The organism is Frigoribacterium sp. AC394 (genome assembly GCF_979258095.1).
The window spans coordinates 1-461,373 of sequence record NZ_OZ409834.1; the positions used below are offsets into that span (position 1 = coordinate 1).

The window sequence follows — 461,373 nt, forward strand, 5'->3', positions numbered from 1 at the left end:
GCCGTGTGCGGCGTTCTGGGGCGGGATCGTGATGTTTCCGGGGTTTTTGGCGGCGACACGCCCGGGATGCGTGGAGGTTTGGACGTGTGGCGGATTGTCCGTGTAAGGTTCTTTCTTGTCACCCCAAAGGTTCGGCGGAGCGAAGCTCACCGGAACTCAAGTGTGACCGGCTTCCAAGTCCTCGAGTTGCCATTACGGCCTCGGACCAAGCAAGTTGCAACACTGGAAAACATAATGTAGGTTAGTGCCTCGTTCCCACGGGAACGGATTGCTTCTTCGGAAGTGATTGTCACTGGTTTTACGGATTGTAATCTGGTGCTAAGGTTTCACAGCTGCCTCGGACGATGGCCTTCATAAGGTCGGGTTTCTGGTGCGTTTGGTCCTTGAGAACTCAACAGCGTGCACATTGTCAAATGCCAAATTATACCCTGGCATTGCTTGTGGCTTCACCGTTCGGTGGGGTTGTGAGTGGTGTTTAGGTTTCTTTGAGATTGATGGACAACAACAATCGTCAGATTGTTTTGTTCTTTGGTCAGCATCAAATTCAGCAGTTCCGGCCTATTCCGGTTGGACTGTTTTTTCTTTTACGGAGAGTTTGATCCTGGCTCAGGACGAACGCTGGCGGCGTGCTTAACACATGCAAGTCGAACGATGAACTGGAGCTTGCTCCAGGGATTAGTGGCGAACGGGTGAGTAACACGTGAGTAACCTGCCCTTGACTCTGGGATAAGCGCTGGAAACGGCGTCTAATACCGGATACGAGCTTCAGCCGCATGGCTAGGAGTTGGAAAGAATTTCGGTCAAGGATGGACTCGCGGCCTATCAGCTAGTTGGTGAGGTAATGGCTCACCAAGGCGACGACGGGTAGCCGGCCTGAGAGGGTGACCGGCCACACTGGGACTGAGACACGGCCCAGACTCCTACGGGAGGCAGCAGTGGGGAATATTGCACAATGGGCGCAAGCCTGATGCAGCAACGCCGCGTGAGGGATGACGGCCTTCGGGTTGTAAACCTCTTTTAGTAGGGAAGAAGCGAAAGTGACGGTACCTGCAGAAAAAGCACCGGCTAACTACGTGCCAGCAGCCGCGGTAATACGTAGGGTGCAAGCGTTGTCCGGAATTATTGGGCGTAAAGAGCTCGTAGGCGGTTTGTCGCGTCTGCTGTGAAATCTGGGGGCTCAACCCCCAGCCTGCAGTGGGTACGGGCAGACTAGAGTGCGGTAGGGGAGATTGGAATTCCTGGTGTAGCGGTGGAATGCGCAGATATCAGGAGGAACACCGATGGCGAAGGCAGATCTCTGGGCCGTAACTGACGCTGAGGAGCGAAAGCATGGGGAGCGAACAGGATTAGATACCCTGGTAGTCCATGCCGTAAACGTTGGGAACTAGATGTGGGGGCCATTCCACGGTCTCCGTGTCGCAGCTAACGCATTAAGTTCCCCGCCTGGGGAGTACGGCCGCAAGGCTAAAACTCAAAGGAATTGACGGGGGCCCGCACAAGCGGCGGAGCATGCGGATTAATTCGATGCAACGCGAAGAACCTTACCAAGGCTTGACATATACCGGAAACGTCCAGAGATGGTCGCCCCGCAAGGTCGGTATACAGGTGGTGCATGGTTGTCGTCAGCTCGTGTCGTGAGATGTTGGGTTAAGTCCCGCAACGAGCGCAACCCTCGTTCTATGTTGCCAGCACGTAATGGTGGGAACTCATAGGAGACTGCCGGGGTCAACTCGGAGGAAGGTGGGGATGACGTCAAATCATCATGCCCCTTATGTCTTGGGCTTCACGCATGCTACAATGGCCGGTACAAAGGGCTGCGATACCGTAAGGTGGAGCGAATCCCAAAAAGCCGGTCTCAGTTCGGATTGAGGTCTGCAACTCGACCTCATGAAGTCGGAGTCGCTAGTAATCGCAGATCAGCAACGCTGCGGTGAATACGTTCCCGGGCCTTGTACACACCGCCCGTCAAGTCATGAAAGTCGGTAACACCCGAAGCCAGTGGCCTAACCCCTTGTGGGATGGAGCTGTCGAAGGTGGGATTGGTGATTAGGACTAAGTCGTAACAAGGTAGCCGTACCGGAAGGTGCGGCTGGATCACCTCCTTTCTAAGGAGCATGTACCAGCCCTGCTGTTTACACAGGGATTTTCTGGTCAAGTCAGTTTCGGAGCGAATGTCTCCGGCTGGCGCTCAAGGGTGGAACATTGACAATGGCTCTTCGCTAGGGGCATCAGCATCAGTACGACATCTTCGGGTGTTTGGAACGTGAGGGTGTCTGAGGTGGGGAGTGTGCACGCTGTTGGGTCCTGAGGGACCAAACTTCCCTGCGCTTCGGTGTGGGGGGTTGAACTCCTCTGGGCCATATGAGTCCTGCATTATTCGCAGGGTGAGTATGGGACCCGCCCGTATTTTGAGAACTACACAGTGGACGCGAGCATCTTAGTCGCAGACAGTATCTGGCCTTCGGGTCGGGTGGTTGTTTGTGATACTAAGTGCAATTTCTTAGACCAACCCGCTCCTTCGGGGGTGTGGTTGGCGAATGAGATAACACTGAGCTGCTGGCTTCGGCTGGCAGCAACTTTGTGGTCAAGTTTCTAAGAGCAAACGGTGGATGCCTTGGCATCTGGAGCCGAAGAAGGACGTAGAAATCTGCGATAAGCCTCGGGGAGCTGATAATCGAGCCCTGATCCGAGGATTTCCGAATGGGGAAACCCCGCCAGGCATTTTGACCTGGTGACTCCCGCCTGAATATATAGGGCGGGTAGAGGGAACGTGGGGAAGTGAAACATCTCAGTACCCACAGGAAGAGAAAACAACAGTGATTCCGTCAGTAGTGGCGAGCGAAATCGGAAGAGGCTAAACCGGTCATGTGTGATAGACGGCGGTCGTTGCATGGTCGGGGTTGTGGGACCCGTTGTCCTGTTCTGCCGGACAGGAGCAGTTACAGCGCAGTATAGGCGAACAGCTTTGAATGGCTGGTCATAGAGGGTGCGAACCCCGTAGCCGAAATGCTGGCGCTGGCTGAATGGGGATCCCAAGTAGCACGGGGCCCGAGAAATCCCGTGTGAATCTGTCAGGACCACCTGATAAGCCTAAATACTCCCAGATGACCGATAGCGGACAAGTACCGTGAGGGAAAGGTGAAAAGTACCCCGGGAGGGGAGTGAAATAGTACCTGAAACCGTTTGCTTACAAACCGTTGGAGCCTCCTTGTAGGGGTGACAGCGTGCCTTTTGAAGAATGAGCCTGCGAGTTAGCGATATGTGGCGAGGTTAACCCGTGTGGGGTAGCCGTAGCGAAAGCGAGTCTTAATAGGGCGATACAGTCGCATGTCCTAGACCCGAAGCGAAGTGATCTATCCATGGCCAGGTTGAAGCGACGGTAAGACGTCGTGGAGGACCGAACCCACTTCAGTTGAAAATGGAGGGGATGAGCTGTGGATAGGGGTGAAAGGCCAATCAAACTTCGTGATAGCTGGTTCTCTCCGAAATGCATTTAGGTGCAGCGTTGCGTGTTTCTTGCCGGAGGTAGAGCTACTGGATGGCCGATGGGGCCCAAAAGCTTACTGACGTCAGCCAAACTCCGAATGCCGGTAAGTGAGAGCGCAGCAGTGAGACGGTGGGGGATAAGCTTCATCGTCGAGAGGGAAACAACCCAGACTACCAACTAAGGTCCCTAAGCGTGTGCTAAGTGGGAAAGGATGTGGAGTTGCATAGACAACCAGGAGGTTGGCTTAGAAGCAGCCACCCTTGAAAGAGTGCGTAATAGCTCACTGGTCAAGTGATTCCGCGCCGACAATGTAACGGGGCTCAAGCACACCACCGAAGTTGTAGATTTCGTATTATAGACAAGCCTTCGTGGTTCAGTCGTACGGAGTGGTAGGAGAGCGTCGTGTGGCCAGTGAAGCGGCGGTGTAAACCAGCCGTGGAGGCCACACGAGTGAGAATGCAGGCATGAGTAGCGAAAGACGGGTGAGAAACCCGTCCTCCGAAAGACCAAGGGTTCCAGGGCCAGGTTAATCCGCCCTGGGTAAGTCGGGACCTAAGGCGAGGCCGACAGGCGTAGTCGATGGACAACGGGTTGATATTCCCGTACCGGCGAAGAACCGCCCAAGCTAATCCAGTGGTGCTAAGAGTCCTAACCCGGCTGAGTGGATCCCTTCGGGGTGATGCCGGCCGGTCTAACGCTCGACCCCATGCTGGTGCGGTTAACGTATTAACAGGTGTGACGCAGGAAGGTAGCTGAGCCAGGCGATGGTATCCGTAAGGTGAACCTGGTGTAAGGATGTAGGGCTGACGATAGGCAAATCCGTCGTCAATGCGCCTGAGATCCGATGCGTACCCCGTATGGGGGAAATCAGTGATCCTATGCTGCCGAGAAAAGCATCGACGTGAGGTTCAAGCCGCCCGTACCCCAAACCGACTCAGGTGGTCAGGTAGAGAATACCAAGGAGATCGAGAGAATCGTGGTTAAGGAACTCGGCAAAATGCCCCCGTAACTTCGGGAGAAGGGGGGCCGGAACCGTGATGGGATTTACTCCCGGAGCGGGAAAGGCCGCAGAGACCAGTGGGAAGCGACTGTTTACTAAAAACACAGGTCCGTGCTAAGTCGCAAGACGATGTATACGGACTGACGCCTGCCCGGTGCTGGAAGGTTAAGAGGAAGGGTTAGCGCAAGCGAAGCTCAGAATTTAAGCCCCAGTAAACGGCGGTGGTAACTATAACCATCCTAAGGTAGCGAAATTCCTTGTCGGGTAAGTTCCGACCTGCACGAATGGCGTAACGACTTCCCAGCTGTCTCAACCGCGAACTCGGCGAAATTGCACTACGAGTAAAGATGCTCGTTACGCGCAGCAGGACGGAAAGACCCCGTGACCTTTACTACAGCTTGGTATTGGTGTTCGGAGTGGCTTGTGTAGGATAGGTGGGAGACTGTGAAGCTTGGACGCTAGTTCAGGTGGAGTCATTGTTGAAATACCACTCTGGTCACTTTGGATATCTAACTACGAACCGTGATCCGGTTCTGGGACAGTGCCTGGTGGGTAGTTTAACTGGGGCGGTTGCCTCCCAAAAAGTAACGGAGGCGCCCAAAGGTTCCCTCAACCTGGTTGGCAATCAGGTGTCGAGTGTAAGTGCACAAGGGAGCTTGACTGTGAGACTGACAAGTCGAGCAGGGACGAAAGTCGGGACTAGTGATCCGGCAGTGGCTTGTGGAAGCGCTGTCGCTCAACGGATAAAAGGTACCTCGGGGATAACAGGCTGATCTTGCCCAAGAGTCCATATCGACGGCATGGTTTGGCACCTCGATGTCGGCTCGTCGCATCCTGGGGCTGGAGTAGGTCCCAAGGGTTGGGCTGTTCGCCCATTAAAGCGGTACGCGAGCTGGGTTTAGAACGTCGTGAGACAGTTCGGTCCCTATCCGCTGCGCGCGCAGGAAATTTGAGAAGATCTATCCCTAGTACGAGAGGACCGGGATGGACGAACCTCTGGTGTGTCAGTTGTTCTGCCAAGAGCACCGCTGATTAGCTACGTTCGGAACGGATAACCGCTGAAAGCATCTAAGCGGGAAGCCGGCTTCGAGATGAGATTTCCATACCCTTCGGGGTGAGAGGCTCCCAGCTAGACTACTGGGTTGATAGGCCGGATGTGGAAGTGGGGACTAACGACCCATGGAGCTGACCGGTACTAATAAGCCGATAACTTGACAACACTCCCTCCCTGTAGAGGTGGGGGAAAGCTGCTTGCGTCCACTATGTGGTTCCCGAAATACGGTCGGGAACAATTGAACAGACAGTCGTCTGCCGTCATCCTTCGGGGTGGGGGTGGGTGCATGGTCTGAAACAGACTTCACCGCTGGCCTCAGGGCCCGTGTGTGGTAACTGTTTCGGCGGCCATAGCGAGAGGGAAACGCCCGGTTACATTCCGAACCCGGAAGCTAAGACTCTCAGCGCCGATGGTACTGCAAGGGGGACCTTGTGGGAGAGTAGGACACCGCCGGACTCCTTTTGAAAGATCAGAGAGCCCCTTCTTCGGAAGGGGCTTTCTGCGTTTAACGCCTCGTCTGCAGGCGAGGCTCCGGGTTGGTAGAGTCGACCCTCACAACACAACAGCTGGCAGAGATTTTTAGGGAGTACCTCCGTGAGTGACCGAGACGACGACGACCGCAACGACCGTCCCCGACGCTCCGACGACTCCGGATCGGCTGCCGGCCGGCGACCGTCCAGTGGGCCAGGTGGGCCTCGACGCGACCAGCCACGTGACTCCCGCCCGCCGCGCGGTGACCGTCCGTCTTCCGGTGACCGACCGCAGCGGTCGGAGCGCCCGTCGTCGGGAGGCCGGCCCCAGCGAAACGATCGACCGTCGTACGGGGATCGGCCTCAGCGCAGCGATCGTCCGTCGTCGGGGGACCGGCCGCAGCGCAGCGATCGTCCGTCGTACGGCGACCGCGCGGGTCGGGCCGAGCGGCCCTCGTACGGTGACCGTCCTCAGCGATCGGATCGCGCCTCCTCGGGGCGCAACGGTGGAGGAGACGATCGACGCGGCGGCGGTGCCCCGCGCGGTGGTGGGGCTCCTCGCTCCGGGCGTGACTCGTTCCGCCCCCGCGAGACCCCCGAGGATCGCGACCCGTTCGGTATCAAGTCGGTGCGCCCGCCCCAGGACGTGGCGCACGTGCCCGACGACGTGGAACCCCGCGACCTCGACAAGGTCGCCCGCGGTGAGCTGAAGACCCTCAGCAAGGACAACGCGGACTGGGTCGCTCGTCACCTCGTCATGGCTGGACGCCTCATCGAGGAGGACCCCGAGGAGGCGCACAAGCACGCTCTCTCGGCCGGTCGTCGTGCCGGTCGGATCGGCGTCGTCCGCGAGACGATCGCCATCACCGCTTACACGGTGGGTGACTACGCGATGGCGCTCCGTGAGCTGCGAACCTACCGGCGCATCTCGGGTCGCGAGGACCACCTCCCCCTGATGGTCGACAGCGAGCGCGGTCTGGAGCGTCCGGAGCGCGCGCTCGAGCTCGGTCGCTCCGTCGACCCGGCGACCCTGGACGTGCCGGTGCGCGTGCAGCTCGCCATCGCCATGTCGGGTGCTCGCCTCGATCTCGGTCAGGCGGAAGCCGCGCTCCGTGAACTCGAGATCCCTCAGCTCGACCGCTCCAAGGCCTTCTCGTACAGCCCCGATCTGTTCGACGCGTACGCGACGGTGCTCGACGACCTCGGTCGGGAGACCGAGGCCGACGAGTGGCGGGCACTGTCCGAGCGGGCCTCCGACGCCATCGATCGACACCTGCAGGGTGACGACGGCGAGACGATCGAGATCGTCGAAGAGGACATCGAGTGGGAGGACGACTCCGGTGAGGAGGCTGCCGGCGAGCAGGCTTCTGCGGAGGAGGCATCCGTTGAGGAGGCTCCCGTGGAGGAGGCTCCCGTGGAGGAGGCTCCCGTGGAGGAGCCCACTCCCGCCGACGAGACCTCGACCGACGACGAGGGCGACCGTGGCTGACGGCCCCGCACCGCTCGACGGTGTCGACACCGTCCTGGCCGATCTCGACGGCGTCGTCTACCGGGGCAGTCAGGCCATCGAGCACGCGGTCGAGTCCCTGACCACCATGGCGGAGACGCTCCGAGTCGGCTACATCACGAACAACGCGTCGCGCACGGCCGCTACCGTCGCGAACCAGCTGAGCGGCTACGGTCTGGAGGTGACCGCGGACGACGTGGTGACGTCCCCGCAGGCGGCCGTGCGCCTCCTCGGCGACACTGTGCCCGCAGGCTCGACGGTGCTGGTGGTGGGCGGCGAGGGGCTGACCTCCGTGCTCGAGGAGAACGGCTACGTCGTCACTCGCTCGGCGGATGACGAGCCGGCCGCCGTCCTGCAGGGCTTCAGCCCCGAGGTGGGCTGGGCGCAGCTGGCCGAGGCGTCGTTCGCGCTGCACCGCGGCATCCCGTGGATCGCCACGAACACGGACTGGACCATCCCGCAGGAGCGCGGCATCGCACCCGGCAACGGCACGCTCGTGTCGGCCGTCCACACGGCTGTCGGGCGCCTGCCCGAGGTCGCGGGCAAACCCGAGACGCCGATCTTCACGGCTGCCGTCGATCGCTTCGGCGCGACGAAGGCGCTGTTCATCGGCGACCGGCTCGACACCGACATCATCGGCGCCAACCGCGCCGGGCTGCTCTCCGCGCTCGTGCTGACCGGCATCGACGGTGCGAAGGAGCTGCTGTCCGCCGACGCCGCGTCACGACCCGACTTCATCGTCGGCGACCTGCGCGAGCTGCAGCAGCCGTACCCCGAGGTCGTCGAGCACGACGAGGACGACGTCCACGTCGTCAGCGTCCGGGACGCGAGCGTGGCGGTGCGCGGGCACGTCGTCCGGGTGCTCTCGCCCGGCACCGACCCCACCGATCTCGTCCGAGCCGGCACCGCAGCGGTCTGGGGCACGAAGCGCGCCATCTACGCCCTCGACGTCGACCCCGCCCTGCACGCGGCTGACTAAGGTGGACGCCACCATGAGCGAGGACCACGAGACGACGGTGCCGACCACGGACCAGACGGAGGCGGTCGAGGGTCTGGAGGCGCGCCTCCAGCAGATCGAACTGCAGCCGCTGGGCGACCGTGCGGCGGCGTTCGGCAAGGTCCACGACGAGCTGCGAGACGTGCTCGAAGGCGCCGCCGCGGACGGGCCGGAGGGCTCGTGAGCGACGCGACGACCCCCGCCGCGGAGGGGGAGCGCCTGGACTCCGCGCTCGCCCGGCGCGGACTCGCCCGATCGCGCACGCACGCGGCCCGGCTGCTCGCCGACGGTCTCGTGTCGATCAACGGCTCGGGTGTGCTGAAAGCCTCGACCCGCGTGTCCGCGTCCGATCGCGTCGAGGTCGCCGGGCTCGACCACTACGTCAGCCGAGCCGCCCACAAGCTGATCGCCGCGCTCGACTCGTTCGGCGTCGACCCGGCCGGTCGCACGGCCCTCGATGTCGGAGCATCGACCGGTGGTTTCACCCAGGTTCTGCTCGAACGCGGGGCTCGGCACGTGATCGCGCTCGACGTCGGGCACGGCCAGCTGTCTCCCGGCGTGCGCTCCGACCCGCGCGTGACGACCGTCGAGGGCGTCAACGCGCGGTACCTGACCCGACCGCAGCTGCGCTCGATGTCGGCCGAATCCTCGTCGATCGACCTCGTCGTCGCCGACGTCTCGTTCATCTCGCTGACGATGGTGCTGCCCGCGCTCGTCGAGAGCGCGGGTGTGGACAGCGAGTTCGTGCTGCTGATCAAGCCGCAGTTCGAAGTGGGGCGTCAAGGCATCCGCGAGGGCGTCGTGCACGACCCCGGGTTGCGGAACGAGGCCGTCACGACGGTGATGTGGGCCGCGCACGACCTGGGGCTCGGCACCGCCGGGCTCATCCCCTCACCGGTCGTCGGAGGCGCGGGGAACCAGGAGTACTGCGTCCGCTTCTCGGCCTCCGCCGGGACGAATCCGACAGAATGGCTCAGCACGGCCGACAGCTTGACGGGAGCGTGAGAGACATCACTTCGACTAGGCACATCCTCGTCGTCTCGCACACGGGGCGACGCGACTCGATCGACGCCGCCCTCGTGGTCTGCGGGCTCCTCGCTGCGGCCGACGTGGTCCCGGTGCTGCCCCACGACGAGTTCGACGACATCAAGGCGGCCGAACCAGGTCTCGGGCGCGTGGGCATCCTCGGCGACGATGTGAGCTGCGACGATCTCGAGTGCGTGATCGTGCTGGGCGGCGACGGCACCATCCTGCGTGCCGCCGAGCTCACCCGGGGCACCTCGGCGCCCATCGTCGGCGTCAACCTCGGCCATGTCGGGTTCCTCGCCGAGAGCGAGCGCGACGAGATGACCGACACGGTGCGCCGCGTGCTCGCCCACGACTACGACGTCGAAGAGCGCTTCGCCCTCGACGTGACCGTCACCAACGGCAGCGAGGTCGTCTACCAGACCTGGGCGATGAACGAGGCGACCGTCGAGAAGGCGTCGCGTGAGCGGATGCTCGAGGTCGTCATCGAGGTCGACGGTCGTCCTCTGTCGTCGTTCGGCTGCGACGGGGTCGTCATGTCGACCCCGACCGGCTCGACCGCGTACTCGTTCTCGGCCGGCGGCCCTGTCGTCTGGCCCGAGGTCCAGGCGCTGCTGCTGGTGCCGCTCAGCGCTCACGCGCTCTTCGCCCGCCCCCTCGTGGTGGGCCCCGACTCCGTGCTCGCCGTCGAGGTGCTGAACCGCACCGAGGCGAAGGGCATCCTCTGGTGCGACGGCCGGCGAGAGCACGACCTGCCGCCGGGCGCCCGCGTCGAGTGCACGCGGTCGACGCAGCCGGTCCGTCTGGCGCGTCTGCGACAGGGACCGTTCACCGACCGGCTCGTCGCGAAGTTCCATCTGCCGGTCACCGGCTGGCGCGGTCCGGATCAGGCGGCCGCCTCGTGATCGAGGAGATCTCGATCCGCGACCTCGGCGTGATCGGTCGCGCCACCCTTCCGCTCGGCCCCGGCTTCACCGCCGTCACGGGCGAGACGGGCGCAGGCAAGACCATGGTCGTCACCGCTCTGGGGCTGCTGCTCGGCCAGCGCGCCGAGAGCGGCATCGTCCGGTCGGGCAGCGGTCAGGCCGTCGTCGACGGGCGCTGGCTGGTCGCCCCCGACGGGCCGGTCGTCGATCGGGTGATCGAAGCCGGCGGCGACGTCGACGACGGCGAGCTGCTGCTCAGCCGCGTCGTCTCGGCCGAGGGGCGCAGCCGCGCCATCGTCGGCGGTCGTGCCGCACCGATCGGCGTGCTCGGAGACCTCGCCGACCACCTCGTCGTCGTGCACGGGCAGTCCGAGCAGATCCGCCTCAAGTCGGCAGCCGCCCAGCGCGCCGCCGTCGACGCCCACGGGGGAGCGCCGCTCGCCGAGGCCGCGGCGTCGTACCGGGTCGCGTACGACGCCTGGCTGGCCGCACGTGCCGAGCTGGACGAGATCACCCGAGACCGCGACGCCCGCCGGGCCGAGGCGGACGACCTGCGGGCGGCCATCGCCGAGATCGAGGGCGTCGCCCCCGTCGCCGGCGAGCTCGACGAGCTCGACGCCACCGCAGAACGCCTGAGCAACGCCGAAGACCTACGTCTCGCCGCGGGGCTCGCCCACGAGATCCTGTCGACCGAAGCCGTCGACGGCACCCGCGACGTCCTCGGGCTCGTGGAGGAGGCCCGTCGGCAGATCGATCGCGTCGCACCCCACGACCCCGCCCTCGGGCCGATCGCCGATCTGCTCGCCGAGATGAGCGTGCAGGTCTCCGAGACGTCGTCTCGGCTGTCGAGCTACCTCGGTGGTCTCGACGGAGACGCGGCCGGCGATCTCGAGGCCGTGCAGACCAGACGCGCCGACCTGTCGGCGCTCGTCCGCCGTCACGGCCCGACCCTCGACGACGCCATCCGTCTGCTCGACGACGGCAGCCGCCGTCTGCTCGAGCTCGACGGCGACGACGACCGCCTGGCCCAGCTCGACGACGAGGTGCGCGAGTTCCGGGCCGAAGCGGAGACCAGGGCGACGCGACTGACCGAGCTGCGCCGCGCCTCCGGAGCGGACCTGTCCGAGCGCGTCAGCGCCGAGCTCGGAGCCCTCGCCATGACGGGCGCCGAGATCGTCGTCGAGGTGACGCCCCGCGACGAGCTCGGAGCCTCCGGCGCCGACGTCGTGTCGCTGCTGCTGCGGCCGCACCCCGGCAGCGAGCCCCGCCCTCTCGGCAAGGGTGCGTCGGGCGGCGAGCTGTCGCGCGTCATGCTCGCCCTCGAGGTCGTCATGGCCGGGTCGAGCGACGTCCCCACGTTCGTGTTCGACGAGGTCGATGCGGGCGTCGGCGGCTCGGCCGCGATCGAGATCGGGAGGCGGCTCGCCGCCCTGGCCGATCGAGCGCAGGTCATCGTCGTGACGCACCTCGCCCAGGTCGCCGCGTTCGCCACGAACCACCTGCGGGTCGTGAAGGACGCCTCCGGCGAGGTCACCGCGAGCAGCGTGCAGCAGCTCGAGGGCGACGACCGGGTCGCCGAGATGGCGCGGCTGCTCTCGGGGCTGCCCGACAGCACGAGCGGGCTCGACCACGCCCGCGAGCTGCTCGACCTGGCGCGAGACCGAGCCGACACACGTTCGTAACACCCCGTGGCTGGTCTGCGCCCCGCTCGTGACATAGGATGGAATCCCGTGGTGAACGTACAGAACTCGGGCCCTGATTCCTCTTCGATCGACGGGGGCGGCCCTTCTGACGCCGCCTCGTCGGGCCGCGCCGGCCTCACGAGCGACTCGGTGACACCCTCCGTCACGAAGCACATCTTCGTCACCGGCGGCGTGGTCTCGTCGCTCGGTAAAGGCCTCACCGCCGCCAGCCTCGGCAACCTGCTGACCGCCCGCGGACTCCGCGTCGTGATGCAGAAGCTCGACCCGTACCTCAACGTCGACCCGGGCACGATGAACCCCTTCCAGCACGGCGAGGTCTTCGTCACCGACGACGGCGCCGAGACCGACCTCGACATCGGGCACTACGAGCGGTTCCTCGACATCAACCTCGATCAGGCCGCCAACGTCACGACCGGTCAGATCTACTCGACCGTCATCGCGAAGGAGCGCCGCGGCGAGTACCTGGGCGACACCGTGCAGGTGATCCCGCACATCACCGACGAGATCAAGCGCCGCATGCGTCAGCAGGCCGAAGGCGACCTCAAGCCCGACGTGATCATCACCGAGGTCGGCGGCACGGTCGGCGACATCGAGAGCCAGCCGTTCATCGAGTCGGCCCGTCAAGTGCGTCACGAGCTCGGTCGCAAGAACGTCTTCTTCGTGCACGTCTCGCTGGTGCCGTACATGGGCGCGTCGGGTGAGCAGAAGACCAAGCCGACGCAGCACTCGGTGGCGGCGCTCCGCTCGATCGGCATCCAGCCCGACGCCCTCGTGCTCCGCAGCGACCGGCCCGTCAGCGAGAGCAACAAGCGGAAGATCGCCCTGATGTGCGACGTCGACGAAGACGCCGTCGTCAATGCGAAGGACGTCGCCAGCATCTACGACATCCCCACCATGCTGAACGAGCAGGGCCTCGACTCGTACATCATCCGTCACCTCGGTCTCGACGAGAAGGCCGGCGAGGTCGACTGGTCGGGCTGGCAGACCGTGCTCGACGCCGTGCACCAGCCCAAGCACGAGGTGACCATCGGTCTGGTCGGCAAGTACATCGACCTGCCCGACGCCTACCTCTCGGTCACCGAGGCGCTGCGGGCCGGGGCGTTCGCGCACCAGGCCAAGGCGAAGCTCGTGTGGATCCCCTCCGACGACTGCGAGACCCCCGAGGGCGCGGCCGCCGCGTTGTCGCAGGTCGACGGGATCTGCGTGCCCGGCGGCTTCGGCATCCGCGGCATCGAGGGCAAGCTCGGCGCCCTGCGGTTCGCCCGCGAGAACAAGATCCCCGCGCTCGGCCTGTGCCTCGGGCTGCAGTGCATGGTCATCGAGTACGCGCGCAACGAGGCCGACCTGGCCGGCGCCTCCTCGTCCGAGTTCGACCCCGAGACCGAGTTCCCCGTCATCGCGACGATGGCCGAGCAGGTCGACATCATCGCCGGCGGAGACCTCGGCGGCACCATGCGCCTCGGTCTGTACCCGGCCGCGCTGACGCCCGGATCGCTGGCCGCCGAGCTGTACGGCTCCGAGCTGGTCGACGAGCGTCACCGCCACCGCTACGAGGTCAACAACCAGTACCGCCAGCAGATCGCCGACGCCGGCCTGCGCTTCTCGGGCACGTCGCCCGACGGCACCCTCGTCGAGTACGTCGAGCTCGACCGCAATGAGCACCCGTTCTACATCGGCACGCAGGCGCACCCCGAGCTGCGGTCGCGCCCGAACCACGCGCACCCGCTGTTCAGCGGTCTCGTCGAGGCGTCGCTCGAGCGTCAGAACTCGAGCCGACTGTTCGCCGACGACGCGGACGACGCCGGGCAGGCCGGTCAGATCGACGCCGAGACGGTCGGCGCATGAGCGAGCTGCTCGCCGACGAGGCCTTCGAGCCCGAGGTCACGTCGTCCGACGTCGTCTTCGAGGGCGCCGTGTGGAACATCCGCCGCGACGCGTTCGACTACGACGGCTCGACGATCGTGCGAGAGTACGTCGCCCACACCGGCGCCGTCGCGATCCTCGCCGTCGACGACGAGGCGCGCGTGCTCGTGATCCGGCAGTACCGGCACCCGATCCGGTCGCGCGAGTGGGAGCTCCCCGCCGGTCTGCTCGACGTCGACGGCGAGCCCGAGCTGGCCGCCGCCCAGCGCGAGCTCGCAGAGGAAGCCGACCTCGTGGCGACCGACTGGCGCGAGCTCGTGACCTTCCGCACGACCCCCGGCGGCAGCGACGAGACGGTGACGGTCTTCCAGGCGACGGGCGTCTCGGCCACCGAGACGGCGTTCGCCCGCGAGGCGGAGGAGGCCGACATCGAGGTGCGCTGGGTCGCCCTCGACGACATCGTCTCGGGTGTGCTCGCCGGCCGGCTGCAGAACTCCATCCTCGCCATCGCCGCGCTCGCGGCCCACGCCTCGCGCTGACCGCGCATCGACGGGCCGGCCTCGCATGACCACCATCGAGGAGGCGGTCGACCGGTACCTGAGGCACGTCACCGTCGAGCGGGGTCTCTCCGCCAACACGGTGGCGGCCTATCGACGCGACCTCGCACTGTGGCAGGGGCATCTCGAGGAGGCGCACCGCGCCTCCCCGGGGGACGTCACGGTCGCCGACGTGGCCGCGTTCCCGGTCGCGCTCTCGACCCGCGCCGAGAGACCGCTCGGTGCGGCGAGCGTCGCCCGCGTGCTGTCGTCCGTCAGGGGGCTGCACCGGTTCCTGCTCGAGGAGGGCCTGGTCGAGACCGACGTCGCCGCGACGACGCGTCCGCCCAAGCTGCCCGGTCGCCTGCCGAAGGCGATCTCGGTCGCGCAGATCGAGGCTCTGCTGGCCGCGACCGACGGCGACGACCCCGTGCGGGTGCGCGACAAGGCCCTGCTCGAGGTGCTCTACGCGACCGGGGCACGGGTGAGCGAGGCGGTCTCGCTCAACGTCGACGATGTCATCGAGGGCGACGTCGTGCGGTTGTTCGGCAAGGGCGGCAAGCAGCGCATCGTGCCGCTCGGCAGCTTCGCCCGCCGTGCCCTCGACGACTACCTCGTGCGTGCACGCCCCGGGTTCTCGGCGCGGGGCGAGGCGACGCCGGCGCTCTTCCTCGGCGCTCGCGGCGCTCGGCTGTCGCGTCAGAACGCCTGGCTGGTGATCCAGGCGGCCGCCGAGCGGGCCGAGCTCGACGTCGACGTCTCGCCGCACACGTTCCGCCACTCGTTCGCGACGCACCTGCTCGAGGGCGGCGCGGACGTGCGGGTGGTGCAGGAGCTGCTGGGTCACTCGTCGGTCGCGACCACGCAGATCTACACGCTCGTGACGGCCGACGCGCTGCGCGACATGTACTCGCAGGCGCACCCCCGGGCGCGTCGGCGGACTCCGCGCCCTGCTGCGGCACCTGGTGTCTGACCAGGTAAAACCCTCAGGCAAGGCATGAACCTTCTTCGCCCTCGGGTCGGGCGCGGCAGACCGCCGGTGTCGGGGGTCGCCGTTACCATCGTCGTGTGAGCACCAAGCCGACATCGAGCACACCCGCCCTCTTCGAGGCCGCTCCGTCGACCCCGGCGTCGACCGGGCCGGTCAACGGCCCCACCGGTCGCCCTCGCACCGAGTTCGCCGTCCCCGAGCGTCTCGACGGTCACGGCCCGGCGCGCATCATCACCCTCTGCAACCAGAAGGGCGGTGTCGGCAAGACCACGACGACCATCAACCTCGGCGCCTCGTTCGCCGAATACGGCCGTCGCGTGCTCGCCATCGACTTCGACCCCCAGGGCGCCCTCACCGCAGGGCTCGGCGTGCAGGCGCACGACCAGGCCACGGTCTACGACCTGATGATCGGCACCGAGCGCGACGCGCACGCGGTCATCGTCCCCACCCGGGTCGAGAACCTCGACGTCATGCCGGCGAACATCGACCTCTCGGCCGCCGAGGTGCACCTGGTCAACGAGGTCGCCCGTGAGCAGATCCTCGCCCGCATCATCCGTCAGGTCAGTGACGAGTACGACGTCATCCTGATCGACTGCCAGCCCTCGCTCGGTCTGCTGACCGTCAACGCCCTGACCGCCGCGCACGGCGTGCTCATCCCGCTCGAATGCGAGTTCTTCGCCCTGCGCGGTGTGGCCCTGCTGGTCGAGACGATCGAGAAGGTCCGCGACCGTCTCAACCCCGCCATCACGCTCGACGGCATCCTGCCCACCATGTTCGACTCGCGCACGCTGCACAGCCGCGAGGTGCTCGAGCGCGTGGTCGAGGCGTTCGGCGACGAGGTGCTCGAGACCGTCATCGGCCGCACCGTGAAGTTCCCCGACGCATCCGTGGCCGGCACCCCCATCACCCAGTTCGCCCCCGAGCACCCGGCGGCCCAGGCCTACCGGCAGTTGGCCCGAGAGCTGATCGCGCGTGGTGCCGCGGCCTGACGCCAGCGTCGTCACCGACGCCCTCTCCGCCCCCGATGCCGTCGGCACCGGGTTCGCGGTCACGTTGTCGAACTTCAGCGGCCCGTTCGATCTGCTGCTGACGCTGATCGGCAGACGTGAGATGGATGTCACCGAGGTCGCGCTGAGCGCCGTCACCGACGAGTTCATCTCGTACCTCAAGACGGTCGACACGGGCGAGAACCTCGATCAGGCGAGCGAGTTCATCGTCGTCGCCGCGACCCTGCTCGATCTCAAGGTCGCCGGCCTGCTGCCGCAGGGCGAGCTCGTCGACGCCGAAGACGTCGCGCTGCTCGAGGCGCGCGACCTGCTCTTCGCCCGGCTGCTGCAGTACCGGGCGTTCAAGCAGGCAGCCGAGTGGTTCGGGGAGCACAGCACGGCCGAAGCGGCTCGGCATGCTCGATCGGTGCGGCTCGAGCAGAAGTACCGGGTGACGACCCCCGAGCTCGTCTGGACTCTCAGCCCCGACGACTTCGCCGCTCTCGCGACCCTCGCGCTCGCCCCGCGCGAGCTGCCGACGGTCGGGCTCGACCACCTGCACGCCCCGCTCGTCAGCATCCGCGAGCAGGCGGCCGTCGTCGTCTCGATGCTGCGAGACCGCGGCGCACTGACCTTCCGCGAGCTCGTATCGGGCGTCGACGAGCGCGGCGTCGTCGTCGCGAGGTTCCTCGCGCTGCTCGAGCTCTACCGGCACGCCGTCATCTCGTTCAAGCAGATCGAACCGCTCGGCGAGCTCAGCGTCCGATGGACGGCGCTCGACTGGAACGATGAGGCGCTCGACAGCCTGGGGGCCGACTATGACGACTGAGGCGACCGGCACTCGCGAGGCGACCCGCGCCTCCTCGGCGACCCGCGGCTCCTCGGGGCCGGGCGCCGCGTCGGGGCAGGCGATCGCGCGCTCGCTCGAGGCGATCCTCATGGTGGCCGACGAGCCGCAGTCGCTCGTGTCGCTGGCGACCGCGGTCGGTGCTCCGACGGCGGCGGTGCGTCAGGCCGTCGAGACGCTGGTGGCGGACTTCGACGGCGCCGACGGCGGCACGCGGCGCGGATTCGAGCTGCGCGAGGTGGGCGGCGGCTGGCGATTCTACGTCCGCCCCGAGTTCGACCCGGTCGTCCGCGATTTCGTGCTGACGCAGAACCCGTCCAGACTGTCGCAGGCGGCTCTCGAGACGCTGGCGGTCATCGCCTACAAGCAACCCATCACCCGCAGCAGCATCGCGCAGATCCGCGCGGTGAACGTCGACTCGGTCGTCCGCACGCTGCTCGGGCGCGGTCTCATCACCGAGTCGGCCACCGACTCCGAGACCGGAGCCATCACCTACGAAACGACGGAACTCCTGTTGACCCATCTCGGCCTCAATTCACTCGATGAGCTGCCGCTCATCTCCCCGCTGCTCTCCGATGGTCAAGAAGGGTTCGACGATGTCGCCTGAGAACGAGTCCGAGCTGCCCTCGGGCGAGCGCCTGCAGAAGGTCATGGCCGCGGCGGGCGTCGCCTCGCGTCGTGTCTCCGAAGACCTCATCGCCGCCGGCCGGGTCACGGTCAACGGCAAGGTCGTCACCGAGGCCGGTCGACGCATCGACCCCGACAAAGACAAGGTCGTCGTCGACGGCAGCGCCGTGCAGCTCGACACCACGCGCCGCTACGTGATGCTGAACAAGCCCGTCGGCGTGGTCAGCACTCTGAGCGACGAGAACGAGCGACCCGACCTCCGTCAGTTCACCAACGAGTTCGAAGAGCGCCTCTTCAACGTCGGCCGCCTCGACGTCGAGACCTCGGGTCTGCTGCTGCTGACCAACGACGGCGAGCTGGCCCACGTGCTGGCGCACCCCTCGTTCGGCGTCACCAAGACCTACATCGCGAAGGTGCGCGGCGTCATCACGCCCAACGTCATCGCCCAGCTGCTGTCGGGCGTCGAGCTCGACGATGGCCCCATCTCCGCCGACAAGGCCGCGCTCGTCGGCGGCGGCGCGGGGCTGTCCCGCTCGAACGACTCGTCGCTGATCGAGATCACGCTGCACTCGGGTCGCAACCGCGTCGTCCGCCGCATGCTCGAGGCCGTGGGTCACCCCGTCATCGACCTCGTGCGCCGCTCGTTCGGGCCGCTGCACCTCGGCACGCTGAAGGTCGGCCACATGCGAACGCTGAACAAGGCCGAGCTCGGCGCGATCCTCACGATCGCGCGCGACGCGACGCCTTCGCCCAGGGTCGACGCCGCGCCGGTGACCGAGAGCGCCGATGCGCCGGTCGTCGAGGCCGACGTGGTCGAGGTCGCCCTCGACGACGACGAGGTCGAGAAGGAGTTCTACGACGAGGACGACGAGGAGTTCGACCCCGCGACCGACGCCCGCGACGCCAAGCGCCGCCGAGGCCCGTCGGGCTTCAAGGGCGGCACCGGTGCGGCCACGTCACGACGCTCGGAGGTGCGCCGCCAGCAGGCCGGCCGCCGCGAGACGCGTGACGACCGCGGTGCGGCCGGGGCTCGACCTGCTCGTGACGACCGCGGCTACGGGTCGCGTGACGACCGTGGCGCCCGTCCGGCTCGTGACGACCGTGGATATGGGTCTCGTGACGACCGTGGCGCACGCCCGGCTCGTGACGACCGCGGCTACGGCTCGCGTGACGACCGCGGTGGTTACAGCAGCAGCCGAGGAGGCGCGGCGCAGGGTGGATCCGCCCGTGACGACCGCGGTGCGCGACCTGAGCGTGGCGGCTACGGCCGTGACGAGCGTGGCGGTCGCCCTGAGCGTGGCGGCTACAACCGTGACGAGCGTGGCGGCCGACCCGAGCGTGGCGGCTACGACCGCGACGACCGTGGTGCCCGCCCCGAGCGCGGTGGCTACAACCGCGACGACCGTGGTGCGCGCCCTGAGCGCGGCGGACGGCCCGACGGCGGCGGACGTCCGGATCGTGGTGGCTTCGTGTCGCGCGATGACCGTGGCGGCCGACCCGAGCGCGGCGGCTTCGTCTCCCGTGACGACCGTGGCGGCCCCGGCGCTCGCGGCGGCGACCGTCCGCTGAGCCCCGGCGAAGAGCGTGCGGCGGGCTACCCGAACCGCGACCAGAACCGCGACCCCCGTACCGGGCGTCCCTCCGGCGTCCGCGCCGGCGGCCCCGGTCGTGGCGGCCGTGAGGACCGCAGCGGCGATCGCGGCGGCTACCAGGGCCGCGACGACCGCGGTGCCGAGCGCGGCGGGTACCAGGGTCGTGACGACCGTGGTGCCGAGCGCGGTGGCTACCAGGGTCGCAACGACCGTGGCGGCGAGCAGCGCGGCGGAGACCGTGGCGGTTACCAGGGTCGGAACGACCGTGGTGGCTACCAGGGACGCGACGGCGGTTCGGCCGAGCGTGGCGGCTACCAGGGTCGCAACGACCGTGGTGGCGAGCAGCGCGGTGGAGACCGTGGCGGCTACCAGGGTCGCAACGACCGTGGCGCCGACCGCGGCGGCTACCAGGGACGCGACGACCGTGGCGGCTCGCGCGGCGGGCCCGCTCGTGACGACCGCGGCGGCGACGACCGTCGCGGCGGGTCGCGCGGCGGCGACCGTCCGTACAAGCCCCGTGGCGACGACGGAGGGCGTGGTCCTCGCGGGGGTGGCCGGTCGTGACCGAGCCGACCCGCGCCTCCTCGGCTGACGCGGTCGGCATCGACGAACAGACCGACGAGCAGGCAGACGCCCACGACCTCGCCGACGGCAGCCGACGGTTGGCCGGTCAGGTGCGGATCGTGGGCTCCGGCCTGCTCGGCACGAGCATCGGGCTGCGGCTCAGGCAGCACGGCGTCGACGTCATCCTCGACGACGTCTCGCCGGCCGCCCGCAGCCTCGCCATCGACTACGGCGCGGGTCGCGCACCCGCGAACGACGACCGGCCGACGCTGGTCGTCGTCGCCGTGCCGCCCGACGTCACCGCGACCATCGTCGCGACCGAGCTCGAGAGGTTCCCGGAGGCGCTGGTCACCGACGTCGCCTCGGTCAAGGTCGCACCGCTGGTCGAGCTGCGCGAGCTCGGCGCTGACGTCTCTCGCTACATCGGCTCGCACCCCATGGCCGGCCGTGAACGGGGCGGAGCCGTCTCGGCCCGCGCCGACCTCTTCATCGGCCGCCCGTGGGTCATCGCCGGGCACGACGACATCACGTACCGACGCGCCGCCGCCGTCGAGGACCTCGCCCTCGATCTCGGGGCCACCCCGATCGAGATGACCCCCGACGAGCACGACGCCGGTGTCGCGCTCGTCAGCCACGTGCCCCAGGTCGTCGCCAGCCTCATGGCGAGCCGACTCGCCGACGCCCCCGACTCGTCTCTCGACCTCGCCGGCCAGGGCGTGCGCGACGTCACCCGCATCGCCGCCAGCGATCCGGCGCTCTGGGTGCAGATCCTCGGGGCGAACGCCTCGCGCGTCGTCGAGGTGCTGCGCGCCCTGCGCGTCGACCTCGACGGGGTCATCGGCGCGCTCGCCGCACCCGAGGCGCCCGGCGCCCGCCGGGCCGTGGCCGAGGCGATCGGCGCCGGCAACGGGGGAGTCTCGCGTCTGCCCGGCAAGCACGGCTCGACGACCCAGTTCAGTTCGGTGATCGTGCTCGTCGACGACACCCCGGGGCAGCTCGCCCGGCTGCTCACCGAGATCGGTGAGATCGGCGTCAACCTGGAAGACCTGCGCCTGGAGCACTCGCCCGGCGCCCCGGTAGGACTCGCGGAGGTGGCCATCGTGCCCGACCAAGAACAACGACTCGTCGCCGAACTCGAACGGCGCGGCTGGACCATCGCGGGGGCGTTCGCATGAGCGGCACCGAGCCCACCGTCGACCCCGGTGTCGACCCGGCCGTCGACCCGGCCGTCGACCCGGCCGTCGACCCGGCCGTCGACCCGGCCCTCGACGTCGAGCGCTCGCCCGGCGAGCACGGCGTGGGCGGGCCGGCCGGCGAGGCCCACACCGCCGAGCTGCGCGACGAGACCGCCGAGGCCGTGCACCGTCACCTCGTGGTGGCCGTCGACGGCCCGGCCGGAAGCGGCAAGTCGAGCGTGAGCCGCGCCTCCGCGTCGGCCCTCGGGTTCGACTATCAGGACACGGGCGCCGCCTACCGGGCCTTCGCCCTGCACGCCCTCGACAGCCGCGTCGACCTCGACGACGCCGAGGCGATCATCGGGGTGCTGCCCTCGTTCCGGTACGACATCACGATCGACCCGGCCCGCGCCTCCTCGGTGACGATCGACGGTCGCGACGTGACGGACGAGATCCGGACCCCGCGGGTCACCACCGCCGTGAGCCACGTCGCCAAGCTGCCGGAGGTGCGTCGGTACATGGTCGACCTGTTCCGCCGCATCATCGCGTCGACCGAGAAGCCGGGCATCGTGACCGAGGGACGCGACATCACGACCGTCGTCGCACCCGATGCCCAGGTGCGGATCCTGCTCACGGCGACCGAAGAGGCTAGAATGGCCAGGCGTTCCGCAGAGGTCACCGGGCAGAGTGCCGATGAGACAGCTCGGCAGCTGTCGAACCGTGACCGGCTTGACAGCAAGGTCGTCGACTTCATGACCGCCGCCCCCGGCGTGTCGACCGTCGACTCCACCCATCTCGACTTCGACCAGACGGTGAACGCCGTGGTCGGGCTCGTGCGAGCGAGCACCCCCTCTTAATAAGGAATCACCATGGCAGACGACGACAAGTACCCCGAGCTCGACGAGCAGATGGTCGGCCGCATCCAGGCGATGCCCGACGAAGACGCCGACCAGCGCGCTCGCGCACTGCGCGCCGGCCTGGCCGACTACGACCTCGACGAAGAGGACGTCAACGTCCTCGAGGGCGGCGAATGGGACCCTGACGCCCTCACCTACGCGCCGGCCCTGCCGGTGCTCGCCATCGTCGGTCGCCCGAACGTCGGCAAGAGCGCCATGGTCAACCGGATCCTCGGGAGGCGCGAGGCCGTCGTCGAAGACAAGCCCGGCGTCACGCGCGACCGCGTCTCGTACAAGGCCGAGTGGGGCGGGCGTCGCTTCACCCTCGTCGACACCGGCGGGTGGGAGCCCGACGCGATCGGCATCGACAAGTCCGTCGCCATGCAGGCCGAGATCGCCGTCGACCTGGCCGACGCCGTGCTGTTCGTCGTCGACGTGAACGTCGGCGCGACCGCCACCGACGAGGCCGTCGTGCGCATGCTGCGCGCCTCGCACAAGCCCGTCATCCTCGTCGCCAACAAGAGCGACGACGCCCGCAAGGACCTCGAGGCCGCATCGCTCTGGTCGCTCGGTCTCGGCGAGCCGTTCCCCGCCTCGGCGGTGCACGGTCGCAACGTCGCCGACCTGCTCGACCTCTGCATGACGAAGCTGCCCGCGGTGTCGACCGTGGCGAAGGAGGAGATCGGCGGGCCCCGCCGCGTCGCGATCCTCGGTCGCCCGAACGTCGGCAAGAGCTCGCTGCTGAACAAGGCGGCCGGCGAAGAGCGCGTCGTCGTCAACGAGCTCGCGGGCACGACCCGCGACCCCGTCGACGAGCAGGTCGAGATCGCCGGGCGCGTGTGGACCTTCGTCGACACCGCCGGCATCCGCAAGCGCGTGCACCTCCAACAGGGTGCCGACTTCTACGCGTCGCTCCGCACCTCGGCCGCGCTCGAGAAGGCGGAGGTGGCCGTCGTCGTCATCGACGTCACCGAGTCGATCTCGACTCAAGACCTGCGGATCATCGACCTGGTGCTCGAGTCGGGCCGTGCGCTCGTGCTCGCGTTCAACAAGTGGGACCTCCTGGACGACGACCGTCGCCGCTACCTCGAGCGCGAGATCGAACAGGACCTCGATCACGTGTCGTGGGCACCGCGCGTCAACATCTCGGCCCGCACCGGTCGCCACCTCGAGAAGCTCGTGCCCGCGCTCGAGCTCGCCCTCGAGTCGTGGGACACCCGCATCCCCACCGGCAAGTTCAACGCCCTGCTCGCCGAGCTCGTCGCCGAGCACCCGCACCCGCTGCGCTCGGGCAAGCAGCCGCGCATCCTGTTCGGCACCCAGGCGGCCAACCGCCCGCCGACCTTCGTGCTCTTCACGACCGGGTTCCTCGACCCGCAGTACCGCCGCTTCATCACGCGCCGCCTGCGCGAGATCTTCGGCTTCGAGGGGACGCCGATCACCGTGAACATGCGGGTGCGCGAGAAGCGCAAGCGCGCGTAGTCGGGCTGGTCGCTCGACGCCAGAAGGTGGACACGACGCCGGGTTTATGCCTGGCGTCGTGTCCACCTTCTGGCGTTGTGGGGCTGTGTGGCGGTGAGAGCGCGGCGATCTGCGGATGCGGAGGATGCCGGGTCGATCTCGCACCGCGCCTCCGGGGCCGTGGCGGACCCTCCCTCCACAGGTGTCGGCCGGGCGGGACGCCTGCACGATGGGCTGACCCCCTCGTTCACCTTGCTAGTGTGATGTGAATCACGTACGGTATGCGAAGCCGTGGGGCGAGGCGGAAGAGGGCGCGAGTGGCGGATCTGCAGGTCGACGAGTCGGCGTTGTCGGGAGTGGCATCGGCCGTGTCGGGGGCACGGGGTGAGATCGGGTTCGACACGGCTCTGACCCGAGGGTCGTCCGACGCGGTGGGGGCCGCCCGGGTGGCCGAGGCGCTCGACGAGACGACGCGGCAGCTCCGTCGTCGTGTCGAGTTCCTGGGTGGGGTGCTCGAGCGCCTGAGTCTGTTCCCCGCGGCGTTCGTGCGTGAGGTGGGGCGGACCGACGAGGCACTCGCGACGGGGGCGTCGGCGGCCGGGGGTGCGGTTCGTGGTGCCTCGTCGAAGGTCGCGGCTGCGGCGGGGGCTGCGGCTGGCAGCGGGGCTGGGGGCCGTCGGTGACCGCGACAGGGGTTCTCGGCGGGACGGGTGCGGGTGCGGGGTCGGGCGCCGGTCCGGGGTCGGGATCGGTGGAGGCGATCGAGCGGGCCGCACGATCGCGATCGCAGAAGGCCGACGACCACGAGCTGGCCGCCTTCCAGCTGAGAGAGGCGGCGTCGTGGGCGGCCGGTTCGTGGCAGGGGCGTTCGGGGCGGGAGTTCGCGGCGGCGACCGCCGACGTCGCCGCCGAGTTGACGGCGCTGGCGGCCGGGCTCGAGCAGCACGCGTCGACCCTGCGGGTCTACGCACGTGCGGTCGAGGCGATCCAAGACCGGCTGCGGGCGTTGGAGGCGCGGCGCACGAAGGCGCACACGTCGCTGATGCTGGGGGAGGCCCGGGTCGAGGCGATCACGCGCGAGGCAGCCGAGCTGGCGGTGGCCGATCCGACCGGGGTCACCGCGGCGGTCGACTTCCGGGCGGGCGAGAGGTCGACGCTGCAGCGTCGTATCGACGACGACCAGCGCGAGCTGCGAGCCGTCGAGCGTGCCGTCGTCGAGTTGGAGCACGAGCGGGCGGCGGCCGATCGTCGATGCATCGACGAGCTGACGGACCCGGTCTCGATCGGTCGATTGCCGGCGATAGGCGAGGCGGCGGTCGCGACCCCGTCGGCCGAGCAGCTGCTGGCGCTGCTGGGCGGGCTGTCGCGGACGGACCTGGCTCTGCTGCTCGACGACCACCCCGAGCTGGTCGACAAGGCGTTTCGGGCCGACCCCGAGCGGGTGCGAGCATGGTGGGACGAGCTCGGTCGCACCGGTCCGCCGGACGACGACGGGCTGACCCGTGATCAGGCGGCGCTGGTGGTGGGGGCGCCCATGGTGGTCGGGTCGCTCGACGGTCTGCCGCCGTCGGCGCGGGTGCTCGCGAACCGGGTGAACGCCGGACGTCGTCGCGACGAGCTCGAGGCGATGATGGCCTCCGGGGGACCACCTGGCACCCGGTTCACCGCCGACGAGATCGCGGCGATGACGCGCGAGCAGGCCTATCTCGCGGGGGCCGTGGCCGAGCCTCCCGTCGTGCAGCTGTATCTCTTCGACCCGGCCGCCGATCGGATCATCGAGATGATCGGCGAGTTCGGCCCCGAGACCACGACGATCATCACCTACGTGCCGGGCACGGGGACGACGCTGGACTCGTTCTACCGCGACCCACGTGGCGTCCAGCAGGTGGGGGACTGGTTCGCCGCGCGTGACGGACGGACGGTCACGTTCGTCGCGAAGGACGGTCGATTCCCCCAGACGATCCCCGAGGCGAACGTGCCGGTCCTGGCAGAGCCCGCCGCCGCTCGTCTCGTCGGCCTGCAGAACGGACTCCGGCAGTCCTACGACCCCTCGCTCGTCAGCGAGGCGGGCATCGGGCACAGCTGGGGCCTGGCGAACGTGACGTCGTCGGAGGTGGCAGGCGCCCACTACGACCACGTGGTGTCCCTGGCCGGCGCGGGCATGCCGAGCACCTGGCAGCCCCGCGAGGGGACGACCTACACGGACTACCGCTACCTCGACTTCCTGCAGGTCGCGCAGTGGTCGGGTCAGGTGTGGAGCGGCAGGAACCCCGGCAACCACTGGGCGTTCGACAGCGAGGGACTCCTCAAGGGTCCGGATGATGCGGAACTCGCTCTGACGACGTCACTCGAACGGAAGATGGAGATCTTGGTGGAGAACCACTCGCTCATCGCGCAGAACAATGCCCGGAATCTGCAAGCACTCGAGCGGATCGAGCGGCTGGTGACGCGGTGAGGATGACGTCCGCACTCGTGCCGTCGGTCGTTCTCGCTGCAGCTCTCGTCCTCTGCGGATGCTCGACGGAGAAGGAGGAGCAGAAGGAGGAGCGGCTGGAGATGACGGAGCCGATCGCAGGAGTCGCCCTGGCGGAGGCGAAGGAACAGACGCAGGAGACGGCTCTGGAGGTGGCGAAGGTCATTCCGCAGCCTCTCGTCGCGTCAGTGGTGCAGAACCCGAAGGGCAGCATCCTCACCTCCGCCGACGGGACCCATCACTGGGCCGGGCATCTGGACATCGCCTTCACCGGGCCTGTCGACGCGGAGCCGTACTTCGAGACGGCGGTCGACGACTGGGGAGGCCGTGACGGTTGGACTGCCGAACGCGATCAGATGCCCGACGGCTCCCCGCAGCTGGTGATCACCGGACCGGGAGGATCCGTGTATCTCCTGTCCGTTGCCCTGGACCGTCGGTCGGCGCACCTCTCCACCATGTCGCCGAGCGCGGACATCGAGCCCGGCGAGGTCAGAGGGCCGAGCTACTGAGCGTGATCCACCGCCGATCCCGAGCAGTCGGAGCGCGAGGAGGGCTCGGGTAGGGCAGCATTGTCTCTCGTGAGACGCGTGGGCGAGGTGCGAAGGTGACGGGCGCTGGGCTGTGGCACCGCGCCTCCTCGGTGACCAGGCTGTCGGCGGCCGCCGACCGGGTGTGGCAGCGGCTGCAGCTCGACCGGTTCGCGGGCGGGCGGCACGCGGGGTACGTCATCCACGAGGACATGCGCGAGCACCCGCGCACCGTCCGCAGCTTCGGGGGCATCCGGTGGCTGCTGTTCGGCGAGACGGTCGTCGGGTTGACCGCGATCTTCATCGCGGCGGTCCTCGCCAGCCGGGGCGAGCACGTCCCGTGGGCGGTGTGGTTCCGGTCGACCGTCGTCCTGTTCATCACCGCCTCGCTCTACGTCTTCGCCTGGCGCGCCCAGCTCGGCTACTACTGGGCGTACGCACGACTCAGGCTCTTCAGCCGCATCTTCCCGATCGTGACCCTGATCGTCGCGACCATCCCCGGGCTCTACCCCGGCTGGATGGTCGTCGAGCAGATCGTGTTCTCGCTGCTGATGATCGGCATCGGCGATCTGCTCACCAGCGATCACATGCGGGCCGCGTTCCCCAAGCCGGTGCGGCCCGCGGTGTCGTCGAGGCGATGACCGCGCTGGGCGCTCGTGCTCCGATGAACCGCGTTCGCGAAGTTGAACTGCGATAGATCGCGGTTCATCTTCGCGAACGCGGTTCATGAGGCGGCCGAGCGGGTCGGCTGGCGCGAGGGGGGCCGGCTAGCGCCAGCGGCGCAACGCCACTCGCTGCACCACGTTCAGCACGGTGTCGCTCAGCGTCCCGAGCAGCGCCAGCAGCAGGATCGCCAGGTAGATGCGATCGACGCGACCGTTCGACTGCGACTCCGTCAGCAGGAACCCGAGCCCCATCGACGAGGCGATCAGCTCCGCCGCGACCAGGAACAACCACGCCTGCGCGAGCGCGAGCCGCAGCCCTGACACCAGCGACGGGATCACCGCCGGCAGCTGCACCCGCGTGAACAGCGACACCCGACGCAGCCCGTAGGCGCGCCCCGCCTCGACGAGGTGCGGGTCGACGTGCCGCAGCGACCCGGCGACGGTCGTGAAGACCGGGAACGCCGCGCCGATCGCGATCAGCGTCACTTTCGAGTCCTCGCCGATGCCGAGGTACAGGATCAGCAGCGGCACCCACGCGAGCGACGGCACCGCGCGCACCGCGGCGATCGACGGCGCCAGCACGGCCTCGCCGACCCGTGACAGCCCGACGACGGCGCCGAGCACGAGTCCGATCAGCGAACCGACGGCGAAGCCGATCAGCACCCGCTGCACCGAGATCGCGACGTACTGCCCGAGCTGCCCGGTGCCGGCGAGCTGCACGCCGGCCGTCCAGACGTCGAGCGGCGACGGCACGCGATAGCTCGGCACGCCTCCGACGCTGGTGGCGAGGAGCCAGGCGGCGAGCACGGCGACGGGCAACAGCACCCCGAGCAGTGCCAGGGGGAGGCGTCGGCGACGGGAGGGGGCCGAGGAGGTGCGCCGCGCCTCCTCGGGGACTCCTGCGGTCGAAGGGACGGTCGCGTCGCGGACGGCCTGACGGGCGTCGGCCTCGCGGGTGCTGCCGGAGACGAGATCGGTCACGACGGGTCGGCCTCCTCGGCGAAGGAGGGCTCGAAGAGCGAGTCGAGGGCGTCGTCGACGGTGTCTTGCGACGCGACGTCGCCGGTCTCGACGAGGATCGGCGCGACGACCTCGAGGACGGCGCGCTGGTCGTCGCCGGGCACGGGGTCGACGTCGAAGTGGGTGCGCTCGAGCACGCTCGTGGCGACGGCGGGGTCGATGCCGGCGACGTCGGCGAGGATGCTCGCGGTCTCGTCGGGGTTGTCCTCCGCCCAGGCGCGGGCCTTCTCGTAGGCGTCGACGACGACCTGGGCGACGTCGGGCGACTCGTCGATGAACGACTCGGTCGCGTTGAGGAACCCGTACGTGTTGAAGTCGACGTTGCGGTAGATCAGCTTCGTGTCCGACTCGGCCTCGCTGGCGGCCATGATCGGGTCGAGGCCCGACCAGGCGTCGACGCTGCCGTTCTCGAGGGCGGCACGTCCGTCGGCGTGCTGGAGGTTCTCGATGGTGACGTCGTCGGCGCTGAGTCCGGCCTCGTCGAGCGCCTGCAGCAGGAAGAAGTACGGATCGGTGCCGGTCGTGGCCGCGATCGTCTTGCCCTCGAGGTCGTCGACGTCGGTGATGTCGCTGTCTTCGGGGACGACGAGGGCCGACCATTCGGGCTGCGAGTAGATGTCGATGGTGTGGATGGGCGAGCCGTTCGAGCGGGCGAGCAGAGCGGCGGAACCGGCGGTGGAGGCGACGTCGACGGCCCCGGCGCGCAGCAGCTCGTTGGCCTTGTTGCTGCCGGCCGACTGGGTCCAGGTGACCTCGACGTCGTCGCCCAGCGCCTCCTCGATGAAGCCCTGGTCTTTGACGATCAGGCTGAGGGGGTTGTAGGTCGCGAAGTCGATGTTCAGGGTGTCGGTGGACCACTCGCCGCTGGTGCTGCTGCCTGCGGCGGCATCGGAGTCGGTGCCCGCGCCGGCCGCGTCGCCCTGGGCGTCTTCGCCGGCGACGCAGCCGGTGAGGGCGAGCGCGGTCGCGGCGGTGAGGGCGAGGGCGCCTGCCCAGGAGGTGCGGGTGCGGCGGGTGAAGGAGGTGCGGGTCGTCATCGTTTCGTCTCCGTGCTGTCGGGGGCGGTGCAGTTCGTGGGGAGTGGCGGTTACGCGTGCATGCGTAGTAGCTAGTGCGGGGTGGCGGGGGCGGCGCGGGGGGTGCGGACTACGCCGAGCTCGGCGAGCAGGTCGTGGCGGAGGGTGGCGAGGGCGGGGTCGTCGCGATCGCGGCGGCCGAGGCCGGCTCCGGGGACGTCGACTATGCGGCGGATGCTGGTGGGGCGGGCTCCCTCGGGAGCTGGCACCGCGCCTCCTCGGCTGGTGGGGTGGGCGGTGTCGGGGGCTGGCGCCGCGCCTCCTCGGGGCCGGTCGGGGGTGGCGTCGGCCGCGGCGAGGTCGTCGAGGAGGACGATGCGGTCGGCGAGGTAGAGGGCCTCGTCGACGTCGTGGGTGACGAGCACGACGGTGGTCGGCAGCGCGTCGTGCACATCGAGCAGGAGGTCCTGCATGCGGAGGCGGGTGAGGGCGTCGAGGGCTCCGAACGGCTCGTCGAGCAGCAGGATGGTCGGTTCGCGGGCCAGGGCGCGGGCGAGGGAGGTGCGCTGGGCCATGCCTCCGGAGACCTGGCGGGGGCGGTGCCCTCCGACGCTGCCGAGCTGGACGAGGTCGAGCAGCTCGGTGATGCGGGCGCGGTTCTCGTCTTTGGTGGGCTTGCTGCCGTCGGTCTTGCGCTGGGGGAGGCCGAGGGCGACGTTGTCGCGGAGGGTGCGCCAGGGCAGGAGGCGCGGCTCCTGGAACGCGATCGCGCACCGCTGGTCACCGGGCCGGCTGGGGGAGTCGCCGATGACGACGCTGCCGCTGTCGGGCACGTCGAGTCCGCCGATCTGGCGCAGCAGCGTCGACTTGCCGCAGCCGCTCGGCCCGAGCACGGCGACGATCTCGCCGGCCGCGACCTCGAGATCGACCCCGCGCAGCACGTCGCGCGCGAACCGTCGCCCGACACCGCGGACCGAGATCGGCAGGGCGCGGGAGGCGGTGGTCGCGGTGGTGGGCATGACCTGACGGTAGGTGCGGTGCGGGAGTCGGCGCTTGGTTGGCGTAACGCGGCGCAACGTGGGGTGGGTGGTGGCGGTGTGTTGACGTGGGCCGGGTTGTAGTAGATGGCGTCGTGCCGAGGAGCGTGTGTCGGGCTCGCTCGAGGGGCTGCGACTCGTTCGCGTCTCGCGTGGCGCGAACCGCCTCGACGATCCGCTATGCTGGTCAGGTTGCCTCGGTCGGGGCAACACCAAGAAATCGGTTGCTCAGCAACAGTTTTCTCGGGCTGTGGCGCAGCTTGGTAGCGCACTTGACTGGGGGTCAAGGGGTCGCAGGTTCAAATCCTGTCAGCCCGACCAATGATGCGAGTAATGCTTGCTAAGGCCGTGTGACAATCGAGGCACAGCCACTCGCATTTCTGCTCCCGCTGTCAGGGGATGGTGGGTACTGATCGCGCGGACGCTGCACTTCTGTGGTGCCTCCGATGTCCAAATAACCGGGGCTCCCGCGCCTGTGGGTTAGCTGGCGAAGTTGCGAAGTGTGCCCCGTAGCAGTAGAGGACCGCTGGCACGTTCTGATACGAGCGCCAACTAGAGCTGGGGACAGTCCACTGCCTGACTTCATCGGGGCGGCCTCGCCGGCGCGGGACACCAGCTATGTCGGACGCTGCTCCTACTGTTGAGGTAACGGCCCGTGGAATCTGCGGTGAACCGCCGTATTCTGCTTCGTGCCTCACCTCAGGGGCAGAAGCAAAATTGAACGATATCTCGGATTTCAAGGAGAACGCGCAAAATGGTAGGCCAACCTCCCTCGTTCAGGTTTGTTGACTTGTTTGCTGGGCTCGGAGGTTTTCACGTCGCGCTCGCGGAACTCGGTGGCCAGGGCGTATTCGCGGCGGAGTGGGAGTCAGGCCTCAACGCTCTCTATAAAACGAATTTTGGTGTCGCCCCATGGTCGGACGTAAACCAACTTGACACGGATGAGGTGATTGCCGAACAAGTCCCACACCATGAAGTTCTCACAGCCGGCTTTCCGTGTCAGCCGTTCTCTAAGTCAGGTGCTCAGCAAGGATTTGAGGACACGCTCCAAGGTCATCTATTTTTCAAAGTACATGATATTTTGCGCGTGAAGCGTCCTAGTCGATTCGTCTTGGAAAATGTCGCAAATATTTTAAAACATGATGGTGGTTCGACATTAGCGACCATCCTTAGGATGCTTGTCGATCTTGGCTACGAGGTCGATGTTAAAAAATTGTCGCCGCATCAGTTCGGTATTCCGCAGGTTCGCGAACGGGCGTATTTTGTTGGCTCCCTTTCATCAGAGGGAGGACTGAGTGGATTCAAGTGGCCAGTTGAGGGCCAAGAGATAACGACCATTTCTACTGCACTAGATCCGGATGCTCGTCCTGTCCGTGAGGTACCTCCTCGGACTCAGATGGCGATCAACATGTGGAGTGACTTTCTGCAACGTGCACCGAAGAACGTAAAACTTCCATCTTTTCCAATTTGGTCAATGGAATTCCGGGCGAATTATCCCTTTGAGGAGATGACGCCACCTCGAGCTTGGTCGGAGGGATCTTCAGACGAACTCTATAACTTTAGTGGTTCGTTCGGTTGGCCGCTTCGAGGACTTGATATCGCTGAGCAAAAAGAAATCATTCCAAGCCACTCGCGACGTGAAGGCAGTCTTGTATTCCCTCAGTGGAAGCGCGCCTTCATTCGGCAGAACCGAGATTTCTATCGTGACAACGATGCCTGGATCGATCCGTGGCTGGCTAAGTGGAAGCCGTGGACATACCCTTCTAGCTTCCAGAAGTTCGAATGGAATGCTCAAGGTGGCGTCAGAGATATAGATGACTATGTGATGCAAGTTCGAGCATCAGGAATCCGAGTGAAGCGGCCAACAACGGCGCCTGCGTTGATTGCTATGACGCAGACACAGGTTCCAATCTTAGGATCTAATATTTCAGGTACGGGTGCACGGCGCTACATGACACCTGGCGAATGCGCAAGGCTGCAAAGCCTTGGAGGAATTACTCTTCCCGCTAATGACTCTGAGGCGTACAAGGCTTTGGGCAACGCCGTGAACGCGATGGTCGTCCGAAAGATTGCAGAGACTCTCGTCAAGGATCTCGTTGCAGGCGAGAGCCGGGTGAAGATTGTGTCGTCGGATGTCGGGATGACGTGCAATGCTGCATAGAGGCAACTTACGACAGCATCTGGGAGGAACCCAAAATGACTCACGAATCTCCTGAGACTCTCGAGGATGGGCCCGACGAAAGTTTGCGCGGCCAAGCGCAGGATCGAGTTGCTGAAGCTCTCTCCGAACTATCGGACGTAAGTGATTGTCCCGAGGGGGTTCAAGCGTGCGCTAGCTTTACGCCCGCCGACGTCGACTTCGAGTCCGACGCTTGGATTTCAAGGCTAGTCGATGTCCAGGGCTGGCTGCACTTCGATGATGATCTCTCGGACAACGACCGCGAAGCATTTATTTTTAGTATCGCTAGAAGTCTCAGTTTTGCTCCAGTCACAGGAGGCGTTGAAGAGGAGAATGGAGTTGCGAGGCTGACTGGCGATGCCATGGAGCGCCTCGCCGCGCGAGCTGAAGTGGCCACCCGGCTTAAAGATGAGTTTCTAGCGGAACTTACTGCCGTGGGCGGTACTTACGCGTCCGGAACTGCGACGTGGGTGAGTCGTTGGGAAACTGAAGGTGATGACGAAGATGTCACGCCGGCTGAACCTGTAACTGCGAAAGCTGACGTCTGGCATATTTTTCAATTGACCAAGAAAAAACTGAACCTGACGCCGTCATATCAGCGGGGAGACGTGTGGCGAACTGGGGATCGGCAGAAGCTCATTGAGTCGATTCTTCGTGGCATTCCATTGCCTTCCATCATATTGCTCCGTAAGGCTGGTGCGGAACCCGACGATGTTGTCGATGGTAAGCAGCGACTGACGGCTATTTTACGCTTCGTAGGCAAACATCCCGCAGCCGTAGCGAGAGTAGCTGAGGCTGACAAATCAAATCCAGAGGCTGGATTTCTCGATAAATTTCAAAATGATTATCCAAAATTCCGCACGGCATGGAAAGCGTATATGGGTGAGCCGCTCACCACCAAGTTGGAAGATGATTACTATTTTCCTTTTCGTCTTCGCGACGACAAAAGCGGAGTGCTGGTCGGGAAAGACTTAGAGCGATTGCGTGGCAAGTATTACACGCAAATTAAGGGCCATACGATTCAAGTAGCCGACCAAGAAGTGACGGTCGAGGAATTATTTGAAGGCGCTCCAGACTATAAAGTACCTGTCATTGAATATACAAAGGCTAGCCAGCGTCAGATTCATGAAGTTTTCAATCTGTATAACAAGCAAGGCATGCACTTAAATGCTGAGGAGATACGTAATGCGGTCTTTCATGATGTAGAACTGACTCGCGCCATCCTCGTGGCCGCAGGTGACGCAAGTGCTAGCGCGCAAGTCGCAGACATCGCGCCTTCGCTCGTGCAAGTATCTGGTATTGGGGAACTTGGAAAGACTCTTGCTGACTACGGATTCGGCGAAGCCCGCTATCGCCGCACCAAGGTGCTTGGATGGATCATAGCGGCGCTTGTAAACGATTCGGGGAGCAAGCTGCTTCCCTCAACTGCACGACACACTGATGACCTGTTAAAGCGGGTACAGGATGATCCTTCACATCCGCTGCGCAAGACAGCAATTCTCGCTGACCTGTTCATTCTTGTTTCAAAAGCGGCCAGTCTGCACGCAGCTTACGATGAGCTTTGGCCAGAGAGATTCCGGGGGGATGGGAAGAGCGGCCGATGGCAAGATCTTCAATTGGTCGGGACACTACTCGGAGTTGCTATTGCCACGGCGTATGCGCCATTGACTGTAGAAGACCAACTCGAGGCGCATGCCGAAGGGATTCGGGAGGCTGCGCTTAGCCGGTGGACGCGTCCTTCCAAGACTCAAACCCGTACGCAATGGGACTTCATTGCCCGTATCGCCGCGGGTGTCGTTGAGGAGCTTGGAATAGATATTTCTCTGGCCTCGGAGCAAATTCGTTCCAATTATGGTTCTTCCGGCGTCGAGTCTCTCCTGGCAAGTCGTATTTTGCCGAAGGGCGTGTGACTGAACCATGGAACAAGTGCACTTCGACGGGCCGTCCAAATCGGAAAGCACGTGGTGGGACCGCTATTCTGCCGCGCTGCATCAGATGACGTCGACCGCACGTGGCGTACTTGAGGCTGATTGTACGTACATTGTCGACCGGGGCTTATTGGGTGGCGGTCATCCGGGTACGGATACGTGGCCCAAAGACAGAGCACGCACCGGGCTTGTTTTAGGGTCAGTGCAATCGGGTAAAACAGCCTCAATGTTCGGGGTAACTGCGCTCGCGCTCGATCAGGGTATTGACATAGTTGTCATACTTGCGGGTACACGTCTATCCCTTTGGCGTCAAACCTACGAGCGTTTAGTTGAGCAGTTAGACGCGGGCGAGGAGGGCGTAGAAAAATCGCGGCGTCGAATGTTGTCTCCGAGCCCCGATTCTGTAACGTCCGGCAATTCTGGCTCGCTTGACAAGATGTACAAATTGCCTTCTGCGCAAGTCAGGCGCAAATTGACCCGTGGTTTACCGTTAGTGATTGTCGCGATGAAGCAGACGGATCACTTGTATGCCCTTGGCCGTGAACTAAGGCAGAGCGTCTTCGGGGAAGTTGAGCAGCTCGGTCGTCCCGTGCACATGCTCGTTCTTGACGATGAGGCCGATGATGGATCCGTGCTTGATGCGGTCGTGGAACAGGCTCAAGACCCGCTGACGCCTACCCTCAAGCAGATTCCTCGTGCGATTGCCGACCTGTGGGAGCCGCGATCCAGCAGTGCACCGAATAACCTTTTCGCATCATACATTGGGTACACAGCTACTCCTCAGGCTAATTTGCTGCAAGAAGACCACAATCCTTTGGCTCCGCGAGATTTTGTCATCTCACTCAGGACACCTCTGGATGTGGGCCAACAAGTCGATCACGACAATCTAGATGCCCTTCGCTCGTCCACGTATGCAGAACCGACTGGCCTTACGAACTTTTACACTGGGGGTGAGGTCTATTACGAGCGTGGAGCGGGTGCTGGGCTTTGCGTCGAAACGTCGGAGGCGGCCGACGGGGATCTCGCTGATTCTATCCGGGCTTTCCTCATCGCTGGGGCTATAAGATTGCATTGGGCTTCGACGTCCACGTCAGGTGTAATCGGGCCGCATTCGGTAAGATCCTTGGATTTCTCCTCTCGAAAAGACTTAGAAGTCATTTCGCCGCCCGCTCACTCAATGCTGTTGCACCCGGCAGCTGACATCGGTGCTCACTTCGCGGCGGCCGAAGACGTTCTTCTATGGGCTGGCGTTCTAGACCGCGCCGTGGCACGGGACATGATCGAATCGGGCGATGCACGCCTCCCGAGTCAACTGGTTGCGAAGATGTACGCTGAGGAGTCCTTGTGGGAGGCATGGATCGATCGTTACACATCGTCGTCAGCGGCTATTTCCTTAGAATTTAATGTCATGAATCCACGGTCGATTCCTGATTGGTCGACAGTGCGTGGCATATTGGAAGCGGAAATTATCCCGGGCACGCGCGTATCCGTTGTGAACAGCGACCCGAGTGCCGACGATCGACCCGAGTACAAGCCGATTCTCAACCAATCGACCGGGAAATGGCACGCTGCGCGCGACCTCTCGACAATATTCGTGTCCGGCAACGTGATGGCCCGAGGGCTTACCCTCGAGGGCATGACTACGGCTTTGTTCCGCCGCAACTCCGCAAGCCCCGTTGCTGACACGCAAATGCAGATGCAACGCTGGTTTGGCTACAGAGGCGAATATATTGCTCTATGTCGCATGTTTGCCGGAAAGCAACAGATTGAATTATTTCGCTCGTACCATCACGTAGATGAGGCATTGCGTGAAGGGGTTGCGGCAAAGATGGCTGAGGGTGCTGCGCCTTCCCCGGTGGTTTTGCATGGCATGGGATTTCTTGCCACAGCAAAGATTGCCAATATCGGCCGTTTGCCGCTTTGTCCAGGTTCGAGGCCTTTCGTTAGATTGATCAACGATGGACAGCGCGTCGACCCAAATGCGCAACTGGTCGCTAATCTCTTCGCCGCAGCATCTTCTGACGTTAACGTTGGGAGCGTGACGCGCGGACGCGCTTTGGACCGGACGCTTTCCCTCTCCGAGGCGGCAGACCTACTTCAGAGCTTATCGTTTGACTCTTACGCCCCTGGCCAGGAAAGTCGGTTGGCGGAGTTGTGGCAGGAGATTCAAGTGCGTGTGGACGGTGTGGTAAAGCTCCCTGCCGGCATGAATTTTTACAATGCCCCAGAGCGCCCGAGTGGGCCGACTTCCGAGGCGCGGTTTGAGGACCCATATTCCATTGCTGCTTATCTTCGCTTGTGGGAGGCGTGCCTTACGCGCCCTGTTCGTGGTCTCTTCGTCGCGGGGGTGCCCTCCGGGCGATGGTCCATGGCTAACCTGGCGGCCAAGCAACTTCACCAGCCGCGGTTTTCCGTTGGCATCCGTTACGGTGATGGCGAGAGTGTGACAGGCGATGCGTTACCTGGTCTCGGGTTTGCAATTCGGGCCACTCGAAAGGGCCTCAATGCCAAAGGCGACCTCAGCACGACTTGGGGTACGAACGACCCAAGCGCGGGTATGTTGGACTACCGCGGCGACGAGTTCTTCGACTACTACCATCGCCACGAGTCTCTTCCGGCGACAGCGGGAACAAGCTCGTGGCGACCGCAGGGGTCGCATGGCCAAATTCTGTTTTACTTCAACAAGCGGCTAGACCAACCTCATCCGGCAGTCGCCGTCGGCGTTTGCATACCAGCTGGCGGACCCGAGCAGTTCGCCGCCACGCGAGCAGGTTCGCTGATCGACACCTCGGAAATGTCTAATGACGAGTTATGAGGATGTCCGGCAGCGCATAGAGCGCCTTCCGGTGTCGCGGCAAGTGGGATCTCGAACGGTCGAATGGATGACCTCCGCCGCCGTCATAGGAGTCGCACGGGACGTCGATGGCAAAGTCGAGATGTTTCTTAGAGGTATCGAAGTAAGGCCCCTTTCCAGTTCTGTTAAGGAAGCGTCGGAATATCGGACGGTTTACAGGGATGACGGTTCCTCTTTTGAGGCCACCCGACTCGTTTTGCCGGCTCTTTCACACTTCGATCAGGTGGCTGCATTCGTCTGTGTTGAACTACTGAGGAATGGTGCGGATAGTGACCTCGGTCGAGCTTTCACCCTAACTGAGCCAATTATTCGACTAGCCATGGAGAAACTTACGTTGTCTAATGAGGCCCTACTGGGCCTCGCAGGTGAACTTCTTCTTCTCGAAGTATTGTGTCGCCAGGCAGCCGATGCTCGCGTCTTGGACATCGTTAGTGGTTGGCATGGTTGGAGACGATCGGCACGAGATTTCGTGCTTGATGACACCGGCATTGAAGTGAAGACAACCACTGGCTTTACGTCATCACATCATGTCGAAGGAGTGCACCAAGTTGAGCGCGAACAAGGGGGCGATGAAGCCCGCTTCTTACTTGTAAGTATCGGGTTGCAGCATGCCGGCATCGATACGGACAACGCTTTCACGGTGCCGAGTCTTGTAGAGCGAATTAAGACTCGCATGGCAAGCGTTGGAGTGTCGTCACTCGTTATTGATCAATTCATTGCGCGAATTGCGGAGTATGGTGCCGTTTCCTGGAATGGATACGATCACAACACCCAATCGTCAGAGTCGGGATACAATATCCCATATCAGACAATGTTTTTTCGTGCGTATGACATGGATAGTTCGGACATAGGTGTCCTGAGAAGTGAAGATGTTGAGAAACACAGACATGTCGTCGATGGTTCTGTGCGTTTTCGAGTAAATCTTTCATTTCATGGAGCGGTCAGTGTAGACAACCCTGTGGAGGGTGCGAATCAGGTTGCCTATCTCATACTCAATAACTGACTCGCGATCCCTCATGCGGTAAAGCGTGGGGCTTTTTGGGTGGCGGTACGTATTGCTCCTTTGACGAAGTGGCCCTGCAACTCCACGCGGGTGCCCGTACTTTCTATGTCCCGATACCAGGTGGACGTCAGGCCAAGCCTCGATTTGCGCACCCGCGCGGACATCGTCTTCACGAGACAGAAGATTGCCGTCTTCATCGACGGCTGCTTCGGGCAGGGGTGTCCGGTGCACGCCACGCGACCGAAGCGCAATTCCGACTACTGGGTGCCCAAGCTCCAGCGCAATGCGGAATGCGACCTCGAGACGACCACCAGGCTCAAAGCGCTCGGATGGACGGTGCTGCGGTTCTGGGAACACGAGGAAGTCGACACAACCGTGGAGACCATAGCGACTTGGAGACCGCGGACCGAGTAGCTGCTGCAACCCGATGGCGGCAACTCGTCGTCGATGTGCGTGCACCCCTTGACCCTGCCCCGAGGTCACGGTCTCTACTGGGTACACGCCGGCACATCAGCCGGCGCGATCGAGAGGAGCCCACCCGTCGCCTGGAGCATCCGCGAGCTGCCCAGTAGCGGGTACGACTGTGAAGTCGGTGCGTTATTACCACCCGCTGGGGTTGCTCGACGAGCCCAAACGGCTCGGTAACGGTTACAAGCAGTACGAGGTGCGACACCTGGTGCGCCTCCTGCAGATCGCCCGGCTGACCGAGCTGGGCGTTCCGTTGGCCCAGATCGAAGCGATCGTCTCGACCAACGACGACCCTCAGGGTGCCCTGCGCACCATCGACGCCGAACTCGCCGCCACGATCGAACGGTTGCAACGGATTCGGCGCGAACTGGCGGCCATCCTGCAGCACGGGACCAGCGCCTCCTTGCCCGAGGGGTTCGCCGAAGCGGGGCGCGACCTGAGTGCTGCGGATCAGTCGCTCCTCCTCATCTCGCGTCTTCGACGCCGACGCGATGCGCGACCTGCGACAGATGCTCGTCGACACCCCGCGCATCGCCGCCGACATCGCCCTCGACGAGCTGCCGGACGACGCCGATCGCGCCACCCGGGGCCGTCTCAACGAGCAGTACGCGCCCGTGCTCGCCGCGATGGTCGAGAAGTATCCGTGGTTGAACGATCCGGGGTCTCGGGCGCGATCGATGTCTGCGCGGGTACCGGCGTCACGTCCACACTCAGCGAAGTTCGGAGAGGCTCATGATCAGCAGCTCCTCATCGAGAACTGATTTGGTGATCTCTTTCGAGGCTCCTGCCTGGCGTAACGACTGCATCAACCCCGCTGCGATGCGACGTCGTCCTCCAGGCGTTTTCAAACCCGCGTAGCCGACGTATCCTGTTGCCTTCCCTAGCGAGTACAGCGTTGCCATCCGTATTTCTTTTATTCTGGCGCCACGAGCGACATTCCTAGCTTTCATCTGCTTCTCGAGCGCTCCAGCGCTGACGTTCGATCGCGTCGGTACGGCGAGCAGCCGAACGTGTGATAGTCCGCCGAGCCCCGCCGGGTCTTTCGGAAACACGTGGTCGACGTGGTTGGGTACCTCGTCAATGTTGCTATCTGGCCAGTAAAATTTTATGAAGCGTGCGTACACGGATCGATAGTCACGACGATCAGGCGCTATCCATAGTTCAGGGGACCATGCGACCTTGTCAGGTTTCCAGACGAAGACTTCGTCTTCGGGTTCGTTGTCAAAAGGTACGACCTGACCGTCGCGCCGCCGCGTCCGCTTTCCGTTCCGGCCGAGAATGTTGTCCACACTCGCGACACCAATCCACGCTGAGTTCGCAGGCCTGTCGACCAGTTGCGCCATGAAGGTAAGGTGCTGCTCTTTCATCCACGTGGGCCAGGAGGCGACCGGCACAATGCTCTTAGGCATGTCCTCACTGTAGATGCAGGCGACAAGCGGGAGCGCCAACTTCCCGCAGATCGCATTTTTTCGCCCGTCCTGACGGTATGACACTGCAACCGCTTACGTGAGCATCAAGATCGTGTGAGTCGGTGTCTGGTGGTGAGTTACCAGCTATCGGCTTCCCACTTCGCTCGCGTACGCGCGTCCAGGCCTCGTATCGGAGGGGTCGTTCTGGACTCGTACGAACACTTCTCGTCAGTCATGTGATGCCTCTGTGATTGCCGTGGTCCGCGGCACCGAAGAGGAGAGGATTCACGACCCGGGTGTTGACGAGGAGATTGTCGGGAGAATGCTGGCTTGGCCTCGCTTGGCCTGGATTGGCAAATGACCTGATTCTCGATGGTAGGGGGGATTTAACTTCAGATCGCCGGCTCGAAGGACGGGACCAGCTGGCAGTGGTGGGAGACGGCATCATCCATCTCCCACCTGTTGGCTACATGCGCTTGCAGTTTCCGGAGAGCGGCCATTTGTTGGTTCCGGCTCGCTTGTTCCCTGCTGGCACTCAGGTGACGCGACGATCCGCGGCGGCTGTCTTGCTCTTGCCTCTCATCACCTTCGGCATCTGATCGATCGTGTGGTGCGCGAAGACCCGAGGTGAAGTCAACCGCGCCGGTTCTGCTGCGATGACCACCTGGTGGCTGCTGTGCCCGTTCGGCGCTTTCTGGTACTTCTGGTCGCTCGCTAAGGGCATCAACGCCGTCACGGGCCTCGGCACAGGTGGTAACTACGCGCCCATGCTCTTCCTCGGAAACATCGGCCAAGCCATCCTGCAGGCACGAATGAATGGCCTTGATGCCACGGCGATGACCGCACCTCCCGTTCCTGTCGTCGCCTGACCAGAAGGGCGGCCTCCTTACTGCTTCGACGTCGCGAGAATGACGTTGGCGCTACGCAGTTCGGCCGATTCGGGACGCGTGTCGTCGGATCCCAGCGTGCTTTGTCCCCTGAAGCGTGTTCTGCCCGCCCCTTGGCGCCGCGAGGCTACGCCGGGGTTGCCAAGACCGAGACGACCGCCTCGAGCGCCGCCGGCGTGGTCGTCGCGTGCACGCTGAGGCGCACGCGGTCGTCTCCGTGCAGTGTGGCGGTCACTCCGGCGGACTCGAGCCGGGTGCCGACGGACGCGGTTGAGCCGGCAGGGATGCCCGCCACGACGATGCCGGCACGCTGCTCACGCGCCGTCGGCGACAGCACCGGCACACCGGCGGCACCCAGCCGCGCGATCAGCGCACCCGCCGTATCGGCGATCCGCGACGCGATGACGTCGACGCCGACCGACTCCACCTGCTCCAACGCCGTCGCCAGCGCACCCGACGCGAACGGCGAACCGTTCGTCACCGACAGGCGCTGCGCTCCGGGCAACGGCGCGTGCGGCACTCCGTCCTAGCGGGAGGCGCCCTCGACGCCCGTCGAGTCAGCCGGCAGCGGCCGCAGACGCACCAACGCCCTCGGTGACAACGCCAAGAACCCGGTGCCCAGCCGACCCGAAGCCACTTTCGACCGCCGACCACCAGCGCGTCGGCCAGCGTCTAGTCAAGATCGACCATGCCGAAGTCCTGGATCCCATCGAATACCAGTAGCTGATCGCCTACCGCCTACCGCCTATCGCCTATCGCCTACCGCCTACCGCCTCCCGCAGCCCGGCGAGATCCGCGACAGCACCGTGCGGAAGTCCACCGCAATCACAGCCACCGTGTTCGGCCCGACCGCCGCCGCCACGCGCTCGGACGTCACCGGTGCGAGGGGCCGCCCCGCGATCGGCGGGAGGGTGCGCACCGTGGTGAGCTCCGCCTCCTCGGCTCTCCACCAGGTGTAGAGGTTCGACGGAAACTCCGCACTGCTGACCAGCACCTCGCCCCGCGGCAGACCGACCGCCACCTGCATCAGCCCCGGGGAGGTGCTGCTCGCCAAGGCCACCCCACCGCGCTCTAACCGCGAGAGCGCGAAACGGACAGGCCGGCGGACGGCGCCGTCGAGAATCGTTACTCGAGCGTGTGGTCTGTTCGACGACGGCTGTTAGCGTTCGGTAATGGCATCTACTAAGGCCCAAGACGCAGTCCGCACTTTCGTGCGCGAACGTGAGTGGGGTCAATTCCATTCGGAGGACAACCTCTCGAGGAGTATCGCCATCGAGGCGGGCGAGCTTCTGGAGTGCTTCCAATGGGGGCCTGATTTCGACCCCGCACGTGTCCAGGGTGAGCTGGCGGACGTTCTGACATACTGCCTCCTCCTGGCTGATCGGCTCGGGGTGGACCCGGATCAGATAGTGCTCGACAAGCTCGAGGTGACGCGGCGGAAGTACCCGGTGGAGAAGGCCCGAGGACGAAGCGAGAAATATGACGCCCTCTGAGATCGTGCCTTTGGCCTTCGACAAGGAGTCGGTGGATGTCTGGGGCCTTCTCGACCCGAGGCACAGGGACTGGCCCGTCGTGTACGTGCTCGACCAGACGAGTGCGTCGAAGTCGGGTCGGCACCCGGAAGAACGACTCCGTGACATCTACGTCGGGGAGACCCGCAACGCCGTCGCCCGGCTCAGACAGCACCTCGCCAATCCCGAGAAGCGCCAGCTGGACAGCATCCGCGTCATAGTCGACGAGACCTTCAACAAGTCGGCTTGCCTCGACCTTGAGTCGCGCCTCATCCAGCTGCTCTCCGCCGACGGCTCGTACAGCGTTCTGAATCGCAACGACGGGATCACCGCCGCTAACTACTACGACCGGGTTCGCTACCGCTCCGTCTTCGACGACGTCGTCACCCGTCTCCGCGCGGACGGTGTCTTCACGAGGCCCATCCCCGAGATCGAGAACAGCGACCTCTTCAAGCTCTCGCCATTCAAGGCCCTGACGCAAGATCAAGCAGCGGCCGTCGAGGACATCCTCGAGGGGCTCTTCGACGACATCCGCGAGGGGGCTGGGGCCACCCTCGTGATCGAAGGTCAGCCTGGGACCGGCAAGACCGTCGTGGCCGTCTATCTGCTAAAGCTGCTCATGGACATCGTCGCGCATCCGTCTGCTGAGGAGATCGACGGTGACTCGCTGTTCTCGGACTTCTTCCTCGGTGACTACGCCGAGATGCTCGCAGGTCTGCGCGTCGGGATGGTCATCCCGCAGCAGTCGCTTCGGGACTCGATCAAGAAGGTCTTCCGCAAGACCCCCGGCCTCAGCCCGAGCATGGTGATGACCCCGTTCGACGTCGGGCAGTCGGACGAGGAGTGGGATCTCCTCATCGTCGACGAAGCTCATCGTCTGAACCAGCGGGCGAACCAGTCCACGGGTGTTCTGAACAAGAAGTTCCCCGAGATCAACACGCGACTGTTCGGTATCGACGATCTGTCCAAGACGCAGCTGGACTGGATCGTCGCGAAGAGCCGCCATCAGATCCTGCTGGTGGACGTGGCTCAGAGTGTGAGGCCGGCGGACCTCTCGAACGAGACCGTGGGGGCTCTCCTGCGGACGGCTCGCTCTGAGGGGCGTCACAACGGGCTGTCGACGCAGATGCGGGTGCAGGCGGGCGCTGACTTCGTGGGGTACGTCCGACGAGTCCTGCGTATCGACGGTCGGACACTGCAGGTCGGCCAACCTGCTCCTCAGCAGTTCGACGGTTACGACCTCCGCATGTTCGACGATCTGGGGGAGATGCATCGCGAGATCCGAGCACGAGACGCGGAGAGCGGACTGGCTCGTCTCGTCGCCGGTTACGCCTGGAAGTGGGTGTCGAAGAAGGACCCCACGGCTGCAGACATCGAGATCGATGGCGTCAGTCTGCGCTGGAACGGGACGACGAAGGACTGGATCTCGTCGAAGAACGCGCTCGAGGAGGTCGGCTCCATCCACACGGTTCAGGGCTACGACCTGAACTACGCAGGCGTCATCATCGGGGGCGATCTTCGTTACGACGCGGCGACGGGTCAGATGTTCGTCGATCGGAAGCTCGTACTTCGACGTCAAGGGCGTAGAGAACAACAAGCAGCTCGGACGGCGGTACACCGACGACGAAGTCCGGCAGTTCGTCCTCAACATCTATGGCGTCCTGCTCACTCGGGGGATCCGGGGGACCTACGTCTACGTCGTCGACCCGGCGCTCCGTGAGTATCTGACGTTTTTTCTAGCACCGAGCCGTGGGGCTGTGGGACCGAACGCGACTTAGTCTCGCGGCGTTCTGTCCGTCCATGTCACGACAGGTAGGTACATCGCCTCGCAGGAGAAGCCGAAGTGACCTCCACCGCGTGCCGAAGAACTTCCTCGTTGTGGGGTCAGTCCCCGTGAGATCGATCTGCGTTCGGCGATGTCTACGCTGACCAGATGTCGTGGGCTTCCAGCGAAGGAACTCGGCGAGCGATGCTGTCGAACGGACGCCGGGACACGAATCCCGAGTTGGCGGTTCGCCGGGCCCTGCACCCGACAGGATTTCGCTATCGCGTGGATTTCAGACCGAGCCTCGAGTTGCGCACCCGCGCGGACATCGTCTTCGCGAGACAGAAGATCGCCGTCTTCATCGACGGCTGCTTCTGGCACGGGTGTCCGGTGCACGCCACACCACCTAAGTGCAACTCCGACTATTGGGTGCCCAAGCTCCAGCGCAATGCGGAGCGCGACCTCGAGACGACCCCCAGACTCGAAGCGCTCGGATGGACGGTGCTGCGGTTCTGGGAACGCGAGGAAGTGCTACCGATTGTCGATGGGATCGCGAAGGCGTAGAGGGCGCTCAGTTGACGGTGCCTCAAGTTACCCGTCACCCGAGAATCTACCTGGCGCCGTAATGAACCCCAGGGCCCAATTGTCGAATCGGGACACCCCAGCCCCATCGCGGTGAGTGCAAGGAACGACCCTGGGCTCGGGGTGGAAGCTCAAGAACTGAGCTGAGTCGACACAGCCGCCGTGCTGCACGGTTCTGCGACCTTCGCAAACGGTTCTATTCATGTGCGAGCGTCGCGAAAGGTTGACTAAAGAGAACGAGACGCTGCGCTTTCCCGCCTCTGAAGATGACCGGACCCCTTGAAATGGCAGGCACGCTCGGTCACATCCTGATCAGGCTTCAGCAGGCACCATGCAGTCCTCGTCATAGAGCGTGTGTTCCTTCCGGGCCATCAGGGCGACATCGATGATGGTCATCGTTGGGAGTGGTAACGCGCCAGTTGCGGCTGTGCGCAGCATCTTGTACGGCGAAAGCCAGATCACACAGTCCGCTCCGGACTGCGCGACCACGTCTGCGAATGCGGAATCGGCGAACCAGAAGTGCGGCCTTCCCCATTCCCCCGGCCCAGTCTTGCCCGCGGCTTCGAAATATGCCGTGGACTCGTCTAGAACGAGAAACGCGAGGTCGTAGCCAGGCCGTTCGGCGCGGTACGCGTCTGCGTTCTGTCCATGCTTCGAAACCGTGCGCGTGAAATGGCTTACGTATGCCCTGTAGTTATGGTCCTGGTCTGTCGGGAGGCCACTACTCACCAATGCGATGAGCTTCGCTTCTGGGTAAGTTTCGAGCCCCAGGGCCTCTAGCTCTCGCAGCACATCGCTCTCACGAGCCCGCGTTTTGTCTTTCTTTCCGGGCCGAGGATGGTCATCCACCCGCATGACTTCAATCAGGAGCGAGCCCTGGGCATCCTCAAAATCGGGGCGCTCCCGCTGGTCGAGGCCATTCTTTCGCAGGCTCGCCAGGAAGCGGTCCGAGGTATCGCTCTTCTCCGGGTAGAAGCAAACGTCCGAGTCGTCGACGTCTGAGGCGAGGTCGACGATGTCCTGCTCGTCCTTATAAAGAGGTTTCATGCGACTGTCGTACTCGTACTCGTACTCGTACTCGTACTCGTACTCCCTCGATCTCTGCAATTCTCGTCCGGATGTTTATTCGCCTGGTGCCGAAGGCTGCTAGTTACCTTGCCTAGAGGGTGAGCCACCTGCGGGAGCAGGCATGGCCCAGGCGCAGATAATTCTTCCGTATGACCTAACGCCGGGCCGAGCGTGACCCTCTTGGACTCCGCGTTGTCAGCATCAGGTCTGCCCGGACTGCCCTCGTCGGTGACGACGCTCAAATAACGAGGTAGGGGCAGTAAGGCGAACGAGAGGTTGCCGCCAGCGAACGCGTTGGGCGTTGAAGAGGCTGCCGCAACAAAGCCACTCAGGGTTCATGCTGGAGCCAAGAGCACCTTTTCAGAGGAAGGTAGCCGGGTGGAGCTAGTTGGTCCAGGTCGTCGTTTCGTACTCGAATCCACTCGTCGCATCCATGACGATCTGCGCTGGGTCGGCAACGTTAAAGCGCTACGACGTAGCTCGTGGATGCCCCGGGAAGGATCGTCGTCATGGGAGCGCCGGAGAGTCCACCTTCCGTGTCGAAGACTTCGGAAGCCTCTTGACTCGCAGATGATGCCGTCAGGAAGGTCAGGGCGGGGTCATATCCTTCGTCACCGGTGTTCGTGATGGTCACCGTGAACTTCACGTTATTGGGCTGAGACCCAGTCGCGGCGTATTCGCTTGGGGTGAACGCTTCGGGCTTGCTGATGCCCAGCGTGAGCCCCTCGAACGTGGCGGTCTCGCCGAACGTGAATGTTGTCTTCGCTGCTTCCGTCGCCTCCGCGGCCTCGGCCGGTGCGGCTGACTGCACATCGCTCATGGCAGGTGCGGCCTCATCGCTCGTCCCTGTTGCGGGGCTACCGGAGCACCCGGCGAGCGTAAAACCGATGATCGAAGCAGTTGCGAGGGCGGTTGTGAACTTCGTGGCGCGGGGCATAGTAATCTTCCGAATCGGGTGTTGGGGTCGAGTAATCGTCAGGAATCTACAGAACATTTCTCGTCCGGATACTGCCGAGTATCAAATCGTTATGAAAGCTCATGTTCTCTTGTCTTCGGCACCCCTGCTCGAGCCAGTGTCGGGGGCAGGCCGGCAGAAAGAGTCAGAACGACTCAAGAGTGTTAGGAGTCGACGGAACGACCAGGCCGATCGCCAGCGCCGCGACTGCCCGTATCGCGACGACGGCCGGGCTGCTCGCCGGGTGTGCACCCGGCTCCGAGTCGGCACCGGGCACATCTGACCGATCCGATGTGAGCGAGTTCCCCGTCAACCACCACGGCCCGACACTCGCCGCCATGACCACCGACGACGGGGTCGAGGTCTGGGACCTCGCTGTGCCGCCGAGCGATGAGGCCTTCGGCATCGACACGAGCGACGGCTCGCCGTCGGGAGTGCAGGCGGGCGCAGACCGCTCGTCAGGCGGCGGCGGTCGCCTGGTGCGGTTCCCCGCTGCCCGGAGGCGAGAGCGTCGACGCACGCGCGGACGAGGTGACGATCCACCTCGACGACTCGCCCGAGGGCGTCGACGACCTGACCACCGGGGGGGTCCACGTGCCGAAGGGACGCACGTTCGGGTCGCGCGTCGACGCTCCCGCCGTCGAAAGGCGGACGCCGGCGTGGCCGCCTACCAGGGGGCACTCGAGGCGGCCGGCGTTCCGAGGGACAGCGTGAGTGAACTTCAGCAGAAGATCGCCTCCGAGCCGACGGGCAGGCCGGGCGACAACCCCCAGCGGACCGCCGTCAGCGCCCCCCTCCCGCGAGCGCAGGGGATGGGATTCGGGGCCAGCTCGCCCTTCAGGCCAGTCGAGGAGCCTCTGGTGTTCCTGCTCGAGTAATCCGCGGACTGGAACGTCGTCCCCATCGCGTGACCTGACAGGCGTCGACGTCGCTGGCCGAACAGCTCCGGTCCGGCGCCGCGAGGCTACGCCGGGGCTCCCAAGACGCTCACGACCGCGTCGAGCGCCGCCGGTGTGGTCGTCGCGTGCACGCTGAGGCGCACGCGGTCGTCCCCGTGCAGCGTCGCCGTCACACCGGCGGCCTCGAGCCGGGCGCCGACCGACGCTAGCGAGCCGGCGGGGACGCCCGCCACGACGATGCCGGCACGCTCCGCCCGCGCCGTCGGCGACAGCACCGGCACGTCGGCAGCGCCCAGCCGCGCGATCAGCTCGCCCGCCGTGTCGGCGATCCGCGACGCGATCACGTCGACGCCGACCGACTCCACCTGCTCCAGCGCCGTCGCCAGCGCACCCGACGCGAACGGCGAACCGTTCGTCACCGACAGACGCTGCGCCCCAGGCAGCGGCTCGTGCGGCACACCGTCGTACCGGGAGGCGCCCTCGACACCCGTCCACCCACCGAGGACCGGACGGAGGCGCGAGAGGGCCCGCGACGACAGCGCCACGAACCCGGTTCCCCACCCCGCCCGCAGCCACTTCTGACCACCGACCACGAGGGCGTCGGCGAGGGTCCAGTCGGCGTCGAGCACACCGAAGCCCTGGATGCCGTCGACGACCAGGAGGCGATCGCCGACCGCCTCCCGGAGCCCGGCGAGGTCGGCCACGGTGCCGGTGCGGAAGTCGACCGCACTCACCGCCACGGCCACCGTGTCGGGCCCGACCGCATCGGCGACCCGCTCGGGCGTGACAGGCGCGAGCGGCTGCCCCGGGACGGCGGGCAGCGGCCGGACCGTCGTGAGCCCCGCCTCCTCCGAGCGCCACCACGCGTAGAGATTCGACGGGAACTCCGCACTGCTGACCAGCACCTCGCCCCGCGGCAGACCGAACGCCACCTGCATCAGCCCCAGGGAGGTGCTGCTCGCCAACGCCACCCCGCCCCGGTCGAACCCGGAGAGACGCGCCACCGCCGCCAACGCCCGTTCGTCCTCCGCATGCAGACCCGACGACGGCACCCCGGCGCTCGCCGCCGTCGCCAGACGCGTGATCGTCTCGACCACGTCCCGCGACGGCGGACCGTAGCTGCCGAAGTTCAGGTACCCGACCGGCTCGGCGAACGACGCGAGATACGCATCGAGCGCCGAGCTCGCTCCGGCACCAGCAGTCACGCCGGCACCAGCAGTCATGCCGGCACCAGCAGTCGCGCCGGCATCCGAGCTCACGCGAGCACCCGCTGCAGGAACTGCTTCGTCCGCGCCTCGCGCGGCGCACCGAGCACCTGCTCCACCGGCCCCTGCTCGACGATCCCGCCGTCGGCCATGAAGACCACCCGGTCGGCGACCTCGCGCGCGAACTGGATCTCGTGCGTCACGACGAGCATCGTCATGCCGTCGCGCGCCAGGTCGCCCATCACCTTCAGCACCTCGCCGACCAGCTCGGGGTCGAGCGCCGACGTCGGCTCGTCGAACAAGAGGAACAGCGGCTTCATCGCCACGGCCCGCGCGATCGCGACCCGCTGCCGCTGCCCGCCCGAGAGCTGACCCGGGTAGGCGTCGACCTTGTCGCCGAGGCCCACCCGCTGGAGGATCTCGACGGCCTCGGCCCGCGCCTCCTTCGCATTCCGTCTCTGCACCCGCACCGGGCCCTCGATGATGTTGCCGAGCACGGTCAGATGAGGGAACAGGTTGAAGTGCTGGAAGACCATCGCGGTGCGCGCCCGCTGCGCCGACAGCCGCCGCTCGCTCAACTCGTGCAGCACGCCGCCGCGCAGCTCGAAGCCCATCGGCTCGCCACCGACCCAGACCTCGCCCGTGTCGGGCTCCTCGAGCCGGTTCAGCGTGCGGAGGAACGTCGACTTGCCGGCGCCCGACGGCCCGATGATGCAGACCACCTCGCCGCTCCGCACCGTCATCGACACGTCGCGCAGCACCTCGTTGCTGCCGTACGACTTGCCGATCCCGATCGCCTCGAGGACGGGGGCGGCGTCGTCGACGGGACCCGCGCCTCCGGCGGGACCCGCGCCTCCGGCGGGCGTGCTCTCTGTCGCGGTCACGGGGTGCTCCTCACGAGGGGTGCGCGGCCGAGGTCGGCAGCGACTTTGCGACGCAGCGCACGGGCGTTCGGCGGGCCGCCGGGGCGGCGATCCTGCCGGTCGAAACCGCGCTCGAGGTAGAACTGCCCGACGCTGGCGACGCTGACGATCACCATGTACCAGATGGCCGCGGCGATCAGGGTCTCCATCACCTGCAGGTTGAACGAGGCGATGTTGTTCGCCGCCTTGATCAGCTCGAGATAGCCGATCACCGACGCCATCGCCGTGCCCTTCAGCATGTTGATGAAGTCGTTGCCCGTCGGCGGGATGATGATGCGCATCGCCTGCGGCAGCACGATGCGGGCCATGCGCTGCATCGGCGTCTGACCGATCGACTGCGCGGCCTCGATCTGACCGCGGTCGACGCTCTTCAGCCCGGCGCGCACGATCTCGGCCATGTAGGCGCTCTCGTTGAGGGCGAGCCCGAGGAACGCCGCGACGAACGTCGTCATGATGTCGTTCGTGCTGACGTCGACGAACACGACGTCGGTGAACGGCACCCCGAGCTGCAGCCGCGGGAAGATCAGCGCCAGGTTGTACCAGAGCAGGATCTGCAGCAGCACCGGCAGCCCGCGGAACAGCCAGGTGTAGCCGGCCGCGAACGCCTGCGCCACCGGGTTCTTCGAGATGCGCATCAGGGCGATGATCACGCCGATCACGATCGCGCTCACCTGCGCGACCACGGCCAGCACGATCGTGCCCACCAGACCCTGCAGGATGATCGGCGACACCAGGTAGTACGGGATGTCGCGGTACGAGATATCGCCCTGCGACGCCCCGTAGACGAGCGCCAGCAGCAGCACCGCGATGACGACGGCGCTGATCCAGCGGCCCCAGTGCTTCAGACGGACCTGGGGGAGTAGCTCGCGGGTGAGGGTTCCGACGCGACCCGCGCCTCCTGCGCTCCCGGGGGTGGACCGAGCCGAGGAGGTGCGGGTCGCGTCGGACCCGTCACCGCCTGGAGGCCGTGTGGTCGCCATCTACTCGCCGCCGTTGACGACGGCCTCGGTCACGCTGCCCGAGGTGATGCCCCAGGCGTCGAGGACCTCGCCGTAGGTGCCGTCGTCGATCAGCGAGTCGAGCGCGGCCGCGATGGCGTCGCGCAGCTCGGGGTCGTCCTTGTTGACGCCGATGCCGTAGGGAGCGCCGTCGATCACGTCGCCGGGCACGACCTCGAAGGCCTCGCCGCCCTGCGCGGTCTTCGAGATGTAGACGGCGCTCGGCAGGTCGTTGACGATCGCGTCGATGCGACCGGTGCGCAGCTGGGTCTGGTTCTGGCTGTCGCTGTCGGTCACGGTGATCTCGAGGGGCTCGTCGCCGTCGGACTCGCACTGCGTGCTGGTCGCCTCGGCGAACTCCTGCTGGCTCGTGCCGGTGACGACGGCGATCGACTTGCCGCACAGTGTGTCGGGGCCGGTGATCTCGGCCGGGTTGCCCTTCTGCACCATCAGCGTGATGCCCGAGGTGAGGTAGTCGACGAAGTCGATCGCCTCCTGCCGCTCGGCCGTGTCGTTCATCGCCGCGATGGTCACGTCGACACGACCCGACTGCAGGCTGGTGATCAGCGAGCCGAAGTCCTGGTTCTGGTACTCGACCTCGAGACCGAGCTTCTTGCCGACCGCGGTGATCAGGTCGTGGTCGGAGCCGATCACCGTCGAACCGTCTTCGGCGAAGAAGTTGTTCGGGGCCGACTGCACGTTCGAGCCGACGTTCAGGGTGCCCGCGTCGGCGATGTCGGAGGGGACCTGCGAGGCGAGGGCGTCGTCGACCTCGACGGCGTCGAGCAGGTCGCTCGTGTCGGGGATGGTCGACGAGGCGCTGCCGCTGCCGTTGCTGCTGCCGTCGCCGCCGTTGCCGGACGCGTCGCCGGGTTGCGGGGCGCTCGGTCCGCCGCAGGCCGTGAGGCTCAGCGCGAGCACGGCACCGGTCGCGACGGTGCCCCAGAGGGCGGAGCGGGTGCGGGGTCGTGTCATGGTCGAGCCTTTCGTGAACGTCGTCGGTCATCGCGAGCTGGCCGGGTCACCGGCTGCGTGAGAAGAAATTATCACAGTGCGAGGATTCAGTCGCGCGTCGCTAGCCTGGGGGCATGACTAGTCACGACGGTGCGATGGCGACCGAGGTCGACCGCAGCCGCGAGCTCCGAGCCGAATTCGGGCCCTACCTGCCGCTGATGGGGTTCCTGGCCGAGCTGCTCGGACCGCGCACCGAGGTCGTGCTGCACGACACGAGCGACCTCAGCCGGTCGATCGTCGCGCTGACGAACGGTCACGTCAGCGGGCGCAGCGTCGGCGGGCCGGCGACCGACCTCGTGCTCAAGGTGCTGCAGAACCACGAGCACGACGACCGCGACTTCCTCGCCAACTACCTGGCCGAGTCGCGGACGGGCGGCACGTTCCGCTCGTCGACGTTCTTCATCCGCGACGTCGACGGTGAGGTCGTCGGCATGCTCTGCGTCAACATCGACGACGAGCCGCTGACCCGGGCGCGCGATCTGCTCCAGGCGATCACGGCGACCACCGGGCTGGTCAAGGGCGCCAGCCGAGGAGGCGCGGGCGACGCCGGTCAGTCGCCCGCCCTGGTCGCGGAGCGGCTGAGCATGAACGTCGACGAGCTCGCGCTCGACGGGGTCGCGCGCATCGTGGCGGCACGGGGAGTCGACCCGCAGCGCATGACACCCGAGGAGAAGATCGCGACCGTGCGCGAGATCGAGCGGGCGGGGGTGTTCCTGCTGAAGGGGGCCGTGGCGCAGGTGGCCGTGGCGCTGCGCGTGTCGGAGCCGACGGTGTACCGGTACGTGCGGCAGGTGCGGACCTCGGGGTGATCCCCGTGCCGGGGCTCGGGCTCGGGCTCGGGTTCGGCGCTCGGCCTCGGTGCTGCCGCCGCCCTCGAGTGGTCAGAAAGTGTCCTTCAGGGGTGCTGCAAGGACATCTTCTGACCAGTCGAGTCGCGTTCGAGGCGGCGCTGGCGCCTCCCGTGCAGCAGGACGACCACCAGCGTGGCCATTGCGGTCGCCCCCGCGATGATCGCGGTCGACGTCAGAGTGGTCGGCGCCGACAGGGGCAGGTCGAGGACTCGGCTGTTCGCCACGACCCAGGGCGCAGCGACCAGCACGATGAGGATGACGACGGCGAGTGCTGCGCCGAGCGGCCGCAGACGCGGGCGGCGGCGCAGCAGCCAGTCGGGGAGGCCGGCGAGTAGACCGGCGACGAGGCCGTAGAACCAGAGGGCGACCGCCCCGCCGAGCATGACGGGGAAGACCATCGCGAGTGCCGCGAGCCCCTCTGCCGACTGCTCCACGACCACCGAGAACAGGACGAACCCGATGGGGATTAGGCAGAACGCGGCCGCGCCTCCCCAGGCCGTCGTCCAGGGGAGCAGCGACAGCAGAGTCGAGCGGCGGCGCTGCTGCTCGGCCCGGGCGGGCGTGCTGGCGGCGGCTGCGGGAGCGTGGGTGAGGGCCATGGTTCGACGCTAGGCAGAACCGGCGGCGGGGGCGTCGTCCGCAGGGTGCAGTGAGGTCGTCCTCAGGGACGGAACACGGCGGACCTCCGAGCGAGCAGGAGGCGCGGGTGCGGCTTCGCGGATTCGCTCTTACGTCTCTATGCGTAATAGCTCGAATGCGACTCCGGTCAGCGCGGGGTCGAGGCGTCAGGGGAGTCCGCGGCGTCCGTCCCGGCGTCGGCGGCCGCGGTCGGCGCGAACGACGCGGCGGGTGCGATGGAGGCGGCGGGCGCGACGTTCGCAGCCTCGGCCTCCTGCCGCTTGCGCTTGAGGTAGAAGATGAAGCCGAACTGCCCGAGACCGCCGACCAGCAGCAGCCAGCCCATCGGCTGCCCGAAGACCAGCAGCACGGCGCCGAACACCAGCCCGACGACGGCGTACACGAGCAGGGTCTTCTCGGACTTGATCATTCCTTCACACTAGGGGCGCAGGTGAGACCGGCGCCGCGCCTCCTTGTGGGGGTGCCCACCGAGGAGGCGCGGGTCACCAGGGTCACCCCGTGGACGACACTCGACGGATGCGGGCGCGCCGACCGTGACCTAGCGTGGAGGGATGCCCCTCGTCGTGCCGCTCATCGTCCTCGCCGGGTGCGCCGTCGTCTTCGGCACGACGCTCGCCGCCGCCCGCGGACGCCTCGGCGTGAACCAGCTCGCCGGCATCCGGTTCCGGCACGTGATGGAGTCGGCCGAGACCTGGCGCGCCGGGCACCGCGCCGCCCTCGAGCCCGTCGCCATCGGCTGCGCGCTCGCCGTGGGAGCCGCGTTCGTCCCCGTGGCGGTGCCGCTGCGCGAAGGCGTCGAAGCGCTGTGGATCATCGTGAGCATCATCTGCATGCTGATCGGCACACTCGTCGGGGCGTGGCGCGCGGACCAGGCTGCGACCGCGGTTTCGGTCGCGGCGCTGCCGTCGGACTGAACCCGCGCGCGACGTCGTTGGTCAGAAGATGCTCTTCGCGTGCCGACGAAGGGCGTCTTCTGCCCACCCTGAGACTGGCGTGGGGCTTCGGTGGTCGGAAGTGGTCCTTCTCGCGCCGATGAAGGACATCTTCTGACCACTGGAGCGGAATTCCCCCGGAGCACCGAGGAGGCGCGGGTCAGGCCGGCGACACCGGCGCAGCACCCGCAGCACCAGCACCCGCAGCACCAGCGCCGGCAGCACCAGCACCCGCAGCAGCAGCACCCGCAGCGCCCGCACCACCCGGCCCACGACGCGCGCCGACCTCTCTCTGCAGGACCAGCGCCGCACCTCCTACAGCAGCCGCATCGGCCACGTAGGCCGACAGCTCGACCCTCACCCGGTGCCGACCCTTGGCGAAGAAGTCGTCGGCGATCCGCTGTCGCACCACCTCGAGATAGAGTGGCCCCGCCGTCGTCAGCGACGGCCCGGCCAGCACCACCGAGTCGAGATCGAGCAGGTTCGCCATCGACACGACCGCGTTCGCCAGGTGGTCCGCCGACTCGGTGATCAGCTCGACGGCGAGCGCATCGCCCTCGACCGCCGCTTCGGCGACCAGCGTGAAGTCGGCGAAAGGATCCTCGTTGTCGGTGAGCACGAGACTCGTCGCCCGCCCCGCCGCCACCGCCGCCCGCGCCCCGAGCGCCACGCTCACCGGCCCGGCGAGCTGCTCGGCCGACACCCGGTGCGCCACCGGCCCCGGCCCCCGGTACCGCATCTGCCCGAGCTCGCCGGCGTTCGAGCTCGCCCCCCGGTAGATCGCCCCGTCGAGCACGATCCCGGCGCCGATCCCCGCCCCGAAGTACACGGTGCAGTGCGCCGCGCTGTCGCCCACGGCACCACCCCAGAACTCGCCGATCGCCGCAGCCGTCGCGTCGTTGTCGAGGATCACCGCGAAACCCGTCGCCTCGGCGGTCGCCTCGCGCAGCGGGAAACCCGCCCACTCCTCGAACGGCGGCGCGCCGAGGATGCTGCCCGTCGTCAGATCGATCGGCCCGGGCGTCACGAGGCCGAGGCCGGTCACCCGGTCGGCCTCGACGCCGATCGACGCCAGGAAGGCCGAGACCGTCGAGGCGATCCATGCGACGGCCGACTCGGGCGACTGCCCCCAGACGCCGGCGACGCGGTTCCTCCCCACGAGGGCGCCGCCGAGATCCGTCAACACCACCGTCACGAAGTCCGCCCCGAGCTGCACGCCGAGGGCATACCGTGCTCGTGGGTCGATGGTCAGCAGCACACGGGGCTTGCCGCCGGTCGACTCGCGACGCCCCGACTCGACGACGAGTCCGTCGAGCAGCAGCTGGCGCACCACGTTCGACATGGTCGCCTGGGTGAGGCCGGTGGACTCGGCGAGCTCGACTCGACTGATCGGCCCCTGCGAGCGGATCAGGTCGAATGCGAGCGCTCGGCTCGTGGGCACCGCCAACAGCGGACGCGGGTTGACCATGTCGTACCTCCTGGCGATATCGTAGGCTCTGCACGGCTTAATAAAGTCGATTGACAAAGTGCGAGCGCGCGACACCGACGTCCGAACCTCTCCTAGCAAGGGCACCCATGGTCTTCTCACCCCTCCACGACGGCTGGACCCTCGAGGCCGTCTCCGGTCCCGTCCCCGACGCCGCGGCCGCCCGGCTCGTCGGGGCGACGATCCCTGCGACCGTCCCCGGCTGCGCCCACACCGACCTGCTCGCCGCCGGTCTCATCACCGACCCGTTCGACGGCGATGCCGAAGCCGCCCAGCAGTGGATCGGCAGCACCGTCTGGCGCTACTCGACGGTCTTCGACTGGTGCGACGACGGCTCCGACCGCCACGATCTCGTCGCCGAGGGCCTCGACACCGTCGCCCGCGTCGAGCTCAACGGGGTGCTCGTCGCCGAGACCGAGAACCAGCACCGCAGCTACCGGTTCGACGTGAAGGAGGCGCTGGTCGCCGGGGCGAACCGCCTCACCATCACGTTCGCCGCCCCCGTCACCGAGGTGGAGGCGCGGGTCGAGCGGCGCGGCGCCCTCCCGCACGTCAACCACCACCCCTTCAACATGCTGCGGAAGTCGGCCAGCAACTTCGGCTGGGACTGGGGCGTCGACGTCGCGACCAGCGGCATCTGGAAGCCGATCGGCATCGACAGCTGGTCGGGGGTGCGGATCGCGTCGGTCCGACCGCTCGTCGACGTCACCGACGAGGGCGGCGTGCTCGACGCGCACGTCGAGCTCGAGTGGGCGGGCGGCGAGGGTGCGGGCGGCGGGTCGACCGAGGTGACCGTCGAGGTCGACGAGCACCGCGCCTCCTCGGCCGTGACGGCGGGGGAGGCGTCGGCGCGGCTGCGACTGGTCGTGCCCGACGCCGAGCTCTGGTGGCCGCGCGGTCACGGCGCCCAGCCGCTCTACCCCGTCAGCGTCACGCTGACCACCTCGCCCGACGAGCCGTGGGAGGCGCGGGTCGGCTTCCGCACCGTCACCCTCGACACCGCACCCGATGCCCACGGCACGCCGTTCACGGTGTCGGTCAATGGCGAGGTCGTGCAGATCCGCGGGGCGAACTGGATCCCCGACCACGCGTTCCTCACCGAGATGGACGCCGGCCGGTACCGCCGCCGGGTCGCCGACGCCGTCGACGCGAACATGAACCTGCTGCGCGTGTGGGGCGGCGGCATCTACGAGTCGCGCGACTTCTACGACGCCTGCGACGAAGCCGGGGTGCTCGTCTGGCAGGACTTCCTGTTCGCCTGCGCCGCCTACGCCGAGGAGAAGTGGCTGGCGGGCGAGGTCGAGGCGGAGGCGCGCGAGGCGATCACCCGGCTGAGCCGCCACGCGTCGCTCGCGATCTGGAACGGCAACAACGAGAACATCTGGGGCTTCGTCGAATGGGGCTGGCGGGCCGCGCTCGCCGGGCGCAGCTGGGGTGAGGGCTACTACCGGACACTGCTGCCGACGCTCGTCGCCGAGCTCGACGGCACCCGCCCGTACTCGCCCGGCAGCCCGTACTCGTTCGGCGACTACCTGCACCCGAACGATCACCGGCACGGCACCATGCACATCTGGGACGTCTGGAACGACCGCGACTACACCGCCTACGCCGAGTACCCGGCTCGCTTCGTCTCGGAGTTCGGGTTCCAGGGGCCGCCGGCCTGGTCGACGCTCGCCGCGGTCGTGCACGACGAGCCGATGGAGCCGTACGGCCACGAGATGCTCGTGCACCAGAAGGCCGAAGACGGCAACCTCAAGCTCGAACGCGGGCTGCGGGGCCACCTGCCGACTCCGACCACCATCGACGACTGGCACTGGGCGACGCAGCTGAACCAGGCGGCGGCGATCCGGTTCGGCGTCGAGCACTTCCGGTCGCTGGCGCCGCTCAACACCGGCACCATCGTCTGGCAGCTGAACGACGACTGGCCCGTCGTCTCGTGGGCCGCCGTCGACTTCGACGAGCACCGCAAGCCGCTCTGGTTCGCACTGCGGGCCGCCTACGAACCGCGGCTGGCGACGATCCAGCCCCGCGCCTCCGGCCTGTCGCTGGTGCTGCTGAACGACACGGCCGCCGAGTGGCTGGGGGTGGCGCGCGTGCGGGTCGTGCCGCTCGAGCGCGACTCGGGTGCTGGTGCTGGTGCTGGTGCTGGTACTGGCCGGGGTGCCGTCGACGTGCCGGTGGCCGTGGATGCGCGGGGCGCGTCGGCCGTGCTGCTGCCGGCCGAACTCGTCGCCGGCCTCGACCCGGCCACCGAGGTGCTCGTCGTCGACCTCGACGGGTTCGGGGCCGGGCGCGCCGTCTGGAACGCCGCCGAGGTCGTGGGGCAGCGGCTGGACCCGGGGGCGGTCACGGCGTCGGCCGTGCGCTCGGAGGAGTCGGACGGCGACGTGCTCGTCACCGTGACGGCGTCGGCGTACGCCCGCGACGTCACGCTGCTCGTCGACCGGGCCGCACCCCGTGCCACGGTCGACCGGGGTCTGGTGACGCTGCTCGCGGGGGAGAGCGCGGTGTTCCGGGTGTCGGGGGCCGGCGGGGTCGAGCCCGCACGCTTCGCGGCCGACGACGTCGTGCGGCATGCCGGGGCGCTCATGGGGGTCGCGGCGCTCTGAGGCGAGCGCAAGGCCGCGCGGCACGTGCCGCGCGGCCCTCCGGCGTGCCCGGAGGGGTTTCGCGCGCAGGAGTTTCGCGCGGGGGTGCGGCGGGTTCCCGTCATCGGCGGCGGGTCATCGCTGACCCGCCGCCGATGACGGGAACCCGCCGAAGCACAGGACGCACGAGAAACTTGACGAGCTTTATTTAGTCGGGTAACAATGGGCCATCGGGGCGACGACGCCCTGTGACAACGATGTCAGCACCGCCCCGGGCAGCCCGCGGCGGTGCAGCGAAAGGATCGACGATGTTCCTCCGTGCTTCGACCGGCCACCGGCCCGTCCGCTCCCGCTGGGTCGTGGGGGCCGCGGCCGCCGCCTCCCTCGCGCTCGTCCTCACCGGCTGCTCCGCCGGCGGCTCGAACTCGAGCTCCACCCCCTCCGACACCCTGGTCGTCTACACCGGTCAGGCCGGCGACTACCAGATCAACTTCAACCCCTACTCGCCCTCGAGCATCGGCGGCATCGGCGCGATCTACGAGTCGCTGTTCTTCGTCACGAACGTCAACACCGAGGCCTACGAGCCCCTGCTCGGCACGGAGTACACCTGGAACGAGGCCGGCACCGAGCTGGCCGTCACCCTCCGCGACGACGCCACCTGGAGCGACGGCGAGCCCTTCACCGCCGACGACGTCGCCTTCACCTTCCAGATGCTGCTCGACACCCCGTCGCTGAACACCAGCGGATTCGACGGCACCGTCACGGCGACCGACGACACCCACGTCGTCTTCACCTGGAGCAAGCCCGCGTTCGTCGCCGGCCCCACCCTGCTCGGCCGCACGCCGATCGTGCCCGAGCACCTCTGGTCGGGCATCGACCCCACCACCGACGTCATGGCCGAGCCCGTCGGCACCGGCGCGTTCACGCTCGACGACTTCAAGGCGCAGGCGTTCACGCTCGCCTCGAACCCCGAGTACTGGGGCGGCGAGCCCGAGGTGAAGAAGGTCCGCTACCTGTCGCTGTCGGGCAACACGGCCGGCGCCGACGCGCTCGCCGCCGGCACGATCGACTGGCAGACCGGCCCCGTGCCCGACATGGAGAACGTCTCCGAGAACTACCCCGGCTACGACGCCGTCACCATCCCGCAGAATCAGGTCGCCCTGCTCACTTGCTCGAGCGTCGCGCTCGGCTGCGAGGGCCCCCAGACCGACCCGGCCGTCCGTCAGGCCATCTACTACGCGCTGAACCGCGACCAGGTGAACTCGCTCGCGTTCCAGAACACCGCCAGCGAGATCTCGCCCACGTTCGCGCTCACCTCGACGCAGGAGGACCTCATCTCGGCCGACGTCGCCGAGCCCGTGGCGCCCTCGGCCCCCGACCTCGACAAGAGCGGCGAGCTGCTCGAGGAGGCCGGCTACACCAAGGGCGGAGACGGCGTGTACGAGAAGGACGGCGAGCCGCTGAAACTCACGGTCGAGGTCGTCACCGGCTGGACCGACTACATCACCGCCATCGACACCATGGGTCAGCAGCTGAAGGCCGCCGGCATCGAGCTCACCGCCTCGCAGTCGTCGTGGAACGAGTGGACCGACAAGAAGAGCAAGGGCAACTACCAGCTCGCGATCGACTCGCTCGGCCAGGGCCCCGCGTCCGACCCGTTCTACCTCTACGACCAGTACTTCAACACGGCCTACACGGCCGAGGTCGGCGAGGCCGCCCCGACGAACATGGCGCGCTTCAGCGACCCCGCCGTCGACGCCGCACTCGCCGAGCTGAAGGCCGTCGACCCGGCCGACACCGCGGCCCGTCAGGTGCAGTTCGACGTCATCCAGGCCGCGATCGTCGAGGACATGCCCTACATCCCCGTCATGACCGGCGGCACGACGAGCGAGTTCCACTCGTCGAAGTTCACCGGCTGGCCCACGATGGACGACCTGTACGCGTTCCCCGCGATCTGGGCCTCGCCCGACAACGCTCAGGTCTTCAAGAACCTGAAGCCCACGGGCGAGTAGGCGATCGTCGTGACCGAGGAGGAGACGGCGGCCCCCGAGACGACGTCGAGGCCGGGTGAGGGTTCGTGAACTACTTCGTCAGGAAGCTGGGCTTCTACGCCATCGCGCTGTGGGCGGCGTTGACCCTGAACTTCATGATCCCGCGCCTGCTGCCGGGCAACCCCGTCGACATCCTGCTGGCCAAGCTGCAGCAGCGTGGCGGCGTGGTGACGGCGGACACCCGGGAGGCCTACACGCTCCTCCTCGGCGGCGACTCGTCCGAGCCGCTGCCCGTGCAGTACTGGAACTACCTGATCAACATCCTCCGCGGCGACCTCGGGGTCTCGGTGAGCTACTTCCCGGCACCGGTCAGCGAGGTCATCGCGGGGTCGCTGCCGTGGACGATCATGCTCGTCGGGATCGCCACCGTGATCGGCGCCGCCCTCGGCGTCCTGCTCGGCGCCTTCGTCGGCTGGAAGCCGGGCACCTGGCTCGACTCGCTCGTGCCGGCGACGACGCTGCTCGCGGCCGTGCCGTACTTCTGGCTCGCGCTGATCCTCGTCTACGTGCTCGCCACGTCGATGCGACTGTTCCCCTCGCAGGGCGGCTACGACGTCGTCCTCGACCCGGGCTGGGACTGGGCCTTCATCTCGTCGGCGATCGAGTACGGGTTCCTGCCCGCTCTCACGATCGTCATCGCGTCGCTCGGCGGCTGGCTGCTCGGCATGCGCAACATGATGGTGTCGACCCTCTCGGAGGACTACATCCTCACGGCGCAGGCCAAGGGACTCAGCCAGGGGCGCATCCTGCGGGGCTACGCGGCCCGCAACGCGGTGCTGCCGAGCGTCGCCGGGTTCGCCATCTCGCTCGGCTTCGTCGTGTCGGGGTCGATCGTCACCGAGCAGGTGTTCTCGTACCCGGGCATCGGCGGCAAGCTCCTCTCGGCCGTGACGAACAACGACTACGCGCTGATGCAGGGCATCTTCCTGTTCATCACGCTGGCCGTGCTCGGCGCCAACCTCGTGGTCGACCTGTTCTACGGGATCATCGACCCCCGCACCCGGGCCCGCAGCTGATGCGCGGCGCACGGACCGGAGCCCAGGAGGCGCGACCCACCCGGGTGGGCCGCTCCCGGACACAGACACCGCGCCTCCTGCAGGCCGATCTCGGAGAAGACTCATGACGAACGTCGCGCCCCTCACGGAGGCCGCGGTCGCGGATCCGACCGCCGAGCTCGCGTCGGCGTCCGCCGACAGCGGCAAGCCGCCCCGCTCGCCCTGGCGGCTGATGCTGCCGACCATGACGCCGTGGCTCGCCACCGGCCTCGCCCTGATCGGCGTGATCGTGCTGTTCGGCGTCGTCGGCCCGTTCTTCGTCGGCGACCCGGCGGCGATCCGCGACATCGGACTGACGGGACCGTCGGCCCAGCACCTCCTCGGCACCACCCAGACCGGGCAGGACGTCTTCGCGCAGCTGGCCTGGGCGACCCGGGGCTCGCTGCAGATCGGGCTGATCGTGGGCGTGCTCGCGACGGCGCTGTCGGCGTTCTTCGGGATCCTCGGCGCGTACATCGGCGGGTTCACCGACGAGGCGTTCTCGCTGTTCTCGAACGTGTTCCTGGTGATCCCCGGTCTGCCGCTCGTCATCGTGATCTCGGGCTTCGTGTCGCAGGAGCAGCGCGGACTGTGGACGATCGGCGTCGTGCTCGCCATCACCGGCTGGGCCGCGTCGTCCCGCGTGCTGCGGGCGCAGACCCTGTCGATCCGGTCGCGCGACTACGTCGCCGCGTCGCGGGTGGCGGGCGAGCGGCCGTGGCGCGTCATCACGGTGGAGATCCTGCCGAACCTGCTGCCGGTGCTCGCGTCGCAGTTCGTGTTCGCGGTGATCGCCGCGATCCTCGGCGAGGCCGGGCTGTCGTTCCTCGGGCTCGGGGCGTCGAACTCGTCGACCCTCGGCACGATGCTGTTCTACGCCCAGAACGGCTTCGCGCTGCCGCTCGGCGCCTGGTGGTGGTTCGGCCCTCCCGGTCTGATCATCGCCCTGTTCGGCACCGGCCTCTCGCTGATCAACTTCTCGATCGACGAGATCATCAACCCCAAGCTCAAGAACGTCCGACTGCACCGCAAGCAGGCGCGTCGGGCCCGGAAGGCAGCACGATGACCCCCACCCAGGAGGCGCCGGTCGCGTCGCGCACCCGCACCCGCCGGGACGCCGTGCTCACCATCGACGATCTCACCGTCGTCTACGAGGTCGAGAACCCGGTCACCGCCGTGAAGTCGGCGAGCCTCACCCTCGGACCGGGGGAGATCCTCGGGCTCGCGGGCGAGTCCGGCTGCGGCAAGACGACTCTCGCCTACGCGATCAACCGGCTGCACCGGCCGCCGGCGCGCATCGCGACGGGGTCGGTGACCTTCCACGACCGCGACGGCACCGACGTCGACCTGCTCGCCCTCGAGTCGGAGGAGCTGCGGGCGTTCCGCTGGTCGAAGCTGTCGATGGTGTTCCAGGGCGCGATGAACGCCCTGAACCCCGTGACGACGGTGCGGACCCAGCTGGAGGACGTCCTCATCACGCATCGTCGGGGCATGTCGAAGAAGGAGCGCCGCGAGCGGGCGGCCGAGGTGCTGACCCGCGTCGGGGTCGACCCGGTGCGCCTGTCGTCGTACCCGCACGAGCTGTCGGGCGGCATGCGGCAGCGCGTCATGATCGCCATGGCGATGCTGCTCGAGCCGCAGATCATGATCATGGATGAGCCCACCACGGCGCTCGACGTGGTCGTGCAGCGCGACATCCTGCGCGAGATCGTCCGCCTGCGCGACGAGCTCGACTTCGCCGTCATCTTCATCACGCACGACCTGCCGCTGCTGCTCGAGATCAGCGACCGGATCGCCGTGATGCTGCAGGGCGAGATCGTCGAGCTGTCGACGGCGCAGCGGATCTACACCGACGCGCAGCACCCGTACACGCGCCGGCTGCTCAGCTCGTTCCCGAGCCTCAGCGGGTCGCGCGGGGCGTTCATCCGTACGGGCGTCGACGAGGGCTCTCCCGTCGACACCGACACCCGCTCCGTCGTGCTGCCCATGCCGGACGACCTCGAGGAGGGGCCCCGATGACGAGCATCCAGATCACCGACCTGACCAGGGACTTCGCGGTCGGCTCGGGGCTGTCGCGGAAGGCCTTCCGGGCCGTCGACCACGTGTCGTTCGACCTGCTGCCGGGTCGCACCGTCGCGCTCGTCGGCGAGTCCGGCTCGGGCAAGTCGACCATCGCTCGGATGCTCGCCAAGCTCGAGAAGCCCACCTCGGGCACCATCGACGTGCAGCTCGACGACGGCACGCCCGTCATGGGGTCGCTGTACCGACGGCACGTGCAGATGGTCTTCCAGGACCCGTTCGCGTCGCTGAACCCGTTCCACTCGATCGAGCACCACGTCGCCCGACCGCTCAAGATCCACCGCCGCACCCGGGGCGCCGCGCAGACGCACGAGCGGGTGCTCGAGATGCTCGAGCGCGTGAATCTGAGACCGGCCGCGGACATCGCGGCCCGGAGACCGCACGAGCTGTCGGGCGGGCAGCGACAGCGCGTCGCCATCGCGCGAGCGCTCGCACCGGGCGCGCAGGTGCTCATCGCCGACGAGCCCGTCTCGATGCTGGACGTGTCGATCCGCCTCGGCGTGCTGAACCTGATGGGCCGGCTGCAGCGGGAGGACAACCTCGCGGTGCTCTACATCACCCACGACCTGGCGACCGCCCGGCACTTCTCCGACGAGATCCTCGTGCTCTACCGCGGTCGCGTCGTCGAGCGCGGGCCCGCCGACGCTGTCATCCTCGACCCTCACCACGACTACACGAAGCTGCTCGCACTCGCGGCGCCCGACCCCGAGCGCGTGGGCAAGATCGTCTCGGACGAGGCCGCCCCCGACCGCGCCTCCCTCGACAACTCGGTCTGCTTCGACCACTACACGGGCGAGTGGGAGACGGCGCGCGAGAAGGGCGGGGCGCGTGCACGGGTCTGACGGGGGCGTTGGCGGCGCTGGCGTCGCGGCGCGCCTCGCCTGGCCGACGGACGGCCTCTCGTTCGGCGGCGACTACAGCCCCGAGCAGTGGCCGTGGGAGGTCGTGCTCGACGACATGAGGCTGATGCGCGAGGCGGGGGTCACCCTCGTCACGCTCGGCGTGTTCTCGTGGGTGGTGCACGAGCCCCGCGAGGGCGTGTTCGACTTCAGCTGGATCGACCGGATGCTCGACCTGCTGCACGAGAACGGCATCGCGGTCGACCTCGCCACCCCCACGGCCGCCGTGCCCATGTGGCTGCACCGGCTGCACCCCGAGATCCTGCCGCACGACGAGCTCGGCCACCCGCTGGCCCCCGGCGGCCGCCTCGGCTTCTGCCCGTCGTCGCCGACGTTCCGCCGCTTCGCGCTGCGCATCGTCGAGGCGCTCGCCGAGCACGTCGCCGGGCACCCCGCCGTGCGGATGTGGCACGTCGGCAACGAGCTCGGCGGCGGCAACGCCCGCTGCCACTGCCCGGTGTCGAACGAGGCGTTCCGTCGCTGGGTGGAGGCGCGCCACGAGTCGGTCGACGCGCTGAACACCGCCTGGGGCATGGCGTTCTGGGGCAACAGCTACTCGTCGTTCGACGAGGTCACGACGCCGAGCGGCGTCACGGCCCACAACCCCGGGCAGCTGCTCGACTACGAGCGGTTCTCGTCCGACGCGCTGCTCGAGTGCTACCGGGCCGAGAAGGCGGTGCTGAAGCGCCTGACGCCCGAGCTGCCGGTGACGACGAACTTCATGGTCGGGCTGGGCCCCGACGTCGTCGACTACGCGCGCTGGGCGCCCGAGGTCGACATCGCCGCGAACGACCACTACACCTACGGCCCCGATCCGCTGCGGCACGAGGAGCTCGCCTTCAGCGGGGACCGCATGCGCGGGATCTCGGGCGGCGGCCCGTGGATGCTCATGGAGCACGCGGCGGGGGCGGCGAGCTGGCATCCGATCAATCAGCCGAAGGCGCCGGGCGAGATGATCCGGCACGCGATCGCGCACCTGGGGCGCGGGTCGGACAGCGTGATGTTCTTCCAGTGGCGGGCGTCGCGGTCGGGCACCGAGCAGTTCCACTCGGCGATGCTGCCGCACGCCGGTCCGTCGTCGCGGCGGTTCGCCGAGATCGCACGCCTGGGGCGGCATCTCGAGGCGCTGCACGAGGTGCGGGGGAGCGTCGTCGTCGGCGCCCGGGTCGCGCTGCTGCACGACGACGAGGCCGGGTGGGCGCTGAAGAGCGGCCTCAAGCCGATCAACCGGCCCGACTACGCGGCGACGGCGCGGGCGATCCACACCGCCCTGTTCGAGCGCGGCGTGACGGTCGACGTCGTGCCGGCCTGGCATCCGCTCGAGGCCTACGACCTGGTCGTCGTACCGGGGCTGTTCCTCGTGTCGGACACCGACGCCGACGCGGTGCGACGCTTCGCCGAGGCGGGCGGCACCGTGCTCGTCACCTGGTTCTCGGGCATCGTCGACGTGAGCAACACGGTGCGGACGGGCGGCTACCCGGGTGCCTTCCGCGAGCTCCTCGGCGTGCGGGGCGAGGAGTTCTCACCGCTGACCGACGAGCAGACCATCGAGCTCTCGACCGGCTGGCGCGCTCGGCGCTGGGCCGAGGTCGTCTCGCCGGTCGACGCCCGGACCGAGGTCGTCGCGTCGTACCGGGTGGCCGCGGACTCGGGTGTCGTCGCCGACGGAGTCGACGGCGGGCTCGCGGTGTCCCGCCGACCCGTGGGAGCGGGAGCGGCCTGGTACCTCGCCTCGGACCTCGAGCCCGAGGGGCTGGGGGAGCTGCTCGAGCGTCTGCTCGACGAGAGCGGGGTGCGGCCGGCGGCCGCCGCCTCGGCCGGTGTCGAGGTCGTCCGGCGCGCCGCGGGGGAGACGTCGTGGCTGTTCGCGATCAACCACGGCGCCGTCGAGGGCTGGGTCGAGGCGACCGGGGTCGACCTGCTGACCGGCACCGCGTGGGAGGGGCGCGGCGTCGTGCCCGCCGGGGGCGTGGCCGTCGTCCGCGAGGAGTAGCGCCCGCCCCGCGCGGCCACCCGAGCCGCGCCTCCTCGGGGCCGCGGGCGCATCGAGGTGACGCGAAAGGGCACCTCCGGCCTCCGGAGGCCGCGCTTTGCGTCACCTCGACGCACGCCCCGCCGCGCGACGCCGCGAGGGGCCGCAAACCTCGCGTCGAGGTGACGCGGAAGGGGGCCCGGGGGCGCCTAAAGGCCCGCTTCGGGTCACTTCGACGCCGCGCCCGCCGCGCGGCGCCGCGACGTAACGAGTGCATTAAGCCTCGGGCCTCGAATCGTGGATACGCCGCGACTGCCTTATCGTTCACCCGAACGATAAACCGGAAGGCCATACCCGTATGACACCGATCGTCCCCGAAAACCCGCGCCCGGGCGGAGGATCCCGAGGTCCGAGCCGCCGCACCGTCCTCGCCGGCGCCGCCGGGCTCGCGAGCCTCGCCGGCCTCTTCACCCTCGCCGGCTGCGCCCCCGCCCGCAGCGACCCGACCATCCCCGAGGCCGCCGCCACCGGCACCGCGCAGCGCGGCGGTCGCCTCCGCATCGCGCGCCCCGCGGCGTCCGCCGCCGAGACCCTCGACTCCGCCAGCTCGCTCTCGGCCTACGAGTACCTCGGCGCCCTCTACAACCGTCTCGTCAGACTCGACGAGCAGGGCGTCACCGTGCCCGATCTCGCCGAGGAGTGGTCGGCCACGCCCGACGGCGTCACCTGGACGTTCCGCCTCCGCAGCGGCGTGCGGTTCCACGACGGCCGCCGCTTCACCGCCGCCGACGCCATCTACTCGATCGAGCACATCCTCGACCCCGAGACCGCGTCGCCGCAGGGCGAGGTGCTCGCCGCCATGATCGGCCCCGGCAGCATGAGCGCCCCCGACCCGCTCACCCTCCGCATCGAGCTGCTCACGCCGAACGCCGAGTTCCCCTCGCTGCTGACGGCGTACCAGTGCTACATGATCCCCGAGGGCAGCGCCGACCCCGCGAACGGCCCCACGATCGGCACCACCGGCATCGGCACGGGCCCGTTCCGCCTCAGCGGCTTCGAGCCCGCGGGCACCGGCAGCATCGAGGCGTACGACGACCACTTCGCCGGCCGCCCGGCCCTCGACGGCATCGACTTCTACTCGATCCAGGACACCACGGCCCGCGTCAACGCGCTGCTCGCCGGTCAGATCGACCTCATCTCGCAGACGAACCTCGACTTCGCGACCGCGCAGGTCGTCAGCGCGTCGAGCACCGCAACGGTCGCCCGCTCGGCGAACGCGCAGTGGTACACGATCCCGATGCTGTTCACGAGCGCCGAGTTCAGCGACCCCCTGGTGCGCCAGGCGATGAAGCTCGCGTACGACCCGCAGGCCGTCGTCGACACGGCCCTGCAGGGGACCGGCGCCGCGGGGTGGGACAACCCCGTGCCTCCCACCCAGGCCGTCTGGCTCGACGAGCAGCGCGAATACGACCCCGAGAAGGCCCGAGCCCTGCTGAAGAAGGCCGGCCGCGAGGGGTTCCGCACCGACATCCACACCTCGAGCTACGAGTCGGTCTTCACGCCGATGGCCGTCGCCTACCGCGACCAGGTGAAGCAGGCGGGCATCGACCTCGTCGTCAAGAACGCCAGCGCCGACTCGTACTACACGCAGATCTGGATGCAGAAGCCGCTGATGGTCAGCTACTGGTTCACCGGCCGCCCGATCGACCAGCTGCTGAACCAGATCTTCCGCACCGGCTCGTCGTACAACGAGAGCGCCTGGTCGAACCCGACCTTCGACGCCCTGCTCGACGACGCCCGCGCCGAGATGGACGACGGTCGTCGCGCCACCCTCTACCAGGACGCCCAGCGCCTGATCGTGGAGGACAGCGCCGACATGACGCCGATGTTCGGCGACCGGCTCGTCGGCATCGGCCGCGACGTCGTCAACTACCGCGAGTACGGCTTCGAGTTCGACTACCTCCAGATCGGACTGCGCGCATGAGCCCCACCGACGCCCCGACCGGATCCGCCGTCGAGGCCGATCTCACGAGCCGAGGAGGCGCGCCCACGACCCCGCGCCCGTCACGCCCCGGCAGCCCGGCCCTCAGCACCCTGCTGCTCGTGCTGCGTCGCGTCGGCACCGCGCTGCTCACGGTGCTGCTCGCCTCGTTCCTCGTGTTCTTCGCCGTGCAGGCGCTGCCCGGCGACGTGGCTCAGCAGCTGCTCGGCCAGGACGCCACGCCCGAGGCCGTCGCCGCCCTGCGCGACACGCTCGGGCTCGACCAGAACGTCTGGGCCCGCTACGGCGAGTGGCTGCTCGGCGCGAGTCACGGCGACTTCGGCGTCTCGCTCGTCAGCGGCGCGCCGGTCGGCCCCGATCTGCTGATCGCGTTCCGCAACAGCATGCTGATCGCCGTGCCCGCGATGCTCGTCGGCGTCACGATCTCGCTCACCCTCGGCGTCGTCGCGGGGGTGCGTCGAGGTCGCCCGAGCGACCATGCGATCTCGCTGATCAGCCTGGTCGTGATGAGCGTGCCCGAGTTCATGGTCGCGACGATCCTCGTGCTGCTGTTCGCCGTGGCGATCCCGATCTTCCCCGCGGTCGTGCTGCGCGGCGACAGCGCCACCGTCGTCGAGCTGCTGCCGAGCGTCTGGCTGCCCGCGATCGTGCTGACCCTCGCGATGGCGGCGTACATCGTGCGGACCGCGCGGTCGTCGACGATCGACGTGATGGCGTCCGAGTTCGTCACCACCGCCGAGCTGAAGGGCCTCTCGACCCGTCAGGTCGTCTGGCGTCACGCCGTGCCGAGCGCGCTGCTGCCGACCCTGAACGTCGTCGCGCTGAACGTCGCCTGGCTGCTCGGCGGCGTGGTCGTCGTCGAGAACGTCTTCAACTACCCGGGCATGGGCAAGCTCATGCTCGAGTCGGTGTTCAACCGCGATCTGCCCACCATCCAGGCGATCGCGGTCGTCAGCGCCCTGGTCTACGTCGTCTGCAACCTCGCGGCCGATCTCATCGCCCTCGCGCTCGACCCCCGACTCCGCACCCGACGGAAGGCCCGCTCATGAGCACGACGACGAACGGAACCGAGGAGGCGCGGGTCGCCTCGACCGGTCGACCCGACGCCCCGAAGACGGTCGCGGCGCGACTGCGCGGACTCGCGACCGGTCTGACCGGCAGCATCAGCGCCTCCTCGGCTCTCGGCATCGGTCTGGGCCTCATCGCGCTGCACATCGCGCTGGCCCTGCTCGCCCCGCTGATCGCCGGGCACGACCCCGTCGCGACCGACTCGACCGCGGCCCTCGCCGGCTCGAGCTGGTCGCACTGGCTCGGCACCGACCAGTACGGCCGCGACATCCTCTCGCGCACCCTGCACGGCGGGCAGTACGCGCTGCTCGTGACGTTCCTCGCGACGACGATCGCGGTGAGCATCGGCACGGTGCTCGGCTGCATCACGGCGTACGCCGACAACTGGTTCGACGAGGTCGTCATGCGCATCGTCGACGCGCTGCTCAGCGTGCCGTCGATCCTCGCGCTGCTGGTCGTCGTGACCGTGTTCGACTCGGGGCTCTGGGTGATCGTGCTCGCCGTCACCGTCGTCTACGCGCCGGCCGTGACCCGCGTCGTGCGCGGCGCCGCCCGCACCGTCATCACCCAGGACTACGTCACCGCCGCCCGGGCGCGCGGCGAGGGGTCGCTGAGCATCGTGTTCCGCGAGATCCTGCCGAACGTGCTCGACGTCGTGCTGGTCGAGTTCGCGATGCGCGCGTCGTGGATCGTGCTGCTCATCTCGACCCTGTCGTTCCTGGGGTTCGGTGCCAATCCGCCGACTCCCGACTGGGGGCTGATGGTGCAGGAGAACCGCACCGCCCTCACCGTCGTGCCGATGGGGACGCTCGCCCCCGTCGTCGCCCTCGCCACCCTCGTGATCGGTCTCAACCTCAGCGCCGACGGACTGAGCAAGACGCTCGGCGTCGACCGCGCGCAGAAGGGCGCCACCTCATGACCACCACCAGCCCGAACCAGGGAGGCGCGGTGCCCGTCACCGACACCGCCTCCGCACCCGTCGTGGTCGTCGACGACCTCTCGATCTCGTACGCCGCGGGGCGCCGCGAGGTGCCCGTCGTGCGCGGCGTCGGCTTCGAGATCGCGGCCGGCCGCGCCCTCGGACTCGTCGGAGAGAGCGGCAGCGGGAAGTCGACCGTCGCCCGCACTCTGCTGGCGCACCTCCGGCGGGGGTCGCGGATCGTCGGCGGCAGCGTCCGCGTGGCCGGCGACGACGTCTTCGCGCTCGACGAGCGGGCGAGACGCGCGCTCCGGGGCGGCACCGCGGCCCTCGTCGCACAGAACGCCGGTCAGGCCCTCACCCCGTCGATGCGCGTCGGGCGCCAGCTGCGCGAGGCGCTCGAGAGCCACGGGCTGCCCGGCGGGCACGACCGCGTGCTCGAGCTCGTGCGTCACGTGCGCCTGCCCGACCCCGAGACGATCGTGCGCCGCTACCCCCATCAGCTCTCGGGCGGGCAGCAGCAGCGCATCGCCATCGCGATGGCCGTCGCCGCGCGACCGCAGCTGCTCGTGCTCGACGAGCCGACCACCGCGCTCGACGTCGTGACGCAGTCGGCCGTGCTCGAGCTGATCCGCGATCTGGCGGTCGAGCTCGACATGGCGATCCTGCTGGTCAGCCACGACCTCGGCGTCGTGTCGAGCATGGCCGACGAGATCGCCGTCATGCGCGACGGCGTGATCGTCGAGCACCGGCCGACCGCCGAGCTCTTCGCCGACCCGCAGCACGAGTACACGCGCGAGCTGCTTGCGAGCATCCCGCGCGTGCACGCCGGCGAGGGCGACGGGGCGGGCGAGTCGGGACGAGACGCCCGGTCGCTCCGCGGGGCGCTGTCGGGGATCGCGCACGCCGCCCACACGCGGGCCGCGCAGGTGCTCGCCGTCGCGCGGGGCGACGAGTCCGCCGGCGATCCCGGTGCGCAGGCGGCGCCTCGTGCCGGCAGCGCCGAGCCCGTCGTCGCCGCACGCGACCTCGTCGTGCGGTACGGGCGCGGTCTGCCCGCCGCGGTCGACGGGGTGTCGCTCGAGATCGGCCGCCGCGAGACGCTCGCCGTCGTGGGGGAGTCCGGCAGCGGCAAGTCGACGCTCGCCACCGCGATGGCCGGGCTGATCCCCGCCGAGTCGGGCGCCTTCGCCTTCCGTGGAGCAGCCGGCCTGGAGGGCGACCTCACCCAGCCCGTCGGCCGACGGAGCGCCGACCTGCGACGCGCCGTGCAGCTGATCTTCCAGAACGCCGACACCTCGCTGAACCCCCGCCGCACCGTCGGCGCCGCGATCGCCCGCCCGCTCAAGCTGTTCACCGGCAGCAGCTCGCCCGACCGCGTCGCCGAGCTGCTCGTCGAGGTCGGTCTCACGCCCGACTTCGCCGCACGCCTGCCGGCCCAGCTCTCGGGCGGCCAGCGGCAGCGCGTCGGCATCGCCCGGGCGCTCGCCGCCGGCCCCGAGCTGATCATCGCCGACGAGATCACGACCGCGCTCGACGTGCGCGTGCAGGCCGGCGTGCTCGAGCTGCTGACGCGACTCCGCGACGAGAAGGGCCTGAGCTGCCTCTTCATCAGTCACGACCTCGCCGTCGTGCGCGGGGTCGCCGACCGCGTCGCCGTGATGACCGGCGGACGCATCGTCGAGGTCGGCCCCGCCGACCGCGTCTTCGGCGGCCCCAACCACCCCTACACCCGCACCCTGCTCGACGCCACCCTCGACCCCGGCACCACCGAGCTGCCCGGAGTCGGCGACGGCCGCGCCCGCTGGCGCGACGCCGACGGCTGGACCGACCACGGCGGCGGGCACCACGTCAAGAACTGGGAGGCACAGTGAGCATCACCCACCCGAACGAGGACCGCCTGCGCGACGGGGCATCGCACGAGCGCGCCTCGCACGAGCGCGCTCCGTTCGACAGGGCCCTGGACGAGGAGGCGCAGGCCGGCCTCGCGACGGAGGCTCACCTCGAGCGCAGCGCGAGCCGCCGCGAGCAGACCCGCGAGGGCGGGCGGCCGTCCGACGGGACCGGTCTGTGAGCGGCGACCAGCGGCTCCTCGGCGACCCGCGCCTCCTGCACGAGATCGAGGTGCGCGACGAGTGGGTGCCGCTGCCCGACGGGACGCGACTGCATGCCCGGGTCTGGGCCCCACGCGTCGAGCATCCGGTGCCCGTGCTGCTCGAGTACCTGCCGTACCGGCTCGACGACTGGACGGCACCGCGCGACAGCGAGCGGCACCCCTGGTACGCCGCCCGCGGGTACGCCTCGGTGCGGGTCGACATCCGCGGCACGGGGTCGAGCGACGGGCTGTTCGACGACGAGTACTCCGAGCAGGAGCTCGCCGACGGCATCGCCCTGATCGAGTGGCTCGCCGCGCAGCCCTGGTCGACGGGGGCGGTCGGCGCATTCGGCATCTCGTGGGGCGGGTTCAACGCCCTGCAGCTCGCCGGCCGCGCCCCGGCCGCGCTCAAGGCGATCGTCACCGTCTGCTCGACCGACGACCGCTACGACAACGACGTGCACTACATGGGCGGCGCCGTGCTCGGCATCGACATGGCCGCATGGGGCGGCACCATGTTCGCGTTCAACTCCCGCCCGCCGCGCCCCGAGGTCGTCGGCGCCGACTGGGTCGCACGCTGGCGCGAGCGCCTCGAGCACAACCGGCCGATGACCCCGGTCTGGCTCGCGCACCAGGAGCGCGACGACTACTGGCGACACGGCAGCGTCTGCGAGGACTACTCGTCGATCACGGCGGCCGTCCTCGCCGTCGGCGGCTGGGCCGACCCGTACCGCGACGCCGTGCTGCGCCTCGTCTCCGAGCTCGACGCACCGGTCAAGGGCATCATCGGGCCCTGGTCGCACCAGTACCCCGACCGCGGGCTAGCCCCCGGCCCGGGCATCGGCTTCTTGCAGGAGACCCTGCGCTGGTGGGACCGCTGGCTGCTCGACGAGCCGAACGGCGTCGACGACGAGCCGGCCCTGCGAGCCTGGATCAACGACTCCGAGCCGCCCGCCACGTACTACGCCGAGCGGACCGGGCGCTGGGTCGGCGCCGAGGACTGGCCGTCGACCGCCACCCGGGCGCGCGTCGAGTCGCTCGAGCTGCTGACCGGCGGCGAGCACGGACCCGTCGTCGTGCGCTCGCCGCAGAGCACCGGGCTCGACGCCGGCCGGTTCTTCCCGTTCGGCAACGCCACCGACCTGCCGCCCGACCAGCGCGCGGAGGACGGCCGGTCAGTGTGCTTCGACCTCGACGTGGGGGCGTCTGCGGACGGGGCCGGCGGGGCCGGCGCGCCGCTGGACGTGCTCGGCAGCGTCGTCGTCGACCTCGCGATCACGAGCGACCGGCCCGACGCGAACGTCATCGTGCGTCTTTGCGACGTCGCGCCCGACGGCAGCTCGACGCTCGTCACCCGCGGAGTCCTCAATCTGAACAAGCGGAACGGCCGGCACCGCGACGACCCGATGGAGGTGCGGGTCGAGCAGACCGTGCGCGTCCCGCTGGTCTCGACCGGGCACTCCTTCCCGGCCGGCCACCGCCTCCGGATCGCCGTGTCGTCGGCCTACTGGCCATGGATCTGGCCGCACTCCGACGAGGCCACGCTCACCATCGACCCCCAGCGCAGCGCCGTGACGCTGCCGGTGTGGACGCGGGCCGGCGACGACGGGGTGCGCTTCGACGAGCCGACCCGCGCGACGCCGCTCGCCGTACGGGCCCTGCCGCCCGCGTCGGATCTGCCGCAGCGCAGCGTCACGCACGACGTCGGCACCGGCGAGTGGGTGCTCGACGTCGACCCCGGCTACGGCGGCGGACGCGAGTACCCCGACGGGCTCGTCTTCACCGAAGACAGCCGCGAGACCTACCGCATCGTCGACGGCGACCCGCTGTCGGCCTCGGCGGAGTCGCGCTGGGCGATCGGACTCGAGAAGCCCGACTGGCGGGCCTGGCTCGAGACGACGTCGCACGTCTCGGCCACCCACGACGACTTCGTGATCGTCAACACGGTGCGGGCGTGGGCGCGCGACGGCGGGCCGTCGACGGAAGCGGTGCTCGTCGCCGACCGCCGGTTCGAGGACGTCGTGCCGCGGACGTCCGCGTGATGTCGGCGGAGGGTGTCGCGGCAGCGGGCGCCGTCGGCGGCGGGGCGCGTCGCAAGCCCGCCGAGCGACGGGCGCAGATCGTCGAAGCGGCGCGCGGTGTGATCCTCCGCGAGGGGCTCGGTGCGACCCGGCTGCGCGACATCGCGGGGGAGGCGGGGGTGTCGGTCGGCACCGTCACCTATCACTTCGAGAGCGTCGCGCAGATCCTCAACGAGGTCGTCGTGCTCGAGACGGCGCGGTTCTACTCGTCGATCATCGAGGCGGTCGACGCCGAGCCCGACCCCGTCGCCGGGGTGCGGATGCTGATCGAGCCCCTGTTCGCCGCGACCGACGCGAGCGACGAGCACTGGCGTCTCTGGTCGGACTACTGGACGGCGGTCGCCCGCAAGCCCGCGGTGGCCGAGGAGTACGTCGAGCGGATCCGCGTGTGGGAGGCCTGCCTGACGCGCACGCTGCGTCGTGGGGCCGGCGGGGTGTTCCCGTCGCTCGCGGTCGGCGACGCGTCGGAGCTGGCGCTCAAGCTCGCGGCCTACAGCGACGGTGTGGCGACGCAGCTCGCTCAGAAGGCGCCGGGGCTGACCTCGGAGCTCGCGCTGGAGTGGATGTGGGTGTTCGTCGAGCACGAGACCGGCGCCCGCTGCGCCTGAACGACGAACCGCGAGGCGGACGAGAGCCGGCGTGATCGCGGCGTCTCGTCCACCTCGCGGTGCGTGATGCGGTGGGGCTGCCTACTTGAGGTCGCCGTCCTTGGCCTTCTCGGTCTGCAGGCGGTCTTCGCTCATCGCCTTGTCCTTCTGGCCCTGCGCGGTCAGCTCGGCGTCGTCGGTCTTCTTGCCGACGGCCTCCTCGACGTGACCGGCTGCCTTCTGGACGAAATCTTTTGCCTTGTCTCCAACGGACATGTTGTCCCCTTCGGTCTCTCGCCGGAGAGTCCCGGCTGACGTGGACGGTAGGCCGAAGCCGGGCGCCGGGACGGCCCCCGGGCGAGTTCCCAGCCGCTGCACGGGAGGGGTGCAGGCAGCGCGCGGCGGCGCCGGACGGCGCCGACGAGGTCAGGCGAGCGCGGCGGGGTCGAGGCCGTGGCGTTCGACCTCCATCGCCTGGCGGATCGTCAGCGGGTAGATGCGCGACAGCTCGGGATGCGCGGGGTCGCTCGAGATGTACGCCACGCTCTCGACGTGCTGCTCGAACGCGTTCACCTTGTCGCGGGGCGCACCCACGACGAGCTGGAACCCGAGCGACGTCAGCGCCGCGAGCGACCGCCCGGTGTACTCGTCGTCGGCCTTGACGAACCCCTCGTCGAGCACGATCGGCGCGTAGGTCGGCACCCGGTCGGTGCCGTCGCCGAGCCGGAAGCGGAGGGCCGCGCCGAGCACGAACGCGATGAGCTCCTGCCCCTCGCCGCCCGACTTGCCGGCCACGCCCTCGTGCACGATCTGCGTGCCGTCGACCCGGGTCTCGATGGCGCGGAACTGGTAGTGCTCGCGCGCGTCGAGCACGCGGCGGCGCCAGGCGTCGCCGATCTTCGAGCGCTCCTCGAGGTGCGCGAGGTCGCGTCGGAGGGTGACGAACCGCCGCTCGATCTCGGCCGCGTCGCGGGGCGCCCCCGCCCGATCGCCGATGTGCGTGCGCAGCGTCCGCTTGAAATCGACGAGGTCGCTGTTCGACACGGGCTTCGGCTCGATGTCGAGCGTCGACCCCTGCCGGAACTCGATCGCCCGGAGCGCCTGCGAGATGGGCCGCACCCCGCGACGGATGACGTGGCCGTCCTCCTCGATCTGCACGAGCAGCGCGCGCAGGCTGTCGCCCATGTCGGCGCCGGCCTTGGCGAGCCAGTCCTCCTTCGCGTTCGGCAGGGCGTCGTCGACGAGCGTGCGGTGGATCGCCTTGACCGCGTCGAGACTGTCGATCGAGGCGTCGATCCCGGCCGTGCGGTCGAGCTCGAGGTACCGCTCGAAGATCAGCACGAGAGTGTTCTCGGCCTGCGTGCGTTCGCGGTCGTGGCCGTCGATCTGCCCGCGGAGCAGCGACAGCGCCTCGCGGTGCGACCGCTCGACGTCGGCCACCTCGCGCGGCGCGGCGAACGGCAGCGGTGCGAGCAGGGCGCGCTCGTGGTCGGTCAGCGGGTCGGCCCCGGTCAGGGCGTCGCTGAAGGCGTCCTCGATATCGACCAGGGTCGAGTGCTCGGCCTCGAGTCGCGCGAGCTCGTGGTCGAAGCTCGGCCAGACGACGCGTCGCCGCCGAGCGCTCGTCGTCGTGTCGGCGCGCGTCGGCCTGCAGCGTGGCGAGCTCGGGCCGCTCGTCGGCCAGCCGATCGAGCTGACCCTGAAGGTCGTCGAGTCGCGCCTGCGCCGGCGCGGTGTCGATGTCCGCCCACGAGAACTCGGTCGATCGCGCGACGGCGTCGAGCACCCGGCGTCGCGCCGACGACTCGGCCTCGGCGGTGTCCCATGCGGCCCGCGCGACGGTGAGGTCGCGTTCGAGCGACGCGATCTCGTCGGCGAGCTCGGCGACGCGGGAGCCGTTGTCGAGGCCGATCCACGAGCGCGTGCGGCGGTCGTCCTTCACGACGCGGCCTCGCGAGCCCGTGCGGAGACCGGCACGCGTCACGGCGCCCCGCGCCCCGGCGGGCAGCGAGCCGTCGAGGTCGTCGGGCCCCTCGACGCAGAGCACGCTGCGCTCGGCGACGATCTCGTCGAACAGCCAGCCGAAGAACGGGCTGCCCTCGTCGAACTGCAGCATGGCGGGCACGGTGCGCGGCACGGCGTCGTGCTCGGGCTCGACGCCGGTCGCCGCGGGCACCAGCGTGATGCGGCCGCGCATGTCGTGGTCGTTGACGAAGCGGCGCACGGCGTCGAACTGCGCGCGGTCGACCAGGAGGTGCGTGGCCAGGTCGCCGACGACCCGCTCGATCGCGACCGTCCAGTCGGTGTGCGCGGCCGCGACCTCGAACAGCTCGCCGGCGTAGGGCAGACCCGCGACGGGGATCCCGGTGCCCTCGGCGATGCGGAGTCGTCGTTCGGCCGCGTCGTCGGGCACGTTGCTGCCGCGCAGCTCGAACGAGCGGCGCTGCGCCTCGCGGGCCGACAGCGCGCGCTTGGCCTCGCCGATGCGGGCGGCGAGCTCGCCGCGCACGTCGTCGGCGGCGGCCCGGGCGGCCGCGTCCTCGTCGGCGAGTCGCTCGGCGCGCTGCCGCAGCGCGACGAGCTGCTTCTCGGACGTCGGCACGGACTCGCCCGTGCCGTCGAGGGCCGTCGCGAAGCGGCGCCGCTCGCGCTGGACGACGGCGAGGTCGCGCTCGGCGGTCGCCACGAGCTGACGGAGCGACTGGGAGGGGTCGCCGCCGAGATCGCCGATGCGGGCCAGGGCCTGCTCACGGGCACGGAACGCGGCGGTGTCGTCGTCGGCCGCGCGCCTCCTCGACTCCGACAGGGCGCGCTTCTCGGTCGTGACCCGGTCGACCTCGCCGCTGACCCAGCTGCCGACCTTCTCGGCCAGCCAGACGCGCAGTCGGCTCGGGCCGTGGCTCTCGTCGATCAGACGGCGCTTCTCGGTCGCGTCGTGGCCGGCGATCTCGTAGCGATCGGCCAGCGCGGGCACCGGCTCGAGCACGCCGAGCTTCTTGCGCGTCGTCTCGAACACGTCGTAGAGCGCCGAGGCCTCGCGGTACGTGCCGAGCGTGGTCTCCCAGCGCGAGAGCGCCTTGGGCTGCGTGAGCACGAACGACTTGAACAGCTCGTCGATCGAGAAGACGCCCTTCGACGCCTGCGCACGGCGCAGCAGCGTCAGCGCCTTCAGCTGCGACTCGTCGCTGCCGCCGATGCCGAGCTCGCCGCACAGCTGCACGCGGAACTCGGGCTGCGAGTACGTGACGAGATCGCGGACGGGGTCGAGGAGGCGCGCGAGGGAGCCCTTCGTCAGCGGACTCGAGCTGCTCGCATCGCGCTTGACCTCGGTCAGCCGGCTGAGATCGAAGGGCCCGCGGACGAGCAGGTAGACGCTGGCCTGCGTCACGTCGTCCTGGCTGGAGGTGTCGGTGCCGATCCAGGCGAGACGCACCGCGGTGAGGGTCTGCCCGAGCTCGGTCGCGTACGTGATGGCGGCGCCGCTCGCGAACGCCTGGCCCAGCGGACGGAGGAATCGCGTCGTCGTGCGATCGGACGCCGCGTCGCGCACCTCGTCGGTCTTTCCGCGCGCGTAGCTGTAGACGGTGCGCTCGGAGCGCTGGCGGCTGTCGTCGCGCGCGGCCCGGTTGAACTCCTGCGGGTTCGGCATGATCACCGCGGCCATCGCGTCGAGCACCGTCGACTTGCCGCGCCCGGTCGGCCCGAGGATCGCGATGCCGCCGCGCCCCACCGGCATACGGTGCAGCCCCGAGTAGCTGCCCCAGTTCAGCAGCTGCACCTGCTCGATGCGGTACTGACCCGAGTGGAACATGCCGAGGTCGGGCGCCGCGGCGTGGTCTCCCGTGTCGGTCGCCGCGGCGATGACGGCGGTGCCGGCGGTGTCGGGAGCGTCGGCGGCGTCGGGAGCCGAGGAGGCGGTGGTCGCGTCGGCGGGGATCATGCCTGGTCTGCTTCCGGGTCGAGGGGGAGATCGAGGGCGACGGCGGTCGGGTCGGGGCGGGGTTCGGCGGCCTGATCGGGGTCGGCCTCGGCGTCCGCGTCGAGGTCGGAGCCGCCGGAGCCGTCGTCGTCGCCGCCGGCTTCCGAGTCGCCGTCGGCCGATTCGTCGGCGTCGGCGTCGGCGTCAGCGTCCGCGTCGGCCTCTGCATCGATGTCGAGCGCGCTCGCGTCGGCGGGCGCCTCGGCCCCCGCCGCCTCGAGGAACACGCGCTCGAGGTGAGCCAGCTGCTCGGCCGTGATCAGCGGCACGATCGCGGGGGCGACGACGAAGAGCGCGGGGTCGTCGGGCTCCGGCTCGAGGAGGTCGCGCGACACCATGGCGGCGAGGGCCGCGTCGACGCGACGCATCGAGCGGATCTCGTCGTGCGCGGTGTCGTCGTGGTACCGGCCGAGGAACTCCGCGACCTGATCGCGCGACACCACGACCGATTCGTCGTGCGCGTCGCTGAATGCGTGCTCACGCCGCAGGAAGACCATCAGCAGCGACGCGTCGCGCGACAGCGGCTTCTCGCGCCGCAGCAGGATGGGCACGTCGTCCTGTCCGCTCTGCCGCTTGAACGCGACCTCGTACTCGTGGTCGACGACCAGCACGAGGAACATCTCGTCGAGCCGGGCCCGGATCTCGGGTTCGTAGGCGAGCAGAGCGGCCCACGCCTCGCCCTGCCGGGCCCGCGACATGAAGCGGTGGGTCAGCAGCGTGACCAGCGCCTTGCGACCGGCGAGCGGGAGCTCGTCGCGGAGCGCGCTCGACGGGTCGGGAGCAGCGCCGTCCGCCTCCGTCGTGCCGTCCGCATCGGCGCTGTCCGGATCGATGCTGTCGAGGACGGTGCTGTCGAGAACGGTGCCGACTGCCTCGGTGCTGACGTCGTCGATCGGGTCGGGGGTCATACGGTGTCTCTCTCGGGCTGCGGGGTCGGGGCGGAGGTGTCGTCGCCGGGGGCGGGGGCGTCGTCCCCCGGTGCGGGCTGTCGGCGGAAGACGAGCCGGGGGAGGACGACGCGACGACCCGCGCCTCCTCGACCCGCGCCTCCTCGGCTGCCGCCCCCTGGCGCGGCCGGTTCGCCGGCGGTCAGGGTGACGGTCTCGGTGGTCTCGTCGACCACGCCGCGGTCGATGGCGAGGTCGAGCATGCTCAGCACGAGGCCGAGTCGGCGGAACTCGGGGTCGGTGGCCTCGTACAGCTCGGCGCTCGTGACGGTCTCGTGCTCGTCGAGCAGGCGGTCGAGGGTGGCCGCGACGGCCGCGGTGCTCGTGCCCGAGCTGATGCGGAGCGCGGCGCGGTCGGCGGCGGGCAGCGTGGCGTCGCCCTCGGTCACCTGCACGTCGACGGTCGGGCGCCCCCGGTCGCTGTGGAGCTGCGCCTGGCTGATGTCGACCACGTCGAGCGCGCCGAGCCCGAGCACGTCGACGGGCAGCACGGCCGGGCCCGGTCGTCGCTCGGCCCAGACGCCGCCGGCGTGCAGCGCCCGTTCGGCGAGGGTGAGGAGGCGCTGGTGACGCTCGGTCGACGAGCGACTGAGGAACCGGCGGAGCGACGATGTCCAGCGCCCGTACGTCTCTTGCACCGACTGCTCTTCCGCGAGCAGCGACGAGATCAGCGACTCGAGCTGCGTCCGCTGCCGATCGGTCAGATGCTGGGCCGCGGCGGGGTGATCGAGGATGAGCTCGATGTCGGCGCGCATCACGTCGATCTCACGCGACGACAGCATCTGCGCGAATCCGCGGTAGGCGCGGCCCTCGGGGGTCTGCTCGAGCAGATCGTTCTCACGCAGGTACTGCTCGACGAGCGCGCCCTTGCCGACGTGCTCGACCGTCGCGCGGCGCGCGACCTCGCGGTGCCGCTGCTCGACCATGCTGCTCAGCTGCCGGAAGTCCTCGGGCAGCGACGCCGTCAGCCGCACCACCTCGCGCACCTGCCGCTTGAGGACGTCGGGGCTGACCGGCTCGGTGCCGTGCTGCTCGATGCGATCGCGGCGACGCTGCAGCTCGGCGATCTGCTCGTCGATCCGCGCGGTCTGGGCCTCGCGGCTCGGGTCGGCGAGACCGGCGAGCTGACCGACGGCGTGGGCGATGCTGCCGAGTCGCGCCTCGCTCACCGCGTTGTCCTGCTCGACCAGCTCGCGCACGATCCGCAGCGCCTTGAGCGCGTGGGGCGAGAGTCGGTACTGCGCGCGGGCCTCGCCGCGCGGGGGCGGGCTCGAGGCGCGGGTCGGGGCCGACCCCGCCGCGCCGAGCGCGCCCCAGCCGTCGGCTGCGGGGGAGGGGCCGGTCGTCGTGCTGCTCGGACGGCCGTGGTCGGCGTCGCCGTGGCGTGCCCCGCCGTCGTCCGCCGAGGAGGCGCGGGTGCGGATCAGCCACCGGCTGTCGACCCAGCTCCGGCAGTAGTCGGCCGGGGTGGTGCGGGTCTCGGGGACGGCCGTCGCTCCGGAGTCGCCGACCCGCGCCTCCTCGGTGCCGGCCCGGACGGGCGCGGTCTCGGCGAGCGCGGTCTGATCGAGCGCGTTCAGCTCGAGGGCCTGGGCGACCTGCTGGTGGAACCAGTCGGCCGAGACAGGCCCCTCGGCGTGCTCGAGGTGCCGGGAGAAGAGAGGGAGCATCCAGCGGCTGTTGTAGCTGCGGAGCAGGGCCCACGTGGGGTCGTCCTCGTGCGCGACGCGCACGTCGTCACGGCTCAGGGCGTCGTCGGGCCCTGACGATTCGTTCACCAAGCGGACCTCCGGCAGTCGTCGGACGAGGATACCAACTGGCGCGTTCCGCCCCGCGACGGAAGCGCCGACGGTGCTCGGAGGTCAGACTGAGCGGATGCGGAGCGGACTGAGACGATGCGTCGCGGGGTCCATCGTCGCGGCGGTCGTCCTCGCCGGGGCCGGGTGCGCCGACTCCGCCGAACTGGGCCAGCGCTTCGAGTCGCTGATGGAGGGTGTCGACGGCATCGTCGAGATCGAGACCGGCGGCATCGACTACCCCTTGGGCAGCGCGACGGCCGAGGCCACGGTCGTGGTCGAGAGCGATCTCGGCGACGACGACCTCGCCGCGGTCGCCGAGCGGATCAGGCCGTTCGTGGCCCGCGAGGTCGGCGACGAGTGGCAGTACGTCGACGTGCGCCGGGGCGCCGTCACCTTCGAGGTGCTCGCCGACGAGGCCGACACGGCGGCCCAGCTCGACCTCGCCCGCCGGGTCGCCGACGATCCGGTCTTCGCGGAGGCGTCCCTCGGCACGCACGAGTTCGGTGCGACGACGAGCGACTCGGAATCGCCCCGGCGGGGGTTCGGGATCACGGTGGTCCCCTCGGCGTCGTCGGACGTCCTCACGGCGTGGCAGCGGGCGCGCTCTCTCCGGGATGCGGAACCGCAGCTGGCCGAGGTCGACGTCTCCGCCTGGAGCCCGGACTCGCGCCGGTTCATCACCGAGAACGTCAGCGGGTTCCCCTCGGCGTTCGACGACCCCGCGACGTCCGACGTCGTGCTCGACGCCGCCGACCAGGCGGATCTGCTCGCCGCGATCGGGGACGACGACCTCGGTGCGGGGCGGGTCCTCGTGCTGCCCGAGGGCATCAGGGTCGACCTCAAGCAGCCGACCGTCACGGGGCAGCAGCCACCGGACGAGGTGGCCGAGGCGTCCGGCCGCGCCGAGCGGGTCGCGAGCGCCCTCGCGGCGACGTCCGGCGTCTCGGGCACGACCATCGGCACCGTCTCGTCGCCGGACGAGTCGCGCGAGGTGGACGGCGACCTGTCCGAGGCCGAGTCGGTCGTGGACGCCGTCGACTCCGACGCGGTGACCTACTCGGCCATCAGCGCCCGGTCCGTCGAGGTGCGGACGATGCGGCCGGATCAGGTCGTGCCCGCCCTGCGGGCCATCGGCGGGTCGGCGGACGTGTCGCGTCTGGATGTCGTCCGCGTCTCGCCTGACCGGTCGGACCCCCGCGGCCTCGCGTTCTCGAGCGACCCCGCGACCCTCGAGGTGCTCGTCTCCGTCGCGGACGCGATCACGGCCTCACCCGGGATCGAGGGCGTGTCCGTCGCGAGCACGGAGGCGAGGGTGGACGTCGTGCTGGGCGACGCCGTGACCGAGGGGTCGCTCGACGACGTGGTCTCCGCAGTGCAGGCGGCGCCGCGCGGCACCGTCGTCGCGTTCCGTCGCGACGTCCGGGAGCCGGTCGACCTCGCCGTCGAGACGGTCGGCGACGAGGCCGTGGCCGACTGCTCCGCACTCGAGACCGACGATCAGCCGCTGTGCGAGGTGGTGCGCGCGGCCTGGGCGGAGTAGCCCGCGAGGGGTGCCCGTGCTCGGCGTCACGCGCCGACATGTGGAGGATCGCAGGAGGCGCGTGGTGCAGTCTCGGAGGATGAGTGCTCCCGCAGACACCGCCGACCCGACACCCGTGGTCCACATCCTGCACGACAACGCCGAGTGGCTCTCTCCGCTCGTCGCCGCCCTCGACGCGGCGGGTGTGCCGCATCGCGAGCACCTGCTCGACGGGAGCTCGTTCGATCTGTCCGCCGAGCCTCCTGCCGGGGTGTTCTGGTCGCGCCTCAGCGGGTCTGCCCACACGCGAGGCCGGGCGACGGCCAAGGAGGTGGCCCGCGCGACGCTCCGCTGGGCCGAGCGCCACGGACGCCGCACGATCAACGGCAGCGGCGTCGTCGAGCTCGAGGTGAGCAAGGTCGCGCAGTACCTGGCGCTCGAGCAGGCCGGTTTCGACGTGCCGGCCACCACCGCCGTGTTCGGCACCGCCGACCTCAAGGCCCGGGCGCGCGAGCAGAAGCTGCCGTTCATCACGAAGCACAACCAGGGCGGCAAGGGTCTCGGGGTGCGTCGCTTCGACGACCTCGAGTCGTTCGACGCCTACGTCGACGGCCCCGACTTCGAGGTGCCGGTCGACGGGATCACGCTGCTGCAGGAGTTCCTGCAGGCCGAGGAGCCCTTCAACACCCGCGTCGAGTTCGTCGGCGGTCGCTTCGTCTACGCGGTGCGGGTCGACACCTCGGCGGGCAGCTTCGAGCTGTGCCCCGCCGACGCGTGCGTCGTGCCCGACGGCGCCGACCCCGCCACGTTCGCACCCTTCGCCGTCCGATCGTCGGTGACCGCGTCGCACCCTCTCGTGCAGCGGCTCGAGGCCTTCCTGGACCAGCAGGGGATCGAGGTCGCGGGGATCGAGTTCATCGAGACCGCCGACGGTCGCGTCGTGCCGTACGACGTCAACACGAACACCAACTACAACCCCGACGTCGAGCGGTCGTCGAGCGTGTCGGCCGCCGCGACGCTCGCCGGCTGGCTCGGCTGGGTGCTCTCGAGCGAGGGGTAGCGCGCGCCGGTCCCCCTTCGGAGGCGTGCGCCCGGGCCGAGGAGGCGCGGGCCGGGGAGGCGAGGAGGCGCGGGGCCGAGGAGCCGAGGAGGCGCGGGGGCGGGGAGGCGCGGGTCGACGATCGATGTCGGGGGTCGGCGTTAGCGTGTCCAGCACGGGCCGACGACCGTGCGGACCGTGAAGCGAAAGGCGACGCCATCTACCTCGACGACGACACCGTGGTCACGAGCCCGTCCGACCTCAGCACGTGGGCCGCGTGCGAGTGGGCGTTCCTCCGACGCCTCGACGCCAGGCTCGGGCGCATCCCGGCGGTGCCCGAGGTGGCCGACGCCATGCTCGACCGCACGGCCCGACTGGGCGACGACCACGAGATCCGGTTCCTCGAGCGGCTGCGCGAGACGCACCGGGTCGTCGAGTTCGAGCGACCCGAGCGCGCGGGGTACCCGGCCGCCGCAACGGCCGCCGAGCAGGCCATGCGCGACGGCGTGCCGGTGCTCTATCAGGCGACGTTCTTCGACGGCTCGTTCATCGGGTTCTCCGACTTCCTGCTCCGCACGGACGACGGCGCGTACGAGGTCTACGACACCAAGCTCGCCCGACACGCCAAGATCCCCGCCCTCCTGCAGTTGGCCGCCTACGCCGAGCAGATCGCCGCGCTCGGTCTGCCCGTCGGGCCGCAGGTGCATCTCGTGCTCGGCGACGGCACGACCTCCAGTCACGCTCTCGCCGACATCGCCCCGGTCTACCGCGCGCAGCGCGACCGGCTGAGGTCGGTCGTCGACCGGCGGCTGCACGCCGAGGCCCCGCTGGCCTGGGGCGCCCCCGGGGTCGTCGCCTGCGGCCGCTGCGGTCAGTGCGCGGTGCAGGTCGACGAGCACCGCGACCTCGTGCTCGTGGCCGGGCTGAGTCTCGGTCAGCGTTCGTCGCTGCTCGCGGCGGGCATCGCGAGCATCGACGACCTGGCTGCGAGCACCGGGCCCGTGGCAGGTGTGGGCGGTGCCGCCCTCGCGCGCCTCCGCGCTCAGGCCCGGCTCCAGATCGACAGCGCCGGGGCGCCCCTCCCCGAGGTCCGCCTGGTCGACCCTGGTGCGCTGGCGGCCATCCCCGCACCCGACCCCGGTGACATCTTCTTCGACTTCGAGGGCGACCCGCTCTACACCGAGGGCGACTCGTCGGTGTGGGGGCTCGACTACCTCTTCGGGCTGGTCGACGACCAGTCGCGCTTCACGGCGTTCTGGGCGCACGACCTCCGACAAGAGCGCCGTGCCCTGATCGACTTCCTCGACTTCGTCCGCGACCGGCGGGCGACCCACCCGGGCATGCACGTCTACCACTACGCGTCGTACGAGCGCAGCCACCTGCTCTCGCTCGCCGCCCGGCACGGCGTCGGCGAAGACGACGTCGACGATCTGCTGCGGGCGGGGGTGCTGATCGACCTGTACCCGATCGTCCGGAAGGCGCTGCTCGTGGGGTCGCGCAGCTACTCGATCAAGAAGCTCGAGCCCCTCTACATGGGCGCCGAGCACCGCGACGGCGACGGGGTGGTCTCGGCCGTCGACAGCATCGGCGCGTACGTCGAGGCGGCGGCCGCCCTCCGTGCCGGCGACCCCACCGGTCAGACGCGTCTCGACCAGGTCGCCGACTACAACGAGTACGACTGCCGATCGACCCTCCGTCTGCGCGACTGGCTGCTGACGATGCTCCCCGCCGACACCGCCAGCGACGACACCGTGGCGCTCGTCGACGACGAGCGCGTCCGGGCCGAGCCCGACCCCGTCTTCGTCGAGCTCACGGCGCAGCTGGCCGACGTCGATCCCCTCGACCGCACGCCCGATCAGACCGCCCTCGCCCTCGCGGCCGCCGCCATCGACTACCACCGACGCGAGGCCAAGACCTTCTGGCAAGAGCACTTCGATCGTCTGCGCGAACCGCTCGACGAATGGGCCGACACCCGCGACGTGTTCGTCGTCGAGCACGCCGAGGTCGTCCGCGACTGGGGGAAGCCGCCGCGCAAGCGGACCCTCTCGAGAGACCTCCGCCTCGTCGGGTCGCTCGCCCCGGGCAGCCGATCGCCTCTGGGCTCCACGCCCATGGCCGTCTACGACACGCCTCTGCCTCCCTCGGTGAATCGCGCGGGCCCGGGCTCCCGAGGCTGGGCCGCCCGGGCGACGGTCGTCGACGCCGACCCGGGCGCCGACGACGTCGTGCTGCTCGTCACCGAGACCGTCCCCACGGGTGCCGAGCCCCACGGGTCGTTCCCTGTGGCGCTGACCCCGGCCGCACCTCCTCGGGCGGCCCCGCAACCGGAGGCCATCTCGGAGTGGGGGCGCCGGGTGCTCGACGACCTGCCCGGGTTCGTGCCCGACGCCGCGCTCGACCTGCTGCGCCGGGTGCCGCCCCGCGGCGGCGTCCGACCCGTCGTGGGCGACGACACGGTCGGGGCCGTGATGGGGACCCTGCTCGATCTCGACCGGTCGTATCTGGCCGTGCAGGGCCCTCCGGGCACCGGCAAGACCTACGTCGGCTCGACCGTCGTCGCCCGCCTCGTCCGCGAGCACGGCTGGCGGGTCGGCGTCGTGGGGCAGTCGCACGCCGTGGTCGAGAACTTCCTGGCGGCCGTCGTCGGCAAGGGAGTCGACCCCGAGAGGGTCGTCAAGGTGCCGAAGAAGGGCACCAGCCCGGAGGCCCTCGAGGCCTCGGCGTGGACTCCGGTCGCGAACGGCGCGGGTCTCGCCGCGTTCCTGTCCGGGCCGGGTGAGACCGGGGGCGTCGTCGGCGGCACCGGCTGGACCTTCGCCAACGCCGATCACATCGCGCGCGGCTCGCTCGACCTCCTCGTCGTCGACGAGGCCGGGCAGTTCTCGCTGGCCCCCACGATCGCGTCATCGCTGGCGGCCCAGCGCCTGCTGCTGCTCGGCGACCCGCAGCAGCTGCCGCAGGTCAGCCAGGGCTCGCACCCCGAACCCGTCGACCAGTCCGCGCTCGGCTGGCTCGCCGACGGACACGACGTGCTCCCGGCCGAGCTCGGATACTTCCTGTCGCGCACCTACCGCATGCACCCGGCGCTCACGGCCCCGGTCTCACGGCTGTCGTACGACGGTGCCCTCGAGTCGAGGGCGCCCGAGCGACTGCTGGAGGGCATCGCGCCCGGTCTGCACGTCGAGCCGGTCGCCCATCAGGGCAACACGACCTCGTCCGCCGAAGAGGCCGAGCGCGTCGTCGCGATCGCCACCGACATGGTGGGGCGCACCTGGACGGACGGCGACTCGACACGGGCGCTGACGGCTGCCGACGTCATCGTCGTCGCCCCGTACAACGCGCAGGGAGCGCTGATCCGCGACGCTCTCGACCGGGCCGGGCTGGCCGAGACCACCGTCGGCACGGTCGACCTCTTCCAAGGTCGCGAGGCCGTCATCGCGATCCTGTCACTGGCGGCGTCGTCGGCGGCCGAGATCCCGCGCGGACTCGACTTCCTGCTCATGCCGAACCGGCTGAACGTCGGCATCTCGCGCGCGCAGTGGGCGGCGTACCTCGTGCACTCGCCGGCCCTGGCCGCGTCGATGCCCACCTCGATCGCGGGGTTGGGGCTGCTGTCGCGATTCATCGACCTCGTCGCGCCTGCGCCTGCGCCTGCGACTGCGACTGCGTCGGCGTCGGCGACTGAGCCCGAGGCCGAGACGGCAGCTCCTGGCCTCGAATCGTCACCGGCTTGAGCCGGCGCGATCCGAGGCCACCGGCGCCGTCCCTCCTGAGCTGTGCAGTGCGTCCTGACGTCCGGGTGCTGCGCCGCGCCTCCTCGGCTTCGCCCTAGGCTCGACGTATGGGGCTCTTCTCGCGCAAGAAAAACACACCCGCCGACGACACCACCACCGATCGGACCACGTCCGAACCCGCCGACGGGGTGAGGGTCGACACCGCAGACGACTCCGCACCGCAGGTGGCCCCGGCGCAGGCGCCGCCCGTCGTGAGGATCACACGCGCTGCGCCGACCAACTCGACCGGGGCGGACCCGTCGGCCGTCCCGACGGGTGCCTCGGCCGGCACCTCGGTGCCCCCGCTGCGTGCTGCCGCGCCCGTCGTGCACGCCGCGCTGCAGGAGGCGCTGACCGGTTGGAGCAAGGCCAAGAACGTCCAGACGATGTACTCCGTCGTCAAGGAGCTCGCGGCGGGCGACCTGCTGCTCGACATCGGATCGTCGACGATCGCCGATCCGAAGGTCGGACCGCAGAAGGGCGACACGATCTCGATCGCCCACCAGGTCGACAACGCCGGCAAGAAGGTGCTCCTCGCCTTCACCAGCGGCGACAGGCTCGGCTTCTACCGCAAGACCAGCGACCCCGTGTCGCTCGTCGAGGCGGCACCCGACGTCGTCGCGATGGCCGTGTCGAAGTACGACGGACTCGTGCTCGACCCCGGATCGCCCGAGACGCAGTGGATCGGCTACACCGACGAGCTCGTGCGGGGGCTCACCGCTGACCCGGCCGAGAACAGGGCCGTCAAGCAGGCCATGGCCGAGAAGCGGATCGCCTGGCCGGCCATGCTCGAACTCGTCCGGGCGGCTCCGGCGCTGTACATCGCGTCGGTCGCTCACCGCGACGAGAGCGGCGAGATCACGTCGATGGGGGTCGCGACGGTCACGTCGCACGAAGGTCAGACGTTCTCGGTGCTGCTGACGTCGCCTGCCGAGGTGGGCGCCTGGGCCCCGAGCGCCGATGCGAACGCGACCCGGTTCGACGCCGTGGCACGCGTCGCCCTCGACCAGGGGCATGCGGGCATCGTCGTGAACCCCGCCGGGTCGATGCTGACGATCACGGCCGACGAGCTGCGCGCACTCGTCGGCTGACCGCGGCGCCGGACGCCCGGAGTCGAGCCCGGCCCGGGAGGGTGGGCGGTAGGTGCCCTTCGGCGGTGAGGGAGGGGCGTTTCCTGCCCACCGTCGGAGCCGGGCGCGCGAGGGTGGGCGCTTATTGCCCTTCGGAGGTGAGCGAGCGGCGTTTTCTGCCCACCGTCGGGGGTTGAGCGCGCGAGGGTGGGCGATTGGTGCCCTTCGGCGGTGAGCGAAGGGCGTTTTCTGCCCACCGTCCGAGCCGGGCGCGCGAGGGTGGGCGCATATTGCCCTTGGGTGGTGGGTGCGGGGCGTTTTCTGCCCACCGTCGGAGCCGGGCGCGCTGAGGTGGGCGGTTGGTGCCCTTGGGCGGTGGGCGAGGGGCGTTTTCTGCCCACCGTCGGAGGCGGCGCGCCCGAGGGTGGGCGGTTGTTGCCCTTGGGCGGTGAGCGAGGGGCGTTTTCTGCCCACCGTTGGATGTGCGCCGGAGGTGGGCCCGCGAGGGTGGGCGCTAGCGTCCCGGCGCAGGGGGCGCAGGGGGCGCGGGGGACGCGGCGAACGCCACGGCGGACACCACCGTCAGGGTCAGCGCCGCGATGTTCAGGGTCACCAGTGGCCCGGCGAACGCGTTCACCAACCCGACCGACGTGCCGAGCCCGACCACGAGCTGCCCGACGAGAAGCAGCGCCGTCCCGAAGGCCGAACCGAGCAGCGCCACCCGGGCCAGATCGTGCGCCCGCTGCCGTGCAGCCACGGTTTCGCCGTCGCCGTCGCCGTCGCCGCCGCCGCCGTCCGACGCCGTCGACTTCGCGCGTCGCGTCCGCATGAACAGCACCAACGCCACGAGCCCCAGCAACAGCGGGATGAGGCAGCCGATGGTCAACGCGGTCTGCACGACGCCGAAGAGGGCGTCGGTGCCGGTGGCGGGGTTCATGCGGGGCTCCTCGACGGGGGAGATGCCGAGGGCGGACCCGAGCGGGCCCGCCCTCGGAGGGTGTGGCTAGTAGCGGGGCTTGCGGGGCGGGCGATCTCCGCCGTACGAGCCGGAGGAGCGGTCGCCGCGGTCACCGCGGTCGTCACGACGAGCACCGCCGCCGGCGGCGCCGCCGCCACGGCGATCCTGCTTGATCTCGATCAGCTTGCCGCTGATGCGGGTGTCGCTGAGTCGGTCGAGCATGTCGCTGCTGACGTCGGAGGCCAGCTCGACGATCGAGAAGTCGGGGCGGATCGCGATCGCGCCGAAGTCGTCTCGGCTGAGACCGCCCTCGTTGGCGAGCGCACCGACGATCTGACGCGGCTCGACACGGTGACGACGACCGACCTCGATGCGGTACGAGGTCATCGGCTTCGATGTGCGCGGGCCGCGGTCGCGACGCTCGCCTCGGTCGTCGCCCTGGCCGGCACGCGGAGCCCGGTCGTCGCGCTCGCGCAGCGGACGCTCGTCGCGCTGCGGACGCTCGTCTTTCGGGTCGAGCAGCAGCGGCGTCTCGCCCTGCGCCACGACCGCGAGGGCCGCGGCCACATCGGCCTCGGGCACGTCGTGGTGCTCGACGTAGTGCGCGATGATGTCGCGGAACGCCGAGATGCGGGCCTCCTGCGACAGCGCCTCGGTGATCGCGTCGTCGAAGCGCGTGAGGCGCGTGCTGTTGACGTCGTCGACCGACGGCAGCTGCATCTGCGTGAGGGGCTGACGCGTCGCCTTCTCGATTGCGCCCAGCAGGCGGCGCTCACGCGGGGTGACGAAGCTGATCGCCGCGCCGCTGCGACCGGCACGGCCGGTGCGGCCGATGCGGTGCACGTACGACTCGGTGTCGATCGGGATGTCGTAGTTGACGACGTGGCTGATGCGGTCGACGTCGAGACCACGGGCCGCGACGTCGGTCGCGACCAGGATGTCGAGCTTGCCGCTCTTCAGCTGGTTGACCGTGCGCTCGCGCTGGGCCTGGGCCACATCACCGCTGATCGCCGCCGCCGAGTAGCCGCGCGCACGGAGCTTCTCGGCGAGGGTCTCGGTCTCGCTCTTGGTGCGGACGAAGATGATCATGCCCTCGAAGTTCTCGACCTCGAGGATGCGCGTCAGGGCGTCGACCTTCTGCGGGTACGACACCATCAGGTAGCGCTGCGTCGTGTTGACCGACGTCGTGGTCTTCGCCTTGACGGTGATCTCTTCGGCGTCGTTCAGGTACTGCTTCGAGATGCGACGGATCTGCGGCGGCATGGTGGCCGAGAAGAGCGCGACCTGCTTGTCGTCGGGGGTGTCGGCGAGGATCGTCTCGACGTCTTCGGCGAAGCCCATCTTGAGCATCTCGTCGGCCTCGTCGAGCACGAGGTACTTGAGCTCGGAGAGGTCGAGGGTGCCCTTCGCGAGGTGGTCCATGATGCGACCGGGCGTGCCGACGACCACGTGGACGCCGCGGCGCAGAGCGCTCAGCTGGACGCCGTAGGCCTGACCGCCGTAGACGGGCAGCACGTGGACGCCGCGCATGCCGGAGGCGAACTGCTCGAACGCCTCGCAGACCTGGAGGGCGAGCTCGCGGGTGGGGGACAGGACGAGCGCCTGCGGCTTCTTCGCGCTCACATCGAGGCGCGACAGGATCGGCAGCGCGAAGGCGGCCGTCTTACCGGTGCCCGTCTGCGCGAGGCCGACGACGTCGCGACCGGCGAGGAGGGTGGGGATCGTGGCGGACTGGATGGCCGAGGGGGTCTCGTACCCTATGTCCTTGATGGCCTTGAGGACCTGATCGCTCAAGCCCAGGTCGGCGAACGTCGAGGGTGTTTCGGCTTGCTCCGTGGCGTCGCTCGGGGCTTGTTCGGTGGTGTCACTCATAGTGCAACGGTAGCCGGTCTCGGGGCCCGTGCCGTGCTGACATGGCGAGGAGCCCCGATCGGACGACCCGCGCCTCCTTCGCGGCCCACCCGCGCCTCCTGCTCAATCGGCCCGGGGGGCCTCGGCGTCGTGCGCGACGACGATGTTGATCGGCGTCGTGTCGCTGTGCAGCGACTGCACGTAGACCTTCTTGCGGCGGCGCAGCCAGCGACGCGCGCCGGGGGTGGCGAGCAGGTTGCCGAGCACGAGTCCGGCGCCGATCGCGAGGGTCGTCAGCATCGAGAAGACGAAGTCGACCTCGGCCCCCTCCGTGCCCGACATGAAGTTGAGCAGCGCCGACGCGACCGCCAGCGACGGCAGCAGGGACCCGCAGAACGCCGGCACCGCGATGACCGTCGCAGCCGTGCGGAGTCGCGCCGCGGCGACCGTCGACAGCGCGCCGAGCAGGATCGCCGCGAGGAACGTCGCACCCATCAGGGGCACGCCGAGCAGCCGCAGCGTGAAGAGCGAGAGGTTGCCGACGAGCGCGACGCCGATCGTGATCGGGATCATCCGCGCGCTCGACCCCTGAGCCACCGCGTTCGCCGACGCCGCCGCGAAGCTGGAGCACAGCGACAGCCAGAGGGGCAGCGCCTGCAGCGTGATGTTCGTCGGATCGACCTCGAAGTCGACGAATCCGGCGGTCACGGCGATGCCGGCGGGGATGCCGCAGACGATGCCCGCCACGATCAGGCCGATCACCAGGGCCCGGCCGAGGGCCATCGCCCGGAACCCCGAGATGGCGTCCTGCGCCCAGGTGACGATGGTCGGGTGCGGGAGCGTCAGGACGACCACCGCCGCGACCATCGCCGCCGCGCCTCCGGCCGACAGGAGATCGAGCGAGATCCCCACCGTGCCGAGGGCCGCCGTGGCGCCCGCCTGCAGACCGACGACGAAGAACTGGGGGATGCCGCGGGCCGCGAGCCCCCGCCCGGTCGCCATCACCCCGATCATCAGGACGAACGCCCCGACGGCGGCCTGCCAGGTGCCGCCGGCCTGCAGCGTGACCGAGACGCCGAGCATGCCCATCGCCAGATCGGTGATCCACGACGGCCAGCGCGGGGGAGAGCGCAGCACGTCGACGAGACCGGCCACCGCCGTGGTCATGTCGCGGTCGTCGTGCAGCAGGTCGTCGACGATCTGGTAGACGAGCGACAGCCGGTGCAGGTTCGAGCCCTCGGCGTAGACGACCCGGGTCTTGATCAGCGGCGGGCCCTCGACGGGCGCGTACTGGATGGTGATCGCCGTGCCGGTGATGTCGAGCTCGAGCGGGGCGAGGTTCCACTTCGTGCTGACCGCGACGATCGCGACCTCGGTGCTGCGGACGTCGGCCCCCGACGCCAGCATCACGTCGCCGAGGTCGAGGCAGAAGTCGACGATCTGACGCGGCGAGTAGAGGTCGCCGCCGATGCCGTGCTCGGGCGTCGTGCCCTCGTAGATCGTGCCGCGGAGGCGGGCGCGGACGTCGCGCATCTCCTGCGGGTTGACATTGCGGGCCCTGACGCGGGCGGGCTTCGCCGGCGGACGGGGCGGGCGGGCAGGGCGATCGCGTCGGCCGGGTCGCTGGGGATCGCTCACGGTCGAGCTCCGATCGGTCACGTCGGGGTGGTGCGGGGTCACGGGAGAGGACCCACGGGTCGGGCCCCGCTCGACACGGCTGACGCGGTCGCGACGGGGCCTGTCCCGGCGGGCTGCGTCGAGTCTAGGAGGCGCGGTGGTCGTCGTCAGGACGGCGGCCGTCGGCGTGCCGGTCGCCTCGCCGGGCGTCCTGGCCCGTCTGCCCGGCGTCGTCTCGACTCGTGCCGGCGACCAGGTCGTCGAAGGCGTCGTCGAACGCGGCGTTGTCGTGGTCCGCGAGCGCGTCGGAGCCGGGGGTCCGGTCACGGGCGCCCGGTGCGGTCTCGTCGCCGGCGCCGGCTCCGTCGTCGGATGCCGTCTCAGCGTCGGATGCGCTCGCCGCATCGGGCGCGTCGTCCACCTCGGGCTGCGTCTGCGCGAGCACCGCCTCGGCGGCCGACCCGAGCACGACGCCGGTGTCGACGCCCTTCGTGTGCGCGAGCGCCTCCGACAGCCCGGCGGCGAGACTGCCGCCGGCGGCGCCGAGGGTCGCGACGACGTCCTCCTGGCGCGGGGTGAGCGGAGCGTCCGAGAGACCGGTGACGACCTCGCGGAGGTTGTCCTCGCTCGCGTCCAGCGCCTCCTCGTCGCCCTGCGTGATGGCCGAGGCCTGCGACACGATCGCGAGAGCGAGGGCGGCGGCCTCCTGCTCGGGGGTGGAGGGGGGCCGGCCGGTCGAGTCGTCGCCGCTGATCTGATCCATCGCTCGACCGTACGCGGTGGGCACTGGGAGCGGTCGCGGTCGTCCGCCGGGCGAACGGACGAGGAGACACCCGGGAATAGAAGGAGGCGCGCTCGGCTTCTCTCCCGGATGAGCGACGACCGCACCCCGCAGACCGACCGCCCGCAGACCGACCCCGCGACGAGTGACATCCGCGACCCCGAGACGGGCGCCCCCGAGAGCATCGCCCTCGAGTCCGTCGAGCCCCGGCACGACGCCACCGCACCGGGCACCCGCCCCGGCACCGCACTCGTGGTGGGCGCGAGCGGCATCACGGGCACCGCGCTCGTCGAGCAGCTGACCCGCGACGGATGGGACGTGCTCGCCCTGTCGCGCCGCGCCTCCTCGGCTCCGGGGGTCACCGGCATCGCCGCCGATCTGCTGAGCGCCGAGAGCCTCGCGACCGCTCTGGCCGACGTGGAGCCCACGCACGTGTTCTTCGCGGCCTGGCAGAAGCGCGACACCGAGGCCGAGAACATCGAGGTGAACGGCGGCATGGTCCGCGATCTGCTCGCCGCCCTCGAGCACGCCCCCGTGCGGCACGTCTCGCTCGTGACGGGTCTGAAGCACTACCTCGGCCCGTTCGAGGCGTACGGCAAGGGCGTCATGCCCGACACGCCGTTCCACGAGGACGAGCCGCGCCTCGACTACCCGAACTTCTACTACGCGCAGGAGGACGAGCTGTTCGCCGCCGCCGAGCGTCAGGGCTTCACCTGGTCGGTGCACCGCTCGCACACCGTGATCGGGTTCGCCGTCGGCAACGCCATGAACATGGGGCTGACCATCGCCGTGCAGGCGGCGCTGACGAAGCGCCTCGGCCTGCCGTTCGCGTTCCCGGGCAGCGAGACGCAGTGGAACTCGCTCGTCGACATGACCGACGCCGGCGTGCTCGCCGAGCAGATGATCTGGGCCGCGACCGACCCCGCAGGCGGCGACGAGGCGTTCAACATCGTGAACGGCGACGTCTTCCGCTGGCGCTGGATGTGGCCCCGCCTCGCCGCGCACCTCGGCATCGACCCCGCCCTCGTCGAGGGGTTCGAGGGCACGCCGCGACCGCTGGAGGAGCAGATGGCCGGGCTCGAGCAGGACTGGCGCGAGCTCGTCGCCGAGCACGACCTCGTCGAACCCGAGCTGGCGCGCGTCGCCTCGTGGTGGCACACCGACGCGGACCTCGGCCGCGACCTCGAGGTCGTCGCCGACATGGGCAAGGCGCGCGACGCCGGCTTCTCGCGCTACCGCCGCACCGAGCAGGCGTTCGTCGACCTGTTCGAGCGGTACCGGGCGGCTCGCCTCATCCCGTGACCGTCGAGGTGACCCGGATGGTGCGGTAGCGGCCTGTCACGGCGCCCGTCGGGTCACTTCGACGGGCGGTGGGCGCTGGGCGCGCGGCGAGCGTCCCACGTTCTCGACCCGCGCCTCCTGCGGTTCCACGGCGGGTTCGGCGGGTTCCCGTCCTCCACGGCGGGTCAGCGCTGACCCGCCCCCGATGAGGGGAACCCGCCGAAGGTCGGGTACGCGTGTGGCTAGCCGACCCGCCCGCCTCGTCCGTGGCCATCGAGGTGACCCGAAGGGTGCCCTAGCGGCATGCTGAGACCCCCTTCGGGTCACACGGATGCGCGCGGGCGGCTACGCGGGCGGCTCGGCGCGATCGGCCTCGGCGATCGCCTCGCTCGGCACCGGCTTGCCGCGCCGCGACAAGAAGGTCACGGCCCAGAGCACGATCCCGATCGCGAGCAGCCCTCCGGCGATCTCGTACTGCTCGGCCCCGCGCCCCGACGACATCGGCAGCACGAGCCACAGGCACGCGACGACGCCGATCACCGGCAGCACGGTGCCCGCCCGGAAGTGCTTCTGCGTGACGCGGTCGCGGCGCAGCACGAGCACCGTCACGTTGACGACGGCGAAGACGGCGAGCAGCAGCAGCGACGTCGTTCCGCCGAGCACCGCCACGATGGGCGACTCGGGCGACAGCGACACGTAGCCGATCAGCCCGAGCGCGAGCGCCGTCGTGAAGACGATCGCGGCCCAGGGGGTCTGGCGCTTCGCGTGCACCTTCGACAGGAACCCGGGCAGCACGCCCTGGCGGCTCATGCCGTAGAGCAGGCGGCTGGCCATCATCATGTTGATCAGGGCGCTGTTGGCGACGGCGAACATCGAGATGAAGGGCAGCAGCTGACCGATGGGGAAGTCGGGGGCGGCCGTGTTGACCACGGTCACGAGCGGCGTCTCGTTGTCGGCGAGCTCGCCGATCGGCACGACCGCGACGGCGCAGATGGCGACCAGCACGTAGATGACGGCGGCGATGCCGAGCCCGGTGAGCATGACCCTCGGGAAGATCCGGCTCGGGTCCTTGGTCTCCTCGGCCATGTTGACGCTGTCCTCGAAGCCGACCATGGCGAAGAACGCGAGCGACGTCGCCGTGCTGATGCTCAGCAGCAGCGACTTGTCGCCCGGCGTCTCGAACAGCACGACCCGCCCCCAGTCGGCGTCACCCCCGGCGATGAACCAGAAGCCGATCATGATCACCATCAGCAGGCCGGAGAGCTCGACGAGCGTCAGAACGACGTTCGCCTTGACGCTCTCGCTCACGCCGCGGAAGTTGATCGCCATCACCAGCAGCATGAACCCCATCGCGATCGCCATGACGACGCCGTTCGACAGCTCGACGCCGATGCCCGCCGCGAGGTTGGCCGCGAACGCGCGTGCGGCGGTGGAGGCGCTCGTGATGCCCGAGCACATCACGACGAAGCACACGATGAACGTGACGAAGTGGATGCCGAACGCCTTGTGCACGTAGAGGGCGGCCCCGGCCGTCTGCGGGTACTTCGTCACGAGCTCGAGGTACGAGAACGCGGTCACCAGGGCGACGGCGAACGCGATCAGGAACGGCAGCCAGGCCGCGCCTCCCACCTCGGCGGCGACCTGCCCGGTGAGCGCGTACACGCCCGTGCCGAGGATGTCGCCCACGATGAACAGCAGCAGCAGCTTGGGGCCGATCGCCCGTTTCAGCTCGGTGGGCGTCTCACCGGTGTCGGTGGTCGGCGGCTTCGTGTTGCTCGACGTGGTCATGGCGACCTCCGGGTGCGTCGGTGGAGCACGGATGTCCACGACATCCTGCCCCCGCTCCGCGCCGCTTGTCGACCCCCGGAGCCGAGGAGGCGCGGTGCGAGGAGACCGGGGAGGGGCGAGCACGGAGGCGCGGTGCTGCCGAGGAGGCGCGGTGCGGGCAGACGGGGGAGACGCGCGTAGCGTCGACCCTCCGACCGCAGGAGGAACCGCATGACCACGACCGTCCATCTCGAAGTGCACTTCGACGCCGACAAGCTCGACCTCGCCCGCGACATCGTCCGGGAGACGCTCGTCGCCACCCGTGCCTGGCCGGGCTGCCAGGACCTCGTGGTCGTCGTGGACGACGACGACCCGACGCGCGCCATCGTCGTCGAGACCTGGGCGACGGCCGCCGATCACGAGGCGTACGTCGCGTGGCGCGCGACGCCCGAGGGCGCGAACCGCCTGCCCGAGGTGCTCGTCGAGCCGCCGACGACGCGCTCGTTCTCGACGACGATCCCGCTCGACGCGTAACGCCTCCGCACTCCGAACCGACGCCGAGGCTCAGGGCCGGTGCCGGGCGCGCAGACCCGGCGCCGGCTCAGACGTCGAGCAGACCGCGGATGTCGTCGGCGGTGAGCGCCGAGCTGAAGACCGCGTCGTCGTCCATGACGGCGTCGAAGAGCTGCGCCTTCTTCTTCTGCAGCGCCAGGACCTTCTCTTCGATGGTGCCGTTCGCGATCATCCGGTAGACCATGACGTTCTTCGTCTGGCCGATGCGGTGCGTCCGGTCGACGGCCTGGGACTCGGCCGCGGGATTCCACCACGGGTCGAGCATGAACACGTAGTCGGCCTCCGTCAGGGTCAGCCCGAACCCGCCGGCCTTGAGGCTGATCAGGAATGCGGGGGCGTCGCCCGTCTTGAAGCGCCGGATCACCTCGGCCCGTCGCCGGGTCGACCCGTCGAGGTACTCGTGGGCGATGCCCCGCTCGTCGAGCCGCGCGGCGACCCTCCCGAGGAACGACGTGAACTGACTGAACACGAGTGCACGGTGGCCGCCCGCCACGACGTCGTCGAGCTCGTCGATCAGCTGGTCGAGCTTCGCCGAGGGGATGTCGGCGTAGGCCTCGTCGAGCAGCGCCGCGTCGAGTGAGAGCATGCGCAGCAGCGTCAACGATCGGAAGACGATGAAGCGGTTGCGGTCGAGGTCGTCGATGAGGTCGAGCAGCTTCAGGCGCTCGCGCTGCAAGAAGGTGTCGTAGAGCTCGCGATGCGCGGGCGCCAGATCGACGCGGAGCACCTGCTCCTGCTTCGCCGGCAGGTCGGCCGCGACGAGCTCCTTCGTGCGGCGGAGGAGGAGCGGGCGGATCCGCCGACGCAGCCGGTCGAGGTGCTCGGGTCGCCCGCCGGCCTCGATCGGCTTGACGTAGCTCTCGGTGAACGCGCTCGCCGTCGAGAGCAGACCCGGGGCGACGATGCGGAACAGCGACCAGAGATCCATCAGGCTGTTCTCGAGCGGAGTGCCCGTGATGGCGATCGCGACCCGGGCGTCGAGCTCGACGGCGACACGGTGCGCCTGCGACGCCCGGTTCTTGACGAACTGCGCCTCGTCGAGCACGAGCGCCGCCCAGGCGTGCGCCTGGTAGGCCGCGGCGTCGAGTCGGAACAGCGCGTACGAGGTGACGACGACGTCGGGCACCGGCCCCGTGCCTCCGTCGAGGGCGGTCGCGAGCGCGCCCCGGCTCTTCCGCTCCGTCTCGGTCACCCCGTGCACGACGAGACCCGGGGCGAACCGGGCCGCTTCGAGCACCCAGTTCGCCACGACCGAGGTCGGCGCCACGACGAGGAACGGCCGCCGCTCGGCAGGGTCCTCCGCCTCGCGCACGTGCGCCATCAGGGTGAGGGTCTGCAGGGTCTTGCCGAGACCCATGTCGTCGGCCAGCACCCCGCCGAGCCCGTGCTCGTAGAGGAACGCCAGCCACTCGAAACCCTCGCGCTGGTACGGGCGCAGGGTCGCGTCGATCGATGCGGGCACCGCCGGGGGAGTCGTGACGAGCCCCGACCCGTCGCCGTCGTTACCCCCACCGCCATCGCCCCGCTGGGCGAGCGCCAGGAGCCCGCCCACGGCCGAGCGCCACCGGTCGGCCTGCACCGTCTCGTCGGCGAGGTCGTCGATCTCGGCCCAGAGACCCGCCTGGTACCGGTTGATGCGAGGCCCGGTCTCCCACTCGTCGAGCGAGGCCGCCTCGTCGAGCAGGCGCTTCAGCTCGTCGAAGACGGGCGAGCCGAGCGAGAGGTACGAGCCGTCGACCAGCAGCATCTTGCGCTGCCGCTTGGCGAGCGCAGTGAGGAGCGGCACGAGGGGCAGCGTGCGCCCCTCGACGGTGACCAGCACCCCGAGGTCGAACCAGTCGCGCTTGTCGGTCTCGATCGTCGTGACGGTCAGATGCGGTTCGTCGGTGAGCTCGCGGTAGTCGGGTCGCGTGCCGACGAGGTCGACGACGACGTCGGCTCGGGCTTCGAGCGCCGGCAGCACCTCGGCGGCGAACTCGGCGGCCGCGACCCCGGTGAGCACGGCGTCTCGAGGAGGCGCGGCGAGCTCGTCGAGGGACGGCACCGGTCCATGGGCGTCGAGGGGCAGCCGTCGGCCGTCGATCGACCAGCCCCACGAGAGCCGCAGCGTGTGCGACCTCTCGAAGCCGACCGTGAGCAGGAGGCTCGGCGGTGCGATCTCGGGCAGCTCGACGGACGAGTCGGAGCTGACCACGTCGACGCTGCGGCGGAGCGCGGGGTAGAAGTCGGCGAGGAACTCGGCGGTCTCGGCGGCCGGCACGAGGACCTCGGGGGTGAGGGTCAGCAGCCGACGCTCGTCGGCGCCGAGCGGCGTGGTCGTCGGAGCCAGCACCACCGACAGCGCCTGCGACGTCTCGGCCGTCCACACCCCGTGGTCGCCGACGACCCCCGTGACCGGCGCGCGCCCGGTCGAGCCGTCGATCGAGACACCCGCGGTGAGCAGCACGGCCCCGTCGGCGGCGCGGGTCGCGTCGACGGTCACCTGCGCCTGCCCGCCTATCGTCACGTCGGTCGCGCGCTTGCCGGTGACGAACGCCACCCCCAGTCGCGAGGCCTCGGCGAGCAGCGGCCAGAGCAGCGGACTGGCGAAGTCGTCGAGGTGCAGCCAGTCGGCGTCGCCGGGCACGTAGGTCGCGACGACCGACCGGTGCAGGGCCGCGAACTGACCGAACCAGGCGTGCTGATCGGGGTCGACGGCGAGACGGTTGAGCTGATAGGGCAGTGACGTCCAGGTCAGGGACCCTCTCACCCAGTTGCCGGTCGCACTGAGCGTGACCGGTCGCACGCCGAGGCGCGGCGGCATCGATCGACCCGTGCCGCCCGGCGGGCGTCGGCCGCCCGGCCGTGGGGCGGGAGCCCGGTCGCGCACCTCGAACAGCAGCCCCATGCCGGTCGTCCGAGCCGAGGAGGCGCGGGTCGACCGCCCGAGGGACCCCACGACCGATCGCCAGTCGCCCGGGTCGACCGCACCCGTCGGCGACCCGGCGCTCGACGCCGGGGCGGACCCCGCCAGGGCGCCGGACGGCAGCGCACCGGACGGCAGCGCACCCGACCGCAGTCCGCCGCTCGACGCCCCGCGTCGCTGCAGCAGGGCCGCGGTGTTGCTCTGCAGCAGCACGGCCGCGATGTGCTTGCAGTCGCCGCCGATGGGGCAGCTGCAGGTGCTGCGCAGCGGGCGGCTGTAGTCGCCCCGGCCGGCCCGTACGACGATCTCGCTGATGTACGGGGTGGCCTCGGTGCCCTGCACGGTGCCCGTGATGCGTTCGTCGGCGGGGTGCCACGCCGTCTCGGTCACGGCCCCGATCGCCGCATACTCCTTCGCCCGGTTGAACGCCATCGGCCCGACGAGCCGGATGATGTCGACTGCGTCGATCAACGGCGTGAGAGGGGAGAAGTCGACCGCCGCCCCGTCGTCGTCCATGCCGTCTCTCTCGTCCATGCCGACCATGATGTCAGCAGCCGCCGACGCCGAGAGCGTCGAGGGCGGGCCCTGTGGAGAGCCCGCCCCGAGGGGTCCTGCGCCGCCGGCGAGACCGAGACGGTCAGGCCGAGTCGATCAGGCGGAGACGGCGACCGGCCCGGTCTCCGTCGAGATCCCGGCCCGCGCCTCCTCGTCCGGCACCTGGGGCGCGCGTCGGCGGAAGAGCAGCGCGGCGATGACGGCGCCGACCGCGAAGAACCCCGCTCCCCACCAGTACGCGGTCGCGTAGCCCGCGACGGCGGCCTCGGCGGCGACCGCCCCCGTCGTCGACGTGCTGTCGATCAGGTAGTTCGCCGTGGCCGTGGCCGCGAGGGTGTTGAGCAGCGCGGTGCCGATCGACCCGCCGACCTGCTGGCTGGTGTTGACCATGGCCGAGGCGACTCCGGCGTGCTCGCGGTCGACGCCGAGGGTCGCGGTCTGGATCGACGCCGGCATGATCGACCCCATGCCGAAGCCGAGCACCATCAGCGCGGGCAGCACGTCGCCGGCGTACCCGCTGTCGAGATCGAGCCTCGTGAGCAGCAGCATGCCGATCACGCCGAGGGTCATGCCGAACGGCACCATGATCTTCGGACCGAAGCGCGGCACGAAGATGTTGGTCGACAGCTGCGCGGCGAGCACGAGCATGCCGATCATCGGCAGGAACGCGAGACCCGTCTGCGTCGGCGTGTAGCCGAGCGAGGTCTGCAGGTAGTACGTGACGAACAGGAAGATGCCGAACATGCCGGCGCCCGCGATGGTGACCGAGCTGTAGGCGGCGCCCCGGTTGCGGTCGAGCACGATCGACATCGGCAGCAGCGGGTGCTCGGCGCGGCGCTGCCAGAGCACGAAGGCGGTCAGCAGCACGACGGCCGCGACGAGGAACCCCCAGGTCATAGGTGAGCCCCAGCCCTCGTTCTCGGCGTTCGAGAAGCCGTAGACGAGCGAGAACAGGGCGGCCGAGACGAGCACTGTGCCGGGCACGTCGAGCTTCGGGCGCGGGCCCGTGCGGGTGACGTGCGAGACGAAGACCGCGGCGCCGGCGATGGCCACGACGGCGATGACGACGTTGATGTAGAGGTTCCAGCGCCAGGAGGCGTACTCGGTCAGGAACCCGCCGAGCAGCAGGCCGATCGCCCCGCCGGCGCCGGCGATCGCGCCGAAGACGCCGAACGCGCGGGCGCGCTCCTTCGGCACCGTGAAGGTCGTGGTCAGCACGGCGAGCGCGGTCGGGGCGAGGAGTGCGCCGAACGCGCCCTGCAGCGCTCGAGCGAAGACGAGCAGCCCGAAGCTGTCGGCGGCGCCTCCGAGGGCCGAGGCGAGCGCGAAGCCGATCAGGCCGACGATGAAGGTGCGCTTGCGGCCGATCAGGTCGGAGATGCGGCCGCCGAGCAGCAGCAGGCTGCCGAAGGCGAGCGAGTAGGCGGTGATGATCCACTGCCGGTCGCCGTCCGAGAAGCCGAGGTCGGCCTGGGCGGCCGGCAGCGCGATGTTGACGACGGTCGAGTCGAGCACGACCATCAGCTGGGCGAGGGCGACGGTGGTGAGGGTCCACCAGCGGCGGGACGAGGAGGCGCGGGTCGCGTCGCCAGAGAGCGGGGAGGTCCGAGACATGGGCGCGAGCATATACGAGTCTCGCCGGTTTCGGATATGCCCGGTCTCGCAAGTCCGCGAGGTAGAGTCACCGGCATGACCGATGCACCGACGCCCGGCCGCCCGGGGCGGAAGCGCGATCACAGCCGCGACCCCGAGATCCTCCGCTGCACCATCGACGTGCTGGCCGAGACGGGCTTCGAGGGCATGACCATCGAGATGGTCGCCGCCCGCGCCAAGGCCGGCAAGGCGACGCTCTACCGCCGGTGGGCGTCGAAGGGCGAGCTCGTCGTCGACGCGGTCGCCTGCCTGAAGCAGGGCGCGGTCGATCTCGACGACCTGCCCGACACCGGCACCCTCCGCGGCGACCTCGTCGCGATGATCAAGCCGCAGAGCATCGACGAGGCCGAGAAGAAGATGCGGGTGATGGCCGGGGTCGTCACCATGCTCTCGACCACGCCCGAGCTGGCCGACGCCGTCGACAGCGCCATCGTGCAGCCGCGGGCCCAGGCCAATCGGCTGCTCATGCGCCGCGCCCTCGAGCGCGGCGAGATCGACCCCGGCACCGACATCGAGTCGCTCGCGCTCGTCACGCCGTCGATGGTCTCGTACCGGGTGCTCGTGCTCCGCAGGCCCGTCGACCGCGACTTCCTGATCTCGCTGATCGACGGTGTGCTGCTCCCCGCCGCCGGGGTGCGGCAGCCCGCCGACGCCTGATCCGCGGGCTCGCCTGCGCCGCGCCTCCTCGGCACCGCGCCTCCTCGACTTCTTGTGAATTCCTCAGGTAACCCGCCCGTGCGGCGTCCCTGAGCCCTAGGGTCGGGCCATGACTGCGGAGTTGACGCTTGGGGCCGAAGAAGAGCTCCATCTGATCGACGTCGCCACGGGGCGGTTGTCGACGAGGGCGCCGCACCTGCTCAGTCGCCGGCCCGCCGACCGGTTCGGCGCCGAGCTGCAGCGCTCGACCATCGAGACGAACGTGCCCGTGGTGCGGACGCTGAGCGACCTCCGTCGCGAGATCGTCGAGCTGCGCCGCGAGGTCGCCGAGGTCACCGGCGCCGAGGGCCTCGCCGTCGCCGCCGTCGGCACGGCGCCCCGGTCGGAGTTCGCCGACTTCGAGCTGACCCCCACCGGGCGCTACGGGCGCATGCACGAGCAGTACCGGCTGCTCGTCGACGAGCAGCTGATCTGCGGGCTGCAGATCCACGTGGGGGTCGCCGACCGCGACGTCGCCGTGCGGATCGCCGGTCGCGTGGCCCCCGTGCTGCCCGCCCTCCTGGCGCTGTCGGCGAGCTCGCCGTTCTGGAACGGACAGGACACCGGCTACGCGAGCATCCGGTCGATCATCTGGCAGCGCTGGCCGAGCGCCGGCGCCACCGGCCCGATGCGCGACGCCGCCGAGTACGACCGCCTGCTCGACGACCTCATCGCCTCGGGCGTCATCGCCGACGCGAAGATGGCCTACTTCGACGTGCGGCCGTCCTCGCATGCGCCGACCCTCGAGCTGCGCACCTGCGACGCCTGCCCGCTCGTCGACGACGCCGTGCTGATCGCCGGGCTGTACCGGGCTGCCGTCCGGCACGCAGAGCTCGACGTGCTCGCCGAGCGGCCCTACGAGCTCCGCGCCCAGCCGCTGCACCGTGCGGCGATGTGGCAGGCGGCGCGGGCGGGGCTCTCCGGCGAGCTGCTCGACCTCGACGCGCACCCGTCGCGCCTGCCGGCCCGCGCCGCCGTCCGCGCGCTCGTCGCGCACCTCCGGCCCCAGCTGGAGGAGCTCGGCGACTACGACGACGTGCGCGACCTCGCCGAGGCCACCCTCGCCCGCGGCAACAGCGCCGACCGGCAACGCGCCGCCTTCGCCGAACGGGGCGAGCTCGACGACGTCGTGGCGCAGGTGCTCGACGAGACCCGGGGCCCCGCCGCCGGGCGCCGCGCCGCCGTGCCGACCCTGACCGGCTACCGGCTCCGGGCCGGTGACGAGGCGATCGGGCCCGGACTGCAGCCCCGCGCCGCCTACGCCGACATCGCCGCCTTCTTCGTCGACCTCGGCGCGGAGGGCCTCCGCGAGCGGGTCGCCCACCGGGACCGCTGGGCCGAGGAGGCGCGGGTCGGCCCCGTCGTCGACGGTCACGAACGCGAGTTCCGCGGCGACCTCGTGCCCCGCGTCGTCGGTCGGCACGAGTGGGCGCGACTCGAGGCGGGGCTCACCCAGCGCGCCCGGGCCATCGAGGCGTTCCTCCGCGACGCCTACGGCGACCGCCGGGTGGTGGCCGACGGCGTCCTCGCCGAGCACCAGGTGGTCGGCGCCTCGGGCTGGCGCGACGAGGCGACCCGGCTGCCGGCCCACGTCGTCCGCGCGCCCCTCCAGGGGTTCGACCTCGTCCGCACCGAGTTCGGCTCGTGGCGGGTGCTGGAAGACACCGTGCGCTCGCCGGGCGGCGCCGCCTTCTCGCTCGCCGTCCGCGCGATGCTCGACGCGGTCGTGCCCGACGCCCCTCGACCGGCCGGGCTGCTCGACCCGACGACCGTGTTCTCGATGCTGCGACGGACGCTGCTGGCGCACGCCGCGCCTCCTCGGCCCGTCGACGGCGACCTCGCAGGCGACCGGGATGGCGACGGCCACGGCGACCGCGAGCGCATCGCGGCGCTGCTCAGCGACGGACCGGGCAGCTCGGGCTGGTACGAGCACCGGGTGCTGGCCGACGGCGCCGGGCTGCTGCTCGTGCGACCGGGCGACCTGATCGTGCGCGACGGGCTCGTCGTCGAGCGGGCGACCGGCACGCTGATCGACGCCCTGTACGTGCGCCTCGACGGCGAGCTGATCGACGCGGCGTCGCCCGACGACGATCGGCTCGGCGAGCACCTGATCGACGCGGCCGTCGGCGGGGGAGTCGTGCTCGCGAACACCCCCGGCACCGGTCTCGCCGACGACAAGTCGATGTACTGCGCCGTGCCCGACCTCATCGCCTACTACCTCGGCGAGAAGCCCCTGCTCGAATCGGTGCCGACCTACCGGCCCGGTGACCCGGCCGAGCGGGTCTCGGTGCTCGAACGGGTCGGCGAGCTCGTCACCAAGCCCGTCGACGGCCGAGGAGGGCACGGGGTGCTCATCGGGCCGTCCGCCTCGGCCGCGGCCGTCGGCGAGCGCCGGGTCGCCATCGCCGCCGACCCCGCGCACTGGGTCGCCCAGGAGGTCGTCCAGCTGTCGTCGCACCCCACCCTCACCGCCACGGGGCTGCAGCCGCGGCACGTCGACCTGCGCTGCTTCGTGCACCTCACCGGGCTCGGCGAGGGCGAGAGCGCGCTCGCCGACCTGGCCCTCACCCGGGTCGCCCCGGAGGGCAGCATGGTGGTGACCGCCGAGCAGGGCGGCGAGCTGAAGGACACCTGGATCGTCGGACCCGAGGAGGCGCGCTAGGGGGATCCCGTCGACGCGCGGTCGTGACGGGGCCCGTCCGTCGCCGCCGACCTGACAGACTGGGCGCGGACACCCCGCGGGGTGTCGTGCCTCACCGGATCACCGACGCTCCGATGACGACCTCCTGACTCGACATCGCTCGAAAGTGATCGGCCCGTGCCTGCATCCCCGCCCTCCGAGGCCCCGCGCGACGTCTCCCGTCTCGCCTCGCTCGACGCTCTGCTCTTCGATCTCGACGGGGTGCTGACACCGACCGCCGAGGTGCACATGCGCGCCTGGTCGCGGCTGTTCACCGAGTACTTCGAACCCCGAGGGCTCGCGCCGTACACCGAGGTCGACTACTTCGAGCACGTCGACGGCCGCCCGCGCTACGACGGCGTGCGCGCCATGCTGGCCGCCCGAGGCGTCACCCTGCCCGAGGGGTCGGACGACGACGGGCCCGACGTCGAGACCGTGCGCGGTCTCGGCAACCGCAAGAACGCCGCCTTCGCGGCGAAGCTCGACGAGAACGGGGTCGCCCCGTACCCGGGGTCGGTCGAGCTCCTCGACCGGGCGATCGCGCTCGGCATCCGCGTCGCCGTCGTCTCGAGCTCGCGCAACGCCGTGCCGGTGCTCGAGGCCGCCGGTCTCCGCGACCGCTTCGACGTCATCGTCGACGGCGTCGTCGCCGCGGCGGAGGGCATCACGGGCAAGCCGGCCCCCGACACCTACCTCGAGGGCGCCCGCCGTCTCGGGCTGACCGCCGCCGACTGCGTCGTCGTCGAAGACGCCCAGTCGGGCGTCGAGGCCGGTCGTCGCGGGGCCTTCGGCCTCGTGCTCGGAGTCGACCGCGGCACGGGGGCGCAGACCCTGCTCGACTTCGGGGCCGACGTCGTCGTCGACGACCTCGCCGAGGTCGTCGGGAGCCTCGGTTCGTCGCGGACGCGGGCCGACGCGCCCTCGGACCCACCGCCTCCTCGGATCGCTCCGAACACCGACCACGACATCAGCACCAGCCCGCGAGAGGACCAGCCGTGAACCACATCACGTCCGACCCGCTCGACCGCCGCCGGTTCCCGGTCGACGAGTGGGCCCTGATCGAAGACGAGTACCACCAGGGCGACGAGGGTCGCACCGAGACGGTGTTCGCGGTCGGCAACGGCTACCTGGGTCTCCGCGGCAATCCCGACGAGGGGCGCGGCGGGCACTCGTTCGGCACGTTCATCAACGGGTTCCACGAGACGTGGCCCATCCGCCACGCCGAAGAGGCCTTCGGGTTCGCGCGGGTCGGTCAGACCATCGTCAACGTGCCCGACGCCAAGGTGATCCGCCTCTACGTCGACGACGAGCCGTTCGTGCTGTTCGAGGCCGACATCCTCCGGCACTGCCGCCGCCTCGACTTCCGCGACGGCGTGCTCGTCCGCGAGATCGAATGGCGCACCCCCTCGGGCAAGCAGGTGCTCGTCACCAGCCGCCGCCTGGTGTCGTTCGAGGAGCGTCACCTCGCCGTCATCCAGTACGAGGTGACGGTGCTCGACGCCGACGCGTCGCTGCTGATCTCGAGTCAGATCCTCAACCGCCAGGACATGGGCGACGAGTACCACGCCGGGATGCGCGCGGCGGCGGACGCCTTCGATCCGCGACGGGCCGAGTCGTTCGACGACCGGGTGCTGCAGCCCGAGCTCCGGCGCAACGGCGGGTCGCGCGCCATCCTCGGCTACCGCACCACCAACTCGGGCATGACCCTCGCCGTCGGCGCCGACCACGTGCTCGAGACCGAGAACGGCTGGGACGAGTCGTCGCAGATCGACGACGACATCGCGAAGCACGTCTACCGGGTGCGCGCCAAGGCCGGTCAGAAGGTCACGCTGACCAAGACCGTCGCCTACCACACGTCGCGCGGAGTGCCGCCGCGCGAACTGGCCGACCGCTGCGACCGCACCCTCGACCGCATCGCCGACCAGCCCATCGAGAACGTCTTCGCCGAGCAGCGCGCCTGGCTCGACGACTACTGGGCCCGCAGCGACGTCGAGGTCGCCGGTCAGCCCGAGGTGCAGCAGGCCATCCGCTGGAACCTCTTCCAGCTGGCGCAGGCGACGGCCCGCACCGACGGCCAGGGCATCGCCGCGAAGGGCGTCACCGGCTCGGGTTACGGCGGGCACTACTTCTGGGACACCGAGATCTACGTGCTGCCGTTCCTGACCTACACGTCGCCGAACGTGGCCCGCAACGCGCTGCGGTTCCGGCTCGGGATGCTCGACGCGGCACGCGACCGCGCCGTCGAGCTGAATCAGCGCGGGGCGCTGTTCCCCTGGCGCACGATCAACGGCCTCGAGTCGTCGGCGTACTACGCCGCCGGCACCGCGCAGTACCACATCGACGCCGACATCTCGCATGCCCTCAGTCAGTACGTGCAGGCGTCGGGCGACCAGGACTTCCTCGAGCGGGGCGCCGTCGACATCCTCGTCGAGACCGCCCGGCTCTGGGCCGACCTCGGCTTCTGGCGGTCGAACGGCGATCAGCGGTTCCACATCGACGGCGTCACCGGGCCCGACGAGTACACGACCGTCGTCGACGACAACCTGTACACGAACGTCATGGCCCGCGCGAACCTCCGGGCCGCCGTCCGCACGGTCACCTGGCTGGCCAAGGAGTCGCCGGCCGCCTACGACCGGCTCGTGGCGCGCCTCCGGCTCGAGGACCACGAGGTCGACGGCTGGAGCCTCGCCGCCGAGGCCATGCACATCCCCTACGACGAGCACCGCGGCATCCACCCTCAGGACGCGCAGTTCCTCGACAAGGAGCTCTGGGACCTCGACGCCACGCCCGAGAACAAGCGCCCCCTGCTGCTGCACTACCACCCGCTCGTGATTTACCGCTTCCAGGTGCTGAAGCAGGCCGACGTCGTGCTGGCGCTCTACCTGCAGGGCGACGAGTTCACCGCCGAGCAGAAGCTGCGCGACTTCGAGTACTACGACGCGCTGACGACCGGCGACTCGACCCTCTCGGGCGTCGTGCAGTCGATCGTCGCGGCCGAGGTGGGGCACCACCAGCTGTCGCAGCAGTACTTCCTGTCGTCGCTCTTCGTCGACCTCGCCGATCTGCACAACAACACCTCCGACGGGGTGCACGTCGCCTCGACCGGGGGCATCTGGAGCGCGCTCGTCAACGGGTACGGCGGCATGCGCGACTGGCTCGGCCGCTTCAGCTTCGACCCGCGTCTGCCCGGCGAGTGGACCGAGCTCACGTTCCGGGTGCAGATCAGGGGCAGCCGCGTGCGCGTCGACCTGGCCCAGCACGAGATCGTCTTCACGATCGAGACCGGCGGCGAGGTCGAGCTGTGGGTGCGCGAGCAGGGCTTCACGGTCACGCCCGAGGCGCCGGTGCGCATCGCGCTCGACGACCAGGGGCCGCGCATCACGACCAAGGTGCCGACGACGAACGACCTGCGCGGGCTGATGCGCGCCGACGGGTCGGTCATCACGGCGTCGATCCCGACGATCAGCGTGGACCGGTACGAGACGGACGACGAGGCGGGCGCCTAGGCGCCGCCTGCTGACGGGCGGCGCCTGCTGACGGGCGGCGCCGCGGCGGGGGTGCGGGCTCGTGATCGTGATCGTGCTCGTGTGTGCGCGTGCGCGGGTGCGTGGGTGGTCAGAAGATGTCCTTCGCGGCGCGCGGAAGGGCATTTTCCGACCACTCGAGCTCGGGGGTGGGCGTCAGTCGGGCGCTATGCGCGGGCGTGAGGGTCGCCGGGTGCGTGGGTGGTCGGAAGATGTCCTTCGTGGCGCGCGGAAGGGCGGTTTCTGACCACTCGAGTCGCGAGGCGGGTCGCCGGGTGCGTGGGCGGTCAGAAAGTGTCTTTCGTGGCGCGCGGAAGGACGTTTTCTGACCACTGAAGCTTGGGGGCGGGCGTCAGCCGGGTGGTGTGCGCGGGCGTCCGCGTCGCCGGGTGCGTCAGTGGTCAGAACATGTCCTTCGCGGCGAGCGGAAGGGCGGTTTCCGACCACTCGAGCCAGGGCGGGCCGCAGGCTCGCTCAGAAGGGGCCGGCGGCCGCGGCCAGCGCCTCGAAGAGGGCGGTCGCATCGTCGTCGCGACGCTTGACCGAGGCGCCGATCGTCCCCGTCGGCGGCCGCAGCTCGCCATCGACGCGCGTTCCGCCGTCGACCGCCGTGAACGTCAGCCGGAACGCGACGTCACCGGTCGCCGTCGCCGACCGGCGAGACAGCACGGCCCCGTCGTCGTCGACACTGGTCACGGTGAACGACGGGCTGGTCTGCACCGCCCGGCGCACCAGCGCGGGGACCATCGTCGGAGGAAGACCGAGCACCAAGGAGGCGCGGGTCAGCTCCGCATCTCCCCGCTCGACCCGAGGACCCTTGGACTCGCGAGAGCTGCTCATGCGCACAATCTAGCGCGAGCGCTCCCCGCCGCCACCTCCGCTCCATGATGTGCTTCGCTCAGAGAGCCGCTCCTCCCCATGAACCTCGTTCGCGAAGATGAACCGCGATAGATCGCGGTTCATCTTCGCGAACGCGGTTCATCGCCACCCGCCGGGCCGCACCCCGCGCGCCGCACCCCGCGCGCCGCGCCGGGCCGCACCCCGCGCGCCGCGCCGGGCCGCGCCCCGCGCGCCGCACCCCGCGCGCCCCGCCGGGCCGCACCCCGCGCGCCGCGCCGGGCCGCACCCCGCCCGCCGGGCCGCACCCCGCCCGGCGGACTAGCGTCGCGCGCATGGCCTCCGAATCGACGACCCTGCGGGTGGGCGACCGCGACGTCCGGGTCAGCAGCCCCTCCCGGGTGCTCTGGCCCGACCTCGGCGTCACGAAGCTCGACCTCGCCCGCTACCTCGTCGAGGTGGGCGCGCCGTTCGTCGAGGCGAACGGCGACCGCCCCATCTCGCTGCAGCGTTTCGGCGGCGACGTCGACGGCGACCAGTACTTCTCGAAGAACCCGCCGCGCGGCACCCCCGACCACGTCCGCGCCGTCGAGGTCACGTATCCGAGCGGGCGCGTCCACCCGCAGCTCGTGATCGACGAGCCCGCCGCGGCCGTCTGGGCCGCGCAGATGAACACCCTCGTCTTCCATCCGTGGGCGTCGCGCGCCGGGCAGCCCGATCTGCCCGACCAGCTGCGCATCGACCTCGATCCGCAGCCGGGCACGGGGTTCGACGACGCCGTCCGCGCCGCTCTCGACCTCCGCGAGGTGCTCGCCGAGGCGGGGCTGACCGCCTTCGTCAAGACGAGCGGCAACCGCGGGCTGCACGTCTTCGCGCCGATCGAGCCCGAGCACGAGTTCCTCGTGGTGCGGCACGCTGTGATCGCCGCCGCCCGCGAGCTCGAGCGTCGCGCCCCCGACCGCATCACCACCGCCTGGTGGAAGGAGCAGCGCGGCGAGCGCATCTTCGTCGACTACAACCAGGCCAATCGCGACCGGACCATGGCGGGAGCCTGGTCGCCTCGGGCGCTGCCCCGCGCCTCCGTCTCGCTGCCCGTCGGCTGGGACGATCTGCCGACCGTCGACCCGGCCGAGCACACCGTGCTGACGGTGCCCGACCGGCTGCAGCGGCTGGGCGACCCGTGGGCGGGCATGCACGACAGCCCGGGCCGCATCGACACCCTGCTCGGCTGGTGGGAGCGCGACGTCGCCGACGGTCTCGGCGAGCTGCCGTTCCCGCCCGACTTCCCGAAGATGCCGGGCGAGCCGCCCCGCGTGCAGCCCAGTCGCGCCCGCACGTCCGCCGCCGACTGACCCGCCCGCTACGGAGCCGAGGAGGCGCGGGTCGCCGACCGAGGAGGCGCGCGGAGCCGAGGAGGCGCGGGTCGCCAGCCGAGGAGGCGCGCGGAGCCGAGGAGGCGCGGCGCGCCTACCCGAGCACGTCGCCGAGGTCGTACGCGGCCGGCACCTCGAGCTGGTCGAAGCCGCACGAGCGGGCGTCGCGATCGGGCCGCCAGCGGGCGAACTGCACCGTGTGGCGGAACCGCGACCCCTCCATCTGGTCGTAGCGGACCTCGACGACCCGCTCGGGCCGGAGCGGCACGTACGAGACGTCCTTGCCCGACGAGAACCGGCTCCGCTCCGTCTCGGCGTGCGACACGCCGCCGTCGGCGTCGCGGGCCACGAGGGGTTCCAGCTCGGCGACGAGCTCGAGGCGACGGGCGTCGGAGAACGCCGACGCGCCTCCCACGTTCCTCAGCTCGCCCTCGGCGTCGTACAGCCCGAGCAGCAGCGATCCGACACCGGCTCCGCTCTTGTGCACCCGGTAGCCGAGCACGACGACGTCGGCCGTGCGGTGGTGCTTGATCTTCAGCATGGTGCGCTTGCCGGGGGAGTACGGGGCGTCGAGGGGCTTCGCGACGACCCCGTCGAGCCCGGCGCCCTCGAACTCGGCGAGCCAGCGGCGGGCGAGACCGACGTCGTCGGTGGTGCGGCTGACGTGCAGCGGCCCGGTTCCGTCCCCTCCGCCGACGGTCTCGACCAGCAGGGCGCGTCGTTCGCCGAAGGGCGCGTCGACGAGCTCGCGGTCCCCGAGGGCCAGCAGGTCGAAGGCCACGAAGAGGGCGGGGGTCTCGACCGACAGGGTGGCGACCCGGGACTCCGCGGGGTGGATCCGCGCACCGAGCGCCTCCCAGTCGAGCCGCTCGCGACCCGGCTCGCCGGTGCGGACGACGATCTCGCCGTCGAGCACGCACGGACCGGGCAGCAGCTCGGCGAGCGACGCGACCAGCTCGGGGAAGTACCGGGTCAGCGTCTTCGAGCCGCGGCTGCCGATCTCGATCTCGAGGGCGGGGCGGTCGGTCTCGCCGCGCGGGGCGCCGGGTTCGGTCGCTCCGCCGGGCTGCTCCGCGTCGCGGTGGCGGGCGTAGACGATGCCGCGGAAGCCGTCCCACTTCGGCTCGTACGACAACCCGCCCGGCACCGAGTCGGGCTCGGGCACCTCGGCGATGGCCTTCGCGAGCATCGGCACGACGGGATGAGCGGCGTCGGGGATCATGACCCGAGTGTGCTCCGGTCGCGCACCTAAGGTGAGGGGATGAAGACCCTGCACTACGCCGGCGCCCGCCTGACCGTGACCGACGAGCTCGCCGAGACGCTGCTCGCCGCCTCGATGGAGTTCGCCGACGACGACCGCACGTTCCGCGTGCCCGTCGCCTGCCGCATCGAGGGGCGCTCCGAGATCGCCCAGCTGGTGCTCGGGCCCGGCATCCCGCTGCTCGTCGTCGACGCCCCCGACGCCGAGGCCGACGCCGGTGACCCGCCCGGCTCGGAGTCGGCCGTCGCGCTGATCGTCGAGCTGATGGAGAGCCTCGTCGGCGACGACGACTGACCGCGGCGCGGCTGCGCGGAGGCGACTCCCCGGAGGCGCGGCCTAGCCTGGCACCATGTCCGTGCGTCTGGAGTCCCCGCCCCGTCCCGCCGGCGTCGGGATGACGACCCGCGCCTCCTCGGCCTGGGCCGCTCTAGCCGGTGTCGTGTCGGTGGCGGCTTTCCTCGCGTCGGCCGAGGCCGTGGCGTGGGTCACCGGGGCCGGTGGCAGCCCGCTGTTCGGCGTGGGCTCGGCCGCGATCGACCTGGCCCCCGCGGCCGTCAAGAACCTGATGGTGTCGCTGTTCGGCACCGGCGACAAGGTGGCCCTCTTCGTGCTGATGGGCGTGCTGCTCGTCGCGATCACCGCGGGGGCCGGCGTGCTCGAGCATCGCCGCCCGCCCGGCGGCAAGATCGTCTTCGGCATCGGCGGGGTCGTCGCGCTCGTCGCCGTGCTGACCCGGGCCGACAGCACCTCGCTCGACGGCGCCCCGACGGCCGTCGGCACCGTCGTGTCGCTGGTCGTCCTCTCCGCTCTGATGACGCGCCTGCACCGCTGGGAGGCCTCGACCGAGCCGGGCTGGGCCGCGGCGACCGTGCCCGCGCCGCCGCTGCGCGGCCCCGGGCTCGAGCGCCGCGGGTTCCTCGTCATGGCGATCGCCGTGGGTGCGGCGTCCGTCGTCGTCGGCACCGGCGCCCGTCTGGTGAACGCGACCCGGGCGAACGTCGGGGCGCTCCGCGACGCCCTGACCCTGCCCGCGCCGGCGCAGGCCGCTCCCACGGTACCCGCCGGCGCCTCCCTCGACGTCGAGGGCATCACGCCGTACGTCACCCCGAACGCCGACTTCTACCGCATCGACACCGCCTTGCAGGTGCCCTCGATCGACCCGGCCGAGTGGAGTCTGCGGATCCACGGTCTCGTCGACCGCGAGATCGAGATCTCGTTCGACGAGCTGCTCGCCCTGCCCCTCGAAGAGCACTACGCGACCCTCAGCTGCGTGTCGAACGAGGTCGGCGGCGACCTGATCGGCACGGCGCTCTGGCTCGGCTACCCGATCCGCGCCCTGCTCGAGCGGGCCGGTCCGCAGAGCGGCGCCGACATGGTGCTCTCGACCAGCAGCGACGGGTTCACCGCGGGCACGCCGCTGTCCGTGCTGGTCGACGACGGGACCGACGCGATCCTGGCCGTGGGGATGAACGGCGAGCCCCTGCCTCAGCAGCACGGGTTCCCGGTGCGGATGGTCGTGCCCGGGCTGTTCGGCTACGTCTCGGCGACGAAGTGGGTCGTCGACCTCGAGGTCACCCGGTTCGCCGACACCGAGGGCTACTGGACGCCGCGCGGCTGGGACGCCCTCGGGCCGGTCAAGCTGGAGTCGCGAATCGATACGCCGAAGGCGGGCGCGTCGGTCGACGCCGGCCGGGTGCCGATCGCCGGGGTGGCCTGGCATCCGCACACGGGGGTCTCGGGCGTCGAGGTGCGGATCGACGGCGGGGCCTGGGTCGCCGCCGAGCTCGCCGAGTCGGTCTCGGCCGACACCTGGGTGCAGTGGGTCCATCGCTGGGACGCCACGCCGGGCGACCACACCGTGCAGGTGCGGGCCACGGGTGCCGACGGCGTCACGCAGTCGGAGACGCCGCTGCCCCCGGCCCCGAACGGCGCCGAGGGCTGGGACGAGCACACGATCACCGTGCGCTGACCGCGCCGGGACGTCACTCGGGCCGGGGCGTCACTCGCGCCCGCGCGTCGCTCCCGCCTGCTGGTCACCGGCGCCCGAGCCACCGGTACGTGCTCTCGGGCCGGCCGGGCGAGCCGTAGCGCTGGTCGCGGCGCACGAGGCCGGCGGTCTCGAGGTGCTCGAGGTAGCGGCGCGCCGTGACGCGCGAGACCCCCGTCGACCCGGCCAGCGCCTCCGCGGTCCACGGGTCGGGTCCGCCGCGCAGCACCGCGACGATCCGGTCGAGCGTGGTGGGCGAGAGGCCCTTGCCGAGCGCGGGCGTCGTCGTGCGGAGGGTAGCGAGCCCCGCGTCGACGTCGCCCTGGGTCACGAGTCCGCCGTCGGGCGTCAGCGACGATCGGAACGTGCGGTACCCCTCGAGGCGCTCGGCGAACGTCGCGAAGGTGAACGGCTTGATCAGGTACTGCACGATGCCGAGCGAGACGGCGGCGCGGACGACCTGGACGTCTCGCACGGCGGTGACCGCGATCACGTCGACGGTGGACCCCGCGGCGCGCAGTGCCCGGCAGAGGGCGATGCCGTGCGTGTCGGGCAGGTTCATGTCGAGCAGCACGAGGTCGATCGAGGGGTCGTCGCGGAGCCGCTCGAGGGCCTCGCGCCCGTCGCGGGCCGTGGCCGCGACGACGAAGCCGTCGACGCGGCCGACGTAGGCGACATGGGCCTCGGCGGTCAGCGGCTCGTCCTCGACGACGAGCACGCGGACATCCGCGGCGAGGGCTGCGGGCCCGGGCCCCGAGGAGGCGCGGGTCATCGTCGCCCACCCCCGTCGTCGATCGTCGCGGCCGCGTCGGCGGTCGCGACGTCCGAGAACCGCACCGAGAAGACGGTCCCGTCGGCGCCCGTGGTCACCGTGATGCCGCCGCCGGAGCGTGAGACCGCCTGCCGCACGAGCGCCAGCCCGACGCCCCGACCGGTGCTGCCGGGCTCCTTCGTGCTGAAGCCGCGGTGGAACGCCTGCTCGACGTCGCCGAGCCCCGTCCCGTCGTCGGCGACCGTGAAGACGACGGCGCCACCGAGCTCGCCGCTCTCGCCCTGCTCGCGTCGCGCCGTGATCCGCACGGTGCCGGCGGCGGCGTCGAGGGCGTTGTCGAGCAGGTTGCCGAGCACCGTCACGAGGTCGCGCGGCTCGACGTCGACGGTGCCGAGGGCGGGGTCGACGTCGATCACGAGGTCGACGCCGCGCTCGCGCGCCTGGGCGGACTTGCCGAGCAGCAGCGCCGCGAGCGCCGGCTCGGCGACGGACGAGACGAGGCTGTCGGCGAGTCGCTGGTCGACGTCGAGCCCGGTGGCCGCGAACCGCAGGGCCTCGTCGCCGCGACCGAGCTCGATCAGCGAGACGATCGTGTGCAGCCGGTTCGAGAACTCGTGCGTCTGCGAGCGCAGCGCGTCGGCGAGCGTCCGCATCGTCTCGACCTCGTCGGCGAGGTCGGTCAGCTCGGTGCGGTCCCGCAGCGTGGTCACCGTGCCGAGGGTGCGTGCCGGGACGACGCGACCCGCGCCTCCTCGGCCCGCGGTCCCGGTGTGCTGCTGGTTGACGACCAGGACGCGCTCGTCGGTCACGTGCACCTCGTCGACGGCGACGCGTCCCTCGACGAGGAGGCGCGCGAGGGAGTCGGGGAGGTCGAGGCTCTCGAGGGACACCGGCCGGTCGACCCCGCCCGGCGGCAGACCGAGCAGCTCGGCCGCCTGGTCGTTGCAGAGGGTGAGGCGACCGCGTCCGTCGACGAGCAGCAGGCCCTCGCGAACGGAGTGGAGGACGCCCTCGTAGTAGTCGAAGAGCCGGCCGAGCTCCTCCGGGCCACGGCCCCTCGTCACCCGACGGAGGTAGCGGCTGAGCAGCCATGAGGCGAGGGCGCCGATCAGCACGGTCGCGAGGGCGGCCGTGAGCACCAGCGTCAGTCGCTGCTCGAGGGTGTCGGCGATCGCCGACACGGTGACCCCGGCCGCGACGAGGGCGACGACCTCGCCGTCGGGGCCGAGCACGGGGACGACGGCCCGCACCGACGGGCCGAGCGTGCCCGTGTAGGTCTCGGTGAACGAGCGCCCGGCGAGCGCGGGCTCGATCGTGCCGACGAACGGCCGACCGATCTCGGCGGCGTCCGGGTGCGTGAGGCGGGTGCGGTCGGGGCTCATGATCGTGACGAAGTCGGTCGACGTGTCGCGCATGAGGTCGAGGGCGTAGGGCTGGAGGCGCGCACTCGGATCGGTCGTCGTCAGCGCGTCGAGCACGAACGGGTTGTCGGCGATCCCGGTGGCGAGCGCGAGGCAGGCGCGGGCGGCGGAGGAGTCGGCGTCGGTGCGCGCCGAACGGATCGTCCACACCGTCGCGAGGGCGGCGATCAGCACGATGACGACGACCTGCAGGGCGAACAGGCGCGCGGCGATGCTCCACCGGGGGTGGGGTCGGGTCATCGGGTGGCTCCTCGTCGAGTCGGGCGAAGCGGGGTCGTGCTGCACCGGTTCGTGCGGTGCGGGCCCGCGCGAGCCGGCGTGACCAGTATGACCAGAACCTCGACCGGGGCCGGACCGCACGTCAGGCTCGCCCGAACGCACTCCGCAGACCGTCGACGACGACGTCGACCGGACATGAGAACGAGGAAGTCCCCATGGCTAGGACGCACAAGGGCGCCGACACGCCCGCCCCCGGTGGCAGCACGACACCGTCGACACCCGCGGCGGGCGGCGGGCGGACGCGCCGTCGCATCGACCGCTCGCACTGGCTCTACATCGCCGTCATCGTCGCGGTCGCGGCCGGCATCCTCGTCGGTCTCACGGCGCCCGAGGTGGCCGTGCAGCTGAAGCCCATCGGCACGGCGTTCGTCTCGCTCATCTCGATGATGATCGCCCCCGTCATCTTCTGCACCATCGTGCTCGGCGTCGGGTCGATCGCGAAGGCGGCGACGGTGGGCAAGGTCGGCGGCCTGGCCCTCGGCTACTTCATCGCGATGTCGACCTTCGCGCTCGGGATCGGCCTCGTGGTCGGCAACCTCGTGCACCCGGGCGAGGGTCTGATGGTCGGCTCGACCGGCTACGAGGCCCCCGCGTCGGAGGAGGCCGGCGGCACCGCGGGGTTCCTGCTCGGCATCATCCCCGAGACCCTGGTGTCGTCGCTGACGTCGGGCTCGATCCTCCAGACGCTCTTCGTGGCCCTGCTCGTCGGGTTCGCGCTGCAGCGGATGGGCACGCGCGGCGCCACCATCCTCGAGGGGGTCCGCAACCTGCAGGTGCTCGTCTTCCGCATCCTCGCGATGATCATGTGGGTCGCGCCGATCGGCGCCTTCGGGGCCATCGCCGCGGTCGTCGGCGAGACCGGCGTCGCCGCGATCATCGCGCTCGGCACCCTGATGATCGCCTTCTACATCACCTGCATCGTGTTCGTCGCGGTGGTGCTCGGCTCGATCCTCAAGCTCGTCACCGGGGTCAACATCTTCCGGCTGATGAGGTACCTCGGTCGCGAGTACCTGCTGATCGTCTCGACCTCGTCGAGCGAGGTCGCCCTGCCCCGCCTCATCGCCAAGATGGAGCACCTGGGCGTCTCGAAGCCGGTCGTCGGCATCACGGTGCCCACCGGGTACTCGTTCAACCTCGACGGCACGGCCATCTACCTGACGATGGCGTCGCTGTTCATCGCCAACGCCATGGGCACGCCGCTCAGCGTCGGCGAGCAGATCTCGCTGCTGCTGTTCATGATGATCGCCTCGAAGGGCGCCGCCGGGGTCACCGGCGCCGGCATCGCCACGCTGGCGGGCGGGCTGCAGGCTCACCGTCCCGACCTGGTCGACGGCGTCGGCGTGATCGTCGGCATCGACCGGTTCATGTCCGAGGCCCGCGCGCTGACGAACTTCACCGGCAACGCGGTCGCGACCGTGCTCGTCGGCACCTGGACGAAGCAGATCGACGCCGAGCGCGTCGAGACGGTGCTGTCCGGTCGGGCGCCCTTCGACGAGGCGACGATGAACGCCGACGGGCACGGCTCGTCCGACAGCGCGGTCGATGACGCCGCCGCCGCGGGTGAGGCGCCCTCCGCCGCCGCGGTCGCGGCCGACGCGGAGAGCAGCACCCGCCGCTGAGACCTCCCGTGGCCGTGCGTGGGGCACGGCCATGGGAGCGGGCGTACCGTCGCCGAGGAGGCGCGGTGCGAGCCCGCGGTCACCGACGACCGAGAGCGTGCCGCCCCCAGATCGGAAGAACCATGCTCGCCGGACGCCTGACCGTCACCACCCGCACGTTCGAGGTCGTCGAGGTGCCCACCCCCGACGCCGGCCCCGGAGAGGTCCGCATCGCCGTGGCCGCCGCCGGGGTCTGCCTGTCGGACGTCCACCTCATCCAGGGGTCGCTGACACCGCTCCACCTGCCGGGCGACACCGTCACCCTCGGTCACGAGGTCGCGGGGACGATCGACCAGGTCGGCGACGGGGTCGCGCACCTCGCGGTCGGCGATCGCGTCCTGCTGCAGGCCGGCCAGGAGGACGACGGGCGGGTCCTCACCCGCGGCGTCGACTACGACGGCGGCTGGGCCGAGTACGCGGTCGCCCGGGCCGACACGGTCGTCCCCCTCCCCGACGGGCTCCCGTTCGAGCAGGCCTGCTTCATCCCCGACGCCGTCTCGACCCCGTGGGCCGCCCTCACCACCACGGCCGACACGAGGCCCGGCACGGCCGTCGGCGTCTGGGGCGTCGGCGGACTCGGCGCCCACGCCGTGCAGCTGCTCGCCCTCATCGGAGCCGCCCCGATCATCGCCGTCGACCCGCTGCCGCAGGCGCGGGAGCGGGCCCTCGCCTTCGGCGCCGATCTCGCCCTCGACCCCGCCGACCCCGACTTCGCGCAGCAGCTCGGACAGGCCACGCGGGGCGCCGGTCTCGCACGCGCCTTCGACTTCGCCGGGGTGCCCGCCGTCCGCGAGCAGGCCATCGCCTGCCTCGGCTACCGCGGCAGACTCACCCTCGTGGGTCTGACCGACAAGCCGATCACGATCTCCGACGGAACGAAGTTCAGCTACCTGCAGCAGCAGGTGCTCGGGCACTACGGGTCGGAGCCCGCCGACGTCACGACGCTCGTCGCCCTCGCCGGGCAGGGCCGCCTCGACTTCTCGCGGTCCGTCAGCGCCACCGTCCCCCTCGCCGAGGCGGCCCGCGCCGTCGAGATGCTGGAGCGCAAAGAGGGTGACCCGATCCGGATCGTGCTGGTCCCGTGACCGGCTCGAACCGCGCCTCCTCGGCGGGCGTGCCGTCGGGTGAGCCGCTGCCCGGGCACGTCGACGTGCTCGTCGTCGGAGCAGGGCTGTCCGGCGTCGGAATGGCCGCGCGGCTGCTGCGCGACTTCCCGCGGCGCACCCTCGCCGTGGTCGAGGCCCGCCAGGCGATGGGCGGCACCTGGGATCTCTTCCGCTACCCCGGCGTGCGCTCCGACAGCGACATGTCCACCCTCGGCTACGCGGACCGCCCCTGGCGCGACCGCCGCTCGATCGCCCCCGGCGCGGCCATCCGCGACTACGTGCGCGACACCGCCGACGAGACCGGGGTCGCCGAGCGCGTGCGCTACGGGCACCGGGTCGTGGCCGCCGACTGGTCGTCCGCCGACGCCCGCTGGACGGTCGAGATCGACGTCACCGCGCCTCCCGCGGGGGGCGCCGGGGGAGCCTCGGACGGTTCCGCCGATTCCGCCGACCAGGCCCCGGGCATCCGCCGCATCACGGTGACCTGCGGCGTGCTCGTCGCCTGCTCGGGCTACTACCGCTACGACGAGGGCTACACGCCGACCTTCACCGGCCAGCTGGACTTCGCCGGCACCCTCGTGCACCCGCAGCACTGGCCCGCCGACCTCGACGTCACCGGCAGACGGGTCGTCGTCATCGGGTCGGGTGCGACCGCGATCACCCTCGTGCCGGCGCTCGCCGAGCAGGCCGAGCACGTGACGATGCTGCAGCGCTCGCCGACGTACGTGCTGTCGCTGCCGTCCGAGCGGAAGCGGCCGCGGCCCTGGCGGCGACTGCTGCCGCGGTCGGTCGACGATCGGCTCGTCCGGTGGCGGAGCGTCGGCATGGCGCTGCTGAGCTACCAGGCGAGCCGGAGATCGCCCGAGCGGATGAAGGCGTTCCTCCGGTCGGGCGTCGAACGTCGCCTTCCCGAGGGGTTCGACGTCGACCGGCACTTCCAGCCGAGCTACGACCCGTGGGATCAGCGTCTGTGCATCACCCCGGACGGCGCGCTGTTCCGTGCGCTGCGGTCGGGGTCGGCGTCGATCGTGACCGACGGCGTCGAGCGGTTCGTGCCCGAGGGCGTGGCGGTCGAGGGGCGTGACGGGCAGGAGGCGCGGGTCGTGCCCGCGGACGTCGTCGTCACCGCGACGGGGCTGAACCTGCTGCTGTTCGGCGGCATGCGCCTGTCGGTGGACGGGGTGGTGGTCGACCCGGCGACGAAGCTGACGTACAAGGGGTTCATGCTGGCGGACGTGCCGAACTTCGCTTTCGCGATCGGGTACACGAACGCGTCGTGGACGCTGAAGATCGATCTGGTCGGCCGGTACCTGTCGCGGCTGCTCCGGCACCTGGACCGCCGGGGCCTGCGGTGGGCGATGCCGACGGCGCCCCGGCGCACCGGTCGGACGATGCCGTTGATCGATCTGTCGAGCGGGTACGTCGCACGGGGCGAGCACCTGCTGCCCCGCCAGGGCGGGCGTGCTCCGTGGCGGATGCACCAGAACTACCCGCGCGACGTGTGGGCCATGCGGTTCAGCTCGCTGACGCGCGACGGCATGCGCTTCGGGCGGTGATGCGGCGGCGGTGACGGGGTCTCCCGTGATGGCAGGCCGCCGGTCGCTCGTGCGATCGGCGGGCGACATCGGCGGCCCGGTGGTCAGCCGACGATCGCGAGTCCGAACGGCAGCACGGCGGGCGCCCCTGCGCGCCGCAGCTCGCGGCCGGCGACGGTGAGCGTCCAGCGGCTGTCGACGAGGTCGTCGACGAGCAGCACCGGGCCCTGCACGCCGGCCAGGGCGGCGGCCAGCTCGGGGCCGACCTCGAACGACTGCCAGACATCGGCGAGTCGATAGACGCTGTTGCCGCCCTGGCCCCGCCCCGCGGACGGACGGGTGGGAGTGAGCGCCCCGAGCAGGGGGAGTCGCCCGACGGTGCTGATGGCCTCGGCGAGCGAGCCGACGAGCAGCGGTCGCGACGCCGACGGCATGGCCACCACGCCGACGGGTCGTTCGGCCCAGGGCCATTCGCGCAGCACGCGCACGACGCCGTCAAGCAGGTTCTTCGACAGGGGGGCGTCGGGGGTCGACGGCGCGAAGACCTCGCGCAGCGTCGTGCCCCAGCCCAGATCGGTCAGCCGTGCGAGGGCCCGGCCCTGCTCGACGCGCTCGCCATCGGGGAGCTTGCCCTTGACGGGCACCCCGGCCCGATCGGCGCCTGTGGGCCACTGCGCGCGGGGCTCGATCTCGACGCCGACCCGGTCGAGCGACGACGTGGCCGAGGTGGCGGCCTCACCGCTGATGTCGGTCGGGTACCAGGCGCCGGCGCAGACGTCGCACCGCCCGCACGGCTTCGCGTCGGGGTCGTCGAGATCGGTCTGCAGCATCTGCATGCGGCAGGTGGTGGCGTGCTGGTAGTCGAGCATCGACTGCTGCTCGGCCACGCGGGCGGTCGCGATGCGGTCGTAGCGCTCGGCGTCGTACACCCAGGGCTGCCCGGTGCTCACCCACCCGCCCTGGACCCGACGGACGGCCCCGTCGACGTCGAGCACCTTGAGCATCAGCTCGAGGGGGGTGCGTTTGATGTCGACCCGTGCCTCGAGTGCGGGGGTCGACAGCGGGGTCTCGGTCAACTCGGCCAGCACGGCGGAGGCCCTGGCCTCGGACGGCATCGAGGCCGTCGCGAAGTACTGCCAGATCTCGGCGTCTTCGCTGCCGGGCAGCAGAAGGACGTCGGCGTTGTCGGTGGCCCGACCGGCTCGACCGATCTGCTGGTAGTACGCCACGGGCGACGACGGCGCCCCGAGGTGGATGACGAACCCGAGGTCGGGCTTGTCGAACCCCATGCCGAGGGCGCTGGTCGCGACGAGGGCCTTGAGGTCGTTGTCTTTCAGCCGCTGCTCGAGCTGCTCGCGCTCTTCGGGGTCGGTGCGCCCCGAGTACGAGCGGACGTCGTGGCCGGCCTCGCGCAGCAGCCGTGCTGTGTCGTCGGCGGCCGAGATGGTCAGCGTGTAGATGATGCCGCTGCCCGGGAGGTCGGCGAGATGGCTCAGCAGCCAGCCGAGCCGGTCGCGCGAGGTGGGCAGCTGCAGCACCCCCAGCCGCAGGGAGGCGCGCGCCAGCGACCCGCGGATGGTCAGCACGTCGTCGCCCGGCCCCACCGCCAGCTGCTCGGCCACGTCGGCGACGACCCGGGCGTTGGCGGTCGCCGTGGTCGCGAGGACGGGGACGCCGTTCGGCAGCGTGCGGATGAGCTCGGCGAGACGGCGGTAGTCGGGCCGGAAGTCGTGGCCCCAGTCGGAGATGCAGTGCGCCTCGTCGACGACGAGCATGCCGAGTCGGGCGATCAGCACGGGCAGCTGCTCGTCTCGGAACCTCGGGTTGTTGAGGCGCTCGGGCGAGACGAGGAGCACGTCGATCTCGTCGTCGACGAGCTGCTGCTGCACGTCGGACCACTCGTGGGCGTTGGCGGAGTTCACGGCGACGGCCCTGACCCCGGCCCGCGCAGCGGCCGCGACCTGGTCGCGCATCAGGGCGAGGAGGGGGAGACGAGCAGCGTCGGCCCGGTGCCGCGACGACGGAGCAGCAGCGTGGCGATGAAGTAGACCGCCGACTTGCCCCACCCCGTTCGCTGCACGACGAGAGCACGGCGCCGGTCGGCGACGAGGGCGCGGATCGCCTCGAGCTGACCGTCGTGGAACACCGCGTCGTCGCGACCCGTGAGAGCCCTGAGCAGGTCGAGGGCCTCGGCGTCGATGTCGGTCGTCGTGCTCGTCGAAGTCATGCCGTCATGGTGTCAGACGCCACCGACAGTGCCGGGCTCTCGTCGGGTGCCGGCACCGCGCCTCCTCGGCGGGATCGTCTGGGGAGGGACGACCGGGCCGGGAGTGCTCGGGCTGTTCTGGGCGGATGGCGAGCTGCGGGCGTCGCTTCGGCGTGCCGAACCCGACCGGCGGGCATCGCGTCGGCGTGCCGAATCCGACTATCCGGCCGCGACACGCCATGCGCCCACGAAGGTGAGCGGCGTGTCGCGCCCGGATGGTCGCGATTTGCACACGGGGTGCGGGTGGGGGTGGGGGGTGGGAGTGCGGGTGCCGGCGCCGACGGTGCGGGTCAGGCGTCCTTCGGCGCGGCGCGGCGGCCGAGCTCGACGACGACGAACGAGCCGATCGTGCCGGCGACGAGGGCGAACAGCGCCCCGCCGGTGCCCCAGGTCTTCTTGCCGAAGGCCTGGTCGATGGACGGCCCGCCGGGGCCCGCGGCGACGGCGGCTGCCGCGGCGATCAGGACGGCGTTGTACTCGAAGCCGCCCTCGGTGTTCCACGGGCCCTTCGACCCGTGCACCTTGCGGACGGCGGTGACCATCGTGGCGACGACCGTCGCCGCGGCGAGCGGGGTCGCGGCGCCGAGGGCCAGCGCGGCCCCGCCGGCGGTCTCGGCGACGGCGACGAGTCGTGCGGTGCGGGCGGCCGGGTGCATGCCCGTCCCCGCCATCATCTGCTCGGTGCCCTCGAGCCCGGGTCCGTCGAAGGCGCCCGTCAGCTTCTGGAGTCCGTGGCCCACGAAGAGGCCGCCGATCGTCGTGCGGAGGAGTGTGGATGCGAGGCTCATGCGTCTCTTCTACCCGACGACCCTGGCACCGGTCCGCAGACACGACGCCCACGGTCCGACCTGCACGGACGTGCAGCGACACGGGTCGACGACGCGCCGGGGGAGGAGCAGACTGACGGGATGTCACGTCGAACCACGCGCCCGCGTCCCACGTCCGTCCCCCGCGTCATCGGGCGTCTGGCCCTCGGCGGCATCCTCGTCCTCGCCGGCGTCAGCCACCTCACCTTCGCCCGCGACGACTTCCAGGCGCAGGTGCCCGAGTGGCTGCCCTTCGACGACGACGCCGTGGTGCTCGCCTCGGGCGTCGTCGAGATCACGCTCGGCGGGGCGCTGCTCGTGCTCGGCAAGAAGCGCGTCGCCGTCGGCTGGGCCGTCGCGGCGTTCTTCATCGCGATCTTCCCCGGCAACATCTCGCAGCTGGTGACGCACACCGACGCGTTCGGCCTCGACACCGACACGAAGCGGGCCGTCCGCCTGATCGGCCAGCCCCTCCTCGTCCTCCTCGCGCTCTGGTCCACGGGCGCATGGCGCGACCGTGCGGCGCTCCGTTCGCAGCTGACCCGCTCGAAGTAGCGGCGCCGAGGAGGCGCGGCGCAGCTCAGCCGGGCAGCACCAGCGACCCCAGGTGGTCGCGCAGCTGCTGCTCGACGTCGACGCTCGACGGGTCGATCAGCCACTGCAGCTGGATGCCGTCCCAGAGCGCGACGAGCCCGGACGCCGCCCGGGCGGGGTCCACACCCGGACGGAGGCGCCCCTGCGACTCGAGGTCGCGGAACCCGGCCGTGTACTCGGCCCGCAGCCCCTCGAAGCGCGTCGCCACGTAGCCGCGCACGGGGGCGTCCTCCGTGGCGGCCTCACCGGCCAGCACCGCGTACAGCGCGATCAGACCCGGCACCGTCTCGTTGTGCCGCGCCTGTCGCAGCACCCCCTCGATGAAGTCGCCGTCGGTCGTCCCGTCGCGCACGGCGCCGCTCGCCATCGAGTCCCGTCGCTCGAGCACGGCCCGCAGCAGATCGCGCTTCGACGGGAAGTAGTGCAGCAGGCCGGTCTGGCTGACGCCCACGCGATCCGCGACCTCCTGCAGCGAGCCGCCGCGGTAGCCGCGGGTCGAGAACACGTCGAAGGCGGCGTCCACGATCGCGGCTCTGCGCTCGGACGACTTCGCGTACGGCCCCCGCGGGCCGCGCGGGCCGCGGGCGACCGGCGCGTCGTGCCGGGCGGCGGGCTCCGAGTGGGCGGCGGTGGTGTCTGCGGTCATGAGGGGACTCTACGGCCGACCCGCGCCTCCTCGGCTCAAATCCGAGTGAGCACTCGGAATTGTGTTAGGTTCGGCGGGTCCCGTCCACGATGAAGTGAGTCATGATGAGCCCCCTCAGTCGACGTCAACTGCTCGGCTTCGGCCTGAGCGCCGGCGCTGCCGCGATCCTGGCCGGGTGCGCGACACCCGGCACGACCTCGGTCAACACCCTGCCGACCATCCCGCCGGCCGACGGCCGCGTCCGCCTCGAGTACTGGGCCTGGCTCAAGGGCCTCGACCAGGTGACCGACCTCTACAACCGCAGCCAGGACCGCGTCCAGGTCGAGACCGTGTTCATCCCGGGTGGCAACGCCGGCGGCTACCAGAAGCTGTACTCGGCGCTGGCGGCGGGCGCCGGCCCCGACATCGCCCAGGTCGAGCTGCGGTCGCTGCCCGAGTTCCTGCTGGCCAACGGCGTCGTCGACCTCTCGCGCTACGGGATCGACCAGTACCGCGAGCTCTACGACCCCACGCTCTGGAACCAGGTCAGCTACACGGGCGGCGTCTACGCGGTACCGCAGGACAGCGGCCCGATGGGCATGTTCTACCAGCCGGCCGTCTTCGACCAGGTCGGCGCGTCCGTGCCCGCCACGTGGAGCGACTGGGCCGCCGTGGGCGCCGAGCTGAAGGGCGCGGGAGTCCTGATGGACTCGTTCCCGCTCGCCGACGCGTCGCCGTTCGCCGCCTACGCCACCCAGGCCGGCGCCTCGTGGTTCCGCGCGGAGGACGACGGGTGGGTCATCGACATGACCGACGAGGCGACGATGAAGGTCGCGGCCTTCTTCGACCAGGCGATCGACGACGGGATCGTCACGACGGCCTACGGCGCGTACACGCCCGCCTGGTTCTCGGCCGCCGCCGACGGGAAGATCGCGTCGGTCGCGACGGGCTCGTGGGGCGACGCGCTCATCGAGGGAGTCAGCGGCGCCTCGGGCAAGTGGCGCGCCGCGCCCCTGCCGACCTGGGAGGACGGCTACGCGTCGTCGTTCCTCGGCGGGTCGACGGCGGCGATCCTCGCCAACAGCCGGCACCCGCAGGAGGCGCTCGACTTCGCCGTCTGGATGACCACGACCCCCGAGGGCGTGAACGCGCTGATCGAGTTCTGCGGCATCGGCTGGTCGCCCGCCGTCGACGTGGTCGGCGACCTGCGCGAGAAGCCGAGCGAGTTCTTCAGCGGTCAGAACTACAACCAGGAGGTGTTCGTGCCCGCCACGAAGGAGTCGAGTCAGAACCAGGACTGGAGCTGGTGGCCCGTGACGCAGCAGTCGTTCAACATCCTCAGCGACGGGTTCCGCGGCAAGGCCTCCGGCGGAACCCTCGTCGACGCGGTGGTGCAGGCCGAGAAGGACATCATCACGGTCATGAAGAACAAGGGCCTCTCGATCCGCAAGGCCGGCGCATGAGCGGCCCGTCGTCGCGTTCGGTCGCCCGGGCACCGTGGGTGCTGCTCTTCCCGTTCCTCGCGCTGTTCCTGCTGACCTTCATCGTGCCGATCCTGATGGCGCTCGTGTCGAGCTTCACGCAGGTGCGCCGAGGCGGTCTCTTCGGCGAGACCGGCGTCGTGACGCAGTTCGCCGGGTTCGGCAACTACGCCCAGGTGCTCGGCGACCCCAACTTCGTCGCCTCGATCGGGCGCATGTTCCTGTTCGGCATCGTGCAGGTGCCGCTGATGCTCATCCTCTGCACGGTGCTCGCCCTGCTGCTCGAGTCGGCGTCGGCGAAGTGGCCGGGGCTGTTCCGCGCCGCGTACTTCCTGCCGTACGGGGTGCCGGGCGTCATCGCGACCATCCTCTGGTCGTTCCTCTACGTGCCGGGGCTCAGCCCGATCATCGACGTCGCCGAGACGTTCGGCGTCTCGCCCGACTTCCTCGGGCCGAACACCGTCCTCTGGTCGATCGCGAACATCGTCACCTGGAGCTACACCGGCTACAACATGCTGATCATCATCGCCCAGCTCAAGTCGATCCCGGTCGAGCTCTACGAGGCCGCGAAGGTCGACGGCGCGTCGCCGCTGCGCGTCGCGACGAGCATCCAGCTGCCGTTGATCCGCCCGGCCCTGCTGCTGACCGCGGTCTTCTCGATCATCGGCACCCTGCAGCTGTTCGCCGAGGCCCAGGTGCTGCAGCGCGTCGCCCCCGCCATCGACAGCCAGTACACGCCGAACCTCAGCGCCTACACGACAGCCTTCGCCTACAACGACTACAACGTCGCCGCGGCGCAGTCCGTGCTGATCGCGCTCGTCGCCTTCACGCTGTCGATCGTGTTCCTCACCATCACGAACAGGAAGTCCGCATGAGCCCCCGTGCCACGGTCGTCGAGCACGCCACCGAGACAGAGTCGATCGTGACCGCCGGGCAGGGCGGGAGGCGCGGCGCGGGTCGCGTCTCCGCCCGACGCTCGCGCGGGGCGGGGCCCGACCGGTCCGCGGGTCGCAGCCGCGCCTCCACCATCATCGTCACCGCCGTGCTCACGGTCGTCGCCCTGTACTTCCTGATCCCGGTCTACTGGGTCGTCGTGGCGGCCACGAAGACCACCGGCGACCTCTTCGGCACCTTCGGCTTCTGGTTCGCCCCGTCGTTCGCCCTGTGGGACAACCTCGGTCAGGTGCTGACCTACGGCGACGGCGTCTTCGTCCGCTGGCTCGGCAACTCGGTGCTCTACGCCGGCGTCGGCGCCCTCATCGCGACCTACTTCGCCGCGGCCGGCGGCTACGCCCTCGCCAAGTACGAGTTCACGGGCCGCAATCTGGTCTTCGGCACGATCCTCGGCGGCGTGCTGGTGCCCGGCACCGCGACCGCGCTGCCGCTGTTCCTGCTCTTCAGTCAGATGGGTCTCGCGAACACCTACTGGAGCGTGCTGCTGCCGTCGCTGGTGTCGCCGTTCGGGCTGTTCCTCTGCCGCATCTACGCGCAGGCGACGGTCGACACCTCGCTGATGGAGGCCGCCCGCCTCGACGGCGCCAGCGAGCTGCGCATCTTCCACACCCTGGGTCTGCGCATCCTCACCCCGGCGCTCGTCACGGTGTTCCTCTTCCAGCTCGTCGGCATCTGGAACAACTACTTCCTGCCGCTGGTGATGCTGAGCGACGTCGACAAGTTCCCCGTCACGCTGGGTCTCAACAACTGGCTGAGCCAGACCGACCGACTGCCCGAGTTCTACCAACTGACGACCGGCGGCGTCCTGCTGTCGATCATCCCGCTCGTCATCGCCATGATCGTGCTGCAGCGCTTCTGGCGCGGCGGCCTCACCGAAGGATCCGTGAAGTGACCTCCGTCGTCCCCTCGACCACCGCCTCCTCGACCACCGCCCCCTCGACCACCGCAGACTCCCTGCTCTCGCCGCCCGTCGGATACCTGTCCGACACGGGCCCCGGCAGCGGTCGCCGCTCGCCCGCGCGCTCGTGGCTGCACAGCGACGCCCCGCGGCTCTCGCTCGACGGCGAGTGGGCGTTCCGCCTGGTCGCCGGGGTGCCGGGGCTGCCCGGCGGTCGCGGCGTGCTGCCCGACGGCGAGGGCGCGTACGACGTCGGCTCGGTCGACCTCGACGACTCGGGCTGGGAGACCATCACGGTGCCGTCGCACTGGGTGCTCACGGGCGACGGTCGTCGCGGCGCCCCGATCTACACGAACGTGCAGTTCCCGTTCCCGACCGATGCGCCGAACGTGCCCGATGCGAATCCGACGGGCGACCACCGGCGCACCTTCGAGCTGCCCGCCTCGTTCGAGGGCGCCGAGCGCGTGCTGCTGCGCTTCGACGGCGTGGAGTCGACGGCGGTCGTCTGGGTCAACGGCGTGCACGTCGGCGTCGGCGTCGGCAGCCGCCTCGCACAGGAGTACGACGTCACCGATCTCGTGCACCCCGGCACCAACACCGTGGCCGTGCGGGTTCACCAGTGGTCGGCCCAGAGCTACGTCGAGGATCAGGACCAGTGGTGGCTGCCCGGCGTCTTCCGCAGCGTGTCGCTCGAGGCGCGACCGGTCGGCGGCATCGACGACGTCTGGCTGCGCAGCGAATGGCACGGGACGGCCGGCGAGACGGCAGGAGGAGCGACGATCGTCGCCGAGATCACGGCCGGCCCCGCCGCGTGGCCGGTCACGCTCACCGTCCCCGAGCTGGGCGTCGACGTCACGTGGGAGTCCCCGGCCGACGTCGCGCCGATCGAGCTGATCGACGTCGAGCCGTGGAGCGCCGAGGTGCCGCGACTCTACGAGGCGACCGTGTCGAGCGCCGACGCGGTCGAGACGATCTCGCACCGGCTCGGGTTCCGCACCGTCCGCATCGTCGGCGACCGGTTCGAGGTCAACGGCCGCCGCGTCGTCTTCCACGGCGTCAACCGGCACGAGGTGCACGCCGACAAGGGACGCGTGTTCGACGAGGAGTACGCGCGCCGCGACCTCGAGCTGATGAAGCGGTTCAACGTGAACGCGATCCGCACCTCGCACTACCCGCCGCACCCGCGCCTCCTCGACCTCGCCGACGAGCTCGGCTTCTGGGTCGTGCTCGAGTGCGACCTCGAGACGCACGGCTTCGAGCGCGAGCGATGGGTCGGCAACCCGAGCGACGACGCCGACTGGCACGACGCCTACGTCGACCGCATGGTCCGCACCGTCGAGCGCGACAAGAACCACCCCAGCATCGTGATGTGGTCGCTCGGCAACGAGGCGGGCACCGGGCGGAACCTCGCGGCGATGGCCGCGTGGACCCACGCGCGCGACCGCGGTCGACCGGTCCACTACGAGGGCGACTACACCGGCTCGTACACCGACGTCTACTCGCGCATGTACTCGTGGATCGACGAGACCCGGGCGATCGGCGCCGGCGACGAGGGGTTCCGCCTGCTCGGCTGCACGGCCTCCGAGGCGGCCCGTCAGCGCTCGAAGCCGTTCGTGCTCTGCGAGTACGTGCACGCCATGGGCAACGGACCCGGCGCGGTCGACGAGTACGAGCGGCTCGTCGACGAGTACCCGCGCCTGCACGGCGGCTTCGTCTGGGAGTGGCGCGACCACGGCCTCCGCACCACGACGCCCGACGGCGTCGAGTACTTCGGCTACGGCGGCGACTTCGGCGAGGTCGTCCACGACGGCAACTTCGTCATGGACGGCATGGTGCTCTCGGACGGCACGCCGAGCCCGGGTCTGCACGAATGGGCCCAGGTCGTCTCGCCGATCCGGCTCACGGCGACTCGGGCCGCGGGCACCGACGCCGACGCCGACCTCGCCGGCGCGTCGATCGTCGTCGAGAACCGCCGGCACAGCGCCACGACCGCCGACGTCGAGCTGCTCTGGTCGCTCGAGCACGACGGCGACGTCGTCGCCACCGGGCGCCTCGACGCGCTCGACGACCGCGGACGCGCACTGGCCGCGGGGGAGCAGGTCGCCCTCGCCCTGCCCGGACTCGAGGTCTCGGCGACCGGCGAGACGTGGCTCACGGTGCGGGTCGCCCTGCGCGCCGACCACGGCTGGGCCGACGCCGGTCACGTGCTCGCGACGACCCAGGTCGACCTGAGCGCGCCGGCGGCCGTGCGCCACGTCACCGCCTACCCGCGGCCCGCGGCACCGGGTGCCGGGCGGGACGACTCGACCCGCGCCTCCTCGGGGGCCCTCGGCGGCGCCCTCGAGCTCGGCCCCGCGTCGTTCGTCGACGGGCGGCTCGTCTCGCTGGCCGGGCGACCCGTCTCCGGTCCGCGGCTCGAGCTGTGGCGCGCCACGACCGACAACGAGCGCGGTCACTGGGACGCCCCGCGCGACATCGACGCCGACCCGATGCGCGACCGTCACCGCACCGACCTGCCGACCGACGAGCTGCTGCCGAGCGCCGAGACGATCGCGAAGCGGGCCGGACTCCACCGCCTGACCTCACGGGTCGAGTCGGTGCGGTCGTCGTCCGAGCACGTCGCCGTCCGCACCCGCTGGGCCGCCGCCGACAGTCGTCACTCGGTCACCGTCGACGAGCGGTGGAGCCTCGAGCGCGGCGAGCTCTGGCTCTCGCTCGACCTCGTGCCGTCGGCCGGCTGGGACCTCTCGTGGCCGCGGGTCGGCGTGCGCTTCGACCTGCCGCTCGACGTCGACGGCGTCTCGTGGTTCGGCACCGGCCCGCTCGAGTCGTACCCCGACAGCCGCGAGGCCGCCCGGGTGGGTCGCTTCGAGTCGAGCGTCGACGACCTCACGGTCGACTACGCCCGGCCGCAGGAGAGCGGGCACCGCAGCGACCTCCGCAGCCTCGAGCTGCGGACCGGGGCGGGCGCCCCGTGGCTGCGTCTCGACGCCGCACCCGACACCGCCGGTCGTCGCCCCGGGTTCTCGCTGCGGCGGCACACGGCCCAGCAGGTCGACGCCGCCGAGCACCCGTTCGATCTGCCCGAGCCCGAGGCGACCCACCTCTGGATCGACGCGGCGCAGAACGGCGTCGGCTCGCGGGCGTGCGGGCCCGACGTCTCGGCCCCGCACGTGCTGCGACCCTCCGCCCGGGCCATCCGGCTGCGGGTCAGAGGGCTCTGACCGCGCGGACGATCACATCGCGGACCGTCGCCGGGCCCTCGTGCCCGGCGGCGGTCTCGCGTTCGCGCGTCTCGGCCGTGGCGATCGTCCACTCGGCCGGGTCGAACAGCGCGACGAGCTCGTCGACGCCGAACATCAGCTCGGGGTGGTGCAGACGGTGCGCGTCGGAGTCGAGATCCGACAGGTCGTGCCCGACGATGAGCACGCTGCCGCCGGGCGCGACCGCCTCGCCGAGCCCGCGGAACACCCGGTCGCGGTCCGCCGCCAGCAGATGCATGAAGTGCGACGTGACCAGATCGTAGGAGGCGCGGGGCGGCGTCCACCCGGTGATGTCGTGCTGCTCCCAGGTGATGCGCCCGGCCGCCTCCGCGTCGGCCTCCTCGGCCCGAGCGCGCGCCTTGTCCAGTGCGTTCACGGCGATGTCGGTGCCGGTGACCGTCCAGCCCCGGCGCGCCAGCCAGATCGCGTCGCCGCCCTCGCCGCTGCCGATGTCGAGGGCGCGACCGGGTGTCAGCGCCGCGACCTCGTCGACCAGCGCGGCGTTGGGGTCGCCGCTCCAGGCCCAGCCCTCGGTGCCGTAGCGATCCTCCCAGTAGGCGGCGTCGAAGAGCTCGCCGCCGGTGCGGTGCGCGTCGGCTCTCCAGGTCTCGACGGCCTCGACGGCGGCCCGGGTCTCGGCGGACACGAGGTCCATGTTGAGCGCGGCGCCCGCCATGACGCCGGACGCCGCGGCCATCACGACCTGGTGACCGGGGTTCGTCAGGTTGCCGGCCAGCCAGACGCCCGGTTCGGCGCTCTGCCCCGTGACGGGGTCGGCGGCGACGATAGTGCCCATGCCCGACGGGTGCGGTTCGGCGTCGAGACCGAGCGAGACGAGCACGTCGCTGCGAGCCGCGACGCTCGTCGCGACGGCGACGGCGCCCACCGGGACGGTCGTGCCGTCGGCTAGGACGACTCCGGTGAGGCGGTCGTCCGCCACGCGCACCGAGGCGACGGGGCCCTCGACGATGCGGACCCCCCGCGCCTCGAGACGCGCGCGGTCGGCGTCGTCGGGAGTCAGGCGGTCGTTCGCGAACAGGGTGACGTCGTCGCTCCACTGCCGGAAGAGCAGCGTCTGGTGGATGCTCATCGGCCCGGTGCCGATCACGCCGATGGCGCGGCCTCGCACCTCCCAGCCGTGGCAGTAGGGGCAGTGCACGACGTCCCGGCCCCAGCGTGCGGCGAGTCCGTCGACGGGCGGCAGAGCGTCGACGAGGCCGGTGCTGACGACGAGGCGTCGGGCGCGCAGGGTGCGGTGGCCGCCGTCGGGGGTGGTGACCTCGACGGTGAAGCCGGGCGCGCCTCCTCGGCCGGTGCGGAGGACGTCGGTGGCGGTCCCCGAGACGACGACCCCGCCGTACGACTCGACCTCCACGCGCCCACGACGCAGCAGCTCGAGCGGGGCGATGCCGTCGAGCCCGAGGAACCCGTGGACGCCGTCGGCCGGGGCGTTGCGCGGCTCGCCCGCGTCGACGACGACGACGTCGCGGCGAGCCCTCGCCAGGGTCAGGGCGGCGCTGAGGCCGGCGGCGCCTCCGCCGATCACGACGGCGTCGTGCTCGATGGCGGGCCCGTGCTCGTGTGCCTGCTCGTGCTCGTGCTCGTGTGCGTGCTCGGTCTCGGGCGAGTCGGTCCGGGGATGGGTGATGTCGTGCGTCATGGTCGGTGACCTCCTGACTCCAGGGTGCCGGTCCATGGCCTCGATGGCAACATGTCTTGCCGAACAAGCAAAAGATCGCTCGCACCCGCCGGTCGTCCACGTCTCGGGGGCGATGCGAGGATGGATCCCGTGACCGAGACCCGATCGGCCTTCCTGGCCTGCGCCTCCGTGGCCGTCCGGCTGCTCGAACGACCCGAGCTGGCGGCGGCCTGGGCGCTGCCGTCCGTGCACGAGGGGCTCCGGGTGCGCGACGTCGCGACGGAGCTGGTGCGGGGGCTGCGTCTGAGCGCGCTCGACCTGGGCCGGGGAGCTTCCGTGCCGTCGGTGCTGCGCCCGACCGCGGAGTCCACGGCCCGCGAGGCTCGACTGCTCGTCGAGCGCCTCGAGCGGCACGCGGTCGGCGCTCCGGCGGGCGGTCCTGTCGCTGGCGGTGACGTCTCGGCCTCGCGACTCGCGTCCCTCGCCGCCGATCTCGAGGACCTCGCGCTCAGCGTCGGTCAGCACGTCGACGTGTCGCCGACGACCGCCCGCGCCGCGCTCGAGCTGCTCGTCGCGTCGGCGCGCGGGGCCACGGGCGGCGTCGCGGCCCTCGACGGACTCGCGTCGACGCTCCGCTCGGCACCCGCGGTCGTCCGCGCCTGAGCATCACCCCGACGACTCGTCGGCGCGGGGTGCACCATGGCGGGATGAGACGCAGCGTCCGCCGACCCGACCGCGACATCCCCGGCCCCGGTCAGGAGTCCGTCTGGGACTATCCCCGCCCCCCGCGCGTCGAGGCGCGCACCGAGCGCATCGTCGTTCGACTCGGCGGGCAGGTGGTGGCCGACACGAGAAGTTCGTTCCGCGTGCTCGAGACCAGCCACCCGCCGGTCTACTACCTGCCGCGGAGCGCGTTCGTCGAGGGCGCCCTGACCCGGGGCGACGGGTCGAGCATGTGCGAGTTCAAGGGCAGCGCCGGTTACGTCGATCTGCGGGGCGGGGCGGACCGGTCGAGCGGAGCCGGTTGGTTCTATCCGTCGCCGTGGGCGGGGTACGAGCAGCTCGTCGATCATGTCGCGCTCTACCCTGGCCGCGTCGAGTCGATCGAGATCGACGGTGAGACCGTGCGGGCGCAGGAGGGCGACTTCTACGGCGGCTGGATCACCGACGCGATCGTCGGCCCGTTCAAGGGACCGCCCGGCACGCTCGGTTGGTGACCCGCGCCTCCTGTGACCATCACGACGTCGTGAGGCGACCTCGAGTGGTCACAAGATGCCGTCCGGGCTCGGATGAACGGCATCTTCTGACCACCTCGGTTCGTGAGGCGGCCTCGAGTGGTCAGTAAGGGTCCTTTAGGCGCGAATGAACGGCATCTTCCGACCATCGACGCGAACACCGAGGAGGTGCGGGTCGGCCTGCGGACGACGCGCGGCCCCCGGGTCAGGGGGACGTCGTACCCGACAGCGCCGCGACCACCTGCTCGGCCTCGGGGAACCACCGCGCGTAGTGGTCGGGGTCGTCGTTGATCTGCACGGCGTGCGCCGCCTCGGTCGGCGACAGCTCCTTCCAGCCGGGGATCGCCACGAGCTTCGAGAAGAACCGGGTGGCCGCCGTGTACGGGTCCATCCGCTCGGCATAGGTTCCCCAGGCGCCGTTGTCGCGCTGCTGGAAGAGCCCGCGACTGTCGGGGCCGACCGCGTCGCCGTGGTCGATGTTGCGCAGGCTGGACTCGCCCATCGCCGTCATCACGCCGATCGCCTGGGTGTGCTCGCCGATGCCCTGCGCCCGGGCGGCCTGCATGATCCAGGCCGCGTTGACCAGGCGGTCCTGGCAGTAGCCGGCCACGGGACCGGCCGGCACCTCGATGTCGCCCACCATGACCGGATCGACCGCGGGGCAGGTCACCGGCGGAGTCACGGGCCGCGCCACCTGATCGCGCGGCGCCGCCAACGACGACACGACCATCACGAGTGCGACGACGAGGGCCAGCACCGCGGCGCAGAAGACGATCGACGCGGCGATCAGCACTCGGCGCACGGGTGGGCCTCTCGGTCGGGTGGATGGAGCAGACGACTCGGCGGCGTCTGACGGAGTCCGAGGATATCGCCCGGTCTCGGACCCTCACTGGGCGCGAGCCGAGGAGGCGCGGTGCGCCTCGCCGACGGCGCCCGCCCCCCAGGAGCGGATCGCCTGGGGCGGATCGCCTAGAGCAGGTCGCCTCGGTCGGCCAGGTACGCCGCCGCGTCGCGCACCTCGCCGGGCCCGGCGCCCCAGCGCACCAGTGCCCGGCCGTCGGAGACGAGGAGGCGCTGGTCGCCGGCGACGAGGGCCTCGGTCGAGAGGTCGATGGGCAGGTAGGCGTAGTCGACGACCTCGCCCTCGGCGAAGTGACCCCGGGCCGCAGCCCGCCGTTCGGCCTTGCGCCTCTCGACCGACGGCGAGAGGTTCTGCGATCGGGTCGGTTCGAGGGCCCGGGTGATGCGTCCCGTCTCGTGCACGCGGCCGTCGGTCTCGAGCAGCAGCACACCGAGGCGCCAGGCCCGGCCGACGGGCTCGAGCGAGTCGGCGGTCTTCACGACGACGATCCGGCGCGACGGCCGGTAGCGGGCGAGCGCCTCGGTGCGGGCGTCACGCGCGGCGAGGTCGCGGGCCGTGTGGGCGAGCAGCGTGCGGAGCTGCGCGGCCGCCTGCTCGTCGGCCTCGCTCGGTGCGGGCGCGATCGGTGCGGGCACGATCGGCTCAGGAGTCGTAGCCGTGCGCCAGGAAGTCGTCGAGCACCTCGACGACGAGGGCGTGGTCGTCGGCCTGCGGCAGCCCCGACACCCCGACGGACCCGACGACGCCCACCCCGACCACCGTCACCGGGAAGAGACCGCCATGGGCGGCGTAGAGGTCGGTGTCGAGACGGGACTTCTCGTCGAACGTGGACCCGGCGACGCGGAACGACTCGCCGACCCGGTACGAGCCTGCCCGTAGCGCTCGACCACGCGGGCCTTGCGGTCGAGCCACTCGTCGTTGTCGAGCGACGTGCCGGGCAGGGCTGCATGGAAGATCCGCTGGCGGCCCTTGCGCACCGTCACGGTGACGGCGAGACCGCGGCGACGCGCCTCGGCGAGCAGGAACGCGCCGAGATCGAGAGCGGTGTCGGTGGTGAAGCGACGGAAGACCAGGCGCTCCTCCTGCTCGGCGAGCTCGGTCAGCAGGGTGTCGTCGGTCATGAGGGCCTCCGGTCGATGCGGGTCGTCTGGTCGGATCCGAGCATAGGCCGGGCCCCTGACATCGGAGCCCGGAGCGTCGGAGGCCCGCCGCCGGACGGTCAGCGGCGGACGCCGGCGGCCGCGAGCTCGGAGCAGTCGTCGCTGCCGGCGACGCGGCAGTACACGTCGGCCAGCTCGGCGGCCGACCACGCCCACGGGTGGTCGAGCGCCCTGGCCCGGGAGGCGCGCGACAGTCGCCCGGCCCACTCGACGTCGCGGACGACGCGGGTGATGGCGGCCGCCCAGTCGTCGGGGTCGCGCGAGTCGAGCACGACTCCGGTGACGCCGTCGACGACGCTCTCGCGGAGTCCACCCGAGGAGGCGGCGATCACGGGCACCCCGCTCGCGGCCGCCTCGAGGGCGATCAGGCCGTAGGTCTCGGAGTGCGACGGCACGAGCACGGCGTGCGCTCCGCGCAGGAGCGTCGCGAGACCGGTGCGCGTGCGGGGGCCGACGAAGCGCACGGTGACGTCGAGCTCGTCGACGAGGGCGAGGAGGTCGTCCTCGTAGCCGGCGAACTCCGTCGACGCGCCGCCGGCGATCACCAGGTCGGGGCGCACCTCGGCGGGCACGGCGGCGACCGCGCGGATGGCGAGATCGGGGGCCTTGAGCGGCTCGAGGCGCCCGGCGACGACGACGTAGGGGCGTGCGGGGTCGACGACCCGCGCCTCCTCGGTGCCCTCGGACGCCGTGCCCTCCGCTGCCGTGCCGTCCGTCGCGGTGCCGTCGAGCGGGTGGAACAGCTCGCTGTCGACGCCGGGCAGCACGACGGCGACGCGATCGGGGCTGCCGCCGAGACGGGTCAGCACGGTCTCGGCCTCGGCGCGGCTGATGGCGACGACGGCGTCGGACTCGCGGGCCAGGTGGGCCTCGCCGGCGAGACGGCCGGGGGACTCCGCGCGCTCCCCGTGCGAGAGGGGGGTCGAGTCGGCGGCCGCGATCGAGTGGAAGCTCTGCACGTGGGGCACGCCGAGCGCTCGGGCGACGGGCAGGGCGGCCATGCCCGAGAACCAGTGGTGGGAGTGCACGACGTCCCACGGGCCGAGCTCGGCGAGACGGTCGCGGAACTCGTCGACGAAGAGCTCGTTGCGGCCCTTCGTGACGGGTTCGGCGGGGCCCGCCGCGACGAAGTGGAGCGTGACGCCCGGCGACAGGTCGACGCGGGGCGGCTCGTCGGGCGACGACCGTCGCGTGACGATGTCGACCCGGTGGCCGGCGGCGCCGAGCGCCTCGGCCTGGTTGCGCACCACGACGTTCATGCCGCCGACGTCGCCCGAGCCCGGCTCGGCGCCGGGGGAGGTGTGCAGCGACACGAGCGCGATGCGGAGCGGGGAGGAGGCGGTGGTCACTTCCCGAGGGTACCGGCCCGCAGGTGCGCGCGGCCCGCGCGCCCGGTGCGCCGGACGATGCGGGCGAGTCCGGCCAGGACGGTCGCCCGGACACGCCCGTCTTGGCCGGACCCGCCCGGCCGGTGGATCAGGCGGCCGCGCCGGTCCAGAACCCGCGGACGTCGTCGAGCAGCGCCTCGGCCTGGCGGCGTCCGGCGTCGGCGGCGGGGCGGCGGGTGGCGGTCGACAGCACGTCGCCGCCGAAGGCCGCGAGCGCCTCGGCGTCCGCCTGGATCACGAGCACCTCGCGCCCGGCAGCACGGCGGGCGGCGACGACCTGGGGCAGGGTCGGCCCCATCGGCGAGACGTCGAGCTCGGGGCCGCACGAGAGCACCAGCACCCGGTCGTACTCGTCGGCCAGGTCGGCGTTCGTGCCCGAGCGGACCCCGCCGTCCATGGTGGGGCGCCCGTCGATCTCGACGGTGGGCCAGACGACGGGCACCGAGCAGCTCGCGGCGACGGCCCGGTGGAGGTCGACGCCCGAGTCGGCGTCGAGGGGGCGGAAGGCGCCGTCGGTCGCGTCGACGGTGCAGACCGTGAAGGCACCGGTCGGCCAGGCGACGTCGCCGAATCGCGCGCGCATCGTCGTGAGGAGGGCGGGCTCGTCGCCGGTGACCGGTGTCTGCCGGGCGAGCGCGCCGATGCGGGCCCGCGCCTCCTGCTGGTCCGTCGCGCCCATCAGCGCCTGACCGAGCGTCTGCTGGAACGCCTCGGGGTCGATCGAGCCGGTCGGCAGCTCCGTGACCGCCTCGTACTGCTCGCGCAGACCCTCGTCCACCCGTCCGAGCCGCACCATCGTGCCGACGACCGAGCCGGCCGACGTGCCGACCACCAGATCGGCGTCGTCGAGGGCGACGCCGGCCTCGAGGAGGCGCGACAGCACGCCGAGCTCCCAGGCGATTCCGGTGATGCCGCCGCCGCCGAGGACGAGAGCGGTGCGTGGGCGGGAGGAGGCGGGGCTGGTCATGTCGTGCATCTCCGGAGTGTCGGCGGTGTGTCGGTTCGATGGCGTCTCGGGCGCGGGTCGTCTCAGGTGCGAGATGGCGCTGCCACGGGGCCGGCCCCGACGGTAGGCCCGTCGCCTAAGAGGACGGTCGGAGTTCGCCGAGTCGGCCGAGCGCCTGCACGTGCCACTCGGTCTGGGCGAGCGCCGAGCCGAGCCGGTAGCCGTGCAGCGAGGCGATGCCGCCGGTCCATGACATGCGTTCGGCGACCTGCCAGACCGTCGGACGGTCGAGCGACGCGTCGGTCGTGCCGGCATCGGTCCTGACGGGGTCGGCCGTGCCGGCGTGCGTCGCGCCGGCGTCGGCCGGGCTCTCGCGAGCCCCCGCGAGAGCGTCGAGTGCGGCTGCGGCGTCGGCGCTGCGGCCGGCACGGTGCTCGACGAGGGCCTGCGCCCGGTCGGCGAGACCGACGAACCGGTACTCGTGCCCCGGGCAGACCTCGAGGGAGTCCGCCCCCGGGACGTCGAGGGCGATGACCCGATCGAGCGAGGCGAGGTAGTCGTCGAGGGGGTTGCCGTCCGCTCGACCGCCGAGCCCGATGCCCGGGTTGATGCGCGGCAGGACGTGGTCGCCGGTGAAGATCAGCCGCTGCTCCGGTTCGACGAAGCAGAGGTGCCCGGCGGTGTGACCGGGGGTGTGGACGGCACGCAGTCGTCGCCCGGCGATCGGCAGCTCGTCGCCGTCGGCGAGCAGCAGGTCGGCGGTGACGCGGGGGAGGTGGCGACCCGATCCCCACGACGCGACCAGCGCCTCCTCGTCGTCGGTCGGTGCGCCCCAGCGGGCGATGTCGGCGTCGGCTGCGGCGGCGTCGGCGGTGCGCTCGTCGAGAGCGCGCTGCTCGGACGCGTGCAGGGCGATGCGGGCTCCGGAGGCGCGGCGCACGGCATCGGCGCCACCCAGGTGGTCGGCGTGCAGGTGGGTGACGGCCACGAGAGCGATGTCCGCCATCGTGTGGTCGATCTCGCGGAGTGCGGCCTCGAGCCGGTCGAGGTTCGCGTCGTCGGCCCACCCGGGGTCGATGAGGGTGAGCGCGCCGTCGGATCCCTCGATCAGGTAGCCGAGCGAGAAGTCGCCGTCGCCGAACGGGAACGCGATCGACCAGACTCCGTGCCGCACCTCCTCGACCGGGGGCAGCTCGCCACGGTCGAGCGCCTGCGCCTGGACGGCGCTGACGGGGGTGGGAGGAACGGGTCGGCTGGCGGGATCGCTCACCCTCCGAGCCTAGCCAGGCCCGCCCCGCCCGCCCGCCGTGCCTCCCGCCCGCCCGCCCCCCGCCGCCCGCCCCGGCAGCGATGAACCCCGTTCGCGACGATGAACCGCGATATACGGTGGTTCATCTTCGCGAACGGGGTTCGCGGGGCGGAGCGGCCGTCGGCTACTCGGCCGACACCTCGATCAGCACCTTGCCGACGATGTCGCCTTCGACGGCCTCGTGCGCGGCCGCGGTCTCGGCGAGCGGGAACGTGTGCACGGGCAGGCCAGCGGCCTCGCCGATCGGCAGCACCCCGTCGCGGAGGGCCGCCGTGACGTCCTCCGCGGCGGCGTCGAGCGCCTCGGCGCCGACCGTGTACAGCAGCACGAACTGGTACCGCGTGTTGGTGATCATGTTCGCGCGGATCGGGATCGTCGTCGTGTCGCCGCCGTTGTCGGCGTAGATGGCGACCGAGGCGCGGTGGGCGACGACGTCGGCGAGCAGATCGGCGTTCTGCGAGATGGCGACCTCGACGACGACGTCGACCCCGTCGGGTGCGATGGCGCGGATCTCGGCGGCGGCGTCGCCGGTGCGGTAGTTCACGACGTGGTGCGCGCCGGCGGCGGTGGCCAGGGCGGCCTTCGAGTCCGAGCTGATGGTCGTGATGACGGTGGCGCCGGCCCAGCGGGCGAGCTGGATGGCGGCGTGGCCGACTGCGCCCGCGCCTCCGGCGACGAGCACGGTCGCGCCGTCGAGGCTGCCGGGGGTCAGGCGGCTCGGGCCGTCCTCCCAGACGGTGAGCGCGCGGTGGGCGGTCATCGCGGGCACGCCGAGCGCGGCGCCGACGTCGAGTCCGATGCCGGCGGGCAGCGGGACGACGAGTCGTGCGGGCAGCACGGTGAACTCCTGCGCCGTGCCGGTCGGGCGCTGGTAGGCGGAGAGGTACGTCCAGACCCGGTCGCCGACCGAGAGCCCGGTGACTCCCTCGCCGACGGCGTCGACGATGCCCGAGCCGTCCTGGTTCGGGGTGACCTCGTCGAACGGCAGGCTCTCGCCCGGCTCGCCGCCGGCTCGGGACTTCCAGTCGGTGGGGTTGACGCCCGACCACACGACGCGCACGCGCACCTCGCCGGCGGCGGGTTCGGGCACCTCGCGGTCGACGAGCTGCAGCACGGTGGTGGCGGGTCCGGTCTCGGTGTACACGATCGACTTCATGCCCGGAGCCAACCAGACGCGGCCGCCCGATGTTCCCGCCGCCTCGGAGACCGCGCTCGAGGAGTCACGACGCGCCGCGCCTCCTGCAGTCCCCTCGGCGTGTCGTGACTCCTCGAGAACGGAGACGGGGCCAGGCCCCGGCTCAGGCGGACGCGCGGCGGAACGCGGCGAGCGCCAGCAGGTCGTCCTCGGCCCCGCCGCCCTCGTGCCCGTTGTACGGCCAGATCGTGATGTCCTTCGGTCCGCCGTAGGCGTGGAACGCGCCGAACACGGTCGACGGCGGGCAGATCGGGTCCATCAGCGCGGTGGTGAACACGGCGGGAGCATTGCCTCGGCGCGCGAAGTTCACCCCGTCGAAGTACGAGAGGACCTCGTGCACCGAGGAGGCGCGGTGCCGGTGGACGGCCAGGTACCGTCCGATCTCCTTGTACGGGTCGGCGTCGGTGATGACGCTGGCGCGGCGGAAGTCGCAGAGGAACGGCACGTACGCCGCGACGGCCGCGAGGTCTGGAACGAGGCCGGCGACGGCGAGCGCGATGCCGCCGCCCTGGCTGCCGCCCACGACGGACACCCGGGCGGGGTCGACGACCTCGAGCGAGCGAGCGGCCTCGACGGCGCGCACGGCGTCCGCGAACACGCGTCGGAAGTAGTACGTCTCGCGGCTGTCGATGCCGCGGGTCATCACGCCGGGGTGGGCGGGTCCCGAACCGTCGGGGTCGGGGGTGTCGCCGCGGCTCCAGCCCGAGCCCTGCCCGCGGGTGTCCATCTGGAGGTGCGCGTGGCCGGTCGCCGACCAGAAGAGGTTCTCGGTGGGGGCGCCGCGGCCGCCCCCGTAGCCGACGTACTGCACGACGGCGGGCAACGGCCCGGTCGCACCGGCGGGAACTCGCAGCCACGCCCGCACCGGCTGCCCTGCCCAGCCGGCGAAGGTGACGTCGTACACGTCGACCGTCGTCAGTCCGGTGTCCACAGCCTCGACCCGCACGTCTATGGGGTGCGCCCGGGTCTCGTCGAGGGTGGCGGCCCAGAACGCGTCGAAGTCGTCGGGCTCGGTCTGGGTGCTGCGGTGCTCCCAGAGGGCTGTCTCGGGCATGTCGGTGAACATGCGCTCCTGTCTACCCGCCGAGCGGCTCGTCGAGGAGTCACGACATGCCGCGGGCCTCCGATGCGACGCGGCGTGTCATGACCCCTCGAGCCGAGGAGGCGCGGGTCACGCCGCCGGCATCAGGTTCGGCACCCAGCCGAACGCGGGAGCGACGTGCTCCGCCACCGTCTGCAGCAGGCGGGCGTTGTACTCGACGCCCAGCTGGTTCGGAACGGTGAGCAGCACGGTGTCGGCGGCCTGCACGGCCGCGTCGGCCGCCAGCTGCTCGGCGATCACGTCGGGCTCGCCGATGTAGCTCTTGCCGAAGCGCGACTGCACGCCGTCGAGCAGACCGACCTGGTCGCCGCCGTCGGCCTGGGCGCGGACGCCGAAGTAGCGGCGGTCCTCGTCGGTGGTGATCGGGATGACGCTGCGGCTGATCGAGACGCGGGGCTCCCGGGTGTGACCCGCCTCGTCCCACGCCCGGCGATAGAGCTCGATCTGCTCGGCCTGCAGCTGATCGAAGGGAACACCGGTGTCTTCGGTCAGGAGGGTGCTGCTCATCAGGTTCATGCCCTGCTGCCCGGTCCAGACGGCGGTGGCCCGGCTGCCCGAACCCCACCAGATGCGCTCGCCGAGACCGGGGGACTGCGGCTCGATCGACAGGCCCTGAGACCAGCCGGTCATCTTCGGGTCCGACCGCGCGACGTCGGCTCCGCCGATCGCGGCCCGGAACAGCTCGGTGTGCCGACGCGCGAGGTCGGCGTCGCTCTCGCCGTCCGCCGGCGTGAAGCCGAACGCCTCCCAGCCGCGGAGGGCCGGCTCGGGTGATCCCCGACTGACGCCGAGCTGCAGCCGTCCGGCGCTGATCAGATCGGCGGCCGCGGCCTGCTCCGCCATCGACAGCGGGTTCTCGTAGCGCATGTCGATCACGCCGGTGCCGAGCTCGATCCGGCTGGTGCGCGCAGCCATGGCCGCCAGCAGCGGGAACGGGCTGGCCAGCTGACGCACGAAGTGGTGCACGCGAACGGCGGCGACGTCGATGCCGATCTCCTCCGCGGCCTCGGCCAGCTCGATCGACTGGACCAGCGCCTCCCGGGCGGTCGGGGTCGCCGACCCGCGGACGTCCTGATAGTGGCCGAACGACAGGAACCCGATGCGCTTCTTCATGACCGGGCGAACCATCGGCGCTCGCAGCCCATTCCGCCCGGCCGCTCATCTCGGTAGCGTGATCGTGTGGAGAATCGGTTTCGCATCGACGACGACGACCTCGGGGTCGACCTGCAGGCCTCGAGCGTCACGCTCGACGACGACGGGGTGATCGACGCGGTCGTGGTCGCCCAGCGGGTGCCCGCCGCGGCCGACTGGACGGAGTCGCCGCCGCGCCTCCGGTTCCGTGACGTGCCGCTGAAGTTCGACGGGGCCAGCTTCGGGGCGACCGTCGACGACGACCTGCTCGACGAGCACGACATCGCCTTCTGGCTCGAGGGCAGCGACGACGTGCACGGGGTGCTCAGCCTCCGTGCCGGCGACCTGCTGCGCTTCGTCGGCACCACCCACGTCTCGGGCGAGCCCACCTCGTGGCGACTGGACGTCGCCCTCGCGTTCGGCGGCACGAGGCGCGCACCGGCCGTCTGACGGCAGGCGAGTCGCGGCGGGCGCCTCAGCGGTGCGCGATCTCGACCACCGGCACGTACCGCCGGACGCGCATCTGCAGGGTCAGCTGCCCCCGTCGGGCGAGCACGAGGGCGGTGATCGCCGCGACGAGCGCGGGCACGCCGCCCGACAGCACCATCGCCGCGTGGGTTCCGAACGTCTCGACGACGAGTCCCATCAGCGGCCCGCCGATGGCCTGTCCGCCGAGCAGCACCAGCACGTAGAGCGACATGACACGACCCCTGATGGCGATGTTGCTCGAGAGCTGCACCAGCTGGTTCGCCGCGGTGAGGAACAGCAGCGATGCGAAGCCGACGGTGACGAGGGTGACGGCGAAGAGTCCCACCGACGGCATCGAGCCGGCGACCGCCTGCAGCACGCCCGTCGCCAGCAGGCCGAGCACGATGGTCCGCAGCCGGATGGTCGCCCGGCGCGTCGACAGCAGCGCGCCGGTGAGGGCGCCCACCGCGATCATCGAGTTGAAGAGCCCGTAGCCCCCCGCCCCCACGTCGTAGACGTCGTCGGCGAACGAGGCCAGCAGCACCGGCATGGTGAGGCCGAACACGGCGTACGAGGCGACGAGCACCACCGGCACCAGGATCGTCGGCTTCGCCCGGGCGTAGGCGAGGCCCGCCCGCAGCTGACCGCGACTGCGCGGGCCCGGCGTCGTGCGGGTCATCTGCGCCGTCTTCAGCAGGCCGAGCATGACGACCACCAGCAGGCAGGCGACCCCGTTGACGACGAACGCCCAGCCGGCGCCCACCGCCAGCAGCAGCACTCCGCTCACGGCGGGTCCGATCATCCCGCCGAGCTGGAACACGCTGGAGTTCACGCTGATGGCGTTCCGCAGGTACCTGTGCCCCACGAGCTCCGACACGATCACCTGCCGTGCGGGGTTGTCGATGACCGTCACGAGACCGGTCGCGAACGCGATGGCGAAGACGTGCCAGGGCATCACGACGCCCGAGAGCGTCAGGGCCGCCAGCCCGAGACTGAGGACCGCGAACACGCTCTGCGTCGCGATCATCAGGGCCCGCTTCGAGAAGCGGTCGACGATCACCCCGCCCAGCAGGCCGAAGAAGAGCATCGGGGCGAACTGCAGCGCCACGGTGATGCCGACGGCCGTCGCGCTGCCCGTCAGCTCGAGCACGAGCCAGTCCTGTGCTATGCGCTGCATCCAGCCCGCCGTCATCGCGACGACGTTGCCGGCCGTCCACAGCCGGAAGTTCGGCACGCTCAGGGCGATGAAGGTGTGTCGCCACGGCGGGCGCTCGGCCATGACGGGCAGGGGTTCGGTGGCGGGCGGCGGGGCGACGGTGCGGGGCGGGACTGACATCACCGTCGACGCTACGGCCCGAACCCTCATTCGGACCCGCTATGGTTCGAATCAGTGCCATTGGTCATCGCAATGCACCGAGAGGAGTCCCGTGTTCGACCCCGCCCTGCTCGCCACGTTCCTCGCCGTCGCCGAGACCCGCAGCTTCACGAACGCCGGGCTCCGTCTCGGCATCAGCCAGCCCACGGTCAGTCAGCACATCGGCCGTCTCGAGAAGGCCGCCGGCCGCACGCTCGTCACGCGCGACACCCGCGAGGTCCGACTCACCGACAACGGCGACGCCATGGCCGGCTTCGCCCGCACGATCCTCGCCGCCCACACCGCCGCCGAGAGCTACTTCAGCGGCTCGGCCATGCGCGGGCGACTCCGCTTCGGCGCCGCCGACGACCTCGCGATCACGCAGCTGCCCCGCATCCTCCGGCACTTCCGTCAGCTGCATCCGCAGATCGACCTCGAGCTGACCGTCAACCAGAGCGCCCCGCTCCGTCGCCGCCTCGCCTCCGGACACCTCGACCTCATCTTCGTCAAGCAGACGGCGGGCGAGAGCACCGAGGGCACCCGGGTCGCCGGAGACACCATGGTCTGGATGGCGCAGGAGAAACTGCAGATCGAGACCGGACGCCCCGTGCCCCTCATCGCCTACCAGGCGCCGAGCCTCAGCCGACAGCTCGCCATCGACGCGCTCGAATCCGCCGGCCGCACCTGGCGCATCACCTGCAACACCCGCGACGTCAACGGCATGCTCGCCGCCGTGCGCGCGGGCATGGGCATCGCCGCCTTCCCCTTCTCCCTCATCCCCACCGATCTCGTCAAGGTCAGCCGCCGCTTCTCGCTGCCCGACCTCGGAGACGTCGACTACGTCCTCGTCGCCAACCCCGTCGCCCCCCGCGAACCCGTCGACGCGCTCACCGCCGCCATCATGAGCCGCGGGGTGAGCCGAGCCGTCTGACCCACCCACCCACCGCGATCGGCGCCGACCGCCGACCACGCCGACCGCCGACCACGCCGACCCCGCTGACAGGCCGAGGAGGCGCACGCGAGCACCATGGGCACCATGAACCGCCGCCCCTCCCGCACCCCGAACCCACTCCGCCCCGCCTCCGGGCCGGCCCACCCCGACGCCGACCGTGCCCGCACCACGGCACGGGCGCTCGCCGCGGCCCTCGGGGTCAGCGGGGTCCTGCACCTCGTCCGCCCCGCGGTCTACGACTCGATCGTGCCCCGCGTCCTCCCCGGCCCCGCCCGGGCCTACACGGTCGTCTCGGGCGTGGCCGAGATCGGCATCGCGGCGGCTCTGCTGTCGCGGCCGACCCGCCGTCTCGGCGGCACCCTCGCCGCGGCGCTCTTCGTCGCCGTGTTCCCGGCCAACGTGTCGATGGCGGGCCGATCCGTCCGCAGCGGCCGCGCCTCCTCGGTGCGCACCGCGATCGCGATCGCGCGACTGCCCCTGCAGTGGCCGCTGGTGAGTCGGGCGCTGCTCGTGCGCCGCGCCTCCTGATCCGCGACGCACCGGCGGCCCGGCGACGCCCAGCAGCCGGCGCGCCGACCCCGCTACGGTGGGGAACGACCCCTCTGCGCATCCCGTCGCACCGCCCGAGCCGCACGGAAGGCCCCGCATGACGACCATCGACCTGAACGCCGACCTCGGCGAGGGCTACGGTCGCTGGACTCTCGGCGACGACGACGCGATGCTCGCCGCGGTCACGAGCGCCAACGTCGCCTGCGGGTTCCACGCGGGCGACCCCCTGACCATGACCGCCGTGGTCGACGCGGCGCACCGACGCGGCGTCGCCGTGGGCGCCCACGTCTCGTACCGGGATCTCGCGGGCTTCGGGCGCCGGTTCGTCGACGCCTCCGAGGCCGAGCTGGTCGGCGACGTCGTCTACCAGATCGGTGCGCTGACCGGGGTCGCGGCGTCGGTCGGGGCCACGGTCCGCTACGTCAAGCCGCACGGCGCGCTGTACTCGGTGATCGCGGGCGACGACGAGCGCGGTCGTCGGCACGCCCGTGCCGTCGTCGAGGCTGTCACGCGGGTCGACCCCGGCCTGGTGCTCGTGGGCCTGGCGGGTTCGCCGCTGCTGGTCCGGGCGACCGAGGCGGGGCTGTCGACCATCGCCGAGGCCTTCGCCGACCGGGCCTACACGCCCGACGGCCGACTCGTCCCGCGCACGAGCCCCGGCGCCGTGCTGCACGACCCCGCCGAGATCGTCGACCGCGTGCTGCGGCTCGTCGAGACGGGGCGCATCCGGGCCGTCGACGGCACCGATCTCGAACTCCGGGCCGAGTCGGTCTGCGTGCACGGCGACACCCCCGGCGCCGTCGCGATCGCCGCCGGGCTGCGCACGGCTCTCGAGGCGGCGGGCGTCGACGTCCGCTCGTTCGTCGCCGTCCCGCGTCAGGTCGCGGCCACCGAGGCCGCCGTCCCGCCGTCGCCGCAGACCGCAGCGCTCCCGCTCCCGCTCCAGCCCTCGGCCGATGCCGCCGCCGGGTCGACGTCGTGAGCGACGACCACGGGGTCGACCTCCAGTCGGCGATCGCGCGCCTGCGGGTGCTCCCGCTCGGCACCGACGGCATCCTGATCGAGACCGGCGGGCTCGACGAGTCGCTGGCGCTGTTCGGAGCACTGCTCGCGCAGCCCGTCGCCGGTCTGCTCGACGTCGTGCCCGCGGCGCGGACGGTCGCGGTGCGGTTCCTGCCCAGCCTCCTGCCCGTGCGGTCGCTGCTCGCCGTGATCCGCTCGCTGCCGAAGTCCCGCGACGCGGCGACCAGCGGTCGACTCGTCGAGATCCCCGTGCACTACGACGGGGCCGATCTCGACGAGGTGGCGCGTCTCACCGGGCTGAGCGTCGACGAGGTCGTGCGGCGCCACACGGACGCCGTGCACACCGTCGCGTTCACCGGCTTCGCGCCCGGCTTCGCCTACCTCTCGGGCGGCGACCCGGCTCTCGACGTGCCCCGGCGGGACGTCCCGCGCACCGCCGTGCCCGCGGGCGCCGTCGCCCTCGCCGCGGGCTTCTCCGGCGTCTACCCGCGAGAGAGCCCGGGCGGCTGGCAGCTCCTCGGTCGGACGACCGTCCCGATGTGGGATCTCTCCGAGCGGGTCCCCGCCCTCCTGCAGCCGGGCATGCGCGTCCGCTTCGTCGCTGTGCCGGAGCGCGAGGGCGGCGTCGATCTCGACGACGTCACGACGCCCCACGGCGACGACCGCACCGAGGAGGCACGGGTCGGCTCCCCGACGACGGCTTCCGTCGCGCTCCGCGCCGCCACGGTCGAGCACGCGGCGGACCCGGCGGTGTCGCCGACCCGCGCGCTCGTCGTGTCGGCTCCCGGGCCGTTCAGCATCATCGAGGACCTGGGGCGCCCCGGCCGGTCGGGTCTCGGCGTCTCGCGATCGGGCGCGATGGACCACCGGGCGCTCCGCGAGGCCAACCGGCTCGTCGGCTCGTCCACCGGGTCCCCGGCCCTCGAGATGGCCTACGGGGGTCTCGTGGCCACGGCTCGGGGCGACCTCGTCGTGGCGATCGCCGGGGCGCCCGTCGCCATCACCGTCGACCGTGGCGGCGACCGGATCACCGGCGTCGTCGGAGCCCCCTTCGCGCTCGACGACGGCGACGTGCTCGAGGTGGGCGCGCCTCCTCGGGGCGTCTACTCGTACCTCGCCGTCCGAGGCGGCTGGCTCGTCGACCCGGTGCTCGACAGCGCGTCCGGCGACGTCATGGCCGGGCTCGGGCCCGAGCGTCTGCAGGCCGGCGACGAGCTCGTCGTGGCGCGCGGGTGGTCCGAGTCGGTGGCCGCCGCGGCCCCTCACGTGCAGCGGAACGTCTCGGGGCCCGACGAGGTGACGTTTCTCGACGTCGTGCTCGGACCCCGCGACGACTGGTTCACCGACGAGGCGCTCGCCCGCCTGACCGAGCAGGAGTGGACGGTCACGCCGCAGTCGAACCGCATCGGGCTCCGGCTCGAGGGCGCGGTCCCGCTCGACCGCGCCGTGAGCGACGAGCTCGACAGCGAGGCCACGGTCTCGGGCGCCCTGCAGATCCCGCCCGACGGGCAGCCGGTCCTGTTCATGGCCGACCACCCCGTCACCGGCGGGTACCCGGTCGTCGCCTGCGTGGTCGGCGATCAGCTCGACCGCGCCGCTCAGGTGCCGATCGGCGCCCGGGTGCGCTTCCGCGCCGTGCCCGGCCCGGCGCTGACCGGCCGCGCCGCTGCGGCCGCTGCGGCCTCGTCGCCAGGGGCCGAAGCCGCCGACACCGCACCCATCGGGCCGCCGGCCGCCGTGCCCGAGCGAGGTGACGAGGCGTGAAGAAGGTCCTCATCGCCGAGCGCGGTCTGATCGCCGTCCGCATCGCGGGCGCCTGCGCCGAACTCGACCTCGGCTCGGTCGCGGTGCATGCGGTCGACGACGCCGAGGCCCTCCACGTCCGGGCCGCCGACGAGGCGTGGGCCCTCGACACCGGCGACGCTCTCGACGCCTACCTCGACATGGACGCCCTGATCGGGGTCGCGCGTCGCAGCGGAGCCGACGCCGTCCACCCCGGCTGCGGCCCGCTCTCCGAGAACGCCGAGTTCGCGCGCCGCGTGGTCGCCGCCGGGTTGACCTGGATCGGCCCGACCCCCGAGACGATGGAGACGCTGGGCGACAAGATCGCCACGCGCGCCCTCGCCGACTCGGTCGGCGCGGCGCTGGTCGTCGGCACGGCGGGGCCGATCGAGAGCGCCTCCGACGCCGTCGTGTTCGCTCAGCGGCACGGCATGCCGATCGCCCTCAAAGCCGCTCACGGCGGGGGAGGGCTGGGCCTCCGCGTCGCCCGCCGCCTCGACGAGGTCGCCGACTTCTTCGACTCCGCGGTGCGCGAGTCGGCGGCGGTCTTCGGTCGCGGCGAGTGCTTCGTCGAGCAGTACGTCGACCGGCCGCGGCACGTCGAGGCCCAGGTGCTCGGCGACGGTCGCGGCGGGGTGGTCGTCGTCGACGTGCGCGACTGCTCGGTGCAGCGACGTCATCAGAAGCTCGTCGCCGAGTCGCCCGCGCCGTTCCTGACCGACGCGCAGCGCGACACGGTCGTCGAGACCGCGCGGTCGATCGCGGGTGCGGTCGAGTACCGGGGGGCCGGCACGGTCGAGTTCCTCGTCTCGCAGGCCGGTGCGGTCTCGTTCCTCGAGTTCGGCACGGCCCTGGCCGTCGAGCACGCCGCGACGGAGCAGTCGACGGGGGTCGACCTCGTCCGGCAGCAGCTGCTCGTCGCCGCCGACCGTCCCCTCGAGGTCGACGACCAGCCGCCCGTGCTCGGTCACAGCATCACCTTCCGTGTCACCGCCGAAGACGCGGGGCGGGGCTTCCTGCCGACCGACGCCGCGGTCACCGCCCTGTCGCTGCCCGGCGGCCCCGGGGTCCGGGTCGATCCCGGCGTGGTGTCCGGCGGTGCGGTGCCCGCGGGGCGCGACTCGCTCCTCCTGACCGTCACGGCCAGCGGTCGCGATCGCGACGAGGCGCTGCGGCGGGCCCGACGAGCGCTCTCCGATCTCGACGTCGTCGGGCCGGCGACGACCGTGCCGTTCCACCGTCTGCTGCTCGACGAGGGGGCGTTCACCGCCGACGGCGGGCGGTTCGGGGTGCACACCCGCTGGATCGAGACCGAGCTCGACGGCCTCGACGCCCTCGCGGTCGCCACGCCGCCGGGCGGTCGCGGGCCGGGCCCCGTCCGCAGCTGGATCGAGGTCGACGGCAGGCGGGTCGAGGTCGCCCTGTCAGCCGCGCTGGCGTCGTCCGAGGTCGTGGCCGCCCTCGTCGCGGCGTCGACGACGGAGGGCGATCGTCCGCCGCTCTAAGATGGGCGTCTGCCCGCGGCCGCCGGGCCACGTCCCCCACCTCGGAGTCGCCTCATGACCACGTCCGCGCCCACCGGCCCCGCCACGACACCCACGAGGCCCGCCGGCCGTCTCGATCGCTACTTCGAGATCACGGCCCGAGGCTCGTCGTTCGCACGGGAGTTCCGCGGCGGCATCGTGACCTTCGTCACGATGGCGTACATCGTCATCCTGAACCCGCTGATCCTCGGCGGCTTCAGCGCCGACCAGGCCGCACAGGACGTCACGGGCGGCTGGCTGCAGAACGACCAGGTCGCCGCGGTCACGGCCCTCACCGCGGGGGTGATGACCATCCTGTTCGGAACGGTCGCGCGCCTCCCGTTCGCCTTCGCCGCGGGGCTCGGCATCAACTCGTTCCTCGCCGTCAACGTCGTGAACGACGTCACCTGGCCCGAGGCGATGGGGCTGGTGGTCATCAACGGCCTCGTCATCACGATCCTCGCCGTCACGGGGCTCCGCGGGTTGATCTTCAACGCCGTCCCGGCCGCCCTCAAGACCGCGATCACGGTCGGCATCGGCCTCTTCATCGCCTTCATCGGTCTCGTCGACTCCGGCTTCGTGCGCCCGAGCGGATCGGCCTCGCCGCCGGTGCAGCTCGGCGACGCCGGGTCGATCGCCAGCCTGCCGACGCTCACCTTCGTGATCGGACTCATCGCGATCGCCGTCCTGATGGCCCGTCGCGTCAAGGGCGCCATCCTCATCGGCATCGTGGGCACGACGATCGTGTCGATCGTGCTCGAGTCGATCTTCCGCGTGGGGCCGTCGCTCGGTCAGGACGCCGACAAGTGGAACCTGAACGCCCCCGTGCTGCCCACGCAGATCATCGCCCTCCCCGACCTGTCGCTGATCGGCGACGTCAGCTTCGGCGCCTTCGCCCGCATCGGCGTCCTCTCGGCCGTCATGCTCGTCTTCACCCTGGTCTTCACGAACTTCTTCGACGCCATGGGCACCATGACCGGTCTCGCGAAGGCTTCCGAGGTCGCCGACGACAAGGGCACGTTCCCGCGGCTGCGCTCGGCGCTGGTCGTCGAGGGCATCGGCGCGGTCGCCGGCGGCGCGACCAGCTCGTCGTCGAACACGGTCTTCGTCGAGTCGGCCTCGGGAATCGGCGAGGGTGCGCGCACCGGGTTCGCCTCGGTGGTCACCGGTCTGCTCTTCATCCTGGCGATGTTCTTCACGCCGCTCACGCAGGTCGTGCCGCTCGAGGTCGCGTCGGCCGCGCTCGTCATCGTCGGTGCGCTGATGGTCTCGCAGATCCGCGACATCGACTGGACCGACTTCTCCGTCGCCCTGCCCGTCTTCCTCACGATCATCGTGATGCCGCTGACCTACTCGATCGCCAACGGCATCGGCGCGGGCTTCATCAGCTGGGTGCTGGTCCGCGCGTTCTCGGGCAAGGCGCGGGGCATCAGCCCGCTGCTGTGGATCGTCGCCGCCGGGTTCCTGGTTTACTTCGTGCGCGGGCCGATCGAGGCTCTACTGGCCCGGTAGCGGACTGCTGCCCGTCGCCGGTCGGCGAGGCGGCGATCCGGCGACCCGCCGGTGAGCGAGTCGTCGACCCGGCGACGCCCGAGCCGAGGAGGCGCGGGTCAGCGCATCTCGAGCGGAACCGGTCCCGACGGGGCTGGGAACGCCCGTTCGAGCTGCACGAAAGCCTGGTCGTCGAGGTCGACGGCGAGCGCCGCCGCGTTCTCGAGCGCGTGCCCGGTCGTCCCGGCCTTGACGGCCGCGAGCATGTCCGGGGCGAGTCGGAGCACCCAGGCGAGGGCGACCTGCGCCGGCGTGGCGCCGAGGTCGGCGGCGACCGAGGTCAGCACGGGGTGGTCGAGCAGCTCGCCGCTGTCGACGGGGGAGTACGACATGAGCGGCATGCCGTGGTCGCGCGACCAGGGCAGCAGGTCGAACTCCGGGCCGCGGTGGGCGAGGTTGTAGAGCACCTGGTTCGTCTGCACGTTCGCGCCCCCGGCGGGGCCGACGAGCTCGGTCATGTCGTCGACGTCGAAGTTGCTGACCCCCCAGCCGCCGATCGATCCCTCGGCGACCAGCGCCTCCATCGCCTCCACGGTGTCGGTCAGCGGGTGCCCGCCGCGCCAGTGCAGCAGGTAGAGGTCGAGCCGTTCGACGCCCAGTCGCCCGAGACTCGCGTGACAGGCCTCGATCGTGCCGCGGCGCGAGGCGTTCCCCGGCAGCACCTTGCTCACGAGGAACACCTCGTCGCGCCGACCGGCGATCGCCTCGCCGACGAGGCTCTCCGACGCCCCCTGCCCGTACATCTCGGCCGTGTCGATCAGCGTCAGGCCGGCGTCGATGCCGGCGCGCAGCGCTGCGATCTCGGTGTCTCGGCGGCGGGGGTCGTCGCCCAGTCGCCAGGTGCCCTGGCCGAGTGCGGGCACGACGCGACCGTCGGGAAGCGGCACCGACGGGTTGGTGGGGGAGGCGGGGGTCGTCATGCGGAGCGATGGTAGTCGCCGGGCTGCTGGGCGAGCACCTCTCGTGAGAGGAGGGTGGCGGCGGCCACGGCGGCGGGCATGACGGCGACGGCTCCGAAGGGCACGAAGAAGAGCAGGTACGTGGCCGTGCCGAGACCGAGGGTGCGGGCTCGCCGCGTGGCCAGGAGCCGCCGTCGCTCGCGGAGGCTCCGACCCCGGGCGTCGAAGGCGTAGCCCGTGAGCTCGACCGCCAGGAACCAGCCTCCCGTCAGGGCGCCCAGCACGGGGATCGCCGTCTGGCCGACCACGGGTACGAATCCACCGACGAACAGCAGGAGCCCGACTCCGCCGGTGGCGATCAGCAGGCGCACCGAGTCGCCGGCGCTGCGGGCGAGACCGGCCCAGAAGCCGCGGTCGACCTCGGCGGGGGCATCGCCTTCGCGCTCCTCGACCCGACGCCAGATGCGCTCGTAGAACGGGTCGCCGACCAGCAGCGTCACCGCGGTGAAGGCGACGACGGCCAGCAGCACGGCGAGCGCCGTCACGGCCAGCCCGGCGACGAGGCGGGCGGCCGTCCGCGCCCACTCCGACCAGTCCCGGGCGAAGGGGGTCACGGTCACGGCGATGTCGTCGGCGGCGAATCCCACGACGACGACGAGCCCGACGAACACGGCGCCGACGACGAGCGCCGGGACGGCGCCGAGCAGCATCAGGCGCGGCGACGTGCCCCAGAGTCGCAGGCCGCGTCCGAGCAGGCCGACACCGGCGAGGAACTCCCTGACCACGTCCACCCCGAGAGAGTACCGAGCCGAGGAGGCGCGGGTCCGGTCGTCCGCGTCGTCCCGCGTCCTCCACAGCCCGGCCCGTGTCCTCCCCTCCCCATCCGGTCGACGTCGACCCTCTCCACAGCCGCCCCGTCGCCCGCCTCGGCGCGGTCGCCGTGCTGGGCATCCTCGTTCCCATGACAGCTCTCGAGACGTATCCACCCACCCTCGCCCCTCTGCCCACCGACGAAGAGCTGGCCGACTTCGTCGACGACTTCTGCCTCGAGCCGTGCGACATGCGCGCGATCCTCTGGATGTACCTCGACGACGACGGCGTCCCTCTCGCGCCGCCGATCGCCGTCAGCGGATGTCCGGCCGTGCCGACCCGCGGCGAGGCGGAGCTCTACGCCACGCGCATCGTCGAAGTCGCCGGGTGGGTCGAGGCGGCCTCGGTCCTGCTGGTCTGGCAGAGCGACGACGAGTCGCTGTCGGCGTCGTTCGACGACCAGCGCTGGGCCCAGGCCATCCTCTCCTGCGTCGATCCCGGCGGGTTGACGATCCATCCACCGATGCGACGGACTCCGACCGACGTGTCTCGACTCGTCCTGGCGGGCTGAGAGGTGCGAGTCCGAGGCCCCGAGATCCCCCTCGACCCCGACCCCGAGCACCTGAGGCTGCCCGCCCTCGCCCCCGACGCCGATCCCGACACGGCCGACGCGTACGCCGCCGAGCTCTGCGCCGAGGCCTGCGACCGCGAGGTCGTGCACGTCGTGTTCCTCGGCGAGGCCGGCGAGCAGCTCTCTCCGGCCGGTCGCCTGCACAACGCCCCGCGCCTGCCGCGGGCGTCCGAACTCGACCAGTTCGTCGACATGCTGCGGCACCAGGGCCTCCGCGTCCGGGCCCGCCAGGTGGTGCTGGTCTGGCAGACGCCGGACGACGACATCACCGACCGGCTCGGCGTCGAGACCTGGGCGCTGGGTCTCCTCGACCGGATGACCGGCGGCCCCCTGGCGCTCCGTGCCCTCTGGCACCGGACGCCCGAGGGCTACTTCGCCCTGGTCGACTCGGGTCTCGAGTTCACGACCCGGCCGGAACCTCGAACGTCGCGCTGATGACGGCCCGCCCCAGGGTGTGGAAGTGCAGGTTGAAGCCCAGGTAGGCGGGGCTGGCCGAGCCGTCGATCCCCAGCGTCTCGACGTCGAGGGCGTGCACCGCCACGAAGTAGGTGTGCGGTCCGTGCCCGGCGGGCGGCGCGGCACCGACGAAGCGGGCCATGCCGGCGTCGTTCTTCAGCTGGATGGCGCCGTCGGGCAGGCCCGACCCCTCGTCGTCGCCCGCACCCGAGGGGAGCGACGTGGTACCCGCTGGGAGGTCCGCGACGGCCCAGTGCCAGAAGCCCGATCCGGTCGGGGCGTAGGGGTCGTACACGGTCACGGCGAAGCTCTTCGTGCCCTCGGGTGCGCCGCTCCAGCTCAGCTGCGGGCTGGCGTCGTCGCCGCCGGGGCCTATCAGGCCGCTGACCTGGGCCCGGCCCAGTTCACCGCCGTCCTGGACGTCGGTGCTCGTGAGGTCGAACGACGGCACCTCGGCGATGATGTCGTACGGGCGGTCGAAGTGTGACTCGGTCATGGTGCTCCTCGGGTCGGGTCGGGTCGGTTCGTGGCGGGGTCGTGTCCGCGATGTGTCGAGACCGGCGCCGGCGGGATGCCGGCGCCGGTCTCCGGTGCGTCAGGCCGCGTCGAGACGCTGGATCTCGTCGGCGGACAGCTTGATCGTCGGGGCCGTCGCGGAGTTCATGATCGTCTGCGGTCGGCGCGCGCCGGGGATGGGGATGACGAGCTCCGACTTCGCCAGCTCCCAGGCGAGCGTCAGCACCTGCGGGGTCACGCGGCGCGCGTTGGCGATCTCGGCGAAGACGGAGTGCTTCGCGCCGAGCTCCGCGGCGTCGGTGATGCCGCCGAGCGGGCTCCAGGGCAGGAAGGCGATGCCGAGCTCGTCGCAGAGGGCCAGCTCCACCTCGCTCGACCGGAAGGCCGGCGAGTACTGGTTCTGCACCGAGACCAGGCGGTTGTCGAGCACCGTGTTCGCCTCGCGGATCTGCTCGACGGTGGCGTTCGAGATGCCCGCCATCCGGATGACGCCCTCGTCCAGCAGTTCGGCGAGCGCGCCGATCGAATCCGCGTACGGGACGGCCGGGTCGGGGCGGTGGAACTGGTACAGCCCGATGGCGTCCACACCGAGGCGCTTCGCGGAGGCCTTGGCCGCCTCCTTCAGGTAGGCGGGGTCGCCGTTCTGCGCCCAGGCGCCCTCGGTCGGCCGCAGATGGCCGCCCTTGGTGGCGACGAGCACGTCCGACGTGTCGCCGTGGAACCCGGCCAGCGCCCGCGCGATCAGCTCCTCGTTGTGACCGACCTCGTGCGCGCCAGCCTGGTGGTACGCGTCCGCGGTGTCGATCAGGGTGATGCCCTGCTCGAGCGCGGCGTGGATGGTGGCCACGGCCTGGCGCTCGTCGGGGCGCGCCTCGATCGACAGGGGCATGGCGCCCAGTCCGACGGCGCTGACCGTCACGTCTCCGATGGTTCTCGTTCTCATGGGTCTCTCCTTCTCACCACGCGGCGTCCTCCGACGACGTGCGGTGCCCGGGAACGCACCCCGTCCGTGCGGGGTGCATGTCGTGCATCCGTCCTGACTACGCCTCCCACCGCCCGACGGCCCGCCACTCAGCCGCTTGGCAGTCGCCACGACGGTCTCTGCCAGGGCCGCGCCGTATGGTCTCGACATGATCTCCGACGCCCCGGGCGACCCGCGCCACTCGACGCCGATGGTCCGCGCGACCTCTCCGGGGTCCGACCGGTCGGGCTCCGGCTCGTCGGGCGGGGGTGGCCGCTTCCGCGCCTCCTACCGCCGGCAGCGGGCGCGTCTCGATGCGTTCCCCCGCCTCCGCTGGCTGTACAAGGTCGGGGTTGCCCTGGTCGGGCTGTTCGTCGTCGTGCTCGGTCTCGTCCTCGTGCCGCTGCCCGGTCCGGGCTGGCTGATCGTGTTCGTCGGCGTCGCCATCCTCGGCACCGAGTTCCCGCTCGCGCACCGCATCTCGCTCGCGCTGCGTCGCGTCGCGCACCGTCTCCTCCTGCGGTGGCGCGCGTGGCGTGCGGCTCGGGCCGCTCGTGGGGGCCGGTCGACGGGTCCGGCGACCCGCTGACCATCCGCATCCGGACGTCCAGCCGCCCCCCGGTATCCTCGTCGTCGTGACGCCCAGCCCCGCCTCCTCGACCCCGTACGAGGTGCTCGGCGTCCCGGCCGCCGCCTCCGACGACGACCTGCGTCGTGCCTACCGGCGTCTCGCCCGCGAGACCCACCCCGACCTCGGCGGCAGCGCGTCGGCCTTCCGATCCCTCCAGCTCGCGTGGGAGCAGATCGGCACCCCCGAGGCCCGGGCCGCCTACGACCGTCGGCGACCGTCGTCCTCGCCGTCGTCCTCTTCCGCCCGCACGGCGGGCGCCGCCCCCGGCTGGGCGCCGCCGTCGCGGGAGACCGCGCGCACCGACTCGAAGCCCCGGGCTCGTGTCCACGGGCATCCGGGCGGAGCCAACCGCGAGCGGTATCTCGGCCTCATGCGCGAGTGGGTCGGTCGGGGCGTCCCTCTCGACGACCCGTACGACGAGCGACTCGTCCGCACCGCGCCTCCTGAGATCCGGCACGTGCTCGCCGACGCCCTCGCCGAGGAGGCCACGGTGGCCACGGTCACCGACCTCGGCATCGCCTTCACGATCTGGAGCGATGTCGACGCCGGGGCCGAGGGCAAGCTCGATCACATCGTGCTCGGGCCCGCCGGTCTGTTCGCGATCCAGTCGTCCGACTGGGGCAGCGAGGTCTCGCTGACGAAGGGCGAGCTCGTCGGCGCAGGCATCCCCGAGCACGAGCACCCCGTCCGAGACCTCACGCGTCAGGCTCGGGCCGTGCGCCGCGACACCCGGGTCTCGTTCACGCATCAGCTGATCGTGGTGCCCGACGACGACTTCGCAGCCGCGCTCGAGCCGGCCGGTCGGGGTCGCCGCGGGGGCACGTTCGTGCTCCGCCGCTCGCTGCTGCCGCAGGTGCTGAGGCACGGGCCCGACCTGTCCGACCGCACGACGATCTCCGACGTCTTCGAGATCCGCGATCGTCTGCAGCAGACCGTCCGTTTCGTCTGACGCCGTGCGCGCATGTGGCAAGCTCGACCCGTGACCATCCACGGACCGGCCGACGGCTGGGTCGAGAGTCCTGACGGCCGACGATTCTGGGGCCGAGCGGGGGCTGCGGGCCTGCTCGCCATCGACGCCGACGACCGCGTCCTGCTTCAGCATCGCGCCGAGTGGAGCCACTTCGGCGGCACCTGGGGTCTGCCCGGCGGCGCCCGCCAGTTCGACGAGTCCGCGGTCGAGGGCGCGCTCCGCGAGAGCGGCGAGGAGGCCGCCGTCCCGGCGGAGTCCCTGCGGCTGCTCTTCGCCTCGGCGCTCGATCTCGGCTTCTGGTCGTACTCCACCATCGTCGCCCGCGTGGTGACCCCCTTCGACGCCGTCGTGGCCGATGCCGAGAGCCTCGAGCTCCGGTGGGTGCCGCGCGCCGAGATCGACGGCCTGCCGCTGCACCCCGGCTTCGCGACGTCCTGGCCGGGTCTCTCGGCCCATCTCGATCTCGACGTGCGCCTCGTCGTCGACGCGGCGAACGTCGTCGGCTCGCGACCCGACGGGTGGTGGCGCGATCGTGCGGGGGCCGCCACGCGCCTCCTCGACGACCTGGCCGCGGCGCAGACCGTCGGCCTGCCGGCGTCGCTGGTCCTCGACGGGTCGCCACAGGGGCCCGGCGCGCCGACCTCGTGGTGGCCCGAGACGACCGTGGTGCTCGAGGGCGATGCCCGGGCCGCCGAGTCGTCGGACGCCTCGATCGACGTCGTGCGCGCCCCGGGCGACGGCGACGGGGCCATCGTCGCCCACGTCGAGCAGCTGAGGCAGCGGTCTCCGGAGGCGCGGGTCGTCGTGGTCACGGCCGACCGCGAGCTGGCCGGTCGCGTCGAGCGCCTCGGGGCGAGCGTCGTGGGTCCGAGGCGCCTCCTCGCCGCTCTCGCCGGCGACTGACGCCGAGAGCCCGCCGCCGCCACGAGGGCGGTGACGGGCTCGTCGACGGTGCTGCGGCTCAGGCGGCGGGGCCGTCGCCCAGGGTGACCGTGGCGGTGTGCGAGGCGCCGGCGGCGTCGGTCCAGGCGAGCGAGACGCTGTCGCCCGACTCGTGGGCCTGCACGGCCGCGGTGAGAGCCGACGCGTCGGCGACGGGGGTGCCGTCGAGAGCGGTGATCGTGTCGCCGGCGACGAGGCCCGCCGACTCCGCGGCGCTGCCCGCGACGGTTCCGGCGATGGGCACGCCGGTCGTGGCGGCGCCCGTCGCCGTCTGCGAGATCTGCGCTCCGAGGAACGGCGGCAGCCCGATCCGGATCGTGTCGCTGCCGTTCCCGGCGACGATCTGCTTGGCGATGCTCAGCGCGTCGTCGATCGGGATGGCGTAGCCCGTGATCGGGGTGGTGCCCGAGGAGGCGGCCGTCACGATCCCGACGACGTCGCCGTCGGAGTCGCGCAGCGGCCCGCCGGAGTCGCCGGACACGACGTCCGACTGGATCTCGATCAGGCCCGAGAGCGACTCGCCGCCGGTGCCCGTCTCGCTCTGCACCTGGATCGACTGGTCGGTGGCGAGCACGCTGCCCGCGGCGGTCACGAGGTCGCCCGTGCCCTCGGCGTTGCCCGTGGAGTGCACGGCGTCGTCGACCGACACGGAGTCGGAGTCGCCGAACGAGACGGGGGTGAGCCCCGAGGCGTCCTGCAGCTGCAGGACGGCGACGTCGTTCGTGGCGTCGGTCCCCACGACGTCGGCGGTGTACGAGCGCCCGGTCGTCTCGTCGGTCACCTCGATGCTCGTGGCGCCCTGCACGACGTGGTTGTTCGTCAGGATGAGTCCGTCGGCGTCGAGGATCATGCCGGTGCCCGCCGACTTGTACGAGTCGTCGTAGTTCAAGGTGGAGACGATCGTCACCACGCCGGCCGTCTCGTCCGACGTGGCTGCGGTGGCGCTCGACTCGGTGCCGCCCGCGGAGCCCTGCGTGCCGCCCTGCGCTCCGTCGCCCGTGCCGCCCTGCGTCCCGCCGGTGCCCCGACCGTCTCCGAACGGGGACGTGCCCGTCCCGCCCTCGGGCGACGTGTACTGCGGGGCGAGCTCGATCGACTGCTGCTGCGACGCCGCCTGGGCCGCCGCGATGCCGGCGGTGTGCCCGATGGCGTAGGCCGCGCCTCCCGCCCCGCCGGCGCCGAGCACGAGGGCCGCGGCCGCGCCGGTCAGCAGCATCCAGCGCTTCGGGCGGCGGGTCTCCCGGGGGCGTGCGAACGCGGCGGGGACCGACTCCGCGCCGGAGGCGGTGGTCGGCCCCGCCGACGGGCTCGCGTCGTACGACTGGTGCGACGGGTCGGGCGCGCCCGCCGACGACGGCGCGTTCACGTAGCGGGCGTCCGACGAGCCGGTGACGTGGGGCAGGGTGCGGGCGTCCGCCGGGGGTGTCGGCGTCGGCGTCGTCGCCGCGTCGTCGGTGGGGCGTCCGGCTGCGCCGTCGGTTCCGTCGGTCGTGTCGCTCTCGTGGTCGTTCATGGGGTGCCTCCAGGTGCGGTGGTGGTGCGGTGAGACAAGAGAAGCTCCCGTTCCCAAGGAATCCCTATGACCGACCTCGGAGGCGGTGGGGAGTTCCGTGAGGACCAGCCCAGGAGGCGCGGGCCGGTCCGCCTCCGGGATGACGCCGTCCTCCGCGAGAGCCGTTCCGCCCCCGACGTTGCGGACGGGGTCCCGACTTCCGATACGCTGGGAGGCCGAAGGAGGTCCACGATGGCAGAGCACGCCAATCAGGTACCCGGCGAGCACCCCGGTGCTCAGGGCGCCCATCGCGAGGTCGACACCACCCTGAGCTTCAACGAGGAGTTCCAGGCGCAGCTGGCGGCCCTCGAGGGTGGCGTCTCGACCGACGAGCGCGATGCCGTCGCGGCGCTCCCGTCCGGCTCGGCGCTCCTGGTCGTCCGTCGCGGCCCGAACATCGGCGCGCGCTTCCTCCTCGACTCGGACGTCACCGTGGCCGGTCGTCACCCCGATGCCGGCATCTTCCTCGACGACGTCACCGTCAGTCGGAAGCACGCCGAGTTCCGTCGCCAGGGCACCTCCTTCAGCGTCGTCGACCTCGGTTCGCTGAACGGCACCTACTTCGACGGCGTCCGCATCGACGAGGCCCTTCTGAGCGATGGTGCTGAGGTGCAGGTCGGCAAGTTCCGTCTGACGTTCTACGCATCGCGCGTCGACCTGGCGCACCTGGCGATCCAGTAGTGCCCCGACCCGCCGCCGCTCGGTCGCCGCAGACCGGGCCGACGGATCTCCTCACCATCGGGCAGGTGCTGTCGCGACTCAAGCCGGAGTTCCCCGATCTCAGCAACAGCAAGCTGCGGTTCCTCGAAGAACGAGAGCTCGTCACCCCGGTGCGGACCCCGTCCGGCTACCGCAAGTTCTCACCCGCCGATGTCGAGCGTCTCCGCTTCATCCTCGGTCTCCAGCGCGATCACTACCTCCCGCTCAAGGTCATCCGCCAGCATCTGGCCGACCTCGATGCCGGTCGTCCGACGGCACTGCCCCCGGGGGCCGGCGGCGTCTCGCTGGTCACGTCCCCTCGACGACTCTCGCGCGACGAGCTCATCGCCCGCACCGGGGCGACTCCGGCGCTCCTCGACGACGCCGTCGCCGCGTCGCTGATCCCTGCGGTCGAGCACCACGGCGACGAGTCCGTGACCGTCCTCGCCGCCCTCGTCGAGCTGAGGAAGACGGGCATCGAGCCCCGGCATCTCCGCACCGTCCGGGTCGCCGCCGAACGCGAGCTCGATCTGATCGAGTCGGCCGTCGCCTCGGTGGCGCGGCGTCGCGATGCGGCGGGTCGAGCGCGCGTGGCCGAGCTGTCGCGCGAGCTCGCCGAGCAGCTGGACGTCGTCCGGCGGTCCCTCGTCCGGTCGGCCCTCGACCGTCTCGACACGTAGACGCGGGGCCGCGCGGCGAATATCCTCGACACGCCGAGGTCTCCACGCGAATGTCGCCTGGTCGAGGTTCCCATGTGGGTACCGTGGGTCCAGGTCAAACCATCAACCCGACGTTGAACGTTCCGGGTCTGGGCAGAACACAGCGGAAGGCAACGGCATGAGTGAGTCAGGTTCCCCCGAGGGGTCCCGCTACGAGCTGGGGCTGCTGTTCACCGACGGGATGCCCGACCTCGACGCCGACAGCGGCTACCGGGGCACGGTCGCCGCCCGGGCCGCGGGCATCAGCTATCGCCAGCTCGACTACTGGGCCCGTACAGGGCTGGTCGAGCCGACCATCCGCAGTGCGGCGGGGTCCGGCTCCCAGCGGCTCTACGGCTTCCGCGACATCCTCGTCCTCAAGCTCGTCAAGCGACTGCTCGACACCGGCATCTCCCTCCAGCAGATCCGCACCGCGGTCAATCAGCTCCGTGAGTCCGGTGTCAGCGACCTGGCCCAGACGACGCTGATGTCCGACGGTGCGAGCGTCTACCTGTGCACCTCCGACGACGAGGTCATCGACCTCGTGAGCCGCGGCCAGGGCGTCTTCGGCATCGCCGTCGGCAAGGTGCTGCGCGAGGTCGAGACCAGCCTGGTCGAGCTCGACAGCACGCCGGCTGCCGACCCGTCCGACGAGCTCGCGGCCCGTCGCGACTCCCGCGCCAGCTGATCCGCCCGGCGCCGGTGCGTCGTCCGAGACGACGAACCCGGCCCCGTGACGAGAAGAGCCCCCACCGGCCGGTGGGGGCTCTTCTCGTGTCAGCGGTGGGCGCCGCCGGGTGCGACGATCAGCGGGGCGCGGGTTCGGCGTAGTCGCCGATCTTGGCCGTCCGCATGATGCGCTCGAGCAGCTGATCGAAGTTCCGCGCCATCTCCTGTGCGCTCTCGCCGGGCCAGACGTGCAGCGGCTTGGCCGCACCCTGCGCCTGCTGCAACGACGTGCGCTCGGGCAGCTGCGGGCTGAGGACGAGCGGGCCGAACATGTCGCGGAGCTCCTTGATGCGGAACTGGTGCTCGATCGACTGCACCCGGGCGCGGTTCACGATGATCCCGAGCGGCTGGAGGCGCGGCGAGAGACCTCGACGGATCTCCTCGATGGCACGGAGTGCGCGGTCGGCCGCGGCGACGCTGAACAGGCCGGGCTCGGTCACGACGGTGACGCGGTCGGAGGCCGCCCATGCCGTGCGGGTGAGCGCGTTGAGCGAGGGTGCGCAGTCGATCAGGACGAGGTCGTAATCGGCCTCGACGTTGGCCAGTGCCTCCTCGAGCTTCCAGATGTCGCGGATCGACGGGTGCGGGCCGTCGAAGTTGATGGCGGACGGGCTGCCGATCATGACGTCGACCTTGCCCTGGCTGCCCTTCGTCCAACCGCTCGGAGCGATGGCGGCTCGGACGGTCTTCTCCTTCGGCGAGGCCAGGACGTCGGCCACGTTGAGGTGACCGGCAACGGTGATGTCGAGACCGGTCGAGACGTCCGACTGCGGATCGAGGTCGACGACGAGGGTTCTGAGGCCTTTGGCGAAGGCGGCCGACGTGAGTCCGAGCGTCACCGTCGTCTTGCCGACGCCCCCCTTGAGAGAGCTGACGCTGAGTACATGCACGATCCACACGATACCTTCACTACTGTTGAAGCACCTAAAAGCCACGTCGGCGACCTCGATTCCCCTGCCACTCCCACCTTGGAGGTGCACGCCGTGAGCGTGAGATCCATCCGCCTGTTCGGCGACCCGGTCCTCCGGTCGCCCTCCGATCCCGTGTCGATCGGCGACCCGCGGCTCGCGTCGCTCGTCGCCGACCTGCTCGACACCGTCCGCGAGCCGGGTCGTGCCGGTGTGGCGGCGGCGCAGATCGGTGTCAACCTCCGGGCGTTCAGCTACAACGTCGACGGCGAGGTCGGCTACGTGCTGAACCCCGTGCTGGTCGAGGCGTCGGGCGAGCGCGAGCTCGTCGACGAGGGGTGCCTCTCGGTGCCCGGGTTCTGGTTCCCGACTCCCCGCTGGTCGTTCGCCCGGGTCGAGGGCGTGGACCTCGACGGCGAGCCGGTCGTGCTCGAGGGCACGGGGTTGATGGCCCAGGCCCTGCAGCACGAGACGGATCACCTCGACGGCACGCTCTACGTCATGACGCTCGAGCCGGCCACGCGACGCGAGGCCCTGCGGGAGATCCGCATGAGCGACTGGTGGCGCGCCTGATCGATCGGACGCCCGGCCGATCGATCGGCCGACAGGGCGGCCGACTCAGCGCGTCGGTCCGGTGACCGTCCGCACCGAGTCGGTGCTGGGGTACACCGTGTAGAGGTCCGCGATCTGCGGCGCGAAGTCCTTCACGATGACGGCGCGCTTGATGCTCATCTTCGGCGTCAGGTGGCCGCTCTGCTCCGTGAACTCGGTGGGGAGCACGATGAACTTGCGGATCGACTCGGCGCGCGACACCGCGGTGTTCGCCTCGTCGACGGCCCGTTGGATCTCCGCGATCACGGCGGGATGCTCCGCCGCCTCGGCGAGCGGCATGTCGGCGGCCTCGCCGGCGTTGTTCAACCAGACGGGCAGCATCTCGGTGTCGAGCGTCACCAGCGCCGAGATGAACGGCTTCTGGTCTCCGACCACGACGACCTGAGCGACGAGGGGGTTGGCGCGGATGGGGTCCTCGAGCACGGCGGGTGCGACGTTCTTGCCACCCGCCGTCACGATGATCTCCTTCTTGCGGCCGGTGATCGTGAGATAGCCGTCGGCATCGAGGGAGCCGAGGTCCCCGGTGCGGAACCAGCCGTCCGACAGGACCTCGGCCGTGCCCTCGGGATCGTTCCAGTAGCCGGCGAAGACGTTCTCGCCCTTCACGGAGATCTCGCCGTCGTCGTCCGTCCGGATCGAGACGCCGGGCAGCGCGGGGCCGACCGTGCCGATCTTGAACTTCGAGACGAGATTGACCGATGCGGGCGCGGTGGTCTCGGTGAGTCCGTACCCCTCGAGGATCCGGATGTCGAGACTGCGGAAGAAGTGTCCGAGCCTCGTGCCGAGCGGCGCGGAGCCTGACACGGCGTACCGGATGTTCCCGCCCATGGCCTTCTTCAGCTTGCTGTAGACGAGCCGGTCGAACAGGGCGAAGCGCAGCTTCAGCCCCAGGGGCACGGTGCCCTCGTCGAGCGCCTTGCTGTGGGCGATGGCGACCGCGACGGCACGGCGGAAGATGGCGCCCTTGCCGCCGGCCTCGGCCTTCTGCTCGGCGGAGTTGTAGACCTTCTCGAACACGCGGGGGACCGCCAGCAGGAACGACGGCTTGAACGACGCGAGAGAGGGCAGCAGCTGCTTCGTGTCGGCCTGGTGACCGACCCGGACGCCCGCATGCACGGACATCACGGCGATGAAGCGCGCGAAGACGTGCGCGGTGGTGATGAAGAGGAGCGTCGACGACCCCGGTGCGACGACGTCGGACATGGCGTGCGCGGCGTTGCGGCTCGTCTCGACGAAGTTCGCGTGCGTGAGCATGCAGCCCCGCGGTCGGCCGGTGGTGCCGGAGGTGTAGATGATGGTCGCGAGATCGCCCGGCCCGGCGGCGGACCGGCGGCGCTCGAGCTCGTCGTCGGCGACGTCGACCCCCGCGGCGGCGAGCTTGTCGAGATCTCCGAGATCGATCTGCCAGACGTGGGCGACCTCGGGCAGCTCGGGGTGGACCTCGTCGAAGCGGGCGAAGTGGTCGGCCGTCTCGAGGATGAGCGCGACGGCCCCAGAGTCGCTCAGGTTCCAGTGCACCTGGGCGGGGGACGACGTCTCGTACACGGGAACGAGCAGGGCTCCGGCGAACCAGGTGGCGAAGTCGACGAGAGTCCACTCGTAGCGGGTCCGGCACATGAGCCCGACGGCGTCGCCGGGGCGGATGCCCGAGGCGATCAGGCCCTTGGCGAGGGCGCGGACCTGGGCGAGGAACTCCGCGGCCGTGACGTCCGACCAGCCTCCGACGCCGTCGGGGACGGCGAACAGTGCTGCGTCGGGCGTGGCCTCGGCGCGATCGATCAAGAGGTCGGTCGCGTTGGCGTTCACGTCGGGCTCCAGGGCGAGGGGGACGGTGTGTTCGTTCACGGCAGCTCCTTCGGTACCGAACGATGGTCCTCACACCCTAGCGGGGAGCCCGTCGGAGCGGGATGCCTGGCCGAGCGGGGGCCGGGGATAGACTCGATCCTCGTGCAGGCAATCGGAATCGACATCGGTGGAACGAAGATCGCGGGTGGCGTCGTCACCGAGCTGGGCGAGATCGTCGCCGAGAGGCGGGTGCCGACGCCGGCGGGCGACTCGAAGGCCATCGTCGACGCCGTCGTCGAGATGATCACGTCGCTGCAGTCCGAGCACGGCGACGTCGTCGCCGCGGGCGTGGCCGCCCCCGGATTCATCGACGCGGCGCAGTCGACCGTCTACTACACGCCGAACATCGCGTGGCGGAACGAGCCGCTCCGGGCGCTGCTGTCCGAGCGCCTCGACCTGCACATCACGATCGACAACGACGCGAACGCCGCCGGCTGGGCCGAGTTCCGCTTCGGTGCCGGGCGGCTCGCGAGCGACATGACCATGCTCACCATCGGCACGGGCGTCGGCGGGGCGATCGTGGCTCAAGACCGCCTCCTGCGCGGCGGCTTCGGCACGGGCGGCGAGCTCGGTCACCTGCGTGTCGTCCCCGACGGTCTCCCGTGCGGCTGCGGTGCCCGCGGGTGCATCGAGCAGTACGGCTCGGGCCGGGCGCTCCTCCGCATGGCCGGCGAGGTCGCGGACCGCCCCGGTGCCGGCGCCGCTCTCGCGGCGGTCCGCGAGTCCCGGGGCGAGCTGACCGGTCACGACGTCGGCGAGCTCCTCAAGGAGGGCGATCCGGGGGCGGTCGAGGCGCTCCGCGAACTTGGCGGCTGGCTGGGTCAGGCCGCCGCCTCCCTGTCCGTCGTCCTCGATCCCCAGGTGTTCGTCTTCGGCGGCGGCGTCGCCCAGTCGGGGGAGCTGCTGCTCGCTCCCGTCCGCGAGGCGTATCTCGCCCACCTCCCGGCAAGGGGCTATCACCCCGAGCCCGACTTCGTCATCGCCGAGCTCGTCAACGACGCCGGCGTCGTCGGCGCCGCCGACCTCGCCCGGCTGCACGCCACCGGGCTCTGATCCGAACCGGCCGCTCCGCGCCCGGAACCGCCCACCGCACCATCGTCCGACGAGAGATGCATCGATGCTCTACTGGTTCCTGAAGACACTCATCGCGACACCCCTGGTGCTCTCGGTGTTCCGGCCCTGGGTCCGGGGCGCCGAGCACGTTCCCGAGACGGGCGCGGTGATCTTCGCCAGCAACCACCTCTCGTTCGTCGACTCGATCTTCCTGCCCATCGCCCTCGACCGACGCATCTCGTTCCTCGCCAAGAGCGACTACTTCACCGGCAAGGGCGTCAAGGGCTGGGCCATGCGGCTGTTCTTCACGGCGACGGGTCAGCTCTCCATCGACCGGTCGGGCGGCAAGGCGTCGGAGGCGTCGTTGGCCACGGGTCTCTCGGTGCTCAGCCGCGGCGAGCAGCTCGGCATCTACCCCGAGGGCACGCGCAGCCCCGACGGTCGCCTCTACCGCGGTCGCACCGGGGTGGCCCGGATGATCCTCGAAGGCCATGTTCCCGTCATCCCCGTGGCGATGATCGACACCGAGAAGGTCATGAAGACGGGCACCAAGATCCCCAAGATCCGTCGGGTCGGCGTGGTCTTCGGCGAGCCCCTGGACTTCAGCCGCTTCGAGGGCATGGAGGGCGACCGGTTCATCCTCCGCTCCATCACCGACGAGATCATGTACGAGCTCAACGCCCTGAGCGGTCAGGAGTACGCCGACGTGTACGCCTCCAGCGTCAAAGAGAAGCGCTCGGGGTCTTCGCGGTAGGCTCGCTCGTCGGGGTCGTTCGACCCCGAGCCCGCTTACGCTCGCAAGGAAGACCGTGACCCAGCCCAGAGAACCGTTCGCCACGTCCGACACCGACGTCGTCGAGGGTCTCGACTATTGGCGCACCCTTCCCATCAAGCAGCAGCCGTCGTGGCCCGACGCCGCGGCGGTCGAGGCCGCCTCCGCCGAGATCGCGACCCTGCCGCCGCTCGTCTTCGCGGGCGAGGTCGACACCCTCCGATCCAGACTCGCCTCCGCGGCCCGCGGCGAGGCGTTCCTCCTCCAGGGGGGCGACTGCGCCGAGACGTTCGCCGGGGCCACCGCCGATCAGATCCGCGACCGGGTCAAGACCATCCTCCAGATGGCGGTCGTGCTGACCTACGGCGCCTCGATGCCCGTCATCAAGATGGGCCGGATGGCCGGTCAGTTCGCGAAGCCCCGCTCCAGCGACGACGAGACGCGTGACGGCGTGACCCTGCCGGCCTACCGCGGCGACATCGTCAACGGCTACGACTTCACCCCCGAGTCGCGTCGGGCCGACCCGGCTCGCCTGGTCAAGGGGTACCACACCTCGGCGTCGACGATAAACCTCATCCGAGCCTTCACCCAGGGCGGCTTCGCCGATCTCCGTCAGGTCCACAGCTGGAACCGGGGCTTCGCTGCCAATCCCGCGAACGCCGCGTACGAGCACCTGGCGAAGGAGATCGACAAGGCCATCCGGTTCATGGAGGCCGCCGGGGCCGACTTCGACGAGCTCAAGCGCGTTGAGTTCTACACCAGCCACGAGGGGCTGCTGATGGACTACGAGCGCCCCATGACACGGATCGACTCCCGCACAGGCGACCCGTACCTCCTGTCGTCGCACTTCGTCTGGATCGGCGAGCGCACCCGCGATCTCGACGGCGCACACGTCGACTTCCTGTCGCGCGTCCGCAACCCGATCGGGGTCAAGCTCGGGCCGAGCACGACCCCCGACGACATGATGCGCCTCATCGACAAGCTCGACCCCGATCGCGAGCCCGGTCGTCTGACCTTCATCACCCGCATGGGGGCGAAGAAGATCCGCGACGCCCTGCCGCCGCTGCTCGAGGCGATCACGCGGGCCGATGCGACTCCGCTCTGGGTCAGCGACCCGATGCACGGCAACGGTCTGACCACGCCGACGGGCTACAAGACCCGCCGCTTCGACGAGATCATGGACGAGGTCAAGGGCTTCTTCGAGGCGCACCGCGCCGCAGGCACGCACCCGGGCGGCATCCACATCGAGCTGACCGGCGACGACGTGACGGAGTGCCTCGGCGGCTCCGAGCACATCGACGAGGCCACCTTGGCGACGCGGTACGAGTCGCTCTGCGACCCGCGCCTCAATCACATGCAGTCGCTCGAGCTGGCGTTCCTCGTGGCAGAGGAGCTCGCGGCGAACTGACCCGCACCTCCTCGTCGCCTCGGGCCCCTGTCGATTCTCGGCAGGGGCCCGTGGTCGGTTCAGGAGGCGCGGGTCGCGTCGCCGGGGAGTCTCACTCGACGCGGTAGCTGAGCCTGATCGTCGACCCTGCCGCCACGACGCTCCCGGGTGCCGGGTCGGTGGCGGTGACGGGCAGCGAGGCCTTCCAGTCGTAGAAGGCGCAGGTGAAGTTGAGGCAGTCGTCGAAGTCGGCGAAGAGGCCGAGGGCCTCGAGCTGCGCGGTGGCGTCGTCGATGGTCTGACCGGTGACGTCGGGGACGGTGACCGGAGCGGGGCCGTCGGAGACGACCAGGTCGATGGTGTCACCGGGTGTGACCGGACCCTGCTCCGTCGGCTGGGCGCGGATGACCGACCCGGCCTCCACCTCGCCGCTGTATTCGCTGCCCGACTGCGTGCCGACGAGACCGGCCCCGGTCAGCTCGGACTGGGCGTCTTCCAGCGTCTGGCCGACGACGTCGGGCACGGGGCCGAGCGACACGGTCAGCGTGATCGGCTGCTGTTCGCCGTACGAGGCTCCAGCCGAGAGGCCGACCGCGTTCCCGTCCCCGCCGACGCCGGCGATGCCGATCACGGTTCCTTCGTCCTTCGCGTCGAACTGACGGATGGGCTCCTCGACGGAGAAGTCGGACAGAGCCGCCCGGGCCGCGTCGAGGGTGGCGCCGAGCACCTCCGGGATGGCGATCTGCCGGGGACCCTGCGACACCACGAGGGTGACCGTCGCCCCTCTCTGCAGGGCGGTGCTCGCCTGCGGGTCCGTGGCGGTGACCTGGCCGGCGGGCACCACGGGGGAGAAGTCGCTGCGGTTGTCGGGGGCCACTGTGAAGCCCGCGTCGATGAGCTGTGCGGCGGCGGCCGCTGGGTCCTGCCCCGAGACCTCGGGCACCTGGGCCTGAGCGCCGGGGCCGGAGCCGAAGTACCAACCCGCGCCGCCGGCGAGCAGCGCGAGGACCACCACGACGACGAGCCAGACGGCCCCGCGCCGGTGTCGACGGGCGGCGAGAGCCCGCAGGCGGTCGGCGTTGCCGTCTTCCGTGGCGGGGCCCACCGGACCCGTCCGGTGGCGGGCTCTGGGCACGACCTCCGTGTCGCCGGTCGCGCCCGCTGCGGAGAAGCCCGGCAGCACCGCCGTCCCCGCGGCGGAGGGGAGGACCATCGTGCGGTTCGGCGGAGGGCCGGAGGGGTCGGCCAGTGCGCGCTGGACGTCGAGCAGCTGGTCGAGCAGCGCCCGCGCGTCGCGGGGACGGTGCTCGGGGTCGCGAGCCGTGGCCCAGAGCACGAGCTCGTCCAGTTCGACGGGCACCGACGGGTTGACGATCCCGGGCGCCGGAACGGTGTCGTTGGCGTGCTGGTAGGCGATCTGCATGGGCTGATCGCCCTTGTACGGCTGCTCGCCCGTCAGCATCTCGTACAGCATAATGCCGAGGGCGTAGATGTCGCTGCGCGTGTCTGCGATGCCCCGCGTCACGAGTTCGGGCGAGAGATAGGCGATGGTGCCGAGCAGGGCGGCTCCGGTCGCCGTGTTGGCCGTCGCGGCCCGGGCCAGCCCGAAGTCGCCGATCTTGATGCGGCCGTCGTCGGCGAGCAGGACGTTCTCGGGCTTGAGGTCGCGGTGCACGATGCCCGCTCGGTGCGCGGCCGCGAGACCTGCGAGCACCGCCTCCATGATGTCCATCGCCTGCTCGGGGGTGAGGACCTTGTGGTCCTGCAGCAGCTCCCGGAGGGTGATGCCCGGCAGGTACTCCATCACCAGGTAGGCGGAGTCGTCGTCCTGGCCCTGATCGAAGACGTTGACGACGTTCGGGTGCGCCAGGCGTGCCGCCGAGCGCGCCTCCTGGATGAAGCGCTCCTTGAACGAGGCGTCGTCGGCGAGGTGGCCGTGCATGATCTTGATCGCGACGCGGCGCTCGAGTCTGAGGTCGGTCGCGAGGTAGACGGTGGCCATTCCGCCACGCGCGATCCGTGAACGGACCTGGTACCGATCGTCGATGAGCCGGCCGATCATCGGGTCAGTCTGGTTCACGCTCACGGCGCCGATTTTACGGTGCTGCGGGCTGCCGGGCGCTCCAACTCACCGGCCGGAGCCGAAGTCGCCCGACGGGGGGATCGTGCGGCCTAGCCCAGGGCTGCCAGCCAGGAGGCGGCAGACGACTCCCACTTGGCGTACGCGGTCGGGTGACCCGAGATCTGGACGGCCTGCGCCGCGCTGGTCAGCGACATGGACGACCATCCCTCGATGTCGAGCAGACCGCGGGTGAAGCCCTTGTTGGGATTGCTCGCACCGCCGAAGAACAGCTTCGTGGAGTGCGTCGGGTCGAGCAGCTGAGCCCGGGTGCCCCACCCGGTGCTCGGACGCTGCTGGAAGAGACCGACCGAGTCGCGGTCGCCGTGGTCGATGTTGCGGAGGCTCGACTCCTGCGCGGCGGCGGCGAGGGCGATCACGATGGCGCGGTCGTTCGCCCCGATCTGGCGACCGACGGAGATGATCGCCCGGGCGTTGCTCTCCTGCTCGGCGCTCAGCGACGTGCCGGCGGGCCTCGGAGTGGCCGATGTGGCGGCGGGCGCGGTGGTGGGGGCCGAGGTCGCGCCGCGACCGGGGATCGTGAGGGTCTTGCCCGCGTAGATGGTGCTCGTGATGCGCAGTCCGTTCGCCGACAGCAGGGCCGAGACGCTCGTACCCGTCGCCGACGCGATGCGACCGATCGTGTCGCCCGACTTGATCGTGTACTTCGACCCCGTCGACGACGACGTGGACGGCGCGGGTGTCGCGGTCTTCTGCGGCGCGGAGGTGCTCGGCGTCGAGCCTCCCGGGACGGTGAGCTTCTGACCGGGGTAGATGATGCTCGACCAGCCGAGGCCGTTGGCCGCGAGGAGGGCCGAGGTTCCGACGCCGTGGGCCCCGGCGATCGAGCTGAGAGTGTCGCCGCGTTTGATCGTGTAGCTGCGGGCGGCTCCCGAGGAGGCGCGGGTCGGCTGAGCGCCGGACCCCGCGGTCGTCAGGCTCAGTTTCTGCCCGGGGAAGATCGTCGACTTCCAGCTGAGGCCGTTGAGGGCCAGGACGGAGGCGGTGCTGAGCCCGAACGACCCGGCGATCGTCGCGACCGTGTCGCCCTTCTTCACCGTGTACGACGAGGGGGCGATGACCGAGGCGCGGGTCGACGCGAGCTCGACCACGGCCTCCTCCACGACGGTCGCCCCGGCCGTCTCGATGGCGGGGAGCACCGGCTTGGGAGCGGCCTGGGGCTTCTTCACCTTGTCGCCCGAGTCGTCGAGCGACGAGATCGGTCCGGTGAGACCGAGGCCCAGTGCCATGGAGCCGACCAGCATGATCGGCACGGTGTTCAGCATGGAGCGGGCGATCTTGCCGGTCTGACGCTGGTCGTCACCGGCTGTGTCGATGCGGCCGAAGGCGCTCGACGTCGGGCTGTCGTTCATGCGGTGATCCTCGAGTCTCGGGGGGCGAGCGCGCCGTCGGCCTGATTCGGACGGCGTGTCTCGAAGATATCAAGTTGACACAGGTGGTGTGTCAAGTCAATCACCGTGACTGCAGTGACTTGTCTGACTGGTGTGACTGGTGTGACTGGTGTTGCTGGTGTGACTGGTGTTGCTGCTGTAACGCATGGAGAGGCGCGGCGACGCCGGGCATGGCAAGGTTGACCGGTGATCGATCTCCCTGTGCAGTCCTGGTTCCCCGACACCGAGTGGTTGGCGGTGCCCGACCTCGTCGAGAAGACGGGCATGAGCGTCAGTCGGGTCCGTCGCCTGTTCGACGACCACGCCCTCGTGGGCGCCAAGGTGGACGGGGCGCTGCGGACCCCGTCGGTCTTCCTCGATGTGGACGGGCAGCCGCGAAGCGATCTCCGGGGCACGATCACCGTTCTGCACGACAACGGGTTCAGCGACGAGGAGACCCTCGACTGGCTGATGTCGACGGAGGAGTCGCTGGCCACGAGCCCCATCGAGGCTCTCCGAGCCGGCCGCAAGGCCGAGGTCCGACGCGTCGCCCAGGGTCTTCTCTGACACTGACGCTGACGCGGGTCGCTCCGCCGACCATGCCGATCGCAGGGTCGCCGCCCCGGCGATCCGCTACGACGTCCGGCGTGTGACCGTGTCGGCGAGGCGCGTGAGCTGAGCGCGCGCCGACGGCGCGAGCCCCGAGCGGTCGAGAGCGTGCGTGGCCCGCTCGACCTGGTCGGTGATCGACTGCTCGACGGCGTCGACCGCGCCGGAGTCGCGCAGGGTCGCCTGCAGCATCGAGATCTGGTCGTCGTCGAGTTCGGGGTCGCCGAGGAGCTCGTCGAGCAGACGGACGGCACCGGCGGGCAGAGAACGCCGGGCCATGGCCACCAGCACGGTGCGCTTGCCCTCTCTGAGGTCGTCACCGGCGGGTTTGCCCGTCACCTCCGGGTCGCCGAAGACGCCGAGGAGGTCGTCTCTCAGCTGGTAAGCGATTCCGAGCGGCAGGCCGAAGTGACGGAGCGACTCGAGGGCCTCGGGGGAGCCCCCGGCCATCGCCGCGCCGATGGTGAGCGGCGCCTCGACGCTGTATTTGGCGGATTTGTAGACGATCACCCGCTGCGCCCGGGGGAGGAGGTCGATGTCGTCGACCGTGCGCCAGGCGTTCTCCTCGAGGATGTCGAGGTACTGCCCGACCGTGACCTCGGTGCGCATGCGGTTGAACTCGGCCCGGGCCGCCCGAGCGGCGTCGCGCGAGGCGAGCCCGTCGAACGCCTCGGAGACGAGCTCGTCGCTCCAGGCCAGGAGCAGGTCGCCCATCAGGAGAGCCCCGGAGGTGCCGAACGGGGTGGGATCACCGAGCCAGGAGCCCTCGCGGTGCAGTCGTTCGAAGCGGCGGTGCGCGGAGGGCATGCCCCGCCGGGTGTCGGAGTTGTCCATGATGTCGTCGTGGACGAGCGCCGCCGCGTGGAAGAACTCGAGCCCCGTGGAGGCGCCCATCACGGCGTCGAGGGAGCGTGCGTCGGGCGGGGTGCCCATGGGGTCGAACCCCGTGTCGAGACCGGCGACGGACTGCCAGCCCCAGTAGCAGAAGAGCGCCCGGAACCGCTTGCCACCGCGCAGCAGATCGTTGGAGAAGACCGCGAACGGATCGAGGTCCGGAGCGATGGCGCGGAGGACCGGCCGTTGCCGCTCGAGGAACTGGTCTATCCGCTCTTGAACGACGTCCACTAACCGCGTACTCTCAGCCACGCTGCCTAGCCTAGCGATAGCACTCAGGCATACACTGCCAGCTACTCATACGCGTCGATCCCGAGGTCGTAGGGCCTGTGCTCGAAGGGAACACCAAGATGCCACTTTCCGAACAGGAGCAGCGGCTCCTCGACGAGATGGAGCGCAGCCTCTACAGCAACGACTCCGACTTCGTGGCGGCCGTCGGCAGTGGCCGCGGTCGACCGAACTACACGATGGTCGTCGTCGGCGTGCTGGGCGGTCTGCTCGGAATCGCCGTCATCGTCGCCGGGGTCATCCTCCGCCAGCCGCTCATCGGCGTCCTCGGGTTCGTCCTCGTCGTGGCCGGTGCGCTCTTCGCCATCGCCCCGCCGAAGCGGAAGGGCGCGTCCGTCCCGCCGTCGACGAGCTCGTCCCGGCCGTCGAGCACTCGGACGACCGCATCCGGCAGGTCGTCCGCCAGCATGATGGACCGCCTCAACGAGCGCTGGGATCGCCGCAACGACGGCGACGGGCGTCGGTAACCGGCTTCCTCCACAGCGCTCCACCGATCTCAGGGGTCGGCCTCCGGGTCGGCCCCTTCGGCATGCACGGGGGCCTTCGGCGGGCCATCTCGGCGACGAGACGTGCCTCATCTCGTCGACCCGCTCCTCCTGCAGTCCTGCTGCTCCCTCTTCCTCCACCCCCTCGATCCGCTGAACAGCAGCGATCGAGGGGGTTTTTCTGTGCCCAGAACGGGGCTTTTCGTTGTCGAGTGGTGCGTTGTGGAGTAAAGTGGAGGTACGTGGCACCACCGGGTGCGATGCGGGAGGGGGCGAGGCGCATGTTCCTCGGCACCTATTCGCCCAAGCTCGACGAGAAAGGCCGGATCATCCTTCCCGCGAAGTTCCGTGACGAGCTGGCCTCCGGCCTCGTCATGACCCGCGGTCAGGAGCGCTGCGTGTACGTGTTCTCGCAGCGCGAGTTCGAAGACATGCACTCGCGGATCCGACAGGCGCCCATCACGAGCAAGGAGGGGCGCGACTACATGCGCCTGTTCCTGTCGGGTGCCAGCGACGAGATCCCCGACAAGCAGAACCGGGTCACCATCCCGGCTCAGCTGCGCGACTACGCCGGTCTCGGGCGCGAGCTCACCGTCATCGGCGCCGGCAACCGCGCGGAGATCTGGGCCACCGACGCCTGGAACACCTACTACGAGGCCCAAGAGGCCGCATTCGCCAACACCACGGAGGAGGTGATCCCCGGCCTCTTCTAGGTCTTCGGCCCCGACTCCCAGCCGTCCGCCCTGGCGCACCTTCCCCGGTGCCAGGTCGGGACGGATGGGGATCAGGGCCTGAGAACAGGAGCCGACATCGCCATGGCAGAACAGATCCACACCCCCGTCCTCCTCGATCGCACGCTCGAGCTGCTCGCCCCGTCGCTCGGTCGACCGGGCGCTGTAGCCGTCGACTGCACCCTCGGCATGGGCGGTCACACCGAGGCCCTGCTCGCGAGATTCCCCGAGCTGACGGTCGTCGGGCTCGACCGCGACACGCAGGCCCTCGAGATCGCCGGTGACCGTCTCCAGCCCTTCGGCGACCGCGCCCGCCTCGTGCACACGACCTACGACGGCATCGGCGAGGCGCTCGACGGTCTCGGCATCGACACGGTCGACGGCGTCCTCTTCGACCTCGGGGTGTCGTCGTTGCAGCTCGACCGGGTCGAGCGGGGCTTCTCGTACTCGAAGGACGCACCGCTCGACATGCGGATGGACCCGACGTCCGAGATCACGGCCGAGACGATCCTCGCCGAGTACCCCGAGTCCGAGCTCCGACGCATCTTCTACCAGTACGGCGAAGAGAAGCTGGCTCCCCGCTACGCCCGTCGCATCGTCGAAGGTCGCGTCGACTCGCCGCTGACCCGCAGCGGCGAGCTGGTCGACCTCCTCGTCGCCGCCACGCCGATGGCCCTGCAGCGAGCGGGTCACCCTGCCAAGCGGGTCTTCCAGGCCCTCCGCATCGAGGTCAACGGCGAGCTCGCCTCCCTCGAAGCGGCGGTGCCCGTCGCCCTCGACCGGCTGGGGGAGTCGGGCCGCATGGTCGTGCTCGCCTACCAGTCCCTCGAAGACCGCTTCGTCAAGCGCGAGCTGGCGGCCCGCACCACCTCGACGGCGCCGCAGGGACTGCCCGTCGAGCTCCCCGAGCACCGCCCCGAGTTCCGACTCCTCGTCCGCGGAGCCGAACTGGCCTCAGCGGAAGAGATCGACCGGAATCCCCGAGCCAAACCCGTGCGCCTCCGCGCAGCCGAACGAATCCGGAGATCAGCATGAGCAGCCAGTTCGCCCTCGTCGACCCGACGCCCCTCGTGGACGTCGCTCCCGCCCCTCGAGCTCGGCCGGTCGAGATCGTCGCCAGCCGCGCCCAACGGCGTGCCCGGCCGAAGATCGCCTACGCCCTCGTGGCCACGGCTGCCCTGTTCGTCCTCCTCCTCGCGCAGCTGGCCATCAGCATCGCGTTGAGCGACGGGGCCTACAAGATCTCGGCGCTCCAGGCCTCGCAGACCGAGCTCACCCGTGATCAGCAGAAGTACTCCGAGCGTCTCGATGTGCTGTCGTCTCCGCAGAACCTGGCGAACAACGCCGAAGAGCTGGGGATGGTGCGGAACTCCAACCCCGTGTACCTCGATCCCTCCACCGGGGTGGTGCACGGCCAGCCGTCGCCCGCCGACGGCGAGGCCGACGGCACCGACAACCTCATCCCCAACACCCTCCTCGACGGCGTCCCCCTGGCGACCGCCCCCGAGAAGTCGGCTCCGACCACGGTCGCGCCGACCGTCGCGGCCGCGGGTGACCCGGGCACCTCGGCGTCCGACACGACCGTCGCCTCCACGGGGTCGGCCCCGTCGGCGACCGACTCCGCAGTGGCGGGCGCGCCGAGCGAAGGATCTCCCGAGCAGTCGGTAGCGTCTGACCCGAATCAGCTGGCGGCTCCGCAGACCCGTTAGCGGTATCCCCGTCCGGGCCACCGGACGACGACAGCGGTCGGGGCAGCACGGCCCACCGCGGTGAGGAATCATTCGTGAACGCAACACCCCGCAGCCGCCGGCTCCGAGCGACCCTGGCGATGGCCCTCGTGATCGCGCTGATCGGGGTGTTCGTCGTCCGGCTGGCCGACATCCAGCTCGTCCAGGCGGCCGAGCTGAACGACCAGTCCCAGAACAAGCGCGAGATCAGCCAGGTCATCTACGGAGATCGCGGTGACATCCTGGCCTCCGACGGCACGGTCCTCGCCGGCAGCGTGACGCGCTACAACATCACCGCGGCACCGGCCTTCGCCAAGACGCGGACGATCACGGAGACGGACGCGGACGGCGAGAAGACGAAGAAGACGCTCACCGTCGAGCAGGTCATGGCCCAGGTGGCCGAGATCACCGGCGGCGACGCCGACGCGATGTACGAGAGCATCACGAAAGATCCCACCGCTAACTTCGCCTACCTGATCAAGGGGGTCGACGTCGACGCCTTCCGCGCGGTCCGCGATCTGAAGAACAGTGGCATCTCCTATCTCTATTACGAGCGCCAGTCGGCTCGGACGTATCCCAACGGATCGGTGGCCGGCAATCTGACCGGGTTCATCGGCACGGACGGTCCGCAGGCGGGTCTCGAGCTCAGCGCCGACCAGTGCCTGGCCGGCACGGACGGGAACCAGACCTACGAACGAGGCGCCGACGGGGTCCAGCTGCCCGGCAGCACCGTGACCGACAAGGCCGCCGTCCCCGGCAGTGCGCTCACGCTGTCGATCGACAAGGATCTCCAGTACATGACTCAGCAGTCGCTCGCCGAGCAGGCGCAGGCCATCGGGGCCGAGTCGGCGACGGCGGTCGTCATGAAGGCCGACACCGCCGCGCTCCTCGCCGTGGCCGACTACCCGGCCGTCGACCCGAACGACGTCGACGGTACGGATGTGGACGACCTCGGATCGAAGGCGTTCACCGCGTCCTACGAGCCCGGGTCCACGTTCAAGGCGATGACCGCGGCGATGCTGCTCGACTCCGGCACGGCCACCCCGACGAGCCCGGCCACGGTGCCCTACTCGCGCAGCTTCCCCTGGGGTGGTTCGATCCACGACGCGGTATTCCACCCGACCGAGAAGCTCACGCTCACCGGCATCCTCCGCGACTCCTCGAACGTCGGGATCTCGCTGCTCGGCGAGAACCTCCCGGCGCAGGCCCGCTACGACTACATGCTGAAGTTCGGGCTCAACGAGCCCACGGGCGTGGGGTTCCTCGGCGAGCCCACGCAGGGAGTCCGCAACGTCTCCGAGTGGGACCAGCAGACGAGCATCAACTCCATGTTCGGGCAGGGCGTGTCCACCACGGCCGTGCACCTGGCGAGCGTCTTCCAGACCCTCGCCAACCACGGTCAGCGGCTTCCCGTGAACCTGGTGCAGAAGTGCACGGCGCCCGACGGCTCGGTGTCTCAGACCCCGAGCACCGAGGGCACCCAGGTCGTCTCGTCGTACGCGGCCGACACGACGGTGAACATGCTCGAGAAGGTCGTCAGCGACGGCGATCTGAAAGACGTCCTGACGATCCCCGGCTACCGGGTCGCGGCCAAGACCGGAACCGCCGAAGTGGCGAAGTCGGACGGCACGGGCTACGGTTCGGACCGCATCGTGTCGGTCGCCGGCATCGCCCCCGCCGAAGACCCGCAGTTCGTCGTCGTCGTGACCTTCACGAAGCCCAGTACCATCAAGACGTCGGCCGCCGCGGCGCCGACCTTCAACAAGATCATGTCCCAGGCCCTCGAGATGTACCGCGTCCCTCCGTCGACGGAGCCGGCACCGGACATCGCCGAGACCTGGTGAGAGAAGAGGATTCATTGAACGCCCGGATCCCCCGGTCCTCCGACCGGAACATCCGTCGGCGAGGTCCCTCGCCCAACTGGTCAGCGAGTTCGGACTCGAGCACGAGGGCTCCCTCGACGGCATCGAAGTCACGGGCGTCACGCTGAGCACGGCGGACCTCCACCCCGGCGACCTGTACGTCGGCATGCCCGGCGCGCACCGACACGGTGCCGAGTTCGCCGCCCAGGCCCGTGAGGGCGGTGCAGTGGCTCTGCTCACCGACCAGGCCGGACTCGACATCGCCGGCGAGTCGGGTCTTCCCGTCGTGCTGGTCGATTCGCCGCGCGCCGCCCTCGGCGACGTGTCGGCCTGGATCTACCGCACGGGCGGCGAAGGGTCGCCCCTGCTGTTCGCCGTCACCGGCACGAACGGCAAGACCTCGACGTCGTACCTGCTCGAGGGCATCCTCCGCCAGCTCGGGCTCGTCACCGGTCTGAGCAGCACCGCCGAGAGGCACATCGGCGATCTCACGGTCGTCAGCCGACTCACCACACCCGAGGCGAGCGAGATGCACGCCCTCCTCGCCCGGATGCGCGAGAGCGAGGTCCGTGCTGTCGCCGTCGAGGTGAGCGCCCAGGCTCTCAGCCGCAATCGCGTCGACGGGCTGGTCTTCGACGTGGCCGCGTTCACGAACCTCAGTCACGACCACCTCGACGACTACGCCGACATGGAGGAGTACTTCCATGCGAAGCTGCCGCTCTTCCAGCCCGATCGGGCGAAGCGCGCCGTCATCTCCCTCGACTCGCCCTACGGTCAGCGCGTCGTCGACAACGCCCGCATCCCGCTGACGACGATCACGGTCCTGCCCGACGTCGAGGCGGACTGGACGGTCGAGATCGTCGACGAGCAGGCGGCCTACACGGAGTTCCGACTCACCGGTCCCGAGAACCGCTCGCTCGTGACGAGGGTCCCGCTCATCGGCTGGCACATGGTCGCCAACGCGGCCCTCGCGATCGTCATGCTCGTCGAGGCGGGCTTCGAGCTCGGGGCGATCGCCCAGGCGCTCGAGACGGAGGGCGGCATCGTCGCGTACCTGCCCGGTCGCACCGAGCGCGTCTCCGGCGACAGAGGGCCGAGCGTGTACGTCGACTTCGGGCACAGCCCCGATGCCTTCCTGACCACCCTCGCGGCGGTCCGGCGCTTCACCACCGGCAAGGTCATCATGCTCTTCGGCGCCGACGGCGACCGCGACACCACAAAGCGCGGCGAGATGGCCCGCGTCGCCGCGGCCGGTTCCGACATCCTGGTCGTCACCGATCACCACCCGCGGTTCGAGGACCCCGCAGCCATCCGACGCACGCTCGTCGAGGCTGCGCGCGAGGCCTACCCCGAGCACGAGATCCACGAGGTGAGTCCGCCCGAGGCCGCCATCCGGGCCGCCGTGGCGCTGGCGGGCGAGGGCGACTCGATCCTCTGGGCCGGCCCCGGTCACCAGGACTACCGCGACATCCGGGGTGAGCGCACGCCGTACTCGGCGCGCGACGAGGCCCGTGCGGCCCTGCGTGAGGCCGGGTGGGCCGAATGATCGCGCTGACCGCCCACGAGATCGCCGAGATCACCGGCGGAGCCCTCGGCGGCGCCGTCGTCGACGGGCTCGTCCTCGACGGTTCCGTCGAGACGGACTCGCGTCTCGTCACCCCGGGGTCGATCTTCTTCGCCCTGCGCGGAGAGGTCACCGACGGTCACCTCTTCGTCGACGCCGCAGTCTCCAACGGGGCCGCGCTCGTCGTCGCCGAGCAGCCGGTCGAGGCCGACGTCCCGACGGTCGTCGTCGACGACGGCGTCGTGGCGCTCTCGCGTCTGGCCGCTGCCGTCGTCGAGCGCGTGCGCCGTCACGGACGACTCAAGGTCGTCGGCATCACCGGCTCGAACGGCAAGACGAGCACCAAGAACATGCTGCGTGCCATCCTGTCGGACATCGCTCCGACGGTCGCGCCCGAGGGGTCCTTCAACAACCACGTCGGCGCACCGATCTCGATGCTGCGCATCGACGACTCCACCGAGTACCTCGTGGTCGAGATGGGCGCGGCCGGCCCGGGCGAGATCGCCCGTCTGGTCGACATCGCCCGCCCCGACACGGGCGTCGTGCTCAAGGTGGGGCTCGCTCACGCCGGCGGCTTCGGCGGGATCGAGGGCACTCGTGCCGCCAAGGCCGAGATGGTGACGGACCTCCCCGAGTCGGGCACCGCCGTGCTGAACGCCGACGACGAGCGCGTGGCCGGCATGGCGTCCGTCACGGCGGCACGCGTGGTCACCTTCGGGCAGAGCCCGACGGCCGACTACCGGGCGTCCGACGTCGACGTCACGGCCGCGGGCACCACCTTCGTCTTCGAGCACGGCGACCTGCGTCGCCGTGTCGCTCTGCGCATCCTCGGCGAGCATCACGTGATGAACGCCCTGGCCGCGCTCACCGTCGTGGGCGAGTGGGGCGTCGATCTCGATCGGGCGGCCACCGTCCTCGAGGGCGTGGCCCGAGCCGAGCGCTGGCGCATGGAGCTCTTCGAGGCACCGGGCGGGGTCACCGTCGTGAACGACGCGTACAACGCGAGTCCCGACTCCGTCGCGGCCGCCCTCAAGACCCTCGCCCAGATCACGCCCACCGACGGCCGATCCATCGCCGTCCTCGGCGAGATGGCCGAGCTGGGCGAGTTCGCCCGTGACGAGCACGACCGCATCGGCCGCCTCGTCGTGCGTCTCAACATCTCGCAGCTGATCGTGGTCGGTCAGGCCGCGCGGCACATCCACATGGCAGCCGGGCTCGAGGGCTCCTGGGACGGAGAATCACTGCTCGTGGACACCATCGACGAGGCGTACGACCTCCTCCATCCCGGACTCCGCACCGGTGACGTCGTGCTCGTGAAGTCGTCCAAGTCGGCGGGGCTCAGGTTCCTCGGAGACCGACTCGCGGGGGTCGACGCATGATCGCCCTCCTCATCGCGGGAGCCGTCTCCCTCGTCTTCACGCTGCTGATGACGCCTCTCTTCATCAAGCTGTTCCACCGTCTCGGCTGGGGCCAGTTCATCCGCGACGACGGCCCGCAGTCGCACCACACGAAGCGCGGCACCGCCACGATGGGCGGCATCGTCCTCATCCTCGGCACGGTGATCGGCTACTTCGTCGGCCACCTCGGCGCACAGGACGAACTGACCTCGAGCGGTCTGCTCGTGCTGTTCCTCATGGTCGGTCTCGGCGCCGTGGGCTTCCTCGACGACTTCCTGAAGGTGCGCAACCAGCGCAGTCTCGGTCTCGGCGGCTGGGCGAAGGTCATCGGTCAGGTCGTCGTGGGCGCGGTCTTCGCGATCCTCGCCCTCTCGTTCCCGAACGAGAACGGTCTGACCCCCGCGTCGACGAAGATCTCGGGCATCCGCGACATACCGTGGCTCGACTTCATGTTCTTCGGCAGCATCATCGGCGGTGGGCTGTTCCTGATCTGGGTCGTGCTGATCACCGTCAGCACGTCGAACGGCGTGAACGTCGCCGACGGGCTCGACGGTCTGGCGACCGGATCCTCCATCCTCGCCATCGCGTCGTACATCTTCATCGGCTTCTGGCAGTTCAACCAGTCGTGCTTCAGCACGCGCCTCGACGAGACGACGCGATCCGCCTGCTACACGGTGGCGAACCCGCTCGACCTCGCGGTGGTCGCGGCTGCCATCTGCGGCGGACTGATCGGCTTCCTGTGGTGGAACACCTCGCCGGCGCAGATCTTCCTCGGCGACACGGGGTCGCTCGGCCTCGGCGGCGCCCTCGCCGCCCTGGCGATCCTCAGCCGCACCGAGCTGCTCCTCGTGCTCATCGGCGGTCTGTTCATCGTCGTCACCGGTTCGGTCATCCTCCAGCGGGCGTACTTCAAGCTCACCAAGGGCAAGCGGATCTTCCTGATGAGTCCGCTGCATCACCACTTCGAGTTGAAGGGCTGGGCCGAGGTCACGGTGGTCGTCCGGTTCTGGATCATCGCCGGGCTCTTCGTCGCCGCCGGCGTCGGCGTGTTCTACCTCGAATGGATCTCCCGCACCTCATGACCGACGCACCTCTCGACGGCGGACCCGCCCAGCGCCTCCTCGGTCTCGACAGCTGGCACGCCGACTGGTCGGGTCTCCGGGTGGCCGTCCTCGGGCTGGGGGTCACCGGATTCTCGGTGGCCGACACCCTGACCGAGCTCGGCGCACGCATCGTGGTGCTCGCACCGGCCGTCGACGACGATCGCGCCGAGCTCCTCGACCTGATCGGGGCGGAGCTGCTGATCGAACCCGAGATGTCGACCGCTCCGGAGGCGCTGGTCGCCTTCGCCCCCGAGGTCGTCGTCGTCTCGCCGGGATTCGCGCCCCACCACCCGCTCGTCCGCTGGGCGGAGGAGAGCGGAGCAGCCGTATGGGGCGACGTCGAGCTGGCGTGGCGCGTCCGCGACAAGACCTCCCGGGTCGCCGAGTGGCTGCTGGTCACCGGCACCAACGGCAAGACGACGACCACGCAGCTCGCGACGGCGATGGCCGTCGCCGACGGCAGGCGAGCCGCTGCGGTCGGGAACATCGGCGTGCCGGTGCTCGACGCGGTGCGCGACCCCGAGGGGCACGATCTGTTCGTCGTCGAGCTCTCGAGTCACCAGCTGCACAGTCTGCCGCTGGACGGCCCCGGCGCGCTGCGACCGCTCGCGGCCGTCTGCCTGAATCTCGAGGACGACCACCTCGAGTGGCACGGGGGCGCCGACGCCTACCGCGACGCCAAGGCGAAGGTCTACTCGAACGCCGTCCGCGCGTGCGTCTACAACAAGGCCGACGACGCCACACGGCGCATGGTCGAGGACGCCGACGTGGCCGAGGGCTGCCGTGCGATCGGCTTCGGCCTGTCGGCGCCCGGTCCGAGCGACTTCGGCGTGGTTTCCGGCGACGACGGGGGAGTCCTCGTCGACCGGGCGTTCCTGGCCGCCCGCCGGACGAGCGCGCTCGAGCTGACCACGACGACGGCCCTCGACCAGGTCGGCCTCGGCGCCGATCACCTCGTCGCCGACGTGCTGGCGGCCGCCGCTCTCGTCCGGGCCGCGGGTGTCGACCCGGTGTCGATCAAGACCGCGCTGGCGGGGTTCCGGGTCGACCACCACCGGATGGAGGTCGTGGCCGAGGCCGACGGCGTCACGTGGGTGGACGATTCGAAGGCGACGAATCCGCATGCGGCGCGCGCCTCCCTCGCAGCCTTCCCCTCGGTCGTGTGGATCGTCGGCGGCGTGTTCAAGGGCGTCGACGTCGAACCGCTCGTCGAGGAGTCCGTCGACCGGGTCCGTGCCGCGGTCGTGATCGGCACCGACCGGCTGGGCATCGTCCAGGCCTTCGCGCGACACGCGCCCGACATGCCCGTCTTCGAGGTCGAGGCGACCGACACTGAGCAGGTGATGCCGACGGCCGTGAGGCTGGCGGCCGAGGCCGCGCAGGCCGGCGACGTCGTCCTGCTGGCCCCGGCGGCGGCATCGTTCGATCAGTTCAGCGACTACACCGCGCGCGGCAGGGCATTCGCCTCCGCCGTCCACGACCATCCGGGAGGCACGGCCGATGGCCCATCCACCGTCCAGCCTCCCGCGTCGCCGCTTGGCTGACCTCACCGGGCACCGAACCCGCCCGACGACCGATCCGGGCGCCGACACCGGCTCGGCCGACCCCTCGGGGCGCCCCGCCGCGGCGGTCGTCGCGGTGAAGCGTCTGTTCGCGGCCGAGACCGGCTCGTTCTTCGTGATCCTCGGCACGACCCTGTTCCTCGTCGTGCTGGGTCTCGTCATGGTCCTCTCGTCGTCGTCGGTGGAGTCGTACATCGCATCCGGTCAGACCTCGTTCTTCGGATCGTTCGTGCGTCAGGGGATCTACGCCGCGGTCGGCATCCCGCTGATGCTGATCGTCTCGCGCGTCCCCATCTGGTTCTGGAAGCGCTGGGCCTGGCAGATCCTCGGCGCGACCCTCGTGCTCCAGCTGCTCGTCTTCACCGGTCTCGGCATCGAGGTCGGCGGCAACCGCAACTGGATCGACCTCGGCTCGTTCACCGCTCAGCCGTCCGAGGCCGTCAAGCTCGCCCTCGCCATCTGGCTCGGCATGATCCTCGCCGTCAAGCGCGACCTCCTCGACGACTGGCGCCACCTGGCCATCCCGCTGGTGCCCGTCGTGCTCGTCGCCGTCGGTCTGGTCGTCGCCGGCGGAGACCTCGGCACGACCATGGTCATGCTGCTGCTCGTCTTCGGAGCCGTCTGGTTCGCCGGCATCAAACTCCGCTACCTGCTCATCCCCATCGCCCTGCTGGCCGTGGTCGTCCCGATGATCGCGTTCGGATCGGTGTCGCGCAACGACCGGATCGCGGCATGGATGGCCGGCTGCAGCGACGACAGCGCCTATCAGGGCATCTGCTGGCAGTCCCTGCACGGCACCTGGGCTCTCGCCTCGGGCGGGCTCTTCGGGGTGGGGCTCGGCAACTCGAAGGCGAAGTGGTCGTGGCTGCCCGAGGCGGACAACGACTTCATCTTCGCCGTGCTCGGCGAGGAGCTCGGGCTGATCGGCGCGGTCGTCGTCCTGGCCCTCTTCGTCGTGCTGGCCATCGCGTTCATCAAGATCATCCGCAAGACGCGCGACCCGTTCGTGCGCGTCGTCACGGGGGCCATCGCGGCCTGGATCGTCGGACAGGCCCTCATCAACATCGCCGTCGTGCTCGGCCTGCTGCCGGTGCTCGGGGTGCCCCTGCCGTTGATCTCGGCGGGCGGCTCCGCTCTGATCGTGACCCTGGTGGCGATCGGCGTCGTCCTCTCGTTCGCCCGGTATCCGGAGGAGTCGGAGCCGAGCCCGACCGTCGGTCGTCAACGAGTAGGGTCTCTCCGGTGACGACGTACCTTCTCGCCGGCGGAGGAACCGCCGGGCATGTGAACCCGCTCCTGGCCGTGGCCGACCGGATCCGCCTCCGCGAGCCCGATGCCATCGTGCTCGTGCTCGGAACGGCCGAGGGCCTCGAGGCGCGGCTCGTCCCGCTCCGGGGCTACGAGCTGCTGACCGTCCCGCGTCTGCCGTTCCCGCGCCGGCCCTCGGCTGCCGCCCTGCGGTTCCCTTCGCGGCTGGTCCAGGCGGTCCAGGGCGTGCGAGAGCTCCTCAGGCGACACCGCGTCGACGTCGTCGTCGGCTTCGGCGGATACGCGTCCGCCCCGGCCTACGTGGCGGCCTGGCGTTCGAAGGTCCCCTTCGTCGTGCACGAGGCCAACGCCAAGCCGGGCATCGCGAACGTCCTCGGCTCGTACCTGACCTCGCACGTCGGCACGGTCTTCCACTCGACGTCGCTCCGTCACGGCCGCCAGGTGGGCATGCCGCTCCGCCACGAGATCGAGACCCTCGACCGTCGGGCCAGCCGGGCCGAGGCCGTGGCCGAGTTCGGACTCGACGAGTCGAAGCCCACGCTCCTGATCACCGGGGGGTCGAGTGGTGCGAAGCGCATCAACGAGACCATGTCGACGGCCGCCGCCGCGGTGCTCGGCGCCGGCTGGCAGATCCTCCACATCACCGGGGCGAAGTCGGATCTCGGGCCGAGCGACCTGCCCGACCACCACCTCCTGCGCTACTGCGACCGCATGGATCTCGCGCTGTCCGCGGCCGACTTCGTCGTGTCCCGTTCGGGCTCGGCGACGGTGAGCGAGCTCACCGCCCTCGGTCTGCCGTCCGTGCTCGTGCCCTACCCGGTCGGCAACGGCGAGCAGCGCCACAACGCGACCGACGTCGTCCAGGCCGGAGGCGCGGTGCTGGTCGACGACGCCGACTTCACACCCGAGTGGGTCGCTACGACCCTCGTGCCTCTCCTCCTCGACCGCTCGCGGATCGCCGACATGGCGGTGCAGGCGTCGACGGTCGGAGTCCTCGACGGCACCGACCGCACCGTCGACCTCGTGGTCGACGCGGCGCGACCACGAGACCGATCCACCGCCGACGCACCGGCGAGAACCCCCGCGACGAACGACGAGAACTCATGATCAAGCCCGACCTCAGCCAGCAGATCCCGACCGAACTCGGTCGCGTCCACTTCGTCGGAATCGGCGGATCGGGCATGAGCGGCATCGCCCGCGTGTTCCTCGCGGCCGGGCATGAGGTGACCGGCTCGGACATCCGCGACACTCCGGGTGTCCAGGCGCTGCGCGATCTCGGTGCCACGGTGTCGATCGGCCACGACGCCGCCAATCTCGGCGACGCCGACACCCTCGTGGTGACCGGGGCGCTCTGGCAGGACAATCCCGAGTACCGGGCCGCCCTCGCCAAGGGGCTCCCCGTGCTGCACCGATCGCAGGCGCTCGCCTGGCTGATCGGCGGTCAGCGCCTGGTCTCCGTCGCCGGCGCGCACGGCAAGACGACGTCCACCGGAATGATCGTGACCGCGCTCCTGGCGGCCGGCCGCGACCCCAGCTTCGTCAACGGGGGAGTCATCCAGTCACTCGGCGTCAGTGCTCGCGGCGGTGCGGAGGAGCTCGTGGTCGTCGAGGCCGACGAGTCCGACGGCTCGTTCCTGCTCTACGACACCTCCGTCGCGCTCGTCACCAACGTCGACGCCGACCACCTCGACCACTACGGCTCGCACGAGGCGTTCGACGAGGCCTTCGTGCGGTTCGCCGGTGCCGCCTCCGAACTCGTCGTCATCTCCAGCGACGACCCCGGAGCCCGACGGGTCCGAGCCGCGCTCGACCACTCGAACGTCGTCACCTTCGGACTCGACGCCGAGGCCGACGTGCGTCTCAGCGACGTCGCGACGGTCGGACCGGTGTCGTTCACCCTGCATCACGCCGGCACCGAGCGCCCCGTCCAGCTGAGGGTGCCCGGGGTGCACAACGCCGTCAACGCGGCGGGTGCCTTCGCCGTGCTGATCGGCCTCGGCGTCGACCCCGAGGCGGCGGTCGCCGGGCTCGAGACCTTCGGCGGCACCGAGCGCCGCTTCGAGCTGCACGGCACCGTCGCCGGGGTCAGCGTCTACGACGACTACGCGCACCACCCGACCGAGGTCGCGGCGGCGCTGCAGGCGGCGCGGTCCGTCGTGGGCGACGGGCGGCTCATCGCCGTGCACCAGCCGCACCTCTACAGCCGCACCCGCATGATGGCCGGAGAGTTCGCCGAGACCTACGAGTCGCTCGCCGACCACACGATCGTCCTCGACGTCTACGGCGCGCGAGAGGACCCCGAGCCCGGAGTCACGGGCGCCCTGGTCTCCGAGCGCTTCGCCGACGCCTCGCGGGTCGACTTCGTCTCCGACTGGCAGTCCGCCGCCGTGCGCACGGCCGAGGTCGCCCGCGACGGCGACTTCGTCATCACGCTCGGCTGCGGCGATGTGTACCGCATCGTCCCGCAGCTGCTCGCCGCACTCGACGCGGGCGCCGCGCCCGTCGACCCCGTGTCGGAAAAGACCGGAGCGTGACTCGACCGACCAGCCCCGGCGTCAGGGACCGGTCGTGAAGCGGCCCGAGGGATTCGACCCCTCGGCCCGCCCCGCGCCGAGTTCCGACGCGCCGAACGGCGACGAGACCCCGGGGGCTGCATCCGACTCGCCAGGCGAGGGATCCACCGCGGGTCGTCTGCGGTCCCGGCTGGGTGCGCTGCGCCTCCCCGGTTCACGGGACGACGCATCGCGACCGGTCGACCCCGGGGAGGAATCCGGCGCCGACGGGTCGGCATCGGCCTCGATGTCCGACCGTCGACCGTCGGGCGGCGACGGTGACAGCGCAGCGGATGGACCGCGGCCGACGAAGAGCGAGCCGTCGGAGCCCGTGAGCCTGCCGACGCGCGACACGTCGCGCGACGAGGCGCGTCGTCGAGCGTCCGACGCCCGGCGGGCGAGTCGGCGTGCGTCCCGGCAGAGGAGGCGCGTGGAGCGTCTCGAGGTCCGCCGCTTCACCCGTCGGTCGAGGCACCGTCGGGCGACCTGGACGTCAGTCGCCGTCGTGGCCGCACTTCTCGGCGCATCGGTCGGTGTCGCGGTCTTCTCGCCCCTCCTCTCCTTGCAGACCATCACGGTCGACGGCACCGACCGGGTCGACGCGGCCGCGGTGCAGGCTGCCGTCGACGACCAGCTGGGTACGCCCCTGGCCCGCATCGACTTCGACCGCATCACGCGCGAGCTGGAGGCGTTCCCGCTGATCGCCAGCTACGTGACCGAGACCGCGCCTCCCCACACCCTGGTGATCCGCATCACCGAGCGTCAGCCCATCGCGACCGTGGCGGACGGCGACGAGTTCGAGCTCGTCGATCCGGCGGGCATCGTCGTGCAGCGCCTCGACGCGCGTCAAGAGGGCGTGCCCCTCGTCGACGTCGCCGGCGCCCCGCTCGACGGCACGGCCTTCCGTGCGTCGACGGAGGTGCTGCTGGCCTTGCCGGCCGCCCTCCGATCGACGGTGGACCGCGTGACGGCGTCGACGGCCGACGATGTGACGTTGACCCTCACCACCGGTCAGCGGGTCGTCTGGGGGAGCGACGAGCACTCCGACCGCAAGGCGGAGGTGCTCGCCGGTCTGATGGCCGACCAGGCCTCGAGAGACGCCTCCGCCTCGGTCGAGTACGACGTCTCGGCGCCCGACAACGGCATCATCCGACCCATCTGACCATGCCGTTCGCGACACGCCTGCCACGATGTTGTCGGGTCCCGGTCGCGGCACATACCTTGTGACTGCATAACTTGCATACCATGTACAACCTTAACCTTCAACTTACGAGTTAAGGTTTCAGCGGAGGCCCGGACGTGACAACGAACCATAACTACCTAGCCGTGATCAAGGTCGTCGGTGTCGGCGGCGGTGGCGTCAACGCCGTCAACCGCATGATCGAACTCGGGCTCCGCGGAGTCGAGTTCATCGCGATCAACACCGACGCCCAGGCGCTCCTGCTCAGCGACGCCGACGTCAAGCTCGACGTCGGACGCGAGCTGACCCGTGGTCTCGGTGCGGGTGCCGACCCCGAGGTGGGTCGTCGCGCGGCGGAGGACCACGCAGAAGAGATCGAAGAGGCCCTCGCAGGCGCCGACATGGTCTTCGTCACGGCAGGTGAGGGCGGAGGCACCGGCACGGGCGGCGCCCCGGTCGTCGCCCGCATCGCGAAGTCGATCGGCGCACTCACCATCGGCGTCGTCACGAAGCCCTTCGGCTTCGAGGGCAAGCGTCGTCAGGCTCAGGCCGAGGCCGGGGTCGCCGCGCTGAAGGACGAGGTCGACACCCTCATCGTCGTCCCCAACGATCGTCTGCTCGAGATCAGCGAACGCGGCATCAGCATGGTCGAGGCGTTCGGCACGGCCGACCAGGTGCTGCTCGCCGGCGTCCAGGGCATCACCGACCTCATCACCACCCCCGGTCTCATCAACCTCGACTTCGCCGACGTCAAGTCGGTCATGCAGGGAGCCGGCTCGGCGCTGATGGGCATCGGCTCGTCGCGCGGTGCCGACCGGGCGATCAAGGCGGCCGAGCTGGCCGTCGCGTCCCCGCTGCTCGAAGCGAGCATCGACGGCGCCCACGGCGTGCTGCTGTCCATCCAGGGCGGTTCCAACCTCGGCATCTTCGAGATCAACGACGCGGCCCGCCTCGTCCAGGAGGCGGTGCACGCCGAGGCCAACATCATCTTCGGTGCCGTCATCGACGACACCCTGGGCGACGAGGTGCGGGTCACGGTCATCGCCGCGGGCTTCGACGGCGGAGAGCCCTCCACCAAGACGAAGGAGCGCCGCTCGAGCTTCGTCGAGTCCGAGGCTCCCGCGTCGGCGTCCGTCGCCGGTGTCTCGGCCATCGCCGACAGCGGTGCGACGCACGACACGCCGTCCTGGAAGCGTCCCGACGACACCGCGTCCACCCAGGCCGCCGACCCCGTCTTCGACGACGGAGACGACGACCTCGACGTGCCCGACTTCCTCAAGTAGAGGTGTCGGTCGAACCCGCCGTCGGCGGTGACCTCGAGGCCCGCCTCGCCCGGGTCGCCGCCGACGTCGGCGATGCCGTCCGTGCCGCCGGCCGTCGGCCCGACGAGGTCACGACGATCGTCGTCACGAAGTTCCACCCGGCCGAGCTCGTCACGAGGCTCTACGACCTCGGGGTCCGAGACGTCGGTGAGAACCGCCACCAGGAGGCGCAGGTCAAGGCGGCGGACCTCTCCGGTCTCGAGGGCCTCCGCTGGCACTTCGTCGGGCAGCTGCAGTCCAAGAAGGCGCGTCAGGCCCGTCGGTACGCCGCGGCGGTCCACTCCCTCGATCGGGTGAGCGTCGTCGACGCGCTGGCCGCCGACGACGGCGCCCTCCTCGATGGATTCGTTCAGGTGAACCTCACCGACGATCCGGGTCGCGGCGGTGTCGCACCCGCCGACGTCGAGGCTCTGGCCGAACGCATCGTGTCGACGCCCGGTCTGCGGCTGCGCGGCGTCATGGCCGTGGCTCCGCTCGACGAGCCGGCGCGACCGGCCTTCGCGCGCCTCCGGGACATCTCCGACCGAGTGCGTTCGATCGCGCCCGAGGCCGGCGACATCTCGGCGGGGATGTCCGGCGACTTCGCCGAGGCCGTCGCGGAAGGCGCGACACACCTACGAATCGGCACGGCAATCACGGGAATGCGACCGCCTGCTCGTTAATGTCGGGGGAGACGTCCACGATCCGGAGGAAACACATGGCCAACCCGCTGCGCAAGACGATGGTCTACCTGGGCCTCGCCGACGAAGAACTCGAGTACGACGAGCAGACGCCCGCCGCGGCCGCTCCGACGCAGCCCGCTCGCCAGACCTCCGCCGGGGCGACGTCGCCCGTGGCTCCGGTCGCCCCGGTGGCCGCCGCACCCGCTCCCACAGCACCTCGCGCTCCCGTGACGCCCCTGCGTCGCGCCTCGACCACCACCACGACGAAGAACACGGTGCCTCACGACATGAACGAGATCCTCACGGTCCACCCGCGCGAGTACAAGGACGCCCAGGCCATCGCCGAGAGCTTCCGCGACGGGATCCCCGTCATCATCAACCTCTCGCAGATGACCGAGGCAGACGCCCGCCGCCTCGTCGACTTCGCGAGCGGTCTCTCGCAGGGGCTCTACGGCAAGATCGAGCGCGTCACCAACAAGGTGTTCCTGCTCTCGCCCGCGCACATCGCCGTGAGTGGTGAGCAGGCTGAGGTAGAGTCCGACATCGAGGCGTCCTTCTTCGCCCAGTCCTGACGGGCCGAGGCGCCGCCGCCACGCCGTCCTCTCTGATCGCGGTACGACCGCGCCGACTCGGTGTGAGCTGACGACACCCCGATGATCGTTTCTCTGATCGCCACGATCGCCTACTACCTGCTGCTCCTCTTCTTCCTGATGATGTGGGCCCGCTTCGTCCTCGATCTGGCTCAGTCGTTCAGCCGGGGGTGGCGACCTCGCGGCCCGGTCCTCGTGCTCGCCGAGGTGACTTACACCATGACCGACCCGCCCATCCGGGCGGTGCGGAAGGTGCTGCCCCCGGTGCGACTCGGCTCGGTCGCCCTGGACTTCGGCTGGAGTCTGATCATGCTCGCCGTCATCATCCTCATGAGCGTGACGTCCTATCTCCGCTGACGGCGGCTCGCCGCGTCGCCGCACCCGCATCTCTGATGTTCGCTACGGTATACATGAACGTCGGTGCCCCGACCGGCTCCGAGACTCCGTCCCGGCGTCCAGCGGCACCACAGCACGACCCATGCGACAGCACGACCCATACGTCGGTCACGCCACACGGCGACCGGTACAGACCACGATCGACTGAGACCACGATCAATCGATCCACGAGATTCACGAGGTGACGGCAATGGCTTTGACGCCTGAAGACGTAGTCAACAAGCGGTTCCAGCCGACGAAGTTCCGCGAGGGCTACGACCAAGACGAGGTCGACGACTTCCTCGACGAGGTGGTCGCAGAACTTCGTCGCCTCAACCAGGAGAACGACGAGCTGCGTCAGCGTCTCGACTCGGGCGAGTCGCGCGACGACGAGGCCCAGGCGCCTGCGCCGGTCTCCGCGGTCGCAGCACCTGTCGCGCCGACCCCCGCCTCGGTCCCCGCCCCCGAGCCCGCACCGGCCCCCGAGCCCGCCGTGGCCGCTGTCGTCGCCCCCGCCGCTCCGGCCTACGTCGGCCCGTCGGCCGACGAGACCGAGAGCACCAACAACCTCCTGCAGCTGGCTCGCCGCCTGCACGAAGAGCACGTCCGCGAGGGCGTCGAGAAGCGCGACGCGCTGATCGCCGAGGGTCACTCCACCGCGGCACGCGTCGTCGCCGAGGGTGAAGCGAAGAAGCGCGAGCTCGTCTCCGACGCCGAGACCCGAGCCCGCGACGTCGTCCAGACGGCCGAGGCCGAGAAGCGCGAGACTCTCGACAAGCTCGCCACCGAGCGCACGGGCCTCGAGCGTCGCATCGACGACCTCCGTACGTTCGAGCGCGACTACCGTCAGAAGCTCAAGAGCTACATCGAGGGTCAGCTGCGCGAGCTCGACGGAGAGTCGACCGGCGAGAACCAGCCGGCCGCCCCCGCCAGCGCGCAGGGCTTCGGGTCCAACTAAGTCTTGGCACCCGACACCCCCTCGACGAAGGTCAGCGTCCGCCTCCTGGCGGCGCTGGCCTTCGTCGCTGTCTGCGTCTACGCGGCAGACCAGCTCACCAAGCACCTCGTGACCACGACGATGACCGAGGGCAGCAGCATCGACGTCGTCGGCGCCTTCTTCCAGCTCCACTTCGTCAAGAACCCGGGCGCGGCGTTCTCGCTCGCCAGCGGTTCCACCTGGATCTTCTCCCTCGCCGCCGCCGCGGTCGTCGTCGCGATCATCGTCTTCGCCCGTCGCATCCGCTCAGGCGCCTGGGCCGTCATGCTGGGCATGCTCCTCGGCGGCACGCTCGGCAACCTCACCGACCGTCTCTTCCGGGAGCCGTCGTTCGGCATGGGGCACGTGATCGACTTCCTGTACTTCCCTGATCTCCTGCCGGCCATCTTCAACGTCGCCGACATCTTCATCGTGTCGAGCATGGGCCTGCTGCTGCTGCTGACCCTCCTCGGGGTCAACCTCGACGGCACCCGTGTGCTCTCGAAGAAGAGACAGCGCGAGCTCGATCGCGAGGCGGAGGACGCCGCGTCGACCGGCACCGCGCCTCCTGTCGACGCCCCGGTGGACCGCTCGTGAGCGAGTACCGTTCGCTGCCCGTGCCCGACGGTCTCGCGGGCGAGAGGGTCGATGCGGCCCTGGCCAAGCTGCTCGGCTTCAGCCGCACGTTCGCCGTCGAGGTCGTGAGCGCCGGGGGTGTGACCGTCGACTCCAGAACGGTCGGCAAGTCCGACCGGCTCGAGGCGGGCTCGTGGCTCGAGGTCGAGTGGACCCCGAGAGAGGGTCCTTCGATCGTCGCACTCGATGTGCCCGGCATGGGCATCGTCCACGACGACGACGAGATCGTGGTGGTCGACAAACCCGTGGGCGTCGCCGCCCATCCGTCCGTCGGCTGGACGGGTCCGACCGTGCTCGGCGGCCTGGCGGCCGCGGGCTTCGCCATCGCGACGTCGGGCGCCGCCGAACGGGCGGGGATCGTCCACCGACTCGACGTGGGCACCAGTGGTCTGATGGTGGTCGCCAAGACGGAGCGCGCCTACACCGTGCTGAAGCAGGCCTTCCGCGAGCGGACGGTCGACAAGATCTACAACGCAGTCGTGCAGGGGCACCCCGATCCTCTGACCGGGACGATCGACGCTCCGATCGGCCGTCACCCGTCGTCGGACTGGAAGTTCGCCGTCGTCGTCGACGGGAAGCCCTCCGTCACGCACTACGAGACCGTCGAGGCCTTCCCCTCCGCCTCCTTGCTCGAGATCCATCTCGAGACCGGGCGGACGCACCAGATCCGCGTGCACATGTCGGCGCAACGCCATCCCTGCGTGGGCGACACGACGTACGGGGCCGACCCGACGCTGTCCGCCAAGCTCGGGCTGACCCGGCAGTGGCTGCACGCAGTGAGTCTCGGATTCCGGCACCCGGGCACGGGCGAGCAGGTCGTCTACCGGTCCGACCATCCCGCCGATCTTCGACACGCGCTCGATGTCCTCGGTGAGAGTTAGGCTGTTCCTCCAGCAGTCAGATCCACCATCAGACGGGGAGCCTCTTGGCCTCGAGCAACGACTCATTCGTCCACCTGCACGTCCACAGCGAGTACTCGATGCTCGACGGTGCCGCGAGGGTCACACCGCTGGTCACGGAGGCCGCCGCGCAGGGCATGCCCGCCGTGGCGGTCACCGACCACGGCAACGTGTTCGGCGCCTTCGAATTCTGGAAGTCCGCGACCGACGCCGGCGTGAAGCCGATCATCGGCACCGAGGCCTACATCACACCCGGCACGCACCGCAGCGACAAGACGCGGGTGCGCTGGGGCGACGGCGGTCGTGACGACGTCTCGGGCGCCGGCGCGTACACGCACATGACCCTGCTGGCCGAGAACACCGGGGGCATGCACAACCTCTTCCGGCTGTCGTCGAGGGCGTCGCTCGAGGGGTACTACTTCAAGCCCCGCATGGACCGCGAGCTGCTGTCCCAGTACGGCAAGGGGCTGATCGCCACCACGGGCTGCCCGAGCGGCGAGGTGCAGACCCGCCTTCGACTGGGTCAGTACGACGAGGCCGTCAAGGCCGCCTCCGACTTCCGCGACATCTTCGGGCGTGAGAACTACTTCGCCGAGATCATGGATCACGGTCTCGGCATCGAGCGACGGATCATGGGCGATCTGCTCAGACTGGCGAAAGACCTCGATCTGCCCCTCGTGGCGACGAACGACCTGCACTACACCCACGAGCACGATGCGACGAGTCATGCGGCGCTGCTGTGCGTGCAGTCCGGCTCGACGCTGAACGACCCGAACCGCTTCAAGTTCGACGCCGACGAGTTCTACCTCAAGACCGCCCAGCAGATGCGTCACCTGTTCCGCGACCACCCCGAGGCCTGCGACAACACGCTGCTCATCGCCGAGCGATGCGACGTGCAGTTCAACACGTCGGCGAACTACATGCCGCGCTACCCCGTGCCCGAGGGTGAGACGGAAGAGACCTGGTTCATCAAAGAGGTCGAGAAGGGCCTCGTCTACCGCTACCCGAACGGGATCCCCGACGACGTCCGCAAGCAGGCGGAGTACGAGATCGGCGTCATCGCCGGCATGGGGTTCCCCGGGTACTTCCTCGTCGTCGCCGACTTCATCAACTGGTCGAAGGAGAACGGCATCCGCGTCGGGCCGGGCCGAGGCTCCGGCGCCGGCTCGATGGCGGCCTACGCCATGCGCATCACCGACCTCGACCCGCTGCGGCACGGCCTCATCTTCGAGCGGTTCCTCAACCCCGACCGCGTCTCCATGCCCGACTTCGACGTCGACTTCGACGACCGTCGCCGGGGCGAGGTCATCCAGTACGTCACCGAGAAGTACGGCGACGAGCGGGTGGCGCAGATCGTCACGTACGGCACCATCAAGGCCAAGCAGGCGCTCAAAGACAGCTCGCGGGTGCTGGGCTTCCCGTTCGGGATGGGCGAGAAGCTCACCAAGGCCATGCCCCCGGCCATCATGGGCAAGGACATCCCGCTCACCGGCATCTTCGACAAGCAGCACGACCGGTACAAGGAGGCGGGTGACATCCGCGCGGTCGTCGAGTCCGATCCGGAGGCGCGAACGGTCTTCGACACGGCCCTCGGACTCGAGGGCCTGAAGCGGCAGTGGGGCGTCCACGCCGCCGGTGTCATCATGTCGAGCGATCCGCTGCTCGACATCATCCCCATCATGAAGCGCGAGCAGGACGGCCAGATCGTCACGCAGTTCGACTACCCCGCCTGCGAGTCGCTCGGTCTGATCAAGATGGACTTCCTGGGCTTGCGGAACCTCACGATCATCAACGACGCCCTCGACAACATCAAGACGAACCGCGACTTCGACCTGGTGCTCGAAGACCTCGAGCTGGATGACGCCGGCGCGTACGAGCTCCTGGCCTCAGGCGACACCCTGGGCGTCTTCCAGCTCGACGGCGGGCCGATGCGCGGTCTGCTCCGTCTGATGAAGCCCGACAACTTCGAGGACATCTCGGCCGTCATCGCGTTGTACCGACCGGGACCCATGGGTGCGAACTCGCACACGAACTACGCCCTCCGCAAGAACGGGCTGCAAGAGATCACGGCCATCCACCCCGAGCTCGAAGAGCCCCTGTCCGAGGTCCTCGGCGGCACCTACGGTCTGATCATCTACCAGGAGCAGGTGATGAGCGTCGCGCAGAAGCTCGCCGGCTTCTCGCTCGGTCAGGCCGACATCCTCCGTCGTGCCATGGGCAAGAAGAAGAAGTCCGAACTGGACAAGCAGTTCGCGGGCTTCTCGCAGGGCATGGCCGACAACGGCTACTCGCCGGAGGCCGTGCAGAAGATCTGGGACATCCTGCTGCCGTTCTCCGACTACGCGTTCAACAAGGCGCACTCGGCGGCCTACGGCGTCGTCTCGTACTGGACGGCCTATCTGAAGGCGCACTACCCCGCCGAGTACATGGCCGCGCTGCTGACGAGCGTCGGCGACTCGCGCGACAAGCTCGGTCTCTATCTGAACGAGTGCCGACGGATGGGCATCAAGGTGCTGCCACCGGACGTCAACGAGTCGATCGGGTTCTTCGCCGCCGTCGGCGACGACATCCGCTTCGGCATGGGCGCCGTGCGCAACGTGGGGTTCAACGTCGTCGACCACATCATCGCGGCCCGCCAGAAGGAGGGCGCGTTCACGACGTTCCACGACTTCCTGCGCAAGGTGCCGCTGCCGGTCACCAACAAGCGCACGGTCGAGTCGCTGGTCAAGGCCGGAGCCTTCGACACCCTGGGCTCGACTCGACGGGCGCTGGTCGAGGTCCACGAGTCGGCGGTCGAGGCGGCGGTCAGCGAGAAGCGCGCCGAGGCGAACGGCCAGGTCGGCTTCGACTTCGACAGCCTGTGGGACGAGCCGGCCGACGTGCAGCAGGTGCCCGAGCGACCGGAGTGGTCGAAGCGCGACAAGCTCGCCTTCGAGCGCGACATGCTGGGTCTCTACGTGTCGGACCACCCGTTGGCCGGGCTCGAGCTGCCCTTGGCGAAGCACGCCCAGACCACGGTCACCGATCTGCTGGCGAGCGACGCCTCGATGGACGGTGAGACCGTCACCATCGCGGGGCTGATCACGAGCGTTCAGCACCGGGTCGCGCGCAACAGCGGCAACCCTTACGGAATCATCACCGTCGAGGACTTCGGTGGCGAGATCACCGCGATGTTCCTGGGCAAGACCTATCAGGAGTTCGGCCCGACGCTGGTCGGCGACTCCATCATCGTCCTCAAGGGCCGGGTCAGCCTCCGCGACGACGGTATGAACCTCCACGCGGTCAGCATGTTCAGCCCCGATCTGGGCGCGGGTGTCAACCACGGGCCCCTCGTGCTGCAGATGCCCGAGTACCGTGCGACCACCGACACGGTCACGGAGCTGGCCGCCGTGCTCGGGCGCCACTCCGGGGGCACGGAGGTGCGCCTCCGTCTGCTCAAGGGCGACAACGCGCGAACCTTCGAGATCCCCATGCCGGTCGACATCACGGCCGACCTGTTCGGCGAGCTGAAGAGCCTGCTCGGCCCGGGCTGCCTGGTCTGATCCGGGCTGGTCGGCTGGTCGGTTGGTCGACCGGCCCGGTCCTACTGGTCGGCCGGCCGACCGGGCGTGAGGTAACGGCGGTCGTGGTAGAGCAGGGCGTCGTCGTCGAGGCCCGTTCCGCCGCCTTCGACACGCACCACGACGACGGCGTTGCCCTCGACGGGGAGCCGCTCGACGATGCGACCGCTGAACCAGGCCGTGACGCCCCGCATCAGGGGAAGTCCACGGGGGCCCACGAGCCAGTCGTCGTCGTCGGCGAAGCGCATCGCCGCCGGCCCCGCCATGCGCCGCGCAGCCTGCTCGTTCCGCGCGCCGAGCAGATGCACGATCACGTCGTCGACCTCGGACACCGCACGCCAGGAGCTGGCCGTGCGGGCCATGTTGAAGGTCGCCAACGGGGGATCGGCGGCCAAGGAGGCCAGGGAGGTGGCGGTGAAGCCGACCGGGCTCCCGTCGGATGCACGGGTCGTCACGATGGCCACCCCGGCGGCGTGGCGGCGGAAGGCCTCGCGGAAGGCGACGACGTCCTCGCCCGGCGATTCGGCGGGGCGGGGGTCCGCGTGCTGGGGCTCCGTCATGACAGGGGTGCGCCTCCTCGGCTCCATGCGTCGTATCGGGCGGTGCCCTCAGGGCCTCGGCGCGGCACCACGACTAGGCTGGGGCGGTCATGATCCAGACCACAGACCTCCGCGGAACACACCCTACCCACGCCGACCTCCTCGACCTCGTGCCCCGCGCGCGGGCGGACGTCAGCACCGCTTCGGAGGCCGCGGCGCGCCTCGTCGCCGACGTCCGAGAACGAGGCGCCGACGCGCTCCGTGATCAGGCCGAACGGTTCGACGGCGTCCGCACCGAGACCTTCCGGGTGCCGGCCGACGAGATCGCCGACGCCGTCGCAGCGCTCGATCCGCTCGTGCGCGAGGCTCTCGAGGAGTCCATCGCCCGCGTCACCGAGGGCAGTCGGGCGCAGATCCCGGCGGGCACGGTGACCCGGCCCGCCGACGGCGCCGTCATCGAGCAGCGTTGGCAGCCCGTGACCCGCGCCGGCGTGTACGTGCCCGGCGGCAAGGCCGTCTACCCCTCGAGCGTCGTCATGAACGTCGTGCCGGCCCAGGTGGCGGGCGTCGAGTCGATCGCCGTCGTGAGTCCCGCCCAGCGCGAGTTCGGCGGCGGGGTCCACCCGGTCATCCTCGGCGCCGCAGGGCTGCTCGGCGTCGACGAGGTCTACGCCATGGGCGGGGCGGGGTCGATCGGCGCGTTGGCCTACGGCGTTCCCGAGATCGGCCTCGAGCCGGTCCAGGTCATCACCGGGCCGGGCAACAACTTCGTCGCGGCGGCGAAGCAGATCGTCCGCGGCCACGTCGGGATCGACGCCGTCGCCGGCGCCACCGAGATCCTCGTCATCGCCGACGGCTCGGCCGACCCGGTGCTCGTCGCCGTCGACCTCATCAGCCAGGCCGAGCACGACGAGGAGGCCGCCGCCGTCCTCGTCACCGACTCCGCGGAGCTCGTCGACGAGGTACGACGCGAGCTCGAGCGTCTGGTGCCCCTGACGATGAGCGCCGAGAGGGTCCGGGTGGCCCTCGCCGGGCGGCAGTCCGCACTCGTCATCGTCGACGACATGACGGCCGCCGTCGCCTTCAGCAACGCCTACGGCCCGGAGCACCTCGAGATCCAGACCAGCGACGACGAGTCCGTGCTGCGTTCGATCACGAGCGCCGGCGCCGTCTTCGTCGGGAGCAGCACGCCGGTCAGTCTCGGCGACTACCTCGCGGGCTCGAACCACGTCCTCCCGACCGGGGGCCAGGCGCGCTTCTCGTCAGGTCTCGGCGCCTACACGTTCCTGCGTCCGCAGCAGATAGTCCGCTACGACGAGTCGGCCCTGGCCGTCGTCGCCGACCGCCTCGTCGCCCTGTCGCGCGCCGAGCTGCTGCCCGCGCACGGCGAGGCCGTGGCGGCACGCATCCGACGTCCCTGACCCGCGCCTCCGGCTCCTCCCCTCGACGAGGGGGCGGCTGTGCTCCCAGTACGCTGAGAGCACCATGTTCTGTCCCTTCTGCCGTCATCCCGATTCCCGCGTCGTCGACTCGCGCACCAGCGACGACGGCACGTCCATCCGGCGACGCCGCCAGTGCCCGCACTGCAGTCGGCGTTTCAGCACCACCGAGACGGCCAGCCTCAACGTCGTCAAGCGCAACGGGGTGCTCGAGCCGTTCAGTCGCGAGAAGATCATCTCCGGTGTCCGGAAGGCCTGCCAGGGTCGACCCGTGACCGACGGTGATCTGGCCGTCCTGGCCCAGCGGGTCGAGGAGGCCGTCCGCGCCAGCGGCACGTCGCAGATCGAGGCCAACGACATCGGCCTGGCGATCCTGCCCCCGCTGCGAGAGCTCGACGAGGTGGCCTACCTGCGGTTCGCCAGCGTCTACCAGGCGTTCGACTCGCTCGACGACTTCGAGGCCTCGATCGCGACGCTGCGCGAAGAGCACGCCGGGCGGCCCCGCACGACCCGATCGGTCGACGAATGACGACCCCGTACCGGCTCCTGTTCGATCTCGTCCTGTCGAAGCTCGACCCCGAAGACGCGCACCACCTGGCGTTCCGGGTCATCCGCGCCGTCCCCAGGCTCGGACTCGCGCCGCTCGCGAGGCGGTTCACCGCGCCGCACCCGTCGCTGGCCGTCTCGGCGCTGGGCCTCCGCTTCGACTCCCCGTTCGGCGTGGCGGCGGGCTTCGACAAGGACGCTCGGGGCATCGCCGGGCTCGGAGCGCTCGGCTTCGGCCACGTCGAGGTCGGCACCATCACGGCCCGGCCGCAACCCGGCAACGACCGACCTCGGCTCTTCCGGCTCGTCCCCGACCTGGCGGTCGTCAACCGCATGGGGTTCAACAACGGAGGCGCGCAGCAGGCCGCGACGGAGCTCGCGAAGGCACGGAGCGCCTCCCGTCGTCCGGTCGTCGGGGTGAACATCGGCAAGAGCCGTGTCGTCGACGTGGATGACGCGGTCGACGACTACCTGGTCAGCACGAGGCTCCTCGCGCCGTTGGCGGACTACCTGGCGGTCAACGTCAGCTCGCCCAACACGCCCGGGCTCCGGGGGCTCCAGAGAGCTCGATCGACTCGGCCCTCTGCTGAGGGCGGTCGCCGAGGCAGCCGGGTCGACTCCCGTCCTCGTCAAGATCGCGCCCGACCTCGACGACGAGGGCATCCGCACGATCGGCCGACTCGTCGGCGACCTGGGGCTGGCGGGAGTGATCGCCACGAACACGACGCTGTCGCGCGAGGGGCTCGCGACCGACTCGAGCGTGGTCGAAGCGGCCGGTGCCGGAGGCCTCTCCGGTGCGCCCCTGGCGGCTCGCTCGCTCGAGGTGCTGCGGCTGCTGGTCGACGCCGTACCCGAGGGCACCTGCATCATCTCCGTCGGGGGAGTCACCTCCGCCGCCGACGTCGACGAACGGCTGCGCGCCGGCGCGACCCTGGTCCAGGGGTACACCGCGTTCCTCTACCGGGGTCCACTCTGGGCCCGTCAGATCAACCGGGGCCTCCGCAGGCTCCGCTCCCGTCGTTGACGTGGGCGTGATCGGACCGTCGGTCGCCTGATCGGCCGTCACTGCCCCGCACGACGACACCGCCCCTCCTCTTGATTCTCATCGAGAGGAGGGGCGGCGTCGTGGAGTCGGAGAGGAGTCAGACGGTCGGGTACTGACCGCGCTTGATCTGCGGCTTCGGCATGCGCATGGGCTTCATCTGCATGGCCCGCATGGCGGCGTACCACTTGTTGCCCCGCTGGACGTTGCCGGCACCGTACTTCTCGGTGAGCTTCGACGTGACAAGGCGACCCACCACGAGGCAGTCGATCACGGCGACGATGAAGAAGCCCCAGAGGACGAAGAGGGTGATCATCTGGATGGCGGCCACCTGGATGATGCTCATGACGATGACGAGCACCATGATGGGGATCATCGCCTCGCCGACGCTGTAGCGCGCGTCGACGTAGTCGCGGATGAACTTGCGCTGCGGGCCCTTGTCGCGTTCGGGGAGGAACTTCTCCTCACCGTTCGCCATGCCCACGCGCTGCCGCTCGCGGACCTCGGCGAGGCGGGCCCGCTGGGCCTTCTGCGCCTCCTTGCCGGTGGCGACCAGAGGGCGTCGGTTCGCCTCCTCGCGCTCGCGCCTGGTCGGCGTCGGGCGACCCTTGCCGATCGGCGTCGATTCGGGGTCGACGACCTGCGTCGACGAGTCGGTCTTGTCTTCTGCCTTGGCCACGGATATTCCTCGGGGTTGAACGAGTTCCTAAGATTACCTGCATGACCGACTCGCAGCACCCCGTCCGACCGACCGACCCTCGTACTGTCAGCGAACTCGCGGAGGCCGTGCACGCCGGGCTCCCGTCGACGATCGCCGATCTCTCCTCGCTCGTGCGCATCCCCTCCGTCTCGTGGGACGCCTTCGACCCCGCCCACGTCGCGGAGAGCGCCGAGGCCGTGGCCCGTCTCGTCCGCGAGACGGGCCTCTTCGACGAGGTGACGGTCAGCCGGGCTCCCATCGGCGACACCGGCGCGACCGGTCAGCCTGCCGTCCTGGCCCGTCGGGAGGCGCGCGACGGCAAGAAGACCGTCCTGCTGTACGCGCACCACGACGTCCAACCCCAGGGGGACGACGCGCACTGGGGCACTCCGCCCTTCGAGCCCACGCTGAAGGGCGACCGCCTCTACGGTCGCGGTGCGTCCGACGACAAGGCCGGCGTCATGACCCACGTCGCCGCCCTCCGTGCCGTCCGCGAGGTCGTCGGCGACGACCTCGGCGTGGGCGTGGCCCTGTTCATCGAGGGCGAGGAGGAGTTCGGCTCGAGGTCGTTCGCGGACTTCCTCGCGCAGCACCGCGACCAGCTGGCCGCCGACGTGATCGTGGTGGCCGACTCCGACAACTGGAGCACCACCGTCCCGGCCATCACCGTCGGGCTGCGGGGCAATGTGACGTTCCGACTCACGGTCCGCACCCTCGCCCACGCCTCGCATTCGGGGATGCTCGGCGGCGTCGTCCCGGACGCCATGATGGCGATGGTGCGCCTCCTGGCCTCGCTCCACGACGACGACGGCGGTGTGGCCGTCGCCGGTCTCCGCAGCCGCGACGCGCAGCACCCCGAGCAGTCGGAGGAGACCCTCCGGGAGGAGTCCGGGCTGCTCGATGGGGTTCGGACGATCGGACACGGCCCCCTCCTGAGCCGGGTGTGGTCGCAGCCGTCGATCACCGTCACGGGGATCGATGCTCCGACCGTCGCGAACGCCTCCAACACGCTCTCGCCCGAGGTGTCCGTCCGCATCAGCGCGCGCGTCGCCCCGGGGCAGCCCGCGGCGGAGGCCTACGAGGCGCTGCGCGAGCACCTGCTGACGGACCCGCCGTTCGGTGCGCACGTCTCGATCGACGACGTCGACACGGGGGACCCGTTCCTCGTCGACACGAGCGGGCCGGCGATCGCCGACGTGACCGTGGCGATGACCGAGGGCTGGGGGGAGGCGCCGGTCCAGACCGGCATCGGAGGCTCGATCCCCTTCATCGCCGACCTCGTGAAGACCTTCCCGCACGCGGAGATCCTGGTGACCGGCGTCGAAGACCCCGACACGCGGGCGCACAGCCCCAACGAGTCGCAGCACCTCGGGGTGCTCCAGAAGGCCATCCTCACGGAGGCCATCCTCATCGCGCGACTCGACGCCGGGATCCGCTGACCGGATCATCGAGCCGGGGAACAAATCCCCGGGTCCGCTGCTTACACTGGTCGACGAGGAGTGCAGAGCACTCGCACCCGCTTGAAGGAGGCTCCATGACCGACACCGCGACCCCCGTCGTCGAGACGGCCGTTTCGACCGAGACGCCCGCCCACGGCGTCAAGCTCACCGATACCGCAGCCGGAAAGGTCAAGAGCCTCCTCATGCAGGAGGGGCGGGACGACCTCCGTCTCCGTGTCGCCGTCCAGCCCGGTGGCTGCTCCGGTCTGATCTACCAGCTCTACTTCGACGAGCGCCTGCTCGAGAACGACGCGACCGTCGACTACGACGGTGTCGAGGTCGTCGTCGACAAGATGAGCGTGCCGTACCTCGACGGCGCCGCCATCGACTTCGAGGACACCATCCAGAAGCAGGGCTTCACGATCGACAACCCGAACGCCCAGGGGAGCTGCGCCTGCGGCGACAGCTTCCACTGACGGTCGACCCGTCACCGCTCCTCGTCGGGGGCCGCCCTCCGGGGTGGTCCCCGACAGGCGGTTAATGGTTCGGCGTCGAACATTGCGGCGTGCTGTGTACTGAGGTCGGGGCAACCTGCGAGTAGGCTAGGGAAGTCCCCGTCCAGACTGGGAGCACCCCCCGAAGTCGCGTCATCCGAGAGGTAACAGTGCGTTCTCACCGCCGTAATCGTTGGGCCGCCATTCCCGTGGCAGCCGTCATGGCCCTCGTCCTCGCAGGCTGCACGCAAGACCAGCTGCAGGGTTGGCTGCCGACCGAGCCGGGCACCACGAACCACGTCGACAGCATCATCGGCCTCTGGGTCACGTCGTGGATCGTCCTCCTCATCGTCGGGTTCATCGTGTGGGGTCTGGTCATCTGGGCGTCGATCGCCTACCGCCGTCGCAAGGGCCAGACCGGCCTCCCGGTGCAGCTGCGGTACAACCTCCCGGTCGAGATCTTCTACACGGTCGTCCCGCTCATCCTGGTGCTCGGCTTCTTCGCCTTCACCGCTCGCGACCAGGCCGCCATCGAGGCGCCGACCGCGAGCCCCGACGTCAAGATCGACGTCTACGCCAAGCGCTGGGCCTGGGACTTCAACTACATCGATCAGCAGAACGAAGACGAGAGCACCTATTACCAGGGCATCCAGGCGCAGGAGGAGGCGGACGGAACGGTCGACGAAGACCAGCTACCCGTGCTCTACCTGCCCGTCGGCAAGTCCGTCGAGATCGAGCTCAAGTCGCGCGACGTCGCACACTCCTTCTGGGTCGTCGACTTCCTCTACAAGAAGGACACGATCCCCGGCAAGACCAACTACATGTACTTCACCCCCGAGAAAGAGGGCACCTTCACCGGAAAGTGCGCCGAGCTCTGCGGCGAGTACCACTCCCTGATGCTGTTCAACGTCAAGGTCGTCAGCCAGTCCGAGTACGACGCCTACCTGCAGACGCTCGCGGACGACGGCAACACGGGTCTGCTCGGCGACGAGTACAACACCAACACCAACCAGCCGGACAACGAGGCCCCTGTGGCCGCCGGCACCGAAGACTCCGAGAAGTAAGGCACGGTCGATGAGCTCAGCCACCGCCACCCGCCCCACCGGCGGAACATCCTCCTCCGGCCCGAACTTCGGTGCCTCGAAGGTCGGACGCAAGGGCAATGTCGTCGTGACGTGGATCACGTCGACCGACCACAAGACCATCGGGTACATGTACCTGATCGCGTCCTTCCTGTTCTTCTGCCTCGGCGGAGTCATGGCGCTGATCATCCGGGCGCAGCTCTTCGCCCCGGGTCTCGACGTCATCCAGACCAAAGAGCAGTACAACCAGCTGTTCACCATGCACGGCACGATCATGCTGCTCATGTTCGCGACGCCCCTGTTCTCGGGCTTCGCCAACGTGCTGATGCCGTTGCAGATCGGTGCTCCCGACGTCGCGTTCCCCCGACTGAACGGCTTCGCCTTCTGGCTGTACCTCTTCGGCTCCATCATCGCCGTCGCCGGGTTCCTCACCCCCCAGGGCGCTGCGTCGTTCGGCTGGTTCGCCTACGCGCCGTTGTCGGATACGACGTTCTCACCAGGGTTGGGTGGAAATCTCTGGGTGTTCGGTCTCGGTATGACCGGTTTCAGCACGATCCTCGGCGCCGTCAACTTCATCACGACCATCGTCACGATGCGCGCGCCCGGCATGACCATGTGGCGCATGCCGATCTTCACCTGGAACACGCTCATCACGGCGATCCTCGTGATCATGGCGTTCCCCGTGCTGGCTGCGGCCCTGTTCGGCCTCGGCTTCGACCGCGTGTTCGACGCTCAGGTGTTCAACCCGGCCAACGGTGGAGCCATCCTCTGGCAGCACCTGTTCTGGTTCTTCGGGCACCCCGAGGTCTACATCATCGCCCTGCCGTTCTTCGGCATCATCAGCGAGGTGCTCCCGGTCTTCAGTCGCAAGCCGATCTTCGGCTACAAGACGCTCGTCTACGCGACGATCTCGATCGCGGCTCTCTCCGTCACCGTGTGGGCTCACCACATGTACGTGACCGGCTCGGTACTGCTGCCCTTCTTCTCGCTGATGACCATGCTCATCGCGGTCCCGACCGGCGTGAAGATCTTCAACTGGATCGGCACGATGTGGCGCGGTTCGGTCACGTTCGAGACGCCCATGCTGTGGGCCATCGGGTTCCTCATCACCTTCACGTTCGGTGGTCTGACCGGCGTCATCCTGGCGTCGCCGCCCCTCGACTTCCACGTGTCGGACACCTACTTCGTCGTGGCGCACTTCCACTACGTCGTCTTCGGGACGGTCGTCTTCGCCATGTTCTCCGGGTTCTACTTCTGGTGGCCGAAGATGACCGGCAAGATGCTGAACGAGCGTCTCGGCAAGATCCACTTCTGGATGCTCTTCGTCGGCTTCCACACGACGTTCCTCATCCAGCACTGGCTGGGTGTGATGGGCATGCCCCGTCGTTACGCGACGTACCAGCCCGAAGACCACTTCACCTGGATGAACCAGCTGTCGACCATCGGTGCCATGCTGCTCGGCGTCTCGATCCTGCCGTTCCTCTACAACGTGTACATCACGGCGCGTCGCGCTCCCAAGGTCGAGGTGAACGACCCCTGGGGTTACTCGCGATCGCTGGAGTGGGCGACGTCGTGCCCGCCCCCTCGCCACAACTTCACCTCCATCCCCCGCATCCGCTCGGAGTCCCCGGCGTTCGACCTGAACCACCCCGAGGCCGGCCTGCCCGTCGGCATCGGCCCGGTGAAGGACGCCCCTGACGCTCCGACGTACGATGCAGCCAGCGACAAGGTGAAGTAGGCCCCGATGAAGACCAACGCAACTCTTTTCTGGATCCTCGCGATCTTCTTCTTCGCGATGGGAGCCGTCTACACGGTCTGGAACATCATCGACACCGGTCAGGTGGAGTGGGCCGGTACGGTCGCCATCCCCCTGGCAGGCATGCTCAGCGTGTTCCTCGCCTTCTACATGAGCCGGTCGCACAAGGCTCAGGGTGGGGAGCTCGCGGAAGACCGTCTGGACGCCAACATCGATGACGGCGACCCCGAGCTGGGGCACTTCAGCCCGTGGTCGTGGTGGCCGATCATTCTCGCCTTCGCGTGCGGCCTGATCTTCCTGGCTCTCGCAGTCGGCATGTGGATCATCTACATCGGTGGAGCTCTCGTCGCAGTCGCACTGGTCGGCTGGGTCTACGAGTACTATCGGGGCAACTTCGTCCACTGATCGATCGAGCTACTGCTTCACCTGAACGGCGTCCACGAAGTGGGCGCCGTTCGTGGATTCACCCTCCGGACTGACGACGCGAAGGGACCGGGGTTCGGACTGCGACGTGGCACGTGACGAGGCGGCCTCTGCGGGAGTCTGCGGCGACGATCCATCGGCGGGCAGCATGGGGTGCCTGGCGGAGAGCCGACACGCGACCTTCCATTCATGACCTCCTCGCTGCCTGTACCGGGTCGGTGACCGGGAAGCCGGTCCGTCGGGTGGATTTCGCCCACCGGACGTCCTCACGCGGGGGAGTGGCCGGTGTGTCCTGTGCGGCTCGGGGTCGAGGTCGATCTGCATGTCGGCCATCCGGCCGATCGAGGCCACAGCGACGAAGGAGTCGTCGAAGTGGCCTGGGACGTCGTCATCGACCGTGCAGCCGCGGGCACCTTGCAGATGTCGATCGTCCGGAACGGCAGTATCTCAGCTGAGGCTCGACCGCGACCATCGCTCAAAGGCGCGGAGGCGCCTGGCAAGCCTCGAGAGACCTCTCGGCAGCAGTGCGATGCTTCGACTAGCACCGGCACCTGCACCTGCACCGGCCACAGACACCGGAACGGGCCGAACGATGTCATCGGCAGGCACGATCGGTAGCCAACGCGTCAAAGGGGTCCAGGTCGCGTCACGGCCCGTCCGGCACGTCCTCTGCAGACAGGCGCTGGACACGAGAGACTCGTCCTCCTGTCACGCCCTGAGGCCCTTGGCGGAGGTGGACTTAAGGAGCGAGGGTGTTGTCGAAGGGCGACTCGGCTTCCGGGGGAGCCGGGGCACAGCGGGCAGGCACCTGGTGCACGCGAGCTCGAGGCGGTCTTGGTCGTGTCACGACGCTGCGCTGAACTCGACGGGCATCGACTTTCGGCCACGTGGCCGCGACGCCGTCCTCTCGACTCATGTCGCCTCGTCTCGGAGGCGGGGCTCGCAGTCCGAGTCACGGAGACTCCCAGGCCAAACGACTGAGGCCCGACCACCGCAGGGGTGGTCGGGCCTCAGAACGACTCGGGTCAGTGACCGTCGTTGTGCGGTGCCTCGATCTCGGAACGCTTCACCGGGGCGATGCGGTCTTCGAAGAAGAACGACGACATCGATGCCCGCAGACGCTGCACCGGCGTGATCTGACCGTTGGCGTTCGGACGGATCATCAGGGGCTCGTACTCGGTGAAGTTGAGCAGGCGCCAACGCTCGTACTCGTCGAGCTGCTCGTGGACCTCGACGTACTCGCCGCCGGGGAGACGGACGATGCGGCCCGACTCGTAGCCGTGCAACGCGATCTCGCGGTCCTTCTTCTGCAGACCCAGGCACACCCGTTTGGTGATCCAGAAGGCGATGAATGGTCCGAGGATCAGACAGGCCTGCACGGTGTGGATCACGTAGTTCAGGGAGAGATGGAAGTGCGTAGCCATCAGGTCCGAGCTGGCCGCGGCCCACAGGCTCGCGTAGACGACGATGCCGGCGGCGCCGATCGCCGTACGCGTGGGAGCGTTACGAGGGCGGTCGAGGATGTGGTGCTCGCGCTTGTCGCCCGTGACCCACGCCTCGAGGAACGGGTAGAGCAGGACGGCCAGGATGAAGATCACCAGGACGCCGATGGGGGCCAGGATGTTCATCGAGACTGTGTAGCCCCAGGCCACGAACTCCCAGTGCGGGGGCACCAGTCGTAGCGCACCGTCGGCGAATCCGATGTACCAGTCGGGCTGCGTTCCAGCCGACACGGGGGAGGGGTCGTACGGCCCGTAGTTCCAGATCGGGTTGATCGTGAACAGGGAGGCGATAAGGACGATCACACCGAAGACGATGAAGAAGAACCCACCGGCCTTGGCGGCGAACACAGGCATGACCGGGACGCCGACGACGTTCTCGTTGGTCTTGCCGGGGCCGGCCCACTGCGTGTGCTTGTTGATGATCAGCAGCAGGAGGTGGACGCCGAGCAGGGCGATGAGGAGAGCCGGCAGGAGCATGATGTGCAGCGAGTAGAAGCGCGCCACCATGTCGGTGCCGGGGAACTCGCCGCCGAACAGCAGGTACGAGATCCACACGCCGATGACGGGGATGCCCTTCACCATGCCGTCGATGATCCGAGCACCGTTACCGGAGAGCAGGTCGTCGGGGAGCGAGTAGCCGGTGAAGCCCTCGGCCATCGCGAGGACCCAGAGCGTGAAGCCGACGACCCAGTTGATCTCGCGGGGCTTGCGGAACGCACCGGTGAAGTACACGCGGAGCATGTGCAGCATGATCGCCGCGACGAAGAGCAGCGCCGCCCAGTGGTGGATCTGACGGAAGAGGAGCCCACCGCGGATGTCGAACGAGATGTCGAGCGTCGAGGCCATCGCCGCCGACATGTTCAAGCCCTTGAGGGGCACGTACGAGCCGTTGTAGTTCACCTCGGCCATGGACGGCTGGAAGAAGAACGTCAGGAACGTGCCCGAGAGCAGGATGACGACGAACGAGTACAGCGCGACCTCGCCCAGCATGAACGACCAGTGGTCGGGGAAGATCTTGCGACCGACCTCTTTCACGAGGCCGGACATGCTCGTACGCTCGTCGACGTAGTTGGCTGCGGCGCCGAAGAACTTGTTGGTCTTCGTCGGAGCGAATGCGGGGACCGTCGTCGTCGTGTTCGACGTCTTCGTCTCGGTCTCCGGTGCAGGGGTGGTGGTGATCACTTTTCGCGCTCCCAGTAGCTCGGGCCCACGGGCTCGTGGAAATCGCTCTGCGCGACGAGGTAACCATCGGCGTCGACTGCGATGGGCAGCTGCGGGAGAGGCCGTTTGGCCGGTCCGAAGATGACTTCGCAGTTGTTCTTCACGTCGAACGTCGACTGGTGGCAGGGGCAGAGCAGGTGGTGGGTCTGCTGCTCGTAGAGGGCCACAGGGCACCCCACGTGCGTGCAGATCTTCGAGTACGCGACGATGCCGTCGTACTGCCAGCCCTCGCGTCCTTCCGGAATGTTGAGGTCTTCCGGTTTGAGGCGCATCAGAAGGACTGCGGCCTTGGCTTTCTCTTCGAGCAGGTGCTCCGACTCGTTGAGGGTCTCGGGGATGACGTGGAACACGGAACCGAGCGTGATGTCGGAGGCTTTGATGCGGGCACCCGACGGGTCCATCGCGAGGTGCGTCCCCTCCTCCCAGAGGGTGTGACGCAGGACCTCGTTCGGGTCTTCGGCGGGCGCGAGATCGCGGAACAGGACGACGGCGGGGAGCGGCGTGGCCACGAGGGCGCCGATCAGGCTGTTCCGGATAAGCGTGCGGCGACCGAAGCCGGACTCCTGGTTGCCCAGTGCGAAGACCTCGACGGCCTTCTCACGGGTCTCGTCGGTGCCACGCGTCGAGTGACGCATCTCGGTGATCTCGCGAGCCGGCATCAGCGTCTTCGACCAGTGCACGGCCCCGATGCCGATCGAGATCAGCCCGAGGGCGATTCCGAGACCGAGGAACAGGTTGTTCAGGCGGACCGAGTTCGAGTCTCCCGATGTGATCGGGAAGGCGATGTACGCACCGATGGCGGCGATGCTGCCCACGATGGAGAGGAAGAACCAGACGCTGACCTGACGCTCGGCGCGCTTCTCGGCCTTGGGGTCGATGTCGGTGACACGGTCGCGGTGCGGCGGCTCACCCGGGTTCTCGAAGACGTCGGCAGTGACGACGGCCGTGCCGGCCGACACCTGTCGAGGCTCGTGCCTCTCGACAGCCGAGCCCGCGATGGGGGCCTCGTCGTCGTGCTGTGCCATGGGTTTTGCCTTTCGGTGAAGTACGGGAGAACGACTAGTTGGATCGGGCGGTGAGCCAGATGGTCACGGCGACGATTCCGCCGAGACCGAAGATCCAGATGAACAGACCCTCGGCGACCGGGCCGAGGCTTCCGAGTTCGAACCCGCCGGGGGACGGGTTGTTCTCCAGGTACTTGAGGTACGTGATGATGTCGGCCTTGTCTTGGGGCGACAGGTTCATGTCGTTGAAGACGGGCATGTTCTGCGGGCCGGTGAGCATGGCCTCGTAGATGTGATTGGAGTCGACCCCGTCGAGTGCGGGAGCGAACTTGCCCTCCGTCAGCGCGCCTCCGGCGCCCGCGACGTTGTGGCACATGGCGCAGTTGATGCGGAAGAGCTCGGCGCCGTTGGTGGTGTCGCCGTCGGCCTGGAGGTACTCCTCGGAGGGGATGCTCGGACCGGGGCCGAGGGAGGCGATGTAGGCGGCCATGTCGGCGACCTGCTCGTCGCTGAACTGCGTGGGCTTCTCTTCGGCCTGCGGGCCGTTGAGCGCCATGGGCATGCGGCCCGTGCCGACCTGGAAGTCGACGGCGGCCGAGCCGACGCCGATCAGGCTGGGGCCGTCGGCAGTACCGGCGGCGCTGAGGCCGTGGCACGTCGCGCAGTTCGACGCGAAGAGCTTCTGACCCTCATCGATGCTCTGCTGCGATGCGACGGGGGCAACGTTCTCGTCGGCGGTGGCCGTCGACGAGAAGAGGGCGTACGCGCCACCGGTCGTGAGGAGACCCACGAGGATGAGGGACGCGGTCGCGAGCGGGCTGCGACGACCCGTCTTGGTCTTGCGTCGCGAGGACGAGGTTCGAGTGAACATGCTGTGTGAACGATCCAATGCCTATTTGAGGACGTAGACGACCATGAAGAGGCCGATCCACACCACGTCGACGAAGTGCCAGTAGTACGAGACGACGATGGCTGTCGTCGCTTCTTTGTGGCCGAAGTTCTTGACGGCGAACGCCCGGCCGATGGTGAGGAGGAACGCGATGAGACCGCCGATGACGTGCGCGCCGTGGAAGCCGGTCGTCATGTAGAAGGCGGAGCCGTACGCGTTGGAGCTGAGGGTGACGTGCTCGGAGATGAGGTGCGCGTACTCGAACACCTGGAGGCAGATGAACGCCGAGCCCATGGCGTAGGTGAGGAAGAACCACTCGACCATGCCCCACTGGCCGACCTGGAACAGGCGGCCCGTGCGGCGTGACTGCATGCGCTCGGCGGCGAAGACGCCGAACTGGCAGGTGACCGACGAGAGCACCAGCATGATGGTGTTCGTGAGGGCGAACGGCACGTCGAGCTTGGCCGTCTCGAACTCCCAGAGGCCGGGCGAGGTGCTTCGCAGCGTGAAGTAGATCGCGAACAGACCCGCGAAGAACATGACTTCGCTGCCCAGCCACACGATGGTGCCGACGGCGACGGTGCTCGGTCGGTTGACGACCGGCCCGGAAGGTCTGGAGAGAGAGGTACTTGTCACGAGGTCCATTATGCCTGGAAACCTCCCTTGGGTTTGCGCAGGAAACCCCGGGTCGGGAATTTCTCTTGACGACGAGCTATAAGACGGGCTAGGCGGACGCCGCTAACCTTGCGGCATGACCAACGAGCTCTCCTGGCCCACGATCATCGAGTCCCTCCTGGCCCGTCGGGACCTCTCGATCACCGAGGCGACGTGGTCGATGGAGCGGGTGATGCTCGGCGAGGCGACTCCCGCTCAGCTGGCCGCGTTCCTCGTCGCGCTGCGCTCCAAAGGGGAGACGGTCGACGAGATCGTCGGCTTCCGCGACGCGGTGCTCGCCCACGCCGTCCCGCTGCCCGTCGACTCGCTGGCCGTCGACATCGTCGGCACCGGTGGCGACCGGTTCGGCACGGTCAACGTGTCGACGATGGCCTCCGTGGTCGTCGCGTCGACCGGTGTGCCCGTCATCAAGCACGGTAACCGCGCGGCGAGCTCGTCGTCCGGCTCGTCCGACGTGCTGGCCGCCCTCGGCATCGACCTGACCCTGTCGGCCGAGCGCGTCGCGGACGTCCTCCGGGAGGTCGGCATGACGTTCGCATTCGCCGCGGCTTTCCACCCGGGCTTCGGCAACGCGGCGCAGGTCCGGCGTGAGATCGGCGTGCCCACGGTGTTCAACTTCCTCGGTCCCCTGGTCAACCCGGCACGCCCCGAGGCGAGCGCCGTCGGCGTCGCGTCGCTCGACAAGGTGCCCCTCATCGTCGGCGTGTTCCAGACGCGGGGGGCGACCGCGCTCGTGTTCCGCGGCGATGACGGCCTGGACGAGCTGACGACCACCGGTCACAGCCACATCTGGGAGATCTCGACCGGGTCCGTGACCGAGCACGACTTCGATCCGCTCGAGCTCGGCATCCCACGGGCCGCCATCGCCGACCTCGTCGGCGGCGACGCGCAGCACAACGCCGACGTCGCCCGCCGGGTGCTCGCCGGCGAGACGGGGCCGGTGCGCGACATCGTGCTGCTGAACGCCGCGGCCGGTCTGGTGTCGTACCGGCTCGCCGTCGACCCGTCGGAGCGCGACCGCCCCGTCGTCGTCCGATTCCGTGAGCAGCTCGCGGTGGCGGCCGAGGCGATCGACTCGGGCGCTGCCGCTGCCAAGCTCGACGCGTGGGTGACGGCCACCAGGACGGCGTGAGGTCGCCCCGGGTGGCCGACCCGCGCCTCCTCGGCTCGAGGGACGGCCGGGCGGGGTCGATCGACAGGACGACCGCCTGAGACGCGGAACGGGCCCGCCCCCCTAGGGGAGCGGGCCCGTCGTCGTCGGGACTCAGTTCACGTCGTCGTCGACCCAGTCGAAGGTCTTCGTGACGGCCTTCTTCCAGAGGCGCAGGGTGCGGTCGCGCTCGTCGGCCTCGATGTTCGGAGTCCAGCGCTTGTCCTCCTGCCAGTTCTGACGGAGGTCGTCCAGCGTCTCCCAGAAGCCGACCGCGAGACCGGCTGCGTAGGCCGCGCCGAGCGCCGTGGTCTCGGCGACCACGGGGCGGACCACCGGGACGTCGAGGATGTCGGCCTGGAACTGCATGAGAGCGTCGTTGGCGGTCATGCCGCCGTCGACCTTGAGCTCGGTCAGGTCGACGCCCGAGTCGGCGTTGACCGCATCGAGCACCTCGCGGGTCTGGAAGGCCGTGGCCTCGAGCGCCGCGCGGGCGATGTGGCCCTTGTTCACGTAGCGGGTCAGACCCACCAGCGCACCGCGGGCGTCCGAACGCCAGTACGGCGCGAAGAGGCCCGAGAACGCCGGCACGAAGTACACGCCGCCGTTGTCGTCGACGGTCTTGGCCAGCTCTTCGACCTCCGCCGCCGAGCCGATGATGCCGAGGTTGTCGCGCAGCCACTGGATGAGCGATCCGGTGACGGCGATCGACCCCTCCAGCGCGTAGTGCGGGGCGGCGTCGCCGAGCTTGTAGCCGAGCGTCGTCAGCAGACCGTTCTTCGAGTGGACGATCTCCTCGCCCGTGTTGAAGATGAGGAAGTTGCCGGTGCCGTAGGTGTTCTTGGACTCGCCCTGGTCGAATGCGGCCTGACCGAACGTGGCGGCCTGCTGGTCGCCGAGGATGCCGGCGATCGGCACCTCGCGCAGCAGGTTCGAGGACTCGACCGTGCCGTAGACCTCGGACGAGCTCTTGATCTCGGGGAGCATCGACTTCGGCACGTCGAACGCCTCGAGGATGTCGTCGCGCCACTGGAGCGTCTCGAGGTCCATGAAGAGGGTCCGCGATGCGTTCGTCACGTCGGTGACGTGGACGCCGCCGTCGACGCCGCCGGTGAGGTTCCAGATGACCCACGAGTCGGTGGTGCCGAACATGAGGTCGCCCGCATCGGCCTTCTCGCGTGCACCCTCGACGTTCTCGAGGATCCAGACGATCTTTGTGCCCGAGAAGTAGGTCGCGAGCGGCAGCCCGACGATCGGCTTGAACCGCTCGACGCCACCGTCGGCGGCGAGGCGGTCGACGATGGACTGCGTGCGGGTGTCCTGCCAGACGATCGCGTTGTAGACCGGCTTGCCCGTGGTCCTGTCCCACACGACGGCGGTCTCGCGCTGGTTGGTGATGCCGACGGCCTTGATGTTGTGGCGCGTGATGTCGGCCCGCGAGAGGGCCTGGCCGATGACCTCGCGGGTGTTCGTCCAGATCTCGAGCGGGTCGTGCTCGACCCAGCCGGCGCGCGGGAAGATCTGCTCGTGCTCCTTCTGACCGGTGGACACGATGGTGCCCGAGTGGTCGAAGATGATGGCGCGGGTGCTCGTGGTGCCCTGGTCGATGGCGAGAATGTAGTCGTCGCTCACGGGTGTGTCTCCTTCGTCGTTGATGGTGTCGACCGCGACGGGCCGGGTGCGCCCCGGAGGGGCGTCAGCCCGCCGCGATCAGCGATGAGTCGTGGGTTCGGGTCAGGCGATGGGGAGCAGCGCGCCCGAGACGACGGCGGCGAGTGCGCCACCGATGAGAGGGCCGGCGACGGGGACCCAGGCGTAGGACCAGTCGCTCGAGCCCTTGCCCTTGATGGGGAGGAAGGCGTGCGCGATGCGCGGTCCGAGGTCACGGGCCGGGTTGATGGCGTAGCCGGTGGGGCCACCGAGGGAGGCGCCGATCGCGATCACGAGGAAGGCGACGGGGATGGCGCCGAGCTCGGCCGGGGTGCCGCCGTTGGTGAAGCCGATGACGACCAGCACGAACGCGAAGGTCGCGATGATCTCGGTGACGAGGTTCCAGCCGTAGTTGCGGATGGCGGGCCCGGTCGAGAAGACGCCCAGCTTGGCGGCGGGGTCGGGCTCTTCGTCGAAGTGGTTCTTGTAGACGAGCCAGACGAGCACGGCGCCGATGATCGCACCGATCATCTGCGCGGCGAGGTAGACGAGGAACGCGACGAAGTCGATGTTGCCCAGGATCAGCTGCGCGAGCGAGACGGCCGGGTTGAGCGCCGCACCGGAGGAGTACGAGACGGTGACACCGGCGAAGACGGCGAGGCCCCAGCCGAAGTTGACCATCAGCGTGCCGCCGTTGAAGCCCTTCGACTTCGTGAGTGCCACGTTGGCGACGACGCCGCCACCGAGCAGGATGAGCATCGCCGTGCCCACCACTTCAGAGAGAAAAATCAGTCCCAGGTCCACGTCGACCTTCCTTAGTCGTCGGGCGGGCTGCGACTGTGCAACCCGCGGTGAGCGTGTGAGCACACACTAGTGCGGGGACGGCACACCATGAGTGGCCGAATCAGGTGGTTTGCACACATGTGCACAGATGTCCGAGCGGAGTACTTTCGTGGAGGAATGAAGCGAGCCCGGTCGACGGGCTCCCATCACGAGGAGGACCTTCGATGAAGAAGCTCATCAACGATCCGGCGGACGTCGTCGCCGAGGCCGTCGCGGGATTCGGGGCGGCCCATGCCGACCTGGTCGTCGTGTCGCACGATCCGACGTTCGTGAGGCGCGCCGAGGGGCCGACGCCGGGCAGGGTGGCCATCGTGAGCGGCGGCGGCAGCGGACACGAGCCGCTCCATGCCGGGTTCGTGGGGTTCGGGATGCTCTCGGCAGCGGTGCCCGGCCCCGTGTTCACCTCGCCCACCCCGGACCCGATCCTGGCGGCGACGTCGGCGGTCGACGGGGGAGCCGGGGTGCTCTACATCGTCAAGAACTACACGGGCGACGTGCTCAACTTCGAGACGGCGGCCGATCTCGCCGAGGCCGACGGCATCACCGTGGAGTCGGTGCTGGTCGACGACGACGTCGCCGTGAAGGACTCCCTGTTCACGGCGGGTCGTCGTGGAGTCGCCGGGACGGTCGTCGTCGAGAAAATCGCGGGCGCCTCCGCCGAGCGGGGTGACGACCTCGCCACCGTGGCGGCTCTCGCCCGTCGTGCCGTGGCGGCGACCCGATCGATGGGCGTCGCACTCGCCGCCGGCACCGTTCCCCACGCCGGTGAGCCCGGCTTCGTCCTCGGTGACGACGAGATCGAGTTCGGCGTCGGCATCCACGGCGAACCTGGCCGCGAGCGCATGCCGCTGGAGCCGGTGGACGCCATCGTCGAGCGCCTCCTCTCGGCGGTGACCGACGACCTGGGCGTCGCAGCGGGCGACCAGGTGCTGCTTTTCGTCAACGGCATGGGCGGCACCCCCTCCATCGAGCTCTACATCGCGTACCGCCGAGCGGCCGAGCTGCTGTCCGAGCAGGGGGTGACCGTGGCGCGCAGCCTCGTCGGCGACTACGTGACCTCGCTCGAGATGCAGGGTCTCTCGCTCACCGTGACCCGGCTCGACGACGAGCTGACCGAGCTCTGGGACGCACCCGTCGAGACGGCCGCGCTGCGGCGCGGACGCTGACCGTGACAGCCCTCACCGACCACGAGAGGAACACCGAATGACACTGGACTCCACCTGGGTGCGCGCCTGGATCGAACGGACGGCGGAGGTGCTGACGACCGAGCGGCACACCCTGAGCGAACTCGACCGCCAGATCGGCGATGGGGACCACGGCGAGAACCTCGCCCGCGGATTCGCCGCCGTCCGGGAGCGCGTCGGCCAGACGCCCGACGACGCGACGCCGGCGACTCTCGTCAAGCTCGTCGCCACCACCCTCATCTCGACCGTCGGGGGAGCGGCCGGACCGCTTCTCGGGACGGCCTACCTCAAGGGGGCGGCCGCCCTGGGCGACGCGTCCGAGCTGGACGCCCGAGCGGTCGTCGCCCTGCTGACCGCCGCGCGCGACGGCGTGGTCCTCCGAGGCAAGGCCGAGACGGGCGACAAGACCATGGTCGACGCCTGGACCCCGGCCGTCGACGCCGCCGTCGCGGCAGCCGGGAACGGCGCCCCACCGGCGGACGTCCTCCGGGCCGCGGCCGACGCCGCCGCCGAGGGCGCCGCCTCGACCGAACCGCTCGTCGCCCGCAAGGGCCGGGCCAGCTACCTCGGCGACCGCGCCATCGGGCATCGCGACCCGGGAGCCCAATCGTCGTCCCTCATCATCACCGCGGCCGCCGACACGGCGGCCGAGTCGAACAAGGAGTCGTAGAGAATGCCCACCATCGGAATCGTCATCGTCTCGCACAGCGCCAAGATCGCCGAGGGGGTCGTCGAGCTGGCGAGGCAGATGGCCCCGTCGACCACGCTCGTCGCTGCCGGCGGCACCGACGAGGGCGGGATCGGAACGAGCTTCGACCGCATCTCGACCGCCCTGACGACGGCCGCGGCGGGCGGCGGAGCCGTCCTGCTCTGCGACCTCGGCTCGGCCATCCTCACCTCCGAGACGGTCGTCGACTTCCTCGACGACGCCGAGAAGGAGCGCGTGGTCATCGCCGACGCACCGCTCGTCGAGGGCGCGGTGGCCGCAGCGGTGGCCGCCGAGACCGGGGGAGACCTCGCGCAGGTGGCCGCCGCGGCGTCCGGCGCGACCGGGATCGCCGACGTCCACGCCGACGAACGCGATCTGCGTGGCGGCGACGCCGTCGAGCGTTCGACGACCATCGTCAACACCTCGGGGCTCCACGCACGCCCCGCGGCCGAGCTGGTCAAGCACGCGTCCGCCTTCCAGGCCGACATCACCGTCAACGGCGTCGACGCGAAGAGCCTGCTCCGCATCATGGGTCTGAACGTCGGTGCGGGGTCGACCGTCGCGATCATGGCCACGGGACCGGACGCCGAGGCGGCGGTCGACGAGCTGATCGCACTCATCGACGACGGGTTCGGCGAGAGGGCCTGACCCGGGGAGGGCGATCGAGGAGGCGCGTCCCGAGAACCGGGGCGCGCCTCCTTCAGGTCGGACGGCGGCGCGAGTACCTGGCCAGCAGCACATCCTCGGAGGCGAGCAGGTGATCGAGGGTCATCCCGCGGACCGCCCCCGCGCCGGAGCCGGAGACGATGCGCGGGCCCTCGCCGGCCACGAGCGTCGGCGACACGGTCACGTTGAGCTCGTCGAGCAGGTCGGCGTCGACGAGGTCGCCGAGCAGACTCGGACCGCCCTCGGTGTGGATCTGCGGCAGATCCCTCTCGACGAGCAGGGCCACGAGGAGGCGCGGGTCGACCCGGTCGGAACCGCAGACCACCACGTCGGCCACGGTCTCGAGCCGCGACCTCGCGTCGCGCGAGGAGGATTCCGTCGTGACGACGAGGGGGCGCACCGGGGCCTCGGCGAACACGGCGCTCGAGGGATCGAGGTCGAGCGACCGGGACACGATCGCGAACACCGGGTGCTCGGGCAGTCCGTGCGACCGGCGCCAGGCCACGTCGTCGTCGTGGAGGCGCATGGCGCCGTACCCCTCGGAGCGCACGGTTCCCGCGCCGACCACCACGACATCGCACACACGACGGAGCAGATCGAAGACGAGCAGATCGGCCGGGCCGCCGAGCCCTCCCGACAGGCCGTCGACGCTGGCGGAGCCGTCGATGCTCGACACGGCGTTCGCGCCGACCCGCGGGATGCTCCGGTCGACGGGGGAGAGGAGCGCGACGAGCGCCTCGTGATCGAGCGGCTCGGCAGGGCCGGGGAGCACCCTCGTGAGGATCGGGGAGGTCATGAACGCGCCTCCTCGGCGTCGGAGACCTCGCCGGGTCGAGAGGCGGACCCGGGGCCCAGGTTGTGCACCTCGCGGACAGGAGCGCGCCAGCCGGCCACGGCCTCGAACATCCGGACGGCGTCGACGGCCGCTCGGACGTCGTGCATGCGGACGATGCGCGCGCCGAGCATGATGCACACCGTCGCCGCGGCCAGCGAACCCGACAGGCGGTCCGGCTTCTCGCGACCGAGCGATTCGCCGATGAAGTCCTTGTTCGACACCGCGGCGAGCACGGGGTGACCCAGAGCGGCGACCTCGGCGAGTCGGCGCGTCACCTCGAGGGTGTGCCGCGTCGTCTTGTTCAGATCGTGGCCCGGGTCGACCACGATGCGATCGAGGGGGACCCCGTGCTCGAGGGCGACGTCGACCCGCCGGCGGAGGAAGTCGATCACCTCGACGGTCACGTCGTCGTAGTGCGGGCTCGGGTGCGGGCGGCGCGGTGCGGCCAGACTGTGGGTGATCACGAGCGTCGCGTCGCTGTCGGCGACGACGTCGGCCAGCCGCGGGTCGTGCAGCCCCGTGGTGTCGTTGATCACACCGGCTCCGGCCGCGATGACCGCCTCGGCGACGTCGGCCCGGAAGGTGTCGACGGAGACGACGACGTCGGAGCGGGCGGAGAGGGCCTGGACCACCGGGAGGACCCTCTCGAGCTCTTCCGCACCGGGCAGCTCGGGCCCGGGCGCGAACGGCACACCGCCGATGTCGACCCAGTCGGCGCCGTCGTCGGCGGCCCGGACGGCGGCCGCGACGGCCCGGTCGAGGGCGAAGGTGGCGCCCTGGTCGAAGAACGAGTCGGGGGTGCGGTTCACGATCCCCATCACCGCGACCTGACGGGAGAAATCGAACGTGCGCCGTCCGATCCGTCGCACGGGGGCGTGCAGCGCGGGGAGGAAGGGGGCCACCGTGCTCTCGACCCACGGGCCGTGCGACGCCGTCACGCCGAACGCCCGTCGTGCGGGGCGCCGATGAGCACCATCGCCTCCGTCCTCGCCGCGGGGTCGGTCAGCGAGCCCCGGCTCGCCACGGTCACCGTGCTGCTGCCGCTCTGGCGCGGCCCGCGGGTGGTGACGCAGCCGTGCGCGGCGTCGAGCACGACGAGCACCCCGGTCGGTTCGGCGCCGTCGCTCAGCGCCTGCGCGATCTCCTCGCCGAGTCGCTCCTGCAGCTGGGCGCGCGACGCCACCGTGTCGACCAGGCGGGGGAGCGCCCCCAACCCGACGATGTCGCGCCCGGGCACGTAGGCGATGTGGGCGACGCCCACGAAGGGGAGCAGATGGTGCTCGCACATCGATCGGAACCGGATGTCGCGGACGATCACGAGCTCGCCCGATCGGTCGGCTCCGGCGTCGACGACGCTGTCGCGGACGACCTTCGCTGCGTCCACCCCGACACCGGAGAAGAACTCCGCGTACGACTCGGCGACCCGTCGCGGCGTGGCCTCCAGGCCGGGGCGGGCGAGGTCCTCGCCGACGGCGGCCAGCAGCTCTCGGACGGCGGCCTCGATTCGGGGCTGGTCGATGGGCGTCATGGCGACATCATCTCAGGCGGGACCGTGGGGTTCCCCGTCGTCGGGGTCGTGGGGGAGCGCTGCATGGTGGCGATGGCCCGGCGTGCGCCGCGCCTCCTTCATCTCCGCCTCGAACAGATGCCTCCTGCCACCGGCGAGAGCATCACGAGCGTTCTTCTCGCTCTCGCGGAACAGCGCGTAGTAGCCGTCGTCGTAGTCCTCGACGATCTGGAAGGTCCATCGCCCGTCGATCACGTTGCGGCCGATCAGCTCCCGGTCGAGCCGGTCGGCGATCTCGCCGTGCCCGGCCGCCCGCAGCTTCTCGACGGCGTCGCCGAGGGCCAGGTCGGCCTTGCCGGTCAGCCGGTGGAATCCGTAGAGGAACCCACGGGCCTGCTCGACGACCTCGAGGGCCGCCGAGAGCTCGCCGAGGGCATCGACGGTCGCGTCGTCGAGGCCCTCCGGGCGGCGGTGCCGACTGTCGGGGCCGTCTCGCTCGTCGTCGTGTGCGTCGCGTGCATCGGGTGCGCTGGTCATGCGTCGAGCCAACACCGAGGAGGCGCGAGAGGGGTGCTCGAGATCAGTAAGCTGACATAATGTGCATTATCAGCGCACTGCCGAAGGCGGCCGAGAAGGGGTGCGAGCCGACGAACGACTCAGAGGATGCGGCGCAGCAGCGGCACGAGCGCCGCCGGTTCGACGGCGTCATCGGTCGTGTCGAGCCCGGCGAGCTCGTCGAGCGTGAACCAGCGCGACTCGAGGATGTCGACGCGTTCGTCGTCCGTCCAGCCAGCGTCGTCGATCTCGAAATGCGGCAGTCTCACGATGAAGAACTCGGCGTGACCGTGCGTGTGATCCGCGTCGTCCCACGGGACGACGAAATCCTCGACGTACACGACGTCGCCCGGGTCGGTGATGATCTGACCGGTCTCCTCGCGGAGCTCCCGGATGGCCGCCTCGGCCTGGGTCTCACCCGGGTCGACTCCCCCGCCGGGTGTGATCCAGCGGGCGACGCCGCTGGTGTCGGGCGCCTTGGTGAGCATCAGCAGGACCCGGCCGTCGTCGTCGACGACGATCAGCCGCGACGTCGCCCGCACGACCCGCTCGGTCATGAGAGGGGCGCGAAGTCGCTCGTGTCTCCGACATAACGGGTGTGATCGGTCGGCACCGGGTCGACGGCCGCCGATGCGACCTCCGCCGCGAACTCGGCGACGTTGTACAGCTTGCCGGCGCTCTCCTTCCGAGACGAGATGGCACCGGGGTTCGAGCGCTCGAGGAGGGTCGCCGTGATGGTGCCCTCGATCATGTCGCCGGAGACCACGACGAACTCGACGCCGGCGGCCTCGAGCTGCGGGATCATCGCGCGCAGGGCGTCTTCGCCGGCCCGCTTGCTGAGGGCGACGGGCCGGTACTCGGGCATCGTCTCGGTCGTCTCGATGAAGTGCGCCTGGTGGCTGGTGACGAAGACGACGCGCGAACCCGGGGCCAGCAGCGGCAGCGCGGCGGTCAGCAGCTCCACCTGGGCGTCGCGGTTGAGCTTGAGGGCGTAGTCGTCGGCCATGCCGCTCTCCATGCCGCCGGAGGCGTTCATCACGAGGATGTCGAGCCCGCCGAATCGCTCGCCCACCGTGGCGAACATGCCCCGGACGCTCTCGGGATCGGTGAGGTCGGCCCCGATCGCGATGGCCTCTCCCCCGGCGGCCTCGATCTTGTCGACGAGCTGCAGAGCCCGCCGCTCCTTGTTGCGGTAGTTGACGACGACCTTGGCACCGGCCTCGGCGAAGTACGCGATCGTGTCGGCGCCGATGCCGCGCGATGAGCCGGTGACGAGGGCACGGGCGCCGGACAACGAGCCGGCGGCGAGGGGGTTGGACAAGGCGTACTCCTGACTGAGCGGGCGGAACGGGGTGCGGATGCTGCGGGGCGCCGAGGAGGTGCGACGTCGATCTCGACGGAGCGCGCCTCCCTGAGGACCAGCCCCGAGACTACCAAGCGCCTACTCGACGTCGGTGGGAGGTGATACTTTTCCATAACAGGGGAACTGAGGGAGGTTCGGGGATGGACGTCGTCGCCCAGTACGCATGGATCATCTGGATCGCGCTGATCCTCCTCTTCGTGGTGATCGAGGTCACGACTCTTGAGCTCACGTTCCTCATGCTCGCCATCGGAAGCGGCGGCGGACTCGTCTCCGGTCTGCTCGGGGCACCGTGGTGGCTGCAGATCGTCACCGGCGGCATCGTCGCGGTCCTCCTCCTCTTCACCGTGCGGCCGGCCCTGCTCAAGGCGCTGAAGAAGGGCGGGGATCCGACGCCGAGCAACATCGAGGCCCTGCTCGGGCTGCACGGCACGGTCGTCGTGCCCATCGGGCTCGACGCCGGCCAGGTCAAGCTGACCAACGGCGACACGTGGACCGCCCGACTGCTCACGACTCCCCCGATGCCCGGCGAGTCGATCACACCTCTCGACACCGGCGCGCCGGTCGTCGTGACCGCCATCCAGGGGTCGACGGCTCTCGTCGTCCCCGTGCGAAGGGACTAGCCCATGGACACCGTCACCCCCGCCACCGTCGCCACGATCGTGGTGGTCGCCATCGTCGTCGTGCTCGTCCTGGTCGTGCTCTTCCGGGCCGTGCGGATCATCCCCCAGGCCAGCGCCGGTGTCGTCGAACGGCTCGGCCGCTATCACAAGACGCTCAACCCGGGTCTGAACCTGCTCGTGCCGTTCATCGACCGAGTCCGACCGCTGATCGACATGCGCGAGCAGGTCGTGTCGTTCCCGCCCCAGCCGGTCATCACCGAAGACAACCTGGTGGTGTCGATCGACACCGTCGTGTACTTCCAGGTGACCGACGCCCGCGCGGCCACCTACGAGATCGCCAACTACCTCGGAGCCGTCGAGCAGCTCACCACGACGACCCTCCGGAACGTCGTCGGCGGTCTGAACCTCGAGGAGGCGCTGACCAGTCGCGACAACATCAACGGACAGCTGAGGGTGGTCCTCGACGAGGCGACCGGCAAATGGGGCATCCGGGTCGGCCGCGTCGAGCTCAAGGCCATCGATCCGCCGCTGTCGATCCAGGACTCGATGGAGCAGCAGATGCGCGCCGAACGGAACCGACGTGCGGCCATCCTCACGGCCGAGGGGACGAAGCAGTCGCAGATCCTCGAGGCCGAGGGCATGCGTCAGTCGGCGATCCTCCGAGCCGAGGGCGATGCGAAGGCGCAGGTGCTCCGAGCCCAGGGCGAGGCGGAGGCGATCCAGACCGTCTTCAACGCCATCCACGCCGGCGATCCCGACCCCAAGCTGCTGGCCTATCAGTACCTGCAGACCCTCCCGAAGCTGGCCGACGGGTCGGCGAACAAGCTCTGGATCATCCCGAGCGAGCTGACCGAGGCCCTGAAGGGCATCGGCTCGGGCTTCTTCGCCCCCAAGAACCCCGACGCACCGGGCTGGGTGCCCCGGCCCGGGCCGTCGGTGGCGGACATGGATGCCACGCCCGATCTGGCGAGCACGGTCGATCTCGGGTCCGAACCCGACCTCGGATTCCCGACGGTGACCGAGCCCGGCTCCGTCGACCCGTCGAGCGGATCGGCCGACGGCCCGACCGCCGACCCGAACGGATCGGACGACGGGTCGGCGACTCCCCCGAGCGACCGACCGTGACGACGCACGGGGCTGATCGCCCCACCCGGTGGTTCGACCCCGAGACTCCCCGGCTGCTCGCCCATCGCGGACTGCACACCACGGCGCCCGAGAACACCATGCTCGCCTTCGCGCAGGCGATCGCGATCGGTGCCGACTACCTCGAGACCGACGTGCACGCCACGCGTGACGGAGTCGCTGTCATCAGCCACGACGCCGACCTGCGACGACTCGCCGGTCGTGACCAGCGCCTCCTCGACCTCGACTGGTCCGAGGTCTCCAGCATCCGCCTGCCCGAAGACCAGACCATGCCCTCCCTCGTCGAGGCGCTCGACGCGTTCCCCGAGACGCGCTTCAACATCGACGTGAAGTCGGACGACGCCGTCGAGCCGACCATCCAGGCCATCCGCCGGGCCGGCGCCGTCGATCGCGTTCTGGTGACGTCGTTCGACCAGTCGCGCCGTGCCCGCACGGTGGCCGGGCTGCCGGGTGTCGCCACCTCGGCCTCGTCGCGTCTCGTCGTCGCCGCCGTCCTGGTCGGGGTGATCCCCCTCAGATCCGTCCGACGCCGTCTGCTCGCCTCGGTGCTGGCGGGCTGCGGAGCGATCCAGGTGCCCGAACGGCAGGGGCCCGTCGCGATCGTGACCGCCCGGCGGGTCGCGGACCTCGCCTCGGTCGGGGTCGAGACCCATGTCTGGACGGTCGACGACCCCGCCGACATGCACCGCCTCGTCGCGCTCGGGGTCGCCGGGATCGTCACCGATCGAGTGGATCTGGCACTCGACGAACTGCGGTGACCAAGCATCTCCGCACTGTGAAGGCACTGTGAAAGGCCGTCGGGCGAAACAACCGCACCGAATTCGGGGTTACAACGGGAGATTGCACCGCGAGAGGAGACCACACAATGGCAGATCGCAGTTTGCGCGGTATGAGACTGGGTAGTCAGAGCCTGCAGAGCGAAGAGGGCGTCGAATTCTCGCCCCGCAAGAAGGCCGTCTATCAAACGACCGACGGCACGACGTTCGAGATGGTGTTCGCCGCCGATGCGGACATCCCCGACATCTGGCAGTCGCCGAAGAGCGGCCTGGAGGGGCGTCTTCTGACGGCCGACGGGAAGCTCGTCGAGATCGACGAGGCCGACGTGAAGGTTCCGAGGTCGCACTGGGACATGCTGCTCGAGCGTCGCACGCGCGACGAGCTCGAGGAGCTGCTGCAGGAGCGGCTCGACTTCCTCCGGGCCCGCAAAGGTCAGGTGAAGATCGGCGCCTGAGCCGCAGGCCGGTCAGCGCACCAGGACGGCCCCGTCACCGCCACGGATCGTGGTGACGGGGCCGTTCGCGTCGTCACGGGCGGCCCGGCGTCGTCCTCTCCACAGACCGGCCATCAGGAGCGTCGCGAGGCCGAAGAACGACACGAGCAGTTCGATCGCCCGACTCGCGACGACGGCAGGGGTCGTGCCCGTGCCCAGATCGACCGTGGTGACCATCGTGCCCGGCTCGTAGTCGCGTGTCCCGTCGACGACATCGCCGTGGGCGTCTATGACCCGGGTGGAGGCGACGGTCGACACGTTGACGACCGATCGGGCCGTCTGGATGGCCCGCATCTTGGCGATGGCGAGCTGCTGCTCGTTCTCGTCGGTCTGCCCGGGTCTCGAGCCGAAGTCGGCGTTGTTGGTCTGCGCGACGATGACCTGGGCGCCCTGATCCATCATGTTCGTGATCAGCTGGTCGTCGACGATGTCGAAGCAGATGGAGATGCCCGCCACGAAGTCGCCCACATCGATAGCCTCGTCGCGCGTGCCCGGCGTGTAGTCGCGTCCGATCAGGTCGATCAGCTCGGGTGCGAACGGACGCCAGAACGCGCGATCGGGCACGTACTCGCCGAAGGGCACCGGGTGCTTCTTGTCGTACTGGCCGACGACCTCGCCGTCGTCCCACAGGATCGACGAGTTGTACGTGGTCTCGCCGTCGGGGCTCTCGGTGATGACACCCGACAGGAGCGGTGCGCCGTAGCCCCGGTTGATGGCGTCGAAGACATAGCGGCCGAACTCGTCCCGGGTCGGATCGCGGTCGCTGCCGCCCTCGGGCCAGACGATCAGATCGAGGTCGTTCGCGGCGGGGTCGAGACCCTGCATCGCCAGCACCTGCGAGTCGGTCAGGTCGCCGTAGGCGCGATCCGCCGAGTCGAAGTAGCCGGCCTTGCCGTTGCCCTGGACACCCGCGATCGTCGCCGTGCCGTCGGTGAAGGTCGGCCATGCCGGGACGGCCAGCGCCGCCGCGATCACGGTGGCACCGGCCAGGACCCGCGTCGAACCCCGCACGGTGCTGAGCAGCGCCAGCTCGATCAGGACGGCGACGACGGCGACCATCAGGAAGCTCAGCCCCGAGATGCCGAGATAGGCGACGAGACCCTTGAACGGGCTCTCGGACTGGCTCAGCGCGACCCTGCCCCAGGCGAAGCCGCCGTAGGGCCAGTTGCCGGCGATGAACTCGCGGAGCGTCCACAGGCCGGCCACGACGACGGGCAACAGCAGGGCGCGCCCGAGTGTTCCGGGCCAGACGACGGGCACCCAGCGGTAGGCGAGGGTGATGAGCACTGCTCCCCCGGCGAAGAACAGCGCCTCGAGACCGGCCAGCGCAGCCCACGGCACCACGCCGAGGAAGAGCGTGGCCCACTGGATGTGGATGAGATAGAACGACAGCCCGGCGACGAGCCCGATCAGGAACGCGCTGCCGGCACGTCGGCCCCTCAGCGCGACGAGGACCAGGCCGATGCCGACGAAGGTCAGCGGCCAGACGTCGCCGTCGGGGAACCCCGCGTCGAGGACGGGCCCGGCGCAGAGCGCCACGACGAGGGCCAACCAGAGGGGCAGACGGAGCTCGGTCACACGAGAAGGCACCTCAGGATTCTAGGTCGACTCGGCTGGGAGCCCCTCCGCCCGTGGCCGTCAGACCGCCGAGTAGGCGACGATGCCGCGCCGGACGGCGTCGAGGGCCTGCCGCGCCGTCGGACCGACCGGCAGATCGGCCACCACCGACAGCTGGTCGAGGAGGTCGATCGTCTGCTTCGTCCAGCGGACGAAGTCGCCGGCCGCCAGTTCGGCGTCCTCGAGGACGCTGTCGAGACTGGCGCCCCGTGCCCACCGGTGCATCGCCAGCGCGAGGCCGGGGGCCGGGGGGATGCTGCCCGGGAGTCGGTGCTCCTGCTCGAGGTCGTCGAGCTCGGCCCAGAGCTTCTGCGTCTCGTCGAGTGCCGTGCGGTACTCGCCCCGCGGAAGGAACCGCTCGGCGAGCTGCCCCTCGTCACGCCTCGGCTCGTAGACGAGCGTCGCCGCCATCGCGGCCAGGGAGGGGACGTCGAGCATGTTCCAGAGCCCGAGTCGAAGGCTCTCGGCCACCAGGAGGTCGCGGTCGCCGTAGATGCGCCTCAGGGTGCGCCCGGCCGGGGCGACGTCCACCTCGACGGTCGCAGGGAGCCGACCCGCGCCTCCTCGGGACGACGCCGGACGGGACTCCGAGGAGGCGCGGGGCACGAGATACCCCCGGTCGAGCAGCACGTCGGTCACCCGGTCGAAGACCTTCGCCACCGCACCCGTGCGGCTGCGGATCTGCGCCGACAGCTGATCGGTCTGCTTCTTGAGCTTGAACCAGCGCTCGGACCACCGGGCGTGCTGCTCGCGGTCGGGACAGGCGTGGCACGGGTGCTGACGCATCTCACGCCGCAGGTCGCCCAGTCGGCGCTGACGCTTCTCGTGCTCGCTGCGCGACTGGGCGTCGGCCCGCGCCGCGCCCTGCTTCTCGAGGTCGCCCAGCTCGCGACGGATGAGCGTGTACTGGCGGAAGTCGCCGAGGTGGCATTCCATGCTCGCGGCGTAGCCGTCGAGACTCGCCTGCTGCGTGCGCACCTTGCGGGCGAGATCGACGACCGAGCGGTCGGCCTGGAACTGCGCGAACGAGGTCTCGAGCACCTCACGGGTGCGCGAGCGGCCGAACTGCTCGATGAGGTTGACCGCCATGTTGTACGTCGGGCGGAAGCTGGAGTTCATCGGGTACGTGCGCCGCGACGCGAGGGAGGCGACCGCCTGCGGGTCGAGCCCCTGCTGCCACTGGATGAGCGAGTGGCCCTCGACGTCGATGCCGCGGCGACCGGCACGCCCCGTGAGCTGCGTGTACTCCCCCGGGGTGATCGGGACCCTGGCCTCGCCGTTGAACTTCTCGAGCTTCTCGAGCACGACCGTGCGGGCGGGCATGTTGATGCCGAGGGCGAGGGTCTCCGTCGCGAAGACGACCTTGACCAGCTTCTTCTGGAAGAGCTCTTCGACGACCTCCTTGAACGCCGGGAGCAGACCGGCGTGGTGCGCCGCCACTCCGCGTTCGAGTCCGTCGAGCCACTGCCAGTAGCCGAGCACGGCGAGGTCCTCGTCGCGGAGCGTGCGGCACCGGGCCTCGACGATCTCGCGGATCTCCTGGCGTTGATCGGCGGTCGTCAGTCGGATGCCGGATCGGAGGACCTGCTTGACCGCCTGATCGCAGCCCACCCGGCTGAAGACGAAGAAGATGGCCGGGAGCAGATTCTGGTCGTCGAGCATCTCGACGATCTTCCAGCGGTCGAGTCGGCCCTGAGCCTGCTGGATGGGGGCCATCACATGGCCCCGCGGCCCACGCCTCGAACCGCCGTCGCCTCGACGACCCGACCCGCCCTTGCGCGAGAGGGACGTGGCCCGCAGCAGCTCGGGGTTGACGCGGTTCGTGGCCGCCTGGCCGCTCGAGTCGAACAGGTCGAGGAACTTGCCGCCGACCAGGACGTGCTGGTCGAGGGGCACGGGGCGGTCTTCCGAGACGATGACGTCGGTGCCTCCCCGCACCGTCTGCAGCCAGTCGCCGAACTCCTCGGCGTTCGAGACCGTCGCGCTGAGCGACACGAGCCGCACGTCGAGCGGGAGGTGGATGATGACCTCCTCCCAGACGGCGCCTCGGAACCGGTCAGCCAGGAAGTGAACCTCGTCGAGCACGACGTAGCGGAGGTCGTCGAGCATCTCGGACCCCGCGTAGATCATGTTGCGGAGCACCTCCGTCGTCATCACGACAATGCGCGCACGGGAGTTGACGTTCGTGTCGCCGGTCAGCAGGCCGACCTCGGACGCACCGTACTCGGCCACGAGCTCTTGGAACTTCTGGTTGCTGAGCGCCTTCATCGGCGCCGTGTAGAAGACCTTGTCGCGGGCCTGCTGCATGGCGAGATGGATCGCGAACTCGGCCACGAGGGTCTTGCCGGCCCCGGTCGGGGCGGCCACGAGCACGCTGTTGCCCTGTTCGACCGACTCGCACGCGGCGATCTGGAACGGATCGAGGGCGAAACCGAGACGGGAGCGGAACGACTGCAGCTGCGGCGTGCGCACCCTGTTCTTCGAGGCGGCGAATCGTTCGGCGGGGCTCGCTTCGGTGCTCATGAGGTCATCTTGTCGCGAGTTCGGCGTCGAGGGCCGCCGCACGTTTGGCGACCCGGCGATCGTGCAGCCAGGCCACGCCGGCGGCGGCGAAGTAGAGGACCACCATCGGGACGGCGAGGAGGAACATGGAGAAGACGTCCGCCGCGGGGGTGGCGATCGCCGTGAACAGGGTGATCAGCAGGATCGCGACCCGCCAGCCCTTGATGATCGACACGGCCGAGATGACGCCCACGAAGTTCAGGAGGACCAGGAACACGGGCAGGACGAAGGCGATGCCCACGGCGAGGACCAGTTTGAGGACGAAGTCGTAGTACTGCTTCGCGTCGATGATGGCGGCGTCCTGCTGCGCGGCGAAACCGGTGAGGACCTCGACGATGTGCGGAAGGACGAAGAGTCCGCTCGTGCAGCCGAGGAGGAACAGCGGGATGGCCGTGCCGATGAAGCCGATGGCGTACAGCTTCTCGCGGCGCACGAGCGCGGGGACGATGAAGGCCCAGATCTGATAGAGCCAGACGGGACTCGAGAGGATGACCCCGACCGTCACCGAGATCTGGATCCGCAGGTCGAAGCTGGAGCTGACGCCGGGGTAGTTCAGGGTCGCCTCGCGGGAGCGCGCCTCGGCGATGCGGGTCACGGGCTCACGCAGGAAGTCGAGGACGAACTGCGAGAGGAACCACCCGGCGATGCTCGCCACGATGAGGGCGAGTGCGGCCAGGAACAGCCGCTTGCGGAGCTCGATGAGATGCGCCCCGAGAGACATGCGGCCGTCTTTGGCCCGGCTTCTCGGCTGCTGATCTCCGCCGCTGCGGCCACGAGTCGTCGTCGTGGCCACGGATCAGGACTTCGGCGGGAGGTCGCTCTGCGACGGGCGGACGACCGGACCGTCGGTGGTCGGACGAGCAGTGGCGTCGTCGCGTCGGCTGTACTCGTCGCGGTTGTACTCGTCGCGTCGGTTGTAGTCGTCGCGGCGGGCGTCGTCGGCCGGTGCCTTGTCGTCGTCGCGGACCTCGTTCTTGAAGATGCGCATCGACTGGGCGATGCTCTTCGCGAGCGCCGGCAGCTTGGGAGCGCCGAAAAGCAGGAGGATGATCGCGAGGACGATGATGAGGTGGAATCCGGTGAGGTTTCCGAGCATGAGGTGTTCTCCTTGCGTGGCAGGGGAGGTTTCAGTCTAACCCCGGCTCCACTGTCCCGAGCTGAAGCCCGAGGGGTCAGGAACGCGGGTCGGCGTCGTAGCCGGCCAGCGCCCGTGAGGCCCAGTCGCCGACGGCCGCTCGGGCGGCGCCCGGCGAGACGACCTCGGGGTCGCCGGGCAGGCCCGCCACGAGTCGCGCGACCGTCCCGAACTGGCCGACGCGCACTCTCAGGCGCGAGCGCCCCTCGTCGAGCGGCTCGACGTCGTCCGGGGCGTAGTCGGCGAGGAGGGGCGCGGCCGCCGAATCGATGTCGATCGTCACGGTCTCGTCGTCGGGCGACCCCTCGAAGAGGGTGTCCGGCAGGACGACGTCCGACGCGCGGTGCGCGAGCGGCTCGTCGGTCAGGGCCGGTCGGGCGATCCGGTCGAGCCGGAACGTCCGCAACGCGTGTCGCAGATGGTCGTAGCCGCGCAGGTACCAGTCGGCGTCGACGGACTCGACCCGCAGAGGGTCGACGCGCCTCCGCTCCACGACGTCACGGACCCCCGAGTAGTCGAACTCGAGCTGGCGACCCTGGGCGACGGCCAGCTCGACGAGGGACAGGACGTCGCTGGTCTCGCGCTGGTCGACGGCGACCTGGCTCGGAGCGGACGACGCGCCCCGCGCGAGCTTGGACATCAGGGTGGCGATGGCGGCGCGATCGGCGTTCTCGGGAAGCGACGACAGGTACTGAAGACCGGCGATCAGCGCCGCGGCCTCACGGGCCGAGAAGCGAGGCGACTCGTCGATGGCCACCATGTGCGTGAGGACGATGACGTCGTTCTGCTCGAAGTCGTCCCACGCGATGTCGAAGAGGTCGTCGTGCTGGTACTGATTCGTCTCGCCGGGCACGCCGGATACGGCGATCAGTTCGACCGCCCGGCGGATCTCCCCGACGGACACGCCGAAGTGCTCGGCGGCCTCGGCGACGGAGACCCGCCCGCGATCGATGAGATACGGCACCAGGGAGAGCAGGAAGGCCAGCTTGTCGGTGGCGTGCAGTGCGGATCGCTTCTCAGTCATGGTGACTCCCCCCGGCGGAGCGGACGTCGGTGTGGACGGCGACGAGCCGACGCAGACGCGCGATCACCAGGTCTCTGACCGAGGCGGGCTCGAGCACGATCACCTCGGGCCCGAACGACGAGAGCTCGTCGGCGACGATCTGCTCGTCGGAGAAGTGGATCTCGAGGAGGCAGTCGTCACGGACCACCGTCGAGCGTCGTTTGGTCAGCCTGGTCTCGGCGTCGGAGCCGGCGACCACGCGGATGAGCGCCGTCCTGGTCCGCCAGACCTCGTCGAGCGCCGCGAGGGCCGACTCCGCCGTCGCATCGGCGGGGCGCTCCACGGCGACCGCGGTGATGACGACCGGGCCGATGATGCGCGACAGCAGGAAGGTCTTCCGGCGGCCGGTGTCGGGCTCGAGGCACGAGACCATCCAGCGACCCTGATGCTGGATGAGGGCGAACGGAGCGACCTCGCGCCTCCTCGCCTCGGACTCGCCGGGCTTCAGGTACGGGAACCGCACCAGCACGCCACGATCGAGCGCGTCGCGCAGCGGTTCGAAGGCGGCGTCACGCGAGCGGATGCGCGGGGCGTAGTCGAGCCCGGGGACGGTCGCCGTGCCGCCGAGCGAGCGGAGCTTGAGGAGAGCGCGTCTGCTCTCGCCCGACAGCGTCCCCTCGCGCCAGACCATGGCAGCGAGGGTCAGCAACGCGGTCTCCTCCGACGAGAAGGCGATGTCGAGGGGCAGCTCGTACGCGCCGCGGGGTATGCGGTAGCGGAGCATCTGGTTGTTGCCCGCCGCCGCCGGGTCGTCGAGGGTCTCGAGCGGCACACCCAGCTCGCGGATGTCGTCTTTGTCGCGCTCGAACTGACGCTCGAGGGCGGTGTTGTCGCCGTTCGGCGAGTACTTCTGCCGATAGCCCTGGACCGTGGCGAGGATGTCGGACTTCGTCAGGCCGGGCTCGGTCGCGAGGAGGGCGAGGACGAGGCTGAAGAGGCGCTCTTCGACGGGTACGCGAGGGGCGCGGGCGGCTGACACGGGTCGAGCCTAGGCCACGGCCGGGGTGGGGCGCCCCGGCCGTCGCGGCGCGTGGATCGACGTGCCGGTCAGAGCGAACCCAGGACGTCGAAGACGTAGACGTAGGTGCTGGGGTTCTCGTCGCTGGCCGGGACGACCGTCATCACCTGCGAGCCGACCGTCTGACCGACCAGCGCGTCGCGGAGGGCGGCGGGCAGGGTCTCGTCGTCGAGCGCCACCGTCGTCGCGGTGTCGCCGTTCGTCCACGTCGACCCGGCGACGGTCGAGGGCTCGGCCCAGGTCACGGCCGTGAACTGCACGACCGCCGTCGAGTCGGCGGTCAGTCGCGACCCGTCTCCCTCGCGGACGAGGTGCGTCTGCTGCGTGGTCGGCGCCGGGGCGACGGGCACGGTGATGCCGGGGGCGCCGTCGGGTGCCGTCACCACGGCGGGCAGGCCGTCGGCCCCGGGGACGAGACGTCCGTTCGCCTTGGCCAGGAACGACTGGCGGATGTCGACCACGGCGATGTACGCGGCGTCGGGGTCGTCGCTCGCGGGGGCGGACGAGCCGGACAGCGACGCCTGGAGCTCGGAGGCCTTCAGGGCGACGACGACACGCGAACCGACCGTCGAGCACTTCAACGCGTCGGCGAGGGGCGCGAGCGCCGAGCCGCCGACGGTCACGGGGTTGCCGATCGATCCGTCGTAGCCGCTGTTCTCGACCTCCGTACCCGTGCTGCCGTCGAACAGCGTGTAGTCGATGAGGACGGGCGAGCCGTCGACCAGACGGGCGCCGTCGCCCTCGATCACGGTCGAGACCTGGGTCTCCGTCGTGACGATCGGACTCGGCACGGTCGCCTCGGGCTTCTCGCCGAACGCACCCGTCGCGGTCACGACCGAGGCGGCGTCGCCCGTGGGCGGGCAGCCGGCCGACCCGGGGGCGGCGCTGGTCGCGCATGCCGAGAGGGAGGCCACGAGGCCGAGGGTCACGACGAGTGCGGGGATCTTGCGCACGGGTACTCATTTCGTTGCGGCGGCCGGCGGGCCGGGAAGCGGCCGGGGGCCGCGGATGCGGGAACAGCCTAGTCGGGGTGGGAGGGCGGGGAGATCGGCGCCGTTCAGGCGGAGGGCGACTGGTCGCCGGTCGACCTCGAGGTGGCGTCGGACTCCGTCGCGGCCACGGCGGCGTCGGCGGCCGACTTCGCCTGTCGCGCCGTCTTGCGCAGCTTCTTGTCGCTGGCCGTGCGGTCGCCGAGGGCTCCGGGGTCCAGAGCTCGACGTCCTCGTCGGAGTAGTCGGACTTCGAGGGACGGCGCTTGAGCTGCGGCAGCTCGGCACCCGGCGCGAGCCGTCGTGCAGTGATGAGGAACCCGGTGTGCCCGATCATGCGGTGGTCGGGACGGACGGCCAACCCCTCGACATGCCACCCGCGGACGAGCGTCTCGGAGGCGTCGGGCTCGGTGAACACGCCGGATGCGCGGAGGGCCTCGGCGACGCGCGAGAGCTGGGTCGCCGTGGCGACGTAGCAGACGACGAGTCCGCCGGGGGTGAGCGCGGCGGCGGTCGCGTCGACGCACTCCCAGGGGGCGAGCATGTCGAGCACGACGCGGTCGACCGTGCCGTCGGGCATCGTCTTCGGCAGCTCGTCGACGAGATCGCCCACCGTGACGCTCCAGTTCGGCTGCTCGGAGCCGAAGAAGCTGACGACGTTGCCCTCGGCGACGTCGGCGAACTCCTGACGGCGCTCGAACGAGGCCAGTCTGCCCTCGGGGCCGATCGCCCGCAGCAGCCAGAGCGACAGGGCGCCCGACCCCACGCCGGCCTCGACGACGGTGGCGCCGGGGAAGATGTCGGCGAAGGCGACGATCTGCGCGGCGTCCTTCGGGTAGACGATGGCGGCGCCGCGCGGCATCGACATGACGAAGTCGCTGAGCAGCGGGCGAAGGGCCAGGTACTCGTCGCCGGTGGTGCTCGCCACGACCGAGCCGTCGGGCAGACCGACGAGCGCGTCGTGGGCGATCATGCCCCGGTGGGTGTGGAACACCGCGCCGGGGGTCAGCACGACCGTGTTCATCTTGCCCTTCGGGCCGGTCAGCTGGACCTTGTCGCCCTCGAGGAAGGGGCCGGACTGGCGACGGGTGGCGGTCATGCGGTGCTGCTTTCGGTCGGAGGGGCGGCTCGGACGACGGCCGGGAGCCGAGGAGGCGCGGGTCGGCGCCGATCGGCGCCCCGCGGTCAGAGGACGGAGGCGGGTGGTCGGCTCGTGTCGCGTGCCGCGGCGTGCAGTCGGCGCAGGTCGGCCACGGTCACGCCGCGGAGGGTCGTGGCACGGGTGTACCCGGCGTCGTCGACGAGCGGTGCGGCGTGCTCGACGCCGAGGACGACGGCGCCGGACGCGACGGCCGACGCGGCCCCGGGCGGGGAGTCCTCGATGGCGACGCAGTCGGCGATGTCGACGCCGAGCAGAGCCGCGCCGCGCAGGTACGCCTCGGGGTGGGGCTTGCTGTTCTCGACCTCGTCGCCGGCCACGACGGCGTCGAACGCCGGGAAGTCGATCGCCTCGATCATGAAGTCGGCCATGCGTCGGATGGACATCGTGACGAGCGCCGTGGGCACGCCCTCGCTCCGCAGCTCGGCGAGGAGCTCTCGGGCGCCCGGGCGCCACGGGACGTCGTCTGCGACGAGTGCCAGGACCCCGGTCGTCAGGCGGTCGATGATCTCGTCGAGCGGGAGATCGACGCCGTGCCGCTGGATGACCAGGGCGGAGTCCCACAGGCCCGTGCCGATCATGGCGTCGCCGTCGGCTCTGGTCCAGGTTCCGCCGAACGACTCGACCAGTTCGACCTGGCATTCGTACCAGTAGGGCTCGGTGTCGACGAGAGTGCCGTCCATGTCCCAGAGGACCGCGGCGGGAAGAGAGGAGGTCACGGGCATCGAGTCTACGGGAGGCGCCCGGCGGTCGGGCCGACACGGCCGGGGACCCGGCGACGCACGGTCTACTGTGGAGGGTCAAGACGCCGGTGCAGCGGGCCCGGCTCGGTGAGGACACAGGTGACGAACACGTCGAACACGTCGGACTTCGCGAAGGGGCGGCTCCTGGTCGTCGCCTTCGAGGGGTGGAACGACGCCGGCGAGGCGGCCAGCGGGGTCGCCCGGAGCCTCGTCGAGTCGCTCGGACTCGAGCCGGTGGCCGAGCTGGACGGCGAGCGGTACATCGACTACCAGTTCAACCGTCCGCAGATCGGCCTCGACGACGACGGCGGGCGGACGCTCGTCTGGCCGCGGATCGAGCTCCTCGCCGCACCCGACTCCTCCGAGGTCATCGCCGCGTCGTCCGACGTCGGGTCCGACACCGAGGTCTTCGTCCTTCTCGGCGCCGAGCCGTCGCGCAGCTGGCGCGGGTTCGCGGCCGAGATCGTCGACCTCGTGGACGTCCACGCGATCACCTCCGTGGTGTTCCTCGGGGCGATGCTCGCCGACGTCCCGCACACCCGGCCGATCTCCGTCTTCGTCAGCAGCGACAACGCCGACGTGCGAGGTCAGCTCGGCCTCGAGCGCAGCACGTACGAGGGCCCGGTGGGCATCCTCTCCGTCCTCGGCGACGCCGTCGAGACGGCCGGCGTGCCCTCGCTGTCGGTCTGGGCGTCCGTCCCGCACTACGTGCACAACGCCCCCTCCCCCAAGGCGACGCTCGCGCTCGTCGAGAAGCTCGACGAGCTGTCCGCCGTGAGCGTCCCCCGCGGAGACCTCGTCGAGGAGGCCGCCGCGTGGGAGGCCGGCATCGACGCCCTCGCGGCCGACGACGACGACATGGCGGGCTACATCGAGCAGCTGGAGCAGGCGCGTGACACCGTCGACTCCCCCGAGGCGAGCGGCGAGGCCATCGCGCAGGAGTTCGAGCAGTACCTCCGCCGACGCGACGGCAAGGGCGACGACCCGCGGTACCCGCCGGCCCCCTGAGCGCAGGGCCGAGGGCGCCGACCCTCGGCGCGGCGGGTCTAGTGGACCCCCGCCGCGCCTCCGTCCCCCAGCTCGCCGGGGACGACGACGCCGTTCTCGTAGGCGAACACGACCGCGGCGGTGCGATCGCGCAGCGCCAGCTTGGCGAGGACGTTCGAGACGTGCGTCTTCACGGTCGCCTCGCCGACGAACAGCCCGCGAGCGATCTCCGCGTTGGAGGCGCCCCGAGCCATGCCGTCGAGCACCTCGCGTTCGCGGCCCGTGAGGAGCGTCAGCCGTGCGTTCGGCACGACGGGGTTCTCCGCCGTGTCGACGAGCGCCCGGGTGACCACGGCACGGGTCAGCTCCGGGCAGACGAGCGCGTCACCGCGATCGACGACCCCGATCGCCTCGATGAGCTCCTCCGGGCCGGCGGTCTTGAGCAGGAAGCCGCTCGCCCCGGCCTGGAGCGACCGGAACAGGTAGTCGCCCCGGGCGAAGGTCGTGAGGATCAGCACCGACGGACGGTGCTCGCCCGACGACCCGAGGATCCGCCGGGTCGCCTCGACGCCGTCGATGCCGGGCATCTCGATGTCCATCACGACGACGTCCGGCTCGAGGCTCGCCGCCAGGTCGACGGCCTCGACGCCGTCGCGCGCCTCCCCCACGACCGTCACGCCCCGGGCGGTCTCGAGGATGATCCGGAACCCCGCGCGCACGAGGTCCTGGTCGTCGGCCAGGAGCACCCGCACCGACCGGTCGTTCGTCTTCTCCATGCTCATTCCCCCTCGACGAGGGTAGCCCCCTTCGGAGGGTGGGCCACGACGGGGAGGTCGACGCGGACGCGGTAGCCGCCTCCCTCGCGGGGACCGACGGTCAGGCGACCGCCGTGCAGATCCACCCGTTCGCGCATCCCCCGGTGCCCGAGACCCGAACCGGAGGGGGCCGCTGCCGGACCGTGGGCACCGGTCGCGCCTTCGCCCGCGCCGTCGGCGCGTGCAGCGTGCCCGCTCGAGCCGAGTCCGTCGTCGTCGACCTCGAGGCCGACCGACCCCTCGCCGTGGACGACCCGGATGACGGCGCACCTGGCCGCACCGTGCTTCAGGGTGTTGGTCAGCGCCTCCTGGGCGATCCGGTACAGCGTGGAGCCGACGCCGTCGGGGACGTCGCGGGTGTCGCCGTCGATCTCGAGTCGGACGTCGAGTCCGAGCGCGCGGGTGTCGGCCACGAGGTCGGGGAGGGCTGCCAGACCGGCCACTGGCTCGTGGGGCAGCCCGTCGCGGGAGCGCATGACGGTCAGGAGGCGGTCGAGCTCGTCGATGGTCGTCCGTGCGGTGTCCTCGACGGCGGCGAGTGCGCCACGGGCGATCTCGGGGCGGTCGAGCGTGCGTCGCGCGGCACCGGCCTGGATGCCGATGACGGCGACGTGGTGGGCCACCACGTCGTGCAGCTCGCGGGCGATTCGGGCCCGCTCGTCGCCGATCGCCTGCTCGGCGATCCGGTCGTTGGCCGCACGGAGGGCCGCGTCGGACCTCTCGAGCGCACGCCGACGCGACCTCGACTCGCGCGAGACGCGACCGAAGTGGATCGCGGCGATGAAGAACAGGGCGTTGAGGACGACCGAGTAGAGACTGGATGCCAGGACGACATCGGCGGAGTCGGAGTCGTCGCCGACCTGCGCGGCGATGTCGATGGCGAGCCAGGAGAACATGGCGGCGACGACCACCAGGCTCCAGACCAGGGCACGGCGCCGAGAGGGCGACCAGACGTTCGCGGAGAACACGACGAGGAACTCGGCGATGGAGGGCAGGAGGTCGTCGGGATGCCCTCTCACCCCGAGCACGATGAACGCCGTCGAGACGATGATCATGACCGACACCGGGAACCTCCGGCGGAACGCGATCGGCAGGCTCACCGCCACCGCGCCCGCCAGGGTCTCGAGGGTCGAGGGCATGGCGTGCCCGTCGGAGCTCAGGATCACCGACGCCAGCGCCGAGGTGACGAGCGCCACCACGAGGAACCCGACGGCCAGCGCGGAGTCGACGACCTGCTCGCGCCGCACCGAGCCCCGGGACGGGCTGTCGGCACCGGCGGGCGCGGCGGGACGGGAGCTGCGGGGCGACATGACCACGCCAGTCTGCCAGAGCGGCGACTCAGGTGAGGATGGGTCAGGCAGTGGCGTCGTCGGCACGCGACGGCAGGTCGACGGCGAGCAGATCGACGCCGAGCAGGGCGGTGACGGCATCGAGGTCGACGGACGTCGCGTCGGCGCCCGAGGCGATCCAGCGGTCCACGGCCTCGATCGCGGCCGGCGTGTCGAGGTCGTCGGCGAGGGCGGCGCGGAGCCTCGTCAGCAGACCGGTGGGGACGGACTCGACCGGGGTCGAACCGAGGGGCGTCGACGTCGCGTGGCCGGCAGCGGCGTCGGGCCGCGTCGGCGCGGTATCGGCCCACGTCGCCCAGACGCGCAGACGGGCCTCGGCGTCGACGAGGTCGCTGTCGAACCACTCCCAGTCGGACCGGTAGTGGTGCGCGGACACGGCGAGACGCACGGCCCGGGCGTCGGCCCCGCCGGCGACGAGCTCGCTCACCTTCACCAGGTTGCCGAGCGACTTGCTCATCTTCTCGCCCTGGTACGCCACCATGCCCGTGTGGGCGAAGACGTCGGCGTAGGGACCCTCGGTGAGCGCCTGGCCGTGCGCCGCGCTCATCTCGTGATGCGGGAACACCAGGTCGCTGCCACCGCCGTTGACCGTGATCGGCGAGGCCAGGGTCTGCTCGGCGATCACCGTGCACTCGATGTGCCAGCCCGGTCTCCCCTCGCCGACCGGGGAGTCCCACGAGGGCTCGCCCTCCCGGGCGCCCCGCCACAGGAGAGGATCGAGCGGGTCGCGCTTGCCGGGGCGGGCGGGGTCGCCGCCGCGTTCGGCGGAGAAGCGCGCCATGGTCTCGGGGTCGAGTCGGCTCTCGAGCCCGAGGTGCCACGACGTGTCGCGCTCGGCGGCCCGGATGTCGAAGTAGACGTCGTCGACCGCGGAGCCCTCGGTGGGCACACGGTACGCGAATCCGGAGTCGAGGAGGCGCGTCACGGCTCGGGCGACGTCCGTCACGACGTCCGTCACGGCGACGTAGTGCGTCGGCGGCACGACGGCCAGGTGCTCCATGTCGGAGCGGAAGAGGTCGGTCTGGGAGGCCGCCAGCTCACGCCAGTCGACGCCCGTCGCGGTCGCCCGCTCGAGGAGCGGATCGTCGACGTCGGTCGTGTTCTGGGCGTACGTGACGTCGACGCCCGCGTCCGTCCAGACGCGGACGAGCGTGTCGAACGCGAGGTAGGTCGACGCGTGCCCGAGGTGGGTGGCGTCGTAGGGGGTGATGCCGCAGACGTACAACGACGCGGCGCCGTCGACGATCGCGGGCGCCCGGCGCGTCCCGGAGGCGGTGTCGTGCAGCGTCGGGAGACGCCCGGCGCCCGGGAGCGCGGGGACTCGGGGGCGGGCCCACGACCTCACGCGGTCACCACGCCCGTCGAGAGCAGGACGATGAGCACGACGCCGAGGACGAGCCGGTAGGCGACGAAGGGCATGAAGCTGCGGCGGGAGATGTAGTTCATGAAGAACGCGATGACGAGGAACCCGACGACGAACGCGACGACGGTGGCGGCCAGCGTGAGCCCCAACGAGTAGGGGCCGGGGTCGCTGAAGCTCTGGACGAGCTCGTAGAGACCGCTGCCGAAGACGGCGGGCACGGCGAGCAGGAACGAGAACCGCGCGGCCGCGGGCCGCGTGTAGCCGAGGGCGAGAGCCGTCGTCGTGGTCGCACCCGAGCGCGAGACGCCGGGGATCAGCGCCAGGACCTGCGCGACGCCGACGGCGATGCCGTGACCGTACGACATGTCTTCGAAGCGCGCCGCCTTCTTGCCGAGGTGGTCGGCGAGACCCAGGAGGATGCCGAAGACGATGAGGACGACGGCGACGATCCAGAGCGACCGGAAGACCGAGCGGATGTACTCCTGCGCGACGTATCCGACGACCACGATGGGGATGGTGCCGATGATGACGAGCCAGCCCATCCGCACGTCGGGGTCCGTGCGCGGGATCCGGCCCGTGACGCCCTGGAACCAGCGGACCACGATGCGCTTGATGTCGCGCCAGAAGTAGATGACGACCGCCAGCTCCGTGCCCAGCTGCGTGATGGCCGTGAACGTCGCCCCCGGGTCGAACTCGACCGTGCTGTTCGGATCGGAGAACAGGAGGCCGACGATCCGGAGGTGCGCGCTCGACGAGATGGGCAGGAACTCCGTCAGGCCTTGGACGAGGCCGAGGAGGAGTGCCTGGAGGAGTTGCTCCATGGGGATCCTTCTGGTGCGTGGTGCTCAGTACGTCGCGAGGAGGTCCCGGAGGACGCGACTGCCAAAGGATAGTGCGTCGAGGGGGACGCGCTCGTCGACCCCGTGGAACATCGCGGGGAAGTCCATGCCCTCGTCGAGACGCAGGGGGGCGAAGCCGTAGCCGGCGATGCCGAGGAGGCTCAGCGCCTTGTTGTCCGTGCCGCCCGAGAGCAGGTAGGGCAGCACAGGGGCACCCGGGTCGTGACGGTGCAGGGTGGCCTCGATGGCCTCGACGAGGGGCCCGGAGAACGGCGTCTCGAGCCCGATGTCCGTGTGCATGGTCACGATCTCGATGTCGTCGCCGACGAGGTCGCGCACCTCCTCGAGGACGGCTGCCTCCTGACCGGGCATGCAGCGGATGTCGACCAGCGCCTCCGCGGTGTCCGGGACGACGTTGTGCTTGTAGCCCGCCGTCAGCATCGTGGGGTTCGTGGTCGTGCGGAGCGACCCCCGGATGAATCCCTTGGCCGTACCCGTCCGGAGGACGAGCTCGTCGGGCGAGACCTGCTCGACGTCGACGTCGAGGATCCGCGCCACCTGCCGCAGCAGTGCGGAGGTCGTGTCGGTCAGCGTGATCGGCCATTGTCGACGACCCAGCGCGGCGACCGCCTCGGCGAGCCGGGTGACGGCGTTCGCCTCGATCATCTGGGATCCGTGGCCGGCCGTCCCGCGGGCGATCAGCTTGACCCAGATGAGGGCCTTCTCGCCCGTCTGCAGCAGATACGACCGGCGGCCGTCGATGAACGTCGAGTAGCCGCCCACCTCGCTGATGGCCTCGGCGGCCCCGTCGAAGAGCTCGGGGTGCTCCTTCACGAGGAAGTGCGACCCGAGGACTCCCCCGGCCTCCTCGTCGGCGAGGAATCCGACGACCAGATCGCGCGCCGGTCGTTCGCCCGACCGGAGGATGTCGCCGATGGACGAGAGCATCATCGCGTCCATGTTCTTCATGTCGACGGCACCGCGGCCCCAGAGCATGCCGTCGCGCACCACGCCGGCGAACGGGTCGACCGACCAGTTGGCCGGATCGGCGGGCACCACGTCGAGGTGCCCGTGCACGACGAGGCCCGGCTTGGCCCGGTCCCGACCCTCGATCCTGGCCACGACGCTGACGCGCCCGGGCTCGGACTCGAACAGCTGCGGCTCGACGCCGAGCGCCCGCAGCCGGTCGGCGACGTAGTCGGCCGCCTCGGCCTCGCCGTTCGACCTGCCCCCGCCGTAGTTGGAGGTGTCGAAGCGGATGAGGTCGCGGGCGATCGTCGCCGTCTCGTCCAGTTCGGGCTCGGAGGCGGAACCGGCGGTGTCGCCGTCGAGGGGCTGCGCAGGTGTCGTCGTCATGGCGACCACGCTACCCGGAGGGTTCCTCAGCCCTGTGGCCGGGCCGCGACCGAGCGGCCCACCCGCCCCGTGGTCGAGAGGCCCTCTCGACCCGTGCTAATGTTTCGTGGTCGGCTTCGGCCGGCACCATCCAGTCCGGGTGGCGGAAATGGCAGACGCGCTAGCTTGAGGTGCTAGTGCCCGTATAGGGCGTGGGGGTTCAAGTCCCCCCTCGGACACCGAAGACAAGCCTTGCAGGCGGACTTCACACGGTCTGTGTTGAGACAGACGAAAGACCCGATCACCACTGGTGATCGGGTCTTTCTGGTTTTCCGCGGTAGTCGGTGCCGCTGGCGTAGGGTTCGGGCCAGCACACGACGAGAGGACCCCCATGGAGTACGCACGACTCGGCACCAGCGGCCTGACGGTCTCGGCAGTCACCCTCGGCTGCATGAGCTACGGAGTCCCCGAGCGGGGCTCGCACGCCTGGACGCTCGGAGAGGACGACAGTCGGCCGTTCATCCGCCGTGCCCTCGAGCTCGGCGTGACGACCTTCGACACCGCCGACGTGTACTCCGACGGCACCAGCGAGGAGATCGTCGGCCGGGCCCTCCGCGACTTCGCCACGCGTGACGAGGTGGTCCTGGCGACCAAGGTGCACGGTCGCATGCGCCCCGGGCCCAACGGCGCCGGTCTCAGCCGCGGTCACATCATGAGCGCCGTCGACGACAGCCTGCGTCGTCTGGGCACCGATCACATCGACCTCTATCAGATCCACCGCTTCGACCCCGAGGTGCCGGTGGAGGAGACCATGGAGGCGCTCCACGACCTGGTGCGCGCGGGCAAGGTGCGGTACCTGGGCGCATCGAGCATGTGGGCCTGGCAGTTCGCGTCGATGCAGCACGCCGCCGACCTCGGCGGGTGGACCCGCTTCGTGTCGATGCAGGACCAGTACAGCCTCATCCAGCGGGAGGAGGAGCGCGAGATGCACCCCTACTGCGTGGACCAGGGCGTGGGCGTGCTGCCCTGGTCGCCGCTCGCTCGCGGTCGGCTCACGCGCGACTGGGACGCCGCCACCTCCCGCAGCGAGACCGACGAGTTCGGCCGCACCCTCTACCGTCAGCGCGAGGAGGGCGACCGCCGGGTGGCCGCCGCCGTCGCGGAGGTCGCGGAGGCGCGGGGCGTCTCGCGCGCGCAGGTCGCGCTGGCCTGGGTGCGGCAGCAGGACGCCGTCACCTCCCCCATCGTCGGAGCCACGAAGATGCAGCACCTCGACGACGCGGTCGCGTCCGTCGACCTGTGGCTGACGGACGACGAGCTCGACGCCCTCGAATCCCCCTACGTCACCCGCGAGAACGAGGGCTTCTGACCCGCGGGGCCGTGGTCGGGCCTACTGTGAGCGACACGCGCGGCGACCACGTCGTGCGAACCATCCGACGGAGGCAACCATGGGCAGCGAGTCGAACGAGAACGTCGAGCACACGGAGAAGACGGGCGGTGCGGGCGACACGACCGTGACGCGCACCGAAGAGACCACGTCCGAGCGGAGCGGCTCGTACGTGGACAGCGACATCCCCGCCGACGGGGACGAGGGGCACGAGGCGCACGGCGCGAAGTCCGACGAGGCCGACGGCGAGTTCACCGACTCGGACATCCCCGCCGACCGCTGACCACCACGACGACCCGGCGACCGCTGCGCCTCGCGGGGCGGTCGCCGGGTCGTCGCATCCCCGACGGACTTCGTGCGCGTCGGACCGCCGGGCATCGCGCACGGTACGGTCGACGCGGGAGGAAACATCTATGACAACGCGCATCGTAATTCTCGGCGGCGGTTCCGCCGGGCTCACCACAGCTCTCGAGCTCCAGAAACGCCGACCCCCGCAGAACGCGAGCATCACGCTCGTCGATCAGGCTCCGTACTTCACGTACCAGCCGTTCCTGCCCGAGGTCGCCGGCGGCCACATCGCGCCTCGCGACGTCACCGTGCCGCTCCGCAAGGCGCTCCGCAAGACCAAGGTCGTCGAGGCGGCCGTGTCGGGCCACGACCGCGCGGCGAAGACCGTGTCGGTGACGACCGGCGACGGCGTCACGAGCACCATCGCCTACGACCAGCTCGTCGTGGCACTCGGCGCCGTCACCCGCACGTTCCCCACCCCGGGGCTCGCCGAGAACGGCGTCGGATTCAAGAGCGTCGAGGAGGCCCAGTACGTCCGCGACCGCATCCTCGGCAACATCGCCGAGGCGGCCTCCGTGTCCGACCCGGCCACGCGACGCAAGCTCCTCACCGTCGTCTTCGTCGGCGGCGGCTACACCGGCGTCGAGGCGATGGCCGAGCTCGACGACGCGGCGAAGGCCGCGGTGGACTCGTTCCCCAACCTGTCGCGTGACGAGCTCCGCTTCGTCCTCGTCGAGGCCCTCGACCGCGTCGCGCCCGAGGTGGGCCCCGAGCTGTCCAAGTGGACGCTCGGGCACCTGCGCTCGCGCGGCATCGACATCCGCCTCAAGACGACGATGCCCTCGTGCATCGACGGCGACGTCGTCCTGAGCGACGGCGAGACCATCCCCGCGGGCACCATCGTCTGGACGGCCGGCGTCAAGCCGAACCCCGTGCTCGCCGACCTCGGTCTGCCCCTCGGGCCCCGCGGCCACGTCAACGTGTCGGCCACGCTGCAGGTGCAGACCGACGAGGGCGACGTCCTCGACGGCGTCTGGTCGCTCGGCGACGGCGCCCAGGTCCCGAATCTGCTCAGCGAGCAGCAGCCCGCCTACTACCCGCCGAACGCGCAGAACGCCGTCCGGCAGGCGGTGACCGTGGCCGACAACATCATCGCGCAGCTCTCGGGCCAGCCGATCGCCGAGTACCGTCACGAGTCCGTCGGAACGGTCGCGAGCTTCGGCATCGGCAAGGGCGCGGCGAACATCAAGGACGTCAAGATGAAGAACGTCCCGGCCTGGCTCGCCCACCGGGGCTACCACCTGTACGCGATGCCGACGCTCAATCGCAAGTGGCGCATCCTCACGGGCTGGATCACCAACTTCTTCGGCGGACGCGACCAGACGCCGCTGGTCGGCATGGCCGACCCGCGCGCGGGCTTCCTCAAGGTCACTCCGTCGGTCCCGGCCGACGGCGGAGCCAAGAAGAAGAAGTAACGACCGAGCGATCGATCAGGAGGCGCGTCCCGGGGAACCGGGGCGCGCCTCCTCGGTCTGCGGGGTCGGTGCCGCACCGCGGGGCAGGCGCAGCGAGATGATCGCGCTCACGGCCAGCAGGGCCCCGGCCGACCCGAAAGCGACCGCGTACGACGTCGTGTCGACGAGCAGCCCCGCCACCAGGGGGCCCGCGATGGCGCCCAGGTCCGAGCACATCGAGAAGACGGCCACGGGGCGCCCCCCGCGGCCGCCCGCCGCATCGCCCACGAGAGCCGCCGGGGCCGTGCCCATGAAGGCCGTGGCGACGCCGTAGACCGCGAGCAGCACGCCGAGCATCACGATGTCGGTCGAGAACGCCACCGCCGCGAGGGTGACTGCCGCGACGGCGAACGCCCCGATCATCGCCGGGCGGCGACCGACCGTGTCGACCAGCTTCGCCGCCGGTGCGAGGGCGAGCGTCTGCGCGACGGCGGCCACGGCGAAGACGATGCCCGTCCAGGCGGTCGTGCCCTTGAGCACCTCGACGACGAGGACGGGCACCAGCGCGCTCCGCACACCGAGCGACGACCACCCCTGGCTGAAGCTCGCGACGCAGGCCGCGCGGAACCGGATGTCGCGGAGCACCACGGCGAACGGCACGGGCGGCTCGGTCGAGGTCGTCGACGTGCGCCCTCTCGCAGGGCGCAGCAGGACGACGCCCACGAGACCGGCGATCAGCAGCGTGGCGGCGTAGAAGAAGAACGGGGCCGTCAACGAGATCGTCGCCAGCACGCCGCCGAGGGCCGGCCCGGCCATGCCGCCGACCAGGAACCCGCCCTGGTAGAAGCCGATGGCGCGCGCCCGGTGCGAGGGTGCCGTCGTCGCGAGCAGGAGGGTCATGGCCGCGATGCTGAACATGGCCGATCCGATGCCGCCGAGTCCGCGCAGCAGCAGCAGCTGCGGGTACGTCTCGGCCAGCCCGGCCAGACCGCTCGAGACGGCCACGATGCCGATCCCCGCCGAGAGCACCAGCCTCTCGCCGGCCCGGTCGAGCAGCTTGCCGACGAAGGGGCTCGCCACGAGGCGCATCAGGGCGAACGCCGAGAGGACGGCGCCGACCAGGGTGTTGTCGACCCCGAAGCTCCGGGCGTAGACGGGCAGCACGGGCACGACGACGCCGAAGCCGACCATCACGAAGAAGGCGATGACTCCGAGCACGACGACGTCGCGTCCGAGACGGACACGGGGGGAGGCGGTGGGGGCGCCGGGCGCCGGGGTCGACATCCCCTCAGGGTACGTGCCCGGCCGCGGTCGGACGCCCGCGCCGGCGAGGCCGCGGCTCGCGCGGCGACGCCGATCGACCGGATCATGCCGACTCCGGTGTCCGGATCGACGACGCGGACGTGCAGGGTGCGGGGCCTGTCAGGCGGTGGTGATGATCGTGCCGTCGTCGACGGTCTCGTCGTGGGCGTCGAGCGGCGGCATCTGCGGCCGGCGCCGTTCGAGGATCCGGAAGGAGACGAGACCGAGCCCGCAGCCGACGAACCAGCTGTAGTCGCTGATCCAGGTCGCCGAGGGGCCGCCGAGGTCGACGACCAGGGCCGGGACGACGGCGATCGCGACGGATGCGAGACCCGACCCGACGAGCGCGCGGACGGCGTTCGGGTTGACTCCCCCGCGGTACCAGTACCGCCCCGCCGGGCCCATCGTGTACAGGTCGTCGACCGCGATGCGCTGCCTCCCGACCAGGTAGTAGCCCGCGATGAGGATGCCGAAGAGCGGGCCGATCAGAGCACCGAGCACCCCGAGCGAGTACTGGATCGCCTGCGCGTCGCCGTACCAGTTCCAGGGGGTGAGGGCGACGCTGCCGACGGCCGCGATCATGCCGCCGGCCCGCCAGCTGATCCGACGCGGGCTGACGTTCGTGAAGTCGAAGGCCGGCGAGATGAAGTTCGCGACGATGTTGATGCCGACGGTGGCCGTGATGAACGTCAGGCCGCCGAGCAGGATCGCGAAGGGCGTCCCGATGGCGTCGACGGTCTCGATGGGGTCGGTGATCAGACGGCCGAACACCGGGACGGTCGCGGAGGCGCAGATCACCGTGAGCAGCGAGAAGAAGAGGAAGTTGACGGGCAGGCCGAGGAGGTTGCCCCTCTTGACCGCTCGGAAGCTGCGACCGTACCGGGCGAAGTCGCCGAAGTTCAGCATCGGTCCGGAGAAGTAGCTGACCACGATCGCCACGGCCGAGAGCATGAGCGGGATCGAGGCTCCGAACTCGAGAGGCGGCCCGGCGGAGAGGTTCAGGCTGATGGCACCCCAGCCGGCCTGCGAGACGAGGTAGACGGCCAGGGCGATCATGACGACGTAGACCGCGGGGCCCGCGAAGTCGATGAATCGGCGGATGGACTCCATCCCCCGCCAGAACAGCGCGGCCTGAGCCACCCAGAGGATGCCGTAGCTGATCCAGCCGAGGGCGTCGAGACCCAGGAACGACGGACCGAGCAGAGCGGCGCTCGCGGGGAGGAACTTGAGGAACACGATGGTCAGGGCCTGCGACGCCAGATAGGTCTGCACGCCGTACCAGGCCGTCGCGATGAGACCGCGGATGATCGCCGGGATGTTCGCCCCGCGGACTCCGAAGACCGCGCGGTTGACGACCGGGTAGGGCACGCCGGTCCGCTGGCTGGGCTTGGCGACGAGGTTCGTGAAGACGTTGACGATGAGGATGCCGGCCACGAGGGCGACGAGCACCTGCCAGCTGGCGATGCCGAGGGCGAACAGGCTGCCCGCCGTCACGTAGCCCCCGACGGAGTGCACATCGGACATCCAGAACGCGAAGATGTTGTAGCCGCCCCAGGTCTGTCGGGCGAGCGGTGCCAGGTCGTCGTTCGTCAGATCGGGGTGGTAGCCCGCCTTCGCGGCGGTGGCCGCCCCAGACGGGTGCTCTGCTGCCGTCTCGACGGGGGGTGCGGTGTTCGATGCCACGATTGCCTCCTGAGGGACGAGGTAGCGTGAGAGGGAGGTGATCCTCGTCGTGCTGTGAATCTATGGCTTCACATGGCGTCGTTGGTTTCCCGTTTGTAACGAGCGTGTGACAGCAGTCGCTTCACACCCGACCGATCGGCGACCCGTGACCGTTCCGCGCCTGCCCGGCCCCTCCGACGAGCCCGTCGAGCTCGACGCGGCCGTGCTCGGGTCGCGCCTCCGAGAGCTCCGTCTCGCCCGTGGCATGTCGCTGCGATCGCTCGCCGCCAGGCTCGAGATCTCGCCGAGCGCCGTGTCGCAGCTCGAACGCGGTGCCCGGCGGCCGTCGGTGAGCCGGCTGCTCACCATCGTGCAGGTGCTGGGCGTCCCGCTGGCCGACGTGTTCGAGGCCGAGACGGCGGGGGCGGTCGACGAGACCGACGCCGCGCCTCCTCGGGGCCCGGTCGTCGCCCGGGCCGACGAGACCCGGCCGGTCGTGCTCGGCGACGGGGTCGTCTTCCGACGGTTGTCGCCAGGTCACCTCCGCGGAGTCGACTTCTTCGAGTCGACCTACCCGCCCGGGGCCTCGGCGACCGGGGTCAACGACCTCGTCACGCACGAGGGGTACGAGGTGGGCACCGTCGTCTCGGGCGAGCTCACGATCGACTTCCCCGACGAGCGCGTCGTCGTCGGGGCGGGCGACTCCGTGACGTTCCCATGCGATCTGCCGCACCGGCTCGGCAACCTCGGCGCGGTCGACGCCGTGGCCACCTGGCTCATCGTCCACCCGGGGGCCTGAGCCGCCCTGGGGCCTGCGGCCACGGACGACCGGTGCCGAGAACTGTGTGACGCCGTGTGTCGCCGCCCGTGAAACGTCGTGCGAGTCCACGAACAATGGACGCATGACTCGACGAATCCGGTTCAACGCCTTCGACATGAACTGCGTGGGGCACCAGTCCCCCGGGCTGTGGCGCCACCCCGACGACCGTTCGGCGGACTACACGAAGCTGAGCTACTGGACCTCCCTCGCGCGCCTCCTCGAGAAGGGCGTCTTCGACGGGCTCTTCATCGCGGATGTGCTCGGCACCTACGACGTCTACGGCGGGAACCACGACGCCGCGCTGCGGAACGGCACCCAGACCCCCGTCGGCGACCCCATCCTGCTCGTCTCGGCCATGGCGGCCGCGACCGAGCACCTCGGCTTCGGCATCACCGCCGGCACGGCCTACGAGCACCCCGTGCCCTTCGCCCGCCGCATGTCGACCCTCGACCACCTGACGGAGGGGCGCGTCGGCTGGAACGTCGTCACCGGCTACCTGCCGAGCGCCGCCCGCAACATGGGAGCCGACGATCAGCTCGACCACGACACGCGCTACGACCAGGCCGACGAGTACCTCGAGGTGCTCTACAAGCTCTGGGAGGGGTCGTGGGAGGACGACGCCGTCATCCGCGACCGCGAGAGCGGCGTCTTCACCGACCCGTCGAAGGTGCACTCCATCGATCACGACGGCACGTACTACAAGGTGCCCGGCATCCACATCGCCGAGCCCAGCCCGCAGCGGACGCCGGTCATCTACCAGGCCGGCGCGTCCCCCCGCGGCATCCGCTTCGCTGCCGGGAACGCCGAGTCGATCTTCGTCGCGGCGCCCACGAAGGAGCGCCTCGCGGCGACCGTCGCGAAGCTGCGCGACGCCCTGGAGGAGGCCGGGCGCGATCGGTACTCGGCACGCATCTACACGCTGCTGACGATCATCACGGATGCGACGCCTGAGGCGGCTGCGGCGAAGCACGAGGAGTACCAGCGGTACGCGTCGCACGAGGGCGCCCTCACGCTCATGTCGGGCTGGATGGGGGTAGACCTCTCGACCTACTCGCTCGACGACCCGGTCGGCGACGTCGAGAGCAATGCGATCCAATCGGCGCTGGCCAACTTCCAGGCGCAGGCGGGCGACACGGGCAAGGAGTGGACCATCCGCGACATCGCCGAGGCGGCGGGCATCGGCGGCCTCGGCCCGCGCATCGTGGGCTCGGGCGAGGAGATCGCCGACCAGCTCCAGGAGTGGGTGGACGAGACGGACGTCGACGGCTTCAACCTCGCCTACGCCATCACGCCCGGCACGTTCGAGGACATCGTCGAGCACGTGATCCCGGTGCTCCAGGCCCGCGGCGTCTACCCGACCGGGTACGAGCCGGGCACCCTCCGTCAGAAGCTCTTCGGACGCGGCGACCGGCTGCCCGCCGAGCACCACGGGGCCCGATTCACGGTGGGAGGCGCGGCGACGGCCTCGTAGTCGAGCCCGGGCCGCGATGACACGACTCTCGCATCCTGGTTAGGGTGGAACACCCTCGCGTCCTCGTCGGTCGGGAGGCGACGGGCCACGAGGGCCCGTCGAGACGAGGGGCGGGCGACGATGATGTTCGATTACGTGGCCGCGAGGTGGGACCAGATCTGGTTCGCCTCGTGGCAGCATTTCTCCCTCGTGGTGCAGTGCGTCGTCCTGGCCGTCGTGCTGGCCGTCGTCATCGCGGTGCTGGTGCACCGCAGCGCCTGGCTGAGCGCCGTGGCCAACGGCGTGTCCGCCGTGGGGCTCACCCTCCCGTCGTTCGCGCTCGTCGGCCTCCTGATCCCCTTCCTCGGATTCGGTGTGCCGCCGGCCGTCGCCATCGTCACCTTCTTCGCGACCCTGCCCATCCTGCGCAACGCCGTGGTCGGGCTGAACGAGGTCGACGCGTCGCTGCTCGAGTCGGCGCGCGGTGCGGGCATGGGCTCGATGCGCACGCTGCTGACCGTGCAGCTCCCCCTGGCCTGGCCGATCATCCTCACCGGCGTCCGCGTCAGCGCGCAGATGGTGATGGGCATCGCCGCCGTGGCGGCGTACAGCCTCGGGCCGGGTCTCGGCGGCTTCATCTTCTCGGGTCTGTCCCGAACCGGCGGAGCGAACGCGCTCGCCTCCGTCGTCACCGGGGTCGTGGGCGTCGTCGTCCTCGCCGCCGTGCTCGATCTCCTGCTCGTCGGCCTCGGCCGCCTGACCATCTCGCGAGGTATCCGTGTCCAGAACTGACTCCCCCGCCGCCCCGTCCACCGGAGACGTCTCCGGCAAGGCGATCCGACTCGAGCAGGTGACCAAGCGGTACCCGGGTCAGGCGTCCCCGGCCGTCGACGGCATCACCCTCGAGATCCCGGCGGGCAAGATCGTCATGCTGGTCGGCCCGTCCGGCTGCGGCAAGACCACGACGCTGAAGATGATCAACCGCCTGATCGAGCCCACCGAGGGACGCATCGTGCTCGGCGACGACGACGTCACCGACATCGACGGCGACGACCTCCGACGACGCATCGGCTACGTGATCCAGGCCGGCGGGCTCTTCCCGCACATGACGGTGGCGACGAACATCGGGATCGTGCCCAAGATGCTCGGCTGGTCGAAGGAGCGCATCGCGGCACGCGTCGACGAGCTGCTCGAACTGGTCTCGCTCGATCCGGCGACGTATCGCGACCGGTTCCCCCGCGAGCTCTCCGGGGGCAGCAGCAGCGCGTCGGCGTGGCGCGCGCCCTGGCCGCCGACCCGCCCGTGCTCCTCATGGACGAGCCCTTCGGCGCGGTCGACCCGATCACCCGCCAGCGCCTCCAGGACGAGCTGATCAACATCCAGCACGAGCTGCAGAAGACGATCGTCATCGTCACCCATGACTTCGACGAGGCCGTGAAGCTCGGCGACTGGATCGTGGTCTTCTCGGAGGGCGCGCACATCGTCCAGTACGACACCCCCGAGCGCATCCTCGCCGAGCCGGCGAACGAGTTCGTCGAGAACTTCATCGGCTCCGGTGCGGGGCTGAAGCAGCTGACCCTCAGCCGCGTCGGCGACGTGGACCTCGAGGAGGCGGTGGTCGCCTCCCCCGGCGAGTCCGGAGCCGAGGTGCTCGCCCGCGCGAAGGCCGCCGGTCACAATCACGCCGTCGTCGTCGACGAGCGCAACCGGCCCATCGCCTGGCCCTCGACGAGGCAGCTCTCGCGCCTCACCACGGTGCCGTCGACCGTCGAGGTCGACCTGCCCGTCATCGGCAGCGGTGCCACTCTGAACGACGCCCTCGACACCATGCTCGTCTCGAGCGCCGGCGCGGCCCTCGTCACCGGGCGCCGGGACTCCTTCATCGGCGTCATCACGGTCGAGGTCGTGATGGAGGCCATCACGAGGGCGCGGAAGGCCGCCGCCGTCGCAGCCGACTACACGCCCGTGGGCACCAACACCGGCCCCCTCGACGCCCTGCCAGGGTCGACGGCGGGCTCTCTCCCCACAGCGGACTCGGACGCGGCGCCGGGCGGCGACGTGCGTCCTGCCGACGGCGGCCGACCGTGAGCGCGGCCGCCGCCGCACCCGTCGCCGGCGCCGGCGCGCGCGGGCGATCACGCCGGGCCTGGCTGGCTCTCCTGCCCCAGCCGATCGCGGTCCTCCTCGGATTCGTCGCGTTCGCGGTCTGGCTGTCGGTCGCCGACCTCACCGCCGGCGAACGCACGACTCTGAACACCGACACCCTCCTGTCGCTGATGCGCGAGCATCTCGCGCTGACGTTCGTCTCGGCGCTCATCGTGCTCGTCATCGCCATCCCGCTCGGCATCCTCCTCACTCGGAAGCCGTTCGTGAAGGTCAGCGGCGGCATCCTCGCGGTCGCCAACTTCGGGCAGGCCGCCCCCGCCATCGGCCTCATCGTCCTCCTGGCGTTCTGGCTCGGCTTCGAGTTCCGAGCGGCGGTGGTGGCCCTCGTGCTCTACGCGGTCCTCCCGGTGCTGCGCAACACGATGATCGGTCTGCAGAGCGTGGACGCCCGCCTCGTCGAGGCGGGTCGGGGCATGGGCATGAGCGCGTTCTCCGTCCTGATGAAGGTGGAGCTGCCACTGGCCGTGCCGGTGATGCTGTCGGGCATCCGGACGGCTCTCGTGCTGCTCGTCGGCTCGGCCGCGTTGGCGACGTTCATCGGAGCGGGCGGGCTCGGGCTGCTGATCACCACGGGCGTCAACCTCTTCCTCCCCCGCGTGCTCGTCTCAGGTGCGATCCTCATCGCACTGCTCGCACTGCTCATCGACTGGCTGGGGCGACTCGTCGAGCACATCGCCCGTCCGAAGGGACTCTGACCCATGGCATCGACACCCACCGGGCGCCCGGCCCTCGCGACACCTCGCCGCCTGCGACGCCTCGGGGCCGTTCGCGGTACGGCCGCAGGCCTCGTCGCGGTCGCGACCGTGGCCGGACTGACCGGATGCGGTCTGCAGCCGGCGACGGCCTTCGTCCCCGCCGTGGCACCCGGCTCGATCGAGGCGATCGAGGATCTGCCCGACGACGCCGCGCTGACCGTCACGGCGAAGAACTTCACCGAGCAGCTCGTGCCGGGGAAGATCGCCGTCCTCGCGGCGCAGGCGGCGGGCTTCGAGGTCACCGACCTCACGAACGTGCCCGGCAGCGTCGCCGTGCGGCAGCTCATGCTCGACGGCGACGCCGACATGACGTACGAGTACACCGGCACCGCGTGGCTCACGTACCTCGGCGAGGCGGAGGGGATCCCCGACCAGGAGGAGCAGTACGAGGCCGTGCGCGACGCCGACGTCGCCAACGGCCTGACCTGGCTCGAGCCGGCGCCGCTGAACAACACGTACGCCATGGCGGTCCGGTCGGAGGCGGTGGCCGAGCTGGGCGACGTCGCCACGCTCTCGGACATCGCGGCCCTCCCTGTGGAGCAGCGGACGTTCTGCGTCGAGGCGGAGTTCAACTCGCGTGCCGACGGGTTCAAGCCCATGCTCGAGCGCTACGGACTCGAGCTGGGCGCCCCCGACGGCGTGCCGACCGACAACGTCAGCATCCTCGACACCGGGACGGTCTACGAGGCGACCGACCGGGGCAACTGCAACTTCGGCGAGATCTTCACGACCGATGGTCGCATCGACGCCCTGGACCTCACCGTGCTGGAGGACGACGAGGGGTTCTTCCCCGCGTACAACGCGGCGCCGGTGCTGTCGACCGCGACGCTGGAGACGTATCCCGGGCTCGCGGACGTCTTCGACCAGATCTCCCCCGAGCTGACCGACGAGGAGCTGCCGCCAGCTCAATCTGCGGGTCGACGTCGAAGGCGAGGAGCCTGCCGACGTCGCCTTCGACTGGATGGTCGACAAGGGCTTCGTCACCCGCCCCTGACGCTCCCTCCCCACCTCGGGCGGGTGACTCCCCCACGTGTCCGGGCTGTGGACGGCGTCGTGACGACGTCCGCGTCTCGGCACTCTGGTGCCATGACCTGTCGAACACCCCCGGATCCTCACCGCCCCGTGCCGGACGAGGCGGCCCTCGCCGCCCGGGCGTCCGAACTGCTGCCGGTGGCCATCCGGCGTCAGCTGTGGACGCTCTTCTTCGATGCCGACGACGTGCAGCTGCCCATGATGGTCCCTTTCGAGGGGATCTCGGCGTGGCCGTCACCTCGCGCCGTCGACGACTGGGGCGTCGCCCTCGAGGCCGTCGTGGCCGAGTTCGACGTGGCCTGGCTCGCCTTCGTGGTCGAACGACCGGGGACGTCGACGGCGAGCGAGTCGGATCTCGCGTGGCGCGACGCCCTGCTCGCCCTGGGGGCGACGGGCGGCCTCGTCGTACGGTCCGTGCTGGGCTGTTCGGACGACGGCGTGACATCGTGGTCCGCCGAGTGCGCACGGACGTCCGACCAGAGTGACGAACGGGCTCGGGTGATCAGCAGGGCCGTGGCCCGACAGGCCCGTGGTCAGTCCTCGCCGAGGCGCCTGACCCTCGCGGAGGTGCTCCCCCTGCGCTGACCCCGCTCCCGGTCCAGATGGCGCCACCACGCGGTCTCCGCCTGCTCGGCCGAGGTGAAGACACCCAGCGGCCGTTGCTCGGTCTCCACGAGCGACCACAGCGTCAGGCGGTACCCGCCGCCGAACCGCTCGATCAGGGCCTGAGGTGCAGCGTCGGCGTCGCGGCGGACGAACCACCGATCGTGACCGATCTCATCGAGCATCCCCCGATCGTACGCGGCGGGAGCGTCAGCGTCAGCGTCAGCGTCAGCGTCAGCGGTGGCAGCGTTCGCGCTGGCGGCGGTCGCACCCGCCGGGCAGCTCGCCCTCGGACGGGTCCGACTCACTTGCGGTTGCCGATGCGGCCTCGCAGCACGTCGATGCGTTTCTGGATCTGCTCGGTGCTGGCCTGCGCCACGGAGGGGCCGCCGCTGATGCGCCGCAGGTCGGCGTGGATGAGACCATGCGGTTCGTTGGAGTGACGCGACCAGATGGAGACCAGCCGGCTGAGCTCCTGACGCTGCTCTTTGATCGTCTGATAGAGGGGACGGGCCGTCTCGACCGGGGCGGCGACCGTCGGCAGACCCGTCTTCGACGAACGACGTGCCTGCGTAGCCTGCCGTTGCCGCAGCAGGTCGCGTACCTGGTCGGGTTCGAGCAGCCCTGGGATGCCGATGAAGTCGAGCTCTTCGAGGCTCCCGATCTCGCCGCCCGTGCCGAACTCGCCGCCGTCGTAGAGGACCCGGTCGAACGAGGCCTGCGAGTCGAGGGCCTCGAAGGGCTGCTGCTCGAGCAGGCTCGACGCCTTCTCCTCTCGGTTGGCGGCCGCCATCATGTCCTCTTCGGGGGCGAAGATGCCGTCGTCGGCGTTCGCCGGGCGGTCGAGCGCGTGGTCGCGTTCGAGTTCGAGCTGCCCGGCCAGCGCCATCAGACTCGGGACGCTCGGCAGGAAGATCGACGCGGTCTCGCCCCGTCGACGGGCACGGACGAAGCGACCGACGACCTGCGCGAAGAACAGCGGCGTGGAGGCGGAGGTCGCGTAGACGCCCACCGCCAGCCGCGGCACGTCGACGCCCTCGGAGACCATGCGGACCGCGACCATCCATCGGCTCTCGCTCTCGGAGAACGCCTGGATCCGGTCGCTGGCCGCCTTCTCGTCGGAGAGGACCACGGTCGGGCGTTCGCCCGTGATCTTCTGCAGCACGGCGGCGTACTGACGCGCGACCGTGTGATCGGTGGCGATGACCAGCCCGCCGGCGTCGGGGACGCCGCGACGCACCTCGGTGAGGCGCTTGTCGGCGGCCGAGAGCACGGCCGGGATCCAGTCGCCCTGCGGCGAGAGGGCCGTCCGCCAGGCCTGCGCGGTGATGTCCTTGGTCACGGCCTCGCCCAGGGAGGCGCTCATCTCGTCGCCCATCCGCGTCCGCCACCGCATCTGCCCGGCGTAGGCCATGAACAGCACCGGCCGGACGACCCCGTCGGCGAGGGCGCGGCCGTAGCCGTAGGCGTAGTCGGACCGCGATGTTCGGATGCCGTGCTCGTCGGCCGAGTACGTGACGAAGGGGATGGCCGCGGTGTCCGATCGGAAGGGGGTGCCGGTGAGGGAGAGCCGCCGCGTCGCCTTGCCGTAGGCCTCGCGGATCCCGTCGCCCCAGCTGAGGGCGTCGCCGCCGTGGTGGACCTCGTCGAGGATCACGAGCGTGCGACCCGCCTCGGTGAGCGCACGGTGGACCTCGGGGTTCATGCCCACCTGCGCGTACGTGACCGCGACGCCGTGGTAGTGCCGACCGAAGGTGACGTCCGCGTTCTTGAACATGGGGTCGAGTCGGAGGTTGACCCGGTCGGCCGCGTCGGCCCACTGGCGCTTGAGGTGCTCCGTCGGCGCGACGACGACCACCCGGTCGACGACCCCGCGCGAGAGCAGCTCGGTGGCGAGACGCAGGGCGAACGTCGTCTTGCCGGCACCGGGGGTGGCTGCGGCGAGGAAGTCGACCGGGTCGGTGGCGAAGTACTGCTCGAGGGCCTCGGCCTGCCAGGCGCGCAGCTTCGCGGCGGTGCCCCAGGCCGCCCTCTCGGGGAACGCGGGCGAGAGGTGCTCGGCGGCCGAGTTGCCGGCCGAGACGCCGACGTCGGTCAGATCGAGAGTGCCGTCGTCGCGGATGTCGTCGGGCCCCGAAGGGTCGTCCACGCTAGCTGTGCTCACTCGACCCCACTGTACCCGGGGTCGACGGACGGCTCGACCGGCGAAGGCCCCGGACGGCCCCGCGGCGGACGACCCGAGCCGGGTCGGCCCGAGCCCGGTCGACCGGTGTCCTGGCGGAGCAGCGACGCCGGCGTCAGCATGGCCGCACCGAATCGTGCCTGCAGGGCGTCCATCGTCGACTCGGCCTCGCGCCAGTCCGCGTCGTCGTCCCACAGGCCGAGCGAGAGCCCGCCGCCCCCGCCGGGTACGAGCTGCTCCACACGCACCCCGACCAGTCGGATGCGCTCGTGCTGCTTTCCCGTCGCCTCGTAGACGGCGCGCACCTCGTCGTAGATGCGGCGCCCGAGGTCGGTCGGCTCGGCCAGGGTCTTCGACCGGGTGATCGTGGCGAAGTCGGTGGTGCGCAGCTTGAGCACGACGGTGCGGCCGCTCATCCCCGCCGCGCGCAGTCGCACGCCGACCTTGTCGCTGAGGCGGAGGAGCTCGCGCCGGATCTCGACGGGGTCGGTGACGTCGGTCGAGAAGGTGACCTCGTGCCCGATGCTCTTCTCCTCGGCCGTGGTCGTCACGGAGCGGGGGTCGCGGCCCCAGGCCAGCGAGTGCAGCTTGGCGCCGCCGGCCGGCCCGACGGCTCGGACGAGGGTGTCGAGGGGTGCGTTGGCGACGTCGCCGATGGTGCGCAGACCGAGGTTGAGCAGGGTCTCCTCCGTCTTGCCGCCGACCCCCCAGAGCCCGCTGATCGGACGCGGGTGCAGGAAGGCGAGTGTGGCCTCGTTCGGCACGATGAGCAGACCGTCGGGCTTGGCGACGCTCGAGGCGAGCTTCGCGACGAACTTCGTCGACGCGGCGCCGATGCTGCAGTGCAGACCCGTCTCGGCGTGCACCCGCCGACGGAGCTCCGTCGCGATGTCGAAGACGGATCCGAGCAGTCGGATCGACCCCGAGACGTCGAGGAAGGCCTCGTCGATGCCCAGCCGTTCGACCATCGGCGTGACGTCGTCGAACATCGACATGACGATCGACGAGTAGTGGCGATACTTCTCGCCATGCGGTTCGAGGACGATCGCCTGCGGGCAGCGCCGTAGAGCGATCGCCATGGGCATGGCCGAGTTGACGCCGTATTTGCGGGCCTCGTAGGTCGCCGCGGTGACCACGGACCTCTCGGACCGGTGACCGATGACGACCGGGAGCCCCCGCAGATCGGGGCGGTCGAGCAGCTCGACCGACGCGAAGAAGGCGTCCATGTCGACGTGGAGGATCGGCGCGGTCGCATCGTCGGTGGGCACGGTGGTGACCAGCCGCCCGCTGCCGTCCTGTTTGCTCACCCGTGCATCCTCACACGGGCCTCCGACATCCGCTGCTCAGGAGACGGGCCCGAGCAGCCAGGCCGCCGTCGTGGCATGCGCCGAGTCGGTGCTCGAGGGGTGGAACCTGCCCGCGAGCACGTCGCGCTGCAGGCGTCCCAGCTCGGACGACCTGCGGTACGAGGCGCCGCCGGCGACCGAGACCGCCTGATCGACGACGGCCCGGGCGGTCTCGGTCGTGCGGGTCTTCAGCCCGACGACGCGCGGGAACCAGGACGCTCCGTGGTCGACCATCGAGTCGACGTCGCGGGCGATCGAGTCGACCTGCGGCTCGATGCCGTCGAGCGCGATGGCCGCGTCGGCGATCCGCCAGCGGACGATCGCGTCGTCCGAGAGCGGCGCCCCGCCGGCTCGACGCGACCCCCGGGTCGTGGCCGACTCGACGGCCAGTTCGACGGCACGCCGGGCGATCCCCCGGTACACCGCCGAAACCAGCGTCTCGAAGACCGCGAACACGGCGAAGACGAACGGGTCGGCGCTCGGTCCGACGGGCAGGCGCCGGACGATGCGCGACGCCGCGACGGGGGCCCGCTCGAGACGCGTGGTGTGACTCTGGGTGGCCCGCATGCCGATGGTGTCCCAGTCGCCCAGCGACGCGTGTCCGCCGTCCTCGCGTCTGAGGAACCCGTGCACCAGCGCAGGCGCGTCGGGGTCGCCGTCATCGCGACCGAAGACGCCGAGGCGGGTCCATACCGGTGAGAGCGAGGTGAAGATCTTGGTGCCGGTGAACCGGTAGCCGCCCTCGCCGTCGGGCTCAGCCCTCGTGACCGAGTCGAAGAGGACGAGGTCGTTGCCGGGCTCGCTGACGCCGAAGGCGAAGATCTCGTCGCGGGCGGCCTCGTCGAGCACGTACCCGAGCGAGTCGTCGCCGCGGGCGTGCAGCAGTGCGGCGCAGCCCGTCCACACCAGGTGCATGCCGACGGCCAACGCGGTCGCCGGGGCGGCCGTGGCCAGGCGACTCTGCAGGGCCGCGACGGCCTCGAGTCCGAGACCCGCGCCTCCTCGGTCCTCCGGGACGAACAGTCGCAGCCAGCCACGCGACCTGAGCTCGTCCAGGTCGTCGACCGGGAACGAGTTGTCGTGATCGGACACGGCCGCCCGCTGCCGGAAGCGCTCGAGGAGCTCGTCGGGCAGCGCCTCCTCGGGCGTGGTGCCGCGGGTGATGGTCGAGACGGGGCCTGGTTCGTGCACGGGTCGAGAGTAATCCGCCCGGCGGGTAACGTGGTGGGCATGTCGCAGCAACATCCGTGGTCTCGTTACGTCGCTCTGGGCGACTCGTTCACGGAGGGCATCGGCGATCCCGAAGAACGCTCGCCGGGCGGGCACCGGGGCTGGGCCGACCGGGTGGCCGAGGTGCTCGGGTCGTCGACGGAGGACTTCGCGTACGCCAACCTGGCCGTCCGCGGCCGACTGCTGCAGCAGATCATCGACGAGCAGGCCGACGCCGCGCTCGCGCTCCGCCCCGACCTCGTCACGGTCTCGGCCGGCGGCAACGACATCATCCGCCCGGGCACCGACCCCGACCGGGTGGCCGCCGGCTTCGAGGGGCTCGTCGAGCGTCTCGGCAGCGACGGGGCCACGGTCGTCGTCTTCACCGGGCCCGACATCGGGTCCACCCCGGTGCTCGGCCGGCTGCGCGGCAAGGTCGCGATCTACAACGAGCACGTGCACTCGATCGCGGCGCGGCACGACGCCGTGGTGGCCGACATGTGGGCGCTCCGCGAGCTCTCCGGGCCGGGCATGTGGGCACCCGACCGGCTGCACTTCAGCCCGCTGGGTCATCACACCATCGCGCGGATGGTCCTGGCCTCCCTCGCCGTCGAGAACGACCTCGAGCCCTATCGGCCCGAGCCCCTCGCTCGGCGCCCGTGGCGGCAGGCGCGCTCCGAGGACATGGGCTGGGCGCGCGAGTACTTCGTGCCCTGGGTGGTCCGTCGGATCCGGCACCAGTCGTCGGGCGACGGTCGGCAGGCGAAGCGGCCGGACGCCGTCATGGTCGTGCATCGCGACGAGCCCTGAGACCCGTCCTCCCCCGGTCCGCCCCGTGAGGCCGGAGAGGGTCGGTGCGGTTCAGGAGGCGCGGCTCAGACCGGCTGCGATCTCGCGCGGGTGCGTCAACCGCCACCACGCCCCCGGCTCGGGGATGTCGCGATCGAGCTCGAGGGGCACGTCGACGACCTGGTCGTCGACCGTGAAGCGCACGGACCCGACCTCGGCCCCCGCCGCGTCGGGCCCGATCGGCTCCGTCGCCACGACGGCGTCGACCGCCTCGTCGCCCCAGACGAGCACCGAGGCGTCGTCGGCGGCGACGGCCTCGCCCTCGGCACCCCACGGCATGTCGTACCGTCCGAACGAGTCGCCCGCCCGCGCGAGGTCGATGGTCTGGAAGCGCGCGACCGAGCTGGCGAGCAACGCCTGCACGTCGAGGTCGAGAGCGTCGTGGTCGACGCCGCCGAGCATGACGCCCACCACCGTGACCGTCTGATCGTCGATCGCGTAGTCGGCGGAGAAGAGCAGACAGGCGCCGGCCTCGTCGAGGGTGCCGGTCTTGATTCCGGTGACGCCGTCGAGGCCGAGCAGCTCGTTCGAGTTCTCGATCTCGCCGACGCCGGGGACGGTGACGGCGTCGGTGCGGACGATCTCGGCGACGACGGGGTCGGCGAGGGCGAGTCGGCCGAGGGCGACGAGGTCGGTCGCGGTGCTCGTGTTCTCCGGCGACATGCCCGTCGGCTCGACGATGGTCGTCGAGGTCAGGCCGTTCTCGTCGAGCCACGCGTCGGTCGCGGCGACGAACGCGTCGGTGCTGCCGAAGGCCCACAGCGCCAGGGCGTCGGCGTAGTTGTTGGCCGATTCGATCAACGACACCTCGAGGGCCTGACGCTGGGTCAGACGGAGACCGGCGGGCATGGGCGCCACCTTGCCGTTCCGGGCGAGGTACGCGTCGTAGAGCGCGGCATCGTCGGCGTCGAAGGTGATGACCGGCCCGTCGCCGCCGTCGAGGGGTCTCGCGTCGAGCACGACGAGGGCGCTGACGACCTTGCTGATGCTGGCGATCGGCCGGGGTCGGTCGTCGCCGCTCGTCGTCAGACTGTCGTCGTAGCCGAGCGCCTGGACCGCCGTGGCCCCGTAATCGGGGAACGTCAGCGCCGGGGCGGCTTGACGGGGGGCCTCGAAGACGGAGGCGGTGGCCGACTCCGGCGACGTCGGACCGGCGAGGGCGAGGGACGTGTACGACCCCGTCACGACGACGAGCACGGCGACGGCCGCGGCGACCACTCGACGGCGGGCCCGACCGGGGCGGCGGCTCATCAGTCCTCGACCGTGGTGGTCGGGACGCGCAGGGCCCAGAGGGCCACGGCCGAGGCCGCGGCGACGTTGAGGCTGTCGACGCCGTGCAGCATCGGGATCGTCACGACCACGTCGGACGATCGGAGGGCCGCGCGGCTGAGTCCGTCGCCCTCGGTGCCGAGGAGGAGCGCCACCCGCTCAGGAGGATCGGCGGCGTAGGCGTCGAGGGGCACCGCGTCGTCGGACAGGGCGAGGGCGGCCACCTCGAACCCCGCCGCGCGCAGCAGCTCGCCGCCCTCCGGCCAGTCGGGGAGGCGCGTCCACGGCACCTGGAGCACGGTGCCCATGCTGACGCGGACGCTCCGGCGGTAGAGCGGGTCGGCGCAGCGGGGGGTGACGAGGACGGCGTCGGCGCCGAGACCGGCCACTGCCCGGAAGATCGCGCCGACGTTGGTGTGGTCGACGATGTCCTCGAGCACGACGACCCGGCGCGCGCCGGCGAGGACGTCGGCGAGGTCGGGCAGCGCCGGGCGGTGCATGGCCGCCAGGGCGCCGCGGTGCAGGTGGTAGCCGGTCAGCGTCTCGAGCAGGGCGGCGTCGCCGATGAAGATCTCGCCGTCGAGGTCGGCCACGAGCGGTTCGATGTCGGCCAGCCAGCGGTCGGTCATGAGCACCGACCGGGGCACGTGACCCGCCCGGAGGGCCCGCTCGATCACCTTCGACGACTCGGCGATGTAGAGGCCGCCCTCCGGCTCGGTCACCCGGCGGAGCGCGACGTCGGTGAGTCGTCGGTAGTCGGCCAGAGCCGGGTGGTCGAGATCGGTGATGCGGGTGATGCGCACGGTGCTCCGGGGCGGTGGGGTCCGGGCCGTGGCCGGCCGACGGAAGGAAAACGGGAGGTGACGACGTTTAGGCTAACGTCCACCGACCCGAAGGAGCCCCGATGGTGCCGGACGCCACGTCCTCGAGCAGCAGCGCCGTCGACCCCGCCGCGCTCGACGCAGCATCGCTCGACGCTGCATCGCTCGACGCAGCCGTCGAGGTCCTCCGAGGCCGCCGTGTCGCCGTGCTGACGGGCGCCGGGGTCAGCACCGACTCGGGCATCCCCGACTACCGCGGTGCGGGTGCTCCCCCGCGCAACCCCATGACGTTCCAGCAGTTCCTCTCGAGCGAGCGCTATCGGAAGCGCTATTGGGCCGGCAGCCACCTCGGCTGGAAGTCCTTCCGGTCGTCCGAACCGAACACCGGCCACCGTGCGCTGGCCGACCTCGAGCGCGCCGGGGTGATCAACGGCGTGGTGACGCAGAACGTCGACAACCTGCACGTGCGGGCCGGCTCGCGTCGGGTGGTCGATCTGCACGGCACGGTCGACCGGGTGATCTGCCTGACCTGCGGCCAGTCGTTCGCGCGCGACATGGTCGCCGCCAGACTCGCGGCGGCGAACCCCTGGCTCGAGCATCCCGAGAGCGTCCGGCTCGCGCCTGACGGCGACGTCGAGGTCGACGACATCGACTCGTTCGAGGTGCCCGTCTGCACGGTGTGCGGCGGCATGCTGAAACCCGACGTCGTCTTCTTCGGCGAGTTCGTGCCGGTCGAGCGCTTCGCCGAGGCGCGCTCGCTCGTCGTCGCCGCCGACGCGCTGCTCGTCGCGGGCTCGTCGCTGGTGGTCAACTCGGGCATCCGCCTGCTCGATCAGGCGACGCGTCGACGTCTGCCCGTCGTCGTCGTCAACCGCGGCGTCACGAAGGGCGACGGTCGGGCCACGGTTAAGCTGAACGCCGGCACGTCAGAGACGCTGGCGGCCCTCGCGGAGCGCCTGATCCCCTGACGGGTCGTTCCGCCGATCGGAGGAACGACGGTGACCCTCTTGTACCTGGTGCGACACGGTGAGACCGACTGGAACCGCGCGAGGCGCATCCAGGGCGCGACCGACATCCCCCTGAACGACCTGGGGCGGTCGCAGGCCCGCGAGACCGGCGACCTCCTGTCGCGGAGGCAGGTGACCGCGGTCGTGGCGAGCCCCCTCGTGCGCGCCGCCGAGACGGGCGCGATCATCGCCGACGTCCTGGGGTTGCCCGCTCCCCTGCACGTCCCCGCGATCGCCGAGCGCCGCTACGGCGAGGCGGAGGGCCTGACCGGAACCGAGGTCGAAGCCCGTTTCCCGGCAGGCACCCCGGTGCCCGGACGCGAGAGCCGCAGCGACCTGGTGGCCCGGGTGCTGCCCGCTCTGGCCGACATCGCCCGCAGGCACGACGGCGGGCTCGTCGTCGTGGCCACGCACGGAGCGGTCATCCGCGCCGTGGTCAACCACGTCTCCCCCGACACGGAGGCGCATGCGGGCATCCCGATCCGCAACGGATCGATCCACTCGTTCGCCTCCGACGGGGGCGATCTGGTGCTGCGCGAGTTCGACGACCCGATCGAGGTCGAGTCCGAGCGACCCGGCACGTTCGACTTCGACTATCAGAACGCCCTCGAGTCGGAGGCCGGCGGGCGCGACTGAGCCCGCGCCTCCTCGGAGGGGTCAGCTGCGGGTCGTGGTGCCGCGCCTCGCCGAGACCGACTCGAGCACGTCGGCGAGGGCCGACGCCGAGGCGTCCCAGGCGAACAGCGCGGCCTGGGCGATCGAGGCGCTCGACCGGGCGGCCCACTCGCGCTCGAGGCGACGCACCGCCGCGGCGATCGAGGCGGGCGAGTCGGGGTCGAAGTAGACCGCGGCCTCGCCGCCGATCTCGCGGAAGATCGGGATGTCGCTGACCACGGCCGGGGTGCCGAGCGACATCCCCTCGACCAGGGGGATGCCGAACCCCTCGGCGCGCGAGGCCGTCACGACCGCCGTCGCGCCGAGCAGCACGTCGCGGTACTCGTCGTCGCTCGCACCGTCGTGGAACACCAGCGACCCGGTGGGGGCGAGGGCCGACAAGGAGGCGCGCTCGCGTTCCGACACCCGGCTCATCAGATGCAGTCGGTACCCGTCGAGCAGCGGAAGCGCTCTCGCCAGCGCCGACACGTTCTTGTACGGCATGAACGAGCCCATGTACACGAGGTCGCGGTGACGAGGCGCCGTCCGCGGCGGCGCGGCGTCGACCGGGTCCGCCGCGTTGGTCACGACCGTGACGGGTCGGCGGGTGAGTCGATGGAGGCGCATCTCGTCGAGGGTCGTCCGGCTGACGGTCACGACGGCGTCGGCGCGGTTCAGCAGCAGCCGCTGCGGCCACCAGGCGAGGTGGTACAGGCGCCAGAGCAGCCTGATCGGCAGGGAGAACTCGGGGGGCGGCGTGCGATTGGTGTAGTAGATGAGGTCGTGCAGCGTGAGCACGAGCGGGTAGCGGCGCCCGAACGAACCCATCGTCTGCATGGGCGACCACACGACATCGGGTCGCAGACGGTTCACCTGGAGCGCCACGAGGGGCTCGAGCGGGCTCGTGGGCGCGCTGACGACGACGTGCGGTCGATCGGGCAGCTTGTCGAGCTGCCGGGGGTCGCTCACGAGCAGGGTCACGTCGTGGGTGGTCGCCAGCGCCCCGACCACCCCCGCGGTGAAGCGGCTGATGCCGTCGTGGCGCCCGACCCTGATGTAGCGGCAGTCGACGACGACCCTCATCGCACGAACGCCTCGACGGCGGCGGCGGCCTCGCGCGGCTTCTCGTAGTGGATGAGGTGACCGACCCCCTCGATGACGGCGAGAGTCGCATCGGGGAAGAGCGCCCGGAGCTCGTGCTGCGCGGGCAGAGCCGTGATGTCGTCGCGATCGGCCGCGACGAGCAGCGTGGGCACGTCGACGCCCGCCGCGTACGTGCTGACGTCGCTCGAGACGGAGGCTCGGAAGGCGTCGAGCACGACGCGGCGGTCGGAGAACCGCGAGAAGTACGAGTCGTGCTGGTCGTGGATCCACCGCCGCAGACCGCGGTCGTGCGTCTTGACCATGGCGAGACTCGTGAACCGCGTGACGAGCGGGCTCTGCAGGGCGGCGAGCCCGGAGCGCTCGGGCAGCGCGGCCCCGGCCCAGTAGTAGAAGACGGCGAGGCGCGTCACCACACCCCTCGGGCCCTGCAGCGCCGGTGCCGCGATCGGATTGACGAGGACGAGTCGGGAGGCGCGGAGCCCGGAGGCGACGGCGGCCGACGTCACGATCGACCCGAAGGAGTGACCCAGCACGACGACGTCGTCGCCGAGACCGAGCGCCTCGACGAACGCGGTCAGCCAGGCCGCGTAGGCCTCGACGCTGTGCTCGCCCGCGAGCGGCGACGACTCGCCGAAGCCGGGCAGGTCGGGCATGACCACCCGGACCCCGGTGAGATGCGCCACGACGGGCTCGAGACCGTGGTGATCGCCGCGGAAGCCGTGGACGGCGACGACGGTGACCCGCGCCTCCTCGGGGCCCACGGGCTCGTACGTCCAGTAGCGGGTCGAGCTGCCGGCGACCTCGGCGACCCGCTCTTCGACATCGAACGCCGCGAGGCGCGAACGGTAGGGCGACGGGACGCGGGGCTCTCGGACGATCACCCCGCGAGTCTACGAGCCGCGCCTCGAACCCGACGCGCGAAGGCGCGCGAGCCACCGTAGAGTTGCACGCGTGAGCTTCACTGCCCCGATTCAGCAGCCCGGACTGACCCTCGACCCGAACTGGCACCGTCGTGCCGTCTTCTACGAGGTGATGGTCCGCTCGTTCGTCGACAGCAACGGAGACGGGGCGGGCGACCTCCAGGGTCTGCACTCCCGCCTCGACTACCTCCAGTGGCTCGGGGTCGACGCGCTCTGGCTGCCGCCGTTCTTCCAGTCGCCGCTCCGCGACGGCGGGTACGACATCGCCGACTACAAGTCGATCCTGCCCGAGTTCGGCACGCTCGACGAGTTCCGCGACCTCGTCACCAAGGCCCACGAGCGCAACATGCGCATCGTCATCGACATGGTGCTGAACCACACCTCCGACCAGCACGAGTGGTTCCAGCAGAGCCGCGAAGACCCCGAGGGCCCCTACGGCGACTTCTACGTCTGGCGCGACACCGACGACGAGTACGAGAACATCCGCGTCATCTTCGTCGACACGGAGGAGTCGAACTGGACCTTCGACCCGGTGCGACGCCAGTTCTTCTTCCACCGCTTCTTCTCGCACCAGCCCGACCTCAACTTCGAGAACCCCGCCGTCCAGGAGGCCGTCTTCGACGTCGTCCGCCACTGGCTCTCGATGGGCGTCGACGGTCTGCGACTCGACGCCATCCCCTACCTCTTCGAGACCGAGGAGGGCAACGGTGAGGGCGAGCCCGCGACCCACGAGTTCATCAAGCGCCTGCGCGCGATGGTCGACGAGGAGTTCCCGGGGCGGGTGCTCATCGCCGAGGCCAACCAGTGGCCCGCCGAGACCGCCGCGTTCTTCGGCACCGAAGACGAGCCGGAGTGCCACATGGCGTTCGACTTCCCCGTCATGCCCCGCATCTTCTACTCGCTGCGCGCCCAGCACGGCGGCGAGCTGAAGCGGATCCTCGCCGAGACCACCGAGGTGCCCCCGGGTGCCGCCTGGGCGGTGTTCCTCCGCAACCACGACGAGCTGACCCTCGAGATGGTCAGCGAGGAGTACCGGCAGGCGATGTACGGCTGGTACGCCTACGACCCCCGCATGCGCTCGAACATCGGGATCCGGCGTCGCCTGGCGCCGCTGCTCGACAACTCGCGCGCGGAGCTCGAGCTCGTGCACGCCCTCCTGTTCGCGCTGCCGGGCAGCCCGTTCCTGTACTACGGCGACGAGATCGGCATGGGCGACAACATCTGGCTGCCCGACCGCGACTCGTCGCGCACGCCCATGCAGTGGACGCCCGACCGCAACGCCGGCTTCTCGACCGCCGACCCGGGCAAGCTGTTCCTGCCCGTCGTGCAGTCGCTCGTCTTCAACTACAACCTGGTCAACGTCGAGAGCCAGTTGGCCCAGTCGCGCTCGCTCCTCCACTGGATCCGCAACGTGATCCACGTGCGGAAGGCGCACCCCACGTTCGGCATGGGGACCCTGTCGGTGCTCGACACCGATCACGAGTCGGTGCTCTCGTTCGTCCGCTCGTACGAGGGCTCCGAGACGCAGTTCGGCGACTCGGCGGAAGACATCCTCTGCGTGTTCTCCTTCGCCCACAACCCGACGTCGGTCACGATCCACGCCCCGCAGTTCGCGGGTCGCACGCTCTACGACCTCTTCGGCGGAGCGCAGTTCCCCTCGTTCGACGACGAGGGTCGCGTCACGCTCACCCTCGGCACGCAGGCCTTCTTCTGGCTCCACGTCGGTGACGTGCCGAACACCGGTCAGGGCGTCGTCGGTGGTGCCTCCTAAACTCGGGGTGTGACCGACACCGATCTCTCCGCGACCGCACCGTCCGACGAGGCGGTCTCCGGCGACGGATCTGCCAGCGGCGGGTTCGCGGCCGGGCCGGTGCCGTCCGAGTGGTGGAAGGCCCTCGGGGTGTTCGACCTCGAGACGACCGGCATCGACGTCGAGACGGCCCGCATCGTCACGGCTCACGTCGGCCTGATCGACGCCGAGGGCACGAGCATCGCGCACGGCGCCTGGCTCGCCGACCCGGGCATCGAGATCCCCGAGCAGGCCAGCGCGGTGCACGGCATCTCCACCGAGCAGGCGCGTGCCGAGGGGCGCCCCGCAGCCGAGGTCGTCGCGGAGGTCGTCGCCGCCGTCCGGGCGGTGTTCGCCCGTGGTGTCCCGCTGGTCGTCTACAACGCGCCGTACGACCTGACCCTCCTCGATCGCGAAGCGCGTCGGCACGGCATCGAGCCGCTGGGCGACGTCAGCACCATCGGCTGCGTCGTCGACCCGCTCGTCATCGACAAGGCCGTCGACCGGTACCGCAAGGGGAAGCGCACGCTCGAGGCCGCCGCCGGCGTGTACGGCGTCACCCTCGACGACGCCCACGATGCCGGGGCCGATGCCATCGCGGCCGGCCGGGTGGCCCAGGCCATGGCCGAGAAGTTCCCCGATCAGCTGGCGGTCTCGTCGACCCGGCTGCACGATCTCCAGATCGACTGGTGCCAGACCCAGGCCGAGAGCTTCCAGCAGTACATGCGTCGCAGCAAAGATCCGACGTTCGTCGCCTGGGGCGACTGGCCGCAGCGTCCGATCATCGGCTGAGTCCGCCGCCGACGCTCCGACCGCGGGCGCCGTGAGCTGGACGAGCCGCCTCGAAGGACATCCCCAGGCACACGAAGACGGGGCGGCCCACCGAAGTGGACCGCCCCGTCAGGCGTGAGAGACCGAGGTCTACTTGCCGAAGTTCTTGTAGCGCGAGTTGAACTTCTCGACGCGACCGGCCGAGTCGAGGATGCGCTGCTTGCCCGTGTAGAACGGGTGCGACTCGGACGAGATCTCGACGTCGATGACCGGGTAGGTCTCACCGTCGAGCTCGATGGTCTTGTCGCTCGTCGTCGTCGAGCGCGTCAGGAACGTGGCGCCCGATGCGAGGTCGCGGAAGACGATCGGCTTGTACTCGGGGTGGGTGTCGGTCTTCATGATTGTCCTAGGTCTAGCGAACGAGTGATGGAGTGGATGTCTGGGGACGTTTCCGTCGGCGGCCATGAGACCTGAGTCTCGGACCAGCTATGAACGATACCAGACGCGAGGCCGGGAACGCAGGAGGCGCGGGTCAGTCGGCCGCGCGCGCCGAGTATCGCCCGTCGCGCACCTCGACGTCGAGCGAGACGCCGAACGTCGTGCCGAGCGTCTCGGCCGTGAGGACCTCGGCGAGCGGCCCGGCCGCGACGACCGAGCCGTGGTCGAGGAGGAGCGCGTGGGTGAAACCGCGGGGCACCTCCTCGACGTGGTGCGTCACCATGACGATGGCCGGTGCGTCGTCCGACTGCGCGTACCCGGAGAGCATCTGGAGCAGCTCCTCGCGCGCGCCGAGGTCGAGGCTCGCGGCGGGTTCGTCGAGCAGGAGGAGCTCGGGGTCGGTCATCACGGCGCGGGCGATCTGCACCCGCTTCTGCTCGCCGTCGCTCAGCTCGCCGAACGTGCGATCGGCGAGGTGGTCGAGGTTCCACTCGTCGAGGACGCGATGGGCACGGCGGACGTCGACGTTCTCGTACTCCTCGTTCCAGCGGCCGGTCACCGAGTAGGCGGCGGTGAGGACGACGTCGACGACCTTCTCCTTCGGCGGGATCCGACGGGCGATCGTCGTCGATGCGAACCCGATGCGGGGGCGGAGGTCGAAGAGGTCGACGGAACCGAGGTCGCCGCCGAGCACCTCGGCGGTGCCGGAGGACGGGTGCGACTGCGCCGCGGCGACCTGCAGCAGCGAGCTCTTGCCGGCGCCGTTGGGCCCGAGCACGACCCAGCGTTCGTCGGACTCGACACTCCAGCTGACGGTGTCGACGACGGCTTTGCCGCCCCGGACGATCGAGACATCGGACAGCTTCAGGACTGTAGGCATGACCCCAGCCTATCGACGGAGTCCGGCGTAGACCCCGAGGGTCCGCTCGGCGATCCGCGACCACGAGAACTCCGCCTCGGCACGCATCCGACCGGCTCGACCCATCAGCTTCGCGAGGCCGGGGTCGGACACGACGTCGGTGAGGATCCCCGCGAGGTCCCGGACGAAGCGGTCGGGGTCGGTGGGCGTCCCCGTGCCGTCCTGCGCCTGGTCGAGGGGGACGACGCGTCCGGTCAGTCCGTCGGCGACGACCTCGGGGATGCCTCCGGTGCCCGAGCCGACGACGGGCACGCCGCAGGCCATGGCCTCGAGGTTCACGATGCCGAGCGGCTCGTAGATCGAGGGGCAGACGAAGGTCGTCGCCGAGGTGAGCACGGCGCTCAGCTCGTGCCGCGGGAGCACGCGATCGATCCAGACGACGCCGGTCCGCGCCTCCTGCAGCTCGTGCACGAGGGCCGTGACCTCGGCCATGATCTCGGGGGTGTCGGGGGCTCCGGCGCAGAGGACGAGCTGGACCTCGGGAGGCAGGAGGCGCGCGGCGCGGAGCAGGTACGGCAGACCCTTCTGCCGCGTGATGCGGCCGACGAAGACCACGGAGGGGCGGTCGGGGTCGATGCCGAGCGACCGGAGGACGTCGTCGTCGGTGACGGGACGCCAGGCGTCGAGGTCGATCCCGTTGTAGACGACGCTGACCTTGCCCTCGTCGATGGTGGGGTACGACCGCAGGATGTCGCGGCGCATGCCCTCGCTCACCGCGATGACCGCATCGGCGGTCTCGTAGGCCTGCCGCTCGATCCAGCTCGAGACGCGGTAGCCGCCGCCGAGCTGCTCGGCCTTCCAGGGGCGGAGGGGCTCGAGGCTGTGAGCGGTCAGCACGTGCGGCACGTCGTGCAGCATCTGCGCCAGCTGGCCGGCGGCGTTGGCGTACCAGGTGTGGCTGTGCACGACGTCGGCACCGGCGACGTCCTGAGCGGCGAGGAGGTCGCTGCCGAGGGTCCGCAGAGTGGGATTCGCCGACGCGAGGGCGGGGATCTCGGGGTAGCCCGTCGTGCCCGGCTCGTCGTCGACGTCGCCGAGTGCACGCACGCGCACGTCTATCGACTCGCGCAGGGCCTTGACGAGCTCGACGACATGGACGCCGGCGCCTCCGTAGACGTTCGGCGGATATTCCTTGGTGATGACATCGACTCGCACGAGAGTCACCGTAGTCGTGCCGCGACGAAACGTGCCATTCTGACCTCATGGCATCAAAGAAGATCTTCGGCATCGTCCTCGCCGGCGGCGAAGGCAAGCGGCTCATGCCCCTGACGGCCGACCGGGCGAAGCCCGCCGTGCCGTTCGGCGGCAACTACCGTCTGGTGGACTTCGCCCTGTCGAATCTGATCAACTCGGGTCTCCGTCAGATCGTCGTGCTGACGCAGTACAAATCGCACAGCCTCGACCGGCACGTCTCGCAGACCTGGTCCATCGAGGGGCTCCTCGGGGCGTACGTCGCCTCCGTCCCCGCTCAGCAGCGTCTCGGCAAGCGGTGGTTCGCCGGCAGCGCCGACGCCATCCTGCAGAGCCTGAACCTCCTCCGTGACGAGAAGCCCGACATCGTCGTCGTCGTCGGGGCGGACCACGTCTACCGCATGGACTTCTCCCAGATGATCGAGGCGCACATCGCCTCGGGCGCCGGTGTCACGGTGGCGGCGATCCGCCAGCCCATCGCCCTCGCCGACCAGTTCGGCGTCATCGAGGTCGACTCCGAGGACCCGACGCGCATCGGGCGCTTCCTCGAGAAGCCGAAGGACGCGGTCGGTCTGCCCGACTCCCCCGACGAGATCCTCGCGTCGATGGGCAACTACGTGTTCGACGCCGACGTCCTGATCGACGCGGTGCTGCGCGACGGCGAGAACGCCGACTCCGACCACGACATGGGCGGCGACATCGTCCCCGACTTCGTCTCGCGGGGCGACGCGGCCGTCTACGACCTGAACCGCAACGAGGTCCCCGGCTCGACGGAGCGCGACCGCTACTACTGGCGCGACGTCGGCACGATCGACTCGTTCTACGACGCGCACCGCGACCTGATCTCGGCGTTGCCGATCTTCAACCTCTACAACACCGACTGGCCCATCTTCAGTCAGCAGCTGAACTCGCCTCCGGCGAAGTTCGTGCGCGACGGACACGGCAACCTCGGCACGACGATCGACTCCATCGTCTCGCTCGGCTCGCTCCTCTCCGGCGCGCACGTCGAACGCAGCGTGCTCGGGCCGTGGAGCACGCTCGACTCCGGCTCGAAGGTCATCGATTCGGTCGTGTTCGAGAGGGCCCACATCGGGCCGAACGCGACGGTGAACCGCGCGATCCTCGACAAGGACGTCGTCATCGCCGAGGGCGCGTCGGTCGGCGTGGATCACGAGGCGGACCGGGCCCGCGGCTTCACGGTGACCCCGTCGGGGATCACCGTCGTCGGTAAGGGCGTGCGGGTCGACCAGTAGGCGGCACGCAGGCGATCGGCACCCGTAGGCTGATCGGGTGCCGCGCTTCCTGACCGTCCTCGACGTCGACTCCACGCTGATCCGCGACGAGGTCATCGACCTCCTCGCCGAGGCGGCCGGGTCGCGCGACGAGGTCGCCCGCATCACCGAGAGCGCGATGGCGGGCGAGCTCGACTTCGCCGAGAGCCTCGCCGCCCGTGTCAGGACGCTCGAGGGGCTGCCGGTCTCGGTCGTCGACGACGTCGTCGCCCGTGTGCGTCCGACCCCGGGCGCGGCGGAGCTCGTGGCCGGGTTGCACCGCCACGGCAGCCGCGTGGCCGTGGTGTCCGGCGGGTTCCACGAGACACTCGACCCGCTGGCCGAGTCGCTCCGTCTCGACCGGTGGCGCGCGAACCGACTCGACGTCGCCTCCGGGCGGCTCACCGGCCAGACGACCGGGCCGATCGTCGACGCCGCGGTCAAGGCGGAGTGCCTGACGGCCTGGGCGGCCGAGTTCGGCATCCCCCTCGCTCAGACGATCGCCGTCGGCGACGGGGCCAACGACCTCGAGATGATGCGCGTCGCAGGGCTCTCGATCGCGTTCAACGCCAAGCCCCGGGTGCGGGCGCAGGCCGATCTCGTGGTGGCCGACCCGGAGCTCTCGCAGGTGCTCGCGGTCATGGGCCTGTCAGGCCGCTGACCTGCCGAGGAGGCGCGGTGCCGGTATCCGAGCCGCGCCTCCTCGGTCTCCGCTCCGGTCAGTGACCCATGCCGAGACCGCCGTCGACCGGGATGACCGCGCCGGAGATGTACGCGGCGTCGTCGCCGGCCAGCCAGGTGATCGTGCGGGCGACCTCGGTCGCCGTCCCGTAGCGCCCGGCGGGGATCGACTGCTTGTATTCGGCCTGCTTCTCGGGTGTCAGGACGGCGGTCATGTCGGTCTCGATGAAGCCGGGGGCGACGACGTTGGCCGTGATGCCCCGTGCGCCGACCTCGCGGGTGATAGAGCGCGCGAAGCCGACGAGCGCGCTCTTCGACGCGGCGTAGTTCGCCTGACCGGCACTGCCGTAGAGGCCGACGACGCTCGAGACGAGCACGATGCGACCGAAGCGAGCCCTGAGCATGTTCTTCGAAGCGCGCTTGACGACGCGGAAGGCCCCGCCGAGGTTCGTGTCGACGACCGATGAGAAGTCCTCTTCGGTCATGCGCATCAACAGGACGTCCCTCGTGATGCCCGCGTTCGCGACGACGACCTCGACCGGGCCGAGCGCGGCCTCGACGGTCGTGAACGCCGCATCGACCGACTCGGGGTCGGTCACGTCGGCGACGACCGTGAGGGAGCCCTCGGGGCCGGACCCGCTGCGGGCGGTCACGGCCACGCGGTGCCCGGCGGCGACGAACTCCTCGGCGATCGTGTAGCCGATGCCGCGGTTGCCTCCCGTGACGAGGACGGTACGGGGCGTGGTCATGGGAGTCTCCTCGGGGCGAGCTGAAGGGGGCGGTCCGCAGGCCGATGGTGCCCGGACCGCCCACCAGCCTACTGTCGGCTACAGGGCTTAAGATCGCTCGAGGCGCCCGCCCGAGACGCACACAGAGTCCGTGAGTGAATTGAAGACATCGCAACCGATCACCTCGCTACCGCCGTCGCCGGCCGACGATCGCCATGCCCGCATGATCCGCTACCTGGTGGCCATGGGCATCCGCATCGTCTGCATCGCGCTGTGCTTCGTGATCCCCCTCAGCTGGTGGACGCTGCTCCCCGTCGCGGGAGCCGTGCTCATCCCCTACTTCGCCGTGGTGCTCGTGAACGTGGGCCACGACCCCGGTCAGAACGTCGAGCGGCCCGGCGCCATCGAGACGTACCGCCAGCCCGAGCAGCCGTGGGCGCCTCCCACCGCGACACCCAGCTGGCACGAGCCGAGCAGCGACGACGGATCCGAGCGGCGGGGCCGCGGAGGCACGGCCTGATGCTCGGTCTCGGCGATGTCGGGCCCGATCGCGTCCAGTGCTCGCGTGCCGGGTGCACGGAGGTGGCGACCCGATCGGTCAACTGGCGGAACCCGAAGATCCACGGTCTCGAGCGCGTCAAGGTCTGGTCGGCCTGCGACGAGCACGTCGACTATCTCAGCGACTTCCTCCTCGCGCGCGACTTCCCCGTCATCGTCACGGCAGCGGGCGTGACAGTCGACTCCGTCGGGGCCGCGACGTGACGGGTTGGCGGGTGATCCTCTCGAAGAAGTGGCTCGGGTACCTCGGTGTCGTCGTGGCCTTCGCCCTGATCTGCGCGATGCTCGCCAACTGGCAGTGGAACCGGCACGAAGAGAAGATGGCGGTCGTCCATCAGCTCGAGCAGCGCTACGACGCGGCGCCCGTGTCCGTAGCGGAGGCTCTGCCGTCGCTCGACTCGTACGATGCGGCCGACGAGTGGCAGCCCGTCGAGATGACGGGTCGCTACCTGGTCGACGAGACCCTGCTCGTGCGCAACCGGCCGTACAACGGCCAGCCGGGGTTCGCCGTCCTCGTGCCGTTCCGGATCGACGGAGGCGACGTCTTCGTCGTCGATCGCGGCTGGGTGCCCACCGGCAACGATCAGGACGCCCCCGACGGGATCCCGGCGCCGCCGTCCGGCGAGGTGACCGTGACGGCACGGCTCAAGCCCGGAGAGCCGGCGGTCGGCGATCGCACGGCGGTCGCCGGGACGAACCAGATCGCGACCATCCAGCTCAGCGAGGTGCAGAAGCAGGTCGACGGGGCCATCTACTCGGCCGCGTACGGTCAGCTCATGGCAGAGGACCCGACGCCGGCGACGGCTCCCGTGAAGTACGCCGAGCCCGAGATCGATACCGGTCTGAACCTGTCGTACTTCGTGCAGTGGATCATGTTCGCCGCAGGGGCGTTCCTGTTCCTCTTCTACGTGATCCGCCAGGAGCAGCGGAACAACCGGGCCGACGCCGAGGAGGCGCTGGAGGACGGCGACGACGAGCGAGCCGACGAACGACGCCGACGACGCGCGGCCCGGCCTCGACACGACGACGACGTCGAAGACGAGATCCTCGACTCCGTCGGTCGCTGACCCACGCCCTCCCCCGTCGTGACCCCGGTGGATCAGGCCAGGTTGATGAGCTCGCTGTAGTCGGGTGTCCAGTGGTCTTCGGTGCCCTCGGGCATGATGAGCACCCGCTCGGGATTCAGTGCCTCGACAGCGCCCTCGTCGTGACTGACCAGCACCACGGCGCCCTCGTAATTGGCCAGGGCGTCGAGGATCTCGAGTCGGCTGGCGGGGTCGAGGTTGTTCGTGGGCTCGTCGAGCAGCAGCACGTTCGCGCCGGAGACGACGATCATCGCGAGGGCGAGTCGGGTCTTCTCGCCGCCCGAGAGCACCCCCGCCGGTTTCGCCGAGTCGTCTCCCGTGAAGAGGAACGAACCCAGCACGCGCCGCGCCTCCATCTCGGTGATGTTCGGCGACGACGAGACCATGTTCTCGAGGACGCTGCGCTTGACGTCGATCGTCTCGTGCTCCTGAGCGTAGTAGCCGACACGGAGGCCGTGACCCGGCTCGAGTTGCCCGGTGTCGGGTTCGTCGACACCCGCGAGGATGCGCAGCAGCGTCGTCTTGCCCGCACCGTTCAATCCGAGGATGACCACCTTCGAGCCCCGGTCGATCGCGAGATCGACGGCGGTGAAGATCTCGAGCGAGCCGTAGCTCTTCGAGAGGTTCGAGGCCATGAGCGGGGTCTTGCCGCAGGCGACCGGTGTCGGGAACCGCAGCTTCGCCACACGGTCGACCGCGCGGACCTCGTCGAGGCCCGCGAGCAGCTTCTCGGCCCGGGCGACCATCTGGTGGGCCGCGGCGGCCTTCGACGCCTTCGCACCGAATCGAGCCGCCTGCTTCTGCAGTGCACTCGCCTGCTTCTCGGCGTTCGAGCGCTCCTTCTTGCGGCGCTCCTCGTCGGCGGCGCGCTGGCGTTGGTAGTTGCGCCAGCCCATGTTGTAGATGTCGATCGCCTGGCGGTTGGCGTCGAGGTAGAACACGCGGTTGACGACCTCCTCGACGAGCTCGATGTCGTGACTGATCACGATCACACCGCCCTGATACGTCTTGAGGTACTCGCGGAGCCAGACCACGGAGTCGGCGTCGAGGTGGTTCGTCGGCTCGTCGAGGATCATCGTGTCGGCCGCGGAGAAGAGGATGCGCGCCAGCTCGATGCGTCGACGCTGACCGCCCGAGAGGGTCGACAACGGCTGCTCGAGGATTCGGTCGGGGAGGCTGAGGTTGCTCGCGATCGACGCGGCCTCCGCCTCGGCCGCGTATCCGCCGAGCGCGTTGAAGCGATCATCGAGATCGCCGTAGCGCTTCATGGCGCGGGCCGCGACCGCCGGGTCGTCGCTGCCCATCTCCATCGAGGCCTCCTGGATGCCCAGGAGGATCTGGCCGAGGCCGCGGGCGTCGAGGATGCGCGTGCGGGCGAGGTCCTCCGGGTTGCCGCTGCGAGGGTCTTGAGGGAGGTAGCCGATCTCGCCGGTCTTCTCGATGGATCCCCCGGTCGGGAGGGTCTCGCCGGCCAGCGTCTTGGTCATGGTCGTCTTGCCGGCGCCGTTGCGACCGACCAGGCCGATCTTGTCGCCCTTGTCGACGCGGAACGTCACATCTTCCATCAGCAGGCGCGCGCCGACGCGAATCTCGAGGTCGTGCACGGAAAGCACAGCAGAAGTCCAATCGATTGGGGAGATGTCCACAACGCCGCCCGCCGTTGGGTCGCCCCTAAAATGATCACATCGTGTCGTGAGGGGCCGTGCGCATGGGCGTCGACCCGCCCTCAGGCCGATCAACCTACCCATTCTAGGAGACTGCATGACGAACGCCACCGCATCGACCTCACGACCGGTGCTCGCCGACCGGTTCGTGACCTCCAGCCGAGCGACCGATGTGGCTCTCGTGCTCGGTGGCGTCGCCGTCGTCTCGGTGCTCGCTCAGGTCCAGGTCCCCCTCTGGCCGGTGCCCGTCACCGGCCAGACACTCGGGGTCATGCTCGTCGGTGCGAGCCTCGGCGCCCGCCGCGGTGCGCTCTCGCTGCTCACCTACCTCGTGCTGGGCGTGGCGGGGCTGCCGATCTTCGCCGAGTTCTCCGGCGGTCCGCTCAGCGTGCTGAAGCCGAGCTTCGGCTTCATCATCGGCTTCGTGCTCGCCGCCGGCCTCATCGGCTGGCTGTCCGAGCGCGACTGGGACAAGAAGTGGTTCCGCTCGGCGGTCGCGTTCTTCGCCGCGAGCCTCGTCCCCTTCGTCGTCGGACTCCCCTACCTGGCCGTCGTGCTCGGCCAGCTCGGATTCGCGAACGACCTGCAGAGCGTGCTCGCCGCGGGTCTCTACCCGTTCATCATCGGCGGCGTCGCCAAGTGGCTCATCGCCGCCGCAGCGCTGCCGGTGGCGTGGCGGGTGCTCGGGCGACGCGACCGCTAGGAGGCGTCCTGGGGGGCGCGACCCGCGCCTCCTCGGATGCACGTCGGGTTCTCCCCGGACGACGAAGAACCCCCGACCACAGTGGTGGTCGGGGGTTCTTCGTCGTCGTGCATCAGATCGAGAAGCCGATCGAGCGCATCATGTCGCGACCGTCGTCGGTGATCCGGTCGGGGCCCCACGGCGGCATCCACACCCAGTTGATGCGGAACGCGTCTACGACACCGTCGAGGGCGTTAGCCGTGTCGCCCTCGATGACGTCGGTGAGAGGGCATCCGGCGGAGGTGAGCGTCATGCTGATGATGAGCGCGTTCTCGTGCTCTTCGTCCATGGCGAGGTCGTAGATCAGACCCAGGTCGACGATGTTCACACCCAGCTCGGGGTCCACGACCTCTTTCAGTGCCTCGGCGACCTCGTCGAACTTCTCGGGTGCCAGTGCGACTGCCATGGTCAGTTCACCGCCGCAGCGGCCTCGGCCTCGGCGGCGGCTGCGGTGACGTAACGGTCGTAGCCCTCGTCCTCCAGGCGGTCCGCCAGCTCGGGCCCGCCCTGCTCGGCGACGTGACCGTCGACGAAGACGTGCACGAAGTCGGGCTTGATGTAGCGGAGGATGCGCGTGTAGTGCGTGATCATCAGCAGCCCGAGACCCGTGTTGGCCTTGGCCCGGTTGACACCCTCGGAGACGATCTTCAGAGCGTCGACGTCGAGGCCGGAGTCGGTCTCGTCGAGCACGGCGAACTTGGGCTTGAGCAGCTCGAGCTGCATGATCTCGTGACGCTTCTTCTCGCCGCCGGAGAACCCCTCGTTGACGTTGCGCTCGGCGAACGACGGGTCCATCTTGAGGTCCGACATGTGCGTCCGCAGGTCTTTGACCCAGCTGCGGATGGCTGGCGCCTCGCCGTCCAGCGCGGTCTTGGCCGTCCGGAGGAAGTTCGCGACCGTGACACCGGGGATCTCGACCGGGTACTGCATCGCGAGGAACAGGCCGGCCTTGGCGCGCTCGTCGACGGTCATGTCGAGGACCTCACGGCCGTCGAGGAGGATGGAGCCGCCGTCGACGTTGTAGCGCGGGTGGCCGGCGATCGTGTAGGCGAGCGTGGACTTGCCGGAGCCGTTGGGCCCCATGACGGCGTGGATCTCGCCCTCGTTGATCGTCAGGTCGACGCCCTTGAGGATGGGCTTGACGCCCTGATCGGTGTCGATGCTGACCTTGAGGTCTCGGATCTCGAGTGTGGACATGATGCGTTTTCCTTACTGTGCGACGCCCGCCGGCGAAGGCGTGGCACTGGTGTCGACGTAGACGTCGCCGTCGACGACGGAGACGGCGAAGACCGGGACGGGTTCGTAGGCGGGGAGGGTGAGCGGCTTGCCGGTCGTGAGCTCGAACTTGGAGCCGTGGGCCCAGCACTCGAGGGTGTCGTCCTCGACGAAGCCCTCTGCCAGGGAGATGTCTCCGTGGGTGCAGGTGTCGCCGATCGCGTGGATCGTGCCGGCGCTGTCCTTCACGACGGCGATGGCGACCCCGTCGACGACGACGCGGAGCGCCTGTGATGGCGTGACGTCGTCGACTCCGCAGATCTTGACGCTCATCGCGTGACCGCCCCGGTTCCGGGAGCCGCGGTGAGCTCGACCTCGAGGGCCGCGATCAGACGATCCTGGAGCTCGGGCTCGCCGATCTTCTGGACGACCTCGCTGAGGAACCCGAGGACGACGAGGCGACGTGCCTCGTCTTCGGAGATGCCGCGCGACTGCAGGTAGAACAGGTGCTCGTCGTCGAAGCGACCCGTGGCACTGGCGTGACCCGCGCCCTGGATGTCACCGGTCTCGATCTCGAGGTTGGGGATCGAGTCGGCCCGCGTGCCCTCGCTGAGCACCAGGTTGCGGTTCTGCTCGTAGCTGTCGGTGCCCGGTGCGGTGCGCCCGATCAGGACGTCGCCGATCCAGACCGTCCGAGCGCCCTCGCCCTGGAGCGCGCCCTTGTAGTTGACCCGGCTCCGCGAATTCGGCGCGTCGTGGTTCACGTACACCTGCTGCTCGAGGTGCTGACCCGCGTCGGCGAAGTAGACGCCGTAGAGCTCGGTGTCGGCGCCCTGGCCGGCGAGATGCGCCGACGGGTTGACCCGCACGATGGACCCGCCGAGGCTGACGACGAAGTGCTTCAACTGCGCGTCGCGCCCGATCGTGGCGAAGTGACTGGCGAGGTGCTCCGCGTCGTCGTCCCACTCCTGGAGCGTCACCACGGTGAGGTGGGCGCCGTCGTCGACCACGATCTCGACGTTCTCGACGAGTCGCGCCGAGCCCGTGTTCCGCAGCACGACGAGAGAGGTCGTGTGGGCGGCGGCGTGGATGACGGTGTGACCGGCGCGCGGTTCGCGGTCGAGCCCCGAGCGACCGATGGTCACCGTGGAGGGCTCCTCGCCGGTCAGTTCGACGAGGAGGACCTTCTCGACGCTCGCCCAGGCGTTCGCCGAGGCCTTGTCTTCGGGAGTTCCGGCGGTGCCGACCCGTGCATGGGACGCGTCGACCCAGTCGACCGTCGCCCCGCCCGTCTCGCGGGCGAGATAGGCGTAGGGGGAACCGTCGAGAGGACCGTCGATGAGGGGACGGAGGCGCGCGACCGGACTGAGCTTCCAGTCGACCTCGCGACCGGTCACGTCGGGGAAGGCCGCGGGATCGGTCGACGAGAAGCGACCTGACCGGGTCTGGACCGGTACGAGACCCCATCCGCCGTCGGTGTGGGCTCCGGCGCCGTGCTGGACGCGTTCGGAGGTGCTGCTGTCTGTGGTGGTGGGTGCTGCGGCAGACATCTAGCCGACGGATCCTTCCATGCTCATCTCGATGAGCTTGTTGAGTTCGAGCGCGTACTCCATGGGCAGCTCTCGGGCGATGGGCTCGATGAAGCCGCGCACGATCATCGCCATGGCCTCGTCCTCGGCCATGCCGCGCGACATCAGGTAGAAGAGCTGCTCTTCGCTGACCCGCGACACGGTCGCCTCGTGACCGAGCTGGACGTCGTCGACGCGGATGTCGATGGCCGGGTACGTGTCGGATCGGGAGATCGTGTCGACCAGCAGAGCGTCGCAGCGGACGGTGTTGGCCGAGTGGTGTGCGGACGGGTCCACGCGGATCTCTCCGCGGTAGCCGGCACGGCCGCCTCCGCGAGCGATCGACTTCGACACGATCGAGGACGTCGTGTACGGCGCCATGTGAACCATCTTCGCGCCGGCGTCCTGGTGCTGGCCGGGGCCGGCGAAGGCGACGGAGAGGGTCTCGCCCTTCGCGTGCTCGCCCACCAGATAGATGGACGGGTACTTCATCGTGACCTTGGACCCGATGTTGCCGTCGATCCACTCCATCGTCGCGCCCTCGTGCGCGATGGCGCGCTTGGTGACCAGGTTGTACACGTTGTTCGACCAGTTCTGGATCGTCGTGTACCGGACGCGGGCGTTCTTCTTGACGACGATCTCGACGACCGCCGAGTGCAGCGAGTCGGACTTGTAGATGGGAGCCGTGCAGCCCTCGATGTAGTGCACATAGCTGTCCTCGTCGGCGATGATCAGCGTGCGCTCGAACTGACCCATGTTCTCCGTGTTGATGCGGAAGTAGGCCTGAAGGGGGATCTCGACGTGGACGCCCTTGGGGACGTAGACGAAGGACCCGCCCGACCAGACGGAGGTGTTGAGCGCCGCGAACTTGTTGTCGCCGGCCGGGATAACGGTGCCGAAGTACTCCTGGAAGAGCTCGGGGTGCTCGCGCAGGGCCGTGTCGGTGTCCATGAAGATGACACCCTGCTGCTCGAGGTCCTCACGGATCTGGTGGTAGACCACCTCGGACTCGTACTGTGCGGCGACACCGGCCACGAGACGGTTGCGTTCGGCCTCGGGGATCCCGAGCTTCTCGTAGGTGTTCTTGATGTCGTCGGGCAGGTCGTCCCAGGTGGTCGCCTGCTTCTCGGTTGAGCGGACGAAGTACTTGATGTTGTCGAAGTCGATGCCGGAGAGGTCGGCGCCCCAGGTCGGCATGGGCTTCTTCTCGAAGAGGGCGAGCCCCTTGAGGCGGTTCTTGAGCATCCACTCGGGCTCGTTCTTGAGCGCCGAGATGTCCGAGACGACCTCGGGTGACACACCGCGCCGCGCCGAGGCGCCCGCCGCGTCGGAGTCGGCCCAGCCGAACTCGTACTGGCCCAGGCCTGCGAGCTCTGGTCGATCGATCAACACGTCTGACATCTCTAACCTCTTCCTTCTGCCGGAGCGAACACGGGGAGATGGATGACCATTCCCACGCCCTTCCTGCGAGCGGGCCCCGTCGGGATCCGCTCTTGTTGTGGCTCAGCCACTCGCGACGCGAGGCGACCACACCGGCGGCCGTCACCCGCACCACTACGACCTTATTCACGGTCGGATGACAGGTGCGCGTTGCCTAGACTCGTTCTTCGTAGGGCGGCCAAGCCGCCGTACTCACATCGGTCCGAGCAGACCATGTGCGTCGACGTCGACGCCATACCGGGTTGTGTTCCTGAACCCGTTGATTCTACAGGTCGAAGCGCCGAAAGCGACGAAAGGCAGCAGTTCGTGAGCAACACACAGGTGGGTCCGGTCGGAGTGCTGTCCCGCGTCAGGTCGTGGCTGCCCACGACCGTCGATCGACGGGTCCGCATCATCGCCTGGGCGTCCTTCGCCTGCCAGGTCCTCCTGATCGGCACAGGAGGCGCGGTCCGGCTCACCGGGTCGGGTCTCGGCTGCCCCACCTGGCCGCGGTGCACGCCCGAGTCGTTCGTCAGCACCCCCGAGATGGGGATCCACGGCGTCATCGAGTTCGGCAACCGTCTGCTCACCTTCGTTCTCACGATCGTCGTGATACTCGCGTTCCTGGCCGTCATCCGGATGCGCGCCGTCCGACGCGACCTCTTCGTGCTGACGCTCATCCAGGGTCTCGGCATCCCGTTCCAGGCTGCTCTGGGCGGCGTCACCGTGCTGACGGGCCTCAACCCCTACATCGTGGGTGCGCACTTCGTCGTGTCGATCTTCCTCGTCGCGTTGACGACCGTGCTCCTCTGGCGCGTCTTCAAGGGACCACGGGGGTCGTACGCGGCGACGTCGCGCGGCTACGCCCGGCTCGTGCACGTCGCGGCGGGCGTGGTCGGCGTCACGGTGATCGTCGGCATCCTCACCACGGGATCCGGTCCGCATGCCGGCGACGCCGCCACACCTCGCAACGGACTCGATCCGGCCGTCATGGATCATGTCCACAGCTGGCCGGCCTACGCCACGCTCGCCCTGACGATCGCGATCGTCGCGTGGACCCTCAGGGCCGGTCTCCCCCGGCGGTTCCCCGTCCTCCTGCTGGGCGTCGAGCTCGTCCAGATCGCCGTCGGCATCACCCAGGCCCGCACCGGTCTTCCGCCCGTGCTGGTCGGAAGCCACATGGTGCTGTCGGCGCTGCTCGTGGCCGCCATGACCGCAGTCGTCCTGTCTCTCAAGAACGACCAGGCGCCCGACGAGGTCGACGCCCCGATCGAACGGGACGTCGCGCGGATCTGACCGGGGCCCGACTCAGAAGGCCAGAAGCGGGTCGATGCCGACCGCCAGGAAGAGCAGCGTGAGGTACGTGATCGAGCTGTGGAAGACCCGCATGGGTCGGACCTCGGCCACCTGCTGGATGGCGCGGCTGTAGAGGCGGTGCGACTCCCAGATGAACCAGAGTCCGCTGGCGACCGCCACGACCGTGTAGAGGATCCCCATGCCGGCCACCGGGATGAGCAGCAGCGAGCAGACGACCGTGGCCCACGCGTAGAGGATGACCTGCAGCCCGACGATCGATCGACCGCGCACCACGGAGAGCATGGGCACGTCGGCGGCCGCGTAGTCGTCGCGGTACTTCATCGACAGCGGCCAGTAGTGCGGCGGCGTCCAGAGGAAGATCACCATGAAGAGGATGACCGGCGCCCAGGTGAGCGAGTTCGTCACCGCCGCCCAGCCGATCAGAACCGGCATGCACCCGGCGATGCCGCCCCAGACGATGTTCTGCGGCGTGCGGCGCTTCAGCCAGAGCGTGTAGACGACGACGTAGAAGAGGATGGCGCCGAGCGACAACGCGGCGGACAGCAGATTGACCGTCAGGGCGAGCCACACGATCGACGCGACGCCCACCACGTACGAGAACACGAGCGCCTCGCGATCGGACACCTCGCCGGTCACGAGCGGTCGACCCTGCGTCCGCTTCATGATGCGATCGATGTCGCGATCGATGTAGCAGTTGAAGGCCGAGGCCGAACCCGCGCTCAAGGCGCCACCGATCAGCGTCGCGGCGACGAGCCACAGATTCGGCACCCCGCCCTGCGCCAGGAACATGGTCGGCGCCGTGGTGACGAGCAGGAGCTCCATCACGCGGGGTTTCGTGAGGGCGACGTAGGCCCGAGCCTTGCGACGGATGCCCCGGGGTTCGGTGTCGGGGCGGGTGTCTACGGCTGCGGTCATGAGTCCTCTAACGAGATGAGCGGATTGCTCGAAAAGTCTAGGCGATGATCGTCGGCGGTGACGGTTCTCTGGGAGTCACATGCGGGCAGGACCAGCACGTTCGTCCCTATACTGACAGGTGCTTGCCAGTCGCACGCCCGTTCGGCGCTGGAATCTCCGACATCGGAACCCATTTCCCCCGTCTTGATCCCACCCTGCGGTGTGCGTTCGACCGAAGCCGACGACGTCTCGGCAGGCGCATGTCAGCGCGGGAGCGAATCGACCCCGCGCAATCCGCATCAAGAAGGGTCAACTTCCAGTGGCAGATCTGCAATGGGAATCCATTGACAACAAGGCAGTCGACACCGTCCGCGTCCTCGCGGCCGACTCGGTCGAGAAGGTCGGCAACGGCCACCCCGGCACGGCGATGAGCCTGGCGCCCGCCGCCTACCTCCTCTTCCAGAAGGTCATGCGTCGTGACCCGAGCGACAGCGAGTGGATCGGTCGCGACCGCTTCATCCTCTCGGTCGGTCACAGCTCGCTGACGCAGTACGTCCAGTTCTACCTCGGTGGCTACGGCCTCGAGCTCGACGACCTCAAGGCCCTCCGCACCTGGGGCTCGAAGACGCCGGGTCACCCCGAGTACGGACACACCGACGGCGTCGAGATCACGACCGGGCCCCTGGGTCAGGGTCTGGCCTCCGCCGTGGGCATGGCCTACGCCGCCCGCTTCGAGCGCGGACTCTTCGACCCCGAGGCGGCCGTCGGCACCTCGCCGTTCGACCACCACGTCTACGTGATCGCCGGCGACGGCGACCTGCAGGAGGGCGTCACCAGCGAGGCCTCCTCGCTCGCCGGCCACCAGCAGCTCGGCAACCTCGTCGTCATCTACGACTCCAACCAGATCTCGATCGAAGACGACACGAACATCGCCTTCACCGAAGACGTCCACAAGCGCTACGAGTCCTACGACTGGCACGTCCAGGTCGTCGACTGGAAGAAGACGGGCGAGTACGTCGAAGACGTGCGCGCCCTGAACGACGCCATCGAGGCCGCCAAGGCCGAGACCGGCAAGCCGTCGCTGATCATCCTCAAGACGATCATCGGCTGGCCCTCGCCCAAGAAGCAGAACAGCGGGAAGATCCACGGCTCCGCACTCGGCGCCGAAGAGCTCGCCGGCCTGAAGGAGGTCCTCGGCTTCGACCCGGAGAAGACCTTCGACGTCGACCCCGAGGTGCTGGAGCACACCCGCAAGGCCGTCGAGCGCGGTCAGGCGCAGCACGCCGAGTGGACCACGTCGTTCGACGAGTGGGCCACCGCGAACCCCGACAAGAAGACGCTGCTCGACCGAGTCCTCAAGGGCGAGCTGCCCGAGGGTCTCGACGCGGCACTGCCCGTCTTCCCGACCGACAAAGAGGTGTCCACCCGTGCCGCCTCGGGCAAGGTCATCAACGCCATCGCCGAGGTCGTCCCCGAGTTCTGGGGTGGCTCCGCCGACCTCGCCGAGTCGAACCTGACCACGATCGCGGGCGGCGGCTCGTTCGTCCCGACCGAGTGGTCGACGCACGAATGGCAGGGCAACCCCTACGGGCGCGTCCTCCACTTCGGCATCCGCGAGCACGCCATGGGCTCGATCATGAACGGCATCGCACTGCACGGCAACACGCGCGTGTTCGGCGGGACCTTCCTGATCTTCAGCGACTACATGCGTCCCGCCGTGCGTCTCGCGGCTCTCATGAAGTCGCCCGTCACCTACGTGTGGACCCACGACTCCGTCGCCCTCGGCGAAGACGGCCCCACCCACCAGCCGGTCGAGCAGCTGGCCGCGCTGCGCGCCATCCCCGACTTCGACGTCGTCCGTCCGGCCGACGCCAACGAGACCGCCTGGGCCTGGAAGACCATCCTCGAGCGGCACAGCGGCCCCGCCGGTCTGGCGCTCAGCCGCCAGAACCTGCCCGTCTTCGAGCGCGGAGAGGGTGACGCCACCGGCGAGACCTTCGCCTCGGCGAAGAACGTCGCGAAGGGCGCCTACGTCCTCGCCGAGGCTCCGGGAGGCACGGCGGACGTCATCCTGATCGCCACCGGTTCCGAAGTGCAGATCGCCGTCGAGGCCCGCGAGGTGCTCAAGGGCGAGGGCATCAACGCCCGGGTCGTCTCGGCTCCCAGCCTCGAATGGTTCGACGAGCAGAGCGCCGAGTACAAGGAATCCGTCCTGCCCGCCGCCGTGAAGGCGCGCGTGTCCATCGAGGCCGGCATCGCGATGCCGTGGCGTGCGATCGTCGGCGACGCCGGCCGCAGCATCTCGATCGAGCACTTCGGTGCCTCCGCCGACTACAAGACGCTCTACCGCGAGTTCGGCATCACGACCGAAGCCGCCGTCGCAGCCGTCAAGGACTCGCTGGCCGCTCTCTGAGCGCCCGCGAAGAAGAGAGAAGAAGAGAAATGACCGAATCAAACACCGCACAGCTCTCCGCCGCCGGCGTCAGCATCTGGCTCGACGACCTGTCGCGCGAGCGCATCAACGCGGGCGGGCTCCAGAAGCTCATCGCCGAGCGCAACGTCGTGGGGGTCACGACGAACCCCACGATCTTCGCTTCGGCTCTGGCCAAGGGCGAGGCGTACGACGACCAGGTCGCGCTCCTCGCGAAGAGCGGCGTGAGCGTCACCGACGCCGTCTTCGAGATCACGACGGACGACGTCACGCGTGCCAGCGACATCTTCCGCGAGATCTACGACAGCTCGAAGGGATTCGACGGCCGTGTATCGATCGAGGTCGAGCCCGGTCTGGCTCACGACGCCCAGGGCACCATCGACCAGGCGATCAAGCTGGCCGCCAAGGTCGGTCGTCCCAACGCGCTCATCAAGATCCCCGCGACGGTCGAGGGCCTCGAGGCCATCACCGCGGTGATCGCCAAGGGCATCAGCGTCAACGTCACGTTGATCTTCAGCCTCGAGCGCTACCGAGCCGTCATCAACGCCTACCTGACCGGTCTCGAGCAGGCCAAGGCCGCCGGCATCGACATCACCACCATCCACTCCGTCGCCTCCTTCTTCGTGTCGCGCGTCGACACCGAGATCGACAAGCGCCTGGACGCGGTCGGAACCGACGAGGCGAAGGCCCTCAAGGGCAAGGCCGGCGTCGCGAACGCCCAGCTCGCCTACGAGGTCTACACGCAGGCCTTCGACACCGAGCGCGCCAAGGGCCTGCTGGCCGCCGGCGCCAACAAGCAGCGTCCGCTCTGGGCCTCCACCGGCGTCAAGGACCCGAACGTTCTCGACACGACCTACGTCGTCGAGCTCGTCGCGGCCGACGTCGTCAACACGATGCCCGAGAAGACGCTCGAGGCGACCTTCGACCACGGTGACATCCGCGGCGACTCGATCAGCTCCTCCTACGCCTCCGCCAACGAGGTCATGGACGCCATCGCGGCCCAGGGCGTCTCGTACGACGAGGTCACCGAGCTGCTCGAGAAGGAGGGCGTGGAGAAGTTCATCGTCTCCTGGAACGAACTGCTCGACACCGTCACCGCCGCGCTCGAGGCGTCGAAGCCCGCCGAGGCCGCCAAGTGACCATCACGATCGCAGCGAGCGGCGCCGCCGCGGAAGCCATCGAGAAGGTCGTCCCGCAGCTGGTCGACGACCTGGTCGCCTCCGGCATCACCGCTCAGAACCCCACGCTCTGGGGTCCTGACGCGGAGGACGAGTCGGCCAAGCGACTCGGCTGGACGGAGGCGGTCGTCGTCTCGACCCCGCTGATCGACCAGATCGCCGAGCTCCGCGAGGAGCTCGCGGGCAAGGGCGTCGACCACGTCGTGCTCGCCGGCATGGGCGGTTCGTCGCTGGCTCCCGAGGTCATCACACGCACCTACGGCGTCGAGCTGACGGTGCTCGACGCCACGGAGCCCGGCCAGGTCCTGACGGCCCTCGCCGACCGCCTCGAGCGCACCGTGCTCGTCGTGTCGTCGAAGTCCGGCTCGACCGTCGAGACCGCCAGCCAGCGCAAGACCTTCGAGAAGGCCTTCCGCGACGCCGGCATCGATCCCGTCGACCGCATCGTCGTCGTGACCGATCCGGGTTCGCCCCTGGACGCCTCCGCCCGCGAAGCCGGTTACCGCGTCTTCAACGCCGACCCCAACATCGGCGGTCGTTACTCGGCGCTGTCGGCGTTCGGACTCGTGCCGTCCGGTCTGGCCGGTGCCGACATCCGCGAGCTGCTCAGTGAGGCCGACGCCGTCACCGTCGAGCTCGCGCAGGACTCCGTCGACAACCCGGGTCTCGTGCTCGGCGCCGTCATCGCCGGCACGCAGCCGCTGCGCGACAAGATCGCGATCGTCGCCGACGGCACGCACATCATCGGGTTCCCCGACTGGGCGGAGCAGCTGATCGCCGAGTCCACCGGCAAGCAGGGACGTGGGCTCCTGCCCGTCGTCCTCGGTACCGACGGACCCGAGATCTCGCTCGACCTGCATGACGTGCAGGTGGTGCGCCTCGTCGCCAACGCTGCGGAGACCCGAGAGGTCGCCCCCGGCGAGGTGGAGATCTCCGGCTCGCTCGGTGGGCAGATCATGGTCTGGGAGTACGCGGTCGCCGTCGCCGGTCGACTGCTCGACATCAACCCGTTCGACCAGCCCGACGTCGAGTCCGCGAAGATCGCGACCCGGGCTCTTCTGGACGACCGTCCCGCTCCGACTCCCCCGGCATTCACGGCCGAGGGCGTCGAGGTGCGTCAGGTCGGCGGCCTCGAGGTCGGGGACTCCCTCGACAGCGCTGTGACGGCCTTGCTGTCGCACCTCGACGACGACGGCTACGTGTCGATCCAGGCGTACATCGACCGGGTCGCGAATCCGGAAGCTCGAGACGCTGCGCGACGCCCTCGCGGCGCGCACCGAGCGACCCGTGACGTTCGGTTGGGGACCCCGGTTCCTGCACTCGACGGGTCAGTATCACAAGGGCGGTCCCGCCAACGGCGTGTTCCTCCAGATCACGCAGGTCGCCGAACGCGACCTCGAGATCCCGGAGAGCCCGTTCACCTTCGGGCAGCTCGTCCAGGCGCAGGCCGCCGGCGACGCGAAGGTGCTCGCCGAGCACGGCCGTCCGGTGCTCACCCTGACGGTCACCGACGTGGCCGCAGCGCTCCCCGCGCTGCTCGCCTCGCTCCGTTGACCGAGCGGGTCGGCGTCGTCCGCGACGCCGACCCGCCTCCCGGTCGGGGCGTGCGAGGCCCCGCCGGACAATCACGACCCGAAAGAAACCACCACGAATGTCACCGGTCGAGATCACTCCCGAATCGAATCCCCTGCGACTCCCCTCCGACCGTCGTCTCAATCGCATCGCCGGGCCCAGCGGTCTGATCATCTTCGGCGTGACGGGCGACCTGTCGCGCAAGAAGCTCATGCCGGCGGTGTACGACCTCGCGAACCGCGGCCTGCTGCCGCCCGGCTTCGCCCTCGTCGGCTTCGCCCGACGCGAGTGGGAGGGGCAGGACTTCGAGCAGGTGGTCTACGAGGCCGTCAAGGAGCACGCCCGCACCCCCTTCGACGAGGACGTCTGGCGCCAGCTCAAAGAAGGTTTCCGCTTCGTCCAGGGTGTCTTCGACGACGCTGACGCGTTCACCCGTCTCAAGGACACCATCGAGGAGCTCGATCGTGAGCGGGGGACGATGGGCAACCACGCGTTCTACCTGTCGATCCCGCCGAAGGCGTTCCCGATCGTCACCGAGCAGCTCCGCAACTCCGGACTCGCCGAGGAACGCGACGGTGCCTGGCGTCGTGTCGTCATCGAGAAGCCCTTCGGCAGCGACCTGAAGACCGCGCGTGAGCTGAACGCGGTGGTCGAGACCGTCTTCGAACCCGACTCCGTCTTCCGGATCGATCACTACCTCGGCAAGGAGACGGTCCAGAACCTGCTCACGCTCCGGTTCGCGAATCAGATGTACGAGCCCCTCTGGAACTCCAACTACGTCGACCACGTCCAGATCACCATGGCCGAGGACATCGGCGTCGGGGGTCGCGCCGGCTACTACGACGGGATCGGAGCCGCTCGGGACGTCATCCAGAACCACCTCCTCCAGCTCCTCGCCCTCACCGCCATGGAGGAACCGGTGTCGTTCACCGCGAAGGACCTCCGCGCCGAGAAGGAGAAGGTCCTCTCGGCGGTCCGTCTGCCGGAGGACCTCGCGACGGGCACTGCACGCGGTCAATACTCCGGCGGCTGGCAGGGCGGTGAGAAGGTCCTCGGGTTCCTCGACGAGGAGGGCATGAACCCCGAGAGCCTCACCGAGACCTTCGCCGCCATCAAGCTCGAGATCGCGACGCGCCGTTGGGCCGGAGTCCCGTTCTACCTCCGGGCGGGCAAGCGCCTCGGACGCCGGGTCACCGAGATCGCGATCGTCTTCAAGCAGGTCCCGGAGAACATCTTCGGCTCGCAGACATCACTGGGGCAGAACGCCCTGGTCGTGCGGGTCCAGCCCGACGAGGGCGTCACGCTGCGCTTCGGTTCGAAGGTTCCCGGCATCGGCACCCAGGTGCGCGACGTCACGATGGACTTCGGCTACGGACACGCGTTCACCGAAGCGAGCCCGGAGGCCTACGAGAGGCTCATCCTCGACGTCCTCCTCGGCGACCCGCCGCTCTTCCCCCGACACGAGGAGGTCGAGCTGTCCTGGAAGATCCTCGACCCCATCGAGGAGTTCTGGGCCGGCCGAGGCCAGCCCGAGCAGTACCGCCCAGGCACCTGGGGCCCGAAGTCCGCCGACGAACTCATGGCCCGCGACGGCCGTACCTGGAGGCGACCATGATCGTCGATCTGCCCGACAGCACCATCTCCCGAGTGCAGAAGTCGCTCGTCTCCATCCGAGAGGAAGGAGGCGCGGTCGCTCTCGGTCGGGTGCTCACCCTCATCATCTCCACCTCTCTCGGCGAGGAGGAGGAGGCCATCGAGGCGGCGAACGAGGCCTCGCGCGAGCACCCCATGCGGGTCATCGTGATCTCCACGTCACGCGGCGAGGGCTCCGACGCGGACGCCCGCCTGGACGCGCAGATCCGCGTCGGCGGAGACGCGGGAGCCAGCGAGGTCATCGTGCTCCGTGCCTACGGCGACACCGCCAGCGACGAGGAGGGTCTCGTCACCGGGCTGCTCCTCCCCGACGCCCCGGTCGTCGCCTGGTGGCCGGGCAAGGCGCCGGCCGTCGTCTCGGAGTCACCGCTCGGGCGCATCGCCCAACGCCGCATCACCGACGCTGCCAGCCAGGACAACCCGCGACAGACGATCGTCGACCTCGCCGAGACCTACGCCCCGGGCGACACCGATTTCGCCTGGACCCGGCTGACGCTCTGGCGCACCCAGCTCGCGGCTGTTCTCGATCAGCCCCCGTACGAGCCCGTCACCGCGGTCGAGGTCAGTGGCGCGCCGGACTCCCCCTCCACCCTCCTGCTGGCGGCGTGGCTGCGGTTGCAGCTGCAGGTGACGGTGGACAACGAGCTGACGACACGCGCCACCGGCTCGAGCGGCATCCAGGGAGTCCGACTGCTGCGCGCCTCCGGAGCCATCGAGCTCGAGCGCGAGCAGGACAACGTCGCGACGCTGCGGCAGCCGGGTCAGCCGACGCACGACCTCGCGTTGCCACGCCGTTCTCTCCGCGACTGCCTCGCCGAGGAACTCCGTAGACTCGACCCCGACGACCTCTTCGGTGATGTCGTCGAACATGGGGTTCGCCAACTGAGCGAACCCGTCCAGGACAGCTAGGGCAGACGATAACCGTGACAAACGAACGCCGGGTGCTCGTGCACTCCACCAAGGAATCGCTGGGGGCGTCCGTCGCCGCCCGGTTCATCACCAAGATCATCGACGTCATCGAGGAGCAGAACTACGCCTCGGTCGTCGTGAGCGGTGGCTCGGTCAGCACACTCGTGCTGGCGGCCATCAACGCCTCGCCGGCACGCGACAGCGTCGACTGGTCGAAGGTCTCGTTCTGGTGGGCCGACGAGCGTTGGGTGGAGGCCGGCCACGCCGACCGCAACGACCACCAGGCCGGAATCGATCTGCTCGACCACATCGGCGTCGATCCGTCGAACGTGCATCGTTTCGGTGCCGTCGGAGACTTCGACGACGTCGAGGATGCGGCCGCCTCGTATCGGGCCGAGCTCCTCGAGCACGCCCAGGGCGACGACATCTCGCCCCGCTTCGACATCACCCTCCTCGGGGTCGGTCCCGATGGGCACATCGCGTCGTTGTTCCCCGACAAGGAGCAGATCCGCGCGACGGACTCGACGGTGCTGACCATCGACGACTCCCCCAAGCCGCCGCCGGTCCGCCTGACTCTGAGCCTGCCGGCGATCAACAACTCGCAGCGCGTCTGGATGATCCTCGCGGGTGCCGAGAAGGCGTCGTCGCTGGGTCTCGCTCTCGCCGGGGCGGGTGCCGACCAGGTTCCCGTCGCCGGGGTCAAGGGTCGCAAGCGGACCGTCTTCTTCGTCGACGACGCCGCTGCCGCCGAGGTTCCCGAGAAGCTCATCGCCTCCACCTACTGAGCCCGCGCACGACGAAGCCCCGCAGCATCGCTGCGGGGCTTCGTCGTTCTCACCGGGTTATGACCCCGGTGTGCCGGTCAGGACGACCGGTCAGGCCTTGCCGCGGCGGACCCGCAGCTGCTGCAGAGCCTCTTCGAGCAACTGCGCGGCCTCTTCTTCGGACCGACGTTCTTTGACGTAGGCCAGATGCGTCTTGTACGGCTCGAGCTTGGCGACGCTCGGCGGGTTCGCCTTGTCACGGCCGGCCGGGAGACCGCTCGACGGCGAGTCGACGGTCTCGGGGATCTCGTCTTCGGGGACGTTCGCGGCGAAGTGCCGCACGACCTCGTTGCCCAGGGCGTCCCAGTAGGAGATGGTGATCCGCTCGGCGTGGTAGCCGCGATCCTGTTCGCCCATCGGACCTGCACCGACACGCGAACCCCGGATGGCGCTACCGCCCGATGCCATCAGGCCACCGCCGAGAACTTGGTGATGAGGCCGAGCACGACGATGCAGGTGATCCACACCAGGCCGAGGAAGACCGTGATGCGGTTCAGGTTCCGCTCGGCGACGCCGGACGCGCCGAGGTTGCTCGTGACACCGCCCCCGAACATGTCGGAGAGACCGCCACCCCGACCTCGGTGGAGCAGGATGAGCAAGGTCAGCAGGAGGCTCGTGATGCCGAGCAACACCTGCAGGATGACCTGAAGAATTTCCACGTGGGACCTTTCGATGCGGTGAGACCGCTAACGAGTATAACCGGCGGCTTCGACTCCGGCGTCCTCCCTCGCGGAGCCACCCGGGGGTGACTCCGCCTGCGAGGACGCCGGATGCTCAGACGCCGACGTGCGAGGGGAACCTGACGATGCTCGCGAACTCCTCGACGTCGAGGCTGGCGCCGCCGACGAGGGCGCCGTCGACGTTGGGCTCCCGCATGTACGACGCGATGTTGGAGGACTTCACCGACCCGCCGTAGAGGATCCGCGTCGCCGCAGCCGAGTCGGAGCCGAGGACGTCGGCGAGGGCCTCGCGGAGGGCTGCGCAGACCTGTTCGGCCTGCTCGGCCGTAGCGGCCTTGCCGGATCCGATCGCCCAGACCGGCTCGTAGGCGACGACGATCTCGGCGTCGGCCGGGAGGTCGGCGACGGCCGCCCGGAGCTGCGCCACCGGGACCGCGCTCGGACCGTGCTCTTCGAGGTCGGCTGCGGTCTCCCCCACGCACAGGACCGGGACGAGCCCGTTCCGGTGGGCGGCGACGACCTTGGCGGCGACGACCGCGTCGGTCTCCCCGTGCATCGTGCGTCGCTCCGAATGCCCCACGATCACGTAGCGGATGTCGAGCTTGGACAGGAAGACACCGGAGACCTCACCGGTGTGTGCGCCGGAGTCATGAGCTGAGAGATCCTGCGCCCCCAGGCCGAGGTGCAGCTTGTCTGCGTCGAGGAGCGTCTGGACCGATCGGAGGTCCGTGAACGGCGGGAAGACGACGGCCTCGACGGTCGAGTAGTCGTGCTTCGCGTCCTTCAGGCTCCAGGCGAGCTTCTGCACGAAGGCGATGGACTGCAGGTGGTCGAGGTTCATCTTCCAGTTGCCTGCGATGAGGGGCGTGCGTGTGGTCACCATCCGAGGACCTCCAGTCCGGGAAGACGTTTGCCCTCGAGGAACTCGAGGCTGGCTCCACCGCCGGTGGAGATGTGGCCGAACTGATCGTCCGAGAATCCGAGTGCTCGGACGGCTGCGGCGCTGTCGCCGCCGCCGACGACCGCGAGGCCGCCGACGTTCGTCAGAGCCTCGGCCACGGTCTTGGTGCCGTGTGCGAAGGCGTCGAACTCGAAGACGCCCATGGGGCCGTTCCAGAACACTGTCTTCGAACCGAGGACGATCTCGGCGAAGCGAGCCGCGGTCTCCGGGCCGATGTCCAGGCCGATGGCGTCGGAGCCGAACGCCGACGACTCGATGCCGTCGATCTGGACGGTCTCGTGGTCCGCGTCGGCCGAGAACGCCGAGGCCACCTCGACGTCGACGGGCAGGACAATGCGGACGCCCCGCCTCTCGGCATCGGCGAGATACCCCTGGACGCGTTCGATCTGATCGGACTCGAGCAGGCTCTTGCCGACCGGGTGACCCTGCGCGGCGAGGAACGTGAACAGCATGCCGCCGCCCACGAGGAGGTTGTCGACACGAGGCAGGAGATGCTCGATGACGCCGAGCTTGTCCGAGACCTTCGACCCGCCGAGCACGACCGTGTAGGGGCGCTCCGGCTCGACCGTCAGCTTCTCGAGCACGGCGAGCTCCGCGGCGATGAGCGAGCCGGCGGCGCTCGGCAGCAGCTTGGGCAGCTCGTAGACGCTCGCCTGCTCACGGTGGACGACGCCGAAGCCGTCGGAGACGAACACGTCGCCGAGCTCGGCGAGACTGCGCGCGAAGGCTTCGCGGTCTCCGGCGACCTTGGAGGTCTCGGCCGCCGTGAAACGGAGATTCTCCAGCACGGTGATCTGTCCGTCCTGGAGGGCGGCGACCGCCTCGCTGGCTTCGTCGCCCACGGTCTCGGAGACGAAACCGACGCTCTTCCCGAGCAGTTCGCTGAGCCGCTGGGCGACGGGACGGAGGCTGTACTCGGGAGCGATCCGGCCATCCGGCCGGCCGAGGTGGCTGATGACGACGACGCGAGCACCCTGGTTGATGAGCGTGTCGAGAGTGGACAGCGAGGCGCGGACACGGCCGTCGTCCGTGATGCGTCCGTCTTTCAACGGGACGTTGAGGTCGCAGCGGACGATTACCCGCCGGCCGGAGAGGGAGCCCAAGGACTCGAGGGTTCGCAGGGTCATGACCTTCTCTTCATTCGACGAAGGCGGCCGGGCACGGGGCCCAGCCGCCTTCGGTGGTTCGGATCGATGGATGACGCCGGTGTTACAGGCGGTCGGCCACGTACTTGGTCAGGTCGACGAGACGGTTGGAGTAACCCCACTCGTTGTCGTACCAGGAGGTGATCTTGACCATGTTGCCGATGACCTTCGTGAGTCCCGAGTCGTAGATCGAGGAGTGCGGGTCCGTCGTGATGTCGGACGACACCAGCGGGTCTTCGGAGTAGGCCAGGATGCCCTTGAGCTCACCCTCGGCGGCGGCCTTGTAGGCGGCGTTGATCTGCTCGACGGTGACCGGGGTCGACGTCTCGAGCGTCACATCGGTGATCGAGCCGGTCGGGACCGGGACACGAAGGGCGTAGCCGTCGAGCTTGCCGGCCAGCTCGGGGATGACGAGGCCGATGGCCTTGGCTGCACCCGTCGAAGTCGGGACGATGTTGACGGCCGCGGCGCGGGCACGGCGCGGGTCTTTGTGCGGGCCGTCCTGGAGGTTCTGGTCGGCCGTGTAGGCGTGCACCGTCGTCATGAGGCCGCGCTCCACGCCGAAGTTGTCGAGGAACACCTTCATGAGGGGGGCGAGGCTGTTCGTGGTGCACGAGGCGTTCGAGATGATGTCGTGCTTGGCGGGGTCGTAGATGCCCTCGTTGACGCCCAGGACGATCGTGGCGTCGTCGCCGGTCGCGGGTGCCGAGATCAGGACCTTCTTGGCACCGGCCGTGATGTGCTTGCGGGCGTCTTCCGCCTTGGTGAAGAAGCCGGTCGACTCGATGACGATGTCGACGCCCAACTCGCCCCAGGGCAGGTTGGCGGGGTCGCGCTCGGCGAGGACCTTGATGGGCTTGCCGTCGACGACGATCGAGTCACCGTCGAGCTCGACGGTCGCATCGAGGCGACCCGTGATCGAGTCGAACTTGAGGAGGTGCGCCAGCGCGGCGTTGTCCGTGAGGTCGTTGACGGCGACGATCTCGATGTCGGTGCCCTTGGCCAGCGCAGCGCGGAAGTAGTTGCGGCCGATACGACCGAAGCCGTTGATGCCGATCTTGACGGTCAATGAAACTCCTGTTGCTCAGGCGTCGTGGGGACGCGTGGAGGGGGTGGGCGACCAGACCCGAGAACGCACCCGACACCGGAGGGGCAGAGGATGCGCAGCCGTACGCGACACTACCAGGCGAGGCCCCGTGTTACCCCAGCCTCGACGATGCCCCGGCCGACCCGGCGAGCACCGGGCGGGGGGTTGTCAGCGGAGGTCGAGGTCGGCGGGGAGACCCGAGTCGGTGCCGGGGAGACCGAGGTCGGTGGCCTTCTTGTCGGCCATGGCGAGCAGACGACGGATCCGCCCGGCGACGGCGTCCTTCGTCATCGGCGGGTCGGCATGCTGACCGAGTTCGTCGAGGCTGGCGTCCCGGTGCGCGAGCCGGAGATCACCGGCGTACTTCAGGTGATCGGGGATGTCGTCGCCGAGCAGCTCCATCGCCCGCTCGACCCGCGCGCAGGCCGCGACCGCCGCCTCCGCGGATCGACGGAGATTCGCGTCGTCGAAGTTGACCAGACGGTTCGCCGTGGCACGGACCTCGCGACGCTGTCGCATCTCCTCCCACTCGTCGACGGATCGGAGGGCGCCCATGGTCTTCAGCATCGAGCTGATGGCCTCGCCGTCTCGGATGAGGACCCGATGAACCCCCCGCACCTCCCGGGCCTTCGCCGGGATGCCGAGCCGACCCGCGGCGCCGACGAGGGCCATGGCCGCCTCGTTGCCGGGGCAGACGACCTCGAGCGACGCGGAACGACCCGGGTCGGTGAGCGTCCCCTGCGCGAGGAACGCGCCGCGCCAGATGGCTGCGAGGTCATCGCGCGATCCGGTCGTCAACCTGTTGGGGAGCCCGCGGATGGGTCGGCGACGTTGATCCATCAGACCCGTCTGGCGCGCCAGCGTCTCGCCCGCCTCGTGGACGCGCACGAGGTAGTGGTTGGTCCGGCGGACGCCCGCGGCGGCGATCACCGAGACGTCGCTGCGGGCGCCGTAGAGCTCGGCCAGGTCTTTGCGGACACGGCGGGCGATGACCGGACTGTCGAGCTCGGCCTCGACGGCGATCCGCCCCGAGATCACGTGGAGCCCGCCTGCGAAGCGCAGGATCGTCGCGACCTCGGCGGCCCGGACGGTCGTCCGGCTCACCTCGACCTGAGCGAGTTCTTCTTTGACGTCGGCAGTCTGAGCCAAACCTGGGTTCCTTCTCTCGGTTCGATCGGCGCACGCGAATGCCGACCGATCGGCACGGTCATTCCCGGCCGAGGTCGCGATGCTTCACGCTGACGGCCACACCACGGAGCTCGCGCAGATGCGCTGCCAGTTCACCGACGAGGGTGACCGATCGATGCTTGCCGCCCGTGCAGCCAATGGCGATCGTAGCGTGTCTCTTGTTCTCACGCTGATAGCCCTCGAGCACGGGCTCGATGGCGGCGCCGAACGCCTCGATGAAGCGGCGAGCCCCCTGCTGCGCCATCACGTACGACGTCACGGGCTCGTCGAGGCCGCTCTGCGCCCTCAGCTCGGGGACCCAGAACGGGTTCGGCAGGAACCGCGCGTCGCCCACCATGTCGGCGTCCGTGGGGAGTCCGTACTTGAAGCCGAAGCTGAGGACGGTCACCTGGACGCCCGGATCCTCCGACTCCGCGAAGGTCTCCGTGATGGCCGTGGCGAGCTGATGGATGTTGAGCTCGGACGTGTCGATGATCACGTCGCTCGTCTCGCGGAGTTCCTCCATCCGGGCCCGTTCCGCGAGGATGCCGTCCAGGAGCGTGCCGTCACCTTGCAGCGGATGAGGCCGACGCACCTGTTCGAAGCGACGGACCAGAACGGCGTCGGTGGCGTCCAGGAACAGCACCCGCACCTTGCTGGGCATGCTCATCCGCAGCGTGCGCACCGCCTCCTGAGCCTCGGAGAACAGCCGTCCCCCTCGGACGTCGATGACCGCCGCGATCTTCGGCAGCGAATCACCCGCGCGCTCGGCGAGGTCGAGGAGAGGACGGAGCATCTGCGCGGGCAGGTTGTCGACGACGTACCAGCCCAGGTCTTCGAGGGCGTTTCCGACGGTGGACCGCCCGGCGCCCGACATCCCGGTGACGATCAGGACCTCTTGCTGTTCGCTTGCGTCGCTCATGGATGGTGACCTTCGGTCGAGGCTGTCAGGCGGTGGGACGATTCTAGGCGGGTACCGAGGCGTCGCCCGGAACGTCGACGCCGGCCCCCTCTCGGTCGTCGGGCTGGTCGACGTCTTCGCCGCCCGCCGCCTCCGGCTCGCCGCCGAGCCGGTCGGCCACGGCCGCCGCCAGGGTCGGGCCGATCCCCTTGATCGATGCGATCTCGTCGAGCCCCGCCTCCTTCAGACGCTTCACCGACCCGAAGTGCTTGAGCAGGCGCGCCACCCTCGAGGGACCGAGCCCCGGGATCTCCGCGAGCTGCGATGCGATGTCGCGGCGCCGACGCTGCCGCTGGAAGGTGATGGCGAACCGGTGCGCCTCGTCGCGGATGCGCTGGATGAGGAAGAGCGCGTCGGAGTTGCGCGGCAGGATGACCGGGAAGTCGTCGTCCGGGAGCCAGATCTCCTCCAGCCGCTTCGCGATACCGCAGAGAGCGATGTCTGTGACGCCCGCGTCGTCCAGAGCGCGCCGGGCGGCCGCGACCTGAGGCTGCCCTCCGTCGACGATGAGGAGGTTGGGTCGGTAGGCGAATCGCTTCCGCTGCTCGCCGACCTCTTCGACGGGGGCCAGCTCGTCGTCCAGGCGCGCGAGTCGTCGGCTCAGGGTCTGATAGATCGACTCGGTGTCGTCGGTGGACTGCGGGATGCTGAAACGGCGGTACTGGTCTTTCCGGGGCAGCCCGTCTTCGAAGACGACCATGGACGCCACGATGTTCGTCCCCGAGAGGTGCGAGACGTCGTAGCACTCCATCCGCAGGGGTGCATCGGACATGCCGAGAGCCTCCTGGATGTCGGCGAGAGCCGTGGAGCGGGTCGCGAAGTCGGCACTGCGACGGGTCTTGTAGAGCATCAGCGCCTGCTGTGCGTTCAGAGTGGCCGTCTGCATCAACGCGGCCTTGTCGCCCCGTTGAGCGGTGTGGATCTGCACCTTGCCCCTCCCCCGCAGGCCACCCAGCACGCTCTCCAGCGCGTCGTTGTCGTCCGGCGTGGCGGTCACCACGATCTCTCGTGGCAGCTCCGCCCCGGCGGAGTAGGTGTCCTGGAGGATCTGCTCCACGAGCTCGCCGGTGCTGACGTCGATCTCCTTGTCGACCACCCATCCCCGGGATCCGCGGATGCGTCCGCCACGCACCGTGAAGAGCTGGACCGCCGCGGCGAGTTCGTCTTCGGCCAGGGCGAAGAGGTCGAGATCCACCGAGTCTCGGAGCACCACGGCCGACTTGTCGAGCACGGCCTCGAGGGCCTGCACCTGATCGCGGTAGCGGGCGGCCTCCTCGTAACGCTGCTCGATCGCAGCCGTCTTCATCTCCTTCTGGAGACCCGCGATGACCTTCTTGTCGTAGCTCTTCATGAATCGCACGAACTCGTCGACGATCCGTCTGTGCTCCTCGATCGTCACCTTGCCCGAGCACGGCCCCCCGCACCGGCCGATCTGACCGGGGAAGCAGGGCTTGCCGGTCTGCATGGCCTTCTTGTAGCTGCTGTCGGAGCAGGTGCGGATGGGGAACACCTTGATCATGAGGTCGATGGTGTCGTGGACGGCCCAGATCTTCGGATACGGACCGAAGTACTTCGCCCCTCGGATCTTGGGGTTCCGGGTGACCATCACCCGGGGCGCCTCGTCGCCGAGGGTCACCGCCATGAACGGGTAGGTCTTGTCGTCGCGGAACTTGACGTTGAACGGCGGATCGAACTCTTTGATCCAGGTGTACTCGAGCTGCAGCGCCTCGATGTCGCTGCCGACGACCGTCCACGTCACCGAGCTCGCACTGAGCACCATGCGCCTCGTCCGCTCGTGCAGTGTCGGAAGAGGAGCGAAGTAGTTGCTCAGTCGAGCCCGGAGGTTCTTCGCCTTGCCCACGTAGAGGACCCGACCCCGTTCGTCGAGCCACCGGTAGACACCGGGGTCCGTCGGGATCTCACCCGCCTTGGGGCGCCAGGAGACCGTGTTGCTCATCGCGCCTCCATCGCCTCCCGACGGCGTCGCGCAGGGGCCTTCGAGGAGGTGCGGCCGGCTGTCGAGGTGTGCCCGGATTCGAGGATCTCGGCCAGGAACACCCCCGTGTGGCTGTCGGGCACCTTCGCGAGGAACTCCGGCGTGCCGGCCGCGATCACGGATCCGCCGCCGGCGCCGCCCTCGGGGCCCATGTCGATCAGCCAGTCCGCCGACTTGATGACGTCGAGGTTGTGCTCGATCGTGATGACCGTGTTGCCCTTGTCGACCAAACCGTTGAGGACGATCAGCAGCTTCCGCACGTCTTCGAAGTGCAGACCCGTGGTCGGCTCGTCGAGCACGTAGATGCTGCGCCCGTTGGAGCGCTTCTGCAGCTCGGTGGCCAGCTTGACCCGCTGGGCCTCACCGCCGGAGAGGGTGGTCGCGCTCTGACCGAGCCGGACGTACCCGAGACCGACGTCGACCAGGGTCTTCATGAAGCGGGAGATCGACGAGATGGCCTCGAAGAACTCGGCCGCCTCGCTGATCGGCATGTCGAGGACCTCGGAGATGTTCTTGCCCTTGTAGAGGACGGCGAGGGTCTCGCGGTTGTACCTCGCGCCACCGCAGACTTCGCAGGCGACGTACACGTCGGGCAGGAAGTTCATCTCGATCTTGATGGTCCCGTCGCCGGCGCAGTTCTCGCAGCGACCGCCCTTGACGTTGAAGCTGAATCGGCCGGGCAGGTAGCCCCGCGCCTTCGCGTCGGTGGTCTCGGCGAAGAGGTTGCGGATCTTGTCGAAGACACCCGTGTAGGTGGCGGGGTTCGACCGGGGCGTCCGACCGATGGGGGCCTGATCGACGTGGACGACCTTGTCGAGGTTGTCCAACCCCGTCACCCGGAGGTGCTTGCCCGGGATCTGACGGGCGCCGTTGAGCTTGTTCGCGAGCACCTTGTAGAGGATGTCGTTGACCAGTGACGATTTGCCCGATCCGCTGACGCCCGTGACGGCGACGAACGCGCCGAGCGGGAAGTCGACCGTCACGTCTCGGAGGTTGTTCGCCTTGGCGCCGACGACGCTGAGCATCCGCTTCTTGTCGATCGGGCGTCGCTTCTTCGGCGTCTCGATCGACCGGCGACCAGACAGGTAGTCGCCCGTGTACGACTCGGTGTTCGCCACCAGATCCTCGTAGTTGCCGGAGTGGACGACGGTGCCCCCGTTCACCCCCGCACCCGGACCGATGTCGACGATCCAATCGGCGGTCTTGATGGTGTCCTCGTCGTGCTCGACGACGATGAGGGTGTTGCCGAGGTTCTTGAGCTTGACGAGCGTGTCGATGAGGCGGCGGTTGTCTCGCTGGTGCAACCCGATGCTCGGTTCGTCGAGCACGTAGAGGACACCGGTGAGCCCGGAGCCGATCTGCGTGGCGAGCCGGATGCGCTGCGCCTCGCCACCGGACAAGGAGCCCGCCGAGCGACCCAGCGAGAGGTAGGTCAGACCGACCTCGAGGAGGAACTCGAGTCGGACCCGGATCTCGCGCAGGACCTGCGCCGCGATCCGTGCCTCGCGGGCGGTGAGAGTCAGGCCGTTCATGAACTGGAACGCGTCGGCGAGACTGAGCTCGGCCACGTCGGCGATGTTGCGGTCGGCCACCGTCACGGCCAGGACCTCCGGCTTGAGCCGCTTGCCTCGGCAGACGGAGCAGGGGATCTCGCGCAGGTACTCCGAGTAGCGCTGACGCTGGCTGTCGCTCTCGGCCTCCGCGTACTTCCGCTCGATGTAGGGCATGACGCCCTCGAACCCGGTCGAGTACTTCATCTCGCGACCGAAGCGGTTCTTCCACTTGACGGTGACCTCGAAGTCGTTGCCGTGCAGCACGGCCTGCTGGATGCGCTCGGGCAGTTGGCCCCACGGGGTCTTGAGACTGAAGTCGAGGTCGACGGCGAGACCCTCGAGGAGCTTCTGGAAGTAGTTGTAGAGGCCCTTGCCCGAGTTCGTCCAGGGGAGGATGACGCCCTCGACGAGACTGAGCTCGGGGTCGCCCAGGACCAGATCGGTGTCGACGGACATGCGGGTACCGAGCCCGGAGCACTCGGGGCACGCGCCGAACGGGGCGTTGAAGGAGAAGGTCCGCGGTTCGATCTCGGTCAGCTGGACGGGGTGGCCGTTCGGGCAGGAGAGCTTCTCGGAGAAGGTCCGGTACTTGCCGGCGGCGCCCGCGTCCGTGTCGACGAAGTCGACGGTCACGAGACCGTCGGTCAGGCGGAGCGCGGTCTCGAGCGAGTCGGTGAGGCGCGTGAGGCCCGACGGGGACGCGACGAGACGGTCGACCACGACGGAGATGTCGTGCTTGATCTGCTTCTTGAGTTTCGGCGGCGAGCTCAGCTGGATGGGCTCCCCGTCGACGATGGCCCGCGAGTAGCCGGAGGACGCCAGCTCGGCGAAGAGATCGACGAACTCGCCCTTCTTCTGAGACACGACCGGACTGAGCACCTGGTATCGGGTGCCCTCGTCGAGCGTCATCAGCTGATCGGCGATCTGCTGCACGGTCTGCCTGCTGATCTTCTCGCCGCACACCGCGCAATGCGCGATCCCGATGCGGGCCCAGAGCAGCCGCATGTAGTCGTAGATCTCGGTGATGGTGCCGACGGTGGATCGGGGGTTGCGGTTGGTCGACTTCTGGTCGATCGACACGGCAGGGCTGAGCCCCTCGATGAAGTCGACGTCGGGTCGATCGACCTGACCGAGGAACTGCCGTGCGTAGGCCGACAGCGACTCGACGTAGCGGCGCTGGCCCTCGGCGAAGATCGTGTCGAATGCCAGGGAGGACTTGCCGGACCCGGAGAGCCCCGTGAAGACCACGAGGGAGTCGCGAGGTATTTCGAGGTCGACATTATGGAGATTGTGGACTCGGGCGCCTCGAACACTGAGTTTCGGGACACCGTCTACGGGAGAGATTGACACTCTTGCCATTCTACGAAGACCACCGGGGAAGAGACCGGGGTCGCTCGCTCAATCGAGGGTGGGTTGGGTTGAGGTGAGTCGGGCCGATTCTGACCAGAGCCGCTGGGCGGCGTCGGCGTCGTGCGCATGACGGGACGCTCTGACGAGGGCCGGTTCACCGGTCAGCTGGAACCAGCCGGCCGGGCCCCAGTATTCCCCGCCGTCGACGGCCTCCGCCACGGCGGCGTGCACGAGCGGCTCGGCACCGATCTCCTTGCCCTGCGAGAAGGTGTGCATCATGGAGGTCAGCACAGCCGGTGGGCGTCGGGGCTCGACGACGGGAGGTCGCGGATCGCTCAGCGACTCCCACGAGAAGCCCGGATGCGCGACGACGCTCGACACCGACGATCCGGACGCTCGGAGGCGTCGGTCGAGGTCGAATCCGAACGTCATGACGGCGAGCTTGGACCGGGCGTAGGCGACGTAGCCCGAATAGCTCGAGAGCATCATCGGATCGTCGAGGTCGAGTCGGACCCATCGGTGGCTGATGCTGCCGAGGTGGACGATCCGACCGGCCGTCGCCGCCTGGAGACCGGGCAGGAGGTGCGAGACGAGGGCGAAATGCCCGAGATGGTTCGTCCCGAACTGGAGTTCGAAGCCGTTCGCGGTCGTCTGCCGACGTCGCGAGCCGACCACGCCGGCGTTCGCGAGCAGCACGTCGACCGCCCCTCCGGCCGTGATCGCCGAGGCGCCCGTCCGTACGGAGGTCAGATCGGCCAGGTCGAGTTCGACCGTCTCGAGGTCGGCGCTCGCGACGCGGTCTCGGATGGCATCGACCGCCCGGCTGGCCCGCTCGCCATCACGAGCCGCCAGCACCACCTTGTGGCCCTGCGCAGCCAACCGCTCCGCCGCGAAGAAGCCGAGGCCCGCCGTCGCCCCGGTGACGACGACCCTCTTCAGATCAGCGGACATGCCCGGCCGCCTCCATCTGTCGCAGATCCTTCTTGAGATCGGCGACCTCGTCACGGAGGCGCCCTGCCAACTCGAACTTGAGCTCGGCCGCCGCCTGCAGCATCTGCTCGTTGAGGTCGGCGATGATCGACTCGAGGCCGTTGGCCGCACCGGCCGCCAGACCCTGCCGTTTGAGATTCGGCGTGGGTGCGCGTTTCTTGCCGTCGCGGCCGGCGAGGAGTTCGGCCGTGTCGGCCCCCTCACGAGCGAGCGCCTCGGTGATGTCGGCGATCTTCTTCCGGAGCGGCTGCGGATCGATTCCCCGTTCGAGGTTGTACGCGATCTGCTTGTCGCGACGCCGGTCGGTCTCCTCCAGCGCCTGCTTCATGGAGTCGGTCATCTTGTCGGCGTACATGTGCACCTGACCGGACACGTTGCGGGCCGCGCGACCGATGGTCTGGATCAGAGACGTCGACGACCGGAGGAAGCCCTCCTTGTCGGCGTCGAGGATGGCGACGAGCGACACCTCGGGGAGGTCGAGGCCCTCGCGGAGCAGGTTGATGCCGACCAGGACGTCGTAGACGCCTTGACGCAGCTCGGTCAACAGCTCCACACGTCGGAGGGTGTCGACATCGGAGTGGAGGTAACGGACCCGGACACCGGCCTCGGTGAGGAAGTCGGTGAGCTCCTCCGCCATCTTCTTCGTCAGCGTCGTGACCAGAACCCGCTCGTCGCGATCCGTACGGAGGCGGATCTCCTCGAGGAGGTCGTCGATCTGCCCCTCGGACGGCTTGACGACGATCTCGGGGTCGATGAGTCCGGTCGGTCGGATGATCTGCTCGACCACGCTGTCCGTGATGCCGAGCTCGTACTTGCCCGGGGTCGCCGACAGGTACACCTTCTGCCCGACGCGGTTCAGGAACTCCTCGAATTTGAGGGGTCGGTTGTCGAGCGCACTGGGCAGTCGGAAACCGTGATCGACCAGGGTGCGCTTGCGGGAGGCGTCGCCCTCGTACATGGCGCCGATCTGCGGGACCGTCACGTGCGACTCGTCGATCACGACCAGCAGGTCGTCGGGGAAGTAGTCGAGGAGGCAGTGAGGCGCTTCGCCGGGCGAACGGCCGTCGATGTGGGAGGAGTAGTTCTCGATGCCGTTGCAGAACCCGATCTGCTCCATCATCTCGAGGTCGAAGGTCGTGCGCATGCGGAGCCGCTGGGACTCGAGCAGCTTGCCCTGCTTGTCGAGCTCTCCGAGTCGATCGGCCAGCTCGTCTTTGATGGTGCCGATGGCGCGATGCATGACGTCCGTGCCGGCCACGTAGTGGGACCCGGGGAACACGGACACGGCGTCGAGGGTCTTGACGACGTCGCCGGTGAGGGGGTGCAGGGCGTACAGAGCCTCGACCTCGTCGCCGAACATCTCGATGCGGATGGCGAGCTCCTCGTACATGGGGATGATCTCGATGGTGTCGCCACGCACGCGGAAGTTGCCGCGGGAGAAGTCGATGTCGTTTCGCTGGTACTGCATCGAGACGAACCGTCTGATCAGGGTCTCGCGGTCGATGCGCTGTCCCACCTGCAGCGCGATCATGGCCTCGAGGTAGCCCTCCGGCGTGCCGAGCCCGTAGATGCACGACACCGTCGAGACGACGATGACGTCGCGACGACTCAGCAGCGAGTTCGTGGTGGAGTGCCTCAGACGCTCCACCTCGGCGTTGATCGAGCTGTCCTTCTCGATGAACGTGTCGGTCTGGGGCACGTACGCCTCGGGCTGGTAGTAGTCGTAGTACGAGACGAAGTACTCGACGGCGTTGTGCGGGAACATCTCGCGGAACTCGTTGGCGAGTTGCGCTGCGAGGGTCTTGTTGTGCGCCAGCACGAGCGTCGGGCGCTGCACCTGTTCGACGAGCCAGGCCGTCGTCGCCGACTTGCCTGTTCCGGTCGCACCCAGGAGGACGACGTCGGTCTCGCCGGCGTTGATCCGACCCGCGAGCTCGGCGATGGCGGCCGGCTGGTCGCCGCTCGGTTCGTACTCGCTGACGACTTCGAACGGACGGACGCTACGGGTTGGTTCCATGCTTCCGAGTTTACGAGGGACCACCGACACTGGGCGCCTCGGGGGCGTCCGCCTTCCGTGCTGACAGCGAACGCAGCCGCTCGTGGAGATCGTCCGCGCGCCTCCTCGTGTCCTCCAGGCTGCCGGTGGCGTCGACGACGATGTCCGCTGCCGCGAGACGCTCCTCGTCCGACGCCTGGGCGTCGAGTCGCCGTTCGGCCTCGGCGAGCGACATGCTCCGCAACTCGATCAGGCGACGGAGGCGCTGCTCGCGAGGAGCGTGGACGACGACGACGACGTCGAACTCGCCCGCACCGCGAGACTCGACCAGGAGGGGCACGTCGTAGACGACGACTCGCCTGGGGTCGTCGTGGACGGCCTCGGCCATGCGCCGCGCCGAGAGGGCTCTGACCGCAGGATGGATGATCGATTCGAGGTCGAGCCGAGCGGCCGAGTCGCCGAACACGAGGGCACCCAGTGCCTTGCGGTCGAGCTCGCCGGCAGGTGAGACGACACCGGCGCCGAAGCGTTCGACCACCGCCTCGAACCCCGGAGTCCCGACGTCGACGACCTCGCGGGAGAGCTGGTCCGCATCGATGACGGCCGCACCTCTCTCGGCCAGACGCAGTGAGACGGTGCTCTTGCCGGCGGCGATTCCGCCTGTGAGGCCGCAGATGAACATCCCGTGATGATACTCGGCCGGGCCGGGCCGGGCCGGGTCGGGGCCGCTGAGCGCAGACTCCCCCGCATCCGGCCGCAGACGCCGACAGGCGGCTCCCCCGAAAGGGAACCGCCTGTCAGTGCGATCGTGAGCGCCGAGGCGCCGTGATCAGTTGCTGCTGGAGAGCTTCTCGCGCAGTGCGGCGAGCGACTCGTCGTCGGCGAGGGTGCCGGCGCCCGAGGGGGTCTCGTTCGAGAACGAGGAGCCGGTGGGCACGTCGAACGTCGTCTCTTCGGCCAGCGAAGCGGCGACCTGCTTCTTGTGGGCCTCCCAGCGCGACTGGGCTGCAGCGTAGTCCTGCTCCCACTTCTCGCGCTGCGAGTCGAAGCCCTCGCGCCACTCGTTGGTCTCCGGGTCGAAGCCCTCGGGGTACTTGTAGTTGCCCTGGTCGTCGTACTCGGTGAGCATGCCGTACAGAGCCGGGTCGAACTCGGTGCCCTCGGGGTCGACGCCCTCGTTGGCCTGCTTGAGGCTCAGCGAGATGCGACGGCGGTCGAGGTCGATGTCGATGACCTTGACGAACACCTCGTCGCCGACGGCGACGACCTGCTCGGCGAGCTCGACGTGCTTGGCCGACAGCTCCGAGATGTGCACGAGGCCCTCGATGCCGTCTGCGACGCGCACGAACGCACCGAACGGGACGAGCTTCGTGACCTTGCCGGGCGCGACCTGACCGATGGCGTGCGTCCGAGCGAACACCTGCCACGGGTCTTCCTGCGTCGCCTTGAGCGAGAGCGAGACACGCTCACGGTCGAGGTCGACCTCGAGGATCTCGACGGTGACCTCCTGGCCGACCTCCACGACCTCGCTGGCGTGCTCGATGTGCTTCCAGCTCAGTTCGGAGACGTGGACGAGACCGTCGACGCCGCCGAGGTCGACGAACGCACCGAAGTTGACGATCGACGACACGATGCCCTTGCGGACCTGGCCCTTGTGGAGGTTGTTGAGGAAGGTGGTGCGGCTCTCGGACTGAGTCTGCTCGAGGAGCGCGCGACGCGACAGGACCACGTTGTTGCGGTTCTTGTCGAGCTCGAGGATCTTGGCCTCGATCTCCTGGCCGAGGTACGGCGTGAGGTCGCGCACACGGCGGAGCTCGATGAGCGAGGCCGGGAGGAAGCCACGGAGTCCGATGTCGACGATGAGGCCGCCCTTGACGACCTCGATGACCGTACCGGTGACGACGCCGTCGGCGTCCTTGATCTTCTCCACGTCGCCCCAGGCACGCTCGTACTGAGCACGCTTCTTGGACAGGATCAGACGGCCTTCCTTGTCCTCCTTCTGGAGGACCAGGGCCTCGACCGTGTCGCCGACCTCGACGACCTCGGTGGGGTCGACGTCGTGCTTGATCGAGAGTTCGCGCGAGGGGATGACGCCCTCGGTCTTGTAGCCGACGTCGAGGAGGACCTCGTCGCGGTCGATCTTCACGACGGTGCCTTCGATGAGGTCGCCGTCGTTGAAGAACTTCAGAGTCTTTTCGACCGCGGCCAGGAAGTCATCAGCGGATCCGATGTCGTTGATGGCGACCTGCTTGGGTGCCTTGGTCGTTACGGTTGTCATGTAGTTAGTGCTCCAGTGAAAGCATGAATCGGGCCAAGGTCGTCCGGGAACGTGTTCTCGGGGTGATCGACCGCAGCGTGCGGGCAGAGTGACGCAGATAGCGCAAGGACATCATAGCCTCGTGTCCTGGCCGCGGCAACGGACTCCGACTCCGTGTCGACACTCGTCGACCGGACCCCGTCAGCGGAGGAGCTCGCGCCTCAGCGTGTCGAGGCCGACCCCGCCGAGCCGGAGCGCGTCACGGTGGAAGCGGCGCACGTCGAAGTCCGCCCCGTCTCGTCGGGTGCGCTCCGCGCGAAGGTCCTCCCAGATCCGCTGGCCCACCTTGTACGAGGGGGCCTGACCCGGCCAGCCGAGATAACGGTCGACCTCGAAGACGACGAACTCGTCGTCCATGTTCACGTTGCGCCGCATGAAGTCCAGGGCGCTCTCGGCGTCCCAGCGTCGTCCGCCGCCGCCCGGGAAGGGCTTCCCGAGATGCACTCCGATGTCGAGGACGACGCGGGCCGCGCGCATCCGCTGGCCGTCGAGCATGCCGAGCCGGTCACCGGGATCGTCGAGGTAGCCGAGTTCGTCCATCAGGCGCTCGGCGTACAGGGCCCAGCCCTCGGCGTGACCCGAAGTACCCGCGAGCTGCCGCCTCCAGGTGTTCAGGTTCGTCCGGTTGTGCACGGCCTGGCCGAGCTGCAGGTGGTGACCCGGGACGCCTTCGTGGTATACGGTGGTCGTCTCGCGCCAGGTGTCGAAGCGGGTGACCCCCTCGGGCACCGACCACCACATGCGGCCGGGTCGTGAGAAGTCGTCGCTCGGACCGGTGTAGTAGATGCCGCCGTCGCGGGTCGGGGCGATCCGGCACTCGAGACGACGCAGCTCGTCGGGGATGTCGAAGTGGGTCCGACCGAGCTCGTCGACGGCTCGGTCGCTCAGCGCCTGCATCCACTGCTGCAGGGCGTCCGTCCCGTCGAGACGCCGGGAGGGGTCGGCGTCGAGCACCTCGACGGCGCGTTGCACGCTCGCGCCCTCTTCGATCCGGCCGGCCACCGCCTCCTGCTCGGCGGTCATCCGCGCGAGCTCGTCGAGGCCCCACTCGTAGGTCTCGTCGAGGTCGACCACCGCCCCGAGGAATCGACGGGAGTGCAGCGCGTACGCCTCGCGCCCCACTCCATCGTGCGCGCCCCCGGGCGGGAGCATCTCGTCGACCAGGAACCTCTCGAACCGGAGGTACGCCGACGCGGCCGCCTCGGCCCCGCGTGCGAGATCGCGATCGAGTGAGGCCGGAGGCGCGGAGCCGTCGTCAGGACGGGCCCCGCCGACGAGATCGGCGAAGAATCCGTCGCGTCGCCCGATCCGTGCGCACTGGACGGCGACCTTCTCGATCTGCCGTCGCGCCGGGACGACGCCCTCGGCGGCACCGGCGCGGAGGGACGCCGCGTAGCCCTCGAGTGCGGACGGGACGGCCGCCAACCGGGAGGCGATGTCGGACCAGTCCGAGAGCGAGCCCGTCGGCATCAGATCGAACACCTCGCGGATCCCCTGCACCGGCGAGGCGATGACGTTCAGGTCGCGGAGATGCAGCCGCGCCTCGTGGAACTCGACGTCGAGCGCCAGCTCACCGCGGAGATCCGTCTGCGTCACGCGGTCGACGTCGTCGACGACGGGGGCCGCGTCGAGAGCGGCGATGACGGCCCGCGCTTCGCCGATGCGTCGGTCGTGCCCCTCGGGCGAGTAGTCGCCGTACTCGCCTGTGCGCCCCTCACGCCCGATCCACGTCGCGACGGAGGGATCGAGATCGACGAGCGTGTCGACCCAGCGTTCAGCGATCGCGTCGATGGCTGTGGGAACACGGCGGGAGGTGCTGGTCGAGTCATCTGACATGCCCCGAGCCTAGACGCGACCTCCGACACGGCGGGCTGGTCATTCTCCGTCGCTGAAAGCGGAGGGCACCGGGTCGACGTGTCGTCGACCCGGTGCCCTCGAGGACCGTAGGAGGCGCTCAGTCCTTGTCGAGGTCCGTCTCGAGCAGGGCGGCGAGCTCGTCGAGGGCGGCCTCGGCGTTGTCCCCGTCGGTGGCGATGACGACCTCATCGCCGTGGTTGATGCCGAGCGACAGCACGCCGAGGATGCTCGCAGCGTTGACGCTCTTGCCGGCCGAGGTCGTGAGCGTCACCTTTGCACCGGTCTTGCCGGCCGCCTGGCTGAACAGCGAGGCGGGACGGGCGTGCAGACCGACGCTCGAGGCGATGGTGACGGTGCGTTCGGGCATTTCTACTCCTTGGTCGAGACCGGGGCGGTCTGGTGCCGTCGTCGTCGGACGGCGGTGCGGATCCGATCGGCCGGGAGGCCGGACGGAGGGGGCGTGGAGGTCAGTCGTCGTCTTCGTCGGACTGCAGCAGGTCGTAGACCTCCGAAGTCGTGGTCGCACCCCGGAGGGCTGCGGCCTTATCGGGGTCCATCAGGATGCTCGCCAGCTGGCTGAGGATGGCGATGTGCCCGTTCCCCTTCGCGGCGATGCCCACGGTGACCGAGACCTCGTTGCCGTCCCAGTCGATGGGCTGCGGGAACCGGAGCACGACGAGGGCGTCGTTCTTCACCGAGTCCTTGCCCGCCAGGGTGCCGTGAGGGATGGCGACACCTTCGCCGACGTACGTCGAGACGGAGTTCTCACGCTCGAACATCGCGTCGATGTACGCCTCGTCGATGGCACCGGCCTCGACGAGGGCCCGCCCGGTCGCCCGGATGGCGTCGTCGCGGGTGGCCGCGGACTCGTCGAGGCGGATGGAGGATTCGGCGAGCAGCGCCGTCAGTTCAGGAGCCTGGTCGGTCATCGTCAGACCTCGACCGTCGAGCCGTCCTGGATGGCCTTGACGACCTTGGCCACGTTGGGGTCGCCCATGAACAGCTGGAAGGGCACGACGGGGATGTCGGGGACGACCCCGCGCGCACGCTCGGCGAGGTTGTTCTGGGTGACGACGACGTCGGCGTCGGCCGGGATCTCGGACACCGGCGAGTGCTCGACGGTGACCCCGCTCTTCTTGAGCTGCTTCTTGAGCGTGGAGGCGAGCATGACGCTGCTGCCCATGCCCGCGTCGCAGGCGACGATGAGCTTCTTGATGGACGATCCGTCGAGGGTTGCCATGGTGTTCTCCTTGTTTCGAGGTGGATCGGGGGGCGGCCGGAGCCGCCCCCCGATTCAATCACTAGGACGCTGTGGGAGCAGCGGTGCCCTTGCTGGTGGCCTTGTTGGCGGCGGTCGCCGCCTGGGCGTCGGCCAGCGCCTGCTGCTGGGCCTCGGCGTCCTCGGCCGCAGCCTCGCGGTTCTCCTTGCGACCGAAGCCCATCAGGAGCGATGAGACGACGAACGACACGAGAGCGGACAGCAGGATGCCGACCAGGATGAGCGGGAAGTCCCCCCGCGCGGCGACGCCGAAGTAGGCGATGATGCTGCCAGGCGAAGCCGGCCCGACGAGCCCGAGCCCGAAGGCCGAGAACCAGGCGATCCCCGTGGCTCCACCGGCGACGGCGGCGATGAGCAGGATGGGCTTCATGAGGATGTAGGGGAAGTAGATCTCGTGGATGCCGCCGAAGAAGTGCACGATGATCGCGGCGGGGGCCGACGGGCGGATGGCACGCGGGCCGAAGAAGAGGAACGCGAGGAGGATGCCGAGCCCGGGGCCGGGGTTCGACTCGAGCATGAACAGGATGGACTTGCCTGCGTCTGCGGACTGGATGGCGCCCAGCGGGGTCAGGAAGCCCTGGTTGATGGCGTTGTTGAGGAACAGCACCTTCGCAGGCTCGATGATGATCGAGGCCAGCGGCAGGAGGCCGAGGTTGACCAGGAACTCGACGGCCTCGCCGAACCGATCGGTGAGCCACGTCGTGATCGGGGCGAGGCCGAAGAAGGCCGCGATGGCCATGGCCGCACCGATGATGCCGAGCGAGAAGTTGTTCACCAGCATCTCGAACCCGGACTTGATGCGACCCTCGACGAGCTTGTCGAACTGCTTCAGCACCCAGGCGGCCAGCGGTCCGACGATCATGGCGCCGAGGAACTGCGGGACGTCCGTCGCGGAGATGACACCGAGGACGGCGACGGCGGCGATGACCGCTCCGCGCTGACCGTGGATCATGCGACCACCGGTGTAGGCGATCAGGATCGGCAGCAGGTACGTGATGATCGGACCGACGATGCCGCCGTAGGGCTCGCCGGCGGAGTCCGTTCCGAACCCGCCGAGCTGCGGGACGGGCGTCCACCCGGTCTCGATGAACAGAGCCGTGATGAGACCCCAGGCGATGAACGCGCCGATGTTCGGCATGATCATGCCGGAGAGGAAGCCTCCGAACCGCTGTACGCGAGCGCGCACACCGGTCCCGGTGACCGTGGGGGTGAATTCGGACATGAGGGCGGTACTCCTTCGTACTCAGTGACGAGCGTGGGGGTGCGGGAGGGGGATGGTGCTTCGGGTGGGGCTGTGGGGGGAGGTCGTCATCAGACGATCACGACCCTGGGGCCGGCACGCTCGACGTCGTCGGCGAGCTCGCCGTCGACCCCGGAGTCGGTGACGATCGTGTCGACGTCGGAGAGCGGGGAGACCTTCGCGAAGTCCTCGCGGCCGAACTTCGTGTGGTCGGCGAGGACGACGGTCCGCCTGGACGACGCGAGGAGGGCGCGCTTGACCCGCGCCTCGGCGAGATCGGGCGTGCTGAGCCCTCGCTCGACGGAGACGCCGTTCGTCCCGACGAAGGCCACGTCGGCGAAGACGTCGGCGAGCTGGCTGCGCGTCCAGTCCCCGACCGAGGAGTACGTCCTGGTGCGGATCAGTCCACCGAGGAGGTGCAATGTGACGTTGGGCCTGCTGATGAGGATGGTCGCCACGGCGAGCGAATGGGTGACGACCGTCAGCACGCGGTCCACAGGCAGCAGCTCGGCGAAGCGGATGGCCGTGGTGCCCGCATCGATGATGATCGACCCTTCTTCGGGCAGCTCGTCGAGCGCAGCTCGGGCGATGCGGTCCTTCTCGGCCGCCGCGGTGCCCTCGCGATCGACGACGGGGGGCTCCATGCCGAGGCGCTCGACGGCGATGGCGCCACCGTGGACACGTCGGAGGACGCCACGCCGTTCGAGTTCGGTCAGATCCCGGCGCACGGTCTCGGGCGCGACCGAGAGGTCTCGGGCCAGACCCGCCACCTCGACCCGACCTCTGCTCAGTGCCGTGTCGAGGATCTGCTGATGACGCTCAGGTGCGTACATGCGAGACCTCGTCGTCGTGCGGGGATGACTCACCGGAAGGAAGTCATCAGCTGTTCAGTGAATTAAGAGCCGTTTGGTGCCCGATGTTCACCGAGCAGATTTCATATAAGCCCGTTTGTGTCTGTTCGTCAAGTCGGGACCGCGTTTCAGCTTTGTTTGCGCCCGCTTCGAGTCGTCGCCGTGGCTGGAGGCGTGTGCAGGCTGCCAGGGTCGCGCCCGAGTGTGCCCACTCGGGGCGGATCGAGCCGGTCTGGGCCGACGAGGCGGGTCGGCGGGCCGACGATCGCATCAGGCGGGCTGTCAGTGCGCCGCGGCGTCCCAGCTCTCGCCGAGACCCACGCTGACGTCGAGAGGCACTCGGAGGTCGGCGGCACCGCTCATCTGTCGACGGACGATGTCGCGGATGGCGTCGACCTCGCCGGGTGCGACCTCGACGATCATCTCGTCGTGCACCTGCAGGAGGACTCGCGACGCGAGTTCACGAGACCCGATCTCGGACTGCACTCCGAGCATGGCGATCTTCATGATGTCGGCTGCCGAGCCCTGGATCGGGGCGTTCAGCGCTGCACGTTCGGCGTTCTCACGCAGAACCCGGTTGGGCGACTTGAGGTCGGCGAAGGGTCGACGGCGACCGAAGATGGTCTCGGTGTAGCCGTCTTCGCGGGCCTGCTCGACGACGTTGCGCAGGTACTCGCGGACGGCCCCGAAACGCGCGAAGTAGTCCGTCATCAGCTGCTTGGCCTCGGAGCTCTCGATTCGGAGCTGCTTCGACAGGCCGAACGCGCTCAAGCCGTAGGCGAGACCGTACGACATGGCCTTGACCTTCGTCCGCATGGCGGGTGAGACGTCGGCCGGTTCGACCCCGAAGATGCGGGCACCCACGAAGCGGTGCAGGTCCTCACCCTCGTTGAACGCCTGGATCAGGCCCTCGTCGCCCGAGAGGTGCGCCATGATCCGCATCTCGATCTGCGAGTAGTCGGCCGTCAGCAGGGTCTCGTACTCCGGGCCGTGGATGAACGCGGCACGGATCTCGCGACCGACGGCGGCCTTGACCGGGATGTTCTGGAGGTTCGGGTCGACCGATGAGATCCGCCCGGTGGTCGTGCCGGTCTGGTCGTACGTCGTGTGGATGCGTCCGTCGTCGGCGATCGACTTCTCGAGCGTCTCGATGATCTGCCGCAGCTTGGTGGCATCGCGGTGCTTGAGGAGGAGATCGAGGAACGGGTGGGGATGCTTCTCCTGCAGGTCGGCGAGAGAGGCCGCGTCGGTGGAGAAACCCGTCTTCGTCGCGCGGGTCTTCGGCATCTCGAGCTGCTCGAACAGCACCTCCTGCAGCTGCTTCGGGGAGCCGAGGTTGACCTCGCGGCCGATCTCCGCGAACGCCTCGGTGGCCAGTCCGGCTGCGGACTCGCCCAACCGCACCGACAGAGCCTGGAGCGTCGGGCGATCAGCGGCCACCCCGGTGAGCTCCATGTCGCCGAGCACCGGGACGAGCGGGAGCTCGATCTCTGTCAGGACGCGCCGCGACCCCTCATCGAGCGCGTCGACCAGGGAGTCCGAGAGGCGCAGCACGAACCACGCCTCGGATGCCACGCTGAAATCGTCTTCGCTGGCGACGAGCTGGTTGGGGTCGCCGACGGGGAGCGACTCGCCGAGCTGCTCGTAGACGAGGTCCGAGAGGGCGAACGACGTGCGGGCCGGTCGGAGGAGCCAGGCGGCGACACGGGGATCGCCGACGACGCCCGTGAGATGCAGACCCACTCGCGACAGCGCCTTGTAGGCGCGCTTGGCGTCGTGGACGACCTTGGGGGTCTCTCCGTCCAGCCAGGCCTCGAGGGCCACGTAGTCGCCGCGCCCGGCGGCCCACGGGATGTACGCCGATTCGACCTGCGTCGAGAGGCCGAGCCCGACGACACCCTCGTTGCCGTACTCGACCACGAGCCCCACGGGGCTCTGCGGGTCGGAGGCGTGCTTCTTGAGCCAGAAGGCGAGCTCTTCGTCGACGAGGGTCCGGACGACGGGCATGCCGACCGGTGCTGCGGTCACGGCGGGCTCGGACGCCTCGCCGGTCGACGAGGACTCGGACAGGAGGAGGACGCGCTCGAGCAGCGTCCGGAACTGCAGCTTGTCGAACAGCTCTCGGACCGCCGCCTCGTCGATGCCCCGGCGCTCGAGGTCGGACGGCCCCACGGGCAGCTCGACGTCGGTGACCAGACGGTTCAGGCGACGATTGCGGATCGCGTTCTCTTTCTGCTCTCGCAGCTTCTGACCGACGACGCCCTTGATCTCGTCGGCGCGCTCGATGATCTGGTCGAGCCCCCCGTAGAGGTTGATCCACTTGACCGCGGTCTTCTCGCCGACCTTGTCGATGCCGATCAGATTGTCGCTGGTCTCGCCGACCAGGGCGGCAACCTCGGGATACTGATGCGGCTCGATGCCGTAGCGCTCGAACACCTTGTCGCGGTCGTAGCGGGTCAGTTCGCTGACGCCCCGAGCCGAGGGGTAGAGGAGGGTGACGTCGTCGTTCACCATCTGGATGGCGTCTCTGTCGCCGGAGACGACGAGCACCCGGAAGCCCTCGTCTCGACCGCGCGTCGCGAGGGTCGCGAGGATGTCGTCCGCCTCGAAGTCCTCTTTGGTGATGGTCGTGATGCCCATCGCGTGGAGGGCCTCCTCCAAGAGGGGGATCTGACCGACGAACTCGGGCGGGGTCTCGGAGCGCGTGCCCTTGTACTCGGGGTACTCGCGCGTGCGGAAGGAGAACCGCGAGATGTCGAACGCGACGGCCAGATGCGTGGGCTTCTCGGCTTTGAGAAGACTCAGCAGCATCGAGATGAAGCCGTGGATCGCGTTGGTGTGCTGGCCCTCGCGATTGACGAAACTGTCGACCGGTAGGGCGTAGAACGCGCGGAAGGCCAGCGAATGACCGTCGATGACCAGGAGGGTAGGCTTTGCTTCGTCCGACACCCCGTCAGCCTAGCGGGCACCTCCGACACGGCCGTCGGGGAGATCCACCGGACCACGGCCCCACGGAGCGCAATGACCTCCCACTCCCCTGCCGCCTCCTCCGAGGGCCCCGCCCAGCAGGTCGCCGGATCCCATGCCGCGCGCCCCGAGCTCAGTGACGCCGCGTCCGAGCTCTTCGGTCGTCGCGGAGTCGGCGACCTCGCCGAGAAGATGGGGATCGAGATCCTCGAGATGAGCGCTGAGCGCGCCGTGGCGCGGATGCCCGTCGCCGGCAACACCCAGCCGGTCGGCATCCTGCACGGCGGGGCGCACGTCGTCCTCGCGGAGACCCTCGGCTCCATCGCGTCGACGGTGCACGCCGGCCCGGGTCGACTGGCCATGGGGATCGAGCTGAACGCGAGTCACAGCGGCTCGATCTCGACCGGCTGGGTCATCGGCACCTGCACCGCGATCCACCTCGGCCGAACGCTGGCGACGCATCAGATCGTGATGACGGACGAGGCAGGCCGGCTCCTCTCCACCGTCCGCATCACGAACTTCCTCACGGACGCGCGCTCCTGATCACGAGCCTCAGACGGCGGTGCGATAGACGAGATGAGGCCGCCACCCCGAGGGGTGGCGGCCTCTTCTCGCGACTCGCGTCTACTTCTTGGCGCTGAGCTGCTCGATGATCGCCTGCGCGACGTCGTGCATCGTGAGTCGGCGATCCATCGACGCCTTCTGGATCCAGCGGAAGGCCTCGGGCTCGGTCAGCCCCATCTTCTCGTTGAGCAGGCCCTTGGCCCGGTCGACCAGCTTGCGGGTCTCGAAGCGCTCGACGAGGTCGGCGACCTCGGCCTCGAGCGTGATGATCTGCGTGTAACGCGACAAGGCGATCTCGATCGCCGGCAGGAGGTCGTTCGGCGTGAACGGCTTGACGACGTAGGCCAGGGCGCCGGCCTCGCTCGCCCGTTCGACGAGCTCCTTCTGACTGAAAGCCGTCAGGAGGACGACGGGCGCGATGTGGTTCTTGCTCAGCGTCTCGGCCGCGCTGATGCCGTCGAGCTTCGGCATCTTGACGTCCATGATGACGAGATCGGGCCGGAGCTCGGTGGCGAGGGCGACGGCGGTCTCGCCGTCTCCGGCCTCGCCGACGACCTCGAAGCCGTTGTCGCGGAGGATCTCGACGATGTCGAGCCGGATGAGGGACTCATCTTCGGCCACGACGACACGACGGGGTGCTGCTGGGGTTGCTTCCTGGTCACTCACGAAGCAGAGCCTACGGTATTCTTGCCTCGGTCGTCGTGAGCCGGATTGGCGGAATGGCAGACGCGGAGCACTCAAAATGCTCTGTCCGAGAGGGCGTGTGGGTTCGAGTCCCACATCCGGCACGAACGCGGCCAGCGACTTTTTCCGACATCTCCGTCGATGAAGTGGCGTGCGGGCCGGTCTTGTGCACTACAGTTGCATCACTGGTTGTTGTGTTACGCATTTGTATCTCGCGACGTTCCAGGTCGGATTCCTCCGGGGGTCGGGTCAGGTGGCGTCGTTCTCAGAGGGAGCGGACAAAAAGGCACCGCGACGAGCGTTCTCGAAATCGGGAATGACAACTCTGAAAATATAAGGAACAAGAAAAATGGCTACAGGTACCGTTAAGTGGTTCAACTCCGAAAAGGGCTTCGGCTTCATCACCCCCGACGACGGATCCACTGACGTCTTCGCGCACTTCTCCGCGATCGCCGGCGACGGCTACCGCAACCTGGAGGAGAACCAGAAGGTCGAATTCGACACCGCTCAGGGCAACAAGGGCCTCCAGGCCGAGAACATCCGCGTCATCTGACTCGGCGGCGTCCTCGAGGCGCCGGTGATCTCGGGTCCGCCCGATATCGACGAGAAAGCCCCGATCCACTCCGGTGGGTCGGGGCTTTCTCCGTCTCGTCGACGTCTCGGCTCATTCGCGGCCCGGTGGGAGACCGAGGAGGCGCGCGACCGTCTCGTAGTCCCGTGCCGCTTCGAGGTGCTCTGCTCCCGAGGCCGTCGCGTCCGCCCGCCGGTACCGCGTCACGAGCGTCGACCAGAGCACGAGCTCGTCGCCGGTCGAGTCGTCGGGAGCCGACGACGCGACGTCCTCCGGGACCTCGACCGCGTGTGAAGCTCCAGGACCCGCCTGCGCTTCGCCGGTCGACGCTAGGACGAGCGAATGCGTCCCCGCTGCGAGGAGGGCCCCGACGAGCGCGCCCACCGTGAAGCACAGCAGGAGCGAGAGCAGCGCGGTGATGTGCCAGCCGCCCGCGGCGGCGATCACGGCGAAGGCGACCCCGCCGCCGACGGCTCCCGTCACGACCCAGTGAGCCGCGCCTCCTGGGGGCGTCGGACCGGAGAGCTCGATGGCGGATCGGGAACGCAGGGCTCGCGCCGACTCGGACACGCTGATGCCGGATCCGCTCGGGACGACGTACAGGCGTCCGTCGAAGACGAAGCACGCTGGGTGAGACGGGCCGACCGACATGGCCACAGGATACGCCCCGACAACACGACGCCGCCGAGCCCGACGAGGACCCGGCGGCGCCGGTGCGGTGCTGGTGTGTCCGGCTAGGCGAGCTCGGCGTAAGCCGGAGCGGCCTCGCCGTGCGCGTCGCCGACCCGGTGCACACGCAGGTCGTTCGTCGACCCGGCGATTCCCGGAGGGGTGCCGGCGATGACGATCACCTTGTCGCCGACGTCGGCCAGCTTCTTGCCGAGCAGGATGTCGTCGACCTGCGCGAACATGGCGTCGGTGTGGGTGACGTTCTCGACGAGGTGCGACTGGACGCCCCAGCTGAGGGCCATGCGGCGTCGGGTCGCCTCGTTCGGGGTGAACGCGAGGATCGGGATGGAGTGGCGGAGACGCGACATCCGTCGGACGGAGTCACCGGACTCCGTGAACACGCAGAGGAACTTCGCCTGGACGAAGTCGGCGACGTCGGCGGCGGCGAGGGTGATCGCGCCACCCTGCGTGCGCGGCTTCGTGCCGAGGGGCGGGATGCGCTCGAGTCCGTGCTCTTCGGTGGACTGCACGATGCGGGCCATGGTCTGGACCGTGATGACGGGGTACTCCCCCACGCTGGTCTCGCCGCTCAGCATGACGGCGTCCGTGCCGTCGAGGACGGCGTTGGCGACGTCGGACGTCTCGGCTCGCGTGGGGATGGGGCTCGAGATCATCGACTCGAGCATCTGCGTGGCGACGATGACGGGCTTCGCCATGCGACGGGACAGCTCGACCGCGTGCTTCTGCACGATCGGCACGGCCTCGAGGGGCAGCTCGACCCCGAGGTCGCCGCGGGCGACCATGATGCCGTCGAACGCGTCGATGATGGCCTCGAGGTTGTCGACCGCCTGGGGCTTCTCGATCTTCGCGATGACGGGGACCTTCCGGCCCTCCTCCGCCATGATCTCGTGCACGCGGTCGACGTCGTCCGCATCGCGGACGAACGACAGGGCGATGAGGTCGGCGCCGAGGGTCAGCCCCCACCGCAGATCGGCTTCGTCCTTCTCGGACAGTGCGGGCACGTTGACCGCGACGCCGGGGAGGTTGATCCCCTTGTTGTTCGAGACGGTGCCGGCGACGACGACCTCGGTCGTGACGGTCGTGCCGTCGGACTCGAGCACGCGGAGCTTGACGCGACCGTCGTCGATGAGCAGAGGATCGCCTGCGCTGACGTCGGCGGGCAGCCCCTTGAAGGTCGTGCCGCAGATGTCTCTCGTGCCGAGGATGTCCTCGGTGGTGATCTTGAAGACGTCGCCCACGGCGAGATCGTGCGGGCCGTCGGAGAACTTGCCGAGCCGGATCTTCGGCCCCTGGAGATCGACGAGGACCGCGACGGGACGCCCGGCGTCGTCCGCCGCCTGACGGACGTTCTTGTACACGCTCTCGTGGACGTCGTAGCTGCCGTGGCTGAGGTTCATCCGGGCCACGTCGACACCCGCGTCGATGATCGCTCGGATGTCGTCGTAGCTCGATGTCGCCGGCCCGAGGGTGGCGACGATCTTTGCGCGTCTCATGTGTTCCTAACGTCTGGGGATGGTGTCGGACGACTCAGGCCCGCCGTCTTAGCTTATTCCCGCCCGGGCGGACGATCAGACCGAAATGGAGCGATCGGTGGGCGCGACCGGGAACGGCAGAGTGGTCTGACCCTCGAGATAGGCGTCCACCGACGATGCGGCCGCCCGCCCCTCGGCGATCGCCCACACGATCAGCGACTGACCACGACCGGCGTCGCCGGTGACGAACACGCCGGCCTCGCTCGTCTCGTAGGTCTTGTCGCGGACCAGCGCGCCGCGACCGTCGAAGGGCAGTCGCAGCTGCGCTTCGAGCTCGTCGCGCTCGGGGCCCGTGAAGCCGAGCGCCAGGAGGACGAGGTCGGCGGGGATCTCCCGCTCGGTGCCCGCCTTGGGCACCCGGCGGCCGTCGAGGTACTCGGTCTCCGCGACGCGGATCGCCCGCACCTCGCCGACGTCGTTGCGGAGGAACTCCACCGTCGACGCGAGGAACATCCGCTCGCCGCCCTCCTCGTGCGCGCTCGAGACCTCGAACACCGTCGGGAACATGGGCCACGGCTGGGTCTCGGGCCGCTCCTCCGGAGGCTGTTGACCGATGGCGAGGTTCGTGACCGACAGAGCGCCCTGACGGTGCGCCGTGCCGATGCAGTCCGCGCCGGTGTCGCCGCCGCCGAGGACCACGACGTGCTTGCCCTCTGCGGAGATCTGATCGACGACGGTGTCGCCCGCGCCGACCCGGTTCTGCTGGACGAGGTACTCCATCGCGAAGTGGATGCCCGACAGATCGCGGCCCGGGATCGGCAGATCACGGGGCACCGTGGCCCCGGTGGCCACCACGACGGCGTCGTACCGCGCGCGGAGGTCGTCCCAGGCGATGTCACGACCGATCTCGACACCCGCGCGGAAGCGGGTGCCCTCGGCCTGCATCTGCGCGAGACGGAGCTCGATCTGCTTCTTCTCCATCTTGAAGTCGGGGATGCCGTAGCGCAGCAGGCCGCCGATGCGGTCGTCGCGCTCGTAGACGGCGACGGTGTGGCCGGCGCGGGTCAGCTGCTGCGCGGCCGCGAGCCCGGCCGGGCCGGACCCCACGACGGCGACGGTCTTGCCGGTCAGACGCTCGGGCGGGTGGGGGGTGACCCAGCCGTTCTGGAACGCCTGGTCGATGATCGAGACCTCGACCTGCTTGATGGTCACGGGCGGCTGGTTGATGCCCAGCACGCACGACGATTCGCAGGGGGCGGGGCAGAGGCGACCGGTGAACTCGGGGAAGTTGTTGGTCGCGTGCAGGCGCTCGATGGCCTGTCGGCCCTCGCCGCGCCACATGAGGTCGTTCCACTCGGGGATCAGGTTGCCAAGCGGGCAGCCCTGATGGCAGAAGGGCACGCCGCAGTCCATGCAGCGGCCGGCCTGCCGGCGGAGCTCGCCCGACTCCTGCTGCTCGTAGACCTCTTTCCAGTCCATGAGCCGCACCGACACGGGACGCCGCTTCGGGAGCTCACGCTTCTGCGTCTTCAGGAATCCCTTGGGATCAGCCACCGGTCACCTCCAGGATTCGCTTCCAAGCTTCGTCGCCATCGGGGTCGAGACCCTCGTCGACGGCCGTCTGCCGGGTGGCGAGGACGGCGGCGTAGTCCCGCGGGAGGACCTTGACGAACTCCGAGACGGTCGTCTCGAGGTCGGCGAGGAGTCTCTCGGCCACGGGCGACCCGGTCTCGGCGAGGTGCCGGGAGAGCAGATCGGTCAGGATCTCGGCGTCGGCGCTGCCGAGCGGGTGGAGCTGCAGCTCGCCGGAGGCGAGCGCGTCGGAGTTGACCCGCTCCGTCCGCAGGCGGTGCACGTAGGCCGTGCCGCCCGACATGCCCGCACCGAGGTTCCGGCCGGTGTCGCCGAGGATGACCGCGAGACCACCCGTCATGTACTCGAGCGCGTGGTCGCCGACGCCCTCGACGACGGCGCTGGCACCCGAGTTGCGGACCAGGAAGCGCTCGCCCACGATGCCCCGGATGAACATGCTCCCCCGGGTCGCGCCGTAGCCGATGACGTTGCCCGCGATCACGTTGGCCTCGGCCGTGAACGTGCTCGAGCGGTCGGGACGGACGACGATGTCGCCGCCGGAGAGACCCTTCCCGACGTAGTCGTTGCTGTCGCCCTCGAGTCGGAGGGTGATGCCCGCGGGGAGGAACGCCCCCAGCGACTGACCCGCCGAGCCCGTGAGGGTGACGTCGATGCTGCCCTCGGGGAGTCCGTTCTCGCCGTACCGCACGGTGACCTCGTGACCGAGCATCGTGCCGACCGCGCGTTCGGTGTTGCGGATGGGGAGTCGGAGTTCGACCCGCCCGCCGTTCTCGAGCACGGACATGCTCTGCTCGATGAGTCCGACGTCGAAGTGCTTCTCGAGCTCGTGCTCCTGCGGGCGGTGGTTGCGTCGGGGTTCGTCGTCGGCGAACGCCGGGCCGACGAGCACCGGCGCGAGGTCGAGACCGGAGGCCTTCCAGTGGTCGATGGCCCGGTCGACGTCGAGCACGTCGGTGCGGCCGATCGCCTCGTCGAGGGAGCGGAATCCCAGCTCGGCCAGGTACTCGCGCACCTCCTGGGCCAGGAACTCGAAGAAATTGACGACGAACTCGGGCTTGCCCGAGAACCGGGCGCGGAGCTCGGGGTTCTGCGTCGCGACGCCCACCGGGCAGGTGTCGAGATGGCAGACGCGCATCATGATGCAGCCCTCGACGATCAGCGGGGCCGTCGCGAAGCCGAACTCCTCGCCACCGAGCAGCGCCGCGATCATCACGTCGCGACCCGTCTTCATCTGGCCGTCCACCTGGACGACGACGCGGTCGCGCATGCCGTTCAGCATGAGCGTCTGCTGCGTCTCGGCGAGGCCGATCTCCCAGGGGGTGCCGGCGTGCTTCAACGAGTTCAACGGGCTCGCACCCGTGCCGCCGTCGTGCCCCGAGACGAGGACGACGTCGGCGAGGGCCTTGGTGACCCCCGCGGCGACCGCGCCGATGCCCGACTGGCTGACGAGCTTGACGTGGACCCTCGCGGTCGGATTCGCCCGCTTGACGTCGAAGATCAACTGCTTCAGGTCTTCGATCGAGTAGATGTCGTGGTGCGGCGGCGGCGAGATGAGACCGACGCCTGGGGTCGCGTGACGAGTCCGGGCTACCCAGGGGTAGACCTTGGTCGGCGGCAGCTGGCCGCCCTCGCCGGGCTTGGCGCCCTGCGCCATCTTCAACTGGATGTCGGTCGCATGGGTCAGGTACATGCTCGTGACGCCGAAGCGTCCCGAGGCGACCTGCTTCACGGCGCTGCGGCGTTCGGGGTCGAGCAGACGCTCGACGTCTTCTCCGCCCTCGCCCGTGTTGGACTTGCCGCCCAGACGGTTCATGGCGATCGCGAGAGTCTCGTGCGCCTCCTTCGAGATCGACCCGTAGCTCATCGCACCCGTCGAGAAGCGCCTGACGATCGCCTCGATGGGCTCGACCTCGTCGAGCGGGATCGACGGACGCACGCCGTGCTTGAAGGCGAACATGCCGCGGAGGGTCATGAGGTCTTCGGCCTGGTCGTCGACGAGCTTCGTGTACTCGCGGAAGATGTCGTAGCGGCGGGTGCGCGTCGCATGCTGCAGACGGAAGACCGTGTCGGGGTTGAAGAGGTGCTTGGGCCCCTCGCGACGCCACTGGTACTCGCCGCCGGTCGCCAGACGCTCGTGGGCGACGACGGAGCCGTCGGCCGGGTAGGCGCTGAGGTGACGCTCCTTGTTCTCGGCGGCGATGACGTCGATGCCGATGCCGCCCAGCATCGTCGACGTGCCCGTGAAGTACGTGTCGACGAACTCGCGGCTGAGGCCGACCGCCTCGAAGGCCTGCGCGGCCGCGTAGCTCGAGACGGTGGAGATGCCCATCTTGGACATGATCTTCAGCACGCCCTTGCCGAGCGCCTTGATGAGGTTGTGCACGGCGTCTTCGGGCGACAGACCCGTGATCATGCCCGACCGGACGAGGTTCTCGCTGGTCTCCATCGCGAGGTACGGGTTGACCGCCGACGCGCCGTAGCCGATCAGGGTGGCCACGTGGTGGACCTCGCGCACGTCGCCGGCTTCGACGATCAGCCCGACCTTCATCCGGTTCTCGGTCCGGATCAGGTGATGGTGGACGGCGGCGATCATCAGAAGCGACGGCACAGGAGCGAAGTCCTGGTTCGAGTCGCGGTCGGAGAGGACGATGAAGCGCGCCCCGGCCTCGATCGCGTCGTCGACCTCGTTGCACATCGCCGCGATGCGCTTCTCGAGCGCACGAGGTCCCTTGTCGGAGCGGTAGAGACCCCGGATGGTCGACGTCGCCCGCGAGCCGGGGCTCGGGTCGATGTGCTGGATCTTCGCCAGCTCGTCGTTGTCGATGACCGGGAAGTCCAGGATGACCTGGCGCGCATGCTCTGGTGTGGCCGCGAGCAGATTGCGCTCGGGGCCGAGGCCGAGCTTCAGCGAGGTCACGACCTGCTCGCGGATCGAGTCGAGCGGCGGGTTCGTCACCTGGGCGAACTGCTGCGTGAAGTAGTCGAACAGGAGGCGCGGGCGCTCGGACAGGACGGCGATGGGCGTGTCGCTGCCCATGGCCCCGAGCGGCTCGGCTCCCGTCTTCGCCATCGGGGCGAGGAGGATCCGCACCTCCTCTTCGGTGTAGCCGAAGGTCCGCTGGCGCCGCGTCACCGACGCCGGCGTGTGGACGATGTGCTCACGGTCGGGGAGGTCGGACAGGTGGATGCGCCCCTCGGCCAGCCAGTCGCCGTACGGAGCCTCGGCAGCGAGATCGCGCTTGATCTCGTCGTCCTCGATGAGTCGCCCGGCCTCGGTGTCGACCAGGAACATCTTGCCGGGGCGCAGGCGTCCCTTGCGGACGATCTTGGCGGGGTCGATGTCGAGGACGCCGATCTCGCTCGCGAGCACGACGAGCCCGTCGTCGGTGACCAGGTAGCGGCCCGGACGGAGACCGTTGCGGTCGAGCGTCGCCCCGACGACGGAGCCGTCGGTGAAGGTGATGGCGGCGGGGCCGTCCCACGCCTCCATGAGCATCGAGTGGTACTCGTAGAAGTCGCGCAGCTCGGGGTCGATGTCGACCTGGTTCTCCCATGCCTCGGGGACCATCATCATGATCGCGTGAGGGAGCGACCGGCCGGTCAGGCTGAGCAGCTCGACCACCTCGTCGAAGGAGGCGGAGTCGCTGGCACCCGGGCTGACGATCGGCAGGAGCGGCTTGAGGTCGCCGATCAGCTCGGACTCGAGCTGCGACTGCCTCGCGCGCATCCAGTTGCGGTTGCCGCGCACCGTGTTGATCTCGCCGTTGTGCGCGATCATGCGGAACGGCTGGGCGAGAGGCCACGACGGGAACGTGTTCGTCGAGTACCGCGAGTGGACGATGGCCAGCTTCGAGGCGAAGCGCTCGTCGCTGAGGTCGGGGTAGAAGGGCTCCAGCTGGAGGGTCGTCACCATGCCCTTGTAGACCATGGTGCGACTGCCGAGGGACGTGAAGTAGGCGGAGAGCTTGCGCTCGGCGCGCTTCCGCAGACGGAAGGCGCGGCGGTCGAGCTCGACGCCCGACAGGCGCCGACCGTCGGCTCCTCTCTGACGGCTCGCCAGGAAGAGCTGCTCGAAGGCGGGCATGGCGTTGCGCGCCAAGGTCCCGAGTTCATCCGGGCGCACGGGCACGTCACGCCACCCGAGCACGTCGAGGTGCTCCAGATCGGCGATGCGCTCGATGCCGGTCTTCAGCTCGGCGCGCTCCTGCTCGTCGAGGGGCAGGTAGGCGATGCCGACCGCGTACTCCCCCGCCTCGGGCAGCTCGAAGTCGACCTCGTCGCGGAAGAACGCGTCGGGGATCTGGCAGAGGATGCCGGCTCCGTCGCCGGTGCCCGCGTCCGATCCGATGGCACCGCGGTGCTCGAGGTTGCGCAGGGCGCCGAGGGCCGCGTCGATGATGTCGTGCCCGGCGGTGCCCCGGAGGGTCGCGACCATGGCGAGACCGCAGGCGTCCTTCTCATTGCGGGGGTCGTAGAGACCGACCGCGGAGGGGACCGTGCTGAACTGCTGATGGGCTGGCGTGGGGGCCATGGAATCCGTCCTCACGAAGAGATCCTGTAGGAGTCGGGACGTCGTCGGCCCGTGTCACTGGACGTCGCCGCGGAGGTGCGGCTGACGTCGGTCGCCGACCGGACGGTGGATCGGTTGTCCGGTGGTGCTTCGGCTCAGCGGAGTTGCCCTGACAGCTTGTGGCGGTCGTGAGGTGGTTCTCGATGCGGGAGCGGCTCCGGCTGGAGGGAGGCCGTGACTCGGTCGAGTCGTGGGATCCCTGGCCTGGTGCGGTGGTACCGGGGCGGTGTGCCCTAGGACCGGCGTGTCGTATCGGCGGTGTCGTCCGATGCTCCGACGGCGACGAGTTCGGGTTCGTCGTCGTCCGCTTCCGTGCGTCGCGAGTCTAGCTCAGTGTCGCGATCGATCGGGGACCGCCCCGGGGCGTAGGCGCTGGGCACCCGACCGGGGTGCCGGCGCGTGGCGACGACGTAGATGACGATGCCCAGGAGGATGGCGGCGAAGCTCATCCAGACGTTGGTGCGGATGCCGAAGAAGAGCAGGCTGGGGTCGGTGCGGATCGACTCGAACCAGGCGCGGCCGATGCCGTACCAGACGAGGTAGAACGACAGCGCCTTGCCCCATTCGAGAGTGGTCTTGCGCTCGATCAGCAGCAGGATCGCGACACCCGCGAGCATCCACACGATCTCGTAGAGGAACGTCGGGTGGAACAGCGTGCCCTCGGGGAGCCCGGTGGGGTACGCGGGGTTGCTCGACGGGATCTCGAGACCCCAGGGCAGGTCGGTCGGCATACCGAAGAGCTCGTTGTTGAACCAGTTGCCCAGTCGACCGCAGGCCTGCGCCACGAGGAGCCCGGGGGCGAGGGCGTCGGCGAAGGTCCAGAAGCGGAGACCCGAGTACCGGCAGCCCAGCCACACGCCGAGGGCGCCGAACAGGAGGGCGCCGTAGATCGCGAGACCGCCCTCCCAGATGAAGAACACGTGGACGTACTGGTCGGGTGATGCGAAGTAGTCACCCGGGTGCGTGATGACGTGGAAGAAGCGACCGCCGATGATGCCGAGCGGAACCGCGAACAGCATGACGTCGATCACGACGCCGCTCTCGGCCCCGCGGCGCTTCAGCCGCTGGTTCGTGATGATGCCGGCGATGACGATGCCGGCCAGGATGCAGAGGGCGTAGGCGTGGATGCGCAGCGAACCCGGCACCGAGGCACCGAAGGTCTCGTTGATCCAGGCCGTCACGTCGAAGTACTGCCATTCGGCGGACGGACTCGGGATGCTCAGGGGAACGAACACGGGCGGAAACGCCTTTCACAGGGAAAACGGGGTGTCGGCGGGCCGACGCGGGAAGACTCTAGCGCGAGCGGGAGTCAGCGTGAGACGGTGGCGCCCGACGACAGATCGGCTGCGACCTCGGCCAGGGAGTCGAGACCGCCTTCGGCGAGGGCGCGCACGAAGGCCGAGCCGATGATCGCACCGTCGGCGTAGGCGAGGACCTCGCGCACCTGGGTGGCGGTCGAGATGCCCAGACCGACGCACGCGTACTCGACCCCGGCCTCACGTAGACGGTCGACGAGGGTGTGCGCCGCGGAGTCGACGTCGGTGCGGGTGCCGGTGATGCCCATCGTCGACACGGTGTAGACGAATCCGCGGCTGGCCTCCACCGACTGGCGGAGTCGAGCCTCGCTGGAGGACGGCGCGGCGAGGAAGACCCGATCGAGGTCGGCGGCCTCGGCGGCGGCGATCCACGCGGAGCCCTCGTCGGGGATGAGGTCGGGGGTGATGAGCCCGGCTCCGCCCGCGGCGGCGAGATCATCGGCGAAACGCTGGACGCCGTACTGCTCGACCGGGTTCCAGTACGTCATGACGACGACCGGGGTGTCGACACGCGAGGTGATCTCGCGGACGGCCGTGAAGACGTCGCGGACTCGGAAGCCCTCAGCGAGTGCCTTCTGCGTGGCGGCCTGGATGACCGGACCGTCCATGACGGGATCGGAGTATGGCATGCCCAGCTCGATGACGTCGATGCCGTTCTCGGCGAGCGTGACCGCTGCCTCGATGCTCGTCGCCAGATCGGGGAACCCCACGGGGAGGTAGCCGATCACGGCGCCGGAACCGGCTTCGCGGCGAGCCCGGATGGCCGCCGCCACCTTGCTGCCCGGGCGGGCTTCGGCGCCGTTCACAGCTGCTGCGCCTGCTCGTCGAGGACGCCGAAGTAGCGGCTGGCGGTCGCCACGTCTTTGTCACCACGGCCGCTCATCGAGACCAGGATCGTCCAGTCGGGGTGACGCTGACCGAGCTTGATCGTGCCCGCGAGGGCGTGCGCCGTCTCGATCGCGGGCAGGATGCCCTCGGTCTGAGTAAGGAGCTTGAACGCGGCCATCGCCTCGGCGTCGGTCACGGGCTCGTAGTGGGCCCGCCCGCTCTCGGCGAGCCAGGCGTGCTCGGGCCCGACGCTCGGGTAGTCGAGACCGGCCGAGATCGAGTGGCTCTCGAGCGTCTGCCCGTCTTCGTCTTGCATGAGGTACGACTTGGTGCCCTGCAGGTTGCCGATCCGACCCAGGGTGATCGACGCCGCGTGACGACCGGTCTCCACGCCGTCTCCCCCGGCCTCGTAGCCCCAGAGCTCGACCGAGGGGTCGTCGAGGAACGCGTGGAAGATGCCCATGGCGTTCGACCCGCCGCCGACGCACGCCGTGACGGCGTCGGGGAGCGACCCGGTGAGCGCCAGGACCTGCTCGCGGGCCTCTTCGCCGATGATCTTGTGGAAGTCGCGCACCATGGCCGGGAAGGGGTGCGGACCAGCGACCGTGCCGAGGACGTAGTGCGTGGTGTCGACGCTGGCGACCCAGTCGCGCATCGCGTCGTTGATGGCGTCTTTGAGCGTGCGCGACCCGGTCGTGACCGAGACGACCTCGGCCCCGAGGAGGCGCATGCGGGCCACGTTGAGGGCCTGACGCTCGGTGTCGACCTGGCCCATGTACACGACGCAGGACATGCCGAACAGGGCGGCCGCGGTGGCGGTCGCGACACCGTGCTGCCCGGCGCCCGTCTCGGCGATCAGCCGCGTCTTGCCCAGCTTGCGGGCGAGCAGCGCCTGTCCGAGCACGTTGTTGATCTTGTGCGAACCGGTGTGGTTCAGGTCTTCGCGCTTCAGGATGACGCGAGCCCCGCCGGCGTGCTCTGCGAAGCGCGGGACCTCGGTGATGATCGAGGGTCGACCCGTGTACGTCGCGTGCAGGGCACGGAGCTCGGCCTGGAACTCGGGATCGACCGCCGCGGCCTTGTAGGCCGAGTCGAGCTCGTCGAGTGCGGCCACCAGGGATTCGGGGACGAAGCGCCCCCCGAAGGAGCCGAAGTACGGCCCCGTCTCGTCGCGCAGTGCCATCAGACCTCCAGGAAGCGGGTGAGTGCGTCGACCGGGTCGCCGTGCGTGACGAGGGCTTCGCCCACGAGCACGACATCGGCGCCGGCGCGACGGTAGTGGGCGACGTCGTCGGGTGACGCGACGGCGGACTCGGCGACGCGGACGACACCGGACGGGATGCCGTCGGCGAGTCGACCGAAGAGATCGCGGTCGAGTTCGAACGTCGAGAGATCGCGGGCGTTCACGCCGAGCAGCTCGGCACCGGCGTCGAGACCGCGTCGGACCTCGTCGGCCGAGTGGGTCTCGATCAGTGCCGTCATGCCCAGCGACCGCACGAGCTCGTGCAGCTCGACGAGTCTGGGCTGCGAGAGGCCGGCGACGATGAGGAGGACCAGATCGGCGCCTGCGGCACGCGCCTCGAAGACCTGGTACGGGTCGGCGATGAAGTCCTTGCGGAGCACCGGGACGTCGACGACCTGCCGGACGGCCTCGAGATCGGCGAGGGTGCCCTTGAACCGGCGGCCCTCGGTGAGGACGCTGATCGCGCTGGCCCCACCCGTCGCGTACGAGACGGCGAGGGAGGCGGGATCGGCGATGTCGGACAGATCGCCGCGGGACGGGCTGGCCCGCTTCACCTCGGCGATGATCTTGACGCGCTCGTCGGGTCGGAGCGCGGCCAGGGCGTCGAGGGCAGCAGGACGTTCGAGGGCGGCCGCCTCGACCGACGCGAACGGCACCAGCTCACGCCGGGCCTCGGCATCGGCCAGAGAGCCGGCGTAGAGGTCTTCCAGCACTTAGTTGTGCGCCTTCGGGACATAGCGGTGACCGCCGACGCCGTACCCGACGCGCTTGAGCACGAGCCCGACGACGAGCCCGACGATCACGAGCCCGGCGGAGGCCCAGACGATCCACGGGATGGCGAGGAAGAAGGCGACGGTGCCGATGGAGAAAGCGACCAGCATGATGATCACGGCCGTCCACGCGGCGGGCGAGTTGCCGTGACCGAGGTCTTCGGCGGCCTCGTGGCGGTCGTCGGGCTTCGTCTGAATGCTCACGGTGCTCCTTGGATCAAAATGGGACGCGTCGAGTCTACCGGCTGCGGGCCGTCTCGTCGGGACTCTCGGTGGGGTCGTCCCCGCTCGAGAGGGTGTCCCAGGTGGCGGCCGGGTCGGTCGCGGGATCGGCGGCCACGAGCCGGGTCGCCGAGTACTTCCGGGTGGCCTGGGGCCACATCCCCGAGAGGACGACGACGGCGACGCCGAGCAGCGCCGAGACGATGCCGGTCACCAGCGCCACCCACGGCCAGGGCGTGGCCGAGACGGAGTCGACGAGCGACACGAGCGACTCGGCCCCCTCGACGCCGGTCGCCGTGGTGATGGGGGTTCCGGAGGCGCCGATCGGGTCGGCCAGGGATGTTCCGGCCCCGAGGGCGACGCAGACGCCGAGCAGGGTCTGCAGCACGCCGAGCACGATGCGGAAGACGCGACCGGCGATGGTCAGCGCGGCGAACAGGGCGAGGCTCGCGAGCGAGAGCGCCGACAGGGCGCCGCCGGCGACGTCTCCGCTGGCCGTCACGCGGTCGGAGCCGCCCTGGGGCAGGCTGATCACGAGCTCGAACCACGGCTGCGTCCAGGCGAGCAGCACCACGGCGGCCAGCAGGATCCCGAGCAGGATCGTCGTGAGCTTGATGCGGCGGGCGCTCATCAGACGAGCCTCGTCATGGCGTTGGCCACGGCCACGGCACGCAAGGGGGCTGCGGCCTTGTTGCGCGCCTCCTCGTTCTCCGCGACGGGATCACTGTCGGCGACGAGACCGGCGCCGGCCTGGACCCGCGCCGTGCCGCCTTGCAGGAGGACGGTGCGGATGGCGATCGCGACGTCGGCCGATCCGGCGAAGTCGAAGTAGCCCACGACGCCGCCGTAGACCCCCCGCTGCGCCGGTTCGAGCTCGTCGATGATCTCGAGGGCGCGGGGCTTGGGCGCGCCCGACAGGGTGCCTGCGGGGAACGTGGCCCGGAAGGCGTCGATGGCGTTGCGCCCCGGAGCGAGATCCCCCTCGACGCTCGACACGAGGTGCATGATGTGGCTGAAGCGCTCGACCTGCATGAACTCGGTCACCTCGACGGAACCCGGGGTGCAGACCTTGAGCAGGTCGTTGCGGGCGAGATCGACGAGCATCAGGTGCTCGGCTCGCTCCTTCTGGTCGGAGGCCAGCTGGTCGGCGAGCAGCTGATCCTCCTCGGGGTTGCCGCCACGCGGCTTCGAACCGGCGATGGGGTGCGTGTAGGCGCGCCGTCCGTCGACCTTGACCAGGGCCTCGGGCGACGATCCGACGATCGAGTAGGGCCGACCGTCGACGTCGTCGAGGCTCACGAGGTACATGTAAGGGCTCGGGTTGAGAGTGCGGAGGACGCGGTAGACGTCGAGCGGATCGGCCGTGAGCTCGTGGTCGAACCGCTGCGACACGACCACCTGGAAGACGTCGCCGTCGCGGATGTACTGCTTCGACCGCTCGATGGCCGCCCCGTACTCGGCGTCGCTCGTGCGTCGGACCGGGTCGGGGGCGACCGTGAGATCGACGTCGGAGAGGAACGCCTCGCTGGGCTCGGCCAGACGACTCTGCAGACCGTCCAGGCGCGACTGCGCGTCGGCCCACAGGGCGTCGGAGGTGTCGGTCTCGTCGTTCAGCACCGTGGCGATCAGCATGACCGCGCCGGTGCGGTGATCGAGCGCCACCAGCTCGCTCACGAAGCTGAGCGCCTGGGACGGGACCTCGAATTCGGCCGGCGGGGCGTCGGGCAGCGATTCGAGCTCGCGGACGGCCTCCCAGCCGATGAAGCCGACGAGCCCACCGGTCAGGGGCGGCAGCTCGCGGAGACGCGGCGTCTGCCAGCGTTCGAAGAGCGCGGAGAGCACCTCGAGGGGTCGCCCGGTCGCATCGCCCAGCGCACGCTCCCGGCTCATGCCGTAGTCGATCCACTCGACGTCGTCTCCGCGGGTGGTCAGCACGCCGAACGACGACACACCGACGAACGACCAGCGCGACCAGATGCCGCCCTGCTCGGCGGACTCCAGCAGGAACGTGCCGGGGCGCCCCGCCGCGAGCTTCCGGTAGACGCCCACCGGCGTCTCGCCGTCGCCGAAGAGGTCGCGGACGACCGGGACGACGCGGTGGCCGGACAGGGCCGCGTCGAACTCGGCCCGGGAGGTGGTGCCCCGGTCAGACACGAGGGTCTCCTTCGATCGAGGTGGCCGTGACCGGCGACAGCGGGCCGACCTCGAAGCAGGAGTGCGCGCCGGTGTGGCAGGCGGCCCCGATCTGCTCGACGGTGACGAGCAGGACGTCGTCGTCGCAGTCGAGCGCGGCCGAGCGGACGAACTGCGCGTGACCCGAGGTGTCGCCCTTCCGCCAGTACTCCTGTCGGGACCGCGACCAGAAGGTGACCCGGCCCTCGGTCAGCGTGCGGGTCAACGCCTCGGCGTCCATCCAGCCCATCATGAGGACGTCTCTCGAGGACTCCTCCTGGATGATGGCGGGCAGCAGCCCGGCGGAGTCGAAGCGCGCACGAGCGACGACGGGTGCGGCGGACTCGCGGGTCAGGGGGGCGGTCATAAGTGCTCCTGCGATCGACGGACCAGGATGCCGGACGCCGCCAGCTCGCGCTTGACGTCGTCGACGGTCAGCTGACCGGTGTGGAAGACGGAGGCGGCGAGCACCGCGTCGGCGCCCGCCTGGATTGCGGGGGCGAAGTGCTCGACCGCACCCGCGCCTCCTGAAGCGACGACGGGGACACGGCTGACGGCGCGCATCGACGCGACCAGCTCGAGGTCGAAGCCCTCACGGGTGCCGTCGGCGTCGATCGAGTTGACGAGGAGCTCGCCCGCACCGCGCTCGACCGCCTCGCGAGCCCAGACCAGAGCGTCGAGATCGGTCTCCGTGCGACCGCCGTGGGTCGTCACCACGAAACCGGACGGGGTTCGCGGGGAGCGCTTCACATCGAGCGAGAGCACCACGGCCTGGGCTCCGAACCGGTCGGCGATCTCGCCGATGAGGGCCGGTCGGGCGATCGCCGCGCTGTTGATGCCGATCTTGTCGGCACCCGCGGCCTGCAGGCGCGAGACGTCGTCGGTCGAGCGGACGCCGCCGCCCACCGTGAGCGGGATGAACACCTGCTCGGCCGTGGCGCGCACCACGTCGTACATGGTCGCGCGCTCGTCGACCGTCGCGGTGACGTCGAGGAAGGTGATCTCGTCGGCACCCTGCTCGTAGTAGGTGCGCGCGAGCTCGACGGGGTCGCCCGCGTCTCGGAGATCGAGGAAGTTGACGCCCTTGACGACGCGACCGGCCGCCACGTCGAGGCACGGGATGACCCGGACGGCCAGCGTCGGGTCGGCGGCGGTCATCTCAGAGCCTCGCGGCGTGGATCGGGCTGACGAGGATGGCCCGGGCGCCGAGGTCGTAGAGGGCGTCCATCACCTGGTTCGTGTCGGTCCGCTTCACCATCACCCGCACGGCCGCCCACTCGGCGTCGTGGAGGGGCGCGACCGTCGGGGACTCCATGCCCGGCGCGATCGCCGTCGCGGCGTCGAGCTTGGAGACCGGGATGTCGTAGTCCATCATCACGTACTGCCTCGCCACGAGCACGCCCTGCAGACGGCGGTGCAGCACGGCCAGCCCGTCGACGCTCTCGTCGGAGGCGATGAGCACGGCCGTCGACTCGAGGATGACGGGGCCGAAGATCTCGAGGCCCGCCGCCCGGAGGGTGCCGCCGGTCGACACGACGTCGGCCACGGCGTCGGCGACACCGAGGCGGACGGCGCTCTCGACCGCACCGTCGAGACCGACGAGGTTCGCGGTCACCCCGTGCGAGGCGAGGAACGAGCCGACGAGACCCGCGTAGCTGGTCGCCACCCGGGTGCCCTGCAGCTCACGCAGGTCGGTGAAGCGCCCGGGAGGACCCGCGAAGCGGAAGGTCGAGCCGCCGAAGTCGAGAGGGGCGACCTCGTGGGCGGGCGAGTGCGAGTCGAGGAGGAGGTCGCGGCCCGTGATGCCGACGTCGAGCGCACCCGAGCCGACGTAGGTCGCGATGTCGCGCGGACGGAGGTAGAAGAACTCGACGCCGTTGCGAGGGTCCTCGACGTGGAGCGTGCGGGTGTCGCGGCGACCCGAGTACCCGGCCTCGCCGAGCATGGCTGTCGCGGTCTCGCTGAGTGAGCCCTTGTTGGGCACTGCTACGCGGAGCATGTGGTGACTCTGTTCTCTCTGGTCGGCCCGTCGGGGCCGGATGACGTCGGACCGCCGGTGGACGACGGTCTCGCGGGGCTGCGGAGACGGATCAGAGATGTCGGTACACGTCGGCGGGGGTCAGCCCCTTGGCGAGCATCAGCACCTGCAGGTGGTAGAGCAGCTGCGAGATCTCTTCGGCGGTCGCCGTGTCGCCCTCGTACTCGGCGGCCATCCACACCTCGGCGGCCTCTTCTACGATCTTCTTGCCGATCTGGTGCACGCCCGCATCGAACTCAGCCACCGTTCCCGACCCCTGGGGGCGGTCGCGGACCTTGTCGCTGAGCTCTGCGAACAGTTCGTCGAAGGTCTTCACGAGGTCAAGGCTACCGTCGCGGCAGCCGCACGGAGAGCCGCGATGCGCTCCGACGGCTCGCCGCCGAAGACGGCCGAGCCGGCGACGACCGTGTCGGCCCCGTTCTCGACCGCCGTGACGATCGTCGTGACGTCGATGCCGCCGTCGACCTCGAGCCAGACGTCGAGCCCCGACCGGTCGACCGCCTCACGCGCGCGGGCCAGCTTGGGCATCGTCTCGGTCATGAACGACTGGCCGCCGAACCCGGGCTCGACCGTCATGACGAGGATCATGTCGAACTCGTCGAGGGTCTCGAGGTACGGCGCGATGTCCGTGCCGGGCTTCACCGCCACGGAGGCGCGAGCCCCCGCACTGCGGATCGCCCTCGCCGTGGCGACGGGATCGGCGGCGGCCTCGGCTGAGAAGGTCACGGAGAGCACGCCCAGCTCGGCGTACCGGGGAGCCCAGCGGTCGGCGTCGTCGACCATCAGATGCACGTCGAGCGGCAGCGGACTGACCTGCTGGAGTCGCTGCACCACCGGGAGCCCGAGCGTCAGGTTCGGCACGAAGTGGCCGTCCATGACGTCGACGTGGACGAGGTCGGCGTCGCCGATGCGATGGAGGTCGCGCTCGAGGTTGGCGAAGTCGGCCGAGAGGATGCTGGGGCTGATGCGGACGGACACCCGACGAGCCTAGCGGGGCCACCCGGTCGGCGCCGCTTCAGGACGGCGAGAGACCGCGCCTCGTCAGGACGGCGAGGGACCGCGTCGCTTCTCGACGAGTGCGACGAACATCGCGTCCGTCCCGTGCCGATGCGGCCAGAGCTGGACGTACGGCGCCGAGCCGAGGTCGACGGGTGCGCCCACGATCGTCTCCGCGGAGGCGGTCGCGTCGACGACGGTGAGGTCGTCGCGGCCCCGCACGCCTGTCTCGACGATGGCCCGGGTCTCGGCGACGTGAGGCGAGCACGTCACGTAGGCGAGGACTCCCCCGGGTGCCAGGGCGTCGATCGCGCTGGCGAACAGGCGGGCCTGCAGGGCGGTGAGCTCGCCGACGTCGCGCGGCTGCTTGCGCCAGCGGGCCTCGGGACGACGGCGGAGGGCGCCGAGCCCCGTGCAGGGCGCGTCGAGAAGGATGCGGTCGAACGACTCGGGCTGCTCCGCGCCGAAGCGCGTCGCGTCGCCCTCGACCACCTGCACGCCGCCGGGGACGGGCTCGAGCGCCTGACGGACGAGTCCCGCCCGCGCCGGGACGAGTTCGTTGGCGAGGAGTCGCGCGCCGCCTCCGGCCGCCTCCGCACCGAGCAGCGCCGCCTTGCCGCCCGGCCCGGCGCACATGTCGAGCCACCGCTCGCCGTCCGCGATCGGGCGGTGACGGCTCAGCAGCAGAGCCGCCATCTGCGACCCCTCGTCTTGAACCCGGGCGCGTCCGTCGCGGACGGCGGGGTGGCTCGCCGGGTCCCCGCCGCCACTGGTCGCCGCGACGGGCGAGAGGACGCCACCCGCGCCTCCCAGTTCGGAGACCTCGGCCAGCCCCGGCAGCGCCACGAGACTCACCCGCGGGGCCCTGTTGTCGGCCTCGAGCAGCTCGACGAGCTCGTCGCCCCGCCCCTCGGCGGTGAGCGCCTGACGGAAGGCCCGCACGACCCACGCCGGGTGCGACCACTCGGCGGCCAACGCCTCGTCGGCACCCCGGGCGCCCTCGAGGACGCGTTCGCGCCAGACCCCGGGCTCGGTGCGGGAGACGGTGCGGAGGACCCCGTTCACGAAGCCGGTGCCCGATCGACTGCCGACCTCGCGGGCGAGCTCGACCGACTCGTCGACCGCGGCGTGCGTGGCGACCCGCGTCGAGAGCAGCTGATGGACTCCCAGCCGCAGGACGTCGAGGAGAGCCGGGTCGATCTTCGACACGGGCCGTCGGGCGGCGATCGCGATGACGAGGTCGTAGTAGCCCTGGAGGCGCAGCGTGCCGTAGGTGAGCTCGGTCGCGAGGCCCGCGTCGGCGGCGTCGAGACGGGCACGGGCGATGCGCGACGGGAGCAGCAGGTTCGAGTAGGCGTCGTCGTCGGAGACGGCGCGGAGGACGTCGAGGGCGACCCGACGGGCGGGCTGGACACGACTCATGAGCGGTCTCCTTCGTCGAGGGGGTCGGAGGGGCGGCCGGGTCCGCCCGGGTCGGGTGCCGAGTCGCCCGCCTCCACGAGGAGGCGCGGGGCATCACCGCCGGACAGCCCGCGGAACCAGTCGGTCGCCGCCATGGCCTTCTTGCCGGCGGGCTGGACCCGCATCAGCTCGAGGGGCGCGGTGGCCGTGCCGACGAGGAGGCGGCGACCGGACAGCGAGAGGGCGCCGGGTGCCGGGTCGACGGCGAGATCGGGCGACTCAACGGCGCGCAGCTCGAGGATCTTGAGGCGGGCGCCCTCGAAGGGGACGTGCGCCCCGGGCTCGGGCGTGACCCCCCGCCACCGGTCGAGGACCTCGCCGGCGGGCCGCCCGAGATCGAGCGCCCCGTCGTCGAGGGTCAGTTTGGGGGCCAGCGTCACCGTGCCGGTCTGCGCGACGCCCACGGCCGTGCCCGAGGCGAGGTCGGCGACCGTGCGCTCGAGCAGCTCCGCACCGGAGACCGAGAGGTCGTCGAGCAGGCCGCCCGCGGTCTCGGCGCCGCCGAGACGCTGCTCGACGACGCCGTAGACGTCGCCGGCGTCGAGCTCGGGGACGAGCTGGAACACGACGGCCCCCGTGACCTCGTCGCCGGCCATGAGGGCGCGCTGGACGGGTGCCGCCCCGCGCCACCGCGGGAGGAGCGAGAAGTGGAGATTGACCCAGCCGAGTCGAGGCAGCGAGAGCACGGGCTCGCGCAGCAGCGCCCCGAAGGCGACGATGACGCCGAGGTCGGCGTCGACTGCCCGGAGGTGCTCGGTCACGTCGTCGGTGATCCGACGCGCCTTGACCACGGGCAGACCGAGACGCTCGGCCTCGACGGCGACCGGCGTCGGCGTCAGCACGCGCTTGCGGCCCTGAGGGGTGTCGCTGCGGGTCAGCACCGCCACGATCTCGTGCTCGCTCTCGGCGAGGGCGCGGAGGGACGGGAGGGCGGCGGCGGGGCTGCCGGCGAAGACGAGACGCACGGGGGTTCCTGAACTCAATCGGTGAACGGCTCGACGTCGTCGAACCGCACTCTGAGTGTAGGGACGGCACGACCGCGCTTCTGACCGATGGCCTTGCGACGCTCGGTGGCCGCCCGGATCACCTGCGACCTGAGGATCTGCGCCACCTCGCCGCCGCGCCGCACGTCGAAGCGGACGATGGCGCGCACCCCGGCCTCGGGCACGTCGACGGGGCCGAGCGTCTCGGCCCGCACCTCGTCGGGGAGCTCGCCGAGGGCTCGGGCCACGGTGTCGACGGTGCCCGTCACCGTCGCGACGCGGACGGCCGGCGGGAAGCGCAGCTGCCGACGGTCGGCGAGCTCGGAGGAGGCGAAGCGGGCGAGCTCCCAGGTGGCCAGCGCGGAGGCCAGGGCTCCCCCGACCCCGACCAGCACGACGGGTGCGCGTCGAGCCGCGAGAGCCGTCGCATTGGCCCACCAGCGGAGACAGTCTTCGGCGACTCGGAGACTCTCTCTCGCCAGCATGCGCTCCCCGTCCAGGAGGAGGACCGCCCGGTAGCCGCCGGGGGCGACGGGCTCGGCACCGCGCGTGGCGACGACCAGCGCGGGTGCGTCGTCGACGTGGGTGATCGGTCGCGTGCCGTCGGCCACGATGACGCGGACCCCCGGGAAGGCCTTGCCGAGTTCGTCGGCCGTGCGGGACGCACCGGCGCCGACGGCCTTCATCGCCGTGCCCTCGCAGGTCTTGCAGTGCCAGCCGACCGCGAGTGCTCCGCACCAGGAGCAGGCGGGTTGGGCGCCCTGCTCGCGCTGGACGACCGGACCGTTGCAGCGCAGGCAGCGCGCGGTGTCGCCGCATTCGGTGCAGGCGAGCCGCGGAGAGTAGCCCGGGTGAGCCACCTGGACGAGGACCGGACCGTGCTCGACGGCGGCTCGGGCCTCGGTCCAGGCCGTGGAGGGGATCCGTGCCCGCGCGGCGAAGCCGTCGTGCGCGGACTGCTGAGACGTCGGGATCACCTTTGGCTGGTACCGCGGATCGGGGCGGACCTCGGCGAGGAAGCCCAGCTCGACCAGGCGCTGGACATCGGTGCTCCGGGCGTGGCCCAGGAAGACCAGGGCCGTGTCCTGCTGCGCCTGGCGGACGAGCGCGGTGTCGCGGGCGTGCACGTAGGGGCTGAGCGGCTCGGAGAAGAGAGGGTCGCCGTCGTCGAAGACGACGATGACGCCGAGACGAGCCGACGGCGCGAGGAGGACCGAGCGGTTGCCGACGATGACGACGGGGTCGTCGCCCCGGGCACGGAGGAGCGCCCGGTACCGGTCGGCGTTCGACTGCCGGGAGTCGAGACGGACGATCGCCTCGGACGGGACGACCGCGGCGAGGGCCCGCAGGACGTGATCCTCGTCTCGGTAGTCGGGCACGGCGATGATCGCGTTGTCGCCCGCCGCCAGAGCCACCGTGGCCAGCTGAGCGGCCGTCACGGCCCAATGGCCGACCCACGCGCCGTCGTCGGCCAGCTCGACCAGCAGGGGGACGGCGTCGACGGCGGCGCGACCCCTCGCGGGCACGAGATCGTGGAGCGAGTCGGCCCGGTACGCGGTGACGGCCTGGGCGACGACGGGCTCGGGCGCCGTGACCGGCTCGTCGGCACCCTCCGCCGCGAGGCGCGCGGCGGCCCAGGCCTTCTCGACCCGCACCTGCCGAGGAGGCACGGCGAGGCGCAGGACGTCGCTCGCGGAGCCGCCGGCGCGGTCGGCCACCGCCCGGGCGAGCCGCCAGACCTCGGGGGCCAGCACGGGCACGTCGGACACGATGTCGTCGACTTCGCTGAGCTCGCCCGCATGGTCGGATCCGTCGACGACGTCGACCACGAATCCGTCGGCGATGCGGCCGGCGGATCGCAGCGGCACCTTGACCCGGATGCCCGGGACGACCTGCCCGACCAGACGCGCGGGGACGCGGTAGTCGAAGAGACGATCCAGCTGCGGCAACGGCGAGTCGACGAGCACGCGGGCGACGGGCCGACCGGGGGTCTCGGCGGACGTCGCGCTCACGGGGTTCTCGGACGGCGTGGCGGGGTCACCGATGATCAGAGCCCGGCGGCGGCCCGCAGCGCGTCGACGCGGTCGAGGGCCTCCCAGGTGAAGTCGGGCAGGTCGCGGCCGAAGTGGCCGTAGGTCGACGTCGCCGCGTAGATCGGGCGCAGCAGGTCGAGGTCGCGGATGATGGCCGCCGGGCGGAGGTCGAAGACCTCGCCGATGGCGTCGATGATGACCTGGTCGGAGACGTGACCCGTGCCGAACGTCTCGACGTAGAGACCGACCGGGGCGGCGCGTCCGATGGCGTAGGCGATCTGCAGTTCGAGGCGGTCGGCGAGACCTGCGGCGACGGCGTTCTTCGCGACCCACCGCATGGCGTAGGCGGCGGACCGGTCGACCTTCGACGGGTCCTTGCCCGAGAACGCCCCGCCGCCGTGCCTGCTCGCGCCGCCGTAGGTGTCGACGATGATCTTGCGGCCGGTGAGCCCGGCATCGCCCTGGGGCCCGCCGATCTCGAAGCGCCCGGTGGGGTTGATGATGAATCGCGTGCCGCTCGAGTCGAGCCCCGCGTCGGTGAGCACGGGACGGATGACGTGCTCGATGACGTCGCTCTCGAGCTGAGCGCTCGAGACGCTCGGCGAGTGCTGCGTCGAGAGCACGACGGTGTCGACCGTGACGGGCACGACGCCGTCGTAGCCGACCGTGACCTGGGTCTTGCCGTCGGGTCGGAGGTAGTCGAGCTCGCCCGTCTTGCGGACGGACGCGAGTCGCTCGGCGAGACGGTGGGCGAGCCAGACGGGCAGCGGCATGTACTGCGGCGTCTCGTTCGTGGCGTAGCCGAACATGATGCCCTGATCGCCCGCACCCTGGCGGTTGAGGACGTCGTCGTCGCCGCCCCGCGCCTCGAGCGCCGAGTCGACGCCCTGCGCGATGTCGGGCGACTGCGAGCCGATCGAGACCTCGACGCCGCAGGTGCGGCCGTCGAAGCTGACCGCCGACGAGTCGTAGCCGATGCCGACGATGAGGTCGCGGACGATCGTCGGGATGTCGACGTAGCCCTTGGTGGTGACCTCGCCGGCGACGTGCACGAGACCCGTCGTGACCATGGTCTCGACGGCGACCCGGCTGGCGGGGTCGACGGCCAGCAGAGCGTCGAGGATGCCGTCGGAGATCTGGTCGCAGATCTTGTCGGGGTGGCCCTCGGTCACGGACTCGGAGGTGAAGAGACGGAGGCCCGTCGGAGTCGTACGGCTCGTGCTGGTGGTGTCGGTCGTGGTCAAGGGGACCCCTCGTGGCTCATGGTCGGCTCGACGGATGCATCGTGCCGTGGGACGTGACGAGGCCCCGCGGGATCGTCTCCCGGGGGCCTCGTCAGAGTCTAGGACCGACCCCTGACAGCTGGTCGTCCCGTGACGTGCCGCCTGTGGGCGGCGGATGCCTAGTCGGCCGTGACGGCGAGCGGCTTGACCTCGAGCCGGTCTTCGTTGATCTCGTGCATGGCGACCGAGAGGGGCTTGTCGTCGATGGTGCTGTCGACGAGAGGGCCGACGTTGTCGAACAGGCTGCCCTCGTGGAGGTCGGCGTAGTAGTCGTTGATCTGACGGGCGCGCTTGGACGCGAAGATGACGAGCGCGTACTTCGACTCGACCTTCGAGAGCAGCTCGTCGATGGGCGGATCGATGATGCCCTTGTTCTTGTCGGCCATGGTTACTCCTCGTTCGTGGTGCGTTGTCTCGGCGTGCCGACCGGGCAGGCTGAGGGGGAAGTCGTGGCGTCGATCAGTCGCGCTGTCGCGCGTCGTCGGACGCAGTCATCAATTCTACGACCTCTCGGGCCGCTTCGGCCACGTCGTGGTTGACGACCTTGACGTCGAACTCGTCTTGGGCGGCCAGCTCGACCTTCGCTGTCTCGAGTCGTCGCTGCTGCTCGGCGGCGTCCTCCGTGCCGCGGCCGATGAGCCGACGGACCAGTTCGTCCCAGGTGGGGGAAGCAGGAACACGAGCACGGCCTCGGGCATCGCAGCACGGACCAGACGCGCGCCCTGCAGATCGATCTCGAGCAGCACGCTGCGGCCGTCGCGGAGCGCCGCGTCGATCGGAGGGCGCGGCGTGCCGTACCGGTACGAGTTGTGCACGGTCGCGTACTCGAGGAGCTCCCGCTCGCGGATCATCCGGTCGAACTCGGCGTCGTCGACGAAGTAGTAGTGCACGCCGTCGACCTCGCCCGGTCTCGGGGCTCGCGTCGTCGCCGAGATCGACAGGTGGACATCGGGGTAGTTGTCGCGGATGTGAGCCGAGACCGTGCCCTTGCCGACGGCCGTCGGGCCGGCCAGGACGACGAGACGCGACCGGAGCCGCCCCCGCGCTTCCCGATGGGCCAGCCAGTCTCCGAGCGTGCGTCGCTGCCGGACTCCGAGACCGCCGACCCGCTTGGACTCGGCGATGCCCAGGTCGGTCATGATGCGTGCCGCCCGGGTCGGCCCGATCCCCGGCATGCTCGTGAGCAGCTCGCGGACGCGGAGGGTGGCCTCGGGTGCCGTGGCCTCACCGGCCCACGCCGTCTCCGCGACGTCGAGCGCCTGACGTCGTCTCTCGGCGATCGCGGACTTCACGGCGGCCCGGCCTCGACGGGCGGCGACGGCGGCGCGGGCCGCGGCCGCGCGGTCGACGGGCGGCGGCGTCAGACGAGGCATCGGCGGATCTCGTCGGAGTCGCGACGGATCGCATCGGCGAGGTCGGCCGGACCCTGCTCGAGCAGCGCCCGGGAGGTCGAGACGACGACCGAACGGCTCGCGGCGCCGAAGAGGGCGGGGATGTCGCGGTAGAGCGCGCCCTGATGCCCGAACCCGGGCGCGAGGACGGGCGTGGTGGTCAAGCGGTCGGGATCGACGCCGGCGGCCACGAGGTCGACGGTCGCGCCGAGCACCAGCCCCACGGAGCCGAACCGGGGTTCTCCGGCGATCTGGTTGTCGTGCAGCACGTCGTCGACGATACCGCCCGCGACGGTCGAGACCGTGCCGTCGTCGTCGGTGCGCCGCGCCGTCTGCGTGACCCGCGCCTCCGGATTGGAGGTGGCGCCGAGCACGAACACGCCCGCACCCGCGCGACGGGCTCGTGCGATCAGACCGGTCATGGAGCCGAGACCGAGGTATGGAGACACCGTCAGCGCGTCGACCCGCAGGCTCGAGCCCGGATCGAACCAGGCGTCCCCGTAGGCGTCCATGGTGCTGCCGATGTCGCCGCGTTTGGCGTCGCCGATGACCAGCAGCCCTGCCTGACGAGCGGCGCGCAGGACCTCTTCGAGGGCGGCGAAGCCGGCCGAACCCCACCGCTCGTAGAAGGCCACCTGCGGTTTCACGATGCCCGCGCCTCCTCGGTGCGCCTCCTCGACCACCCGCAGACCGAAGTCGCGCGCCCCGGCCTCCCCGCCCGGCAGACGCCAGGCGTCGAGCAGGTACGGGTGCGGATCGATGCCGACGCAGAGCGGGCCGAGACGATCGAAGACCTCGCCGAGCCGCTCACCGAAGGCCGGAGCCGAGGCCCCTGCCGTCACAGTCGGGCCGCCCGCGCGAGTCCGTAGTCTTGCAGGCTCGTGACCTCGAGCTCGGTCTGCACGGCCTCGATCGACGCGACAGCCGCGCCGAGCTGGGCGATGGTCGTGAAGAGCGCCTTGTCGGCGGCGACGGTCGCCGCACGGATCTCGTAGCCGTCGGCACGGGCGCTCGAGCCGCTCGGCGTGTTGATCACGATGTCGACCTCGTCGGCGTTGATCAGATCGACGACCGAGTGGCCGCCCGCGCTGAACTTCGCGACGGTGTCCGCCTCGATGCCGTTGCGCACCAGCACCGTGGCGGTGCCCTCGGTGGCGAGGATCGTGAATCCGAGCTGCTGGAGGCGCAGCACCGGCAGGACGATCGCCCTCTTGTCGCGATCGGCGACGCTCACGAAGACGGTGCCCGACGTGGGCAGGCCGCCGTAGGCCGCGGTCTGGCTCTTGGCGAAAGCCCGCGGGAAGTCGCGGTCGATCCCCATGACCTCGCCCGTCGAGCGCATCTCGGGGCTCAGCACGCTGTCGACGATCTGGCCGTCCTTCGTGCGGAAGCGCTTGAAGGGCAGCACGGCCTCTTTCACGGAGATGGGCGAGTCGAGCGGGACGTCCGAGCCGTCTCTCGCGGGCAGCAGCCCGACGTCGACGAGCTCGCGGATGCTGCGTCCGACCATGACCAGCGACGCGGCCTTGGCCAGCGGGATCCCGAGCGCCTTCGAGACGAAGGGCACGGTGCGGCTCGCGCGCGGGTTCGCCTCGATGACGTAGAGCACGCCGGCGGCGATGGCGAACTGGACGTTCAGCAGACCGGAGACGCCGATGCCGCGCGCGATCTCGAGGGTGGCGGCACGGACCCGGTCGATCTCGCCCTTGCCGAGCGTCACGGGAGGGAGCGTGCAGCTCGAGTCGCCCGAGTGGATGCCGGCCTCCTCGATGTGCTCCATGATGCCGCCGACGTAGAGCTCGCTGCCGTCGTAGAGGGCGTCGACGTCGATCTCGACCGCGTCGTCCAGGAACCGGTCGACGAGGAGCGGCGCATCGGGGCCGATGATGGCCTGGTCTTCGACCCGGACGAAGTAGTCGGCCAGCGAGGGGCTGTCGTAGACGATCTCCATGCCGCGACCGCCGAGGACGTACGACGGGCGGACGAGGACGGGGTAGCCGATCTCCTCCGCGACCGCGACGGCGGTCTCGTAGTCGGTGGCCGTGCCGTTCTTCGGAGCGTGCAGCCCGGCGGCGTCGAGGATGCGCTGGAACAGCCCGCGCTCCTCGGCGGAGTCGATCGCGTCGGGGCTCGTCCCCAGGATGGGCACGCCGGCGGCCTCGAGCCCCTTGGCGAGACCGAGGGCGGTCTGACCGCCGAGCTGGACGACGACGCCGACGAGCTCGCCGCTTGCGCTCTCGGCGTGGACCACCTCGAGGACGTCCTCCAGGGTGAGCGGCTCGAAGTACAGGCGGTCGCTCGTGTCGTAGTCGGTGGACACCGTCTCGGGGTTGCAGTTGACCATGATCGTCTCGAAGCCCGCGTCGCTCAGCGCGAAGCTGGCGTGCACGCACGAGTAGTCGAACTCGACGCCCTGCCCGATCCGGTTCGGACCCGAGCCGAGGATGATCACCTTGCGGCGGTCGCTCGCGACCACCTCGGTCTCGAAGTCGTAGCTCGAGTAGTGGTACGGCGTGAGGGCCGGGAACTCCCCCGCGCAGGTGTCGACGGTCTTGAACACGGGCCGGACGCCGAGGGCGTGCCGCTCGTCACGGACCTGCTGCTCGGGCAGACCGCGCAGCTGCCCCAGCTGGGCGTCGCTGAAGCCGTGGTCCTTCGCGAAGGCGATGGTCTCGGCGTCGAGCGACTCCGCCGCGGCCACCGTCTCGGCGACCTCGTTGATCAGCACGATCTGGTCGATGAACCACGGGTCGATCTTCGTGGACTCGAAGACCTCGTCCGCCGTCGCACCGGCGCGGAGGGCCTGCTGCACGGTGACGATTCGACCGTCGGTCGGCGTCGCGGCCAACGCGAGCAGCGCCTCCTTGTCTCCGGGGGCTCCCTGCCAGTGGAAGCTCGATCCGCGCTTCTCGAGCGAGCGCAGCGCCTTCTGCAGCGCCTGCGTGAAGTTGCGGCCGAGGGCCATCGCCTCGCCGACGCTCTTCATGGTCGTGCTGAGCGTCGTGTCGGCCGCGGGGAACTTCTCGAACGCGAACCGCGGCACCTTGACGACGACGTAGTCGAGCGTGGGCTCGAAGGAGGCGGGGGTCACCTTGGTGATGTCGTTCGGGATCTCGTCGAGCCGGTACCCGAGCGCCAGCTTCGCGGCGATCTTCGCGATCGGGAAGCCGGTGGCCTTCGACGCCAGCGCGCTGGAGCGCGAGACCCGGGGGTTCATCTCGATGACGATGACGCGGCCGTTCGACGGGTCGATGGCGAACTGGATGTTGCAGCCGCCGGTGTCGACGCCCACCCGACGGATGATGTCGATGCTGATGTCGCGGAGGTTCTGGTACTCGCGGTCGGTCAGGGTGAGGGCCGGTGCGACGGTGATCGAGTCGCCGGTGTGGACTCCGACCGGGTCGACGTTCTCGATGGAGCAGACGACGACCGTGTTGTCGGCCGTGTCGCGCATCATCTCGAGCTCGTACTCCTTCCAGCCGAGGATGCTCTCTTCGAGGAGCACCTCGGTGGTGGGGCTCTGGTGCAGACCGTCGGTCACCATGCGGACGAGCTCGTCGCGCGTGTAGGCGAAGCCGGAGCCGAGGCCGCCCATCGTGTACGAGGGGCGGATCACGAGAGGGTAGCCGAGGTCTTCGGCGTACTCGACCGCCTGGTCGACGGTGCGCGCGATGTACGACTTGGCCACGTCGGCGCCCGACTCGAGCACCAGATCCTTGAAGAGCTGGCGGTCTTCCCCCTTCTGGATCGCCTCGACCTTCGCACCGATCAGCTCGACGCCGTGCTTGGCGAGGATGCCCTCCTCGTCGAGCTTGATGGCCGCGTTCAGGGCCGTCTGCCCGCCGAGGGTCGGGAGGATCGCGTCGGGGCGCTCCTTCACGATGATCGCCTCGAGCACCTCGGAGGTGATCGGCTCGATGTACGTGGCGTCGGCGAAGTCGGGGTCGGTCATGATCGTGGCCGGGTTCGGGTTGACCAGGATGACGCGCACCCCCTCTTCGCGGAGGACGCGGCAGGCCTGCGTTCCCGAGTAGTCGAACTCGGCCGCCTGGCCGATGACGATCGGCCCGGAGCCGATCACGAGGACGGAGTTGATGTCGGGGCGCTTGGGCATCAGATGCTGCTTTCGATGTCGGAGCCGAAGTCGACGGACTTGCCGTGCGAGCGGGCGACGACCGCCTCGCGGAAGCGGTCAAAGAGGTGGTTGCTGTCGTGAGGGCCGGCGGCCGCCTCGGGGTGGTACTGGACCGAGAACGCGGGGATGTCGAGGGCCCGTAGACCCTCGACGACCTGGTCGTTGAGGCTGTAGTGGCTGACCTCGACGCGACCGAAGCCGGCGGGTGAGTCGAGCACGCCCTCGATGGGCGCGTCGACCGCGAAGCCGTGGTTCTGACTGGTGATCTCGACTCGGTTGGTCGTCTTGTCGAGGACGGGCTGATTGATGCCCCGGTGCCCGAACGGCAGCTTGTACGTGCCGAAGCCGAGCGCCCTGCCGAACAGCTGGTTGCCGAAGCAGATGCCGAAGTAGGGAAGACCGTCGCGGAGGGCGCCCTGCAGCAGCTCGACCTGCGTGTCGCTCGCCGCCGGGTCGCCCGGGCCGTTCGAGTAGAAGAGCGCGTCGGGGGCGAGTGCGCGCAGCTCGTCGAGCGTCGTCGACTGCGGCAGCACGTGCACCTCGAAGCCCCGCTGGGCCAGGTAGCGCAGGGTCGAGGTCTTGACGCCCAGGTCGAGGACGGCGACCGAGCCGATGCGCTCGCCCTCGGGCTGGACCACGTAGGGCTCGAGCGTGGACACCTGGCTCGACAGGTTGAGACCGCGCATGTCGCTGCCCGCCGCGACGAGGGCGAGCTGCTCGGCCGGGTCGAGCTCGGCGTCGGCGCCGCTGAAGACGCCGCCCTTCATCGAGCCGACGTCGCGGAGGCGCCTCGTGACGGCACGGGTGTCGATGCCGCGGATGCCCACGACGCCGTCGGCGACGAGCTGGTCGTCGAGGCTGCCCTGGGCCCGGTGGTTCGACACGACGCGGCTGGCGTCGCGGACCACGTAGCCGGCGACCCAGATGCGACGCGACTCGGGATCCTCGTCGTTCACCCCGGTGTTGCCGATGTGCGGGGCCGTCATGACGACGATCTGCCCGGCGTACGAAGGGTCGGTCAGGGTCTCCTGGTAGCCGGTCATGCCGGTCGAGAAGACCACCTCGCCGAGGGTGCGGCCGACGGCGCCGTAAGCGAGCCCGACGTACCGCGACCCGTCTTCGAGGATGAGGACGGCTTTTTCACTCACAGGTTCTCTCCAGTGCTGGTTCCGGCCCGGGGGGCCGTGGGGATGATTCCGCGGATGCCATCGACGACCGCGGTGGGGTCGTCGACGATGCGCAGGTAGGTGTCGACGTCGGTCTCGCCGAGGGTCCAGGCGATGAGGACGAGCCCGCCCTCTTCGACGACGCGGTCGATCGTCCATGTGGCCCGGCCGACGTCGCGGATCGAGGAGGCGCGGATCAGCTTCGCCGGTTCGCCCGCGATCTCGAGGCGGACGCCCTCGGCATGGACCGAGACGCCCGCGCGTCCGCGGAAGCCGAGCCCGCCGATGACGATGCGGTCGAGCGGGTCGCCTGCTCGACTCGTCGCCACGTAGAAGCCGTCGGTCTCGATGCTCGGCGTGCCGAGGCCGTCGGGAGCGATCTCGGGCAGGGCGATGTCGGATTGACGTCGACCACGGGCACGCCACGATCGCGCCATCTGCCACAGCAGAGCCGCGAGCAGGACGAGGACTCCGAGGCCGATCCACCAGTAGGTCATCGGGACTCCGCTCCGGCTCCGGCCTCGGCCGACACCCGGTGCGCCGATACGGCCGCGGCGGCGCGCGCGATCGTCTCGGTCTCGACCACGGCGCCACCCTCGACGGTGGCGTAGCCCTGGTGGAAGGTGGCCTCGACCCGGCCCGGCAGGACTCGGTCGATGAACGGCGAGTTGGTGCTCTTGCCCGCGAGGTGCTCAGCGGAGAAGGTGCGCGTCACGCTCCGATCGTAGAGCGTCAGCTCGGCGGGCTCTCCGATGGCGAGGGGGCGCCCCTGCCCGGAGACCCGACCGATGACGGCGGGGGTCGTCGACATGATGCGCGCGACGTCGCCCCAGCCGATGAGCCCCGTGTCGACCATCGTGTGGTGCACGACGGGCAGGGCCGTCTCGAGGCCGACCATGCCGTTCGCCGCGGCGTCCCACTCGCAGCACTTCGCCTCGGAGGTGTGCGGCGCGTGATCGGTGGCCACGATGTCGATGGTGCCGTCGGCCAGGGCCGAGCGGAGGGCCTGCACGTCGTCCCTCCCGCGCAGCGGGGGGTTGACCTTGAACCGCGAGTCGTACCCGGCCACGAGATCCTCGGTGAGCAGCAGGTGGTGCGGCGTGACCTCGGCCGTGACGTCGATGCCGCGGGACTTCGCCCAGCGGATCACCTCGACGCTGCCGGCCGTCGAGACGTGGCAGACGTGCAGTCGGGCACCGACGTGGTCGGCGAGGAGCACGTCGCGCGCGATGATCGCCTCCTCCGCGACCGCGGGCCACCCGGCGAGACCCAGCTCGGCGGACAGCGCCCCCTCGTTCATCTGGGCGCCGATGGTCAGTCGCGGTTCTTGGGCGTGCTGCGCGACGACTCCCCCGAAGCCCTTGACGTACTCGAGCGCGCGACGCATCAGCAGAGGGTCGCTCACGCAGTGGCCGTCGTCGGAGAACACCCGGACGGCGGCACGGGATCGGGCCATGGCGCCGATCTCGGAGAGGTGCGTCCCCTCGAGACCCCGTGACACGGCGCCGATCGGTCGGACGGTCACGTACCCGGCCCGGTCGCCGAGCGCCTGCACCTGCTCGACGACCCCTGCGGTGTCGGCCACGGGCGACGAGTTCGCCATCGCGTTGACCGCGGTGAAGCCCCCCGCGGCGGCGGCACGCGAGCCGGTCAGAACGGTCTCGCTGCCCTCGCCGCCCGGCTCCCGGAGGTGCGTGTGGAGGTCGACGAGACCCGGCAGGACGAGGAGCCCGTCGGCGTCGACCACGGTGGCCCCGACGGCGCTGAGACGCGTGCCGAGCTCGACGACCACGCCGTCTCGGACGAGGACGTCGGTGCGGTCGCCGTCGACGGTCTCGACGGCGCGGATGATCTGGGTGGTGGTCACAGGGAGTCCTCCCGGTCGCCGGCGAGTGTGAGGTAGAGCACGGCCATGCGCACGGCGACGCCGTTGGCGACCTGCTCGCGGACGGTCGATCGCGGCGAGTCGGCGGCCTCGTCGCTGATCTCCAGACCGCGGTTCATCGGCCCGGGGTGCATCACGACGGTCTCCGACGGCAGCGCGCGGAACCGTGCGGCGCTGAGTCCCCAGGCGCGGGCGTACTCGCGGGCGTTCGGGAAGAACGCCTCGTTCATCCGCTCCTGCTGGATGCGCAGCATCATGACCACGTCGGGTCGCACCTGGAACAGGGCCTCGTCGAGGTCGTAGTGGACGTCGACGCCGAACCGGCTGACGTCGACGGGCAGGAGCGTGGGAGGTGCGACCACCGTGACCTGGGCGCCGAGCGTCCGCAGCAGCCAGGCATTGGACCGGGCCACCCGCGAGTGCAGGATGTCGCCGACGATGACGACCCGCAGGCCGTCGAGGTCGCGACCCCGACTCGCGGCGCCGTGCACCCGGCGTCGCATGGTGAACGCGTCGAGCAGCGCCTGGGTCGGGTGCTCGTGCGTGCCGTCGCCGGCGTTGACGATGCCCGCGTCCACCCAGCCGCTGTCGGCGAGCACCCGGGGAGCCCCGGAGGACGGGTGCCGGATGACGATGCCGTCGGCACCCATCGCGGCGAGCGTCTGCGCCGTGTCTTTGAGGGATTCGCCCTTCGACACGCTCGAGCCCTTGGCCGCGAAGTTGATGACGTCGGCGCTGAGCCGCTTCGCCGCGGCCTCGAAGGAGATGCGCGTGCGCGTGCTGTCCTCGTAGAAGAGGTTGACGACGGTCGTCCCGCGCAACGTTGGCAGCTTGCGGACCTCGCGGGTGCTGACGTCGGCCATGTCCTCTGAGATGTCGAGGATCCGCAGCGCATCGTCGAGTCCGAGATCGGAGGTGCTGAGCAGGTGCCTCATGCGTCAGCACCCGCGCCGGCGGCACCCTCAGTCGCCGCGCCTCCTTCGATCGCGACCAGTTCGTCCGCGTCGACGCCGGCGAGCCGGACGTAGATCCGCTCGGCGGTCGAGGTCGGCAGGTTCTTGCCCACGAAGTCGGCCCGGATCGGCAGCTCGCGGTGGCCCCGGTCGACGAGGACGGCGAGGCGGACCGCACGCGGCCGGCCGAGCGAGCTGAGGGCGTCGAGCGCCGCCCGGATCGTCCGCCCCGAGTACAGGACGTCGTCGACCAGGACGACGGTCTTGCCGTCGATGCCGCCGACGGGCAAAGACGTGGGCCGGGAGGCGCGGGTCGGCTGGCTGCGGAGGTCGTCGCGGTACATGGTCACGTCGACCGACCCGACCGGGATCGGCTCGCCCGAGATCGTCGCCAGCGACTCGGCGATGCGTTCGGCGAGGACGACGCCACGGGTCGGGATGCCGAGCACGACGAGGCCGGAGGCGCCCCGGTTCGACTCGAGGATCTCGTGGGAGATGCGCGTCAGAGCACGCGCGATGTCAGCCTGACTCAGCACGGTTCGGGTGCTCAATCGGACCCCCTTCCCCGCCTCTCTGGACGGAACTTAAAGGATGTCGGATGTCGGGATTCGTGGAGCTGCGGAGAGGCCCGGCGATCGGTGCGGTCGCCCCGCGGCCCCTCAATCGGGATCAGCCTAGCTGCTGGCGGCGATGCGGCCGAGCAGGCCGTTGACGAACACGGCGGAGTCGTCGGTGCTGAGCGACTGGGCCAGCTCGACGGCCTCGCTGATGGCGACATGGTCGGGGATCTCGTCGTTGTGACCGAGCTCCCAGATGCCGATGCGGAGGATGGCACGGTCGAGCGTGGGCATCCGGTTGAGGGACCAGCCCTGCGAGTACGTCTCGATGAGCTCGTCGATCTCGGAGCGGTGGTCGATGACCCCCTGGACGATCTCGCGGGCGTAACCCCAGCTCGAGCTGCGCTCGGGTTGACCCATGGCCCGGGTGGTCTCCATGACGAGGGCGTCCGTCATGCTGATCTCGCGGATGTCGGCGACGTACAGGACGTCGAGGGCGCGCTTGCGCGCCTTGGTGCGGGCACTCACTGCTGTGGACGACCCGGACTAGCTGACGCGGCCGAGGTAGCTGCCGTCGCGGGTGTCGACCTTGACCTTCGTGCCGTTCTCGAGGAACAGCGGGACCTGGATCTCGTAGCCGGTCTCGACCGTCGCCGACTTGGTGCCGCCCGTGGAGCGGTCGCCCTGCAGACCCGGCTCGGTGTACGTGACCTCGAGGATGACGGAGGCGGGCAGCTCGATGTAGAGCGGCGTGCCGTCGTGGAGGGCCATCTGCACGTTCTGGTTCTCGAGCATGAAGTTCTTCGCGTCGCCGACGACCGTCGCGGGCACGTTGATCTGGTCGTAGTCGCTGGTGTCCATGAACACGTAGCCGTCCGCCTCGGCGTAGAGGTAGGTGAACTCACGACGGTCGACGTTGGCGAAGTCGATCTTCGTGCCGGCGTTGAAGGTCTTGTCGACGACCTTGCCCGACATGACGTTCTTCATCTTCGTGCGGACGAACGCGCCACCCTTGCCCGGCTTGACGTGCTGGAACTCGATCACGTTCCAGAGCTGGCCGTCGAGGTTGAGGACGGCACCGTTCTTGATGTCGTTTGTAGTCGCCATGCGCGCGGGGTCCGTTCGGAGTCGGTGGGTGTCGGCCGGATGAGGCCATCGACGAGTGTAGCGGACCCGTCGAGCGCCGACTCGGAGCGGAACCCCGCCCGGGTCAGGACCCGATCTCCTGATAGGCCGCGAAGAGGAGGCTCTGATCGGGGCCCTGGATGACCGTCGGCTTGCCGATCCCGTCGAGGACGATGAATCGGAGCATGCCCGCACGGGCCTTCTTGTCGCGCTGCATCGTCGCGAGGAGGGTGTTCCAGCGACCCAGCGGGTAGCTCACGGGCAGGGTCAGGGACTCGAGGATGCGGCGGTGACGGTCGACGGCGTCGTCGGACAGTCGGCCGGTCAGTCGGGCGAGCTCGGCGGCGAAGACCATGCCGACCGAGACGGCGGCGCCGTGACGCCACTGGTAGCGCTCGGCGTGCTCGACCGCGTGCCCCAGGGTGTGACCGTAGTTCAGGATCTCGCGGAGACCCTGCTCGGTCAGGTCTTCTCCGACGACTCGCGCCTTGAGGGCGATCGACAGCTCGACCACCCGCCGGAACTCCGGCGTCGTCGGGTCGGTCGCGCGGTCGACGTCGGCCTCGATGATGTCGAGGATCTCGGGTTCGGCGAGGAACCCCGCCTTCACGATCTCGGCGAAACCGGCCAGGATCTCGTTCTTCGACAGGGTGTCGAGCATGTCGAGGTCCGCGAGGACCGCGATCGGCGGGTGGAACGCGCCGACGAGGTTCTTGCCCTCCGCCGTGTTGATGCCCGTCTTGCCGCCGACGCTCGCGTCGACCATCCCCAGCACGCTCGTCGGCACCTGGACGAGAGCGACGCCACGCAGCCAGGTCGCGGCGACGAAGCCGGCGAGATCGGTGATCGCGCCGCCGCCGAGCCCGAGGACGACGTCCGTCCGGGTGAAGTCCGCCTGACCGAGCACCTGCCAGCAGAAGGCGGCCACCTCGACGCGCTTCGCGTCTTCAGCATCGGGCACCTCGGCGATGAGGGCCTCGTAGCCCGCCTCGACCAGGGTCTCGCGGACCTCGTTGGCCTTCCGACCGAGGGTCGGCGCGTGCACGATGAGCACCTTCTTCGCCTGCGGCGGGAGGAGCCCGGGCAGACCGGCCACGAGGCCCCGCCCGACGAGGACGTCGTACGGCGCGTCGCCGCCGACCCGGATGGTGGTGGTCGTGGTGGGCTGCGGATCGGTCACGGGTTTCCTCTTTCGGGGTCGAGCCAGGTCACGATGTCGTCGACGACCCTCGAGACCGGGCGGTGGGACGTGTCGACGACCACGGACGCGAGGTCGCGGTACAGGGGGTCGCGCTCGGCCGCGATGAGCCGCCAGGCGTCCATGCCCCCTCGGCTGAGCAGCGGACGGTGGCTGCCCGACAGGCGGGACTCGACGGCGGACTCGCTCACCGAGAGCATCACGACCGGGAGATCCGCCAGGGAGGCGCGGGTCGACATGTCGAGGACGGCTCCCCCGCCGAGCGACACGACCCCGTCGGACGCCAGCAGCTCGGAGACGACCTCGCGCTCCTTCGCTCGGAAGGCGGACTCGCCCTCGGCCTCGAAGATGTCGGCGATGGCGCCGTGACGCTGCACGATGACCCGGTCGCTGTCGGCGAACCCGGCGCCGAGACGGCGGGCCAGCTTCTTGCCGATGCTCGTCTTGCCCGCACCCATCGGGCCGATCAGCACGACAGGACGGCGCCTCACAGGCCGGCGGACTCGGGCTGCTCGGGGGCGGACCCGGTGCGGAGGTTCTCGGGGATGGCGTCGAGGTAGCCCCGGAGGTTGCGGGAGGTCTCGCCCAGCGAGTCGCCGCCGAACTTCTCGAGCACCGAGTTGGCGAGCACGAGCGCGACCATCGACTCGGCGACCACGCCTGCCGCGGGGACCGCGCAGACGTCGGAGCGCTGGTGGTGCGCCTTGGACTCCTCGCCGCTCGTCACGTCGATCGTGGCGAGGGCACGCGGCACGGTCGCGATGGGCTTCATGCCGGCGCGGACCCGGAGGACCGTGCCCGTGCTCATCCCGCCCTCGGTGCCGCCGGCGCGGTCGGTGTCTCGCGAGATGACCCCGCCGGAGCGGTGCAGCTCGTCGTGCGCGACCGACCCGCGCCTCCTGGTGGTCTCGAAGCCGTCGCCCACCTCGACGCCCTTGATGGCCTGAATGCCCATGAGCGCCGCAGCGAGCTGGGAGTCGAGACGGCGGTCCCAGTGGACGTGCGAGCCGAGACCCGGAGGGACGCCGTAGGCGAGCACCTCGACGACGCCGCCGAGGGTGTCGCCGTCGCGCTTGGCGGACTCGACCTCGTCGACCATGGCCGCGCTCGTCGCCTCGTCGAAGCAGCGCAACGGGTCGTCGTCGAGACGGTCGAGGTCGGACGGCAGCGGGAGCGGTGAGCCGTCGGGCACGCGGACCGGCCCGATCGAGAGGGTGTGGCTCGACGAGCTCGATGCCGAGCTCGGACAGGAACGACCGGGCGACGGCGCCGAGGGCCACTCGCGCGGCCGTCTCGCGGGCGCTGGCGCGCTCGAGGATCGGTCGGGCCTCGTCGAAGTCGTACTTCTGCATGCCGACGAGGTCGGCGTGGCCCGGACGCGGCCGCGTCAGGGGCGCGCTGCGTCCGCGCGACGCGTCACCTATCTCGACCGGCTCGGGGTTCATCACCTCGACCCACTTGGGCCACTCGGTGTTGCCGACACGCAGAGCCACCGGGCCGCCCATCGTGAGGCCGTGACGGACGCCGCCGGAGATGTGCAGCTCGTCCTGTTCGAACTTCATGCGCGAGCCGCGGCCGTAGCCGAGACGTCGACGGGCCAGATCGGCCTTGATCGCGCTCGACGAGACGGGCACCCCCGCGGGGAGGCCCTCGAGGACGGCGATGAGCTCGGGGCCGTGAGATTCCCCTGCGGTCAACCAACGAAGCATGGGAGCAATCCTCCCACAGCACGAGAGCGCCCCCGGTCCGTCGACCGGGGGCGCTCCGAGACGCGTCGTGCCGCTACTGGTACTCGGGGTGCTCGCGCATCCAGGCCTGCCACTGCGCGACGGCCACCTCGTGCTCGGCGAACGTGGTCGAGAACGTCGTCTCGCCCGAGTCGAGGTTCACCGTGACGAAGTAGCGCCAGGGGCCGTCGGCGGGCTTGACCGCCGCATCGAGGGCCAGATCGCCGGGGTTCGAGATCGGACCGACCGGCAGCCCCTCGTGCACGTAGGTGTTGTAGAGGTTCGAGGCGTCGCCGCGCTCCTCGTCGGTGGTGGTGACGAGATGCGTGTTGCCGGTGCCGTAGGCGACCGTCGCGTCGGACTGCAGCAGCATGCCGTCGTCGAGGCGGTTGAGGAACACCCGCGAGACCTTGGGGTAGTCGGCGGCGAGCCCGGCCTCCCGCTGAACGATGGAGGCGAGCGTGATGACGCGCTGGTAATCGGCGGGCTGGACGCCCAGAGCCGTCAACCGGGCCACCTGGGTGTCGACCATCAGCTGGAGGTATCCGTGGGCGTCGAGCGCGGGATCCAGATCGTAGGTCGCCGGGAACAGATACCCCTCGAGCGAGGTCACTCCGGCGGGCAGGCCGAACGACGCCACGTCGCCGGCCGCCGCCGTCACCTGGTCGAGCGAGATCCCGGTCGCCTCCGACAGCAGACTGTAGATGTCCACCGCCGCGGTGCCCTCGGGGATCACCAGTCGGTTGACGATCCGGTTGGCGTCGTCCTGGAGGGCGTCGATGGCGGCCTGGGCGCTCATCTCCTTCTGCAGCGAGTAGGTGCCGGGTTGGAAGGTCACCGTCGTGTCGGCCAGCAGGATCGAGTAGGCGGCCTCGTAGCTCTTCGTGACCCCGCTGTCGGCGAGGGAGGCGGCGATGTCCGAGCCGACCTGGCCGTCCACGATCGCGAAGTCGACCTCCTCGCCGTTGCCGGCGCCCGTGTAGTCGGCGGGCGCGTCGTCGCCGGTGATGCGCGCGACGATCGGGGAGATGGCGTTCCATGCCGCGAAGACACCTGCCGTGCCGCCGGCGAGGACGATGACGAGGATCGAGACGAGGATGATCGTGCCGCGATGCCGACCGCGCTCTCGCGGCTCGGAGCCGCGACGATCGCGGGGCGTGCGCTCGCGTGGCGTGCGATCGCGACGCGACTGCTCGGCGGGACGGCGTGGCTCGGACGCCTGCGCCGACTCGACCGGCTCATCGGCTGCAGCGGACCCGGCGGCATCGCCCGCGAGTGACGCCTCGCCGACGGAGGCCTGACGCTCCTGCTCGCGCTGCGCACGCCGCGAGCCCGGAGCCGGCGGGGAGCTGGGTGTCGCCGGCCGATCGTGGTCGTCACCGGATGGGGAGCCGTCGGTCGGCCGCTCGGCCCCGTCTCGTCGGGGGGGATCGGCGGGAGTGGGCTGCGACGTGAAGATGTCGTCCCATCGGGGGTCGTCGGCCACGAGTCAACGTCCTTCGTCGGTGTCGGGTTCGGTCCCGGCGCCCTCATCGGAGCCGGGGGCGTCGACGAGCTGACCGGGCGGTCTCCCGCTCGATCGCTCGAGATCGAGCGCATGCTGGACGATGATAACAGCGGCGACTTGATCGATCACGGATCGTTGTGTCCGCCCCTTGCGCCCGGAGGAGCGAAGTGCACTCTGTGCACTGACGGTCGAGAGGCGCTCGTCGACGAGACGGACCGGAAGATCGGACGCTGCGGCGAGGGCTCCGGCGAAGAGCCGAGCATCGGCGGTCGACGCTGTGTCGCGCCCGGCGAGCGACAACGGCAGCCCGACCACGATCTCCACCGCGTCGAGGTCCGTCGCGTGCCGCATGATCGCCTCGACGTCCGCCGTACCTGAGGAGGCGCGGGGCACCGTCTCGACGGGCGTCGCGATCATCCCGTGCGGATCCGTCCGAGCGACGCCGATGCGGGCCTTGCCCACATCGACGCCGAGTCGGACTCCGTGACGCACGTCGGCCGCTCAGCCGCGGAGCGCGTCGACGATGCCAGCCAGCGCCCGAGGGATCGCCGACACGTCGGAGCCGCCCCCCTGGGCGAGATCGTCCTTGCCGCCGCCGCCCCCGCCGAGGACGGTCGCGGCGCCCTTGGCGAGCGCACCCGCCTTGGCCCCCGATCGGCGAGCCGACTCGCTGGTGGCGACGATGACCGCGGGCTTGCCCGCCACATCGGCGGCGAGAGCCACGACGGAGCTGGACTGCGACCCGAGACGCTCTCGGACCGACGTCACGAGAGAGCGCAGCTCGTCGGTCGACCGGAGCGAGCCGACGGAGTCGGCCACGACAGTGAAGTCGCCGACGTCGGTCGCGGACTCCGCCAGGGCCGGGATCTTCGTCGCCAGCTGAGCGCGCTCGAACTCGGCGATGCGCTTCTCGGCCGACTTGAGGCTGGAGACCAGGTCGCCGACACGGTCGGCGAGCTGCTCTCGCGGCGCCCGGAGCGAGGAGGTGAGCTGGGACACGATGGCCCGCTCGGCGGCGAATTCACGGAAGGCGTCGAGACCGACCAGGGACTCCACCCGGCGGTTCGTGGAGCCGACGGAGGTCTCGCTGACGAGGTTGATCAGACCCACCTGGGCGCTGGTGGCGACGTGGGTCCCGGCGCAGAGCTGCACGCGACCACGGACCGCCGATGTCGACCATGCGGACCGTCTCGCCGTACTTCTCGCCGAACAGCGCCATCGCTCCGAGCGATCGGGCCTCGTCGAGCGGGAGCTCGCGGGTGACGACCTGCAGATCGTCGCGGATGGCGCCGTTCGCCACCTCCTCGATCTCGCTGCGCGTCGCAGGGCTCAGGGCCTGGTTCCAGTTGAAGTCGAGGCGCATGTAACCGGCCTTGTTGTACGAACCGGCCTGGTGCGCCTCCGGTCCGAGGACCTCGCGGAGCGCCGCATGGATGAGGTGCGTGGCCGAGTGGGCCTGGGTGGCTCCTCGCCGGTAGACCGGGTCGACGACGCTGGTGGCCGCGTCGCCCACGCCGACCTCCCCCGAGCGGACCTGCACGCGGTGGCTGATCAGACCCTTGACCGGCTTCTGGACGTCGAGCACCTCGAGGTCGAAGCCCGCACCCACGATCGTGCCGGCGTCGGCGTCCTGCCCACCGGACTCGGCGTAGAGGGAGGTCTCGGCGAGGATGACCTCGGCGATGTCGCCTGCGACGGCCCGGTCGACGGAGGCGCCGTCGACGATGAGGCCGAGCACGCGCGTCGGCGTGTCGAGCACGTCGTAGCCCGTGAAGACGGTCTCGCCACCGGCGCGGAAGGCGCTGTAGACGCTGAGGTCGGCCAGAGCCACCTTGCGGGATTTCGCGTCCGCCTTGGCGCGTGCCCGCTGCTCCGACATGAGCGAGTCGAAGGCCGCACGGTCGACCGTCAAGCCGTTCTCCTCGGCGATCTCGAGGGTCAGATCGATCGGGAACCCGAACGTGTCGTGCAGCAGGAACGCCGTGTCACCGGCGAGGCGCGGGGTCTTCTCGGAGCTGGCGGCGCGGGTGTCGACGACCGCGTCGTCGAGGATCGCCGTACCGGCGGCGAGGGTGCGGAGGAAGGTCTCCTCTTCAGCGTAGGCGAGGCGCGAGATTCGGCCGAAGTCGGTCTCCACCTCGGGGTAGGCCGACTTCATCGCGTCACGGGACTCAGGGAACAGCTGAGGGAAGGTCGCGTCTTCGACGCCCAGGAGCCGCATCGAGCGGACGGTGCGACGCAGGAGGCGGCGGAGGATGTAACCCCGGCCCTCGTTCGACGGTCGGACGCCGTCGGACATCAGCATCAACGAGCTGCGGACGTGGTCGGCGATGACCCTCATGCGGACGTCGTCTTCATGGACGGCGCCGTAGCGACGTCCCGACAGCTCGGCGGCCTTGTCGAGCACGGGGCGGACCTGATCGATCTCGTACATGTTGTCGACGCCCTGCTTGAGGAACGCCACCCGTTCGAGACCCATGCCGGTGTCGATGTTCTTGTTCGGCAGTTCGCGCACGATGTCGAAGTCGACCTTCGAGCGGACGTTCTCGATCTGGTACTGCATGAACACGAGGTTCCAGATCTCGACGTAGCGGTCGTCGTCGGTGGCGGGCCCGCCGTCGGCGCCGTAGGCGGGGCCGCGGTCGAAGAAGATCTCCGAGCAGGGGCCCGCCGGCCCGGGCTGACCCGTGTGCCAGTAGTTCGTGTCCTTGCCGAGGCGCTGGATCTTCTCGTCGGGCAGACCCGCGATCTTCTTCCAGAGAGCGATGGCCTCGTCGTCCTCCTCGTACACGGTGACCCACAGGTCGGCCGGGTCGAACGCCAGCCCCCCGTCGGCCTCGCTGGAGGTGAGGAGCTCCCAGGCGTAGCCGATGGCGTCTTCCTTGAAGTAGTCGCCGAACGAGAAGTTGCCGTTCATCTGGAAGAACGTGCCGTGACGCGGGGTCTTGCCGACCTCTTCGATGTCGTTGGTGCGGATGCACTTCTGCACGCTCGTGGCCCGGGGGTATGGCGTCGGCACGAGACCCGTCAGATATGGGATGAAGGGGACCATGCCCGCCACCGTGAACAGCAGGCTCGGGTCGTCGCTGACGAGGGAGGCGGAGGGGACGACGGTGTGGCCCCGGTCTCCGAAGTAGTCGAGCCAACGGCGGCGGATCTCGGCGGTCTGCATGGTTCTCCGGTGTGGGGTGATCGGTGTGGCGGGGGCGTCGAGGAGGCGCGGGTCGAGTGGGTGGATCAGCTCTCGCCGTCGGAGCGCAGCTCGGCGTCGCGGGCGCGGTAGCCGTCGACGAGAGCGGCGCGGAAGTTCGTGAGGCTGCCGTCGAGCTCACCGAACAGTCGGCTGCCGCGGGGCGTCTTGTTGTACAGATGCGCCAAGGTGAAACCGGCGACGACGCCGATGGTCAGCAGGAACAGGCTCTTCACGGGGACTCCTCACGACGGTCGTGCGGACGACGCACGGGACGACACATCAGCTTACCCGTCGCGCAGGAGGAGGCCGCCGACGACGAAGGGAGCGCGCCACGGTTCGTGGCGCGCTCCCTCAGGGTGCTGTCGTGACGGGTGTCAGCGGGCGGCGTAGTACTCGACGACCAGCTGGACCTCGCAGGTCACGGGGACCTCGACGCGCTTCGGGCGACGCACGAGGCGGGCCTGCAGCTTGTCGATCTCGACCTCGAGGTAACCCGGGACCTTGGGCAGGACGTCGACGTGACCGCCGGCGGCTGCGACCTGGAAGGGCTCCATCTTCTCGCTCTTCGGCGCGACGTGGATCATCTGACCCGGCTTGACGCGGAACGAGGGGCGGTCGACGAGCTTGCCGTCGACGAGGATGTGACGGTGCACGACCATCTGGCGAGCCTGAGCCGTGGTGCGGGCGAAGCCCGAACGCACGATGAGCGCGTCGAGACGCGTCTCGAGCAGCTCGACCAGGTTCTCACCGGTCAGACCGGCGGACTTGCGGGCCTCGTTGAAGACGATCTTCAGCTGCGCCTCGCGGATGCCGTACTGGGCACGCAGACGCTGCTTCTCACGCAGACGGACGGCGTAGTCGCTGTCGGTCTTGCGCTTGGTGCGGCCGTGCTCACCGGGAGCGTAAGGACGCTTCTCGAGGTAGCGGGCGGCCTTCGGGGTCAGTGCGATGCCGAGGGCACGCGACAGACGGGTCTTGCTACGGGTACGTGACTTGGTCGACACGGTTCTTCTCTCTGATCGTGTGAAAGCTGACGGCCGAGGATGCTCGGGCGCAGAAGCGCCGTTCTGACCAGGACCTCGTGAGAGGACACCGGGTCAGGTCGAGTACTCGACGAAACACGAGGGATGGTGCCACGGGAACCGATCGGCTAAAGACCAGGACCCTTGATCGAATGTCGTCACTGCAGCCGTGCGTGACAGACCGATACCAGGCAGCGATCAGCTTAACACGGGCGGGTCACTCTCCGCGAATGATGCGGCGCAGTTTCTCGAGGCGTGTCGTGACGGCGTTCTCGTTGCCGTGACCGGTCGGATCGTAGTAGACGGTGCCGACCAGCTCGTCGGGGAGGTACTGCTGTTTGACGACACCGAGTTCGGAGTCGTGCGAGTACCGGTACCCCTTGCCGTGCCCGAGTCGTCTGGCCCCCGGGTAGTGAGCGTCTCGGAGGTGCTTGGGCACACGCCCCGCCCGGCCGGCCCGTACGTCGGCTATGGCGGCGTCCAGGGCGCTGTACGACCTGTTCGACTTGGGCGCGGTGGCCAGGTAGACGACGGCCTCGGCCATCGGGATGCGGCCCTCGGGCATGCCGATCATCTGCACCGCCGTCGCCGCCGACACCGCCACGGTCAGCGCGTTCGGGTCGGCCATCCCGATGTCCTCACCCGCGGAGACGATGATGCGTCGGCAGATGAAGCGCGGATCCTCGCCGGCCTCGATCATGCGGGCCAGGTAATGCAGTGCGGCGTCCACGTCGGAGCCGCGGATCGACTTGATGAAGGCGCTGATCACGTCGTAGTGCTCGTCGCCGTTGCGGTCGTAGCGCAGCAGCGCACGGTCGACGGACTGGGCGACGGTGTCCGCGGTGATCACCGGTCGGGTGTCGTCGGGGTCGTCGTCGTAGTCCGCGTCGGGATCGAAGTCGGCCCCCGGGTCCGCACCGGCGGCCTCGGACGCGCCGGGAGCCTCGAGACTCGAGGCGGCCGCCGACTGGGCGGAGGCTTCGAGGGCCGTCAGCGCTCGTCGTGCGTCACCCGATGCGAGCCGGACGATCGTCGCGAGAGCCTCGTCGTCGAGGATGACGGTGTCCGCCAGCCCGCGAGGGTCGTGCACGGCGCGTCGCACGAGATCGCCGAGGTCGTCGTCGCTCAGCTGCTCGAGGGTGAGGAGCAGCGATCGCGACAGCAGCGGTGTGATGACCGAGAACGAGGGGTTCTCCGTGGTCGCGGCGATGAGGATCACCCAGCCGTTCTCGACGCCGGGGAGGAGGGCGTCCTGCTGGGCCTTGGTGAACCGATGGATCTCGTCGAGGAACAGAACGGTCGTCGTGCCGTACAGGTCGCGGTTGGTGAGGGCCTTCTCCATCACCTGGCGGACGTCCTTCACGCCGGCCGTCACCGCGGAGAGTTCGATGAACTGCCGACCGGAGGTGTGCGCGATGGCCTGGGCGAGAGTCGTCTTGCCCGTGCCGGGCGGCCCCCACAGGATGACCGAGACGGCGCCCTGCTCTCCGGTCGCATCGGAGGCCAGCGTCACGAGGGGCGAGCCCGGCCGGAGCAGATGCCGTTGACCGGCGACCTCGTCGAGGCTGGTGGGACGCATGCGGACCGCGAGTGGGGTCGAGCTCTGCGGGAGCGGGCTCATGGGCACTCATGCTAGACCGGGCCGCCGACAGCGACGCCCGGCACGGCTCCGATACAGTGCGGGGCGACCATCGACACGGCATGGAGGACACGTGGCAGCGAACAAGGACGACCGCGAGAACCGCGAGAGGCTCCGGCGCTACACGGCTCGGAAGAGCATCCACGCCGGGCAGGTCGCACGCCGCCGTCGGGACGACGTCCGCGCCTCCCTCATCGCCCTCGTCGTCGTCTCCGCCGCCGTCGTCTCGCAGGTCCTCTACACGACCTCGGGGCCCGGCGCCGTCGACGACCCGCCCGCCGCCACGGCGACTCCGACGCCGACCGCCACGTCGACCGGGGACGTACCCAGCTCGGACATCGCGGAGGATCGCGTCTGGACCGGCGATCTCGTGCTCAACGACGACGTCCCGCTGGCGATCAGTCTCGACGGCGCACGCGCCCCGCAGGCGACGTCGGTGCTGATCGACCTCATCCAGCAGGGCTTCTACGACGGCACCGCGTGTCACCGCCTGAGCGACGCCCCGTCAGCGGAGTTCCTCCAGTGCGGCTCGGCGAACGGCGACGGGACGGGCGATGCGGGCTTCACCTTCGGTCCGCTCGAGAACGTCCCCGCCGACGGCGTCTACCCGGCGGGCACCATCGCCATGGCCCGGGGCGAGGACCCGAACTCGCAGTCGACCCAGTTCTTCATCACCTACGGCGAGACCACATTGGACGCCTCGACGGGCGGATACACGGTGGTCGGCTCCGTCACGGACGGTCTCGACGGTCTCGTGTCCTCGATCGCGGCGGACGGCGTCCGACCGGTCACCGAGGGGCAGGAGTCGACGGACGGCTCCCCCGTCGTCGCGACCACGATCACGTCGGCGACCATCGAATAGGCCACGGTCGTCGACGGTGCAATAGGCTGGAGTCCCATCATCGAGACCCGTCCTGGGCTCCGTGACGAGCACATCCAGCAAGGGACAACAGTGGCTACTGACGATCAGGCACCCTGGGGCCGCGTCGACGACGACGGCACCGTCTACGTCCGGGAGGCCGAGGGCGAACGCGCCGTCGGCCAGTACCCCGATGCGACCGCCGCCGAGGCGCTCGCCTACTACGAACGCAAGTACACCGAGTTGAACGGGCAGGTCACCCTGCTCGAGCAGCGGGTGGCCCGCGGCGCCTCGGCGTCCGATGTCGGCAAGACCGTCAAGCAGCTGAAGGCGCTCCTCGTCGAGCCGAGCGCCGTGGGCGACCTCGAGGCGCTGCGGACCCGCGTGACGGCTCTCGACAGCACGGTCGGCGAGCTCACTCAGAAGCAGAGCGCGGAAGCCCAGGAGGCGCTGGCAGAGGCGGTCGCCGTGCGGACCGCCCTGGTCGTCGAGGCCGAGACGCTCGCCGCACAGGACCCCGCCCGGGTGCAGTGGAAGCAGGTCACGGCGACGATCGACGAGATCTTCGCGAGGTGGCAGAAGCACCAGCAGGACGGCCCGCGGATCCCCAAGGGCGAGGGCAACGACCTCTGGAAGCGCTTCCGCACGGCCCGGTCGACCATCGACCAGAACCGCAAGTCCTTCTACGCCGAGCTGGACGCGACGCATCGCGAGGCGCGACAGCGCAAGCAGGCTCTCGTCGAGGCCGCCGACGCACTGGCCGGCAAGGGCGCCGACGGCATCCCCGAGTACCGTCACCTGCTCGACGACTGGAAGCGCGCCGGTCGCGCGGGCAAGAAGTACGACGACGCGCTCTGGGCACGCTTCAAGCGGGCCGGCGATGTGCTGTACGCCGCCAAGGGCGAGGTCGTCGCTCAAGACAACGTCGAGTACGAGGGCAACCTCGCGGCCAAGCTCGCGCTCCTCGACGAGGCCGAGAAGATCCTCGCGGTCACCGACCGCGTCCCCGCCCGAGAGACCCTCACGTCGATTCAGCTCCGCTGGGACGAGATCGGACGGGTTCCGCGCGAGCAGGTCCGTGTCGTCGAAGACCGACTCCGTAAGGTCGAGTCGCATGTCCGGACCCTCGACGAGGAGTTCTGGCAGAAGAACAACCCCGAGCGCAAGGCCCGGTCCGAGGGTCTGGCCAGCCAGCTCCAGGACGCGATCACGAAGCTCGAGGAGGAGCTCGCCACGGCCGAGGCCACTGGCGACTCCCGAAAGGTGAAAGACGCTCGAGAGGCTCTCGACGCTCGCAAGGTCTGGCTCGACGCCCTCGGCTCCTGACCTCCCCTGCACCGCCCGCACCGCCCGGCTATCTCTCCACAAGGAGGGGCCGGGCGGTTCGCCGTGCGGGCGATGGTCGGGCAGGCTGGCAGCATGCCACCATCGCTCCCCCGCCTCCTGACGTCGGCTCAGCTGCCGGAGGCCGAACTGCGCGCTGCCGCCCTGGACGGCGAGTTGTACGCGGTCGGGGACGGCTGGGCCGAGATCACGACCGTCGACACTCCCTGGATCCGCGCCTCCTCGGTCGTCGGGCTGTTCGGACGGCAGGTGATCGCCGCTGGGGAGACCGCCGCATGGATCTGGATGGCTGCGGTGTCCCCACCATGGAGGCACGACGGCATCGTGCCCCCGGATGCTCGGCACCGAGACACGAGCGGACGGGTCTCGATCCGTGAGATGACCATCGATCGGGACGAGATCGCCGAGGTCGCGGGACTGCGCGTCACCGCACCGGCGCGCACGGCACTGGACCTCGCCCGAGCCTCGGTCTGGACTCCGGCCGACGAGAGACGCGTCGGCGACCTCTGCCGGCTGTATGGGGTCACGTCGGTGCAGGTCGCCCGTCTCATCGATCGACGCGGACGGCTCCCCCACCGGCAGCGCGCCGAAGCCCGGCTGCGATCCCTCCTGGATCCGCTCGGGGCCTGATCGGTCAGCCGGCGCTGACCCGGTAAACGTCGTAGACGGCGTCGATGCGGCGCACGGCGTTCAGCACCCGGTCGAGGTGGGTCGTGTCACCCATCTCGAAGACGAACCGACTGAGGGCGAGACGCTCGTCGGATGTCGAGACGCTCGCCGACAGGATGTTCACGTGGTGCTCGCTGAGGACCCTCGTGACGTCGCTGAGGAGGCCACTCCGATCGAGGGCCTCGATCTGGATCTGGACGAGGAACACGCTCTTCGACGACGGTGCCCACTCGACCTCGATCATCCGCTCGGGCTCGTTCATCAGGCTCTGGACGTTGTGGCACGTCGCCTGATGCACGCTCACGCCCTGCCCGCGTGTCACGAAGCCGACGATCTGGTCTCCCGGCACCGGCGTGCAGCATTTGGCGAGCTTGACGAGGATGTCAGGAGCACCCCGGACGAGCACCCCCGAGTCGCTGTTGCGGAGGGGACGGGTGGCGCCCTTGCTCGGGAACTCGAACTCGCCCTCCTCGACCTCGGTCTGCTGCTGGACGGCCGACAGGATCTTCTCGATGACGGACTGGGTCGACAGGTGACCCTCGCCGACGGCCGCGTAGAGACTCGACACGTCGTCGTATCGCAGCAGGGCGGCGACCTCGGCGATGCTGTCCTGGTTCATCAGCTTCTGCAGCGGCAAGTTCTGCTTGCGCATGGCCCGGGCGATGGCGTCCTTGCCCTGCTCGATCGCCTCGTCGCGGCGTTCTTTGGTGAACCACTGCCGGATCTTGTTGCGGGCGCGCGGGCTCTTGACGAACATGAGCCAGTCCTGGCTCGGCCCTGAGTCGGGGTTCTTCGAGGTGAACACCTCGACGACGTCGCCGCTGGACAGTGCGCTCTCGAGGGGGACGAGCCGTCCGTTGACCTTCGCGCCCATCGTGCGGTGACCGACCTCAGTGTGCACGGCGTAGGCGAAGTCGACCGGCGTCGCGCCGGACGGCAGACCGATGACCTTGCCCTGAGGCGTGAAGACGTAGACCTCTTTTGCACCGATCTCGAAGCGGAGGCTGTCGAGGAACTCCCCCGGGTCGGCCGTCTCGGCCTGCCAGTCGGAGATGTGCGCGAGCCAGGCCATGTCGGTGTCGGTCCGGGTGCCGGTGGCGGACTCGTCGCGCCCGCCGTTCATCCGCTGCTTGTACTTCCAGTGGGCGGCGACGCCGAACTCGGCACGCTGATGCATCTCGTGCGTGCGGATCTGGATCTCGACCGGACGTCCCTTGGGTCCGATGACGGTGGTGTGCAGCGACTGGTACAGGTTGAACTTGGGTGTTGCGATGTAGTCCTTGAAACGGCCGGGGATCGGGTTCCATCTGGCGTGGATGGACCCCAGCACCGCGTAGCAATCACGGAGCGAATTGACCAGCACGCGGATGCCGACGAGGTCGTAGATCTCGTCGAACTCGCGGCCTCGCACGATCATCTTCTGATAGATCGAGTAGTACTGCTTCGGACGCCCGACCACGTCGCCGCGGATCTTCGTCGACTTGAGATCGGACTTGACGGCGTTGATGACGTTCTGGACGAACTGCTCACGCTGGGGTGTGCGCTGTTTGACGAGGTTGTCGATCTCGACGTAGAGCTTGGGGTGGAGCACGGCGAACGAGAGGTCCTCCAGCTCCCATTTGATGGTCTGGATGCCGAGACGATGGGCCAGCGGCGCGTAGATCTCGAGCGTCTCGGTGGCCTTGCGCGTCGCGGAGGCGCTCTCGACGAAGCCCCAGGTGCGGGCGTTGTGCAGACGGTCGGCGAGCTTGATGACCAGGACACGGATGTCCTTCGACATCGCGACCACCATCTTGCGGACCGTCTCGGCCTGCGCGCTGTCGCCGTACTTGAGCTTGTCGAGTTTCGTGACGCCGTCGACGAGCATCGTGATCTCATCGCCGAAGTCGTTCTGCAGCATCGCCAGCGTGTAGTCGGTGTCTTCGACGGTGTCGTGCAGCAGGGCGGCCGCGATGGTCTTCGATCCGATGCCGAGGTCGGCGAGGATCTGCGCGACGGCGACCGGGTGGGTGATGTACGGCTCGCCGCTCTTGCGCAGCTGGCCACGGTGGGCCTTCTCGGCCACCGAGTAGGCACGCTCGATGATGACCAGATCGGCCTTGGGGTGATGCATCCGCACCGTCTTGACGAGGCGGTCGACGGCGCCCGCGGGCTGACTGCGCGAGAAGAGACGCGGGAGGAGGGTACGGAGCGACGCCGTGCCTCCGGCGGGCTCGGACGAGGGCGCACTCTGACTGGTGGTGATCTCGGTCACGGACGACCCTCGCTCTCGTGGTCACGGACGCCGATGCGGACGGCCCGCGATGTGCAGGGGGTCCGACAGGGCAACGCTACTCGCTCTGGTTCAGTCGACCGACGCCGGGGCGCCGTTCTCGGAGGTGAGGTCTCCGTCGGCGTCTCGCCAGGCGAGCATCCCGCCCTCGACGTTGACCGCGTCGATGCCGGCACGCCGCAGTGCCGCCGTCGCCCGGAGAGAGCGCATGCCAGCGTGGCAGACCACGAGCACCTGCTGATCGGCGGGGACGTCATCGAGCCGGTCGCCGAGTTCGGAGAGCGGGACGAGCCGTGCCTCGGGGGCGTGCCCGGCGTCCCATTCGGACTGTTCTCGGACGTCGATCAGGGGTGTGCCCGCTCGGGCGCGTTCGATGGCCTCGGCGGCGCTGACCCCGGGGAGGTCGTCGACGGGGCTCACGGTGCTTCCGCCAGGGTCGCGTCGGAGGCTTCGACCTTGCGGGCGTCTCGCTTGGCGATCTCGGGCTCGCGGATCCGCAGGGTGGCGTACAGAGGCGACGCGATGAAGATCGTCGAGTACGTGCCCACCAGGATGCCGATGAACAGGGCCAACGAGATGTCGCGAAGCGTGCCGGCGCCGAGGACGAATGCCCCGATGAAGAGGATCGCCGCGACGGGGAGCAGGGCGACCACCGAGGTGTTGATCGACCGGACGAGCGTCTGGTTGACCGCCAGGTTGATCGACTGACCGAACGTGCGACGCGAACCCTCGCCGTCTTCGGACGTGTTCTCCCGGATCTTGTCGAACACCACGACGGTGTCGTAGAGGGAGTAGCCCAGGATGGTCAGGAAGCCGATGACGGCGGCCGGGGTGACCTCGAAGCCGACGATGCCGTAGATGCCCGCCGTCAGAACGAGGTCGTGCAGCAGGGCGGTCATCGCGGCGAGCGACATCTTCCAGGTGCGGAAGTAGAGCGTCATGCCGATGGCGGCGAGGATCAGGAAGATCACCAGGCCCTTGATGGCCTGCCCCGTGATGTCCGCGCCCCACGACGCGCCGATGAACGACGAGGTCACGCGGTCGTCGGGGACGTCGTACGCCGTAGCCAGCGCCGCGGCGAGGTCGTTGGTCTGCGCCGCCTCGAGCTGGGAGGTCTGGACGCGGATGGTGTCGGTGCCGACCTGCGTCACCCGGGGATTCGAGTTCGGGACGACCTCGTCGACCGTCTCGGCCGCGATGTCCTGATCGAGTTCGGCGGGTTGGGCGATCTGGAACTCGGACCCGCCGGTGAACTCGATGCCGAAGTGGAACCCTCCCCGGAGGAACGGGACGGTGACCGAGATGAGGATCATCACGGCGGCGATCCAGTACCAGGTCTTGCGTCGACCGACGATGTCGAACGATCGCGAGCCGGTGTAGAGGTCGTTACCGAACTTCGAGAAGCTGGCCATCAGGAGTTGGTCCCTTCGTCGCCGGACGCGTTGTCGACCGGACGGGTGTTCTTCTCGGCGGCTTTCCGCTCGGCGATGGTCTGGCGGATGACGGCCTCGCGACCGCCCGCCCTCTTCCGGCCACCGGCCACGACGGGTTCGCGGAACTGCGCCCTGCCCCGGTAGACGGCACCCAGCGCTCTCGGGTTGAGGCCGCTGAACGAGTGCCCCTCGCCGAAGAACCGCGTGCGGGCGATGAGCTGCAGCATGGGATGCGTGAACAGCGACACCACGATCAGGTCGATCACCGTCGTGATGCCGAGAGTCAGGGCGAAGCCCTTGACGTTGCCGACGGCGAGGATGAAGAGGGTGATGGCCGCGAGGAAGTTGACCGTGTCGGAGGCGATGATCGTGCGGATCGCGCGCTTCCAGCCGGATTCGACGGCGCTCTCGAGGATCCGCCCGTCGCGCAGCTCATCTCGGATCCGTTCGAAGTAGACGATGAAGGAGTCTGCCGTGATGCCGATGGCGACGATCAGCCCCGTCACCCCCGCGAGCGACAGGCGGTACCCCTCGCGCCACGACAGGATCGCGATCACGAGGTAGGTGAGCACGGCGGCGATGATCAGTGACAGCACGGTCACGAACGCCAGCGCCCGGTACTGGATCAGCGAGTAGATCACCACGAGGATGAGGCCGATCAGACCGGCGATGAGCCCGCTGACCAGCTGGGTCTGCCCCAGCGTCGCGGTGATCGTCTCGTTGCTCTGCACGGAGAAGCTCAGCGGCAGGGCGCCGAACTTCAGCTGGTCTGCGAGTGCCTTCGAACTGTCTTGCGTGAACTGGCCGGTGATCTGCGCGCGACCGTCGGTGATGGCGGCGTTGGCGGACGGAGCCGTGATGACCTGGTTGTCGAGGGTGACGGCGAACTGGTTCTGCGGGGCCTGAAGGGTGACGAGTCGCGACGTGACGTCGGCGAACTGGTCGGTGCCCTGACCGTCGAACTCGAGGTTGACGGCCCAGGTGTTGGTCGAGTTGCCCTGCGCGTCGGTGGCCAGCCCGTTCGTGGCATCGCTGATGTCGCTGCCCGCCACCTCGACGGGGCCGAGGATGTACTTGGCCGTGCCGTCGGTCGAGCAGGTCACGAGGGGCTCGTCGTCGGGCGCCGTCGCGAGGTCGTTGTCGGCCGCGCAGTTGTAGTTCTCGTAGACGTCCGCGAGCTGGGGTGTGATCCACGCGAGGTCGGACCCGTTGGTCGGCGACGCCGTCGGCGTGCTCTCGAGGTCGGGGTTCGGCGTGTAGGGCGCGGTGGTCGAGCCGGCGCTCGGACTGGCGCTCGCGCCGTCGGCCTCGCCGCCCACCTCGGCGCTGGACGCCGCCCCGGTGAACAGGACCGGACGGAAGGACAGCTTGGCCGAGGCCTCGATGCGCTCGAGAGTCGCGTTGTCGGGTCGACCGGGGATCGAGACGACGATGTTCTGGCTGCCCTGCTTGGTGATCTCCGACTCGGAGACGCCCGCGGAGTCGATGCGCTGACGGATGATCGTCACCGCCTGGTCGAGCTGCTGACTCGAGACCGTCTCGCCGTTCTGCAGCTGGGCGGCCAGCGTGATCTGCGTGCCACCCTGCAGATCGAGCGCCAGTTCGGGGACCCAGCTCGCGCCGTTCCACCAGCCGTCCCGACCGGAGTCGTTCAGCACGGTCGCCGTGCCGTTCAGGGCCGTCAACCCGGCGATGATGACCAGGAGCCAGGTCAGCGAGCGGATGGCTTTCTTCACCGGCGTCGAACGTGCCACGGAGGAACTCAGCTTTCTCATGGGAACGCGCGCCCGGTCGGAGCGCGCGCGTGTCGGGCCCGGTCGTCAGGACACGACCGGGCGGACGGATCAGGCAGTGGGCTTGTCGGAGTCTTTCGACGGGGTCGTGTCGATGCGCGGCTCGTCGGCACGCTCGCCGTATACGGGCGACTCGTCGAGGGAGCCCGTGGAGGTCGAGTCGATCACGGGGCGATCGAGGGCGTCGTCGCCGTCGGTCTCGCTGCTCGTGTCCGCGACGACGGGCTCGACGACGCGGCCCAGGGTCTGACGGTGCACCTTGACGATCGTGCCGGGTGCGACCTCGACCTCGGCGACGTTGGTCTCGTCGTCGATCGAGACGACCGTGCCGTAGAGCCCGAACGTGAGCATGACCTCGACGCCGGGGACCATCTTGCGCTGGAGGTCGGCCTGCTGGTTGTCGCGTTTCTTCTTGTTGCGGAACATGAAGAAGACGAGGACCACCAGGAGGAGGACCATGATGAGGGTTGTGGCGTCCATGCGGAACTGCCTTTCGAAGCTCGTGGGGTGTGGGCGTCGGCGAACCGATCAGCTCTGTGCGCCGACCGACCTGGTGGAATTATAGATCATGGGCGAAGAGGCCCCCTGAGTCGCGGGCGAGGCCGAAGTGCCGCCAGGCCTCCGGCGTCGCGATCCGGCCTCTCGGGGTCCGCGTGACGAGACCCACCCGGACGAGGAACGGCTCAACGACCGACTCGATGGTGTCGGCCTCCTCGCCGACGGAGACCGCCAGGGTGTTGAGCCCGACGGGACCTCCGTCGAAGCGCTTCAGGATCGTCGACAGCACCTCGCGGTCGAGACGGTCGAGACCCAGGTCGTCTACGTCGTACAGAGCCAGAGCCTCGCGCACCGTCGTGAGGTCGGCGGGGCGATCGTGGACGAGTGCGTAGTCGCGGACCCGTCGCAGGAGGCGGTTGGCGATTCGAGGGGTGCCTCGGCACCGGCCGGCGATCTCGGCCAGAGCCCGGGCGTCGACGTCGACGCCGAGCAGCGACGCGGCACGGCGCAGCACCTCGGTGAGCTCGGCCTCGTCGTAGAACTCGAGATGCGCCGTGAACCCGAATCGGTCGCGGAGGGGGTTCGGGAGCATGCCGCTCCGGGTGGTCGCCCCGACGAGGGTGAAGGGCGACAGCTCGAGGGGGATGCTCGTGGCTCCTGCTCCCTTGCCGACCATGATGTCGATCCGGTAGTCCTCCATGGCGAGGTAGAGCATCTCCTCCGCCGAGCGGGCCATGCGATGGATCTCGTCGATGAAGAGCACCTCGCCCGGGACGAGCGCCGAGAGGATGGCGGCGAGGTCTCCGGCGTGCTGGATGGCCGGACCGGACGACATGCGGAGCGGTCGGGAGCTCTCGTGGGCGACGATCATCGCGAGCGTCGTCTTGCCGAGACCGGGCGGGCCGGCCAGGAGGATGTGGTCTGGAGACCGGTTCTGCATCTCGGCCGCCCGGAGGAGCAGCTGCAGTTGTCCTCTGACCTTCGTCTGGCCGACGAACTCGGCGAGCGACGACGGGCGGAGGGCCCCCTCGAAGGCGAGCTCCGTCTCGGACTCGATGGTCGGGCGGGTGACGTCGTCGTCGCTCATGCGCGCGACGCCGAGGACTTCTGCGGACCCAGTCGACCGAGCGCCGCACGCAGCAGCTGCGGCACGGCGAGCCCGGAGTCCTGACCGGTCTCGGCCACGACGGCGTCGATGGCCCCCTGAGCCTCGCGCTCGGCCCAGCCGAGACCGACGAGCGCCACGAGCACGTCGGACGCCGTGGTCGAGGCCGCGGTGACGCTCGGAGCGGATGGCGCCACGTCGAGCTTGCCGGCCAGCGAGAGCACGATGAGCTTCGCGGTCTTGGGGCCGATGCCGGAGACCCGCCGGAACGCTGCGTCGTCCTCGTCGAGGACGGCCTGCGCGATCTGGTTCGGGGTGAGGGTCGCGAGGACGCCCTGGGCGGATTTGGGGCCGACGCCTGTCACGCCGCGCAGGAGGTCGAACACCTCGAGCTCTTCGAGCTCGAGGAATCCGAACAGCGAGAGGTCGTCTTCTCGGACGATCAACGTGGTGAAGAGCCGCGCCGTGTCGCCCGGGTGGACGGTCAGAGCGACCTGAGGGGTGACGCCGACCCGGAGGCCCACTCCCCCGACCTCGACGACGACGGACGCCCCGGAAGAAGACAGGACGGTGCCGCGGACACTCGAGATCATGCGCCCAGCCTAGGAGTACGGAGGGACTTCTCGGCGTCCCGCCACGCCCGTTGCGCAGGGGTGAGCACGCTGCCGCCGGCACGCGCGGTCGTCGTGCCGCCCGCCCCGCCGCCCAAGCCGTCGCGACGCCAGGCGTGGCAGATGGCCAGAGCCAGGGCGTCGGCCGCATCGGCGGGCTTCGGAGCCTCGGACAATCCCAGGAGTCGCGCGACCATCGACCCCACCTGGGCCTTGTCGGCCGACCCGTAGCCCGTCACCGCAGCCTTCACCTCGGACGGGGTGTGGAGCGCGACGGGGATCGAGCGCTCGGCGGCAGCCCGGAGGGCGAGGCCGCTGACCTGCGCGGTGCCCATGACGGTGCGGAGGTTGTTCTGCGCGAAGACGCGCTCGATGGCCATCGCGTCGGGCCGGTGCTCGTCGACGAGTGCCTCGATGCCGCGGCCGATGGTCAGAAGTCGCTGCTCGAGCGGCGAGTCGGCAGCCGATCGGATGACGTGGACCGCCACCAGGGTAGGCCGCCGGGTCGCCGACACCTCGATCACACCCACGCCGCACCGGGTGAGCCCCGGGTCGATGCCGAGCACCCGGAGCGTCACCGGGGGCTGCTACTCGTCGTCGTCGTCGTCGAGCGCCGACTGGACGTCGGCGGGGACATCGTGGTTCGCGTAGACGTTCTGGACGTCGTCGTCGTCATCGAGGGCGTCGATGAGCCGGAAGACCTTGCGTGCCGTCTCGAGGTCGACCTCGATCTTGAGGCCGGGGACGAACTCGATGTCGGCCGAGTCGTAGTCGATGCCGGCCTCTTGCAACGCTGAGCGGGCCGGCACGAGGTCCGAGGCCTCGGTGACGATCTCGAAGCCCTCGCCGCGGTCCGTGACCTCTTCGGCGCCGGCGTCGAGGACCGCCGTCAGCACGTCGTCCTCGGTGAGGTCGCCGTTCTTCATGACCGCGATGACGCCTTTGCGGCTGAAGTTGTAGGCGACGCTGCCCGGGTCGGCCATCGTTCCGCCATTGCGGGACATCACTGTCCGCACGTTCGCCGCCGCACGGTTCTTGTTGTCGGTGAGGCACTCGATCAGGAGGGCGACGCCGTTGGGGCCGTAGCCCTCGTACATGATCGTCTGGTAGTCGACGCTCTCACCGCTGAGACCGGCACCGCGCTTGATCGCCCTGTCGATGTTGTCGTTCGGGACGGAGGTCTTCTTCGCCTTCTGCACGGCGTCGACCAGCGTCGGGTTGCCCGACATGTCGGCCCCGCCCTGCTTGGCTGCGACCTCGATGTTCTTGATGAGCTTGGCGAACGACTTGGCACGGCGGCTGTCGATGACGGCCTTCTTGTGCTTGGTCGTTGCCCACTTGGAATGCCCGGACACGGTGCTCCTTCGACTGCTGGCGGAAATCGGATCGAGTCTACCGCGATGCCCGGGCGCGGGCCTTGTCGAGGAAGTACGCGTGGAACCGGTAGTCGTCGGTCACCTCGGGGTGGAACGAGGTGCCGAGCAGGTTGCCCTGCTCGACGGCGACGACACGGCCGTCGTCGAGGACGCCGATCGCCGTGGCCAGCGGCCCGACCTCGGTGACCACCGGGGCCCGGATGAAGACGGCGTGCACGGGCGGCGTCCCGATGACGGGGACGTCGACATCGGTCTCGAACGAGTCGGTCTGACTGCCGAACGCGTTGCGCCGGACGGCCACGTCGAGACCGCCCAGGCTCTTCTGCCCGGCGATGCCGTCCACGATGCGGTCGGAGAGCATGATGAGCCCGGCGCAGGTGCCGTACACGGGCAGGCCGTCGTCGATCGCGGCACGGAGAGGGCCGGCGAGGTCGAACAGGCGGGTCAGTTTGTCCATCACGCCCGACTCGCCCCCCGGGATCACGAGACCATCGACGGACGCCAGCTCGGATGCCCGGCGAACCGGCACCGCTTCCGCACCGAGTGACGTCAGGACGCCGAGATGCTCACGGAAGTCGCCCTGGAGCGCCAGGACTCCAACGCGAGGTGACCGCCCGCCTGCCCCCGTGCTGTTACCAGCCACGCTCGGCGAGACGGTGGGGCGCAGGCAGGTCGGGCACGTTGATGCCGACCATGGCCTCGCCCAGACCACGCGACGCGTCGGCCACGACCTGCGGGTCGTCGAAGAAGGTCGTCGCCTTGACGATGGCCCGGGCACGCTCGGCCGGGTTGCCGGACTTGAAGATGCCGGAGCCCACGAAGACGCCGTCGGCGCCGAGCTGCATCATCAGCGCGGCGTCGGCGGGCGTCGCGACCCCGCCCGCGGTGAAGAGCACGACCGGCAGCTTGCCCGTCTCCGCGATCTCCTTGACGAGCTCGTAGGGCGCCTGGAGCTCTTTCGCGGCGACGTAGAGCTCGTCGGTCTTGAGGCCCTGCAGCTGCGCGATCTCCTTCGAGATGGTGCGGATGTGCTTGGTGGCCTCGGAGACGTCGCCCGTGCCGGCCTCGCCCTTGGAGCGGATCATCGCCGCACCCTCGGTGATGCGGCGGAGCGCCTCGCCGAGGTTGGTCGCACCGCAGACGAACGGCACCGTGAAGTTCCACTTGTCGATGTGGTTGACGTAGTCGGCGGGGCTCAGCACCTCGGACTCGTCGATGTAGTCGACGCCGAGGGTCTGCAGGATCTGAGCCTCGACGAAGTGTCCGATGCGGGCCTTGGCCATGACGGGGATCGAGACCGCCGCGACGATCTCGTCGATCATGTCTGGGTCGCTCATCCGAGCCACGCCGCCCTGCGAGCGGATGTCGGCGGGGACGCGCTCGAGGGCCATGACGGCGACGGCCCCCGCGTCTTCGGCGATCTTGGCCTGCTCGACGTTGACGACGTCCATGATGACGCCGCCCTTGAGCATCTCGGCGAGACCGCGCTTGACGCGGTCCGAACCGGTTGTGGCGGACGAGGTGGAGGCGGGGGTCGTGTCGCTCATGATGCCTTCCATTCTAGGGCTGTTCAGGACTCGCGGGTCGTCGACGGGTCCGTCGCCCGATCGGTCGCGGGCCAGGCCTCTGCGACCGCGGCGCGGACGTCGCCCAGAAGTCGGGTGACCGCCTTCGTCTCGGCGATGATCGGGAAGAAGTTCGAGTCGCCGCCGTACCGCGGAACGATGTGCTGGTGGAGGTGCTCGGCGATGCCCGCTCCCCCGACCTGGCCCTGGTTCATCCCGATGTTGAACCCTTGGGCACGCGACACGACGGTGAGCACCCGCATCGCGATCTGCGTCAGGGCGGCGATCTCGGCCACCTCCTCGACGGTCGCCAGGTCGTAGGTCGCGATGTGGCGATACGGGCACACCAGGAGGTGCCCCGGGTTGTAGGGGAAGAGGTTGAGCACGACGTACGCGTGCTCACCCCGCGCGACGATGAGCGCGTCGTCGTCGGACTTCGACGGTGCCTCGCAGAACGGGCAGTCGTCGTCGTGCGCGCCCTGCCCCTGCCCGACGTAGACCGCGCGGTGCGGTGTCCACAGACGTTGGAAGGCGTCGGGCACGGCGGCGAAGTCGCCCGAGGCCTCGGTGGCCGCGGGGTCGGACACGGTCAGACCTGGGCCTTGGTCTGGATCGCCGTGAGGATCTTCGCGATCGCGTCGTCGATCGGGACGCCGTTCTCCTGCGTTCCGTCGCGGTAGCGGAAGCTCACCGCACCCGCGGCGCGGTCCTCTTCGCCGGCGATCAGCTGGTACGGCACCTTGGACTTCGTGTGCGTGCGGATCTTCTTCGGGAACCGGTCGACGCCGTGGTCGACCCGGGCGCGGACGCCCTCGGCTCGGAGGCGCTCCACCACGCCGTCGAGGTACTCGCCGTACTCGTCGGCCACGGGCACGGCGACGACCTGCTCGGGCGAGAGCCACACGGGGAACGCACCGGCGTAGTGCTCGGTCAGCACACCGAAGAAGCGCTCGATCGTGCCGAAGAGGGCGCGGTGGATCATGACCGGCCGCTGGCGCGTGCCGTCCGCCGCCGCGTACTCGAGGTCGAAGCGCTCCGGCAGGTTGAAGTCGAGCTGGACGGTCGACATCTGCCAGGTGCGCCCGATGGCGTCGCGCGCCTGGACGGAGATCTTGGGCCCGTAGAACGCGGCCCCGCCGGGGTCGGGCACGAGGTCGAGACCGGACTCCTCCGCGACCTCGCGGAGGGTCGCCGTCGCGGTCTCCCAGATGTCGTCGTCGCCGACGTACTTCTCGGGGTCTTTTGTCGAGAGCTCGAGGTAGAAGTCGGTCAGGCCGTAGTCGCGGAGCAGCGAGAGCACGAAGTTCAGCGTGCCGGTCAGCTCGTCTTTCATCTTGTCGCGGGTCGTGAAGATGTGCGCGTCGTCCTGGGTCATGCCCCGGACCCTGGTCAGCCCGTGGATGACGCCGGACTTCTCGTTGCGGTACACCGTGCCGAACTCGAACAGGCGGAGCGGCAGGTCGCGGTACGACCGGGGCTGCGACCGGTAGGCGAGGATGTGCATCGGGCAGTTCATGGGCTTGAGGTAGTAGTCGGCGCCCTGACGGGTGATCTCGCCCTCGTCGTTCCGGGCCTCGTCGAGCTTCATCGCCGGGAACATGCCGTCCTTGTACCAGCCGAGGTGACCCGAGGTCTCGAACAGGCTCGCCTTGGTGATGTGCGGCGTGTAGACGAAGTCGTACCCGGCGGCCTCGTGACGTCGCCTGGAGTAGTCCTCCATCTCTCGACGAATGATGCCGCCCTTGGGGTGGAAGATCGCGAGACCGGAGCCGATCTCGTCGGGGAACGAGAACAGGTCGAGCTCGACGCCGAGCTTGCGGTGGTCGCGCTTCGCGGCCTCCTCGAGTCGCGACTGGTACGCGCGCAGCTCGTCTTTGGTGGGCCAGGCGGTGCCGTAGATGCGCTGCAGCTGCGGGTTCTTCTCGGAGCCCCGCCAGTAGGCCGCCGCCACCCGCATCAGCTTCGTGGCATTGCCGAGGAGGCGCGTGCTCGGCAGGTGGGGACCACGGCAGAGGTCGTACCAGATCACGTCGCCGGTCTTGGGGTCGACGTTGTCGTAGACGGTGAGCTCGGCGCCACCGACCTCGACGGACTCGCCGTCGTCGCCGATCTCGTCGCTCGACCCGCCCTTGAGGCCGATCAGCTCGAGCTTGTACGGCTCGGCCGCCAGCAGCTCGCGGGCCTCGGCGTCGGTGACGACCCGGCGACGGAAGCGCTGGCCCTGCTTGATGATGCGCTCCATCCCCTTCTCGATCGCCTTGAGGTCGTCGGGGGTGAAGGGCTCGGCCACGTCGAAGTCGTAGTAGAAGCCGTCGGTGACGGGCGGCCCGATGCCGAGCTTGGCCGCGGGGTTGATCGCCTGGACGGCCTGCGCCATGACGTGCGCGGCCGAGTGCCGGAGGATGGCGAGACCGTCGGGCGACCCGATCAGGACCGGCTCGGCGACGTCGCCCGCGTGGAGCTCGGTCGCCAGATCGCGCAGCTCGCCGCCGACCCGCAGCGCCACCACCGACCGGTCCGTGAAGATCTCGAACCCCGTCGTCGTCTCGGACACCTCGACGGGCTGCAGGTCGGTCGAGGCGGGGGCGGCGGGGACGGTCTGATCTGTCACGGTCGTGAGGTTCCTTACGTGGGAGGGACCACGCCAGTTTAGACGGGCGCGGAGCCGGGATCGATCGTGCCCCGCGCCTCCTCGGCCCTCCCAGTCGGGACGGCCGCGAGCTCGGTCGCGCACGCCTCGGCGGCCACCCAGGCGAGCATCCCGCACTTGACGCGCATGACGAACTTCGAGACGCCGTGGAAGGCGACCGCGTCGCCGAGCACCTCGTCGTCGGGCTCGCCCGCCCCGCGGGAGCGCATCATCGCGCGGTACTCGTCGATCAGCAGCCGCAGCTCGGGCAGGGTGCGGCCGGGGGCCAGCTCGCTGAGGACCGAGGCGGACGCCATCGAGATGGAGCAGCCGGCGCCCTGCCAGGCGAAGCCGTCGATGCGGCCGGTGACCTCGTCGACCGAGAGCCGGACGGTGATCTCGTCGCCGCAGGTGGGGTTCCGCTCGAAGTGCTCGGCCTGCGCGCCGGGCAGCTCGCCGTCGCCGTGCCGTCGCTTCGCGTGATCGAGGATGACCTGCTGGTAGAGGGAGTCGAGGGAGGCGCTCATCGCTCGGACCCCTCGACCCCGAAGTACGCCCGGACTCCGGCGACGCCGTCGAGGAGGCGGTCCACCTCGGCCTCGGTGCTGAACAGGTACGTGCTGGCGCGGGTGGTCGCGGCGACGCCGAGGCGCCGGTGCAGTGGCTGCGCGCAGTGGTGCCCCACGCGGACCGCGATGCCCGAGGCGTCGAGGTACTGCCCGACGTCATGCGCGTGCACCCCGTCGACGACGAATGACGCCAGACCGGAGCGGGCCACACCCGCGGGTGGTCCGACGACGCGGACGCCGGGGACCGCGGCGAGACCTGCGACGAGTCGCTCGGCCAGCGTCTCTTCGTGCACGCGGATACGATCGAGACCGACGGCCTCGAGGTAGCGGACGGCCTCGGCCAGCGCCACGGCCTGCGACACCGGCTGGGTGCCCGCCTCGAAGCGCTGCGGCGAGGGCAGGTACTCGGAGCCCTCGAGCGTCACGGTGGTGATCATCGAACCGCCCGTCTTGAACGGCGGCAGCGCGTCGAGCAGCTCGGCCCGCCCGTAGAGGACGCCGATGCCGGTCGGGCCGAGCATCTTGTGCCCCGAGAAGGCGGCGAAGTCGACCCCCAGGGCCGGGAGGTCGAGCGGTCGGTGCGGCGCCGACTGACAGGCGTCGAGCACGACGAGGGCGTCGACGGCGTGGGCGGCCTCGACGAGGCGCTCGACCTCGGCGATCTGCCCGGTGACGTTCGACACGTGCGCGAACGCCACGATGCGGGTGCGGTCGCCGAGCAGGGCGATCAGGTCGTCCGCCGACCAGACGCCGGCGTCGTCGACCGGGACGAAGCGGAGCACGGCCCCGGTCGTCGCCGCGAGCTCCTGCCAGGGCACCAGGTTCGCGTGGTGCTCGGCCTCGGTGAGCACGATCTCGTCTCCGGGACGGAGGGCGAACCGGCGGGCCGGTGCTCCCCCGCGACCGTGCGTCGCGTTCGCGAAGCCGTAGGCGACGAGGTTCAGGGCGTCGGTCGCGTTCGCCGTCCAGACGATCTCGTCGACGGAGGCGCCGACGAACCCGGCGACGGTGGCCCGGGCGTCTTCGAAGGCCTCGGTCGCGAGACCGGCGAGGGTGTGCGCGCCGCGGTGCACGGCCGAGTTGATCGTCTCGAGGAACACCCGCTCCGCGTCGAGCACGCTCGACGGGCGCTGCGCCGTGGCCCCCGAGTCGAGGTAGGCGAGCGGCTCGTCGTTCACCGTCTGGTCGAGCAGGGGGAAGTCGGCACGGAGACGCTGCACCTCGGACTCGGAGAGCCCCGAAGCGAGGGAGGCGCGGGTCGCGTCGGCAGCGCCGGTCACGTCGGCAGCGCCGGTCGAGTCGGATGGGCCGGTCACGTCGGACGGGCTGGGCCTTGCGGAGATCTGGGTCACGGTGTCCTTTCCCGTCGATCCTATTGATCGTCGCCGACGGTACGACGACCCAACGGCCCGGCTGCCCCGCGTGTTCCCACCACTCCGGCGCATGACGCCGTGTGACGCGCGCCGCGGAGGGGGTGGCGCCGGGTCCGCAGCCCGGCCAGCATGAAGTGCATGAGCCCCGACCGCATCGAGACCAGTCACGCCGGCAGCCTGCCGCGCACCCCCGAACTCATCGCCGCCAACGACGCCCGCGCCCTAGCTCCCGACGGATTCACGCTCGAACGGACCCCCGAGTTCGACGAGCTGCTGACCGCGGCCGTCGCCGACCTCGTCCGCCGGCAGGAGGATCTCGGCATCACGATCGTCGGAGACGGCGAGTACGGCAAGGCCATGACGAGCGCCGTCGACTACGGCGCCTGGTGGTCGTACTCGTTCCAGCGGGTCGGCGGGCTGTCGTTGACCGGCTCTGACATCTTCAGCCAGCAGCCGGTTCGCTCGGGCCCCGGCGACGTGCGCCTGACGTCGTTCCCCGACCGGCGCGACTGGCAGAGGTTCCACGACGCGTACACCGACCCCTCGTCGGGCATCGGCACGGGCTCGGGGGCGACGCCGTTCCCCAGCACGACCGGGCCGCTGGCCTACGTCGGGCAGAACGCCATCGCCTCCGACATCGCCAACCTCACGACCGGCGTCGCGGCCGGCCACGCCACGTCGGCCTTCATCACCTCGCTGTCGCCGGGCAGCGGAGCCCGCATCGCGAACGACTTCTACGCCACCGAGGAGGAGCACATCTGGGCCTGGGCCGAGGTGCTGCGCGAGGAGTACCTCGCCATCACCGGTGCGGGCCTCGTCGTGCAGATCGACGACCCCTCGATCGCCGAGAACTGGGACCAGATCAACCCCGAGCCGAGCATCGACGACTACCGGGCGTTCACCCGCATCCGCGTCGAGGCGCTGAATCACGCCCTCCGCGGCATCCCGCCCGAGCTGGTGCGATTCCATCTCTGCTGGGGATCCTGGCACGGCCCGCACACCACGGACATCGAGTTCCGGCACATCGTCGACCTGATGCTCGAGATCGACGCGGGCTCGTACTCGTTCGAGGCCGCGAACGTACGCCACGAGCACGAGTGGAAGATCTGGCGCGACGTCGAGCTGCCCGCCGGCAAGACGATCGCCCCCGGTGTGGTGAGTCACGCGACCAACGTCGTCGAGCATCCCGAGCTGGTCGCGGACCGCATCGAGGCATTCGCGTCGACCGTCGGCCCCGACCGGGTCGTCGCCTCGACGGACTGCGGTCTCGGCGGGCGGATCCACCCGCAGATCGCCGTCGCGAAGCTCGCGTCGCTCGGCGAGGGCGCCCGCATCGCGTCGCACCGCCTCTTCGGCTGAGACCGCTCGACGGGCACGACCCGCGCCTCCTGCGGTCACGAGGCCGAGGAGGCGCGGGTCGTCGCAGCCGGGCGGGTCGCGTCAGTCGTCGAGCGGTTTGAGCACGCGCCGGAGGAACTGCTGCGTGCGGGCTTCGCGCGGGCGGCTCAGCACGTCGGCCGGGCGCCCGCGCTCGACGACCACGCCGGCGTCCATGAAGACGAGCTCGTCGGCGACGCGCCGGGCGAACTCGAGCTCGTGGGTGACGACGATCATCGTCCAGCCGTCGTCGGCCAGCTCCTTGACGACCGTGAGGACGTCACCGACGAGCTCGGGGTCGAGCGCCGAGGTGGGCTCGTCGAAGAGCAGCAGCTCGGGCGCAGCGCCAGGGCTCGGACGATGCCCACGCGCTGTTGCTGCCCACCGGACAGCTCGGCGGGGTAGGCGTCGGCCTTCTCGGCGAGGCCCACCCGGGCGAGCAGCGTTCCGGCCTCGGCCCGCGCCTCCTCCGGGTCGCGCTTCTGCACGCGCACCGGGCCCTCGACGACGTTCTGCAGCACGGTCAGGTGCGGAAAGAGATTGAAGTGCTGGAAGACCATCGACGAGCGGTCGCGGAGGGCCGTGAGGTCGCGCTTGCCGACCTTGGCGCCGAAGTCGATCGATCGGCCGTCGGAGAGGGTCACCGTGCCGGCGTCGGGGACCTCGAGGCTGTTGAGCGACCGCAGGACGGTCGTCTTGCCCGAGCCGGAGGGCCCGATGATGGCGACGACCCGACCACGACGGACGTCGAGGTCGATGCCGCGGAGGACCTCGTTCTCGCCGAAGCTCTTGCGCAGACCACGGACGGTCAGGACGGTCGCATCGGCGCCCGATGCCGGAGGCGGGGTGACGTCAGCGGGCAACGTGGCGGTCCAATCTCTTCTCGAGGGCGTCCTGTCCGAACGACAGGATGAGGCAGATGACCCAGTAGACCAGGGCTGCCTCGAGGTAGATCAGCAGGAACTCGTTCGAGACCGTCGCGATCTGCTGCGCCTGGCGGAACAGCTCGACGACGAGGATGACGCTCGCGAGGGAGGTGTCCTTCACGAGGCTGATGAACGTGTTCGACAGCGGCGGCACCGACACCCGCGCGGCCTGCGGCAGGATGATCCGCCGGAGGGCGAGCCCCCGCGACATGCCGATCGTGTGCGCGGCCTCCCATTGGCCCTTCGGCACCGAGAGGATGGCCGCGCGGATGACCTCTGCGGCGTACCCGCCCACGTTCAACGAGAACGCGATGATGGCGCTGGGCCACGGGTCGAGTCGGATGCCGAGCGAGGGCAGACCGTAGAAGACGACGAACAGCTGGACCAGCAGCGGCGTCCCGCGGATGACCGAAGTGTAGAACCGGGCGATGCCGGCCAGCCAGATCCGCCCCGACAGTCGCATCAGCGCGATCACGATGGCGATGACGAGGCCGAGGGCCATCGAGATCAACGCCAGAGGGATCGACGCGACGAGCGCTCCCGACACGATCGGCCAGAGCGACCGCGCGAAGAGGTCGAAGGTGGATTGCACGACTACTCGCTGACGTCCTGGCCGAAGTACTGGTCGGAGATCTCGGCGAGAGTGCCATCGGCCTTGAGCTCGGCGAGGGCGTCGTCGATGGCCGCGACGAGGTCGTCGCTGCCCTTCGTGGTGACGAGCGCCGAGTTCGAGACGTCGTCGGTCGTCGCAGCGATCTTGATCGCGGCCGCCTTGTCGGGGTTCGTCTTGACGTAGTCGAGGAACGTCAGCTCGTCGTTCACGGTCGCGTCGATGCGGCCCTGCTCGAGCAGCGCGACCGACTGGGCCCAGCCCTCGACCACCTGCACGTCGGCACCGGCGTCCTTGGCCGTCGTGTAGAAGTTGCTCGACTGCGACTGCGCCGTGGTCTTTCCCTCGAGGTCGGCCAGCGAGGTGATGTCGGTGGTGTCGGCGGCCGTGATGACGGCGCCGCGGCTCACCGTGTACGGCGTCGAGAAGTCGAAGCTCGCCTCACGCTCGTCGGTGATCGAGATCTGGTTCGCGACGATGTCGAACCGCCCCGCGTCGAGCCCGGCCAGCAGCGCGTCGAACTGGGTCTCCTCGAACTTCGGAGTGAGGTCGAGCTTCTCGGCGACGGCCGTGGCGACGTCGACGTCGTAGCCCGTGAGCGCCCCGGAGCCGCCCTCGTGGTAGGTGAAGGGCTGGTACGTGCCCTCGGTGCCGATGACGAGCTCGCCGGACTCCCGGATGTCGTCGAGGCTCTTCGCCGCGCTCGTGTCGGCGGTCGCATCGCCGGTCTGCGTGACGACGCCGTCGGTCGAGGCGGGGGCGCAGGCCGTCAGCGCGAGGGCTGCAGCGGCGACGACGCCGGCGACGGAGAGGCGACGGACGGAGCGGGGGGCGGTGATCTTCACGGGGTTCCTTTGCGGAGACTCGGGGTCGGACGAGCCACCCGACCCTAACGCCGTCAGTGGCGGTGGGATTCCCGATGTCCTCCCGTGACCTCGGGACGGCTGCGATCGGCCTCTCCGGGCGGGCCCGGTGGCGAGCCCGGCGGTGAGCTCGGCGGCGGGCCCGGTGGGGAGCTCAGGGGCGAGCTCAGCGGCGGGCCAGCGCCTCGATCACCGACGGGGCGCCGTCGAGCCGGATGTGCCGGTGGGCGACGCTCGTCGCCGAGACCGCGACGGCGCTCAACGAGAGAGACGAGAAGAGCTTCCCGTCGACCAGGTCGGAGCGGATGAGCGCGTCGTCGTCGTCCACCGCGAGGGCGCTGCTCTCGCGGATCAGATCGAGCCACGGAGCCCAGTCGCCCTCGCCGCCGGCGTCGGTCTCCCCATCGCCTGCCGACGATAGAGGACCCGAAGGAGGCGCGACGTCGCGGAACCGGGGCAGCCAGCGATCGACGCGGGGCACGCTCCGATCGTCGGGTGCGGCGTGGGTCAGCATGTGGACGCCGGGGGCGAGACGGGTGGACCGGGTGGCGGAGCCGTCCCAGGCGGAGTGGGTCGCGCCTCCTCGGTCCGCGGTCAGCAGGTTGAAGGTGCGCGTCCGCTGCGGGCCGACGGGCAGGGCGCCGTCGGCCGCGGCCCGCAGCGGGAGGGACCCCCGCGTCGCCCAGCCGCCCTCGGGCGAGGGCGGCTCCTCATGACGGTTCAGCACGACGCTCGCCCGGCTCGGCTCCGTGGCGACGGCCAGCCAGGCGCCCCCGGCCTCGCGGTCGTGCACGCCGGTGACCCGGTCGCCGAGCTCGGGCCACCAGGCGCCGGGCTCGTCCCACGGGCGGTCGGGGGATTCGTCGCGCAGCCCGAAGAACACGACAGGCCAGTCGGAGTCGGGGGCGATCGAGACGACGACGGTGCACATGAGGGTCCTCCGGGTGGGTGTCTCGCGCCCGGTCGCGGCGCGGCGACGCGGACGACGATCTGACGGGCGGCCACGAGATGCGGCATCGTGGGAGTGCAACGCTACCGACCGGGCCCCCGGGTCGGCCGACCGTCCGCCACCGATCGACAGGGCATCCCGTGACCCACGACTCCTCCCCGCACTCCCCCGCCGACGCGACCGACCCGACCGACGAGACCGACCCGACCGGATCGTCGCGGCGACTGAACGTCGTGGTCGGCATCTCGGGCGGGATCGCGGCGTACAAGGCCGTCGGCGTCGTCCGGGGGCTCGTGCTGCAGGGTCACGACGTGCACGTCGTGCCGACCGAGGCGGCCCTGCGATTCGTCGGCGCACCGACCCTCGAGGCGATCAGCCGCAACCCCGTGCACACGTCGGTCTTCGACGACGTCGCGCAGGTGCGGCACGTCGCGCTCGGGCAGCAGGCCGACCTGATCGTCGTCGCCCCCGCCACCGCTCACACCCTCGCCAAGATCGCTCACGGTCTCTCCGACGATCTGCTCGGCACGACGATCCTCGCCAGCACCGCGCCGCTCGTCGTCGCCCCCGCGATGCACACCGAGATGTGGGGCAACGCGGCGACCGTCGCCAACATCGAGCTCCTCCGCGGACGCGGGGTCACGGTGGTCGGACCCGCCGACGGACCGCTCACCGGCGGCGACTCGGGGCCGGGGCGACTGAGCGAGCCGGACGAGATCGTCGCGGCGGCGCTCGCGGTGGCGACCCGCGCCTCCTCGGCTGGTCCGGCGGGAACCGAGGAGGCGCGGGTCGCCGATCTCGCCGGCGTCCGCGTGGTCGTATCCGCAGGCGGCACCCGCGAGCCCCTCGACCCGGTGCGGTTCATCGGAAACCGCTCGACCGGCAAGCAGGGTGCGGCCATCGCCCTGGCCGCGGCTCGACGGGGCGCGGACGTGACCGTCGTCGCCGCCGAGTTGGACGGGGCGGTGATGCAGTCGCTGGCCGCAGCACCGACGATCCGCGTGGTGCCCGTCTCGTCCGCGCTCGAGCTGGAGACCGCCATGGGCGTCGAGGCGACCTCGCACGACGTCGTCGTGATGACCGCAGCCGTGGCCGACTACCGGCCGGCCGAGGTCGCCGCCGGGAAGATCAAGAAGGACGACACCGGCGACGAACTGATCGTGCGACTGGTCCGCAACCCTGACATCCTGGCGGGTCTGGTCGCCGCTCGCCGCCCGGGCCAGATCGTGGTCGGCTTCGCCGCCGAGACGACGGAGGACCGCGACGAGCTCGTGGCGCTAGGGCGCACGAAGCAGTTGCGGAAGGGCGCCGACCTGCTCGTGCTGAACTCGGTGGGATGGACCACAGGCTTCGGCGCCGACGACACCGCGGTGATCGTCATCGACCGTGAGGGCTCGGAGGTCGCCGAGGCCCACGGGTCGAAGCAGGAGGTCGCCGACGCCCTGCTCGACGCGGTGGCGGAGCGCCTGGTCGAGTAGCGCCGGACGCCCACGCGTGGGGAGATCGGCGCCGAGTCCGGGCGAGTGCGGCCGAGACGGTCGTCGCGAGCCGACCGCTTTGGCCGGACACGCCCGCATGGGCGGCCTGCGCACGGACAGACCGATGGGCCGCCGCGCGGACAGCCCGACGGGCCGACCACACCCGGACACGACGAAAGCCCCGGCGGATGCCGGGGCTTTCGGTGTGTGAGCGATACTGGGATCGAACCAGCGACCTCTTCCGTGTCAGGGAAGCGCGCTACCGCTGCGCCAATCGCTCAAAACTGTGTTCACATCTATTGCGGATTACTGCATCGAGTGTAGACCTGAGTCTGCATCGATTGGAGGTGGAGACGGGATTTGAACCCGCGTGAACGGCTTTGCAGGCCGGTGCCTCGCCTCTCGGCCACTCCACCATACGAGCAGCCCCCCAGAGGGAGGCCACCAGTCGGTGGACCACCCTCTGGTGAGCTTGACACTCGAGCGGATGACGAGATTCGAACTCGCGACCCTCACCTTGGCAAGGTGATGCGCTACCACTGCGCCACATCCGCATTTCGCTTTGCATTTCTGCGTGCAAAAGAACAATACCCACACCCCGGACCAGATACCAAATCGAGTCGGCCTCGTGTCTTGTCGGGGCCGATCCGGCCGCACCGCGCCTCCTGCAGGGCCGTGTCGAATGGCGCTCCGGCACCCGCATGCACTAGCATCGACGAGTCCCGCAGGGGCGATTGGCGCAGTTGGTAGCGCGCTTCCTTCACACGGAAGAGGTCATCGGTTCGAGTCCGGTATCGCCCACCAGGCAGACGAGAAAAGGGCCCCGCAGATGCGGGGCCCTTTTCTCGTTCCGGTCGCTTCGACCCGGCTAGAGTGCGGTGCACGGCCGTATCCGCACCGACGAGCGAGCCGGGGACGCGGAACGGCCCCGGTCGTCTGACCGGGGCCGTCCTCGTGGTGCGGGTGATGCCGGGGGTGCCTACTGGCGCGAGTTCTCGAGGACGTAGCCCTCTTCGCCGTGGATGGCGAGGTCGATGCCGGCCACCTCGTCCTCGTTCTTCACGCGGAACCCGATGGTCTTCTCGATGACGAAGCCGATCAGGTAGGCGAGCACGAACGAGTAGACCATGACGGCCAGGGCCGAGACGGCCTGGATCCCCAGCTGGTCGAACGAACCCGAGAAGATCAGCCCGCTGCCGTTGGCGAAGAAGCCGAGGTAGAGGGTTCCGATCAGACCGCCGACGAGGTGGATGCCGACGACGTCGAGCGAGTCGTCGAAGCCGAGCTTGAACTTGAGGTCGATCGCGAGGGCGCAGACCGCACCGGCGACGACACCGAGCACCATGGCCCAGAACGGCGTGAGGGCGGCGCAAGCGGGGGTGATCGCGACGAGGCCGGCGACGGCACCCGAGGCGGCGCCGATCGAGGTCGCCTTGCCGTCCTTGATCTTCTCGACGACGAGCCAGCCGAGGATGGCCGCCGCCGGCGCGGCGATCGTGTTCAGGAACGCGAGGGCGGCGACGCCGTCGGCCGCGAGCTCGGAGCCGGCGTTGAAGCCGAACCAGCCGAACCAGAGGAGACCGGCGCCCAGCAGCACGAAGGGCGGGTTGTGCGGCTTGTCGGCGCCCTTGGCGAAGCCGACCCGCTTGCCGAGCACGAGGGCCAGGGCGAGGGCCGCGGCTCCCGCGTTGATGTGGACCGCCGTGCCACCGGCGAAGTCGATCACGCCCATGCTGGCGATCCAGCCGCCGTCGACCACCGAGCCGTCCTCACCCAGCGTGAAGTTGAAGACCCAGCTGGCGACCGGGAAGTAGACGATGGTCACCCAGACCCCGGCGAAGATCATCCAGGCGCCGAACTTGGCGCGGTCGGCGATGGCACCCGAGATGAGAGCGACCGTGATGATCGCGAAGGTCGCCTGGAAGGCGGCGAAGGCGATGGTCGGGTAGGCGCCGGCCGGGTCCTGGCTGTCGACGAACAGCGAGTTCAGGCTGAACATCGAGGGGTCGAAGCCGAAGACGCCGTCCCAGCCGATGTAGGTGTCGGTGCCGGCGGGGCCCTCGGGTCCGTTCGAGAAGGCGATCGAGTAGCCGAACAGGACCCAGAGGACGGCGATGAGGCCCATGGCCCCGAAGCTCAGCATCATCATGCTGATGACGCTCTTGGCCTTGACCAGGCCGCCGTAGAAGAACGCCAGGCCGGGGGTCATGAGCAGCACTAGTGCTGCTGTGATCAGCATGAAGGCGGTATTGCCTTGATCCATCTGTGAGTCACCTCTCGATTCGGGAGCCAGGGGCAACGGTCGGCCGCCCGACCGTGAGGTTTCACGGGCTGCGGGGGCGGGACCGGGGTGCGGCTCTCAGTGTCGTGGGGTGAGGTTTCGTTGCGTGTGCACCGATGTTTCGGGAATGTAACGCGATTCGGACGCGTGTAAACAACGTGTTTCGCACCGGTCCGGAACGACCGCCGAGGGGCTGTGGAGGCGATCGGAGCGGCGTCAGAGGGACGTCAGCGCCACCAGTCGCGAGACGGCCCGCAGGTACTTCTTGCGGTACCCGCCGGCCAGCATCTCCTCGCCGAAGACGGAGTCGAGCGGGGTGCCGGAGGCGACCACGCGCACCTGACCGTCGTACAACCGGTCGACGAAGGCGACGAAGCGCAGAGCGTCGGTCTGACTGGTGAGAGGAGAGACGTCGCGGAGTCCCACCGCTTCGAGCCCGGCGACGAGCTTGACGTACCGGCTCGGGTGGACCGTCGACAGGTGGGCCACGACGGCGCCGAAGTCGTCGACGGAGACCGGCCCGGTCATGGTGGCGAGCGCGGCGTCGACGTCGTCGGTCACGGATGCGGCCGCCTCGACCTCGCGGCGCCGGTAGTCGTCGCCGTCGATCCGCAGCGTGCGGAACCGGTCGGAGAGCCCCTGGATCTCGCGCAGGAAGTCCGCGGCGGCGAAGCGCCCCTCGCCCAGGGCGTTCGGCGGGGTGTTCGACGTCGCGGCGATCCGGGTGCCGTCGTCGGCGAGGTCGCCGAGCAGTCGCGTCATCATCATCGTGTCGCCCGGGTCGTCGAGCTCGAACTCGTCGATGCAGACGAGCGACGCGCCCTTCAGCTGAGCCGCCGCACCGGCGTAGCCGACCGCCCCGACCAGCGCCGTGTACTCGATGAACGTGCCGAAGTAGCGGCGTCCGCCGCTGCGGTTGAAGAGCGCTGCGAGCAGGTGCGTCTTGCCGACGCCGAACCCGCCGTCGAGATAGAGGCCGGGCAGCACGGCCGGAGCCTCGGCGCGCCTCCTGAACAGGCCTCGTCGGGCGCCGCCCGCGGGTGCGGCGTCGAACGAGCGCACGGCCTCGACGGCCTCGTGCTGCGAGGGGAACGCGTCGTCGGGGCGGTAGTTCTCGAGCGAGGCGTCGACGAACTGCCGAGGAGGCACGAGTGCGGTGACGATCTCGGCTCCCGTGATCGAGGGGGTGCGGTCGACCAGCGAGACGACGCTCGCGGTGGGATCGGGTGACATCGGGGCGGCCTCACGGTCGATCGGGCACGGAGCACGGTGACGCCCGGCGTCCGCCGAGCGATGTGTGGAAGAGTCTCTGGAGTCCCCGGGCGAGGCCAGGGCGCGGTGCGTAGCCTCGACGGGGTCGTACTGCCCCTGAGTTTAGTGCTCACCGGCAACCCGAACATCAGCCGCTCGCGCGGCGCTCCGCAGCAGGCGGAGACACACACCCGGAGGTAAGTCCATGGTCGTCGAGCACGACACGTCCGCCCGTTTCAGCGACTACGCGCACCCCGAACGCCTGGTGAGCACCGACTGGCTGGCGGAGCACCTCGGCTCCCCCGGTCTCGTCGTCGTCGAGTCCGACGAGGACGTCCTGCTCTACGAGACGGGTCACATCCCGGGCGCCGTCAAGATCGACTGGCACCTCGACCTCAACGACCCCGTCCGCCGCGACTACATCGACGGCGAGGGATTCGCCCGACTGATGTCGTCGAAGGGCATCGGACGCGACACGACGATCGTCGTCTACGGCGACAAGAACAACTGGTGGGCCGCCTACGCGCTCTGGGTGTTCTCGCTGTTCGGTCACGACGACGTGCGGCTGCTCGACGGCGGCCGCGCCGCATGGGAGGCCGAGGGACGCGAGTACACGACGGACTCCCCCGAGCCCGAGACGAGCGACTACCCGGTCGTGGAGCGCGACGACACGGTCATCCGCGCCTACAAGGACGACGTGCTCGAGCACCTCGGCAAGCCCCTGATCGACGTCCGCTCCCCCGAGGAGTACTCGGGCGAGCGGACCACCGCCCCCGCCTACCCCGACGAGGGTGCCCTCCGCGCCGGGCACATCCCCTCGGCCGCGAACGTCCCCTGGGGCAGGGCCGCGGCGGAGGACGGGCGGTTCCGTCCCGTCGCCGAGCTCGACGCCATCTACCGCGACGGCGCCGGACTCGAGACCGGCGACGAGGTCGTCGCCTACTGCCGCATCGGCGAGCGGTCGAGCCACACCTGGTTCGTGCTGCACCACCTGATGGGCTTCGAGAACGTCCGCAACTACGACGGCTCGTGGACCGAGTGGGGCAGCGCCGTCCGTGTGCCCATCGTGCAGGGCAGCGAACCCGGAGAGGTCCCCGCCCGGTGACCGGGACCACGCTGCCCGCCGCGCTCGTCGAGATCCGCGAGGAGTTCACGGCGCTGGAGGTGCGCGATCGCCTGCAGCTGCTGCTCGAGTTCTCGAACGAGCTGCCCGACCTGCCGGCCCGGTTCGCCGACCACCCCGACCTGCTCGAACGGGTGGTGGAGTGCCAGAGCCCCGTCTACCTCTTCGTCGAGGTCGTGGACGGTCGCGTCCACCTGCACGCCACCGCCCCGCGGGAGGCCCCGACGACCCGCGGCTTTGCCTCGATCCTCGCTCAGGGCCTCGACGGCCTGACCGTCGACGAGGTGCTGGACGCCGTCCCCGACGACTACCCGCAGACGATCGGTCTGACCGAGGCCGTCAGCCCGCTGCGCATCCGGGGCATGACCGCCCTCCTCGCGCGCGCCAAGCGTCAGATCCGCGACAGGATCGCCACCGCGTGACCCTGCGCGTGCTGCACACGACCGGGCGTCCCCTCGAGACCGGTCTCGAGCTCGACATCGAGCACGAGGCGACGCCCGGTCGCCTGCGCGACCTGTACGCGCCTCCGGCCGCGACCTGGACCCGCCTCAACCTCATCACCGCGGTCAGCGGCGACGCCGCCGGGTCGGACGGCACCTCCGAGACGCTCAGCAACCCGACGGACCGCACCATCCTCGCGGCGATCCGGGCGGTCGCCGACGGGGTCGTCGTCGGAGCGGCCAGCGTCCGCGCCGAGGGCTACCGTGTGCCCAAGACCTCCCGGCTCGTCGTCGTGACCTCCTCGGGCGACCTCTCCGGCCACCGGATGGCCCCGGAGGCCGCCGAGCGCGTGGTCGTCGTCTGCCCCGAGGCCGCGGTGGCGGAGGTCCGGCGCACGCTCGGCGGCGAGGTCGCCCACGCCGCGACCGTCCTGACCTGCGCCGACGAGTCCCGCCGCCTCGAGCCGTCTGCGGTGCTCGACCGGCTGCACGCCCACGGCCTGCTGTCGCTCGTCTGCGAGGGCGGGCCGTCGCTCGCGGGGCAGTTCCTGCACGGCGGACTGGTCGACGAGCTCTGCCTCTCGACCTCGCCGATCGTGATCGGCAGCGGTCTGCCGGTCTTCGGACGCGAGCGCTTCGACCCGTCGCGTCTCACGCTCAGTCAGCTGCTGATGGACGAGCAGAGCGCGCTCTACGCCCGCTGGCTCGTGGAAGACGGCCCAGCCACCCGTCGATGACCCCCTCGAAGCGCTGCGGGTCGAAGTTGTAGAGCTTCGTGTGGCGCGCGGTGTGGAACACCTCGAGACGCACGAGGTCGGGTCGGGCGTCCGCGAGGGCGTGCGACGCCGTCGACGGGACGAACCCGTCGTCGTCGCTGTGCAGCAGCAGAACGGGCACGTCGAGGGCGTCGGCGCCGGCCACGAGGTCGAGTCGATCGAGATCGATCGGGCCGCGCCGCCCGCTCAGACGCGAGAGCGCGGGAGACATCAGGAGGCGCAGCACGAGATCCTGGACGACCCGCGGCACGTGCATGGCCGCCCCCTGGAATCGGAGCGTGGTGCGCCAGTCGACGACCGGGGACTCGAGCACGACGCCCGACACCCGACCGGCCAGCGTCGACCGCGTGACCGCCTGCAGCACGAGCGCCCCGCCCATCGACCAGCCCATCAGCACCAACGACGTCGCCCCGTGCAGCAGGGCGTACGCCATCGCCGACTCGACGTCCGCCCACTCGTCGTCGCCCAGGGCGTAGCGGCCGTCGGGCGACCGGGGCGCGTCGCCGTCGTTCCGGTACGAGACGAGCAACGACGTGTAGCCGTGTCGGCGGAACACGGGCACCGACCGGATCGTCTCGGCGCGGGTGACACCGCGACCGTGCACGCCGATCATCCAGGGGCCCGGTTCCCCGCCCTCGGCCGGCACCAGCCAGGCGGGGGCCGGGCCGACCTCGGTGTCGACCCGCACCTCCTCGGCTTCGAGACCGGCCTCGCCGGGGTCCGACCACAGCCAGCCGCCGATGCGCCCTGAACGGGCCCCGTCGAGCGAGCCGGCGGTCACCTGCTCGACCCTCCGGACGACGACCCGCCCGTCGTCGCCCAGCACCTCGCCCAGACGCGCATGACCACGACCGCCGTCGAACCAGAGGCTGTAGCGGCCAGGGAGGCGCGTGTCGGCCGTCGAGGACAGGCTCACGGTCGACGAGGCGGCGTCGTGACCGACGATGCGCAGGTCGTCGCGGCGCCGGCGCTCGGGCGTGACGATCTTGCGCATCACGGCCACGACGCCCCCGGCGATGACGACGAGCGAGAGAGTGACGGACGAGCCGACCACGATCGCGGTGACGGCCAGGGCCGCCCTCGATCCCCCGGTGGGCGGACGGGACGCTCTGCTGGTCACGACGGACTCCGGACACTCGACGCGGGCACGGGGCGACCGTCGCGGAAGGCCGACGCCCGTCGTGCAGGCCGACGCGGCGTGCCGTCTGCCTGACGGTCTGCTCGGAGCCTAGTCTGCAGACGTGTCCGACAATCCCTCGACGCCGTCGCCTGCGCCCGCGTTCCTCGACGCCGTCGACGCGGTACGTCGAGCCGCCGCGCGCGACGACCTCGCCGTGACCGAGATCCCCGCACCCGGCGGCATCGCCCCGAACTCGCTGGCTCTCGCCGGCGACGTCGTCGGGGCGAACGGCAGAGCCGACTCCGGCCTCGGCACCGGACGCTTCACACTCCTCCACGACGCGTCGGAGCCGGAGGCCTGGGGCGGACCCTTCCGGGTCGTCTGCTTCGCCCAGGCTCCCCTCGAGACCGACCTCGCCCTCGACCCCTTCGTCGCCGACGTCGCCTGGTCGTGGCTGGTCGACTCGCTCGACGCCCGCGGCGCCGCCTACGATTTGGCCTCGGGCACCGCCACGAAGCTGCTCTCGACCGGCTACGGCGAGCTGGCCCGTCACGGCGACGGCGCCCTGCTCGAGCTGCGCGCCTCGTGGAGCCCCACCAGCACCGACCTCGGCCCCCACATCGAGGCCTGGGGCGAACTGATCTGCACGCTCGCGGGCCTCCCCCCGACCGTCGAGGGCGTCACCCTCCTCGCGTCGCGGCGTGTCGGTCGGGACTGAACCAGAAGGACACGACCATGAACCCCGCCGCATCCGAACCCCGCAGCGTCGACGCCGGCGTCGTCGGCAGCGCCGGCGATCCGTCCGTGCGCGATCAGCCCGCGGTCTCCGTGTCGCCGAGCGTGCTGACGACCGCCGACGACCTCCACGGCAGGGTCGACGTCATCGCCGACCGGCCGGGCTACCTCGCGGCCGTCGAGGCCATCCGCTCCGGCACCGGGCCGGTGTCGATCGATGCCGAGCGCGCCTCCGGCTTCCGGTACTCGCAGCGGGCCTATCTCATCCAGGTCTTCCGTCGCGGCGCAGGGGTCTTCCTGTTCGACCCGCCCGCGATCGGCTCGTTCGCCGAGCTGCAGGAGGTCATCGGACAGGAGGAGTGGGTGCTGCACGCCGCGAGCCAGGACCTGGCCTGCCTCCGCGAGGTGGGACTCGACCCCGCGACCGTCTTCGACACCGAGCTCGGGGCCCGGATCGCGGGGCTGCCTAAGGTGGGGCTCGGCGCCGTGGTCGAGCAGCTGCTGGGCGTCCACCTGGCCAAGGAGCACTCCGCCGCCGACTGGTCGACGCGCCCGCTTCCGCAGAGCTGGCTCGTCTACGCCGCACTCGACGTCGAGCTGCTCGTCGACCTGCGGGACGCCATGGAGGCGCGGCTCGTCGACGCCGGCAAACTCGAGATCGCGCGTGAGGAGTTCGCCGCCACGGTCGCGCGCGAGGCGAAGCCGCCGAAGGTGGACCCCTGGCGTCGACTCACCGGGCTGCACACCGTCCGCGGCACGCGCGGCCTGGCCGTCGCCCGTGAGCTGTGGCTGGCCCGCGACGAGTACGCGCGGCAGATCGACACCGCACCCGGTCGACTCGTGCCCGATTCGTCCCTGGTTTCGGCGACCAAGGCGATGCCCGCCGACAAGCGCGCTCTGGCGGGTCTCCGGGAGTTCGTCGGACGCGCCAGCCGGAGCGAGCTCGACCGATGGTGGGGCGCCATCGAACGGGGCCTGTCGACGACCGACCTGCCCTCGACCCGCGGTCCCGCGGCGGAGACGCTGCCGCCGCCCCGCAGCTGGGCCGACAAGAACCCGATGGCGGACGCCCGCTACCGGTTCGCACGCCCGCGCATCGCCGAGATCGCCGAGGCGTTCGACATGCCCGTCGAGAACCTGCTGACCCCCGAGCACCTGCGGCGCCTCGCCTGGGAGCCGCCCATCCCGTTCGAGACCGACGCCGTCGCGGCGGCGCTCGGGGCGCTCGGCGCCCGACGCTGGCAGATCGACGCCGTGGCCGAACCGCTGGCCGAGGCCTTTGTCGACGCCCACCAAGAGCCCGAGGACGGCGACGGCCCGACTTCGTAGACATCCGCGAAGGATTCTCCGCCCGACAGGCGTCGTCCTTAGGATCGGACCAGATCCGAGCACTGGAGGCAATGTGGCCGAGAGAACAGATGTCGTCTTCGTCGACGGGGTACGCACCCCGTTCGGGCGGGCCGGCGACAAAGGCATGTACTGGAAGACCCGGGCGGACGATCTCGTCGTCAAGGCGATGAGGGGTCTGCTCGAACGCAACCCGTCCCTGCCGCTCGACCGTGTCGACGACGTCGCCATCGCGGCGACGACCCAGCAGGGCGACCAGGGTCTGACCCTCGGGCGCACGACCGCCCTCCTGGCCGGTCTGCCGAAGTCCGTCCCCGGATTCGCGATCGACCGGATGTGCGCCGGGGCCATGACGAGCGTCACGACTCTCGCCGGGGGCATCGCCTTCGGCGCCTACGACGTCGCCATCGCCGGGGGCGTCGAGCACATGGGTCGCCACCCGATGGGCTTCAACGCCGACCCGAACCCGCGGTTCGTCGCCGAGAGGATCGTCAGCGGCGAGGCCCTCAACATGGGCAACACCGCTGAGCGCATCCACGACCGGTTCCCGCAGCTGACGAAGGAGCGGTCGGACCGCTACGCCATGCGGTCTCAGCAGAAGCTGGCCGCCGCCTACGACGCCGGCCACATCCAACCCGACCTCGTGCCCGTGGCCGTCGCCACCGACGAGGGCTGGGGTCTCGCGACCCGTGACGAGGCGCCTCGCCCCGAGACGACCCTCGCGGGTCTCGCCGCGCTCCGCACGCCGTTCCGGCCGCACGGCCGCGTCACCGCAGGCAACTCCTCCGGGCTGAACGACGGCGCGACCGTCAGCCTCCTCGCCTCGCAGCAGGCGGCCGACGAGCTCGACCTCACCCCGAAGATGCGACTCGTGAGCTTCGCCTACGCCGGCGTCGAGCCCGAGATCATGGGCATCGGACCCGTGCCCTCCACCGAGAAGGCCCTCCGCAAGGCGGGTCTGTCGATCGACGACATCGGACTGTTCGAACTCAACGAGGCCTTCGCGGTGCAGGTGCTGTCGCTCCTCGACCACTTCGGCATCGACGACGACGACCCGCGGGTCAACCCGTGGGGCGGTGCGATCGCCGTGGGGCACCCGCTGGCCTCCAGCGGAGTCCGTCTGATGATCCAGCTCGCGCGGCAGTTCGAGCAGCGACCCGACGTCCGCTACGGCCTGACGGCCATGTGCGTGGGTCTCGGTCAGGGCGGCAGCGTCATCTGGGAGAACCCGCACTACTCGCGAAAGGCGGCCCGCGCATGACGACGGCCCTCGAGACCCTGACAGCCCTCTCCGCCGACGAGGTCGTGACGCATTCGCACGTCCGCGACGTGCCGATGCCGTCCGGTGGCGTGCTGGCCCTCGTCACCCTCGACAACGGCCGCGACCACACCCGACCGAGCACCCTCGGGCCGGCGACCCTGGCCGAGTACGGCGCGACCCTCGACACCCTCCGCGCCCGCGCCTCCCGGGGTGAGATCGCCGCCATCGCCGTGACCGGCAAGCCGTACTTCCTCGCCGCGGGGGCGGACCTCAGCAAGGTCGGGCAGATCCCGAGCCGCGAGGTCGGGCTCGAGCTGGCGCGGCAGGGCCACGCGGTGCTCGGCAAGCTGCACGACGCGGGCGTGCCCACGTTCGTGTTCGTGAACGGACTGGCGCTCGGCGGCGGGGTGGAGATCGCGCTGCACGCCGACTACCGCACCGTCGACTCGTCGGCGGCGGCGATCGCGCTGCCCGAGGTGTTCCTGGGCCTGATCCCCGGCTGGGGCGGCGCGTGGCTCCTGCCCAACCTCATCGGGATCGAGAACGCCCTCCGCGTGATCGTCGAGAACCCCTTGAAGAACAACCGCACCCTGAAGCCCGCGCAGGCTCTCGAGCTCGGCATCGTCGACGAGATGTTCGGACCCGCGTCGTTCCTCGAAGACAGCATCCGCTGGGCCGACGGCGTGGTGACCGGGCGTATCGCGGTCAAGCGTCCGAACGTCCCCGGGCGGCTCGAGAGGGCCGTCAAATGGGATGCCGCCATCTCGATCGCCCGCAAGTCGCTGCAGTCGAAGATCGGCACCGTGGCGGCCTCGCCCTACGCGGCCCTCGACCTGCTCAAGGCCGCCAAGAACACCGACCGGGCGACCGGCTTCGCGGCGGAGGACGAGGCGCTGGCCGACCTCGTCTCGGGCGATCAGTTCCAGGCGAGCATGTACGCGTTCGACCTCGTGCAGAAGCGCGCGAAGAAGCCCGCCGGGGCCCCCTCCCCCGAGGTCGCCCGCGCGATCGGGAAGGTCGGGGTCGTGGGTGCCGGGCTCATGGCCAGCCAGTTCGCCCTCCTCTTCGTCCGACGTCTGCGCGTGCCCGTCGTCATCACCGACCTCGATCAGGGGCGCGTCGACGCCGGCGTCGCACGCATCCGAGCCGACATCGCCGAGTTGGCGACGAAGGGCCGGATCACGAGCGACGAGTCGAACCGGTTGGAGGCGCTGGTCACCGGCACCACCGACCTCACCGACTTCGCCGACTGCGACTGGGTCATCGAGGCCGTCTTCGAAGAGCTCTCCGTCAAGCAGAAGGTCTTCGCCGACGTCGAGGCGATCGTCTCCGAGACGACGATCCTCGCGACGAACACGTCGTCGTTGAGCGTCGAGGCCATCGGCGCCGAACTCCGGCACCCCGAGCGTCTGGTCGGCTTCCACTTCTTCAACCCGGTCGCCGTCATGCCGCTCATCGAGGTCGTCAAGACGCCGAAGACCGACGAGGCGACGCTCAGCACCGCGATGGTGACGGCCAAGGCCCTCCGCAAGAACGCGGTCATCACGGCGGACACTCCCGGGTTCGTCGTCAACCGCATACTCGCGAAGGTCCTCGGCGAGGCCATGCACGCCGTCGAGACGGGCACCCCCTTCGAGGTCGTCGACCGGTCGATGGACCCCTTCGGGCTCCCGATGACCCCGTTCGAGCTGCTCGAGCTCGTCGGGCTGACCGTCGGCGCCCACGTCCTCGACACCCATCACGCCGCGTTCCCGGACAGGTTCCACGCCAGCGAGGCCCTCCACCGGCTGGCGGAGCACGGGCGGATCCTCGACCGCGACTCCAAGGGCCGACGCCAGGGGTTCGACAAGAAGGCCGTGGCGCTGACGGCGGGGAAGGGCACAGCGTTGTCCGCCGACGAGCTCCGGATCCGCATCGAGGACGGCCTGGCCGACGAGGTCGGGCGCATGCTCGACGACGGCGTGGTCTCCGCAGCCGAGGACATCGATCTGTGTCTGATCCTCGGGGCGGGCTACCCGTTCCAGATGGGCGGGCTCACGCCGTACCTCGACCGGGTCGGCGCCACCGAGCGCGTCCGGGGCACGACGTTCCACTCACCGGTGATCCGAGGCGTGGCCGACTGAGCCGAATCACAGACGACGGTCCCGCTGCTCTCGAGCAGCGGGACCGTCGTCTGTCGTGGCGGGGACGCCCGTGTGCCGTCGCGCGCTAGTCGCGGAGGCGCCCGGAACCGGGGACGTCGGCCTCAGCCTCGTCCGTCAGCGGGCGGGCGACGGGGATCTTGCTCCCGAGGACCTGAGCCACGACGTCACGGGCGATGGTCTGCGGGGTGAGCCCCACCTCCTCGAGGATCTCGGCTCGTGAACCGTGCGCCAGGAACTCGTCGGGGAGACCCAGCTCGGTGAGCGCCGTGTCGACCCCGGCCTGCCGGAGATCCTGTCGGATGCGCGTCCCGATTCCGCCCACGCGCACGCCGTCCTCGATGGTCACAACGAGTCGATGCTCCGCCGCGAGATCGATCACCGAACGCGCCACGGGGACGACCCAGCGCGGGTCGACGACCGTGGCGCCGATGCCCTGATCGGCGAGGCGCGCGGCGACGTCGAGACCGACGGAGGCCATCGGGCCGACGCAGACGAGCAGGACGTCGGCCCGATCACCGCGATGCAGCACGTCGACACCGTCGTCGAGTCGTTCGATGGCGTCGTGCTCGGTGCCGACGCTGCCCTTGGAGAAGCGGACCACCGTGGGCGCGTCGGTGACGGCCACCGCCTCGCGGAGCTCCTCGCGGAGGCGCGTCGCATCTCTCGGGGCCGCCAGACGGATGTGCGGCACGATCTGCAGCAGTGCGAGATCCCACATGCCGTGATGGCTCGGCCCGTCGGGACCGGTGACACCCGCCCGGTCGAGGACGAACGTGACGCCGGCCTGGTGCAGCCCGACGTCCATGAGGATCTGGTCGAACGCGCGGTTGACGAAGGTGGCGTAGAGCGCGACCACCGGGTGCAGCCCGCCGAACGCGAGCCCGGCGGCGCTGGTGACCGCGTGCTGCTCGGCGATGCCGACGTCGAGCACCCGGCCGGGGAACCGCTCGGCGAGGAGATGCAGACCCACGGGTCGGAGCATGGCCGCCGTGATGCCGACCACCGTCTCGTCCCGCTCGGCGATCGAGACGATCTCCTCGGCGAAGACGGACGTCCACGATGGGGCGCCCGCCGACGCGACCGGCTCACCCGTCTCGGGGTCGATCTGCCCGACCGCATGGAACTGGTCGGCCACGTCGGCCCGAGCGGGATCGTAGCCTCGGCCCTTCTCCGTGATGGCATGCACGATCACCGGGGTGCCGTAGTTCTTGGCCTGCTGGAGGGCTTCCTCCATCGCCGACTCATCGTGACCGTCGACCGGGCCGACGTACTTGATGTCGAGGTTCGAGTACAGCGCCTCGTTGTTGGTGAATCGACTGAGGAACCCGTGCAGCCCGCCCCGTACGCCGCGGTAGAACGCCCGACCGGGGTGCCCGAGGTGATCGAAGACGGCACGGCTGCCCCGATGCATGTCGCGATACGTGCTTCTCGTCCGCACGGTGTTGAGGAACCGCGCCATGCCGCCGATGGTGGGCGCGTACGAGCGGCCGTTGTCGTTCACGACGATGATCAGACGACGGTCGTTGTCGTCGGAGATGTTGTTGAGGGCCTCCCACGTCATTCCGCCGGTCAGAGCGCCGTCGCCGACGACGGCCACGACGTGGCGATCGGACTGCCCGGTGAGCTGGAAGGCGCGCGAGATGCCGTCGGCCCACGACAGCGAGCTGGAGGCGTGAGAGCTCTCGACGATGTCGTGCTCGGACTCGGAGCGCTGCGGATAGCCCGCGAGACCGCCCCGGAGGCGCAGCATGCTGAAGTCCTGGCGCCCGGTGAGGAGCTTGTGCACGTACGACTGGTGACCGGTGTCGAAGACGATGGCGTCGTGCGGCGAGTGGAAGACCCGGTGCAGAGCCAGCGTGAGCTCGACGACCCCGAGGTTGGGGCCGAGATGGCCACCGGTCTTGGAGACCTCTGCGACGAGGAATCTGCGGATCTCGCCCGCGAGCTCGATCATCTCGTCGTCGGTCAAGCGGTCGAGGTCGCGAGGTCCTCTGATCGTTTCGAGCAGGCTCATACCGGCTTCCCTTCCACGCCCCGGAGGGCATCGGTCCAGTCTAGGCACGAGGGGTGTGCGGAGCGTGAAAAGACCCCCGGGCCGCCGTGGATCGGCGGCGGACCGGGGGTCTCACGGGGTGAGGGATCAGACCAGGCTGCGCAGCACGTACTGCAGGATCCCGCCGTTGCGGTAGTAGTCCGCCTCACCGGGGGTGTCGATCCGGACGACGGCGTCGAACTCGACGACCGACTTGCCCTCGGGTGAGTGGTCGCTCGGTGTCGCCACGACGTGGACGGTCTTGGGCGTCGTGCCCTCGTTGAGCTCGGTGAGCCCCGAGATGCTGATCGACTCCGTGCCGTCGAGCCCGAGGGACTCCCAGCTCTCGCCTTGCGGGAACTGCAGGGGGACGACACCCATGCCGATCAGGTTCGAGCGGTGGATGCGCTCGAAGCTCTCGGTGATGACGGCCTTGACGCCCAGGAGGCTCGTGCCCTTCGCCGCCCAGTCGCGCGACGAACCCGAGCCGTACTCCTTGCCGCCCAGGATGACGAGCGGCGTGCCGGCATCCTGGTAGCGGGCGCTCGCGTCGTAGATGAACGACTGCGGGGCGTCGGGCTGCGTGAAGTCGCGCGTGTACCCGCCTTCGACGCCGTCGAGCAGCTGGTTCTTCAGACGGATGTTGGCGAAGGTGCCGCGGATCATCACCTCGTGGTTGCCACGACGCGATCCGTAGGAGTTGAAGTCCTTGCGGTCGACGCCGTGCTCCGCGAGGTAGTGACCCGCCGGGCTGTCGACCTTGATCGAGCCCGCCGGGCTGATGTGATCGGTCGTGACCGAGTCGCCGAGCTTGGCGAGGACGCGAGCATCGACGATGTCGGTGACCGGCGTGGTCTCGATCGTCATGCCGTCGAAGTACGGGGGCTTCCGCACGTAGGTCGACTCGTCGTCCCACTCGAACGTGGCGCCGGTGGGCGTCGGAAGCGAACGCCAGCGCTCGTCCCCGTCGAAGACCCCGGAGTACTCGTGGGTGAACATGTCGGTGTCGATCGACTCGTCGATGGTCTTCTGGACCTCGGCGGCATCGGGCCAGATGTCTCGGAGGAAGACATCTCCGCCGGCCTCGTCGGTACCGAGGGCGTCGTTCTCGAAGTCGAAGTTCATCGACCCGGCCAGCGCGTAGGCGATGACGAGCGGGGGGCTCGCCAGGTAGTTCATCTTCACGTCGGGGTTGATCCGCCCCTCGAAGTTGCGGTTGCCCGACAGGACCGCCGTCACGGCGAGGTCGTTGTCCTGCACGGCCGTCGAGATCTCGTCGATCAGAGGACCGGAGTTGCCGATGCACGTCGTGCAGCCGTAACCCACCGTGTAGAAGCCGAGGTCTTCGAGGTAGGTCGTGAGACCGGCCTTCTCGTAGTAGTCGGTGACGACCTTCGACCCGGGTGCGAGGGTGGTCTTGACCCACGGCTTCGCCTTCAGGCCCTTCTGGCTGGCGTTGCGTGCCAGGAGACCCGCGGCCAGCATGACGGAGGGGTTCGACGTGTTCGTGCACGACGTGATGGCCGCGATCGCGACGGCACCGTGGTCGAGGGTGAACTCGCGACCGTCTTCGAGCGTCACCGGCGTGGGCTTCGAGGTCTTGGCGGGGGCGTGCGAGGTGTGGATGTGCGTCGGCGGCTGCGTCGCGTCGTCCTCCGCCGTGAGACCGACCGGGTCGGAGGCCGGGAAGGTGCCCTCGACGGCGGCGTCGACGCTCGTGTGGTCGGTCGTCGCGTACGAGCCCAGGTCGATCTCGAACTGCGACTTCGACTCGGTCAGCTCGATGCGGTCCTGGGGGCGCTTCGGCCCGGCTATGGACGGGACGACCGTCGCGAGGTCCAGCTCGAGGTACTCGCTGAAGACGGGCTCGGTCGACGGGTCGTGCCAGAGCCCCTGCAGCTTGGCGTACTTCTCGACGAGTTCGATCTGCTCCTCGCTGCGACCGGTGAGACGCAGGTAGTCGAGCGTCACGTCGTCGATCGGGAAGATCGCCGCGGTCGAGCCGAACTCGGGGCTCATGTTGCCGATCGTGGCGCGGTTGGCCAGGGGCACCTCTGCGACCCCCTCGCCGTAGAACTCGACGAACTTGCCGACGACCCCGTGCTTCCGCAGCTGCTGCGTGATGGTGAGGACGACGTCCGTGGCGGTGACGCCGGTGGGGATCGAGCCGCTCAGCTTGAAGCCGACGACGCGCGGGATGAGCATCGAGACCGGCTGACCCAGCATCGCGGCCTCGGCCTCGATGCCGCCGACGCCCCAGCCGAGCACGCCGAGGCCGTTGACCATCGTGGTGTGCGAGTCGGTTCCGACGAGCGTGTCGGGGTAGGCCTGCAACACGCTGCCGCCGTCGGCGGTGGCGACCGTGCGGCTGTAGGTGACACGCGCCAGATACTCGATGTTGACCTGGTGGACGATGCCCGTTCCGGGCGGGACCACCTTGAAGTCGTCGAACGCCGTCTGCCCCCAGCGGAGGAACTGGTACCGCTCGCCGTTGCGCTCGTACTCGATCTCGACGTTGCGCTCGAGGGCGTTCTCGCTGCCGAAGAGGTCGGCGATGACCGAGTGGTCGATCACGAGCTCGGCCGGTGCGAGGGGGTTGATCTTGGTCGGATCGCCCCCGAGTGCCGACACGGCCTCGCGCATGGTCGCGAGGTCGACGATGCAGGGCACCCCGGTGAAGTCCTGCATGACCACGCGTGCGGGTGAGAACTGGATCTCGGTGTCGGGCTCGGCCGAGGGCTGCCACGAACCCAGGGCGCGGATCTGGTCGCCCGTGACGTTGGCACCGTCTTCGGTGCGGAGCAGGTTCTCGAGAAGGACCTTGAGGCTGAACGGGAGCTTGTCGGCCCCGTCGACCGCGTCGATGCGGTAGACCTCGTAGTCGGTGTCGCCGACCCTCAGTGAATCCTTCGAACCGAAACTGTTGATTGCAGACACGTGCCGTCTCCCTTGCTGACTCCGTCGTCATCATGGTCGCTGGGCTGATGCCGCACCAGCGAGGCAAGCCTAAGTCCGCGGAGCGTCCGATGACCGACGTCGTCGATTTATCTCGATGTCAAGATAAACCTACCACCGAGTGGCTGCGAGAGCGCCCGCCGCTCAGACCCTGCCCGGGGCCGCATCGGCCTCGAGACGTGCCCGGTAGACGGTCCGCACCAGCAACCAGGTGACCCAGAGGACCGCCGCGTACAACGGGACTCCCATGACGAGCTTCATCGTCGCCAGGGCGGTGATCTGCCCGGCGAAGAAGAGAGGCAGCTGCACGGCGAGTCGCGCCGCGAACAGGCCGCACCAGAGCCACGTGGTCAGAACCAGGACCCGGCGCTTCGCCTTGTCGTCTCGCCAGGCGCTCCCCTCGTTCGTCAGCAGCCCGACGATGATGCCGATGACGGGCCACCGCACCGCGATGCTCACCAGCAGGGCCAGGAGGGACACGACGTTCACGACGAGACCGGGGATGAAGTTGCCCTCGGCCCGCCCGCTGAGGAGGGCGATGGCGGCCGAGATCGCGATCCCGAACACACCGGCAAGCGCCTGGGCCACGGGGCCGCGTTGCACGATCCGGGCGACGACGAACAGGACCGCGACGCCGACCGGGATGAGCGCGGAGGGCACGAGGCTCCCCGTCAGCGTGTAGACGACCACGAACCCGAGACCAGGCAGGATCGACTCGGCCAGCCCGCGGACGCCTCCGATGGCCGAGAGCAGTGCTCCGGCCGTCGGGACCTCCCCCGGCGCCACCTGGCCGATGCCGGCCTTGCTCGCCGCCGCCCGCAGCTGCGCGGCGAGGGACACGCGGGGATCGTCGGACGGGGACTCCGCGTCGACCTCCGTCCGGTCGTCGTCGGTCATGCCGGCCTCAGACCTGCGAGGGCGTGGTGCCCGGTGCGTCGGTCGGCCCGGCCTTGGGCATCGACAACGGGATGAGGTCGCGGGGCGCCATCGGGTTCGAGCCGCGCACCACGACGATGCTCCGGAAGAGCTCCTCGATCTTGGCCGCGGCGTCGTCGTCGACGGTCGCATCGCCGGCGATGACCCCGCGGAGGAACCATCGTGGGCCGTCTACCCCGACGAAGCGCGCCAGCCGGGTGTGCCCCGCGTCGCCGCCCATCACCGGGATCTCGGCTCGCACCTCGGGACCGAAGGGTCCGTCGATCTCGGTGGTCGCGCCTCCTTGGCGTTGGATCTGCTCGGAGATCTGACCGCGGATCTCGTTCCAGAGACCTGCGCTGCGAGGGGCCGCGAACGGCTGCACCTGCAGGGTGGACTTGGCGAAGTCGAGCCCGACTGCCACGACCCGCTTGCTGCCCTCCTCGACCTCGAGGCGGAGGTGGAGGCCCTCGCGGGGGACGATCTTGACGCCGCCGAGATCGACGTAGGGCCTGACCGGATTCGCCTCGGTCTCGTCGAGCGGACCCTCTTCGGCACGATCGGCCGGTGCGGACTTGGAGTCGTCGAAGACCTCGACCTCGTCGAGACCGCTCACATCGATCTCGACGTCGTCTCCGTCGACCTGCTCGATGTCGATGGCGACCTCGGCGGCCTGCTGCGCGCGCTTGGACTTCCTCATGCTGATGCCGTTCCTGTCTCGTGTGCGTATCCCGTGGACCCGAAGCCGCCGTCGCCCCTGATGCTCTCCGGGAGGGTCTCGACCGGGAGGAAGTCCGCCCGGACGACCGGCACGATCACGAGCTGGGCGATCTTGTCGCCGACCGCTATCTCGTGATCGGCGTCGAGATCCGTGTTGAGCAGAGCGACCTTGATCTCACCGCGGTAGCCTGCGTCGACCGTTCCGGGGCTGTTCACCACCGTGATGCCGTGCTTGGCCGCGAGGCCGCTGCGCGGGACGACGAAGGCGGCGTGGCCGTCGGGGAGGGCGATGCGGACCCCCGTCCCGACGAGAGCCCGGCGACCGGCCCTGAGGGTGATCGCCTCGGTGGACAGGAGGTCCGCGCCGGCGTCGCCGGGGTGCGAATAGCGCGGAACGAACGCGGAGCCGAAGGCCCCGTCGACCGCGATCTGGACGTCGAGGGTCTGAGTCACGTGTCGAGGGTAGTCCAGAAGTCTGGTCGAATGGACCCATGCACAACTACCGCGAGCGGCTGTCGCCGCCGGTCACCGTCTTCCTGGCCGCGGCGCTCCTGCTGCCGGCGACGCTCCTGGTCTTCCTGCCCATCAACGTCGGGGTGGGCGTGGTCATGGCGATCGTCTTCTACGTGGCGGCCGTGCTGGCGCTGTTCCTCGGCTCACCCGTGCTGACCATCGACGAGGAGGGGTTCTCGGCGGGTCGCGCGCGCCTCCACGCGCACGAGATCGGAGAGGTGACCGCCCACCGCGGGGCCGCCGCGACAGCACAAAGAGGGCCCCTGCTCGATGCTCGAGCATGGACCCTCTTCAGGGGATGGGTGAAGCCGGTCGTCAGGATCGAACTGACCGACGTGTCGGACCCGGCTCCCTACTGGCTGGTCTCGACCCGTCGGCCCGACGAGGTCGTCGACCGACTGACCGCCCTCAGGCGGCGCACTCCCGGCAGATAGCCCCGAGCTTGGTCTCGTGGTCGAGCTGCGAACGGTGCTTGACCAGGAAGCACTCGACGCAGGTGAACTCGTCGAGCTGCGGGGGCAGGACGACGACGTCGAGGTCGAGGTCGGAGAGATCCTGACCGGCGAGCTCGAACGAGCCCGGGTTGTCGGCGTCGTCGTCGACGACACCGGTCATCTTGTCGGGGACCCGCTCTTTGAGCCCCTCGATCGACTCCGAGTCGTCGTCGTTCTTGCGAGGTGCGTCGTAGTCGGTTGCCATGCCCATCCAGTTCTATTACGTTCGTGTACCCAATTCGGCGCGCACAGTTTGCATGACTCGTTCCCGAATAGCAAACCGGTCGGCAGGGCCTCCCGGGCGCCTCGAAAGAACTGGCGGCACGCCCGTTCTATTCCCCGGTCGGAGGCCCTCGGCATGCGAGTCTTACGGGCGAATCACGACGGCGAAAGGCGTGCTACATGCAGGATCTGAGGGTCATCGGAGTCGAGAGCGGTGCGCTGCTCGTGGCGACCGACGGCGGAAGCGAGTACCGCCTCCCGGTCACGCATTCGCTCCACACGCATCTGCGCGCCGCCGCGCCCGACGGCTCCCCCGCCCAGCGCAAGGCGCCTCCTCGCGAGATCCAGGCGCACATCCGCGCCGGCCTCTCGTCCGAGCAGACCTCAGCGGTCACCGGAGCGGACCTCGACTACATCCGTCGATTCGAGGGGCCCGTCCTCGCCGAGCGCGCGTTCGTGCTCGAGACCGCCATGGCCGTCCCGGTCACGGTGGCCGGCGACGACGACGCCGACTCCGGGCCGTCCACCTTCGGAGGGGTGATCGAGGCCCGGCTGGACACGGCGGAGGCCTCGGACCGCTCGTGGACCAGCTACAAGGACGTCGAGCAGGGCTGGCTGGTCCACGTCTCGTACGTGACCCGCGAGGTCTCGCGAGACGCGACCTGGCGATTCGACCCGAAGAAGCTCCTCCTCGCCCCCGCCGGCGGAGACGCCAACACGCTCTCTCAGCATCGCGAGGACGTCGGCCCTCTCGCACCGCGCCTCCGGGCCGTCGACCGTGACTCCGCAGCGACCCCGGGTCGCTTCGACAGCGGCGCGTTCATGGTCGACACGACCCCCGAGGCCGACGTGGAGATCGAGGCCCCCCGGGTCGTCGAGCCCGAGCGTCAACGGAGCGACGCCCGCTCGGCCGCCTCGCTCGCGGCCACGAACCGCTCGCCCGACCCGGCCACCTCGCACAATCAGACGGCCGATCTGCTCGAGGCCCTCCGTCGCCGACGGGGCGAGCGGGAGTCCGCGCGCTTCTCCGACGACGACGCCCCGCAGCATCCGGCCGCGGGATCCATCCGCGTCATCGACGTGCCCCTCGACGACTTCGGCCTGCCCGAGGGCGCGACGGACACGACCGCCGCCCGCCCCGACGTCGAGGAGGGCCGGGACGACGATTCGCCGGCGGCTGTGCATCCCCTGCCGGGTGCAGCCCGCACGGGGCGACCCCGTCGTGCCAATCCGATGCCCCCCGTGGTCACGCCGCTCTCGTCGAGCGGCAAGAAGGGCCGCGGCCGGGCGTCGATGCCGAGCTGGGACGACATCGTCTTCGGGGCGCGCTCCGACGACGACAAGTGAGCGGGCCGACCACCGGGAGTCGTCAGCGCGCGTAGGCGCCGAACCGTCTGAGCGGGACCTGCGTCTCGTCGGACGACCAGCTGCCGTGCTGCCCGATCATCGACCCGGCGAGACCGCCGGTTCCGCGCCCGTCGTAGTAGACGACGCCGCGACGAGCCGCGACGAGGATGTCGCCGATCCGGGGCAGCACCTCGGCGTCCACCGGTCCGAACCAGCCCGCCTCGACGGCCTCCTCGCGCGTGAGCACCCAGGCTCGGTCGCCCTCCGCCGCGCGCCAGGCCGCGAGTGTGGCCGCCCGCCGGTCGTCCGTCACCTCGTCGCCGAAATGCAGCTGCAGGCAGCGCGGCTCGCCCGCCACGTGCCGCACACCGTCGACGAGCTCGGCCCTCCCGCCGAAGACGATGCGCCGGTGTTCCCCGATGTCGAGCACCCCGTGGTCCGCCGTGACGAGCAGCCCGGTGTCGTGCCCGAGCCCGGCGTCGAGGCGGCGGATCTCGGCGTCCACCTGCTCGAGCGCGGTCGTCCACTCCGGCGACTCCCAGCCGGCGCGATGGGCGATCATGTCCAGCTCGGGGACGTACAGATACACCAGGGAGGCGCGGGTCGCCTGAGCGGCGTCGCGAGCCGCATCGAATCGGTCCGCCATGGACTCCGCCGACAGGTAGGTCGTGCCGGAGAGGATGGCCTCCGTCAGCCCGGACGTCGCGTAGCGCTTCGGGCCGACCGAGAAGCTCGTGACTCCCTCGGCGGCGGCTCGCTCGAAGACCGTGCTGCTGCGCTGCCAGGTGTCGGGCCGCATGCCGGCGTCCCAGCCGGAGAGCTGCTTCACCACGCGATCGCGTTCGCGGTCGAGCACCGAGTAGCCGACGAGCCCGTGCTCGCCGGGGAGGACCCCGGTGGCGAAGGTGGTGAGCGCGGCGGCCGTCGTCGTGGGGAAGCCCGACCAGATGCTGCCGCCCGGGGCGGAGGCGAGCGTGCGGGCGTGGCCCTTCCGGGCTCCGAGCGAGGAGCTGCCGAGACCGTCGACGAGGAGCACCACGGCGGACCGGGCGGGGGGAAGAGCGAGCGGGTTCGCCGCGCCCGAGAGCGAGGCGACCGAAGAGGGGAGCACGTCGGCCAGGCTCACGGCGTGCGGGGGGCGCCCCGGTACGATGGACGTCATCGGCACCAGTCTGCCATAGCCGAACCATCCATCCGAGGTGCTTCGCGCCTCCTGCCCCCGAGAAGTGCATGACGACGACCGACACCCTCTCCACTCCCGACGACGGCGAACGCATCGAGGACATCGACGTCTCGCTCGAGATGCAGGGCTCGTTCCTCGAGTACGCGTACTCGGTCATCTACTCGCGGGCTCTGCCGGACGCCCGCGACGGGCTGAAGCCCGTCCAACGGCGGATCCTCTACCAGATGTCGGAGATGGGGCTGCGTCCCGACCGCGGGCACGTCAAGAGCGCCCGCGTGGTGGGCGAGGTGATGGGCAAGCTGCACCCGCACGGCGACACCGCCATCTACGACGCCATGGTGCGCCAGGCCCAGCCCTTCACGATGCGGGTGCCCCTGATCGACGGGCACGGCAACTTCGGCTCGCTCGACGACGGGCCGGCCGCCCCCGCTACACCGAGGCCCGACTCGCCGAGGCGTCGCTGGCGATGACGCAGGGGCTCGGCGAGGACGTCGTCGACTTCGTCCCCAACTACGACAATCAGCTGATGCAGCCCGAGGTGCTGCCCGCCGCGTTCCCGAACCTGCTCGTCAACGGCGCCAGCGGCATCGCCGTCGGCATGGCGACCAACATGGCCCCGCACAATCTCATCGAGGTCGTCGGGGCGGCTCGGCATCTGATCGACCATCCCGGCGCGAGTCTCGACGACCTCATGGCCTTCGTGCCCGGCCCCGATCTGCCGACCGGGGGCACCATCTCGGGGCTCGCCGGTGTGCGTGACGCCTACGCCACCGGCCGGGGGAGCTTCAAGACCCGCGCGAAGGTGTCGGTCGAGAGCATCACGGCCCGGAAGAACGGGCTCGTCGTCACCGAGCTGCCGTACCTCGTCGGGCCTGAGAAGGTGATCGAGAAGATCAAGGACGGCGTGCAGGCAAAGAAGCTGACCGGCATCACGGACGTCACCGATCTGACCGACCACAAGCACGGCCTGAGACTCGTGATCGGCATCAAGACCGGGTTCAGCCCGCAGGCCGTGCTCGAGCAGCTCTACCGCTACACGCCGCTCGAAGACGGCTTCAGCATCAACAACGTCGCCCTCGTCGAGGGGCAGCCGCGCACGCTCGGGCTGAAGGAGATGCTCGAGGTCTACGTCGCCCACCGCATCGACGTGGTGACCCGGCGCACGCGGTACCGGCTCGCGAAGAAGGAGGACCGCCTCCACCTGGTCGAGGGGCTGCTCGTCGCCATCGTCGACATCGACGAGGTGATCCAGGTCATCCGCAGCAGCGACGACACCGCCGCGGCCAGGGCTCGTCTGCGCGAGGTCTTCGACCTGAGCGAGATCCAGGCCGAGTACATCCTCGATCTGCAGCTGCGCCGCCTCACGAGGTTCAGCCGCATCGAGCTCGAGGCCGAGCGCGACGAACTGCTCGCCGCCATCGCCGACCTCAAGGCGCTGCTCGCCGACAAGCGCCGCCTGCGCGCCCTCGTCTCGAGCGAGCTGGGCGAGATCGCCGAGCAGTTCGGCACGCCCCGCCGCACCCTCCTGACCGAAGCCGCGCCCAGTGTGGCGACCGTGGGTCGAGGCAGTAGGAAGTCGCCCGTGCTCGAGATCGCGGACACCCCCACGAGGGTCTTCCTCTCGACGACGGGTCGCATCCTCCGCGTCGACCACCAGGACCCGGACTCGGGGCTGCCCACTCCCCCACCGCGTCGGACGAAGCACGACGCCGTCCTGTCGTCGATCGACACCACGAGTCGGACCGAGATCGGGGCGGTGACCACCCATGGTCGTCTGATCCGCTTCACCCCGGTCGACCTCCCGTCGGTTCCGCCGACCTCGGTGCAGCTCGGTGCGGGTGTGCCCGTCCGCGACTACATCGGATTGACCGATCGCACCGAACGGGTGCTCGCCCTCGTCTCCCTGACGGCCGACCGGCCCATCGCCCTCGGCACCGCACGAGGCGTGGTGAAGCGCGTGGCCCCGGGTCAGTACCCCTCCCGCCCCGATTTCCCGGTCATCGGTCTGAAGAAGGGCGACTCGGTCGTCGGAGTGGCGCAGGGCGGCGATGACGACGAGCTCGTCTTCGTCTCGTCGTCGACGCAGCTGTTGAGATTCCCGGCGTCGGCCGTCCGTCCGCAGGGCCCGGCGGGTGGTGGCGTGGCCGGCATCAACCTCCCCGAGTCGTCGACCGTGCTGTTCTTCGGCGCCGTGCCCGCCGGGCACGGGGCGGTCGTCGTGACGGTGTCGACCAGCTCCTCCACCATCGCCGGCACGGACCCGGGGCGCGGCAAGACCAGCGCGTTCGACGAGTACCCCGGCAAGGGCAGGGCCACCGGCGGTGTCCGGTCGCACGCCCTGCTCAAGGGCGAGGACGGCCTCACCCTCGCCTGGGTCGGACCCGCGCCCGCTCGTGCCGTCGGTGCGGACGGCGCAGTCCGAGAGCTCCCGGCCGAGCTGTCGCGACGCGATGCGTCGGGCACGCCCCTCGCCGCGGAGATCGGCTCGATCGGGGCGTCCGTCGCGCACATCGCGGACTCCGCCACCGGCGCGGAGGCAGGCGCGGACGCGGGTGACGACTCGGCGGCCGGCGCCGTCCAGTCGGCCCCCGCAGAGTGACGGCGGGCGAGCGGACCGCGTGGTCCGCTCGCCCTCATCGTTCTTCGATCCGCCCTCGGTCACCGACGGAGTCGACGATCGCGACCATCGAGCAGCGAGCAGCGAGCCCGAGTTCGCCAGGAAGCCCCCTGGCGTTCTACGTGACCCCCTCGATCAGACGTCGATGCGGTCGCGGCTGATGCCCGCTCCGTCGATGATGAACTCCTTACGCGGAGCCACCTCGTTGCCCATCAGCAGTTCGAAGACCCGAGCGGCGTTCTCTGCATCGTCGACCTTGACTCGGCGGAGCATGCGGTGCTGGCGCTCCATCGTCGTCGTCCGCAGCTGCTCGGCATCCATCTCGCCGAGGCCCTTGTACCGCTGGATCGGGTCCTGGAACTTCTTGTTCGTCCGCTTCAGCCCGGCGAGGACGCCGTGCAGTTCTTTCTCGGAGTACGTGTAGATCGTCTCGTTCGGCTTGCTGCCGGGGTGCATGACCACGACGCGATGGAGGGGCGGCACGGCCGCGAAGACACGCCCGGCCTCGATCATCGGTCGCATGTAGCGGAAGAACAGCGTCAACAGCAGGGTGCGGATGTGCGCGCCGTCGACATCGGCGTCGCTCATGATGATGACCTTGCCGTACCGGGCGGACGAGAGATCGAAGGATCGCCCTGAGCCCGCACCGAGCACCTGGATGATGGAGGCGCACTCGAGATTCGAGAGCATGTCGCTGACCGAGGCCTTCTGCACGTTCAGGATCTTGCCCCGGATCGGCAGCAGCGCCTGGAACTCGCTGTTGCGGGCGACCTTTGCCGTGCCGAGCGCGGAGTCGCCCTCGACGATGAACAGCTCGCTGTTCGCGACGTCGTTCGACCGGCAGTCGACGAGTTTCGCGGGCAACGACGAGTTCTCGAGGGCGTTCTTGCGTCGCTGGGTCTCCTTGTGGGCGCGTGCCGCGATGCGTGACTTCATCTCGGCGACGACCTTGTCGAGCACGAGCGCCGTCTGCGTCTTGTCGTCGCGCTTCGTCGAGGCGAAGCGCTCGGCGAACTGCTGCGCGACGACGTTGGCCACGATGGCCCTCACGGCCGGCGTGCCGAGGATCTCCTTGGTCTGACCCTCGAACTGCGGCTCGGGGAGGCGGACCGTGAGCACGGCCGTGAGCCCTGCCAGCACGTCGTCCTTGTCGATCTTGTCGGTGCCGACCTTCAGCCGACGGGCGTTCTGTTCGACCTGCTGACGGAGGAACTTCAGCAGCCCCGCCTCGAACCCGGCCTGATGCGAACCGCCCTTGGGCGTCGAGATGATGTTCACGAAGCTCCGGAAGACCGTCTCGTAGCCGCTGCCCCAGCGGAGGGCGATGTCGACCTCGCACTCACGCGTCAGCTCGGTGGCGACCATGGCGCCGCCGTCGGTGAGGACCGGCACGGTCTCGGTGTACGAGCCGGTGCCCGTCATGCGCCAGGTGTCGGTGACCGGGGCGTCGGGGGCGAGGAACTCGACGTACTCGCTGATTCCGCCGTCGAAGCGGAAGGTGCTCTCGAGCGGGAACCCGCCGTCGGTGAGCGAACCGGGGCGCTCGTCGCGGATGCGCAGGGTGAGACCCGGGATGAGGAAGGCCGTCTGGCGGGCACGCGCCGTGAGGTCGTCGGGCTGGAAGGTCGCGCCGCGTGTGAAGATCTGCCGGTCGGCCCAGTATCTGATGCGCGTGCCTGTGACGCCTCGCTTGACCTTGCCGACCTCGCGCAGCACGCTGCCCGATACGAACGGAGTGAACGGCGCATCGGGGGTGGGCTCGCCGGAGTCGTCGAAGGTGCCGGGCTCCCCGCGACGGAACGACATGGCGTAGGTCTTGCCGTTCCGGTCGACCTCGACGTCGAGACGCTCGGAGAGCGCATTGACCACCGAGGCCCCGACGCCGTGCAGCCCGCCCGACGACCCGTAGGACCCGCCGCCGAACTTGCCGCCGGCGTGCAGCTTCGTGAACACGACCTCGACCCCGGTCAGACCCGTCTTCGGCTCGATGTCGACGGGGATGCCCCGGGCGGTGTCGCGGACCTCGACACTGTCGTCGGCGTGCAGCAGGACGTCGATCGAGTCGCCGTGACCCCCCAGAGCCTCGTCGACCGAGTTGTCGATGATCTCCCAGAGGCAGTGCATCAGACCTCGGGAGTCGGTGCTGCCGATGTACATGCCCGGGCGCTTGCGCACGGCCTCGAGCCCCTCGAGGACGGACAGATGACGGGCCGAGTAGTCGGACGTGGCCAATGGGTGCTCCTGACGCGTTGCGGGCGACCACGAGCGGGGAATTCCGGAGGCGGTGGTCGCGTTCCATGGTAACGAGGGCCACCGACACGGAGACCCCGACACTCTCTCGTCGTCGAGCGTCTACGCGATGAGCGAAATCACCCCGAATGTCTCACCATCTCTCCACAGCCGTGTTTTGATGAGGACACGTATCCACAGCACCACCGTCAGGAGGAGCACCCCTATGACTCAGATGGCCACCGACCAGACAGCCGTCGACGAGTTCGGCTCCCGCTACCAGTTGAGCGCAGCCGACCGCTGCGACAGCTGCGGAGCCCAGGCGTACATCCGTGCGACCCTGGCCACCGGTCAACTCTTCTTCTGCGCCCACCACGGCGCGAAGCTGAAAGACAAGCTGGAGCCGACCGCGATCGAGTGGCTCGACGAGAGCGCCAAGCTCTCCGAGCACTGACCGGACTCCCGGCGCCTCCAGGCGCCCTGTTCGACGAAGAAGCCCGCACCCTCCGAGAGGGTGCGGGCTTCTTCGTGGTCACATCGCCTTGAACGACCGTTCCAGGTTGTCGGCGATCACCCGTTGCGACGCGGCCGCGTACTCATCCAGCTTCGCGTGGGCCGGCGTGAGACCGTACGAGATGCCGCGACGCGAGAGCGCCGTCCGCAGCATCCTGTCCGTGAGACCGGGATTCAGGGGCAGCAGGGGGCCCTTGAGCTGCGTGCCGAAGGACGCGCCCCGGACGACCCCCTCGGCGCCGTCTGAGCCGTTGCCGCCGCCGTGGACGACGGTCGCGAACGGACTCGAGCCGGCGCCGAGCTCGAGGTGGGCGGCGTGGTCCTCGAAGCCGAAGAGGGTGAGGTCGTCTCCCCCGTACTGCGTGGTGACCTGGAAGTAGTTCGTGCGTCGCGGTGCGCCGCGACGGACGAGCGCATCGAAGAACCCGACGCCCTCGACGGTGTCGCCCTCGACCGTGACGACGCCTCGTGTGAGGAGCTCCATGCCGCCGCCGACGGCGACGACCGGGACCCCCGATCGGGCGAAGCCCTCGAAGGCGTCGCGGAGCCGAACGGCGTCGACGCTGACCGCGCGGACGCCCGACAGCGGACCGTGGCCCAGCACGACCACGTCCGCCACCGAGGGGACGTCGTCCCCGATGCGGTACTCGGTGACCTCCGAGTCGATCCCGGCGCGTCGTGCGCGTTCGACCAGGGTCGTCACGTTGCCACGATCACCGCTCACCCCGAGTTCTTCAGGGTAGACGTGGACGATTCTCAGAACGTCGTCGCTCACGCGCTCTTCTCCAGATCGGGGTGGCCGAGGATGCGGCGTGCCAGCATCATCTGCTCGTAGTTCGTCACGAAGTGCTTGGTGTGATCACCGGGCGACGGGAGAGCGCGCATGAGGCGGATGGCCTTCGAGATGTCCTCCTCGATCACGTGCACGGGGATCCCCTCGTGTTCGAGCCGGAGGGCCAGCTGCCAGGCCTTGGCGCCCGCGAGCACGTCGACGTGATCGAGGTGCGAGAAGTCGATGTCGTAGATCCACGAGATGTCGGGCGTGCCCTCGTCGATGGCGAGCATCACCTGCTCGACCCCCTGCGGAAGCGCGTCGAGGTTCATCTGCAGACTCGCTGCGTTCTTGAACATGATGAACTCGGCCTCGTCGGTGCCGAGCGACATCCGCTCGCCTCGACCGTAGGCCGGCTTCATGCCGTCGAAGGCGCGCGAGACGGCCACGGCGTCGACCGGCCCGCCCAGCACGACGGAGGCCGTCTGCAGAGCTGCCGCCGCGTCGACGGCGTAGTGCAGTCCACGAGCCGGCAGCTGCACGTCGACCGTGACATCGCCGACCCTGATGGTCGCTCCCGCGCCGTCGAGACTCAGGACCTCGGCCTGCGCGTCGAGAGAGTCGTCGGCCCGCCTGGTGAAGTCGTTGGCGTTCTGGAGCCCGTTGGGCGATGCGGCGACGACCGCCGGCGCGGCGCCGAAACGCGTGACCGACTGACCGGGACGAGCCGTGTACGGCCCGAGGTGCTGGTCGTCGCGGTTGGTGATCACCGACGACGTCGCCAGGGCGGCCGTGTCGGTCATCATCGTGCCGACGCGCTCCGTCTCGAAGAAGCGGTACAGCTGATCGACCTGCACGTTCAGCATGAGCACGGTCGAGGGGTTCAGGGACTTCGTCAGTTCGACGGCGAAGGCCTCGTCGACCTCGATCACGCCGATGTCGTGCTTCACGTCGCCGAACGGGGTGACCTCACGGAGGAACGCCGACGCGATCCCCTGCGGCAGGTTGGCGCCGGTGGGGTTCGTGAACACCGTGAGACCGTGAGCCCGCAGGGTCTCGGTCAGCATCATCGTCGTCGTCGACTTGCCGTTCGAGCCGAGGACGAAGACGACCCCGCGCTCGAACTGCGACGAGACATGGGTGAGGAAGTCGGGAGCGAGGGCGAGGACCGTGCGCCCGGGATAGGCGGATCCCCCGCCTCGGAGGCGCGCGAGGGCGCGGACGATCCGGCCCGCCAGGACGGGGACGACGTACTTCATGTCTCTACTCGAGGTAGTCGCGGAGCGACTGCGATCGGGACGGGTGGCGCAGCTTGGCCATCGTCTTGGACTCGATCTGACGGATGCGCTCGCGCGTCACGCCGAAGGTGTCGCCGATCTGATCGAGCGTCTTGGGCATGCCGTCACCCAGGCCGAAGCGCATCCGGATGACGCCCGCCTCACGCTCGGAGAGGCTGTCGAGCAGTGACTCGAGCTGCTTCTGCAGCATGGTGAAGCCCACGGCGTCGGCCGGGACGACAGCCTCCGTGTCTTCGATGAGGTCGCCGAACTCGCTGTCGCCGTCTTCACCGAGAGGAGTGTGCAGCGAGATCGGCTCGCGCCCGTACTTCTGGACCTCGACGACCTTCTCAGGGGTCATGTCGAGCTCGCGCGAGAGCTCTTCGGGCGTGGGTTCGCGACCGAGATCCTGCAGCATCTGACGCTGCACGCGGGCGAGCTTGTTGATGACCTCGACCATGTGCACGGGGATGCGGATGGTGCGGGCCTGGTCGGCCATGGCCCGGGTGATGGCCTGACGGATCCACCAGGTGGCGTAGGTCGAGAACTTGAAGCCCTTGGTGTAGTCGAACTTCTCGACGGCGCGGATCAGACCGAGGTTGCCCTCTTGGATCAGGTCGAGGAACTGCATCCCACGGCCCGTGTAGCGCTTGGCGAGGCTGACCACGAGGCGGAGGTTGGCGCCGAGCAGGTGGCTCTTCGCCCGCTGTCCGTCGCGTGCGACCCAGCGGAGTTCGCGCTCGAGCTCTTTGCTCAACCCGGTGCTGGCCGCCAGCTTGTCTTCGGCGAACAGACCGGCTTCGATCCGCATCGCCAGCTCCACCTCTTCGGCGGCGTTCAGAAGGGCGACCTTGCCGATCTGCTTCAGGTAGTCCTTGACCGGGTCGGCCGTGGCGCCCGTGATGGTCGTCGAGTAGACCGGCATCTCGTCGTCGTCGTCCTGAGAGATGACGAGCGCGCCCTTGGGCAGGATCTCGGGGGCCTTGTCGGTCGCGTCGGCGTCCGTCTCGGCGGGGGCCTCCTGCGACTCGGCGTCGTCGTCGGCCGGAGTCTCGTCGGCGGCCTTGGCAGCCTTGGGAGCGGCCTTCTTGGCCGGAGCGCGCTTCGCGGGCGCCTTCTTCGCGGGGACGTCGGCCGCGACCTTCGTCTCGTCGGTCACGGACTCGTCTGAGGCCGTGGTCGCCTTGCTGCGGGTAGCCATGCGAACACCTTTCACATCTCTATTGCTCGGGTCCGGGTGCGACCAGCGTGATCGGTGGGACCGTGCTCGTCGGACCTCGACCGGCAAACGGATGGCGTCGGTCGATTTCGGGCAGTACTAGGACCCATGTCAAGTCTCGTGCCGGACGTCGATCGCGACAGCGACGACGGGGTGAACGAGAAACGAACGGGTCCGTGATCCATTATTACACGCCCTGCGCCCACGGCCCGACACCGCGGAGGCGGCTCTCAGCCCCGTGGCCCGCGCCGCATCCGCCAGCGCCGGAGAGCGGCGACCCAGATGGGCGCGACCTCGATGCCCTCCTCGTGTCGCAGGCCCCGGCGGGTCCGGCGTCGCTCGACGACGAGGCAGACGACGCCCGTCCCCACGACGAGGTACTGGACGAGGAACGCGATCCGGAACGACTCGAAGGCGAAGATATCGCTCGGGGCCCCGGAGGCGACGCGGGCGGAGTCGAGCTGATCGAGCACCACGCCGATGAGGAACATCATGACGAAGCTCGCCAGGAACCCGCCGACGTTGACGATGCCGTTGGCGACGCCGAGGCTGCGCAGGGGGTTGAAGGTCCGTGCGAAGTCGAAGCCGATGATCGACCCCGGTCCGCCCACGCCCAGGACGACGACGAGCACGACGGCGAGCCAGGGTGGCGGGGTTCCGGGCCAGGCCAGCACGAGGGTCCAGACGGCGGCCATGGCCAACACGATGCCGAGCACGAGGTTCGAGCGCCGGAGGGGGAACCGGGCGACGAGCAGGCCGAGGATGGGGCCGGCGACGACACCCGAGGCGACGAGGACGGCGAGCAGACCGGACGCCTCGCCCGAGCTCAGCCCCAGGCCCCCGACCAGGAACGGCACGCCCCAGAGCAGGCTGAAGACCGTCCCGGAGGACTGCGTGACGAAGTGCGACCAGAATCCGAGACGGGTCCCCGGGCGGCGGGCGCTCTCGACCAGCTGACGCCCGGCGGATCGCCACGTCGTGGTCGCCGAGCGCGGGATCACGCCCTCGGGCGCCTCGGACACGAGCACGACCACGACGACGACCGCGATGACGGAGAGCGCCGCGGCGCTGAGGAAGGCCGGCGACCATCCCGCGCCGTGCAGCACGATCGACAGGGGCACTGCCGAGAGGATCTGACCGAACTGCCCGAAGTTGCCCGTCCACTGCGACACCTGCGGCAGGATCGGCCCCCGGAACCACGACGGCAGCAACCGCATCACCGAGATGAAGGTCATCCCGTCGCCCGCGCCGACGAGCATGCGGCCGACGATCGCGAAGCCGATCGTCGGGGGTGACACGGCGACCACGAGCTGTCCGACGCCGAGGAGCACCCCTCCGGTGACGATCAGCGCCTTCGGTCCGACCCGATCGAGCATGACGCCCACCGGGATCTGCAGACCGGCGTAGACCACCAGCTGGACGACCGCCAGGGTCGAGAGAGTCGATGCGGAGACGTCGAAGAGCTGGCGGGCTTCGACGCCCGATACCCCGAGGGACGATCGCTGCATCACCGCGACGATGTAGGCGAAGACGGCCGCGCCCCAGACGAGCCAGGCGCGCTTCGAGTTCACCCGACGAATCTACCCGAGCGACGAGCGCATCCGCCGCCGAGCACGCGTGCCCGTGGACGGGATGACGACCGAGGAGGCGCGGGTCAGGCGGACGCGCCGCCGTCGGTCCGTCGCGCCAGGAACTTCTCGAGCTCGGCCGCCAGCGCGTCGGCCGTCGGCACCTTGCCGTCCTGGTCGGTGAGCGGAGACGGCAGAGGGTTGCCCTCCATGTACGTGTCGTGGCGCTCTTCGAGGGTGGCGACGAGTCTCGACAGCTCGGTGTTGCCGTGGACCTGCTCCTCGACCTTGACGAGGAACTCGCGCCCCTCCTCACGGAGACGGTCGGTGGGGAAGATGAGCCCGGTGGCCGCGCTGATGCTCGACAGCGCGGCGACCGCCGCGTCGGGGAACTCCGTGTCGGCGAGGTAGTGCGGCACGAGGAGGACGAACCCGGCCGTGGGGTGACCCTCCTGGCCGAGGCGGTGCTCGATGAGGTGGAGGGCGTTGGCCGGCGCCTGCGTGACGGGCTTCCACACCGAGAGCGACTCGATGAGGTCCGCGCGGTTGCCGCTGACCGTGACGCCGATCGGCCTGGTGTGAGGCACCGGCATGGGGATGGAGTGGACCCACGTCGTCGTCGAGACCCGGTAGCGCTCCACGAGCTGGAGGACGGCCGCCGTGAAGCGGTTCCACTGGAAGTCGGGTTCGAAGCCCGACAGGAGCAGGAACGGCTGACCGATGTCGTCGCTCATCAGGTGCAGGGAGAGGCGGGCCACCGAGACCTCGCTCACGTGGTCCTGGTCGAAGGTGAAGACCGGACGACGGGCCCGGTAGTCGAGCAGCTCGTCGGTGTCGAACGACGCGACGAGCGTGCTGTCGAGGGTGTCGATCATGTATTCGGCGAGTTGACTCACCGCCGAGCCGGCGTCGGCGAAACCGGTCAGGCCCGCGACGAGGGGCAGCCCGTCGGGGACGTTCGGGGCGTCGATCGAGAGGTCGTAGAGTCCGGCGGGGTCGTGCATGTCGACAAGCCTAGGTACCGGCGAGGTGCTCCGCTGGCCGTGGCGACGTGCCGAGAGCGAACAGAGCCGTGGCTACCATCGAGGCATGACCGTTTCGACTCTGACCACCAGCACGACCACCCCCGCCGAGATCGAGGGGGACGTCCTCGTCGTCGGCGTCCGCAAGACCTCGTCGGGCCCGGAGCTCACCACTCCGGTCGACGGCCTGGCGGACGTCCTCGCCGCCGTCGGCGTGACCGGGGCGCGCGACGAGCTGGTCCGGCTGCCCGGCACGGCCGTGCGCGCCTCCGGAATCGCCCTGATCGGCCTCGGCGACACCGTCGACGCCGAGGCCCTTCGCTACGCGGCCGGATCGGCCGTCCGTCAGCTGACCGGAGTCGACCGCGTCGTGATCGCCCTCCCCGTGACCGGCACCCAGGAGGCGCTGGCCGCGCTCGAGGGAGCCGCGATCGCCTCGTACGAATTCGACGCGTTCCGCTCGACGACCAAGTCGGACTCCCGTCGACACGCACAGGACATCGTGCTCGCCACCGACGTGCCGGTCGACTCGGCGACCGTCGAGCGGGCCCGCGTCGTCGCGACCGCCGTGCACACGGTCCGCGACCTCTCGAACACTCCCCCGCAGCAGATGTTCCCCCAGGCGCTCGCCGACAAGGCCGTCTCGTTGGCCGAGGGCACCGCCCTCGAGGTCACCGTGCTCGCCGAGGACGAACTCCTGGCCGGCGGCTTCGGGGGCATCCTCGGCGTCGGTCAGGGCTCGAGCCGGGGCCCGCGTCTGGTCAAGGTCGAGTACCGCCCCGAGGGGGCGACGAAGCACCTGGCACTGGTCGGCAAGGGCATCACGTACGACACCGGCGGGCTCTCGCTGAAGCCCGCAGCCTCGATGCTCGGCATGAAGGACGACATGACGGGTGCGGCCACCGTGCTCGCCGTCACCGTCGCGGCCGCCGAGCTGGCGCTGCCCGTGCGTCTGACCGCCTGGCTGTGCGTCGCCGAGAACATGCCGAGCGGAACGGCGATCCGACCCGACGACGTCCTGACCATCAAGGGCGGCACCACCGTCGAGGTGACGAACACCGACGCGGAGGGCCGCCTGGTCATGGCCGACGGTCTCGTCGCGGCCAGCGAGGAGCAGCCGGACGCGATCGTCGACGTCGCGACCCTGACCGGCGCCCAGGTGGTCGCGCTCGGGATGCGCACCGTCGGGGTCATGGGCAACGACGCGCTGGCCTCCCGCGTGGTCGAGCTGGCCGACTCGATCGGCGAGACGTTCTGGCGCATGCCCCTGCCCGGCGAGCTCAAGGCGCGCCTCGCGTCCGACGTGGCGGACCTCGTGAACGCGACTCCCGGCAACACCGCTGCGGGGATGCTGCTCGCCGGAGTGTTCCTGAACGAGTTCGTGGGGAAGAAGGACGGCGCCGACACCGCTCTCCCGTGGGTCCACCTCGACATCGCCGGCCCGTCGAACAACAAGGCCGGAGGCTACGGCTACACCGGCAAGGGCTCGACCGGCGTTTCCGTGAGAACCCTGCTAGAGCTGGCCTCCGACTTTTCGGCCGCGTAGTAGGGTCGACGAGGCGGGAGAATCCCGCCGAGAACGGTCCCTGAACGCCGGTCCGCCTCCGCGACACGTCGGAGGCGAAACGGGCGACGGTGTCGTCGTCACCACGACGACGCCTCCCCACCCGGCGCGGGGTACCTCCGAACGCACGAGGGAGTTGCTGGGTGTCGGAACAGAATTTTGACCTGGTGGTGCTCGGTGGCGGAAGCGGCGGATACGCCGCGGCGCTGCGGGCGACCGAGCTGGGGCTGAGCGTCGCGCTGGTCGAGAAGGACAAGGTCGGCGGGACCTGCCTCCACCGTGGATGCATCCCCACCAAGGCGCTCCTGCACTCGGCCGAGGTGGCCGACGTCTCGCGTGAGTCGGCCAAGTACGGCGTGCACACCGACTTCCACGGGATCGACATCCCGGCGGTGACGACGTACCGCGAGGGTGTCGTCGCCAGCAAGTACAAGGGTCTGCAGGGTCTGCTGAAGGCGCGCAAGATCACGACCGTCGAGGGCGAGGGCCGACTCACGTCGCCGTCCACCGTCCAGGTGGGCGACACGACCCTGAAGGCGAAGAACATCGTCCTGGCCACCGGTTCGTACTCGCGCAGCCTCCCCGGGCTCGACATCGGCGGGAAGGTCATCACAAGCGAGCAGGCTCTCGCCCTCGATCACGTGCCGAACAAGGTCGCCATCCTGGGCGGCGGCGTGATCGGCGTCGAGTTCGCCAGCGTCTGGAAGTCCTTCGGCGCCGAGGTGACCATCATCGAGGCGCTCCCCCACCTCGTCCCCAACGAAGAGGAATCGATCAGCAAGCAATTCGAGCGCGCGTTCCGCAAGCGCGGCATCGAGTTCTCGCTCGGCGTGCGATTCCAGGGAGTCACCCAGAACGACGACGGCGTCGTCGTGACGCTGGAGGACGGCAAGACGTTCGACGCCGATCTCCTGCTGGTCGCGGTGGGTCGCGGCCCCTCGACGGCCGGTCTCGGCTTCGAGGAGGCCGGAGTGACGGTCGATCGCGGCTTCGTCATCACGAACGAGCGTCTCGCCACCTCGGTGCCCGGCGTCTACGCCGTGGGCGACATCGTCCCCGGACTCCAGCTCGCGCACCGGAGCTTCCAGCACGGCATCTTCGTCGCCGAGGAGATCGCAGGCCTGAAGCCCGTCGTGATCGAGGACGTCAACATCCCCAAGGTCACGTACTCCGACCCCGAGGTCGCCTCGGTCGGTCTCACCGAGGCGAAGGCCGCGGAGAAGCACGGCACCGACAAGATCACCAGCTACGACTACAACCTCGCCGGCAACGGGAAGAGCCACATCATCGGCACGGCCGGCTCGGTCAAGGTCGTCCGCGTCGTCGACGGACCGGTGGTCGGTGTCCACATGATCGGCGCCCGCGTGGGCGAGCTGATCGGCGAGGCTCAGCTGGCCGTCAACTGGGAGGCCTACCCCGAAGACGTCGCGCCCCTGATCCACGCGCACCCTACGCAGAACGAAGCTCTCGGTGAGGCGATGCTGGCTCTGGCCGGCAAGCCGCTTCACGCGATGTAGCACCCACCGCACTTACACACAAAGACACGCAATGTCGTCAAAGGAGTTCCACAGATGAGCGAATCCGTCAACCTCCCGGCACTCGGTGAGAGCGTCACCGAGGGCACGGTCACCCGCTGGCTCAAGAATGTCGGTGACCGCGTCGAGGTCGACGAGCCGCTGCTCGAGGTCTCGACCGACAAGGTCGACACCGAGATCCCGTCGCCCGTGGCCGGTGTGATCGAAGAGATCCTCGTGCCGGAAGACGAGACCGTCGAGGTCGGCACGGCACTGGTCCGCATCGGCGACGGCTCGTCGGACGCACCGGCCGAGGACGCCGGCGAGTCGAGCGACGAGAACGAGCAGGCCGACGAGCCCGAAGCCGCCGCCGAAGAGGGCGACGACGCCGGGGACGCCGAGCTGCCCTCGTCCGCCGCTCCGGCACCCGGCGAGGAGGCCGAGGCTTCGGCCCCCGAGCCCGCTCCCGCCGTCGACCCGGCCCCGGCGGCTCCTCAAGCTGCGGCACCGCAGGCCGCTCCGGCCGTCCCCGCCGCAGCGCCGTCGGCTCCCGCCGCGCCGGCCGCAGCCGCGCCGGCCGCTGCTGCTCCCGCTGCCGCGGCACCCGCCGCCGCCCCGTCGTCGGACTCCGGTTCGACCGCGGGCTACGTCACGCCTCTGGTCCGCAAGCTCGCGAACGAGAAGGGCGTCGACCTGTCGTCCCTCTCGGGCAGCGGTGTCGGCGGGCGCATCCGCAAGGAGGACGTCCTCTCGGCCGCCGAGGCCGCGTCCGCGAAGACCGCCGAGTCGAGCACGGCGTCGACGAGCGCAGCGCCGGCGCCCCTCGAGATCTCGCCCCTCCGCGGAACGACCGTCCCGATGACGCGACTCCGCAAGGTCGTCGCCGAGCGCGCCGTGCAGTCGATGCAGGCCATGGCCCAGCTGACCAGCGTCGTCGAGGTCGACGTCACCAAGGTGGCGTCGTTCCGCGACGCGAACAAGGCCGCCTTCCTGGAGAAGACCGGCAACAAGCTGTCCTTCCTGCCGTTCTTCACCCTCGCGGCGGCGGAGGCCCTCCAGGCTCACCCGAAGCTCAACGCGACGGTGGACGGCGACTCGATCGTCTACCCCGACCACGAGAACATCAGCATGGCGGTCGACACCGAGCGGGGTCTCCTGACTCCGGTCATCAAGAACGCCGCCGATCTCGACCTGGCCGGCATCGCCGCCCAGATCGCCGATCTGGCCCAGCGCACCCGCGACAACAAGCTGAAGCCCGACGAGCTGGCCGGTGGCACCTTCACCGTCACGAACACGGGTTCGCGGGGTGCGCTGTTCGACACGCCCGTCGTGTTCCTGCCTCAGGTCGCCATCCTCGGCACGGGCATCGTCGTCAAGCGCCCCGTCGTCGTCAAGACCGACGGTGGCGAGGCGATCGCCGTCCGCTCGATGGTGTACCTCGCGCTGTCGTACGACCACCGCATCGTCGACGGTGCCGACGCTGCGCGATTCCTGGTCGCCGTCAAGGATCGCCTCGAGGCCGGCGACTTCACCGCGAAGCTCGGCATCTGATCCGCCGCCCGTCACTGACGGGCGACGATCTCACGAAGCCGCCAACCGGCCTCGGTCCTCACCACGAGGACCGAGGCCGGTTCGTCGTCCGCGGTGTGAGCTTCGAACAGCACGCTCTCGCCCAGGCGCTGGGTCTCGGAACCCAGACGGGTCGGCATGATCGCCTGGGCGGTGGCGGCGGGGTCGTCGACCAGGGCGGAATCCGACCGGGCCAGGGGTGACCCGTGGTGGTCGACGGCGGCGATGCAGGAGGGGGTGGGGTCTCTCAGGCAGTCGACCCGCGCCTCCAGCAGGACGGCCGTCGCGGCCGCCGCGTCATCACCTCGCACCACGGCCTCCTCGGCGGAGGGGGCGACGGTCGGCGACGTGTCCAGTGGCGGCCCTGAGGACACATCGGCCTGCAGCGGTGGCGTCGACGGGCGGGGAAGCCCGTCGGCGTCGGTCGCGGCATCGTCCCTCGGAGAGAGGAGGGCCGCCCCGACGAGAGACAGGACGAGCACGCCGGCCACGACCCAGAAGCGGGGACGGACGACTCGGAGTCGATCCCGCAGCGAGGTCCGGGGGCGTTCGTGCCACCATGCCAGCGCCCGGTCGACCAGGGCGCTCTCGGGAAGCACGGCCGCCCAGGCGGGCATCTCGCGCGGCGCCGTCCGCGAGGTCGCCGACGACGGCTCCCCCGACGCGTCGGCCGATGCGGTGAGGAACACCGTCGGCAACGGTCGCGGCTCGCCGAGGTCATGAGCCCACTCGAGCAGCTCGTCGGGAGTGGTCGGCGGCACGCCCCGGCACGACTCGTCGTCGAGGCGGTCGACGACCAGCGACCAGAGATCGGCCACCCCGGGGTGGCCGGCGACAGTCGCGTTCGAGAGCGTGCCGGAGAGAGCATCCGGCGGCGCGGTCGAGACGTCGCCGGAGCTCAGGCCGACCATGATCGGCGCACCCCGATCGTCGATCCCGATGCCGTGAGGCGGCAGCCCGGTGGGGACCACGCCCCGAGCGGCCAGGTGCGCGAGTGCGGAGGCCAGGGGCACGACCAGGGTGACAGCCTCGCCGCGCGCGAGCGTGCCGCGGCCCGCGAGCCAGGCGTCGAGTCGGATCGACGGGACACCCCGGGTCACCACGACGGGTCGGCCGTCGAAGTGGAAGACGTCGAGCACCTCGACCACGTGGGGGTGCTCGGCGCGGCACAGCGCTGCTGCCTCGACGAGGGCCTCACGGGTCGAGGAGGACGAGGCGCGGAGCAGCACGGGCTCGCCCGACGACCACGTCGAGGTCCACCACCGGAACGGCGGGGGCCCTTCGACGGGGTGGGCCTCGTAGGGCCCGACGCGGGTGCTCGACATGCCTCGAGGGTCGTGCACGGCGTCCCGGGGACGGCGGAGTGGGCGCCTGTCTGGGGACGCGTTCGCCGACGGCGGTCTCGGGGAGGACTCGTGACGGCGGGTGAACCCGTATCCTGTGAACATGGCACGTAAGTCTCCGGAGAACACGACCCCGAAACCGCCCAAGGAACCGGGCCGTTTCAAGCAGATGTGGCAGGTCTTCCAGATGACCCGCCGGATCGACAAGACGGCGCTGCCCCTGATGCTGGCGGTGCTGATCGTCCCGATCCTGCTCGGTGTGGCCGCGGGCATCCTGCTCTCCGAGGGGAACGTCCTCGCGCTCGTCCTCTACATCGTGGTCGGCGTCATGCTCGGCATCCTGCTGCTGCTGCTCGTGCTCGGGCGTCGTGCGGAGCGCGCGGCCTACTCGCAGATCGAGGGTCAGCCCGGCGCCGTGGGCGCCGTCATGAAGAGCGGCCTCCGACGCGCCTGGCGTGCCAACGAGATGCCCGTCGCCGTCCAGGGCCGGAGCCAGGCCGCGGTCTACCGCGCGGTCGGCAAGCCGGGAGTCGTGCTGATCGCCGAGGGCGCGGCCGGCCAGACGAAGCGCCTGGTCGACGAGGAGCGCCGCAAGGTCGCCCGGGTCCTGCCGAACGTTCCGATCACCGTCCTCCACGTGGGCCCCGACTCGGACGCCGTGCCGCTGCACAAGCTGGCCGGTCGGATGAACAAGCTGAAGAAGGCCATCAACCGCAACGAGGTCCTGGCGGTGGGCAACCGCCTGCAGTCACTCGGTCAGAACGGCCTGCCCATCCCCAAGGGCGTCGATCCGTTCAAGGCCCGCGCCGGTCGACCGCGCTGACCCGCGCCTCCTGCGATCACGAAGCCGCCGCCGCTCCCCCTCGGGAACGGCGGCGGCTTCGTCGTGACGGGACCGTCAGACGCGGACGAGCACGGTGCCGGCTATCCGGTCGTGGAGACCGCGCTGGTCGAGGTCGAAGACCACGGCGGGGATCACGAGGGCGACCAGCAGAGTCCGCACGACGGGGCGCCAGAGGCCGAGGTACCCTCCGGTCATCGGCACCACCCGCATCCGCAGAGCGAGATGACCGATCGTGCCGCCGAGCGTGATCAGGAAGACGATCTGCACGAGGACGAAGACGATCGTGATCGCGATGCCCTCGCCGCCGAAGAACGCGAAGGCCACGATGTAGGCGAGAGCCCAGTCGATCGCGATGGCGGCGACGCGGCGCCCGAGTCTCGCGATCGACCGCGGTCCCCTCTCGGGGAGACCGAGTCGACGACCTGGCCAGGCCTGCGGGCCGCCCGCCGCGCCTCCTGCCCTGTCGGGGCCGTGCGGCGGAGTTCGAGGGGTCTGGGGCATGCCCACGAGCCTACCGACGACGGCAGCCGTAACATGCCGGAAACATGAGGGACACTGCGGCGAAACCGCCCCTCAATACCCTCGGTACAGGCTGCAGCCGTGGCCGATCCGTTCCAGTCAAGCCCATTGGAGAGACATCTCGTATGTTCACTGATTCTTCCGAGGTGCTGAAGTTCATCAAGGACACCGACGTCAAGTTCCTTGACATCCGCTTCACCGATCTTCCCGGTGTCCAGCAGCACTTCAACATCCCCGCCTCCACGGTCGACGAGGAGTTCTTCTCCGTCGGACAGCTCTTCGACGGATCGTCCATCCGTGGCTTCGCCTCCATCCACGAGTCGGACATGCAGCTCATCCCCGACGTCACGACCGGCTACGTCGACCCGTTCCGTGCCGAGCGCACGCTCATCCTCGTCTTCGACATCTTCAACCCGCGCAACGGCGAGCTCTACAGCCGCGACCCGCGTCAGGTCGCCAAGAAGGCCGAGAAGTACCTCGCGTCGACGGGCATCGCCGACACGGCGTTCTTCGCCCCCGAAGCAGAGTTCTACATCTTCGACGACGTCCGCTACGAGGTGAAGCAGAACGCCAGCTTCTACAGCGTCGACAGCGAAGAGGGCGCCTGGAACACCGGTCGCGTCGAAGAGGGCGGCAACCTCGCCAACAAGACCGCCTACAAGGGCGGGTACTTCCCGGTCAGCCCGGTCGACAAGACCGCCGACCTCCGCGACGACATCAGCCTGCGCCTGATCGACGCCGGCCTCGAGCTCGAGCGTGCGCACCACGAGGTGGGCACCGGCGGTCAGCAGGAGATCAACTACAAGTTCGACACGATGGTCCACGCGGCCGACGACATCCTGAAGTTCAAGTACATCGTCAAGAACACCGCCGAGATGTGGGGCAAGGTCGCGACCTTCATGCCCAAGCCCCTCTTCGGCGACAACGGCTCGGGCATGCACACCCACCAGTCGCTGTGGAGCGACGGCAAGCCCCTCTTCTACGACGAGAACGGCTACGGCGGCCTCTCCGACCTCGCCCGCTGGTACATCGGCGGCCTGCTCAAGCACGCCCCCGCCGTCCTGGCCTTCACGAACCCGTCGATCAACTCGTACCACCGTCTGATCCCCGGCTTCGAGGCCCCCGTCAACCTCGTGTACTCGGCGGGCAACCGCTCGGCCGCGATCCGCATCCCGATCACCGGCACGAACCCGAAGGCCAAGCGCATCGAGTTCCGCGTGCCCGACGCCGCCTCGAACCCGTACCTGGCGTTCGCGGCTCAGCTGATGGCCGGCCTCGACGGCATCCAGAACCGCATCGAGCCGCACGAGCCGGTCGACAAGGACCTCTACGAGCTGCCCCCGGAGGAGGCGAAGGGCATCCCCCAGGTGCCCGCGTCGCTCGACGGTGCGCTCGACGCGCTCGAGGCCGACCACGAGTTCCTCACCAAGGGCAACGTCTTCACCGAGGACCTCATCGAGACCTGGATCGCCTACAAGCGCGAGAAGGAGATCCTGCCCATGGCGCAGCGTCCCCACCCGTTCGAGTTCGAGCTGTACTTCGGCGTCTGACCTCCGAGCACCGCACGAGGCCCGCTCCCCTTCTCGGGGTGCGGGCCTCATGCCGTTCGGGGCCGGTCGGGACTCAGCCGGTGGGCTCGGGGGTCTCTTCGAGACCGTAGAAGCCGCGTTCGAAGACGGCCCGCGACCGCCTGGTCGCCGCGAGGTAGTCCTCTTCGAGCCGGGTCGCCGAGCCCGGCGGGTACTCCATGAGCCGGGCGACCCCCTCGAGGAGGCGCCGGTCGGTCGGCAGGACGTCGGACGTCCGTGACGTCCACAGCACGACGGCGGAGCGCGCCCGGGAGGCGATCGTCCAGGCGTCCCGCAGCTTCTGAGCGTCGTCGCTCGACAGGAGACCGGCCTCAGCGGCCGCCGCCAGGGCCTCCAGCGTCGACGGCGTCCGCAGACCCGGCGTGTCGTGCGCGTGCTGCAGCTGGAGGAGCTGCACGTACCATTCGACGTCGCTGAGCGATCCGCGCCCGAGCTTGAGGTGACGGGACGGCTCGGCGCCCCTCGGGAGCCGCTCCGCCTCGACACGGGCCTTGATGCGCTTGACCTCGCGCACCTCCTGGTCGGAGATGGCCTCCGGGTACCGGACGCCGTCGGCGACGGCCATGAACTCGGCCGCCAGCCCCTCGTCGCCGGCGACCGGGCGCGCACGCAGCAGCGACTGGGCCTCCCAGGTGAGCGACCAGCGCGCATAGTAGGCGCGATAGGACGACAACGAGCGCGCGACGGTGCCGTTCTTGCCCTCGGGGCGGAGCCCGGTGTCGAGGTCGAGCGGGACGAGGGCGTCGGAGGTCAGACGGTTCAGCTCGGCGACCACGGCCAGGGCACGCCGGTGCGCGGTGCCGTCGTCTCCCTCGGCCCGGTAGACGTAGAGCACGTCGGCGTCCGAGCCGAAGCCCAGCTCTTCACCGCCGTAGCGACCCATCGCGATGACGGCGAACTCGAGATCGCCGGCATCGCGACGAGCGAGGGCGAGCGTGCCCGAGATGGCGGCCGTCGTCACCGCCGAGAGCCCGCTAGCCAGCTCGTCGATGCTCAGCAGGCCGAGGATGCCGCCCATGGCGAGACGGAGGATCTCGCGCCGACGGGACTGCCGCAGCACGGCCGCCGCGGCGTCGACGGAGGAGTGCCGGGCGACGGTCGCCCGCGCCTCGTCGAGCAGGCTGGCGAGGGGTCGGGGCCGCAGCTCGTGGTCGTTCTCGAACCAGGCCGCCGCCTCGGGGATCCGGTCGAGCAGATCGGCGACGAAGCGGGAAGCTCGAGAGCACGGTGGTGAGGCGGTGGGCCGCGCCGGAGGAGTCGCGGAGCATGCGGAGGAACCAGTACGACTCGCCCAGACCGTCGCTCAACCGCCGGAAGGCCAGCAGACCGAGGTCGGGGTCGGTGCCGTCGGCGAACCACTGCAGCATCGCCGGCAGCAGGTGGCGCTGGATGCTCGCCCGTCGCGACACCCCCGCCGTCAGCGCGGCGATGTGGCCGAGCGCACCCCGGGGGTCGACGAATCCGATCACCGCGAGCCGCGCCGCCGCCTGGTCGCTGCTGAGCGCGAGCTCCTCTTCGGGCCGCGCCGCGACGGCCGAGAGCAGCGGCCGGTAGAAGAGCCGCTCGTGCAGGGTGCGGACGCGACGACGCACATCGTGCCAGGTCGTCACCAGCTCCGCCGCCGTGGCGCCCAGCCTCGACGAGCGCGCCAGAACGCGCAGCGCCCCCTCGTCGACCGGCATGAGGTGGGTGCGCCGGAGTCGGGACAGCTGGATGCGGTGCTCGAGGAGCCGCAGGAGGCGGTAGTCGCGGTCGAACTCGGCGGCCTCGGCGCGCCCGACGTACCCTCGGCGGGCCAGCGCCCCGAGAGCGTCGAGGGTCGCGCGCTGGCGCACCCCGTCGTCGGCCTGACCGTGCACGAGCTGGAGGAGCTGGATGGTGAACTCGATGTCGCGGAGACCCCCGGGGCCCAGCTTGAGCTGGCGGTCGACCTCGTCGGCGGGGATCAGGTCGGTGACGCGCTCGCGCATGCGCTGCACCGACTCGACGAAGTTCTCCCGCGACGCGGCGGCCCAGACGAAGGGCGCGACGCGTTCGACGTACCGGTCGCCCAGCTCGGTGTCGCCGGCGAGGGGTCGGGCCTTGAGCAGCGCCTGGAACTCCCACCCCTTCGCCCACCGCTCGTAGTAGGCGACGTGCGACTCGAGGGTGCGCACCAGCGCCCCGGCCTGGCCCTCCGGTCGGAGGTTCGCGTCGACCTCCCACAGCTCGGTCTCGAGCGACAGCTCGGAGACGACACGGACGGTGTGCACGGCCAGACGGGTGGCGATCTCGACCGCGCGGCCGCTCTCGAGACCGTCAGCACCTTCGGCCACGTAGACGACGTCGACGTCGCTCAGGTAGTTGAGCTCGCGCGCGCCGGCCTTGCCCATGCCGATGATGGCCAGTCGGGTGCGGTCGACGTCCTCCGCGGGGAAGGCGACCTCGCGACGGGCGACGGCGAGACCCGCGTCGAGCGCCGCACCCGCGAGATCGGCGAGGGCGGTGGCGACGACCGGCAGGACCGCCAGGGGGTCGGTCGAGTCGAGGTCGAACGACGCGAGTCGCAGCAGGTGCCGCCGATAGCGGACCCTGAGGGCCACACGCGCCTCGTCGCCGACCCGCTCGCCGACGGACTCGAGCAGGTCGGCGGTGTACTCGCCGACCGACGGCGGCTGGACGAGCGGATCGCGGAGCGCGTCGAGCTCGGCGGGGCGACGCACGACGAAGTCGCCGAGCCCGGAGGAGGCGCCCAGCACGACGACGAGACGGGGCCCGTAGCCGTCGGTCAGCAGCGACTCGACCGCCGACCTGTCACGGTCGACCAGACGTTCGAGCTGCAGCAGGGCGGAGTCGGGGTCGGCGCAGCCCGCGAAGGCGGGCAGCAGCTCGGCCACAGCGGGGACCCGCGACGAGAGCTCGGCGAGGCGGTCACGCGCCTCGCCGAGCTCGGCGAAACCCAGTCGGGCCAGCTCGGAGAGAGCTGCAGCGGGACGGGGCATCGGTCGTGGGCTCAGAGGATCTCGAGGTTCGAGCTGGCTCGAACGGCGTCACCTGGGCCCGGTAGGCCTTCCACTCCTGACGCTTGTTGAGCAGGACGTAGTTGAAGACCTGCTCGCCCAGGGTCTCGGCGACCAGCTCGCTGTCCTCCATGATCGACAGCGCGTGGTCGAGGCTGGCGGGGAGCTGCTTGTACCCGAGGGCGCGACGCTCGGCGTCGCTCATGCCCCAGACGTTGTCCTCCGCCTCGGCGGGCAGTTCGTAGCCCTCTTCGATGCCCTTGAGGCCGGCGGCCAGCATGAGCGAGAAGGCGAGGTACGGATTCGCCGCCGAGTCGATCGCGCGGTACTCGACCCGGCTCGAGTTGCCCTTGTTGGGCTTGTACAGCGGGACGCGCACCAGAGCGGAGCGGTTGTTGTGCCCCCAGGTGACGAAGCTCGGGGCCTCGTCACCACCCCAGAGACGCTTGTAGCTGTTGACGAACTGGTTCGTCACGGCTGTGATCTCGGGAGCGTGCTTGAGCAGACCGGCGATGAACTGACGCCCGATGGTCGAGAGCTGATACTCGGCACCCGCCTCGTAGAAGGCGTTCGAGTCGCCCTCGAAGAGCGACATGTGGGTGTGCATGCCCGAACCGGGGTGCTGGCTGAAGGGCTTCGGCATGAACGTCGCGTAGACACCCTGCTCGATGGCGACCTCTTTGATGACCGTGCGGAAGGTCATGATGTTGTCCGCCGTCGTCAGGGCGTCGGCGTAACGGAGGTCGATCTCGTTCTGACCGGGGCCCGCCTCGTGGTGGCTGAACTCGACCGAGATGCCGAGGTCTTCGAGCATGCGGACCGAGCGACGCCTGAAATCGTGCGCCGTGCCTCCGGGGACGTTGTCGAAGTAACCGGCCGAGTCGACGGGCTGCGGCCCCTGCTCGCCGATCTGGGCGCTCTTCAGGAGGTAGAACTCGACCTCGGGGTGCGTGTAGAACGTGAAGCCGCGGTCTCCTGCGCGGGCCAGCGTGCGCTTGAGGACGTTGCGGGGGTCGGCGACGGCGGGCTGGCCGTCGGGTGTGGTGATGTCGCAGAACATCCGCGCCGTGGGGTCGATCTCGCCCCGCCAGGGCAGGATCTGGAACGTGGTCGGATCGGGCTGCGCGAGCACGTCGGCCTCGTACGACCGGGTGAGACCCTCGATGGCGGAGCCGTCGAACCCGATGCCCTCGGCGAAGGCGCCCTCGACCTCGGCCGGCGCGATGGCCACCGACTTGAGGGTGCCGATCACGTCGGTGAACCAGAGGCGGATGAACTTGATGCCGCGCTCTTCGATCGTTCGAAGAACGAAGTCTCTCTGCTTGTCCATTCACGGCCTTTCTGCTCGGCGTCCAGGCTACTGGACGAGCCGGGTGTCGCGAGGGGCGCCGGGCCGACGGCGATCAGTCGTCTGCGGCCTCTTCGGCGTCGAGGCGGGCGTTGCGGGCCTTGATGGTCTCGATCGCCTTCGCCGCCTCCTCGCGGGTGGCGTAGGGGCCGGCGCGGTCGACCGCGGGCGAGACCTTGCCCTCTTCGACCTCGTGCGTCTTCGTGTTGAACCAGAACTCTGACATGCGTGGAGGCTACCGCCCGCCGGCCGACCGCGGTCGGACCTGCGGTCGCGGCCCGGCCGCAGCACCCGCCCGCCGGGCGAGCAGCGCCGAGACGACCGGCGACAGCAGCATCACGAGGATGCCGGCGATGATGACGAGTGAGCCCACGACCATGAGGGCGATGACGATGGCGACCATGCCGTCGATTCTCGCGCGTCGGACGCGGCACGGCAAGGAGGCGCCCCGTCGTCGGACACTCCCCCTAAGCTTGACCTCATGCCCCGGGACAGCAACGGAACCCTGACTCCGGGCCGGGTCTCAGCGCAGCGTCCGGTCCCCGCATCCATCCCCCGACCCGAGTACGTGGGCAAGAAGGGGCCGACCCCCTACACGGGCGGCGACGTCTACGACGCCGAGACGGTCGAGCTGATCCGCGCGAGCGGTCGCATCGCGTCGCAGGCCATCGACGCCGTCGAGGCGGCCCTCCGCCCCGGTGTCACCACCGACGAGCTCGACCGCATCGCGCACGACTTCGTCGTCTCGAACGACGCCTACCCGTCGACGCTCGGCTACCGGGGGTTCCCCAAGTCGGTCTGCACCTCGGTGAACGAGGTCGTCTGCCATGGCATCCCCGACGACACCGAGCTGGTCGAGGGCGATCTGATCAACATCGACATCACCGCCTTCGCGAACGGGGTGCACGGCGATCTCAACCGCACGTTCATCGTCGGCGAGGGTGCACCCGAGACGGTCGACCTCGTCGACCGCACCCGCGAGGCGCTCCGCCGCGGGATCAAGGCGGTGGCCCCCGGCCGGGAGGTCAACGTGATCGGCCGCGCCATCGAGTCGTACGCCAAGCGCTTCGGCTACGGGGTCGTCCGCGACTACACGGGGCACGGCGTCGGGCGGGCTTTCCACTCGGGCCTGATCATCCCCCACTACGACGCACCCCAGTACGACGACGTCATGGAGGTCGGCATGGTCTTCACGATCGAGCCGATGCTCACCCTCGGCGGCATCGAGGCCGACGTCTGGTCGGATGACTGGACGGTCACCACACGCGACAAGAGCCTCACGGCCCAGTTCGAGCACACCCTGGTCGTCACCGAACGCGGTGCCGACATCCTCACCCTGAGCTGACGCTCACCTCTCGACCCCTCTAGGAAGGACCCACCCGTGGCACAGAAGGCAGTGGGCATCGACATCGGCGGCACCGGCATCAAGGGGGCGATCGTCGATCTCGAGTCGGGAGAGCTGCTCACCGACCGGATCAAGAAGCCGACCCCCGAGGGCGGCGAGCCCGACGACATCGTCGCGGTCGTCAAGCAGATCGTCGACGAGCTCGGGGTCGACGACGACTCGATGCCCGTCGGCGTGTGCTTCCCCGCGGCGATCATGGACGGCACCACCCTCTCGGCCGCGAACGTGTCGAAGAAGTGGATCGGCTTCGAGGCCGAGAAGCTCTTCGAGGAGACCCTCGGCCGCGACATCCACTTCGTGAACGACGCCGACGCCGCCGGCTACGCCGAGACGCGCTTCGGTGCGGCCCGCGGTATCAAGGGTCTGGTCGTCATGACGACCCTCGGCACCGGCATCGGCACGGCGCTCATCAACGACGGCGTCCTGATCGTCAATGCCGAGCTCGGGCACCTCGAGATCGGCGGCAAGGACTACGAGACGAAGGCCTCGTTCGCCGCCAAGGAGCGCGACGACCTCACCTGGAAGCACTGGGCGAAGCGTCTGCAGAAGTACTACTCGCACCTCGAGGCGCTGCTCTACCCGCGCCTGATCATCGTCGGCGGCGGAGTCTCGAAGCACCACGCCGAGTTCCTGCCGCTGCTCGACCTCCGCGCCGAGATCGTGCCGGCGACGCTCCGCAACAACGCGGGCATCATGGGCGCCGCGGCCCTCGCGGCGTCGTCCGACCCCGCGGCCTGAGCCCGCCCGCCTCTCGCGACCCGCGCCTCCCGGGGTCGCGCCTCCTGACCCGCGCCTCGCGGTGTCGCGCCTCCCGCCAGGTGCCTCCCGACCCGGCGCCTCCCGACCGCCCTCCCCGGGCGTGCAATTCGCGACCATGGGAGGTCGACACGCCGCTCACGTTCGCGTGCAGACGGCGTGTCGCGGGCCTCAGGTCGGGTTCGGCACGCGGAGCACCGGCTGAGCGGTCGGGTTCGGCACACGGAGCACCGGCTGAGCGGTCGGGTTCGGCACACATCGGGTCGCGGCCAGCACCGACCGTCAGGGGCGGTGCGGGCAGCCGACCGGACGTGACGATGCCCTGCTGCAGGAGGCGCGCCTCCTGAAGCAGGGCATGTCACGTGGTGCGAATGGGCCGGCTGCTACGCCGGGTTCTGTCTCGATGCTCTCGCACCGTGGACGGCCATCTCTCTCGGAACTACGTTGCCGCAGCTCTCTAGCGGTCTACCCGAGGACTCGGCGAGCAACCTCGACGCCCTCTGTCTGACCTTGCTCCGGGCGAGGTTTACCTAGCCGGTCGGTCACCCGAACCGCTGGTGGTCTCTTACACCACCGTTTCACCCTTACCCCGGTCGCGCCTCGCGGCGACGACCGTGGCGGTCTGCTCTCTGTTGCACTGTCTCGCGGGTCACCCCGGGTGGGTGTTACCCACCGCCCTGCTCTGTGGAGCCCGGACGTTCCTCGGCGGCACGGGCGGACCCGTGCCGACGCGACCGTCTTGCCGACCCATTCGCGCACCCAGCCTAGCGGCGACCGCGGCCGTCGTGGCCCTCGGGTCAGATGCCGGACTCCTGAGTGCGGACCAGCACGGCGTCGCTGTCGGGGCAGAGCAGCACGTCGTAGGCCGAGGCGGCGCGCACGGCGGCGAGATCGCTGCCGGTGAGGGTGACCCCGCTGGCGCTCGACACGCCACCGCGCAGCAGCGACGCCCCCACGCCGTAGCGCTCGCGCTGTCGCTCGTAGAGGGCCAGGAGGTCGGCGGGTACCCGGGCCGCGATGGTCTCGCGGTCGGCGGCCACCTGCACGCGCTCGCGCTCGAGACCGGCCAGCGACTCGTCGCGCGACGTGGTCGCCTCGTCGCGCCGACCGTCGATCTGGTCGAGCTCGCCCTGGGTCAGTCGGGCGACGGCGCCGAGGCTCTCGACGCGCTCCATGACGTCCATCTGAAGATCTTCGAGGTCGGAGGTCCGCTTCGAGAGCGCCGCCAGCTCGCCCTCGAGCGCCTGCACGTCTTTGACCGACGACGTCGACGCGAGACGCTGCTGGTCACGCGCGACCCGCGCCTGCACCACGGCGACGTCGGACTCGATGCGCTTCAGCTCGACCTCGGCGTCTTCGAGGGCGCCCTGCTCGGAGGCGAGACGGCTGCGCAGTCGTGAGGCGTCGCCGTCGATCGTGGCGAGGACGGCGGTCTCGGGCAGGTTGCGGGCCCGGTGGGCGAGCTGCTGCAGGGTCGTGTCGAGCTTCTGGAGATCGAGCAGCAGGGCCTGGTCGTCGGGGCTGGCGGTCAACGGCATGCGTGGCCTTCTTCGTGTCGGTGCAGATGGTCTGGGATGGAGGTGCCGAGGACGCGCGGTGCCGGCGGGCGGGTCGGCGTCACTGGACGACGGCGAAGTCCCACGGGTCGGTCCGCAGATCGCTCAGCGTGACCTCGACGTCGTCGAGGGCCTCGCGGAGCTGGGCGGCGGCCGTGTCGAGCCACAGCCATTCGGCCGCCCAGTGCGAGATGTCGACCAGCGCCGGGCCGCGACCGAGGAGCATGAGCTCGCGGGCGTCGGAGGCGGGGTGGTGACGCAGGTCGCTGGTGATGAAGACGTCGGCCCCGCGGACGGCAGGGTCGTCGAGCAGCGAATCGCCCGCGCCGGCGCAGAGCGCGACGGTCTGGACGAGATGCTCGGCGTGACCGGCGACCCGGATGCCGGAGGCGGTCGGCGGCAGCACGTCGCGGAGTCGCGTCGCGAGGGCCACCAGCGGGATCGGCTCGGACAGCCGGCCGACGACGCCGAGCCCGGTCGTCTCGCTGCCGCCCGCCGTGATCGGCCGCTGGTCGACGAGTCCGATCTGGTGGGCGAGCACCCTCGAGGTGCCGGTCTCGACCACGTCGGCGTTCGTGTGGGCGGCGACCAGAGCGCAGTCGGCTCGGATCAGCCGAGCGATCACCGCGCCCTTCGTCGTGTCTTCGGACACCGTGCGCGCGCCCCGGAAGAGCAGCGGGTGATGGACGAGGAGGAGATCGGCACCCAGGGCGATCGCCTCGTCTGCGGTGTCGAGCACGGCGTCGACGGCCAGGTGGATGTGCGTCACCGGCCGGTCGGGATCGCCGACGACGAGACCCGGGGAGTCCCACGACTCGGCCCCGCTGAGGGGCCAGAGTCGTTCGATGACGGCGGAGACGGACGCGAGGGTGGACACCCCGTCAGCCTAGTCGCGAGCGGAGCGGCGGACCCCGGTGAGCAGGACGGCGACGACGAGCGCCGACACCGCGGCGACGAGCAGCGCCAGCACCACGGCGACCCCGGCGGCGGGGCCGGATGCGCCGACGCCGGAGACGAGGTAACCCTGCCAGCCGAGCGCGGCGGCGGCGGGCGACAGGATGCCGAAGCCGAGCGCAGCGGCGATCACGACGGACGCGACGACGGCGATAGGGCCGCGGCGGTCGACGAGCCCGGCGTCGCCGGCGCGGCGCGAGACCGCGACGACGCCGACGAAGGCTGCGAGGGCGCCGATCAGCGGGACGGCCAGGGTGGCGACGACGGCCGTGCCGAGCGACTCCCCCGCGACCAGAGCGAGCACGAGGGTGAGCGCGACCACGACGACGACGGCACCGGCCGAGATCGTCAGCACGGGGTTGGCCCGGGCGATCGACGCACGGAGGGTCGCCAGACGGCCCTCGCCCGCGGCGGACGGGGCGAGGGCGGGGGTGTCGGAGGCGGCGGCTGCATCGGAGGTGGAAGCGACGGCACCGGTCGAGGCGACCTCGGCGGTGGAGGTGGAGGCGACGGCACCGGTCGAGGCGCCGTCGGAGGTGGAGGCGACGGGCGACGGCGGCACGACGGCCGGAGCGGAGCCGGTCGAGGCCGAGGTGGTGGCAGCGGCGGCGGCGACCGCCGTCTCCCCTGTCGACTCGGCGGCCAGCCGCTCGCGCTCGGCGATGCGGGCGGTCTCCTGGCGGGCGGCCAGATCGGCCGCGACCTCCTCCGGGGTGACGATCGGGATCAGGTTGGTGTCGCTGTCGTCGAGATCGGGGGCGACCGGTGCGGCGGCACCCGGCGCACCTGCAGCACCCGCGCCTCCTCCGATGACGTCGATGACGCCGGTGAAACGCAGACGGGTGCGCTCGAGCACGAGTGCCGCCTCGTCCGTCCCGACTCGGCTGATCTCGTTCTCCCAGCGGGCGAAACGGGCTGCCTCGGCACGTCGAGCGAGCATCTGGGCCTGGACGACGGCCATCAGGTCGACGGTGGCGGTGTCGTCGAACCGCCTGGTGACCAGCCGGGCGAGCACGTCGTCGTCGAGCGTCACACGCTCGGGCGGCTGGGGCAGGTCGGGGCCGACGGGCACGGCGAAGACCGGGATGGTGATCGCCGAGGTGGCGACCGAGTGCCGGGGCGCGCTGGCCGGACGGGAGTCGGCCACGTCGTTCTCGACGACGGTCGGCGCGGGCACGTCGGCACGGTGGGTGGGGACCGAGGCGGGGCGCGGGGCGATGCTCTCGCGCGCCTCCGGGAGGACTGTCTGGGACACGGGGTGGAGCTCCTGCGGGGTCGGCGTCGTGAACGGCGCCGGGGTGGGGGTGGGCTCGACGAACGACGAGCGGAACCGATGCGGATCGCCCTCGGGAGGCGCGTCGGCGGCCGTCCACAGCAGGTTCGCATTCTCGGTCATGCGTGGATGGTACGTCCGCGGGGGCGTGATATCCGAGCGGCTCGCCGGGCCGACCGGGACAAAAGCGTTCCGCAGGAGGCGCGGCGCGGCCCCCGCGGGCGACGAAGCGCTCAGCGTCCGGCGATCGCCTCGGCGAGGTAGGGGGCGGTGCGGCTCTCCGACGAGGCGGCGACCTCCTCCGGGGTGCCGACCGCGACGACCCGGCCCCCGGCGTCGCCGCCCGCCGGACCCATGTCGACCACGTGATCGGAGGCCGCCACGACGCCCATGTGATGCTCGACGACCACCACCGTGTTGCCCGCGTCGACCAGCCCCTGCAGCTGCGCCACGAGCAGCTCGACGTCGGCGGGGTGCAGACCCGTGGTCGGCTCGTCGAGCAGATACAGGGTGTGACCCGTGCGGGCGCGCTGCAGCTCGGTCGCCAGCTTGATGCGCTGCGCCTCGCCGCCGGAGAGCTCGGTCGCCGGCTGCCCGAGGCGCAGGTAGCCGAGCCCCACCTGCAGCAGGGTCTCGAGGGCGCGGGAGGCGGCCGGCACCTCGCCGAGGAACGCGGCGGCCTCGGTGACGGTCATCGCGAGGACCTCGGCGATGCTGCGCCCGTTCCAGGTCACCTCGAGGGTCTCGGCGTTGTACCGGGCGCCGTGGCACTCGGGGCACGGCGCGTAGCTGCCCGGGAGGAAGAGCAGCTCGACCGAGACGGCCCCCTCGCCCTGGCAGACCTCGCACCGGCCACCCACCACGTTGAACGAGAAGCGCCCCGCCGTGTAGCGGCGGGCCCGCGCCTCGTCGGTCGCCGCGAAGACCGAGCGCACCGCGTCGAACAACCCCGTGTACGTCGCCAGGTTCGAGCGCGGCGTGCGACCGATCGGACGCTGATCCACCTGCACCACGCGATCCACGCCCTCGTGGTCGACCGCCGTCTCGGCGAGGACGCCGCCGACCAGCGTCGACTTGCCGGAGCCGGACACGCCGGTGACCGCCGTGAGGACGCCGCGCGGCACGTCGACGTCGACGCCCTGCAGGTTGTGCCGCGACACGCCCCGGAGCGCCAGGACACCGGTGGGCTCACGGCGCGGGCGAGCCGTGGCCGCGGGATCGGGCGCCGGGTCGAGGAACCTCCGCGTCACCGAGCGGTCGACCCCGGCGAGGCCGGCGACCGGTCCGCTGTAGAGCACCGCGCCTCCTTCGCTGCCGGCACCCGGTCCGACGTCAACGACCCAGTCGGCGCGACGGACGATGCTCATGTCGTGCTCGACGACGAAGACCGAGTTGCCGCTCTCGCGCAGCTCCTCGAGCACGGCGACCAGCGGTTCGGCGTCGGCCGGATGCAGACCCGCGCTCGGCTCGTCGAGCACGTAGACCACGCCGAAGAGACCGGAGCGCAGCTGCGTGGCGATGCGCAGGCGCTGCATCTCGCCGGGCGAGAGCGTCGGGGTGGCGCGCCCGAGGCTGAGATAGCCGAGCCCCAGACCGTCGAGGACGGCCGTGCGGGCCAGGAGGTCGGCGGCCAGGGTCACCGCGACCTCGGTGACCTCGCCGGAGGACGCGTTCGACACGGCCGCCGTCGCCGACGTCAGGGTCGCGGTCGGGCGCAGCACCTCGCCCAGCTCGGCCAGGGGCAGCGCGTTCAGATCGGCGATCGTGCGACCGGCGAACGTGACGGCGAGGGCCGCGCGCGTGAGACCGCTGCCGCCGCAGAGCGTGCAGGGCCCGCTCTCGACGAAGCGCAGCACCTTGGTCCGCTGGGTCTCGCTCTGCGAGTCGGCGAGGGTGTGCAGCACGAACGCCCGGGCGCTCCAGAACCGGCCCTTGTAGGGCTTGGCGACGCGATCGCGCTGCGGGACGACCTCGACGACGGGCTGCTCCTCGGTGTAGAGCAGCCAGTCGCGGTCGGCCTGCGGCAGCTCGCGCCACGGGCGGTCGATGTCGTAGCCGAGCCCGGCCGTCACGTCGCGGAGGTTCTTGCCCTGCCAGGCCCCCGGCCAGGCGGTGATGGCCCCGTCGCGGATGCTCAGACCGGGATCGTGCACCGCGGAGGCCTCGGTGACCTCGTGGGCGACGCCCAGCCCGTGGCAGCGTGGGCAGGCCCCGGCGGCGGTGTTGGGCGAGAACGAGTCCGACTCGAGGCGCGCCGCCCCCTCGGGGTAGGTGCCCGCCCGCGAGAACAGCATGCGCATCGAGTTGGAGAGGGTGGTCACGGTGCCGACGGTCGACCGCGAGCTCGGGGCCCCGCGGCGCTGCTGCAGGGCGACGGCCGGGGGCAGGCCGGTGATCTCGTCGACGTGGGGCGACCCGCCCTGCGCGATCAGCCGACGCGCGTAGGGGGCGACGGACTCGAAGAACCTGCGCTGCGCCTCCGCGTAGATCGTGCCGAACGCGAGCGAGGACTTGCCCGAGCCGGAGACGCCCGTGAAGGCCACGATGCTGTCGCGCGGCACGTCGACGTCGACCGCCCGCAGGTTGTTCTCGCGGGCGCCGCGGACCCTGACGAAGCCCCGCGCGTGCACGTCGGTCACGGAGCGGGACAGGTCGGGAGGCGCGGTGTCGGGCATCCGGTCGATGGTAGAGGTGCGCGGGGGCGGGGGGCCACCGGCGTGCCCTCGGATGTCGGTGGTCGCTCGTAGCGTGGCAGCGTGCCTGAGCCGATCGACAGCTGGTGGGCGCGACGGCGGACGTCGCGCGGGCTTGCCGTGCCCTACGCGGTGGGGGCGTACCGCGAGGCGTGGGCGTCGTTCCCGGTGCTCGTGCGGCAGTACCGACCCGAGCACAACGGCGGCATCGTGCTCAGTCAGATCCCGCCCGCCGCCGACGTGTACCTCTGCTGGCTGTGCGACGCCGGGCACCTGTTCGTGGCCACTCCCGACGAGCAGCGGAACCGACCGGGGCGCGAACGGCGCCGCTCGTCGTGGTGCCCCGACTGCAGCGAGCAGGCGAAGCCGCGGGCGCTGCCGATGCGACCGCCGATGGCACCGGCAGCCGTCGTGCGAGAGCAGGCGGCGAGCCTCGGAGGCGCGTCTCCGGTGCTCGGATCGCCGCGCGTCGCGCAGACGGCGGAGCCGCCGCCGGCCGAGCTCGCGCCCGTGCGCCCCGCTCCCCCCATGCGTCCGAGTCCGCCCCTGCGTTCGGATCCGCCGGTGCGCCCCGATCCGCCGCTGCGCGCCGATCCGCCTGTGCGCCCGACCGCGGTTCGACGGGCGAAGCCGACCCGTGCCTCCCAGCCGGTCTGCGACAAGACCCCCGCCGTGCCGACCGGCACCCCGTTCGTCAGCGTCTGCGCGCCGAGACCGGCCTCGGCGGTGGAGGCCGAGCTGCGGGCCGAGCTGACCGCCCGGCTCGAGTTCGAACCCGGACTGAACGCCGTGCGGGTGGGTCGGCCCTTCTTCGACCATGTCGAGGTGTGGCCCGACATCGTGCTCTCCGAGCTGCGGGTCGCGATCGAGTACGACTCGACGGGCCGGCACGGACTCGAGCACGTCGGCCGGCGCGAGGTCGCCGACCGCCGCAAGGACGCGGCGCTGCGGGCGGCGGGCTGGCAGGTCGTCCGGCTGCGAGCGGGCAGGTTGCCGATGCTCGGCCCCCACGATCTGCAGCTGTCGGGGTTCACCCGCCAGACGGTGCCGAGACTGCTCGACGAGCTGCGGGTCATCCGCGGGTCGCTGTTCGTCGACGCCTACCTGAGGGGGTGACCCGTGCGCCTCTCAGCCCTGCGCGTCTCAGCCCTGCAGCGCGAGCGCTTCGCTCGTCCAGCGCGCGTGACGGCTCCACGGGTCGTCCGTGCCCGCGGCGAGGGTCACCACGTGAGTGTCGAGCACCTCGTTGACGGCGAACCACTCGGTGCGTCCGAACCGCCAGGCCCCGAACTGCTCGTGGCGACGGCGCTCGACACCCCGGTCGCCGCGCTCGAACGCGAGGACCTCGTGATGCCAGAGGCGCCCGAGACGCTGCCGGGGGTTGGCCGTCGTGCCGATCTTGATCCGGTCGTCGAAGCGGATGTAGTAGACGACGTCGACCCGAGGAGGCGCGAGGTCGCGGTCCGGCACGTCACCCTGCCGCCACTCGCACACGGCGCAGAGCCACCCCGACGGCCAGTGCACGCCGAGCCGCGACCCGCAGGCCGCGCAGGGCGAGGGCAGGAGGTCGGTCGCGCCGTCGACGACGGCGGCCCGGGCCGCCGCCCACTCGGTCGCGACTACCAGATGCCGTTCGCAGAGGGCGACGGGGCTGCCGGCGACCACGGGGTGATCGCAGGGTGCCTCGGCGGGTCGCGCCGCGCCTCCTCGGCAGGTGTCGACGGGTCCGAGCTCGGAGGTGTCCATGTCGGCACGGTAGGCGGGGCCACCGACAGTCGGCCGCCGAGGCCGCGCGCCGATCGGGGTCGTGATCGCGGCCGAGCGGTCAGTCGAGCTCGCGGTCGACGCGGAGTCCGAGAGGGTGCGGCCCGAGCAGCAGCCAGACGGCCCCGGCGCCGATCGGGAACAGCACGACGGCGATGGTCCAGACGGTCTGCTCGAGCGGCGTCGTGTCGGCTCGTCGCCGGACGGCTCGCACGATGCTCAGCACGATCGCCGCGTAGACGGCCACCGCCACCACCGCGAGCACCACCGTGCCCCACTCGCCCCATCCGCTCATGCCGACAGACTACGGGTGCGGCCCGGTGGGCGCGCCGCTCCGCTCACACCGCTCAGTGCGTCCCGCTCAGCAACGCGAGCACATCGGCGTAGCGCCCCTCGGCCTCGGCGTGACGGAGGAACCCGACCCGCTCGACGAGGATCTCGTGGGCCTCGGGCTGCGACTCGAGCAGCATCATCGTCTCGTCGAGGTACTCGTCGAGCGGCATCGCCGAGGGGTCGTCCTGCTGACCGAGCAGGGTGGTCTGCACCGCGGGCGGCACGAGCTCGACGATCTGCACCGACGTGTCGGCGAACTGGACGCGGATGCCCTCGCTCAGCGAGTGGATCGCCGCCTTCGTCGCGTTGTAGGTCGGCGTCATCGGCAGGGGCACGCTCGCGAGCCCCGACGACACCGTGACGAACGCCGCCGCGGGTCGCGCCTGCAGGTGCTCGGTCCAGGCGGCGAGCAGTCGGATGGGCCCGAGCAGATTGGTCGTGACCGTCGCCTCGGCCGTCTCGACGAACGCGGCGGTCGTGACGTCCTCCGGCAGCATGATGCCGGCCATCGCGATGACGACGTTCGTCTCGGGCCAGCGCCGCTGCACCTCGCGCGAGACCGCGACCACGGCCTCGGGGTCGGTGGTGTCGAGCACGATCGACTCGATGCCGGGGTGGTCGCGCACGATCTCGTCGAGCAGCGGGGCACGGCGGCCCGCCACGACGACGGTGTTGCCCGCCGCCTGCAGCCGGAGCGCCAGCCCCAGACCGATGCCGGACGTGCCGCCGGGGATGAACACGGTGTTGCCGCTGATCTTCATGTGGTGCTCCTTCTCGTGGTGGATGTGACACCACCCTCGCCCGAGGAGGCGCGGCGCGGCAGAGCGCGCGTGTCCAGGGATCGACGCTCCCTGGTCGGGCGCCACCGGGGCTGACAGCATGGCGGCATGGACCGTGCCGAGCTCGCCGACTTCCTCCGTCACCGACGCGAGTCACTCCGCCCCTCCGACGTCGGTCTGCCCGACGGAGAGCGTCGGCGCACCGCCGGTCTCCGTCGGGAGGAGGTCGCCGCGCTGGTCGGCATGTCGACCGACTACTACGCCCGGTTGGAGCAGCAGCGCGGGCCCCAGCCGTCCGAGCAGATGCTGATCGCCCTGACCCGCGGACTCCGCCTCGGTCTGGACGAGCGCGACCACCTCTACCGACTGACGGGGCACCATCCGCCGCGCCGCACCAGAGGTGGGGAGCATGTCAGCCCGGCTCTGCTGCGGGTGCTCGACCGGCTCGACGACACCCCGGCGCTCGTGCTGAGCGACCTCGCAGAGACATTGGCGCAGAACCCGCTCGCGGTGGCCCTGCTCGGCGATCAACGTCGGCACGAGGGGCTGGCCCGCAGCGCGTTCTACCGGTGGTTCACCGATCCGGCCGAGCGCGCCTCCTACCCCGCCGACGACCACGAGCACCAGCTCGCGCTGCAGGCGTCCGGTCTGCGTGCCGCCCTGAGCATGGCGGGCGGTGGCGGCCGACCGCGCGAGCTCGTGGAGGCGCTGCTCGACGCGAGCGACGAGTTCGCCGCGCTGTGGCGGCGGCACGAGGTCCACCAGCGCTTCGACGACCGCAAGACCCTCGTGCACCCCGAGCTCGGGCTCATCGAGGTCGACTGCCAGGCGCTCTTCACGGAGGATCAGTCGCAGACCCTGCTCGTGCTGACCGCCCGCCCCGGGTCGCCGGACGCCGAGAAGCTGCGACTGCTCGGGGTGATCGGCAGCCAGCGCTTCGTGGAGTGATCAGGCGGGTCGTCCGCCGGCGAGGCTCGACCGCCGGCGAGGCTCGACCGGTGGGCGCCCTACCCCCGTCGACGCTGCGGGGCACGGCATGATGGACGCACGACGACGTGACCCCGAGGAGCAGCCATGCCCGCACCAGCGTTCCCCTCTGCGACGCACGCCCCTCTCCGCGGCGGGCCGACTCTCCGTTGGGGGGTGATCGGCCCCGGTGAGATCGCCGGCGACTTCACCGACGCCCTGCATGCTCACACCGATCAGCGGGTGGTGGCCGTCGCGTCGCGCAGCCTCGAGCGGGCCGAGGCGTTCGCCCGAGCGCACGGCGTCGAGTCCGCCTTCGGCAGCGCGGAGGCGATGGCGGCCTCCGCCGACGTCGACGTCGTCTACGTCGCGACTCCTCACACCCGGCACCTGCCCGACGCGCTGATCGCCATCGCCGCCGGCAAGCACGTGCTGATCGAGAAGCCGCTCGCGACGACGCCTGCAGAGGCCGACCTCATCGGGGCCGCCGCGCGCGACGCCGGGGTGCTCGCCATGGAGGCGCTCTGGACGCGCTACCTGCCCCACACGACGGTGATGGCGCGCCTCCTCGCCGACGGCGCTATCGGCGACGTGCGTCTCGCGACGGCCGACGTCGCGTGGGCGAACGACCTCTCGGCGCCCGGCCGGATGACCGACCCCGCCCTCGGCGGCGGGGCGCTGCTCGACATCGGCGTGTACGCGTTCTGGTTCACCCAGTTCGCCACCGGCCACCCCGTCGAACGGCACGCCACCGGATCGACCCGAGCCGACGGCGTCGACCTCGACGCGGCCGTCGTCACGCGCACGGCCGACGGAGTGCTCGCGACGGCGGCGACGAGCCTGCGGATCACGTCGCCGGGCATCGGCACCGTACTGGGGTCGGGCGGGTCGCTCCGCACCCTGCAGAACCTCGTCTTCCCGACCGCGTTCGAGCTGACCACGGCGAGCGGCACGTCGATCTGGGACGACCCGTCCGTGCCGACCGGACGCCAGGGGCTGGCCTACCAGGCCGCGGCGCTTGCCTCGTTCGTCGACGCCGGGCTCCGCGACTCGCCCCTGCACTCGCTGGCCGACTCGAGGTCGATACTGTCGACGATCGAGGCGGCCCGCGCCTCCTTGACCGTCGTCGGCGACGTCTGATCGGGAGCGAAGGGGCGCGCCTCCTCGACGGCAGCGGGGGCTCCTGGTCAGGAGCGGTGACCGGCGCACCGCTCAGTAGGCTGTCGCCATGACGCGCGCCCGGCTGATGGTCCCCTTCCGACTCGCCCTCGCCGTGCTCGGCCTCGCGGCCGTCGGCACGCAGTTCGGCGTCACCCTGACGAACGACTACGGGATCGTCAACTTCTTCTCGTACTACACGAACCTCAGCAATCTGTTCGCCGTGGTCGTCTTCACCGTCGGGGCCGTGCGCACTCTGCGACGGAGACCGGGCAGTCGCGCCTGGGACACCGTGCGACTCGTCAACGTCGTCAACATGGTGTTCGTCGGTCTGGTCTTCAACCTGCTGCTCGCCGGCGTCGGGGGCGGTGTGATCCCGTGGGTGAACGTCGTCGTGCACATGCTGGTGCCCGTCGCCGCGCTGATCGACTGGCTCGTGCTGCCGGCCGGTCGACGACTCCCCTGGTCGGCCGCCCTGGTCGGTCTCGTGACCCCGGTGGTCTACAGCGTCTACACGATCGTGCGCGGCGCGCTCATCGGCTTCTACCCGTACCCGTTCTACGACCCGGCGGCCCAGGGCGGCGCGGACGGCGTGGCGATCTACGTCGGGGTGCTGCTCCTCGCCCTGGTCACGCTGTCGTTCGCCCTCGTCGCGGCGGGGCGTCTGGCCGGCCGTCTCTGGAAGTCGACGCGGCGAGGCTGAGTCGACCCGCGCCTCCTCGGGGCCGTGAGGGGTCGATGAGTCGGAACACGCCGCGGGTCCGTGTGCGGGCGCGGCGTGTCGCGACTCACGGGGGCTGGGGGCTGGGCGCTGGGCGCTGGGCGCAGGGCGCTGGGCGCTGGGCGCTGGGGGCTGGGCGCTCGCAGTCCGGTCGATGAGTCGAGACACGCCGCAGGACTCATGGAGCCGCGGCGTGTCATGACCCATCGACCGCGCGCTCGGTTATCAGGCGCCTGACGCGAGCTACGAAGGCGTCGGCGAGAGGCCCCAGATCGTCGTCCGTCGCCTGGACCTGCCGCCAGCCGGCGTCCTCGAACGCCTCGCGGCGCCGTATGTCGTCGCGGTACGTGAAGCGATCGGTGCGGTGGTGGTCTCCCTGGTATTCGAGCGCGACCTTGGCCCCGAGATGAGCGACGTCGACGTACCCGATGAGCCGCCCGTCAGAGTCGTGGACGGGCTCATTGACCGACAAGCCGGTGATCCCCGCACGCACGAGGAGCAGTCGCAGGTCGGTCTCGCGAGGCGACCAGACATTCGGCACCGCCAACTCGAGCGCCGAACGCGCCGTCGTCGCCCCGCGCCGCCTCCCGCCTGCCCTGATCGCGGACGAGAGCATCTCCCGGTCCAGCTCTCTCGCCTGCGGATGCGTCGACCACCTCCCCATCAGGGCGTCGGCGATCGTGACCACGTCGTCCAGCGTCATCGAGGCCGCGGACTGCGACCACGCCGTGACGGGATCGACGACCGGCAGCCCCCTGAGATCGACCGATGGTCCGAGGCGTGCCGCCGTCGCCGTGTGCCCGACGACTCCTGGTCGCCGAACACGTCTGCCTCGCGGGGACATGACATGCAGCGGGCCCCGCGCGGGATCGTGCCCCCGCGGGAGAGGCAGCCCCCAGAGGGCCAAGGCGGTCAGGTGGCTGAACGCGGTGCCGTGGCCCAGGGCGGGGGCGAGCGCGCGACACCGGTCGTCGAGTGCGATACCCACGGACCAGGCGCGCACGCCCCGGTGCGGAGTCACGAGGTCGCTCCGCCGAAGTCGAGCGAGGCCGACCCCGAGCGCTCGGCCTTCCGTGACGGAGAAAGGGCGGCCGACGAGGGCGTTGGGCAAGGGCTCGGGGGGAGGCATGCGGACAGGATCGTCCGACTCGCGCCTCGTCTGGGGACTGGTGGCGGCGGCCTGTGCAGAGGACGGGTTGCGCGGCATCTGTGCAGGGGCGAGCCTGGGCGGCGATGAGTCACGACACGCCGCGGGGCTCAGGGTCCCGCGGCGTGTCGTGACTCATGGACCTGGGCTCGGGGGCTCGGGGACTCGGGCTCGGGCTGTCGGGGCGGGCGATGAGTCACGACACGCCGTGGCGGCGTCCGGGGGCGCGGCGTGTTGTGACTCATCAACCCCAGAGCCAGCGGAGCGGGGCGGGGTCAGGCGCCGAGGAGGAGGAGGCGCAGACCGAGCACGGTCATCACCACCGAGATGATGGCGTCGAGCACCCGCCAGGCTCCGGGCCGCGCGAAGACGGGACGCAGGAGGCGCGAGCCGAATCCGAGAGCCGAGAACCAGACGAGACTGCCCACCACCGCACCCGCCGCGAACCACCAGCGGAGCTCCCCCGGCTGCTGATTCGCCACCGACCCGAGGAAGACGATCGTGTCGAGATAGGTGTGCGGGTTCAACCAGGTGAAGGCCAGGGCGGTCAGGACGGCCGTCGAGAGGCGGACCGCCGGGACCGGCCGGCGACCGGCGGCACCCCCGACGTCGTCGCCGTCAGCACGCTCACCGCGCTCGCCGCGCTCGCCACGGTCGGCACGGTCGGCACGCTCACGGAGACCGTCCGAGTCACCCGCGTCCGCGCCCACGCCCGATCCCGCGGCGACGGGAACCAGCGCACCCACCGGCCGCAGCGCGCGGACCGCCGCGAAGGCCGCGTACACCAGGAGGAACCCGGCCCCCACGAGTCGCACCACGACGACGACCTCGGGCACGGCCGTGATGAGGGCGCCGACGCCGGCCACTCCGGCGCTGATCAGCACGGCGTCGCTGACCGCGCAGACCACCACGACGGGCACGACCACGCGGGTCACCCCGGTCAGACCGACCCGCAGCACGTACGCGTTCTGCGCGCCGATCGCGACGATGAGGGCGAGGCTGGTGCCGAAGCCGAGGAGGGCGATCGGGAGGCTGGTCTCTAGGTGCACGATGTCGACGGTACGGGCCCGGACGACATCTCTCCAGCTCATGTTCTCGATGCCGCATAAGCTCAGCTCATGGCTCGATTCACCCTCGATCAGCTCGACACCCTGCGGACGATCGTCGACGAGGGCACCTTCGAAGCGGCGGCGCAGCGGCTTCACATGACCCAGTCGGCGGTCTCGCAGCGCATCAAGCTGCTCGAGACGGCGGCCGGCGCGGTGCTCCTCCGGCGGACGAGCCCGGTGGCGACGACCCCGGCGGGGGACGTCGTGCTCCGGCTCGCCCGGCAGATCGACCTGCTGTCCGCCGACGTCGCCTCCGAGCTGGGAGGCGCGGGCACGGAGCACGGACCATCCACCCTGCCGATCGCGGTCAACGCCGACTCGTCGGCGACGTGGTTCCTCGACGCGCTGGCCGACGTGGCGGCGAGTCATCCGGTGGTGTTCGACCTCCGCCGCGCCGACCAGGAGCACACCTCGACGCTGCTCCGGTCGGGCGACGTGCTGGCCGCGGTCACCGCGACCCGGGCGCCCGTGCAGGGCTGCACCGTCGAACCGCTCGGCGTCATGCGCTACCGCGCCGTGGCGAGCCCCGAATTCGTCGAGCGCCGGTTCGACGGCCGCGTCGACCTCGACCTCGTCGACCGGGTGCCGATGGTCGTCTTCGATCGGACGGACACCCTGCAGCACGAGTTCGTCCGACGCGTCACGGGTCGAGACGCCAGGTCGCCTCGCCACCATGTGCCGGCCTCGGCCGACTTCGCGAGGGCGACCGTGCTCGGACTCGGATGGAGCATGCTGCCCGAGGAGCAGGCCCGGCCCGAGATCGAGGCGGGCCGTCTGGTCGAACTCGCCCCCGACTCCCCCGTCGACGTCACGCTGTTCTGGCAGCGCTGGACGCTCGGGTCGCCCCTGCTCGACGCCGTGACGGAGGCGGTGCTTCGGACGGCGGGGCGCAGACTGCACCCGATGTCGGGCGGTCCGCACCCCGCCGGCCACAGCGGCGCCTAGTCGCCGCGTGGCTCCCGAGGAGGCGCGGTGTCGGCGCCCGCATCGGCCGGCGGCACCACGGGAGCACCCGACGCGACCGCGGCGGCCGTGGCCGACTCACCGGCGGCGGAGGTCGCGGCCGACGGAGCAGGTGTCGCGCGACCGCGGCTCGCCGCCTCCAGCTCCTCCGCTTCGTCCCCCGAGACGGCCTCGCCCCGCGCGACCATCCCGGCCACGTCGCTCAGCGCGATCTGCGGCAGGAACAGCGCCAGGATCAGAGCCACCGCGATGAACGGCACCAGGTACGCGAACACCGGCGCGAGCGAGTCGGCGTAGGCCTCGACGACGAGGCGGCGGACGGCCTCCGGCAGCTCGTTGAGCGCGGCCGGGTCGAGGGTCGCCGTCGCGGACGACGCGTCGCTCGGCGACGCCCCCGCCTCGGTGAAGACCGTCGTCAGGTTCGAGGTCAGGCGGCTGGTGAACATGGCGCCGAAGACGGCGACGCCGAGCGCCGCCCCGACCTCGCGGAAGTAGTTGTTCGTGCTGGTCGCGGTGCCGACGTTCGCGGGGTCGACCGAGTTCTGCACGACGAGCACCACGACCTGCATGATGAGGCCGAGCCCCGCTCCGAACACGAACAGGAACACGCAGATCAGCGGCAGCGGGGTGTCGGCCGTCAGAGTCGTGAAGAGCAGCATGGCGATGCCCGTGAGGATCGTGCCGACGATCGGGAAGATCCGGTACCGGCCCGTCTTCGAGATCAGGTTGCCCGAGAGGATCGACGTGCCGATCAGACCCGCCATCATCGGCAGCAGCAGGAGGCCCGACACGGCCGCGGAGGCGCCGGACGACATCTGCAGGAACGTCGGGACGAACGCGATCGCCGAGAACATGCCGATGCCGAGCACGAAGCCGATGCCCGTGGCGAGCACGAACACCTTGTTGCGGAAGAACGACAGCGGGATGATCGGGTCGTCGGCCCGCGACTCGACGAACACGAACAGCCCCACGGCGACGAGCACGCCCGCACCCCAGAGCCAGGTCTCTCCGGCGCCCCAGCCGTGGTCGGCCTGGCCGCCGAACTCGGTGAAGAAGATGAGGCAGGTGGTCGCGGCCGACAGCAGCACGACGCCGAGCACGTCGATCCGCTTGGTGGCTTTCTTGCCGGGCAGGGTGAGCGCCATCCACGCGATGATGAACGCGGCGACGCCCACCGGGATGTTGATGTAGAAGGCCCACTGCCAGGTGAGGTGGTCGACGAAGAAGCCGCCGAGGAGCGGGCCGCCGATCGCCGACAGGCCGAAGACGGCGCCGAGCGGGCCGAGGTATCTGCCGCGCTCGGAGGCGGGCACGATGTCGGCGATGATCGCCTGCGACAGGATCATCAGCCCGCCGCCGCCGAGCCCCTGGATGGCGCGGAACACGACGAACATCCAGAAGTCGTCGGCGAAGGCGCAGCCGATGCTGGCGAGCGTGAAGATCGCGATGGCCGCCAGGAACAGATTGCGTCGACCGAGCACGTCGCCGAACTTGCCGTAGATCGGCATGACGATCGTCGTGGCGAGCAGGTAGGCGGTGGTGATCCAGGCCTGGTGCTCGACGCCGCCGAGCTCGCCGACGATGGTCGGCATGGCGGTCGACACGATGGTCTGGTCGAGGCTCGAGAGCAGCATGCCCGAGATGAGGGCGCCGAAGATGATCCAGATCCGCCTCTTCGTGAGGAGGAACGGCGCGTCGCCCTTCGTGGCGGTGGCGGTGGTGGACGTGGTCATGGTCGACTCAACGGGCCTCTCGGTCGGACGGTTCGGTGATGATGGGGGTCGTGGCGGGGGTCGTGGCGGCACTCGTGGCGGCCGTCGGGCTGGAGACGGCGAGCAGATCGCGGGCGAGGTCGAACCAGCTCGCGAGGACGTCGTCGAACCGGCGCGACGGGTCGTCGAGCTCGAAGAAGAACTGCTCGACGGCGCGCTGGGTCAGCGCCGTGGCGAGCGTGAACGCGGCGTCGATGCGCGGGTCGTCGACCGGCAGCCCCTCGTGGCGGGCGATGGCGGCGATCACCCGGCGCTTCTGCTCGTCACCCTGGCGCATGATCGCCGCGAACAGCCTCGGCTCGCGTTCGAGCACGGCGCGGAAGGCCGCGGCGCGCTCGCGCGTCAGCCCGACCTGCTCGACCCGGGCGACGATCAGGCGCGACAGGTCGTCGAACACGGCCTCGAGCGGCAGGAGGCGCGGGTCGCGTGACGAGGCCGCGTACGCCTCGAGGGCGTGGTCGTCGTCGTCGATGGCCGTTCCCACGACGACGTCGTCCTTCGAGGCGAAGTGGTTGAAGAACGTGCGACGCGAGATGCCGACGGTGCTGCACAGCTCGTCGAGGGTGAAGCCGGCCAGCCCCTCGGCCGCGGTCAGTCGGCGGGCCTCGGCGATCAGCTCGGCACGGACGCGGACCCGCCGGAGGGCCGTCTTGCCGATCGTCTCGGGGGCGGCCCCGGTGCTGGTGTCTGTCATCGCGCCTCCTGCTCGATCGTCGTCCCGATGGTGCGGCGACGATGCCGAGGGCGGAATGCCCGAGATGCACTATTGCACTCTGAGCCCCAGAGTGCAACAGCCGATGTCGGCCAGCCCGACGCAGCGGGCCTCCGGGCCTGCGAGGATCGACGCATGACCTGGCGCAGAGTCCTCAAGGCCTTCCCGACCGTCGTGCTCGTCGTCGACATCGTCATCCGCGTGGTGGCCGTGGTGCTCGTCCCCCGCAATCGGCGCCCGAGTTCGGCGATGGCGTGGCTGATGGCGATCTTCGTCGCGCCCATCCCCGGCAGCGTCCTCTTCGGGCTGCTCGGGTCGACGAAGCTGCCGCAGGACCGCCGCGACAAGCAGCGCGAGATCAACAGCCTCATCCTCGAGAACACGCAGGGTCTCGACTCGCGTGTGCCGACGGTCACCCAGCCGCCGTGGTTCGGCACCGTCGTGCAGCTGAACCGCACGCTCGGCGCCATGCCGCTCATCCCCGGCAACACCGC

387 protein-coding genes, 7 tRNA genes, 3 rRNA genes, 1 other RNA gene and 16 pseudogenes (1 of these 414 only partly in view) are annotated in these 461,373 nt (G+C 70.0%); 193 read left to right on the top strand and 221 right to left on the bottom strand.

Translation table 11 applies throughout. The annotated features are described in order from the left end of the window. Positions 1-583: 583 nt before the first annotated feature. The 23 genes and pseudogenes from ACZZY9_RS00005 (at position 584) to ACZZY9_RS00115 (ending at position 27,349) form a co-directional block, all read left to right on the top strand. Positions 584-2,105, top strand: a 16S ribosomal RNA gene (locus ACZZY9_RS00005). Positions 2,106-2,582: 477 nt separating this feature from the next. After that, a 23S ribosomal RNA gene (locus ACZZY9_RS00010) occupies positions 2,583-5,706 on the top strand. A gap of 174 nt (positions 5,707-5,880) precedes the next feature. Beyond that, a 5S ribosomal RNA gene (gene rrf, locus ACZZY9_RS00015) occupies positions 5,881-5,997 on the top strand. Together the 16S, 23S and 5S rRNA genes form the textbook arrangement of a ribosomal RNA operon. A 669-nt stretch (positions 5,998-6,666) precedes the next feature. Next, positions 6,667-7,500, top strand: coding sequence for a hypothetical protein (locus ACZZY9_RS00020; protein ID WP_463462504.1), 834 nt, complete (start codon positions 6,667-6,669; stop codon positions 7,498-7,500). Beyond that, complete coding sequence (locus ACZZY9_RS00025) at positions 7,493-8,497, top strand: HAD-IIA family hydrolase (RefSeq protein WP_463462505.1); 1,005 nt, start codon at positions 7,493-7,495, stop codon at positions 8,495-8,497. Before ACZZY9_RS00020 ends, ACZZY9_RS00025 begins: the two co-directional genes overlap by 8 nt. Positions 8,498-8,510: 13 nt before the next feature. Next, entirely contained in the window at positions 8,511-8,699 is a 189-nt protein-coding gene (locus tag ACZZY9_RS00030; RefSeq protein ID WP_463462506.1) for a hypothetical protein, read from the top strand. Continuing rightward, positions 8,696-9,520 (top strand): TlyA family RNA methyltransferase, encoded by an 825-nt coding sequence (locus tag ACZZY9_RS00035; protein WP_463462507.1) that lies wholly within the window; start codon positions 8,696-8,698, stop codon positions 9,518-9,520. The genes ACZZY9_RS00030 and ACZZY9_RS00035 overlap by 4 nt, the downstream gene beginning before the upstream one ends. Before the next feature lie 5 nt (positions 9,521-9,525). Continuing rightward, positions 9,526-10,446, top strand: coding sequence for an NAD kinase (locus tag ACZZY9_RS00040; RefSeq protein ID WP_463464611.1), 921 nt, complete (start codon positions 9,526-9,528; stop codon positions 10,444-10,446). Beyond that, positions 10,443-12,149 carry a DNA repair protein RecN gene (recN, locus tag ACZZY9_RS00045; RefSeq protein ID WP_463462508.1) on the top strand — a complete coding sequence of 569 codons (1,707 nt, stop codon included), beginning with the start codon at positions 10,443-10,445 and terminating at the stop codon, positions 12,147-12,149. Before ACZZY9_RS00040 ends, recN begins: the two co-directional genes overlap by 4 nt. A gap of 150 nt (positions 12,150-12,299) precedes the next feature. After that, positions 12,300-14,015 (top strand): CTP synthase, encoded by a 1,716-nt coding sequence (locus ACZZY9_RS00050; protein ID WP_463462509.1) that lies wholly within the window; start codon positions 12,300-12,302, stop codon positions 14,013-14,015. Continuing rightward, positions 14,012-14,572: an NUDIX domain-containing protein gene (locus ACZZY9_RS00055; RefSeq protein ID WP_463462510.1), complete on the top strand. Its 561-nt coding sequence runs from the start codon at positions 14,012-14,014 to the stop codon at positions 14,570-14,572. Before ACZZY9_RS00050 ends, ACZZY9_RS00055 begins: the two co-directional genes overlap by 4 nt. A gap of 25 nt (positions 14,573-14,597) precedes the next feature. Beyond that, positions 14,598-15,542 (top strand): site-specific tyrosine recombinase XerD, encoded by a 945-nt coding sequence (gene xerD / locus ACZZY9_RS00060; protein ID WP_192060564.1) that lies wholly within the window; start codon positions 14,598-14,600, stop codon positions 15,540-15,542. A 95-nt stretch (positions 15,543-15,637) separates the two neighbouring features. Next, positions 15,638-16,549: a ParA family protein gene (locus ACZZY9_RS00065; protein WP_192060563.1), complete on the top strand. Its 912-nt coding sequence runs from the start codon at positions 15,638-15,640 to the stop codon at positions 16,547-16,549. Then, the gene (locus tag ACZZY9_RS00070; RefSeq protein WP_463462511.1) at positions 16,533-17,375 is read left to right on the top strand and encodes a segregation and condensation protein A; all 843 of its coding nucleotides are present in this window, start codon (positions 16,533-16,535) and stop codon (positions 17,373-17,375) included. The genes ACZZY9_RS00065 and ACZZY9_RS00070 overlap by 17 nt, the downstream gene beginning before the upstream one ends. Next, entirely contained in the window at positions 17,365-18,000 is a 636-nt protein-coding gene (scpB, locus tag ACZZY9_RS00075; RefSeq protein ID WP_463462512.1) for an SMC-Scp complex subunit ScpB, read from the top strand. The genes ACZZY9_RS00070 and scpB overlap by 11 nt, the downstream gene beginning before the upstream one ends. Further along, positions 17,969-18,772, top strand: a pseudogene (locus tag ACZZY9_RS00080) (pseudouridine synthase); the annotation flags it as partial. The gene scpB and the pseudogene ACZZY9_RS00080, both read left to right, overlap by 32 nt. Before the next feature lie 1,442 nt (positions 18,773-20,214). Continuing rightward, positions 20,215-21,351: a prephenate dehydrogenase gene (locus ACZZY9_RS00085; protein WP_463464612.1), complete on the top strand. Its 1,137-nt coding sequence runs from the start codon at positions 20,215-20,217 to the stop codon at positions 21,349-21,351. Continuing rightward, positions 21,348-22,208 (top strand): (d)CMP kinase, encoded by an 861-nt coding sequence (cmk, locus tag ACZZY9_RS00090; protein WP_463462513.1) that lies wholly within the window; start codon positions 21,348-21,350, stop codon positions 22,206-22,208. The genes ACZZY9_RS00085 and cmk overlap by 4 nt, the downstream gene beginning before the upstream one ends. 72 nt (positions 22,209-22,280) lie before the next feature. Next, a complete protein-coding gene (gene der / locus ACZZY9_RS00095) occupies positions 22,281-23,729 on the top strand; it encodes a ribosome biogenesis GTPase Der (protein ID WP_371740743.1) in 1,449 nt (482 codons plus the stop codon). A gap of 296 nt (positions 23,730-24,025) precedes the next feature. Further along, a complete protein-coding gene (locus tag ACZZY9_RS00100; RefSeq protein WP_463462514.1) occupies positions 24,026-24,391 on the top strand; it encodes a hypothetical protein in 366 nt (121 codons plus the stop codon). After that, positions 24,388-26,163: a hypothetical protein gene (locus ACZZY9_RS00105; RefSeq protein WP_463462515.1), complete on the top strand. Its 1,776-nt coding sequence runs from the start codon at positions 24,388-24,390 to the stop codon at positions 26,161-26,163. Before ACZZY9_RS00100 ends, ACZZY9_RS00105 begins: the two co-directional genes overlap by 4 nt. Positions 26,164-26,165: 2 nt before the next feature. Then, a complete protein-coding gene (locus ACZZY9_RS00110; RefSeq protein WP_463462516.1) occupies positions 26,166-26,690 on the top strand; it encodes a hypothetical protein in 525 nt (174 codons plus the stop codon). A 95-nt stretch (positions 26,691-26,785) separates the two neighbouring features. Continuing rightward, on the top strand, positions 26,786-27,349 hold the full coding sequence (locus ACZZY9_RS00115) for a hypothetical protein (RefSeq protein WP_463462517.1): 564 nt from the start codon (positions 26,786-26,788) through the stop codon (positions 27,347-27,349). A gap of 126 nt (positions 27,350-27,475) precedes the next feature. Here ACZZY9_RS00115 and ACZZY9_RS00120 read toward each other — a convergent pair whose 3' ends face one another. The 3 genes from ACZZY9_RS00120 to ACZZY9_RS00130 all read right to left on the bottom strand — a co-directional run bounded on the left by ACZZY9_RS00120 (position 27,476) and on the right by ACZZY9_RS00130 (position 30,428). After that, complete coding sequence (locus tag ACZZY9_RS00120) at positions 27,476-28,354, bottom strand: ABC transporter permease (protein WP_463462518.1); 879 nt, start codon at positions 28,352-28,354, stop codon at positions 27,476-27,478. After that, positions 28,351-29,430 (bottom strand): aliphatic sulfonate ABC transporter substrate-binding protein, encoded by a 1,080-nt coding sequence (locus ACZZY9_RS00125; RefSeq protein WP_463462519.1) that lies wholly within the window; start codon positions 29,428-29,430, stop codon positions 28,351-28,353. The genes ACZZY9_RS00120 and ACZZY9_RS00125 overlap by 4 nt, the downstream gene beginning before the upstream one ends. Before the next feature lie 71 nt (positions 29,431-29,501). Continuing rightward, the gene (locus tag ACZZY9_RS00130; protein ID WP_463462520.1) at positions 29,502-30,428 is read right to left on the bottom strand and encodes an ABC transporter ATP-binding protein; all 927 of its coding nucleotides are present in this window, start codon (positions 30,426-30,428) and stop codon (positions 29,502-29,504) included. A gap of 262 nt (positions 30,429-30,690) precedes the next feature. On the opposite strand from ACZZY9_RS00130, the gene ACZZY9_RS00135 reads away from it, so the two are divergent. From ACZZY9_RS00135 to ACZZY9_RS00165, 7 genes are all read left to right on the top strand, one after another. Continuing rightward, positions 30,691-30,767: transfer RNA gene (locus ACZZY9_RS00135), tRNA-Pro, on the top strand. Positions 30,768-31,200: 433 nt separating this feature from the next. Continuing rightward, the gene (gene dcm / locus ACZZY9_RS00140) at positions 31,201-32,607 is read left to right on the top strand and encodes a DNA (cytosine-5-)-methyltransferase (RefSeq protein ID WP_463462521.1); all 1,407 of its coding nucleotides are present in this window, start codon (positions 31,201-31,203) and stop codon (positions 32,605-32,607) included. A 35-nt stretch (positions 32,608-32,642) separates the two neighbouring features. After that, positions 32,643-34,535, top strand: a complete 1,893-nt coding sequence (locus tag ACZZY9_RS00145) for a GmrSD restriction endonuclease domain-containing protein (RefSeq protein WP_463462522.1) — start codon at positions 32,643-32,645, stop codon at positions 34,533-34,535. 220 nt (positions 34,536-34,755) lie between these two features. Then, positions 34,756-37,368, top strand: a complete 2,613-nt coding sequence (locus ACZZY9_RS00150; protein ID WP_463462523.1) for a Z1 domain-containing protein — start codon at positions 34,756-34,758, stop codon at positions 37,366-37,368. Between the two features lie 67 nt (positions 37,369-37,435). Beyond that, complete coding sequence (locus ACZZY9_RS00155) at positions 37,436-38,410, top strand: PD-(D/E)XK motif protein (protein WP_463462524.1); 975 nt, start codon at positions 37,436-37,438, stop codon at positions 38,408-38,410. Positions 38,411-38,515: 105 nt separating this feature from the next. After that, positions 38,516-38,824, top strand: coding sequence for a DUF559 domain-containing protein (locus ACZZY9_RS00160; RefSeq protein ID WP_463462525.1), 309 nt, complete (start codon positions 38,516-38,518; stop codon positions 38,822-38,824). Positions 38,825-38,993: 169 nt separating this feature from the next. Next, positions 38,994-39,614 carry a helix-turn-helix domain-containing protein gene (locus ACZZY9_RS00165; protein WP_463462526.1) on the top strand — a complete coding sequence of 207 codons (621 nt, stop codon included), beginning with the start codon at positions 38,994-38,996 and terminating at the stop codon, positions 39,612-39,614. Here ACZZY9_RS00165 and ACZZY9_RS00170 read toward each other — a convergent pair. Then, positions 39,589-40,287 (bottom strand): hypothetical protein, encoded by a 699-nt coding sequence (locus ACZZY9_RS00170; protein ID WP_463462527.1) that lies wholly within the window; start codon positions 40,285-40,287, stop codon positions 39,589-39,591. The two genes, ACZZY9_RS00165 and ACZZY9_RS00170, sit on opposite strands and share 26 nt — an antisense overlap. 656 nt (positions 40,288-40,943) lie before the next feature. Here ACZZY9_RS00170 and ACZZY9_RS00175 point away from each other — a divergent pair. Further along, positions 40,944-41,156, top strand: coding sequence for a hypothetical protein (locus tag ACZZY9_RS00175; RefSeq protein ID WP_463462528.1), 213 nt, complete (start codon positions 40,944-40,946; stop codon positions 41,154-41,156). 145 nt (positions 41,157-41,301) lie between these two features. On the opposite strand, the gene ACZZY9_RS00180 is transcribed toward ACZZY9_RS00175, so the two are convergent. Then, positions 41,302-41,655 (bottom strand): hypothetical protein, encoded by a 354-nt coding sequence (locus tag ACZZY9_RS00180; RefSeq protein WP_463462529.1) that lies wholly within the window; start codon positions 41,653-41,655, stop codon positions 41,302-41,304. A gap of 285 nt (positions 41,656-41,940) precedes the next feature. Then, positions 41,941-42,228, bottom strand: coding sequence for a hypothetical protein (locus tag ACZZY9_RS00185; protein WP_463462530.1), 288 nt, complete (start codon positions 42,226-42,228; stop codon positions 41,941-41,943). A gap of 118 nt (positions 42,229-42,346) precedes the next feature. On the opposite strand from ACZZY9_RS00185, the gene ACZZY9_RS00190 reads away from it, so the two are divergent. From ACZZY9_RS00190 to ACZZY9_RS00205, 4 genes and pseudogenes are all read left to right on the top strand, one after another. Beyond that, positions 42,347-42,667, top strand: coding sequence for a nucleotide pyrophosphohydrolase (locus ACZZY9_RS00190; RefSeq protein ID WP_463462531.1), 321 nt, complete (start codon positions 42,347-42,349; stop codon positions 42,665-42,667). Continuing rightward, positions 42,654-44,147 (top strand): annotated as a pseudogene (locus ACZZY9_RS00195) (DNA/RNA helicase domain-containing protein); the annotation flags it as partial. The gene ACZZY9_RS00190 and the pseudogene ACZZY9_RS00195, both read left to right, overlap by 14 nt. A 91-nt stretch (positions 44,148-44,238) precedes the next feature. Further along, positions 44,239-44,463: a DNA/RNA helicase domain-containing protein gene (locus ACZZY9_RS00200; RefSeq protein ID WP_463464613.1), complete on the top strand. Its 225-nt coding sequence runs from the start codon at positions 44,239-44,241 to the stop codon at positions 44,461-44,463. Positions 44,464-44,618: 155 nt separating this feature from the next. Then, positions 44,619-45,014, top strand: coding sequence for a very short patch repair endonuclease (locus ACZZY9_RS00205; protein WP_463462532.1), 396 nt, complete (start codon positions 44,619-44,621; stop codon positions 45,012-45,014). 330 nt (positions 45,015-45,344) lie between these two features. Here ACZZY9_RS00205 and ACZZY9_RS00210 read toward each other — a convergent pair whose 3' ends face one another. The 6 genes from ACZZY9_RS00210 to ACZZY9_RS00235 all read right to left on the bottom strand — a co-directional run bounded on the left by ACZZY9_RS00210 (position 45,345) and on the right by ACZZY9_RS00235 (position 52,055). Continuing rightward, the gene (locus ACZZY9_RS00210) at positions 45,345-46,079 is read right to left on the bottom strand and encodes a hypothetical protein (RefSeq protein ID WP_463462533.1); all 735 of its coding nucleotides are present in this window, start codon (positions 46,077-46,079) and stop codon (positions 45,345-45,347) included. Positions 46,080-46,560: 481 nt separating this feature from the next. Next, a complete protein-coding gene (locus tag ACZZY9_RS00215; protein WP_463462534.1) occupies positions 46,561-46,920 on the bottom strand; it encodes a hypothetical protein in 360 nt (119 codons plus the stop codon). A 1,099-nt stretch (positions 46,921-48,019) separates the two neighbouring features. After that, positions 48,020-49,213, bottom strand: a complete 1,194-nt coding sequence (locus ACZZY9_RS00220) for an aminotransferase class V-fold PLP-dependent enzyme (RefSeq protein WP_463462535.1) — start codon at positions 49,211-49,213, stop codon at positions 48,020-48,022. Beyond that, positions 49,210-50,043, bottom strand: a complete 834-nt coding sequence (locus tag ACZZY9_RS00225) for an amino acid ABC transporter ATP-binding protein (RefSeq protein ID WP_463462536.1) — start codon at positions 50,041-50,043, stop codon at positions 49,210-49,212. Before ACZZY9_RS00225 ends, ACZZY9_RS00220 begins: the two co-directional genes overlap by 4 nt. After that, positions 50,040-51,062: an amino acid ABC transporter permease gene (locus tag ACZZY9_RS00230; protein ID WP_463462537.1), complete on the bottom strand. Its 1,023-nt coding sequence runs from the start codon at positions 51,060-51,062 to the stop codon at positions 50,040-50,042. Before ACZZY9_RS00230 ends, ACZZY9_RS00225 begins: the two co-directional genes overlap by 4 nt. Then, a complete protein-coding gene (locus tag ACZZY9_RS00235) occupies positions 51,063-52,055 on the bottom strand; it encodes an ABC transporter substrate-binding protein (RefSeq protein WP_463462538.1) in 993 nt (330 codons plus the stop codon). Between the two features lie 113 nt (positions 52,056-52,168). On the opposite strand from ACZZY9_RS00235, the gene ACZZY9_RS00240 reads away from it, so the two are divergent. After that, positions 52,169-52,903, top strand: a complete 735-nt coding sequence (locus ACZZY9_RS00240) for a helix-turn-helix transcriptional regulator (RefSeq protein ID WP_463462539.1) — start codon at positions 52,169-52,171, stop codon at positions 52,901-52,903. Positions 52,904-52,989: 86 nt separating this feature from the next. On the opposite strand, the gene ACZZY9_RS00245 is transcribed toward ACZZY9_RS00240, so the two are convergent. Together ACZZY9_RS00245 and ACZZY9_RS00250 are read right to left on the bottom strand one after the other, a co-directional pair. Further along, complete coding sequence (locus tag ACZZY9_RS00245; protein ID WP_463462540.1) at positions 52,990-53,544, bottom strand: hypothetical protein; 555 nt, start codon at positions 53,542-53,544, stop codon at positions 52,990-52,992. 167 nt (positions 53,545-53,711) lie between these two features. Next, positions 53,712-53,993 carry a hypothetical protein gene (locus ACZZY9_RS00250; RefSeq protein ID WP_463462541.1) on the bottom strand — a complete coding sequence of 94 codons (282 nt, stop codon included), beginning with the start codon at positions 53,991-53,993 and terminating at the stop codon, positions 53,712-53,714. Between the two features lie 142 nt (positions 53,994-54,135). Between ACZZY9_RS00250 and ACZZY9_RS00255 the strand changes: the two genes are divergently transcribed. Further along, positions 54,136-54,498, top strand: coding sequence for an SdpI family protein (locus tag ACZZY9_RS00255; protein ID WP_463462542.1), 363 nt, complete (start codon positions 54,136-54,138; stop codon positions 54,496-54,498). 178 nt (positions 54,499-54,676) lie between these two features. On the opposite strand, the gene ACZZY9_RS00260 is transcribed toward ACZZY9_RS00255, so the two are convergent. Then, positions 54,677-55,984 (bottom strand): ROK family transcriptional regulator, encoded by a 1,308-nt coding sequence (locus ACZZY9_RS00260; protein WP_463462543.1) that lies wholly within the window; start codon positions 55,982-55,984, stop codon positions 54,677-54,679. A 107-nt stretch (positions 55,985-56,091) separates the two neighbouring features. Between ACZZY9_RS00260 and ACZZY9_RS00265 the strand changes: the two genes are divergently transcribed. The 14 genes from ACZZY9_RS00265 to ACZZY9_RS00330 all read left to right on the top strand — a co-directional run bounded on the left by ACZZY9_RS00265 (position 56,092) and on the right by ACZZY9_RS00330 (position 75,398). Continuing rightward, positions 56,092-58,611 (top strand): glycoside hydrolase family 2 protein, encoded by a 2,520-nt coding sequence (locus ACZZY9_RS00265; protein WP_463462544.1) that lies wholly within the window; start codon positions 56,092-56,094, stop codon positions 58,609-58,611. A gap of 287 nt (positions 58,612-58,898) precedes the next feature. Next, positions 58,899-60,602: an ABC transporter substrate-binding protein gene (locus ACZZY9_RS00270; protein ID WP_463462545.1), complete on the top strand. Its 1,704-nt coding sequence runs from the start codon at positions 58,899-58,901 to the stop codon at positions 60,600-60,602. A gap of 65 nt (positions 60,603-60,667) precedes the next feature. Continuing rightward, positions 60,668-61,657: an ABC transporter permease gene (locus ACZZY9_RS00275; RefSeq protein WP_192060532.1), complete on the top strand. Its 990-nt coding sequence runs from the start codon at positions 60,668-60,670 to the stop codon at positions 61,655-61,657. A 103-nt stretch (positions 61,658-61,760) separates the two neighbouring features. Further along, entirely contained in the window at positions 61,761-62,741 is a 981-nt protein-coding gene (locus ACZZY9_RS00280; protein WP_463462546.1) for an ABC transporter permease, read from the top strand. After that, positions 62,738-63,694, top strand: coding sequence for an ABC transporter ATP-binding protein (locus ACZZY9_RS00285; protein ID WP_463462547.1), 957 nt, complete (start codon positions 62,738-62,740; stop codon positions 63,692-63,694). Before ACZZY9_RS00280 ends, ACZZY9_RS00285 begins: the two co-directional genes overlap by 4 nt. Continuing rightward, positions 63,691-64,596: an ABC transporter ATP-binding protein gene (locus tag ACZZY9_RS00290; RefSeq protein ID WP_463462548.1), complete on the top strand. Its 906-nt coding sequence runs from the start codon at positions 63,691-63,693 to the stop codon at positions 64,594-64,596. Before ACZZY9_RS00285 ends, ACZZY9_RS00290 begins: the two co-directional genes overlap by 4 nt. Further along, positions 64,583-66,646, top strand: coding sequence for a beta-galactosidase (locus tag ACZZY9_RS00295; protein ID WP_463462549.1), 2,064 nt, complete (start codon positions 64,583-64,585; stop codon positions 66,644-66,646). Before ACZZY9_RS00290 ends, ACZZY9_RS00295 begins: the two co-directional genes overlap by 14 nt. 337 nt (positions 66,647-66,983) lie before the next feature. Beyond that, a complete protein-coding gene (locus ACZZY9_RS00300) occupies positions 66,984-68,609 on the top strand; it encodes an ABC transporter substrate-binding protein (protein WP_463462550.1) in 1,626 nt (541 codons plus the stop codon). Then, positions 68,606-69,676: an ABC transporter permease gene (locus tag ACZZY9_RS00305; protein ID WP_463462551.1), complete on the top strand. Its 1,071-nt coding sequence runs from the start codon at positions 68,606-68,608 to the stop codon at positions 69,674-69,676. Before ACZZY9_RS00300 ends, ACZZY9_RS00305 begins: the two co-directional genes overlap by 4 nt. Next, positions 69,673-70,614 (top strand): ABC transporter permease, encoded by a 942-nt coding sequence (locus ACZZY9_RS00310; protein WP_463462552.1) that lies wholly within the window; start codon positions 69,673-69,675, stop codon positions 70,612-70,614. The genes ACZZY9_RS00305 and ACZZY9_RS00310 overlap by 4 nt, the downstream gene beginning before the upstream one ends. After that, positions 70,611-72,488, top strand: coding sequence for a dipeptide ABC transporter ATP-binding protein (locus tag ACZZY9_RS00315; protein WP_463462553.1), 1,878 nt, complete (start codon positions 70,611-70,613; stop codon positions 72,486-72,488). Before ACZZY9_RS00310 ends, ACZZY9_RS00315 begins: the two co-directional genes overlap by 4 nt. After that, entirely contained in the window at positions 72,485-72,688 is a 204-nt protein-coding gene (locus tag ACZZY9_RS00320; protein WP_463462554.1) for a hypothetical protein, read from the top strand. Before ACZZY9_RS00315 ends, ACZZY9_RS00320 begins: the two co-directional genes overlap by 4 nt. Next, complete coding sequence (locus tag ACZZY9_RS00325) at positions 72,685-74,751, top strand: CocE/NonD family hydrolase (protein ID WP_463462555.1); 2,067 nt, start codon at positions 72,685-72,687, stop codon at positions 74,749-74,751. The genes ACZZY9_RS00320 and ACZZY9_RS00325 overlap by 4 nt, the downstream gene beginning before the upstream one ends. Continuing rightward, on the top strand, positions 74,751-75,398 hold the full coding sequence (locus ACZZY9_RS00330) for a TetR/AcrR family transcriptional regulator (protein ID WP_320477353.1): 648 nt from the start codon (positions 74,751-74,753) through the stop codon (positions 75,396-75,398). The genes ACZZY9_RS00325 and ACZZY9_RS00330 overlap by 1 nt, the downstream gene beginning before the upstream one ends. A gap of 81 nt (positions 75,399-75,479) precedes the next feature. On the opposite strand, the gene ACZZY9_RS00335 is transcribed toward ACZZY9_RS00330, so the two are convergent. The 5 genes and pseudogenes from ACZZY9_RS00335 to ACZZY9_RS00355 all read right to left on the bottom strand — a co-directional run bounded on the left by ACZZY9_RS00335 (position 75,480) and on the right by ACZZY9_RS00355 (position 82,081). Continuing rightward, complete coding sequence (locus ACZZY9_RS00335) at positions 75,480-75,653, bottom strand: CsbD family protein (protein ID WP_156463343.1); 174 nt, start codon at positions 75,651-75,653, stop codon at positions 75,480-75,482. Between the two features lie 150 nt (positions 75,654-75,803). Then, the gene (locus tag ACZZY9_RS00340; RefSeq protein ID WP_463462556.1) at positions 75,804-76,817 is read right to left on the bottom strand and encodes an SbcC/MukB-like Walker B domain-containing protein; all 1,014 of its coding nucleotides are present in this window, start codon (positions 76,815-76,817) and stop codon (positions 75,804-75,806) included. Between the two features lie 2,230 nt (positions 76,818-79,047). Further along, positions 79,048-79,317, bottom strand: a pseudogene (locus ACZZY9_RS00345) (ATP-binding protein); the annotation flags it as partial. After that, a complete protein-coding gene (locus ACZZY9_RS00350) occupies positions 79,314-80,264 on the bottom strand; it encodes a DUF4194 domain-containing protein (protein WP_463462557.1) in 951 nt (316 codons plus the stop codon). The gene ACZZY9_RS00350 and the pseudogene ACZZY9_RS00345, both read right to left, overlap by 4 nt. Beyond that, entirely contained in the window at positions 80,261-82,081 is a 1,821-nt protein-coding gene (locus ACZZY9_RS00355) for a DUF3375 family protein (RefSeq protein ID WP_463462558.1), read from the bottom strand. The genes ACZZY9_RS00350 and ACZZY9_RS00355 overlap by 4 nt, the downstream gene beginning before the upstream one ends. A 97-nt stretch (positions 82,082-82,178) precedes the next feature. On the opposite strand from ACZZY9_RS00355, the gene ACZZY9_RS00360 reads away from it, so the two are divergent. From ACZZY9_RS00360 to ACZZY9_RS00375, 4 genes are all read left to right on the top strand, one after another. Then, a complete protein-coding gene (locus ACZZY9_RS00360; protein WP_463462559.1) occupies positions 82,179-83,642 on the top strand; it encodes a hypothetical protein in 1,464 nt (487 codons plus the stop codon). 79 nt (positions 83,643-83,721) lie between these two features. Then, positions 83,722-84,681, top strand: coding sequence for an ATP-grasp domain-containing protein (locus tag ACZZY9_RS00365; RefSeq protein ID WP_463462560.1), 960 nt, complete (start codon positions 83,722-83,724; stop codon positions 84,679-84,681). A 218-nt stretch (positions 84,682-84,899) separates the two neighbouring features. Continuing rightward, complete coding sequence (locus tag ACZZY9_RS00370) at positions 84,900-88,394, top strand: TM0106 family RecB-like putative nuclease (RefSeq protein ID WP_463462561.1); 3,495 nt, start codon at positions 84,900-84,902, stop codon at positions 88,392-88,394. 107 nt (positions 88,395-88,501) lie between these two features. Then, positions 88,502-89,524, top strand: coding sequence for an SseB family protein (locus ACZZY9_RS00375; RefSeq protein WP_463462562.1), 1,023 nt, complete (start codon positions 88,502-88,504; stop codon positions 89,522-89,524). A 493-nt stretch (positions 89,525-90,017) separates the two neighbouring features. Here ACZZY9_RS00375 and ACZZY9_RS00380 read toward each other — a convergent pair whose 3' ends face one another. From ACZZY9_RS00380 to ACZZY9_RS00395, 4 genes are all read right to left on the bottom strand, one after another. Then, complete coding sequence (locus ACZZY9_RS00380) at positions 90,018-90,440, bottom strand: hypothetical protein (RefSeq protein WP_463462563.1); 423 nt, start codon at positions 90,438-90,440, stop codon at positions 90,018-90,020. A 66-nt stretch (positions 90,441-90,506) separates the two neighbouring features. Then, positions 90,507-92,333: a DEAD/DEAH box helicase gene (locus ACZZY9_RS00385; protein ID WP_192060513.1), complete on the bottom strand. Its 1,827-nt coding sequence runs from the start codon at positions 92,331-92,333 to the stop codon at positions 90,507-90,509. Between the two features lie 102 nt (positions 92,334-92,435). Beyond that, positions 92,436-93,950, bottom strand: coding sequence for a threonine/serine exporter family protein (locus ACZZY9_RS00390; protein ID WP_463462564.1), 1,515 nt, complete (start codon positions 93,948-93,950; stop codon positions 92,436-92,438). Positions 93,951-94,074: 124 nt separating this feature from the next. Next, complete coding sequence (locus ACZZY9_RS00395) at positions 94,075-94,692, bottom strand: hypothetical protein (RefSeq protein WP_463462565.1); 618 nt, start codon at positions 94,690-94,692, stop codon at positions 94,075-94,077. A 108-nt stretch (positions 94,693-94,800) separates the two neighbouring features. Here ACZZY9_RS00395 and ACZZY9_RS00400 point away from each other — a divergent pair, with 108 nt between their 5' ends. Next, positions 94,801-96,012: an SDR family oxidoreductase gene (locus tag ACZZY9_RS00400; protein WP_463462566.1), complete on the top strand. Its 1,212-nt coding sequence runs from the start codon at positions 94,801-94,803 to the stop codon at positions 96,010-96,012. Positions 96,013-96,336: 324 nt separating this feature from the next. Here ACZZY9_RS00400 and ACZZY9_RS00405 read toward each other — a convergent pair whose 3' ends face one another. Beyond that, positions 96,337-97,779, bottom strand: coding sequence for an APC family permease (locus tag ACZZY9_RS00405; protein WP_463462567.1), 1,443 nt, complete (start codon positions 97,777-97,779; stop codon positions 96,337-96,339). 210 nt (positions 97,780-97,989) lie between these two features. Between ACZZY9_RS00405 and ACZZY9_RS00410 the strand changes: the two genes are divergently transcribed. Then, positions 97,990-98,292 (top strand): putative quinol monooxygenase, encoded by a 303-nt coding sequence (locus ACZZY9_RS00410; protein ID WP_192060508.1) that lies wholly within the window; start codon positions 97,990-97,992, stop codon positions 98,290-98,292. A 67-nt stretch (positions 98,293-98,359) separates the two neighbouring features. Here the strand turns inward: ACZZY9_RS00410 and ACZZY9_RS00415 are convergent, their stop codons facing one another. Then, positions 98,360-101,770, bottom strand: a complete 3,411-nt coding sequence (locus ACZZY9_RS00415; RefSeq protein WP_463462568.1) for a DEAD/DEAH box helicase — start codon at positions 101,768-101,770, stop codon at positions 98,360-98,362. A 117-nt stretch (positions 101,771-101,887) separates the two neighbouring features. Next, entirely contained in the window at positions 101,888-103,405 is a 1,518-nt protein-coding gene (locus tag ACZZY9_RS00420) for an MFS transporter (RefSeq protein WP_463462569.1), read from the bottom strand. Between the two features lie 75 nt (positions 103,406-103,480). On the opposite strand from ACZZY9_RS00420, the gene ACZZY9_RS00425 reads away from it, so the two are divergent. From ACZZY9_RS00425 to ACZZY9_RS00440, 4 genes are all read left to right on the top strand, one after another. Further along, positions 103,481-104,101: a TetR/AcrR family transcriptional regulator gene (locus ACZZY9_RS00425; RefSeq protein WP_320477281.1), complete on the top strand. Its 621-nt coding sequence runs from the start codon at positions 103,481-103,483 to the stop codon at positions 104,099-104,101. A gap of 109 nt (positions 104,102-104,210) precedes the next feature. Beyond that, a complete protein-coding gene (locus ACZZY9_RS00430; protein ID WP_463462570.1) occupies positions 104,211-106,802 on the top strand; it encodes a glutamate--cysteine ligase in 2,592 nt (863 codons plus the stop codon). 156 nt (positions 106,803-106,958) lie between these two features. Beyond that, positions 106,959-107,819, top strand: coding sequence for an HAD family hydrolase (locus ACZZY9_RS00435; protein ID WP_463462571.1), 861 nt, complete (start codon positions 106,959-106,961; stop codon positions 107,817-107,819). Then, entirely contained in the window at positions 107,816-110,326 is a 2,511-nt protein-coding gene (locus ACZZY9_RS00440; RefSeq protein ID WP_192060503.1) for a glycoside hydrolase family 65 protein, read from the top strand. The genes ACZZY9_RS00435 and ACZZY9_RS00440 overlap by 4 nt, the downstream gene beginning before the upstream one ends. 492 nt (positions 110,327-110,818) lie before the next feature. On the opposite strand, the gene ACZZY9_RS00445 is transcribed toward ACZZY9_RS00440, so the two are convergent. Then, positions 110,819-111,184: a hypothetical protein gene (locus ACZZY9_RS00445; RefSeq protein ID WP_192060502.1), complete on the bottom strand. Its 366-nt coding sequence runs from the start codon at positions 111,182-111,184 to the stop codon at positions 110,819-110,821. Between the two features lie 332 nt (positions 111,185-111,516). Here ACZZY9_RS00445 and ligD point away from each other — a divergent pair, with 332 nt between their 5' ends. Continuing rightward, positions 111,517-112,533 (top strand): non-homologous end-joining DNA ligase, encoded by a 1,017-nt coding sequence (gene ligD / locus ACZZY9_RS00450; protein ID WP_463462572.1) that lies wholly within the window; start codon positions 111,517-111,519, stop codon positions 112,531-112,533. A gap of 115 nt (positions 112,534-112,648) precedes the next feature. On the opposite strand, the gene ACZZY9_RS00455 is transcribed toward ligD, so the two are convergent. Beyond that, positions 112,649-113,776, bottom strand: a complete 1,128-nt coding sequence (locus tag ACZZY9_RS00455) for an ATP-dependent DNA ligase (protein WP_463462573.1) — start codon at positions 113,774-113,776, stop codon at positions 112,649-112,651. A gap of 39 nt (positions 113,777-113,815) precedes the next feature. Between ACZZY9_RS00455 and ACZZY9_RS00460 the strand changes: the two genes are divergently transcribed. Together ACZZY9_RS00460 and ACZZY9_RS00465 are read left to right on the top strand one after the other, a co-directional pair. Next, the gene (locus tag ACZZY9_RS00460; RefSeq protein ID WP_192060500.1) at positions 113,816-114,109 is read left to right on the top strand and encodes a hypothetical protein; all 294 of its coding nucleotides are present in this window, start codon (positions 113,816-113,818) and stop codon (positions 114,107-114,109) included. A 55-nt stretch (positions 114,110-114,164) separates the two neighbouring features. After that, positions 114,165-115,784 (top strand): molybdopterin-dependent oxidoreductase, encoded by a 1,620-nt coding sequence (locus ACZZY9_RS00465; protein WP_463462574.1) that lies wholly within the window; start codon positions 114,165-114,167, stop codon positions 115,782-115,784. A gap of 64 nt (positions 115,785-115,848) precedes the next feature. Here ACZZY9_RS00465 and ACZZY9_RS00470 read toward each other — a convergent pair whose 3' ends face one another. Then, entirely contained in the window at positions 115,849-116,574 is a 726-nt protein-coding gene (locus ACZZY9_RS00470) for a response regulator (RefSeq protein ID WP_463462575.1), read from the bottom strand. Then, complete coding sequence (locus tag ACZZY9_RS00475) at positions 116,571-118,235, bottom strand: ATP-binding protein (RefSeq protein ID WP_463462576.1); 1,665 nt, start codon at positions 118,233-118,235, stop codon at positions 116,571-116,573. Before ACZZY9_RS00475 ends, ACZZY9_RS00470 begins: the two co-directional genes overlap by 4 nt. 194 nt (positions 118,236-118,429) lie before the next feature. Here ACZZY9_RS00475 and ACZZY9_RS00480 point away from each other — a divergent pair, with 194 nt between their 5' ends. The 3 genes from ACZZY9_RS00480 (at position 118,430) to ACZZY9_RS00490 (ending at position 122,594) form a co-directional block, all read left to right on the top strand. Continuing rightward, positions 118,430-119,893: a cation:dicarboxylate symporter family transporter gene (locus ACZZY9_RS00480; protein ID WP_463462577.1), complete on the top strand. Its 1,464-nt coding sequence runs from the start codon at positions 118,430-118,432 to the stop codon at positions 119,891-119,893. 122 nt (positions 119,894-120,015) lie between these two features. After that, on the top strand, positions 120,016-121,017 hold the full coding sequence (locus ACZZY9_RS00485) for a zinc-binding dehydrogenase (RefSeq protein WP_463462578.1): 1,002 nt from the start codon (positions 120,016-120,018) through the stop codon (positions 121,015-121,017). Beyond that, positions 121,014-122,594, top strand: coding sequence for a flavin-containing monooxygenase (locus tag ACZZY9_RS00490; RefSeq protein ID WP_463462579.1), 1,581 nt, complete (start codon positions 121,014-121,016; stop codon positions 122,592-122,594). The genes ACZZY9_RS00485 and ACZZY9_RS00490 overlap by 4 nt, the downstream gene beginning before the upstream one ends. Before the next feature lie 83 nt (positions 122,595-122,677). On the opposite strand, the pseudogene ACZZY9_RS00495 reads toward ACZZY9_RS00490, so the two are convergent. Together ACZZY9_RS00495 and ACZZY9_RS00500 are read right to left on the bottom strand one after the other, a co-directional pair. After that, positions 122,678-124,800: pseudogene (locus ACZZY9_RS00495) on the bottom strand (RecQ family ATP-dependent DNA helicase). A 329-nt stretch (positions 124,801-125,129) separates the two neighbouring features. Beyond that, positions 125,130-125,627, bottom strand: a complete 498-nt coding sequence (locus tag ACZZY9_RS00500) for a DoxX family protein (RefSeq protein ID WP_463462580.1) — start codon at positions 125,625-125,627, stop codon at positions 125,130-125,132. Between the two features lie 120 nt (positions 125,628-125,747). On the opposite strand from ACZZY9_RS00500, the gene ACZZY9_RS00505 reads away from it, so the two are divergent. After that, entirely contained in the window at positions 125,748-126,200 is a 453-nt protein-coding gene (locus ACZZY9_RS00505) for a DoxX family protein (protein WP_192060495.1), read from the top strand. A gap of 25 nt (positions 126,201-126,225) precedes the next feature. On the opposite strand, the gene ACZZY9_RS00510 is transcribed toward ACZZY9_RS00505, so the two are convergent. Beyond that, entirely contained in the window at positions 126,226-126,885 is a 660-nt protein-coding gene (locus tag ACZZY9_RS00510; RefSeq protein WP_463462581.1) for a TetR/AcrR family transcriptional regulator, read from the bottom strand. 104 nt (positions 126,886-126,989) lie between these two features. On the opposite strand from ACZZY9_RS00510, the gene ACZZY9_RS00515 reads away from it, so the two are divergent. The 4 genes from ACZZY9_RS00515 (at position 126,990) to ACZZY9_RS00530 (ending at position 133,421) form a co-directional block, all read left to right on the top strand. Next, the gene (locus ACZZY9_RS00515) at positions 126,990-128,327 is read left to right on the top strand and encodes an ABC transporter substrate-binding protein (protein WP_463464614.1); all 1,338 of its coding nucleotides are present in this window, start codon (positions 126,990-126,992) and stop codon (positions 128,325-128,327) included. Further along, positions 128,324-129,220 (top strand): carbohydrate ABC transporter permease, encoded by an 897-nt coding sequence (locus ACZZY9_RS00520; RefSeq protein ID WP_192060492.1) that lies wholly within the window; start codon positions 128,324-128,326, stop codon positions 129,218-129,220. Before ACZZY9_RS00515 ends, ACZZY9_RS00520 begins: the two co-directional genes overlap by 4 nt. Beyond that, entirely contained in the window at positions 129,217-130,191 is a 975-nt protein-coding gene (locus ACZZY9_RS00525) for a carbohydrate ABC transporter permease (protein WP_463462582.1), read from the top strand. Before ACZZY9_RS00520 ends, ACZZY9_RS00525 begins: the two co-directional genes overlap by 4 nt. Before the next feature lie 62 nt (positions 130,192-130,253). Beyond that, positions 130,254-133,421, top strand: coding sequence for a glycoside hydrolase family 2 TIM barrel-domain containing protein (locus ACZZY9_RS00530; RefSeq protein WP_463464615.1), 3,168 nt, complete (start codon positions 130,254-130,256; stop codon positions 133,419-133,421). Here ACZZY9_RS00530 and ACZZY9_RS00535 read toward each other — a convergent pair. Continuing rightward, positions 133,408-135,120 carry an FAD-dependent oxidoreductase gene (locus ACZZY9_RS00535; RefSeq protein WP_463462583.1) on the bottom strand — a complete coding sequence of 571 codons (1,713 nt, stop codon included), beginning with the start codon at positions 135,118-135,120 and terminating at the stop codon, positions 133,408-133,410. The genes ACZZY9_RS00530 and ACZZY9_RS00535 overlap by 14 nt on opposite strands. Before the next feature lie 129 nt (positions 135,121-135,249). Here ACZZY9_RS00535 and ACZZY9_RS00540 point away from each other — a divergent pair, with 129 nt between their 5' ends. Together ACZZY9_RS00540 and ACZZY9_RS00545 are read left to right on the top strand one after the other, a co-directional pair. Beyond that, entirely contained in the window at positions 135,250-135,762 is a 513-nt protein-coding gene (locus tag ACZZY9_RS00540; protein ID WP_463462584.1) for a hypothetical protein, read from the top strand. 44 nt (positions 135,763-135,806) lie between these two features. Next, positions 135,807-136,316: a DUF427 domain-containing protein gene (locus ACZZY9_RS00545; RefSeq protein WP_463462585.1), complete on the top strand. Its 510-nt coding sequence runs from the start codon at positions 135,807-135,809 to the stop codon at positions 136,314-136,316. Positions 136,317-136,539: 223 nt separating this feature from the next. Here the strand turns inward: ACZZY9_RS00545 and ACZZY9_RS00550 are convergent, their stop codons facing one another. The 9 genes and pseudogenes from ACZZY9_RS00550 to ACZZY9_RS00590 form a co-directional block, all read right to left on the bottom strand. Beyond that, positions 136,540-137,136 carry a hypothetical protein gene (locus ACZZY9_RS00550; protein ID WP_463462586.1) on the bottom strand — a complete coding sequence of 199 codons (597 nt, stop codon included), beginning with the start codon at positions 137,134-137,136 and terminating at the stop codon, positions 136,540-136,542. Between the two features lie 167 nt (positions 137,137-137,303). After that, positions 137,304-137,831, bottom strand: coding sequence for a hypothetical protein (locus ACZZY9_RS00555; protein WP_463462587.1), 528 nt, complete (start codon positions 137,829-137,831; stop codon positions 137,304-137,306). Positions 137,832-137,838: 7 nt separating this feature from the next. After that, a pseudogene (locus ACZZY9_RS00560) lies at positions 137,839-138,317 on the bottom strand (heme-degrading domain-containing protein). 98 nt (positions 138,318-138,415) lie between these two features. Beyond that, complete coding sequence (locus tag ACZZY9_RS00565) at positions 138,416-139,705, bottom strand: glycosyltransferase (protein ID WP_463462588.1); 1,290 nt, start codon at positions 139,703-139,705, stop codon at positions 138,416-138,418. 127 nt (positions 139,706-139,832) lie between these two features. Then, a complete protein-coding gene (locus tag ACZZY9_RS00570) occupies positions 139,833-140,720 on the bottom strand; it encodes a patatin-like phospholipase family protein (RefSeq protein ID WP_463462589.1) in 888 nt (295 codons plus the stop codon). A 106-nt stretch (positions 140,721-140,826) separates the two neighbouring features. Continuing rightward, positions 140,827-141,960 carry an MBL fold metallo-hydrolase gene (locus ACZZY9_RS00575; RefSeq protein ID WP_463462590.1) on the bottom strand — a complete coding sequence of 378 codons (1,134 nt, stop codon included), beginning with the start codon at positions 141,958-141,960 and terminating at the stop codon, positions 140,827-140,829. Positions 141,961-142,123: 163 nt separating this feature from the next. Continuing rightward, positions 142,124-143,155 carry an NADPH:quinone reductase gene (locus tag ACZZY9_RS00580; RefSeq protein ID WP_463462591.1) on the bottom strand — a complete coding sequence of 344 codons (1,032 nt, stop codon included), beginning with the start codon at positions 143,153-143,155 and terminating at the stop codon, positions 142,124-142,126. A 142-nt stretch (positions 143,156-143,297) separates the two neighbouring features. Continuing rightward, entirely contained in the window at positions 143,298-144,260 is a 963-nt protein-coding gene (locus ACZZY9_RS00585) for an acetylxylan esterase (protein WP_463462592.1), read from the bottom strand. 105 nt (positions 144,261-144,365) lie between these two features. Continuing rightward, the gene (locus tag ACZZY9_RS00590; RefSeq protein ID WP_463462593.1) at positions 144,366-145,409 is read right to left on the bottom strand and encodes an LLM class flavin-dependent oxidoreductase; all 1,044 of its coding nucleotides are present in this window, start codon (positions 145,407-145,409) and stop codon (positions 144,366-144,368) included. 66 nt (positions 145,410-145,475) lie between these two features. Between ACZZY9_RS00590 and ACZZY9_RS00595 the strand changes: the two genes are divergently transcribed. Then, positions 145,476-145,877, top strand: coding sequence for a hypothetical protein (locus tag ACZZY9_RS00595; protein WP_192060478.1), 402 nt, complete (start codon positions 145,476-145,478; stop codon positions 145,875-145,877). Positions 145,878-145,902: 25 nt separating this feature from the next. Here ACZZY9_RS00595 and ACZZY9_RS00600 read toward each other — a convergent pair whose 3' ends face one another. Next, on the bottom strand, positions 145,903-147,231 hold the full coding sequence (locus ACZZY9_RS00600; RefSeq protein ID WP_463462594.1) for an MFS transporter: 1,329 nt from the start codon (positions 147,229-147,231) through the stop codon (positions 145,903-145,905). 91 nt (positions 147,232-147,322) lie between these two features. Here ACZZY9_RS00600 and ACZZY9_RS00605 point away from each other — a divergent pair, with 91 nt between their 5' ends. The 6 genes from ACZZY9_RS00605 (at position 147,323) to ACZZY9_RS00630 (ending at position 154,590) form a co-directional block, all read left to right on the top strand. Continuing rightward, positions 147,323-148,180 (top strand): LysR substrate-binding domain-containing protein, encoded by an 858-nt coding sequence (locus tag ACZZY9_RS00605; protein ID WP_463462595.1) that lies wholly within the window; start codon positions 147,323-147,325, stop codon positions 148,178-148,180. A 105-nt stretch (positions 148,181-148,285) separates the two neighbouring features. Continuing rightward, positions 148,286-148,729 carry a DoxX family protein gene (locus ACZZY9_RS00610; protein WP_463462596.1) on the top strand — a complete coding sequence of 148 codons (444 nt, stop codon included), beginning with the start codon at positions 148,286-148,288 and terminating at the stop codon, positions 148,727-148,729. 118 nt (positions 148,730-148,847) lie between these two features. Continuing rightward, entirely contained in the window at positions 148,848-149,732 is an 885-nt protein-coding gene (locus tag ACZZY9_RS00615; RefSeq protein ID WP_463462597.1) for a LamB/YcsF family protein, read from the top strand. Continuing rightward, the gene (locus tag ACZZY9_RS00620; protein WP_463462598.1) at positions 149,729-151,537 is read left to right on the top strand and encodes a 5-oxoprolinase subunit B/C family protein; all 1,809 of its coding nucleotides are present in this window, start codon (positions 149,729-149,731) and stop codon (positions 151,535-151,537) included. The genes ACZZY9_RS00615 and ACZZY9_RS00620 overlap by 4 nt, the downstream gene beginning before the upstream one ends. Further along, positions 151,534-153,060, top strand: coding sequence for an ATP-binding protein (locus tag ACZZY9_RS00625; protein WP_463462599.1), 1,527 nt, complete (start codon positions 151,534-151,536; stop codon positions 153,058-153,060). The genes ACZZY9_RS00620 and ACZZY9_RS00625 overlap by 4 nt, the downstream gene beginning before the upstream one ends. Positions 153,061-153,114: 54 nt before the next feature. After that, on the top strand, positions 153,115-154,590 hold the full coding sequence (locus tag ACZZY9_RS00630; RefSeq protein ID WP_192060473.1) for an NCS2 family permease: 1,476 nt from the start codon (positions 153,115-153,117) through the stop codon (positions 154,588-154,590). Between the two features lie 98 nt (positions 154,591-154,688). On the opposite strand, the gene ACZZY9_RS00635 is transcribed toward ACZZY9_RS00630, so the two are convergent. Both ACZZY9_RS00635 and ACZZY9_RS00640 read right to left on the bottom strand, forming a co-directional pair. Continuing rightward, positions 154,689-155,549, bottom strand: coding sequence for an aldo/keto reductase (locus tag ACZZY9_RS00635; RefSeq protein WP_463462600.1), 861 nt, complete (start codon positions 155,547-155,549; stop codon positions 154,689-154,691). After that, positions 155,546-156,319 carry an EI24 domain-containing protein gene (locus ACZZY9_RS00640; RefSeq protein WP_463462601.1) on the bottom strand — a complete coding sequence of 258 codons (774 nt, stop codon included), beginning with the start codon at positions 156,317-156,319 and terminating at the stop codon, positions 155,546-155,548. Before ACZZY9_RS00640 ends, ACZZY9_RS00635 begins: the two co-directional genes overlap by 4 nt. Positions 156,320-156,393: 74 nt before the next feature. Between ACZZY9_RS00640 and ACZZY9_RS00645 the strand changes: the two genes are divergently transcribed. Continuing rightward, complete coding sequence (locus ACZZY9_RS00645) at positions 156,394-156,909, top strand: hypothetical protein (protein ID WP_463462602.1); 516 nt, start codon at positions 156,394-156,396, stop codon at positions 156,907-156,909. Between the two features lie 3 nt (positions 156,910-156,912). Next, positions 156,913-157,404 carry a hypothetical protein gene (locus tag ACZZY9_RS00650; RefSeq protein WP_463462603.1) on the top strand — a complete coding sequence of 164 codons (492 nt, stop codon included), beginning with the start codon at positions 156,913-156,915 and terminating at the stop codon, positions 157,402-157,404. Here ACZZY9_RS00650 and ACZZY9_RS00655 read toward each other — a convergent pair. Both ACZZY9_RS00655 and ACZZY9_RS00660 read right to left on the bottom strand, forming a co-directional pair. Continuing rightward, positions 157,370-157,921, bottom strand: a complete 552-nt coding sequence (locus ACZZY9_RS00655) for a YbhB/YbcL family Raf kinase inhibitor-like protein (RefSeq protein ID WP_463462604.1) — start codon at positions 157,919-157,921, stop codon at positions 157,370-157,372. The genes ACZZY9_RS00650 and ACZZY9_RS00655 overlap by 35 nt on opposite strands. Positions 157,922-158,020: 99 nt before the next feature. Further along, positions 158,021-158,884: an aldo/keto reductase gene (locus tag ACZZY9_RS00660; protein WP_463462605.1), complete on the bottom strand. Its 864-nt coding sequence runs from the start codon at positions 158,882-158,884 to the stop codon at positions 158,021-158,023. Between the two features lie 187 nt (positions 158,885-159,071). Here ACZZY9_RS00660 and ACZZY9_RS00665 point away from each other — a divergent pair, with 187 nt between their 5' ends. Genes ACZZY9_RS00665 through ACZZY9_RS00675 form a run of 3 tightly spaced genes read left to right on the top strand, consistent with a single transcriptional unit; the run spans position 159,072 to position 161,406 of the window. Continuing rightward, positions 159,072-159,491 (top strand): PGPGW domain-containing protein, encoded by a 420-nt coding sequence (locus tag ACZZY9_RS00665; protein WP_463462606.1) that lies wholly within the window; start codon positions 159,072-159,074, stop codon positions 159,489-159,491. 46 nt (positions 159,492-159,537) lie between these two features. Continuing rightward, positions 159,538-160,482: a DnaJ domain-containing protein gene (locus ACZZY9_RS00670; RefSeq protein WP_463462607.1), complete on the top strand. Its 945-nt coding sequence runs from the start codon at positions 159,538-159,540 to the stop codon at positions 160,480-160,482. 30 nt (positions 160,483-160,512) lie between these two features. Further along, positions 160,513-161,406, top strand: a complete 894-nt coding sequence (locus ACZZY9_RS00675; RefSeq protein WP_463462608.1) for an NUDIX domain-containing protein — start codon at positions 160,513-160,515, stop codon at positions 161,404-161,406. 58 nt (positions 161,407-161,464) lie between these two features. On the opposite strand, the gene ACZZY9_RS00680 is transcribed toward ACZZY9_RS00675, so the two are convergent. Next, positions 161,465-162,958 (bottom strand): S1C family serine protease, encoded by a 1,494-nt coding sequence (locus tag ACZZY9_RS00680; protein WP_463462609.1) that lies wholly within the window; start codon positions 162,956-162,958, stop codon positions 161,465-161,467. Positions 162,959-163,189: 231 nt separating this feature from the next. Here ACZZY9_RS00680 and ACZZY9_RS00685 point away from each other — a divergent pair, with 231 nt between their 5' ends. From ACZZY9_RS00685 to ACZZY9_RS00695, 3 genes are all read left to right on the top strand, one after another. Further along, the gene (locus tag ACZZY9_RS00685; RefSeq protein ID WP_192060465.1) at positions 163,190-163,678 is read left to right on the top strand and encodes an FHA domain-containing protein; all 489 of its coding nucleotides are present in this window, start codon (positions 163,190-163,192) and stop codon (positions 163,676-163,678) included. Then, complete coding sequence (gene ftsR, locus ACZZY9_RS00690) at positions 163,678-164,376, top strand: transcriptional regulator FtsR (protein ID WP_463462610.1); 699 nt, start codon at positions 163,678-163,680, stop codon at positions 164,374-164,376. The genes ACZZY9_RS00685 and ftsR overlap by 1 nt, the downstream gene beginning before the upstream one ends. A 157-nt stretch (positions 164,377-164,533) precedes the next feature. Further along, complete coding sequence (locus tag ACZZY9_RS00695) at positions 164,534-165,082, top strand: MerR family transcriptional regulator (protein ID WP_192060463.1); 549 nt, start codon at positions 164,534-164,536, stop codon at positions 165,080-165,082. 118 nt (positions 165,083-165,200) lie between these two features. Here the strand turns inward: ACZZY9_RS00695 and ACZZY9_RS00700 are convergent, their stop codons facing one another. Next, positions 165,201-166,013, bottom strand: a complete 813-nt coding sequence (locus ACZZY9_RS00700) for a ParA family protein (protein ID WP_463462611.1) — start codon at positions 166,011-166,013, stop codon at positions 165,201-165,203. A gap of 93 nt (positions 166,014-166,106) precedes the next feature. Here ACZZY9_RS00700 and ACZZY9_RS00705 point away from each other — a divergent pair, with 93 nt between their 5' ends. Beyond that, positions 166,107-166,604: a peptide deformylase gene (locus ACZZY9_RS00705; RefSeq protein ID WP_463462612.1), complete on the top strand. Its 498-nt coding sequence runs from the start codon at positions 166,107-166,109 to the stop codon at positions 166,602-166,604. A 45-nt stretch (positions 166,605-166,649) separates the two neighbouring features. Here the strand turns inward: ACZZY9_RS00705 and ACZZY9_RS00710 are convergent, their stop codons facing one another. Then, positions 166,650-168,488 (bottom strand): AMP-dependent synthetase/ligase, encoded by a 1,839-nt coding sequence (locus ACZZY9_RS00710; RefSeq protein WP_463462613.1) that lies wholly within the window; start codon positions 168,486-168,488, stop codon positions 166,650-166,652. A gap of 102 nt (positions 168,489-168,590) precedes the next feature. Between ACZZY9_RS00710 and ACZZY9_RS00715 the strand changes: the two genes are divergently transcribed. The 3 genes from ACZZY9_RS00715 (at position 168,591) to ACZZY9_RS00725 (ending at position 171,721) form a co-directional block, all read left to right on the top strand. Continuing rightward, positions 168,591-169,541: an ROK family glucokinase gene (locus ACZZY9_RS00715; protein WP_243213970.1), complete on the top strand. Its 951-nt coding sequence runs from the start codon at positions 168,591-168,593 to the stop codon at positions 169,539-169,541. Between the two features lie 64 nt (positions 169,542-169,605). Next, on the top strand, positions 169,606-170,295 hold the full coding sequence (locus ACZZY9_RS00720; RefSeq protein WP_192060458.1) for a lysophospholipid acyltransferase family protein: 690 nt from the start codon (positions 169,606-169,608) through the stop codon (positions 170,293-170,295). Positions 170,296-170,350: 55 nt separating this feature from the next. Next, positions 170,351-171,721: a class II 3-deoxy-7-phosphoheptulonate synthase gene (locus ACZZY9_RS00725; RefSeq protein WP_463462614.1), complete on the top strand. Its 1,371-nt coding sequence runs from the start codon at positions 170,351-170,353 to the stop codon at positions 171,719-171,721. Positions 171,722-171,812: 91 nt separating this feature from the next. Here ACZZY9_RS00725 and pknB read toward each other — a convergent pair whose 3' ends face one another. Together pknB and ACZZY9_RS00735 are read right to left on the bottom strand one after the other, a co-directional pair. Continuing rightward, positions 171,813-173,786, bottom strand: coding sequence for a Stk1 family PASTA domain-containing Ser/Thr kinase (pknB, locus tag ACZZY9_RS00730; protein WP_463462615.1), 1,974 nt, complete (start codon positions 173,784-173,786; stop codon positions 171,813-171,815). 86 nt (positions 173,787-173,872) lie between these two features. Further along, positions 173,873-175,192: a LysM peptidoglycan-binding domain-containing protein gene (locus ACZZY9_RS00735; protein WP_463462616.1), complete on the bottom strand. Its 1,320-nt coding sequence runs from the start codon at positions 175,190-175,192 to the stop codon at positions 173,873-173,875. Positions 175,193-175,417: 225 nt separating this feature from the next. Here ACZZY9_RS00735 and ACZZY9_RS00740 point away from each other — a divergent pair, with 225 nt between their 5' ends. Then, entirely contained in the window at positions 175,418-175,777 is a 360-nt protein-coding gene (locus ACZZY9_RS00740) for an Rv2175c family DNA-binding protein (protein WP_463462617.1), read from the top strand. Positions 175,778-175,843: 66 nt separating this feature from the next. Here the strand turns inward: ACZZY9_RS00740 and ACZZY9_RS00745 are convergent, their stop codons facing one another. Then, a complete protein-coding gene (locus ACZZY9_RS00745; protein WP_463462618.1) occupies positions 175,844-176,965 on the bottom strand; it encodes a polyprenyl synthetase family protein in 1,122 nt (373 codons plus the stop codon). Positions 176,966-177,063: 98 nt separating this feature from the next. Between ACZZY9_RS00745 and ACZZY9_RS00750 the strand changes: the two genes are divergently transcribed. The 21 genes from ACZZY9_RS00750 (at position 177,064) to dnaE (ending at position 201,435) form a co-directional block, all read left to right on the top strand. Next, complete coding sequence (locus tag ACZZY9_RS00750) at positions 177,064-177,468, top strand: DUF3040 domain-containing protein (protein WP_463462619.1); 405 nt, start codon at positions 177,064-177,066, stop codon at positions 177,466-177,468. 299 nt (positions 177,469-177,767) lie between these two features. Beyond that, positions 177,768-178,199: a division/cell wall cluster transcriptional repressor MraZ gene (gene mraZ, locus ACZZY9_RS00755; protein ID WP_192060453.1), complete on the top strand. Its 432-nt coding sequence runs from the start codon at positions 177,768-177,770 to the stop codon at positions 178,197-178,199. Positions 178,200-178,301: 102 nt separating this feature from the next. Beyond that, positions 178,302-179,252 (top strand): 16S rRNA (cytosine(1402)-N(4))-methyltransferase RsmH, encoded by a 951-nt coding sequence (gene rsmH, locus ACZZY9_RS00760; RefSeq protein ID WP_463462620.1) that lies wholly within the window; start codon positions 178,302-178,304, stop codon positions 179,250-179,252. Next, entirely contained in the window at positions 179,249-179,926 is a 678-nt protein-coding gene (ftsL, locus tag ACZZY9_RS00765) for a cell division protein FtsL (RefSeq protein WP_463462621.1), read from the top strand. Before rsmH ends, ftsL begins: the two co-directional genes overlap by 4 nt. Positions 179,927-180,000: 74 nt before the next feature. After that, the gene (locus ACZZY9_RS00770; RefSeq protein WP_463462622.1) at positions 180,001-181,788 is read left to right on the top strand and encodes a peptidoglycan D,D-transpeptidase FtsI family protein; all 1,788 of its coding nucleotides are present in this window, start codon (positions 180,001-180,003) and stop codon (positions 181,786-181,788) included. A gap of 13 nt (positions 181,789-181,801) precedes the next feature. Then, positions 181,802-183,352 carry a Mur ligase family protein gene (locus tag ACZZY9_RS00775; RefSeq protein WP_463464616.1) on the top strand — a complete coding sequence of 517 codons (1,551 nt, stop codon included), beginning with the start codon at positions 181,802-181,804 and terminating at the stop codon, positions 183,350-183,352. Further along, positions 183,349-184,749 carry a UDP-N-acetylmuramoyl-tripeptide--D-alanyl-D-alanine ligase gene (locus ACZZY9_RS00780; protein ID WP_463462623.1) on the top strand — a complete coding sequence of 467 codons (1,401 nt, stop codon included), beginning with the start codon at positions 183,349-183,351 and terminating at the stop codon, positions 184,747-184,749. The genes ACZZY9_RS00775 and ACZZY9_RS00780 overlap by 4 nt, the downstream gene beginning before the upstream one ends. Continuing rightward, positions 184,746-185,849 carry a phospho-N-acetylmuramoyl-pentapeptide-transferase gene (gene mraY, locus ACZZY9_RS00785; protein ID WP_463462624.1) on the top strand — a complete coding sequence of 368 codons (1,104 nt, stop codon included), beginning with the start codon at positions 184,746-184,748 and terminating at the stop codon, positions 185,847-185,849. Before ACZZY9_RS00780 ends, mraY begins: the two co-directional genes overlap by 4 nt. Next, positions 185,846-187,414: a UDP-N-acetylmuramoyl-L-alanine--D-glutamate ligase gene (gene murD, locus ACZZY9_RS00790; RefSeq protein WP_463462625.1), complete on the top strand. Its 1,569-nt coding sequence runs from the start codon at positions 185,846-185,848 to the stop codon at positions 187,412-187,414. Before mraY ends, murD begins: the two co-directional genes overlap by 4 nt. Continuing rightward, complete coding sequence (gene ftsW, locus ACZZY9_RS00795) at positions 187,407-188,678, top strand: putative lipid II flippase FtsW (RefSeq protein WP_463462626.1); 1,272 nt, start codon at positions 187,407-187,409, stop codon at positions 188,676-188,678. Before murD ends, ftsW begins: the two co-directional genes overlap by 8 nt. Then, complete coding sequence (locus tag ACZZY9_RS00800; protein WP_463462627.1) at positions 188,675-189,808, top strand: UDP-N-acetylglucosamine--N-acetylmuramyl-(pentapeptide) pyrophosphoryl-undecaprenol N-acetylglucosamine transferase; 1,134 nt, start codon at positions 188,675-188,677, stop codon at positions 189,806-189,808. Before ftsW ends, ACZZY9_RS00800 begins: the two co-directional genes overlap by 4 nt. Beyond that, positions 189,805-191,235 (top strand): UDP-N-acetylmuramate--L-alanine ligase, encoded by a 1,431-nt coding sequence (gene murC, locus ACZZY9_RS00805; protein ID WP_463462628.1) that lies wholly within the window; start codon positions 189,805-189,807, stop codon positions 191,233-191,235. The genes ACZZY9_RS00800 and murC overlap by 4 nt, the downstream gene beginning before the upstream one ends. Positions 191,236-191,683: 448 nt before the next feature. Beyond that, positions 191,684-192,415, top strand: a complete 732-nt coding sequence (locus ACZZY9_RS00810; protein WP_463462629.1) for a cell division protein FtsQ/DivIB — start codon at positions 191,684-191,686, stop codon at positions 192,413-192,415. Positions 192,416-192,552: 137 nt separating this feature from the next. Further along, positions 192,553-193,716, top strand: a complete 1,164-nt coding sequence (gene ftsZ / locus ACZZY9_RS00815) for a cell division protein FtsZ (RefSeq protein ID WP_192060442.1) — start codon at positions 192,553-192,555, stop codon at positions 193,714-193,716. A 2-nt stretch (positions 193,717-193,718) separates the two neighbouring features. Beyond that, on the top strand, positions 193,719-194,417 hold the full coding sequence (locus tag ACZZY9_RS00820; protein WP_463462630.1) for a YggS family pyridoxal phosphate-dependent enzyme: 699 nt from the start codon (positions 193,719-193,721) through the stop codon (positions 194,415-194,417). Between the two features lie 35 nt (positions 194,418-194,452). After that, entirely contained in the window at positions 194,453-194,989 is a 537-nt protein-coding gene (locus ACZZY9_RS00825) for a cell division protein SepF (RefSeq protein WP_463462631.1), read from the top strand. A gap of 81 nt (positions 194,990-195,070) precedes the next feature. Further along, positions 195,071-195,364 (top strand): YggT family protein, encoded by a 294-nt coding sequence (locus tag ACZZY9_RS00830; protein WP_463462632.1) that lies wholly within the window; start codon positions 195,071-195,073, stop codon positions 195,362-195,364. Positions 195,365-195,593: 229 nt separating this feature from the next. Continuing rightward, complete coding sequence (locus ACZZY9_RS00835) at positions 195,594-196,340, top strand: DivIVA domain-containing protein (protein ID WP_463462633.1); 747 nt, start codon at positions 195,594-195,596, stop codon at positions 196,338-196,340. A 3-nt stretch (positions 196,341-196,343) separates the two neighbouring features. Next, positions 196,344-196,955: a signal peptidase II gene (gene lspA, locus ACZZY9_RS00840; RefSeq protein WP_463462634.1), complete on the top strand. Its 612-nt coding sequence runs from the start codon at positions 196,344-196,346 to the stop codon at positions 196,953-196,955. Next, positions 196,952-197,875 carry an RluA family pseudouridine synthase gene (locus tag ACZZY9_RS00845; protein ID WP_192060437.1) on the top strand — a complete coding sequence of 308 codons (924 nt, stop codon included), beginning with the start codon at positions 196,952-196,954 and terminating at the stop codon, positions 197,873-197,875. The genes lspA and ACZZY9_RS00845 overlap by 4 nt, the downstream gene beginning before the upstream one ends. Positions 197,876-197,973: 98 nt before the next feature. Beyond that, entirely contained in the window at positions 197,974-201,435 is a 3,462-nt protein-coding gene (gene dnaE / locus ACZZY9_RS00850) for a DNA polymerase III subunit alpha (RefSeq protein ID WP_192060601.1), read from the top strand. 41 nt (positions 201,436-201,476) lie between these two features. On the opposite strand, the gene ACZZY9_RS00855 is transcribed toward dnaE, so the two are convergent. After that, the gene (locus ACZZY9_RS00855; protein WP_463462635.1) at positions 201,477-202,013 is read right to left on the bottom strand and encodes a flavin reductase family protein; all 537 of its coding nucleotides are present in this window, start codon (positions 202,011-202,013) and stop codon (positions 201,477-201,479) included. An 89-nt stretch (positions 202,014-202,102) separates the two neighbouring features. Here ACZZY9_RS00855 and hisD point away from each other — a divergent pair, with 89 nt between their 5' ends. From hisD to ACZZY9_RS00870, 3 genes and pseudogenes are all read left to right on the top strand, one after another. Beyond that, complete coding sequence (gene hisD, locus ACZZY9_RS00860) at positions 202,103-203,413, top strand: histidinol dehydrogenase (RefSeq protein WP_463462636.1); 1,311 nt, start codon at positions 202,103-202,105, stop codon at positions 203,411-203,413. A gap of 64 nt (positions 203,414-203,477) precedes the next feature. After that, entirely contained in the window at positions 203,478-203,960 is a 483-nt protein-coding gene (gene nrdR / locus ACZZY9_RS00865) for a transcriptional regulator NrdR (protein WP_192060434.1), read from the top strand. Then, a pseudogene (locus tag ACZZY9_RS00870) lies at positions 203,957-205,001 on the top strand (quinone-dependent dihydroorotate dehydrogenase). The gene nrdR and the pseudogene ACZZY9_RS00870 overlap by 4 nt, the downstream one beginning before the upstream one ends. A gap of 118 nt (positions 205,002-205,119) precedes the next feature. Here the strand turns inward: ACZZY9_RS00870 and ACZZY9_RS00875 are convergent. Beyond that, positions 205,120-205,698 (bottom strand): DUF3043 domain-containing protein, encoded by a 579-nt coding sequence (locus ACZZY9_RS00875; protein WP_463462637.1) that lies wholly within the window; start codon positions 205,696-205,698, stop codon positions 205,120-205,122. 41 nt (positions 205,699-205,739) lie between these two features. On the opposite strand from ACZZY9_RS00875, the gene ACZZY9_RS00880 reads away from it, so the two are divergent. From ACZZY9_RS00880 to ACZZY9_RS00900, 5 genes are all read left to right on the top strand, one after another. After that, positions 205,740-207,158: a M20/M25/M40 family metallo-hydrolase gene (locus ACZZY9_RS00880; protein ID WP_463462638.1), complete on the top strand. Its 1,419-nt coding sequence runs from the start codon at positions 205,740-205,742 to the stop codon at positions 207,156-207,158. 95 nt (positions 207,159-207,253) lie between these two features. Continuing rightward, complete coding sequence (gene erpA / locus ACZZY9_RS00885) at positions 207,254-207,634, top strand: iron-sulfur cluster insertion protein ErpA (protein WP_192060430.1); 381 nt, start codon at positions 207,254-207,256, stop codon at positions 207,632-207,634. A gap of 188 nt (positions 207,635-207,822) precedes the next feature. Beyond that, complete coding sequence (gene ctaC, locus ACZZY9_RS00890; RefSeq protein ID WP_463462639.1) at positions 207,823-208,716, top strand: aa3-type cytochrome oxidase subunit II; 894 nt, start codon at positions 207,823-207,825, stop codon at positions 208,714-208,716. 10 nt (positions 208,717-208,726) lie between these two features. Then, positions 208,727-210,472 carry an aa3-type cytochrome oxidase subunit I gene (gene ctaD / locus ACZZY9_RS00895; RefSeq protein WP_463462640.1) on the top strand — a complete coding sequence of 582 codons (1,746 nt, stop codon included), beginning with the start codon at positions 208,727-208,729 and terminating at the stop codon, positions 210,470-210,472. Between the two features lie 6 nt (positions 210,473-210,478). Further along, positions 210,479-210,895 (top strand): cytochrome c oxidase subunit 4, encoded by a 417-nt coding sequence (locus tag ACZZY9_RS00900; RefSeq protein ID WP_463462641.1) that lies wholly within the window; start codon positions 210,479-210,481, stop codon positions 210,893-210,895. A gap of 1,043 nt (positions 210,896-211,938) precedes the next feature. On the opposite strand, the gene qcrB is transcribed toward ACZZY9_RS00900, so the two are convergent. Genes qcrB through ctaE form a run of 4 tightly spaced genes read right to left on the bottom strand, consistent with a single transcriptional unit; the run spans position 211,939 to position 216,174 of the window. Beyond that, on the bottom strand, positions 211,939-213,597 hold the full coding sequence (gene qcrB / locus ACZZY9_RS00905) for a cytochrome bc1 complex cytochrome b subunit (protein WP_243213988.1): 1,659 nt from the start codon (positions 213,595-213,597) through the stop codon (positions 211,939-211,941). Next, on the bottom strand, positions 213,594-214,661 hold the full coding sequence (gene qcrA / locus ACZZY9_RS00910; RefSeq protein WP_463462642.1) for a cytochrome bc1 complex Rieske iron-sulfur subunit: 1,068 nt from the start codon (positions 214,659-214,661) through the stop codon (positions 213,594-213,596). Before qcrA ends, qcrB begins: the two co-directional genes overlap by 4 nt. Positions 214,662-214,695: 34 nt before the next feature. After that, positions 214,696-215,511 (bottom strand): cytochrome bc1 complex diheme cytochrome c subunit, encoded by an 816-nt coding sequence (gene qcrC, locus ACZZY9_RS00915; protein ID WP_192060425.1) that lies wholly within the window; start codon positions 215,509-215,511, stop codon positions 214,696-214,698. Between the two features lie 21 nt (positions 215,512-215,532). Continuing rightward, positions 215,533-216,174 (bottom strand): aa3-type cytochrome oxidase subunit III, encoded by a 642-nt coding sequence (gene ctaE / locus ACZZY9_RS00920; RefSeq protein ID WP_192060424.1) that lies wholly within the window; start codon positions 216,172-216,174, stop codon positions 215,533-215,535. A 106-nt stretch (positions 216,175-216,280) separates the two neighbouring features. Between ctaE and trpD the strand changes: the two genes are divergently transcribed. Further along, the gene (gene trpD, locus ACZZY9_RS00925; protein ID WP_463462643.1) at positions 216,281-217,336 is read left to right on the top strand and encodes an anthranilate phosphoribosyltransferase; all 1,056 of its coding nucleotides are present in this window, start codon (positions 216,281-216,283) and stop codon (positions 217,334-217,336) included. A 132-nt stretch (positions 217,337-217,468) separates the two neighbouring features. Here the strand turns inward: trpD and glpK are convergent, their stop codons facing one another. Together glpK and ACZZY9_RS00935 are read right to left on the bottom strand one after the other, a co-directional pair. After that, a complete protein-coding gene (gene glpK, locus ACZZY9_RS00930; RefSeq protein WP_463462644.1) occupies positions 217,469-218,986 on the bottom strand; it encodes a glycerol kinase GlpK in 1,518 nt (505 codons plus the stop codon). 102 nt (positions 218,987-219,088) lie between these two features. Beyond that, entirely contained in the window at positions 219,089-219,763 is a 675-nt protein-coding gene (locus ACZZY9_RS00935) for an MIP/aquaporin family protein (RefSeq protein WP_197981916.1), read from the bottom strand. 248 nt (positions 219,764-220,011) lie between these two features. On the opposite strand from ACZZY9_RS00935, the gene dhaK reads away from it, so the two are divergent. Genes dhaK through dhaM form a run of 3 tightly spaced genes read left to right on the top strand, consistent with a single transcriptional unit; the run spans position 220,012 to position 222,388 of the window. Beyond that, positions 220,012-221,013: a dihydroxyacetone kinase subunit DhaK gene (gene dhaK / locus ACZZY9_RS00940; RefSeq protein WP_463462645.1), complete on the top strand. Its 1,002-nt coding sequence runs from the start codon at positions 220,012-220,014 to the stop codon at positions 221,011-221,013. 37 nt (positions 221,014-221,050) lie between these two features. Further along, complete coding sequence (gene dhaL, locus ACZZY9_RS00945) at positions 221,051-221,701, top strand: dihydroxyacetone kinase subunit DhaL (RefSeq protein WP_463462646.1); 651 nt, start codon at positions 221,051-221,053, stop codon at positions 221,699-221,701. 3 nt (positions 221,702-221,704) lie between these two features. Next, positions 221,705-222,388, top strand: coding sequence for a dihydroxyacetone kinase phosphoryl donor subunit DhaM (dhaM, locus tag ACZZY9_RS00950; protein WP_463462647.1), 684 nt, complete (start codon positions 221,705-221,707; stop codon positions 222,386-222,388). A gap of 52 nt (positions 222,389-222,440) precedes the next feature. On the opposite strand, the gene ACZZY9_RS00955 is transcribed toward dhaM, so the two are convergent. From ACZZY9_RS00955 to ACZZY9_RS00980, 6 genes are all read right to left on the bottom strand, one after another. Continuing rightward, positions 222,441-223,202, bottom strand: coding sequence for a pyrimidine reductase family protein (locus ACZZY9_RS00955; RefSeq protein WP_463462648.1), 762 nt, complete (start codon positions 223,200-223,202; stop codon positions 222,441-222,443). After that, positions 223,199-224,179: a dihydropteroate synthase gene (folP, locus tag ACZZY9_RS00960; protein ID WP_463462649.1), complete on the bottom strand. Its 981-nt coding sequence runs from the start codon at positions 224,177-224,179 to the stop codon at positions 223,199-223,201. Before folP ends, ACZZY9_RS00955 begins: the two co-directional genes overlap by 4 nt. After that, complete coding sequence (folE, locus tag ACZZY9_RS00965; protein ID WP_463462650.1) at positions 224,176-224,769, bottom strand: GTP cyclohydrolase I; 594 nt, start codon at positions 224,767-224,769, stop codon at positions 224,176-224,178. Before folE ends, folP begins: the two co-directional genes overlap by 4 nt. Before the next feature lie 12 nt (positions 224,770-224,781). Continuing rightward, positions 224,782-225,285, bottom strand: a complete 504-nt coding sequence (locus ACZZY9_RS00970; RefSeq protein WP_243213487.1) for a hypothetical protein — start codon at positions 225,283-225,285, stop codon at positions 224,782-224,784. A gap of 119 nt (positions 225,286-225,404) precedes the next feature. Beyond that, positions 225,405-225,860 carry an NUDIX hydrolase gene (locus ACZZY9_RS00975; RefSeq protein WP_463462651.1) on the bottom strand — a complete coding sequence of 152 codons (456 nt, stop codon included), beginning with the start codon at positions 225,858-225,860 and terminating at the stop codon, positions 225,405-225,407. Beyond that, complete coding sequence (locus ACZZY9_RS00980) at positions 225,857-226,624, bottom strand: SDR family oxidoreductase (RefSeq protein WP_463462652.1); 768 nt, start codon at positions 226,622-226,624, stop codon at positions 225,857-225,859. The genes ACZZY9_RS00975 and ACZZY9_RS00980 overlap by 4 nt, the downstream gene beginning before the upstream one ends. A 182-nt stretch (positions 226,625-226,806) precedes the next feature. On the opposite strand from ACZZY9_RS00980, the gene ACZZY9_RS00985 reads away from it, so the two are divergent. The 4 genes from ACZZY9_RS00985 to ACZZY9_RS01000 all read left to right on the top strand — a co-directional run bounded on the left by ACZZY9_RS00985 (position 226,807) and on the right by ACZZY9_RS01000 (position 229,660). After that, on the top strand, positions 226,807-227,286 hold the full coding sequence (locus ACZZY9_RS00985) for an NfeD family protein (protein WP_192060412.1): 480 nt from the start codon (positions 226,807-226,809) through the stop codon (positions 227,284-227,286). Positions 227,287-227,289: 3 nt separating this feature from the next. After that, positions 227,290-228,411 carry an SPFH domain-containing protein gene (locus ACZZY9_RS00990; RefSeq protein WP_463462653.1) on the top strand — a complete coding sequence of 374 codons (1,122 nt, stop codon included), beginning with the start codon at positions 227,290-227,292 and terminating at the stop codon, positions 228,409-228,411. After that, the gene (locus ACZZY9_RS00995) at positions 228,408-229,187 is read left to right on the top strand and encodes a glycerophosphodiester phosphodiesterase family protein (RefSeq protein WP_463462654.1); all 780 of its coding nucleotides are present in this window, start codon (positions 228,408-228,410) and stop codon (positions 229,185-229,187) included. The genes ACZZY9_RS00990 and ACZZY9_RS00995 overlap by 4 nt, the downstream gene beginning before the upstream one ends. 107 nt (positions 229,188-229,294) lie before the next feature. Next, positions 229,295-229,660 carry an RNA polymerase-binding protein RbpA gene (locus ACZZY9_RS01000; protein WP_192060410.1) on the top strand — a complete coding sequence of 122 codons (366 nt, stop codon included), beginning with the start codon at positions 229,295-229,297 and terminating at the stop codon, positions 229,658-229,660. Between the two features lie 12 nt (positions 229,661-229,672). Here the strand turns inward: ACZZY9_RS01000 and lnt are convergent, their stop codons facing one another. The 9 genes and pseudogenes from lnt to ACZZY9_RS01045 form a co-directional block, all read right to left on the bottom strand. Beyond that, complete coding sequence (gene lnt, locus ACZZY9_RS01005) at positions 229,673-231,289, bottom strand: apolipoprotein N-acyltransferase (RefSeq protein WP_463462655.1); 1,617 nt, start codon at positions 231,287-231,289, stop codon at positions 229,673-229,675. A gap of 48 nt (positions 231,290-231,337) precedes the next feature. Then, positions 231,338-233,839: a DEAD/DEAH box helicase gene (locus tag ACZZY9_RS01010; RefSeq protein WP_463462656.1), complete on the bottom strand. Its 2,502-nt coding sequence runs from the start codon at positions 233,837-233,839 to the stop codon at positions 231,338-231,340. Positions 233,840-233,843: 4 nt separating this feature from the next. After that, on the bottom strand, positions 233,844-234,599 hold the full coding sequence (tatC, locus tag ACZZY9_RS01015; RefSeq protein ID WP_463464617.1) for a twin-arginine translocase subunit TatC: 756 nt from the start codon (positions 234,597-234,599) through the stop codon (positions 233,844-233,846). Between the two features lie 75 nt (positions 234,600-234,674). Further along, positions 234,675-234,974: a twin-arginine translocase TatA/TatE family subunit gene (gene tatA / locus ACZZY9_RS01020; RefSeq protein ID WP_463462657.1), complete on the bottom strand. Its 300-nt coding sequence runs from the start codon at positions 234,972-234,974 to the stop codon at positions 234,675-234,677. Positions 234,975-235,050: 76 nt separating this feature from the next. After that, positions 235,051-236,037 carry a helix-turn-helix transcriptional regulator gene (locus ACZZY9_RS01025; RefSeq protein ID WP_463462658.1) on the bottom strand — a complete coding sequence of 329 codons (987 nt, stop codon included), beginning with the start codon at positions 236,035-236,037 and terminating at the stop codon, positions 235,051-235,053. Beyond that, positions 236,030-237,055, bottom strand: a complete 1,026-nt coding sequence (locus ACZZY9_RS01030) for a helix-turn-helix transcriptional regulator (protein WP_463462659.1) — start codon at positions 237,053-237,055, stop codon at positions 236,030-236,032. The genes ACZZY9_RS01025 and ACZZY9_RS01030 overlap by 8 nt, the downstream gene beginning before the upstream one ends. A gap of 68 nt (positions 237,056-237,123) precedes the next feature. Beyond that, a complete protein-coding gene (locus ACZZY9_RS01035) occupies positions 237,124-238,047 on the bottom strand; it encodes an FKBP-type peptidyl-prolyl cis-trans isomerase (protein ID WP_463462660.1) in 924 nt (307 codons plus the stop codon). Positions 238,048-238,151: 104 nt separating this feature from the next. Next, a pseudogene (locus ACZZY9_RS01040) lies at positions 238,152-239,182 on the bottom strand (tRNA (adenine-N1)-methyltransferase). 86 nt (positions 239,183-239,268) lie between these two features. Beyond that, positions 239,269-239,961, bottom strand: a complete 693-nt coding sequence (locus ACZZY9_RS01045; protein WP_463462661.1) for an HAD family hydrolase — start codon at positions 239,959-239,961, stop codon at positions 239,269-239,271. A 123-nt stretch (positions 239,962-240,084) separates the two neighbouring features. On the opposite strand from ACZZY9_RS01045, the gene ACZZY9_RS01050 reads away from it, so the two are divergent. After that, complete coding sequence (locus tag ACZZY9_RS01050; protein WP_192060401.1) at positions 240,085-240,993, top strand: proteasome assembly chaperone family protein; 909 nt, start codon at positions 240,085-240,087, stop codon at positions 240,991-240,993. A gap of 38 nt (positions 240,994-241,031) precedes the next feature. Here the strand turns inward: ACZZY9_RS01050 and ACZZY9_RS01055 are convergent, their stop codons facing one another. The 5 genes from ACZZY9_RS01055 to ACZZY9_RS01075 are packed head-to-tail and all read right to left on the bottom strand — an operon-like array spanning position 241,032 to position 246,694. After that, on the bottom strand, positions 241,032-241,754 hold the full coding sequence (locus ACZZY9_RS01055; RefSeq protein ID WP_463462662.1) for a response regulator: 723 nt from the start codon (positions 241,752-241,754) through the stop codon (positions 241,032-241,034). Next, positions 241,751-243,097: a sensor histidine kinase gene (locus ACZZY9_RS01060; RefSeq protein WP_463462663.1), complete on the bottom strand. Its 1,347-nt coding sequence runs from the start codon at positions 243,095-243,097 to the stop codon at positions 241,751-241,753. The genes ACZZY9_RS01055 and ACZZY9_RS01060 overlap by 4 nt, the downstream gene beginning before the upstream one ends. Positions 243,098-243,140: 43 nt before the next feature. Next, entirely contained in the window at positions 243,141-244,481 is a 1,341-nt protein-coding gene (mshC, locus tag ACZZY9_RS01065) for a cysteine--1-D-myo-inosityl 2-amino-2-deoxy-alpha-D-glucopyranoside ligase (protein ID WP_463462664.1), read from the bottom strand. Further along, entirely contained in the window at positions 244,478-245,320 is an 843-nt protein-coding gene (locus ACZZY9_RS01070) for an undecaprenyl-diphosphate phosphatase (RefSeq protein ID WP_192060397.1), read from the bottom strand. Before ACZZY9_RS01070 ends, mshC begins: the two co-directional genes overlap by 4 nt. 24 nt (positions 245,321-245,344) lie before the next feature. After that, complete coding sequence (locus ACZZY9_RS01075; protein ID WP_463462665.1) at positions 245,345-246,694, bottom strand: M20/M25/M40 family metallo-hydrolase; 1,350 nt, start codon at positions 246,692-246,694, stop codon at positions 245,345-245,347. A 133-nt stretch (positions 246,695-246,827) separates the two neighbouring features. Here ACZZY9_RS01075 and ACZZY9_RS01080 point away from each other — a divergent pair. The 4 genes from ACZZY9_RS01080 to ACZZY9_RS01095 all read left to right on the top strand — a co-directional run bounded on the left by ACZZY9_RS01080 (position 246,828) and on the right by ACZZY9_RS01095 (position 249,823). Then, positions 246,828-246,912: transfer RNA gene (locus ACZZY9_RS01080), tRNA-Leu, on the top strand. A gap of 152 nt (positions 246,913-247,064) precedes the next feature. After that, complete coding sequence (locus ACZZY9_RS01085) at positions 247,065-248,042, top strand: aldo/keto reductase (protein ID WP_192060395.1); 978 nt, start codon at positions 247,065-247,067, stop codon at positions 248,040-248,042. A 79-nt stretch (positions 248,043-248,121) separates the two neighbouring features. Further along, positions 248,122-248,343, top strand: a complete 222-nt coding sequence (locus ACZZY9_RS01090) for a hypothetical protein (protein ID WP_463462666.1) — start codon at positions 248,122-248,124, stop codon at positions 248,341-248,343. Between the two features lie 130 nt (positions 248,344-248,473). Continuing rightward, a complete protein-coding gene (locus tag ACZZY9_RS01095) occupies positions 248,474-249,823 on the top strand; it encodes an NAD(P)/FAD-dependent oxidoreductase (protein ID WP_192060393.1) in 1,350 nt (449 codons plus the stop codon). Between the two features lie 15 nt (positions 249,824-249,838). On the opposite strand, the gene ACZZY9_RS01100 is transcribed toward ACZZY9_RS01095, so the two are convergent. Together ACZZY9_RS01100 and ACZZY9_RS01105 are read right to left on the bottom strand one after the other, a co-directional pair. Next, the gene (locus tag ACZZY9_RS01100) at positions 249,839-251,086 is read right to left on the bottom strand and encodes an MFS transporter (protein ID WP_463462667.1); all 1,248 of its coding nucleotides are present in this window, start codon (positions 251,084-251,086) and stop codon (positions 249,839-249,841) included. A gap of 138 nt (positions 251,087-251,224) precedes the next feature. Further along, on the bottom strand, positions 251,225-252,787 hold the full coding sequence (locus tag ACZZY9_RS01105; RefSeq protein ID WP_463462668.1) for an NCS1 family nucleobase:cation symporter-1: 1,563 nt from the start codon (positions 252,785-252,787) through the stop codon (positions 251,225-251,227). 145 nt (positions 252,788-252,932) lie between these two features. Between ACZZY9_RS01105 and ACZZY9_RS01110 the strand changes: the two genes are divergently transcribed. The 6 genes and pseudogenes from ACZZY9_RS01110 (at position 252,933) to ACZZY9_RS01135 (ending at position 259,574) form a co-directional block, all read left to right on the top strand. Beyond that, entirely contained in the window at positions 252,933-253,565 is a 633-nt protein-coding gene (locus ACZZY9_RS01110) for a helix-turn-helix domain-containing protein (protein WP_463462669.1), read from the top strand. Positions 253,566-253,668: 103 nt separating this feature from the next. Continuing rightward, positions 253,669-255,057 (top strand): LLM class flavin-dependent oxidoreductase, encoded by a 1,389-nt coding sequence (locus ACZZY9_RS01115; RefSeq protein WP_463462670.1) that lies wholly within the window; start codon positions 253,669-253,671, stop codon positions 255,055-255,057. Between the two features lie 123 nt (positions 255,058-255,180). Further along, positions 255,181-255,828 carry an ABC transporter permease gene (locus tag ACZZY9_RS01120; RefSeq protein ID WP_192060595.1) on the top strand — a complete coding sequence of 216 codons (648 nt, stop codon included), beginning with the start codon at positions 255,181-255,183 and terminating at the stop codon, positions 255,826-255,828. Continuing rightward, positions 255,815-257,124: pseudogene (locus ACZZY9_RS01125) on the top strand (ATP-binding cassette domain-containing protein). The gene ACZZY9_RS01120 and the pseudogene ACZZY9_RS01125 overlap by 14 nt, the downstream one beginning before the upstream one ends. Then, a complete protein-coding gene (locus tag ACZZY9_RS01130) occupies positions 257,121-257,897 on the top strand; it encodes an ABC transporter permease (protein ID WP_463462671.1) in 777 nt (258 codons plus the stop codon). Before ACZZY9_RS01125 ends, ACZZY9_RS01130 begins: the two are co-directional and overlap by 4 nt. 3 nt (positions 257,898-257,900) lie before the next feature. Then, positions 257,901-259,574: a glycine betaine ABC transporter substrate-binding protein gene (locus ACZZY9_RS01135; protein ID WP_463462672.1), complete on the top strand. Its 1,674-nt coding sequence runs from the start codon at positions 257,901-257,903 to the stop codon at positions 259,572-259,574. Here the strand turns inward: ACZZY9_RS01135 and ACZZY9_RS01140 are convergent. From ACZZY9_RS01140 to ACZZY9_RS01155, 4 genes are all read right to left on the bottom strand, one after another. Further along, the gene (locus ACZZY9_RS01140) at positions 259,523-259,777 is read right to left on the bottom strand and encodes a hypothetical protein (protein WP_463462673.1); all 255 of its coding nucleotides are present in this window, start codon (positions 259,775-259,777) and stop codon (positions 259,523-259,525) included. The two genes, ACZZY9_RS01135 and ACZZY9_RS01140, sit on opposite strands and share 52 nt — an antisense overlap. Before the next feature lie 119 nt (positions 259,778-259,896). Further along, on the bottom strand, positions 259,897-261,690 hold the full coding sequence (locus ACZZY9_RS01145) for a DEAD/DEAH box helicase (protein ID WP_463464618.1): 1,794 nt from the start codon (positions 261,688-261,690) through the stop codon (positions 259,897-259,899). A 62-nt stretch (positions 261,691-261,752) separates the two neighbouring features. Next, positions 261,753-263,081 carry a DNA polymerase IV gene (gene dinB, locus ACZZY9_RS01150; RefSeq protein WP_463462674.1) on the bottom strand — a complete coding sequence of 443 codons (1,329 nt, stop codon included), beginning with the start codon at positions 263,079-263,081 and terminating at the stop codon, positions 261,753-261,755. 36 nt (positions 263,082-263,117) lie between these two features. Continuing rightward, complete coding sequence (locus tag ACZZY9_RS01155; RefSeq protein ID WP_463462675.1) at positions 263,118-264,311, bottom strand: acyl-CoA dehydrogenase family protein; 1,194 nt, start codon at positions 264,309-264,311, stop codon at positions 263,118-263,120. 39 nt (positions 264,312-264,350) lie between these two features. Here ACZZY9_RS01155 and ACZZY9_RS01160 point away from each other — a divergent pair, with 39 nt between their 5' ends. Further along, positions 264,351-265,139 (top strand): SGNH/GDSL hydrolase family protein, encoded by a 789-nt coding sequence (locus ACZZY9_RS01160; RefSeq protein WP_192060383.1) that lies wholly within the window; start codon positions 264,351-264,353, stop codon positions 265,137-265,139. A gap of 51 nt (positions 265,140-265,190) precedes the next feature. Here ACZZY9_RS01160 and ACZZY9_RS01165 read toward each other — a convergent pair whose 3' ends face one another. Together ACZZY9_RS01165 and ACZZY9_RS01170 are read right to left on the bottom strand one after the other, a co-directional pair. Further along, positions 265,191-266,429: a D-alanyl-D-alanine carboxypeptidase family protein gene (locus ACZZY9_RS01165; protein ID WP_463462676.1), complete on the bottom strand. Its 1,239-nt coding sequence runs from the start codon at positions 266,427-266,429 to the stop codon at positions 265,191-265,193. After that, positions 266,429-267,250, bottom strand: coding sequence for a TrmH family RNA methyltransferase (locus tag ACZZY9_RS01170; RefSeq protein WP_463462677.1), 822 nt, complete (start codon positions 267,248-267,250; stop codon positions 266,429-266,431). The genes ACZZY9_RS01165 and ACZZY9_RS01170 overlap by 1 nt, the downstream gene beginning before the upstream one ends. 101 nt (positions 267,251-267,351) lie before the next feature. On the opposite strand from ACZZY9_RS01170, the gene ACZZY9_RS01175 reads away from it, so the two are divergent. Both ACZZY9_RS01175 and ACZZY9_RS01180 read left to right on the top strand, forming a co-directional pair. Beyond that, on the top strand, positions 267,352-268,236 hold the full coding sequence (locus ACZZY9_RS01175; protein WP_463462678.1) for an NAD-dependent protein deacetylase: 885 nt from the start codon (positions 267,352-267,354) through the stop codon (positions 268,234-268,236). Positions 268,237-268,266: 30 nt separating this feature from the next. Next, a complete protein-coding gene (locus tag ACZZY9_RS01180; RefSeq protein ID WP_463462679.1) occupies positions 268,267-268,911 on the top strand; it encodes a histidine phosphatase family protein in 645 nt (214 codons plus the stop codon). Between the two features lie 21 nt (positions 268,912-268,932). Here ACZZY9_RS01180 and ACZZY9_RS01185 read toward each other — a convergent pair whose 3' ends face one another. Both ACZZY9_RS01185 and ACZZY9_RS01190 read right to left on the bottom strand, forming a co-directional pair. Next, entirely contained in the window at positions 268,933-270,012 is a 1,080-nt protein-coding gene (locus ACZZY9_RS01185) for a glycosyltransferase family 4 protein (protein ID WP_463462680.1), read from the bottom strand. Next, positions 270,009-270,914, bottom strand: a complete 906-nt coding sequence (locus tag ACZZY9_RS01190; RefSeq protein ID WP_463462681.1) for an alpha/beta fold hydrolase — start codon at positions 270,912-270,914, stop codon at positions 270,009-270,011. The genes ACZZY9_RS01185 and ACZZY9_RS01190 overlap by 4 nt, the downstream gene beginning before the upstream one ends. Before the next feature lie 70 nt (positions 270,915-270,984). Between ACZZY9_RS01190 and treS the strand changes: the two genes are divergently transcribed. Continuing rightward, positions 270,985-272,724 carry a maltose alpha-D-glucosyltransferase gene (gene treS / locus ACZZY9_RS01195; RefSeq protein ID WP_192060377.1) on the top strand — a complete coding sequence of 580 codons (1,740 nt, stop codon included), beginning with the start codon at positions 270,985-270,987 and terminating at the stop codon, positions 272,722-272,724. A 99-nt stretch (positions 272,725-272,823) separates the two neighbouring features. Beyond that, on the top strand, positions 272,824-273,534 hold the full coding sequence (locus ACZZY9_RS01200) for an exonuclease domain-containing protein (protein ID WP_463464619.1): 711 nt from the start codon (positions 272,824-272,826) through the stop codon (positions 273,532-273,534). A gap of 129 nt (positions 273,535-273,663) precedes the next feature. Here the strand turns inward: ACZZY9_RS01200 and ACZZY9_RS01205 are convergent, their stop codons facing one another. From ACZZY9_RS01205 to glgA, 3 genes are all read right to left on the bottom strand, one after another. Further along, positions 273,664-273,912: a type B 50S ribosomal protein L31 gene (locus ACZZY9_RS01205; protein WP_192060376.1), complete on the bottom strand. Its 249-nt coding sequence runs from the start codon at positions 273,910-273,912 to the stop codon at positions 273,664-273,666. A gap of 133 nt (positions 273,913-274,045) precedes the next feature. Further along, a complete protein-coding gene (locus ACZZY9_RS01210; protein WP_463462682.1) occupies positions 274,046-274,831 on the bottom strand; it encodes an ABC transporter ATP-binding protein in 786 nt (261 codons plus the stop codon). 9 nt (positions 274,832-274,840) lie between these two features. Continuing rightward, positions 274,841-276,025, bottom strand: a complete 1,185-nt coding sequence (gene glgA / locus ACZZY9_RS01215; RefSeq protein WP_463462683.1) for a glycogen synthase — start codon at positions 276,023-276,025, stop codon at positions 274,841-274,843. 47 nt (positions 276,026-276,072) lie between these two features. On the opposite strand from glgA, the gene ACZZY9_RS01220 reads away from it, so the two are divergent. Beyond that, on the top strand, positions 276,073-277,314 hold the full coding sequence (locus tag ACZZY9_RS01220) for a glucose-1-phosphate adenylyltransferase (RefSeq protein ID WP_463462684.1): 1,242 nt from the start codon (positions 276,073-276,075) through the stop codon (positions 277,312-277,314). Positions 277,315-277,351: 37 nt separating this feature from the next. Then, positions 277,352-277,993: a phosphoserine phosphatase SerB gene (gene serB, locus ACZZY9_RS01225; RefSeq protein ID WP_463462685.1), complete on the top strand. Its 642-nt coding sequence runs from the start codon at positions 277,352-277,354 to the stop codon at positions 277,991-277,993. Positions 277,994-278,051: 58 nt separating this feature from the next. On the opposite strand, the gene fabG is transcribed toward serB, so the two are convergent. After that, entirely contained in the window at positions 278,052-278,762 is a 711-nt protein-coding gene (fabG, locus tag ACZZY9_RS01230) for a 3-oxoacyl-ACP reductase FabG (RefSeq protein WP_463462686.1), read from the bottom strand. A 130-nt stretch (positions 278,763-278,892) separates the two neighbouring features. Here fabG and ACZZY9_RS01235 point away from each other — a divergent pair, with 130 nt between their 5' ends. From ACZZY9_RS01235 to ACZZY9_RS01245, 3 genes are read left to right on the top strand one after another with little or no spacing between them, the layout of a single operon-like run. Continuing rightward, positions 278,893-279,261, top strand: coding sequence for a DUF3099 domain-containing protein (locus ACZZY9_RS01235; protein ID WP_308196137.1), 369 nt, complete (start codon positions 278,893-278,895; stop codon positions 279,259-279,261). Beyond that, entirely contained in the window at positions 279,261-279,503 is a 243-nt protein-coding gene (locus ACZZY9_RS01240; RefSeq protein WP_463462687.1) for a hypothetical protein, read from the top strand. The genes ACZZY9_RS01235 and ACZZY9_RS01240 overlap by 1 nt, the downstream gene beginning before the upstream one ends. Before the next feature lie 11 nt (positions 279,504-279,514). Next, entirely contained in the window at positions 279,515-280,366 is an 852-nt protein-coding gene (locus tag ACZZY9_RS01245; RefSeq protein WP_463462688.1) for an SURF1 family cytochrome oxidase biogenesis protein, read from the top strand. Between the two features lie 32 nt (positions 280,367-280,398). Here the strand turns inward: ACZZY9_RS01245 and ACZZY9_RS01250 are convergent, their stop codons facing one another. Further along, positions 280,399-281,997, bottom strand: a complete 1,599-nt coding sequence (locus ACZZY9_RS01250) for an ABC-F family ATP-binding cassette domain-containing protein (RefSeq protein ID WP_192060368.1) — start codon at positions 281,995-281,997, stop codon at positions 280,399-280,401. Between the two features lie 148 nt (positions 281,998-282,145). Between ACZZY9_RS01250 and ACZZY9_RS01255 the strand changes: the two genes are divergently transcribed. After that, complete coding sequence (locus tag ACZZY9_RS01255) at positions 282,146-282,751, top strand: biotin transporter BioY (protein ID WP_463462689.1); 606 nt, start codon at positions 282,146-282,148, stop codon at positions 282,749-282,751. A 112-nt stretch (positions 282,752-282,863) separates the two neighbouring features. On the opposite strand, the gene ACZZY9_RS01260 is transcribed toward ACZZY9_RS01255, so the two are convergent. From ACZZY9_RS01260 to sufB, 5 genes are read right to left on the bottom strand one after another with little or no spacing between them, the layout of a single operon-like run. Next, positions 282,864-283,196 (bottom strand): metal-sulfur cluster assembly factor, encoded by a 333-nt coding sequence (locus ACZZY9_RS01260; protein ID WP_192060366.1) that lies wholly within the window; start codon positions 283,194-283,196, stop codon positions 282,864-282,866. Positions 283,197-283,198: 2 nt separating this feature from the next. After that, positions 283,199-283,987: a Fe-S cluster assembly ATPase SufC gene (sufC, locus tag ACZZY9_RS01265; protein ID WP_463462690.1), complete on the bottom strand. Its 789-nt coding sequence runs from the start codon at positions 283,985-283,987 to the stop codon at positions 283,199-283,201. A gap of 12 nt (positions 283,988-283,999) precedes the next feature. Beyond that, on the bottom strand, positions 284,000-284,338 hold the full coding sequence (locus tag ACZZY9_RS01270) for a non-heme iron oxygenase ferredoxin subunit (RefSeq protein WP_192060364.1): 339 nt from the start codon (positions 284,336-284,338) through the stop codon (positions 284,000-284,002). Then, entirely contained in the window at positions 284,335-285,555 is a 1,221-nt protein-coding gene (gene sufD / locus ACZZY9_RS01275) for a Fe-S cluster assembly protein SufD (RefSeq protein ID WP_463462691.1), read from the bottom strand. Before sufD ends, ACZZY9_RS01270 begins: the two co-directional genes overlap by 4 nt. Next, positions 285,556-286,974, bottom strand: a complete 1,419-nt coding sequence (gene sufB, locus ACZZY9_RS01280) for a Fe-S cluster assembly protein SufB (RefSeq protein WP_192060362.1) — start codon at positions 286,972-286,974, stop codon at positions 285,556-285,558. It lies immediately after the preceding gene. Positions 286,975-287,319: 345 nt separating this feature from the next. Between sufB and ACZZY9_RS01285 the strand changes: the two genes are divergently transcribed. Then, positions 287,320-288,288, top strand: coding sequence for a COX15/CtaA family protein (locus ACZZY9_RS01285; RefSeq protein WP_463462692.1), 969 nt, complete (start codon positions 287,320-287,322; stop codon positions 288,286-288,288). Between the two features lie 12 nt (positions 288,289-288,300). Here ACZZY9_RS01285 and ACZZY9_RS01290 read toward each other — a convergent pair whose 3' ends face one another. Next, on the bottom strand, positions 288,301-289,224 hold the full coding sequence (locus tag ACZZY9_RS01290) for a heme o synthase (protein WP_463462693.1): 924 nt from the start codon (positions 289,222-289,224) through the stop codon (positions 288,301-288,303). Between the two features lie 298 nt (positions 289,225-289,522). Here ACZZY9_RS01290 and tkt point away from each other — a divergent pair, with 298 nt between their 5' ends. The 6 genes and pseudogenes from tkt (at position 289,523) to pgl (ending at position 297,731) form a co-directional block, all read left to right on the top strand. Next, positions 289,523-291,616, top strand: coding sequence for a transketolase (gene tkt / locus ACZZY9_RS01295; RefSeq protein ID WP_463462694.1), 2,094 nt, complete (start codon positions 289,523-289,525; stop codon positions 291,614-291,616). A 29-nt stretch (positions 291,617-291,645) separates the two neighbouring features. Further along, a complete protein-coding gene (gene tal / locus ACZZY9_RS01300; protein ID WP_463462695.1) occupies positions 291,646-292,773 on the top strand; it encodes a transaldolase in 1,128 nt (375 codons plus the stop codon). Further along, a pseudogene (locus ACZZY9_RS01305) lies at positions 292,770-294,366 on the top strand (glucose-6-phosphate isomerase). Before tal ends, ACZZY9_RS01305 begins: the two are co-directional and overlap by 4 nt. Before the next feature lie 97 nt (positions 294,367-294,463). Next, a complete protein-coding gene (gene zwf / locus ACZZY9_RS01310; RefSeq protein WP_463462696.1) occupies positions 294,464-295,999 on the top strand; it encodes a glucose-6-phosphate dehydrogenase in 1,536 nt (511 codons plus the stop codon). After that, positions 295,996-296,946: a glucose-6-phosphate dehydrogenase assembly protein OpcA gene (locus ACZZY9_RS01315; RefSeq protein ID WP_243213425.1), complete on the top strand. Its 951-nt coding sequence runs from the start codon at positions 295,996-295,998 to the stop codon at positions 296,944-296,946. Before zwf ends, ACZZY9_RS01315 begins: the two co-directional genes overlap by 4 nt. Before the next feature lie 14 nt (positions 296,947-296,960). After that, entirely contained in the window at positions 296,961-297,731 is a 771-nt protein-coding gene (pgl, locus tag ACZZY9_RS01320; RefSeq protein ID WP_463462697.1) for a 6-phosphogluconolactonase, read from the top strand. 90 nt (positions 297,732-297,821) lie between these two features. Here pgl and ACZZY9_RS01325 read toward each other — a convergent pair whose 3' ends face one another. The 20 genes from ACZZY9_RS01325 to polA all read right to left on the bottom strand — a co-directional run bounded on the left by ACZZY9_RS01325 (position 297,822) and on the right by polA (position 322,149). After that, the gene (locus ACZZY9_RS01325) at positions 297,822-298,178 is read right to left on the bottom strand and encodes an RNA polymerase-binding protein RbpA (RefSeq protein ID WP_055797491.1); all 357 of its coding nucleotides are present in this window, start codon (positions 298,176-298,178) and stop codon (positions 297,822-297,824) included. Continuing rightward, a complete protein-coding gene (gene secG / locus ACZZY9_RS01330; protein ID WP_055797488.1) occupies positions 298,178-298,429 on the bottom strand; it encodes a preprotein translocase subunit SecG in 252 nt (83 codons plus the stop codon). The genes ACZZY9_RS01325 and secG overlap by 1 nt, the downstream gene beginning before the upstream one ends. 115 nt (positions 298,430-298,544) lie before the next feature. Beyond that, entirely contained in the window at positions 298,545-299,333 is a 789-nt protein-coding gene (gene tpiA / locus ACZZY9_RS01335) for a triose-phosphate isomerase (protein ID WP_463462698.1), read from the bottom strand. Next, complete coding sequence (locus ACZZY9_RS01340; RefSeq protein WP_463462699.1) at positions 299,327-300,538, bottom strand: phosphoglycerate kinase; 1,212 nt, start codon at positions 300,536-300,538, stop codon at positions 299,327-299,329. Before ACZZY9_RS01340 ends, tpiA begins: the two co-directional genes overlap by 7 nt. 82 nt (positions 300,539-300,620) lie before the next feature. Further along, on the bottom strand, positions 300,621-301,625 hold the full coding sequence (gap, locus tag ACZZY9_RS01345; RefSeq protein WP_055797479.1) for a type I glyceraldehyde-3-phosphate dehydrogenase: 1,005 nt from the start codon (positions 301,623-301,625) through the stop codon (positions 300,621-300,623). Between the two features lie 186 nt (positions 301,626-301,811). Continuing rightward, positions 301,812-302,792: a DNA-binding protein WhiA gene (gene whiA, locus ACZZY9_RS01350; RefSeq protein WP_463462700.1), complete on the bottom strand. Its 981-nt coding sequence runs from the start codon at positions 302,790-302,792 to the stop codon at positions 301,812-301,814. A gap of 58 nt (positions 302,793-302,850) precedes the next feature. Further along, a complete protein-coding gene (rapZ, locus tag ACZZY9_RS01355) occupies positions 302,851-303,732 on the bottom strand; it encodes an RNase adapter RapZ (protein WP_192060350.1) in 882 nt (293 codons plus the stop codon). 43 nt (positions 303,733-303,775) lie between these two features. Then, entirely contained in the window at positions 303,776-305,728 is a 1,953-nt protein-coding gene (uvrC, locus tag ACZZY9_RS01360) for an excinuclease ABC subunit UvrC (protein ID WP_463462701.1), read from the bottom strand. After that, on the bottom strand, positions 305,725-308,679 hold the full coding sequence (gene uvrA, locus ACZZY9_RS01365) for an excinuclease ABC subunit UvrA (protein ID WP_463462702.1): 2,955 nt from the start codon (positions 308,677-308,679) through the stop codon (positions 305,725-305,727). Before uvrA ends, uvrC begins: the two co-directional genes overlap by 4 nt. 39 nt (positions 308,680-308,718) lie before the next feature. Then, on the bottom strand, positions 308,719-309,621 hold the full coding sequence (locus ACZZY9_RS01370; protein ID WP_463462703.1) for an SDR family NAD(P)-dependent oxidoreductase: 903 nt from the start codon (positions 309,619-309,621) through the stop codon (positions 308,719-308,721). Beyond that, the gene (uvrB, locus tag ACZZY9_RS01375) at positions 309,611-311,677 is read right to left on the bottom strand and encodes an excinuclease ABC subunit UvrB (RefSeq protein ID WP_192060346.1); all 2,067 of its coding nucleotides are present in this window, start codon (positions 311,675-311,677) and stop codon (positions 309,611-309,613) included. The genes ACZZY9_RS01370 and uvrB overlap by 11 nt, the downstream gene beginning before the upstream one ends. Before the next feature lie 10 nt (positions 311,678-311,687). After that, on the bottom strand, positions 311,688-312,338 hold the full coding sequence (gene coaE, locus ACZZY9_RS01380) for a dephospho-CoA kinase (protein ID WP_463462704.1): 651 nt from the start codon (positions 312,336-312,338) through the stop codon (positions 311,688-311,690). 147 nt (positions 312,339-312,485) lie between these two features. Then, complete coding sequence (gene rpsA / locus ACZZY9_RS01385; RefSeq protein WP_055797456.1) at positions 312,486-313,934, bottom strand: 30S ribosomal protein S1; 1,449 nt, start codon at positions 313,932-313,934, stop codon at positions 312,486-312,488. A gap of 180 nt (positions 313,935-314,114) precedes the next feature. Beyond that, positions 314,115-315,809, bottom strand: coding sequence for a DUF885 domain-containing protein (locus tag ACZZY9_RS01390; RefSeq protein WP_463462705.1), 1,695 nt, complete (start codon positions 315,807-315,809; stop codon positions 314,115-314,117). Positions 315,810-315,927: 118 nt separating this feature from the next. Further along, a complete protein-coding gene (locus ACZZY9_RS01395) occupies positions 315,928-316,197 on the bottom strand; it encodes an HPr family phosphocarrier protein (RefSeq protein WP_192060343.1) in 270 nt (89 codons plus the stop codon). A gap of 100 nt (positions 316,198-316,297) precedes the next feature. Continuing rightward, positions 316,298-316,759 (bottom strand): PTS sugar transporter subunit IIA, encoded by a 462-nt coding sequence (locus tag ACZZY9_RS01400; protein WP_463462706.1) that lies wholly within the window; start codon positions 316,757-316,759, stop codon positions 316,298-316,300. A gap of 2 nt (positions 316,760-316,761) precedes the next feature. Then, the gene (locus ACZZY9_RS01405; protein WP_192060341.1) at positions 316,762-317,070 is read right to left on the bottom strand and encodes a PTS lactose transporter subunit IIB; all 309 of its coding nucleotides are present in this window, start codon (positions 317,068-317,070) and stop codon (positions 316,762-316,764) included. A 61-nt stretch (positions 317,071-317,131) separates the two neighbouring features. Further along, positions 317,132-318,331, bottom strand: coding sequence for a PTS mannitol transporter subunit IICB (locus ACZZY9_RS01410; protein ID WP_192060340.1), 1,200 nt, complete (start codon positions 318,329-318,331; stop codon positions 317,132-317,134). An 89-nt stretch (positions 318,332-318,420) separates the two neighbouring features. Further along, on the bottom strand, positions 318,421-319,182 hold the full coding sequence (locus ACZZY9_RS01415; RefSeq protein ID WP_192060339.1) for a DeoR/GlpR family DNA-binding transcription regulator: 762 nt from the start codon (positions 319,180-319,182) through the stop codon (positions 318,421-318,423). Between the two features lie 300 nt (positions 319,183-319,482). After that, the gene (gene polA / locus ACZZY9_RS01420) at positions 319,483-322,149 is read right to left on the bottom strand and encodes a DNA polymerase I (protein WP_463462707.1); all 2,667 of its coding nucleotides are present in this window, start codon (positions 322,147-322,149) and stop codon (positions 319,483-319,485) included. Between the two features lie 72 nt (positions 322,150-322,221). Here polA and ACZZY9_RS01425 point away from each other — a divergent pair, with 72 nt between their 5' ends. After that, positions 322,222-322,710 (top strand): PaaI family thioesterase, encoded by a 489-nt coding sequence (locus tag ACZZY9_RS01425; RefSeq protein ID WP_463462708.1) that lies wholly within the window; start codon positions 322,222-322,224, stop codon positions 322,708-322,710. An 81-nt stretch (positions 322,711-322,791) separates the two neighbouring features. On the opposite strand, the gene ACZZY9_RS01430 is transcribed toward ACZZY9_RS01425, so the two are convergent. Beyond that, positions 322,792-323,397: an ANTAR domain-containing response regulator gene (locus ACZZY9_RS01430; protein ID WP_463462709.1), complete on the bottom strand. Its 606-nt coding sequence runs from the start codon at positions 323,395-323,397 to the stop codon at positions 322,792-322,794. A 39-nt stretch (positions 323,398-323,436) separates the two neighbouring features. On the opposite strand from ACZZY9_RS01430, the gene ACZZY9_RS01435 reads away from it, so the two are divergent. Then, a tRNA-Leu gene (locus ACZZY9_RS01435) sits at positions 323,437-323,519 on the top strand. A gap of 245 nt (positions 323,520-323,764) precedes the next feature. Continuing rightward, positions 323,765-323,968 carry a cold-shock protein gene (locus tag ACZZY9_RS01440; RefSeq protein ID WP_055797427.1) on the top strand — a complete coding sequence of 68 codons (204 nt, stop codon included), beginning with the start codon at positions 323,765-323,767 and terminating at the stop codon, positions 323,966-323,968. A 111-nt stretch (positions 323,969-324,079) separates the two neighbouring features. Here the strand turns inward: ACZZY9_RS01440 and ACZZY9_RS01445 are convergent, their stop codons facing one another. From ACZZY9_RS01445 to ACZZY9_RS01640, 40 genes and pseudogenes are all read right to left on the bottom strand, one after another. After that, a complete protein-coding gene (locus tag ACZZY9_RS01445) occupies positions 324,080-324,637 on the bottom strand; it encodes a hypothetical protein (RefSeq protein WP_463462710.1) in 558 nt (185 codons plus the stop codon). Positions 324,638-324,720: 83 nt separating this feature from the next. Next, positions 324,721-326,169 (bottom strand): pyruvate kinase, encoded by a 1,449-nt coding sequence (pyk, locus tag ACZZY9_RS01450; protein WP_192060334.1) that lies wholly within the window; start codon positions 326,167-326,169, stop codon positions 324,721-324,723. Between the two features lie 75 nt (positions 326,170-326,244). Next, on the bottom strand, positions 326,245-327,702 hold the full coding sequence (locus ACZZY9_RS01455; protein ID WP_463462711.1) for a glutamate synthase subunit beta: 1,458 nt from the start codon (positions 327,700-327,702) through the stop codon (positions 326,245-326,247). Beyond that, positions 327,695-332,272: a glutamate synthase large subunit gene (gene gltB, locus ACZZY9_RS01460; RefSeq protein ID WP_463462712.1), complete on the bottom strand. Its 4,578-nt coding sequence runs from the start codon at positions 332,270-332,272 to the stop codon at positions 327,695-327,697. Before gltB ends, ACZZY9_RS01455 begins: the two co-directional genes overlap by 8 nt. Before the next feature lie 272 nt (positions 332,273-332,544). Continuing rightward, positions 332,545-333,546 (bottom strand): prolipoprotein diacylglyceryl transferase, encoded by a 1,002-nt coding sequence (gene lgt / locus ACZZY9_RS01465; protein WP_463462713.1) that lies wholly within the window; start codon positions 333,544-333,546, stop codon positions 332,545-332,547. A 74-nt stretch (positions 333,547-333,620) separates the two neighbouring features. Then, positions 333,621-334,433: a tryptophan synthase subunit alpha gene (gene trpA / locus ACZZY9_RS01470; protein WP_463462714.1), complete on the bottom strand. Its 813-nt coding sequence runs from the start codon at positions 334,431-334,433 to the stop codon at positions 333,621-333,623. Next, positions 334,430-335,638: a tryptophan synthase subunit beta gene (gene trpB, locus ACZZY9_RS01475; protein ID WP_243213402.1), complete on the bottom strand. Its 1,209-nt coding sequence runs from the start codon at positions 335,636-335,638 to the stop codon at positions 334,430-334,432. Before trpB ends, trpA begins: the two co-directional genes overlap by 4 nt. Beyond that, entirely contained in the window at positions 335,638-336,411 is a 774-nt protein-coding gene (gene trpC / locus ACZZY9_RS01480; protein WP_192060331.1) for an indole-3-glycerol phosphate synthase TrpC, read from the bottom strand. The genes trpB and trpC overlap by 1 nt, the downstream gene beginning before the upstream one ends. Then, the gene (locus tag ACZZY9_RS01485) at positions 336,412-336,666 is read right to left on the bottom strand and encodes a DUF6704 family protein (protein WP_192060587.1); all 255 of its coding nucleotides are present in this window, start codon (positions 336,664-336,666) and stop codon (positions 336,412-336,414) included. It lies immediately after the preceding gene. Between the two features lie 40 nt (positions 336,667-336,706). Beyond that, positions 336,707-337,321, bottom strand: coding sequence for a Trp biosynthesis-associated membrane protein (locus tag ACZZY9_RS01490; protein WP_463462715.1), 615 nt, complete (start codon positions 337,319-337,321; stop codon positions 336,707-336,709). Then, the gene (locus tag ACZZY9_RS01495) at positions 337,321-338,844 is read right to left on the bottom strand and encodes an anthranilate synthase component I (protein ID WP_463462716.1); all 1,524 of its coding nucleotides are present in this window, start codon (positions 338,842-338,844) and stop codon (positions 337,321-337,323) included. The genes ACZZY9_RS01490 and ACZZY9_RS01495 overlap by 1 nt, the downstream gene beginning before the upstream one ends. Next, on the bottom strand, positions 338,837-339,229 hold the full coding sequence (hisI, locus tag ACZZY9_RS01500) for a phosphoribosyl-AMP cyclohydrolase (RefSeq protein ID WP_463462717.1): 393 nt from the start codon (positions 339,227-339,229) through the stop codon (positions 338,837-338,839). Before hisI ends, ACZZY9_RS01495 begins: the two co-directional genes overlap by 8 nt. Then, entirely contained in the window at positions 339,226-340,020 is a 795-nt protein-coding gene (gene hisF, locus ACZZY9_RS01505) for an imidazole glycerol phosphate synthase subunit HisF (protein WP_463462718.1), read from the bottom strand. Before hisF ends, hisI begins: the two co-directional genes overlap by 4 nt. Before the next feature lies 1 nt (position 340,021). Then, positions 340,022-340,861 (bottom strand): ATP phosphoribosyltransferase, encoded by an 840-nt coding sequence (hisG, locus tag ACZZY9_RS01510; RefSeq protein ID WP_192060327.1) that lies wholly within the window; start codon positions 340,859-340,861, stop codon positions 340,022-340,024. A 91-nt stretch (positions 340,862-340,952) separates the two neighbouring features. Then, positions 340,953-341,216, bottom strand: a complete 264-nt coding sequence (locus ACZZY9_RS01515; protein ID WP_192060326.1) for a phosphoribosyl-ATP diphosphatase — start codon at positions 341,214-341,216, stop codon at positions 340,953-340,955. Next, a complete protein-coding gene (gene rpe / locus ACZZY9_RS01520) occupies positions 341,213-341,878 on the bottom strand; it encodes a ribulose-phosphate 3-epimerase (protein WP_463462719.1) in 666 nt (221 codons plus the stop codon). Before rpe ends, ACZZY9_RS01515 begins: the two co-directional genes overlap by 4 nt. A 63-nt stretch (positions 341,879-341,941) precedes the next feature. Then, positions 341,942-343,318 carry an RsmB/NOP family class I SAM-dependent RNA methyltransferase gene (locus ACZZY9_RS01525; protein ID WP_463462720.1) on the bottom strand — a complete coding sequence of 459 codons (1,377 nt, stop codon included), beginning with the start codon at positions 343,316-343,318 and terminating at the stop codon, positions 341,942-341,944. Continuing rightward, positions 343,315-344,322 (bottom strand): methionyl-tRNA formyltransferase, encoded by a 1,008-nt coding sequence (gene fmt / locus ACZZY9_RS01530; protein WP_463462721.1) that lies wholly within the window; start codon positions 344,320-344,322, stop codon positions 343,315-343,317. Before fmt ends, ACZZY9_RS01525 begins: the two co-directional genes overlap by 4 nt. A gap of 14 nt (positions 344,323-344,336) precedes the next feature. Continuing rightward, complete coding sequence (locus tag ACZZY9_RS01535; RefSeq protein WP_463462722.1) at positions 344,337-346,352, bottom strand: primosomal protein N' family DNA-binding protein; 2,016 nt, start codon at positions 346,350-346,352, stop codon at positions 344,337-344,339. Positions 346,353-346,387: 35 nt separating this feature from the next. Continuing rightward, positions 346,388-347,617 (bottom strand): methionine adenosyltransferase, encoded by a 1,230-nt coding sequence (gene metK / locus ACZZY9_RS01540; protein ID WP_463462723.1) that lies wholly within the window; start codon positions 347,615-347,617, stop codon positions 346,388-346,390. Positions 347,618-347,775: 158 nt separating this feature from the next. Continuing rightward, positions 347,776-348,042 (bottom strand): DNA-directed RNA polymerase subunit omega, encoded by a 267-nt coding sequence (rpoZ, locus tag ACZZY9_RS01545; RefSeq protein WP_192060321.1) that lies wholly within the window; start codon positions 348,040-348,042, stop codon positions 347,776-347,778. A 73-nt stretch (positions 348,043-348,115) separates the two neighbouring features. Continuing rightward, positions 348,116-349,029: pseudogene (gene gmk, locus ACZZY9_RS01550) on the bottom strand (guanylate kinase). Next, on the bottom strand, positions 349,017-349,889 hold the full coding sequence (pyrF, locus tag ACZZY9_RS01555; RefSeq protein WP_463462724.1) for an orotidine-5'-phosphate decarboxylase: 873 nt from the start codon (positions 349,887-349,889) through the stop codon (positions 349,017-349,019). Before pyrF ends, gmk begins: the two are co-directional and overlap by 13 nt. Beyond that, the gene (carB, locus tag ACZZY9_RS01560) at positions 349,886-353,161 is read right to left on the bottom strand and encodes a carbamoyl-phosphate synthase large subunit (protein ID WP_463462725.1); all 3,276 of its coding nucleotides are present in this window, start codon (positions 353,159-353,161) and stop codon (positions 349,886-349,888) included. The genes pyrF and carB overlap by 4 nt, the downstream gene beginning before the upstream one ends. After that, positions 353,161-354,330 (bottom strand): glutamine-hydrolyzing carbamoyl-phosphate synthase small subunit, encoded by a 1,170-nt coding sequence (gene carA, locus ACZZY9_RS01565; protein WP_463462726.1) that lies wholly within the window; start codon positions 354,328-354,330, stop codon positions 353,161-353,163. Before carA ends, carB begins: the two co-directional genes overlap by 1 nt. Continuing rightward, entirely contained in the window at positions 354,327-354,845 is a 519-nt protein-coding gene (locus ACZZY9_RS01570; protein WP_463462727.1) for a PH-like domain-containing protein, read from the bottom strand. Before ACZZY9_RS01570 ends, carA begins: the two co-directional genes overlap by 4 nt. Continuing rightward, the gene (locus tag ACZZY9_RS01575; RefSeq protein WP_463462728.1) at positions 354,842-356,215 is read right to left on the bottom strand and encodes a dihydroorotase; all 1,374 of its coding nucleotides are present in this window, start codon (positions 356,213-356,215) and stop codon (positions 354,842-354,844) included. The genes ACZZY9_RS01570 and ACZZY9_RS01575 overlap by 4 nt, the downstream gene beginning before the upstream one ends. Beyond that, entirely contained in the window at positions 356,212-357,168 is a 957-nt protein-coding gene (locus ACZZY9_RS01580) for an aspartate carbamoyltransferase catalytic subunit (protein WP_463462729.1), read from the bottom strand. The genes ACZZY9_RS01575 and ACZZY9_RS01580 overlap by 4 nt, the downstream gene beginning before the upstream one ends. Beyond that, complete coding sequence (pyrR, locus tag ACZZY9_RS01585; protein ID WP_463462730.1) at positions 357,165-357,737, bottom strand: bifunctional pyr operon transcriptional regulator/uracil phosphoribosyltransferase PyrR; 573 nt, start codon at positions 357,735-357,737, stop codon at positions 357,165-357,167. Before pyrR ends, ACZZY9_RS01580 begins: the two co-directional genes overlap by 4 nt. Before the next feature lie 123 nt (positions 357,738-357,860). After that, entirely contained in the window at positions 357,861-358,271 is a 411-nt protein-coding gene (gene nusB / locus ACZZY9_RS01590) for a transcription antitermination factor NusB (RefSeq protein WP_192060312.1), read from the bottom strand. A gap of 18 nt (positions 358,272-358,289) precedes the next feature. After that, the gene (gene efp / locus ACZZY9_RS01595; RefSeq protein ID WP_055797347.1) at positions 358,290-358,850 is read right to left on the bottom strand and encodes an elongation factor P; all 561 of its coding nucleotides are present in this window, start codon (positions 358,848-358,850) and stop codon (positions 358,290-358,292) included. 103 nt (positions 358,851-358,953) lie between these two features. After that, positions 358,954-360,048, bottom strand: a complete 1,095-nt coding sequence (aroB, locus tag ACZZY9_RS01600) for a 3-dehydroquinate synthase (RefSeq protein ID WP_463462731.1) — start codon at positions 360,046-360,048, stop codon at positions 358,954-358,956. Then, the gene (locus ACZZY9_RS01605) at positions 360,045-360,557 is read right to left on the bottom strand and encodes a shikimate kinase (RefSeq protein WP_463462732.1); all 513 of its coding nucleotides are present in this window, start codon (positions 360,555-360,557) and stop codon (positions 360,045-360,047) included. Before ACZZY9_RS01605 ends, aroB begins: the two co-directional genes overlap by 4 nt. Beyond that, a pseudogene (gene aroC, locus ACZZY9_RS01610) lies at positions 360,554-361,775 on the bottom strand (chorismate synthase). The gene ACZZY9_RS01605 and the pseudogene aroC overlap by 4 nt, the downstream one beginning before the upstream one ends. Positions 361,776-361,848: 73 nt before the next feature. Further along, positions 361,849-363,279: an endolytic transglycosylase MltG gene (gene mltG / locus ACZZY9_RS01615; RefSeq protein ID WP_463462733.1), complete on the bottom strand. Its 1,431-nt coding sequence runs from the start codon at positions 363,277-363,279 to the stop codon at positions 361,849-361,851. A gap of 3 nt (positions 363,280-363,282) precedes the next feature. Next, positions 363,283-363,792 (bottom strand): Holliday junction resolvase RuvX, encoded by a 510-nt coding sequence (gene ruvX / locus ACZZY9_RS01620; RefSeq protein WP_463462734.1) that lies wholly within the window; start codon positions 363,790-363,792, stop codon positions 363,283-363,285. A gap of 9 nt (positions 363,793-363,801) precedes the next feature. Next, positions 363,802-366,472 (bottom strand): annotated as a pseudogene (alaS, locus tag ACZZY9_RS01625) (alanine--tRNA ligase). Between the two features lie 65 nt (positions 366,473-366,537). Further along, complete coding sequence (locus ACZZY9_RS01630; RefSeq protein ID WP_192060306.1) at positions 366,538-366,726, bottom strand: hypothetical protein; 189 nt, start codon at positions 366,724-366,726, stop codon at positions 366,538-366,540. A 141-nt stretch (positions 366,727-366,867) separates the two neighbouring features. Continuing rightward, positions 366,868-367,497, bottom strand: coding sequence for a 30S ribosomal protein S4 (gene rpsD / locus ACZZY9_RS01635; RefSeq protein ID WP_192060305.1), 630 nt, complete (start codon positions 367,495-367,497; stop codon positions 366,868-366,870). 235 nt (positions 367,498-367,732) lie between these two features. Continuing rightward, the gene (locus tag ACZZY9_RS01640; RefSeq protein WP_463462735.1) at positions 367,733-369,136 is read right to left on the bottom strand and encodes a replication-associated recombination protein A; all 1,404 of its coding nucleotides are present in this window, start codon (positions 369,134-369,136) and stop codon (positions 367,733-367,735) included. A gap of 91 nt (positions 369,137-369,227) precedes the next feature. Between ACZZY9_RS01640 and ACZZY9_RS01645 the strand changes: the two genes are divergently transcribed. The 3 genes from ACZZY9_RS01645 (at position 369,228) to ACZZY9_RS01655 (ending at position 371,987) form a co-directional block, all read left to right on the top strand. Continuing rightward, positions 369,228-370,016 (top strand): peptidylprolyl isomerase, encoded by a 789-nt coding sequence (locus ACZZY9_RS01645; RefSeq protein ID WP_463462736.1) that lies wholly within the window; start codon positions 369,228-369,230, stop codon positions 370,014-370,016. A gap of 90 nt (positions 370,017-370,106) precedes the next feature. After that, positions 370,107-371,339: a DUF349 domain-containing protein gene (locus tag ACZZY9_RS01650; RefSeq protein WP_463462737.1), complete on the top strand. Its 1,233-nt coding sequence runs from the start codon at positions 370,107-370,109 to the stop codon at positions 371,337-371,339. Between the two features lie 93 nt (positions 371,340-371,432). Beyond that, on the top strand, positions 371,433-371,987 hold the full coding sequence (locus tag ACZZY9_RS01655) for a type IV toxin-antitoxin system AbiEi family antitoxin (RefSeq protein WP_243213365.1): 555 nt from the start codon (positions 371,433-371,435) through the stop codon (positions 371,985-371,987). A gap of 4 nt (positions 371,988-371,991) precedes the next feature. Here ACZZY9_RS01655 and ACZZY9_RS01660 read toward each other — a convergent pair whose 3' ends face one another. From ACZZY9_RS01660 to ACZZY9_RS01730, 15 genes are all read right to left on the bottom strand, one after another. Beyond that, on the bottom strand, positions 371,992-374,280 hold the full coding sequence (locus ACZZY9_RS01660; protein WP_371740722.1) for a RelA/SpoT family protein: 2,289 nt from the start codon (positions 374,278-374,280) through the stop codon (positions 371,992-371,994). Between the two features lie 90 nt (positions 374,281-374,370). Next, positions 374,371-374,718 (bottom strand): rhodanese-like domain-containing protein, encoded by a 348-nt coding sequence (locus ACZZY9_RS01665; protein ID WP_192060300.1) that lies wholly within the window; start codon positions 374,716-374,718, stop codon positions 374,371-374,373. Beyond that, the gene (gene secF / locus ACZZY9_RS01670) at positions 374,715-375,710 is read right to left on the bottom strand and encodes a protein translocase subunit SecF (protein WP_463462738.1); all 996 of its coding nucleotides are present in this window, start codon (positions 375,708-375,710) and stop codon (positions 374,715-374,717) included. The genes ACZZY9_RS01665 and secF overlap by 4 nt, the downstream gene beginning before the upstream one ends. After that, the gene (secD, locus tag ACZZY9_RS01675) at positions 375,710-377,485 is read right to left on the bottom strand and encodes a protein translocase subunit SecD (RefSeq protein WP_463462739.1); all 1,776 of its coding nucleotides are present in this window, start codon (positions 377,483-377,485) and stop codon (positions 375,710-375,712) included. Before secD ends, secF begins: the two co-directional genes overlap by 1 nt. Positions 377,486-377,575: 90 nt before the next feature. Then, entirely contained in the window at positions 377,576-378,004 is a 429-nt protein-coding gene (yajC, locus tag ACZZY9_RS01680; RefSeq protein WP_463462740.1) for a preprotein translocase subunit YajC, read from the bottom strand. A gap of 79 nt (positions 378,005-378,083) precedes the next feature. Then, positions 378,084-379,109 carry a Holliday junction branch migration DNA helicase RuvB gene (gene ruvB, locus ACZZY9_RS01685; protein ID WP_463462741.1) on the bottom strand — a complete coding sequence of 342 codons (1,026 nt, stop codon included), beginning with the start codon at positions 379,107-379,109 and terminating at the stop codon, positions 378,084-378,086. Further along, positions 379,106-379,720, bottom strand: a complete 615-nt coding sequence (gene ruvA / locus ACZZY9_RS01690; protein ID WP_463462742.1) for a Holliday junction branch migration protein RuvA — start codon at positions 379,718-379,720, stop codon at positions 379,106-379,108. The genes ruvB and ruvA overlap by 4 nt, the downstream gene beginning before the upstream one ends. Further along, positions 379,717-380,316, bottom strand: coding sequence for a crossover junction endodeoxyribonuclease RuvC (gene ruvC / locus ACZZY9_RS01695; protein ID WP_463462743.1), 600 nt, complete (start codon positions 380,314-380,316; stop codon positions 379,717-379,719). The genes ruvA and ruvC overlap by 4 nt, the downstream gene beginning before the upstream one ends. A 9-nt stretch (positions 380,317-380,325) precedes the next feature. Next, positions 380,326-381,093 carry a YebC/PmpR family DNA-binding transcriptional regulator gene (locus tag ACZZY9_RS01700; protein WP_463462744.1) on the bottom strand — a complete coding sequence of 256 codons (768 nt, stop codon included), beginning with the start codon at positions 381,091-381,093 and terminating at the stop codon, positions 380,326-380,328. Positions 381,094-381,130: 37 nt separating this feature from the next. Next, positions 381,131-381,757 (bottom strand): pyridoxal 5'-phosphate synthase glutaminase subunit PdxT, encoded by a 627-nt coding sequence (gene pdxT, locus ACZZY9_RS01705; protein WP_463462745.1) that lies wholly within the window; start codon positions 381,755-381,757, stop codon positions 381,131-381,133. Continuing rightward, positions 381,747-382,661 carry a pyridoxal 5'-phosphate synthase lyase subunit PdxS gene (pdxS, locus tag ACZZY9_RS01710; protein ID WP_192060292.1) on the bottom strand — a complete coding sequence of 305 codons (915 nt, stop codon included), beginning with the start codon at positions 382,659-382,661 and terminating at the stop codon, positions 381,747-381,749. The genes pdxT and pdxS overlap by 11 nt, the downstream gene beginning before the upstream one ends. 23 nt (positions 382,662-382,684) lie before the next feature. Beyond that, complete coding sequence (locus ACZZY9_RS01715; RefSeq protein ID WP_463462746.1) at positions 382,685-383,266, bottom strand: HIT family protein; 582 nt, start codon at positions 383,264-383,266, stop codon at positions 382,685-382,687. Between the two features lie 2 nt (positions 383,267-383,268). Further along, complete coding sequence (gene thrS, locus ACZZY9_RS01720; RefSeq protein ID WP_463464620.1) at positions 383,269-385,233, bottom strand: threonine--tRNA ligase; 1,965 nt, start codon at positions 385,231-385,233, stop codon at positions 383,269-383,271. 95 nt (positions 385,234-385,328) lie between these two features. After that, positions 385,329-385,835 carry a Fe-S cluster assembly sulfur transfer protein SufU gene (gene sufU, locus ACZZY9_RS01725; protein ID WP_463462747.1) on the bottom strand — a complete coding sequence of 169 codons (507 nt, stop codon included), beginning with the start codon at positions 385,833-385,835 and terminating at the stop codon, positions 385,329-385,331. Then, positions 385,832-387,157 (bottom strand): aminotransferase class V-fold PLP-dependent enzyme, encoded by a 1,326-nt coding sequence (locus ACZZY9_RS01730; RefSeq protein ID WP_463464621.1) that lies wholly within the window; start codon positions 387,155-387,157, stop codon positions 385,832-385,834. The genes sufU and ACZZY9_RS01730 overlap by 4 nt, the downstream gene beginning before the upstream one ends. A 231-nt stretch (positions 387,158-387,388) precedes the next feature. Here ACZZY9_RS01730 and ACZZY9_RS01735 point away from each other — a divergent pair, with 231 nt between their 5' ends. Further along, entirely contained in the window at positions 387,389-388,609 is a 1,221-nt protein-coding gene (locus tag ACZZY9_RS01735; RefSeq protein ID WP_463462748.1) for a cobalamin-independent methionine synthase II family protein, read from the top strand. A gap of 81 nt (positions 388,610-388,690) precedes the next feature. On the opposite strand, the pseudogene ACZZY9_RS01740 reads toward ACZZY9_RS01735, so the two are convergent. The 4 genes and pseudogenes from ACZZY9_RS01740 to ACZZY9_RS01755 form a co-directional block, all read right to left on the bottom strand. Continuing rightward, a pseudogene (locus ACZZY9_RS01740) lies at positions 388,691-389,490 on the bottom strand (amino acid ABC transporter ATP-binding protein). Then, entirely contained in the window at positions 389,480-390,145 is a 666-nt protein-coding gene (locus tag ACZZY9_RS01745) for an amino acid ABC transporter permease (RefSeq protein ID WP_463462749.1), read from the bottom strand. Before ACZZY9_RS01745 ends, ACZZY9_RS01740 begins: the two are co-directional and overlap by 11 nt. Positions 390,146-390,147: 2 nt before the next feature. Then, entirely contained in the window at positions 390,148-391,008 is an 861-nt protein-coding gene (locus ACZZY9_RS01750) for a transporter substrate-binding domain-containing protein (protein WP_463462750.1), read from the bottom strand. A gap of 184 nt (positions 391,009-391,192) precedes the next feature. Continuing rightward, a complete protein-coding gene (locus ACZZY9_RS01755) occupies positions 391,193-391,957 on the bottom strand; it encodes an NRDE family protein (protein WP_463462751.1) in 765 nt (254 codons plus the stop codon). Positions 391,958-392,199: 242 nt separating this feature from the next. Between ACZZY9_RS01755 and coaBC the strand changes: the two genes are divergently transcribed. Then, entirely contained in the window at positions 392,200-393,453 is a 1,254-nt protein-coding gene (coaBC, locus tag ACZZY9_RS01760; protein WP_463464622.1) for a bifunctional phosphopantothenoylcysteine decarboxylase/phosphopantothenate--cysteine ligase CoaBC, read from the top strand. A 208-nt stretch (positions 393,454-393,661) separates the two neighbouring features. Here coaBC and ACZZY9_RS01765 read toward each other — a convergent pair. From ACZZY9_RS01765 to ACZZY9_RS01775, 3 genes are all read right to left on the bottom strand, one after another. Continuing rightward, positions 393,662-393,733: transfer RNA gene (locus tag ACZZY9_RS01765), tRNA-Val, on the bottom strand. 62 nt (positions 393,734-393,795) lie between these two features. Further along, a tRNA-Cys gene (locus ACZZY9_RS01770) sits at positions 393,796-393,869 on the bottom strand. 66 nt (positions 393,870-393,935) lie between these two features. After that, a tRNA-Gly gene (locus ACZZY9_RS01775) sits at positions 393,936-394,007 on the bottom strand. A gap of 174 nt (positions 394,008-394,181) precedes the next feature. On the opposite strand from ACZZY9_RS01775, the gene ACZZY9_RS01780 reads away from it, so the two are divergent. Further along, positions 394,182-394,257: transfer RNA gene (locus ACZZY9_RS01780), tRNA-Val, on the top strand. Positions 394,258-394,432: 175 nt separating this feature from the next. On the opposite strand, the gene ACZZY9_RS01785 is transcribed toward ACZZY9_RS01780, so the two are convergent. Further along, the gene (locus ACZZY9_RS01785; RefSeq protein ID WP_463462752.1) at positions 394,433-395,716 is read right to left on the bottom strand and encodes an ammonium transporter; all 1,284 of its coding nucleotides are present in this window, start codon (positions 395,714-395,716) and stop codon (positions 394,433-394,435) included. Positions 395,717-395,950: 234 nt separating this feature from the next. Beyond that, positions 395,951-396,967 (bottom strand): cell division protein ZapE, encoded by a 1,017-nt coding sequence (gene zapE / locus ACZZY9_RS01790; RefSeq protein WP_463462753.1) that lies wholly within the window; start codon positions 396,965-396,967, stop codon positions 395,951-395,953. A 223-nt stretch (positions 396,968-397,190) separates the two neighbouring features. Between zapE and ACZZY9_RS01795 the strand changes: the two genes are divergently transcribed. Genes ACZZY9_RS01795 through ACZZY9_RS01805 form a run of 3 tightly spaced genes read left to right on the top strand, consistent with a single transcriptional unit; the run spans position 397,191 to position 399,285 of the window. After that, entirely contained in the window at positions 397,191-398,090 is a 900-nt protein-coding gene (locus ACZZY9_RS01795; protein ID WP_463462754.1) for a sulfurtransferase, read from the top strand. Next, on the top strand, positions 398,087-398,530 hold the full coding sequence (locus tag ACZZY9_RS01800; RefSeq protein ID WP_243215059.1) for a SufE family protein: 444 nt from the start codon (positions 398,087-398,089) through the stop codon (positions 398,528-398,530). The genes ACZZY9_RS01795 and ACZZY9_RS01800 overlap by 4 nt, the downstream gene beginning before the upstream one ends. After that, on the top strand, positions 398,527-399,285 hold the full coding sequence (locus tag ACZZY9_RS01805) for a dihydrofolate reductase family protein (RefSeq protein WP_463462755.1): 759 nt from the start codon (positions 398,527-398,529) through the stop codon (positions 399,283-399,285). Before ACZZY9_RS01800 ends, ACZZY9_RS01805 begins: the two co-directional genes overlap by 4 nt. Here ACZZY9_RS01805 and ACZZY9_RS01810 read toward each other — a convergent pair. Next, positions 399,206-400,444 carry an alpha/beta hydrolase family protein gene (locus tag ACZZY9_RS01810; RefSeq protein ID WP_463462756.1) on the bottom strand — a complete coding sequence of 413 codons (1,239 nt, stop codon included), beginning with the start codon at positions 400,442-400,444 and terminating at the stop codon, positions 399,206-399,208. The genes ACZZY9_RS01805 and ACZZY9_RS01810 overlap by 80 nt on opposite strands. A gap of 121 nt (positions 400,445-400,565) precedes the next feature. On the opposite strand from ACZZY9_RS01810, the gene ACZZY9_RS01815 reads away from it, so the two are divergent. From ACZZY9_RS01815 to ACZZY9_RS01830, 4 genes are all read left to right on the top strand, one after another. Then, positions 400,566-401,162 (top strand): DUF3000 family protein, encoded by a 597-nt coding sequence (locus ACZZY9_RS01815; protein WP_463462757.1) that lies wholly within the window; start codon positions 400,566-400,568, stop codon positions 401,160-401,162. Between the two features lie 17 nt (positions 401,163-401,179). After that, positions 401,180-402,508 (top strand): HRDC domain-containing protein, encoded by a 1,329-nt coding sequence (locus tag ACZZY9_RS01820; RefSeq protein ID WP_463462758.1) that lies wholly within the window; start codon positions 401,180-401,182, stop codon positions 402,506-402,508. A 73-nt stretch (positions 402,509-402,581) separates the two neighbouring features. Next, complete coding sequence (locus tag ACZZY9_RS01825) at positions 402,582-403,787, top strand: thiolase family protein (protein ID WP_463462759.1); 1,206 nt, start codon at positions 402,582-402,584, stop codon at positions 403,785-403,787. Continuing rightward, entirely contained in the window at positions 403,784-405,910 is a 2,127-nt protein-coding gene (locus ACZZY9_RS01830; RefSeq protein WP_463462760.1) for a 3-hydroxyacyl-CoA dehydrogenase NAD-binding domain-containing protein, read from the top strand. Before ACZZY9_RS01825 ends, ACZZY9_RS01830 begins: the two co-directional genes overlap by 4 nt. Positions 405,911-405,995: 85 nt before the next feature. On the opposite strand, the gene dxs is transcribed toward ACZZY9_RS01830, so the two are convergent. From dxs to dut, 5 genes are all read right to left on the bottom strand, one after another. Next, positions 405,996-407,945 (bottom strand): 1-deoxy-D-xylulose-5-phosphate synthase, encoded by a 1,950-nt coding sequence (gene dxs, locus ACZZY9_RS01835; protein ID WP_463462761.1) that lies wholly within the window; start codon positions 407,943-407,945, stop codon positions 405,996-405,998. A 126-nt stretch (positions 407,946-408,071) separates the two neighbouring features. Further along, positions 408,072-410,900: an aconitate hydratase AcnA gene (gene acnA / locus ACZZY9_RS01840; RefSeq protein WP_463462762.1), complete on the bottom strand. Its 2,829-nt coding sequence runs from the start codon at positions 410,898-410,900 to the stop codon at positions 408,072-408,074. Between the two features lie 162 nt (positions 410,901-411,062). Further along, positions 411,063-411,815 (bottom strand): DUF3159 domain-containing protein, encoded by a 753-nt coding sequence (locus tag ACZZY9_RS01845; RefSeq protein WP_463462763.1) that lies wholly within the window; start codon positions 411,813-411,815, stop codon positions 411,063-411,065. 7 nt (positions 411,816-411,822) lie between these two features. Further along, the gene (locus tag ACZZY9_RS01850) at positions 411,823-412,533 is read right to left on the bottom strand and encodes a DUF3710 domain-containing protein (RefSeq protein WP_320478948.1); all 711 of its coding nucleotides are present in this window, start codon (positions 412,531-412,533) and stop codon (positions 411,823-411,825) included. After that, positions 412,530-413,006 carry a dUTP diphosphatase gene (dut, locus tag ACZZY9_RS01855; protein WP_463462764.1) on the bottom strand — a complete coding sequence of 159 codons (477 nt, stop codon included), beginning with the start codon at positions 413,004-413,006 and terminating at the stop codon, positions 412,530-412,532. Before dut ends, ACZZY9_RS01850 begins: the two co-directional genes overlap by 4 nt. 38 nt (positions 413,007-413,044) lie before the next feature. Between dut and ACZZY9_RS01860 the strand changes: the two genes are divergently transcribed. Then, positions 413,045-413,500, top strand: a complete 456-nt coding sequence (locus ACZZY9_RS01860; protein WP_463462765.1) for a DUF3093 domain-containing protein — start codon at positions 413,045-413,047, stop codon at positions 413,498-413,500. Here ACZZY9_RS01860 and ACZZY9_RS01865 read toward each other — a convergent pair. After that, complete coding sequence (locus ACZZY9_RS01865) at positions 413,475-413,765, bottom strand: DUF4193 domain-containing protein (RefSeq protein WP_192060270.1); 291 nt, start codon at positions 413,763-413,765, stop codon at positions 413,475-413,477. The genes ACZZY9_RS01860 and ACZZY9_RS01865 overlap by 26 nt on opposite strands. A gap of 197 nt (positions 413,766-413,962) precedes the next feature. On the opposite strand from ACZZY9_RS01865, the gene sepH reads away from it, so the two are divergent. After that, on the top strand, positions 413,963-415,129 hold the full coding sequence (gene sepH, locus ACZZY9_RS01870; protein ID WP_463462766.1) for a septation protein SepH: 1,167 nt from the start codon (positions 413,963-413,965) through the stop codon (positions 415,127-415,129). A gap of 22 nt (positions 415,130-415,151) precedes the next feature. On the opposite strand, the gene ACZZY9_RS01875 is transcribed toward sepH, so the two are convergent. Further along, a complete protein-coding gene (locus ACZZY9_RS01875; protein WP_463462767.1) occupies positions 415,152-416,291 on the bottom strand; it encodes an alkaline phosphatase family protein in 1,140 nt (379 codons plus the stop codon). Positions 416,292-416,359: 68 nt separating this feature from the next. Here ACZZY9_RS01875 and ACZZY9_RS01880 point away from each other — a divergent pair. Next, positions 416,360-418,911 (top strand): annotated as a pseudogene (locus ACZZY9_RS01880) (DNA gyrase/topoisomerase IV subunit A). 153 nt (positions 418,912-419,064) lie between these two features. Here ACZZY9_RS01880 and ACZZY9_RS01885 read toward each other — a convergent pair. Next, positions 419,065-421,161, bottom strand: coding sequence for a DNA gyrase/topoisomerase IV subunit B (locus tag ACZZY9_RS01885; protein ID WP_463462768.1), 2,097 nt, complete (start codon positions 421,159-421,161; stop codon positions 419,065-419,067). A 223-nt stretch (positions 421,162-421,384) separates the two neighbouring features. On the opposite strand from ACZZY9_RS01885, the gene ACZZY9_RS01890 reads away from it, so the two are divergent. Then, positions 421,385-421,612 carry a DUF7455 domain-containing protein gene (locus ACZZY9_RS01890; RefSeq protein WP_192060265.1) on the top strand — a complete coding sequence of 76 codons (228 nt, stop codon included), beginning with the start codon at positions 421,385-421,387 and terminating at the stop codon, positions 421,610-421,612. A gap of 78 nt (positions 421,613-421,690) precedes the next feature. On the opposite strand, the gene ACZZY9_RS01895 is transcribed toward ACZZY9_RS01890, so the two are convergent. The 5 genes from ACZZY9_RS01895 to ACZZY9_RS01915 all read right to left on the bottom strand — a co-directional run bounded on the left by ACZZY9_RS01895 (position 421,691) and on the right by ACZZY9_RS01915 (position 427,511). After that, positions 421,691-422,446, bottom strand: a complete 756-nt coding sequence (locus tag ACZZY9_RS01895) for a type 1 glutamine amidotransferase (protein WP_463462769.1) — start codon at positions 422,444-422,446, stop codon at positions 421,691-421,693. Next, positions 422,443-423,702, bottom strand: coding sequence for a MurT ligase domain-containing protein (locus tag ACZZY9_RS01900; RefSeq protein ID WP_463462770.1), 1,260 nt, complete (start codon positions 423,700-423,702; stop codon positions 422,443-422,445). The genes ACZZY9_RS01895 and ACZZY9_RS01900 overlap by 4 nt, the downstream gene beginning before the upstream one ends. Positions 423,703-423,706: 4 nt before the next feature. Further along, positions 423,707-424,921 (bottom strand): RNA polymerase sigma factor, encoded by a 1,215-nt coding sequence (locus ACZZY9_RS01905; protein ID WP_463462771.1) that lies wholly within the window; start codon positions 424,919-424,921, stop codon positions 423,707-423,709. A gap of 248 nt (positions 424,922-425,169) precedes the next feature. Continuing rightward, complete coding sequence (locus tag ACZZY9_RS01910) at positions 425,170-426,510, bottom strand: MFS transporter (RefSeq protein ID WP_463462772.1); 1,341 nt, start codon at positions 426,508-426,510, stop codon at positions 425,170-425,172. An 83-nt stretch (positions 426,511-426,593) separates the two neighbouring features. After that, positions 426,594-427,511, bottom strand: a complete 918-nt coding sequence (locus ACZZY9_RS01915) for a proteasome assembly chaperone family protein (RefSeq protein WP_463462773.1) — start codon at positions 427,509-427,511, stop codon at positions 426,594-426,596. Positions 427,512-427,596: 85 nt separating this feature from the next. Here ACZZY9_RS01915 and ACZZY9_RS01920 point away from each other — a divergent pair, with 85 nt between their 5' ends. From ACZZY9_RS01920 to sucB, 3 genes are all read left to right on the top strand, one after another. Beyond that, complete coding sequence (locus tag ACZZY9_RS01920; protein WP_463462774.1) at positions 427,597-429,075, top strand: leucyl aminopeptidase; 1,479 nt, start codon at positions 427,597-427,599, stop codon at positions 429,073-429,075. Between the two features lie 161 nt (positions 429,076-429,236). Beyond that, a complete protein-coding gene (lpdA, locus tag ACZZY9_RS01925; protein ID WP_463462775.1) occupies positions 429,237-430,610 on the top strand; it encodes a dihydrolipoyl dehydrogenase in 1,374 nt (457 codons plus the stop codon). A 54-nt stretch (positions 430,611-430,664) separates the two neighbouring features. Continuing rightward, positions 430,665-432,158, top strand: coding sequence for a 2-oxoglutarate dehydrogenase, E2 component, dihydrolipoamide succinyltransferase (gene sucB / locus ACZZY9_RS01930; RefSeq protein ID WP_463462776.1), 1,494 nt, complete (start codon positions 430,665-430,667; stop codon positions 432,156-432,158). A gap of 11 nt (positions 432,159-432,169) precedes the next feature. Here sucB and ACZZY9_RS01935 read toward each other — a convergent pair whose 3' ends face one another. Next, positions 432,170-433,501: a serine/threonine-protein kinase gene (locus ACZZY9_RS01935; RefSeq protein ID WP_463462777.1), complete on the bottom strand. Its 1,332-nt coding sequence runs from the start codon at positions 433,499-433,501 to the stop codon at positions 432,170-432,172. Positions 433,502-433,622: 121 nt separating this feature from the next. Here ACZZY9_RS01935 and ACZZY9_RS01940 point away from each other — a divergent pair, with 121 nt between their 5' ends. Further along, positions 433,623-434,342: a DUF4191 domain-containing protein gene (locus ACZZY9_RS01940; protein ID WP_192060255.1), complete on the top strand. Its 720-nt coding sequence runs from the start codon at positions 433,623-433,625 to the stop codon at positions 434,340-434,342. Positions 434,343-434,417: 75 nt separating this feature from the next. On the opposite strand, the gene ACZZY9_RS01945 is transcribed toward ACZZY9_RS01940, so the two are convergent. Next, entirely contained in the window at positions 434,418-434,864 is a 447-nt protein-coding gene (locus ACZZY9_RS01945) for an RDD family protein (protein WP_463462778.1), read from the bottom strand. A gap of 143 nt (positions 434,865-435,007) precedes the next feature. On the opposite strand from ACZZY9_RS01945, the gene glnA reads away from it, so the two are divergent. Then, a complete protein-coding gene (glnA, locus tag ACZZY9_RS01950) occupies positions 435,008-436,432 on the top strand; it encodes a type I glutamate--ammonia ligase (protein WP_192060253.1) in 1,425 nt (474 codons plus the stop codon). 73 nt (positions 436,433-436,505) lie between these two features. On the opposite strand, the pseudogene ACZZY9_RS01955 reads toward glnA, so the two are convergent. The 4 genes and pseudogenes from ACZZY9_RS01955 to ACZZY9_RS01970 form a co-directional block, all read right to left on the bottom strand. Then, positions 436,506-439,452, bottom strand: a pseudogene (locus ACZZY9_RS01955) (bifunctional [glutamine synthetase] adenylyltransferase/[glutamine synthetase]-adenylyl-L-tyrosine phosphorylase). Between the two features lie 11 nt (positions 439,453-439,463). Next, a pseudogene (locus ACZZY9_RS01960) lies at positions 439,464-440,800 on the bottom strand (glutamine synthetase family protein). A 73-nt stretch (positions 440,801-440,873) separates the two neighbouring features. After that, the gene (locus tag ACZZY9_RS01965) at positions 440,874-441,044 is read right to left on the bottom strand and encodes an SPOR domain-containing protein (RefSeq protein ID WP_463462779.1); all 171 of its coding nucleotides are present in this window, start codon (positions 441,042-441,044) and stop codon (positions 440,874-440,876) included. A gap of 9 nt (positions 441,045-441,053) precedes the next feature. Continuing rightward, positions 441,054-441,221, bottom strand: coding sequence for a hypothetical protein (locus ACZZY9_RS01970; protein WP_463462780.1), 168 nt, complete (start codon positions 441,219-441,221; stop codon positions 441,054-441,056). Positions 441,222-441,299: 78 nt separating this feature from the next. On the opposite strand from ACZZY9_RS01970, the gene map reads away from it, so the two are divergent. Together map and ppgK are read left to right on the top strand one after the other, a co-directional pair. Beyond that, positions 441,300-442,163: a type I methionyl aminopeptidase gene (gene map / locus ACZZY9_RS01975; RefSeq protein ID WP_463462781.1), complete on the top strand. Its 864-nt coding sequence runs from the start codon at positions 441,300-441,302 to the stop codon at positions 442,161-442,163. Between the two features lie 36 nt (positions 442,164-442,199). Continuing rightward, entirely contained in the window at positions 442,200-442,961 is a 762-nt protein-coding gene (gene ppgK / locus ACZZY9_RS01980) for a polyphosphate--glucose phosphotransferase (RefSeq protein WP_463462782.1), read from the top strand. A gap of 386 nt (positions 442,962-443,347) precedes the next feature. Here the strand turns inward: ppgK and rnpB are convergent. From rnpB to ACZZY9_RS02005, 5 genes are all read right to left on the bottom strand, one after another. Beyond that, positions 443,348-443,729: RNase P RNA component class A (gene rnpB, locus ACZZY9_RS01985), an RNA gene on the bottom strand. A gap of 47 nt (positions 443,730-443,776) precedes the next feature. Beyond that, positions 443,777-444,517, bottom strand: a complete 741-nt coding sequence (locus ACZZY9_RS01990; protein WP_320479998.1) for a zinc ribbon domain-containing protein — start codon at positions 444,515-444,517, stop codon at positions 443,777-443,779. Between the two features lie 79 nt (positions 444,518-444,596). After that, positions 444,597-445,412, bottom strand: a complete 816-nt coding sequence (locus tag ACZZY9_RS01995) for a Nif3-like dinuclear metal center hexameric protein (protein WP_463462783.1) — start codon at positions 445,410-445,412, stop codon at positions 444,597-444,599. Positions 445,413-445,421: 9 nt separating this feature from the next. Further along, on the bottom strand, positions 445,422-446,885 hold the full coding sequence (locus ACZZY9_RS02000) for a hypothetical protein (RefSeq protein ID WP_463462784.1): 1,464 nt from the start codon (positions 446,883-446,885) through the stop codon (positions 445,422-445,424). Between the two features lie 110 nt (positions 446,886-446,995). Beyond that, the gene (locus ACZZY9_RS02005; RefSeq protein WP_463462785.1) at positions 446,996-449,437 is read right to left on the bottom strand and encodes an ATP-binding cassette domain-containing protein; all 2,442 of its coding nucleotides are present in this window, start codon (positions 449,435-449,437) and stop codon (positions 446,996-446,998) included. Between the two features lie 81 nt (positions 449,438-449,518). Between ACZZY9_RS02005 and ACZZY9_RS02010 the strand changes: the two genes are divergently transcribed. After that, on the top strand, positions 449,519-450,571 hold the full coding sequence (locus ACZZY9_RS02010; RefSeq protein WP_463462786.1) for a zinc-ribbon domain-containing protein: 1,053 nt from the start codon (positions 449,519-449,521) through the stop codon (positions 450,569-450,571). Positions 450,572-450,598: 27 nt separating this feature from the next. Here the strand turns inward: ACZZY9_RS02010 and ACZZY9_RS02015 are convergent, their stop codons facing one another. From ACZZY9_RS02015 to ACZZY9_RS02025, 3 genes are all read right to left on the bottom strand, one after another. Next, a complete protein-coding gene (locus ACZZY9_RS02015) occupies positions 450,599-451,201 on the bottom strand; it encodes a GIY-YIG nuclease family protein (RefSeq protein ID WP_463462787.1) in 603 nt (200 codons plus the stop codon). A 79-nt stretch (positions 451,202-451,280) separates the two neighbouring features. Next, on the bottom strand, positions 451,281-451,514 hold the full coding sequence (locus ACZZY9_RS02020) for a hypothetical protein (RefSeq protein WP_463462788.1): 234 nt from the start codon (positions 451,512-451,514) through the stop codon (positions 451,281-451,283). Positions 451,515-451,566: 52 nt separating this feature from the next. Continuing rightward, positions 451,567-452,313: an SDR family oxidoreductase gene (locus tag ACZZY9_RS02025; RefSeq protein WP_463462789.1), complete on the bottom strand. Its 747-nt coding sequence runs from the start codon at positions 452,311-452,313 to the stop codon at positions 451,567-451,569. 126 nt (positions 452,314-452,439) lie between these two features. On the opposite strand from ACZZY9_RS02025, the gene ACZZY9_RS02030 reads away from it, so the two are divergent. The 3 genes from ACZZY9_RS02030 to ACZZY9_RS02040 all read left to right on the top strand — a co-directional run bounded on the left by ACZZY9_RS02030 (position 452,440) and on the right by ACZZY9_RS02040 (position 455,158). Further along, positions 452,440-453,279: a helix-turn-helix transcriptional regulator gene (locus tag ACZZY9_RS02030; RefSeq protein ID WP_243214054.1), complete on the top strand. Its 840-nt coding sequence runs from the start codon at positions 452,440-452,442 to the stop codon at positions 453,277-453,279. A gap of 126 nt (positions 453,280-453,405) precedes the next feature. Further along, positions 453,406-454,437, top strand: a complete 1,032-nt coding sequence (locus tag ACZZY9_RS02035; RefSeq protein WP_463462790.1) for a Gfo/Idh/MocA family protein — start codon at positions 453,406-453,408, stop codon at positions 454,435-454,437. A gap of 88 nt (positions 454,438-454,525) precedes the next feature. Next, positions 454,526-455,158: a Pr6Pr family membrane protein gene (locus ACZZY9_RS02040; protein ID WP_463462791.1), complete on the top strand. Its 633-nt coding sequence runs from the start codon at positions 454,526-454,528 to the stop codon at positions 455,156-455,158. Between the two features lie 214 nt (positions 455,159-455,372). Here ACZZY9_RS02040 and ACZZY9_RS02045 read toward each other — a convergent pair whose 3' ends face one another. Beyond that, entirely contained in the window at positions 455,373-455,864 is a 492-nt protein-coding gene (locus tag ACZZY9_RS02045; RefSeq protein ID WP_463462792.1) for a hypothetical protein, read from the bottom strand. Positions 455,865-456,598: 734 nt separating this feature from the next. After that, complete coding sequence (locus tag ACZZY9_RS02050; RefSeq protein WP_463462793.1) at positions 456,599-457,414, bottom strand: LysE/ArgO family amino acid transporter; 816 nt, start codon at positions 457,412-457,414, stop codon at positions 456,599-456,601. Between the two features lie 27 nt (positions 457,415-457,441). Here ACZZY9_RS02050 and ACZZY9_RS02055 point away from each other — a divergent pair, with 27 nt between their 5' ends. Next, on the top strand, positions 457,442-458,377 hold the full coding sequence (locus tag ACZZY9_RS02055) for a LysR family transcriptional regulator ArgP (RefSeq protein ID WP_463462794.1): 936 nt from the start codon (positions 457,442-457,444) through the stop codon (positions 458,375-458,377). Here ACZZY9_RS02055 and ACZZY9_RS02060 read toward each other — a convergent pair. Then, on the bottom strand, positions 458,374-460,128 hold the full coding sequence (locus ACZZY9_RS02060) for an MDR family MFS transporter (protein WP_463462795.1): 1,755 nt from the start codon (positions 460,126-460,128) through the stop codon (positions 458,374-458,376). The genes ACZZY9_RS02055 and ACZZY9_RS02060 overlap by 4 nt on opposite strands. Positions 460,129-460,135: 7 nt before the next feature. Next, positions 460,136-460,861 (bottom strand): TetR/AcrR family transcriptional regulator, encoded by a 726-nt coding sequence (locus ACZZY9_RS02065; protein WP_463462796.1) that lies wholly within the window; start codon positions 460,859-460,861, stop codon positions 460,136-460,138. Between the two features lie 153 nt (positions 460,862-461,014). Between ACZZY9_RS02065 and cls the strand changes: the two genes are divergently transcribed. After that, positions 461,015-461,373 carry the beginning of a cardiolipin synthase gene (gene cls, locus ACZZY9_RS02070; protein ID WP_463462797.1) on the top strand. The gene runs 1,111 nt beyond the window's last position, so 359 of the gene's 1,470 nt are visible here — the first part of the coding sequence; the start codon lies at positions 461,015-461,017; its stop codon lies beyond the right edge, outside the window.

What these genes read in the sequence shown, in the direction of transcription:
- ACZZY9_RS00030 (WP_463462506.1), top strand. Translation starts at nt 8,511, where the DNA reads ATGAGCGAGGACCACGAGACGACGGTGCCGACCACGGACCAGACGGAG.
- ACZZY9_RS00055 (WP_463462510.1), top strand. Translation starts at nt 14,012, where the DNA reads ATGAGCGAGCTGCTCGCCGACGAGGCCTTCGAGCCCGAGGTCACGTCG.
- xerD (WP_192060564.1), top strand. Translation starts at nt 14,598, where the DNA reads ATGACCACCATCGAGGAGGCGGTCGACCGGTACCTGAGGCACGTCACC.
- scpB (WP_463462512.1), top strand. Translation starts at nt 17,365, where the DNA reads ATGACGACTGAGGCGACCGGCACTCGCGAGGCGACCCGCGCCTCCTCG.
- cmk (WP_463462513.1), top strand. Translation starts at nt 21,348, where the DNA reads ATGAGCGGCACCGAGCCCACCGTCGACCCCGGTGTCGACCCGGCCGTC.
- der (WP_371740743.1), top strand. Translation starts at nt 22,281, where the DNA reads ATGCCCGACGAAGACGCCGACCAGCGCGCTCGCGCACTGCGCGCCGGC.
- ACZZY9_RS00110 (WP_463462516.1), top strand. Translation starts at nt 26,166, where the DNA reads ATGACGTCCGCACTCGTGCCGTCGGTCGTTCTCGCTGCAGCTCTCGTC.
- ACZZY9_RS00125 (WP_463462519.1), bottom strand. Translation starts at nt 29,430, where the DNA reads ATGACGACCCGCACCTCCTTCACCCGCCGCACCCGCACCTCCTGGGCA.
- ACZZY9_RS00130 (WP_463462520.1), bottom strand. Translation starts at nt 30,428, where the DNA reads ATGCCCACCACCGCGACCACCGCCTCCCGCGCCCTGCCGATCTCGGTC.
- dcm (WP_463462521.1), top strand. Translation starts at nt 31,201, where the DNA reads ATGGTAGGCCAACCTCCCTCGTTCAGGTTTGTTGACTTGTTTGCTGGG.
- ACZZY9_RS00145 (WP_463462522.1), top strand. Translation starts at nt 32,643, where the DNA reads ATGACTCACGAATCTCCTGAGACTCTCGAGGATGGGCCCGACGAAAGT.
- ACZZY9_RS00155 (WP_463462524.1), top strand. Translation starts at nt 37,436, where the DNA reads ATGACCTCCGCCGCCGTCATAGGAGTCGCACGGGACGTCGATGGCAAA.
- ACZZY9_RS00160 (WP_463462525.1), top strand. Translation starts at nt 38,516, where the DNA reads ATGTCCCGATACCAGGTGGACGTCAGGCCAAGCCTCGATTTGCGCACC.
- ACZZY9_RS00170 (WP_463462527.1), bottom strand. Translation starts at nt 40,287, where the DNA reads ATGCCTAAGAGCATTGTGCCGGTCGCCTCCTGGCCCACGTGGATGAAA.
- ACZZY9_RS00175 (WP_463462528.1), top strand. Translation starts at nt 40,944, where the DNA reads ATGACCACCTGGTGGCTGCTGTGCCCGTTCGGCGCTTTCTGGTACTTC.
- ACZZY9_RS00190 (WP_463462531.1), top strand. Translation starts at nt 42,347, where the DNA reads ATGGCATCTACTAAGGCCCAAGACGCAGTCCGCACTTTCGTGCGCGAA.
- ACZZY9_RS00205 (WP_463462532.1), top strand. Translation starts at nt 44,619, where the DNA reads ATGTCGTGGGCTTCCAGCGAAGGAACTCGGCGAGCGATGCTGTCGAAC.
- ACZZY9_RS00210 (WP_463462533.1), bottom strand. Translation starts at nt 46,079, where the DNA reads ATGAAACCTCTTTATAAGGACGAGCAGGACATCGTCGACCTCGCCTCA.
- ACZZY9_RS00215 (WP_463462534.1), bottom strand. Translation starts at nt 46,920, where the DNA reads ATGAGCGATGTGCAGTCAGCCGCACCGGCCGAGGCCGCGGAGGCGACG.
- ACZZY9_RS00230 (WP_463462537.1), bottom strand. Translation starts at nt 51,062, where the DNA reads ATGGCGACCACACGGCCTCCAGGCGGTGACGGGTCCGACGCGACCCGC.
- ACZZY9_RS00235 (WP_463462538.1), bottom strand. Translation starts at nt 52,055, where the DNA reads ATGACACGACCCCGCACCCGCTCCGCCCTCTGGGGCACCGTCGCGACC.
- ACZZY9_RS00240 (WP_463462539.1), top strand. Translation starts at nt 52,169, where the DNA reads ATGACTAGTCACGACGGTGCGATGGCGACCGAGGTCGACCGCAGCCGC.
- ACZZY9_RS00245 (WP_463462540.1), bottom strand. Translation starts at nt 53,544, where the DNA reads ATGGCCCTCACCCACGCTCCCGCAGCCGCCGCCAGCACGCCCGCCCGG.
- ACZZY9_RS00250 (WP_463462541.1), bottom strand. Translation starts at nt 53,993, where the DNA reads ATGATCAAGTCCGAGAAGACCCTGCTCGTGTACGCCGTCGTCGGGCTG.
- ACZZY9_RS00255 (WP_463462542.1), top strand. Translation starts at nt 54,136, where the DNA reads ATGCCCCTCGTCGTGCCGCTCATCGTCCTCGCCGGGTGCGCCGTCGTC.
- ACZZY9_RS00260 (WP_463462543.1), bottom strand. Translation starts at nt 55,984, where the DNA reads ATGGTCAACCCGCGTCCGCTGTTGGCGGTGCCCACGAGCCGAGCGCTC.
- ACZZY9_RS00265 (WP_463462544.1), top strand. Translation starts at nt 56,092, where the DNA reads ATGGTCTTCTCACCCCTCCACGACGGCTGGACCCTCGAGGCCGTCTCC.
- ACZZY9_RS00270 (WP_463462545.1), top strand. Translation starts at nt 58,899, where the DNA reads ATGTTCCTCCGTGCTTCGACCGGCCACCGGCCCGTCCGCTCCCGCTGG.
- ACZZY9_RS00280 (WP_463462546.1), top strand. Translation starts at nt 61,761, where the DNA reads ATGACGAACGTCGCGCCCCTCACGGAGGCCGCGGTCGCGGATCCGACC.
- ACZZY9_RS00285 (WP_463462547.1), top strand. Translation starts at nt 62,738, where the DNA reads ATGACCCCCACCCAGGAGGCGCCGGTCGCGTCGCGCACCCGCACCCGC.
- ACZZY9_RS00290 (WP_463462548.1), top strand. Translation starts at nt 63,691, where the DNA reads ATGACGAGCATCCAGATCACCGACCTGACCAGGGACTTCGCGGTCGGC.
- ACZZY9_RS00300 (WP_463462550.1), top strand. Translation starts at nt 66,984, where the DNA reads ATGACACCGATCGTCCCCGAAAACCCGCGCCCGGGCGGAGGATCCCGA.
- ACZZY9_RS00305 (WP_463462551.1), top strand. Translation starts at nt 68,606, where the DNA reads ATGAGCCCCACCGACGCCCCGACCGGATCCGCCGTCGAGGCCGATCTC.
- ACZZY9_RS00310 (WP_463462552.1), top strand. Translation starts at nt 69,673, where the DNA reads ATGAGCACGACGACGAACGGAACCGAGGAGGCGCGGGTCGCCTCGACC.
- ACZZY9_RS00315 (WP_463462553.1), top strand. Translation starts at nt 70,611, where the DNA reads ATGACCACCACCAGCCCGAACCAGGGAGGCGCGGTGCCCGTCACCGAC.
- ACZZY9_RS00330 (WP_320477353.1), top strand. Translation starts at nt 74,751, where the DNA reads ATGTCGGCGGAGGGTGTCGCGGCAGCGGGCGCCGTCGGCGGCGGGGCG.
- ACZZY9_RS00335 (WP_156463343.1), bottom strand. Translation starts at nt 75,653, where the DNA reads ATGTCCGTTGGAGACAAGGCAAAAGATTTCGTCCAGAAGGCAGCCGGT.
- ACZZY9_RS00350 (WP_463462557.1), bottom strand. Translation starts at nt 80,264, where the DNA reads ATGACCCCCGACCCGATCGACGACGTCAGCACCGAGGCAGTCGGCACC.
- ACZZY9_RS00360 (WP_463462559.1), top strand. Translation starts at nt 82,179, where the DNA reads ATGCGGAGCGGACTGAGACGATGCGTCGCGGGGTCCATCGTCGCGGCG.
- ACZZY9_RS00365 (WP_463462560.1), top strand. Translation starts at nt 83,722, where the DNA reads ATGAGTGCTCCCGCAGACACCGCCGACCCGACACCCGTGGTCCACATC.
- ACZZY9_RS00375 (WP_463462562.1), top strand. Translation starts at nt 88,502, where the DNA reads ATGGGGCTCTTCTCGCGCAAGAAAAACACACCCGCCGACGACACCACC.
- ACZZY9_RS00380 (WP_463462563.1), bottom strand. Translation starts at nt 90,440, where the DNA reads ATGAACCCCGCCACCGGCACCGACGCCCTCTTCGGCGTCGTGCAGACC.
- ACZZY9_RS00385 (WP_192060513.1), bottom strand. Translation starts at nt 92,333, where the DNA reads ATGAGTGACACCACCGAACAAGCCCCGAGCGACGCCACGGAGCAAGCC.
- ACZZY9_RS00395 (WP_463462565.1), bottom strand. Translation starts at nt 94,692, where the DNA reads ATGGATCAGATCAGCGGCGACGACTCGACCGGCCGGCCCCCCTCCACC.
- ACZZY9_RS00400 (WP_463462566.1), top strand. Translation starts at nt 94,801, where the DNA reads ATGAGCGACGACCGCACCCCGCAGACCGACCGCCCGCAGACCGACCCC.
- ACZZY9_RS00405 (WP_463462567.1), bottom strand. Translation starts at nt 97,779, where the DNA reads ATGACCACGTCGAGCAACACGAAGCCGCCGACCACCGACACCGGTGAG.
- ACZZY9_RS00410 (WP_192060508.1), top strand. Translation starts at nt 97,990, where the DNA reads ATGACCACGACCGTCCATCTCGAAGTGCACTTCGACGCCGACAAGCTC.
- ACZZY9_RS00415 (WP_463462568.1), bottom strand. Translation starts at nt 101,770, where the DNA reads ATGGACGAGAGAGACGGCATGGACGACGACGGGGCGGCGGTCGACTTC.
- ACZZY9_RS00420 (WP_463462569.1), bottom strand. Translation starts at nt 103,405, where the DNA reads ATGTCTCGGACCTCCCCGCTCTCTGGCGACGCGACCCGCGCCTCCTCG.
- ACZZY9_RS00425 (WP_320477281.1), top strand. Translation starts at nt 103,481, where the DNA reads ATGACCGATGCACCGACGCCCGGCCGCCCGGGGCGGAAGCGCGATCAC.
- ACZZY9_RS00430 (WP_463462570.1), top strand. Translation starts at nt 104,211, where the DNA reads ATGACTGCGGAGTTGACGCTTGGGGCCGAAGAAGAGCTCCATCTGATC.
- ACZZY9_RS00445 (WP_192060502.1), bottom strand. Translation starts at nt 111,184, where the DNA reads ATGAGCAGCTCTCGCGAGTCCAAGGGTCCTCGGGTCGAGCGGGGAGAT.
- ligD (WP_463462572.1), top strand. Translation starts at nt 111,517, where the DNA reads ATGGCCTCCGAATCGACGACCCTGCGGGTGGGCGACCGCGACGTCCGG.
- ACZZY9_RS00455 (WP_463462573.1), bottom strand. Translation starts at nt 113,776, where the DNA reads ATGATCCCCGACGCCGCTCATCCCGTCGTGCCGATGCTCGCGAAGGCC.
- ACZZY9_RS00460 (WP_192060500.1), top strand. Translation starts at nt 113,816, where the DNA reads ATGAAGACCCTGCACTACGCCGGCGCCCGCCTGACCGTGACCGACGAG.
- ACZZY9_RS00465 (WP_463462574.1), top strand. Translation starts at nt 114,165, where the DNA reads ATGTCCGTGCGTCTGGAGTCCCCGCCCCGTCCCGCCGGCGTCGGGATG.
- ACZZY9_RS00470 (WP_463462575.1), bottom strand. Translation starts at nt 116,574, where the DNA reads ATGACCCGCGCCTCCTCGGGGCCCGGGCCCGCAGCCCTCGCCGCGGAT.
- ACZZY9_RS00475 (WP_463462576.1), bottom strand. Translation starts at nt 118,235, where the DNA reads ATGACCCGACCCCACCCCCGGTGGAGCATCGCCGCGCGCCTGTTCGCC.
- ACZZY9_RS00480 (WP_463462577.1), top strand. Translation starts at nt 118,430, where the DNA reads ATGGCTAGGACGCACAAGGGCGCCGACACGCCCGCCCCCGGTGGCAGC.
- ACZZY9_RS00485 (WP_463462578.1), top strand. Translation starts at nt 120,016, where the DNA reads ATGCTCGCCGGACGCCTGACCGTCACCACCCGCACGTTCGAGGTCGTC.
- ACZZY9_RS00500 (WP_463462580.1), bottom strand. Translation starts at nt 125,627, where the DNA reads ATGAGCCTCGCATCCACACTCCTCCGCACGACGATCGGCGGCCTCTTC.
- ACZZY9_RS00505 (WP_192060495.1), top strand. Translation starts at nt 125,748, where the DNA reads ATGTCACGTCGAACCACGCGCCCGCGTCCCACGTCCGTCCCCCGCGTC.
- ACZZY9_RS00510 (WP_463462581.1), bottom strand. Translation starts at nt 126,885, where the DNA reads ATGACCGCAGACACCACCGCCGCCCACTCGGAGCCCGCCGCCCGGCAC.
- ACZZY9_RS00515 (WP_463464614.1), top strand. Translation starts at nt 126,990, where the DNA reads ATGAGCCCCCTCAGTCGACGTCAACTGCTCGGCTTCGGCCTGAGCGCC.
- ACZZY9_RS00520 (WP_192060492.1), top strand. Translation starts at nt 128,324, where the DNA reads ATGAGCGGCCCGTCGTCGCGTTCGGTCGCCCGGGCACCGTGGGTGCTG.
- ACZZY9_RS00525 (WP_463462582.1), top strand. Translation starts at nt 129,217, where the DNA reads ATGAGCCCCCGTGCCACGGTCGTCGAGCACGCCACCGAGACAGAGTCG.
- ACZZY9_RS00535 (WP_463462583.1), bottom strand. Translation starts at nt 135,120, where the DNA reads ATGACGCACGACATCACCCATCCCCGGACCGACTCGCCCGAGACCGAG.
- ACZZY9_RS00545 (WP_463462585.1), top strand. Translation starts at nt 135,807, where the DNA reads ATGAGACGCAGCGTCCGCCGACCCGACCGCGACATCCCCGGCCCCGGT.
- ACZZY9_RS00570 (WP_463462589.1), bottom strand. Translation starts at nt 140,720, where the DNA reads ATGCACGACATGACCAGCCCCGCCTCCTCCCGCCCACGCACCGCTCTC.
- ACZZY9_RS00580 (WP_463462591.1), bottom strand. Translation starts at nt 143,155, where the DNA reads ATGAAGTCGATCGTGTACACCGAGACCGGACCCGCCACCACCGTGCTG.
- ACZZY9_RS00585 (WP_463462592.1), bottom strand. Translation starts at nt 144,260, where the DNA reads ATGTTCACCGACATGCCCGAGACAGCCCTCTGGGAGCACCGCAGCACC.
- ACZZY9_RS00590 (WP_463462593.1), bottom strand. Translation starts at nt 145,409, where the DNA reads ATGAAGAAGCGCATCGGGTTCCTGTCGTTCGGCCACTATCAGGACGTC.
- ACZZY9_RS00600 (WP_463462594.1), bottom strand. Translation starts at nt 147,231, where the DNA reads ATGTCAGTCCCGCCCCGCACCGTCGCCCCGCCGCCCGCCACCGAACCC.
- ACZZY9_RS00610 (WP_463462596.1), top strand. Translation starts at nt 148,286, where the DNA reads ATGAACCGCCGCCCCTCCCGCACCCCGAACCCACTCCGCCCCGCCTCC.
- ACZZY9_RS00615 (WP_463462597.1), top strand. Translation starts at nt 148,848, where the DNA reads ATGACGACCATCGACCTGAACGCCGACCTCGGCGAGGGCTACGGTCGC.
- ACZZY9_RS00630 (WP_192060473.1), top strand. Translation starts at nt 153,115, where the DNA reads ATGACCACGTCCGCGCCCACCGGCCCCGCCACGACACCCACGAGGCCC.
- ACZZY9_RS00635 (WP_463462600.1), bottom strand. Translation starts at nt 155,549, where the DNA reads ATGACGACCCCCGCCTCCCCCACCAACCCGTCGGTGCCGCTTCCCGAC.
- ACZZY9_RS00655 (WP_463462604.1), bottom strand. Translation starts at nt 157,921, where the DNA reads ATGACCGAGTCACACTTCGACCGCCCGTACGACATCATCGCCGAGGTG.
- ACZZY9_RS00660 (WP_463462605.1), bottom strand. Translation starts at nt 158,884, where the DNA reads ATGAGAACGAGAACCATCGGAGACGTGACGGTCAGCGCCGTCGGACTG.
- ACZZY9_RS00665 (WP_463462606.1), top strand. Translation starts at nt 159,072, where the DNA reads ATGATCTCCGACGCCCCGGGCGACCCGCGCCACTCGACGCCGATGGTC.
- ACZZY9_RS00680 (WP_463462609.1), bottom strand. Translation starts at nt 162,958, where the DNA reads ATGAACGACCACGAGAGCGACACGACCGACGGAACCGACGGCGCAGCC.
- ACZZY9_RS00685 (WP_192060465.1), top strand. Translation starts at nt 163,190, where the DNA reads ATGGCAGAGCACGCCAATCAGGTACCCGGCGAGCACCCCGGTGCTCAG.
- ACZZY9_RS00695 (WP_192060463.1), top strand. Translation starts at nt 164,534, where the DNA reads ATGAGTGAGTCAGGTTCCCCCGAGGGGTCCCGCTACGAGCTGGGGCTG.
- ACZZY9_RS00720 (WP_192060458.1), top strand. Translation starts at nt 169,606, where the DNA reads ATGCTCTACTGGTTCCTGAAGACACTCATCGCGACACCCCTGGTGCTC.
- ACZZY9_RS00735 (WP_463462616.1), bottom strand. Translation starts at nt 175,192, where the DNA reads ATGAACGACAGCCCGACGTCGAGCGCCTTCGGCCGCATCGACACAGCC.
- ACZZY9_RS00750 (WP_463462619.1), top strand. Translation starts at nt 177,064, where the DNA reads ATGCCACTTTCCGAACAGGAGCAGCGGCTCCTCGACGAGATGGAGCGC.
- mraZ (WP_192060453.1), top strand. Translation starts at nt 177,768, where the DNA reads ATGTTCCTCGGCACCTATTCGCCCAAGCTCGACGAGAAAGGCCGGATC.
- rsmH (WP_463462620.1), top strand. Translation starts at nt 178,302, where the DNA reads ATGGCAGAACAGATCCACACCCCCGTCCTCCTCGATCGCACGCTCGAG.
- ftsL (WP_463462621.1), top strand. Translation starts at nt 179,249, where the DNA reads ATGAGCAGCCAGTTCGCCCTCGTCGACCCGACGCCCCTCGTGGACGTC.
- ACZZY9_RS00780 (WP_463462623.1), top strand. Translation starts at nt 183,349, where the DNA reads ATGATCGCGCTGACCGCCCACGAGATCGCCGAGATCACCGGCGGAGCC.
- mraY (WP_463462624.1), top strand. Translation starts at nt 184,746, where the DNA reads ATGATCGCCCTCCTCATCGCGGGAGCCGTCTCCCTCGTCTTCACGCTG.
- murD (WP_463462625.1), top strand. Translation starts at nt 185,846, where the DNA reads ATGACCGACGCACCTCTCGACGGCGGACCCGCCCAGCGCCTCCTCGGT.
- murC (WP_463462628.1), top strand. Translation starts at nt 189,805, where the DNA reads ATGATCAAGCCCGACCTCAGCCAGCAGATCCCGACCGAACTCGGTCGC.
- ACZZY9_RS00825 (WP_463462631.1), top strand. Translation starts at nt 194,453, where the DNA reads ATGGCCAACCCGCTGCGCAAGACGATGGTCTACCTGGGCCTCGCCGAC.
- ACZZY9_RS00830 (WP_463462632.1), top strand. Translation starts at nt 195,071, where the DNA reads ATGATCGTTTCTCTGATCGCCACGATCGCCTACTACCTGCTGCTCCTC.
- ACZZY9_RS00835 (WP_463462633.1), top strand. Translation starts at nt 195,594, where the DNA reads ATGGCTTTGACGCCTGAAGACGTAGTCAACAAGCGGTTCCAGCCGACG.
- dnaE (WP_192060601.1), top strand. Translation starts at nt 197,974, where the DNA reads ATGCTCGACGGTGCCGCGAGGGTCACACCGCTGGTCACGGAGGCCGCC.
- ACZZY9_RS00855 (WP_463462635.1), bottom strand. Translation starts at nt 202,013, where the DNA reads ATGACGGAGCCCCAGCACGCGGACCCCCGCCCCGCCGAATCGCCGGGC.
- hisD (WP_463462636.1), top strand. Translation starts at nt 202,103, where the DNA reads ATGATCCAGACCACAGACCTCCGCGGAACACACCCTACCCACGCCGAC.
- nrdR (WP_192060434.1), top strand. Translation starts at nt 203,478, where the DNA reads ATGTTCTGTCCCTTCTGCCGTCATCCCGATTCCCGCGTCGTCGACTCG.
- ACZZY9_RS00880 (WP_463462638.1), top strand. Translation starts at nt 205,740, where the DNA reads ATGACCGACTCGCAGCACCCCGTCCGACCGACCGACCCTCGTACTGTC.
- erpA (WP_192060430.1), top strand. Translation starts at nt 207,254, where the DNA reads ATGACCGACACCGCGACCCCCGTCGTCGAGACGGCCGTTTCGACCGAG.
- ctaD (WP_463462640.1), top strand. Translation starts at nt 208,727, where the DNA reads ATGAGCTCAGCCACCGCCACCCGCCCCACCGGCGGAACATCCTCCTCC.
- ACZZY9_RS00900 (WP_463462641.1), top strand. Translation starts at nt 210,479, where the DNA reads ATGAAGACCAACGCAACTCTTTTCTGGATCCTCGCGATCTTCTTCTTC.
- qcrA (WP_463462642.1), bottom strand. Translation starts at nt 214,661, where the DNA reads ATGGCACAGCACGACGACGAGGCCCCCATCGCGGGCTCGGCTGTCGAG.
- qcrC (WP_192060425.1), bottom strand. Translation starts at nt 215,511, where the DNA reads ATGTTCACTCGAACCTCGTCCTCGCGACGCAAGACCAAGACGGGTCGT.
- ctaE (WP_192060424.1), bottom strand. Translation starts at nt 216,174, where the DNA reads ATGGACCTCGTGACAAGTACCTCTCTCTCCAGACCTTCCGGGCCGGTC.
- trpD (WP_463462643.1), top strand. Translation starts at nt 216,281, where the DNA reads ATGACCAACGAGCTCTCCTGGCCCACGATCATCGAGTCCCTCCTGGCC.
- ACZZY9_RS00935 (WP_197981916.1), bottom strand. Translation starts at nt 219,763, where the DNA reads ATGCTCATCCTGCTCGGTGGCGGCGTCGTCGCCAACGTGGCACTCACG.
- dhaK (WP_463462645.1), top strand. Translation starts at nt 220,012, where the DNA reads ATGAAGAAGCTCATCAACGATCCGGCGGACGTCGTCGCCGAGGCCGTC.
- dhaL (WP_463462646.1), top strand. Translation starts at nt 221,051, where the DNA reads ATGACACTGGACTCCACCTGGGTGCGCGCCTGGATCGAACGGACGGCG.
- dhaM (WP_463462647.1), top strand. Translation starts at nt 221,705, where the DNA reads ATGCCCACCATCGGAATCGTCATCGTCTCGCACAGCGCCAAGATCGCC.
- ACZZY9_RS00955 (WP_463462648.1), bottom strand. Translation starts at nt 223,202, where the DNA reads ATGACCTCCCCGATCCTCACGAGGGTGCTCCCCGGCCCTGCCGAGCCG.
- folE (WP_463462650.1), bottom strand. Translation starts at nt 224,769, where the DNA reads ATGACGCCCATCGACCAGCCCCGAATCGAGGCCGCCGTCCGAGAGCTG.
- ACZZY9_RS00970 (WP_243213487.1), bottom strand. Translation starts at nt 225,285, where the DNA reads ATGACCAGCGCACCCGATGCACGCGACGCACACGACGACGAGCGAGAC.
- ACZZY9_RS00975 (WP_463462651.1), bottom strand. Translation starts at nt 225,860, where the DNA reads ATGACCGAGCGGGTCGTGCGGGCGACGTCGCGGCTGATCGTCGTCGAC.
- ACZZY9_RS00985 (WP_192060412.1), top strand. Translation starts at nt 226,807, where the DNA reads ATGGACGTCGTCGCCCAGTACGCATGGATCATCTGGATCGCGCTGATC.
- ACZZY9_RS00990 (WP_463462653.1), top strand. Translation starts at nt 227,290, where the DNA reads ATGGACACCGTCACCCCCGCCACCGTCGCCACGATCGTGGTGGTCGCC.
- ACZZY9_RS01000 (WP_192060410.1), top strand. Translation starts at nt 229,295, where the DNA reads ATGGCAGATCGCAGTTTGCGCGGTATGAGACTGGGTAGTCAGAGCCTG.
- ACZZY9_RS01010 (WP_463462656.1), bottom strand. Translation starts at nt 233,839, where the DNA reads ATGAGCACCGAAGCGAGCCCCGCCGAACGATTCGCCGCCTCGAAGAAC.
- tatC (WP_463464617.1), bottom strand. Translation starts at nt 234,599, where the DNA reads ATGTCTCTCGGGGCGCATCTCATCGAGCTCCGCAAGCGGCTGTTCCTG.
- tatA (WP_463462657.1), bottom strand. Translation starts at nt 234,974, where the DNA reads ATGCTCGGAAACCTCACCGGATTCCACCTCATCATCGTCCTCGCGATC.
- ACZZY9_RS01025 (WP_463462658.1), bottom strand. Translation starts at nt 236,037, where the DNA reads ATGACTGAGAAGCGATCCGCACTGCACGCCACCGACAAGCTGGCCTTC.
- ACZZY9_RS01055 (WP_463462662.1), bottom strand. Translation starts at nt 241,754, where the DNA reads ATGAGCATGGAGAAGACGAACGACCGGTCGGTGCGGGTGCTCCTGGCC.
- ACZZY9_RS01060 (WP_463462663.1), bottom strand. Translation starts at nt 243,097, where the DNA reads ATGTCGCCCCGCAGCTCCCGTCCCGCCGCGCCCGCCGGTGCCGACAGC.
- ACZZY9_RS01070 (WP_192060397.1), bottom strand. Translation starts at nt 245,320, where the DNA reads ATGGAGCAACTCCTCCAGGCACTCCTCCTCGGCCTCGTCCAAGGCCTG.
- ACZZY9_RS01075 (WP_463462665.1), bottom strand. Translation starts at nt 246,694, where the DNA reads ATGACGACGACACCTGCGCAGCCCCTCGACGGCGACACCGCCGGTTCC.
- ACZZY9_RS01085 (WP_192060395.1), top strand. Translation starts at nt 247,065, where the DNA reads ATGGAGTACGCACGACTCGGCACCAGCGGCCTGACGGTCTCGGCAGTC.
- ACZZY9_RS01090 (WP_463462666.1), top strand. Translation starts at nt 248,122, where the DNA reads ATGGGCAGCGAGTCGAACGAGAACGTCGAGCACACGGAGAAGACGGGC.
- ACZZY9_RS01095 (WP_192060393.1), top strand. Translation starts at nt 248,474, where the DNA reads ATGACAACGCGCATCGTAATTCTCGGCGGCGGTTCCGCCGGGCTCACC.
- ACZZY9_RS01100 (WP_463462667.1), bottom strand. Translation starts at nt 251,086, where the DNA reads ATGTCGACCCCGGCGCCCGGCGCCCCCACCGCCTCCCCCCGTGTCCGT.
- ACZZY9_RS01115 (WP_463462670.1), top strand. Translation starts at nt 253,669, where the DNA reads ATGACTCGACGAATCCGGTTCAACGCCTTCGACATGAACTGCGTGGGG.
- ACZZY9_RS01120 (WP_192060595.1), top strand. Translation starts at nt 255,181, where the DNA reads ATGTTCGATTACGTGGCCGCGAGGTGGGACCAGATCTGGTTCGCCTCG.
- ACZZY9_RS01135 (WP_463462672.1), top strand. Translation starts at nt 257,901, where the DNA reads ATGGCATCGACACCCACCGGGCGCCCGGCCCTCGCGACACCTCGCCGC.
- ACZZY9_RS01140 (WP_463462673.1), bottom strand. Translation starts at nt 259,777, where the DNA reads ATGCTCGATGAGATCGGTCACGATCGGTGGTTCGTCCGCCGCGACGCC.
- ACZZY9_RS01160 (WP_192060383.1), top strand. Translation starts at nt 264,351, where the DNA reads ATGTCGCAGCAACATCCGTGGTCTCGTTACGTCGCTCTGGGCGACTCG.
- ACZZY9_RS01165 (WP_463462676.1), bottom strand. Translation starts at nt 266,429, where the DNA reads ATGAGCCGCCGCCCCGGTCGGGCCCGCCGTCGAGTGGTCGCCGCGGCC.
- ACZZY9_RS01175 (WP_463462678.1), top strand. Translation starts at nt 267,352, where the DNA reads ATGGTGCCGGACGCCACGTCCTCGAGCAGCAGCGCCGTCGACCCCGCC.
- ACZZY9_RS01185 (WP_463462680.1), bottom strand. Translation starts at nt 270,012, where the DNA reads ATGAGGGTCGTCGTCGACTGCCGCTACATCAGGGTCGGGCGCCACGAC.
- ACZZY9_RS01205 (WP_192060376.1), bottom strand. Translation starts at nt 273,912, where the DNA reads ATGAAGACCGACACCCACCCCGAGTACAAGCCGATCGTCTTCCGCGAC.
- ACZZY9_RS01210 (WP_463462682.1), bottom strand. Translation starts at nt 274,831, where the DNA reads ATGCCTACAGTCCTGAAGCTGTCCGATGTCTCGATCGTCCGGGGCGGC.
- ACZZY9_RS01220 (WP_463462684.1), top strand. Translation starts at nt 276,073, where the DNA reads ATGGCATCAAAGAAGATCTTCGGCATCGTCCTCGCCGGCGGCGAAGGC.
- fabG (WP_463462686.1), bottom strand. Translation starts at nt 278,762, where the DNA reads ATGACCACGCCCCGTACCGTCCTCGTCACGGGAGGCAACCGCGGCATC.
- ACZZY9_RS01240 (WP_463462687.1), top strand. Translation starts at nt 279,261, where the DNA reads ATGCTCGGTCTCGGCGATGTCGGGCCCGATCGCGTCCAGTGCTCGCGT.
- ACZZY9_RS01255 (WP_463462689.1), top strand. Translation starts at nt 282,146, where the DNA reads ATGACGAACGCCACCGCATCGACCTCACGACCGGTGCTCGCCGACCGG.
- ACZZY9_RS01260 (WP_192060366.1), bottom strand. Translation starts at nt 283,196, where the DNA reads ATGGCAGTCGCACTGGCACCCGAGAAGTTCGACGAGGTCGCCGAGGCA.
- sufC (WP_463462690.1), bottom strand. Translation starts at nt 283,987, where the DNA reads ATGTCCACACTCGAGATCCGAGACCTCAAGGTCAGCATCGACACCGAT.
- ACZZY9_RS01270 (WP_192060364.1), bottom strand. Translation starts at nt 284,338, where the DNA reads ATGAGCGTCAAGATCTGCGGAGTCGACGACGTCACGCCATCACAGGCG.
- sufD (WP_463462691.1), bottom strand. Translation starts at nt 285,555, where the DNA reads ATGTCTGCCGCAGCACCCACCACCACAGACAGCAGCACCTCCGAACGC.
- sufB (WP_192060362.1), bottom strand. Translation starts at nt 286,974, where the DNA reads ATGTCAGACGTGTTGATCGATCGACCAGAGCTCGCAGGCCTGGGCCAG.
- ACZZY9_RS01290 (WP_463462693.1), bottom strand. Translation starts at nt 289,224, where the DNA reads ATGACCGCAGCCGTAGACACCCGCCCCGACACCGAACCCCGGGGCATC.
- tal (WP_463462695.1), top strand. Translation starts at nt 291,646, where the DNA reads ATGACCGAATCAAACACCGCACAGCTCTCCGCCGCCGGCGTCAGCATC.
- zwf (WP_463462696.1), top strand. Translation starts at nt 294,464, where the DNA reads ATGTCACCGGTCGAGATCACTCCCGAATCGAATCCCCTGCGACTCCCC.
- ACZZY9_RS01315 (WP_243213425.1), top strand. Translation starts at nt 295,996, where the DNA reads ATGATCGTCGATCTGCCCGACAGCACCATCTCCCGAGTGCAGAAGTCG.
- ACZZY9_RS01325 (WP_055797491.1), bottom strand. Translation starts at nt 298,178, where the DNA reads ATGGCATCGGGCGGTAGCGCCATCCGGGGTTCGCGTGTCGGTGCAGGT.
- tpiA (WP_463462698.1), bottom strand. Translation starts at nt 299,333, where the DNA reads ATGGTGACCACACGCACGCCCCTCATCGCAGGCAACTGGAAGATGAAC.
- ACZZY9_RS01340 (WP_463462699.1), bottom strand. Translation starts at nt 300,538, where the DNA reads ATGACCCTGCGAACCCTCGAGTCCTTGGGCTCCCTCTCCGGCCGGCGG.
- rapZ (WP_192060350.1), bottom strand. Translation starts at nt 303,732, where the DNA reads ATGAGCGACGCAAGCGAACAGCAAGAGGTCCTGATCGTCACCGGGATG.
- uvrC (WP_463462701.1), bottom strand. Translation starts at nt 305,728, where the DNA reads ATGAGCAACACGGTCTCCTGGCGCCCCAAGGCGGGTGAGATCCCGACG.
- uvrA (WP_463462702.1), bottom strand. Translation starts at nt 308,679, where the DNA reads ATGGCAAGAGTGTCAATCTCTCCCGTAGACGGTGTCCCGAAACTCAGT.
- ACZZY9_RS01370 (WP_463462703.1), bottom strand. Translation starts at nt 309,621, where the DNA reads ATGTCCGCTGATCTGAAGAGGGTCGTCGTCACCGGGGCGACGGCGGGC.
- uvrB (WP_192060346.1), bottom strand. Translation starts at nt 311,677, where the DNA reads ATGGAACCAACCCGTAGCGTCCGTCCGTTCGAAGTCGTCAGCGAGTAC.
- coaE (WP_463462704.1), bottom strand. Translation starts at nt 312,338, where the DNA reads ATGTTCATCTGCGGCCTCACAGGCGGAATCGCCGCCGGCAAGAGCACC.
- rpsA (WP_055797456.1), bottom strand. Translation starts at nt 313,934, where the DNA reads ATGACAACCGTAACGACCAAGGCACCCAAGCAGGTCGCCATCAACGAC.
- ACZZY9_RS01390 (WP_463462705.1), bottom strand. Translation starts at nt 315,809, where the DNA reads ATGTCAGATGACTCGACCAGCACCTCCCGCCGTGTTCCCACAGCCATC.
- ACZZY9_RS01395 (WP_192060343.1), bottom strand. Translation starts at nt 316,197, where the DNA reads ATGCCCGAACGCACCGTCACCATCGCCTCGAGCGTCGGTCTGCACGCC.
- ACZZY9_RS01400 (WP_463462706.1), bottom strand. Translation starts at nt 316,759, where the DNA reads ATGACCGACCAGGCTCCTGAACTGACGGCGCTGCTCGCCGAATCCTCC.
- ACZZY9_RS01405 (WP_192060341.1), bottom strand. Translation starts at nt 317,070, where the DNA reads ATGGCAACCCTCGACGGATCGTCCATCAAGAAGCTCATCGTCGCCTGC.
- ACZZY9_RS01410 (WP_192060340.1), bottom strand. Translation starts at nt 318,331, where the DNA reads ATGTCCGAATTCACCCCCACGGTCACCGGGACCGGTGTGCGCGCTCGC.
- ACZZY9_RS01415 (WP_192060339.1), bottom strand. Translation starts at nt 319,182, where the DNA reads ATGTACGCACCTGAGCGTCATCAGCAGATCCTCGACACGGCACTGAGC.
- ACZZY9_RS01425 (WP_463462708.1), top strand. Translation starts at nt 322,222, where the DNA reads ATGACCTCCCACTCCCCTGCCGCCTCCTCCGAGGGCCCCGCCCAGCAG.
- ACZZY9_RS01440 (WP_055797427.1), top strand. Translation starts at nt 323,765, where the DNA reads ATGGCTACAGGTACCGTTAAGTGGTTCAACTCCGAAAAGGGCTTCGGC.
- ACZZY9_RS01445 (WP_463462710.1), bottom strand. Translation starts at nt 324,637, where the DNA reads ATGTCGGTCGGCCCGTCTCACCCAGCGTGCTTCGTCTTCGACGGACGC.
- pyk (WP_192060334.1), bottom strand. Translation starts at nt 326,169, where the DNA reads ATGAGACGCGCAAAGATCGTCGCCACCCTCGGGCCGGCGACATCGAGC.
- gltB (WP_463462712.1), bottom strand. Translation starts at nt 332,272, where the DNA reads ATGGCCCCCACGCCAGCCCATCAGCAGTTCAGCACGGTCCCCTCCGCG.
- trpB (WP_243213402.1), bottom strand. Translation starts at nt 335,638, where the DNA reads ATGGCACTGCGCGACGAGACGGGGCCGTACTTCGGCTCCTTCGGGGGG.
- ACZZY9_RS01490 (WP_463462715.1), bottom strand. Translation starts at nt 337,321, where the DNA reads ATGAGCGCCCGCCGCATCAAGCTCACGACGATCCTGCTCGGGATCCTG.
- hisI (WP_463462717.1), bottom strand. Translation starts at nt 339,229, where the DNA reads ATGACCGCCCCCCTGACCCGCGAGTCCGCCGCACCCGTCGTCGCTCGT.
- hisF (WP_463462718.1), bottom strand. Translation starts at nt 340,020, where the DNA reads ATGACCGCCGCCGACCCGACGCTGGCCGTCCGGGTCATCCCGTGCCTC.
- hisG (WP_192060327.1), bottom strand. Translation starts at nt 340,861, where the DNA reads ATGCTCCGCGTAGCAGTGCCCAACAAGGGCTCACTCAGCGAGACCGCG.
- ACZZY9_RS01525 (WP_463462720.1), bottom strand. Translation starts at nt 343,318, where the DNA reads ATGAGTCGTGTCCAGCCCGCCCGTCGGGTCGCCCTCGACGTCCTCCGC.
- rpoZ (WP_192060321.1), bottom strand. Translation starts at nt 348,042, where the DNA reads ATGGCCGACAAGAACAAGGGCATCATCGATCCGCCCATCGACGAGCTG.
- carB (WP_463462725.1), bottom strand. Translation starts at nt 353,161, where the DNA reads ATGCCCAAGCGCCCCGACATCAACTCCGTCCTCGTGATCGGCTCCGGG.
- ACZZY9_RS01570 (WP_463462727.1), bottom strand. Translation starts at nt 354,845, where the DNA reads ATGACCTACTGGTGGATCGGCCTCGGAGTCCTCGTCCTGCTCGCGGCT.
- ACZZY9_RS01580 (WP_463462729.1), bottom strand. Translation starts at nt 357,168, where the DNA reads ATGAGGCACCTGCTCAGCACCTCCGATCTCGGACTCGACGATGCGCTG.
- efp (WP_055797347.1), bottom strand. Translation starts at nt 358,850, where the DNA reads ATGGCGACTACAAACGACATCAAGAACGGTGCCGTCCTCAACCTCGAC.
- ACZZY9_RS01640 (WP_463462735.1), bottom strand. Translation starts at nt 369,136, where the DNA reads ATGAGCCCGCTCCCGCAGAGCTCGACCCCACTCGCGGTCCGCATGCGT.
- ACZZY9_RS01655 (WP_243213365.1), top strand. Translation starts at nt 371,433, where the DNA reads ATGCCACCATCGCTCCCCCGCCTCCTGACGTCGGCTCAGCTGCCGGAG.
- secF (WP_463462738.1), bottom strand. Translation starts at nt 375,710, where the DNA reads ATGGCCAGCTTCTCGAAGTTCGGTAACGACCTCTACACCGGCTCGCGA.
- yajC (WP_463462740.1), bottom strand. Translation starts at nt 378,004, where the DNA reads ATGGACGCCACAACCCTCATCATGGTCCTCCTCCTGGTGGTCCTCGTC.
- ruvB (WP_463462741.1), bottom strand. Translation starts at nt 379,109, where the DNA reads ATGAGCGACGACGACGTCACCCGCCCGACCATCGAGTCCGAGACGGAG.
- ruvA (WP_463462742.1), bottom strand. Translation starts at nt 379,720, where the DNA reads ATGATCTCGAGTGTCCGCGGCACCGTCCTGTCTTCTTCCGGGGCGTCC.
- pdxS (WP_192060292.1), bottom strand. Translation starts at nt 382,661, where the DNA reads ATGAGCGACACGACCCCCGCCTCCACCTCGTCCGCCACAACCGGTTCG.
- sufU (WP_463462747.1), bottom strand. Translation starts at nt 385,835, where the DNA reads ATGAGCGCCTCCCTCGACTCCCTCTACCAGCAGGTCATCCTCGATCAC.
- ACZZY9_RS01735 (WP_463462748.1), top strand. Translation starts at nt 387,389, where the DNA reads ATGAGCCCCGACCGCATCGAGACCAGTCACGCCGGCAGCCTGCCGCGC.
- ACZZY9_RS01755 (WP_463462751.1), bottom strand. Translation starts at nt 391,957, where the DNA reads ATGTGCACCGTCGTCGTCTCGATCGCCCCCGACTCCGACTGGCCTGTC.
- ACZZY9_RS01785 (WP_463462752.1), bottom strand. Translation starts at nt 395,716, where the DNA reads ATGGATCAAGGCAATACCGCCTTCATGCTGATCACAGCAGCACTAGTG.
- zapE (WP_463462753.1), bottom strand. Translation starts at nt 396,967, where the DNA reads ATGTCACCCGATCCCACCGCGAGCGTCGTCTCGCTGGTCGACCGCACC.
- ACZZY9_RS01795 (WP_463462754.1), top strand. Translation starts at nt 397,191, where the DNA reads ATGGTCGTCGAGCACGACACGTCCGCCCGTTTCAGCGACTACGCGCAC.
- ACZZY9_RS01820 (WP_463462758.1), top strand. Translation starts at nt 401,180, where the DNA reads ATGAACCCCGCCGCATCCGAACCCCGCAGCGTCGACGCCGGCGTCGTC.
- ACZZY9_RS01830 (WP_463462760.1), top strand. Translation starts at nt 403,784, where the DNA reads ATGACGACGGCCCTCGAGACCCTGACAGCCCTCTCCGCCGACGAGGTC.
- dxs (WP_463462761.1), bottom strand. Translation starts at nt 407,945, where the DNA reads ATGAGCCTGCTCGAAACGATCAGAGGACCTCGCGACCTCGACCGCTTG.
- ACZZY9_RS01845 (WP_463462763.1), bottom strand. Translation starts at nt 411,815, where the DNA reads ATGACCGACGACGACCGGACGGAGGTCGACGCGGAGTCCCCGTCCGAC.
- ACZZY9_RS01850 (WP_320478948.1), bottom strand. Translation starts at nt 412,533, where the DNA reads ATGAGGAAGTCCAAGCGCGCGCAGCAGGCCGCCGAGGTCGCCATCGAC.
- ACZZY9_RS01860 (WP_463462765.1), top strand. Translation starts at nt 413,045, where the DNA reads ATGCACAACTACCGCGAGCGGCTGTCGCCGCCGGTCACCGTCTTCCTG.
- ACZZY9_RS01865 (WP_192060270.1), bottom strand. Translation starts at nt 413,765, where the DNA reads ATGGCAACCGACTACGACGCACCTCGCAAGAACGACGACGACTCGGAG.
- sepH (WP_463462766.1), top strand. Translation starts at nt 413,963, where the DNA reads ATGCAGGATCTGAGGGTCATCGGAGTCGAGAGCGGTGCGCTGCTCGTG.
- ACZZY9_RS01875 (WP_463462767.1), bottom strand. Translation starts at nt 416,291, where the DNA reads ATGACGTCCATCGTACCGGGGCGCCCCCCGCACGCCGTGAGCCTGGCC.
- ACZZY9_RS01890 (WP_192060265.1), top strand. Translation starts at nt 421,385, where the DNA reads ATGACTCAGATGGCCACCGACCAGACAGCCGTCGACGAGTTCGGCTCC.
- ACZZY9_RS01900 (WP_463462770.1), bottom strand. Translation starts at nt 423,702, where the DNA reads ATGAAGTACGTCGTCCCCGTCCTGGCGGGCCGGATCGTCCGCGCCCTC.
- ACZZY9_RS01905 (WP_463462771.1), bottom strand. Translation starts at nt 424,921, where the DNA reads ATGGCTACCCGCAGCAAGGCGACCACGGCCTCAGACGAGTCCGTGACC.
- ACZZY9_RS01915 (WP_463462773.1), bottom strand. Translation starts at nt 427,511, where the DNA reads ATGCACGACCCCGCCGGACTCTACGACCTCTCGATCGACGCCCCGAAC.
- ACZZY9_RS01920 (WP_463462774.1), top strand. Translation starts at nt 427,597, where the DNA reads ATGACCGTTTCGACTCTGACCACCAGCACGACCACCCCCGCCGAGATC.
- sucB (WP_463462776.1), top strand. Translation starts at nt 430,665, where the DNA reads ATGAGCGAATCCGTCAACCTCCCGGCACTCGGTGAGAGCGTCACCGAG.
- ACZZY9_RS01935 (WP_463462777.1), bottom strand. Translation starts at nt 433,501, where the DNA reads ATGTCGAGCACCCGCGTCGGGCCCTACGAGGCCCACCCCGTCGAAGGG.
- ACZZY9_RS01940 (WP_192060255.1), top strand. Translation starts at nt 433,623, where the DNA reads ATGGCACGTAAGTCTCCGGAGAACACGACCCCGAAACCGCCCAAGGAA.
- ACZZY9_RS01945 (WP_463462778.1), bottom strand. Translation starts at nt 434,864, where the DNA reads ATGCCCCAGACCCCTCGAACTCCGCCGCACGGCCCCGACAGGGCAGGA.
- glnA (WP_192060253.1), top strand. Translation starts at nt 435,008, where the DNA reads ATGTTCACTGATTCTTCCGAGGTGCTGAAGTTCATCAAGGACACCGAC.
- ACZZY9_RS01965 (WP_463462779.1), bottom strand. Translation starts at nt 441,044, where the DNA reads ATGTCAGAGTTCTGGTTCAACACGAAGACGCACGAGGTCGAAGAGGGC.
- ACZZY9_RS01970 (WP_463462780.1), bottom strand. Translation starts at nt 441,221, where the DNA reads ATGGTCGCCATCGTCATCGCCCTCATGGTCGTGGGCTCACTCGTCATC.
- map (WP_463462781.1), top strand. Translation starts at nt 441,300, where the DNA reads ATGCCCCGGGACAGCAACGGAACCCTGACTCCGGGCCGGGTCTCAGCG.
- ACZZY9_RS01990 (WP_320479998.1), bottom strand. Translation starts at nt 444,517, where the DNA reads ATGCCGTTGACCGCCAGCCCCGACGACCAGGCCCTGCTGCTCGATCTC.
- ACZZY9_RS02000 (WP_463462784.1), bottom strand. Translation starts at nt 446,885, where the DNA reads ATGACCGAGAATGCGAACCTGCTGTGGACGGCCGCCGACGCGCCTCCC.
- ACZZY9_RS02005 (WP_463462785.1), bottom strand. Translation starts at nt 449,437, where the DNA reads ATGCCCGACACCGCGCCTCCCGACCTGTCCCGCTCCGTGACCGACGTG.
- ACZZY9_RS02015 (WP_463462787.1), bottom strand. Translation starts at nt 451,201, where the DNA reads ATGGACACCTCCGAGCTCGGACCCGTCGACACCTGCCGAGGAGGCGCG.
- ACZZY9_RS02020 (WP_463462788.1), bottom strand. Translation starts at nt 451,514, where the DNA reads ATGAGCGGATGGGGCGAGTGGGGCACGGTGGTGCTCGCGGTGGTGGCG.
- ACZZY9_RS02025 (WP_463462789.1), bottom strand. Translation starts at nt 452,313, where the DNA reads ATGAAGATCAGCGGCAACACCGTGTTCATCCCCGGCGGCACGTCCGGC.
- ACZZY9_RS02030 (WP_243214054.1), top strand. Translation starts at nt 452,440, where the DNA reads ATGGACCGTGCCGAGCTCGCCGACTTCCTCCGTCACCGACGCGAGTCA.
- ACZZY9_RS02035 (WP_463462790.1), top strand. Translation starts at nt 453,406, where the DNA reads ATGCCCGCACCAGCGTTCCCCTCTGCGACGCACGCCCCTCTCCGCGGC.
- ACZZY9_RS02040 (WP_463462791.1), top strand. Translation starts at nt 454,526, where the DNA reads ATGACGCGCGCCCGGCTGATGGTCCCCTTCCGACTCGCCCTCGCCGTG.
- ACZZY9_RS02050 (WP_463462793.1), bottom strand. Translation starts at nt 457,414, where the DNA reads ATGAGCTGGAGAGATGTCGTCCGGGCCCGTACCGTCGACATCGTGCAC.
- ACZZY9_RS02055 (WP_463462794.1), top strand. Translation starts at nt 457,442, where the DNA reads ATGGCTCGATTCACCCTCGATCAGCTCGACACCCTGCGGACGATCGTC.
- ACZZY9_RS02060 (WP_463462795.1), bottom strand. Translation starts at nt 460,128, where the DNA reads ATGACCACGTCCACCACCGCCACCGCCACGAAGGGCGACGCGCCGTTC.
- ACZZY9_RS02065 (WP_463462796.1), bottom strand. Translation starts at nt 460,861, where the DNA reads ATGACAGACACCAGCACCGGGGCCGCCCCCGAGACGATCGGCAAGACG.